This is a genomic window from Flavobacterium sp. WC2430 (assembly GCF_040822075.1).
Classification (GTDB): Bacteria; Bacteroidota; Bacteroidia; order Flavobacteriales; family Flavobacteriaceae; genus Flavobacterium.
Map to the genome: position 1 here is coordinate 576714 of NZ_CP162007.1, position 461373 is coordinate 1038086.

387 protein-coding genes, 4 tRNA genes, 1 pseudogene and 1 riboswitch (2 of these 393 running past the window's edge) are annotated in these 461373 nt (G+C 33.2%); of the genes and pseudogenes, 241 read left to right on the plus strand and 151 right to left on the minus strand.

What is annotated here, in order from left to right; all coding sequences use genetic code 11:
* From AB3G36_RS02535 to AB3G36_RS02555, 5 genes are all read left to right on the plus strand, one after another.
* Nucleotides 1-426, plus strand: partial view of a hypothetical protein gene (locus AB3G36_RS02535; protein ID WP_367755686.1) — the 3' portion only. Its footprint begins 207 nt before the window's first position; 426 of the gene's 633 nt are visible here — the last part of the coding sequence; its start codon lies beyond the left edge, outside the window; its stop codon occupies nt 424-426.
* A 39-nt stretch (nt 427-465) separates the two neighbouring features.
* A complete protein-coding gene (locus tag AB3G36_RS02540) occupies nt 466-1080 on the plus strand; it encodes a hypothetical protein (RefSeq protein ID WP_367755688.1) in 615 nt (204 codons plus the stop codon).
* Nucleotides 1081-1100: 20 nt separating this feature from the next.
* Entirely contained in the window at nt 1101-1499 is a 399-nt protein-coding gene (locus tag AB3G36_RS02545; protein WP_367755690.1) for a hypothetical protein, read from the plus strand.
* 22 nt (nt 1500-1521) lie between these two features.
* Nucleotides 1522-1932 carry a hypothetical protein gene (locus AB3G36_RS02550; protein ID WP_367755692.1) on the plus strand — a complete coding sequence of 137 codons (411 nt, stop codon included), beginning with the start codon at nt 1522-1524 and terminating at the stop codon, nt 1930-1932.
* Nucleotides 1933-2109: 177 nt separating this feature from the next.
* A complete protein-coding gene (locus AB3G36_RS02555) occupies nt 2110-2466 on the plus strand; it encodes a hypothetical protein (RefSeq protein WP_367755694.1) in 357 nt (118 codons plus the stop codon).
* Here AB3G36_RS02555 and AB3G36_RS02560 read toward each other — a convergent pair.
* The 3 genes from AB3G36_RS02560 to AB3G36_RS02570 all read right to left on the minus strand — a co-directional run bounded on the left by AB3G36_RS02560 (nt 2463) and on the right by AB3G36_RS02570 (nt 4655).
* Nucleotides 2463-3221 carry a UDP-2,3-diacylglucosamine diphosphatase gene (locus AB3G36_RS02560; protein WP_367755696.1) on the minus strand — a complete coding sequence of 253 codons (759 nt, stop codon included), beginning with the start codon at nt 3219-3221 and terminating at the stop codon, nt 2463-2465. The two genes, AB3G36_RS02555 and AB3G36_RS02560, sit on opposite strands and share 4 nt — an antisense overlap.
* 23 nt (nt 3222-3244) lie before the next feature.
* The gene (locus AB3G36_RS02565) at nt 3245-3697 is read right to left on the minus strand and encodes a 6-pyruvoyl tetrahydropterin synthase family protein (protein ID WP_367755698.1); all 453 of its coding nucleotides are present in this window, start codon (nt 3695-3697) and stop codon (nt 3245-3247) included.
* Between the two features lie 187 nt (nt 3698-3884).
* The gene (locus AB3G36_RS02570; RefSeq protein WP_367755700.1) at nt 3885-4655 is read right to left on the minus strand and encodes an enoyl-CoA hydratase/isomerase family protein; all 771 of its coding nucleotides are present in this window, start codon (nt 4653-4655) and stop codon (nt 3885-3887) included.
* Between the two features lie 124 nt (nt 4656-4779).
* Between AB3G36_RS02570 and AB3G36_RS02575 the strand changes: the two genes are divergently transcribed.
* Nucleotides 4780-4853, plus strand: a tRNA-Ala gene (locus AB3G36_RS02575).
* Between the two features lie 40 nt (nt 4854-4893).
* On the opposite strand, the gene AB3G36_RS02580 is transcribed toward AB3G36_RS02575, so the two are convergent.
* Genes AB3G36_RS02580 through AB3G36_RS02590 form a run of 3 tightly spaced genes read right to left on the minus strand, consistent with a single transcriptional unit; the run spans nt 4894 to nt 7685 of the window.
* Nucleotides 4894-5829, minus strand: coding sequence for a lipid A deacylase LpxR family protein (locus AB3G36_RS02580; protein ID WP_367755702.1), 936 nt, complete (start codon nt 5827-5829; stop codon nt 4894-4896).
* Nucleotides 5830-6573 (minus strand): monofunctional biosynthetic peptidoglycan transglycosylase, encoded by a 744-nt coding sequence (gene mtgA / locus AB3G36_RS02585; RefSeq protein ID WP_367755704.1) that lies wholly within the window; start codon nt 6571-6573, stop codon nt 5830-5832.
* Nucleotides 6573-7685 carry an NAD(P)/FAD-dependent oxidoreductase gene (locus AB3G36_RS02590; RefSeq protein WP_367755706.1) on the minus strand — a complete coding sequence of 371 codons (1113 nt, stop codon included), beginning with the start codon at nt 7683-7685 and terminating at the stop codon, nt 6573-6575. Before AB3G36_RS02590 ends, mtgA begins: the two co-directional genes overlap by 1 nt.
* Nucleotides 7686-7841: 156 nt before the next feature.
* Between AB3G36_RS02590 and AB3G36_RS02595 the strand changes: the two genes are divergently transcribed.
* Entirely contained in the window at nt 7842-9743 is a 1902-nt protein-coding gene (locus AB3G36_RS02595) for an alpha/beta fold hydrolase (RefSeq protein ID WP_367755708.1), read from the plus strand.
* Between the two features lie 78 nt (nt 9744-9821).
* Nucleotides 9822-11018 (plus strand): aminopeptidase C, encoded by a 1197-nt coding sequence (locus AB3G36_RS02600; protein ID WP_367755710.1) that lies wholly within the window; start codon nt 9822-9824, stop codon nt 11016-11018.
* An 86-nt stretch (nt 11019-11104) separates the two neighbouring features.
* Here the strand turns inward: AB3G36_RS02600 and accC are convergent, their stop codons facing one another.
* The 6 genes from accC to pdxA all read right to left on the minus strand — a co-directional run bounded on the left by accC (nt 11105) and on the right by pdxA (nt 16108).
* On the minus strand, nt 11105-12451 hold the full coding sequence (gene accC / locus AB3G36_RS02605; RefSeq protein WP_367755712.1) for an acetyl-CoA carboxylase biotin carboxylase subunit: 1347 nt from the start codon (nt 12449-12451) through the stop codon (nt 11105-11107).
* A gap of 90 nt (nt 12452-12541) precedes the next feature.
* Nucleotides 12542-13018, minus strand: coding sequence for an acetyl-CoA carboxylase biotin carboxyl carrier protein (gene accB, locus AB3G36_RS02610; RefSeq protein WP_367755714.1), 477 nt, complete (start codon nt 13016-13018; stop codon nt 12542-12544).
* 23 nt (nt 13019-13041) lie between these two features.
* Nucleotides 13042-14040, minus strand: a complete 999-nt coding sequence (locus AB3G36_RS02615; RefSeq protein ID WP_367757876.1) for a beta-ketoacyl-ACP synthase III — start codon at nt 14038-14040, stop codon at nt 13042-13044.
* 175 nt (nt 14041-14215) lie between these two features.
* The gene (rpmF, locus tag AB3G36_RS02620) at nt 14216-14410 is read right to left on the minus strand and encodes a 50S ribosomal protein L32 (RefSeq protein ID WP_007137315.1); all 195 of its coding nucleotides are present in this window, start codon (nt 14408-14410) and stop codon (nt 14216-14218) included.
* A 9-nt stretch (nt 14411-14419) separates the two neighbouring features.
* Complete coding sequence (locus AB3G36_RS02625; protein WP_367755718.1) at nt 14420-14974, minus strand: DUF177 domain-containing protein; 555 nt, start codon at nt 14972-14974, stop codon at nt 14420-14422.
* An 87-nt stretch (nt 14975-15061) separates the two neighbouring features.
* Nucleotides 15062-16108: a 4-hydroxythreonine-4-phosphate dehydrogenase PdxA gene (gene pdxA / locus AB3G36_RS02630; protein ID WP_367755720.1), complete on the minus strand. Its 1047-nt coding sequence runs from the start codon at nt 16106-16108 to the stop codon at nt 15062-15064.
* Between the two features lie 58 nt (nt 16109-16166).
* On the opposite strand from pdxA, the gene AB3G36_RS02635 reads away from it, so the two are divergent.
* From AB3G36_RS02635 to AB3G36_RS02645, 3 genes are all read left to right on the plus strand, one after another.
* Nucleotides 16167-16754, plus strand: a complete 588-nt coding sequence (locus AB3G36_RS02635; RefSeq protein WP_367755722.1) for a riboflavin synthase — start codon at nt 16167-16169, stop codon at nt 16752-16754.
* A 267-nt stretch (nt 16755-17021) separates the two neighbouring features.
* The gene (locus tag AB3G36_RS02640; protein WP_367755724.1) at nt 17022-17738 is read left to right on the plus strand and encodes a DsbA family protein; all 717 of its coding nucleotides are present in this window, start codon (nt 17022-17024) and stop codon (nt 17736-17738) included.
* Between the two features lie 35 nt (nt 17739-17773).
* On the plus strand, nt 17774-18760 hold the full coding sequence (locus tag AB3G36_RS02645) for a Gfo/Idh/MocA family protein (RefSeq protein ID WP_367755726.1): 987 nt from the start codon (nt 17774-17776) through the stop codon (nt 18758-18760).
* 48 nt (nt 18761-18808) lie between these two features.
* On the opposite strand, the gene AB3G36_RS02650 is transcribed toward AB3G36_RS02645, so the two are convergent.
* Nucleotides 18809-19405, minus strand: coding sequence for a T9SS type A sorting domain-containing protein (locus tag AB3G36_RS02650; protein WP_367755728.1), 597 nt, complete (start codon nt 19403-19405; stop codon nt 18809-18811).
* Between the two features lie 186 nt (nt 19406-19591).
* On the opposite strand from AB3G36_RS02650, the gene AB3G36_RS02655 reads away from it, so the two are divergent.
* Nucleotides 19592-20464: an AraC family transcriptional regulator gene (locus AB3G36_RS02655; RefSeq protein ID WP_367755730.1), complete on the plus strand. Its 873-nt coding sequence runs from the start codon at nt 19592-19594 to the stop codon at nt 20462-20464.
* A 169-nt stretch (nt 20465-20633) separates the two neighbouring features.
* Here the strand turns inward: AB3G36_RS02655 and xylA are convergent, their stop codons facing one another.
* Both xylA and AB3G36_RS02665 read right to left on the minus strand, forming a co-directional pair.
* On the minus strand, nt 20634-21956 hold the full coding sequence (gene xylA / locus AB3G36_RS02660) for a xylose isomerase (RefSeq protein ID WP_367755732.1): 1323 nt from the start codon (nt 21954-21956) through the stop codon (nt 20634-20636).
* Nucleotides 21956-23458 (minus strand): xylulokinase, encoded by a 1503-nt coding sequence (locus AB3G36_RS02665; protein WP_367755734.1) that lies wholly within the window; start codon nt 23456-23458, stop codon nt 21956-21958. Before AB3G36_RS02665 ends, xylA begins: the two co-directional genes overlap by 1 nt.
* A gap of 338 nt (nt 23459-23796) precedes the next feature.
* On the opposite strand from AB3G36_RS02665, the gene AB3G36_RS02670 reads away from it, so the two are divergent.
* The 3 genes from AB3G36_RS02670 to AB3G36_RS02680 all read left to right on the plus strand — a co-directional run bounded on the left by AB3G36_RS02670 (nt 23797) and on the right by AB3G36_RS02680 (nt 26325).
* The gene (locus AB3G36_RS02670; RefSeq protein ID WP_367755736.1) at nt 23797-24516 is read left to right on the plus strand and encodes an NUDIX domain-containing protein; all 720 of its coding nucleotides are present in this window, start codon (nt 23797-23799) and stop codon (nt 24514-24516) included.
* A 103-nt stretch (nt 24517-24619) separates the two neighbouring features.
* On the plus strand, nt 24620-25894 hold the full coding sequence (locus AB3G36_RS02675) for a Y-family DNA polymerase (protein WP_367755738.1): 1275 nt from the start codon (nt 24620-24622) through the stop codon (nt 25892-25894).
* Nucleotides 25885-26325: a LexA family protein gene (locus tag AB3G36_RS02680; RefSeq protein WP_367755740.1), complete on the plus strand. Its 441-nt coding sequence runs from the start codon at nt 25885-25887 to the stop codon at nt 26323-26325. The genes AB3G36_RS02675 and AB3G36_RS02680 overlap by 10 nt, the downstream gene beginning before the upstream one ends.
* Before the next feature lie 59 nt (nt 26326-26384).
* Here the strand turns inward: AB3G36_RS02680 and AB3G36_RS02685 are convergent, their stop codons facing one another.
* From AB3G36_RS02685 to AB3G36_RS02730, 10 genes are all read right to left on the minus strand, one after another.
* Nucleotides 26385-28070, minus strand: coding sequence for a sodium/sugar symporter (locus AB3G36_RS02685; RefSeq protein ID WP_367755742.1), 1686 nt, complete (start codon nt 28068-28070; stop codon nt 26385-26387).
* A gap of 367 nt (nt 28071-28437) precedes the next feature.
* A complete protein-coding gene (gene galE, locus AB3G36_RS02690) occupies nt 28438-29457 on the minus strand; it encodes a UDP-glucose 4-epimerase GalE (protein WP_367755744.1) in 1020 nt (339 codons plus the stop codon).
* A 34-nt stretch (nt 29458-29491) separates the two neighbouring features.
* Nucleotides 29492-31714, minus strand: a complete 2223-nt coding sequence (locus AB3G36_RS02695; RefSeq protein WP_367755746.1) for an alpha-galactosidase — start codon at nt 31712-31714, stop codon at nt 29492-29494.
* A 90-nt stretch (nt 31715-31804) separates the two neighbouring features.
* Nucleotides 31805-34939, minus strand: coding sequence for a glycoside hydrolase family 2 TIM barrel-domain containing protein (locus AB3G36_RS02700; protein WP_367755748.1), 3135 nt, complete (start codon nt 34937-34939; stop codon nt 31805-31807).
* A 382-nt stretch (nt 34940-35321) separates the two neighbouring features.
* Nucleotides 35322-36839: a RagB/SusD family nutrient uptake outer membrane protein gene (locus AB3G36_RS02705; protein WP_367755750.1), complete on the minus strand. Its 1518-nt coding sequence runs from the start codon at nt 36837-36839 to the stop codon at nt 35322-35324.
* Between the two features lie 10 nt (nt 36840-36849).
* A complete protein-coding gene (locus AB3G36_RS02710) occupies nt 36850-39924 on the minus strand; it encodes a SusC/RagA family TonB-linked outer membrane protein (RefSeq protein WP_367755752.1) in 3075 nt (1024 codons plus the stop codon).
* Between the two features lie 161 nt (nt 39925-40085).
* Complete coding sequence (locus tag AB3G36_RS02715; protein WP_367755754.1) at nt 40086-41138, minus strand: UDP-glucose--hexose-1-phosphate uridylyltransferase; 1053 nt, start codon at nt 41136-41138, stop codon at nt 40086-40088.
* 1 nt (nt 41139) lies between these two features.
* A complete protein-coding gene (gene galK / locus AB3G36_RS02720; protein ID WP_367755756.1) occupies nt 41140-42309 on the minus strand; it encodes a galactokinase in 1170 nt (389 codons plus the stop codon).
* Nucleotides 42310-42424: 115 nt separating this feature from the next.
* On the minus strand, nt 42425-44866 hold the full coding sequence (locus AB3G36_RS02725; RefSeq protein ID WP_367755758.1) for a DUF4982 domain-containing protein: 2442 nt from the start codon (nt 44864-44866) through the stop codon (nt 42425-42427).
* A 1-nt stretch (nt 44867) separates the two neighbouring features.
* Complete coding sequence (locus tag AB3G36_RS02730; RefSeq protein WP_367755760.1) at nt 44868-45893, minus strand: aldose epimerase family protein; 1026 nt, start codon at nt 45891-45893, stop codon at nt 44868-44870.
* A 126-nt stretch (nt 45894-46019) separates the two neighbouring features.
* Between AB3G36_RS02730 and AB3G36_RS02735 the strand changes: the two genes are divergently transcribed.
* Complete coding sequence (locus tag AB3G36_RS02735; protein ID WP_367755762.1) at nt 46020-47018, plus strand: GntR family transcriptional regulator; 999 nt, start codon at nt 46020-46022, stop codon at nt 47016-47018.
* Between the two features lie 32 nt (nt 47019-47050).
* Here AB3G36_RS02735 and AB3G36_RS02740 read toward each other — a convergent pair whose 3' ends face one another.
* The gene (locus AB3G36_RS02740) at nt 47051-51007 is read right to left on the minus strand and encodes a two-component regulator propeller domain-containing protein (protein ID WP_367755764.1); all 3957 of its coding nucleotides are present in this window, start codon (nt 51005-51007) and stop codon (nt 47051-47053) included.
* A gap of 387 nt (nt 51008-51394) precedes the next feature.
* Between AB3G36_RS02740 and AB3G36_RS02745 the strand changes: the two genes are divergently transcribed.
* The 11 genes from AB3G36_RS02745 (at nt 51395) to fsa (ending at nt 68479) form a co-directional block, all read left to right on the plus strand.
* Nucleotides 51395-54406 (plus strand): SusC/RagA family TonB-linked outer membrane protein, encoded by a 3012-nt coding sequence (locus AB3G36_RS02745; protein ID WP_367755766.1) that lies wholly within the window; start codon nt 51395-51397, stop codon nt 54404-54406.
* Between the two features lie 18 nt (nt 54407-54424).
* A complete protein-coding gene (locus tag AB3G36_RS02750; RefSeq protein ID WP_367755768.1) occupies nt 54425-55951 on the plus strand; it encodes a RagB/SusD family nutrient uptake outer membrane protein in 1527 nt (508 codons plus the stop codon).
* A gap of 78 nt (nt 55952-56029) precedes the next feature.
* Complete coding sequence (locus AB3G36_RS02755; protein ID WP_367755770.1) at nt 56030-57202, plus strand: endo-1,4-beta-xylanase; 1173 nt, start codon at nt 56030-56032, stop codon at nt 57200-57202.
* 59 nt (nt 57203-57261) lie between these two features.
* Nucleotides 57262-58317 (plus strand): glycoside hydrolase family 43 protein, encoded by a 1056-nt coding sequence (locus AB3G36_RS02760; RefSeq protein ID WP_367755772.1) that lies wholly within the window; start codon nt 57262-57264, stop codon nt 58315-58317.
* Between the two features lie 4 nt (nt 58318-58321).
* Nucleotides 58322-60073: a sugar-binding protein gene (locus tag AB3G36_RS02765; protein ID WP_367755773.1), complete on the plus strand. Its 1752-nt coding sequence runs from the start codon at nt 58322-58324 to the stop codon at nt 60071-60073.
* A 174-nt stretch (nt 60074-60247) separates the two neighbouring features.
* Nucleotides 60248-62068 (plus strand): glycoside hydrolase family 2 protein, encoded by a 1821-nt coding sequence (locus AB3G36_RS02770; RefSeq protein ID WP_367755775.1) that lies wholly within the window; start codon nt 60248-60250, stop codon nt 62066-62068.
* 11 nt (nt 62069-62079) lie between these two features.
* The gene (locus AB3G36_RS02775) at nt 62080-63120 is read left to right on the plus strand and encodes a family 43 glycosylhydrolase (protein WP_367755777.1); all 1041 of its coding nucleotides are present in this window, start codon (nt 62080-62082) and stop codon (nt 63118-63120) included.
* Nucleotides 63121-63154: 34 nt separating this feature from the next.
* Nucleotides 63155-64336, plus strand: coding sequence for an aldose epimerase family protein (locus tag AB3G36_RS02780; protein WP_367755779.1), 1182 nt, complete (start codon nt 63155-63157; stop codon nt 64334-64336).
* Between the two features lie 22 nt (nt 64337-64358).
* Complete coding sequence (locus AB3G36_RS02785) at nt 64359-65360, plus strand: glycoside hydrolase family 43 protein (protein WP_367755781.1); 1002 nt, start codon at nt 64359-64361, stop codon at nt 65358-65360.
* 399 nt (nt 65361-65759) lie between these two features.
* Nucleotides 65760-67799: a transketolase family protein gene (locus AB3G36_RS02790; protein WP_367755783.1), complete on the plus strand. Its 2040-nt coding sequence runs from the start codon at nt 65760-65762 to the stop codon at nt 67797-67799.
* A 23-nt stretch (nt 67800-67822) separates the two neighbouring features.
* Complete coding sequence (fsa, locus tag AB3G36_RS02795) at nt 67823-68479, plus strand: fructose-6-phosphate aldolase (RefSeq protein ID WP_367755785.1); 657 nt, start codon at nt 67823-67825, stop codon at nt 68477-68479.
* Nucleotides 68480-68683: 204 nt separating this feature from the next.
* Here the strand turns inward: fsa and AB3G36_RS02800 are convergent, their stop codons facing one another.
* Entirely contained in the window at nt 68684-69373 is a 690-nt protein-coding gene (locus AB3G36_RS02800) for an NUDIX domain-containing protein (RefSeq protein WP_367755787.1), read from the minus strand.
* A 593-nt stretch (nt 69374-69966) separates the two neighbouring features.
* Between AB3G36_RS02800 and AB3G36_RS02805 the strand changes: the two genes are divergently transcribed.
* The 12 genes from AB3G36_RS02805 to AB3G36_RS02860 all read left to right on the plus strand — a co-directional run bounded on the left by AB3G36_RS02805 (nt 69967) and on the right by AB3G36_RS02860 (nt 89303).
* Entirely contained in the window at nt 69967-73014 is a 3048-nt protein-coding gene (locus tag AB3G36_RS02805) for a SusC/RagA family TonB-linked outer membrane protein (RefSeq protein ID WP_367755789.1), read from the plus strand.
* Between the two features lie 30 nt (nt 73015-73044).
* Nucleotides 73045-74607, plus strand: a complete 1563-nt coding sequence (locus AB3G36_RS02810; RefSeq protein ID WP_367755790.1) for a RagB/SusD family nutrient uptake outer membrane protein — start codon at nt 73045-73047, stop codon at nt 74605-74607.
* An 89-nt stretch (nt 74608-74696) separates the two neighbouring features.
* On the plus strand, nt 74697-76241 hold the full coding sequence (locus tag AB3G36_RS02815) for an alpha-N-arabinofuranosidase (RefSeq protein ID WP_367755791.1): 1545 nt from the start codon (nt 74697-74699) through the stop codon (nt 76239-76241).
* 11 nt (nt 76242-76252) lie between these two features.
* Nucleotides 76253-77866: an arabinan endo-1,5-alpha-L-arabinosidase gene (locus AB3G36_RS02820; protein WP_367755792.1), complete on the plus strand. Its 1614-nt coding sequence runs from the start codon at nt 76253-76255 to the stop codon at nt 77864-77866.
* A gap of 44 nt (nt 77867-77910) precedes the next feature.
* Nucleotides 77911-78906: a glycoside hydrolase family 43 protein gene (locus AB3G36_RS02825; RefSeq protein ID WP_367755794.1), complete on the plus strand. Its 996-nt coding sequence runs from the start codon at nt 77911-77913 to the stop codon at nt 78904-78906.
* Between the two features lie 10 nt (nt 78907-78916).
* Nucleotides 78917-79903, plus strand: a complete 987-nt coding sequence (locus AB3G36_RS02830) for an arabinan endo-1,5-alpha-L-arabinosidase (protein WP_367755796.1) — start codon at nt 78917-78919, stop codon at nt 79901-79903.
* 20 nt (nt 79904-79923) lie between these two features.
* A complete protein-coding gene (locus AB3G36_RS02835; RefSeq protein WP_367755798.1) occupies nt 79924-81888 on the plus strand; it encodes a glycoside hydrolase family 127 protein in 1965 nt (654 codons plus the stop codon).
* Between the two features lie 86 nt (nt 81889-81974).
* Nucleotides 81975-83960 carry an alpha-L-arabinofuranosidase C-terminal domain-containing protein gene (locus tag AB3G36_RS02840; protein WP_367755800.1) on the plus strand — a complete coding sequence of 662 codons (1986 nt, stop codon included), beginning with the start codon at nt 81975-81977 and terminating at the stop codon, nt 83958-83960.
* A gap of 167 nt (nt 83961-84127) precedes the next feature.
* Nucleotides 84128-85819, plus strand: a complete 1692-nt coding sequence (locus AB3G36_RS02845; RefSeq protein ID WP_367755802.1) for a ribulokinase — start codon at nt 84128-84130, stop codon at nt 85817-85819.
* Nucleotides 85803-86504 carry an L-ribulose-5-phosphate 4-epimerase gene (locus tag AB3G36_RS02850; protein ID WP_367755804.1) on the plus strand — a complete coding sequence of 234 codons (702 nt, stop codon included), beginning with the start codon at nt 85803-85805 and terminating at the stop codon, nt 86502-86504. The genes AB3G36_RS02845 and AB3G36_RS02850 overlap by 17 nt, the downstream gene beginning before the upstream one ends.
* A gap of 87 nt (nt 86505-86591) precedes the next feature.
* On the plus strand, nt 86592-88100 hold the full coding sequence (gene araA, locus AB3G36_RS02855; RefSeq protein WP_367755806.1) for an L-arabinose isomerase: 1509 nt from the start codon (nt 86592-86594) through the stop codon (nt 88098-88100).
* Nucleotides 88101-88121: 21 nt separating this feature from the next.
* Nucleotides 88122-89303, plus strand: coding sequence for an aldose epimerase family protein (locus AB3G36_RS02860; RefSeq protein ID WP_367755808.1), 1182 nt, complete (start codon nt 88122-88124; stop codon nt 89301-89303).
* A gap of 384 nt (nt 89304-89687) precedes the next feature.
* On the opposite strand, the gene AB3G36_RS02865 is transcribed toward AB3G36_RS02860, so the two are convergent.
* On the minus strand, nt 89688-91607 hold the full coding sequence (locus AB3G36_RS02865; RefSeq protein WP_367755810.1) for a glycoside hydrolase family 97 catalytic domain-containing protein: 1920 nt from the start codon (nt 91605-91607) through the stop codon (nt 89688-89690).
* Nucleotides 91608-92088: 481 nt separating this feature from the next.
* Between AB3G36_RS02865 and AB3G36_RS02870 the strand changes: the two genes are divergently transcribed.
* The 4 genes from AB3G36_RS02870 (at nt 92089) to AB3G36_RS02885 (ending at nt 96861) form a co-directional block, all read left to right on the plus strand.
* Nucleotides 92089-93408 (plus strand): phage integrase SAM-like domain-containing protein, encoded by a 1320-nt coding sequence (locus AB3G36_RS02870; protein WP_367755812.1) that lies wholly within the window; start codon nt 92089-92091, stop codon nt 93406-93408.
* A gap of 256 nt (nt 93409-93664) precedes the next feature.
* Nucleotides 93665-94903, plus strand: a complete 1239-nt coding sequence (locus AB3G36_RS02875; RefSeq protein ID WP_367755814.1) for a hypothetical protein — start codon at nt 93665-93667, stop codon at nt 94901-94903.
* A gap of 135 nt (nt 94904-95038) precedes the next feature.
* Nucleotides 95039-95314, plus strand: a complete 276-nt coding sequence (locus AB3G36_RS02880; RefSeq protein ID WP_367755816.1) for a helix-turn-helix domain-containing protein — start codon at nt 95039-95041, stop codon at nt 95312-95314.
* Nucleotides 95315-95322: 8 nt separating this feature from the next.
* Nucleotides 95323-96861 (plus strand): hypothetical protein, encoded by a 1539-nt coding sequence (locus AB3G36_RS02885; protein WP_367755817.1) that lies wholly within the window; start codon nt 95323-95325, stop codon nt 96859-96861.
* Between the two features lie 179 nt (nt 96862-97040).
* Here AB3G36_RS02885 and AB3G36_RS02890 read toward each other — a convergent pair whose 3' ends face one another.
* The 10 genes from AB3G36_RS02890 to AB3G36_RS02935 form a co-directional block, all read right to left on the minus strand.
* Nucleotides 97041-97859 carry a hypothetical protein gene (locus AB3G36_RS02890; protein ID WP_367755819.1) on the minus strand — a complete coding sequence of 273 codons (819 nt, stop codon included), beginning with the start codon at nt 97857-97859 and terminating at the stop codon, nt 97041-97043.
* Nucleotides 97860-97987: 128 nt separating this feature from the next.
* A complete protein-coding gene (locus AB3G36_RS02895) occupies nt 97988-101176 on the minus strand; it encodes a type I restriction endonuclease subunit R (RefSeq protein ID WP_367755821.1) in 3189 nt (1062 codons plus the stop codon).
* A 10-nt stretch (nt 101177-101186) separates the two neighbouring features.
* Nucleotides 101187-102977: a DUF262 domain-containing protein gene (locus AB3G36_RS02900; RefSeq protein WP_367755823.1), complete on the minus strand. Its 1791-nt coding sequence runs from the start codon at nt 102975-102977 to the stop codon at nt 101187-101189.
* 29 nt (nt 102978-103006) lie between these two features.
* Entirely contained in the window at nt 103007-103663 is a 657-nt protein-coding gene (locus AB3G36_RS02905) for a hypothetical protein (protein WP_367755825.1), read from the minus strand.
* 61 nt (nt 103664-103724) lie between these two features.
* Nucleotides 103725-106886: a P-loop NTPase fold protein gene (locus AB3G36_RS02910; RefSeq protein WP_367755827.1), complete on the minus strand. Its 3162-nt coding sequence runs from the start codon at nt 106884-106886 to the stop codon at nt 103725-103727.
* Between the two features lie 6 nt (nt 106887-106892).
* The gene (locus tag AB3G36_RS02915) at nt 106893-108119 is read right to left on the minus strand and encodes a hypothetical protein (protein WP_367755829.1); all 1227 of its coding nucleotides are present in this window, start codon (nt 108117-108119) and stop codon (nt 106893-106895) included.
* Entirely contained in the window at nt 108103-109671 is a 1569-nt protein-coding gene (locus AB3G36_RS02920) for an N-6 DNA methylase (protein WP_367755831.1), read from the minus strand. The genes AB3G36_RS02915 and AB3G36_RS02920 overlap by 17 nt, the downstream gene beginning before the upstream one ends.
* Nucleotides 109672-109673: 2 nt before the next feature.
* Nucleotides 109674-110921, minus strand: coding sequence for a hypothetical protein (locus AB3G36_RS02925; RefSeq protein WP_367755833.1), 1248 nt, complete (start codon nt 110919-110921; stop codon nt 109674-109676).
* Nucleotides 110911-113598, minus strand: coding sequence for an N-6 DNA methylase (locus AB3G36_RS02930; protein ID WP_367755835.1), 2688 nt, complete (start codon nt 113596-113598; stop codon nt 110911-110913). Before AB3G36_RS02930 ends, AB3G36_RS02925 begins: the two co-directional genes overlap by 11 nt.
* Nucleotides 113599-113658: 60 nt before the next feature.
* Complete coding sequence (locus tag AB3G36_RS02935) at nt 113659-114657, minus strand: helix-turn-helix transcriptional regulator (RefSeq protein ID WP_367755837.1); 999 nt, start codon at nt 114655-114657, stop codon at nt 113659-113661.
* Between the two features lie 272 nt (nt 114658-114929).
* Nucleotides 114930-115027: riboswitch (SAM-I-IV-variant riboswitch) on the plus strand.
* Between AB3G36_RS02935 and AB3G36_RS02940 the strand changes: the two genes are divergently transcribed.
* The 3 genes from AB3G36_RS02940 to AB3G36_RS02950 all read left to right on the plus strand — a co-directional run bounded on the left by AB3G36_RS02940 (nt 114995) and on the right by AB3G36_RS02950 (nt 116368).
* Nucleotides 114995-115402, plus strand: coding sequence for a hypothetical protein (locus AB3G36_RS02940; protein ID WP_367755839.1), 408 nt, complete (start codon nt 114995-114997; stop codon nt 115400-115402). Its footprint overlaps the riboswitch before it by 33 nt.
* Before the next feature lie 8 nt (nt 115403-115410).
* A complete protein-coding gene (locus tag AB3G36_RS02945; RefSeq protein WP_367755841.1) occupies nt 115411-115794 on the plus strand; it encodes a hypothetical protein in 384 nt (127 codons plus the stop codon).
* Entirely contained in the window at nt 115769-116368 is a 600-nt protein-coding gene (locus AB3G36_RS02950; protein ID WP_367755843.1) for a hypothetical protein, read from the plus strand. The genes AB3G36_RS02945 and AB3G36_RS02950 overlap by 26 nt, the downstream gene beginning before the upstream one ends.
* Before the next feature lie 600 nt (nt 116369-116968).
* Here AB3G36_RS02950 and AB3G36_RS02955 read toward each other — a convergent pair.
* Nucleotides 116969-117048, minus strand: a tRNA-Leu gene (locus AB3G36_RS02955).
* A gap of 288 nt (nt 117049-117336) precedes the next feature.
* On the opposite strand from AB3G36_RS02955, the gene AB3G36_RS02960 reads away from it, so the two are divergent.
* From AB3G36_RS02960 to pth, 3 genes are all read left to right on the plus strand, one after another.
* Entirely contained in the window at nt 117337-118278 is a 942-nt protein-coding gene (locus tag AB3G36_RS02960) for a ribose-phosphate pyrophosphokinase (RefSeq protein ID WP_367755845.1), read from the plus strand.
* Between the two features lie 42 nt (nt 118279-118320).
* Nucleotides 118321-118935 (plus strand): 50S ribosomal protein L25/general stress protein Ctc, encoded by a 615-nt coding sequence (locus AB3G36_RS02965; protein WP_367755847.1) that lies wholly within the window; start codon nt 118321-118323, stop codon nt 118933-118935.
* A gap of 285 nt (nt 118936-119220) precedes the next feature.
* Nucleotides 119221-119895, plus strand: a complete 675-nt coding sequence (gene pth / locus AB3G36_RS02970; RefSeq protein WP_367755849.1) for an aminoacyl-tRNA hydrolase — start codon at nt 119221-119223, stop codon at nt 119893-119895.
* 52 nt (nt 119896-119947) lie between these two features.
* On the opposite strand, the gene AB3G36_RS02975 is transcribed toward pth, so the two are convergent.
* The gene (locus AB3G36_RS02975; RefSeq protein ID WP_367755851.1) at nt 119948-122623 is read right to left on the minus strand and encodes a reprolysin-like metallopeptidase; all 2676 of its coding nucleotides are present in this window, start codon (nt 122621-122623) and stop codon (nt 119948-119950) included.
* A 218-nt stretch (nt 122624-122841) separates the two neighbouring features.
* On the opposite strand from AB3G36_RS02975, the gene AB3G36_RS02980 reads away from it, so the two are divergent.
* The 4 genes from AB3G36_RS02980 (at nt 122842) to bioB (ending at nt 126034) form a co-directional block, all read left to right on the plus strand.
* Nucleotides 122842-123774 carry a bifunctional riboflavin kinase/FAD synthetase gene (locus AB3G36_RS02980; protein WP_367755853.1) on the plus strand — a complete coding sequence of 311 codons (933 nt, stop codon included), beginning with the start codon at nt 122842-122844 and terminating at the stop codon, nt 123772-123774.
* A 110-nt stretch (nt 123775-123884) separates the two neighbouring features.
* The gene (locus AB3G36_RS02985; protein ID WP_367755855.1) at nt 123885-124337 is read left to right on the plus strand and encodes a hypothetical protein; all 453 of its coding nucleotides are present in this window, start codon (nt 123885-123887) and stop codon (nt 124335-124337) included.
* Between the two features lie 75 nt (nt 124338-124412).
* Complete coding sequence (locus AB3G36_RS02990; RefSeq protein WP_367755857.1) at nt 124413-124850, plus strand: hypothetical protein; 438 nt, start codon at nt 124413-124415, stop codon at nt 124848-124850.
* A 98-nt stretch (nt 124851-124948) separates the two neighbouring features.
* Nucleotides 124949-126034 carry a biotin synthase BioB gene (gene bioB, locus AB3G36_RS02995; protein WP_367755859.1) on the plus strand — a complete coding sequence of 362 codons (1086 nt, stop codon included), beginning with the start codon at nt 124949-124951 and terminating at the stop codon, nt 126032-126034.
* 66 nt (nt 126035-126100) lie between these two features.
* On the opposite strand, the gene AB3G36_RS03000 is transcribed toward bioB, so the two are convergent.
* The 3 genes from AB3G36_RS03000 to AB3G36_RS03010 all read right to left on the minus strand — a co-directional run bounded on the left by AB3G36_RS03000 (nt 126101) and on the right by AB3G36_RS03010 (nt 140284).
* Nucleotides 126101-131230 (minus strand): T9SS sorting signal type C domain-containing protein, encoded by a 5130-nt coding sequence (locus AB3G36_RS03000; RefSeq protein ID WP_367755861.1) that lies wholly within the window; start codon nt 131228-131230, stop codon nt 126101-126103.
* Between the two features lie 349 nt (nt 131231-131579).
* Complete coding sequence (locus AB3G36_RS03005) at nt 131580-136232, minus strand: GEVED domain-containing protein (protein ID WP_367755863.1); 4653 nt, start codon at nt 136230-136232, stop codon at nt 131580-131582.
* Between the two features lie 482 nt (nt 136233-136714).
* The gene (locus AB3G36_RS03010) at nt 136715-140284 is read right to left on the minus strand and encodes a T9SS sorting signal type C domain-containing protein (RefSeq protein ID WP_367755865.1); all 3570 of its coding nucleotides are present in this window, start codon (nt 140282-140284) and stop codon (nt 136715-136717) included.
* Between the two features lie 287 nt (nt 140285-140571).
* Here AB3G36_RS03010 and AB3G36_RS03015 point away from each other — a divergent pair, with 287 nt between their 5' ends.
* Together AB3G36_RS03015 and AB3G36_RS03020 are read left to right on the plus strand one after the other, a co-directional pair.
* Nucleotides 140572-141048 carry a regulatory protein RecX gene (locus AB3G36_RS03015; RefSeq protein ID WP_367755867.1) on the plus strand — a complete coding sequence of 159 codons (477 nt, stop codon included), beginning with the start codon at nt 140572-140574 and terminating at the stop codon, nt 141046-141048.
* Nucleotides 141049-141361: 313 nt separating this feature from the next.
* The gene (locus AB3G36_RS03020) at nt 141362-144808 is read left to right on the plus strand and encodes a T9SS sorting signal type C domain-containing protein (protein ID WP_367755869.1); all 3447 of its coding nucleotides are present in this window, start codon (nt 141362-141364) and stop codon (nt 144806-144808) included.
* A gap of 2 nt (nt 144809-144810) precedes the next feature.
* On the opposite strand, the gene AB3G36_RS03025 is transcribed toward AB3G36_RS03020, so the two are convergent.
* The 4 genes from AB3G36_RS03025 to AB3G36_RS03040 form a co-directional block, all read right to left on the minus strand.
* Nucleotides 144811-145968 carry a beta-ketoacyl synthase N-terminal-like domain-containing protein gene (locus AB3G36_RS03025; RefSeq protein WP_367755871.1) on the minus strand — a complete coding sequence of 386 codons (1158 nt, stop codon included), beginning with the start codon at nt 145966-145968 and terminating at the stop codon, nt 144811-144813.
* A 128-nt stretch (nt 145969-146096) separates the two neighbouring features.
* Nucleotides 146097-147368, minus strand: coding sequence for an adenosylmethionine--8-amino-7-oxononanoate transaminase (bioA, locus tag AB3G36_RS03030; RefSeq protein WP_367755873.1), 1272 nt, complete (start codon nt 147366-147368; stop codon nt 146097-146099).
* A gap of 76 nt (nt 147369-147444) precedes the next feature.
* Nucleotides 147445-148062 carry a dethiobiotin synthase gene (bioD, locus tag AB3G36_RS03035; RefSeq protein WP_367755874.1) on the minus strand — a complete coding sequence of 206 codons (618 nt, stop codon included), beginning with the start codon at nt 148060-148062 and terminating at the stop codon, nt 147445-147447.
* Nucleotides 148063-148212: 150 nt separating this feature from the next.
* Entirely contained in the window at nt 148213-149352 is a 1140-nt protein-coding gene (locus tag AB3G36_RS03040; protein ID WP_367755876.1) for an aminotransferase class I/II-fold pyridoxal phosphate-dependent enzyme, read from the minus strand.
* A 183-nt stretch (nt 149353-149535) separates the two neighbouring features.
* Here AB3G36_RS03040 and AB3G36_RS03045 point away from each other — a divergent pair, with 183 nt between their 5' ends.
* The 4 genes from AB3G36_RS03045 to AB3G36_RS03060 all read left to right on the plus strand — a co-directional run bounded on the left by AB3G36_RS03045 (nt 149536) and on the right by AB3G36_RS03060 (nt 153276).
* A complete protein-coding gene (locus AB3G36_RS03045; RefSeq protein WP_367755878.1) occupies nt 149536-150075 on the plus strand; it encodes a hypothetical protein in 540 nt (179 codons plus the stop codon).
* A 308-nt stretch (nt 150076-150383) separates the two neighbouring features.
* Nucleotides 150384-151511, plus strand: coding sequence for a hypothetical protein (locus AB3G36_RS03050; RefSeq protein WP_367755880.1), 1128 nt, complete (start codon nt 150384-150386; stop codon nt 151509-151511).
* 163 nt (nt 151512-151674) lie between these two features.
* Entirely contained in the window at nt 151675-152133 is a 459-nt protein-coding gene (locus AB3G36_RS03055; RefSeq protein ID WP_367755882.1) for a DoxX family membrane protein, read from the plus strand.
* Nucleotides 152134-152157: 24 nt separating this feature from the next.
* Nucleotides 152158-153276 (plus strand): permease, encoded by a 1119-nt coding sequence (locus AB3G36_RS03060; RefSeq protein ID WP_367755884.1) that lies wholly within the window; start codon nt 152158-152160, stop codon nt 153274-153276.
* A 292-nt stretch (nt 153277-153568) separates the two neighbouring features.
* On the opposite strand, the gene AB3G36_RS03065 is transcribed toward AB3G36_RS03060, so the two are convergent.
* The 7 genes from AB3G36_RS03065 to AB3G36_RS03095 form a co-directional block, all read right to left on the minus strand.
* Nucleotides 153569-153850, minus strand: coding sequence for a F0F1 ATP synthase subunit epsilon (locus AB3G36_RS03065; RefSeq protein WP_367755886.1), 282 nt, complete (start codon nt 153848-153850; stop codon nt 153569-153571).
* A gap of 74 nt (nt 153851-153924) precedes the next feature.
* The gene (gene atpD / locus AB3G36_RS03070; protein WP_367755888.1) at nt 153925-155436 is read right to left on the minus strand and encodes a F0F1 ATP synthase subunit beta; all 1512 of its coding nucleotides are present in this window, start codon (nt 155434-155436) and stop codon (nt 153925-153927) included.
* A gap of 257 nt (nt 155437-155693) precedes the next feature.
* Nucleotides 155694-157235: a G-D-S-L family lipolytic protein gene (locus AB3G36_RS03075; protein ID WP_367755890.1), complete on the minus strand. Its 1542-nt coding sequence runs from the start codon at nt 157233-157235 to the stop codon at nt 155694-155696.
* Between the two features lie 37 nt (nt 157236-157272).
* A complete protein-coding gene (locus tag AB3G36_RS03080; RefSeq protein WP_367755892.1) occupies nt 157273-160101 on the minus strand; it encodes a TonB-dependent receptor in 2829 nt (942 codons plus the stop codon).
* A gap of 302 nt (nt 160102-160403) precedes the next feature.
* The gene (gene glmS / locus AB3G36_RS03085; RefSeq protein WP_367755894.1) at nt 160404-162251 is read right to left on the minus strand and encodes a glutamine--fructose-6-phosphate transaminase (isomerizing); all 1848 of its coding nucleotides are present in this window, start codon (nt 162249-162251) and stop codon (nt 160404-160406) included.
* Nucleotides 162252-162260: 9 nt separating this feature from the next.
* Nucleotides 162261-163877: a DUF4270 domain-containing protein gene (locus tag AB3G36_RS03090; protein ID WP_367755896.1), complete on the minus strand. Its 1617-nt coding sequence runs from the start codon at nt 163875-163877 to the stop codon at nt 162261-162263.
* 21 nt (nt 163878-163898) lie between these two features.
* Nucleotides 163899-164705, minus strand: a complete 807-nt coding sequence (locus tag AB3G36_RS03095; protein WP_367755898.1) for a glycogen/starch synthase — start codon at nt 164703-164705, stop codon at nt 163899-163901.
* A 78-nt stretch (nt 164706-164783) separates the two neighbouring features.
* On the opposite strand from AB3G36_RS03095, the gene panC reads away from it, so the two are divergent.
* From panC to AB3G36_RS03135, 8 genes are all read left to right on the plus strand, one after another.
* Nucleotides 164784-165662 (plus strand): pantoate--beta-alanine ligase, encoded by an 879-nt coding sequence (panC, locus tag AB3G36_RS03100; RefSeq protein WP_367755899.1) that lies wholly within the window; start codon nt 164784-164786, stop codon nt 165660-165662.
* 14 nt (nt 165663-165676) lie between these two features.
* Nucleotides 165677-166027, plus strand: a complete 351-nt coding sequence (gene panD / locus AB3G36_RS03105) for an aspartate 1-decarboxylase (RefSeq protein ID WP_367755901.1) — start codon at nt 165677-165679, stop codon at nt 166025-166027.
* A 194-nt stretch (nt 166028-166221) separates the two neighbouring features.
* Nucleotides 166222-167370, plus strand: a complete 1149-nt coding sequence (locus AB3G36_RS03110) for an alpha/beta hydrolase (protein WP_367755903.1) — start codon at nt 166222-166224, stop codon at nt 167368-167370.
* Entirely contained in the window at nt 167370-168731 is a 1362-nt protein-coding gene (radA, locus tag AB3G36_RS03115) for a DNA repair protein RadA (RefSeq protein WP_367755905.1), read from the plus strand. Before AB3G36_RS03110 ends, radA begins: the two co-directional genes overlap by 1 nt.
* A gap of 133 nt (nt 168732-168864) precedes the next feature.
* A complete protein-coding gene (locus AB3G36_RS03120; RefSeq protein WP_367755907.1) occupies nt 168865-170508 on the plus strand; it encodes a carboxylesterase/lipase family protein in 1644 nt (547 codons plus the stop codon).
* Between the two features lie 198 nt (nt 170509-170706).
* Nucleotides 170707-171117, plus strand: a complete 411-nt coding sequence (locus AB3G36_RS03125) for a hypothetical protein (RefSeq protein ID WP_367755909.1) — start codon at nt 170707-170709, stop codon at nt 171115-171117.
* A gap of 74 nt (nt 171118-171191) precedes the next feature.
* Nucleotides 171192-171608: a hypothetical protein gene (locus AB3G36_RS03130; RefSeq protein WP_367755911.1), complete on the plus strand. Its 417-nt coding sequence runs from the start codon at nt 171192-171194 to the stop codon at nt 171606-171608.
* 145 nt (nt 171609-171753) lie between these two features.
* Nucleotides 171754-173715 (plus strand): transglycosylase domain-containing protein, encoded by a 1962-nt coding sequence (locus tag AB3G36_RS03135; protein WP_367755913.1) that lies wholly within the window; start codon nt 171754-171756, stop codon nt 173713-173715.
* Nucleotides 173716-173831: 116 nt separating this feature from the next.
* Here the strand turns inward: AB3G36_RS03135 and AB3G36_RS03140 are convergent, their stop codons facing one another.
* From AB3G36_RS03140 to AB3G36_RS03150, 3 genes are all read right to left on the minus strand, one after another.
* Complete coding sequence (locus tag AB3G36_RS03140; RefSeq protein WP_367755915.1) at nt 173832-174869, minus strand: aldo/keto reductase; 1038 nt, start codon at nt 174867-174869, stop codon at nt 173832-173834.
* 154 nt (nt 174870-175023) lie between these two features.
* A complete protein-coding gene (locus tag AB3G36_RS03145; protein WP_367755917.1) occupies nt 175024-175965 on the minus strand; it encodes an OmpA family protein in 942 nt (313 codons plus the stop codon).
* A gap of 29 nt (nt 175966-175994) precedes the next feature.
* Entirely contained in the window at nt 175995-176759 is a 765-nt protein-coding gene (locus tag AB3G36_RS03150) for an exodeoxyribonuclease III (RefSeq protein ID WP_367755919.1), read from the minus strand.
* Nucleotides 176760-176895: 136 nt separating this feature from the next.
* On the opposite strand from AB3G36_RS03150, the gene AB3G36_RS03155 reads away from it, so the two are divergent.
* Nucleotides 176896-178698, plus strand: a complete 1803-nt coding sequence (locus tag AB3G36_RS03155; protein WP_367755921.1) for a GNAT family N-acyltransferase — start codon at nt 176896-176898, stop codon at nt 178696-178698.
* Nucleotides 178699-178762: 64 nt separating this feature from the next.
* Here AB3G36_RS03155 and AB3G36_RS03160 read toward each other — a convergent pair whose 3' ends face one another.
* The 14 genes and pseudogenes from AB3G36_RS03160 to AB3G36_RS03225 form a co-directional block, all read right to left on the minus strand.
* Complete coding sequence (locus AB3G36_RS03160) at nt 178763-179044, minus strand: TM2 domain-containing protein (protein ID WP_367755923.1); 282 nt, start codon at nt 179042-179044, stop codon at nt 178763-178765.
* A 461-nt stretch (nt 179045-179505) separates the two neighbouring features.
* Nucleotides 179506-180450: pseudogene (locus AB3G36_RS03165) on the minus strand (2-hydroxyacid dehydrogenase); the annotation flags it as partial.
* A 115-nt stretch (nt 180451-180565) separates the two neighbouring features.
* Nucleotides 180566-180949: a Dabb family protein gene (locus AB3G36_RS03170; RefSeq protein WP_367755925.1), complete on the minus strand. Its 384-nt coding sequence runs from the start codon at nt 180947-180949 to the stop codon at nt 180566-180568.
* A 130-nt stretch (nt 180950-181079) separates the two neighbouring features.
* A complete protein-coding gene (locus tag AB3G36_RS03175) occupies nt 181080-182066 on the minus strand; it encodes a DUF6624 domain-containing protein (protein ID WP_367755927.1) in 987 nt (328 codons plus the stop codon).
* Between the two features lie 50 nt (nt 182067-182116).
* Complete coding sequence (locus tag AB3G36_RS03180; RefSeq protein WP_367755929.1) at nt 182117-182509, minus strand: hypothetical protein; 393 nt, start codon at nt 182507-182509, stop codon at nt 182117-182119.
* A gap of 453 nt (nt 182510-182962) precedes the next feature.
* On the minus strand, nt 182963-183739 hold the full coding sequence (gene proC, locus AB3G36_RS03185) for a pyrroline-5-carboxylate reductase (protein ID WP_367755931.1): 777 nt from the start codon (nt 183737-183739) through the stop codon (nt 182963-182965).
* A 47-nt stretch (nt 183740-183786) separates the two neighbouring features.
* On the minus strand, nt 183787-185196 hold the full coding sequence (gene mgtE / locus AB3G36_RS03190) for a magnesium transporter (protein ID WP_367755933.1): 1410 nt from the start codon (nt 185194-185196) through the stop codon (nt 183787-183789).
* Complete coding sequence (gene rsmA, locus AB3G36_RS03195) at nt 185186-185965, minus strand: 16S rRNA (adenine(1518)-N(6)/adenine(1519)-N(6))-dimethyltransferase RsmA (RefSeq protein WP_367755935.1); 780 nt, start codon at nt 185963-185965, stop codon at nt 185186-185188. Before rsmA ends, mgtE begins: the two co-directional genes overlap by 11 nt.
* Before the next feature lie 161 nt (nt 185966-186126).
* Complete coding sequence (locus AB3G36_RS03200; protein ID WP_367755937.1) at nt 186127-187023, minus strand: Abi family protein; 897 nt, start codon at nt 187021-187023, stop codon at nt 186127-186129.
* 240 nt (nt 187024-187263) lie between these two features.
* On the minus strand, nt 187264-187575 hold the full coding sequence (locus tag AB3G36_RS03205) for a DUF4286 family protein (protein WP_367755938.1): 312 nt from the start codon (nt 187573-187575) through the stop codon (nt 187264-187266).
* A gap of 61 nt (nt 187576-187636) precedes the next feature.
* Nucleotides 187637-189415 carry a tetratricopeptide repeat protein gene (locus AB3G36_RS03210; RefSeq protein ID WP_367755940.1) on the minus strand — a complete coding sequence of 593 codons (1779 nt, stop codon included), beginning with the start codon at nt 189413-189415 and terminating at the stop codon, nt 187637-187639.
* A gap of 181 nt (nt 189416-189596) precedes the next feature.
* On the minus strand, nt 189597-190868 hold the full coding sequence (gene serS / locus AB3G36_RS03215) for a serine--tRNA ligase (RefSeq protein ID WP_367755942.1): 1272 nt from the start codon (nt 190866-190868) through the stop codon (nt 189597-189599).
* A gap of 196 nt (nt 190869-191064) precedes the next feature.
* The gene (locus AB3G36_RS03220; RefSeq protein WP_367755944.1) at nt 191065-191604 is read right to left on the minus strand and encodes a hypothetical protein; all 540 of its coding nucleotides are present in this window, start codon (nt 191602-191604) and stop codon (nt 191065-191067) included.
* Nucleotides 191605-192026: 422 nt separating this feature from the next.
* The gene (locus AB3G36_RS03225) at nt 192027-192749 is read right to left on the minus strand and encodes a hypothetical protein (RefSeq protein WP_367755946.1); all 723 of its coding nucleotides are present in this window, start codon (nt 192747-192749) and stop codon (nt 192027-192029) included.
* Between the two features lie 322 nt (nt 192750-193071).
* Between AB3G36_RS03225 and metG the strand changes: the two genes are divergently transcribed.
* The 4 genes from metG to AB3G36_RS03245 all read left to right on the plus strand — a co-directional run bounded on the left by metG (nt 193072) and on the right by AB3G36_RS03245 (nt 198316).
* Nucleotides 193072-195132, plus strand: coding sequence for a methionine--tRNA ligase (metG, locus tag AB3G36_RS03230; protein ID WP_367755948.1), 2061 nt, complete (start codon nt 193072-193074; stop codon nt 195130-195132).
* A gap of 100 nt (nt 195133-195232) precedes the next feature.
* Nucleotides 195233-196144 carry a DMT family transporter gene (locus AB3G36_RS03235; RefSeq protein ID WP_367755950.1) on the plus strand — a complete coding sequence of 304 codons (912 nt, stop codon included), beginning with the start codon at nt 195233-195235 and terminating at the stop codon, nt 196142-196144.
* Nucleotides 196145-196151: 7 nt separating this feature from the next.
* Entirely contained in the window at nt 196152-196841 is a 690-nt protein-coding gene (locus AB3G36_RS03240; protein WP_367755952.1) for an HAD family hydrolase, read from the plus strand.
* 218 nt (nt 196842-197059) lie between these two features.
* Nucleotides 197060-198316 (plus strand): OmpA family protein, encoded by a 1257-nt coding sequence (locus AB3G36_RS03245; protein WP_367755954.1) that lies wholly within the window; start codon nt 197060-197062, stop codon nt 198314-198316.
* A gap of 93 nt (nt 198317-198409) precedes the next feature.
* On the opposite strand, the gene AB3G36_RS03250 is transcribed toward AB3G36_RS03245, so the two are convergent.
* Nucleotides 198410-199552 (minus strand): cystathionine gamma-synthase, encoded by a 1143-nt coding sequence (locus AB3G36_RS03250; RefSeq protein ID WP_367755956.1) that lies wholly within the window; start codon nt 199550-199552, stop codon nt 198410-198412.
* 103 nt (nt 199553-199655) lie between these two features.
* On the opposite strand from AB3G36_RS03250, the gene AB3G36_RS03255 reads away from it, so the two are divergent.
* On the plus strand, nt 199656-200399 hold the full coding sequence (locus tag AB3G36_RS03255) for a DUF4163 domain-containing protein (RefSeq protein WP_367755958.1): 744 nt from the start codon (nt 199656-199658) through the stop codon (nt 200397-200399).
* A 2-nt stretch (nt 200400-200401) separates the two neighbouring features.
* Here the strand turns inward: AB3G36_RS03255 and AB3G36_RS03260 are convergent, their stop codons facing one another.
* Nucleotides 200402-200857 (minus strand): DinB family protein, encoded by a 456-nt coding sequence (locus tag AB3G36_RS03260; RefSeq protein WP_367755960.1) that lies wholly within the window; start codon nt 200855-200857, stop codon nt 200402-200404.
* Nucleotides 200858-200931: 74 nt separating this feature from the next.
* Here AB3G36_RS03260 and AB3G36_RS03265 point away from each other — a divergent pair, with 74 nt between their 5' ends.
* The 5 genes from AB3G36_RS03265 to nadD all read left to right on the plus strand — a co-directional run bounded on the left by AB3G36_RS03265 (nt 200932) and on the right by nadD (nt 204415).
* Nucleotides 200932-201288, plus strand: coding sequence for an arsenate reductase family protein (locus tag AB3G36_RS03265; RefSeq protein ID WP_367755962.1), 357 nt, complete (start codon nt 200932-200934; stop codon nt 201286-201288).
* Complete coding sequence (locus AB3G36_RS03270; RefSeq protein ID WP_367755964.1) at nt 201281-202174, plus strand: DMT family transporter; 894 nt, start codon at nt 201281-201283, stop codon at nt 202172-202174. The genes AB3G36_RS03265 and AB3G36_RS03270 overlap by 8 nt, the downstream gene beginning before the upstream one ends.
* A 68-nt stretch (nt 202175-202242) precedes the next feature.
* On the plus strand, nt 202243-203103 hold the full coding sequence (locus tag AB3G36_RS03275; protein ID WP_367755966.1) for a YicC/YloC family endoribonuclease: 861 nt from the start codon (nt 202243-202245) through the stop codon (nt 203101-203103).
* 41 nt (nt 203104-203144) lie between these two features.
* Nucleotides 203145-203717: a guanylate kinase gene (gene gmk, locus AB3G36_RS03280; protein WP_367755968.1), complete on the plus strand. Its 573-nt coding sequence runs from the start codon at nt 203145-203147 to the stop codon at nt 203715-203717.
* 86 nt (nt 203718-203803) lie between these two features.
* Complete coding sequence (nadD, locus tag AB3G36_RS03285) at nt 203804-204415, plus strand: nicotinate (nicotinamide) nucleotide adenylyltransferase (RefSeq protein WP_367755970.1); 612 nt, start codon at nt 203804-203806, stop codon at nt 204413-204415.
* Here the strand turns inward: nadD and AB3G36_RS03290 are convergent, their stop codons facing one another.
* Nucleotides 204416-205312 (minus strand): LysR family transcriptional regulator, encoded by an 897-nt coding sequence (locus AB3G36_RS03290; RefSeq protein WP_367755972.1) that lies wholly within the window; start codon nt 205310-205312, stop codon nt 204416-204418.
* 86 nt (nt 205313-205398) lie between these two features.
* Here AB3G36_RS03290 and AB3G36_RS03295 point away from each other — a divergent pair, with 86 nt between their 5' ends.
* From AB3G36_RS03295 to AB3G36_RS03305, 3 genes are all read left to right on the plus strand, one after another.
* Nucleotides 205399-206169 (plus strand): type 1 glutamine amidotransferase domain-containing protein, encoded by a 771-nt coding sequence (locus AB3G36_RS03295; protein WP_367755974.1) that lies wholly within the window; start codon nt 205399-205401, stop codon nt 206167-206169.
* 2 nt (nt 206170-206171) lie between these two features.
* Nucleotides 206172-207329, plus strand: coding sequence for an iron-containing alcohol dehydrogenase (locus AB3G36_RS03300; RefSeq protein WP_367755976.1), 1158 nt, complete (start codon nt 206172-206174; stop codon nt 207327-207329).
* A 295-nt stretch (nt 207330-207624) separates the two neighbouring features.
* Complete coding sequence (locus AB3G36_RS03305) at nt 207625-208620, plus strand: NAD(P)H-dependent glycerol-3-phosphate dehydrogenase (RefSeq protein ID WP_367755977.1); 996 nt, start codon at nt 207625-207627, stop codon at nt 208618-208620.
* A gap of 80 nt (nt 208621-208700) precedes the next feature.
* Here the strand turns inward: AB3G36_RS03305 and AB3G36_RS03310 are convergent, their stop codons facing one another.
* From AB3G36_RS03310 to AB3G36_RS03320, 3 genes are all read right to left on the minus strand, one after another.
* The gene (locus tag AB3G36_RS03310) at nt 208701-209108 is read right to left on the minus strand and encodes a hypothetical protein (RefSeq protein WP_367755979.1); all 408 of its coding nucleotides are present in this window, start codon (nt 209106-209108) and stop codon (nt 208701-208703) included.
* A 192-nt stretch (nt 209109-209300) separates the two neighbouring features.
* Nucleotides 209301-210320, minus strand: a complete 1020-nt coding sequence (gene pheS, locus AB3G36_RS03315; RefSeq protein WP_367755981.1) for a phenylalanine--tRNA ligase subunit alpha — start codon at nt 210318-210320, stop codon at nt 209301-209303.
* A 143-nt stretch (nt 210321-210463) separates the two neighbouring features.
* Entirely contained in the window at nt 210464-210820 is a 357-nt protein-coding gene (locus AB3G36_RS03320) for a hypothetical protein (protein ID WP_367755983.1), read from the minus strand.
* Nucleotides 210821-210998: 178 nt separating this feature from the next.
* Here AB3G36_RS03320 and AB3G36_RS03325 point away from each other — a divergent pair, with 178 nt between their 5' ends.
* The gene (locus AB3G36_RS03325; protein WP_367755985.1) at nt 210999-211535 is read left to right on the plus strand and encodes a CvpA family protein; all 537 of its coding nucleotides are present in this window, start codon (nt 210999-211001) and stop codon (nt 211533-211535) included.
* A gap of 8 nt (nt 211536-211543) precedes the next feature.
* On the opposite strand, the gene AB3G36_RS03330 is transcribed toward AB3G36_RS03325, so the two are convergent.
* The 8 genes from AB3G36_RS03330 to AB3G36_RS03365 all read right to left on the minus strand — a co-directional run bounded on the left by AB3G36_RS03330 (nt 211544) and on the right by AB3G36_RS03365 (nt 220747).
* Nucleotides 211544-212290, minus strand: a complete 747-nt coding sequence (locus AB3G36_RS03330) for a tetratricopeptide repeat protein (protein ID WP_367755987.1) — start codon at nt 212288-212290, stop codon at nt 211544-211546.
* Nucleotides 212291-212305: 15 nt separating this feature from the next.
* Nucleotides 212306-214051: a BatD family protein gene (locus AB3G36_RS03335; protein ID WP_367755989.1), complete on the minus strand. Its 1746-nt coding sequence runs from the start codon at nt 214049-214051 to the stop codon at nt 212306-212308.
* 86 nt (nt 214052-214137) lie between these two features.
* Nucleotides 214138-214908, minus strand: a complete 771-nt coding sequence (locus AB3G36_RS03340; RefSeq protein WP_367755991.1) for a tetratricopeptide repeat protein — start codon at nt 214906-214908, stop codon at nt 214138-214140.
* A gap of 58 nt (nt 214909-214966) precedes the next feature.
* Nucleotides 214967-215995, minus strand: a complete 1029-nt coding sequence (locus AB3G36_RS03345; protein WP_367755993.1) for a VWA domain-containing protein — start codon at nt 215993-215995, stop codon at nt 214967-214969.
* Between the two features lie 101 nt (nt 215996-216096).
* A complete protein-coding gene (locus AB3G36_RS03350; protein ID WP_367755995.1) occupies nt 216097-217098 on the minus strand; it encodes a VWA domain-containing protein in 1002 nt (333 codons plus the stop codon).
* Nucleotides 217098-218732 (minus strand): hypothetical protein, encoded by a 1635-nt coding sequence (locus AB3G36_RS03355; RefSeq protein WP_367755997.1) that lies wholly within the window; start codon nt 218730-218732, stop codon nt 217098-217100. Before AB3G36_RS03355 ends, AB3G36_RS03350 begins: the two co-directional genes overlap by 1 nt.
* Before the next feature lie 62 nt (nt 218733-218794).
* A complete protein-coding gene (locus AB3G36_RS03360) occupies nt 218795-219658 on the minus strand; it encodes a DUF58 domain-containing protein (protein WP_367755999.1) in 864 nt (287 codons plus the stop codon).
* A gap of 84 nt (nt 219659-219742) precedes the next feature.
* Nucleotides 219743-220747: an AAA family ATPase gene (locus tag AB3G36_RS03365; RefSeq protein WP_367756001.1), complete on the minus strand. Its 1005-nt coding sequence runs from the start codon at nt 220745-220747 to the stop codon at nt 219743-219745.
* A 212-nt stretch (nt 220748-220959) separates the two neighbouring features.
* Between AB3G36_RS03365 and AB3G36_RS03370 the strand changes: the two genes are divergently transcribed.
* The 5 genes from AB3G36_RS03370 to AB3G36_RS03390 all read left to right on the plus strand — a co-directional run bounded on the left by AB3G36_RS03370 (nt 220960) and on the right by AB3G36_RS03390 (nt 225384).
* Nucleotides 220960-221832: an aldo/keto reductase family oxidoreductase gene (locus tag AB3G36_RS03370; protein ID WP_367756003.1), complete on the plus strand. Its 873-nt coding sequence runs from the start codon at nt 220960-220962 to the stop codon at nt 221830-221832.
* A gap of 72 nt (nt 221833-221904) precedes the next feature.
* Nucleotides 221905-222663: an SDR family NAD(P)-dependent oxidoreductase gene (locus AB3G36_RS03375; RefSeq protein WP_367756005.1), complete on the plus strand. Its 759-nt coding sequence runs from the start codon at nt 221905-221907 to the stop codon at nt 222661-222663.
* Complete coding sequence (locus AB3G36_RS03380) at nt 222664-223812, plus strand: ATP-binding protein (RefSeq protein WP_367756007.1); 1149 nt, start codon at nt 222664-222666, stop codon at nt 223810-223812.
* Between the two features lie 301 nt (nt 223813-224113).
* Nucleotides 224114-224839 carry a metallophosphoesterase family protein gene (locus tag AB3G36_RS03385; RefSeq protein ID WP_367756009.1) on the plus strand — a complete coding sequence of 242 codons (726 nt, stop codon included), beginning with the start codon at nt 224114-224116 and terminating at the stop codon, nt 224837-224839.
* 47 nt (nt 224840-224886) lie between these two features.
* Nucleotides 224887-225384 carry a DUF6646 family protein gene (locus AB3G36_RS03390; RefSeq protein WP_367756011.1) on the plus strand — a complete coding sequence of 166 codons (498 nt, stop codon included), beginning with the start codon at nt 224887-224889 and terminating at the stop codon, nt 225382-225384.
* A gap of 95 nt (nt 225385-225479) precedes the next feature.
* Here AB3G36_RS03390 and AB3G36_RS03395 read toward each other — a convergent pair whose 3' ends face one another.
* Nucleotides 225480-227033, minus strand: a complete 1554-nt coding sequence (locus tag AB3G36_RS03395) for an aldehyde dehydrogenase family protein (RefSeq protein WP_367756013.1) — start codon at nt 227031-227033, stop codon at nt 225480-225482.
* Between the two features lie 198 nt (nt 227034-227231).
* Between AB3G36_RS03395 and AB3G36_RS03400 the strand changes: the two genes are divergently transcribed.
* A complete protein-coding gene (locus AB3G36_RS03400; RefSeq protein ID WP_367756015.1) occupies nt 227232-228191 on the plus strand; it encodes an MBL fold metallo-hydrolase in 960 nt (319 codons plus the stop codon).
* 104 nt (nt 228192-228295) lie between these two features.
* Here AB3G36_RS03400 and AB3G36_RS03405 read toward each other — a convergent pair whose 3' ends face one another.
* The gene (locus AB3G36_RS03405) at nt 228296-228835 is read right to left on the minus strand and encodes a 3-hydroxyanthranilate 3,4-dioxygenase (protein ID WP_367756017.1); all 540 of its coding nucleotides are present in this window, start codon (nt 228833-228835) and stop codon (nt 228296-228298) included.
* 183 nt (nt 228836-229018) lie between these two features.
* A complete protein-coding gene (locus AB3G36_RS03410) occupies nt 229019-230128 on the minus strand; it encodes an endonuclease/exonuclease/phosphatase family protein (protein WP_367756019.1) in 1110 nt (369 codons plus the stop codon).
* Nucleotides 230129-230390: 262 nt separating this feature from the next.
* On the opposite strand from AB3G36_RS03410, the gene AB3G36_RS03415 reads away from it, so the two are divergent.
* From AB3G36_RS03415 to AB3G36_RS03425, 3 genes are all read left to right on the plus strand, one after another.
* A complete protein-coding gene (locus AB3G36_RS03415) occupies nt 230391-231287 on the plus strand; it encodes an LD-carboxypeptidase (protein WP_367756021.1) in 897 nt (298 codons plus the stop codon).
* Between the two features lie 40 nt (nt 231288-231327).
* A complete protein-coding gene (locus tag AB3G36_RS03420; protein WP_367756023.1) occupies nt 231328-231687 on the plus strand; it encodes a YraN family protein in 360 nt (119 codons plus the stop codon).
* A gap of 118 nt (nt 231688-231805) precedes the next feature.
* Complete coding sequence (locus AB3G36_RS03425; RefSeq protein WP_367756025.1) at nt 231806-232462, plus strand: aspartate kinase; 657 nt, start codon at nt 231806-231808, stop codon at nt 232460-232462.
* Between the two features lie 75 nt (nt 232463-232537).
* Here the strand turns inward: AB3G36_RS03425 and AB3G36_RS03430 are convergent, their stop codons facing one another.
* The 4 genes from AB3G36_RS03430 to AB3G36_RS03445 form a co-directional block, all read right to left on the minus strand.
* Nucleotides 232538-233305: an SDR family NAD(P)-dependent oxidoreductase gene (locus AB3G36_RS03430; RefSeq protein ID WP_367756027.1), complete on the minus strand. Its 768-nt coding sequence runs from the start codon at nt 233303-233305 to the stop codon at nt 232538-232540.
* 99 nt (nt 233306-233404) lie between these two features.
* Nucleotides 233405-234337, minus strand: a complete 933-nt coding sequence (locus AB3G36_RS03435; protein ID WP_367756029.1) for a helix-turn-helix domain-containing protein — start codon at nt 234335-234337, stop codon at nt 233405-233407.
* A gap of 106 nt (nt 234338-234443) precedes the next feature.
* Entirely contained in the window at nt 234444-237818 is a 3375-nt protein-coding gene (mfd, locus tag AB3G36_RS03440) for a transcription-repair coupling factor (protein WP_367756031.1), read from the minus strand.
* On the minus strand, nt 237811-238413 hold the full coding sequence (locus AB3G36_RS03445; protein ID WP_367756033.1) for a hypothetical protein: 603 nt from the start codon (nt 238411-238413) through the stop codon (nt 237811-237813). Before AB3G36_RS03445 ends, mfd begins: the two co-directional genes overlap by 8 nt.
* 225 nt (nt 238414-238638) lie before the next feature.
* Between AB3G36_RS03445 and AB3G36_RS03450 the strand changes: the two genes are divergently transcribed.
* Nucleotides 238639-239592 carry an L-threonine 3-dehydrogenase gene (locus AB3G36_RS03450; protein ID WP_367756035.1) on the plus strand — a complete coding sequence of 318 codons (954 nt, stop codon included), beginning with the start codon at nt 238639-238641 and terminating at the stop codon, nt 239590-239592.
* A 52-nt stretch (nt 239593-239644) separates the two neighbouring features.
* Here AB3G36_RS03450 and AB3G36_RS03455 read toward each other — a convergent pair whose 3' ends face one another.
* The 5 genes from AB3G36_RS03455 to AB3G36_RS03475 form a co-directional block, all read right to left on the minus strand.
* Complete coding sequence (locus tag AB3G36_RS03455) at nt 239645-241519, minus strand: M1 family metallopeptidase (protein WP_367756037.1); 1875 nt, start codon at nt 241517-241519, stop codon at nt 239645-239647.
* A gap of 62 nt (nt 241520-241581) precedes the next feature.
* Nucleotides 241582-243207 carry a S8 family peptidase gene (locus AB3G36_RS03460; RefSeq protein ID WP_367756039.1) on the minus strand — a complete coding sequence of 542 codons (1626 nt, stop codon included), beginning with the start codon at nt 243205-243207 and terminating at the stop codon, nt 241582-241584.
* A 74-nt stretch (nt 243208-243281) separates the two neighbouring features.
* Nucleotides 243282-244142: an MBL fold metallo-hydrolase gene (locus AB3G36_RS03465; protein WP_367756041.1), complete on the minus strand. Its 861-nt coding sequence runs from the start codon at nt 244140-244142 to the stop codon at nt 243282-243284.
* A gap of 219 nt (nt 244143-244361) precedes the next feature.
* Entirely contained in the window at nt 244362-245429 is a 1068-nt protein-coding gene (locus AB3G36_RS03470) for a M48 family metallopeptidase (RefSeq protein WP_367756043.1), read from the minus strand.
* Nucleotides 245430-245433: 4 nt separating this feature from the next.
* Nucleotides 245434-246393 carry a YjgN family protein gene (locus AB3G36_RS03475; protein ID WP_367756045.1) on the minus strand — a complete coding sequence of 320 codons (960 nt, stop codon included), beginning with the start codon at nt 246391-246393 and terminating at the stop codon, nt 245434-245436.
* 187 nt (nt 246394-246580) lie between these two features.
* Between AB3G36_RS03475 and AB3G36_RS03480 the strand changes: the two genes are divergently transcribed.
* The 5 genes from AB3G36_RS03480 to sufD all read left to right on the plus strand — a co-directional run bounded on the left by AB3G36_RS03480 (nt 246581) and on the right by sufD (nt 251150).
* Nucleotides 246581-246910 (plus strand): HesB/IscA family protein, encoded by a 330-nt coding sequence (locus AB3G36_RS03480; RefSeq protein WP_367756047.1) that lies wholly within the window; start codon nt 246581-246583, stop codon nt 246908-246910.
* Nucleotides 246911-247043: 133 nt separating this feature from the next.
* Nucleotides 247044-248492 (plus strand): Fe-S cluster assembly protein SufB, encoded by a 1449-nt coding sequence (sufB, locus tag AB3G36_RS03485; RefSeq protein ID WP_367756049.1) that lies wholly within the window; start codon nt 247044-247046, stop codon nt 248490-248492.
* Between the two features lie 77 nt (nt 248493-248569).
* Nucleotides 248570-248959 carry a four helix bundle protein gene (locus AB3G36_RS03490; RefSeq protein ID WP_367756051.1) on the plus strand — a complete coding sequence of 130 codons (390 nt, stop codon included), beginning with the start codon at nt 248570-248572 and terminating at the stop codon, nt 248957-248959.
* A gap of 43 nt (nt 248960-249002) precedes the next feature.
* Entirely contained in the window at nt 249003-249749 is a 747-nt protein-coding gene (gene sufC / locus AB3G36_RS03495) for a Fe-S cluster assembly ATPase SufC (protein ID WP_367756053.1), read from the plus strand.
* A gap of 84 nt (nt 249750-249833) precedes the next feature.
* Nucleotides 249834-251150: a Fe-S cluster assembly protein SufD gene (gene sufD / locus AB3G36_RS03500; protein ID WP_367756055.1), complete on the plus strand. Its 1317-nt coding sequence runs from the start codon at nt 249834-249836 to the stop codon at nt 251148-251150.
* A 208-nt stretch (nt 251151-251358) separates the two neighbouring features.
* Here sufD and AB3G36_RS03505 read toward each other — a convergent pair whose 3' ends face one another.
* On the minus strand, nt 251359-252705 hold the full coding sequence (locus tag AB3G36_RS03505) for a serine hydrolase domain-containing protein (protein ID WP_367756057.1): 1347 nt from the start codon (nt 252703-252705) through the stop codon (nt 251359-251361).
* A 163-nt stretch (nt 252706-252868) separates the two neighbouring features.
* On the opposite strand from AB3G36_RS03505, the gene AB3G36_RS03510 reads away from it, so the two are divergent.
* The 8 genes from AB3G36_RS03510 (at nt 252869) to AB3G36_RS03545 (ending at nt 257937) form a co-directional block, all read left to right on the plus strand.
* Nucleotides 252869-254083 carry an aminotransferase class V-fold PLP-dependent enzyme gene (locus AB3G36_RS03510; protein ID WP_367756059.1) on the plus strand — a complete coding sequence of 405 codons (1215 nt, stop codon included), beginning with the start codon at nt 252869-252871 and terminating at the stop codon, nt 254081-254083.
* A gap of 10 nt (nt 254084-254093) precedes the next feature.
* Nucleotides 254094-254537 (plus strand): hypothetical protein, encoded by a 444-nt coding sequence (locus AB3G36_RS03515; RefSeq protein ID WP_367756060.1) that lies wholly within the window; start codon nt 254094-254096, stop codon nt 254535-254537.
* A complete protein-coding gene (locus AB3G36_RS03520; RefSeq protein ID WP_367756062.1) occupies nt 254527-254949 on the plus strand; it encodes a SufE family protein in 423 nt (140 codons plus the stop codon). The genes AB3G36_RS03515 and AB3G36_RS03520 overlap by 11 nt, the downstream gene beginning before the upstream one ends.
* A gap of 93 nt (nt 254950-255042) precedes the next feature.
* A complete protein-coding gene (locus AB3G36_RS03525) occupies nt 255043-255417 on the plus strand; it encodes a GxxExxY protein (protein ID WP_367756064.1) in 375 nt (124 codons plus the stop codon).
* Between the two features lie 208 nt (nt 255418-255625).
* Nucleotides 255626-255949: an SUF system Fe-S cluster assembly protein gene (locus tag AB3G36_RS03530; protein ID WP_367756066.1), complete on the plus strand. Its 324-nt coding sequence runs from the start codon at nt 255626-255628 to the stop codon at nt 255947-255949.
* 82 nt (nt 255950-256031) lie between these two features.
* On the plus strand, nt 256032-256538 hold the full coding sequence (locus AB3G36_RS03535) for a DUF2480 family protein (RefSeq protein ID WP_367756068.1): 507 nt from the start codon (nt 256032-256034) through the stop codon (nt 256536-256538).
* A gap of 21 nt (nt 256539-256559) precedes the next feature.
* Complete coding sequence (locus AB3G36_RS03540) at nt 256560-257408, plus strand: DUF3078 domain-containing protein (RefSeq protein WP_367756070.1); 849 nt, start codon at nt 256560-256562, stop codon at nt 257406-257408.
* Nucleotides 257409-257493: 85 nt separating this feature from the next.
* A complete protein-coding gene (locus AB3G36_RS03545; RefSeq protein WP_367756072.1) occupies nt 257494-257937 on the plus strand; it encodes a hypothetical protein in 444 nt (147 codons plus the stop codon).
* A gap of 124 nt (nt 257938-258061) precedes the next feature.
* Here the strand turns inward: AB3G36_RS03545 and AB3G36_RS03550 are convergent, their stop codons facing one another.
* Together AB3G36_RS03550 and hflX are read right to left on the minus strand one after the other, a co-directional pair.
* Entirely contained in the window at nt 258062-258379 is a 318-nt protein-coding gene (locus AB3G36_RS03550; RefSeq protein WP_367756074.1) for a hypothetical protein, read from the minus strand.
* Between the two features lie 465 nt (nt 258380-258844).
* Nucleotides 258845-260095, minus strand: coding sequence for a GTPase HflX (gene hflX, locus AB3G36_RS03555; protein WP_367756076.1), 1251 nt, complete (start codon nt 260093-260095; stop codon nt 258845-258847).
* A 361-nt stretch (nt 260096-260456) separates the two neighbouring features.
* Between hflX and AB3G36_RS03560 the strand changes: the two genes are divergently transcribed.
* From AB3G36_RS03560 to AB3G36_RS03570, 3 genes are all read left to right on the plus strand, one after another.
* Nucleotides 260457-262106 carry a DUF6377 domain-containing protein gene (locus AB3G36_RS03560; RefSeq protein ID WP_367756078.1) on the plus strand — a complete coding sequence of 550 codons (1650 nt, stop codon included), beginning with the start codon at nt 260457-260459 and terminating at the stop codon, nt 262104-262106.
* Between the two features lie 375 nt (nt 262107-262481).
* A complete protein-coding gene (locus tag AB3G36_RS03565; protein ID WP_367756079.1) occupies nt 262482-264596 on the plus strand; it encodes a glycoside hydrolase family 97 protein in 2115 nt (704 codons plus the stop codon).
* Between the two features lie 189 nt (nt 264597-264785).
* Nucleotides 264786-266489 (plus strand): alpha-glucosidase, encoded by a 1704-nt coding sequence (locus tag AB3G36_RS03570; protein WP_367756081.1) that lies wholly within the window; start codon nt 264786-264788, stop codon nt 266487-266489.
* 80 nt (nt 266490-266569) lie between these two features.
* On the opposite strand, the gene AB3G36_RS03575 is transcribed toward AB3G36_RS03570, so the two are convergent.
* From AB3G36_RS03575 to AB3G36_RS03600, 6 genes are all read right to left on the minus strand, one after another.
* Nucleotides 266570-267043 carry an FKBP-type peptidyl-prolyl cis-trans isomerase gene (locus AB3G36_RS03575; RefSeq protein WP_367756083.1) on the minus strand — a complete coding sequence of 158 codons (474 nt, stop codon included), beginning with the start codon at nt 267041-267043 and terminating at the stop codon, nt 266570-266572.
* A 59-nt stretch (nt 267044-267102) separates the two neighbouring features.
* Nucleotides 267103-268458 carry a DUF5689 domain-containing protein gene (locus tag AB3G36_RS03580; protein WP_367756085.1) on the minus strand — a complete coding sequence of 452 codons (1356 nt, stop codon included), beginning with the start codon at nt 268456-268458 and terminating at the stop codon, nt 267103-267105.
* Nucleotides 268459-268468: 10 nt separating this feature from the next.
* Nucleotides 268469-271306: a carboxypeptidase-like regulatory domain-containing protein gene (locus AB3G36_RS03585; protein ID WP_367756087.1), complete on the minus strand. Its 2838-nt coding sequence runs from the start codon at nt 271304-271306 to the stop codon at nt 268469-268471.
* Nucleotides 271307-271761: 455 nt separating this feature from the next.
* Nucleotides 271762-272973 (minus strand): MFS transporter, encoded by a 1212-nt coding sequence (locus AB3G36_RS03590; protein WP_367756089.1) that lies wholly within the window; start codon nt 272971-272973, stop codon nt 271762-271764.
* Nucleotides 272974-273209: 236 nt separating this feature from the next.
* A complete protein-coding gene (locus AB3G36_RS03595; protein ID WP_367756091.1) occupies nt 273210-274250 on the minus strand; it encodes a Gfo/Idh/MocA family oxidoreductase in 1041 nt (346 codons plus the stop codon).
* A 1120-nt stretch (nt 274251-275370) separates the two neighbouring features.
* Entirely contained in the window at nt 275371-276438 is a 1068-nt protein-coding gene (locus AB3G36_RS03600; protein ID WP_367756093.1) for an NADH:flavin oxidoreductase/NADH oxidase, read from the minus strand.
* 199 nt (nt 276439-276637) lie between these two features.
* On the opposite strand from AB3G36_RS03600, the gene rseP reads away from it, so the two are divergent.
* The 21 genes from rseP (at nt 276638) to AB3G36_RS03705 (ending at nt 291601) form a co-directional block, all read left to right on the plus strand.
* On the plus strand, nt 276638-277981 hold the full coding sequence (gene rseP / locus AB3G36_RS03605) for an RIP metalloprotease RseP (protein ID WP_367756095.1): 1344 nt from the start codon (nt 276638-276640) through the stop codon (nt 277979-277981).
* 138 nt (nt 277982-278119) lie between these two features.
* Nucleotides 278120-278193 (plus strand) — tRNA-Asn (locus AB3G36_RS03610).
* Between the two features lie 224 nt (nt 278194-278417).
* The gene (locus tag AB3G36_RS03615) at nt 278418-279632 is read left to right on the plus strand and encodes a tyrosine-type recombinase/integrase (RefSeq protein WP_367756097.1); all 1215 of its coding nucleotides are present in this window, start codon (nt 278418-278420) and stop codon (nt 279630-279632) included.
* Between the two features lie 186 nt (nt 279633-279818).
* Nucleotides 279819-280214: a hypothetical protein gene (locus AB3G36_RS03620; protein ID WP_367756099.1), complete on the plus strand. Its 396-nt coding sequence runs from the start codon at nt 279819-279821 to the stop codon at nt 280212-280214.
* 11 nt (nt 280215-280225) lie between these two features.
* Nucleotides 280226-280651: a hypothetical protein gene (locus AB3G36_RS03625; protein ID WP_367756101.1), complete on the plus strand. Its 426-nt coding sequence runs from the start codon at nt 280226-280228 to the stop codon at nt 280649-280651.
* Between the two features lie 12 nt (nt 280652-280663).
* On the plus strand, nt 280664-280861 hold the full coding sequence (locus tag AB3G36_RS03630; RefSeq protein WP_367756103.1) for a hypothetical protein: 198 nt from the start codon (nt 280664-280666) through the stop codon (nt 280859-280861).
* 115 nt (nt 280862-280976) lie between these two features.
* On the plus strand, nt 280977-281177 hold the full coding sequence (locus AB3G36_RS03635; RefSeq protein ID WP_367756105.1) for a hypothetical protein: 201 nt from the start codon (nt 280977-280979) through the stop codon (nt 281175-281177).
* 129 nt (nt 281178-281306) lie between these two features.
* Nucleotides 281307-281756, plus strand: a complete 450-nt coding sequence (locus AB3G36_RS03640) for a hypothetical protein (RefSeq protein WP_367756107.1) — start codon at nt 281307-281309, stop codon at nt 281754-281756.
* A 25-nt stretch (nt 281757-281781) separates the two neighbouring features.
* The gene (locus AB3G36_RS03645; protein WP_367756109.1) at nt 281782-282261 is read left to right on the plus strand and encodes a hypothetical protein; all 480 of its coding nucleotides are present in this window, start codon (nt 281782-281784) and stop codon (nt 282259-282261) included.
* 1 nt (nt 282262) lies between these two features.
* Nucleotides 282263-282928 carry a hypothetical protein gene (locus AB3G36_RS03650; protein ID WP_367756111.1) on the plus strand — a complete coding sequence of 222 codons (666 nt, stop codon included), beginning with the start codon at nt 282263-282265 and terminating at the stop codon, nt 282926-282928.
* Between the two features lie 48 nt (nt 282929-282976).
* Nucleotides 282977-283417, plus strand: coding sequence for a hypothetical protein (locus tag AB3G36_RS03655; RefSeq protein WP_367756113.1), 441 nt, complete (start codon nt 282977-282979; stop codon nt 283415-283417).
* A 153-nt stretch (nt 283418-283570) separates the two neighbouring features.
* Nucleotides 283571-283918 carry a hypothetical protein gene (locus AB3G36_RS03660; RefSeq protein WP_367756115.1) on the plus strand — a complete coding sequence of 116 codons (348 nt, stop codon included), beginning with the start codon at nt 283571-283573 and terminating at the stop codon, nt 283916-283918.
* A gap of 98 nt (nt 283919-284016) precedes the next feature.
* Entirely contained in the window at nt 284017-284925 is a 909-nt protein-coding gene (locus AB3G36_RS03665; protein WP_367756117.1) for a hypothetical protein, read from the plus strand.
* Between the two features lie 210 nt (nt 284926-285135).
* Complete coding sequence (locus AB3G36_RS03670) at nt 285136-285480, plus strand: hypothetical protein (protein ID WP_367756119.1); 345 nt, start codon at nt 285136-285138, stop codon at nt 285478-285480.
* A 118-nt stretch (nt 285481-285598) separates the two neighbouring features.
* Complete coding sequence (locus tag AB3G36_RS03675) at nt 285599-286492, plus strand: AAA family ATPase (protein ID WP_367756121.1); 894 nt, start codon at nt 285599-285601, stop codon at nt 286490-286492.
* Nucleotides 286473-287450: a DUF3871 family protein gene (locus AB3G36_RS03680; protein WP_367756123.1), complete on the plus strand. Its 978-nt coding sequence runs from the start codon at nt 286473-286475 to the stop codon at nt 287448-287450. Before AB3G36_RS03675 ends, AB3G36_RS03680 begins: the two co-directional genes overlap by 20 nt.
* A 56-nt stretch (nt 287451-287506) precedes the next feature.
* Entirely contained in the window at nt 287507-287755 is a 249-nt protein-coding gene (locus AB3G36_RS03685) for a hypothetical protein (RefSeq protein ID WP_367756125.1), read from the plus strand.
* 180 nt (nt 287756-287935) lie between these two features.
* Nucleotides 287936-288676, plus strand: a complete 741-nt coding sequence (locus AB3G36_RS03690; protein ID WP_367756127.1) for a hypothetical protein — start codon at nt 287936-287938, stop codon at nt 288674-288676.
* A gap of 209 nt (nt 288677-288885) precedes the next feature.
* Nucleotides 288886-290283: a primase-helicase family protein gene (locus tag AB3G36_RS03695; protein ID WP_367756129.1), complete on the plus strand. Its 1398-nt coding sequence runs from the start codon at nt 288886-288888 to the stop codon at nt 290281-290283.
* Nucleotides 290273-290920, plus strand: a complete 648-nt coding sequence (locus AB3G36_RS03700) for an NUMOD1 domain-containing DNA-binding protein (RefSeq protein WP_367756131.1) — start codon at nt 290273-290275, stop codon at nt 290918-290920. Before AB3G36_RS03695 ends, AB3G36_RS03700 begins: the two co-directional genes overlap by 11 nt.
* 381 nt (nt 290921-291301) lie before the next feature.
* Nucleotides 291302-291601 (plus strand): hypothetical protein, encoded by a 300-nt coding sequence (locus AB3G36_RS03705; RefSeq protein WP_367756133.1) that lies wholly within the window; start codon nt 291302-291304, stop codon nt 291599-291601.
* On the opposite strand, the gene AB3G36_RS03710 is transcribed toward AB3G36_RS03705, so the two are convergent.
* A complete protein-coding gene (locus AB3G36_RS03710) occupies nt 291581-291988 on the minus strand; it encodes a hypothetical protein (RefSeq protein ID WP_367756135.1) in 408 nt (135 codons plus the stop codon). The genes AB3G36_RS03705 and AB3G36_RS03710 overlap by 21 nt on opposite strands.
* A gap of 446 nt (nt 291989-292434) precedes the next feature.
* Here AB3G36_RS03710 and AB3G36_RS03715 point away from each other — a divergent pair, with 446 nt between their 5' ends.
* The 7 genes from AB3G36_RS03715 (at nt 292435) to AB3G36_RS03745 (ending at nt 305370) form a co-directional block, all read left to right on the plus strand.
* Nucleotides 292435-294243 carry an N-6 DNA methylase gene (locus AB3G36_RS03715; protein ID WP_367756137.1) on the plus strand — a complete coding sequence of 603 codons (1809 nt, stop codon included), beginning with the start codon at nt 292435-292437 and terminating at the stop codon, nt 294241-294243.
* Nucleotides 294243-295619 (plus strand): restriction endonuclease subunit S, encoded by a 1377-nt coding sequence (locus tag AB3G36_RS03720; protein ID WP_367756139.1) that lies wholly within the window; start codon nt 294243-294245, stop codon nt 295617-295619. The genes AB3G36_RS03715 and AB3G36_RS03720 overlap by 1 nt, the downstream gene beginning before the upstream one ends.
* Nucleotides 295620-295631: 12 nt before the next feature.
* Nucleotides 295632-297290, plus strand: coding sequence for an RNA-binding domain-containing protein (locus AB3G36_RS03725; RefSeq protein ID WP_367756141.1), 1659 nt, complete (start codon nt 295632-295634; stop codon nt 297288-297290).
* Nucleotides 297291-297357: 67 nt separating this feature from the next.
* Nucleotides 297358-300375 (plus strand): type I restriction endonuclease subunit R, encoded by a 3018-nt coding sequence (locus AB3G36_RS03730; protein WP_367756143.1) that lies wholly within the window; start codon nt 297358-297360, stop codon nt 300373-300375.
* 9 nt (nt 300376-300384) lie between these two features.
* The gene (locus AB3G36_RS03735; protein WP_367756145.1) at nt 300385-300879 is read left to right on the plus strand and encodes a hypothetical protein; all 495 of its coding nucleotides are present in this window, start codon (nt 300385-300387) and stop codon (nt 300877-300879) included.
* A 677-nt stretch (nt 300880-301556) separates the two neighbouring features.
* A complete protein-coding gene (locus tag AB3G36_RS03740; RefSeq protein ID WP_367756146.1) occupies nt 301557-301952 on the plus strand; it encodes a (deoxy)nucleoside triphosphate pyrophosphohydrolase in 396 nt (131 codons plus the stop codon).
* Nucleotides 301945-305370 carry a DUF3427 domain-containing protein gene (locus AB3G36_RS03745; RefSeq protein ID WP_367756148.1) on the plus strand — a complete coding sequence of 1142 codons (3426 nt, stop codon included), beginning with the start codon at nt 301945-301947 and terminating at the stop codon, nt 305368-305370. Before AB3G36_RS03740 ends, AB3G36_RS03745 begins: the two co-directional genes overlap by 8 nt.
* 115 nt (nt 305371-305485) lie before the next feature.
* On the opposite strand, the gene AB3G36_RS03750 is transcribed toward AB3G36_RS03745, so the two are convergent.
* A complete protein-coding gene (locus AB3G36_RS03750; protein WP_367757878.1) occupies nt 305486-305902 on the minus strand; it encodes a DUF2452 domain-containing protein in 417 nt (138 codons plus the stop codon).
* Between the two features lie 346 nt (nt 305903-306248).
* On the opposite strand from AB3G36_RS03750, the gene AB3G36_RS03755 reads away from it, so the two are divergent.
* The 3 genes from AB3G36_RS03755 to AB3G36_RS03765 all read left to right on the plus strand — a co-directional run bounded on the left by AB3G36_RS03755 (nt 306249) and on the right by AB3G36_RS03765 (nt 309938).
* Nucleotides 306249-307619, plus strand: a complete 1371-nt coding sequence (locus tag AB3G36_RS03755) for a Gfo/Idh/MocA family protein (RefSeq protein WP_367756150.1) — start codon at nt 306249-306251, stop codon at nt 307617-307619.
* Nucleotides 307620-307733: 114 nt separating this feature from the next.
* Nucleotides 307734-308834 carry an acyltransferase family protein gene (locus AB3G36_RS03760; protein WP_367756152.1) on the plus strand — a complete coding sequence of 367 codons (1101 nt, stop codon included), beginning with the start codon at nt 307734-307736 and terminating at the stop codon, nt 308832-308834.
* A 420-nt stretch (nt 308835-309254) separates the two neighbouring features.
* Nucleotides 309255-309938, plus strand: a complete 684-nt coding sequence (locus tag AB3G36_RS03765; RefSeq protein WP_367756154.1) for a HupE/UreJ family protein — start codon at nt 309255-309257, stop codon at nt 309936-309938.
* 261 nt (nt 309939-310199) lie between these two features.
* On the opposite strand, the gene AB3G36_RS03770 is transcribed toward AB3G36_RS03765, so the two are convergent.
* A complete protein-coding gene (locus AB3G36_RS03770; RefSeq protein ID WP_367756155.1) occupies nt 310200-311495 on the minus strand; it encodes a tetratricopeptide repeat protein in 1296 nt (431 codons plus the stop codon).
* 342 nt (nt 311496-311837) lie between these two features.
* Between AB3G36_RS03770 and AB3G36_RS03775 the strand changes: the two genes are divergently transcribed.
* Nucleotides 311838-312791, plus strand: a complete 954-nt coding sequence (locus AB3G36_RS03775; protein WP_367756156.1) for a sugar phosphate isomerase/epimerase family protein — start codon at nt 311838-311840, stop codon at nt 312789-312791.
* 145 nt (nt 312792-312936) lie between these two features.
* Here AB3G36_RS03775 and AB3G36_RS03780 read toward each other — a convergent pair whose 3' ends face one another.
* Nucleotides 312937-313281 (minus strand): winged helix-turn-helix transcriptional regulator, encoded by a 345-nt coding sequence (locus AB3G36_RS03780; RefSeq protein ID WP_367756157.1) that lies wholly within the window; start codon nt 313279-313281, stop codon nt 312937-312939.
* A 99-nt stretch (nt 313282-313380) separates the two neighbouring features.
* On the opposite strand from AB3G36_RS03780, the gene AB3G36_RS03785 reads away from it, so the two are divergent.
* From AB3G36_RS03785 to AB3G36_RS03815, 7 genes are all read left to right on the plus strand, one after another.
* The gene (locus AB3G36_RS03785) at nt 313381-313902 is read left to right on the plus strand and encodes a DinB family protein (protein WP_367756158.1); all 522 of its coding nucleotides are present in this window, start codon (nt 313381-313383) and stop codon (nt 313900-313902) included.
* Between the two features lie 12 nt (nt 313903-313914).
* Nucleotides 313915-314778 (plus strand): alpha/beta fold hydrolase, encoded by an 864-nt coding sequence (locus AB3G36_RS03790; protein WP_367756160.1) that lies wholly within the window; start codon nt 313915-313917, stop codon nt 314776-314778.
* Nucleotides 314779-314789: 11 nt separating this feature from the next.
* Nucleotides 314790-315485, plus strand: coding sequence for a hypothetical protein (locus AB3G36_RS03795; RefSeq protein WP_367756162.1), 696 nt, complete (start codon nt 314790-314792; stop codon nt 315483-315485).
* 280 nt (nt 315486-315765) lie between these two features.
* Nucleotides 315766-316824, plus strand: coding sequence for a sensor histidine kinase (locus AB3G36_RS03800; protein WP_367756164.1), 1059 nt, complete (start codon nt 315766-315768; stop codon nt 316822-316824).
* Entirely contained in the window at nt 316821-317573 is a 753-nt protein-coding gene (locus AB3G36_RS03805) for a LytR/AlgR family response regulator transcription factor (protein WP_367756165.1), read from the plus strand. Before AB3G36_RS03800 ends, AB3G36_RS03805 begins: the two co-directional genes overlap by 4 nt.
* A 149-nt stretch (nt 317574-317722) precedes the next feature.
* Nucleotides 317723-320206, plus strand: a complete 2484-nt coding sequence (locus AB3G36_RS03810) for a TonB-dependent receptor (protein ID WP_367756167.1) — start codon at nt 317723-317725, stop codon at nt 320204-320206.
* 212 nt (nt 320207-320418) lie between these two features.
* Entirely contained in the window at nt 320419-320808 is a 390-nt protein-coding gene (locus AB3G36_RS03815; protein WP_348812123.1) for a Dabb family protein, read from the plus strand.
* 13 nt (nt 320809-320821) lie between these two features.
* Here the strand turns inward: AB3G36_RS03815 and AB3G36_RS03820 are convergent, their stop codons facing one another.
* On the minus strand, nt 320822-321718 hold the full coding sequence (locus AB3G36_RS03820) for a helix-turn-helix domain-containing protein (protein WP_367756170.1): 897 nt from the start codon (nt 321716-321718) through the stop codon (nt 320822-320824).
* A 174-nt stretch (nt 321719-321892) separates the two neighbouring features.
* Between AB3G36_RS03820 and AB3G36_RS03825 the strand changes: the two genes are divergently transcribed.
* The 3 genes from AB3G36_RS03825 (at nt 321893) to AB3G36_RS03835 (ending at nt 323637) form a co-directional block, all read left to right on the plus strand.
* On the plus strand, nt 321893-322810 hold the full coding sequence (locus AB3G36_RS03825) for an MBL fold metallo-hydrolase (protein WP_367756172.1): 918 nt from the start codon (nt 321893-321895) through the stop codon (nt 322808-322810).
* A 132-nt stretch (nt 322811-322942) separates the two neighbouring features.
* Entirely contained in the window at nt 322943-323350 is a 408-nt protein-coding gene (locus AB3G36_RS03830; protein WP_367756174.1) for a putative quinol monooxygenase, read from the plus strand.
* 98 nt (nt 323351-323448) lie between these two features.
* Nucleotides 323449-323637 (plus strand): Dabb family protein, encoded by a 189-nt coding sequence (locus tag AB3G36_RS03835; protein WP_367756176.1) that lies wholly within the window; start codon nt 323449-323451, stop codon nt 323635-323637.
* 107 nt (nt 323638-323744) lie between these two features.
* On the opposite strand, the gene AB3G36_RS03840 is transcribed toward AB3G36_RS03835, so the two are convergent.
* A complete protein-coding gene (locus AB3G36_RS03840) occupies nt 323745-324812 on the minus strand; it encodes an SDR family oxidoreductase (RefSeq protein ID WP_367756178.1) in 1068 nt (355 codons plus the stop codon).
* 93 nt (nt 324813-324905) lie between these two features.
* Nucleotides 324906-325469 (minus strand): Crp/Fnr family transcriptional regulator, encoded by a 564-nt coding sequence (locus AB3G36_RS03845; protein ID WP_367756180.1) that lies wholly within the window; start codon nt 325467-325469, stop codon nt 324906-324908.
* Between the two features lie 367 nt (nt 325470-325836).
* On the opposite strand from AB3G36_RS03845, the gene AB3G36_RS03850 reads away from it, so the two are divergent.
* The gene (locus tag AB3G36_RS03850) at nt 325837-326229 is read left to right on the plus strand and encodes a Dabb family protein (RefSeq protein ID WP_367756182.1); all 393 of its coding nucleotides are present in this window, start codon (nt 325837-325839) and stop codon (nt 326227-326229) included.
* A gap of 201 nt (nt 326230-326430) precedes the next feature.
* Complete coding sequence (locus tag AB3G36_RS03855; RefSeq protein ID WP_367756184.1) at nt 326431-326946, plus strand: PepSY domain-containing protein; 516 nt, start codon at nt 326431-326433, stop codon at nt 326944-326946.
* A gap of 72 nt (nt 326947-327018) precedes the next feature.
* On the opposite strand, the gene AB3G36_RS03860 is transcribed toward AB3G36_RS03855, so the two are convergent.
* Complete coding sequence (locus AB3G36_RS03860; RefSeq protein ID WP_367756186.1) at nt 327019-329142, minus strand: Tex family protein; 2124 nt, start codon at nt 329140-329142, stop codon at nt 327019-327021.
* A gap of 54 nt (nt 329143-329196) precedes the next feature.
* Between AB3G36_RS03860 and AB3G36_RS03865 the strand changes: the two genes are divergently transcribed.
* On the plus strand, nt 329197-329466 hold the full coding sequence (locus tag AB3G36_RS03865; protein ID WP_367756188.1) for a DUF1294 domain-containing protein: 270 nt from the start codon (nt 329197-329199) through the stop codon (nt 329464-329466).
* A gap of 76 nt (nt 329467-329542) precedes the next feature.
* On the opposite strand, the gene rpiB is transcribed toward AB3G36_RS03865, so the two are convergent.
* Both rpiB and AB3G36_RS03875 read right to left on the minus strand, forming a co-directional pair.
* Nucleotides 329543-329971, minus strand: coding sequence for a ribose 5-phosphate isomerase B (gene rpiB, locus AB3G36_RS03870; protein WP_367756190.1), 429 nt, complete (start codon nt 329969-329971; stop codon nt 329543-329545).
* Between the two features lie 695 nt (nt 329972-330666).
* Nucleotides 330667-330906, minus strand: coding sequence for a DUF2007 domain-containing protein (locus tag AB3G36_RS03875; RefSeq protein ID WP_367756192.1), 240 nt, complete (start codon nt 330904-330906; stop codon nt 330667-330669).
* Nucleotides 330907-331027: 121 nt separating this feature from the next.
* Between AB3G36_RS03875 and rnr the strand changes: the two genes are divergently transcribed.
* The 3 genes from rnr to AB3G36_RS03890 are packed head-to-tail and all read left to right on the plus strand — an operon-like array spanning nt 331028 to nt 334619.
* Entirely contained in the window at nt 331028-333217 is a 2190-nt protein-coding gene (gene rnr, locus AB3G36_RS03880; RefSeq protein ID WP_367756194.1) for a ribonuclease R, read from the plus strand.
* Nucleotides 333218-333224: 7 nt separating this feature from the next.
* Nucleotides 333225-333896, plus strand: coding sequence for a head GIN domain-containing protein (locus AB3G36_RS03885; protein WP_367756196.1), 672 nt, complete (start codon nt 333225-333227; stop codon nt 333894-333896).
* Nucleotides 333897-333935: 39 nt separating this feature from the next.
* The gene (locus AB3G36_RS03890) at nt 333936-334619 is read left to right on the plus strand and encodes a LysE family translocator (RefSeq protein WP_367756198.1); all 684 of its coding nucleotides are present in this window, start codon (nt 333936-333938) and stop codon (nt 334617-334619) included.
* A gap of 487 nt (nt 334620-335106) precedes the next feature.
* Here AB3G36_RS03890 and AB3G36_RS03895 read toward each other — a convergent pair.
* Both AB3G36_RS03895 and folB read right to left on the minus strand, forming a co-directional pair.
* Nucleotides 335107-335177 (minus strand) — tRNA-Cys (locus tag AB3G36_RS03895).
* Between the two features lie 70 nt (nt 335178-335247).
* Nucleotides 335248-335607, minus strand: a complete 360-nt coding sequence (gene folB, locus AB3G36_RS03900; protein ID WP_367756200.1) for a dihydroneopterin aldolase — start codon at nt 335605-335607, stop codon at nt 335248-335250.
* A gap of 101 nt (nt 335608-335708) precedes the next feature.
* On the opposite strand from folB, the gene AB3G36_RS03905 reads away from it, so the two are divergent.
* From AB3G36_RS03905 to AB3G36_RS03930, 6 genes are all read left to right on the plus strand, one after another.
* Nucleotides 335709-337832, plus strand: coding sequence for a glutamine--tRNA ligase/YqeY domain fusion protein (locus AB3G36_RS03905; RefSeq protein ID WP_367756202.1), 2124 nt, complete (start codon nt 335709-335711; stop codon nt 337830-337832).
* Nucleotides 337833-338113: 281 nt separating this feature from the next.
* Complete coding sequence (locus AB3G36_RS03910) at nt 338114-338443, plus strand: YtxH domain-containing protein (protein WP_367756204.1); 330 nt, start codon at nt 338114-338116, stop codon at nt 338441-338443.
* 28 nt (nt 338444-338471) lie between these two features.
* On the plus strand, nt 338472-338822 hold the full coding sequence (locus AB3G36_RS03915) for a competence protein (protein ID WP_367756206.1): 351 nt from the start codon (nt 338472-338474) through the stop codon (nt 338820-338822).
* Nucleotides 338823-338825: 3 nt separating this feature from the next.
* Nucleotides 338826-339089 (plus strand): DUF6327 family protein, encoded by a 264-nt coding sequence (locus tag AB3G36_RS03920; RefSeq protein ID WP_367756208.1) that lies wholly within the window; start codon nt 338826-338828, stop codon nt 339087-339089.
* A gap of 45 nt (nt 339090-339134) precedes the next feature.
* Nucleotides 339135-339530, plus strand: a complete 396-nt coding sequence (locus tag AB3G36_RS03925) for a transposase DNA-binding-containing protein (protein WP_367756210.1) — start codon at nt 339135-339137, stop codon at nt 339528-339530.
* A gap of 42 nt (nt 339531-339572) precedes the next feature.
* Nucleotides 339573-340526, plus strand: a complete 954-nt coding sequence (locus AB3G36_RS03930) for an IS4 family transposase (protein ID WP_367756212.1) — start codon at nt 339573-339575, stop codon at nt 340524-340526.
* Nucleotides 340527-340554: 28 nt separating this feature from the next.
* Here the strand turns inward: AB3G36_RS03930 and AB3G36_RS03935 are convergent, their stop codons facing one another.
* A complete protein-coding gene (locus tag AB3G36_RS03935) occupies nt 340555-341538 on the minus strand; it encodes an SPFH domain-containing protein (protein WP_367756213.1) in 984 nt (327 codons plus the stop codon).
* Between the two features lie 76 nt (nt 341539-341614).
* Between AB3G36_RS03935 and AB3G36_RS03940 the strand changes: the two genes are divergently transcribed.
* Entirely contained in the window at nt 341615-342256 is a 642-nt protein-coding gene (locus AB3G36_RS03940) for a PorT family protein (RefSeq protein WP_367756215.1), read from the plus strand.
* A gap of 34 nt (nt 342257-342290) precedes the next feature.
* Here AB3G36_RS03940 and gltX read toward each other — a convergent pair whose 3' ends face one another.
* Nucleotides 342291-343796 (minus strand): glutamate--tRNA ligase, encoded by a 1506-nt coding sequence (gene gltX / locus AB3G36_RS03945; protein WP_367756217.1) that lies wholly within the window; start codon nt 343794-343796, stop codon nt 342291-342293.
* A gap of 154 nt (nt 343797-343950) precedes the next feature.
* On the opposite strand from gltX, the gene AB3G36_RS03950 reads away from it, so the two are divergent.
* The 6 genes from AB3G36_RS03950 to AB3G36_RS03975 all read left to right on the plus strand — a co-directional run bounded on the left by AB3G36_RS03950 (nt 343951) and on the right by AB3G36_RS03975 (nt 354114).
* Complete coding sequence (locus AB3G36_RS03950) at nt 343951-347256, plus strand: hypothetical protein (RefSeq protein WP_367756219.1); 3306 nt, start codon at nt 343951-343953, stop codon at nt 347254-347256.
* A complete protein-coding gene (gene ybeY / locus AB3G36_RS03955; protein WP_367756221.1) occupies nt 347253-347672 on the plus strand; it encodes an rRNA maturation RNase YbeY in 420 nt (139 codons plus the stop codon). The genes AB3G36_RS03950 and ybeY overlap by 4 nt, the downstream gene beginning before the upstream one ends.
* A 171-nt stretch (nt 347673-347843) precedes the next feature.
* Nucleotides 347844-349715, plus strand: a complete 1872-nt coding sequence (gene mnmG / locus AB3G36_RS03960; protein ID WP_367756223.1) for a tRNA uridine-5-carboxymethylaminomethyl(34) synthesis enzyme MnmG — start codon at nt 347844-347846, stop codon at nt 349713-349715.
* A 222-nt stretch (nt 349716-349937) separates the two neighbouring features.
* Entirely contained in the window at nt 349938-350786 is an 849-nt protein-coding gene (locus AB3G36_RS03965; RefSeq protein WP_367756225.1) for a class I SAM-dependent methyltransferase, read from the plus strand.
* 246 nt (nt 350787-351032) lie between these two features.
* Nucleotides 351033-351668, plus strand: a complete 636-nt coding sequence (locus AB3G36_RS03970; RefSeq protein WP_367756227.1) for an OmpH family outer membrane protein — start codon at nt 351033-351035, stop codon at nt 351666-351668.
* A gap of 172 nt (nt 351669-351840) precedes the next feature.
* Nucleotides 351841-354114, plus strand: coding sequence for a helix-turn-helix domain-containing protein (locus AB3G36_RS03975; protein ID WP_367756229.1), 2274 nt, complete (start codon nt 351841-351843; stop codon nt 354112-354114).
* Nucleotides 354115-354209: 95 nt separating this feature from the next.
* Here AB3G36_RS03975 and AB3G36_RS03980 read toward each other — a convergent pair whose 3' ends face one another.
* On the minus strand, nt 354210-355145 hold the full coding sequence (locus AB3G36_RS03980) for an SPOR domain-containing protein (RefSeq protein WP_367756231.1): 936 nt from the start codon (nt 355143-355145) through the stop codon (nt 354210-354212).
* Nucleotides 355146-355248: 103 nt separating this feature from the next.
* Here AB3G36_RS03980 and dprA point away from each other — a divergent pair, with 103 nt between their 5' ends.
* On the plus strand, nt 355249-356349 hold the full coding sequence (dprA, locus tag AB3G36_RS03985; RefSeq protein WP_367756233.1) for a DNA-processing protein DprA: 1101 nt from the start codon (nt 355249-355251) through the stop codon (nt 356347-356349).
* A 49-nt stretch (nt 356350-356398) separates the two neighbouring features.
* Here the strand turns inward: dprA and trpS are convergent, their stop codons facing one another.
* Nucleotides 356399-357376, minus strand: a complete 978-nt coding sequence (gene trpS / locus AB3G36_RS03990) for a tryptophan--tRNA ligase (protein WP_367756235.1) — start codon at nt 357374-357376, stop codon at nt 356399-356401.
* 135 nt (nt 357377-357511) lie between these two features.
* Here trpS and AB3G36_RS03995 point away from each other — a divergent pair, with 135 nt between their 5' ends.
* Entirely contained in the window at nt 357512-358255 is a 744-nt protein-coding gene (locus tag AB3G36_RS03995; RefSeq protein WP_367756237.1) for a lysophospholipid acyltransferase family protein, read from the plus strand.
* On the opposite strand, the gene AB3G36_RS04000 is transcribed toward AB3G36_RS03995, so the two are convergent.
* The 7 genes from AB3G36_RS04000 to AB3G36_RS04030 form a co-directional block, all read right to left on the minus strand.
* Complete coding sequence (locus tag AB3G36_RS04000) at nt 358252-359676, minus strand: hypothetical protein (RefSeq protein ID WP_367756239.1); 1425 nt, start codon at nt 359674-359676, stop codon at nt 358252-358254. The two genes, AB3G36_RS03995 and AB3G36_RS04000, sit on opposite strands and share 4 nt — an antisense overlap.
* Entirely contained in the window at nt 359673-360215 is a 543-nt protein-coding gene (locus tag AB3G36_RS04005) for an RNA polymerase sigma factor (RefSeq protein WP_367756241.1), read from the minus strand. The genes AB3G36_RS04000 and AB3G36_RS04005 overlap by 4 nt, the downstream gene beginning before the upstream one ends.
* Nucleotides 360216-360232: 17 nt before the next feature.
* Nucleotides 360233-360646, minus strand: a complete 414-nt coding sequence (locus AB3G36_RS04010) for a hypothetical protein (RefSeq protein WP_367756243.1) — start codon at nt 360644-360646, stop codon at nt 360233-360235.
* Between the two features lie 131 nt (nt 360647-360777).
* Nucleotides 360778-361785 carry a recombinase RecA gene (gene recA / locus AB3G36_RS04015; RefSeq protein WP_367757880.1) on the minus strand — a complete coding sequence of 336 codons (1008 nt, stop codon included), beginning with the start codon at nt 361783-361785 and terminating at the stop codon, nt 360778-360780.
* Nucleotides 361786-361946: 161 nt separating this feature from the next.
* Entirely contained in the window at nt 361947-362456 is a 510-nt protein-coding gene (locus AB3G36_RS04020; RefSeq protein ID WP_367756245.1) for an acyl-CoA thioesterase, read from the minus strand.
* A 35-nt stretch (nt 362457-362491) separates the two neighbouring features.
* Nucleotides 362492-362875, minus strand: coding sequence for a DoxX family membrane protein (locus tag AB3G36_RS04025; protein WP_367756247.1), 384 nt, complete (start codon nt 362873-362875; stop codon nt 362492-362494).
* 4 nt (nt 362876-362879) lie between these two features.
* Nucleotides 362880-364028: an ATP-binding protein gene (locus AB3G36_RS04030; protein ID WP_367756249.1), complete on the minus strand. Its 1149-nt coding sequence runs from the start codon at nt 364026-364028 to the stop codon at nt 362880-362882.
* Between the two features lie 283 nt (nt 364029-364311).
* Between AB3G36_RS04030 and pgk the strand changes: the two genes are divergently transcribed.
* From pgk to AB3G36_RS04050, 4 genes are all read left to right on the plus strand, one after another.
* A complete protein-coding gene (gene pgk / locus AB3G36_RS04035; RefSeq protein ID WP_367756251.1) occupies nt 364312-365499 on the plus strand; it encodes a phosphoglycerate kinase in 1188 nt (395 codons plus the stop codon).
* A gap of 109 nt (nt 365500-365608) precedes the next feature.
* The gene (locus AB3G36_RS04040) at nt 365609-367672 is read left to right on the plus strand and encodes a LysM peptidoglycan-binding domain-containing protein (RefSeq protein WP_367756253.1); all 2064 of its coding nucleotides are present in this window, start codon (nt 365609-365611) and stop codon (nt 367670-367672) included.
* 48 nt (nt 367673-367720) lie between these two features.
* The gene (locus tag AB3G36_RS04045; protein WP_367756255.1) at nt 367721-368698 is read left to right on the plus strand and encodes a DUF4837 family protein; all 978 of its coding nucleotides are present in this window, start codon (nt 367721-367723) and stop codon (nt 368696-368698) included.
* A gap of 58 nt (nt 368699-368756) precedes the next feature.
* Complete coding sequence (locus tag AB3G36_RS04050; protein ID WP_367756257.1) at nt 368757-369203, plus strand: GNAT family N-acetyltransferase; 447 nt, start codon at nt 368757-368759, stop codon at nt 369201-369203.
* On the opposite strand, the gene AB3G36_RS04055 is transcribed toward AB3G36_RS04050, so the two are convergent.
* The 3 genes from AB3G36_RS04055 to rnpA form a co-directional block, all read right to left on the minus strand.
* Nucleotides 369200-370006 (minus strand): OmpA family protein, encoded by an 807-nt coding sequence (locus tag AB3G36_RS04055; protein ID WP_367756259.1) that lies wholly within the window; start codon nt 370004-370006, stop codon nt 369200-369202. The two genes, AB3G36_RS04050 and AB3G36_RS04055, sit on opposite strands and share 4 nt — an antisense overlap.
* Entirely contained in the window at nt 370006-371643 is a 1638-nt protein-coding gene (locus AB3G36_RS04060; RefSeq protein WP_367756261.1) for a S41 family peptidase, read from the minus strand. The genes AB3G36_RS04055 and AB3G36_RS04060 overlap by 1 nt, the downstream gene beginning before the upstream one ends.
* Before the next feature lie 97 nt (nt 371644-371740).
* Complete coding sequence (rnpA, locus tag AB3G36_RS04065; RefSeq protein ID WP_367756263.1) at nt 371741-372154, minus strand: ribonuclease P protein component; 414 nt, start codon at nt 372152-372154, stop codon at nt 371741-371743.
* 124 nt (nt 372155-372278) lie between these two features.
* Here rnpA and AB3G36_RS04070 point away from each other — a divergent pair, with 124 nt between their 5' ends.
* From AB3G36_RS04070 to AB3G36_RS04080, 3 genes are all read left to right on the plus strand, one after another.
* Nucleotides 372279-373013 (plus strand): lysophospholipid acyltransferase family protein, encoded by a 735-nt coding sequence (locus AB3G36_RS04070; protein ID WP_367756265.1) that lies wholly within the window; start codon nt 372279-372281, stop codon nt 373011-373013.
* 10 nt (nt 373014-373023) lie between these two features.
* Nucleotides 373024-374010: an acyl-ACP desaturase gene (locus AB3G36_RS04075; RefSeq protein ID WP_367756267.1), complete on the plus strand. Its 987-nt coding sequence runs from the start codon at nt 373024-373026 to the stop codon at nt 374008-374010.
* Between the two features lie 95 nt (nt 374011-374105).
* Nucleotides 374106-374759, plus strand: coding sequence for an HD domain-containing protein (locus AB3G36_RS04080; protein WP_367756269.1), 654 nt, complete (start codon nt 374106-374108; stop codon nt 374757-374759).
* Between the two features lie 74 nt (nt 374760-374833).
* Here the strand turns inward: AB3G36_RS04080 and AB3G36_RS04085 are convergent, their stop codons facing one another.
* The 7 genes from AB3G36_RS04085 to AB3G36_RS04115 form a co-directional block, all read right to left on the minus strand.
* Nucleotides 374834-375235: a hypothetical protein gene (locus tag AB3G36_RS04085; RefSeq protein WP_367756271.1), complete on the minus strand. Its 402-nt coding sequence runs from the start codon at nt 375233-375235 to the stop codon at nt 374834-374836.
* A gap of 167 nt (nt 375236-375402) precedes the next feature.
* Complete coding sequence (locus AB3G36_RS04090) at nt 375403-376185, minus strand: enoyl-CoA hydratase/isomerase family protein (protein ID WP_367756273.1); 783 nt, start codon at nt 376183-376185, stop codon at nt 375403-375405.
* 9 nt (nt 376186-376194) lie between these two features.
* Nucleotides 376195-377610, minus strand: coding sequence for a PAS domain-containing sensor histidine kinase (locus AB3G36_RS04095; protein WP_367757882.1), 1416 nt, complete (start codon nt 377608-377610; stop codon nt 376195-376197).
* A gap of 59 nt (nt 377611-377669) precedes the next feature.
* Complete coding sequence (locus AB3G36_RS04100; RefSeq protein WP_367756275.1) at nt 377670-378224, minus strand: CopD family protein; 555 nt, start codon at nt 378222-378224, stop codon at nt 377670-377672.
* Nucleotides 378211-379566 (minus strand): MATE family efflux transporter, encoded by a 1356-nt coding sequence (locus AB3G36_RS04105; RefSeq protein WP_367756277.1) that lies wholly within the window; start codon nt 379564-379566, stop codon nt 378211-378213. Before AB3G36_RS04105 ends, AB3G36_RS04100 begins: the two co-directional genes overlap by 14 nt.
* Nucleotides 379567-380598: a ferrochelatase gene (hemH, locus tag AB3G36_RS04110; protein ID WP_367756279.1), complete on the minus strand. Its 1032-nt coding sequence runs from the start codon at nt 380596-380598 to the stop codon at nt 379567-379569.
* A 163-nt stretch (nt 380599-380761) separates the two neighbouring features.
* Nucleotides 380762-381634, minus strand: coding sequence for a helix-turn-helix domain-containing protein (locus AB3G36_RS04115; RefSeq protein ID WP_367756281.1), 873 nt, complete (start codon nt 381632-381634; stop codon nt 380762-380764).
* Between the two features lie 228 nt (nt 381635-381862).
* On the opposite strand from AB3G36_RS04115, the gene hemA reads away from it, so the two are divergent.
* The 11 genes from hemA to AB3G36_RS04170 all read left to right on the plus strand — a co-directional run bounded on the left by hemA (nt 381863) and on the right by AB3G36_RS04170 (nt 391746).
* On the plus strand, nt 381863-383119 hold the full coding sequence (gene hemA / locus AB3G36_RS04120) for a glutamyl-tRNA reductase (RefSeq protein WP_367756283.1): 1257 nt from the start codon (nt 381863-381865) through the stop codon (nt 383117-383119).
* Entirely contained in the window at nt 383119-384045 is a 927-nt protein-coding gene (hemC, locus tag AB3G36_RS04125) for a hydroxymethylbilane synthase (protein WP_367756285.1), read from the plus strand. The genes hemA and hemC overlap by 1 nt, the downstream gene beginning before the upstream one ends.
* A complete protein-coding gene (locus tag AB3G36_RS04130; protein WP_367756286.1) occupies nt 384045-384737 on the plus strand; it encodes a uroporphyrinogen-III synthase in 693 nt (230 codons plus the stop codon). Before hemC ends, AB3G36_RS04130 begins: the two co-directional genes overlap by 1 nt.
* A 62-nt stretch (nt 384738-384799) precedes the next feature.
* Nucleotides 384800-385825, plus strand: coding sequence for a uroporphyrinogen decarboxylase (hemE, locus tag AB3G36_RS04135; protein WP_367756288.1), 1026 nt, complete (start codon nt 384800-384802; stop codon nt 385823-385825).
* Between the two features lie 6 nt (nt 385826-385831).
* The gene (locus tag AB3G36_RS04140) at nt 385832-386212 is read left to right on the plus strand and encodes a hypothetical protein (RefSeq protein WP_367756290.1); all 381 of its coding nucleotides are present in this window, start codon (nt 385832-385834) and stop codon (nt 386210-386212) included.
* Complete coding sequence (gene hemF / locus AB3G36_RS04145; RefSeq protein ID WP_367756292.1) at nt 386212-387114, plus strand: oxygen-dependent coproporphyrinogen oxidase; 903 nt, start codon at nt 386212-386214, stop codon at nt 387112-387114. Before AB3G36_RS04140 ends, hemF begins: the two co-directional genes overlap by 1 nt.
* 80 nt (nt 387115-387194) lie before the next feature.
* Nucleotides 387195-388190 carry a porphobilinogen synthase gene (gene hemB, locus AB3G36_RS04150; protein ID WP_367756294.1) on the plus strand — a complete coding sequence of 332 codons (996 nt, stop codon included), beginning with the start codon at nt 387195-387197 and terminating at the stop codon, nt 388188-388190.
* 97 nt (nt 388191-388287) lie between these two features.
* The gene (locus AB3G36_RS04155; RefSeq protein WP_367756296.1) at nt 388288-388695 is read left to right on the plus strand and encodes a c-type cytochrome; all 408 of its coding nucleotides are present in this window, start codon (nt 388288-388290) and stop codon (nt 388693-388695) included.
* A gap of 168 nt (nt 388696-388863) precedes the next feature.
* Nucleotides 388864-389334 (plus strand): methylated-DNA--[protein]-cysteine S-methyltransferase, encoded by a 471-nt coding sequence (locus AB3G36_RS04160; RefSeq protein WP_367756298.1) that lies wholly within the window; start codon nt 388864-388866, stop codon nt 389332-389334.
* Nucleotides 389335-389407: 73 nt separating this feature from the next.
* Nucleotides 389408-390121 carry a 3'-5' exonuclease gene (locus AB3G36_RS04165; RefSeq protein WP_367756300.1) on the plus strand — a complete coding sequence of 238 codons (714 nt, stop codon included), beginning with the start codon at nt 389408-389410 and terminating at the stop codon, nt 390119-390121.
* Between the two features lie 185 nt (nt 390122-390306).
* Entirely contained in the window at nt 390307-391746 is a 1440-nt protein-coding gene (locus AB3G36_RS04170) for a nucleoside recognition domain-containing protein (protein WP_367756302.1), read from the plus strand.
* 350 nt (nt 391747-392096) lie between these two features.
* Here AB3G36_RS04170 and tatA read toward each other — a convergent pair whose 3' ends face one another.
* On the minus strand, nt 392097-392279 hold the full coding sequence (gene tatA / locus AB3G36_RS04175) for a twin-arginine translocase TatA/TatE family subunit (protein ID WP_367756304.1): 183 nt from the start codon (nt 392277-392279) through the stop codon (nt 392097-392099).
* 212 nt (nt 392280-392491) lie between these two features.
* Between tatA and AB3G36_RS04180 the strand changes: the two genes are divergently transcribed.
* The 15 genes from AB3G36_RS04180 to AB3G36_RS04250 all read left to right on the plus strand — a co-directional run bounded on the left by AB3G36_RS04180 (nt 392492) and on the right by AB3G36_RS04250 (nt 408824).
* On the plus strand, nt 392492-392983 hold the full coding sequence (locus AB3G36_RS04180) for a peptidase (RefSeq protein ID WP_367756306.1): 492 nt from the start codon (nt 392492-392494) through the stop codon (nt 392981-392983).
* A 41-nt stretch (nt 392984-393024) separates the two neighbouring features.
* On the plus strand, nt 393025-394512 hold the full coding sequence (locus AB3G36_RS04185; protein ID WP_367756307.1) for a GH3 auxin-responsive promoter family protein: 1488 nt from the start codon (nt 393025-393027) through the stop codon (nt 394510-394512).
* Nucleotides 394513-394546: 34 nt separating this feature from the next.
* Nucleotides 394547-396232, plus strand: a complete 1686-nt coding sequence (locus AB3G36_RS04190; RefSeq protein WP_367756309.1) for a hypothetical protein — start codon at nt 394547-394549, stop codon at nt 396230-396232.
* 3 nt (nt 396233-396235) lie between these two features.
* Nucleotides 396236-397225 (plus strand): hypothetical protein, encoded by a 990-nt coding sequence (locus AB3G36_RS04195; RefSeq protein WP_367756311.1) that lies wholly within the window; start codon nt 396236-396238, stop codon nt 397223-397225.
* A gap of 51 nt (nt 397226-397276) precedes the next feature.
* Nucleotides 397277-397810: a hypothetical protein gene (locus tag AB3G36_RS04200; RefSeq protein ID WP_367756313.1), complete on the plus strand. Its 534-nt coding sequence runs from the start codon at nt 397277-397279 to the stop codon at nt 397808-397810.
* 34 nt (nt 397811-397844) lie between these two features.
* Nucleotides 397845-398687, plus strand: coding sequence for a hypothetical protein (locus AB3G36_RS04205; RefSeq protein ID WP_367756315.1), 843 nt, complete (start codon nt 397845-397847; stop codon nt 398685-398687).
* A 2-nt stretch (nt 398688-398689) separates the two neighbouring features.
* Nucleotides 398690-399973, plus strand: a complete 1284-nt coding sequence (locus AB3G36_RS04210; protein ID WP_367756317.1) for a flippase — start codon at nt 398690-398692, stop codon at nt 399971-399973.
* Between the two features lie 25 nt (nt 399974-399998).
* A complete protein-coding gene (locus AB3G36_RS04215; RefSeq protein ID WP_367756319.1) occupies nt 399999-400811 on the plus strand; it encodes a glycosyltransferase family 2 protein in 813 nt (270 codons plus the stop codon).
* Nucleotides 400812-400933: 122 nt separating this feature from the next.
* Nucleotides 400934-402106, plus strand: a complete 1173-nt coding sequence (locus AB3G36_RS04220; protein ID WP_367756321.1) for an O-antigen ligase family protein — start codon at nt 400934-400936, stop codon at nt 402104-402106.
* Nucleotides 402103-403209: a glycosyltransferase family 4 protein gene (locus tag AB3G36_RS04225; RefSeq protein WP_367756323.1), complete on the plus strand. Its 1107-nt coding sequence runs from the start codon at nt 402103-402105 to the stop codon at nt 403207-403209. Before AB3G36_RS04220 ends, AB3G36_RS04225 begins: the two co-directional genes overlap by 4 nt.
* A 45-nt stretch (nt 403210-403254) precedes the next feature.
* A complete protein-coding gene (locus AB3G36_RS04230) occupies nt 403255-404361 on the plus strand; it encodes a DUF1972 domain-containing protein (protein WP_367756325.1) in 1107 nt (368 codons plus the stop codon).
* Entirely contained in the window at nt 404303-405622 is a 1320-nt protein-coding gene (locus AB3G36_RS04235) for an O-antigen ligase family protein (RefSeq protein WP_367756327.1), read from the plus strand. The genes AB3G36_RS04230 and AB3G36_RS04235 overlap by 59 nt, the downstream gene beginning before the upstream one ends.
* A gap of 8 nt (nt 405623-405630) precedes the next feature.
* Nucleotides 405631-406614, plus strand: a complete 984-nt coding sequence (locus AB3G36_RS04240) for a UDP-glucuronic acid decarboxylase family protein (RefSeq protein ID WP_367756329.1) — start codon at nt 405631-405633, stop codon at nt 406612-406614.
* A gap of 115 nt (nt 406615-406729) precedes the next feature.
* Entirely contained in the window at nt 406730-408040 is a 1311-nt protein-coding gene (locus AB3G36_RS04245) for an exopolysaccharide biosynthesis polyprenyl glycosylphosphotransferase (RefSeq protein WP_367756331.1), read from the plus strand.
* A gap of 1 nt (nt 408041) precedes the next feature.
* Nucleotides 408042-408824 carry a glycosyltransferase family 2 protein gene (locus AB3G36_RS04250; protein ID WP_367756333.1) on the plus strand — a complete coding sequence of 261 codons (783 nt, stop codon included), beginning with the start codon at nt 408042-408044 and terminating at the stop codon, nt 408822-408824.
* Here AB3G36_RS04250 and AB3G36_RS04255 read toward each other — a convergent pair.
* Nucleotides 408808-410118 carry a phenylacetate--CoA ligase family protein gene (locus tag AB3G36_RS04255; protein WP_367756335.1) on the minus strand — a complete coding sequence of 437 codons (1311 nt, stop codon included), beginning with the start codon at nt 410116-410118 and terminating at the stop codon, nt 408808-408810. The two genes, AB3G36_RS04250 and AB3G36_RS04255, sit on opposite strands and share 17 nt — an antisense overlap.
* 131 nt (nt 410119-410249) lie before the next feature.
* Here AB3G36_RS04255 and purD point away from each other — a divergent pair, with 131 nt between their 5' ends.
* Nucleotides 410250-411524 (plus strand): phosphoribosylamine--glycine ligase, encoded by a 1275-nt coding sequence (purD, locus tag AB3G36_RS04260; RefSeq protein ID WP_367756337.1) that lies wholly within the window; start codon nt 410250-410252, stop codon nt 411522-411524.
* 45 nt (nt 411525-411569) lie between these two features.
* Here the strand turns inward: purD and AB3G36_RS04265 are convergent, their stop codons facing one another.
* Nucleotides 411570-411800 (minus strand): uracil phosphoribosyltransferase, encoded by a 231-nt coding sequence (locus AB3G36_RS04265; RefSeq protein ID WP_367756339.1) that lies wholly within the window; start codon nt 411798-411800, stop codon nt 411570-411572.
* Nucleotides 411801-411933: 133 nt separating this feature from the next.
* Between AB3G36_RS04265 and AB3G36_RS04270 the strand changes: the two genes are divergently transcribed.
* Nucleotides 411934-412863: a DUF6427 family protein gene (locus AB3G36_RS04270; RefSeq protein ID WP_367756341.1), complete on the plus strand. Its 930-nt coding sequence runs from the start codon at nt 411934-411936 to the stop codon at nt 412861-412863.
* Here the strand turns inward: AB3G36_RS04270 and upp are convergent.
* Nucleotides 412858-413511 (minus strand): uracil phosphoribosyltransferase, encoded by a 654-nt coding sequence (gene upp, locus AB3G36_RS04275; protein WP_367756343.1) that lies wholly within the window; start codon nt 413509-413511, stop codon nt 412858-412860. The two genes, AB3G36_RS04270 and upp, sit on opposite strands and share 6 nt — an antisense overlap.
* A 132-nt stretch (nt 413512-413643) precedes the next feature.
* On the opposite strand from upp, the gene AB3G36_RS04280 reads away from it, so the two are divergent.
* Together AB3G36_RS04280 and AB3G36_RS04285 are read left to right on the plus strand one after the other, a co-directional pair.
* A complete protein-coding gene (locus AB3G36_RS04280; RefSeq protein WP_367756345.1) occupies nt 413644-414249 on the plus strand; it encodes a DUF4254 domain-containing protein in 606 nt (201 codons plus the stop codon).
* Between the two features lie 31 nt (nt 414250-414280).
* A complete protein-coding gene (locus tag AB3G36_RS04285) occupies nt 414281-415294 on the plus strand; it encodes a glycosyltransferase family 9 protein (RefSeq protein WP_367756347.1) in 1014 nt (337 codons plus the stop codon).
* Between the two features lie 81 nt (nt 415295-415375).
* Here AB3G36_RS04285 and AB3G36_RS04290 read toward each other — a convergent pair whose 3' ends face one another.
* On the minus strand, nt 415376-416428 hold the full coding sequence (locus AB3G36_RS04290; RefSeq protein WP_367756349.1) for a 2Fe-2S iron-sulfur cluster-binding protein: 1053 nt from the start codon (nt 416426-416428) through the stop codon (nt 415376-415378).
* Nucleotides 416429-416556: 128 nt separating this feature from the next.
* Between AB3G36_RS04290 and AB3G36_RS04295 the strand changes: the two genes are divergently transcribed.
* The 20 genes from AB3G36_RS04295 to AB3G36_RS04390 all read left to right on the plus strand — a co-directional run bounded on the left by AB3G36_RS04295 (nt 416557) and on the right by AB3G36_RS04390 (nt 436439).
* The gene (locus tag AB3G36_RS04295) at nt 416557-418041 is read left to right on the plus strand and encodes a DUF5687 family protein (RefSeq protein ID WP_367756351.1); all 1485 of its coding nucleotides are present in this window, start codon (nt 416557-416559) and stop codon (nt 418039-418041) included.
* Between the two features lie 40 nt (nt 418042-418081).
* Nucleotides 418082-418777, plus strand: a complete 696-nt coding sequence (locus AB3G36_RS04300; protein ID WP_367756353.1) for an ABC transporter ATP-binding protein — start codon at nt 418082-418084, stop codon at nt 418775-418777.
* Nucleotides 418778-419005: 228 nt separating this feature from the next.
* A complete protein-coding gene (locus AB3G36_RS04305) occupies nt 419006-421627 on the plus strand; it encodes a tetratricopeptide repeat protein (RefSeq protein WP_367756355.1) in 2622 nt (873 codons plus the stop codon).
* Nucleotides 421628-421632: 5 nt separating this feature from the next.
* The gene (locus AB3G36_RS04310; RefSeq protein ID WP_367756357.1) at nt 421633-422040 is read left to right on the plus strand and encodes a polymer-forming cytoskeletal protein; all 408 of its coding nucleotides are present in this window, start codon (nt 421633-421635) and stop codon (nt 422038-422040) included.
* Nucleotides 422009-422236 (plus strand): AtpZ/AtpI family protein, encoded by a 228-nt coding sequence (locus AB3G36_RS04315; protein WP_367756359.1) that lies wholly within the window; start codon nt 422009-422011, stop codon nt 422234-422236. The genes AB3G36_RS04310 and AB3G36_RS04315 overlap by 32 nt, the downstream gene beginning before the upstream one ends.
* Nucleotides 422237-422860: 624 nt before the next feature.
* Complete coding sequence (atpB, locus tag AB3G36_RS04320; RefSeq protein WP_367756361.1) at nt 422861-424021, plus strand: F0F1 ATP synthase subunit A; 1161 nt, start codon at nt 422861-422863, stop codon at nt 424019-424021.
* Between the two features lie 103 nt (nt 424022-424124).
* Nucleotides 424125-424316, plus strand: coding sequence for an ATP synthase F0 subunit C (gene atpE, locus AB3G36_RS04325; RefSeq protein WP_077374818.1), 192 nt, complete (start codon nt 424125-424127; stop codon nt 424314-424316).
* Nucleotides 424317-424434: 118 nt separating this feature from the next.
* On the plus strand, nt 424435-424935 hold the full coding sequence (locus AB3G36_RS04330; protein WP_367756363.1) for a F0F1 ATP synthase subunit B: 501 nt from the start codon (nt 424435-424437) through the stop codon (nt 424933-424935).
* 4 nt (nt 424936-424939) lie between these two features.
* Entirely contained in the window at nt 424940-425473 is a 534-nt protein-coding gene (gene atpH / locus AB3G36_RS04335; protein ID WP_367756365.1) for an ATP synthase F1 subunit delta, read from the plus strand.
* A 38-nt stretch (nt 425474-425511) separates the two neighbouring features.
* Nucleotides 425512-427089 carry a F0F1 ATP synthase subunit alpha gene (gene atpA / locus AB3G36_RS04340; RefSeq protein ID WP_367756367.1) on the plus strand — a complete coding sequence of 526 codons (1578 nt, stop codon included), beginning with the start codon at nt 425512-425514 and terminating at the stop codon, nt 427087-427089.
* A gap of 93 nt (nt 427090-427182) precedes the next feature.
* Nucleotides 427183-428043 (plus strand): ATP synthase F1 subunit gamma, encoded by an 861-nt coding sequence (gene atpG / locus AB3G36_RS04345; RefSeq protein ID WP_367756369.1) that lies wholly within the window; start codon nt 427183-427185, stop codon nt 428041-428043.
* Nucleotides 428044-428249: 206 nt separating this feature from the next.
* Entirely contained in the window at nt 428250-428684 is a 435-nt protein-coding gene (locus AB3G36_RS04350; protein ID WP_367756371.1) for a DUF547 domain-containing protein, read from the plus strand.
* A 174-nt stretch (nt 428685-428858) separates the two neighbouring features.
* Nucleotides 428859-429263: a GNAT family N-acetyltransferase gene (locus tag AB3G36_RS04355; RefSeq protein WP_367757884.1), complete on the plus strand. Its 405-nt coding sequence runs from the start codon at nt 428859-428861 to the stop codon at nt 429261-429263.
* Nucleotides 429264-429510: 247 nt separating this feature from the next.
* Nucleotides 429511-429735, plus strand: a complete 225-nt coding sequence (locus AB3G36_RS04360; protein WP_367756373.1) for a hypothetical protein — start codon at nt 429511-429513, stop codon at nt 429733-429735.
* A gap of 73 nt (nt 429736-429808) precedes the next feature.
* Nucleotides 429809-431275, plus strand: coding sequence for a lipopolysaccharide biosynthesis protein (locus tag AB3G36_RS04365; protein WP_367756375.1), 1467 nt, complete (start codon nt 429809-429811; stop codon nt 431273-431275).
* A 128-nt stretch (nt 431276-431403) separates the two neighbouring features.
* A complete protein-coding gene (gene dut, locus AB3G36_RS04370) occupies nt 431404-431838 on the plus strand; it encodes a dUTP diphosphatase (RefSeq protein WP_367756377.1) in 435 nt (144 codons plus the stop codon).
* Between the two features lie 87 nt (nt 431839-431925).
* Nucleotides 431926-432942 (plus strand): sugar phosphate nucleotidyltransferase, encoded by a 1017-nt coding sequence (locus tag AB3G36_RS04375; protein WP_367756379.1) that lies wholly within the window; start codon nt 431926-431928, stop codon nt 432940-432942.
* Between the two features lie 31 nt (nt 432943-432973).
* Nucleotides 432974-434317 carry a tetratricopeptide repeat protein gene (locus tag AB3G36_RS04380; RefSeq protein WP_367756381.1) on the plus strand — a complete coding sequence of 448 codons (1344 nt, stop codon included), beginning with the start codon at nt 432974-432976 and terminating at the stop codon, nt 434315-434317.
* Between the two features lie 7 nt (nt 434318-434324).
* The gene (locus AB3G36_RS04385; protein ID WP_367756383.1) at nt 434325-435095 is read left to right on the plus strand and encodes a DUF4292 domain-containing protein; all 771 of its coding nucleotides are present in this window, start codon (nt 434325-434327) and stop codon (nt 435093-435095) included.
* A gap of 60 nt (nt 435096-435155) precedes the next feature.
* On the plus strand, nt 435156-436439 hold the full coding sequence (locus AB3G36_RS04390) for a murein hydrolase activator EnvC (protein ID WP_367756385.1): 1284 nt from the start codon (nt 435156-435158) through the stop codon (nt 436437-436439).
* Between the two features lie 65 nt (nt 436440-436504).
* Here AB3G36_RS04390 and AB3G36_RS04395 read toward each other — a convergent pair whose 3' ends face one another.
* The 5 genes from AB3G36_RS04395 to AB3G36_RS04415 form a co-directional block, all read right to left on the minus strand.
* Complete coding sequence (locus tag AB3G36_RS04395; protein ID WP_367756387.1) at nt 436505-437509, minus strand: transglutaminase domain-containing protein; 1005 nt, start codon at nt 437507-437509, stop codon at nt 436505-436507.
* Nucleotides 437510-437515: 6 nt separating this feature from the next.
* A complete protein-coding gene (locus AB3G36_RS04400; protein ID WP_367756389.1) occupies nt 437516-438469 on the minus strand; it encodes an alpha-E domain-containing protein in 954 nt (317 codons plus the stop codon).
* A gap of 35 nt (nt 438470-438504) precedes the next feature.
* Entirely contained in the window at nt 438505-439941 is a 1437-nt protein-coding gene (locus tag AB3G36_RS04405) for a circularly permuted type 2 ATP-grasp protein (RefSeq protein WP_367756393.1), read from the minus strand.
* Between the two features lie 371 nt (nt 439942-440312).
* Complete coding sequence (locus AB3G36_RS04410) at nt 440313-441167, minus strand: polysaccharide deacetylase family protein (protein ID WP_367756395.1); 855 nt, start codon at nt 441165-441167, stop codon at nt 440313-440315.
* Nucleotides 441168-441178: 11 nt separating this feature from the next.
* On the minus strand, nt 441179-442204 hold the full coding sequence (locus AB3G36_RS04415; RefSeq protein WP_367756397.1) for a hypothetical protein: 1026 nt from the start codon (nt 442202-442204) through the stop codon (nt 441179-441181).
* Nucleotides 442205-442557: 353 nt separating this feature from the next.
* Here AB3G36_RS04415 and AB3G36_RS04420 point away from each other — a divergent pair, with 353 nt between their 5' ends.
* A complete protein-coding gene (locus AB3G36_RS04420) occupies nt 442558-443187 on the plus strand; it encodes a CatA-like O-acetyltransferase (protein WP_367756398.1) in 630 nt (209 codons plus the stop codon).
* A 38-nt stretch (nt 443188-443225) separates the two neighbouring features.
* Nucleotides 443226-443744: a ferritin gene (locus AB3G36_RS04425; protein ID WP_367756400.1), complete on the plus strand. Its 519-nt coding sequence runs from the start codon at nt 443226-443228 to the stop codon at nt 443742-443744.
* Nucleotides 443745-444051: 307 nt separating this feature from the next.
* On the opposite strand, the gene AB3G36_RS04430 is transcribed toward AB3G36_RS04425, so the two are convergent.
* Entirely contained in the window at nt 444052-444384 is a 333-nt protein-coding gene (locus AB3G36_RS04430) for a single-stranded DNA-binding protein (RefSeq protein ID WP_367756402.1), read from the minus strand.
* A 189-nt stretch (nt 444385-444573) separates the two neighbouring features.
* Between AB3G36_RS04430 and AB3G36_RS04435 the strand changes: the two genes are divergently transcribed.
* The 5 genes from AB3G36_RS04435 (at nt 444574) to AB3G36_RS04455 (ending at nt 450818) form a co-directional block, all read left to right on the plus strand.
* Entirely contained in the window at nt 444574-446097 is a 1524-nt protein-coding gene (locus AB3G36_RS04435) for a carbon-nitrogen hydrolase family protein (RefSeq protein ID WP_367756404.1), read from the plus strand.
* A 3-nt stretch (nt 446098-446100) separates the two neighbouring features.
* Nucleotides 446101-446448, plus strand: a complete 348-nt coding sequence (locus tag AB3G36_RS04440) for a hypothetical protein (protein ID WP_367756406.1) — start codon at nt 446101-446103, stop codon at nt 446446-446448.
* Between the two features lie 99 nt (nt 446449-446547).
* The gene (locus AB3G36_RS04445; protein WP_367757886.1) at nt 446548-448872 is read left to right on the plus strand and encodes a M28 family peptidase; all 2325 of its coding nucleotides are present in this window, start codon (nt 446548-446550) and stop codon (nt 448870-448872) included.
* A gap of 175 nt (nt 448873-449047) precedes the next feature.
* Complete coding sequence (locus AB3G36_RS04450) at nt 449048-449872, plus strand: SDR family oxidoreductase (RefSeq protein WP_367756408.1); 825 nt, start codon at nt 449048-449050, stop codon at nt 449870-449872.
* Between the two features lies 1 nt (nt 449873).
* The gene (locus AB3G36_RS04455) at nt 449874-450818 is read left to right on the plus strand and encodes a DMT family transporter (RefSeq protein ID WP_367756410.1); all 945 of its coding nucleotides are present in this window, start codon (nt 449874-449876) and stop codon (nt 450816-450818) included.
* 70 nt (nt 450819-450888) lie between these two features.
* On the opposite strand, the gene AB3G36_RS04460 is transcribed toward AB3G36_RS04455, so the two are convergent.
* A complete protein-coding gene (locus tag AB3G36_RS04460; protein WP_367756412.1) occupies nt 450889-452952 on the minus strand; it encodes a M13 family metallopeptidase in 2064 nt (687 codons plus the stop codon).
* Nucleotides 452953-453461: 509 nt separating this feature from the next.
* Between AB3G36_RS04460 and AB3G36_RS04465 the strand changes: the two genes are divergently transcribed.
* The 6 genes from AB3G36_RS04465 to AB3G36_RS04490 all read left to right on the plus strand — a co-directional run.
* On the plus strand, nt 453462-455780 hold the full coding sequence (locus tag AB3G36_RS04465; RefSeq protein ID WP_367756414.1) for a TonB-dependent receptor: 2319 nt from the start codon (nt 453462-453464) through the stop codon (nt 455778-455780).
* A gap of 125 nt (nt 455781-455905) precedes the next feature.
* The gene (locus tag AB3G36_RS04470; protein WP_367756416.1) at nt 455906-456571 is read left to right on the plus strand and encodes an SCO family protein; all 666 of its coding nucleotides are present in this window, start codon (nt 455906-455908) and stop codon (nt 456569-456571) included.
* Between the two features lie 150 nt (nt 456572-456721).
* Entirely contained in the window at nt 456722-456961 is a 240-nt protein-coding gene (locus AB3G36_RS04475) for a ferrous iron transport protein A (RefSeq protein ID WP_367756418.1), read from the plus strand.
* A complete protein-coding gene (feoB, locus tag AB3G36_RS04480) occupies nt 456961-459060 on the plus strand; it encodes a ferrous iron transport protein B (RefSeq protein ID WP_367756420.1) in 2100 nt (699 codons plus the stop codon). Before AB3G36_RS04475 ends, feoB begins: the two co-directional genes overlap by 1 nt.
* 6 nt (nt 459061-459066) lie before the next feature.
* Nucleotides 459067-459195 carry a FeoB-associated Cys-rich membrane protein gene (locus AB3G36_RS04485; protein WP_367756422.1) on the plus strand — a complete coding sequence of 43 codons (129 nt, stop codon included), beginning with the start codon at nt 459067-459069 and terminating at the stop codon, nt 459193-459195.
* A gap of 584 nt (nt 459196-459779) precedes the next feature.
* Nucleotides 459780-461373: the 5' portion of a TonB-dependent receptor gene (locus tag AB3G36_RS04490; protein ID WP_367756424.1), read on the plus strand. Its footprint extends 1268 nt past the window's final position; the window shows 1594 of its 2862 coding nt (coding positions 1-1594); the start codon lies at nt 459780-459782; its stop codon lies off the right edge, out of view.

Genomic DNA, 461373 nt, shown 5'->3' on the forward strand with positions numbered 1-461373 from the left:
CATACTTTATTCACTAATTCCATTGAAAATCTTAGTAACTTTACTGGGACACTAAATGTATTTCAATTAGATGAAACTTCAGTAGGACAACTAGTTATTTTTAATGGTCATAGCAAAAATACTACTGAAAAAAGTGTAATAGAACCTTTGAATGAAGTTATCAACTTTTACAGTTACAAACAATCTCTAACCAATAAAGCACCCGAATGTGTGGAAACGTATATTGTATATACGTATGCATTGGAAAACACGAACCATTATTCTTCAGTTACTGTTGGAAATTACACACAACTCACCTACAGAAATACAACTCAAGAGACAATAATTACAACTTCTTTCATGAACACTCCCTACCCCTGTGGGACAAATGGAGATTCCTATTATATTCTATACAGAACTACAATTAATAGAGATGTAATTGATTAAGACAATATAATAAATAAACTTACTGGAAAAGCAAAATGTTTGAATGATTTGTTAGATAAAAACGGTGATTCATTTGTAAAGAATCTATTAGCTAATTTTAAAGGTAATTCAGAATTTGACATTACTATTGTTTCTAAAGAACATGTGGTTTCAAATCAAACTGGTATAGAAATTAATGGAAGAACGATGTATGATGAGGCAAACCCTTTGATTACAATCGAAATAAGCACTTCTAGAACAAATGAACGTGCTGCTCTAGAGGGAGCAAGAATCATTTTGCATGAATACATCCATGCCGATATGTATAGAAAACTATACACAATAGATGTTACAAACCAAGAAGTTTTGGATTTTAAAAAAACATATGAAGCATACGGCAATCAACACGGGACTATGGGAGCATTATACATTAATAGTATGAAAGATGCATTAAAAGCATTTCATAAAAATGTTCTTATCGATGATTATAATAAATACATCAATTATTACGGTGAAGCACCAAGCGACACTTTTTATGAAGCTCTGGCCTGGGGAGGTTTAAGAGATAGCGATGTGAAGTCTTGGACAGATTTATCCCCAGAAAAAAAAGCCGCAATTGAAGCACTCGCTAGTCGAGTTACTGGTTTTAGCAGAACAGTTCCTTGCCCTAACTAATTATCATAAAACATTTAATTATGAAAAAACATATTTCACTTATTTTGCTAACTTTTTTTTCTATTGCTGTCCTAAAGGCACAAGAAAAATCAAAAGACACGCTTTTTTTTAAACTAGACAATAAATATGTTTATGAATCAAAATTTGTTTCTAAAGAGTATTTACTTAAGGACCGTAACAAAGATGAAGTTTTTTTCTTTAAAGGTAACGAAACCCTAAAAAATGTAAAACCAAAAGAGATACTTTGCCTTAAAAAATTTATACGCTCCTCTCAATTTTATGATAAAACAAAAAAACAAAAATTAAATAATTATAAACTTATCATTTTTTTTAGGGATTATGTTGTTTTTTTAGTAATAAAGACTAAAAATGAAACCAAATATATTCATGTTAATCCAGCAGTTGTAATTAATGATTAAGAATATAAACGAAATTTTACTGATGAAAACAGCAATTCTCATTTTTCTATCTCTATTTTCGATACCTAATTTACAGGCTCAAGAAAAACAAAAAGATACCCTCTTTTTTAATTATAACTATAAATATATTAGAACTCATATTGAAATGCCAAACGAGTTTTATATAAAAGATGGAAGCAGTGCCAATTTCGGTACTTTTTTCTTTAAAGAAGTTAGAGTTCTAAATAATCTAAATGTAAAAAAAATATTATGTCTTAAAAAATATGTACGATCATCCAAATACTATGATAAAAATAAAGAAACAAAATTAGACTATTATAAATTAGCCTTTTTTTTAAATAATTATATTCTTTTTTTGAAAAAAAAAGCGAATCAAAATATATTCAAGTCGTTGCAGCTGTTAGCATCGAATAAAACATTAAGGAATCAATAGAATTACAGAAAAATATTGGCGAGCCTAAAAAAGAGGAGTCTTAAAGTCATTTTAATATAATTCAAAAAGTCGGTATTGAATCTCAGGATTTGTTACCGACTTTTTTGTAACTTTTTTAATCTTTTTTATTTAGAATAAATCTAAATAATTATTATATTTGTTTCAAATGAATGAATTATGCATGAAATGAAACAAATATATTATAACGATTCAGGGACTTCTTTCTTTTGGAGAAAAGAGAACGAAATATTAACGGATAAAGTGCAATTGATTTTTAGAGAAACGGGGTTTTATTTCAGTCGACACGAACTGAAACTGTTTCAATGTTGTATTGACGAAAGTTATCTTTTAAATAACTGTTGTGATGATTGTAGCTTGAAAAATAATTGTCACAAATTTTTACTAAAAACACCTTGTTCTCAAATTGATTTGGCTGTTTCTATGCAAGAATTAATCGCAGTCAAAGACCTAGTGGAAGGTACTTTATTTAAAATAAATATAGATGACTATTTGAATGGGGAGGGAATGAATTAATTCTCGTACTTTTTTAACTCAAAAGTTTCTCCATCAAAAACACCATAAGTAAAATAGGTAATCCAGTCGCCTAGATTCACATATTCAGAATTTTCTCCTACCGTAACTTTCATAGGCAAATGGCGGTGCCCAAAAACAAGGTAATTGTAGTGTTTGGTTTCTAGCTTTCTTTTGGAATACAAAATCAACCACTCATTGTCTTCGCCTAGAAAAGTGACATCTTCATCACCAGAAATGAGTTTGTTTTTCACCGAAAGGTATTGCGCCAGTCCTACTCCAATATCAGGATGCAACCAGCGGAAAAGCCATTTAGAAAACGGATTGGTAAACACTTTTTTCATGCGTTTGTAACCTAGGTCACCAGGTCCTTTCCCGTCTCCATGTCCAACTAAGAATGTTTTATCCCCAAAAGTATATTCTTGATTGTCATGATAGACTGGAATATTTAATTCTTTTTGGAAATAATCATCCATCCATAAATCGTGGTTTCCTACGAAAAAATAGATTGGGATTCCGCTGTCGCGAATTTCGGCCAGTTTGCCTAAAACACGTACAAAACCTTTAGGAACTACGGTTTTATATTCGAACCAAAAGTCGAATAAATCACCTACTAAAAAAATAGCTTCGGCATCTTTTTTCACTTCGTCGAGCCAAGCCACAAATCGCTTTTCTCGAGGAAAACTCAATTTAGGTGTTGGCGCTCCAAAATGTTGATCAGAAGCAAAATATACTTTTTTGTTATTAGGTAGTTTCATGAAACTAAGATATCTAAATTGAATTATAGGTTATCACTCGCAAACCACTCTGCAAAAGAAGATTCGGTTTCTTGTAATTTAAGAGAGAAGAGTTTAATTCCATCAGGTAATCTTGCTATAATTCTTTGCGAAAAATCAACTACCATATTTTCACTAGTTGGCTGATAATCGACTAAAATGACGTGGTGTCCGCGGTTAATTAATTCATTAGCCAATTCAATATGCGGGGTAGTTTCATTAAAAACAGTGGCGTGGTCAAACTGATCTACAATTTCTTCTTTTACAATTTTTTTTAAATCCGAAAAGTCGATTACCATACCAAACTTTACATCGTTACGATTCACAATAGGTTTCCCTATTACAGTCACTGATAATTTATAACTATGTCCGTGAACATTTTTACATTTACCATCATAACCATATAAGGCATGCCCTGTTTCGAAATTAAATTGTTTTGTAATTCTGATATTGCTCATCGAAGTATAATTTTGAATGCAAATTTAGTAAATTGCCATGAGAAATAGGTTGCATTTATTGGGTTTCCCATTATATGTGTTTTTAGCCCTGATAGTAGCGGCATCCTTTGACTGGCATTTTTGGCCAGGCTAAGATACAGCGGATAGCAGGAAATAGCTCATCAAACCTAATGTGCTTAACGAATTATTACTTCTTTTTTAATTGTTCTAATGCGTTTTTAGCATAATTGGATAAAACTAACTTGCCTGTAATTGCAGCTCTTTCTAGTAAAAGAGTATCCCAATCTTGGGTTCCTTCCCAAATGATTTTTTTCATTTTGAATAAAGCGTCAGGATTATACGAAGCTAATTTCGATGTGAAATGATCGATGTCAATATCCAGTTCTACTTGGTCATGTGCTAGTTTGGCATACAACCCTTTTTCTAGCGCCCAATCGGCCGTTTTCCATTCGTGAGCAGCCAAAGTCATTTGGGTCATGGCCGTTTTACCAATTTTACGACTTACTGCAGGTTCTATCACAAAAGGACCAATCCCGATGGCTAATTCAGACAATTTTATACTGGCATCAGCAGTGGCAAAAGCATAGTCACAAGTAGCCGCAATCCCAACTCCGCCACCTACGGCTTTGCCATGAATGCGCCCCACAATGATTTTTGAACAAGTACGCATCGCATTTATCAAATGAGCAAAACCCGAGAAAAAGTGAACCCCTTCTTCCTGATTCGACACCGCCAAAAGCTCATCAAACGAGGCTCCAGCACAAAATGCTCCAGTACCAACACTCTTTAAAACAATTACAGAAACCGCTGAATTCTCACTCAAATTATTCAATTCTTGTGTCAAAGAATCCAACAATTGACGTGGAAATGAATTGCTTGCCGGATGACCAAATTGTACGGTTGCAATCTTATTTTCTATTTTTGTTGATAATGAACCATTGGATTCAGGTAGTGCCATAGCAGTAGTTTTTATGTAAAGTTAAAAATATAAATAGGAATCTATCCTTTTTTAAAAAATTTGGAAGTTGTTTTTTGAAAAATGCTATTTGAATACTTTAAAATATTATATTTGCGCCACTATTGGGGGATTAGCTCATTTGGCTAGAGTGCTTGCCTGGCAGGCAAGAGGTGACGAGTTCGAATCTCGTATTCTCCACAAAGACCCAAACAAAGTTTGGGTCTTTTTTATTTGTATTCTACTTTAGCAAATAGGAAACTCCAATTGAACCATAAAAATATCCTGAAATGGTCTTGCTATATAATTCTTTACCTCTATAAACAAATACATAAAACAAGTTCAAATTGTTTTTACGGTATTTGAAACCCGCTTCTCCATTAAAACGAAGTGGAACCAAATCAAAAGTTACAGAACTGTTACTATTAAAAAGACTGCCTTGAATTGTAGCATCGTACAACTGATAATTTATACTGGGTGCTATATAAAAATAGAATTCTTTTTCATTACTCCCAATTGCTCCTCCATGAAGATTAGAATTGTACATTGGGACTAATTTCTTAAACCCTATTCTAGTTAAAAAACCTGCTGATGCACCAGTAAAAATTGTCCCTAAGTTGGCTTCGGATTGAAAATGAAAATCTATTTTTTTACTCTCAGATCTCGGAAACAACTTTTTTGAATAAAAGAAATGCGTTTGGACAGCCAGTGCATTTTGAATTTGATATCCCCAACCCTGAACTGCTTTATACCCCACTAAACTATGAAAGCTTTTTTGCATTTCTCTACCATAGGAATTGGGTCCAACATATCCTATTTGAAAATTTGCTTTAAATACGGATTCGTTTTTATAAAATATATTTTCTCCAATTTCTCCAAAAAGATATCCCGCATAAGGACGATCCATTATTTCTTTTTCAGGAGAGTCTATAAACCGAGGTGTATAAATACATTGTCCTATTGTAAATTCTACACTTTTTTTAGAGATATCTAGCTTACTATTTTTAATTAAATGACGGTAAAAAATTGCTAATCCATTCGTATAATACATGTCATTCTTGGAGGATGTATAAAGATCATTATCTGTTATAATACCAATTTCAGATTTCCTACTTTGTCCATAATTGAAAACGGAGAACAAAATTAAAAAGAAAAAAACATTTTTATTAATTAACATTTAATATTCTATTTTTCCAATAGTACGCATCACTCGCATAATTTTTGTTTTTCTATTATTGATATAAGAAGAGGAACTCGTTGCTGTGAATCTTCTTGGATTAGGTAAAATTGCTGCAATTCCTGCAGCTTGAAGTGGTGTAAGATTTGCCGCATCTTTGCGGTACCAATGTTCTGCAGCCGCTTGTGCTCCATACACTCCATCGCCCATTTCAATACTATTTAAATACACTTCCATAATCCGTTCTTTACCCCAAATCACTTCAATAAGTACTGTGAAATAAGCTTCCAGTCCTTTTCTCAAATAACTTCTTCCTTGCCAAAGAAATACATTTTTGGCCGTTTGTTGTGAAATTGTACTACCTCCTTTTATTCTACGACCGCGCTCATTGCTTTTGTATGCTTTTTGCATCGCAGTAAAATCAAATCCATTATGAATGAGAAAAGTTCCGTCCTCACTGGCAATAACGGCTTTCTGTAAATTGACTGAAATATTCTCTAAAGGCTCCCAATCATGGCTAAAATGATTTTCTTTTCCAGCAAATTTGTTTTCAACAGCTCTCATTACCATCAATGGAGTAAAAGGTACCGGTACAAATTTAAAAAATACTACTAAAAATACGGACAGTCCGATGAACCATAAGAATGTTTTAAATAAAATAACTCTTAGTTTATTCATAAAAGAGGCTGATTCTTTTTTTACTGGTTTTTTTGCGGTTTTCTTAGGTGTAATTTTTATTCCCATTATACTAAATCTGCTAATTCTGTTCCTATTAAACTTCCTATTGCTACTCCCATTCCTCCTAATCGCACTCCACAATAAACGTTTTCAGACAATTGTGAAACTATGGGTTTCTTACTGTTACCAATACCCATAATACCGCTCCAACGGTGTTCAATTTTAAAATCTCGGTTGGGCAAAATTACTTCTTTTAATAATTGTTCCAATTTATTTTGTACAATTTCTGTCTGCGCAAACTCCGTTGTGTTTTCTGCCTCAAAATCAAGATTTCTTCCACCACCTAATAATATACGATCTCCAATATTTCGAAAATAGTAATACCCTCTGTCTAAATGAAATGTCCCTTTTATATCTAAATCTTTTATTGGTTCCGTTATTAAAACTTGGGCTCTCGCTGGCTTTACAGCACCATTAGTCAATTGATTTGAAAATCCATTGGTAGCAAACAAAACTTTTTTGGTAATAAAACTAAAATCTCCAAGGTTGATCTCAACTTCATTTCCTTTATCCAAAAAAGAAGTGACTGTTTGTTGGTTCAAAATCAATATATTTTCAGAATACGCATTTTTCAATAATGCCTGCATCATATTACCTGTATCAATCTGACCTTCAAAAGGGTTGTAAACTAAATAATCTTTTGTGCCGTTAAAACTAAAACGGTCTACTTGCTTGGCAAAAACGTCGGCTTTAAATAATGGTTTTAGGATTTCATTTATAAAAGGCAATTTATTACTACATTCCGTATAACAACTATCATCAGAATTTAAAAAAACTTCATATCCCCCAAATGGTTTAAAATCAATCGCGGTATCTCCTAATCGTTTCCTTAACAATTGCAACCCTTGCCACCGTTTTTCAATAAGACCTACTACCTCTTCTTCCGAATGGGATTTTAAATCATCTATAATTTCAGAAATGCTCCCAAAACAAGCAAAACCAGCATTCTTAGTACTGGCTCCATGCGGCAACATTCCTTTTTCAAGAACTAAAATTTTACTACCAGGGAACCTTTCGCGCAAGCGCAACGCAGCGTGTAAACCTACAATTCCGCTTCCTACAACAGTATAATCTACATTTGTAAACCAATTTTTTAATTCCCAATAACTTAGTTGCATGTTCTAATTTTTTTATAAAAATAATATTTTTAGTGAATTAAACACATGCTTATCGCTGTTTTAAACAAAATAACATTTTGAAAGAGTTAACATAATCCTGATTCTCATTTTAGAATAAAATTGTACTTTTAGGAACCCAAAATAATTTAATTTTATATGAAAAAAATACTCCTTACAACCCTAACTATGATGAGTTTAAGCGCAATTGGTCAAAATGGAATGACCCCAGAAAAACTCTGGAAATTAGGAAGAGTAACTCCTATAGGAATATCTACAGATGCAAAAAATGTAGTTTATAAAGTAACTATCCCTTCTGTTGAGGAAAATAAATCGGATTCTAAATTCTATACTGTTCCTGTTAATGGCGGAAAATCAACCGAAGTAGTTGATTATAAAACTTTGGTAAAAGACAAAAACATTTCGCCAGATGGGAAATACATTGTCTACAATGAAGAGGTAAAAATCAACAATGTACTTGGGAAAGATTTTTATCCCGAGCTTGAAAATTCAGATGTTCAAATTTATGATGGTTTAGACTATCGTCATTGGGACACCTGGAATGAAGGTAAATTCAATCATGTTTTTTATAAAGAAACTAGCGAAGGAGCTGTTGGTGTAGATATTCTAAGTTCAGAAGCATTTGATAGTCCGCAAAAACCTTTTGGTGGAGACGAAGATTACATTTGGTCTCCAGACAGCAAACACATTTTATATGTTTCTAAGAAAAAAGTAGGTACACAATATGCCATTTCGACCAATACCAATATTTTTGAATACAATATAGAAACTGGAAAAACGGTAAATAGAACCGAAGATAATCTTGGTTACGATGTAGCACCTAAATTTTCGCCTTCAGGAAATCTTACTTGGCTACAAATGAAACGAGATGGTTATGAAGCCGATAAAAATGACATCATTGTTGATTTTAAAGGAATGAAAATGAATTTAACAGCAAACTGGGATGGAACTGTAGACAGTTTTACTTGGAGTGCTGATGGAACAAAAATCTATTTTATTGCTGCCGTTGATGGAACGAAACAACTATTTGAAGTAAACTTCCCTGGTTTTACAAAAATCGCCGTGCATGTAGACCAAGTTACAAATGGTGATTTTGATGTAAACGAAATCGTAGGGTTCTCTGGAAACAATGTTATTGTTACAAGAGCGGATATGAATCATGCTTCGGAATTATTTTCTTATGATCAAAAAAAGAAAACATGGAAACAATTGTCAAATGTAAATACAGCTACTTATGATTCTTTGGCGCTAAGCAAAACAGAAAGAAGGTATGTCACCACAACTGATGGTAAAAAAATGTTAGTTTGGGTAATTTTGCCTCCTAATTTTGATGCTTCAAAAAAATACCCAACTCTTTTGTATTGCCAAGGAGGACCTCAAAGTGCTTTAACTCAATTTTATTCGTTCCGTTGGAATTTTCAATTAATGGCCGCAAATGGTTATATCGTTGTTGCGCCAAATCGTCGCGGAATGCCAGGACATGGAGTAGAATGGAATGAGCAAATTAGTAAAGATTGGGGTGGACAAGTGATGGACGATTACCTATCGGCAATTGATGATGTAGCCAAAGAAAGTTATGTTGACAAAAGTCGTTTAGGATGTATAGGTGCAAGTTACGGTGGGTATTCGGCCTTTTATTTGGCTGGGATACACAACAATCGTTTCAAAACTTTTATCGCACACGATGGCGTATTCAATACTCAAAGTATGTTTGGAACTACTGAAGAGGTTTTCTTTAATAATTGGGATTTTGGTGGTCCTTATTGGGAAAAAGACAATGCTGTTGCCCAAAAAACATATACTACTTTCAATCCTGCCAGTTTAGTAGAAAAATGGAATACTCCAATATTAATTTTTCAAGGAGGTAAAGATTTCCGTGTACCAATAGGACAAGGTCAAGAAGCATTTCAAGCGGCACAATTACGCGGAATAAAAAGTAGATTTATCTATTTCCCAGAAGAAAACCATTGGGTTCTAAAACCTCAAAACGCTCAAGTATGGCAAAAAGAGTTTTTTAAATGGTTAAAAGAAACTTTGTAAATTAATGTTAAAAAACAAGCTTATACTGTAACAATTGTTATAAATACACACCAATAGTAAACATCAAAAAATTAAACAATGTATACATTTCAAGTAAAAAATCTGTTTATAGCCTCTACACTAGTACTAGGTATGAGTGTCGCTTCTGCACAAGATGGGTTAGTAAATTCTCTAAAAGTTAATGCCAGTGAAAAAAGTGTTGAAAGTTTTAAATTTACTGACGTAATTAATCTTGCAAACACTTCCATAAAAAACCAAGGTTCATCAGGAACTTGCTGGAGTTATTCTACCAATTCTTACTTAGAATCAGAAATGATCCGATTAGGCAAACAACCTGTCGAAATATCACAAGTATTTTCGGCTCGTAATGCTTATGTGGAAAAAGGCAAGAATTATGTACGTATGCATGGAGCTGTTACCCTAGGTGACGGTGGAGAATTACACGATGTAATTAATATGTACAAAAAATATGGAGCTGTTCCTGAAGAAGTTTATAGTGGACTAAATTACGGTACTACAAAAAACAAATTTGCTGAAATGTCAGGAATTACCGAAGCATTATTAGCCGCAGTGGTAAAAAATCCAAACGGAGAATTGACCCCAAACTGGGAAAAAGCATATGCAGCAGTTATTGATTCTTATTTAGGTGAAGTACCAAAAACCTTTGCTTATAAAGGAAAAAATTACACTCCCCAAACATTTGCAAAAGAATTAATAGGGATTAATCCTGATGAATATGTTGAATTTGCTTCTTATTCTACTGAGCCTTATTATAAAAAAACAATGATGATGGTTCCAGATAACTGGTCATTTGATTTGGTTTACAATGTAAAAATGAATGACATGACTGCCATCATTGATAACGCATTAAAAAATGGATTCACTGTAGCTTGGGCAACAGATGTAAGCGAAAAAAGTTTTAGTTGGAAAAATGGTGTTGCTTATGTTCCAACAAAGAACTATGATGACATGACCAAAGAAGAAAAGGAAAATATGTTTAATGGTCCAAAAGAAGAACCAGAAATTACTGAAGAAATGCGTCAAAAAGCATTTGATAATTATCAAACTACAGATGATCATGCGATGCATATTGTTGGAATTGCTAAGGATCAATTGGGTAAAGAATATTATATTGTTAAAAATTCTTGGGGAGCTACAAATGACTACAAAGGTTATTTATACGTAACTAAGGATTTCGTAAAATACAAAACAACCTCTTTTATGGTAAACAAAGCTGGAGTTCCTGCTGCCATTTCAAGTAAATTAGGAGCATAAAAAAAATCCCGAAATAAAATTTCGGGATTTTAATATAAAAAAGCATCACTGAAAAGTGATGCTTTTTTTATTTGATCTTTTTCCTTTTATTCAGGACTAATCATTTTAAAAGTATCCATGAACGCAGTAGTATAATCACCAGCAATATATCTAGGATCATCCATTAATTGTCTATGAAATGGTATTGTAGTTTTAATTCCTTCGATAACGAATTCATCTAATGCTCTTCTCATTTTACTTATTGCTTCCTCACGAGATTGGGCAGTAGTAATCAATTTAGCGATCATTGAATCGTAATTTGGTGGAATGGTATAACCTGAATAAACGTGAGTATCTAAACGAACTCCGTGTCCACCTGGCATATGTAATGTTGTTATCTTTCCTGGTGAAGGTCTAAAATCATTGTATGGATCTTCAGCATTAATACGACATTCAATAGCGTGTAATTGTGGTAAATAATTTTTACCAGAAATAGGCACACCAGCAGCAACTAAAATTTGCTCTCGAATTAAATCATAATCAATAACTTGTTCCGTAATTGGGTGTTCTACCTGAATACGTGTATTCATTTCCATGAAATAGAAATTACGGTGTTTGTCCACTAAAAATTCTACCGTTCCTGCACCTTCGTATTTAATATACTCTGCTGCTTTTACTGCTGCTTCACCCATTTTCAAACGCAATTCGTCTGTCATGAATGGAGAAGGAGTTTCTTCAGTTAATTTTTGATGACGTCTTTGTACAGAACAGTCTCTTTCAGAAAGATGACATGCTTTTCCATAAGAATCACCAATTACTTGGATTTCAATATGACGAGGCTCTTCAATTAATTTTTCAAGATACATTCCGTCATTTCCAAAAGCGGCAGCTGATTCTTGACGAGCGCCTTCCCAAGCTTTTAATAAATCTTCTTCTTTCCAAACTGCACGCATTCCTTTACCACCACCACCAGCAGTTGCTTTAAGCATTACTGGGTAACCAAAAGATTTTGCAATTTCTTGAGTTTGTTCGAATGATTCCAAAATTCCAACTGAACCAGGTACACATGGCACACCAGCTTCAATCATAGTTGATTTAGCAGAAGCTTTATCACCCATTCTATCAATCATTTCAGGAGCAGCACCAATGAATTTGATTCCGTGCTCTTGACATATTTTAGAAAATTTAGAATTTTCAGATAAGAATCCGTATCCTGGATGTATTGCATCTGCATTTGTAATTTCTGCAGCGGCAATAATATTTGACATTTTCAAATAGGACAAGTTGCTTGGAGGTGGTCCAATACAAACCGCTTCGTCAGCAAACCTTACGTGTAAACTCTCTGCATCAGCAGTAGAATAAACAGCAACAGTTTTAATGCCCATTTCTTTGCAAGTTCTAATTACACGAAGTGCAATTTCTCCCCTATTTGCAATTAATATTTTTTTAAACATCTTGTTTTAAATTTTAAATTATGAATTTTAAATTTTAAATTATTTCAAAACAACAAATTTGTTCGCTCGAAATATATAATTTAAAATTAATTAAGATGGATCAACTAAGAATAAAGGTTGGTCAAATTCTACTGGTGACATATCATCAACTAATATTTTTACAATTTTACCAGAAATTTCAGACTCAATTTCATTAAATAATTTCATTGCTTCAATAACACAAAGCACGTCCCCTTTACCGATAGTAGTACCAACTTCAACAAACATTGGTTTATCTGGAGATGGTTTTCTATAAAAAGTACCAATAATTGGCGATTTTATAGTAACATATTTAGAATCCTCAGCTACTGGTACTGGAACCGCTGCAACTGGAGCAACTGGCTGTGGAGCTAAAGCTTGTTGTAGTGTATTTTGAGCAGGCATTTGTTGTACATACGTGGTCTCTGTAACATTACCTTCTAAAGTTGTACGAATGGTGATTTTAACATCATCCATTTCTAATTTAACTTCTGCAACTCCTGAATTTGCTACAAATTTGATTAGGTTCTGAATTTCTTTTAAATCCATAATTATTTGTTTTTAGTTTAAATTTATTGTTTGTCGTATGCCCATTTTAAATAAATAGATCCCCAAGTGAATCCCCCTCCAAAAGCAGCCAAAATAATAGTATCTCCTTTTTTGAACAAATGTTCAAAATCGTTAAGCACTAAAGGTAAAGTTGCCGAAGTAGTATTACCATACTTCTCTATATTCATTAAAACTTTAGAATCTTCTAAATTCATTCTACTTGCAGTAGCATCAATTATACGCTTATTTGCCTGATGTGGCACTAACCAATCTACATCCTCATTCGTTAAATTGTTTCTCTTAAGAATTGTCTCACTTGCATCAGCCATATTAGTAACCGCATATTTAAAAACAGTTTTACCGTCTTGAACAATATTATGTCTGTTTTCTTTTATGGTATCCAAAGAGGTAGGGTGAAGTGATCCACCAGCATCAATTTTCAAGAAATCACGACCAATTCCGTCGCTTCTTAAGTATTCATCTTGCAAGCCTAAACCTTCATAATTAGGTTCAAATAAGACAGCACCAGCACCATCTCCAAAAATAATACATGTGGAGCGGTCCGTATAATCTACAATTGATGACATTTTATCGGCACCTATAAGAAGTACTTTTTTATATCTTCCTGATTGAATATAAGCAGCTGCTGTAGACATTCCATATAAAAAACTGGAACAAGCAGCTTGTAAATCATAAGCAAATGCATTTGTCGCACCAATTTGGGTTGCAACATATACCCCAGTTGAAGCAACTGGCATATCAGCGGTAGCGGTTGCCATTATGACCATATCGATTTCCAAAGGGTCAATTTTTGCTTTAGATAATAAATCTTGGGCAGCTTTAATGGCTAAGAAAGAGGTTCCTTTATCATTATCTTTAAGGATTCTTCTTTCTTTAATTCCTGTACGAGAGGTAATCCACTCGTCATTTGTGTCAACCATTGTTTCTAGAACCTTGTTTGAAAGCACAAATTCTGGAACATAAGCTCCAACAGCGGTAATTGCGGCTGTAATTGTATTCATTGTATTCGAATATTTTACATCAAATGTTGCCATTTGAAAAAACGTTTAAAAGAGTTGAAAATTACAAAAAAAATTCTAAACCCATTGTCTTAGAACTTCTTATTTAATTAAAATTATAAACAACAAAAAAACTCTCACTATGTGAGAGTTCAAATATCATTTGTAAAAAAATGCATTAAGCAACAGCTACAGACTTATCTATAACAACTTGCCCTCTGTAGTACATTTTCCCTTCATGCCAGTAGGCTCTGTGGTATAAATGCGCTTCTCCTGTGATAGGACAAGTAGCGATTTGAGCTACAGTAGCTTTATAATGTGTTCTTCTTTTATCTCTTCTTGTTTTGGAGATTTTTCTCTTAGGATGTGCCATTTTACTATATTATTTATCCGTTAATAGTTGCTTTAATTTGTCCCAACGCGGGTCAATATTCTCTTCTTTATTCTCTTTATTCTTTTCTTCTTCTTTTGATTCTTTTAGTGTAAGTTCCTTCAGTTTATCAAGAGCTTCCGTTTTTAAACTTCCATCTTTGACTCCTGGATGAACTCGCCTTAGAGGAACAGACAGCACAATCATTTCATATATATACTGCGCAACATCTATTTCAAATTCCCCAAATGGCAGTATAAGCAATTCTTCATTGTCATTATTATACTCCTCTCCAAAACGGACAATCAACTTCATTTTACCTTTAATAGGCAAATCAAAATCTTCACTTGTAAGATCACAAGGTACATTTACCGTCCCTTTGTGCTTAAAAGCCAATTCAAGCATTGTGCTTTTTTTCTCTAAAACTACATTTACTTTGATGTCTGAATTTTGAAATTCGTCATAATCAAAGATTTCAAAGAACGCATTACTTAATTGATATTCAAAATGATGTTTCCCTAGCTTTAATCCCACAAAAGGAATTAAAAATTCTTTTGTATTCTTCATTTCAACATAATTTTACCCCAAACTTCGGGAGTGCAAAGATATAAAATTATTACAAAACTAATAATCTTATTTATCTTTTTTTATTTACTACTGTTTTTCTTTAATCTTCAGTGGTTTTTGACTGATTTCTTCGTATTGAATTCTAGAACGATAAATATCTAAAGCAAGATAAACCGCTTCTTTAAATGAGTTGTAATCCGCCACCCCTTTCCCAGCAATATCATAGGCAGTACCATGATCCGGCGAGGTTCTTACTTTATTTAAACCAGCCGTATAATTCACTCCTTTTCCAAATGACAATGTTTTAAAAGGAATTAAGCCTTGGTCATGATATGTAGCTATTACAGCATCATATTTTTCATATTGACCACTTCCAAAAAATCCATCAGCTGCAAAAGGGCCAAAAACCATAGTTCCTTTTTCAAATATCTTCTTCAATGTCGGCTTCAAAATCACATCTTCTTCATTACCAATTACTCCCCCGTCTCCACAGTGTGGATTTAATCCTAAAACTGCAATTTTCGGCTTATTAATACTAAAATCCTGAATAAGTGACTGTCTTACTGTTTCTATTTTTTGTTTTATCAAATCTTCTGTAAGATGAGATGCTACTTCACTCAACGGAATATGATCCGTCAATAAACCCACTCTCAAATTATCCTGAACCATCAACATTAAGGCATTCCCTTCTAGTTCTTGATTTAAATAATCAGTATGTCCTGGAAATTTAAACTCTTCCGATTGAATGTTATATTTATTTATAGGAGCTGTAACTAAAACATCTACTACTCCTTCTTTTAAAGCCTTAGTTGCTGCGATAAACGATTTTACTGCATATTCTCCTACTTTATCGTCATTTACTCCTAAATTTAAATCTACACCTTCTTTCCAAAGATTAAAAACATTGATTTTTCCTGGAAGAATTTGATCTAGTTTATCGATTCCATGAAGTGAAACCGTAGCATTTAAATTCTTTTTTATAAAAGACATTATTTTCACATTGGCAAAAATAACTGGCGTACACAGTTCTAACATACGGGAATCCTCGAATGTTTTTAGAACAACTTCGCTTCCAATACCGTTTAAATCTCCTATTGAAATTCCAACAATTATATTTTCTGCTTTTTTCATCATGACCTCACGTTATTTATTGCTAATTTTGAAGTGCAAATTTAGTAAAATAAAATAAGAAATGTTTACAGGAATCGTAGAAACCCTTGGTACTATCCAAGAAATAAAAAAAGAAAAAGACAATATTCACGTAACGGTGGACTCTTCAATAACAGCGGAGCTCCAAATTGATCAAAGTGTCTCACATAATGGCATTTGCTTAACTGTAGTAGCTATAAACAATAATAGCTATACCGTAACAGCAATTGACGAAACGATAAAAAAAACAAATCTTGGTGACTGGAAGACTGGAGATAGTGTCAATCTTGAAAGAGCTATGAAATTAGGTGACCGACTCGATGGCCACATCGTTCAAGGTCATGTAGATCAAACTGGTATATGCACTTCAACGGAAGAAACTAATGGAAGTTGGTCTTACACATTTGAGTACGACGAGACTCTAAACAACCTTACTATTGAAAAAGGTTCGATTACCGTTAATGGAGTAAGTTTAACCGTAGTAGACTCCAAGAAAAATCAATTTAGTGTTGCCATTATTCCTTATACCCACGAGCATACTAATTTTAAAGATTTTAAAGTAGGTACTAAAATAAATCTTGAATTTGATGTAATTGGAAAATATGTATCTAAATTATATGCTTCAAGATAGCGATTAAAATCTCTTATTTTAAAGTATAAAACAGAAACAGTACTTAGTTTAGATTATACAGTTGTCATTTTTAGTATTGATTTTATTTAATTCGAAAATAACCCCGTTTAACCCATCAATATCCGTTTGATGGGTTTTTTATTAAAAAAAAACCTTTTTCTTATCATCCTAATTTCCCAATAAAAAACTAAAACAAATTATTGATCAAGAGGGAATCACTACATTTGTATATACAAATTAATAACTTACTACAATACTTAAAACACAATGAAAAATAAATTAAAAGTACAAATCTGGTCGGATATTATGTGCCCATATTGTTATATAGGAAAAAGAAAAATTGAAGGCGCTTTGGCACAATTTAATCATAAAGAATCAGTAGAAATCGAATGGAAAAGCTTTCAATTAGATGCCTCTTTTGTGGCCTCAGCTGACGATAATATGGCAGAACATTTAGCTGAAAAATATCGAAAAGATAAAGAATGGGCACAAGAAATGATGGACAGCATGACGCAAAACGCAAAAAACTCTGGACTAGATTTTCATTTTGAAAAAGCAATTATGGCCAATTCATTTAATGCCCATCGTTTATTACACTTAGCTAAGAAATACAAGCTATCTAATGAATTAGAAGAGCTTTTGTTTAAAGCTTATTTAACAGATGGCAAAAATGTAAATGATTTAGAAACACTTACTCAATTAGGACAACAAGCGGGATTAGATACTAAAGAAATTGATGCTGTCTTACATTCTGATGCTTACGCAAAAGAAGTAAAGGAAGATATTGACATGGCACAAAAAATAGGAGTTCAAGGCGTTCCGTTTTTTGTTTTTGACAATAAGTACGCTGTTTCTGGAGCACAACATGTCGAAACTTTTGTAAAAACGTTAGAAAAGGTATGGGATGAGGGTCAATTTGATTCTAAAGTAACCGTACTGAATACAACCGAAGGAGAAAATTGTGGAATAGACGGATGTAATTAATTCATACCTTGGTCTAAAATCAATTATTACAAAATATGGAAAACAGCAAAACAACAATCCGATGGGGAATACTAGGATGTGGTAATGTTACCGAAATAAAAAGTGGTCCTGCTTATCAAAAAACAGACGGATTTGAAATAGTAGCCGTAATGAGAAGAGACGCTGAAAAAGCGGCTGATTATGCTAAAAGACATGGGATAAGAAAATATTACACTAATGCTGATGACTTAATAAATGACCCTGAAATAGATGCTGTTTACATAGCTACGCCACCCGATACCCATAAATATTATGGTCTAAAAGTAGCCATTGCAGGAAAAAGTTGTTGCATTGAAAAACCGCTTTCGCCAAATTACCAAGATAGCTTAGCAATCTATGAAGCCTTCAAAGAAAAAAACATCCTTTTATTTGTTGCTTATTACAGACGAACATTACCTCGTTTTCTGCAAGTAAAAAAATGGATAGACAATAAAACCATAGGCGAAATAAGACATATAAGATGGCATTTAAGCAAACCTACAACTGATCAAGATTTATCAGGAAATTACAACTGGAGAACAGATGCCAAAATCGCAACAGCTGGTTATTTTGACAATTTGGCCAGTCATGGACTGGACCTATTTACTTTCCTTCTAGGAAATATAAAAGAAGCATCTGGAATAAGTATAAACCAACAGGGATTATATTCAGCCAAAGATGCCGTAGCAGCAAGTTGGGTACATGAATCAGGCATTACTGGATCGGGAAGTTGGAATTTTGGTTGTTTTACAAGGGAAGATACCGTTGAAATTTATGGGAGTAAAGGTAAAATTGCCTTTTCTATATTCGAAAACGATCCTTTACTTCTAACAAATGAACAAGGTGAAACGAAACTTCATATTGAACATCCCGAAAACATTCAACTGTACCATGTTCAACAAATGAAAGACAGCTTACTCCATAACGGTACATATCCTTCTGATGGAAAAACTGCAACTCACACCAATTGGGTAATGGACAAAATTATCGGAAATATAATATAAAAAAACAGCTCTATAAAATAGAGCTATTTTCATAAATTCTGTTGTTAATTATTTTTTAGCCGAAACTGTCTCCATGAAAACTTTATCACCATACGTCATAACGAATGTATATTTTTCATATGGTAAGTTTTTGATATCAAAAACCTTTTCAACATTTTGATCTACTAAAACTGGAGATGTATACACTTCCTCGTCAGCTTGATTATAAATTTTAATGCTTACAGGGTTTTTGTACAAATTAAAAATGCTTAGAGAAACTAAACCATTTTTGTTTGTAAACACTGGCTTGTACACCTCCGAAACTGGACTTGAAGCAAGAACTGCAGTTTTCCCAATCACAGAAATCTCATATTTCGCAATTTTCGTATCTGATTCTGCAACAAGAAAATATGTTCCTTCTGGCAAAGCTTTTAAATCATACGTTCTGTTAACACTTCCTTTAGAGTTAACATTTTCAGTGTGAATCAATTTATTGTCTAAATCATAAATTGACAATTCTACTTTATTTGACTCATTAAGAGCAAAAGTTACTGTCTTACCTTCTCCTTTTTTTACATCTAACGAAAAATCTTTTTCTGATGCACTTACATTCATAGCAGTCAATACAGCTGCTACTACCAAACTAAATTTTAAAATCTTTTTCATAATTTAAGTTTTTAGATTTATAATCCTTTTAACTATTACAAATCTACGGCAACCATTTCATTGAATATAATGCAGGATTTTCACGATTCTACGCTATTTTACCTTTTACGAAATCGATAAAGGTTAAAAAAGCTAACAATTCCGCAATGTTTACTAAATTTGCATACTAAATCAATAAAAAAGAATATGAGACCTATACACCCCAACTTAGAAATCATAGTCCCCTCTTTTGGAAGTTCATTTTCTATAGCGAAACATGAACAAAACAACAACGTACATACAAATCACTGGCATTATCACCCTGAAATAGAATTAGTTTATATAAATGGAGGCTCCGGTAAAAGACAAGTAGGCAGTCATGTCTCGTATTATAATGATGGTGATCTAATTCTTATAGGTAGTAATTTACCTCATTGTGGTTTTACAGATGAAGAAACAGGGAATAAAAAAGAAACGGTAATACAAATGAAACCTGACTTTCTTGGAAACAGTTTTTTTGAAATTTCAGAAATGACAAATATTAAAAACTTATTCAGCCAAGCCAAACAAGGAATCTCGTTTGTTGGAAAAACGAAAAAAATAATTGGAGAACGAATAGAAGCACTTGATGAACAAAATCAATTAGAAAGATTACTAAGCATGTTGTCTATCTTAAATGAATTAGAGTTGTCAAAAGAAAGCGTCATATTGAATGCCGAAGGATTTTCGATGGAAATGCAAATGCAGGACAATGACCGCATGAATGTGGTATATAATTTTGTGAAAGACCATTTTCAAGAAAGCATAAGCCTAGAAGAAATATCAGATCTTGTTGCAATGACTGTCCCATCCTTTTGTAGGTATTTCAAAAAAATAACCAACAAAACATTTACTAAATTTGTAAATGATTATCGATTGGTGCACGCATCTAAATTATTAGCCGAAAAACAAATCAGTATAACTGACGTTTGTGATGAAAGTGGCTTTAACAATTTAGGACATTTTAATAAATCGTTTAAAGAATTCACTGGGAAAAGTGCCTATCAATACCGTCAAGAATTAAGAACCTTTTTAGAATAAAAAACAATATTTAAGACAATTTATCCAGTCACAATTTGAGATTACTGTTATACAAAACTTTAATTCAGCACAAAATACTGAATTAAAGCAATGTTAAAAACTAAATATTATTGATTTACACCATTTACTTTTCACAATAATTTAGTTAGTTAATGGTTGTTTTAATAGACTAATATGCGTTGGCAATAATTTGTTCAAATAATTCTTGTTTTCCACTTATTTGTTGAGGTTCTCCATTTGCACGAGCAATTTCACTAAGTGCTTCCAAAGAGAGCTCTCCTTTTTCATACTTCGCTCCATTACCACTGTCAAATGATCCGTAACGTTGTTCACGTAAATTTTTATAATTTGTATTTTGTAAAATATGGTCCGCATAGATAAGACCGCGTGCAAAAACATCCATTCCAGCTATGTGAGCAATAAATTTATCGTCTAAATCAGTTGAGTTTCTGCGTACTTTTGCATCAAAGTTGATTCCGCCACCTTGAATTCCACCACCTTCTAAGATGATTAACATAGCTTGTGTTATTTCATAAACATTTATTGGAAACTGATCAGTGTCCCAACCGTTTTGATAGTCTCCCCGATTTGCATCAATGCTTCCTAACATTCCTGCATCTACCGCAACTTGTAACTCATGCTCAAAAGTATGTCCAGCAAGGGTAGCGTGATTTACTTCTAGATTCAACTTGAAGTCATCTTGAAGTCCATATTTATGTAAAAACCCTAATGTTGTTGCCACATCAAAATCATACTGATGTTTCATGGGTTCCATAGGCTTTGGTTCAATAAGAAAAGTTCCTTTAAAGCCTTGTTTGCGTGCATAATCTCTACAAATAGTCAAGAATTGTCCCATGTGATCTAATTCTCTTTTCATATCGGTATTTAAAAGACTCATGTAGCCTTCGCGACCTCCCCAGAAAACATAATTTTCACCACCTAAAGCAATAGTTGCATCAATTGCAATTTTGGCTTGACCTGCTGCATAAGAAACTACATCAAAATTAGGATTGGTTGAAGCTCCATTCATATAACGAGGATTACTAAACAAGTTTGAAGTTCCCCACAACAGTTTAATCCCCGTTTCATCTTGTTTAATTTTAGCATAAGCAACTAATTCTTGCACTCGGTTTTCAAACTCTGATAAAGTTGGTGCTTCATCTACGATATCTAAATCATGAAAACAATAATATGGAATCCCTAATTTGCTCATGAATTCAAAAGCCGCATCCATTTTGTCTTTGGCTCTTTGAATTACATTTTCGTTTTTATCCCAAGCAAGAATTTCTGTATTAGCACCAAAAGGATCTCCCCCTTTGTTGCATAGCGTATGCCAGTATGCCATGGAAAAACGCAGGTGTTCTTTTAAAGTCTTTCCTGCTACTACTCGGTTCTCATCATACCATTTAAAAGCAAGTGGGTTAACACTTTCTCTTCCTTCAAATTTTATGATATCAATGTTTTTAAAATAAGTTTGTTTAGTTGTATTCATTATTGTTCTATTTTAATATGATTTTTCCATTCTTGATAAATATCTTGATACTGTGAAGTCAGCGATTGATTGGGTTCAATTCGTTCTATACATTTTAACCCTTTAAACGCCTCATCAAGTGAGTCATAAAATCCATAACCATAGGCTGCACCTCGCGCTGCACCTTCGGCTCCTGAAGTATTATAGAGTTCTAAAGTAGTTTGTGTTGTATTGGTGAAAATTTCTCTAAAAACTGGACTCAGGAATAGATTGGCATTTCCAGCTCTCACTACTTCTCCAGATGCTCCTACGGATTTCATCACATCAAACCCATAATTCATGGCAAACACAATTCCTTCGCAAGCTGAACGGATAAGGTGCCCAGATTGATGGATGTTAAAATTTAGATTCTGAATTCCTGAATTGGCATTTTTATTATTAAAAATACGCTCTACTCCATTCCCAAAAGGATAAAAACGTAGTCCTTTACTTCCTGCCTCCACTTTAGCCGCTTCGGCATTCAACGTTTCGTAGGCAATTAAATTCGATTGTTCAACAGACATGATTTTACGCAACCATTGGTACAAAATACCAGAACCGTTGATACAAAGCATCACTCCATTTTTTTTCTCTGTTTCAGAATTATTTACATGTAAAAACGTATTGATTCGATTTTCTTTGTCATAGACATCTTTGTCACTTACTGTATAAATTACGGCCGAAGTTCCAGCTGTAGTAGCTATTTCCCCTGGTTTTAACACATTTAGAGATAATGCATTATTGGGTTGATCACCGGCACGATAGGTTATTTTAGTGTTTCTGTCAAGGCTTAACTCTAAAGCGATATCTGGGTGAATTGTTGCTTGATAGCCAAAGTTGGGTACAATTTCTGGGATCATTTCCTCAGGAAGATCCATTTCTTGGAGTACTTCAGTAGCTAAACCCCCTCTTGAAAAGTTCCATAATGCAGCTTCTGATAGTCCAGAAGTACTAATTTGTGGAATCCCTGAAAGTTTTGCAGCAATAAAATCACCAGGAAGCATCATGTAGACCGCTTTATTAAAAACTTCTGGCTCATTTATTTGAACCCATTTCAATTTAGAAGCAGTAAAATTTCCTGGACTTCCTAAAATTTGTTGCTGGAAATATTCTTGTCCCATACGATCGTATATTTCATTCCCTATAGTTGCTGCTCTACTGTCACACCAAATAATCGAAGAACGAACAGGATTTAATTTCTCATCCGTTAAGACTAAACCATGCATTTGATAGGCTATCCCAATCCCTGCAATTTTTTTTAAGTCAACATCCTGTTTTGTTCCCAAAACTTGTATGCCCTTTTTAACATTTTGCCACCAAGAATTAGGATCTTGTTCAGCCCATCCAAATTTCGGAGCAATAATATCCATCTCCATTTCTGGAACAGTCACTGCGCCAACAGTAGTTCCTTTTTCCGGATCAAATACTGTTAGTTTAATTGAAGAGCTTCCTAAATCTATTCCTAAAAAATACATATTCTTCATTTTAAGAGATTGCTTTTACTTTTATGTTTGCATCTCTACAAACTTCTAGTCATAAAAACCATATCCTTATGGTTAATTTGACTACAAGTATAATGCATTTATTTCATATTAACAAAAAATTGTATTTAAAAATTTGTAATTGATAATTAATCATGCGTATTATTACGTATTTATACTAATGAAGGCTCCCGACAGCAGGTGAAAAAAAATAAAAAATTATGCTTCTAATTCCATGATTTTTTTTAAATATTTGCAAAAACATTCGCCTCATAAAAAACATATAAATTAAATACCCTCGCTTTTTAATTTTTCATATATTTCATTCAAATTTCCAAACCATGGTTGATAAAAAAACTACTGAAGACTCTTTAAAAACTGTTGAGCAATCAGCCATGAATGCCATTACAATTGACTGTGTGATTTTTGGTTTTGACAACGGAATATTAGAAGTCCTATTGGTCCAACATGCTGAAGGTATTAGTAAAGGAAAATGGGGGCTTCCCGGTGGGTGGATAAAGAAAAAAGAAAGTATAGATAATGCTGCTCATCGATTGTTAGGAGAACTAACAGGATTAGATAATATATTCCTAGAACAATTAAAAGCTTTTGGGGATCCCGACCGTTTTCCATTAAGACGGGTAATTACAATAGGTTATTATGCTTTAATAAAAAGAGAAGATTATAATGTAACCGCAGGTTTTACTGCATCTGATGCAAAATGGTATAAGATTAATGAAATTCCAGATTTAATATATGATCATAATGAAATATTAGATTATAGCTTAAAACAATTGCGTAATCGGGTGCGTCAAGCTCCAATAGGTTTTAATCTTTTACCCGAAAAATTTACTTTATTGGCACTTATGCATCTTTATGAAGAAATTCTAGGTATTGAGATGGATAAATCAAATTTCCGCAGAAAAATTCTTCATATGAAACTGTTGGTTGCCTTGGATGAAAAACAACAAGACGTTTCTCACAGAGCAGCACAATTGTATAAGTTTGACTCTAAAATTTATGAAAAACTAACTAAAAAAGGATTTAATTTTGAATTTTAGCTCTTAAAGTTTTCGAAAAAAAACCTATTTTTACTTATCAACAATCCCTAAAATTAACTTTTGTTATTTACAAGCATAAGTACATATTGAGTAATTTTGTACTATGTATGCCTTAGTCGACTGTAATAATTTCTATGCTTCCTGCGAACGTGTTTTCCAACCAGAATTCAACGGAAAACCGGTTGCTATATTATCAAATAATGACGGTTGCGTAATTTCCCGAAGCAATGAAGCTAAAGCTGTTGGAATACCAATGGGTGCTCCTGCTTTTCAAATTAAAGATTTAGTACGAGAAAAGAATGTCAAATTATTTTCTTCTAATTATGCACTATATGGCGATTTGAGTAATCGAGTAATGTCAATTTTGGCACAATTTACTCCTAATGTGGAAATCTACAGCATTGATGAAGCGTTCTTAAATTTTGACGGTCTAAACGTTTTAGATTACCACGATTATGGTATTCAAATGAAAAAAAGAGTTCAAAAATGGATTGGAATCCCCGTTTGTATTGGTTTTGCAGAGACCAAAGCATTGTCAAAAGTGGCCAATAAAATAGCTAAGAAATTCCAAGAAAGAACTGGTGGTGTTTATGTAATTGATACGGATGAAAAACGCTTTAAAGCACTCAAATGGACCAAAATTGAAGATGTTTGGGGCATAGGTCATCGAACAACCAAAAAAGCAAAACTACGCAAGATCAACACCGCATTAGACTTCATACAACCACAACATGAAGCTTGGATAAAAAAAGAAATGGGTGTAATAGGAATGCGTTTAAAATATGAATTAGAAGGGAAGCAAGTATTGGACTTGGATCCCTTTCCAGACCAAAAGAAAAGCATTTCCACCACTCGGAGTTTTCCAAAACAAATATCCGATTTTGATTTATTGCGAGAGCGGATGGTTACGTTTGCCTCTGTTTGTGCCGAGAAACTGCGAAAACAAAAATCATGTTGTCATACCATTATCGTATTATTAGTGGTTGACAAACATACTGTTCAAACCTCCAAATATTATTTTAATATGGCAATGAACCTCCCATACGCAACAAATTCAAGCTTAACAATTGCTAATGCTGCTGTGGCAATGCTGAAGCAAATGCACAAAGGGAACGAGGGTTTGAAATTTAAAAAAGCGGGAGTAATTGTTAGTAGCCTTATCGATGAAAACAAAAAACAGTTTCAATTGTTTGAAGATGAAAACCCAAAACATTTAGCACTTATGAAAGTCATGGACGACCTCAACAAAAAAATAGGCTACACGCAGGTAAAGCTAGCCACACAAAACCTAAGTTTGACTTGGAATATGAATCAGAATCATTTGTCACCCAAATTCACTACCAGTTTTAAAGATATACTTGAAATAAAATGTCAATAAAAAAAGAACAAAAACTTACTTTTTTCCAACCCGATTTTGAAAGTGAAATAAAAATTCCATTCATGACCGAAGGTGTTTCGGCAGGTTTTCCATCGCCAGCAGCAGATTTTTTAGAAAACAACATTGATCTCAACAAAGAACTGAGTGAAAACCCTCTGGCCACTTTTTATATTAAAGTAAAAGGAAATTCTATGATTGATGCAGGTATAAATGACAAAGATGTACTTGTGGTTGACAGAAGTCTTGAGCCACAAAACAATAAAATTGCTATTTGTTTTATTGATGGAGAATTTACAGTGAAACGGATTCAGCTGGATAAAGACTGTTTGTATCTCATGCCTGAAAACCCTAATTATTCCCCCATAAAAGTCACTGAAGAAAATCAATTAATCATTTGGGGAATTGTAACCTATGTAATAAAAAAAATGTAAAGGCAAACTGAGTTTGACTTTACACTTTTTAATAAATAAGGATATATAAAAACTAGTTTCTACCAGAATTTAGCATACAATGCAAAAATAGTTAATAGTGTTATTACAATCAAAACTGTTGTTTGTGGTTTCAATTTGAACATTTCTGTATCTAATTCAAAGGCTTTTGGATTCACTTTAGGTCCAGCAAAACTTATGGCAATCATTAAAAGCATTGTAAATGCAAATGATAATCCCATACAAATATGGAAAGGAATTTCGAATCCACCGTTACCATTAGAATAAGCAGTATATAATAACGTTTCATTTCCAAATAATGCTGGAGCAAATTCATTAAACAAAACGGACAATAAGAAACCGGCAATTACACCTACAATTGCTGCAGTACCTGTAGTTCTTTTCCAAAACATCCCAAGGAAGAACATGGCAAATACACCAGGACTAATAAAACCTGTATATTTTTGAATGTAAGTAAATCCACCTACACCACCAATTCCAAGTAAATCATTCCAAGTAAATATAACAGCAAGAAGCATGGCACCAAATACTGCAATCCTTCCAATATTAACTTGTCCTCTATCTGTAGCGTCTTTTTGAATGTATTTTTTATGAACATCAAGTGTATAAATAGTTGAAATACTATTTACTTTCCCTGCTAAAGAGGCCACAATAGCTGCCGTTAATGCCGCTACAGACAGTCCTTTTAAACCTGTTGGTAAGAAGGTCAACACTGCAGAATAAGCACCATCTTTTCCTCCTACTAATTGAGGTAAATGTCCGTTTTCATATAAAACAAAAGCTGCAATACCAGGCAACATAACGATAAGTGGCATTAATAATTTTAAAATTCCTGCAAACAAAATACCTGTACGAGCCGTTTGTAAATCAGCACCTAAAGCTCTTTGTGTAATGTATTGGTTACAACCCCAATAATTAAGATTAATAATCCAAATACCAGCCAAATACGACATTACACCTGGAAAAGTAAGGTATTTATTAATCTCTAATTGTGTAGATGTAGCTGTAGGTCTTGGAATAATCATTTTGAAATGCTCTGGAGCTTCTCTCATCAATACTTTGAAACCTTCAATAGCATTTTCACCCACTCCAAAATAGCGTCCAACGGTTGTTAAAGCAATATATGAAGTAACTAATCCTCCAATAATTAAAACAGCAACTTGAATTACATCCGTATAAGCCACTACTTTCATTCCTCCCAAAGAAATTAATAAAGCAAAAAGAGCCAATCCAATCATAATTATATGCAAATATTCTCCACCAGCCAATCCATTAATGGCAACAGCTCCTAAATATAAAATAGAAGTTAAGTTTACAAATACGTATAAGAACAACCAAAATACGGCCATAATTAAAGCAGTGGATTCGTTATACCTTGTTTTTAAAAACTGAGGCATGGTATAAATCTTGTTTTTTAAATAAACGGGAATGAACCAAACGGCAACAATAATTAAAGCAATAGCGGCAATCCACTCATAAGCGGCAACAGCAATTCCTAAAAAGAATCCTTCACCACTCATTCCAATAAACTGTTCTGCAGAAATGTTTGAAGCAATCAATGAAGCACCAATAGCCCACCATGTCAATGTCCCTTCTGCAAGGAAATAAGCTTTGGCATCGTGTTCGTTTTTTTCACGTTTGCGATAAACGGTATATCCATAAGTGGATACCACGATAAAATAAATAATAAATACTGCGTAATCCGCAAAAGCAAGATGTTGGTTCATGGGTAATTTGTTTTTTAGAAATTAATATAAATGCATACGGTTATTGTCCTGTGCTATTTTTCTTTTTTATAAATAGTTCTTATTTATAAATCATTTTGCATATCTACAATAATTTATAGAAATCCATTACAGAATTAGTTATAAAATGTGATATGTGTTTTAATTTAATTGATATTTTATGAAATTATGAAAGTCAAAAGTAAAATAAAAATATTTATTTACATAGTTTATAAATGTGTTTTTTACATTTATTACAGATGAATCTGTTAAATTTTATTTTATTATTCCGTAAACAACTATAATACAATGTTTTATAATTTATTTTTATGTTGATTGTATCTTGTTATAAATGACACAATCACTATTATTAGTTTTTATTCCTGATCTTCTGCTCCCATTTCCAAGCACTTGCTATCCCTTCTTCAAGTGTAGCTTGTGTTTTCCATCCAAGAATAGTATTTGCTTTATCTGTATTGGCATAAGCCGAAACAACGTCTCCTTCTCTTCTACCAACAATGGTATAAGGCAATTTTTGACCGCTTACTTTTTCGAATGCTTGAATCACCTCCAAAACCGAGCTTCCAGTTCCTGTCCCCAGATTAAACGTTTCTATTTTAGCCGAATTTTTTTTGTTTACTAATCGTTGCAAAGCAATAACATGTGCTTTAGCTAGGTCAACAACGTGGATATAATCCCGAACGCAAGTACCATCAACAGTTGGGTAATCATCCCCATAAACCGAAAGTTCTTTTCTCAAACCCATTCCAGTTTGTGTGATAAAAGGGACTAAGTTTTGTGGCACTCCAACGGGTAATTCACCAATTTCGATAGATGGGTGCGCCCCAATAGGATTAAAATAACGCAACAAAATAGCAGTTATACCACTTACTTTTGTAACATCAGTGATGATTTCTTCCCCAATTTGTTTGGTGTTCCCATAAGGAGACATAGCTGGCTTAACTGATGCGTTTTCATTAATAGGCATTACATCTGCTTGACCATAAACAGTGCAGGAAGAACTAAAGATAAAATGTGACTCTTCTTTTTGTTGCAATTCCTGAAGCAAATAGATTAAAGTGCTAATGTTATTTTCATAATATAACAAAGGATTCCCCACACTTTCACCTACTGCTTTTGAAGCCGCAAAATGAATTACGCCAACAACATCAGAATGTCTTTTAAAAAAATCTTGTACAGCTACTTTTTCTCTTAAATCTAACCTTTCAAAAAGAGGTATCTTACCTGTTATAGCAACTATACCATTTAAAACATCCTCAGTAGCATTAGAAAGATTATCGATAATAACAACTTCAAAACCTTCATTTTGTAATTCAACAACAGTATGCGAACCAATAAATCCTAATCCGCCAGTAACTAGTATTTTCATATTTTACAATTTTATAATATGCTTTTTCTAAATTTTATTTCACTTCTGTTATTTCAAGAACTACACTTGTTCTTCTCAAATTCACATTTGGATTGACCCCTGCTTTCATCAAGAAATCACCACTATACACCTTGTCAGAAGCAATTGAGGATGTTGTTCCTGGAAACAGGTTAATTTCTTTTACCGTATATTTTTTCTTTGGATCCAAACCGTTTAATACAACTGGTCTCTCAGTTGCTGTAATACTAAACCTATTATTCACTAAGTAATTAAAAACGACAGCTTTGCTTTTCTCTGGATTTACATACATTAACGCTGCGATATCATTTTCATGAGGATTAACCAAACGAAACATATCTCCATGCCAAACAACATCTTTAAATGAATTGTAATTTGAAATAGCTTGTTTACAAAATGTTTTATCATCGGGATTTAATTTGCTTGCTACGATATCAAAACCTAATTTTCCCATACTAGCCACATCAACTCTAAATTTTAGTGGTTGTTTACCCCAATCCGTTACGTGGTTGCAAGTTGTAATCGAAGGAAAGAAATAGGAATAATCCCATTGAACAAATATTCTTTCTAAAGGTTCCGTATCATCCGTTGGCCAAAATTCTGTAAAATACTTCAAGAATTCATAATCGCCACGACCACCTCCGCCAGAGCATAACATCATTGGCACTTTTGGGTATTTAGCTCTAATCCGCTGTAGTACTTTATACAATCCTTTAGTATAATCAACGTACAAATTAGATTGTGGCAATCCCTTTTTATTAAGATATGCCGAATAAGCGTTATAAATTGTCGCATTACAATCCCATTTTATAAAGGCTAATTCGGGATTTTTTACAAATAAATCATCTACAACACCAAATACAAAGTCCTGTACTTCGGGATTTGACAAATCTAAAACAAGTTGGTTTCTATAATAAATCTCAGGTCTTTCTGGTTGACGAATTACCCAATCTAAATGTTTTTCATACAACTCACTTTTAGGATTTACCATTTCAGGCTCTATCCAAATACCGAATTTTACCCCTTCTTTTTTGGCTTCTTTCACCAAATAACCTAAGCCACTTGGTAATTTCTTTTTATTTTCTTGCCAATCACCAAGCCCAGCATTATCTCCATTTCTTGGATATTTATTTCCAAACCAACCGTCATCTAGCAAGAACATATCGACACCCAGGTCTTTAGCATCTTTAAATAAGTCTTTTATTTTATTTTCATCAAAATCAAAGTAAGTAGCTTCCCAATTGTTCAACAAGGTAAGTCGTTCTCCTTCGCCATCTAAAACTCTATATTTTCTTGCCCAATCGTGTAAATTCCTACTAGCATCTCCTGTTCCATGATTTGAAAGCACATAAATTAAAGAAGGCGTTTTAAAAACTACATTTGGAGCCAATAAATATTCCGAAGCAAAAGGATTGATTCCTGCAATTAGCCTAAGATTTTTGTTAGAGTCAACTTCAAATTCCAATTTAAAATTACTACTCCAAGCTAATTGTCCTAGCAATACCGTTCCTTCATTTTCTGATGCAGGTTTTCCAAACGAGACCATAAAATTAGGACTTTGCGTAAGCATCGCTCTAGTTCCCAATTTGCTGTCCAGAGATCTCATTCCTTGTACAAGCTTAGTCTCCGCAGGTTGCATTTCTTTTAGATATTCTCCTTGAAAACTGGTGAGATAGAAGTTTTTTCCTCCAAAAAATAAATTTGCCGAAGCGTATTTTTGTAACAATACCGCTTTCTTTTCATTGTGTTTTATTTCAGTCCATTGTTCGATTACATTTTCCTTTGGCCAAACTTTATAAAACAAAGTTACCTCAAACGGATAAACAGGATCTTTAAGAACGATACTGGTAAGAGAACTATTGGCATCTATTTTTTCAATTTTATGACTTACATATTTCAGTTCTAAAGAAGTGTTTCCATCAGCATGTTTGACCTGAATTGCTGGTTCACTAAGATTCCAAGTACCAGATGGCGTATATGCTGAATTGTAAATTCCCTGATTAGAATAATCATAATTATATCCAGCTGAAACCGCTGCGAATTCATTTTCGTTTTCAAGTGGTTTACCAAAATAAACGGTCATCAAACGGTTGTCATTATCTGTTTGCAACAGCATCATATTGCTATTAGTAGCAATAGGTATTGTCACTTTCTGGGCCCATAAACTAATTGCGCCAAACATAAAAAACAATGTAAAAACACCTTTTAAATGGAAACAGCATTTTAATTTTTCTTTCATAATAATTATTTTAAGTAGCAACCTCTTGCAACAGTTTCGATTATATAGCAGTCCTATTTTACAACATATAAAATAGGACTGCTAATCTATTTATTTTTTTATTGGCTTAATAACGAAACCGTAACTATATTCTTTGTTTCTCAATTGGTATTGTTCGTGTGGCATAGCACCCCAGCTATTGTCTCCTCCAAGACCTCGTTGTGCTAAATCTACACAAATTACCACTTCATTACGTGGAGTAATATCATTTGTATGGCGGTATTTTTTGGTTAAACCTGCATCAAAATCTTCAGGATAATTATTCAAAGCGCTAACTCCTAGTGGTTGCAAGCCTTGAATCTCAATTCCGTTTCCAGAGTTATTTGTCAACGTTATCCAGCGAATATCTGTTTTATATCCATTTTCTTGAGGACGAGTATAAGGAACATATTGATCAGCAACTTTGCTTTCGTAAATTCCTTTCAAAGAGGATGTATTTCTATCTTGATAATTTTCCCAAGGACCTCTTCCATAATAACTAAAGTTATCCAACTCTTTTTTTAGTGAGAATAACATCCCAAAACGAGGCATTTCAGATAATGGGTTATCTCCCGCTTTGAATGAATTTTGTAATGTTAAGCTTCCATCGGCATCCATAGTGTAAGTAATCGTATAGGTCGAAGCAATATCTTTCAAGAAAAGATGTGCTACAACAGTTGTTTTACCAGACACTTCTTTCACTTCAATAGTATCCAAAGTACTGAATCTTCCCACAGTTCTCCATACATTACTACTTACCTGCATATAGTTACCAAAATCATTATCTGTAGGAGCTCGCCAGAAATTAGGAACAGGCATTTGGTTAAAATAATTCGCCTCTCCAGATGTATATTTTTGCATCAAACCCGTTTTCTTATTTATGATTACTTCGACCCCATTTGCACTTAAAGAAATCGCATCCTTAGTATCTTTAACTATAGCATTTGCAGTAGCATTTACAACTTTAGCAAAATACTTGCTTTCTCCTATAGAAAATTGCTCCCTTGCGATTTCAAAATTTTGAGGTAATAATTCAGTACCTTCTTTTGTATACGCAAAAACATTTAAAAGATACTCAACTCCATCTTCTGCATTTAGTTTTGGCAATTCAATTTGAACTTGTTTTTTAGATTGTGGAGCAAGACTAATATTAATTACACCTGATTTAATAACTAACCCATTTTTCAAAACTTCATATTTGAAAAGGTATTTATCAAGATTAGTATAACCAAAACCATTTTCGACTTCGATAATTCCTTTCTCTAAATTTATCCCCTTGAAAAGTATGTCTTGATACACTTTTTTTACTTCAAAAGCACCAGGGTGCGGCGTGCGATCTGGCCAAACCAATCCATTATGACAAAAATTCTCGTCGTTAGTGTAGTTTTGACCTCCCATATCACCACCATAAGCCCAGTATTTTCTACCAGCTTCATCTGCTTCTTCAAAGCCTTGATCAACCCAATCCCAGATGAATCCACCTTGCATGTTAGTACTACTGTGAATAATGTCCCAATACTCTTGAAAGTTACCGTTACTGTTACCCATTGCATGTGAATACTCGCACATGATGAAAGGACGTTTTACATCTTTACGATTAGCATATTCCTTCATATATTCCATACTTGGATACATTGGACAAACAACATCAGTGTTTTCTTGTTCCCCAGCTTGCTCAAATTGAACTAATCTCGTTTTATCTCTATTTTTTATCCATTTGTAAGCCTCGTGAAACACAGGTCCATTTCCACATTCATTACCTAGTGACCATAGAATAACCGAAGGTTGATTTTTATCTCTTTCCACTAAGCTATAAATACGATCCATATGAGCTGCTTTCCATTCTGGGAGATACGCTGGATGCTTTGTTTTATCAAATGAACCTTGCAGTTCAGCTCCCATTCCATGCGTTTCAATATTTGCCTCGTCAACTAAAAACAAACCATATTTATTGCACAGTTTTACCCACAATAAATTATTTGGATAATGGCTGCAACGCACCGCATTAATGTTTAGTTGTTTCATTAACTTGATGTCCTTCATCATGGTTTCTTTATCTTGATAATGACCCGTTTTTGGGTTATGCTCATGAATATTCACCCCGTGAACCATGATTCGGATGCCATTAACTAATAATTGTCCGTTCTTCAATTCTACTTTTCTAAAACCGATAGAAGTGGCAACCGTTTCTACAAATTTGCCGTTTTCATCCTTTAATGTAAGTACTAAAGTATAAAGGTTAGGTGTTTCATTATTCCATAATTTAGGGGAACTAACATTTTGTTCAAATGTGGTTGATGCAACCGCATTAGCTCCTATATTTACTTTAATTGTTTTTACAAAAACTTCTTTTCCTGTAGCATCAACTAATTTAGCTACAACAGTTTGATTGTTCTTGGCAACCGAATTGGTATTTTTAAGTTTAATATCAACAGATAAACTTCCGTTTTTATAAGCAGCGTCAAGATCAGGACGAGTAAAGAAATCAGCAATACGCGTATTTGCTGTACTATAAAGATAAACGTCCCTGTCAATTCCAGATAGGCGCCAAAAATCTTGATCTTCTAAATAAGACCCATCGCTCCAACGATAGACCTCAACGGCAACCTGATTTACGCCTGCTTTTACATACTTCGTAATATCAAATTCAGTTGGGCTTTTAGTATTCTGGCTGTAGCCCACTTTTTCTCCATTTATCCAAATATACATGGCAGATGTTCCCGCTTCAAAATGAAGGTAAACACGACGTCCGTCCCAGTTTTCTGGCAACTCGAAAGTACGGCGGTAAGACCCAACAGGATTATCGGCATGATCAATGAATGGTGGATTTTTGACAAATGGATACGTAATATTAGTATAAATAGGAATTCCATATCCCACTAATTCCCAGTTAGAAGGCACTCCAATCTCTTTCCAGTTGGTCGTATTAAAATCGGGTTTAAAGAAATCTTTTGGTCTTTCATCCGGTGTAGGAGACCAATTAAACTTCCATTTCCCGTCTAAACTCATATACCATGGTGAACGAGTATAGTCATCCGCAATTGCTGATGCTTCATCTGCAAAAGGTAAAAATGCAGCTCTAGCTGGCTCACGATTAATCTGAAATACTTCAGGATTTTCCCAGTCATTGCGACTTGGTTTTTCCTGGGCAAAGACAATTAAAGATATAACAGCAAAAATGCTAGTTAAAATTGTTCTTTTTTTCATGTTCACTATTTTTTTAGGTAACTATTTTCTCATTTAGTTCTTTAATTTACAATGAATTGGATTGCATTATAAAAGTAAAGGAACCCTGTTTTGTTTAAAAATAGCACAAATGATTAATTGCAGTACTACTGCAATTAACCATCTGTCACTATTTATTATTATCAGTTATTGGGTGTGATTATTTTGACATTAATTTTAGCTCTATTTTGTTTTTTAACAGTGTAAGCCAATGTCTATATCCAATAAATGGATTAAAAACGTTTTTCGACAACATCCCAAATTTCATTTAGTATCAAAATTTGCTACATCATTAAACCATTAAACTTCTGTAGCTGTTTTTTTTAAAAAATAATAACACCCGAAAACTAATTATTGTACTCTATTACCAATTGGCATTTTGAGTCATCTTAGGATTATTGTTTAATTCACTTTCTGGAATAGGAAAGTAATTGTATTTGGCTGAGTAATTATTGTAGCCTTCTCTTAAACTTTCTTTAATCACTTTTTCTAATGTACCCCATCTTCTTAAATCATACCAGTGAAGTCCTTCACGAGCAAATTCAACATTTCTTTGATGCATAATTTCATCCATCATTTGAGTTTGAGTCCATCCTGTCATTACAATGCTAGTTAGCTTCGCTCTGTCTCTAATTCTTTTAACTAAAGGGATTGCACTTGCCACTTTTCCTTGCATAGTTTGCGCTTCAGCAAGCATTAAAAGTACATCGGCATAACGCATAGCGTATTCATTCAATTCTGATTTCCAATCTCCTTCATCGTTATTCCACCAGTTTTGATTTTTTCTAATCCAAATAGCATTTGCTCCAAATTTTGTTGCAAAATCAGCATTATAATACATGCTTCCTGGGTAGTTCCATGCCAAAGTGGCCGTCGCTCTTGGATCAAAACCTCCATCTACCGTTTTCTCTTTGGTCATTGCATTCAATAATGTTTTTGTAGGCAATAACTCAAACCATCCACCTACTTCACCAGGAGCACATTCTTGAGCCATTGTTGTAGCTCTAGTTCTTTGTGCTGGTTCTCCTCCCCAAATAGTTGCTCCTCCTACTCTACTAAACTGAATTTCAAATACAGATTCTTTACTGTTCTCATGCTTACCATCAAATAATTGAGCATAATCATCCAAAAGACCGTATCCATTTGTCCCTTCGTTATTTACTAATTTAGCAAATTGCTCTTCGGCTTTTGCCCACTCTTTTCTATATAAATACGCTTTTCCAAGATAAGCAATAGCAGTATTTTTAGTTACTCTCCCTTTTAAAGCCACAGGATATATTTCTGGTAACGGACTAGTAGCTGCTAATTGAAAATCAGCAATTATTTGGTTCCAAACTTCATCTTCAGTCGACTTTTCTTTAAAGTAATCGGATGGGTCTTTTACTAAACCAGTAAATATTGGCACACTTCCAAATTCAATTACTAAATTAAAATAATTCAATCCTCTTAAAAAACTAGCTTCGGCAACTAATTGCGCTCTTTTAGTTTCATCAATATTTTTGATTTGCGGAGCATAATTTATCACCTGATTGGCACGAAATATCCCTATGTACATTGCTTTAAACATCCCTGTAGTTTCTGCCGTACTAGGACTATTTTTATAAGTAGCAACTGCAAAACGTCCAGGAACGTCATTTCTAGCAATAAAGTTTTCTGTTCTATTCTCTTTTAATTGCATGGCTTGAATTTCCCAATACCCTGCATTATTATTATCTACTAATGTATTATATACCGTAGCTAATCCAGACTCCAGATCGGCTGGTGTTTGCCAGAAAGATTCTGTTGTTAATTTATTTGGGTTCCCAAATTCAAGGTTGTCTGAACAAGAACTTAGCGTTACAAGTCCACCCATAAAAAATACTATGATTAATTTCTTTTTCATTTTTGTCGATTTAAAAGTTAAGTTGAATTCCAAATGTAATTGTCTTGCTTAACGGATAAGATTTATAATCTATCCCTCTACCTCCAAGTCCATCACTTGAAACATCTGGATTATATCCTGTATACTTAGTAAAAGTATGCAAGTTGTCTCCGGCAACATATAATCGGCATCTGTCAATCGCTAATTTTTGACTTAAGCTATTCGGGATAGTATACCCAACTTGGACCGTTTTGATTCTAAAGTAAGAACCGTTTTCAAGAAAACGATCAGAATAGTCTGCTCCATTATCATTTAAATCGTCAATGTCCAATCTTGGGAAATTTGAATTTGGATTAAATGTATAAGAGTTTAAAGTTGCACTAGAATAATTAATGTTTGATCTTACAGTAGCGATATCCGTATTATTACCGTTATAAATCATATTTCCTTGCGTCCCTTGAGCTGCTATTGTAAAGTCAATTCCTTTCCAATCAGCTGTAAGACGTAAACCATATTCAAAATCTGGGAAAGCACTTCCTCTATACTGTCTATCAGCACCATCAATTTGCCCATCACCATTAAAGTCAACATATTTTATATCTCCTACTTGTGCTCTTGGTTGGATTGGATTTCCATTTAAAGTATAAGCATCAATTTCTTCTTGAGATCTGAATAAACCATCCGTCTTAACAAGAAAAAAAGAATAAATAGGATATCCTACTTTACTATACGTTACTGCTGCTCCGTGGAATGATCCACTAGAACCTGCTAGAATTTGACTTCCTGTACTTAAATCTTCTACACGATTTTTTACACTAGAAATATTAGAAGAAACAGAGAAATTAACTTCTCCTACTTTTTTATTATATGTCAATCCTAATTCAAAACCTTTGTTAGACACTTTACCAGCATTCGTATAAGGGTCATTGCTAGAACCTACTGACAATGGAATTGGCACACGCAAAAGTAAATCTGTCGTATTTTTTTCAAAGTAATCAGCAGTAAAGTCTAATTGACCATTCCACATTGACAAATCAACCCCTACATTTGCAGTTGCAGTTGATTCCCATTTTAAACCAATTGCAGGATATTCTTGTTGAATATTACCAATCCATAATGAATTTGGCTCGCCCACTGCATAGCTAATTCCTGGAGAAATCAAACCAAGATACTGGTAGTCTCCAATTTCTTGATTCCCTAATACACCATAACTAGCACGTAATTTTAACTCAGATACAGGTAAGTTTAACTTGGTGAAAAAATCTTCTTTTCCAATTCCCCAAGCTGCAGAAATAGATGGGAAATTTCCCCATTTGTTTTCTGGGCTAAAACGAGAAGAACCATCACGTCTAAATGTTGCAGTAAAAATATATTTATTGTCATATGAATAAATAGCACGACCAAGGAAAGACATTAATTTACTTTCACTTGCTAAACCAACAATCGAAGGATCTTCTGCTCCAGCAAGAACATAAATACCATCAGGTAATCCTGAAACTGAACCTGAAATTGAACGAAATTTATTTTCATAAACCGTATGTCCAACTAATAAATTTACAGAATGTTTTCCAAAAGTTTTAGAATAATTCAACGTATTTTCTATTTGATAATACTGATTCATATCACTTCCTTCAGCTAAAGTATTCTTTAAATTCTTAAAGAAACCACCCACTTCGTAACGAGGTGTATAATTATAAGCTTTATGCTCAGAAATAGTTGCCCCTACGTTTAACTTATATTTAAAACCATCAAAAAAACTTGCTTCAGCATAAGTGTTTATCAATGCTTGGTAATAATCATTCTTTACATCAAAAAGATTCAAAGCAGCAACTGGATTAAATATATCCGTTACTGAACCAGATGCACCTCCATAACCTCCGATGGCGTTTTCATCATATATAGCAAAACCAGGAATCATTGATATTGCAGATCCTACAACATTTCTTCCTTGTCCAGGAACACCTGGCAAATCTTTTCTTTTTTCTTTGGTCAACATTACTGTTTCACCAATTTTAAAGATCCCTTTTTTATAATCCGATTTAACTCTTAAATTAACACGGTCATAATTAGTCTCTTTAACAACTCCTTCTTGATTAAAGTAGCTTAATGACATACTATACTTCACATTATCAGAACCTCCTGAAAGTCCCAATGAGTAATTTTTAGTTGGAGCCGTTCTGAATATTTCATTTTGCCAGTTTATACCTGCACCCGAAACTTCTGGGTTTAGAGCAATATCCAACGGCTGTTTTCCTGCTGCGGTATAGGCTGCAGTACTTACTTTTGCCCATTCCTCTTGATTTAACAAATCTAACTTTTTAGCTACGCTTGCAGACCCAAAAGAAGAATTGAAAGATACTTTCATATCTCCCTTTTTACCACTCTTTGTAGTAATTAAAATAACCCCATTTGCAGCTCTAGACCCATAAATGGCAGCAGCAGATGCATCTTTCAATACTTGAATAGACTCAATGTCATTTGGATTCAAATTATTCATTGATGCTACTGCAATATCATCAACTAAAATCAACGGATTATTATTGTTTAATGATCCAGCTCCTCTAATCTGGATTTTAGTTCCAGAACCTGGAGCACCTCCACCTGATTCTACTGTTACACCAGCAATTTTTCCCTGAATTGCACTACCTAAATTCGTGTTACTTTGAGCGTCTAATTGTGATGCTTTTAAGCCTCCAACAGCTCCAGTCATATCACTTTTCTTGATAGTACCATATCCAATAATAACAACTTCATCTAAAGTGTTATTTTCTTCATTTAATACTACATTAACGATTTTTCTGCCTTTAACAGCCTCTTCCACTTTACCATATCCAATGTAAGAGAATACTAAGGTTACATTAGAATCACTTACATTTAATACATAATTTCCATCAACATCAGTCATGGTACTATTGGTAGTCCCTTTGACAAGTACAGAAGCTCCAATAATAGTTTGAGATGTCTTTTGATCGATAACAGATCCCTTTATCGTATTTTGAGCTTGCAAACTAATACAAGAAATCAAAATAAAAATAGATAAAGTGAGTTTAGAAGTTAAGAAAGTTTTAATCCTTAACATCTGATTTACGTTCTTCATGGTTTTCATAAATTCATGTTTTTAATAATTGGTTGGTTAATATTTTTTTTTTTTTGCTTAATCATTCTTAAAAAAAAACACAAAAGTTTTGCAACCCTACTTAAAAAGAAGGAAATTTAAATTGAGCTCTAATTCAATTTTTAAGTGTATATTTTAAAAGATTTTTTTTACTATAGGCGCGTTTTATAATGAAGTTCTGATTGGTTTTTCAGAAGTTCCGCACTTTTTTCAGGGGTAATATCTCTTTGTGATTCTCCCATCATTTCATATCCTACCATGAATTTTTTTACGGTTGCAGAACGTAATAATGGTGGGTAAAAATGCATATGAAATTGCCATTCTGGATGTTCCTCACCATCAGTTGGAGCTTGATGAATTCCTGAGGAATAAGGGAATGACGTTTCAAAAAGATTGTCGTATTTAATTGTTAATAGTTTTAAAATGGATGCAAAACCAGTTACCTCATCAGTTGTAAAATGAGTAATTTTTGTCAAATGGCGCTTACTAATAATCATTGTTTCATAAGGCCAAATAGCCCAAAAAGGAACCAATGCTACAAAATGATCATTCTCGATTACAATACGTTCTTGTAATTTTAACTCTTCTTGTAAATAATCTTGCAATAGGTTGCTTCCGTTTTTATCAAAATAGACTTTTAAATTATTTTGCGTTTTCTCTACTTCTGTTGGTAAAGAGGATTGTGCCCAAATTTGTCCATGCGGATGCGGGTTACTGCATCCCATAACACTTCCTTTATTTTCAAAAATTTGAACGTGATTGATGTAATCAACAGCACCTAAATCCGTATATTCTTTTTGCCAAGTATGAATAATGTTTTCAATACCTTCCACTTCCATTTCAGGCAACGTCAAATTGTGTTTTGGTGAAAAACAAACCACACGAGAAATACCTCTTTCCGGTTGTGCTTTAAAAAATGAACTTTTAATATTCTCCTCAAAAGCGATTTCCTCTTGCTTTAAAGCCGCAAAATCATTTTCGAAAACAAAGGCATTTTCATACGATGGATTTACTTCTCCATTAGCGCGCACATTTCCTGGACACAAGTAACAAGTTGGGTCATATTCTGGCAAAGAATCTGAGGTAACTTTTTCGTTTTGACCTTGCCAAGGACGCTTAGCACGGTGTGGCGAAACCAAAACCCATTCGTTGATTAATGGATTATAGCGTCTGTGCGGATCTTCGTTGATATCAAAATTTTTCATCCTAGTTGTTTTTATAAAGTGATGTACCGTTTCCGATTTTTACATCATAAATTTTTAATTCTATTCCAAAAGTCTCAAAATAAAGTGCCGAAAGCTCCTTTTTGATTCGGTCTTCATGTCCTTTTTTAATTAAGTTAATGGTGCAGCCACCAAAACCACCACCCATTAATCGAGAACCTACAACTGCTTCCTCGTTTTTAAGGGTATTGACAATCATGTCTAGTTCAGCACAACTTACTTCATAATCTGACGACAATCCTTCATGTGTTTCAAACATTAACTTCCCAAGAGTTTCAATATTTCCGCTATCTAATGCTTCACATGCCAGGATAACCCGATTGATTTCTTTTACTACAAAAAGACTTCTTTTAAAAACATTAGGACTCATTAAATTTTGTAATCCTAAAATATGTTGCTCTGTACAATCTCTAAAACTTGATATTTCAGGAAAATTATTTTTCACAATTGCAATCCCTTCTTCACACTGTTCTCTTCTTTCATTATATGCCGATGTCATTAAGGAATGCTTCACATTTGAATCAAATAAAATCAAAGAATAATCATTGAAATCAGCATTATGATATTCGTATTCCAATGTTTTGCAATCAATTTTTATTACCTTATTTTCTAAACCCATCACACTAGAAAATTGATCCATAATTCCACAATTAATCCCTACCCAATGTTCAGCGCTTTGCCCCATTAAAGCGATATCAACTGGCTTTATATTCAAATTAAAAAGTTCATTTAGTCCAAATAAAAAACCACACTCTAAAGCTGCAGAGGATGATAACCCAGAACCAACTGGAATATTACTGCTAAAAACACAGTTGAAACCTTCAAACTCAAAACCTTTTATTTTCAATTGATTGATAACCCCTCTCACATAATTAGTCCAAACATTGTCGGTCAATTCAACTGAATCTGCAAGGTTCATTTCAAATTCATCATTAAGATCAATTGCAATTATTCTTGATTGATTTGTATTGTTTTTCTCGAAAGCAAAACAAATAATTTTATCAATTGCCGCTGGCAAAACATAACCATCATTATAATCAATATGTTCTCCAATAATATTAATCCTTCCTGGAGAAAGCACAATTTTTTCTGCAGTTGAACCAAAGGTTTCCTGAAAAAAACTGGTAGTATTTTTAATTAAAATATCATTCATTATTTTGAAATTATTATTCTTAACTGTATTAGTTTTCGAGGCTTGAACCACTTTTTCCCTTTTAAAATCCTTCTCTTTATAAGGTATCACTGCAATTCTTGCTTCGCCTTTTTATTTATTTTGTAGATACTAAATTTAATTTACCACTCTTAAGCCCTGCTCCATTTACTTCGAGCTTTACATCCCCAGCTGTTGTTGTCGATTTTACAAGTACTACTAACTTTCCACTAAAAAGTTTCATAGTATCTTTATGAAACATTTCGAGCGAAGTAGCATCCCCATTACAAGCCGCCCTGTAAGTTCCTGTTCCTGTAACTTTAAATTTTAATTGGTTTGTTGCTGTTGGGCACGGAATTCCATTTTTATCAACTACTGATACGGTGACAAAAGATATATCTTCGCCATTAGCAGTGATTGTTTTTCTGTCTGCGTCTAAAACTATTTGATATGGCTTACTAGCAGTTTTCACTTCTTGTTCAGCAACTGCTTTACCATTGTCATCAAAAGCCACCACTTTCACCGTTCCTGGCTCATATTTCACATCCATCCACATTAAACGGTAGCGGTTTTGTGGAGTACTGCTATCTTTTTTCTGTACTCCCATACTTTTACCATTTATAAAAAGTTCCGCGCTGTTGTAGTTCGTATAGACAAAAACAGGAGTAATTTCTCCTTCACGGCCTTCCCAGTTCCAATGTGGCAAAATGTGAAGCGTAGATTCTTTCGTATTCCAACGGCTTCTGTATAAATAATAGCGATCCTTAGGTAAACCCGCTAAATCATTTATTCCAAAATAAGAACTACGAGACGGCCAGCTTTCATCATAAGGTGTAGGTTCACCCAAATAATCAAAACCTGTCCAAACAAATTCACCAATTACCCACGGTTTATCATCTTGTAATGCAAAATCTTCATCTGGTACATTAGACCAGCTACAGGCTTCCAAATCATAAGATGAAGATTGAAAGTCAGGATATTGCTTCATTTTTTCTTCAACCACCGGAAATTTATAAATCCCTCTAGAGCTAACCGTTGAAGCTGTTTCTGAACCTAAAATAAAACCTTGTGGAAATTTAGCAAACGCTTCATCATATAAATGCACACGATAGTTTAAACCTGGAACATCCAACACTGCTCCAAAACCAGATTCCATAGTCGCTTTTACTTGATCCATACCCACAGTTACTGGACGTGTTGGGTCTTCTCTATGAAATATATCTTGCAACCATTTGGCTCTTTTTACACCTGCTTCTCCCCATTGATCAGGCACTTCGTTTCCAGCACTCCACATTACAATAGAAGGATGATTTCTTGTTGCATGCACCAAATTCACGATGTCTTTTTCGGCATAATCCTCAAAAAAACGATGATAACCATTCTCTACTTTCGGTTTTGCCCATTCATCAAAACTCTCTGCCAAAAACAAAAAACCCATTTCATCAGCCAATTCCAGTTGTTCAAAAGAGGGCATATTGTGTGAACTACGGATCGCATTGCAACCCATATCTTTTAATATCATCATTTGTCTGCGCAAAGCAGCTTTATTTACTGCAACTCCTAGTGGACCAAGATCGTGGTGCAGACAAACGCCTTTAAATTTAGTTACCTTCCCATTTAGACTAAATCCTTTATTGGGTTCGTATTTTATTTCTCGAATTCCAAAAGGAGTTGACATCACATCTTTCAGTTCTTTACCAACATACAATTGGGAAACCGCTTTATACAAATAAGGGGTTTCAGGACTCCATAATTTTGGATTTTCAACTTTTATATTTTGATCAAACTCATTTCCGAATTGAATTGTCGACTCCTCAGAGTTTAGTTTATGTCCTTCGGCGTCAAAAATAGTGGTAACTAAACGGGTGTTTTTCCCAGAAGTTTTTGTCTTAATATTAACTTTAGCAACTTCGTCATTTATAAAAGGTGTCGTTACAAACTGTCCCCATTGGTCAATACTTTCGTTATTTTTTATAATAACACTTACATTTCGATATAAACCAGCACCAGGATACCAACGTGAAGCAAATTCTTTATTGGTTAGTTTTACTGATAAAGTGTTCTCTCCTTCATTTATAAATTGGGAAACATCAAAATAGAAATAACTGTAACCGTACGCCCATTCTCCTACTTTTTTTCCGTTCAAATACACTTGAGGCTCGCTCATTGCCCCTTCAAAAAGTAAAATTATTTTTTTCCCTTTTGCCTCTTTAGGTAATGTAAATTTATTGCGATACCAGGCTGTTCCTATATGAGGTAAAGCCCCTGTTCTTCCCGTTTTTTCAGTAGCTATATTTTCTCCATTTTGAACAATGGCAACACTCTGCTTATCTACATTTTTATCAAATGGCCCGTATATTGCCCAGTCATGTGGAACAGTTACAGATTCCCATTTCGAATCATTAAAATTTACTTTATACGCTTCTTTAAAATCACCTTTTTGAAATTTCCAATTCGTATCTAATTTTATTTTTGATCGTGACTGTGCTTGAATTTCTCCAGAAGAAAAACCCAATACAATTAGCAATAGAAAAAGTATGTTGTTTATAATTTTAATCATTTTAAAAAGATTGAAATTTATAAATTGTTTTATGATGATATAATTCTTCTTTTCTCAAAATTGAACTTGGAAAATGTTCGTGATTTGGAGCGTCAGGAAAATTTTGGGTTTCAAAACAGATGCCACTTAAAGGATGATAATCGCAATTTTCTTTGCCTTTTACTTCATTAAAACAATTGCCTCCAACATAAATATGAACTCCAGGTTGATCTGTATAAACAGTCATTTTTAGCATATTCTTTTTGTTAAAAAGTGAAGCCGCAAACTCCTCTCTATTATCCAAAACAAAAGTAGTATCAATTTCAGAAGGACATTTTTTGGGACTACTAAAATCAAATGAAGAACCGGCAATGTTCAAAAATTTTCCTGTTGGAATATTTTCATTTGTAGTTTCCAGAGTTCTTTTAGAATTAACTATTAACTCTTGCTCTAATATGTCTGATTTGTGACCATCAAGATTAAAATAACTGTGATGTGTTAAATTCACAATAGTGTCTTCACTTGAACTTGCTTGGTATTCTATAATTAATTCATTTTCTTCCGATACCGTATAAGTCAACTTAACCGCAAGCTCTCCAGGATAATTTTCTTCTCCATTAGGGCTTAAACAACTTAATGTAATCGATGGGTTTTTACCTTCAGTCCAATTTTCTACAGTCCAAATTTTTTGGCTAAAGTTCTCAATACCTCCATGAAGAGAATGATTATTGTTATTTTTATTTAATAAAAATGCTTTCCCATTCAAATTAAATAAACTGTTATTTATTCTTCCAGCAAATCTCCCCACTGTTGCTCCAAAATAAGGAGGACTTTTCAATTGAAAAGATTTCAGATACGCTTCTAAATTATCGAACCCTAAAACAACATCAATGACTTCGCCAGTTTTTAATGGCATTTTTAATGAGACTACGGTAGCTCCATAGTTTATAACGGTTAATTTCATACCGTTTTTGTTACTTAAATCAAAAGACTCAATAACCTCCTCGGTAGTTGTTAAACCAAACAATTTCATTATATAATTAGTCATAAAATATGATATGTGTTTTATTTCTATTCTTTTTTTATCAATATCAAAAATCAAAATTAGAATAATAATTCACTTTTACATACCAGTACCTACCAGTTTTTGTATATTGCAAAAAAAATCAGTCTCATGAAAACAATTTCCATTAAAAACAATCTTGGGATACCCAAATACAAACAGATCATCTCATCAATAGAAAAAACTATTGAAGATGGCAAACTAAAAAAAGATGAAAAATTACCTTCTATAAACAAAGTATGCTTAGAATTCTCATTGTCCCGCGACACTGTTTTACAGGCGTATGAAGAATTGAAAAAAAGAGGAATAATCTATGCTATTCTCGGAAAAGGGTATTACATAAAAAGCACTGAAATAAGCACTAAACAAAGGATTTTCTTATTATTTGAAGAGCTAAATATCTTTAAAGAAGACATCTACAACTCTTTTTTGGAAAACATAGGAAAAGAGGCCCAAGTTGACATCTTTTTTCATCATTTTAACATCCAAGTTTTTAAAAAATTAATAAATGAAAGCAATGGAAACTATACTAAATATATTATAATGCCAACCAATTTAGTGGAGGCAGCATCCGTTATAAAAACCCTACCGGTTAACGATGTTTACATATTAGACCAAACAAATCCTGATTTAAAATTGTATCCTGCGATATATCAAAACCACCTTAAAGACATCTACAATGGCTTACTTAAAGGAAAATCAAAATTAAATAAATACAAAAAAATTATCTTAATATTTCCTGGGTTTCGAGAACCATTAGGAATGAAAATAGGTTTTGAAAATTTCTGTAAAGACCACAATTTCAACTACGAAATAACACCCGACTTTAAAAATAGAGAAATAAAAAAGGGCGAAGTCTACATCATTCCAACGGATCGAGACCTCGTAAGTGTAATTGAAAAGTCAAAGTCTCAAAACTTAAAATTAGGCAGTGATTACGGTATTATTTCATATAACGAAACTCCATTGAAAAAGATTGTAGAAAATGGAATTACGACCATTTCTACCAATTTTGAAGCTATGGGAAAAATTCTTGCACAAATGATTCTACAAGGAAAAAAAGAGCAAATTGAGAATAAAAGCGCATTGATTATTCGAAATTCTTTGTAAAACAATTTGAGATTAGAAATAAAACATCCCTATTAATTTTTCATTGAAATATAATCTGATGGAGACATTTTAAAATGTTTTTGAAAATTTCTACCAAAACTGGTTTGCGATTTATATCCTACCATTTCAGCAATTTCATACATTTTATAATCTCCATTAAGCAACAATTCAGCCGCCTTTTTTAATCGGACAATATTGATTAATTCATTTGGACTCAAATTAGAAATATCTTTGATTTTTCGATACAAAGTTGACCTGCTCATATTCATAATCTCCGATAGGGATTCTACACTTAAATTTTGATCTGTAATATTTTTAATAATCTCATCATCTAGTTTTTTCAAAAAAGCTTCGTCCGTTTTATTGTGAGCAATACTTTTGATGTGCGAAAGGGGAGAGCTGGCATAATATTTCATTATTTGCTTTCTGTTTTCAATTAAATTTGAAGACTGAACTTTTAAATATTCCATAGAAAAAGGCTTGGATATATAGGAGTCAGCACCTACTTCAAGTCCGTCAATTTGTGATTTAAGTGAATTTTTTGCCGTTAACAATACTACTGGAATATGGCTTGTTTCAAGATTAGTTTTAATTTTTTTACACAACGTAATTCCATCCATCACAGGCATACCAATATCACTGATAACTAATGAAATATTTTCATTATGAATTATTTCCAGAGCTGACTCTCCATTATTTGCAGAAAAAACAATGTAAGAAGAAATAAGTTCTTTTGTAATAAAATCCAACAAATCTTCATTATCTTCTACGACAAGAATAGCAGTTTTTTCGCTCTTTCCTTCCAACTCTTTTATTACACTTTCATTATTGCCAGAGTCTTTAGGAAACTCATCATATAACATAAATTCTTCTTCCTGATGCAGCGGAACAATAAGTTCAAAAACATTTAATTCCGACTCTATAAAAACCAATTGTAAACTCCCATGATGAAGTTGTGTTAAAGACTGTGCCAAGGACAATCCGATGCCAGTTCCTGAATTATTACCCATATTTTCTACTCTGAAAAAGGGTTCGAAAATTTTATCTTTTAAATAACTAGGAATCAAATTTCCATCATTTTTAACCAACAGTTTTAATTTTTTTTCGTCCCTAGTTAAACTTACAATCACCTTATTATTGGAGTATTTAATTGCATTATTAAACAAATTACTGAGTATTTTTTTTAAAGCTTCTTTATCAACAAAAGCATAAATATCTTTATCACTTAAATCGAGTTCAAAATCAATGTTTTTTTCCTCTATTAGCTGACTAAAACGCAGGTGCAAGTTTCTCATAACAGCAGAAATATTTGTCTCTACAAAAGTGAGTTTTAAGCCTCCAATTTCTGTTTTTCTAAAATCCAAAAGTTCATTTACCAGCTTGAGTAATCTGGAGGTATTTTTTTTCATTATTAAAAGATTCTGAGGAATCTCTGGTAATTCATAATCAAAATTCAATAATTTTTCTAAAGGACTTTTAATAAGCGTTAAAGGCGTTTTTATTTCATGAGCCACATTGGTGAAAAACTCTATTTTCGCATGATAAATTTCTTTCTCTTTTTCATCATTCAGATGCTTAATTTTTCGATTGTTTTTCTCTTGAGTCACATTATTTGAATATCTAATAATTGCAAATAACCCGCAACATAATACTATAAAGTAAAATACATATGCATAAATACTAGCCCAAAACGGCGGGAGTATTTTTATAATTATAGTAGCTTCTTTACTCCAAACTCCAAAACTATTTAATGATTTTACTTTAAAAGTATAAGTACCAGAGGCAAGAGCCGTAAAAAAAACTTTATTATTCCTTCCTAAATACACCCAGTCTTTATTAACGTTTTCTAGCTTATACCAATATTCAGTCAGTTGCGCACCAGTATAATTTAAAGCTGCAAACTCAATATTAAATGATGACTGATCGTATTCCAACTCTAACTCATCTAGGTATGAAATGGATTTTTTTAGAGGTGAATTTTCCTCATTTGTCAAAACCTCTTTGTTATTTATTTGCAAACTGGTTATAAATATTTCCGGTTTATATTTATTTTTAGTGAAGTTTTTAGGATTAAAACTAATCATCCCGTTCAGGTTACCAAAATACATATCTCCATTACTATCTTTAAATGCAGAGTTATAATTAAACTGGTCACTTAACAATCCGTTTGCAGTGGTGTAAATTTTAATACTTGTGTGATCTGAACCAAAATTCACTAATCCCTTGGAAGTTGTTATCCATAGATTTTTCAAGTCATCTTCTACTATAGAATAGAACACATTACTAGGAAATCCATTTGTTGTGTCGAATTTAGTAAAGCTTTTCGTTTTTTTATCATAAAGATTCAATCCATTCTCTGTAGCAATCCATAAATTATTGTTACTATCTTGAAAAATACAGTTTATAGAACTGTTGCTAATCCCCTTTTTGTCTTTATAATTGTATCTAAAGATCTCATTTTTCTTGTTTTTAGAATCATAAAACAATAATCCTTCTCTATAAGTTCCAGCCCAATAATTACCATCAACATCCTCCATAAAAGTAGTATAATGCATGGTTTCAGGAAATATACTAAAGAGATCAAAATTATCTTCGAGTTCATTGTATTTGTAAATCCCTATTGAAGTCAGTATTAAAAAATCCTTGTTTCTTGTTTCATAAAAGCTAAATATAAAGTTGCTTTTAAGCGCCCCTTTGGCGCTACTAGCTTCATAATGTTTAATTACTTTTCCTGTATTTCGATTTAAAACATCTAAACCATGCTCAAAAGTTCCTATCCAAATATTGTCCTTTCTAGGCAATAAAGCATGAATATTATAATAGGACACTGAACCTGACCTTCCATTTGGTTTAAACGAAGTGAATACCTGTGTTTTTGTATTAAATTTATTCAAACCAGCATCTTCAGTACCTATCCAAAAATCACCTTTATCATCTTTATGAATTTCTCTTACCGCACTTCCGCTAATGGAGTTTTGATTGTTTTTGGGGAAATATTTTTTAAATTGTGTATACTGTTTTTGATGGTAATTAATGCCCCCAAAATAAGTTCCTATCCAAACACCCAATTCCTTGTCAATAGTTATAGAATAAGCCGCATTATCTGAAATACTAAAGGGATCGTTAAAATCTTTTTTAAGATTAGTGTATTTATTTGTTTTGATATTATAAATAAACACACCCGATTCACTAGCTATCCAAATTTCATTATTTGTTTTTTTATTGAACTGACGAACAAACAAACATTCATTTTTGGCAAATGGCAATGCTACTGTTTTTTTAGTGATAGGATTGTACGAAAGAACACCATGTTCTTGTGTCCCAATTACTATATTATTAGTATCTACAGCATAAATAACAGTTATCCTATAAGGAGTTTTACTTACAGCATCATAATTCAACACAACATTCTCAAATGACAAACTTTCATCTGAATAGTGGTACAGCTTGTTTAAAGACGAAACCCATATTTCCCCTTTTGCATCTCTAGTTATTGATGTTGCAATAAAATAACTATTAGGATTGAATGTCGTAGTTTCATTTTTTAGTATTGAATATTTATAGAGAATGTTACCTGAAATAAACCATATATTACCATGTTCATCATGCTCTATTGTCGCAATTCTATCATTAATGGCCTCATTTAGAATACTAAACCGATCTGCTATTTTATCATATTTATACAACCCCTTATCAGTTCCGATCCAAATAATTCCTTTGTATTCATGCAGCGATTGAATATAGTTACTACCCAAACTATGAATAGGATCACCATTCCCGCGGTAGGTCTTAAATCCATAGCCGTCAAATCTATTTAATCCATCTTTTGTACCAAACCACATAAAACCATCTTGGTCTTGTAACGAAGTTAAAACGGTATTATTCGAAAGTCCTTCTTCTACTTTATAGTGCTTAAAATAATAGTCTTGAGCATATAAAAAATTAGTAAAAAAACAAATAAGAATTACAAAATATAAGAATTTACTCATGTTTTTAAATTTGATGTTAATCGACAACTTCTACAAATCGTCTCAATTGTATTCCAAATGTTGCAACAACATAATTTTTTAGCATTAAAAAAGAAATCTGCATCATTTACAAGTAATATTGACACAAATGAATTGATTTTTTTCGAATAAAAAAGGCCTAATTTGAATTTTGAAATAAAACATATTGATATTTTTTTTGCTTAAAAATTATTACATGTGTAAAAAAAACAAATTAAAAATACACAATAATTAAAATTTAGAAAAATGAAGCAACAGATTTTAAAAAACAATATTAACTTTTTTTTTGATCGAATAAGAGACGATTAAAATAATAAAGGAACTATCCAAAAAACCAAAATCAATGAAAACTTTTTAAACGAAAAATCAATGAAAACAAAAATCAACCAAATTTTAAAGCAGAGATACTACCTCTTACTTTTTTTTAGTTTATTACTTCAACAAACGTATGCGCAAGACCAAATTCAAATTACTGGGAGAATAACTTCGGCTCTTCATGGAGATGCTGTTCCGTTTGCAAATATCTTAGTGAAAAATACTACAAATGGTACTGTTACAGATCTTGAAGGTAAATTTTCAATTACTGCAAAGACAAATCAAACTCTTGTTATCTCTTATCAAGGATATAAAACAAAAGAAGTTTCAATCAATAATCAAAAAACAATTAACGTTTCGCTAGAAGAAGGAGCAGTTGCTCTAGATGAAGTGGTGTTAATTGGTTATGGTTCACAACAAAAGAAAGATCTAACTGGAGCTATTTCAGTGGTTAAAGCCGATGAAATTCAAAAAAGACAAGTTACTACAATGGCCGAAGGATTACAAGGCTTAGTAACAGGAGTTAAAGTTAGAGGTGGCGGAAGACCCGGACAAGAAGCCAGTATTGAAATTCGAGGACTTAAAAACCTACAAAATGCAAATCCGCTGTATGTAGTTGACGGATTAATTACAACAGCCAATAGAGATTTTAATCCAAATGACATTGAAACTATCCAAGTTTTAAAAGATGCCTCTGCTGCTGCAATTTATGGCTCTAGAGCAGCAAATGGTGTCATCATAATTACTACCAAAAAAGGTAAAAAAGGACCACTAAAAATAGAAGTTTCCTCAAAAACCAGCTTTACATCTATGCCTACCTATGATTTAATGGGAACTGAAGAGTTTTCGAAATTTAATTTTCAAGCATACGATAATGCAGGTATTCCAAGACAAAACTTAAATCTTGGCGTAAACACTGATTGGCAAAAAGAAGTTTTTAAACAAGGCTTAATTCAAGATTACAATGCTAGTTTTTCAGGTGGAGGAGACAATTCAACATTCTTTATGTCAGCAAATTATTTTGGAAATAAAGGAACTGTAGTTTCAACTGATTTCAACCGAGTTTCATTTAGAGTGAACACAAGTGGTACAAAAGGAATTTTCAGTATTGGGGAGAACTTAGCCATCAGTAATTCAAAAACAGATGAAATGTCAGGCAACCCAATCATAGATACGTACCGATTATTCCCTACAATTCCAGTTTATGATGAAGATAACCCAGGCGGATATGGTTATGGAAAACAAGGTGTTGCAAATACTTTTGGGACAAACCCAATTGCTATTGCCAATTTATTAGATACAGAAAATCAAAATTTTAGAATAAGAGGGAACTTATGGACGGAATTGAAACTAGCTTCTTTCCTAAAATACCGATTTAATTTTGGTTATGAAACCAGTTTTGATAGTTACAACTTTATTAGAAAACTAGGAAATTGGACTTTAAATCAACCCTATGAGCAGTCCTTTATTAACCAAAATAAAGGCCGTTCACAAACTAAATTATTTGAAAATACATTGACATTCAAAAAGGAGTTTGGTAAACATGAAATTACTGTTTTAGCAGGTCAAACCTTTCAAAAAGACAATTACGACCAAATTTATGGTACAAAAAGAAATCTTTTGATTAATCCAAGTACAGGAGATTATTTTGATGTTTTGGATCTAGGTGATCAAGCTGAAGTTGGTGGATTTAGAAATGAATCTGCATTAGCGTCTTATTTGGGAAGACTGGAATACAACTATGATGATCGTTATTTATTTAATGCTGTTTTCAGACGTGATGGCTCTTCAAAATTTAGTGATGCTAATAAATGGGGTAATTTCCCATCCGTTTCATTAGGATGGAGAGTGAGCAACGAATCCTTTTTTAAAGTGGATTTCATAAATGATTTAAAAATGAGAGCCAGCTATGGTGAATTAGGAAGTGGAAACATTGGAAATTATGAATACCAAGGATTTATAAACACTTTTGGTGCCATTGTATTGGGAGATGGACAAACTTTATATCCATCAGCCACTCAAGTTAGATTAGCAAACGAAGAATTGCGTTGGGAAAAATTAAAACAAACCAATGTTGGAATCGATTTAGGAATGCTAAATAACTCATTACGCTTAACTGCAGATTATTTTATAGCGCGTACAGAAGATGTTTTGTTTGGATTCCCAATTTTAATGACAACTGGAAATGATGGTGGAAATCCAATTTCAAATGCGGCAACTATCGAAAATAAAGGATTTGAATTGGATTTAAGTTACAATAAGAAAATAAACGACTTCTCCTTCAATGCTTCTATCAACTTTACTAAACTAAACAACAAGTTAGTCTCTCTTGGTAATGGTCAAAATGAAAGTATTCAAGGGAATACAATAACAAGAGCTGGTGGTGCTGTAGGAATGTGGTACATGTTACAAACGGATGGGTTATTCCAAAATCAAGAAGAAATTCAAAATTATGTAAACTCAACTGGGACCGTAATAATGCCAAATGCACAACCTGGAGACATTCGTTTTAAAGATGTAAATGATGACGGACAAATTACAAATGAAGACAAAGACATTGTAGGCAGTCCATGGCCAAAATTCGAAATGGGATTAAATGTAGGAGCTTCATATAAAAACTTTGATTTTTCTATGAACTGGATTACCTCACAAGGGGCAACCGTTTATAACGGATTTCGAAGTACAGTAGACCGTTTTGATGACGATAGTAACTATAGATCTGGAATTCAACCTTGGACACCTGAAAACCCAAATACAGATTTTCCTAGAATTGTAAAAGGAACTACTTTGAACTCAAGAGGGGATAGTGATCGATTTTTAGAAAGTGGTGATTTTATCCGACTTAAATATGTTGGAATTGGTTACAACCTACCTGAAAAAACAATACAAAAAGCTGGTTTTACTAGTGCTAGATTTACTTTGTCTGCACAAAACGTGATTACAATTACAAAATATCTTGGATTAGATCCTGAATTCAGTAATGGTAATATTTTTCAAAGAGGGGTAGATGTAGGTTCATTTCCAAATCTAAAAACCTATTCACTAGGTGTAGAGTTTAGTTTTTAATTTTAAAAAAATAGTATAATGAAAAAAATATTTTTAATAACTGTAGTTTTTCTCAACCTCCTTTCCTTATCATCATGCGATAATGAGCTTGAGCTTAACAACCCAAATACATTAACAACAGGTCAATATTGGGCTACAGAAAGTGATGCACAAGCAGGAATAAATTCTGCATATGCTATGTTTTATAAAGATGGAATGTGGGCGAGATGGATTTATTTCCGTCTTGATTTAACATCTGATGAAGGTTTTAGCCAAAGCCCATGGATTGAATTAGCCGATTGGACCCGATTTAATTATATCAATTATAACTTCTGGGAAGGGAATTCAGTTACTTGGAGAGATACATACAAAGCTATTTTTAGATGCAATCAAGTGCTAGCCAATGTTCCCAAAATTGAATTCAAAAACGAAGTGGATAAAAAGAACATTTTAGCTGAAGCAAAGTTCCTAAGAGCACTAAACTATTACTATGCAGCGATACTTTGGGAAAATATTCCAATCGTTTTAGAGCCTTCAACACCAAATGATCGTCCAGAACAAAAAAATATCACTGAAGTTTGGAAACAAATTGAATCAGATCTAAATGATGCTTACGCCGATTTACCAACAGAATGGTCGTCAAGCCAAACTGGAAGACCTGACAAAGGTGCTGCAAAAGCAATGCTCGCAAAAGTGTATATGCAACAACGCAAATGGCCTGAAGCTAAGACGGCTTTAGAATATTTAATAACTGGATCTGGCGCAAAATATAGTTTAGTAGCTAATTACAGAGATAACTTTACTGATGTAAATGAAAACAACAATGAATCTGTTTTTGAAATTCAGTTTGGAGATCAAAGAAAAGGGGGAACTGGTGAAGATCCTAGTGCGGCCGTTTCTAGTAACCGTGCTCAGTTTTTTGCTCCAAGAAGTATTGGATGGTCTGATGGACAAGCAAGATATTGGTTAGTTGACGCTTTCAAGAAAGAAAAAAATAAAGACGGTGGTTTAGATATTCGATTAAGATATACCTTGTTTTATCCTGATTTATTAGCTGATTTTGGAGATAAAACCTATAATAAAACTTGGCAATGGGGAGCTGATGAGGCATGGTTTAGAAAAGGGAGTAGAGATTACTATAGAGACAATGAAGATTATTACAGTCAAGTAAACTACCGATTAATTCGCTATGCAGATATTTTATTGCGTTATGCCGAAGTGTTGAATGAAACAGGAAATACCGCTGGTGCCTACCAATATGTAGACAAGGTAAGAGCTCGCGTAAACATAGGCACTTTAGCCGCTGCTCATCCTGAAATTGGAAATGACAAAACCAAATTCTTAGAACAATTAAAAATGGAACGAGTTTTAGAATTGGCTGGCGAAAGTGTTCGTTGGGAAGATTTAAAACGTTGGGGAGATTTAGATTCTCAAGCTGCTGTAGATAAAATTGCAGCCCGTGATCCTGATTTTAAAAACTTCGTTGTTGGCAAACATAAAAGATTGCCAATTCCTCAAGTAGAGGTTAACAACAACCCCAATTTAATTCAAAATCCAGAATATTAAGCTATAATTTTTAAGGGAATGATTCCTGAATCACTCCCTTAAAATTAGCAAACATTTGTCCCAATAAAATAAATTATAATGAAAAACACAAAACTATATCTGGCGCTTGTGCTAGTAGGGATGTTATTACTTAGTTGTAACAAAACTAAATCAAGTAAAGAAAAAGAGAATAATACAGTAACAACCACGGTTGAAAAAAGAGAGATCTGGACAAAAGAACAGGCCAATTCCTGGTACGCAAAACAGCCGTGGCTAGTAGGGGCAAATTATTGCCCAAGTACTGCCATAAATCAATTAGAAATGTGGCAAGAAGCTACTTTTGACCCCAAAAGAATTGATCAAGAACTTGGTTGGGCAGAACAAATTGGAATGAACGTAATGCGTGTTTATTTACATGATTTGTTACACAAACAAGATGCCGAAGGGTTATATAAAAGAATGAATAGCTTTTTAGAAATTGCCAACAAACACCATATAAAAATTTTATTTGTGCTTTTTGATTCTTGTTGGGATCCCTTTCCAGAATTAGGAAAACAAAGAGACCCAAAACCATTTGTTCATAATTCAGGATGGGTACAAAGTCCAGGGCAAAAAGCATTATTAGACGAAAAAGAATATCCGCGTTTAGAAAAATACGTTAAGGAAACGGTAGCGCATTTCAAAGATGATGATAGAATATTAGGCTGGGATGTGTGGAATGAGCCTGATAACATGACAGGTCCTTCTTATGAAAAAGTGGAAATTGCTAATAAAGTTGATTTTGTATACCCTCTTTTAGAAAAAGCATTCCAATGGGCTAGAGAAAGTAACCCGTCACAACCATTGACTTCAGGTGTCTGGGCTGGCGATTGGACAGAGGTGAATCTAAAACCAATTTTTAAATTACAGTTAGAACAATCGGATGTAATCTCATTTCATTGCTATGATAAACCTGTCGATTTTGTAAAACGCATTAATGAATTAAAACGTTATGGAAAACCAATGTTGTGTACAGAATATATGGCTCGCCCTAATGGAAGTACATTCGAAGGTTTTTTACCAATTGCAAAAGAGAACAAAATTGCAATGATCAACTGGGGTTTAGTTGACGGAAAAACACAAACAAAATTCCCTTGGGATAGTTGGACAAAAAAATACACTGCAGCTCCTCCAGTATGGTTCCACGAGGTTTTTAATACAGATGGCTCTCCTTATATTGTTAAGGAAACTGAACTAATAAAGAAATTAACCTCTGAGGCTGTTTCTAAATAAAATAAGCTGAAAACTAACCCTATTTTAATGAATTAAAATAGGGTTATAATACCAATCACATGAAAAAAAGGATATTAAATACACTTTTTCTAATAGCCGTTTTGTTTTTAGAAACGGCATTATTTGCGCAGCAACCTAATCCACCAGGACAATTAGAAAATGGTTCAAAACCAAAGAACGAAGCCTACTTATTTGCTCATATGACCCATACAGATTACGGGAGGTTATACTATTCAGTAAGTCTTGATGGCTTGCATTGGACTAATTTGAATGATGGAAAAAGAGTGTTTCCAGAATATCAAGGTCATCCTGATATTTGTAAAGGGCCAGATGGAAAGTATTATATAGCAGGAAATACCAGCGATGAATCACCAGAAATTAATATATGGGTTTCTGATGATTTAATAACTTGGAAAAAACATGCTGTTTATACACCTGACCTAAAAAGCACTCCTGATTATGCAAATGCATTACAAAGAATAGGTGCTCCAAAATTGTATTATGACAAAGACTCAGCAAAATTTATGCTAACATGGCACACACCACACAAACTAGGCTCAAAAGAAGATCCAGAAGCTTATTGGGCAAGTCAAAGAACACTTTATGTGTTATCTAAGGATTTAAAAACTTTTGAAGGCACACCCAATCGATTGTTTGATTGGGATATGGGAACAATTGATGTATTTATTAGAAAAGTGGGAGATTCCTATTATGCTGTTTTAAAAGATGAAACTTACCCCTCTTTATATTGGACCACGGGAAAAACCATCCGAATTGCTAAATCAAAATCGCTTTTAGGCCCTTACTCCTTACCACAAGAATCGATTAGTCCTAATTTTAGAGAAGCACCGATGTTGATTGCATCTCCTGATGATAAAATTTGGTACCTGTATTACGAACAATACCCAGGAGTTTCTTATGGATTATCTATTTCAGATAATTTAAATGGCCCTTGGTTTCAGGCCTCAGGATATACTTTTTACAGTGATTGGGATAAATATAGTTTACCCAAAAAAGCAAGACATGGCTGTATGATTTCCATTTCCACCAAAGAGTATAACAATTTGGTGCAAAAATTTGGTTTAAGTAAAACGGAATCAAATTCAAAAAAGTAAAAAAATGAATAAAATAAATCATTTATTTCTACTCTTTATTTTCATACCATTACTTTCTTGTAGTGATTCTTCAAATGTGGTTGATGAAAAACCGATAGTAGAAAACATTCCATCTAAACCCGCTGTTGAAGGCATCCGAATTGCTTGGGATTATAACACTTTAATTCAGGTTTCGGATAAAAATAGTCCGGATTACAATGGGTACGCGAGATTAATACAATTAAACGATAAAAAACTAATTTGTACTTACGAATCTGGAGGAGCCATATTAGTAAAGACAAGTAATGATTTTGGAAATACTTGGAGTGCATCTATTAAAGTAGCATCTGGAAATACTGCGGTGAATATGACCACGCCTGATATTTTACAGTTAGAAGATAATTCTATTTTGATTTGCTATAATCCAAGACCAATTAGTAATGGAAATAGCAACGAAAAATTTTCTATCAACACTATTAAAAGTTATGACGGAGGTTTGACTTGGAAAGAAAATCAAATTGTTTATGAAGCCAGTTCCTATTTTGAAAACGGCTGTTGGGAACCTTCTGCACTACAAATTCCGAGTGGAGAAATTCAATTGTTTTTTTCCAATGAAAACGTGTACCGCACTTCTACTGAACAAAACATTTCTCTTATTCGCTCTTCAAATAATGGTTTAACATGGTCAACAACACCTGAAATTGTGAGTTTCAGAGCTGGGAAAAGAGACGGAATGCCTTCTCCTATTCTATTAAAAAATCAAACAGAAATTGTTTTTTCTATTGAAGATAATGGTGTTGAGAATCAATTCAAGCCCTATATTATTCGAAATTCAATTACAGAAAACTGGAAACAAACCATTGATGCAAACAGCAATAATCGAAATTATGCTTTGGAAGAGGTATTGAGTAACTCTGTTTATGCGGGTGCTCCTTACCTATCGCAACTGAGTACAGGAGAAGTGCTACTGTCCTATCAAGGAACAGAAAACAGAACTTCAAACGACATTAATAATGCCGATATGAAAGTGGTAATTGGGAATAATGAAGCCAAAAATTTCAATAGAAAATCTACTCCTTTTCTACTTTCAAATGGAAAATCAGCATTGTGGAATAGTATTTCTGTTTTGGAAGATGATACCGTAATTGCTTTAACAACCACAAACCAATTTTCCAACTCATCACAAATTTGGATGATAAAAGGGCATGTTTTACGCGATATTAATGCTGTCAGGGAAACTGCTACAATTGACGGACTGAGCAATGAAGCAGTTTGGCAGAAAGAAAGCCCTGTTTTTATTGGCCAAAAAAGTGCCACACAATTAGAAGCTAATTTTACGTATGATACCGAGTTTTTATATGTTTTTGCACAAATAAAAGACAGCCAAATTATAAGCACGGATGCAATAACTGGAAGTGATGGTTTGGATTTGTATTTAGATCCTAAAAATAAAAAATTAATCGTTCCTGGAAGTTCCATCTTTAAACTCGAATTAGGACAATCCAATCAATTTTCACTTTATGAAGGCGAAAATAGCAAATGGAAAAAATTAGATGGTTCTCAAGGAATTCTAACGACTACAGTTAAAACCACAAATGGCTATCGAATAGAAACCAAAATTCCTTGGACAACACTAGGTGGAATCCCATCAAAAGACATGAGAGTACGCTACAACATAGCCCTTAGAGAGAAAGGAACAAATGATTATACAGAAGATATTGCAACCAATATAAATAACAAACCCTATTCTTGGTCGACTTTAAAGTTGGTTAATTAATAGGAACCATATATAAAAAACTAGTGAATTTTTAGTGGTTAAGAAATTCACAAAGTTGGTTAGTTAGTTTTTTTTTAAAATTACCGGACTATTTAAAATAGTCTGGTAATTTATTTAATGACAAAAAAATAACACGTCAATTTAAATGATGTGTGCTTACAAATAAATAATATAATGATGAAAAAAAATGTACAGGTAATCCTATTTTTATTTTTAGGGTTATCACTATCCGCACAATGGAAACCTGCTGGAGAAAAAATTAAAACAGTATGGGCAAGTAAAGTAGAACCTAATCATGTACTTCCTGAATATCCTCGCCCAATTATGGAACGAAAGGAATGGAAAAACCTAAACGGATTATGGAATTATGCAATTCAAGAAGTTGGAAAAGCAGCTCCTGAGAAATATGACGGTCAAATTCTTGTTCCTTTTGCAGTCGAATCCAGTTTGTCTGGTGTGATGAAAGATGTTGGCGCTAAAAATGAGCTTTGGTATAACACTAGCTTCACTATAGAATCCAATTGGAAAGGCCAGAATATTTTACTGCATTTTGGTTCAGTTGACTGGAGAACTGAAGTTTGGTTGAATGGCGTAAAAATAGGTTCCCATACTGGTGGATATACTCCGTTTTCTTTTGATATAACACCTTTCATAACTGGAAAAACGCAGCAATTAACGGTAAAAGTTTGGGACCCCTCTAATGAAGGACCACAACCAAGAGGAAAACAAGTTAGGAGCCCAGAAGGAATCTGGTACACACCGGTTACGGGAATTTGGCAAACCGTTTGGATAGAGCCTGTAAATAAAAAGAATATTACAACGATTAGAACCACGCCAAATATTGATCAGAATGTGATTAATATGAAACCCGAAGTCGCAGGAGCAAATTATGGAGATGTAATAGAAGTAACGGTTTACGACAGTTCAAAAACAATTGCAACAGCTAAAGCTTCGGCTGGAGAAAATCTAGAAATTATTTTAAACAATGCCAAATTATGGTCACCAGAATCTCCTTTTTTATATAAAACCAAGGTAAAATTGATTAGCAAAGGGAAAGTGGTTGATGAAGTAAAAAGCTATTTTGCCATGCGAAAAATAGGTTCGAAAAGAGATTCAAATGGTGTTCTTAGAATGCAATTGAATAATAAAGACTATTTCCAATACGGCCCATTAGATCAAGGTTGGTGGCCTGACGGACTATATACCGCTCCTACTGATGAGGCTTTAAAATATGACATTGTTAAGACAAAAGAATTGGGTTTTAATATGATTCGGAAACATGTTAAAGTAGAGCCAGATCGCTGGTATACGCATTGTGATGAAATAGGAATTTTAGTATGGCAAGATATGCCAAGTGGTGATGAGCAACCTATATGGCAAAACAAAAAATATTTTGAAGGTAATGAATTACAAAGAACACCTAAATCTGAAGAAATTTATAAAAAAGAGTGGAAAGAAATTATGGATCATTTGTATTCCTATCCAAGTATTGTCGTTTGGGTTCCTTTTAATGAAGCTTGGGGACAATTCAAAACCGTTGAAATTACAGACTGGACCAAGAATCACGATCCAAGTAGATTAGTCAATTCATCTAGTGGAGGAAATCATTTTCAAACAGGCGATATCTTAGATTTACACAATTATCCTGGTCCCGAATTGTATCTTTATGATGCTAGAAGAGTAACTGTATTAGGGGAATATGGGGGAATTGGATTACCTGTCGAAGGTCATTTATGGAGAGCAAATGACAATTGGGGGTATGTAAAATTCAAGAATAATGCTGAAGTAACCAATGAATATATTAAGTATGCAACCGAATTAAAGAAATTAGTTAAAACAGGATTTTCTGCTGCAGTATATACCCAAACTACTGATGTTGAAGGTGAAGTGAATGGGTTTATGACCTATGATAGAAAAGTAGATAAAATGGATTTTGAAAAAGTAAACACAATCAATAAAGAAGTTATTGATGCTCTAAATAACAAATCTAACTAACAGTCGTCACTATGAAAAGATATTTAATGTTGATGTTAATCGTAATTATTTCTGGTTGCAATTCCGAAACCTATTCGCAAAAAGAAACCTTTACTAATCCTATTTTACCTTCTGGCGCAGACCCATATAGTACGTATTACAATGGATATTATTATTATACACATACGTTGCAAAACAGGTTGGTTTTATGGAAAACTAAAAATCTAGCCGATTTGAAAAATGCAGAGAGCAAAACCATTTGGATAGCACCAAAAAATACTGCCTATTCTGGGGACATCTGGGCACCCGAATTTCATATTATAAATGGAAAGTGGTATGTGTATTTTGCCGCAGATAATGGAGACAATAATACCCATCGAATGTATGTATTAGAAAACAAATCAGACGATCCATTTAAAGGGGAATGGGAATTTAAAGGAAAAATAGCTGCAAAAACAGATAAATGGGCCATTGACGGAAATGTATTTTCCTATAAAAATAGCCTATATATGATTTGGGCAGGATGGGAAGGAGATACTAATGGACAACAGAATATCTATATCGCAAAAATGAAAAATCCTTGTGAAATAGAGGGAGATCGAGTTCTAATTTCATCACCAACTCTGGAATGGGAAAAGCACGGAGACTTAAATGATCCGTCTAATCCACCACAAGTGAATGTCAATGAAGGACCACAGTTTTTATCAAATGGAGGCCAAGTTTTTATAGTGTATTCAGCAAGCGGTTGTTGGACTGATTTTTATGCTTTAGGCTTATTGCATTATAAAGGAATTGGCGATTTACTGGATGCTTCTTCTTGGATAAAATCAGAGCAACCCTTATTTCAACAATCGGTAAAAAACCAAGTTTTTGCACCAGGACATAATTCGTTTTTCAAATCCCCAAACGGAAAAGAAGATTGGATTTTATATCATGCCAACTCTAATCCTGGGGAAGGTTGTGGAAATAAAAGAGCTCCAAGAATGCAAAAAATAAACTGGGACTCAAACGGATTTCCTGTGTTTGGAGAACCCCTTAGTGCTGGAACGATACTAAATATTCCTGCCGAATAGTTTTTTTTTAAAAACGATATAAAAATTTAAAAAAATGAAAAAAATTCAGATTTACACCGCTATAATTCTTACTGTAATTCAAGTTTCATGCAAAGAAAATAAAAATAATAATTCAACTCAAAAAGATATGAATCAAGAATCGACTACTCAATTGGCTAAAAATTCTTTAGAAAATAAAAATTTTGAAACAGTAATAGACAATAAAAAGACGAGCTTATATTGGATCGAAAATAACGGTTTAAAAGCGGCTTTCACCAATTACGGAGGAAGATTAGTAGGATTATGGTTAATAGATAAAAATGGAAAAGAAACTGATGTTGTAGTTGGAATGAATAGTGTCATTGGGTTTCAAAAATCGACAGAACCCTACTTTGGAGCTACAATAGGTAGAGTTGGAAACCGAATTGCAAAAGGGAAGTTTACCCTTGAAGGTAAAGAATACAATGTTCCTTTAAATAACGGAGAAAATGCATTGCATGGTGGTAAAAAAGGCTTTCAAGATGTAGTGTGGAGTGCGGATAAAACGGATGAGCATACTTTAATTTTGACCTACATTGCTGCTGATATGGAACAAGGATTTCCTGGAAATCTACACGTAAAAGTAACCTACAGTATTACTGCAGATAAAACTTTAAAAATGGAATATGAAGCCACCACTGATAAAACTACCATTGTTAATTTAACCAATCATGCTTTTTTTAATTTAAATGGAGAAGGTAGTGGAACTATTTTGAACCATGAATTACAATTATTTGCACAACAATATACACCAGTAGATTCTGGTTTAATTCCAACTGGTAAATTAGAAAATGTTGCTGACACCCCTTTTGATTTTCTTGAAAAACACACTATTGGAGAGCGCATTGAGACTAAAAACGAACAGCTAGAGTTTGGAAAAGGCTACGATCATAATTATGTCCTAACTGGAGATATTAAAGATGGAATGCAACATGCGGCTACAATTACTGGAGACCTTTCGGGGATTTCTATGGATATATATACAACCGAACCTGGAATTCAGTTTTACAGTGGCAATTTTATGCAAGGTAAAAACACATTTAAATCAGGTGCAAAAGATAATTTTAGAACCGCATTCGCTTTAGAAACACAACATTTTCCAGATGCACCAAACCAACCAAATTTCCCATCGATAACCTTAAAACTGGGTGAAAAATATCACACAATCTCGTATTACCACTTTTCAATTCGTAAATAAAATGATCTCTAATTAAACTCAAATGAAAAAAATTTATATAATTCTATTTTTAGGACTAAGTTTAAGTTCTTGTTCTCAACCAAAAGGAGAAGATAAAATAACCCCTGCCCCCCCAGTAGCATTAAAAGATATTTTTCTAGCAGATCCTACCATTTTTTATAACGATGGAACCTATTACTTATACGGAACAACTACTGGAAACACAACTGTTATTGGAGAAGGCTTTCAGGTGTATACCTCAACTGATCAAAAAAATTGGAAAGGACCCTTAGGTGCTCAAGGTGGTCTTGCACTCAAAAAAGGAGATGCATATGGGACAACCGGATTTTGGGCTCCACAAATAATAAAGTATAATAATCTATTTTATATGATTTATACTGCCAATGAAAATATTGCCGTTGCAACAAGTAATAACCCGATTGGACCATTTAAAAATGCAACAAAAGAACCTCTAGTAGCTCTAGTAAAGCAAATAGACCCCTTTGTATTTATAGATGATGATGGCAAAAAATATTTATATCATGTTAGACTTACAAATGGGAACCGAATTTTTGTAGCCGAAATAAATGATGACCTTTTAAGTATAAAACCAGAAACACTAACAGAATGTATCTCTGCACAACTACTATGGGAAAACACCCAAAATGTAAACTGGCCAGTTGCCGAAGGGCCTACAGTGATAAAAAAAGAGGGCTTGTATTATTTAATTTATTCAGCAAATGATTTTAGAAATCCTGACTATGCCGTAGGATACGCTACCAGTAAAAGTCCCTTAGGACCTTGGGAAAAGGCAGCAACGAGTCCTATTATTTCTCGAAATTTAATTGGAGAAAATGGAACCGGTCATGGTGATTTATTTTTGGACAAAGAGAACCAGTTGCAATATGTTTTCCATACGCATTTCAATGGTGCTCAGGAAGCACCCAGAAAAGCAGCAATTATTGAAATGAATTTTACTAAAAAAGAAAATGCATTTCAATTAGAAGCAAAAAAAGAGACTTTCCGATTCTTGAAGACTAATTAAATAATACCTCAACACAAAGGGGATTTAACCTTTCTATCGTTTTTCAATAACACAGTCTTACTTTGGCAATACTATCAAAAAAAATAGTATTGCCATTTTTTATTGGCTAAAAAAATAAGATTCTTATTTAAAAAATTTATAAAAATAATTTATTTGTTATTGTAGAATAAATTTATCTACATTTGCAAATGTGCTTTTTACACTTATTATTTTTTTAACAAGATTCAACACACAATTCCTCGAGTTTGGTTGATTTTGTTTTTAACTAATTGGCAAAAAAAACACTTAATCTACTTTAATTCAATCGCTAAAAACAACAACAAATTTTATTTTTATTATAAAATTGAATTGACAGTTTGGATTTTTAATTAATTACAATAAAAAAATAGAACTATAATTATGAACCAAAAAATTGACCAATTAGCTGCAGACAACATAAGAGCGCTTTCCATTTCAATGGTAGAAAAAGCCAATTCAGGACATCCTGGAGGCGCTATGGGTGGTGCCGATTTTATGCATATTTTATATACGGAATACCTCAACTTTGACCCAACCGAAATGGATTGGCCATACAGAGACCGTTTCTTTATGGATGCTGGACATTTATCAGCATTAATGTATTCTCAATATTATTTATTAGGAAATTACAAAAAAGAAGACCTTCAACAATTTAGACAATGGGGCTCCGTAACGCCAGGACATCCCGAAGTGGATGTTTTGAGAGGTATTGAAAATACCTCGGGACCATTAGGACAAGGTCATGCAATGGGTGTGGGAGCTGCTATTGCCGCCAAGTTTCTTGATGCAAGATTCAAAGGGCTTTTTGAGCATAAAATATACGGTTTCATCACTGATGGTGGTGTTCAAGAGGAAATTTCTCAAGGGGCAGGTAGAATTGCTGGACACTTAGGATTGAATAATTTCATCATGTTTTATGATTCTAATGATGTGCAACTTTCGTCAATGACAGATGAAGTAACATCCGAAAATACCGCCATGAAATATGAGGCTTGGGGTTGGAACGTAATCACAATTGATGGTCATGATCATACTCAAATAAGAAAAGCACTTAGTGAAGCACACGAAGAAGTTGAAAAACCTACTTTGATCATTGGGAAGACAATTATGGGAAAAGGTTGTGTTACAGCAACTGGGGCGATGTATGAAGGAGAATGTGAATTGCATGGAAAACCTATTGGTGATACAAAAGCAGACTACGTAAAAACACTACTAAATCTAAAAGCAAATCCCGAAGATCCATTTGCTATTTATGAAGAAGTCGCAAAACATTACACTAACATCCTTGAATTAAAAACAGCAACATCTGCTAATAAAAAACTCCAAATCGCTTCTTGGAAAAAAGAAAACCCAGTACTTTCCTTAAAACTAGAATCGTTTTTATCTGGTGCAATCCCTGATTTAGATTTAAGCAGTGTTGTTCAAAAACCAAATGTAGCAACAAGAGAAGCTTCCTCTGCAGTACTTGCCTATTTAGCAGAAAACGTAGAAAATATGATTGTTTCATCGGCAGATTTATCGAACAGTGATAAAACCGATGGGTTTCTAAAAAAATCATCGGTCATACAAAAAAATAATTTTAATGGTGCCTTTTTACAAGCTGGAGTGGCTGAATTAACAATGACTTCCATCGCAAACGGAATTGCTCTTCATGGTGGTGTAATCCCTGTAGTAGCAACATTTTTTGTATTCTCCGATTATATGAAACCAGCTATTAGATTAGCAGCTATTCAAGAATTACCTGTAAAATATGTTTGGACACATGACTCGTTTCGCGTTGGTGAAGATGGACCTACGCACCAACCTATCGAACAAGAAGCACAAATTCGCTTGATGGAAAAAATTAAAAACCATTCAGGGAATCAAAGTTTATTGGCCTTACGCCCTGCCGATGCGATAGAAACATCAGTAGCTTGGGATATGGCATTAAAAAACACTAAAACTCCAACTGGTTTAATTCTTTCGAGACAAAACATTCAAGATATTCCTGCACAAGGAACTTCAAGATACGAAGAGGCTACAGATGCTTCAAAAGGCGGATATTTAGTAAAGTCAACTCAAAATCCAGATATCACATTAATCGCAAATGGTTCGGAAGTGGCAACCCTTTTAGCTGCTGCAGTTCTATTGGAAAAAGAAAAAAATCTAAAAATAAATGTAGCCTCCATCATTTCTGAAGGATTATTCAAAGAGCAATCTAAATCGTACCAAGAAAGTATAATTCCAAAAGGAAAATTAGTTTTTGGCCTTACTGCTGGACTACCCGTAAATCTTGAAGGTTTGATAGGAGATAGCGGAAAAGTAATTGGGCTAGACCATTTTGGATATTCGGCACCAGCAACAGTTTTAGATGAAAAATTTGGATTTACAAGTGCACATGCTTGCGAAGAAATCCTAAAATATATAGAAGAAAGTAAATAAACAAAAAACTAAATAATAAAGACATGAAATTTTTTATAGATACAGCAAATTTAAAAGACATTAAAGAGGCAAATGATTTAGGAATCCTAGATGGCGTAACTACTAATCCATCATTAATGGCAAAAGAAGGAATTACTGGTGCAGCTAATATCATTGCTCATTATGTAAAAATATGCGAATTAGTTGATGGCGATGTTAGTGCCGAAGTAATTTCAACTGACTTTGAAGGAATGGTTACCGAAGGAGAAAAATTAGCTGCCTTGCATCCACAAATTGTGGTAAAAATCCCAATGATAAAAGACGGGATCAAAGCAATAAAGTACTTTTCGAATAAAGGAATAAAAACCAATTGCACTTTGGTGTTTTCGGCAGGTCAAGCTTTATTGGCAGCCAAAGCAGGTGCTACTTATGTTTCTCCTTTTATAGGAAGATTAGACGATATATCTACTGATGGATTATCCCTAATTGAAGATATCAAATTAATTTATGACAATTACGGTTATGAAACCCAAATTCTAGCAGCTTCTGTGCGTCACGTCATGCATATTTTAAATTGTGCTAAAATTGGTGCCGATGTAATAACTGGACCATTAAGTGCTATTGAAGGCTTACTAAAACACCCACTAACAGATAGTGGTTTGGCTACATTTTTAGCCGATTATCAAAAAGGAAATAGTTAAAACAAAAAAACAGAGCTAACTTATTTTAGCCATTTTATTTCACTAAATAGTTCTTAATTGATACCGAATAATCAAATCTCTTGAAATTGTAGTACGTCAAAGGCGATGCGATAAATTCTATATCTCACGATTTAACTATCCAAAAAAAAGGAAGCCTCAATAAAGAGACTTCCTTTTTTATTTTAAGTAACGAACTACTAATAATTAAAGATTCAGTACAAAATCATTCAATAATTTCGCATCGTATTTTTCTTTGTCAAAAGTATACAGATACGACCCTTTTCTAGAAGACATCATATCTTTCTCCTCTAATTTTATCAAAATATCCAATGAATTTATTTTACTGATAAAATTTCTTTTATCCAGCTCTTTGCTTAAAATTGCTTCATACAATTCTAACAATTGACGCATCGTGAATTTTTCAGGCAAAAGTTCAAATCCTATTGGTTTAATTGAAGTTCTGTAACGCAATCTTCTTATTGCATGTCGTAGCATCGAATCATGGTCAAAAATTAATTTTGGAGCATTCGAAACACTAAACCATTGTGCATGATAATTTTGAATCAACTCTGCATTATGATTTTCAATATTAATTAAAGCATAATAAGCTACCGAAATAGTTCTCTCGACAGGGTCACGATCAATATCACTATAAGCATGCAACTGCTCCATATAAATATCTTGAAGTCCCGTATAACTATTAAGGATTCTTAGCGCAGCAGCATCTAATACCTCTTCTTTTTTAAGAAAACCTCCTATTAAAGACCACTTCCCCTTTTCTGGTTCAAAATCCCTCTTTATCAAAAGTATTTTTAACCCTTCATCATCAAAACCAAAAATGATACAATCAACTGCTAATAAAACTTTGTCAGCAGAACTATAACTATTAAGCATACTCCTTTTTTAGGGTAAATATATAAACTTCCTTATCCGTTTCATAATTTATTAATGTGGTTTTTACACTTAGTAAATTATAAAGGATAAATCAGAGCGAAATTATGTTCGGAAATTGAGCTAGTAGTTGTTTTAATTTTGGATATCGTTCTTATCATTAATAAAAGACGTCCACTATCTTTTTTTTAAAGTTAATTCAATTAATGGAGCACTTTATTAGCGTTTTACCATTCCAAAACACCTGCGATTTATTAAAAAAGGATGCTGTAATAAGCTTTTAATACACAATACCACCCTGATTTATAGTTAAAAACGCAAATAAATCCTGATTTTAATAATAATTATTCACTGCTGATTTTTCGGATAAATAATCGCTTTTTTAATGAAAAAGCTAACTTTTATATAAATAAATTGTAAAAACGTTATGCTTTTTTAAAAAAAACACAATTTTTAAATGTTGATTTTACACTTAATTTGCAATATGTGTTTTTTTCTGGTTATTTTTTTATCAATTTAATTTGTTTTTATAGTTTTTTTTTAATTAAATTTACAAATGTAAAAAACACACTTATAAATAACCAAAACAAATTAGAATGAAAACAAACCAACGATTATTTTTCTATTGCAATTTTGTATTGCCGAGAAAAGAATGGCTATTAGTAATAATAGTTATGTTATTTTCTTCTTATACTCTTTCTGCCCAAGAAGATAAGACTATAAAAGGGGTTGTCAAATCGGCAAAAGATGAAATGCCAATACCAGGAGTCAATGTTTTAGTAAAAGGAACCAATACCGTTACTGTTACAGGACTAGATGGGGAATATTCAATAAAAGCATCACCAAAAGATATTCTTGTTTTTTCCTATTTAGGATATTCAAATCAAGAAATGATCATTGGTAACAAAACTCAACTAAACATCGCATTAAGTGACAATTTAAATAAATTGGATGAAGTAGTTGTTATTGGGTATGGTACTCAAAAAAAATCAGACCTTACAGGATCAGTTAGTGTGGTAAACATGGACAACGCAAAGAAAACAGTAACTTATGATGCTGCAAAAATGCTTCAAGGTCAAGTAGCTGGAGTTACCATGCAAACCTCAGGAGAACCAGGTGGATTCGTTAACATTAAAATTAGAGGTATTAACTCTTTTAGTAACAACAATCCTCTTTTTGTAATTGATGGTATGATTGTAGACAGTCCTTATGACTTTGCAACTGGTGAAATTGAATCTATGCAAGTTTTAAAAGACGCTTCTTCTGCTGCAATATATGGGGTTCGTGGTGCAAATGGAGTAATCATTATTACTACTAAAAAAGGAAAAGCAGGTAAATTTGACATTAAATACAAATCACTTGTTGGTTTTCAAAACGTAGCCAAAAAATGGGACCTTACTGATAGAGTAGGATATCAAAATATTACTAGTGCTGCAGAGGTTAATGCTGGATTAACTATTGCTCCAGGTAATGATCCTAGTAGCCCTTATTACATCAACAATGTAGATACAAACTGGCAAAATGCAGCTTTTAAAACTGGAATTATAGAAAACCATTCTCTTACTTTTAGTGGTGGTGCCGAAAGTTTAGGGTATAATATGAATGTGGACTATTTTAAAAATAGTAGCTATATCGATTCCCCACAAGATTATAAAAGAGTATCTACTACTTTGAATTTAACTGGTAAAAAAGGAAAATTTAAATACGGTTCAAAATTAGGATTTACACAATCAGGTAAAGAAAATTTTAACGAGTACAACGCTGGTGAATCTCCAATTAGTGATTTATTAGGTGCTATTCCTACAATGCCTGTTTATGATGCGAACCGTTTAGGTGGTTACGGTGGAACAACAAACTTAACACAAAGAGCTATTTCTATGAACGTTATTGGTTACAACAACTTGATAACTAATACTGGAAAAAGAAATCGTTTTATTGGAGATATTTGGGGAGAATATGAAATCGTTAAAGGTTTAAAATATAAAATTGACGCTAGTTTTGACAGACTGGATTGGCAAAATAGAAAATTCATCCCGCCAAGTGATTTAGGATGGTACTATCTTACTACAAATGATGAAGCTTCATTAGATGTTTCTACAGGAAGTCAATCAAGAACTTTCTTAAACAACTTAATTACTTACGAAAAAGAAATTGGCAAACATAAATTTGATGCTTTAGTAGGTTGGGTACAAGAACGTAGTGATAACTACAATCACTGGTCAAGAGGAGTTGGATATACTCCCGGAGAAATTAGCCATTTAGAATATGCTGATAACACTAGTGCTGGAGAATATGAAAACACAATTACTGGTGTATCGTATTTAAGCAGATTAAATTATGCGTATGATGACCGTTACTTGTTGCAAGCTAACTTTAGACAAGACAAAACTTCTCTTTTTAGTCAAAAATACAATAAAGGTAATTTTTACTCTTTCTCAGGAGCATGGAAAATCAGTAATGAAAAATTCATTCACTTGCCAGAATGGGTAAGCAATATTAAATTAAGAGGAGGTTACGGTATATTAGGTAACAACACAATCCCAACTTACTTTTTCGCAACTACTACCAATAGTTTTGCTGGTTATGATTTTAATAACGCATTGGCACCAGGAACAACAGTAGTAAGTGCTTTAGATCCAAATGTGCACTGGGAAGAAACAAGAACTACGAACGTCGCTCTTGAATTAGGATTACTTAATAATGACCTACAATTTACAGCTGAATATTATGTTAAAAAATCAACCGACCTTTTAATTGGAGTGCCATTACCGTTTTCAACTGGTGCTTTTCCTGCAAGTGTAACAACAAATGCAGGTGCAGTTAGAAACAATGGTTTAGAATTTTCAGCTACCTATAATAATGATCATAATGCTTTCAAATATAGTATCTCAGCTAACTTAGGTACTTTGAATAACAAAGTATTACAAATAGGTCTCGATGGAAACCCAATTTACGGTGCTGCTTCAAAAACAGAAGTAGGTAGATCAATAGGTGAAATTTACGCATACGAAACTGCTGGAATTTTTCAAAATGCTGCAGATCTGGCTGCATCACCAACCCAAACTAATGCAGGAGTTGGAGATGTAAAATTCAAAGATATCAACGGAGACGGAATGATTACTGATCTTGACAGAACCTACCAAGGAACTACAATTCCTAAATACAGTTATGGTTTTAACTTTAGTAGTTCATATAAGAACTGGGACTTCTCTATGTTTTGGCAAGGAAGCGGTGGAAACAAAGTATTTGATGGAATGTACCGCAATTTAATGGCCGGACAATATAGCAATCATAGTATAGATGAACTAAATTACTGGACACCTACAAATACGAATACTAACGTTCCTCGTCCAATTATTGGTGACCCAAATGCAAACACAAGAGACTCTAATCGTTTCATCGAAAAAGGAGACTACATAAAATTGCAAACAATGCAAATTGGTTACGACATTCCACTAAAAAACATAAGTTTTATTCAAAAAGCAAAATTATTTGTAAACGGTCAAAATTTATTAATAATCAGCAAATACAGAGGATATGACCCCGATTTTAATAGCAATGATGGTTTGTTCTCAAGAGGATATGATGGTGGTTCATTCCCAAATCCTAGAACTTTTTCTTTAGGACTTGAAGTGAATTTTTAAAAATAACCAAACAATTTAAAACGAATCAAAATGAAATATAAAATATTTAATTATCTAACTGTTTTCTTCTCAATAGCAGTCGTAACAACGAGCTGTGTAAATGATGGAGATTTAATTCAAGTTGACCCGAACAACAATGCGGTAGATTCTTTCTGGAAAACGGATCAGGATGCTATCCAAGGTGTAAATGCTGCTTATGGTAGTTTGTTAACTGATGGAACGTACATGAGAAGTACTCCTTTATTATTAGACTTAAAAGGAGATGACACAAGAAGTAACAGTCCTTGGGATGCCATGTACAATGTTGGGCGTTTCAACTCTAATGTATCAAATTCAGCAATTTATGGTTGGGCTTACGAAACGTATTACCAAGGTATTTATCGTGCGAATCAAGTACTTACGAATGTTCCAGCTATTGAAATGGCAGATGCAGGACTTAAAAACAGAATTTTAGGTCAAGCCTATTTCTTAAGAGGATTGTATTTGTTTCATGCCGTAAACATGTTTAAAAACGTACCATTACCTACAGACATTGCTGTTTATTATCCACAAAAAACGCAACAAGATGGATGGGCACAAGTAATTGCCGACTTTAAAGCAGCTGCAGATTTGTTACCAACAACTTATGATAATGTTGCAGGATTAGATGCAGGTCAAAAAGGACGTGCTACAAAAGGAGCTGCTTTAGGATATTTAGGAAAAGCCTACTTGTTTACTAAAGATTTTGCCAATGCTAAAATTGCATTTAAACAAGTAATCGATTTAGGCGTTTATTCGTTAGTCTCTAACTACCGTGATAATTTTACAGACAGTAATGAAAATAATTCGGAGTCATTATTTGAAGTACAATTCAGTAGAAATGCAGGTGGAGTTGACTTAGGTTGGGGTGGTGCTCCAGCTTCTGGATGGGGAAAAACATCAGCTAGAGCAATTACTTATGGACCAAGAGCTTTTGGATGGACAGATGTACAACCAACAAGAGCATTGTTTGATGAATTTCATGATGAAAAGACTACTTCTGGTGCAGTTGACCCTCGATTGGATGCTACAATGTTCTATAACAAACCTGGTGGAATGCAATTGTACGGACAAGATTTCGCCACTTTTTATGCAGCAAACCCTGGAGATTTGAATGATTTGTTTTGTAGAAAATATGAAAATTCAGATGGAAACTATGCTAATGAATACGACTGGCGTTCAGGAATCAACGAGCGTTTGTTACGTTATGCTGATATCTTGTTAATGTATGCTGAAACTTTAAACGAGACTGGCGATACCCCAGGTGCTTATACTTATATTCAAATGGTTAGAACTAGAGCTGGATTACCTAATTTGGCTACAGCAAAACCCGGATTGTCACAAGCAGGTATGAGAGACCAAATAGGTCACGAAAGATTCTTAGAGTTCCCTCTTGAAGGACACCGTTTTGATGATATTCGTCGTTGGGGTTGGTTGCAAGATCCCGTAAAGCTTGCTTGGTTAAAATCAAGAGATGTTGAATTTAATTCTTACGCATCAGGAAGAGAATATTTCCCAATACCACAATTAGAAATGGATAACAATCCTGGTACCGTTCAAAATGATGGGTATTAATACAATTTGATTGAATTAATTAAAAATGTTAATATCACATGCTAGGCCTTAAAAAAGTTTACCATGTGATATTATTACTTAAATAAAATATGAAAAAAGCGTTATTATTATTAGTTTTTATTTTTTGTAACCAAAGTATTTTTTCTCAAAAAGAGACTACCGTGCTTACTATAAAAAGTAATGAAAGTGCACCTACTATCAACAAAAACATCTACGGCCATTTTGCCGAGCATTTAGGACGTTCTATCTACGGAGGTTTTTTTGTGGGTGACACATCCAAAATTCCAAATACAAATGGAGTACGAAATGACATTGTTGAAGCACTAAAAAAATTAAAAATCCCTAATTTAAGATGGCCAGGTGGTTGTTTTGCGGATACTTACCACTGGAAAGATGGTATTGGACCAAAAGAAGAAAGACCAACAATGGTAAACAAATGGTGGGGAGGAACGACAGAAGACAATAGTTTTGGAACACATGATTTTTTAAACCTATGTGAATTACTAGGAGCAGAACCTTACTTATCCGGAAATGTAGGAAGCGGAACTGTGCAAGAACTTTCAGACTGGGTACAATATGCCAACTTTGGAGGTAAAAGCCCAATGAGTGATTTGCGTAAAAAAAATGGTCGAATAGAACCTTGGAAAGTAAAAATTTGGGGAATTGGTAATGAAGCTTGGGGTTGCGGTGGCAATATGACACCTGATTATTATGCTGGCGAATACCGTAAATATGCCACTTTCATGTCTGATTGGGAAAACACTGGTGGCTTGATGCGTATAGCATCTGGTGCAAGTGATGCCGACTATAACTGGACTGAAACTTTGATGAAAAATATCCCAGCAAACATGTTGGGTGGTGTAGCAATGCATCATTACTCAGTGATTGAATGGAATAAAAAAGGAGATGCAGTTGATTTTACCGAAGGGCAATATTTCACAACAATGAAAGAAGCCATAAAAATGGATGAATTGATCGTTAAACATGGGGCTATCATGGATAAATATGATCCAGAGAAAAAAATTGCTTTGGTTGTAGATGAATGGGGCGGTTGGTACGATGTGGAAAAAGGAACTAATCCTGGATTTTTATACCAACAAAATACTATGAGAGATGCGGTTCTAGCAGGAGCTACTCTTAATATTTTCAACAACCATGCGGATCGTGTTCGAATGGCAAACCTAGCACAATGTGTAAATGTTTTACAAGCTGTTATCCTTACAGATAAAGCCAAAATGATTTTAACACCAACCTATCATGTGATGCAAATGTACAGTGTACATCAAGATGCAAAACTATTACCAATAACTTTAAATTCTCCACTGTATACCTATAATGGCGAATCGCTTCCTGCTTTATCGGCTTCGGCTTCAAAAGATAAAAACGGATTAGTTCATATTTCATTGGTAAACGTAGACACTAAGAAAGATCATAAAATAGAAATTGATTTAAATGAACTTGGAATCAAAGCAGTTTCTGGAAACATATTATCATCATCAAAATTGCAGGATTACAATTCTTTTGATAATCCAAACAAAATACAACCAGTAGTTTACAAAGGATTTGACGTAAAAAAAGGAAAGTTAACTATTGTGGTCCCTCCTTTTTCTGTAATAATGTTAGAAAGTAAATAAAAAAGGATACAATGAAAAAATTTAATTCTATTTTAAAATTAGTCCCATCACTAGTACTGTTGCTGGTTGTGGCTTCTACCAGTAGTTGCTCAAGTAGTGATGCCCCTACTCCAGATCCAACTCCTACACCAACTCCCACTCCCACTCCAGTTACCTTTCCAGGACCAAGCTATGCAGATAATTATACGTCTATAGCCGCTTGGGGAACTAATTCACAATGGAATTTAGCCAATGTTCACGACCCTACAGTAGAGAAATGTGGCGATTATTACTATATGTATCAAACGGATGCATCCTATGGAAACGCTACTGATGGACACGGTCATTTTTTTTATAGAAGATCTAAAGATCTTGTCAATTGGGAATTCATGGGGTCTTCGATGACTACTGCTCCTACTTGGGTTTTGGATTCTGTAAATAACAAAAGAGCTAGAATGAATCCAGTTTTGCCTCCAATTACAAGTCCTAACTACGGTTTTTGGGCACCTTGTGTGAGAAAAGTAGGTAACAAGTATCGTATGTACTATAGCATAGTAGTTGATAATCCAATAATTGGTTCTGATTTTACCTACTCATGGAGTGAAAGAGCATTTATTGGACTGGCTGAAACCGATGATTTGGCTTCGAATGTTTGGGTAGATAAAGGGATGGTAGTATGCTCAGAACCAGACGGGTTAAAACCGTATTCCTTTACGGGTGCTAGAAATTGGGAAGATGCCTATTTCAAGTTCAATGCAATTGACCCAAGTTTTATTGAAACTCCTGCAGGAGAACAGTATTTAATTTATGGTTCATGGCATTCGGGTATTGCTGCCTTAAAATTAGACCCAACAACAGGGAAGCCATACCAATTAAAAACTTTAAGCGATTATGGAACCCGTATCGCTAGTCGTAGTGCAACTAGTCGTTGGCAAGGTTCCGAAGGACCAGAAATTATATACAATACAGACACCCAATATTATTATTTATTTATGGCGTATGACGGACTAGATGTACCGTACAATACTCGTGTCGCTCGATCAAAAAACATCACAGGTCCTTATCTAGGAATAAACGGAGCCAATGTTACAAACGGAGCCGATTGTTGGCCGATGCTAACACATCCTTACGGTTTTAACAATCATACGGGCTGGGTTGGAATTTCACATTGCGCCATTTTCCAAAACCCAGATACAAAACAATGGTTTTATGCCTCACAAGCGCGTTTACCAGAAGGTGTTCCTGGAATTAATGTTTCAAATGCAATAATGATGGGACATGTACGAGAAATTCAGTGGTCGGAAGATGGATGGCCAGTAATAGCACCTGAGCGCTATGCTGCAGTACCAAAAACTACATTAACCGAAAGCTCTTTTATAGGTCAATGGGAACAAATCACAATGAATTACCAATACAAAGTCATTCAAAAATCGGTTACTATATACTTAACAGCCGATAAAAAAGTGAGCGGTGGACTTACCGGAACTTGGTCTTATGACAGCACAAACGCAGTACTTACCGTAAACGGAATAAAATGTAAAGTTAGTGATGCTTGGGATTGGGAAAGTGCTACCCGTAAAGTAACAATAACTTACTCCGGACTTACGACAGCAGGATTACCTGTTTGGGGTAAAAAAACAAACTAATTTATTCCTTCATATTATAAGATTGAATAAAAATAAAACATAAAATGAAAAATATATTTTTAATCCTATGTACTGTTGTACTATTCTCCTCTTGTAAAGCAATAAAAACAGATGAAAATAACGCTTCCGCAAATGGAGAAATAAACAGTGGTACAACAACCTTTAACAATCCAATCATAAAAGGAAAGTATACTGGTGATCCAGCTGCGCTTGTTTACAAAGACAAAGTGTACTTGTACGCTGGCCATGATGAAGCACCAAATGATTTCAATTTTTATAAAATGAACGAATGGCTGGTTTATTCCTCATCCGATATGATTCATTGGGAGGAACATCCAGTACCTCTTAAAGTAACTGATTTTGCTTGGGCAAGCTCTGATGCTTGGGCAGCACAAGTTATTGAACGCAACGGTAAATTTTATTGGTATGTTACTGTTTCTCATGGAGCCATCAACGGGAAAGCCATTGGAGTTGCAGTTTCGGATAGTCCATTAGGGCCTTTTAAAGATGCATTAGGAAAAGCTCTTGTTACTAATGACATGACCACACAAACCAAGATTGATTGGGATGATATTGATCCAACGGTTATGATTGATGATGATGGCCAAGCCTATTTATTTTGGGGAAACTCAGTTTGTCATTATGCTAAATTAAAAGAAAACATGCTCGAATTAGATGGCCCAATTAAAACCATCTCCTTACCAAATTACACTGAGGCGCCTTGGATTCACAAGAAAAAAGACTGGTATTATTTATCTTATGCCTATCAATTTCCCGAAAAGATAGCTTATGCAATGAGTAAATCAATCAATGGTCCATGGGAATACAAAGGCATTTTGAATGAAATCGCTGGAAATTCAAATACCAATCACCAAGCTATAATTGAATTTAAGGGAAAAGACTATTTCATCTATCACAATGGAGCTACTCAGCCAGACGGCGGAAGTTTTAGAAGATCCGTTTGCATCGATCGATTGTATTACAACGAAGATGGCACAATGAAACGAGTAATTATGACTTCAGAAGGAATTCAAAAATAAAATAAGTATAATGAAAATACATAAAAAAATACAATTCTTACTTTTACTAATAATCGTTACTAGTTCATCATGGGCACAAGATATTACGGTTCATGATCCAGTGATGATTAAACAAAAAGATACTTACTATATCTACTGTACAGGACAAGGTATCAGTGTTTTTAGTTCTAAAGATTTAAAAAAATGGAAACCAGAACCAGCAATATTTAATGAAAAACCAACCTGGGTGGATGCAGTTGTACCTGATTTTAACAATCACATCTGGGCACCAGATATTTCTTTCCACAACAATACTTATTACTTGTATTATTCGGTTTCTGCTTTCGCAAAAAATACTTCGGCAATTGCGGTAACAACTAATACTACTTTGGATCCAAAAGACCCTGCTTACAAATGGGTCGATCAAGGAATTGTGATTCAATCCATCTCAAATCGTGATTTGTGGAACGCCATCGATCCCAATTTAACATTTGATGAAAACAATGTTCCATGGTTGGCTTTTGGTTCCTTTTGGAATGGCTTGAAAATGGTAAAATTAAATCCTGATTTAAAAACCATTACTCAACCTCAAGAATGGTACACCATTGCAAAACGTAAAAGAACCTTTGAACTAGCTGACACTGATCCTGGCGATGGCGCACTTGAAGCTCCTTTTATTTTCAAAAAGAACGGGTATTATTACCAATTTCTTTCTTGGGATTTGTGCTGTCGAGGAGAAAAAAGCACCTACAAAGTAGTGGTAGGAAGATCTAAGAACATAACTGGACCCTATCTAGATAAAGAGGGAAAAGCATTAAACGAAGGCGGAGGAACGCTACTTATCCAAGGCAATGAAAACTATTATGGTGCAGGACACAACGGCGCTTATACAATGGATGGAAAAGATTATATCATTTTTCACGCCTATGATGTCAAACAAAAAGGAAGACCTGTCTTAAAAATAAAACAAATGCAGTGGGACAATGCACTTTGGCCAATTGTGGCTCCACTTAATTAATAAAATAAATAGCAGTTAAAATGACATTCAAAAAAACAATAATAGTAGTCGCCAGTTTGGCAATGACCATTTCTGGACAGGCACAACAACCAATCAAAAAAACAACTGCTTCAACTTTAGGTTATTCAATTACGCCTGTCAATATTCAAAATGTAAAACTTACTGATAATTTTTGGTTACCCATTATAAAAAAGGTTCAAGAAAAAACAATTGAGTATGCGATTCAAAAATGTGAGGAAGAAGGTCGCATGGATAACTTTTTGATCGCAGGTGGTATAATGAAAGGAGAGGTAAAAGGTCAAATGCCTTTTGACGATACCGATGTCTACAAAATTATCGAAGGAGCATCAAACACCTTGATTAGTGAACCCAACCCAAAACTAAGTATATTATTAGATTCCCTTATTAGTATTATAAAAGTAGGTCAAGAAAAAGATGGTTATTTAACCACTTGGAGAACAATAAATCCAGCGAAACCACCAGCAACTTGGGTTCCTGTTATAGAGGGAAAGCGTTGGGAATCGTTACAAATCAGTCATGAATTATATAATTCGGGCCATATGTTTGAAGCTGCAGTAGTACATTATGAAGCGACTGGAAAAAGAAACTTCCTAGATATTGCGATAAAAAATGCCGACTTATTGGTTAAAACTTTTGGTGATAATGCCAATCAAGTTCACGGAGTTCCGGGACATCAAATTGTAGAAACAGGATTGGTGAAACTATATCAAATTACAAAAAACAAAGCTTATTTAAATTTGGCTAAATACTTTTTAGATAATAGAGGCAACCCAAAAAATCATGCTTTATATGGAGCCTACTCCCAAGATGATATCCCTGTAATCCAACAAAAGGAAGCAGTGGGTCATGCTGTAAGAGCCGTTTATATGTATGCTGGAATGACCGATATTGCTGCGATCGAGAATGACAAAGAATACCTTAATGCAGTGAATGCTTTGTGGACAAACATGGTCAACAAAAAAATGTACATCACTGGTGGAATTGGTGCCATACATGACGGAGAAGCTTTTGGTGCAAACTATGAATTACCGAACCTTACGGCTTATAATGAAACTTGTGCTGCTATTGGTGATGTGTACTGGAACCATAGATTACACAATCTAACTGGAAGTTCTGATTATTATAATGTTATTGAACGCACTTTGTATAATGGCTTAATTTCTGGAATTTCATTAGACGGAAAACAATTTTTCTATCCTAATGCACTAGAATCAGATGGGGTTTATAAAAACAACAGAGGCTCTTGCACTCGTCAATCATGGTTTGATTGTTCTTGTTGCCCAACAAATTTAATTCGTTTTATTCCTTCAATTCCGGGATTAATTTATTCGACAAGCAAAGAGGTACTGTATGTGAACTTATATGCTTCGAATAATGCAAAAATCACATTAGATAAAACTGAATTAGAGATTGCTCAACAAACCAATTATCCTTGGGATGGTAAAGTTGCAGTTACTGTTTCACCAAAAAAAGAAAGTGAATTCACTATAAAATTAAGAATACCAGGTTGGGCAACTAACCAAGTATTACCTGGAGATTTATACAGTTATAAAAATGTTTCATCTGCAAAAACAACCGTTTCTATAAACGGAAAACCAATAAATTACCAAGTAGATAAAGGATATATTACCATTACTCGTAAATGGAAAAAAGGCGATAAAATAACCCTTAATTTTCCTATGGAAGTAAAGGAGGTAGTGACTAATAGTAAAGTAGAAAGTAATATTGGAAAAGTAGCATTAGAATATGGTCCAATAGTGTATGCGATTGAAGAAATTGACAATGCAACGGCATTCGATAAAATTACTGTCGATGCCAATGACAGCTTCAAAGTTCAAAAAGAAAATAACCTTCTAGATGGGGTGAATACGATTCAAAATAAAAAATTAAAAGCCATTCCTTATTATTCCTGGTCTAATAGAGGCGTTGGTAAAATGAAAGTTTGGATTGATTATAAAGAATAAAGCAATATCCATAGAGAAAATAAACAAATCATTAAAGTTTAAATTAACCCACAACTTTAAACTTTAAACCTTAAACAAATGTAAAAATGAAACCAAATTTAATTACCAAAATTACGCTATGCGGGCTTTTACTTAACGGCTTTTATGGTCAAGCCCAAAAGACGACGCTTGAAGTGAACACCACAAATACTGTTACTAAAATTCAACCTACAATGTACGGTGTGTTTTTTGAAGACATCAACTTTGCTGCCGATGGAGGTCTTTATGCCGAAATGATCAAAAACCGTTCATTTGAATTCGACACGCCACTTATGGGATGGGAACAACCCAACAGTGACACTCATTCGTTCAATAACGAATCAGGAATTGCAACCACTATTAAAGCATTAGAAAATAAAACAAACCCTAGTTTTTGTAGAGTTCTTGTGAAAAATGACAAAGGATTTGAAATGATCAATGTTGGATTCAGAGGAATGGGGATTAAGAAGGATGCAAAATACAACCTTTCTTTAAAAGCAGCCAATCACAATGGTGCTATTAAAAAAATCATAATCCAATTTATTGATAAAGACAAAAAAGTATTAGGCGAAACTAGCATTGTTCCTACATCAAACGATTGGAAAGGATATTCAGCACAATTAACCGCTACTCAAACCGAAGCCAAAGCACAACTGAAAATTACGTTTGAAGGAGCAGGTACTATTGATTTAGACATGATTTCGGTATTCCCGGAAGACACTTGGATGCATCGAAAAAACGGAATGCGTAAAGACATCGTTCAGTTACTTTATGATATGAAACCAGGATTTCTAAGATTCCCAGGAGGCTGTATTGTAGAAGGTAGAACTTTGGCACAACGCTACCAATGGAAAAAAACAGTCGGTGATGTAGAGAAAAGAGAAACATTAATTAACCGTTGGAATACCGAATTTGAACACAAACCAGCACCCGATTATTTCCAAACTTTCGGATTGGGATTTTTCGAATATTTCCAACTTGCCGAAGATTTGGGAGCACAACCCTTACCTATTTTAAGTTGTGGAATGGCTTGTCAATTTAATACGGGCGAGTTAGTTCCTATGGAAGAATTAGATCCTTATGTTCAAGATGCTTTGGATTTGATCCAATTTGCCAATGGTAGTGTTGAAACTCCTTGGGGTAAAGTTCGTTCAGATATGGGACATCCAAAACCATTTAATTTAAAATTCATTGGTGTAGGTAACGAACAATGGGGACCAGATTATATTGCTAGATACAAAGTTTTTGAAAAAGCGATTAAAGACCAATACCCAAATATGACAATTGTCTCAGGTGCAGGTCCATTTCCAGAAGGAGATTATTTTGACTACGGAATGGAAGAGTTAAAGAAATTAAATGCCGAAATTGTAGATGAGCATTATTATAAAAACCCACAATGGTTTAGAGAAAACGCTACTCGTTACGACAATTATGATCGAAAAGGACCTAAGATTTTCGCAGGTGAATATGCTGCACAAAGTGTTGCTATTGCAAGTCCTGACAATAAAAACAATTGGGAATGTGCTTTTTCTGAAGCGGCTTTCATGACTGGATTAGAAAGAAATGCCGAAGTAGTCAACCTAACTTCATATGCTCCATTAATGGCACACGAAGAAGCTTGGCAATGGACACCAGATTTACTTTGGTTCAATAATTTAGAAGCCTACGGATCTGCTAATTATTATGTTCAAAAATTATTTGCAACCAATAGAGGAACCGATTTAATCAACATAACCAAAGATGAAAAAGCAGTGACAGGACAAAATCATTTGTTTGCCTCTGCTGTAAAAGACGTGGTGAGTAAAGACGTAATTGTAAAATTAGTCAACACTTCGTCTTCAGCACAAGAAGTTAATATTGATTTAAAAGGAAACAAATTATCGTCTAAAGGAACATTGACTACCCTTACTAGTGCAAACTTAGAAGATGAGAACTCTTTTGCCAATCCTAAAAAAATTAGCCCAATAGAAAGCGAAATTAAAGTGAAAAATAACAAAGCAATAACAAGTCTACCACCCTATTCTGTTACTGTTTTAAAAATTAAAATGAAGTAATCGTAACAAAATAAAATTGAATTATACATTTATTAGCTAATACTTTCATAAACAACAGTTTTTATGTCATTTTAATAAAAATTAGAACCCTTAATTAAATTAAGTGTTTTTTATACACTTATAATTTATTTATACTATATTTGTCATTACAATTTAAAGAATCTAGAATGAAAAATTATGTTATTGGATTAGATTACGGAACAGACTCTGTTCGAGCAGTCTTAATAGATACAGAAAACGGACAAGAAATAGCATCTAATGTTTGTCATTATTCCCGTTGGAAAAACAAAGAATATTGCAATGCATCTATCAATCAATTTCGCCAACATCCACTAGATCATATCGAAGGTCTAGAGGCTACAATAAAATATGTTGTTCAAACTAGTAATGTAGATCCTTCATTAATACGAAGCATTTGTATTGATACTACAGGATCATCTCCAGTACCCGTTACCGAAGATGGAACACCACTAGCTTTGACCAAAGGATTTGAACACAATCCGAATGCCATGATGGTATTATGGAAAGATCATACTTCAATAAACGAAGCCAATGAAATCAACGAATTATCAGCTAGCTGGGGTGGAGAAAACGTTACCAAATATGTTGGAGGAATCTATTCATCAGAATGGTTTTGGGCAAAAATTCTACACATTGCACGACAAGATGAAGCCGTAAAAAATGCCACTTACACTTGGATGGAACATTGTGATTTAATGACCTATTTATTGATTGATAATAAAGACTTAAAATCATTTAAAAGAAGTCGTTGTGCTGCAGGACATAAAGCAATGTGGCATGAAGACTGGAATGGATTGCCACCTGAGGAATTCTTAGGGCAATTGCATCCTTACCTAGCCGCTCTTCGTGGAAGATTATATGATGAAACGTATACATCAGATATTGTAGCTGGAAAATTAAGCCAAGACTGGGCCACTAAACTTGGACTTACAACGGATACAGTAATTGCGGTTGGAACATTTGATGCACACTCTGGGGCGGTAGGAGCAAAAATTGAAGAAAACACTTTGGTTCGCGTAATGGGAACCTCAACTTGTGATATTTTAGTAGCTTCAGAAGAAGCAGTTGGAACTAAAACTGTACGTGGAATTTGTGGTCAAGTACATGGTTCAGTAATTCCAGGTTATGTAGGTCTTGAGGCAGGTCAATCTGCATTTGGAGATTTATTAGCTTGGTACAAAGAACTATTACTATGGCCTACCGATAATTTAATTGCTACTTCTACCCTTTTGACTGCGGAACAAAAAGAAAAACTACAAGAAGAAATTAGCGATAATCTAATTATAAAATTAACAGAAGAAGCAGAGAAAATTCCTGTTTCCGAAAGTATTCCAATAGCATTAGACTGGATCAACGGAAGAAGAACTCCAGATGCCAATCAAGAAATCAAAAGCGCCATTTCTAATTTATCATTAGGGACTAAAGCACCTCATTTATTTAAGTCATTAGTAAATGCAATTTGTTTTGGATCAAAGAAGATTGTAGATCGTTTTGAAGAAGAAGGGGTTAAAATCGACACTGTTATCGGAATTGGTGGTGTTGCTAGAAAATCGCCTTTTATCATGCAAACTTTGGCCAATGTATTGAACAAACCAATAAAAGTAGCTGCATCAGATCAAGCACCAGCACTTGGAGCGGCTGTATATGCAGCCGTTGCAGCAGGAATTTACGATAACGTAATTGAAGCCAGCAAAAAAATGGGAAGTGATTTTGAAAGCGAATATTTTCCTCAATTAGATAAAGTTGCTGCCTATAATAAATTGCTTTTGGGTTACGAACAACTGAGCTTTTTTGCAGATCCATCACTTAAAAAATTACAAGATGAGCTCTATGTATAACGATTTAAAACAAGAATGCTACGAAGCAAACATGCAACTAAATGCGTTGAATTTAGTAGTATATACTTTTGGAAATGTTAGTGCTGTAGATAGAAAAAATGGTGTTTTTGCCATAAAACCTAGTGGCGTTCCTTATGAAGATTTGAAACCTGAGGATATTGTTATCGTTGATTTTGACAATAATATCATTGAAGGAAACATGCGTCCGTCATCGGATACTAAAACACATGCCTGTTTATATAAAAATTGGCCTAACATAGGTGGTGTAGCACACACTCATGCTACTTATTCTGTGGCTTGGGCGCAAGCGCAAAGAGACATTCCGATTTTTGGAACTACACATGCAGATCACTTAACTTCTGATATTCCTTGTGCGGCTCCTATGGCTGACTCCCTTATCGAAGGAAATTATGAGCACAATACTGGAATTCAGATTTTGGATTGTTTCAAAGAAAAAAATCTTTCTTATGAGGAAGTAGAAATGATTTTAATAGGAAATCATGGCCCATTTGCCTGGGGCAAGAACGCAGCAAAAGCAGTATATAATAGTAAAGTATTGGAAGTGGTTGCCGAAATGGCCCATCTTACATTACTAATAAATCCTAATGCTCCAAGATTGAAAGATTCGTTAATAAAGAAACATTACGAACGCAAACACGGAAAAGATTCGTATTACGGACAATAGTCAAATCGTTTATTTGTTGAATCGTTTAATCCATTCAACAAATAAACAGTTAAAAAAACAAACAGTTAAACGATTAAACAAAAAGAAATGATAGATATATCTCAGAAAGAAATTTGGTTTGTAGTAGGAAGCCAAGAATTATACGGTGAAGAAACACTACGAAAAGTAGCAGAACATTCACAACACATTGCAAAAGGTTTAGATGCTTCATCACTTGTTCCTTTGAAAATTGTTTACAAAGATGTGGTAAAATCCCCTTCTCAAATTACAAATGTGTGTTTAGAAGCCAATTCAAATAAAAACTGTATTGGTATCGTGGCTTGGATGCATACTTTTTCTCCTGCTAAAATGTGGATTGGTGGTTTAAGTATTCTTAAAAAACCTATCTGCCATTTACACACACAATACAACGCCGAAATTCCTTGGGGTTCAATAGACATGGACTTTATGAACTTAAATCAATCAGCTCATGGAGACAGAGAGTTTGGTTTTATCATGTCTAGAATGCGCAAAAAACGTAAGGTAATTGTAGGACACTGGGAAGACGAACGTGTTCAGAAAAAAATAGGGAACTGGACAAGAGTAGCTTTGGGTTGGGATGAATTACAAAATTTAAAAGTAGCTCGTATTGGTGACAATATGCGTGAAGTTGCCGTTACCGAAGGAGACAAAGTAGAAGCTCAAATTCGTTTTGGCGTTTCAGTAAATGGTTATGATTCATCTGATGTGACTAAACATATCGAAAAAATTACAGGCCAACAATTAAACGATTTATTAGCTGTTTACGAAGCTTCTTATAATCTAACTCCATCATTAAAAGAAGGTGGCGCACAAAGACAATCACTTGTTGATGCGGCAAAAATCGAATTGGGATTAAGAGCATTCTTAGAAGAAGGTGGGTTTGGAGCATTCACAGATACCTTTGAAAATCTAGGTGCATGGAAACAACTTCCAGGAATCGCAACCCAACGTTTAATGGCGGATGGATATGGATTTGGTGGGGAAGGAGACTGGAAAACAGCAGCAATGGTTAGAGTTTTAAAAGTAATGAATGTAGGTTTAGAAGGCGGTACATCATTCATGGAAGATTACACCTACCATTTTACTCCTCAAAAATCGTATGTATTAGGATCACATATGCTTGAAATTTGCCCTTCAATTGCTGATGGAAAACCTTCATGTGAAGTACACCCATTAGGAATAGGTGGAAAAGAAGATCCAGCACGTTTGGTATTTAATTCTCCAGCTGGTGAAGCAATCAACGTATCTTTAGTAGATATGGGAACTCGTTTTAGATTAATTGTAAACGAAGTTGTTGCGGTTAAACCAATGGCTGATTTACCTAAACTTCCTGTGGCGCGTGTGTTATGGGATTGCAAACCCAACTTAGATATAGCGGCTACAGCATGGATTCTTGCAGGTGGAGCACACCATACTGTATATAGCCAAGCAGTAACTACGGAATTTATGGAAGATTTTGCCGATATTGCAGGCATCGAATTGCTTGTTATCGATGATAAAACAACAATCCGTGAGTTTAAAGACACAATAAATGCCAATGAAGCATATTATCATTTGTTCCAACATGGAATGTAATTTCAAAAAAAAACTAAAGTTATGAATATAGTAAAACGTTGTATTTATGGATTTTCCATAGTAAGTTTGGCCTGTATGAATGTTCAATGTAAAGGCGATAAAAAAATGGAAGAAACTACCGTTGACACAAAAGCTAAAGACTCCGTATCTATAGTAAAATCAGAATATGGAACTACACCAAAAGGGGAAAAAGTAGATCAATATACGCTTACTAATCAAAAAGGGATGGAAGTAAAAATCATCACTTTTGGAGGTATTATCTCTTCTATGAAAGTACCTAACAAAGAAGGAAAATCAGAAGAAGTGGTAATTGGTTTCAATTCATTGGACCAATACATGAAAGACAATCCTTATTTTGGAGCACTTATTGGACGATATGGAAACCGAATTGCGAAAGGTAAATTTACCCTAGACGGAAAAGAATATTCGTTGGCTATTAACAATGCACCAAATGCATTACATGGTGGACCAGAAGGTTTTCATAGAGTGATTTGGACTGCCGAAGAAGCAAAATCAGGCGATAGCGCTGCTTTAAAATTGAAGTATGTAAGTAAAGATATGGAAGAAGGTTATCCAGGAAACCTGACTGTTTTTGTAACCTACACCTTAAATAATGACAATTCATTAGACATTCTTTATGAGGCAACAACCGATAAGAAAACCGTGGTAAACTTAACAAACCATTCTTATTTTAATTTATCATCTGATTTTTCTAAACCTATTTTAGATCATGAAATTACGATTGATGCAGATAAATTAGTTCCTGTTGCAGCAACACTTATTCCTACTGGTCAATTGACAGATGTGACTAATACCTCATTCGATTTTAGAAAACCTAAAAAGATTGGAGCTGAAATTGAAGCCAAAAACGAACAATTGAAAAACGGATTGGGTTACGACCATTGCTGGGTACTTAATAATCAAGACAAAGGAGAGCGTTTTGCAGCTTCGGCATATGATGCAGGAAGCGGAAGATTGCTTGAAGTATTCACAGATCAACCTGGTATTCAATTTTATTCAGGTAACTTCCTAGACGGGACTTTGCCAATGAGAAATGGAGGAACTTATGCACGTAGAACTGGTTTTTGTTTAGAAACACAACATTATCCAGATTCTCCAAATCAAAAAGATTTTCCTACTACAGTATTAAATCCTGGAGAAAATTACAAAACAACAACAACGTTTAAGTTTTCAGTAAAATAATTGAAATAGAAATACTAACTATTATAGATTAATTTTCTATACCTATAAATAAGTTAAGTGGTTTTGGTTTAAATATGGAACTAGTTAGTAACCCCAGAAGTGATACTTCTGGGGTTTTTTATGTAATTTAATTTGGTTAACAAAACTAAATTATGATAGTTATCAATATAAGATAAAAAACCTGTAACTAAGTTCTATTCTACCTAGTTAATCTAAAATTTCAAATGACGCACCCTTTTCTAGCCCTGATCGAAGCGGCATCCTTTCCTGCCATTTTTTGGCAGGAAAGATATAGTGTAGAGCAGGAAATAGCTCCTAAAAACAGAAAACCTCGAAAGCACAAACTCTCGAGGTTTTTCACAAATTAAAACTAATTAAAAGAACCTAAATCTTGACTACAAATCCTCCATTTGGTTTCATGGTTATTTTGAGTTTAGTCTTTTTGGATACTGGATTTTGTTGAAATCCTTTTTCGTTTTCGCTAATAATAAAACCATTCACATTGGTCACAAAAGACAAATCAATTTCAATTTCCTTGGCTGTATTCTCCCCGTTAATCCCCACAATATGCCAAACGTTATCTTTTTTTCGAGCCATTATAACATACTTCCCTGGGTATCCATCAATGAATTTAGAGTCGTCCCAATTCGTTGGGATATCTTTTAAATAATCGACTACATATTTTGGCATTTTGGCCATTCCTTCCGGAATTTCGGCAATATGTTGCACTCCTGATAAAAATAAAACGGGCAATGCTAGTTCGAATGCTGGAGTTGTTTTTCTAGTTATATTAGGAATGGAATCCAAAACCATCGGCGTGAAATCCATGGGGTCAAAAACATTACGAGCAAAAGGAAGCATGCTACAATGGGAAGGTGCTAAGTCTGCAATATCTTGAAAGAAAGTAATGTATTCGTATCCTTTAACGGCCTCCGTAGAAACTAAATTGGGATACGTACGTTGCCATCCTCTAGGCAACGTAGCGCCATGAAAATTAACCATCAGATGATGAGTGGCAGCATCCGTAAGCATATCGTGATAATAATTAATCATAGATTGACCATCACCTCCAAAAAAATCAACCTTGATACCGGCAATTCCCATATCGGCCAGTTTCGTGAATTCACTTTCCCTGTCCCGATGCGTCAACAACAAACTTTTAGGATGATAATCGGTACTGTTCCAAGAACCAGATGAGTTGTACCAAACCATTAGTTTTACGTTCTTCCCTTTGGCGTAAGCCACTAATTCTTTCATTTTAACAAATCCAATTCTGGTATCCCAGTCGGCATCAATTAAACAATACGGCCAATGCATTTGCGAAGCGTAATCTATAAATTGTAAAGTAGTATCAAAGTTCACCGAATCATCTTTTAGCAAAACCCAACTCCAAGAAGACAATCCACTTTTTATAAAAGAAGTATCCATGGGTATAGACGGCTCAGCAAGATCCGTCCCCATCGTACTTTCGGTAATTGTTTTTAAGGAGCCAATTGTTAGTGTTCTCCAAGGAGTGAACCATGGCAAGGTAGATTGTGGATTTAGAGCACCGTCAGGAAAAACTTCTTCTTTTTGAGGAAAAGTTACCTGCATTGCTTTTGAGGTATCATTATAAACCAATCGGCTACCACAATAATTTCTTGGCAAACCAACTTCGGAAACTAAAACCCATGTAGCATTAGATTGAAATAAAGCGGGGTACACCCAGCCTTCGCCAATTTCAGGTTTTGTATTTACAGGAACACCCATTGCATAATGCTCTTCATAGGAAGGATTGGTTTCTTTCCAACCCGTCTTGGCTTTAGACATGGGTTGCAACCAGGCTTTAGTAGTGGCATCAAAATTATAGCTGGTTTTTTCCTCTACAATTTTTTTAATCTCATTTGACGTTTCTGGAAAATGGTAACGAAAAGCAATTCCATCGCTTGATAGCTGGAAAATGATATCCATCGCTTCTCCTTTATTATTTTGCAAACTCACCGTATATTGATTTGCGGTGTATGAGATTTGTTTTCGTTTCCCTTGCAACATAGTATAACTAGATTGAATAGGTGTGGGCTTAGAAACAGACACTATTTCTAAACCCGTATAAAAATTAGCATCTTCTCTAATAATGCCAAGTTCCGATGTATTGATAACCACCTTATCTTTAAAGAAGACCTTATAAGAAGGCGTATTTTCTGAATTTAGATTAAATTCGATTTTTACTGTTTTATCTGAATTGACAAAATAATAAGCAGTTGGTTTCAGTACGAAAGAGGTCAATGAAACGAACAACAAAGACAAGAAAATTATATTTTTCATTTTTAAGTGTTTTATTTACACTTACAAGAATACGAAAATAAATTTATATATAAAACGATGTAATAAAAATAGTATGGTAGTGGGAATTAAATATATAAAGGTGACTTAACCTGAATTTTGACTGTGTTCCATAGAAAATTGGAATTAGAAAATTATTGAGAAAAATTTAAATTTAGCCTAAAATTTAGAAAAGTATAAAACCAAAAAAACCGCTTCTTTCGAAGCGGTTTTTGTACCCGGAGCCGGAGTCACACCCTATCATTTCAGCAAAATCACAAAACCTTATAAACATTGACAAAAATTAATTAAAATCTTTGTTTTCAGTACTTAACGCACACATTAAAACTCAAAAACTATCTAATAAAGACTAACGAAGTTGAAGCATTATCAATAATTGTCGGGCAATAATCGGGCAAATTTGTAAATTGAATATTTAAATTTATTATCTTTGTTTTGTTCAAACAATTAAATGTTTAAGAAAATGGCAACAGTACAATTTAGAATAAGAAGCAAGGCAAACAAAAACGTACCAGTAAAAGTGCGTCTTTTAAATGGTAAAAATACCGACTTAGAGCTAAATACAGGGTTTACTATTAACCCAACAGACTGGAGCGAAACAACAAATCGTCCAAAACAAAACAATGCTGGAAACAAGCAAATTTTTAGCGACCTAAAAAAACTAGAATCATTCATTTTTGAACAACTCAACAAAGATCTAGGAAACGGAATATTAATAGATTCCTACTGGCTAGAAAATACGATTAAAGAATGTTTTAAACGTGTTGAGAAAACAGATGCAGGATTAATGATCAATCACATTCAGCATATAATAGACAGTGCCTCCACACGTAAAGTAAAAGGCCGAAAGAATCTGGGTTTATCAAAAAGCAGAATCAATAGTTATATTAATTCTAAAAATATTTTGACTGAATATCAAAAACACATAAAAAAACAAATACACTTTCTAGACATTAATAAATCATTTATAGACAAATTCTCTAACTGGTTAATAAATGACAAAAAGTACTCTATAAATCATTCGGGCGATCAGATTAAGAACCTAAAAGCAGTATGTTCAGACGCCGAAAAAGACAACATCACAGTAAACCACTACGTCAAAAATATTGAGGTTTTTTCTGAAAGCAATGAAGATAGATTTATAGTAACACTATCCTTTGCAGAGTTAGAGCAAATAAGAACATGCGAAGAGATTAAGACAGCTGCATTAATAAACGCCCGTAACTGGATGTTGCTAGGATGTGAAATTGGACAAAGAGGCGGAGATTTACTCAATATTACAAAAGATAATATTCGTTATAATAAGGGAAATATGTATTTGGACTTAATACAGCAAAAAACAAATAAAAAAGTAACCATTGGAATAGTAAACCCTCACATTATCGATATTATAGAAAATCATTTCCCTTATCCAATAAGCACACAAAAACTAAATGTACATATTAAAAAAGTTTGTGAACTTGCCAAAATAGATGAGAGGGTTGAAGGAAAAAAATGGGACGAAGAGACTAAACGAAAAAAATTAGATTTTTACCCTAAATACGAACTGGTTACAAACCATAGTTTCAGAAGATCTTTTGCAACTAATTACTATAAAAAGATGCAGACTTCCATACTAATAGGCATAACAGGACATTCGAAGGAGAGTTTATTTTTGCAATACATAAATGAACGTGAAGACAAAGATGCAAATGCAGATTTATTTATAAAAATGTGGGAAATAATGAATAAGGAAGCAGAGGAAAAAGACGAAGACAAACCATCACAACTGAATGTAGTATGAACAAAATCCAATCAGTTTTTAAAATAGTAGAAAAGAAAATTAATTCTCGATAAATTGATATATCAAGTAGTAAATACCTTTCTTGACATATGTAAATGGCAATACCAATGAAGGAATGTTTTTAGAATATATAGGCAAGAAACATAATTAATTATGCTTTGCGACCAGTAGAAATTTGGACTTAGAAATCAAAAAAAGTTAAAGAAGTTAAATTAACTTTGCTCAAATCGGATACTGTATCTTAATAAATAAACTTGTGAAAACAGAAATAAACAAAGTAAAAGAGGTATTACAGGAGATTCTAAATTCTTTTGATGATGAAGGCTTAGATAATAAAATAAGCTTACTTGAAGAAGGTGTAGCCGAATTTTTTGTTGCAAATAGAGAAAATACGAACTTTTTTGCGACCTTTCTAAATAACTTTATACTTAAACCTATTGCAAAACAAATAGAAATTCTGGAGGCGCAACTTCCATCGTCAAGTAGAACACAAAAGGCCAGAAGAGAGATTCAACTCAAAATTATAGATAGATTTAAAAGTCTGCTTATAATTTTTTTTAATGACTATCATAAGTATTTACAAGGGTTTAGTGAATACGATAAATTTATTAAGCAAAATACTAAAAAAAAGGCTTATAAAAGAGATAGTTTATTATCAACTAGCTTTGGTGAATTATTAGAATTTTACTCAGTTCAATATTTTAAGAAAGTTGTAGATACAGTTTTTGATAATACCTTTATTTATTTTAAAGAAATTTTTGAGGATTCTAAACAAATTGAAAATTCAAAGCAAGAAATTCTATTGTTTGTCAAGCAATTGGAAGAAACTATTGATTCCTTAAGAGTAATAATAGCAAATAAAGAAAGTAAGCTTGACGAAGTTTTAAAAGAGGAAACTCCATATGGGACGAAAGAATATGAAATGGAAAACGGAGAACTAATTACTGTTGAATTATTAGACGGATATGTTTCTGATATAATAGAAAGGAGTGATATTATTATGAAAAATAAATATCAACAAACTATATTAAAGAAGCTTTCTGATAAGTTGTATAGTTCTTTTCTTTTTTTACAAGAATTTAAGCCATCTAAAGAAAGCCCTACAACAGTTTTTCATAGCCTAAAATTTGAAGAATTGAACTCCTTTTGTGAAGAGTTAAGGGATTTTATCGGTATGCAAGTAAAACTGGAAACAATAAAAGAGGTTTTTACAGTTGGATATCCGATAGATAATCCTAAAATAAACTTAATTAATGGGACACTAAACGATTTTGGTTTTCTAATTTCAAAAATGAGACCCTACTTTATAGACTCGATTAAAACCAAATCAAATTATGCTCAATGGTGGTCAGAACGTTTTACTTTTAATCTTATAGAAAAAGATAAAAAAAATGTTTCAAATATGATTTCAAATATGGAAAAAGGGACTCGATTTCCTTCAAAAAAACAATCAATATTTAAAATCATCGAAAGTTTAAACCCTATCCCACAATAATCCCACATTAATTTTAAGAAAACCTTCTTAAGCCTTGTATTTACTCAATAATCAACTGAGTAATACAGGGCTTTGTTTTTTCTATCCCACAATGCCCACACTTGATTTGTCTTATAAAATTTAAAACAAATTAATATGAGAGAATCAAGTTTAAATCAGTTTAATACTGACCAGTTACAACCAGAAGCCATTCAAGCATTGGTAGCTCAAGTACACGAGCTTTCTGCAAACCTTCAACCAAAACAACCCGAAGAGTATTTAACCCGACAAGATGTTGCAAAACTTCTTAAGGTTAACATCTCAACCGTGAGTAATTGGAAAAATGATGGTGTGATTAATGCCTATGGCATTGGAGGAAGAGTCTACTATAAGAGAAGCGAGATTGACAAAGCAATGATTAAAATTAATTAGTCATTGCTATGGAAATTAACACAATAAAAGGTAGTTACTATGTGTACCTACCAACAAAGCTGTACAGTAAAATTGTGGAGCTATCGGAAGAAAACGAACATATTGATTTAGGACTTTCAGCATTCTTATTACATCTAATAATTAAAGGAAAATTTAAAGACAAAGAGTTAGAAAATGGCAGTGAATGGGTGAATTTATGTTCAGGAATCTTAAGAAAATATGACTGTGAAACCTACAAAACTTCATGTCATTTAAAATTTTTAAAAGAAAAGGGGATCATCGATTCATTGCCATATATTAAAAATATAAAAGGCAAAAAAGATGAATGTGCTAAACATAAAATTACAGAACAATATTTGACGTCAAAGAACGAAACAGTCTCAGCAAATGACTCCAAAATATTCATGCAAGAATATGAAGTAAAGAATAAACAAGTTGTAAAGCAGAATCAAAAGCGAATTAATCAAAGAAAAGGAGTTGCTCAATACAAGACAGAGCATTTAACAAAATGGCTAAATAGTTCTGGCTTTTCATTGGATATTGTTTCAGCATCAAAATATGTAGATAAAAAATATAGCACAACAAATGATTTAGCAAAGAAAAAGAAACGACGAATAACAAAAAAAATTAAACGTTTAATAGCAATAAATGAATTTAAGAGCTTAAACAGTAAATATTTTAGAGATGGTAAGGATGATCGTTTACATAGCTATTTTACATCATTACCGTCCGATTTAAAGCGATTTGTTACCTATGAAGGGCAAAGATTAAAAGAGGCTGATATTAAAAGTTCTCAACCATTTATTTTAACAATAATTCTTGGTATAATCAAGGATGAATATTATTATGAGATAACAAAGTTCAAGCAAATATCAGAAAAAAGATTTAGCAATAGGTTGATTAAGAGAATTAGTAGTTTAATTAATACATATGAAGATGGTGAATATATATTAGATATAAGAGGTATATGTTATAATATTACTATAATGCTGCAAGAAACGTTGAAACCCTTTGATTTTACTGAAATCGACAGCTTCATTTCTTTAATTCATTCAAAAGACATTTACACTTATGTAGGTGAACACCTTTTAGAATCTGGTGCGATTTGGTTTAAAAGTAACAAGTTTTTCACGATACTTTTTGATAAAGAAAAGAAAGCTCATCGAATTTATGATTTTGATGATTTAAGAAAATGTGCAAAAAAGATAACTATAAACGCTCTATATGCTTCACCAAAAAATTCAGGAGTTAAAGCATTGCAAGATTTTAAGATGTTATTTCCAGAGGTCACAAAACTATTAGATGTTATGAAGAAGAATAACAAAGCTGAATTACCCATTTTAATGCAACGAATAGAGGCTAAATGTATTCTGGACTACTGTTCTAAGAAAATATCTAAAAAGCACCCAGAAACGCTTCTAATATCAAGGCATGATAGCCTTGTGACTACAGAGGATAAATTTGAAGTTATGAGGAACGCCTTAAATGCATTATTAAATAATTATTTTGGTATCGACGTTGAATTGGGGGAAGAATTATGGGAGTAAAAAATGATATTGAGGAAATTGATAATTCTATTAAAACAAATATCATAGTTACAGATAGGTTTACGGCACTTTGCATTGACAAATAAAATTAATTCATTGAATGCAAAGGACCAAATCAAGAATTAGGTAATACTTACGTTTTTTAAGTAAAGTTGATTTAAGACAAAATGTAGTTTATTTTAAATTTCATTAATATTTTTACTCCTAATATCATCAATACGATTTTTTTCCTTTTGCAAATCAAGATTGTATTTTTCTAATTCTTTATTTTTTATTTTCATGTCAACTATTAAAGAATCGATATACTTTTTATAGAAATAATTTATATTGAATTCAAAGCCAAAATCAGCTGATGATGGACTTGGATAAGCTGCTTTAAGATACTTTTTCATCTGTTTTTCTTCTAAATCATCTCTATTTACGCGTTTGCCAGTTGTTTTATATAGGAAATCGTCCATTTTCTGGTCATTTTCTACCTCACTCCCAACTCGACTGCCATGTACTCTATAGCGTAATAAAATGTACTTATCTTCCTCCTCATATAAAGTGTATTTCATATTGTATAAACCAAAGTTTTCGATCTCAATGTTGGGAATTTGTTTAATGGTTTTAGGGTATTTTTTATCAAATAAATTTTTAAGTTCGAATGTTTGCTTTTTATAAGCGGCTAATATTTCGTCTGAAATCTTATAGTTTAGATTCTTTTTGCTATATCCTTTTTTTACTGTATAGGAAAGGTATATTGAATGTTTATCTTTACTCACATCAAAATAATAGTACCTGCTATCAATAGGTAATGCAAATTGATTGTTTTCTAATTTATGATCTTTATTTAATTTTTGAACTTCACTTAAAAATATAGCATCTGACATATAAGGTGAAAGCGTCAGAAAAAGTGGCTGATGTTTAATATTTAGTGGAATTGATTTTTTTTTGTCTTCTTTATTATTGCAACTAATTAAAAGTAAAACAAGAGCTATTGTGTATATAATTTTCATACTTATTTGATTTGATTTTTTTTACAGGAATGATGATTTTAATTTTTGGTTTTAATAATTTCCAAATAAACATAGCAGACCACATTTTCATCTATCTTAACATTTCTATAATTTAAACTTTTCATACCCTAGACGCTATACTTCTTAAAATTCTCTGCCTGTTCAAAAATCTCTTTATAAACCTCGTCTCGATCTACTGGAGGATAACCATTATCAGCTAAGAGGATAATCAAACCTACTTTCAATTCTGCTTTTATATCATCTCGTTTACTCCAATCCGTATATTGAGCTTTATCATCAACCACTTCTTTGACTTTTTGTGCAAGTGTGATTAGCTTTTCTTCTGGATACACAAAATCATATTTAATTGCCAAGGCTTTTAAAATGTCGTAGAAGGCTTTTTCTTCTATATCAATTCCTAAATCTTTGAACGAGTCTTTCTCTTTTTTTAAGGCAAAATACAAGTCAATAATCTCATCAGTAAAGTCCTCTAGTACCATACTGTTTAACACATCGCTTTCTTTTCGTTCGTTGTATTTGTCCACAATAAATTGCAGGCGTTTTGAAAAATCAATTCCCATAACTTTATTGATTTTCTGTACGTCTTCAATGGCTTTTGCTAACAATTTTTGCAGTAATTTAATCTTGGTGTTGGGAAGTTTAATCTTGTCCAATTTCGCCAAATAATCTTCTGAGAAAATGTCAACTTCCGTTTCACCAGTTTCTCCTAATTTAAAGATCTCTTCGATTCCTTCGCTTTCAATTGCTTCCTGAATCATATTACGAACTTTATTGTTCATTTGTGCAGTATCTAGAGCAACTCCTTTGGTTAGTTTGAATACAATGGATCTTACAGCCAAGAAGAAATGAATTTCATCTCTAACGTGATTCGTAAAAGCGTCACTACCAGAACAAATATCATAGGCCGCTTTTAAACGCTTTACGATATACATAAAACGTTTTTCTATATCTTGTGTTATTTGGGCAAATTCAGCACCTTTATTTAAAGTGTTCAGTTGTTCCAGAGGTGTGCCGTTGAAATACTTACTATTGTCAAATTTATGAAACAGCTTATGTAATAAATCCAATTGGTCTTTTACTACTACAATAGATTGCTCGATGTCTTCAAAAATGTCAGAATCCTTTTTGTTATAATGGGCTAAAGCTAAATTCATTTGCTTTTTGATACCAATATAATCCACAATCAAACCTTTGTTTTTTCCTTCGAATTTTCGATTCACTCTTGAAATGGTTTGAATCAAATTGTGACGCTGGATTGGTTTATCAATATACATCGTATCTAGGAATGGAACATCAAAACCTGTTAGCCACATATCGACTACAATAGCAATCTTGAAATTGGATTTTTCGTTTTTAAATTGACGATCCATTTCTTTTCGATCCTCTTTTATTCCCAATAAATGATACATGTCTTCGGGGTCATCTTTATGTCGAGTCATAACCATTTTCATGCGCTCGATTGGTTTGATCTCTTTTTTCTCTTTATCGGTCAGGATAACACCTTCATCACAAACTTTAATTTCGCCCCATTCTGGTCTTAACGCCAAGACGTTTTTATATAATTCATAAGCAATAGGTCTGCTGCTGCATACGAACATGGCTTTTCCTTTTATTGTAGCTCCTTCGGTTATTCGATTCTCATAATGGTTCACGAAATCCCCAGCCAAATCCTTTAATCGTTTAGGGTCACCAATGATTGCATTCATTTGTGCCATCACTTTTTTACTTTCTTCTATTTGGTGCTCATTACTGCCTTCTTCTGCACAACGATTGTAGTACTCTTCAATTTCTTGAAGTTTGCGGTTATTCAATAAAACTTTAGCAGCACGTCCTTCGTAAACAATGCGTACCGTAATTTCGTCTGCAACTGATTCCGTCATCGTATAGGCATCAACCACTTCTCCAAAGACGTCAATGGTAGCGTCAATAGGAGTTCCTGTAAAACCCACATAAGTGGCATTGGGTAGCGAATCGTGGAGGTATTTAGCAAAGCCGTAGGTTTTAATCACACCTTTTTCAGTCACCGTTACTTTTTGATCTAAATTAGTTTGGCTTCGATGCGCTTCATCCGAAATACAAATCACATTGTTTCTATCGGTCAATAACTTTGTATCCTCGTTAAACTTGTGAATCGTAGTTAAGAATACGCCTCCACTGTTTCTGCTTTGAACCAATTCCCGAAGATTAGATCGGCTTTCTACACTGATAATTGTATCATCACCTACAAATCCTTTGGCATTCGTAAATTGTCCTGATAATTGGTCGTCGAGATCAGTTCTATCGGTAATAAGAATAATTGTGGGACTACCGAAATGAGTACTTTTCATCAATAAGCGAGTCAAGAATAGCATCGTATAGCTTTTTCCACATCCTGTAGTTCCAAAATAAGTTCCTCCTTTACCGTCACCTTCTGGACGTTGATGTATTTTTATGTTTTCAAAAAGTTTTGTTGCAGCATAATATTGCGGATACCGACAAACAATCTTTTCGTTTTTCTTGGAGCTATCAGGTAGATAGATAAAGTTGTGAATAATATCACGCAGTCTTTTACGATTGAACATTCCCTGAATTAGGGTGTACATAGCGTCAATACCGTCTACTTCTTTTATCATGCCTTCAATTTTACGCCAGGCATAAAAGAATTCGTAAGGGGCAAAGAAAGAACCTGCTTTGGTATTTACGCCATCGCTAATAACACAAAAAGCATTGTATTTAAATAGATCGGGAATGTCTCTTTTATATCGTGTGGTTAATTGTACATAAGCATCGTGAATAGTGGTGTTTTCCTGAATTGCAGTTTTAAACTCAAACACTACCAAAGGTAATCCGTTGATGTATAAAATCAAATCAGGAATACGCATTTCGTATCCTTTGATCGCTAGTTGATTTACAATTTTATAAATATTGTTATCTTCTTCCGAATAGTCTATGAGCTGTATGTAACAATCTTTTTCGCTACGGTCTTCTCTTTTTAATAAAAAACCATTCGAAACCATTTTCATGATTGCTTTATTACTTTCATACAAATCTGATGAAGGCAAGCGTTCTAAATCCCTAACAATAGAATCAATTTCACTTTCTGAAATATTTACTGAAGCATAATTAGATCGCAAATAATTTCTTAAATCATCGGTAATCAGGACTTTTTCACTTACGATATGTCCGTAAGTGGATGGTGGTTCTGCAAATCCATTGAATTCTGATTTACGGATGTCACTTCCTACAAGATAAGTCATCTCCTGTTCTTGTAGTAAGCTGATAAAGGCCTGTTCTAGTTGTGCTTCAGTAAATTTCATAAAAATGTTTTTATAACTGCTCGTAATAGACTTTTAATTTATTCGCCATCAATCTTCTGCGTTCTTCTAAAAATCCTTCATATACCAAGTGACTTGCTTCCTCTAGAATGCTTGGCATGTCATTATTAATCAAGTTTTCTTGTAGACTACTATCAGAATCTAAAGTACTTATTCCATTTGTTCCTGCCTGTATTTGAGCTTTTACCTTGTCCAAATAATCTTTAGGCGTTAGCATACCCACTTTTATATTGGTAGCTTGTTCTGTGAATACAAAATTGGCAACTTGATTGTATGCTTTCTGTGGATAGCCATTATTCATCAAGTATTTTTTCGGAAAAATATGATGTATATCTCCTCGTTGTTCTATAAGGCTACTAATTTTCATGCTTTTAGATAAAAAAGCTACCGAATTATTATTTACTTGTGCCGCTAAATATAAGTTGTAAGCATTGTTGTTTACACTAGAAGATTCCAAATCGTTTATGATTCCGAAATCCCAAAAACCGGCACCCAAGTTCGCTTGTTCCATTTGGATTAAATAGGCTGCTATTCCTTTTTCATTGATTTGTTTGATGTCTTCATCTATTCGAGATTCTGCAGAACCAGAATAACGACCAATTAATATACTCATTACCAGCCAACGCTTTACATAGCCTTGTGTTTCCGCTTCACCCATTCCATCTTCACGCAATTTTAAATATAAAGCATAAGCAAAATTCAAACTGTTTTGTGACGATATTAATTTCTTACTAATTAAACCTGTCGATTTAATTATCATTATAAAACGCTGGTAATTAGTCTGATTTACAAAAGCAGATAAGCCATCGGATAGTTTAGAATAACTGGCTTCGGCAATACTTCCTTCATAGGAACGGGTTTCAAAATTCCTTCCTGATAATAAAGCGACTAAATCACTGAATTTACCACGACTAAACTTGAAAGTAAATGCGACTCTTAATAAAGCTATATAATCAGGTACATACAAATCATCACTGCCTGTAGCCATCCATTTGATCTCTTTGTAGTAATCAGTCTGCGTAAAGGTATTGTCGTTGTCTTGTATGTGTTTAATGAATCCTTTATCGACAATCATGCGGCAGAAGTAATCGACCATTTTACGCATGGTGTTACCGCCGTATTTTTCATCTGAAGCGATTTTAGACATAACAAAATCTGCATTACTCAAAACAACCCCTTTTTGATTGATGCGAATGAAAATTTCGGTGACAGTATCAATATCTAAACTGGCATCTAACTCAATTATACCTACTTGTTTTGTTTTGATGCGTTTTAGGTTTTCAATACGCTCCTCTACTAAGTCTTCATCGGCATCAGGATTATCTTGACAATATTTACGTATGGCTTTAGAAATGGAAATCTCATCATTTACAATAGGATTAATATTATCTATCCATTCCGGGCTTTTTTCGTAGGCCTTATTGAGTACATCAAATTTTTCTTCTAGTGGATTAAAGGCAATACGGATGTTTATTTCTTTATAATTTTTATCCAAAACACGTTGCCCAACTATGGCAGCCGTTAATGCCGTAATTCGTTGTTGGCCGTCTATCAATACTTTTTTGCCAGCAGATAGTTCCCCGTTCTTTAATTTCACATCTGGATTTCTCCAAGTGATGATATAACCCACAGGATAACCCTGATATAAGGAATCAATTAAATCTCTTACTTTAGCACCGTTCCAAACAAAAGGTCTTTGAATTTCCGGAATGGCAATATCGCCAGATTTGATCCAACTTAGTAAAGTTTCTACGGGTTGTTGATGTACGCTATATTTTGCCATTTAGTATTGATTTTATGATATAAGATATTTTATACTTGCTCTACTTGCCAAACTAATAATCGAGTTTCAAACTTTATTTTGCTAGCTACAATTTGTTCATTAAGAATAAGTTTAGCAGAAAAACTTAAATTTAACTGTTGCATTTTATTTATAAAACGTTTATCAAAAGCAGAAGTTTTCTTCAAACATAATTCATTAACTAAATCTAAAGTAATATGATAATCTGAAGGAAACTTGCCCAACCTTTTAGATTGTAATTGGTGTCCTAACATTTTACTATCTGCAACACAAATAAAATAGGCATTCCGTCTAGTAAAATTAGATTCTAATCCTAATCTTATCATATCGTTTAAAGTTTTGATTAGCCTGTTTGTTTTGTTTATTGTACCTTGTTCGTTACTATTTTGTTTAAATAAAGCAAACTCTGCGCAGACATTTAATTTATCGATTACCATATCCATTTTTGGCTTTTGCTTTCTTAATGTATTAGGGCTTAATTGTCTAGGGATATATGCTAGCTTATTAATTTCGCTTTCTAAAACAATATCATAATTTTCTAGATTTTTAACGGTTGTGGTTGCTGTAAAAAAGTCATATCGAACAGAATCTTCTCCCATTTCTAACAAAGGGATGTAATGACATCTTTTTGTAAAGAGTTCTTTATAAACTTCAAATATTTCGTTCATTATTATTTTTTCTTATTTGTCTATTAACTTTTTATCTTAATATTTAATAAAAGCATTAAATTTATTCTTTTTTTAATGGTCTAATGTCAAGCTTTTTAGCCAAATCAGTAATTAATTCTGAATTTTTGCTTCGGTCTCGAATTCCTTGTTTTAAATTTGCGACATCAGACGGATTTGATTTTTGCATTAAAGACTTAATTTCTGCGGAATTTTCAATCAAAATTTTCAACAATGCAGGGTCATCTAAAAATTCAACTTTAAATATAGTTCTAAACGCATCATTGGGCTTGTCTTCCAAAATTTTATATTTTAAAAAATAATAGATATAGAAGTTAAATAAATCTTTATTTAATAAAGCTCCATTATTGTAAAAAACATCTCTTATATCCTTAAATGTATTTATTAATTCGATGTCAACATTTTCAAAACTAGTAATCAAATCAATCCACTCTTTTGCATCACTATGTATACCGGCATTAATTATTTTTATCAAGGATTCCTTTAATGCTTCTGTAGAATGGCTATTCCATTGATTAAAAGAAATTATTTTAATTAGATTAAATTCTTTTGAATTTAAGTTGTCAAATATTTGAACCCATCCTTCTTTATCTAAATTAGCGAAATATATAAATGCATTTTTTATTATAATTTCGGCAATACTTTTGTCACTTTTTTTAGCTTCTTGAAACAAAATATTAGGGAATTCAATTGATCCTTCAACCTTATTTCCTTCATATTCCCAACGGTCTAAACCATTCAATAATAATTGTGCATCAATTTCTATATTAGTACAAATACTTTCAAAATTTCTAAGCACATCTTCTGTTTCTGATTCAGAATCATCATTATCCATTGCAATAATTTTTTTTGCTACAGACTTATATAATATTGATTGTTTAAAATGTTCGCTACCAATTAGGAATTTATCATAGTTAATATACAATTCAATTCTTTCAGCAATTTTATTTGCTATTTCTTCCTTATCTGAATTTAAAATTGTACCAAATGATGGAGCATAAGAACTATGAAAACTATTTAATTTAGACATCCTCATCGCCAACAAATCATAATAAAGATTCTCTGTTTCAGTTGATTGGTTAAATAAAGTATATACTTCAACATCAGTTAATTCTGCTTTTAAAGGCTTTTCCGAAATCTCTTTTAGTCGAGTGTATAAAATTGATAACTTAGTTTTATCTGTTTTGTTTAATTGTATTTTATTTGATAACTCTTTAATAAATTCATCTAAATTAAAATGTGGTTTTAGAAATTTTATGTAGTTTGATTTTTCTAAAGCGTCAATATCGAGCCCTATTAAATATTTATTTAATTCGTCATTTGGTATGGTAATACAATAGGCAGTAAATTTGTCCTTTTTATCGGCAATAAGTGGGATGAATAAATTTGCATCCACTTCTTTAGTTTTTGATCGTTTTAATAATTCGAAAACATCTAATCCGACATTATTTTCTTTTAAGAATTTATCAAAATCATCAATCATACGGGCAAATTTCACTGCATCAAAATTGCTGTGATTCATTAATTCTTTAATAACAGATTTTATCCAAATTTCAGCTTTGTTAATTTCTATATGTCTTACTAGTATCTTTTGCGATTCTTTAATTTCAAATTTTTCAAATTTTAAATTTCTGGATCTAAGATAAATAGCATTCCATAGAGATTGTTTTTCAATTTCTGTTATTTTTGAATCTTCGGATAAAGTGTCTAAAACAAAAATTGGGTTATCAAAATCTTCAATATCTGAAAGAACTGATTCAATAATTTTTGAAAACACATTAGTTTTTGAAATTTCGGTAAAAACTTCTAGATTCTTATTAATTAGAGAATTTTTTAGCTGTTTTATATATACAACCTCAAGCGCATCTTTAGGTTCAATTTGATAAGCAAGTGCGGTAATATATTTTTGAAAATTATCATCATCTCCGTATAAATAAGTTAAACCCTTGAGGAATAATGGATTAGAAATAGCTTTTAATGGGTCTTTAAGAATAGGATCTGTATTTAAAACAAAGAGTGCTATATACCTGTCAGGAATGGTACTGTCAAGAAGTTTAATAGATACAATTTCATTTATGCAGGCTATAATTTCTCTTGGTGTAATCGTTTCTCTGTAAACTTCATAGATTAGTATAACTTTTAAAAATTCAGATTCATCAACTAGTGTGAAAGCTTCTTTCCATCTTTCTTTAAAGAAAACTTTCCAACTTGATAATATTGGAGGTGATACTCTATAAACTAAATTAAATGTTTTATTAATATAATCATTTGCATAATTACCATCACTGCCATTTAATTCTTTAAAAGCGTTCTGTATATGAAGTCTGTCAAATGGGATTATAACTTTAATGTTATTGTACTTTTCTTCTGCAAAAAAAATATGAATTGAAGACCAAATACTTAAAATGTGTTTTTTTGGTAGGCGGTCAAAATTATCAAAAACTAATACAAGTTTTTTATCCCCTAAATCAGTGTCAATTTCTTTCATCCAATTTCTGAAGTCCTTTACCGAAGGTTCATTCTCAGAAATAGTTTCAATTTTAGTTTCTTCTTCCTGTTTGTTTGTGTAAACTTGGAATGTTTGTTGCATAGCAATTTTAAAAGACTGCCATTTATTGCCTTTCACAAAAAGCTGGAAGCCAACTTTCCACGAATAAATTATAACAATTAAAATAACTGGAAATAGTATCGCAATTATTTTTGCAATAAATGGATCAAGTCCATGAAATTCCTTGTCGGAGGGTATATCTTTAATAAACGTATTAACAGTAGGAACATAAATAATTGAGACTAAAGATAGAATAAACCCTATACTTAAATAAGGTCTGTTGATAGTAGTGACCTCTTTTTCCTTCGCTAATAATCTTTTTAATTTCGCCTTCCACTTCGATTTGTTAGAAACAATATTATTTCCCTTGTCAGAAATAAATTCCGTCAATTCTACTAATATAGCTTTACGTTGGTCATCTTCTTGATGGCCCCAAACATCGTAAATAAAGAATTTAAAATCGGGTAGTTTATTGTCAATGATTTTTACAAGATTACTTTTACCCGTACCCCAAGCACCATCGATTCCAATAATTTGGAAATTTTTATTTTTAATAATATCGGCTACTACACTTCCAATTTTTTCTTGAGATTTCCCTTCGAATAAATCATCTCCAATTGGTTGATTGTCTAAAAATTTTAGCTGTATTTGACTCATACTTATTTATATTAAAATATCCGTTTCAACTTTTGTCATTCTTGCTTGTAATAATTCTTTTAATTCTTCCAGCTTTTGATTTTCATATTCACTTACCTTCCTAAGATTCATGCTCTTTTCAGAAAAATCAGAAAATTTATTTAATGTCATAGCATTTGGAATAGTTATTTTAAAATCCATAATCCATTGTTTATCCCCACGTGGCATTTTAGTTCCTTTACTTCCTGCCATTACATAATTAAAAAAAGAATCCTGCTCTAATGCATAGTAAATAAAGTAAGAGTATTTTTGATTTAATGTTTTAATGCATAGAACATCATTCGAGCATCCGCCTTCAAAATCAGCAAACCAAATTTTCTTCAAGTAAGGTCTAATATTTGAAATTAAAATATCATTTGATACAAATTTAGCTACAGTAGTAATATTAGGGATTTCATCTGAAACTGTAATTCCTTTTTTATTTTGAAGCATGTTTTCAGTTGAAATATATTTTTCAGGAACTAGATTATTAATATTTATTCTTTTATCTGAATATTTAGTATATGAAGATAGATTATCGATATTCCACCCCTTCGGAATCTCCTTTTCCACTTCCTCACACCAAACCATCTCCCCAGCATTACTTTTATAAGACAAACCATTTTCATCAGGAAACTCAAAATCCATAAACCATTGTTTGTAAATAGCCTGAGCTGTTTCTTCAAGTTTAGTAATAAGCTGGTTGTTTAAATAAATACGGTTTTGAATCACATTATATTCTCGTACAATTTCTTCTTGTTTTTCTTTTGATGGCACTGGTAAGATGAGTTCATTCATTTCATCAATATCAAAAACTTCTCTTGCGCTTCCATGAGATTTATAACGTGCATATCTATCAAATTCAGGTCTACGAAACCACATCATTAAATATTCTGGATCTAATTCGTTTGTTTTTTTAATTTTAAAGGTGGGATAGATAGAAGAAACTAAAACAATATCTTTCGTTGTATTTAAGGCAATTGGGATTTTATCTCCCATTCTTGCAGTATTTGGATTATAAGCGAAACAATCATTTGTTACAACTTTATATTTATCGGCTACAACCCCAACAAGATTAGCTCTAGTTTTTATAAAACTTTTTGAAATTGATGAAATACCTCTTATACTTTCTATGTCTAGGTTTTCTTCTAATTCTATTGCTCTTATATTATAAAACTCAATAAAATCACCTAATCGTTTATAATTTGATTTCATAACCTAACTCTTTAAATACGGTTAATAAATCATTTTTCGATTGAGTTTCGGCTTTTAATAAATCTAAAAACTCGGATTGTAAGTTTTTTATTTTATATTCAAAATCAATATTTTCATCACGGTTTACAAAACTGATATATTTACTGGGAACTAAAGAAAAATCTTTAGCTGTAACCTCTTCTAAAGTTGCAGCATAACTGAATTCAGGGACATTTTGGTAGTTGGACAAATCAGTTTGCCAATTGTGATAGACTTGGGTGATTTCTATAATATTATCCTCTGAGAATTGAGTAAATTTCTTTTCAAAAGGAATCCCTTTTTCACGTAGGTCTAAAAATAGTATTTCGTTTTGGCGGTCACGATAATTTCGGGTTTCATCCGGCAATTGTACCGTTCTTGCTTTTTTGTTTTTGTTCAAAATCCACAGCGTAACACTAATATCAGTGGTATAAAACATACTTCTAGGCAAAATCACAATGGCTTCTACCACGTCGTTTTCTATCAGTTTTCTACGAATTTTGTATTCATCGCCACCGCCTGAGAGTGCCCCATTAGCCAAGATAAATCCTGCTACGCCATTTTCGGATAATTTAGAAACCATATTCAAAATCCAAGCGTAGTTGGCATTACTAGTAGGAGGGACGTCATAGCCTCTCCAGCGGGGATCGTCTACTAATTCATCAGCAGCTCTCCAGTCTTTTTGGTTGAATGGCGGGTTTGCCATAATGTAATCGGCTTTCAAATCGGGGTGTTGGTCGCGTCCAAATGTGTCAGCAGCCACATCGCCCAAGTTGGCGGCAATACCACGAATGGCGAGGTTCATTTTGGCTAGTTTATAAGTCGTAGCCGTATATTCTTGTCCGTAAATAGAAATCTCTTTTTTGTTTCCGTGATGGTTTTCTATAAACTTAATAGACTGCACAAACATACCTCCAGAACCACAAGCTGGATCGTAGATTACGCCTTTGTAGGGTTCGATCATCTCAGCAATTAGGTTTACAATGCTTTTAGGGGTATAAAATTCGCCTTTTCCTTTTCCCTCAGCCAAGGCAAACTTGCTTAGGAAATATTCATACACACGACCTACAATATCGGTCTGTTTGTCCTTGATGGTGTCAATGTTATTGATGGTATCCAATAAAGCTGCCAACTTACTCACATCCATGTTCAAACGAGAGAAGTAGTTGTCTGGTAAAGCTCCTTTTAGGGCTGGATTGTTTTTTTCGATGGTATGTAAAGCAGTATCAATCTTTAATGCAATATCGTTTTGCTTGGAGTTTTCAATAATGAATGACCAGCGGGATTCCTCGGGTAAAAAGAAAATGTTCGACATATTATAGAATTCCTTCATCTCAAGGTATTTCTCTTTTCCATCAGCGATCAGTTCCTTACGACGTTCTTCGAACTTGTCACTGGCAAATTTCAGGAATATCAATCCCAAAACCACGTGCTTGTATTCTGAGGATTCTACGGTTCCTCGTAGTTTATTTGCTGAGTCCCATAGTGTTTCTTCTATCGACTTTTCTTTTTTTGCTTTAGCTTTTATGGCCATAATTATAATTTGATAATTTCTTTAATGTGTAATTTTGTTCCGTCAGGGCTTGGCTCTGTTCTTACGTTTAGGTTGTCCCCAAGTGTAATTTGATTATTTGTAACTGCAATTGGATGTATACTGAGGCTATTTGAACCATTGTTAGGTTGGAATGTACCAAATCCATTTTCGGCAATTTTAGTAACATGGCCTTCATGCCAGTCAGAGGCATTTTGATTGTTGTTGTTTTCTACCAGGTCTATACATAAACTTTCGTTTGCCTCCATGTTGCTGTTTGCAATTAAATAGTTTTGATACCATACTAGCAAATCGCAGACAGTAAATGTTAACTGGTAAAGTAGGTATGGTGTTTTTATTTGTGCACGATAATCTTGATAATCCATGTTCTTCGCTGGATCCACATCTGATGTATGTGAAGCGGCTCCTGTGATGAATAATAAATTTTTGATGTTATCAGCCATTAATTTTGAAAAATGAGTTTTCGAACACCTAACGTTGTTGGGTTTACAATGTTTGGTTGGTTCACCTGCCAAAAACAAACTAGAATCTGTTAGATTAAGTTTGCCGTCTTTACCAATACAATTCTCATGTAAGATATTATACTTAACAGCGTCTCTAAAAACATATTCAACATATTTTCTGAGTTGTGTAAAATAGAGTGAAGGTTCTAAATCACTACCATTCGATTGAATTGATTTGATTATGGTTACAAGATGATTTATATCTTCAGAAGGAACATTTATTTTTTTTGCGATTTGAAAAACCTGTCTATGTTGAATCTCAATTTTAGTTTGTTCCAAGTTATCAATTTCTTTTATAATGTCTTGAATTAACTCTTTTTCATGCAATGTTTTAGTGTAGTAGTCAAATTCTATTCTACCAAATTTTATATTATTCTGGTATTCCAAAATAGGTTCCATAAATTCCTGATTTGTCAAATTTCTTTGAGCTCCAGTATAAATAAACCAAGGGATTATTCTGTCACCTAATAATTCACTTAAGAATTTTAAAGAATAGAATAAACCAGTATTACTTTGCTTTTCTTCATCAATATCTGATTTTTTGTACCCAGTAGCATCTAATATAACTGCCTGGTATTCATAACTGGAATCATTTTTTAATAATTCCATTCCTTGCACATGATATTTTTCACCAACCAATTCAATATTAGCCATTTTAGCCATTTTCTTGATTTGCTCCAATGGCTGACCATTATGTTGATCATCTATTAATAAGACTTTATAGCTCATAAGATAATTTGTGTTTAAATTGAACACCTACTTCAAAAGTATAACCATTAGCTTCCTCAATAGCATAATTATTCTGAAACACTTTGCCATTATTACGCTCGGTAAGGACTTTAACGATATGACCTCCCTTGCCGGAATTAGATGTAGATCCTGCTTTCCCTCCATCCGCAAAATAATCCATAGCATTTATTTTAGAAGGTTTTCCATTATTCAAAACAGCAATTGTTACCATCTCTTCTTTAGAATCTAATGACAACGCCATTTTAATCTTGTTGACTTGATTTGAATCCTTAAAACCACCATGTTTAATTGCGTTTTCAAAAATATTTGTAAAAATTCTTTCCACATCTTTTTTGTTAACTGAAATAACAAGGTCCTTTATTTCAAAATCCTTCTTAGTTTTATCAATATCAGTACAATCAATTTCAAATAAATTGCCATTGCTCTTCAACTGATTATCACAAAATTCTTTGATGAATACAAGAACATCAATATTTTCTTTTATAGAAGCATTTTCTGAAGTGTCATATAAATCGGAAAGAATAACTGCTAATTTTTGCACACTAGTATAAATATCTTTGATAGACGAATGAACGGTGTCATTACTGTCCTGATCTACAATATTATTAAACAGCTCTGGATTTGCATCCGCAAACATTTCTAAAGTAACTATTTGCCCTTTGAGATTTAATAATTCTCCATTACGAATATCATGTAATTTCCATTGAAAATCATTCATACGTTCTTTTAACAAAGTATCAATCGTCGCTTGAAGCTGAAAGGTTTCAATTTTGCCTTTATCAGATTGAATTCTGGCTCCTTCAGTTAATGCCCTTTGGAGGGTTAATGAACCTTGTGTGTCAAAACGTGGAATAACGACTTTGATTCGCATAAAATCCTGCTTTCTTAAATTTGGCATTACCGTCCCTAAAGAAAAAGAATCAACTTGCTTGGTTACATAATCGCTGCTTAGTTGCTGTATTAAGTATGATAAATCAACAATGTCATTATTGATAGTAAATGCATCAATATCTGGAGATATAAAGACAGGATAGTCTAAACTAGCATCAATAAAGCTAGGTTTTAGTTTATTAAAGCGTTTAGAAATCAACAGGGCAGGAGCGGTTAATTTATTAAAAACTCTACTAACGGTATCCTCTGCTAAGGAGTCGATTGCAATAGTATAAAGAAATGAATCGTTTAATAAATCTGAAATTTTAACTAATTTTCCAGATTCATTGTCTGTTCTAACTCTGGGAACTGACGTTAATACATTTGATAATTCAACTAATGTAGATCCTTCAGGAACTTCAAAATCGTAAATTGTTGTTAAATATCTCGGTAAATTGAAATTGAAATCGTTTTCCGCGATCTCAGAATAAGGTACAATTCTTGAAAATTCATTCTCTTCTTTACCATTCTCCCATACATCAGCTATATGGTTGATGTTTTCCGGCATCAGTTTATTTATAAACCTTTCAGATAAATATTCTTTACTTGCGTCGATAATAAAAATTGAATCTCTTTTAAAATCCGGTTTATTCTCAAGTATAATTATAGAACTAGGTATTCCTGTACCATATAATAATTTTGCTGGTAATCCAATTATGCCTTTTATGAAGCCGGATTCCAATAGATATTTACGAATATTTCTTTCAGATCCTCCTCTAAAAAGGACGCCGTTTGATACGACGCAGGCAGCTACACCATTTTCCTTCAAAGATTTAACGATATGCAGTAAAAAAGCAAAGTCACCGCTATTTGTGGGAGGTATTCCAGTAGTGGAATTCCATCTATCGAACATATCACTATGGGGGTCTGTAGACCAATTGTGGACATTAAAAGGAGGATTAGAAACAACATAATCAAACTTTTTAAGTTGAGTTTGAATATGGTTGGATTTATCCATGGAAACATCTAAAAAGCTGGGAAAATTTAAAACATCGCGATTCTCCAAATTATAATCAGTAATTCCATGAAAAAGGAAAGTCAATTTTGCCACGAAGATGTTTTCTGGGATTCTTGTTTCTCCATATATCGTCACATCATCACCACCTTCTTTAAAAACTGAAAATAAAAGACTCCCTGTTCCGCAAACAGGATCATAAATGCTTTTGACACTATTATCTTTTTTGAAACCAATTAGTTTTGCTATTAAAATACCAATTTCATTGGGTGTGGCTGTTCCAGCAGAATACTTGACGCTATTTTCAATAAAAGATTGGTTTACGTGCTCAAATGTGTCAACCCAGATGGTATTTCTTGTATTATCGGACGAAGCATGTCTGTTAGAATAATCTTCAATTAAAAGAATAATATTACCCAGAATAATATCTGAATCATGGTCTTTTCCTAAAACGGAGGCGCTATTAAAATCAATGAAATTTATTACACCATCGAAAATAGGGTTCTCCCTAGCAATAGAATTTAATCGCTTATTTATTTCATTACCAATTGAAGTTCTTTCTTCATAACATAATTTTAAAATAGATTGAAAATCACAATCGGCGGGAATCGTTATATTCAAACCTGTATTAGTGTTTTTATTATCACTAATGTGTCTTAAAAACACCAATGTTAAAATATAGTTTTTTAGACTATCGACCTCAATTTTACCCCGGAGTTTATTTAATAAATTCCAAAAATCACTATTCCAACTATTTTTACTCTCAGACATAAACTTTTATTTAACTAATTACTTTGCAAATGTAAATTGCATTAGTGCATTACACGTGCATTAATAATTATTTTTCATTTTATCGATTCTATCTTCTAGTTTTTCAACTAAAAATTGTGGTTTAATTAGTCTGATTTTTTCTCCAAAAGACAAAATCAATGTTTCCAACTCATAGTTTGGTATTAGGTTTAAGTGAATGAAATACTTACCATCTTGTTCTTTAATTTTCTGTGAGCCGTGAATAGGTTTGGTTTTTAAGTAAGGGACCAGAGACTGGTTAGCTTCAATTACGATCTCTTGGACTTCATCATTTGATACAGTAACTCCCACAACATCTTCGAAATATTCATTAAAGTCGATTTCAGTCTCTATATATTCCTGAGAAGTTTCTTGTATACTTTCTATTCTGTCTAAAGCTAAATTTGTTATAGTTTCATAATCATTGGACTTCCCAAATAAAAACCAACGCATATTATATTGCTTTAAATAATAGGGATGTAGGGAAAGGGTAGTAGCAGTATCTGTTTTGAAATTCTTATATTCAATATTTAAAACCTTTTTATAAAGAATTGCATTATAAAGTTCCGGAATGTATTCCAATCCCTTCAAGTATTCATTTTGTTCAAAACTGATAATAATCTCCTTTTGTTGTTTCAAGTTAAATGTAGATTCTAATCTTGTATTTAGCTCATTGATCCAATTGTATTGTGGTAATCCTTTGAAGCGGTCTAATGTTAACAATGCTTCCCTTAATTGATTTGCTTCTGTTTCATTCAAGGGTTGGTTTGAAATCGAAAAAGAAGGGTTTTGATACCTATAGAAAACTCTTCTCCCTTCTTTGTCTTTTGTGAGTTCAACATTCCAACCTTGTTCACTTTCCATGAATCTTAGATCATCATAGAGTTGTCTTTTTTTAATCCCTTCTTCATTTCCGGAATACTCATAAATTGCTTTATTACATTCTTCGATAAGATCTTCAATAGCGTATTTTCTTCCAGTATTACGGAAGCACTTATCTAAAGTTTGGTATCGGATAATAGCATGTTTATTTGTAGACATGTAAGAATTTAGTTCTGAATTTTATATAACACAATAATACAACAAAGCATAGGAATTAGAATGAGGAAAGCCGTAAAGGATTGCCTTATTTTAGATTAATTCCATGCTCTTTAATTTGTTTTGATTGCATTTGAGTAAAGAAACGATATTTTGTAGGAATTTACTATACCCAGTTTTAGTGATATTCTAAATGATTGTTAAGATAAGGATTCGCTTAATTTATATGTTTTATGGGGTTTTAAGGTCTGGATTTATTTTTAATTTATATATTTGAATATCATTACGAACTAAACTTAAGTAGTAGCAACCTGCGACCACACGCGAAGGTGCTGAAACAATGAGCCTAAACAAAGGAAAAATTATGTTTAAAACACCTCGGTTTATTTCCAAATTAAATACTGCTTTAAAAACAGAAAAGGCTGAAAAAAATCTGTTTAAGATTTATTTAGACCTCGATTTCCAGTTTTATAGTGTCGATTTTGACGAGCTCCACGAAGTCAACTATGTATATGACGAGAAGGAGTTGTACGACCAAAGTATCGCTGGTATTACAACGTTTTTAAAATTTCAAAAACCCAATGGAAGGGATTATGAGTTTTACCCTGATATCTATTATACACAACTAGGTAAAAATCAAAAATATGCTATTATCACGTATTCTTTTACAGGAGCTTATTCTACTAAAGCAGTTGCAATGGTTCAAAGACTGCGATTAGATACTATAGAGATATTTAAACATTCCTAAAAAATATAATGAAAACAAAAGCGATAAAAACTTTTACAGCTGTCATTACCCTTGGACTAGAAATAGGCTATAGCAAAGAGCTTTACAAGAAAAGTTTTTTGATTCAGACCCTTCAGGAGTATCAAAGGCATAGAATTGATGAAGCAAGTATTTATTTAAGTGCTTCAATCACCGAATGTATTATTGTTTTAGGTGGTCAGGAAGAGAAGCATTTAAAGTTAGAATTTATAAACTATCCCAGATTCCCTTTGGATGTTGAGGTGTTTAAAAATGAAATAATAAAACTTGGTTCTCATTTGCTTAATCAGATGCAACAAAACAGAACTGTAATCGTGTTTACAGATGAAACAATTATGTTGGAAGTAGATGAAGGAATTGACCCAAGGATTTAAGAGAGAATTATTTAACTGTAATATTATAATTATGAGAATTTTGTTGTTTTTACTGTCCTATGCTATAGTTCTTTGGCTTTTATTTATTCCTAAAAATATCTTCTATTTAGAAATATATGAATTATTTGGAGATGAATTACCAATTGTTATATTGGCAATATTGCCAATATTTCCAAGTTTGAAAATTTCCTCATATCTAAATAAAAAAATTCAAAATTTAAATATCTATAAATTAACTAATCTTCAAATACTGACAGGGGGCATTGAATTTGTAATTCCAGCCTGTCTATCTTTTTTCCTATTTCAGTATGTTCACAAAATAGAATCATATGGTTATGGCTATTCACATAATATATCCGACACCATTGTCTATGTTTTTTCAGCGCTATTTTTTGTGATTTTGCTTCTTGAATGGATAAGAAGGTATAAATCAGAAAAAGATAAGTATCTAGTTTTCACATACATTTATATTGTAATTATGGTAATTGCATTTATGCTTAGTATAAAATATATTGCACTCATGTTTGAGCCTAACTACTTGCCTTTTGAAGAGTCACAGAAAATTAGAAGATAAGATTATGAATACCTATATCGTTTATTTTTCGCAAAAATAGAGGGATTAAGGACTGTATATAAAGTAGGGGGTTGGTAGTTGAAAAGGAAAACGACTTTAAAAACAGCCACCCCCCTAGGTGAATAATGTTTTTCTTTGATTTGTTTTGAAATTTTATGTTCTTCGCTGGTAGAGGAATTTTGTACCCTATATCAGCTCTTTGTTCCTGTATAGTAAAAACCCCTTTGCTAGGTCAGTTTTATTCCGTTTTTTAGGGCTGAACGGCAATCCTGTCTAGGTTGTTTGCACAATTACAAACTGTCACTTCTTTATCAAAGTAATATTATAACTGACTACTTACTTTGTATAATTGAAAAATGTCATATAAGTTGAAGGAGATGAAAACTATCTTAACAGGAAAAAGACATGAATAGGTGTTTGTATCTATACTTTCAATTTATTCTAAAATTTAAAACACAGCAACTATAATATATAAGAAATTTAAACATTGAAAAATGAGTTTATTTTGCGTGTTTTCTCTTTTGTCGGGCAATGGCCGGACAAATGCCATAAAAAAAAGCCTGTAACACTTGATAAACAAGCAATTACAGACTTTTTAAGTACCCGGAGCCGGAGTCGAACCGGCACGGTTTCCCACAGGTGTTTGAGACCAGCGCGTCTACCAATTCCGCCATCCGGGCTTAGCAGACATGAAATAACAACAGTTATTTCAACGCAATAAAAGAGGAGATTGTAATAAATCAACCATCGATTCCTTTAACACGGTGCAAATGTAAAAAATAATATTAAAAATTCTACTAAAAATACTTAATTTTTTCCTTTCAGAGTTGAATAAATTTTATAAATTTGCACCTCGTTAAAAACGCAACACACAACTAACTACACCCGAGGCGCATACAAACATCTGGCTTAGACAATTGACTAAGCCGAACAGTATGGAGCGTAGCGGAATAAAAACAACAAATTAAATGTCACACCTAGAACCAGAAGCTAAAATTTTTGCTTGTTCACAAAGTGTCTATCTTGCTGAAAAAATTTCTGCAGAATACGGAATACCACTAGGAAAGGTTACCATGTCACATTATAGTGACGGTGAATTTCAACCTTCTTACGAAGAGTCTATCAGAGGGTTACGTGTGTTTATTGTTTGTTCTACATTCCCAAATTCAGATAATTTGATGGAATTATTACTAATGATAGATGCTGCAAAACGGGCTTCGGCTAGACATATAACTGCAGTAATTCCTTACTTTGGTTGGGCTAGACAAGATAGAAAAGACAAGCCAAGAGTTCCGATAGGAGCTAAACTAACAGCTAAGTTGCTAGAAACTGCTGGAGCAACAAGAGTAATGACCATGGATTTGCATGCAGATCAAATTCAAGGATTCTTTGAAAAACCAGTAGATCACCTTTTTGCCTCTACTATCTTTTTACCGTATGTAAAAAGTTTAGGATTGGACAATTTGACAATCGCTTCTCCTGATATGGGAGGTTCAAAAAGAGCGTATGCGTATTCTAAGTTTTTAGAATCGGATGTAGTTATTTGCTACAAACAAAGAAAAGAAGCCAATATTATCGACACCATGGAATTAATTGGTGAAGTAAAAGGTAAAAATGTAATCTTAGTAGATGACATGATTGATACCGGAGGAACTTTGGCGAAAGCCGCTGATTTAATGATGGAAAAAGGAGCATTGAGTGTAAGAGCAATATGTACACACGCCATCTTATCAGGAAGCGCCTACGAAAAAATAGAAAATTCTAAATTATTAGAATTAATTGTTACCGATTCTATTCCATTAAAGAAAGAATCAAAGAAAATAAGAGTGTTGAGTTGTGCCCCGCTTTTTGCTGAAGTTATGCACATGGTACATCATAACAATTCCATTAGCGGAAAATTTATTATGTAACCACAAACAAGTAGAATATTTAATAACTATATAATTTTTACAATGAAATCGATTACAATTAAAGGATCAGAAAGAGAAAGCGTGGGAAAAGTTGCGACTAAAGCCTTACGTAATGCTGGAGCGGTTCCTTGCGTGTTATACGGAGGAGATCAACCAGTACATTTTTCAGCAGAAGAAAAAGCATTCAAAAGCTTGGTTTACACTCCAAACGCTCACACAGTTGTGATTGAACTTGGAAAAGGAAAATCATTCAATGCAATTCTTCAAGACATTCAGGTTCACCCAGTGTCTGACAAAATTTTACATATTGACTTCTTTCAAATTTTTGAAGACAAAGAAATCACTATTGAAGTTCCAGTTAAAATCATTGGTAACTCTAAAGGAGTTATGGCAGGTGGAGATTTACGTTTAAACAACCGTAAATTAAAAGTAAGAGCATTACCTAAAAATCTTCCTGATTTTGTTGAAGCTGACATTACACCACTTAACATGGGTAACAAATTATACGTTACTAAAGTGCCATCTGAAAACTTCAAAATCATGCACCCAGACAACACAGTAATTTGTCAAGTGAAGATTTCTCGTGCTGCTATGAAAGCGGCTCAAGAAGCTGCAAAAGCTGCAAAAGCAGGACCTGCAAAAGGAAAGAAAAAATAATATTTTCTCTACAAATTCAAAAAGCATCAGTTTCACAACTGGTGCTTTTTTTTGTTCTTCACTTTTTTTATTTTTAGAAGCACAACTACCTACTTTCATCAACAATTCACCCGCTATTCATTTCAATCTTTTTGCCCGCCAAAAAAGGCGAACAAAAAGGATTTCCATTACTATCGGGGCTATTTTACAACTTTTAATTATCCTTAGAAAATCCTTTCAACCCACTCCATCAAATTATCTAATTATCTAATTGACAAATTATCTAATTAAGTTTACTTTTGCATCATGATAAAATGGATACACAGCCTGTTTTCATCACCAAAAACAGAAGAAAATACAGATTATATAAAACCGGAGGTTCACGAACACCACAAAAACAATATAAAAAGCATGAGTAATAAGTTTTTAATTGTAGGACTTGGCAACATTGGTGCTGAGTATGTAAACACAAGACACAACATCGGTTTTAAAATACTGGATCACCTAGCCAAAAAAGAAAGTCTCTCCTTCGAAACCGTAAAACTAGGCGCACTTGCTCAATACAAATTTAAAGGAAGAACCTTTTTACTGCTAAAACCTAATACGTACATGAATCTTAGCGGTAAAGCAGTACAATATTGGATGGATAAAGAAAATATTCCCTTGGAAAATTTATTTATCATCACCGATGATTTAAATTTATCTTTTGGAACCATCCGCATTAAACCAAAAGGAAGTGATGGGGGTCATAACGGACTTAAAAACATCAACCTAGTTTTAAACACCAATCAATATACCCGATTCCGTTTTGGAATCAGTGATGAGTTCAAAAAAGGAAAACAAATAGATTATGTCCTTGGAGATTGGGATGACAAAGAGAAAGTAGCTCTGCCTGAACGCTTAGAAACTGCATCCGAAATTATAAAATCATTTGGAACCGCAGGATTAGAAAATACTATGACAACCTATAACGGTAAATAAAAAAAGGGAAACGCACTTAGTACGTTTCCCTTTTTTGCTTAGATTAAAATAATTATTCTATCACCAATTTTTTTATTTCTTTTCTATCACCATCAACAACCGTTAACAAATAGACTCCTGATTGCAAATTTTGCAATTGAATATTTTTATTAAAAACGGTTTCGTTTGTAAATGCTTTTTCAAATAATTTTCTACCTAATAAATCGTGAACGTAGACTTGTACACCATTTAAAGATTGGCTTGTAAACTGAATATTAAAATTCCCTTTATTTGGATTTGGATACATCACAAAATCACTAATCTCAAAATCAGCTGCTGAAAGCGTATAGGATTGTGCGCAAATCGCAATGGATGCTGAATTTAAAGTACCCGTATCATTCTTATAAGCATCACGGATTCTAAATGTCCAAGTTCCTGATGGATTTTCGCCATTAAAAGCTGCCAAAGCTTGAAAAGGAGCTACTGTTTGTAATGTAGTAGTACCACATACTAAATCAATGCCTGAATCATCATAAATCAAGTCCAAAGTACTGTTTGTATTTCCACAACTTTTGTCAAATAATTTCACGGTTGTTCCAAGAGGGCTTACCACCTCCATTTCGACATCCGATAAAAAAGCATGAGTGAAATTGACTTTAAAATTCACATCAGAAACTGTCGCTGATGTCGCCGGAACAGTAATGGTTCTTGTAGTATAAGCTGCTTGTTCCGGAATTGCAAATGGAGCTGTAAAAGAATAGGTATTACAAGTAGAACTTACAGAATATCCTATAGAAAAAGCTTTACTATTTATAGCATAAAAAATACTGGCTGTTGGTTCTACTAGAATTCTACAGTTTTTAGCTGTAACATTAGGAACAGTAATAATTTGCACACCATCATTTGGAGTATTTGCAACCAACACTGTTGGAAAAGTTAGTCCTCCATCAGTAGATAGTTTTATATTTACATTTGTAGATCCTGCTAATACATTAGCGCCATTTACATCCCAATTAACAACTTCACTAGTTCCTTGAAACCAACTTAAATTCTCCGTATTTTGTGAGGTCACCGCGAATGGCCCAGCTGTTCCACTTACAGTAATAATCGCTTCATCAGAATTAGTTTGGGCAGTGCCCGCGGCTGCATTGTCTCTTCCTGTTAAAACAAAATGGAGTGTTCGCGCCACTGTTGCAACCGATTCCCATTTACTGGTTAGTTTATTCGACAAAACATTAACATAGGCAGGCATGTATCTTGTAGCACTACTGCTTGGAAGTAATGATCTGAACAAGGGTCCATCTGCTTTAGACGAAACAGCTAAACTATTTGCTTTATCAGCAGTTACTGCAGAGTCGTTTTGTTCCCAAGTATAAGTAACTGTATCCCCATTGGGATCTGAACCAGTACCTTTCAAAATAAAGGCAGTACCTTTAGGAATAGTATAATCCAAACCAGCGTTAATTGTTGGTGGACTGTTCGTAATTGTTGTACTTGTAGGACATGTTTTTGTTAATAAATTATCTTGTATTTGCTTAATGCTTGCATAAGCAAAATAATCATCTGAATAAGCTTGCACATCATAATCCGTTGTAATACCAGCATAACCCATTATCGTAGAGCCACTTCCTGGCTCCACATTTACTCCCGTTCCCTCAAGTTCATAAGAAAAAGTATGATTTGCCCCTAATTGATGTCCCATTTCATGTGCTACAAAATCGATGTCAAAAGTATCACCTTCGGGTTTATTATCAGATGGAGAAGTATAAGCACTTCCTTTTCCTAAAGGAACCGCAACTGATGGCGGCACACACACACAACCAATACAACCAGCATTTCCCCCACCTCCAGATGCTCCAAATAAATGCCCAATATCATAACCCCCATTCGTGATTGTACTACTTAAATTATCTTGCAATTCTTGAGCCCAAGTCCCTCCTGCTCCTGCCGTTGCATCTGAATAAGGATCAGTTGCTGCATTGGTGTACATTATTAGATTATTATTGCTAATGATCACTAATTTCACTGCCAAGTCTTTATTAAAAACACCATTTACTCTGGTCATTGTTGCATTCATAGCCGCCAAAGCTTTAGTAATAGTACCACCATGATACGTGGTATATTCACCCGTACAGGATAATGCTAATCGTAATGTTTTAAAAACTTTATTATTGGCAGAAATCTTAGCGGTTCTGTTTAGTAATTGTTTGTCTATACTTACATCTTCTGTTTTACAATTTAAAGGCAATTTCCCTGTTTCTCTGTTTGTATTTGAAATAATTGTATATAATGATTCTCCTGAGATGGGCTCGATAAACTCAGATCCGCTATCACCCCTTAAAACCATAGTTTGAATTCCTTTTGGAGAAATACTAAAATTTAAAGATGCATTTTTATCAGTAATTCCAACACCAGAATACGCTCTAATATCTGGGTATTTTGCTTGCAATTCAGGTTCAAAATTAGAAGATTCTCTAACTAAAAATTTTTCTAATTCCCCTTTTGCATTTGGAACTGTAATTTCAATCCCGCTTACTTCATCCGTTTTATTGTCAGTTTTTGTTAATAGTTGTTTTAAAAAGGCATCGTTCAACTGAAATGCCATTTGTTTATTAGCATTTGGGCTATTGCTGTTTTTATCTAATGCAGACACAACACTAGAATCCATTTTTTTCCAAAGTAATTGATTTTGGGCATCAACCGAGGAATAGAATAGAATAATTAATAGAATTATAATGTATTTTGTCATGGGTACAAAAAATTTATGTCTCAAAATTAAAGTATTTATTACTAACTTATAAAATGTAATCTCACAATTTTGATTGAAAAATAAGATTCGACGCATACTTTTGTAAAAAACTCCCTCATTTTAACGAAACTAATGCCTTATTCAAAGAAAATCAGCTCCTCATCGCTTCACAATTAAAATAGATTAGCATAAATTTGCAATATTATAAAACTTACGCTTTGAAGATTTTTCATTCTATAAAAGATTTCAGTTCTCCAAAAAAAACAATCCTAACGCTAGGTACCTTTGATGGAGTTCATGTTGGTCATAAAAAAATTCTGGAGAGAATAATACAAAATACCGCTAACAAAAAATACGAAAGCCTTGTACTCACTTTCTTTCCTCATCCAAGAATGGTTTTGCAAGAGCAATCCGAAATAAAACTACTGAATACTATCCCCGAAAAAATAAATCTATTAGAGAAAATTGGAATTGAAAACTTAGTCATTCATCCATTTGACGAAACTTTCTCGAGATTAACAGCTGAAGAATTTGTAAGTACTGTCCTTGTAGATCAATTTCATATCCATAAAATCATTATTGGTCACGACCATCGTTTTGGTAGAAACCGAACGGCAAATATTGATGATCTCATTAATTTTGGCAAACAGTATGGTTTTGAAGTAGAACAAATATCTGTTCAGGAAATAAATGATCTTTCAGTTAGCTCAACAAAAATTAGGAATGCCTTATTGGAAGGAAATATGAATTTGGCAAATGAATACTTAGGCTATGATTATTTTTTAACGGGTACAATATTTAAAGGAAAACAACTGGGAAGAACAATTGGGTTTCCCACCGCAAATTTAAAAATAGAAGAAAACTATAAGCTTATTCCGCTAAATGGTGTTTATATTGTTAAAAGCACAATCGACCAAAAAACAGTATATGGAATGATGAACATAGGCTTTAATCCAACAGTTAAAGGAGAAAGCTTATCCATCGAAATTCATTATTTAGATTTTGATGCTGATTTATATGATCAAAAAGTTACAGTTTCCATCCTCAAATACCTTCGCCCAGAAGAAAAATTCAATTCAATCGATACCTTAAAGAAACAATTACAAAAAGACAAAGAGGCAACAATAGCTTATATTAAAGGTCTTAAATAATTAAAAAAAATCTCGTTACATTTTAAATATATTCCTATATTTTATGTAAATTTGATATGTATTTTCCTGTTTATCAAAGAGATGGTATTTTAATTTTTAAAACCAAACGTATGAAACTACCTAAAGAATTATACAACGGAATTATTATTTTTATCGGAATTAGTCTTTATTTTTTATTAATGGAAGCATTAAATTTAGCTGGTCTATTTTATTTGCGTTTATTTAATATCCTTTTTGTCTTCTATGGAGCAAACAGGACCTTAAAATCAAATTTCTTGGAAGACAAGAAGGTATTTACTTTTAATGCCATTTCAGCTTTAGCTACTTCACTAATAGGTGTTTTTTTAAGCATTATTGGACTAATTATTTATAGCTATGCTAAAGGTGGAGATCAATATGTACAATCTTTGTCTGAAACCTTATTATTTGGTGGAAACCCTTCTATTATGACCTACAGTATTAGCTTACTTTTTGAAGGAATTGTCTCGGCCGTAATAGTTACATTTATCTTAATGCTCTATTGGGACACTCGTTATGCTTCAGACAAGCATGGAATCAATTAAACCTTTGCCTGTTTAAAAAAATTATCGCTTCCTAGTAAAACAGCAAGTTGCGTTTTTTATCTAAATAAACTTATTATGAAACTACCAAAGGAATTACTGAATGGCTGTCTTATCTTTATTGGGATTGCGGTTTATTTTTTACTTATGAATGTTTTGGGATATGGCAACTCCTTTTATTTGCGCTTAGTCAACATCCTTTTTGTGTTTTATGGTGTAAATAGAACAATCAAAATGAATGTTAACATAGGAGAGAAATCATTTGTTACTAATGCTGTTTCTGCTATGGCTACATCCCTTGTAGGTGTTTTTTTAAGTATTATAGGATTAATTTCATATAGTTATATGAAAGGAGGGGATCAATACGTGCAATCCCTATCAAAAACATTTTTATTTGGTGGAAATCCATCAATATTCACCTATTCAATCAGTCTGCTTTTTGAAGGAATTGCTTCTTCAGTGATTGTAACCATGTTACTACTATTGTATTGGAACAACCGCCTAGCGACTGATTAACTACCGTTAATATATTTTCATAAACTTTTATTTCAATGCCAATACATTGATTCTTTAGAACAATTTGATTACTTTTGGCGCATCAAAAAAACGCATCAATGAGCATTACTAAACATAACTGGACGAAAGAAGAAATTATTAATATATACAACAAACCTATGATGGACTTGCTTTTTGAAGCAGCTTCTATTCATAGAGAGCATCATGATCCAAATGTTGTACAAGTTTCTACATTATTATCTATAAAAACGGGTGGTTGTCCGGAAGACTGTGGCTATTGTCCTCAAGCAGCGAGGTACCATACTTCTGTTGAAGGGAACGACCTTATGACAGTAAGCCAGGTAAAAGCACAAGCTTTAAGAGCTAAATCTAGCGGATCATCTAGAGTGTGCATGGGCGCAGCTTGGAGAAATGTAAAAGATGGGCCAGAATTTGACCAAGTTTTAGAAATGGTTCGTACCATTAACAAACTGGACATGGAAGTATGTTGTACACTAGGTATGATTACCGAAAACCAAGCACATCGTTTGGCAGAAGCGGGATTATATGCCTACAATCATAATTTAGATACTTCAGAAGAATATTATAAAGAAGTGATATCGACACGTGGTTTCGAAGATCGTTTGCAAACCATTGAAAACGTTCGTAAAACCAATGTAACCGTTTGTAGCGGAGGAATTATTGGGATGGGTGAAAGCATTGAAGATAGAGCAGGAATGCTTGTGGCACTGTCTACTTTAAACCCACAACCAGAATCTGTACCAATTAATGCCTTGGTTGCTGTTGAAGGAACTCCAATGGAAGAAGAAAAACCAGTTGAAATTTGGGAAATGATACGTATGGTTGCAACCACTCGTATTATCATGCCAGAAACCCAAGTTCGTTTATCAGCTGGAAGAATGAATATGAGCCGTGAAGGACAAGCCATGTGCTTTTTTGCCGGTGCTAATTCAATCTTTGCCGGTGACAAATTACTTACCACTCCAAATCCTGATGTAAATGAAGACATGAAAATGTTTGAAATGTTAGGATTGAATCCTCAAAAACCATTCACTAAAGTTTCTCAACCTGCAACAGTTGAGGCAGAACATTCACAGTTTGCTCCTCTTGGAGAGAAACCAAAATGGTCAAGACCAGGACATGTTATTGAAAAAAACCTAGAAGCTTCGGCTAAAGGAAAATAGTCTTTCCTTAATTATATAAAAAACCATCTTGCAAAACAAGATGGTTTTTTTTTGAATTTAATCTGGTTAATTAATCACCTTTTTGGTAACAACCTTCCCGTTTTGAAGTGCTACTTTAACTAATAACATTTGTTGAGTAGCTCTCAAATTTAAAATCATCAATTCTTGTGAGTTTACATTCCTTTTGTGAAAAACCTCTTTTCCAGTAACATCCGAAATGATTATTTCATCAATTAATTCAGTTGAAGAAGCAACTTTCATCTGTTTATTTTTTATTGAAACTATAAGTTGAGTATTTAATTTATCAAAATCAGTAATTCCTAATGACTTATTAACATAAATCAAGTTAAAACGGTCATTAAAAGTACCTGCCACTGAATTAAAATCATAAGGTGTGGCTTTTATATTATGAACTACATTTAATAACTTATCTTCTAGATAAATATTTTGGCCATCTAGAAACAAACCGTCTACATGATCAATAGCAATTGTAGCATTTCCATTGGTATTAATGGAATATCCTAATGGTACTGTGTCAGAATCCAAAAATGGTAAACCTTTACTTTGTATGGCCAATTTATCAGTTCCTATTAAACTATATAATAAAAAAGGAACAGTATCGTCAAACACATAACTATCATAACCTCTATCATAACCATCAGTTGCATTTTCAATATACCCAACCAAAGCTTGACTAACATTTGAAGAACTATTTGTCAAGTTTAACCAAATCCTGTGTTTTTCAAGTTCCTTTATTTTATTGTTATTTTTAACTTTATAAAAATTGGTGTTATTACTTGTTTCTCGCATGGTATTATTAAACTTCAATGATCCAGCTATTTGATTTTGTATAATAAACCCTTGACCAGAGGCAATAAACTCTGTTGGCGAATTATTGTTTCCAGTACCTGTATTACCCGCGGCACCCCCTAGTAAATTATAATAATAATAATCAGTTGCGCTAAAATCATTACCAACCAAACGATTATTATGGGACCAAAAATATAGGGTGCCTTCTAAAGTATTCGTTGGATTCGAAATGGGGTCATAAAGGTTTTCGTTAATAAAATCTGTGGCATTAATTGCAGATGGATATGGATTCCCCACTAAACTTAAACCCACATCGCCTGGTGGAGTTGTAACTGCCACAGTTATGTTTCCGTTATTAGGAACTCCAACAAATTGATTTGAGGTCACCATCGGTACTGTGCTTGAAGTGTTTTCAGGAGCTCGAATGGCATAACCTTTCCCTAGTTCGAAAACGGAAGTTGAAGGGTTTAAAATTGTAAATGTATCATTCATACTATTATAGGAGAAAAACTTATCTCCTTTTGTCAGTGGTGAAAAATCAAGTAAAGTTTGTGAACTAGTTGTTGGAGAGCACCAATAGGTTATATCATAGTATAACATTGGGGTCGTATTTCTTTTTACATTAATATTTCCGCTATTCGATCCTGTATATGTCGTTTGTAACAAACTGGCATTATTTTCAAAAGTAAGTGTGCCAGGACTTGCTACGGTAACAGCGTCTCCAACTGATAACGTAAAACCATCTTTTACCGTAAGATCTCCTTTTGTAACAGTAAGCGTATTGGCAATATCAATATCACTACCCATTGTATAAACTCCCCCCGTACCAGAAAACAAAAGATTAAAATAACTTCCAGTTGTAACGGTTTGAGATGTTCCGTTATATTCAACTGTACCAGAAGAAAAAGGTTTGGCATTTGAAATCCCTGAAAAACGAATTGTACCATTCATAGATACAACAGAAGCAAAAATTAATGTTCCTCCTCTCATATCTATAACTGAACTAGGAGCCAAAACATTTAATGCACTAGTAGTCAAATTATACCCATTCATATCAAAAACAGGAGTACCGCCATTATTAATATTCAATTGTCCACCAGTTACTATATTACCAGAAGCCGTTTGTGTTCCAGAAGTATTGTATATTTCTATTGCCGGTGAGGCATTATATGTTCCAGACACTATTTTTTGCCCTCCAGTTCCATTGGAATAAAACACTGTATTTACCCAGGTTTTCCCTGAAGGAAGGGGAAAACTAGAAGTATTTAGTGTTATGATTTTTCCAGCACCAGTATTAGAAAATGAACCGCCATCGTTTAAGGCAAAAGCCCCCATATTTAAAACCGATGTACTAACATTATTATTCAAAATATTTTTTACACTAATTCCTATTGATGTAGTCAATGGATTCACTGTTTTAGAGTTCGTTAAATTATTGAATGTAGTTATACTAGATCCTCCAATAGACTGAGCAATCGTTCCATTAAAATTGACTGTGCCTGTGTTCGCTACGAAGGCCCCATTATTTGTCCAATTCCCTTTTATTGCTAATGTATTTGAACCTGATACCGTTAAAGTAGCACCTGTTTTAATTGTAATGTTTTTGCAAATTCCACCAGCTGCTCCTATAATTGGTTGATTAGTATTTACTCCTATACTTACATCTGTTGTTGCTGTAGGAACACTTCCACCACACCAATTAGAAGGGGTATTCCAATCGGTACTAGTAATACCAAGCCAGGCTCCAGTCAAACAAGAGGTTAATACATTTACAACTCCAGTTGTAGAAGATCCAAACCATGTCCCGTTTATATTTGTAGCTGCGGAACCAGTTCCACCCCATGAACCTATAGCAGTTTGTAGTACTCCTCCTAAAGTTAATGAACCTGAAGTTGATGCTGTCCCATTTAATAATAAAGCCACCGCAGTATCCTTAATTTCAAAATCTCCTGAAATAGTAGTTGTTCCTGTAAATGTTTTATTACCTGAATTACTCAAAAGTAGATCCCCATAATTCTTAACCGCCACTGTTTGTGCTGTTCCATTATAATCAACAGTACTATCTACATCCAAAAAAGTTGTCGAAAATACAGGAAAAAAACTTGTCCCACTTATTTGTAAGGTACTAAAATCTAAAACCGTAAGAGTTGAACCTCCAGAAATAGAAAAACCTCCTGTGTTTAAAGTTGCATCACTATCAATAATAAGAGGAACATTTGCATTAAAAACTTTATTTGCATTTGCTGTTATAACTCCTGTATTCGTTACAAATACACCTCCAGTTGATGTAAATGGTGTTTTCCATTCTAGGCCTGTACCTTGAGCTGATGTTCTATTGTATTGTAAAGTGGCAGCAGAACCATAAGTAGGTATTGCTGATACAGTTGCAGCACCTTCCATAGAAAGGATTCCATTTATTGTTGGCAATCCAGTAAGTGTTTTAACTCCTGAATTTGAAAATGTAAGATTGTTAAAGGTGGAGGCTGTTGCCAATGTTTGAGTAGCCCCGCCAAAATTCACAGTTCCAGTTCCAGCCACAAAATTTGCCCCAGTACCCATCCAAGAAGTTGTTGTTGAAGAGTTTACATTAAAAACACTTGAACCACCATTTAAAATTCCGGCAGTTAAATTAACATCCCCAGAAAAAGTATGCGTTAGTCCAGAACCTAAATTCAAATTCCCGCCCGTACCATTAATAGTAAATCCAGCTCCATTTACATTTCCTCCCAAAGTAGCAGTACCTGCTGTTTTAGTCATAGACACTAATCCCGTTGTGGTAAAACCAGCAATACTTTGGGTAGTCATTGTATTAGCAATAATAATTGGAGAACTACCTGCGGTAAATAATCCACCATTATTTATAAAATTACCTCCAAGGGTTAAACCAAAATTAGCTGTCGCTAGCTTCGCCCCACTATTGATGGTCAAAGGTATAGATGCATTAAAAACCTTGGCTGCATTAAGTGTTATAACTCCAGTATTAGTTATATTAACACCACCTGTAGCTATAAAAGAACTTATCCATTCTTGTCCAACAGTTCGGGCTGTTGCCGTATTGTATTGTAATGTAGCCGATGCGCCATAGCTTGGAATAGCAACTGAGGGAGAAACGGGCACAGTTGCCGTTCCTTCCATAGAAAGAATCCCATTAATAGTATTAGCACTTGGCAATGATTTTATTCCTGAACCCGAAAAAGTAAGATTATTAAATACTGGGTTTGATGCAGAAACAGTTTGGTTTCCAGCCGCCCCAAAATCAACGGTTCCAGTACCAGCCGTAAATAAACTTCCTGTTCCGCTCCAAGCAGTTGTACTTAAAAGGTTTGCCTTTATAGTACTAGAACTTCCGTTTAAAGTTCCTGCAGTTAAAGTTACTCTTCCTGAAAAAGTGTGAACTAGTCCTAATCCTAAATTTAATGTTCCTCCTGTTCCGTTAATAGTTAAAGCTGCTCCACTAACATTAGATGTAAAAGTTGCTATTCCTCCCGTTTTTAACATACTCACAGTACCAGTTGTAGTAAAACCTTGAATCGATTGACTAGCAGTACCTGTAAAAAAAACTTGTGCAGTTCCTAAAGCAACAGTACCAGAATTAGAATAATTCCCTCCTAAATACAATCGCCCTACTGCACCTCCTGTACCAGTATAAGTCATAGCACCTGAATTAGAGAAACTACCTGCGGTTGTGGTAATTCTCCCCGTTGTTCCAATAGTAAAACTTCCAGTATTTGTATTTAAAAAATTCCCTGTTGAAATGTTTAATTGTCCTGATGTCGTAAGATTAACCAATCCATTATTCGTAAAATCTCCTGTGAGTGTTGTCACACTTGTTGTCCCAGCAATTGTTCCATTATTAGTAATAAAACCGGTTACATTCAATGCTCTACTATTAATATCTAATGTTACCCCATTATTAATAGTCAAATTTGCAATCAAGGTAGATGCTGAAACAGTTACTGTATTAGCACTAGAACCATTACCGATTGTAATATTAGGTCGAACACCTGTTGGCGTTAAAATACCAAAAGTGGCCGTCCCCGTAAACAATACTGTCCCAGGACCGTTGACTCCGTTAGTAGTAGTCCCGCTGTTAGAAAAAGTTCCCGAAACGGTTAAAGTTTGTCCATTATTTACAACTAACTTACTTGTAGTATTGCTTAGACTAAGGTTTGTAATACTAGTTGAAACCGTAACCGTAACTGTATGTCCTGTAACAATAGTTACGTTATCCGTACTAATTGGAACTATTCCACCTACCCAAGTTGAGGCCGTTGACCAATTTCCATTTCCAGCGCTTGTTATAGTTGCTGCATTAGCAAATGAAACTGTTAACAAAAAATACAAAACTAAAAAAGATCTTATGTTAGAAAGTAATTTTATATTCATATAGTGTTGATTTTTAACACACATCGTGCATTATTTCATACAAAAATAATTCATTTTATCACACGATTTATTTATTAAGAAAAATCCGCTGCTAGTTAAACGTGTTTTTTAAAATTTATCCTATCATGCAGGTTTGCAATACCGTTTTTGGTTTGCCTATTGAATACAAACAAGTAGTATTAAATAATAAAACATACCGCATTAACCAAAAAAAAATGATTTAAATCAAAAGTATGTTCTAACTATTAAATTCAAATAGTAGTCACATCTCATATTCCAAAATTATATTATAAAAAAAACCCATTATGAGTATACATAATGGGTTTCTACATAAATTCTTATTTATAATCTAATACACAATTTTTTTATTTACTGTTTGTCCGTTTTGCAAAACTACTTTCACAATTAGAGCTTGATCAGTAGGACCTAAATTAGGTATCGTATATTCAATATTATCAACTTTTATTTTTTTATAAAGTTGTTTTCCAGAAAAATCATAAACAAATATTTTATCTATAAGATCATCTGAAGATTTAATTGATATTTCTTTGTTTTTATTCGAAATTACGACACCATATTTCAAATTCTCAAAGTCATCTGTTGCTAAAGTTTTATTACTATAACTTAAAATAAAACGCTCATTAAAAATCCCATCTTCTGTTTTAAATAAATAGGGAGAGTTTTTTAAATTATGAGTTATATTAAGTAGTTTGTCTTCTAAAAACACCTCTTTATCAACTAATGCCCCATCTACTTGACCAATCGCAATTTCAAAATCGCCAACAATTGTAGAACTATATCCTAATGGCACCTCATCTTTCACGTCAAACGGTAATGCTCTTCCTTGAATAACTAGATTCTTATCCTGATTAATACTATAAAAATCTAAATATTCATTAGAATCAAAACTTTCTCCATCAAAAGCAGAGTCATATTCATTTGTTGCGTCAGTTATATAACCAATTAGAGTTTGTTTAAAAGCTCCTTGAGTATTAGTTAGATTTAACCAAACACGATCTTTTTCAATAGGCTTTTCTGTTTCGTATTTAGCGTTTTTTATTTTAAAAAATTGTTGATTAATTCCTGAACCGTCAGCTATAGTTGTTCCGGAAAGACGCATTGAATTAGAGAATGTAACTGGGTTAGTACCTAAACTGGTTGTAAAGAACGATTGTCCTGCAGCAATATTACCAGTAGGAACAGTTCCTCCGCTAGTGGCTACTGCACCAGTCCCATTATAGGACGCATAATCATCCGAAGTGTAAGCATAAGCCCCAGAACCTGCGGTTCCGTTTGATATGTTTGAAGCCAATTGAATAGCAGTATTATGTGTCCATATATAAATTGTTCCTTCAATATTTAAATTATTACCCGACAAAAACAGCGCTCCATTTATCGCAGAAGGGTATGGATTCCCTACCAGATTAGAAGTTCCTGTTGGTCCAATTGGTAGGACAATTTTTCCATTATTTGGAACCCCCACAAAAGTGGATTGATAAACCGAGGGCGGTGATGATGAAAACCCTTGGTTTCCATTAATAATGTACCCTTTTCCTGGTTGCATAATCGCTGAAAATTGTTCTCTAGCCCAATTTTCTGGTGTAGCAAAGTCATTATACGAATATGCTAACCCTGATGAATAAGAAGGTGATATATTTAAATTTTGCCCTGTAACTGGCGATGACCAATACGTATAATCCGAATTAATAACCGAAGAAGTATTTCTGATATAATTTATATTTCCAGTATTTACTGAAGCATCATTTACTTGTACTAAACTGGCACTGTTTTCAAAAGTTAATTTTCCAGTACCTAAAACAGTTACCTCATTAACTATTTTCATGGTTCTTCCTGTCTTAATAACTACATTTTTACTTCCAGACACGGTACAAGAACAACCATTTACATCTGCATCTACACTGTAATCTCCTGCAAATATAATTTTATCACTGAGTGTTGGAGCTATTCCACTTGACCATACAGTCCCGTTCCATGAATTTGTACCATTCACCTTTATCATGACTACGGCGGATGTACTACTTAAAGTACATGAAGTTACTGTTCTTCGAAACCAAGTTGTTTGTGTAATGGACCCTGTAGTATAATTGATTGTATTATTAGTACCCGTAGCGGCAGAAAATCCTGTTGTAGCACTTGTGGTACTACTTTCCCAAAGATAAGCATAAGTACCTGTTCCTCCACTTGGTGTAGAACCAGTTAGGGTAGCTTTAGATCCATTACAAATAGGTTCTATATAAGATGCCAAAATATACACTTTCTTTACAGTTCCAACACAGGGATCTCCAAAAACTCCATTGTTGGCAGGAATTGTAGCCGAATTATTTCCTAATAAATACCCTTCCGTTACAGATTGACTAGAGGTAGCATGGCAACTTCCTATAGTGAAATTTGGGGAGGTCCCACTTGGAGTTCCGTAACTTGCGAATGCAACATTCGAAAAATAAGTCCCTGAAGGAGCTGTAAGCAAAGCATTACCACCTTCTGCAGCTGTCGCGCTCACTTGTCCAGAAGTTCCACTACTAAAAGACAAACTATTATTACTTAATGATGGGTTTACCGTCACTGTTGTAGATATACAAGATGTTGAATTACAACTGCCCTCATACCTAACATAATAGGTTGTTGTAATTGTTGGCGAAACACTTATCGTATTTCCTGAACCAACTAATGTCACTCCACAAGATCCTGAGTACCACTTTGCACTCGCTCCACCGCCTAATGTCCCGCCACTAACAGTTAACGAAGTAGAGCTTCCGACGCAAATAGTTGTTGGTGCAGTAATTGTTGTTGGAACAACTGAAGATGTACTTAGTGTTATACTTCCAGCTGCGCTTACATTTCCGCAACCTCCAGTCAATTGAATCGAATAACTATAAGTCCCTGCAGCATCGGTTGGTGTACCGCTTATTGTAATTGTGTTTGATGCCCATACCGCTTTCACACCAGCTGGCAAACCATTAGCTCCAGTAACATTATTATTTAAAATCCCTGTTGCTCCTGTTGTTGTATGCGTAATATTAGTCATACTAGTTCCTGAACAAACAGTTGGGCTTGATGAAGCAGTACTCACAGTATTATTTGAAATCGTTGCTGTACAAACACTCGAATATGAAATCCCTGAACACGGTGAATTTTGAACAACAGCTCTATAATATGTTGTTTGAGTTAAGTTTGAAATATTTATATTATTATTTGTTGTTGCTATTGTTGTTGGAGTTGTTGCAAAATTATCGGTAGAAGATTCCCAACGAATTGGTGTACCTACTTGACTAGACAATCCTATGTTTGCAATATATGTATTAGCACAACCACTTACGTTTGCTGGTACTGTACCTCCAGCACTAGTTTGACTTACAAAAACTGTTGGAGACGTAATAGGCGTCGCTGAACTTCCCGAAGGATCACAGCCATTAGTAGCTCTAACTGAAAAATTTCCATTAACAGCATTTGCTCCAAAAGTTATAACTGCCGATAGTCCATCTGATGCAGGAACAATTGTCCATCCAGTGGCAGTAGTTGCCCATACATAACCTGAGGCACCTGCTAAAGCATTTATAGTGTAAGTTGCCGTAGTATTTTGGCATTGAGAAGTAGAAGGCGTTCCAGACAATGCTGAAGCCCCGCTTGGCGCGCTAGCTATATAAACTGTTCTTGTTGCTGTATATTTAGTACACCCTCCTGAACCTCCTACTGCATATGTAATAACTGCAGTACCAGCCGATTTACCCGTAACTAACCCGCTAGATGCGTTAACAGTAGCAATACCTGTATTACTACTTGACCAGGTTCCTCCAGAAACTGTTGAACTAAACGTAGAAGTTGTTGTCCCGTACGTACATAAGTATTGGGTACCAGACAAGGTGCCTGCACTAGTTGAACATGGTGAGGTTACGGTGACTTGATAATCTTCTGCTTGACCCCAATCAGCTCCACTAAAACATGGGTTGTCAGAATTAGCTGTATAATAAGTTTTTACAACTCTCATCATTGTTGTGCCTAAAATAGCGGTTGAAGGAACAGTTATGTTACTAGATGCTGATATACCATCAGAACCATTTGAATTTGTAATAGTTCCTAAATCATATTTTTCATTAGCATTATTCCCAAAAACGCCATTTTGATCCCAGTCGATATATACTTTAATAAACTCCGTAAAATTCCCGTCGGTATTTCCTTTTACAGAAATAGCATTTGTTGATGAACCTTGCACAACAGAAGCAGATGGAGAACAAAAAATTTCTAAACTAGCACCTCCTAAAGAACTCGTTGTAGTATTATTTATTCCTGCAAAAGTTACATTTGTAATCGGCTCTACATTTTGGTTATAACTAGGAGTACAATAAGTATTCAATGACGAAGTATAGGTAATATTTATTTGACCATTACCTCCATTACCTCCAGCTCTATTAGAACCCCCACCTCTTTCACCACCACCACCACCACCACCGGGAACTCCTCCATCAGAACCATTACTATTATTCTGTCCGACTCCTCCAGCACCTCCATTTGATGCATTTCCACCATTCCCACCTGTATTTCCTCCTCCAGACCCTCCAGATCCTCCAGGTGTATTAGTTGATCCACCAGAAGCTGAACCTCCTGAAGCGCCACTTCCACTATTTCTATTTCCGCCCGAACCTCCATTTGCTGTTAAAGTAGAAAAAATAGAACTCCCCCCATTATTACCATCATTCCCGCTAATTCCCGTACCCCCTGACCCAACAGTATAATTAATAACTTGACCACCAGTTACAGAAAGCACTCTATAGGCATATCCACCTCCACCTCCACCTTCGCCTGCATTGTTATTTGAAGAGGATCCACCTCCTGCTCCTCCTGCTCCCCATACCTTAACTGTTATACTTGAAACATCACATGGTACAGTAAAAGTCCCACTCCCCGGAGTCGTTAGAGTTTGTGTTTGTGTTTGCCCAAAAGAAAATATAGGCAATAATATAAGAAAAAGTAAAATTTTATTCATGTGGTATTTTTTAAAAATTGGGAGCAAATTCTAAATATGATTCTTTCTAAATAGTCCATTTTATTTTTCTAAAAAAAACAAAACCACATAGATTTTAGCAATATCGCTTGTCATTTTATGAATTATAAAATTTAATCGGTAAACCGCATTTAAATCTGATTAAGTACACGTTTTGAATAGCTTGAGTTAAAAATCTCACAAAATAAACATTCAGTGTTTGCTTTTTTTATCAATAAATTTTAAATCCATTAAAATGCAATAAAGAGAGCTCATTATTTTAATTATTATAAACACCAGTTCATTTTGTTGTAAAACAAAACGCGTTTACAACCAACCTCTATTAATACTAATTTTCTAATAAAAACTGGAATCAAAAAATAGTAGTATAAAAAAGTTAATATATAAGTTCAAAAAAAATCTATAAATAAAAATCCCATTTTGTTTACACAAAATGGGATTGAATAAATAGTATTGAAAATAATTTAGTAAATAATTTTTTTATGGATTACTTCTCCTCCTTGCAACCCTACCTTTATCAACAATGTTTGTTTAGTAGAAAGTAAGTTTAGAATAATTAGTTCTTTATTATTTACATTGCTTTTCTTATAAATTTGCCTTCCTAATAAATCATAAATTAATACCGTATCAATATTTTCAACTGATGAATTTATTTTTACTTCTTTATTTTTATTAGAAATTAAAACTCCTTTTTCAATGATATCAAAATTGTCAATTGCCAACGTTTTATTAGTATAACTTAACACAAAACGATCATCAAAGACTCCTTTTCCTGTAGTAAATGTGTAAGAATCTTTTTTTAAATTATGCACAACATTTAGTAGTTTGTCTTCAATAAATACCACTTGATCTTTAAACAAACCGTCAACTTCGTCAATTGCAATCGTAAAATTTCCTTCAATTTCTGATCTATATCCTAATGGCACTTTATCATTATTATCAAACGGTAAAGATCTGCCTTGTATTACAAGCTTTCTATCATTATTGATACTATAAAAATCAAGATATTCATTCCCATCAAAACTATCACCATCATAGCTACTATCAATATCATTCGTTGCCCCTGTAATATAACCTACAAGTAACTGTTTAAATATCCCTTCGGTACTAAACAAATTTAGCCAAACTCTGCTTTTTTCAACTATTTCTGTTGATTTACTAGATTGGAATTTAAAAAACTCCGAATTATTACCCGTAATTGCTCCGACGCCAACACGCATAGTATTAGCAAAAGTAATAGTTCCAGAAGTTTTAGTTGTTACAAAAAAACCTTGTCCTGAACCAATTTTTCCTGAAGGTATTGTAGCATTAAAAGATCCCAGATTAGTTGAACTACCTGCAGCCAATCCCGCTCCTGTACCTGCCCCACCTGTTAAATTATAAGATGCATAATCGTCTCCAGAATAAGCATATACTCCTGAACCAGGACTTGATACATTTGTCCCTATATTTGTATTATGAGTCCAAAAATAAAGAGTACCATCTAATATTGGATTATTTTTTATAAAAGTATCTGCATCTAATGCGGAAGGATATGGATTCCCCAATAAATAAGACGATTCTACAGAAGTAGTAATCGGAATCTGGACACTTCCATTGTTCGGCACCCCAACAAAAGAAGCTTGATATAATCCTGGAGGATTTGGTGCCACATAATTTTGTGGACCTCTAATAATATAACCTATTCCTTTATCCATTGTTTTGGAAGGGCTTTCTTGTACCCAACTATCTGTAGATCCATTAAAAGAGTAGAACTTATCACTAAGTGTATTAGGCGAAACATTGAAAAGTGTTTGTGGTGATACGGGAGAAGACCAATAAGTATAATCCAAATTACTTATAGGACTCGTTAATCTTCGGAACGTTATATTACCTATGTTATTTATACTATTAATTTGAACTAAACTTGCCGTGTCTTCGAAAATTAATGATCCTCCGGAAACTGTGACCCCATTTGTGATTTTTAATGTATGACCTGAATTAATCGTAACAGTACCCGAATTCACTTGGCAAGAACATGCTTCCATATCTCCTGCTATAGTATATGACCCATTAAATATAAGCGCTTGAACACTTGTAGGAGGACCATTTGTCCATGATCCGTTCCAAATAGCAGCTGCTGGAACAGCTATTATGGTAGAATTTTTTACTGGAGAAACACATCCTCCAATATTTTTTATAAATATATTACAAGGCCCAGCTACAAGTCCTAATTTTACGTTACTAGATTGATATGTTAAACCATTGTCAAAACTATAGGTATCACTTGCGCTTTGAACAGTTACAGTTATAGCACCAGTACTTATTGTACAATCGGGTTGTGCTATAGTTATTTGAGGCATTGTTAATAAAGGAAGAAAAGTTAATAATCGGGTTTTTGAAAAACTACTCACACTACAATTTCCACCTGTTCGATTATATACAACATCAACACGGTATTTCGCAGATTCTGTAGGAGTCCCATTAATTATATTCAATGTTGCTGTTGCCGAACCCGAAAAATGAGTTCCATCAACCACATTATTCCAAGTCCCAGATGCGACCTGGCTTTTCCATTGATATGAAACAGGTCCATTTGAAGGATTTGAAATTGTTGCTGTATAGGAATAATTAGACCCATAACAAAGCGTTACATCATTCACCGATTGTGAAGGAGTCAACAAAGGTGAATTTATACCCGTTATTTCGTTTACAGAAAGTGTTGCAATACTTGAAGTTATGCTACAAGTCCCATTTGAAACAACTACCTGAAATTGTGTCCCATTTGGATACTGAGCACTTCCTACATTCGCTAATCGTATTTCATTATTTATTGGTGTATTAGGATAAGTTGTATTAGTTTCTGTTCCTGTAAGCGTAATAAAAGCTGAGTCTGCTGGCTTTTTATATTTCCAAACATAACTAAGATTAGTACCAGTAGCAATGACTTTAAAATTAACCAAGCTACCCTCACAATCCAATTGACTCAATGGTTGAGTTGTAATTAGAGGTAAAGGATTTACTATCACTGATACCGAACCCGTCATCGCTAAAGTACAAGAAGTCGCAGCATTTGTTGCCATGACAGTATAATTACCCGCTATTGTTTTAAGACCAAAACTGATAGCTGATCCAGTCCCCGTAACAACAGTTCCTGTATTAACTCCTCCTATTTGCAATTGATAGTTCACTCCTGAAGTTGAATTAGATAAACCAACCACAACTCCAGTTCCACCTGAACAATAGGATCCTCCACCGGTAACTGCATATGCTGATGGTAACGGATTTACTGTGATAGTAACAGCTGTAGTAAATACCGAATAAAAGGTAGTTCCTTGAACAACCGATTTCGTTCTTCGTTTATAGCTTGTTGTTGAAGATAAAGCAGGTGGGGAATATGTAGCTGCCGTTTCTGAATCTATAGTAACATAGCTACCACTGGCATTCGTTTGCCATTCATAGGTAATTGTCCCAGAACCTGTACCCGGTGTCGTAGAAGTCAATGTTGACGGGGTAACTCCACTACAAATTATTTGTGAAGTTCCGATAGCGCCTGTAGTAACAACATTTATACCTCCAGCAGTCTCAATTTGATCAAATAAGTACAAAGCCCCACCACCTACACAAACCGCATATTGAGTAGTCCCTACAAAAATTTCATCATTATTATTACAACTTCCATTCAAACTAGCTGAACCATTTTGAAGATATAGTGCAACATTTGAAGGTAATCTCAATACAGAATGATCAAAATTAATGTGACCATTAGGAGACGTTACAACAATTAATGACGAATATAAATATATGTCGGCATTTTTATTTAAATCTAATGTCCCAGAAATAGTTATAGTATTTGCATAAATAGGTGTAACATCAAGAGTCACTGTGCTTCCGGAAACAATCGTCACATTATCGGTAGAAGCAGGAACTACACCTCCAACCCAAGTTGACGATGCCGACCAATTACCTCCAGTTGATGTACTCGAAATGTTTGCTCCAAAAGCGGTAATCTGAACTAAGACTAAAAAAAAGGGCAGGAGTAATTTTTTTATCATATTTCCCTAAGTTGTTAATATTTAAAGTAGTGTAATCTCTAAAAAGAAAAAACTTACATATACAAAATAAATTAAAAATAAATTAAACAATACAACAAAGTCGTTAACTTGCACATTAATCCGATATACCATCATTTTTCACACATAAAACGACTAAATACCTTACATACAATTCATTGTAACTTTATTTTTCAATAAATAAATCCCTCTTTAGACAACTAAATTAAATAACTAACTGACTTTTTTTTTAAGTTAGCATTTCAATTTAAAACCTTTAAAAATCCAAAATGAAAGATGTATTTTCCATAAAAGACGCTACAAAAAAAATTGAACATTATTGTGCTTATCAAGAACGTTGTCATGATGAAGTAACGCAAAAATTGAGAAGCATGAAAATGGATCAAGAGGAAATAGGCACTATTATAACTCATCTTATAAATGAAAATTTTCTTAACGAAAGTCGTTTTGCTTGTAGTTTTGCAAGAGGAAAGCACCGAATCAAATATTGGGGAAAGATTAGAATTGTTAACGAATTAAAATTTCGAAATATAACTACCTACAATATTAACCTAGCTCTTAAAGAATTTACACCCGAAGAATATGAAGCCACTTTTCATGTTCTCTCCGAAAGACATTGGGAATCAATTCACGAATCAAATAAATTAAAAAAAAGGAAGAAATTTTGTGACTATTTACTTCGAAAAGGCTTTGAAAGTGATTTGATCTATTCGAAAATCAAAGAATTAGAACAAACTCCAAAATAACTTACTAATTTGCAATTGCTTTTAAAACAAACAGTCAGGAAAAATAAAGGCACCCTCCACAATCGCAAAACTTATATAATTAGTAAAACTAAACCTCAAAATTTATAATTACCCCAAAATTTTAGAAAAACACAGGGTAAAACTCAATTAGAAATGAAATCTAAATAACAAGAAATCTTTTACATATATTTGTAAAACATTTGGTTTGTGAGATTTTTATGTAATTCGTCGACTAAATTTGCTTATTTAAAACCAATTTAGGGTAAAGTCCGTAAATAACATTTAAAGTCCAAAAATATATTCCTAAATAAATATGCATAAACAATTACTATTACTATTCTTTTTTTGTTTATTTATAGAGTCATCAAATGCTCAGTGTACTATAACAGGTAACCAAACTAGTTATGGAGCTAGCGCATGGATAGGTTATGTATATGCGAATACTAACGGTGGAAATCCTCCCAGCAATGCATTCACAACTACTTACCAAGGATTCGTCAATCAACCAGAAATTTTCGATCAGAATTTAGGATCTGGGTCTATTTCAGGAACAAATTTATGTGGTACATATGCTAATAATTTTGCAGTACGGTATAAAATGAATAAAACCATGCCGGCAGGAACTTATAATTTTACCGTTGGTGGTGATGACGGATATCGTTTAAGCATAGATGGTGGAACTACCTATATAATCAACAACTGGAACGACCATGGGTATGTTAGTTCTACAACTTCTGTTTACTTAAGTGGTAATACAAACTTTGTTTTAGAATATTTTGAAACAGGAGGAGATTCAAGAGTATCATTTAACTATACCGTAGATCCTTGTTCTACTGCTCCTACTTCAATTACGGGTAATAACAATATTTGTAATGGATTTGCCACAACCCTTACAGCAACTGGAGGTTCAGCAAATAGCTCCACAACTTACCAATGGGGAACTGGAACTGTAGGTAGTAATATTATTGCAGGACAAACAGCAAGTTCAATAACTGTTACCCCATCCACAAGCACAACCTATTGGGTAAGAAGAATTGATTCTTCTCCATGTAATGTCACAACTGGAGCTGCATCACAATTAGTAACTGTAAATCCAAACCCAGGTGATCAAACCAGTTATGGTAGTAACTCATGGATTGGATATGTTTATGCACCAACAAATACAGGAAATCCACCAAGTAATGCTTTTACAACAAACTACATTGGCTATATAACGCAATCTGAAATGTTTAATTTAGATTTAGTGAATGGTTCCATTTCTGGACCTAATTTGTGCTCCAGTTATGCTGATTATTTTGCTATACGCTTTAAAATGCAAGAAAACCTCGACGCAGGCTATTATACTTTTACGGTTGGAGGGGATGATGGGTATCGTTTAAGTGTTGATGGTGGAGCAACTTTTTTAACTAATTTAAGTGATTGGACTGGTCATGCTTATCAATCAAAAACAGCAACTGTTTATCTAAGTGGAAATACCAATTTTGTCTTAGAGTATTTTGAAAGTGGTGGGCAATCTAGAGTTTCATTCAACTATACCGTCTGTAAAACATCTACAGCTCCTACTTCCATATCGGGAGCAAGTACGCTTTGTACGGGTGAGGGAGGAACAACTTTGATTGCTACTGGAGGAGTCCTAGCCTCAAATTCCGTTTATCAATGGGGAACAGGAAGTACAATAGGAAGCAATGTAATAGCCGGGCAAACAACTGCTAATTACGTAATAAACCCTAGTGTTACAACAACATATTGGACAAGAATAATAGACTGTTCAACTTATAATACGACAGGTATAACAAAAACAATTACTGTCAATACTGGAACCACAGCAGGTACATTAAGTTCAACCGCAACAACGATTTGTAAAAATACTAGTCCAAACCCGATAACAATAGTGGGGAATGTAGGAAGTATTACCAAATGGCAATATGCAAATGACAATGCTTTTACTAGTGGAGTTACCGATATAGCATCAACCGCAACTACATTAACTAGTGCGCTAATGGGAAATATTAGTGCAACACGATATTACAGAGCAGTTGTTCAAAGCGGGTCTTGTCCTATAAAAAATACAGTTCCTATTGCAATTACAGTTCCTGCTTCATTAACCTACTCCAATGGTGCTTGGAATGGTACGCCTAATGCAACAACTCCGGTAGTAATATCAGATAATTTGACCTTAACTAATGATTTAAGTGTGTGTTCCTGTCAAGTTTCAAATGGATATACTTTAACGGTTGAATCTGATAAAAATTTAATAATACAAACTACTTTAACCGTTGACACTAATTCAAACTTAATTGTAAAAAACAACGGAAGTATTGTTCAAGCTAAAGACAACTATACTAATTCTGGGGATATCACCTACATCCGTTCTACAACTCCTATAGATAAATTTGATTATACCTACTGGTCAACACCCGTTTCTCCTCAAACATTATTGAAGCTTTCACCAAATACTGCAGGCGGTAAATTCTATTCATTTAATGAAGCTATAGATGATTGGAAACAAGAGGATAATTCTATTACAATGGTAAATGGAAAAGGCTATATTATACGTGGTCCTCAAGACTATGTTTCACCACAACCATTGAGTGTTTTTGATGGAATATTTAAAGGAGTACCTAATAATGGTGTCATCACCATTGGAATTGGTATAGCTGGAAATTCAAACCTATTGGGTAATCCATATCCATCAGCATTGGATGCTAGCTCATTTTTAACAGCTAATAGCAGTTTATTAGAAGGAACAATTTATTTATGGACACATAATACTGATATTTCATTGAATACACCTAATCCAGGATCAGGAACATATGCCTACTCATCAGATGATTATGCTTCTTATAATTTGACTGGAGGAGTTGGTACTGCCAAAGCAATTAGTTCTACAAACTCAGGTGCAGTAAATGCAAATATTCCTACTGGAAAAATTGCTTCTGGTCAAGCTTTTTTTACCACCAGTAAAGCGATTGGTACCGCCACTTTTAACAATACTATGCGAGTGGGAGCTAATGGAATAACTGGAACGAATAATCAGTTTTTTAAATTTAGCTCAAATTCAAAAACAACTGATAATAAATCCATTGAGAAAAATAGATTATGGCTTGACTTATATAATGATCAAGGGGCTTTTAAACAAACTTTAATTGGATATGTAACTGATGCTACTGATGCTTATGATGATTCATTTGATGGCGAAAGTTTTGATGGAAATCAATTTGTCGATTTTTACAGTATCAATGAAGACAAGGTTTTAACAATACAAGGGCGTGCTTTACCATTTAAAGATACTGATATAGTACCTATTGGATATACAACCGTTATTGATGGTGATTTTAGCATCGGTATAGACCAAGTTGATGGTGATTTTACAACTCAAGTGGTTTACTTAGAAGATAAATTACTCGATATTACTCATAACTTAACAGAAAAACCATATGATTTCACAACAGAAAAAGGTGTTTTTAATGACCGATTTGAAATAAAATACACTAATAAAACATTAGGAACCGATACCTTTACTCCATCAAACAGTAATTTTGCAGTTTATAAAAAAGGGAAACAAATTAAACTAGATTCACAAACTAAGCTAATTCAATCAGTACAAATATTTAATATAAGTGGAAAGTTAATTTACAGTCAAAAAGAAATTAACAATTTAAAATTCAGTACGACCGATTTAAGTATCAATAACCAAGTTGTTATTGTAAAAACAACATTAGAGGACAAGGAAATTATAACAACCAAAGTAATCTTATAAAGTTAAGAACTGGTTAAAAGGATACTTACCGCATTACCGCCAAAACCAACTGCATTCACTAATACTTTTTTAATGGATTTAGTTGGTTTTTGTGCTTTTGCAAAAGGGACTCCAATGAACCTATTGTGTTGCATCATAAGGATTGCCAACTCTAAACTTAATAAGCCCGAAGCGCCAAAAGTATGCCCTATTTTCCATTTGTTTGATGTAAGTAAGGGAAGAGTTGAACCAAAAACTTTTTGAATGGCAAGATATTCTGTCAAATCTCCTTTTATAGTTCCTGGAGCATGCATTACAATCACATCAACATCGGAAAGTTTAGTCTCTTTCAATGCCATTTTCATTGATTTTTGAAAACAAGTGGCTTCTGCCGAAATAGAAATATTATGTTCCAGTAATTCTGTAGCATACCCTACACCTTCAATATAAGCCAAGGCATTCTCTTTTTTTCCAATTTCTAGACAGCAAACCCCTGCACCTTCACCCAGAATCATCGTGTTTTGAGTTTTCTCTAAGTCCAGCGCACGATTAGGATACACATCATCATTTCGAGAATAAATTTTTAGTGCTCTCATTTGAGCAATCGTAAAATCAGTTAAGGGAGCTTCACTTCCTCCAACTAGAAACTTATCTACCATTCCTGATTTTAACCAAGCCACTCCATTCAATATAGCATGCAACGCAGTAGAACAAGTGATTGAATGCGAAATTTCAGGGCCTGTACTTTGTAAGTCGTGAGCAACCCAGGAAGAAATATTTCCTAAAGTTGTTGTAGGCGAAGCCAATGTTTGCGCTTTTCCCGTTTCTAAGTATTCTTTATAGTGTTTTTCGAATAAATCAGTGGCTCCTCGCGAAGAACCAATATTGATCCCGAAAACGGCTTCTTTCTCCCATCCAGCATTTACAATTGCTTTTCGAGATGCAGCCATTGCGTATAAAACTGAATTGTCTAATGATTTATATTTATTATCCGATTCTCTCAATGCTTCTATTTCTTGCACTGAATCGGGATCTAAGGGCGCTATAAATGTCGCCATTTTATCTAATTCTTTTTTTACGAAAAAATGTTTTTCTTGAAGATAGTTTTTCCAGATTTTTACGGAATCATTTCCTAGTGGAGAAACAGATGAAAGTGCAGTGATGGATATTATTTGAGACAAGATGCTATTGATTTAACCACAAAGGTCGCAAAGTTTTTCTCAAAGCGCACTAGCATTGAAGCTGAAATAACAACTTTGCGAATCTTTGTGATTCCTTTTGATATTTAGGAAAATTATTTTCTAAAAATTTAAACTATTTCTAGAGCATCTTCGACTACTTGATATATTTTTTGCAATTGGATATTGGAAATAATGTATGGTGGCAAAATGTAAACAATATTCCCTACGGGACGTAAAATCACTCCATTTTCAATAAAAAAATCATAGAGTTTGTTTCGCATACTTCCATAGTAACTTGCTGCACCGTCTGTTTTTATCTCTAAAGCAAAAATAGTTCCTAAAACTCGGGTAGTCTCCACTTTCGGATGCTGCTTGATTTTGTTTTGAAAAGCAAGATGACTTGTATTCACTCGAACTAAATTAGCCTGCATTTCGGAAGTAGTTAACAATTCTAAACTAGCCAACGCTGCTGCACAACCTGTAGGGTTTGCGGTAAATGTATGTCCGTGAAATAATGCCTTATTAATATCTTCGTCATAAAAAGCGTCAAAAATAGCTGAAGTAAAAGTGGTAATCGCCATAGGAATTGTACCTCCTGTCAAGGCTTTTGACAAGCACATCATATCTGGATTTTCCTTAAGATAATCCATAGCAAAGTTTTTTCCTGTTTTTCCAAAACCAGTCATCACTTCATCGGCAATAGTCAATACATTATTTTCTTGGCAAATTTTGATTAATTGATCTAATGTTTCTGGTTCGTACATCACCATTCCAGCTGCTCCTTGAACTAAGGGTTCAAAAATAAAGCCGGCACAATTATTATTATTTATTTGAGTTTTTAACGCCTCATAACTTTCTTGCTCTTTCCCTTTTACTGGTACCGGAATCCGAACTACATCAATGAACATCCCTTCAAAGGCCTGAGTATAAAACGAAATTCCGCTTGCTGCCATGGCTGCAAAAGTATCGCCGTGAAAAGCATTTTCGAAAGCAATAATGGTAGTTCGCTTTTCTCCTTTGTTGAAAAAAAACTGCAGTGCCACTTTTATAGCTACTTCAACTGCAGTAGAACCATTATCCGAGAAAAATATTTTTTGCTGATTATCTGGTAAAATTTCGATTAACCTTTCCCCAAGAACAATTGCGGGCTCATGCGTAAAACCACCAAATAGGACATGCTCTAATGTGGTGAGTTGTTTATATATCGCATCGGCAATGAATTTATTACTATGCCCATAAGGATTTACCCACCAAGAAGCGATGGCATCTATATATTCTTTTTCATTTTCGTCCCAAAGCAAAGCACCTTCTCCTCTTTTTATAGCAATAGGAAGTGCTGCCGTTTTGTGTTGTGTATAAGGATGCCAAAGATATTGGCGGTCTCTTTCGGTTAAAGTCATTTTGCAAAGATAAAAGAAGTGAGAGACAAGAAGCAAGAAAACCTTTGAAATCTAGTTTGTTTATTCCCACTTGCACTTATAATTTTAGTAAATTTTCTCTAAATTGATCAGCATATTCTCGGATTACATTTTGATCAAAATAAGGTTCTTGCTCAATTCTTCCAATACATTTCACTCCTGTCTTATGGAGAATAATAGATTCTGTCGCTTTGTTTTCTTCGCCACTAAAGATAATTCCAGCAATAGCAATTTTACGATTTTTCAAAGCTTCGATTGTCAATAACGTATGATTAATACTTCCTAAATAATGTCTAGACACTACAATTACTTTGTAATCAGGTTGAATTAAATCAATGATACAGTCATCATTATTTATGGGTACAAAAAGCCCTCCAGCTCCTTCAATAACCAAATGATTTGAAGTTTCAGGTACTGTAATTTTAGTTAAGTCAATGGTAATTCCATCAATTTCAGCCGCAAGATGCGGACTTGCTGGCGTATTTAATTGATAACTATTGGGATGAATTACCGTTTTACAATTTCTAATAAAAGACTGTATTTTATGACTGTCTGAATTTTCTAGATCACCCGCTTGGATGGGTTTCCAATAATCTGCTTCTAGCGCTTCGGTTATGATGGATGATGCAATTGTTTTTCCTACATCGGTTCCAATTCCTGTAATAAATAGTTTCATATAAATTAGGCCACTGATAATAATGATTAAACGAATTTTTTGGTTTCATAAAGATACACGGAGAAAAAAGAAGGTACACAAAGAATTAGTGTGTTAATTTTTTTCCAATTATCCTCCGTTTTTAATTTTAAAACTTTGTGTAAAACTGAGCTAAAACACAAAGGTACCCAACAAACTTAATACTTCTGATATTTCTTCTTTAGAATTAAAATTATGCAAACAAAAACGGAGTCGCTCCTGCCCTTCTGGAACTGTAGGTGACAAAATTGCTTTTATATCAAAACCCTTTTCTTGAAATTGTTTAGCAATTGACTTTACTTTTTCATTTCCTGGAATAATAGCGGATTGTATAGCTGATTTAGAATGTACAAAAAGAGGTTTTAAGCCTAATAAAATCTTTTGTTGATTAAATTGAATTATATTTTCACGGAGATTATTGATGTTTTCTTGATTATTTTCCAAAAATTGATAGGCCATTAAAATAGTAGCGACGGAGTGAGGAGAAAGTCCTGTCGTGTAAATAAAACTTCTAGCAAAATTGACCAAATAGTCTTTTAATTCTGGAGACCCTAAAACTGCAGCTCCATGACAACCCAATCCTTTTCCAAAGGTCATAATTCGGGCAAAAACGGCATCTTGTAAATTAAGCATTTGAACTAATCCCTCCCCTTTTTCACCAAAAACTCCTAAAGCATGCGCCTCATCAACAATCAAAAGACAATCGTACTTATTTGAAATTTGCACTAATTCTTCCAGATTTGGCGCATCTCCATCCATAGAAAAAACACTCTCGGTAACAATATAAATGGTAGTATTTTGATTTCGAAGAATTAATCTTTCTAAATCTTCAAAATCATTATGATCGAATTTATATGCTTTAGCATGAGATAATTGTATACCATCCCGAATGGAGGCATGGCATAATTCATCATAAAGTATTAAATCCCCCTTTTGCGGAAGCGAACTAAAAAAGCCCACATTGGCATCATAGCCCGAATTAAAGATTAAAGCCGATTCGGATTTATGGAATTGAGCAATATAATCCTCGGCTTGTTGATATACTTTATGATTTCCTGATAACAATCTAGAACCAGTTGCTCCATTATGAATTTCATTGTTATCAATTAAAAATTGATGGGTTTTATGGAAAATAGTATCCGATTGTGATAATCCAAGATAATCATTGGATGCAAAATCTATTAATCCTTTGCCAATTGGCAATTGCCTCAATGCATTATTTTGCAAACGGCTTTCCAGTTTATCAGATAATTTTTTTGGAAGTTGAATCATAGGCAACAAAAATAAACAACTTTTTAGGATTATAAATTGCGCGTTTAATTAATAACCAATTTCCTTAATGAATTAACAAACATAAAGTCGTTTTAACTGTTATTTAGCATTAAAATTACATTATGTGAAATAAAAATAAAAAAAATATTCAAATGTAAAATAGTTTTTATATTTTCGAAGCCTATGAAACGAATTGCATCCTTATTCTTATTAGTATCATTGTTTTACAATGTACTGGGATACTATTTAATGTTTGCTTATCAAGACGAGCAAGCATGGGTTTCTGCTATAGAAAAAACGCCCGATTCCGAGTTTCAAGTTATAGAACTAAACGCAACTTTATATTCATTTATTGAAGACACTGATTTTGAATATGTAAATGAGAATGTTGTAATTGAGAATAAAAGTTACCATATTTTCAAAAAAAGGATTCAAAATAACATCCTTAGCTTGTACTATTTAAGAAATTCCTATGGAGATGTCATTGGAAAAGATTTAAAAGACATAGTCAACAATCAATTATTTGACAGTACCCCTTCTAAAAACTCCCCAATAAAAAAATTATTAAAGACGTTTCTTCAAGATTATATCCCTAACACAACTGTATGTGTTCATTTTTCTCCAAACTCAGATCAAGACTCAAAGAAACTTTCTGGGTATCTTAATCTGGATTTAAACTCAGGCTACTTGTCCACACTGTATACGCCCCCTAAATTAGTTTAATTTTTTCTGCATTTTTAGCAGCATCATTACATGCTGTTAGAGAACTTGTATAACTTATAATTGGGATAGTACCCTATTGTAATTATACTGGTTACTACATTCTATTAGTTTTAGCAATTTGCAAACCTAGTTCATGGTTTATCAACTTTTCAATGCTTTTTGTTGTCCAAATTAGGTCAACAATAAAAAGGCATTCAAGGGGGGGCTCATTTGTTATAGCAACATAACTTGTATTTCAAAAAAACTATTGGTTAATGGTTGTTTTTCACCATTAACTAAAAGCAAACTAACCAATTAAAACGTAAAAGATGAAAAAATCATATTCATTACACAGTGCCTTTATTATTATTTTATTTATTTCTAATTTATTTCTTACTCAAAAAACCAATGCTCAAGGTTGCGTTGCCATTAAAGGAAACGCTACAAGTTGCATGATGGTTCATCCAGATAGCACTAATGTAGGGCAATGGCAATTTACAACTAGCGGCCGTTATTTTAAGTCTTTTAGACATTTCTCTGGAACTACTGAAAACAAAGACCGATTAATTCAAGGAACAGAAGTCATCAATTACTCCTCCATCGTTAATCTTTCATTGACTCGAATAATCGACAATCGCTGGTCAGCAATGGTAGACATCCCAATTTTAAATAATGTTCGTTCTTCATTATATGAACATGGACTTGTGAATGGGGTCTATGTTAAAAAAGAAAGAAATACGACTAGCTCATTTGGAATAGGTGACATTCGATTTGCAGTATACAGATGGTTATTAGACCCTAATAAAAATAAAAAAATAAATGTTCAACTAGGACTAGGACTTAAACTAGCAACTGGAGATTATAATTACAAAGACTATTGGCATAATGTAGGTCCTAATGGCACCAATGAGTTGCGTCCTGTTGACCAATCAATTCAACTAGGCGATGGTGGTACTGGAATTACATTAGAATTAAATACTTTCTATAATTTCACAGACAATTTTGGCATGTATGGTAACTTCTATTACTTGAGCAATCCTAGAGAACAAAACGGAACAAGAACTTATAGAGAAACTTTATCTCCAAGATTAGCAAATGAAGCCATCTCAAGTGTACCTGATCAATACATGGCGAGAGCAGGTTTCAACTACTCATTTAACCACATCCATGGATTAACATTAGCAGCTGGTGCAAGAGTAGAAGGAATTCCTGTATATGACATCATAGGTGGCAGTGGGGATTTTCGTCGACCAGGCTACATTTGGTCAGTTGAACCATCTGTAAATTATGAATACAAAAAGGTTGTTTTATTTGCATCGGTACCATTTGCAGTAGCAAGAAATCGCACACAAAGCGTAACAGATAAACAAAATTCAGCTACAACGGGCACTCATGTTCAAGGAGATGCAGCATTTGCTGATTATACAATCAATGTAGGACTATCAACTAGATTTTAACGAAAAGCGACGGACTATTAATTTGTCTACTGTACTATTTTAGTAAAATTAATAGTCCGTTTTTAATTTTTTTCAATTAATACAATTGCCCAATTACCACTTCATTTATTATTACTAAAATGAAGACAAAACCGAAACTTTACAATTTCAAAAAAAAAATACTATGGAAGCTACTTTCAACTCTTTATATTTTTCATTTAGCACTAAAATGGAAAAACACAGCATTACCTTAATGCGCATTGCTCTTGCTATTGTTTACATTTGGTTTGGTGCTTTGAAAATTTTCGGAATGAGCCCCGCAGGAGAACTCGTAGAAGAAACTGTATATTGGTTTAGACCAGAAATATTTGTCCCCATTTTAGGAATTTGCGAAGTACTGATTGGCCTTGGCTTACTTGTAAAACGCCTCATTCCATATACCATTTTACTGTTATTATTACACATGTGCGCCACCTTATTTCCTGTGTTTATATTACAAAAAGTTTGTTTTGATGCTTTTCCTTACTGCCCTACTTTAGTGGGTCAATACATCATAAAAAATGTAGTTTTAATTGCTGGTGCACTAGTTGTTGCGGGAAAATACAACCCCAATAAATACAAAAAAACTAAAATGATATCTTAACAACTTTTTATTAATAGCTAAAAAATGACAACTACTACTTCATATACAAACAAAGAAAACATCCTTAAACTAATTCTATTAGTTAGTTTTCTTGCGCTATTTTTAAGCGCAAGCCGTTTTCAAGCTGAATTTAAAAAAGTAATCTGCATCGAAGGGAAATGCGATAAACCACACGAACATGGTCAATTAGGGTATCATGAACGATTTCATATCGATACAAATGATAATTTTGCAATTGCAACTATAAAAGGGGTTGCCAATTTCTGGGAAGCAAATGCCACTGGAATGACCTTCGCAATTATTATAGGTGGCGCTGCTTTATCATTACTATTGTCTTGGAAAAAATTTGAAGAATTAATACAGTTAAAAGGAATAAAAGGAGCCGCTATAGGAAGTGTTTTTGGAATGCCTTTAAATATGTGTGCCAACTGTTCTGCTGTTACTAGTGTTAGTGTAACTTCACAAAAAGGAAGTACCGAAGCTACGCTTGGAATCATCCTTGGAGGCGCATTGCTTAACATCATTGGGATAGTAACTATGTTTGGCATTTTTAATCCTGCTATTGTTATTTCAAGAATTATTTTTAGCATAATAATGATATTGTTCGTAATTCCTCAAATATCAAAATTAATAACTAAAAAAGAAGCTATTCCAGTAAAGAGTGAGGTATTCGAAAAAATATCTTGTTATTTTCCAGAAAAATCAATAGTACAAACTTTAATAAAAGCAACCGAAGATTGGTTAATTGCTGTAGGAACTATTGCATACAAATTAATTCCATTAATGATTGTTGGAACAATATTTACGGCGCTTTTTAGAGCCTTTTTCCCAAACGAGGTGCTACATACTATCTTGGCTTTAAATCCAATTGTAATCTTGATAATTGTTTCTTTTATAGGAACAATGTTATCCGTTCCTGTATTATTCGAAATTTTATTGGGTACTATATTATTGCAACTTGGTTTTACGAATGGCGTAATTGCAGCAATGCTATTTACCGCTCCTTCTTATGGGCTCTTCACAGTAGTATTAACAAAAGAAAAATTAGGAGGCTATCAAATTCCTGCATTATTGATTGGAATTACTTTTCTTTTTGGAATCGTAACAGGATTATTAGCGGATTACTTAACTCTATTATTTTAAATCATGAAAAAACCTATCATCGGAATCATATTGTTTCTATTGCAAATTAGCTTGGCCTTATTTTACAACAACACATTTGATCTAAAATTCATTTTTGGACTTGCGATTATATCAACTTTATATCTTTTATATAAGCTTATAAAAAATAAACAAAACGCAATATAACATTTGTAATTACACCGTTTATAAGCGAAAAAAATAAAGTCAAAAATAGAGTTGAAAAAACAATTTACTGCATAAAAAAAACGCCTAACAAATAGCTAGGCGTTTTTTATATAAATTTAAGATTGCACTAATCAACTAATACAATTACTTTATTATCTTTCATTTCAATAGTTCCAGAAGAAATAGCCAACGTATAATTCTGATCGTTTACTTTCGAGAATAAACCTGCTGTTTCTTTATTAAACTTAAAATCCGGTGCTGTAATGTTTACAGTTCCTTTTTGAAGCAACGAAACTATTGGAGCGTGATTATTTAAAATTTGAAAACTTCCATCAACACCAGGTACAGATATTGAAGTTATTTCTCCTTTGAACAATGATGCTTCTGGTGATACTATTTCTAAAATCATTTTTTATTTATTTTAAATTTTAAATTTTAGATTTTAAATTAATTTATAATTCAAAATTCAACATTCAAAATAGATTATGCTTCTGCCAACATTTTTTCTCCTGCTTCAATAGCTTCTTCAATAGTACCTTTAAGGTTAAAAGCTGATTCTGGTAAGTGATCTAATTCACCGTCAATAATCATATTAAATCCTTTGATAGTATCTTTGATATCAACTAACACACCTTTCAATCCTGTAAATTGCTCAGCAACGTGGAAAGGTTGAGATAAGAAACGTTGCACGCGACGTGCTCTAGAAACGGCTAATTTATCTTCTTCAGATAATTCTTCCATACCTAGAATCGCAATAATATCTTGTAGTTGTTTGTATTTTTGAAGAATCTCTTTTACTCTTTGTGCACAATCGTAGTGCTCATTTCCTAAAATTTGAGGAGTTAAGATACGAGAAGTAGAATCCAATGGATCTACCGCTGGATAAATACCTAACTCAGCAATTTTACGAGACAATACTGTTGTTGCATCAAGGTGAGCAAACGTTGTTGCTGGTGCTGGATCCGTTAAATCATCTGCAGGTACGTAAACCGCTTGTACAGATGTAATAGATCCTTTGTTTGTAGATGTGATACGCTCTTGCATCGCTCCCATTTCTGTAGCTAATGTTGGTTGGTATCCTACCGCAGATGGCATACGACCTAAAAGTGCCGATACCTCAGATCCCGCTTGTGTAAAACGGAAGATATTATCCACGAAGAACAATACATCTTTTCCTTGGTCAGTTCCAGCTCCGTCACGGAAATATTCCGCAATAGATAATCCAGAAAGTGCTACACGAGCACGAGCTCCTGGTGGCTCATTCATTTGTCCGAAAACGAAAGTAGCTTTAGACTCTCTCATTCCTGGTAAATCAACTTTAGATAAATCCCATCCTCCATTTTCCATAGAGTGCATGAATTCATCCCCGTATTTTATAATTCCTGACTCTAACATCTCACGAAGTAAGTCATTTCCTTCACGTGTTCTTTCTCCTACTCCTGCGAATACTGAAAGTCCACCGTGACCTTTTGCTATATTGTTAATCAACTCTTGGATCAATACTGTTTTACCAACACCTGCACCACCAAACAATCCAATTTTACCCCCTTTTGAGTAAGGCTCAATTAAATCGATTACTTTAATACCTGTGAATAAAACTTCTGATGAAGTTGATAAATCCTCGAATCTTGGAGCTTGACGGTGAATTGACATTCCGTTTACACCCGTTTTTGGCAATTCAGGTAAACCATCAATTGCATCACCAATTACATTGAACAAACGTCCGTAAACATCTGCACCAATTGGCATTTGAATTGGATTTCCTGTCCCAACTACTTCATAACCTCTACTCAAACCATCTGTTGAGTCCATCGAAATGGTACGAACTGTGTTTTCACCAATGTGAGATTGTACTTCAAGTACTAATAAAGTACCATCTTTTTTTGTGATTTCTAATGAATCATAAATTTTTGGAAGTTCAACATCTTTACCGTTGAAAACTACATCAACTACTGGACCAATGATTTGCGCAACTTTTCCTATTACTTTTGACATTACTTATGTATTTATTAAATAGCTATTTAGGTTTATGAAATACCACCAACCGAAATTTACCGATTAGATACTTTTTTCAGAGTGCAAAGATAATTTTTTAAAATAAAAAATCAACACCTTTTCGCATAAAAACATTAAAAAATTAATGGATAACTTAAAATCAAGTTTAAAACCCTCAAAATATCCGAATATACTAAAAATAAAAACCACCACGTTTTAAAAACGGGTGGCTCTATTTTTTTAATCTTACTACAAATTTATTGAATTACTTTTGGATAAATTATTGGATAAAGACCTAAATCAATCTTCTTCAAAGTGGCAGAATATTTAACATTTATAGCATCACTAAAAGCATTTGCTATCAATGCATATCCTCTAGGACCAGGATGTACTCCATCAAGAGAAAAAGCCCCACCTGTCACATAAGTTGATGTTAGTGTAAAACTATTACTTACAATACCTCCTGTTGACAACTGAGTCATTATTGTCTTTGTATCTACAAATGCCAAACCTTTTGAATCCGCAATTGCTTTTATCGTTACATTATAAGCATCTGTAGCCGTTTTAATCATCGCAACTTCTGTTGGAATTAATACATCTTTATCTTGTAAAGGATATGTTATCCCAAATTTATTTAAAGGAGCTGGAATTCCAGCTGGAGCAGTACCAATTACAGATTGGGTTGGCAAGACAACTAAATCATTTGCATTTGCTTGACGAGCTTGTCCAAAAACACTTCCATAAAAAGTAGCGGTAGCCACTCCTAATGTAGGTGTGAATGCTGCAGTTAATTGAGCTGATAAGTTCGTTAAAGACTCATCTTTTATCAATAATGGATTTGAAGCCGTCGTAGATAATAAATTTATTCTATCACCTGCACCAAAAGCAGTTAAAGCTGCTTTCAATGGCCCATACAATTGCGCATTAAGTGCCCCAATTGTAGCGTCCCCAACAGCAGTACTTCCACTACCAAGAAGTTTTGAAGTTAAAGGATTATAAGGAACCGTTGTAAAATAAGGTAGCGTTGTAATATAAGGTAAGTTAGCGACAACCCCTTTTGCCCCATTAGCAGTTAGATTAGTAACTAATCCTGAGTATACACTTGCAAAAACATTAGGGTCAGTAATATCATTACTACCATAAGTAGCCGGATTCAAATTTCCCGTTTGATCCACACCAACACCTCCAGAAGTTGCAAAACCCAATACATCATTACCTCCAATCCATAAAGAAAAGAAAGTTGGTGCTTGAACTAAGGCGTCCGCTAATACAGTAGTTCCAGCTGCAGTTGAAAATCTTGCAAAATAAGGATTTGCTGCACCTATAGCTACACCGGCAACATTTCCGTATCCAGGTGCAACTAAATGGTAACTTTTAGCCCCAGGAACACCTAAATTATTAAAAGGGCCAGTTAAGTGAGTTGTCACTTCAGTTGTTGGAACACCATCAACAGAAACTGGACCAACACCATTAAAATACAAACGAACTCCGGCAATAACATTACCTCCTAGAAGTAATCCACCGATATTATCAGAAGTATAAGGCGTTTTGAATTCCCCTCCACCTGCTTCAACGAACTGTTGCGCTAATAGATTAACATAAGAACCTTCTTGTCCTTTTTTGAAAAGCGCACCATCACTATAGCCCGCAGCAAATGAATCGCCCAATGCCACATATTTTGCAAAACTTGCCGAGCCTGAAGTTGCAGGTACTTCAACAGGAGTCGTATTTGAATCGTCACTATTACATGCCACAAAGGTCAACGAAACCAATAGTAGCCATTTGAAATTTTTTATCATTGTTTAAGTCTTTTTTTTATTAATGAATACTATTAGCTTACGGATTGATTGTCCAAGAAGCAAAATATTGTTGCCCAATTAAACCGGCACCTAATACTTGAGCATATTCTTTACCACCAATATTTGCTGCTCCAATTTTTAATGTAGATTTCAATTTTGGGAAGTTATAATTAATTTGAGCGTCAATTACTGTAGCGGCATCAATCATACCATCAACCATTGTTGATTGCCATAAATACTCACTATTCCATCTTCCACTAATATTGAAACCGAAATTTTCAAATAATTTATCATTACCAAATGACGCTTTTACTCTATGTTTTGGAGTATTAAATCCAGCTTCAAAACTTGGATCTTTAGCTTGGTCAAAATTAAATTCAGCATAGTTGTAATTAACACCTACTTCGAAATCTCTGTATACTTTTTTAGAAAGGCCCAAACCAAAACCTAGCGATTTGATTTCAACATTCGTATTGGTATACAATTGGTATGCTCTATAATTTCCGTTTTGAAGTGCGTGTAATGATTGCGCACCGGCATCAGCAGCTAATGGATTTGGAGCGTCTTGTGCTGTTCCGTAATAAGGAGCCACAACATTCAAGTTTCCAATAAAATCATTATAAATATTATAATACCCATTAATATCGATTGACACATCACGGATAAATGAACGATATCCTAATTCAAATGCTTTAACCTGCTCTGGTTTTACATAATTTACATTCGTTTTTCTTAATAATGCAGAACCTGCAACAGGGTTACTTGCTGCCAATGCACTAAAAGCTGCTACAGAACTAGCTGTATAAGAATTATTATATGCATTTAATCCAGTCATAACAACGTTTTGACCACCAGCCAAAGCTTGTCCAACTGCAGTAGCAACTGGTAAAGTCTCGCTATATCTTGTTAAGTTGTCTGGAGCTGATCCAAGTAATATGGCGCTTCCTACATTAAATCCAATGTATTGATCTTGTGTTGATGGATTTCTAAAACCAGTTTGAAATGAAGCTCTGAAATTATGTCTTCTACTTTCTCCACCTGAATAAACAAATGAAACTCTAGGAGATACATTTCCGTCGAAATTTTTTGATTTATCGTAACGAACAGATCCAGTAAATTTTAAACGGTCATCTATCATTTTTTTAGTCAACTGCGTATACGCTCCATATTCGTTATAATAAATAGGACCATCAGCATCTGTATAAATTCTTCCATGAGAATTCAATTGATATTGTCTGTATGAACCTCCAACTTGAATTTCTGCAAATTTGATAACATCTTTAAAGTTATAATTTGCATCTGAATGATATACTTTAGAATTATCAACTAATTTAGATCCTGTAAGCACACTTTCACCTGAAATAACTTGATTGAATGCAGCCTTAAACTCAGGAGTACCTGGAATTAATCTTCCAGTGTCTGCCGTTTGTCTCGCTATTTTATGAGCATTTTCAGGAGTCATACCTGCTAATGTAGATTGAACATAAGCTCCTGCATATTGTCCAAACCATGTTTTATCGTCTTTCCACACTCTATTGACATTAATCCCTGTAAATAGCATATCATATGATTTACCACCATCTTCAGTTGTAGTATACCCTCTTACATAAAAATTCTTTCCTTTAATCTCTAATTTATGCTGTTGCATAAAAAAGTCATTCAAATAATACCTATTTGCTCCTTGATAAACAGCATTACCAAAACCAAATTTACTTTGCAAAATAACTTCTAAGTTTTCATTCCCAAAAGGTCTATAATGTAGTGAAAAATCAATTTTAGTATTACTCGCTTTATTATCCGTAAGATCAGTTTCATTGTACCCCGTTCTACTTACATTATAGTTAGGCAATAAGTTAACCGCCGATGCTGGTATCAAACCTAAACCTGCAAGCGACTGACCAACTCCTTTAATATTTGTAGTAACCTCATCACCATAGACATTTATTCCGTCATAATTAACATGACTTCTATCTCTTCCAGCAACGGTTTTGTCATTATAATTTGTAGCATACCAATCGGTACCATGCATATAAGTGAAATTAGCTTTTGCCGCCAATTTAGGACTAAAAGCATGCGCCATGCGAATTCCATAATCTACATAATCGTTATTCCCTGCCGCTTTTTGACTTGTTTGTCCAAATTTTGCATAAGCTGTGATTCCAGGACTAGTGAATGGACTTTTACTATTCATGAATAAAATTCCGTTAAAAGCATTAGCACCATACAATGCAGAAGAAGCACCTGGTAAAAGCTCTACACTTTGAACATCAATCTCCGAAACACCAATCATGTTACCAAGAACAAAGTTTAATAAAGGAGATGAATTATCCATTCCATCGACTAACTGCATAAAACGGGTATTCGCTACTGTTGCAAAACCACGCGTGTTAATTGACTTAAAAGACAAACTACTTGTATTCATTTGAACTTCTTTTAAGTTTTCTAAACCATCGTAAAAAGTCGCTGAGGCTGATTTTTTAATATCCGCAACACCCATTCTTTCAATAGTTACCGGAGATTCTAATACACGCTCTGGAGTTCTTGAAGCAGAAACAACAATTTCATTAAGTAAATTATCCTCTTCTTTGAGCACAAGATTTACTTTTTGATTATTTGATGAAATATTTACTTTTTTGGAAATAAAACCAACACTTGTAACCTCGATCGTATAAGGAGGCTTTTTTGAAGAACTTAAGATGAATTTTCCATCAATATCTGAAACAGAACCGATGTCTTCTCCAACAATTTTAATATTAGCTCCAATAATAGGTTGGCCATTACTGTCAGCTACCGAACCCGAAATTGAATTTTGAGCAAAACTAATGCTACAAAAAAACAATGACAAAAAAAGTAAATAAGCTCTCATTTGGTTAATTTTTTAAGATTTATGTCACCAAAGTACAAATATTTTTGATATTACTAAAAAAACGTTAAAAATATTTAATAATTATCATAAAATTTAGCCCATATTAACTTATTCAATATTGTCTTTTATTAAATATTAACCATAAAAAATTGTTAAAAAAACAAAATATACTATGCATACATATAAAATTAACTAAAAAAATAGGTTTATCATAAAAAAACAGATTTTAAAAAATATTTTCGCAAAAAAAAGAAGCAAGACCTAAAGTCTTGCTTCTTTTATATAATATATGAAGATTATAATTATTCGACCGTAACCGACTTAGCTAAGTTTCTTGGCTGGTCAACATTGCAACCTCGCATAACCGCAATATGATAAGACAAAAGCTGCAATGGAATTGTGGTAATCAATGGAGATAAAGCATCTGATGTTTCAGGAATTTCGATAACATAATCCGCTAAATCACGAACTTGAGTATCCCCTTTCGTAACAACAGCGATAATTTTACCACTTCTAGACTTAATCTCTTGAATATTACTTACTATTTTATCGTAATGACCTTGTTTAGGCGCAATTACAACTACCGGCATATGCTCATCTATTAAAGCGATTGGACCATGTTTCATTTCTGCTGCCGGATAACCCTCAGCATGAATGTATGATATCTCTTTTAACTTCAAAGCGCCTTCTAATGCAACTGGAAAATTATATCCTCTACCTAAATAAAGGCAATTGGGTGCATCTTTAAAAATAGCTGCAATTTCTTTAGCGCGATCATTAGTTTCCAATGCTTCTTTTACTTTCTCAGGAATCAATTCTAATTCTTGCAAATACATATGAAAATCAGAAAGTGACAATGTTCCTTTCGCTTTAGCTAAACGAAGCGCAATCATTGTCAATACTGTAATTTGTGTTGTAAATGCTTTAGTCGAAGCAACACCAATTTCAGGCCCTGCATGTGTATAAGCACCAGCGTGAGATTCTCTTGAAATAGAGGAACCTACTGCATTACAAACTCCAAATACAAAAGCACCATTTTCTTTAGCTAATTTTATTGCCGCCATAGTATCGGCTGTTTCGCCAGATTGAGATATGGCAATAACAACGTCTTTACTATTTATTATGGGATTTCTATATCTAAATTCAGAAGCATATTCTACTTCTACAGATATTCTTGCAAATTCTTCAAAAATATATTCTGCAACTAAGCCTGCATGCCATGAAGTACCACAGGCAACAATAATAATTCTATCAGCGTTTAAAAACTTCTCTAAATTATCTTCAACACCTGACATTTGAATAATACCTTCATTGGGATGCAACCTACCTCTATATGTATCTTTGATTACGCTTGGTTGCTCATAAATCTCTTTTAACATAAAGTGATCGTAACCTCCTTTTTCAATTTGTTCCAAATTCATTTGAAGTTCTTGAATATAAGGATCCACCAAAGAATCATCTTTGATTTTTCTTACTTTCATCTTCTTATGCAACATGATATTTGCCATCTCCCCATCTTCTAAATAAACAGCATTAGAAGTATATTCAATAAATGGTGAGGCATCGGATGCAATAAAATATTCTCCTTCCCCAATACCAATTGCTAAAGGACTACCTAAACGAGCCGCAACAATTTCATCAGGATTTTTCTTGTCGAATACCGCAATTGCATAAGCACCAACTACTTGGTTTAATGCGATTTGAACTGCTTTTCCTAGTTTTATATTTTCTTTTTTTTGTACCTCTTCTATTAGATTTACTAATACCTCAGTATCTGTATCTGAATAAAAAACATATCCTCTTTTAACTAATTCTTCTTTTAGAGGAGCATAGTTTTCAATAATCCCATTATGAATTATTACTAAATCCCCTGAATTAGAAAGATGCGGATGAGAGTTTACATCATTTGGCACACCATGAGTTGCCCAACGCGTATGTCCAATACCAATTGTTCCATTAGTAGACATTTCTTTAGAAGCTTTTGCTTCCAAATCCACCACTTTGCCTTTAGTTTTACATAGTTTAATAGCTTCTCCATCATAAATCATGACACCAGCACTATCATACCCTCTATATTCAAGCCTTTTTAATCCTTTTATAACAATAGGATAAGCCTCTCTATAACCTATATATCCAACAATTCCACACATAGCTTTATATTAATTAGGTTTAGTATAATAAATTTCTAATTTCAATCTTTTATCCTCAGGCACAGTAGATTTACCTCCGTAAATAATGGTCCCTAATGGATTCATAACTGATGCTCTAGGCACTTGAGAAATCGCAGTTGGTGTTCTCAGTTTATTAGAAGCAATTACATTAATATCTTCTGTAACTACAAGACCTAACTTTACATTAGTTGAATCCACATTTTTTATAAGTCCTCTAATTTGATTCGTTATCCTAATCTTATAAGAAACGCCTCTTCCATTTGTCACTGCCTCTTTTTCCAAAAGACCACCAAAAACAGCTTTCCCATTTTTAGAATTAGTTCCTGATGTGGCATCATTATAATAATCCGTTATTGGACGATGATTATTTAAATCATATAAGTAGATTCTATTAGGTTCATAACTACTCGCCATTGCACTTGCATCAACATGAAAAACAAGGTTAGCTTCATTAATCAACCATCCACTTTTTCTAATAATGTCTAACTCATCAGCAACTCCGTTTGGACTTCCAGTTAAGCCATCTTCTCCATACAAATCTTTTCCAAAAAGCTCTAAGACAGCTAACGATCCTTCGCCACCTTTTAAATATAGTTTATCATCACCAATTGTTGTATTGACATTTCCTGAATTAGTTGCGTCCATATAAGAAGCATTAACGTTACTTTGATTCAGCAAATTTACCGTATTACCCGCAAGATTAAGATTTATTGATTTTTCAATTCTTGTCGCATCCGTATCAGAAGTGTCTTCTTTATACGTAATTGTAATTTTTCCTTTTTTAAAATCCATCATAGCCAAAGCACTTGAACTACTTCCTGATTTTTCTACTTTAAAGTACAACCCTCTAAAGTAATCTTTAAAAATATCATTTGTAACTAGTTTTCCAGAAGCTGATGCGTCGATGATTTTAGTCTTAAAAAAATCCATATTAAGATTTAAACGCATTCCTGGAGCAACTCGTGTAATGACATCTTTACCATCTGTGGTTACTGTATATTTATATTCTGCCGGACTAAAAGAGAAAGAATCATTTTCAACTGGATCAGAAGAATCATTTAGTCGATTACCAACTTTTACATTATCAAAATCAGCATTTTGATCGGTAAAGAAACTTTGAGAAGTTTGAAACCCTCCAACTGGATCTAAATCTCTCATGTAATATCCAGATTCAAAAACGCTTAGTTTAATTTTAGCATCAGATGGACCATAAATAGAATCCAACTCATACACATGATTTCCATCTGTATCCGTAGATTTCAATGTGTTAAAATACGGAATCGTCAAAACAACACTTTCAATTACAGGGTTTTTCCCTATTGTTGGATTAATCGTCTCCAAAGCAAGCTGACTGGCAAAATTTGCCGTAGTGGTACCAAAAGCCGGATTATCATAAACACCTAACGCATTTACAGCAAGATTATTAGATTGAACCGGGCCTACTTTTTGATTGTAAGATATAACACTTGAAGTATATTTGTCAAAAGCAAAATGATTGTCACCTAATAAACCATCCCCAATTGAATTATAGTCTTTATCACAGGAATACAAAAAAAGAACAACCGTAACAATTAGAATTTTCTTAAAAAAAGAATTATTGTACATATAAAATAATAAAAGTTAAAACTACAGAACCTCGTTATTGTAAAAATTACTATACGCTTCAGCGAATGCATCTTTAGGGACGAAAGGTAAAAAAGGTTTTCCTGAAGATTCTATAAATTTTGTTAAACTTGGAGAAAGACTATCCGAAGCAATAATAACAGCATCTGAATGATTTACAGTTGCTTTTATAATGCTTTCGTAATCAGGTGTTTTCAAGTCTTGTATTGCTTCCAAAGGAACTCCATCAAGACCAATTTTATTAATCATCTCAGCATCCAAAGTTCCTTCAAATGATTGACTATAAACTGAAGTAACGATTTTCGTTTCAGAAAATAATGCTTCATTTTTATAATAATGTTTCATATAAATAGGCAACATTGCAGCCATCCATCCATGAACATGAATAATATCTGGAACCCAATTCAGTTTTTTAACAGTTTCTACCACTCCTTTTGCAAAGAAAATAGCACGTTCGTCATTATCAGGATACATCACTCCATCTTCATCGGCAAATGTTGCTTTCCTTTTGAAATATTCATCATTATCAATAAAGTAAACTTGAATTCTCTCTTTAGGAATAGAAGCTACCTTAATTATCAAAGGCATATCAAGGTCATTCACCACCAAATTCATCCCTGAAAGTCTAATTACCTCGTGTAATTGATGTCTTCTCTCATTAATATTCCCGTATCTAGGCATAAAAATTCTAATCTGTCCACCTTGGTCATTAACCATCTTCGGTACATCGTAAGACATTAAAGAAACCTCGTTTTCAGCCAAGTAAGGCACCACTTCAGATGATACGTATAATATCCTCTTATCTTTCATATTGTAATTTGCTTAATTTATTGGTAATAAAAACCATGCAAAATTACAAAAATTTATGCAGTTATTAACTAATATATTATGTTTGCATTTAATTTTAATAAAAAAGACATGCATATTTTCAATGGAAAAGCAGCTTTAATGGTTTATTTAAAATCCATTAAAACCCTGAATTCCAAAATTGGTTTTGTTCCAACTATGGGTGCTTTACATCAAGGACATCTTTCGTTGATGCAACAATCATTGATAGAAAATGAAAATACTGTGGTAAGTATCTTTGTAAACCCAACCCAATTTAATAATCCAGAAGATTTACTAAAATACCCAAGAACGTTAGATCAAGATATTGAAAAAATAGCAAGTCTAAGTGCTGATATTATTCTATATGCTCCGTCTGTTGAAGATATTTACGAAGGAAAAATACTATCTCAAACGTTTAATTTTGACGGATTAGAAAACCAAATGGAAGGGAAATTTAGACCTGGTCATTTTAATGGTGTGGGAACCATTGTAAAACGTCTATTCGAAATTGTAACTCCCACAAATGCCTATTTTGGTAAAAAAGATTTTCAACAATTGCAAATTGTAAAAATGATGGTTAAAAAAAACCATCTAGACGTCAATGTAATAGGATGCGAAATTTACCGCGAGAAAAATGGTCTAGCCATGAGTTCCAGAAATGAACGCTTAACTGAACTAGAAAAAAAGGATGCAGCACTGATTTACAAAACTTTAACCACGGCCAAAGAAAAATTTAAAACAAACAGTTCCAAAACGATAACGGACTGGGTTAAAAAAATATTTACTGAAAACAACTCATTTGAACTAGAATATTTTCAAATTGCTGACGAATCTTCGCTACTGCCTTGTATCAGAAAAAATAAAAATAAAAAATACCGTGCTTTTATAGCCGTAATCGTCAATAATATTCGATTGATTGACACCATTTCATTAAATTAATTTACTTTTGTAGCATGCAAATTCAAGTACTAAAATCAAAAATTCATCGAGTAAAAGTAACTGGAGCCGATTTAAATTATATCGGTAGTATTACCATCGATGAAACCCTTTTACTCGCTTCTAATATTATTGAAGGAGAAAAAGTTTCCATTGTAAACATTAATAATGGAGAGCGCTTTGACACTTATGCAATCAAAGGCCAAAAAAATTCAGGAGAAATAACATTGAATGGTCCCGCCGCAAGAAGAGTCCAAAAAGATGATATTATTATTATTATTTCTTATGCCACTTTAGACTTTGAAGAGGCTAAAACATTTAAGCCTTGGATTATTTTCCCAAATGAAAACGACAATTCCTTAACATAATAAACAAGAATAGGATGAATGCTGTTTCAATATACAATTCTATATTGAAACAGCATTGTTATGCACATAAAGTATTGCGTTTTTTGTAGATAAAAACCATTTTTTACATCTCAAATTGTACTAATTAAAATAATAAAAGTATTATATTGGTACACTATTTCGCATTCCCATTAATTTTTATAAAGTCAAAAATTATGAAACATCTACTACTATTCTTTTTCTTTACTAGTGCACTATTTTCTCAAAAAACTACGGAGCCCTTCAAGTCAAATACTTTAGGCGAAACAAGACAAATCACAATTAGCTTACCATCATCTTACGAACAAAACCCTACAAAGAAGTATCCTTTACTTATTTTACTAGATGGAGAATACTTATTAGATCCTTTTAACGGAGCTTTAAATTACGGTGGATATTGGGATGATTTACCCGAAACAATTATTGTAGGTATTAACCAAAATAGAAATAACGAAAGAATAGCTGACAGTAACTTTGACCAAGTTGAGGGTGTACCAACAAAAAAAGGAGCTTCTTTTTTTGAATTCATTGGCGGAGAATTACTTCCTTATATCGAAAAAAAATACCGTACCGCCCCTTTTAGGATCATTGCTGGACATGATACAACTGCTGGGTTTTTAAACTTTTTCCTTTATAAAGACAACCCGCTTTTTAATGCCTATATTTCATTAAGCCCTGAATTAGCTCCTGAAATGGAAAATAGGATTCCTGAAAAATTATCCAATTTAAAACAACCTGTTTTTTATTATCTATCTTCTGCTTCTGGTGACATTAGACAGCTAAAAGAGCCCATAAAAAGACTAGATGACAATATTAAAAAAGTAACTAATACTTCTATTAATTACAAATATGATGAGTTCAACAATGCCTCGCATTATTCATTAGTTCTCTATTCAATTCCTAGTGCTTTGTATCAAATTTTTGATGCTTATAAGCCTATTTCTTCTTCTGAATTTTCAGAAAAAATAGTCGTTCTTCAAGCAGGATATGTTGATTATTTAATTAATAAATATGATGTTATTTCAAAAAATTTGGGACTAAAAATTCCCGTTCGATTAAATGACTTTAAAGCCATTGAAGCCGCAATTTTAAGAAACAAAGCCTATAATGAACTCGATAAATTAGCCGAAATTGCCGATAAAAACTATCCTAAATCAATGTTGGCTTCCTATGAATTAGGGCTGATGTATGAAAAACAAGGTGACGCTAAAAGAGCTTCACAAAAATACCAACATGCCTCTCAATTAGAAGAGATAGGTGACTTGACCAAAGACATGATGTTTGAGAAATATGATGATATGAAAAGCTTAACACAAAAAAAATAATGTCAAAAGTTAAAACTACTTTTTTCTGCCAAAATTGTGGTGCACAATATGCCAAATGGCAAGGCCAATGTAATTCCTGTAAAGAATGGAATACCATTGCAGAAGAAATTATACAAAAACAAGAAAAAGTAGCCTGGAAAAGCGAACCAACTACCAAAAGTAAAGCTCCTAAACCATTAAAAATAAACGAAATTGATTCCGCTCAAGAGATCCGCATGGATACCACTGATGCTGAACTCAACCGTGTTTTAGGAGGTGGAATTGTACCAGGCTCCATGATCCTCTTAGGTGGAGAACCTGGAATTGGAAAAAGTACGTTATTGCTTCAAATATCTTTAAAATTACCATATAAAACGCTATATGTTTCAGGAGAAGAAAGCCAGAAACAAATAAAAATGCGTGCTGAAAGGATTACGACATCAAGTGAGAATTGCTATATTTTAACGGAAACAAAAACGCAGAATATCTTCAAACAAATTGAAGCCATTGAACCCGAAATTGTAATTATCGATTCCATTCAAACCCTGCACACTGATTATATAGAATCCACAGCAGGAAGTATATCTCAAATTCGGGAAACTACTGCTGAACTGATCAAGTTTGCCAAAGAAACCAATATTCCTGTTATTCTAATTGGTCATATTACCAAAGATGGAAATATAGCTGGACCAAAAATTCTGGAGCACATGGTAGATACTGTCCTGCAATTTGAAGGCGACCGAAATCATGTATACCGAATTTTGCGTTCGCTTAAAAATCGTTTTGGATCCACTGCCGAAATTGGAATTTATGAAATGCTAGGAAGCGGATTACGAGAAGTTTCCAATCCATCCGAAATATTGATTTCTCATAAAGACGAAGAATTATCAGGAACTGCTATTGCCTCAACCCTCGAGGGAATGCGTCCGTTAATGATTGAAATACAATCCCTAGTAAGCACCGCCGTTTATGGAACTCCACAACGCAGTACCACCGGTTACAATGCCAAAAGATTAAATATGATTTTGGCTGTTTTAGAAAAAAGAGCTGGTTTTAGGCTTGGCGCCAAAGATGTATTTCTCAACGTAACGGGAGGGATTTCAGTAGATGATCCTGCAATCGATTTGGCTGTAGTAGCCGCAATTTTATCATCGAATGAAGATATTCCAGTAAATAAAGATTTTTGTTTTGCTGGCGAAGTAGGGCTTTCGGGAGAAATCCGTCCTGTAAATCGTGTGGATCAACGCATTCAAGAAGCCGAAAAACTAGGTTTTTCAACGATTTTTGTATCCAAATACAATAAAATTGCCTTGAAAAATACGGGAATAAAAATCCAATTAGTAGCCAAAATTGAAGATGTGGCAAGCATGTTGTTTGGATAAAAACCAGTCTGACACAACTGCACCCTTTTAAAAATAAACAAGATAACAAACATTTTAAACCTTTTATTTGATTTGCCTCTGTAACTATTTATATCTTTTGCAGACCAATATATACTAAAAAAACTAGAAAATTATGAATCTAAAAAAACACTGTATAGGGCTTCTATTGCTTGTCGCTCCTATATTTTCAAATGCACAACATGCCGAAAATCAAAATGCCTTCCCTGTTCAGATAACCACCACAAATGGAATTATTGAGGGTGAATTTGATATAAAAACTAATATTCAAAGTTTTAAAGGAATACCATTTGCACAACCACCAGTAGGCAATTTGCGTTGGAAAGCTCCCCAACCAGTAGTAAATTGGAACGGTATAAAACAAACCAAAAAATTTGGACCAAGAGGAATCCAATCTAATGTTTTTGGCGATATGGGTTTTAGAAGCGATGGAATGAGTGAAGATTGTCTTTATCTTAATGTGTGGTCACCCGCAAAAACATCAACTGATAAATTACCTGTTTTAGTTTATTTTTATGGTGGAGGATTTGCCGCTGGTGATGGATCAGAAAATAGATATGATGGAGAAAACATGGCCAAGAAAGGAATTGTAACCTTAACTGTAAATTATCGATTAGGAATTTGGGGCTTTTTCTCTCATCCAGAATTAACCAAAGAATCTCCCAATCACGCTTCTGGAAATTATGGCCTATTAGATCAAAATGCAGCCTTGAAATGGGTTCAAGCTAATATTGCAAAATTTGGAGGAGACCCTAAACGAGTAACTATCGCTGGCGAATCTGCAGGTTCAATTGCTGTGAGCGCCCAAATGGCTTCTCCACTGTCCAAAGGTCTTATTGCAGGAGCTATTGGTGAAAGTGGCGGTTCTATTTTCCCTACTTTAGCACCAGTGCCTTTGGCTGAAGCTGAAAAAACGGGTCTTGAATTTGCCAATAAAATTGGTGCAACATCTCTAAAAGATCTTCGTAGCATGTCTACTTTTGAACTGTATCAAAAATCAATTGGAACAAGTTTAGGCGTATTCAAAACCACAATAGATGGTTATTTTTTACCCAAATTACTGCCTGAAATCTTTGAGGCTAAACAACAAGCTATGATTCCTTTGTTAGTAGGATGGAACTCCGAAGAAATGACCTACAAAGCATTAACAATGGGTAAAGACATCAATAATGAAACCTACATCCAGAAAGTAAAAGAACTGTATCCTGACAAAGCAGATCAAGTGCTTCAATTATATCCTGCAGGTACTGTAGAAGTAACGGAACAATCAGCAACTGATTTAGCTGGTGACCGTTTTATTGCTTACAGCACTTGGAAATGGTTTGATTTACATCGAAAAAACAGCACGCAGCCTATCTATCGCTACTATTATACCCACCCAAGACCAGAAATGCGAGACAACAGTCTAGAAGCGGGTCTTGCTGGAGGTGTGATCAAGAAAAACTCAAATACCACAAAGGCACCAATCCCAAAAGGCGCTGTTCACTCGGCTGAAATTGAATATGCTATGGGAAATTTAGCGAGTAACAAAGATTATGCATGGTCGGAAGATGATTATAAAGTTTCAGAAACTATGATGAATTATTTTGCTAACTTTATAAAAACGGGTAATCCAAACGGGGATGGACTTCCAAAATGGCCTATGGCAAAAAATGAAGAGCAACCTGAAATTATGATTATTGATGTCAATTCAAAATCAAAGAAGACTGAAAATGATGCCCGCTATTTATTTTTAGACAAAGAATATTCAAAAAAATAAGTTTAAAATATATTAAAAAAAAGAGGATGTCCTTAAAAGGGTGTCCTCTTTTTTTATACCTAATTAAATGTAATACAACCTCTAGAATTAAATTCAAAAACACTCACTTACAAGTATTTAACTATAATTTATATTTTTATTACCATTGTTTTTTTGTAAATTTATAATTCTGAAAAAAAATACTTAAAGGGCTCTAAGATGGAACCATCCGACAAAACAATGGTACGTTTCTACCAGCTACTTGGCAAACTATTTTATTGTATTGCAGCTGCGGATAACACCATTCGAAAAGAAGAGGTAAATCAATTAAAAAAAATCGTCCAGAAAGAATGGCTTCCTTTAGAAAACACATTTGATGAATTCGGTTCTGATTCGGGCTACCAAATTGAAATCGTATTTGATTGGTTAATTAACAACCAGTGGGACATAGAGAACGTTTTTTTTGATTTTAAAATTTTTAGAGAAGAGCATCAACACTTATTTACGACCACCATTAAAGAATTAATTTTAAAAACTGCTGAAGCTATTGCAAAATCATTTTCGGGTAAAAATAAATCCGAACATGTTTTAATCAGTAAATTGATTGCTATTCTACAAGAAAACTACTAATTGAAATATATAATGTCTTTGTTAAAAAATTAAAAAGGATTAAAAAAATCAATATAATTTAAAATTAAAAAAACATGAAAAAGCAAACTGGTATTTGGATTGACTCAACAAAAGCAATCATAGTGACTTTGAATGATGGTAAGGAGTTTATATGTGAAATTCAATCGAATTTAGAAAACAAAGTGTATCATGATAAAGAGGGAGACAAAGGAAGTTTTCAAGGAAACCAACACATTAATTCGGACAAGACTTTTGAAGAAAGAAAAAAACATCAAATGAATAATTTCCTTAAAGATGTTGTTACCTCTGTTCAAGAATCAGACGAGCTTTATCTTTTTGGTCCAGCTGAAACCAAGATTAAACTACAACAAAAAATCAATGATGCCAAATTAACCGGTAACGGAAAATTAAAATCTGTGGAAACATCAGATAATATGACTTCCAATCAGATTGTTGCCAAAGTCAAAAAATTCTATAGTGAACCACATTAATTATCTATTCAATAAAATTTATTTACCAAAGCCACAATTCAAATCATTGTGGCTTTTATATGCCTAAAAGATTATAACGCTTTAGGCTAAAATTCAAACTATTCATTTAAATTAGCCATTTATTTATAAAAAAATAATGATATCCATGAAAACCAAAAAAGGAAAGATAATGATTGCAGTAAAAATAATTACTGCCTTGTTTGTGGTTCTTTTTTGTCTTTTTTATCTATTCCGAGATTCTCTTTTACAACAATCCATAGCGCAAGTTTCTACTAAAATCGAACAGAAATACAATTGTAACTTAACCATAAAAAAAGCTTCTTTTACAGGTTTAACAGGATTAGAAGTAAATGAATTAACATTGGTCCCCAAAAATGCAGATACCCTCTTTACGATTCAAAAAATGCAAACCAGTATTAACTTTTGGCATCTATTTTTAGGAGACATCCAACTAGGGACTTTAAAAATAAACAATGGATTAGTACAACTAGTCCAAAAAGGAAAAGTGAAAAACTTTGCCGCCTTTTTAAAGAAAGACAGTACCGATATACGTACTGGTGAAAAACGAGATTATGCAGCCTTTGCGTATCGCATTATTTCCAAAGCACTCAATCTAATTCCTACGGATATGAAAATTGAGAATCTCAAATTTAAACTTGATGACAACGGAAAAAAAGCTACTATTGACATCAAAAAATTAGTATTGGAAAATACTAAAATAGAGACATCGATAAATGTACAAACCAACACATTTGCACAACGATGGAAAATCAAAGGCTACGCAGATCCTCGAAATAAAAAAGCAGACCTTCAGTTTTTTAATATTGATACTGGTGCCATAAAAGTGCCTTATTTTGACGAGCGTTATAACTTAAAATCAAGTTTTGATTCCATCCGATTGAACATTGAAAATGTTGATAAAAGTGGAGGAGAACTGCATATTGACGGCTTCACTTCGATTACCAATCTAAGAATCAATCACCCAAAAATTGCCAGTAAAGATGTCCTTATTAAAAACGCTCGCTTTGACTACCGTTTGCTTTTAGGTTCCGATTTTATTTCGATAGACAGTAGTTCTACAGCACAGTTTAATGCCATAAAATTTCATCCCTATGTAGCGTATGAAACCGAATCAGATACGATTTATAAACTCAAAGTAAACATCCCAAAGATGAAAGCACAAGACTTCATCTCGTCTCTTCCTGACGGTTTGTTTACTCATTTTCAAGGAATGGAAGCCGAAGGAACATTTGATTATAAATTAAATTTTAAATTCAATAAAAACAAACCAGACCAACTTGTTTTTGATAGCAATTTGAAAAAAGAAAACTTGAAAATTACAAAATACGGCGAAGCCAATCTCAACAAACTCAATGGTGAATTTGTATACAGAGCAATAATCAATGATGTTTTACAACGTCCAGTATTAGTTGGAAATGCCAATCCCAATTACACTCCATTAGATCAAATTTCGCCTTACTTAAGAAAATGTGTGTTAACTACTGAAGATCCTTCTTTCTTTTCTCACCATGGTTTTATTAATGAAGCATTCAAACAGTCCATTGTAAAAAATATAAAAACCAAGAAATTTTCAAGAGGCGCCAGTACCATTAGCATGCAATTAATAAAAAATGTTTTTCTTACAAGAGAAAAAACGGTTTCCCGAAAACTGGAAGAAATTCTTTTGGTTTATATCCTAGAAAATAACCGAATTGTAAGTAAAGAGCGTATGCTTGAAGTGTATTTTAATATAATCGAATGGGGACCAAATGTGTATGGAATTGGAGAAGCAAGTCGTTATTATTTTCAAAAAACTCCTGCTGAACTTACCTTAAATGAATGTTTGTATCTGGCGCGAATTATTCCAAGTCCAAAAAAATTCATGTACCAATTTAACGACCAAGGGCAGTTGAGAGATTTCGCTAACAAACAAGTCTCCTTCTTAACGAATATAATGATACGAAGAGGGTTAATTCCTATTGAGGACACTATTTACAAAAGACTTCCCATCGTAATTTCCGGGCCTGCAAAATCACTTATTCGATTAAAAGTAAGAGATACTATTCCTGTCGATTCATTGAAAGTGAGTGATGAATTTGAGTTTTAAAATCTCCGTAAAACTCTCAAAAAAGAACTAAAGATAGTACTGATTTTTGAATTCCATAAAAAAAGCCCACAAAAAATTACTTTGCAGGCTTTGCATAAAAAATTTACAATTAAAAATCAGGGCGCTGGATCCGGTATAATTGCCTGAACTTCATTAATTGCTTGTAACACCTCATCCGATAATGTTACATTGATTGTATCAATGTTCTCTTTTAATTGCTCCATGGTAGTCGCACCAATTATAGTACTGGTCAAGAAAGGCTGTTGTTCAACAAAAGCCAAAGACAATTCCGTTAATGACAAGCCATTTTTAATAGCAATTTCTTCGTATAATTTTGTTGCTTGCGTACATTGTTCGCTGCTGTATCTTGAATATTGTGGAAACAAGTTTAGTCTTGCTTTAGGGTGTTTTTCTCCAGTTAAAAACTTACCAGACAAAACCCCAAATCCCATAGGTGAATACGCTAACAAACCTACATTCTCACGAGCACAAACCTCAGCCGAAGCATTTTCGAAAAGACGATTCAATAACGAATACGGGTTTTGAACTGTTTTTACTCTTGGCAAATTATTGTATTTATTCTCTTCTAAGAATCGCATGATTCCCCAAGCATTTTCATTTGATAAACCAATATGTTTGATTTTTCCTTCTTTAATGAATCCGTCCAGTGTTTCTAAGACTTCATGAATATTATCTTCCCATTGATCATCTTGCAAAGTAAACCCGCGTTGTCCAAAGTAATTGGTTTTACGTTCTGGCCAGTGCAATTGGTACAAATCGATATAATCGGTTTGTAAACGCTTTAAGCTATTGTCTAATGCATACTTGATACTTGCTGGCGAAAAATCATTTTTTTCTCGCATGTAAGTGAAATTAGGATTGGGTCCTGCAATTTTAGAGGCTAAAACTATTTCTTCTCTTTTTCCTGATTTTTTAAACCAAGTTCCAAGAATTTTCTCTGTACTTCCGTATGTTTCTTGTCGTGCTGGAACCGAATACATTTCGGCCGTGTCAAAAAAATTAACACCTTGTTCCAGAGCATAATCCATTTGCGAATGACCTTCTAATTCATTGTTTTGCTCTCCAAAAGTCATTGTTCCAAGGCAAATTTTGCTGACTTTTATATCGGTATTGGGTAAAGTAGTATATTTCATTTATTGTAATTTTAAAAGATAAAGATACAAAGGTAAATTTTATTAGTGGAGTTGTCAGAAGGTATTAACAGATCTTTTAGAAACGTTTACACCAATAAAAAAAGGTTCAAAGTAAAAACTCTGAACCTTTCAATCTTAAATATTTGTTTCTTTTTTAATTGATTTCATTCAACATTTCAGCAATTTCATCCAATCTTGGAGTAAGAATAATTTCGATTCTTCGATTCTTCGCTTTCCCTTCAGGGGTAGCGTTGCTAGCTAGTGGAGAAAACTCTCCTCTTCCTGCAGCCGTAAGATTTTGCTTGTTGATTGCTTTGTTTTCACTCAAAATAGCCACAATTGCAGTTGCTCTTTTAGTTGATAAATCCCAGTTATTAGCAATTGGCCCTGAGCTAGAAAAACCATCATCATCCGTGTGTCCTTCAATCAAAACCGAAATATCTGGATTGTCACCCAAAACTTTTCCTAGTTCTACAACCGCTTTTTTTCCTTCGGCACCTACTGAATAACTACCAGAATTAAAAAGCAATTTGTTTTCCATAGAAACATACACCTTTCCGTTTTTTTGCTCTACCGTCAATCCTTTTCCTTCAAAACTGTTTAACGCTTTAGACAATGTTTCTTTCAACTTTTTCATAGCCGCTTCTTTGGCAGCAATCAAAGATTCCATTTCTTGCAAACGTTGCGAACTTTTATTTAAACGTTCTTGTTCTATCGCCAAAGCTTTTCCTTTAGCATCCAGTTGAGCCAATAAATCACGATTTTTACCCATGTTAGCCTGCAAAGCCTCATTACTGTTTTTCTCTAATGCTTTATACGATTCTTGCAAAAGATCCATTTTACTTTGTAAAGCACTGTTCTCTGCAAGCCATTTATCGCGCTCTTGTTTTACTTTATCCAAATCTGTTTTTAACGCAGACTGATCCAGTTCCAACTGATTTTTATCTTTCAGCAACGCATCTTTATCATCAGATAAGGTTCTGTTTTCCTTTTTTAAGTCGGTATACTTGTTTTCTAAATCCGTATATATTTTCTTAGACACACAAGAAGTGGATAGTGCCATAATTAATAATCCAAGGGAGATTCTTTTTATCATATTTATCATTTAAAGATTAGCTTCATAATTTATTCTATTTCTACTAAAACGGGACAATGGTCAGAATGTTTTGCCTCGGGTAAAATTAGTGCTCTTTTTATTCTATCTCTCAAAGGTTCGCTTACTAAACAATAGTCAATACGCCAACCTTTATTATTCAATCTTGCAGTAGGGAAACGCATCGTCCACCAAGTGTAATTATCTGGTTCTTTGTTTAAAAAACGGAAACTGTCAATAAATCCATTTTTTAAAAATGCATCAAGCCAAGCTCTCTCTTCGGGTAAAAACCCAGATGTTTTTTTATTCCTAACCGGATCATGAATATCTATTGCTTCATGACAAATATTATAATCTCCACAAATCACCAAGTTTGGAATTTCCTTTTTCAATTCCGTAATATAATTTTGAAAGTCATCCATAAACATAAATTTATGACTTAACCTTTCGCTATTTGTTCCTGATGGCAAATACAAACTCATTACTGATACATCATCAAAATCAACACGTAGATTACGTCCTTCAAAATCCATGTGCTCAATTCCTGTACCAAAAACGACATTGTTTGGTTTTATTTTCGATAAAATCGCCACACCACTGTATCCTTTTTTAGTAGCAGGAAACCAATAATGATAGGGATAACCCGCAAGCTCAAAATCCAACAATGGAAGTTGCTCGGGTGTTGCCTTAATTTCCTGCAAGCAAATCACATCGGGATCAGCTTGTTGCAACCAATCTATAAATCCTTTTGAAATTGCTGCACGAATTCCATTTACATTATAAGAAATAATCTTCATTTATATAAAATTTTGATTTCCAAAAATACTAAAAATTAAAAAGCTTAACCTATAAATAACAAGAAAATCCGATGCCTGAATGAGTAGTTAATCGAGTTTTTTTCTATCTTTGTTTTTCGCTCAAAAACAAAAGTAAATGGGTTTAGTTACCGCCAAAGAAGTTGCAAAAGCAATAAATGCTGAAAAATACGGAGTTTTAGGAACTTTTACGGGTTGGTTATTAATGAAAGTGTTAAAAATTTCTACTCTTAATAAATTTTATGATAGCAACAAACATTTAAAGGACGTAGAGTTCTTAAATGCTATTATTGACGATCTACAAATAAAATTCGAAATTCCAGAAGAAGACTTAAAACGATTGCCAAAAGAGGGCGCTTATATCACCATTTCAAACCACCCACTAGGCGGAATTGATGGTGTTTTGTTATTGAAATTAATGCTCGAAAGAGAACCAAATTTCAAGATTATTGCTAATTTTCTTTTGCATCGTATTGCCCCTTTGAAAGATTACATCATGCCTGTTAATCCGTTTGAAAACCATAAGGATGTCAAATCAAGCGTGGTAGGAATTAAGGAGACATTACGCCACCTAAGTGACGGAAAACCTCTAGGAATGTTCCCGGCTGGAGAAGTTTCCAGTTATAAAGACGGGCAACTCATGGTGGACAAGCCATGGGAAGAAGGAGCTATAAAAGTAATTCGAAAAGCACAAGTACCTGTTGTACCAATTTATTTTCATGCTAAAAACAGCAGACTTTTTTATCTTCTTTCTAAAATTAGCGACACGTTCCGCACGGCTAAACTACCTTCAGAAGTTTTTAGCCAAAAACATCGTGTGATAAAAGTGCGTATTGGAAAACCTATTTCGGTAGCGGAGCAAAACGAGCATGTATCGATAGAAGCCTACTCTGAATTCTTGAGAAAGAAAACATATATGTTAGCTAATCCATTTGAAAAGGAAAGTAAATTACTGAATACGCCAAGTTTAAAAATACCAAAAAGTCCAAAAGAAATCGTTACTCCTGCTAATGGAGAAAAAATGATTGCCGAAGTAAATGCGTTAAGAGATACGGACTGCCGACTATTACAAAGTAAAAACTACGAAGTCTTTTTTGCGGAAGCAAGCAAAATACCTAATGTTCTTCATGAAATTGGCCGCTTGAGAGAAATCACTTTTAGAGAAGTGGGAGAAGGAACAAATGAATCTATTGATTTAGACAAATTTGACCAATATTACCATCATTTATTCCTTTGGGATGAAGATGCTAAGAAAATTGCTGGTGCTTATAGAATGGGATTGGGTTCTGAAATTTATCCAAAATACGGAATGGAAGGTTTTTACTTGAATGAACTTTTCCGTTTTGAACCTGAGTTGCATGATATGATGTCTAAATCTATCGAAATGGGCCGGGCTTTTATCATCAAAGAATACCAACAAAAACCAATGCCTCTTTTCTTATTATGGAAAGGAATTATTCATACGACTTTGCGTTTTCCAGAGCACAAATTCTTGCTTGGCGGTGTGAGTATTAGCAATCAATTCTCAGATTTTTCTAAATCATTGATGATTGAGTTTATGAAATCAAATTATTACGATCCCTACATTGCACAATACATCCACCCAAAGAAAGCATATAAGGTAAAACTAAAAGACGCCGATAAAGATTTCATTTTTGACGAAGCCGAATCGGATTTAAATAAATTTGATAAAATTATTGATGAGCTTGAGCCTGGTGTGTTACGTTTGCCGGTATTGATCAAAAAATACATTAAGCAAAATGCGAAAGTAGTGGCTTTCAATGTAGATCCCTTGTTCAACAATGCTGTTGATGGATTAATGTACATTAGAATTGCTGATATTCCTGAAAGCACAATGAAACCCGTTATGGAAGAGTTTCAAGCAGAACTCGAAAGAAAACTGGTCGATAAGGAAGATTAAAAAACAAGTCTTCTATATATAAGTATAAAAAAAATCTCAACAATTGTTGAGATTTTTTTTATACTTAAAACCAACCTTTTTTATGTACTTGATACGTTTGATAAAACTCCTCATCCGATTTTGTCAAATAAATAATTCCTTCAATTACCCCTAATAATCCTGTAACAGATCCAAGTGTAAAAAGACTAATGACCAACCAAATAATTCCTTCGGAAGTGTATCCCAATAAAAATTTATGAATCCCAAACGGACCTAAAAGTATCGCTAATAATCCTGCCGCTAGCCTTTTATTGTCTTCTTCTACTGGTTGCGGATTGTTCCAATGTTCTTGTTTTGAATGCTCCATGACAACTATAATTAATTGATTTCGAGTATTAAAAGTATTAAATTTTATTTAAAAACACTGTCAATAGGCTCCCAAAGTTCAATTTTATTTCCTTCGATATCTACAATCCAACCAAATTTCCCATAATCGTACGATTCCATTTCGCCTACCACTGTCACACCTTCCTGTCTTAATTGCAACAACAGCTTCTCGAGATTATCGACTCTAAAGTTTTGCATGAATTGTTTTTCGCTTGGCGCAAAATAAGTAGTATCATTTGCAAACGGAGACCATTGTGTTGAACAATCTAGCCCTTTGTTGTCCTTCCACCAAAAAGTGGATCCATAGTCATCTGTCTTTAACCCAAGATACTTTCCGTACCATTCCACTAGTTCTTTTGGATTTTTAGATTTAAAAAAAATACCGCCAATTCCTGTAACTCGTTTTTCAGCTATTGTATTTTCAGGAGTTCCAAAATATTTTGCTTTGATTTTATCTACAATTACTTGTGCCAGTCGTTCGTGACTTTCAAAGGTCCAACCAGCTACATGCGGAGTCAAAATTACATTAGGTGCTTCTAATAAATACTGAAAAGCTTCAGACGTGTTTTCCTCTTGAAACAGCGTTTCAAAAGATAATTTCTCATATTCCAACACATCTAATCCTGCTCCCATAATTTTACCCGATTGCATAGCAGCAACCAAATCAGTAGTAACAATGTTCTTTCCTCTCGAAGTATTGATGATCCAAAACGGCTTAGCAAATCCATTAATAAAATCAGCATGAACCATTTTATTGGTTTCTGGCGTCCATGGAATATGTAAACTCACCACATCTACTTTTTGCTTAAATTCTTCTAATGACACTTGTTTTGCATTGGAGTCACCCACATTTTCTAAAATGTCATAACACAATACTTCCACCTCAAAACCGCGTAGTTTTTTAGCAAACGATTTCCCCATGTTTCCGTAGCCAATAATCCCAACGGTTTTTCCATCGAGTTCGTGACCGCGATTGCTTTCCCGATTCCAATGCCCCGAACGAATTTCTCTATCAGCACTATTCAGTTTATTGAACAGCGAAAGAATCATTCCTAAAGTATGTTCAGCAACGGCGTTTCTATTTCCTTCAGGCGCAGCAATAAGCGTCACGTTTTTAGTTTCGGCATAATCACAATCAATGCTTTCCAGACCAGCGCCTACACGAGCTATAAACTGTAAATTTGTGGCTTTATCTAAGAATTGCTTGTCAATCTTGAAACGACTACGGATAACGATGCCGTGATAATCTTGAATTTTGGCTTCAATTTCCTCTTTGGAAGAAGTGAAATCCTCCTGATTGGTAAAACCTAGGGTTTGCAATTGTCCCCATAATATAGGGTTATTGCTATCGATATGAAGTATTTTAATGTTTTCTGGTTTCAACATTGTTCTATAATTTAATGTTGTTCAAAGTTACAAATCTTAATAGTGAAATTGCATGATTTGTCTGCTGGATTGTAAGAATCAAGTTCCAATTATAAAATAGTATAAATAAGGGAATCTAGTTTGTAGCCCAATAATCAAAAACCGTCACTTTATCTGGCGCTGGATTTAAAAGCGCCACAAAAGCTTTGTGAGCTGGATCAATAAGATACGCATCCCTATCTGCTTCACTAGTAAATGTCAAAGTAAAACAATGCGTCAAACCATTATTTAAGTTTTCAGGACTATTATTAGTTCCCCATTCGAATGCCTTTATAACTGGGATTTTATGTTGTAAATCACTCAATGCAGCTACCACTTTATTGATATATGCAGGATCTGTATTTTCATTCCAACCAAACATAACCACATGACGTAGCAATTGTTTATTATGGGTTTTTTGGGCATTTACTGTAGCACAACTTGCCATAAATAGTAACGTAATTATTAATACTTTTTTCATTTTGTCTTTTTTTTGAAATATACGAAATATTTCAATCCTTTAACTGGTAGAGATAAGGTTGTTCTCTAAATGAATTTAGCATTCTTTTTGAATTAAATTTTAATTATCTAAATGCAAAAAAAGTGAATTTTTATTGATAATGGCTCCCGAGTTTTTTTTCTATTGAAGGTAAATCTTTTATATATTGCTTCGCATCCCATTTCATTTTCCATACTTTAATATATTCAGACAGAGGACTGAGATATATTTCTCCTCTTCTTTTATCAACATTCTCTGGATCTGTCAATGGTAAAATATAATATGTTTTTGTTTGTGGATCTTGACCAACTTGAGTTCCATAAATTTGTTTTTTATTTTGCATGGTAAGAAATCGATCCTCATACATTGCCAAATATTCTGGCATTGACTCTCCTTTTTTAACAGACTCCTTAATTAAAGGCAAATACTTTTTACTGTCTTTTAAATCTAGACTCATAACTAGAGCTGATAAAATATACTCTCCTTTCAAACCTAATAAATCAGAGCTTGGCCAACCATCCTTAGCAATAATAGCATCTATTTTTTGTTTAATTTTTGTCTTTCCCTCGTCAATTGTTTTATTAAAAGCGAGCATTTTTTGCGTATTACTCCCATTCTTAGTTACAAATTCAGGCATATCCTTTAAAAGATTTTGATTTTCATCATTTAAAGCCTTTAATTCGGCTACCAAAATAGAATTTAGCTTAGCTTCCTTTTTAAGTTTATTTCGTTTCACTTCCTTTAACAAGGCTGCCCAACGTTTGTCATTATGAAGAGATGCTAAATCTTCATCAATAATTGTATGATCGTAATTTGTATAACTTCTTTTTATTTCCTTTGATTCGAGTTGATAAAATGAACTATCTGGAACTTTGGCTAATGCCCATGAACAAGCAGCGTTATATCGATCATTGGCTCTAATTTTCCATCCCTTAATTTCAAATGCTCTTGAGTATACCAATCCCGAATTTAAATAGTCTTTTGCCTCGTAAAGCGAATCTGCTTTAGTAACTAGTTTATAATATTCATTGGATGGATTTTGTCCGAATGAAACAGAAGTTGTTAAGATTAATAGGATAAGATTGGTTATTTTTTTCATTTTAATTCTACTGTTGTTAACTTCTAATAATAAATTTCCAAGTTAGGAAATTATTGCTTAACATATTCAATTTGATAACAATCGTAACACTCGTCACTCAAAAACAATTTTGCTCCTTCTACACTAAATGATTGACTAGGTTTTCCTGAAAGATAAACTAACATTGGTTTCTTTCCTCCAAAAATAGATTCTTTAGCTTGAATTGAATAGGATTCAGTTGTTGTTAAATTTCCGTTTTCATAGGTTTTTACTTCTGACTTTGAAATTTCAACACTCATGGATTTATTTGTGGAACTTGGAGTTGTAGTTTCTCCTGTTATGCCTCCGCTAGATTGAACCCAATCCCATTTTCCAACAATAGAATTAGCAACCATAGTCGATTCACTTGTTGAACAACTAAATAAAGTGAAAATTAACGCAAAGTATATTAAAGGTATTTTCATAATTATTGTTTTAAATATGATACGAATTTTTCCAATTGGTTGCGTACTTTTTGACTTATTTATAAGTTACTTCCTGAGTTATTATTAAAAAAAGCAATTTGATTTTATCGATAATATCAAATGATACTATTAAAAGTAGTTTTGTTTCTCCATTGAAACAAATATAATCATTGTTAATTAAGCTAATTGGCTTAAAAACTACCACAAAAACCAACAAAACTAAAGAGTATGGTGATTTGCCTCAATTTTAATAAAAAATATTTTTGAATAAAGAGTAACGATTGCTGATTTTTGATTTGAAAAACCAAACTCAAAACACATTCGAGGCTGCGTGAGTGATAGAAGCTAGCTACCGAAGTAGCGCGGATAGCTCGACACCATTAAAAAAAGGGTCTTATCAACATTCCTGCTGATAAGACCCTTTTTATTAATGGGGGCACGCCCAAATAATTATTATCCTTTGATTTGTTTCAATGAAGTTTTTATTCCGCGTATTAAGGACGAACTGAATCCGTGCATTTCCATTTCGTTTAATCCCGCAATGGTACAGCCTTGTGGCGTAGTTACACGGTCGATTAATTGTTCTGGATGTACTTGTTCTTCCATGACCATTTCGGCTGCTCCTTTTACTGTTTGTGCTGAGATAGCCAATGCGGTTTTCCAGTCAAATCCTATTTCGATTCCAGCTTGCATCGATGCACGGATGTAACGCAAGGCAAAAGCGGTTCCAGAGGCGGCAAGTACTGTAGCTGCATCCATTAATTTCTCATCAATTATAGGCGCTGTCCCTAAATCTTTGAAAAGAGCGACCGTATTTTCGGCTTTCTCTTTGTCTTTTTCATGAAAAGCAATACAGGTTGCTGAGGCACCAAATTGGGACGCAATATTTGGCATGATTCGGATGGCGCTATTACCAGATCCTATCTTGTTTTGTAAATTTTCTATCGATAAGCCACTTACAGCTGAGGCGATTACTTTATTTGAAATTACGGGAAGAATTTCGGCCAAAACTACATCTACTTGGTATGGTTTTATGGTTAAAATCACAATATCTGCTTCTTGAATTCCTTGTGTATTATCCGTAGAAACCGTTATGCCCTGTTCTTCCAAATATAAAATGCTGGCGGTGTTTCTTCTTGTAATGGTGATTTGATTTCCTTGCGAAAATTTAGATAATCCTTTTGCGATGGCAACTCCTAAGTTTCCTCCGCCAATAATATGTACTTTCATGCTGGTTGTGGTTTATTAATTAATAAATTTTAAATTCAGTCTGGTTTTCATAATAACTTCCCTTTTAATAATAAGGAAGCAATTGTAAAATAAATAACCAAACCTGTCACATCTACCAAAGTTGCTACAAATGGTGCTGAAGATGTTGCAGGGTCTAATCTAAGTTTTTTTAATAAAAAAGGTATCATCGAGCCTGAAAGTGTTCCCCATAAAACTATAAATACTAATGAAATTGAAACCGTCATTGCAACCGCAACCCAATGAATACCATATTGATACAATCCCGTTTGTTGCCAAATCATTATTCTAATAAATCCTACAATCCCTAATATAGAACCCAATAAAAATCCTGAGGCAATTTCTTTTTTCATTACAAACCACCAGTCTTTGAGGTCTAATTCTTTCAACGCCATAGCACGAATAATCAAAGTGGCGGCTTGTGAACCAGAATTCCCCCCACTCGAAATGATAAGTGGAACAAACAGTGCCAAAACAACCGCTTTTTCGATTTCTCCTTCAAAAAATCCCATTGCCGAAGCGGTAAACATTTCTCCAACAAATAAAATTACCAACCAAGTGGCCCGTTTTTTGACCATTTCGAAAAGTCTTGTTTGCACATAGGGTAATTCAAGTGCTTCCAAACCACCAAATTTTTGAATATCTTCGGTATCCCTTTTTTCTATTTCGTCTTTTATGACATCAATCACATCATCAATCGTGATGCGACCTACCAAACGCCCCAATTCATCCACAACTGGAATAGCTTCGAGGTCGTATTTATCCATTATTCGGGCTACCTCAACATCAGCCATTTCAACACCTACATAATTCAGTTTTCGAATATAAAATTCGCTTATTGGCGTTTTGGTAGTTGGCGCCGTCAGCAAATCCTTCAGCGACAAACGTCCCTTGAGCTTATTGTCGTCATCAACAACGTAAATTGAATGTACTCTGGAAATATTTTCTGCCTGTATTCGCATTTCTTTTACGCAAGTCATCACGTTCCAATTCTCATTGACTTTTACCAATTCTTTGTGCATGATTCCACCCGCTGTATCCTCGTCATAACGCAATAAATCGACAATACTTTTGGCGTGTTCAATATCTTGAAGTTCCGATATTACCTCGGCTTTTCTATCCTTGGAAAGCTCTCCAATAATATCGGCCGCATCATTGGTTTCTAACTCATCGAGCTCCTCTGCAATTTCTTTCGAAGACAATCGGCTTAATATTTTCTCTCGTAAATCATCGTCCAATTCAAGGAGAATTTCGGCTGTTTTCTCACTGTCTAAAACTTGGAAAATATAGGTAGCTTCCTCGATGCTAACCTCATCCAGAATTTCTGCAAAATCAGCATGATGCATATCATTCAACAAAACTTCCAGTTGCTGGTTATTTTTTTCTTGAATAAGTTGTGCTATTTGCTGAATTAAGTCTTTACTGATTTTAAATTCCATCGGCTTCAATTTTTTGGGTCAATGCTATAAATTGTGCTACATCCAGCTGTTCTGGACGAAGATCAAAGATAGGATCTTCTCGTAAATTATCGGATAAGTTTAGCGTTTTTAAACTGTTACGTAATGTTTTACGACGTTGTTGAAAAGCGGTTTTCACTACCGTAAAAAATAACTTTTCGCCACAAGGCAAACTGTAATCTGCTTTTCTACGCAAACGCAACACCCCTGATTTTACTTTGGGTGGCGGAATAAAAACATTTTCGTCAACAGTAAATAAATATTCAGCATCATAAAATGCTTGCGCCAAAACTGATAATATTCCGTAGGCTTTTGTTCCTTTTTTTTCACAAATACGTTGCGCCACTTCTTTTTGGAACATCCCTGCAAATTCAGGAATTTGATCTCTCATTTCCAACGTTTTAAAAACAATTTGTGTCGATATATTGTACGGGAAATTCCCTATAATCGCAAATTGTTTGCCTTCAAAAACTTCATTGATATTGTATCTCAAGAAATCTTTTGAGATAATCTTGTCTTTTAATTTTGGATAATTTTCATCTAAGTAGGTAACAGATTCTGTATCAATCTCGATTACATACGTATTTATGGGCTTGTCTAACAAGTATTTTGTTAGCACTCCCATTCCAGGTCCTATTTCTAATACATCATCATACCCTTCTAGGTTCAACGTATCAGCAATGTCTTTAGCAATGCTTTCGTCTTTCAAGAAATGTTGTCCGAGGTGTTTTTTGGCTTTTACTTTTTCCATGTTTTGTGTTTAAAGCTTAAAGTTTAAAATTCCGAGTTTCTCAACTCAATACTTATTCCTTAAACTATTTTTTAAATTAGAGAAGATCATTTGCTTCCTCTAATGTATACTTTAATCTCAATTAATTTAGTAATTTTATAGCTGATTACTAAAAACGAAAACTATTTCCAGAGATTTTCATTTTTCCAATTTGGTTTCATTCCAAGAGCATTTGAATCAACGTTTGGATATTTTATAAAAAGCGTTTCTAATCTTTCTGTAAAATTATTTTCAGGTTGGATTCTATCTAATAAATATTTCATTATACAAAGATGAACATATAATTTTTCATTTTGTTTTGGCACATCTTCAACCCAATTAAAGGGAGGATTTGCCAATAATTTTGGATTCCCTGGTAAGTTTTTATTCCACAATCTAGAATGATGTGCACAATAATTCCGAATTTGCGCAATAGATTGTAGCCAACTTGGTAAAAAAGTATGATTTACAACTCCGTATTCTCTTGCAATCGTATCTTTAGAATCAATTGTGTTTTTTAAATTGCCATATAATTTTGATAGCGATCCAAAACTAGTTTGTTCTAATGATTTCCATGCCGGTGGAAAACGTAAATCATCTTTATGGTTTTTAAAATGATTTTTTATAGATATCTCTTTACTTCTTTCCAATTCTTCTTCTAGACTCGAAAGTGTTTTAACCAAGGCTTTGCTGTCATTAAACAATTCGAAATTTTGAAACCACCAAGGATTGAATTCGTGCGAAAGATGATAAATTAACTTTGTTCTTAAACTTATTTCTATTTTCTCGATAATATCGAATAACAAAATTTTAAGCTCTCCGTCAAAATGATAAAGTGATATTACATCTTTAAATTTACTATTTTCTTTAAAAACGTGATTGACTTTATCCGATTGCATCGAATGCCAATATTCACCTAATCGATAATAACTGATATGAGATAAATAATGTGTAGCGTTGTCCTCAGGAGTTATAAGTAAACCTCGTGTTTGTAATCTTTCTATTTGTTCTTGAATAGTAAAAGGTAGTTTTTCGAACATAATAGTTATAAAAAAAATTAAAACCGAAACGTATTTAAAGCAAAAGACACACCCTGGGACGCTGTCTTTATCTCTAAAAACTGTAGCGTGGTGTGTACTGTTAGTGCAAAGGTATTAAAAAAATGAACTAACAACAACTTTATTTATAATTTGACCTATTACATCCTCAAAGAAATCTAACCTATTACTATTAAACTAAGTAAAATTACTTCGTCTCTATAAAACAATTAACACTTTTTCCTAGTGGTCTGAAATTACTTCTAATTCCGTTCTAAAAGCCAACATTTTATCTCCAAATAATTTTGCTCCTTCTTCACGAAATCTAGGGGCATCTTCTTGGTAATATTTTTCTAATGTTTCTTTACTGTCAGTTGTATATTGAGCCGAATAAGTAACTCCACCCATTTCTTCCTCTATCAAAACACGGACTAATCGAGCTGAAGAGAATTTTCCTGTAGCCAAAATTTCAGGTATGTGCTTGTGTTGCATCCAGATAATCCATTGATTGTGAACGCTTTCGTGTATGTTTGTGGTAACGTTGTATATTATCATGTGTTAATTGGGTTAACTGGTTAATTGTTTAATCGGTTAACCAAATAACCGATTAACCTTTCTATAGATTTTTATCTCCTCTTAATCTTCTGAAGCTCTTTCTTGCTTCTACAAAATAAATACTGTCTTCATGACCAAAGAGTATTTTTTCATATAATGGCTTTGCCTTTTCGGGTTCGTTTATTTTTTTATTATAAATTTCTGCCGAAAAATACAGTGCTTCATCTATGTAAATTCCGTCACTATGATGGTCAATAATTGATTGATATTGGCTTAAAGCCAAATTATAATCGGCTGTTTTTTCATAGATTTTACCCAGTCGTAATAACGTTACTGCTTCAATTTCTTGTCCTTTGAATTTTTGCAAAATGAACTGAAACTGTATAATCGCTTCCTGATTTCTATTTTGATACAACAAATAATCTCCTTTGGCAAATGCTGCTAATGCCGTTTGAGTCGAATCAGCAACCGTATTGTCATTTATCAACAAAAAATACTCCAAAGCATCATTAGCAATCAATTGTGTGTTTGCCGATTTTAGTTCTTTGAACTGCTTCAACGCCCAAACGAAATCTGTCTTAAAATAACTCGTTTTTGCTGCTTTCAAACTGGCTTCGTGTGCTACAATATCATTCTTTAAATCCATTTCAATCTGTGAATAATAAATCAACGCTTGATTGAATTTTTCTTCATACAGCAAAATATCTGCCAACTCCATTTTCACCTTCGCAATATCATAATCATTCAATTGTAATTCCAGTGCTTTTGTTATTATTACTCTTGCTTTTTCAGGTTTTTTTAAATTAAAAGCTACAAAATGCGCCTGAATCAGTTGCAAAGATAAGGTAAAAGGTGTTATTTCATATTCTGCTAGCAAACGATCTAATTCTGAGTTGATACTAGTAAAATCTTTTTCTTTGGCTTTGTCAATTTTTAATTTTATAATATACGAATGTGCCTGCACTAGCAACTCTAAATCTTTGGTGTTTTCTATTACAAAACTCAACATTTCATTGGCAGTGGCTTCATCCTCTTCTTCAATGGCAAGCTGAATCAAACTAACAATATTAGCTAGCGATTCTGGATTGCGCTTATAAATGGCTTTTTCCTGAATAAATGCTTTTGAAAACTCTTTTTGTTGGACGTAATACCAACTCAAATACCGATTCCAAAATAGGTCTTGGCTTTTTTGAACTCTAAGAATTAATGCTTTTCGCAAAAGATTACTAAAATCAGCATCGCCATCGTCAGTAATGTACCGTGCTAATTGATTTTGTATCAATATCGAATTTTGAGGATTGGCTAAAGCTTCGTCAAGAAAGGTCGAAATCATCATTTCAGTGTTTCCCATTTGCCCATAAAGCAGTCCTTTTTGATAATTAAAATTATAATTAGGAACGAGATCAGAAGCTATTTGATATGATTTTAAGGCATAGTCCAATAATACTTTCTTCTCAAATGAATTAGAAATCGCATATACTTCATTTGGGTTTTTCCGAATTCGGTCTAAGGCTAAATCGTAATTAATTTTAGCTTTATCCTCTTTTTTTTGGAGTTGGAAATTGTATCCTAATTCTACTAGAAGACTCCCTTGTTTGTATTTATCAAGGCGAGCTTGAATTGCTTTTTCAGCAATGTCGTATTGTTGTAACTGTTGGTAGCAATCTACAGTTCTCAGGAAATACTGCAAGTTTTGAGGTACGCTTTCCAGTAACTCTTCGTAACTTATTTTAGCTTTTTCAAAATCACCTTTGTCATAATAATACTGTGCCAATTGCTCGTTTTGAGAAAAACAAACTAATGAAAAAAACAAAGTGATATGTAGAAAGAGTTTTTTCATTATTCCTGTTTTTAATCGCAATAAATTATTGAATTACAACGCTAAATTAACCGCAAATTATTTTTATTTATAGAAACAAAATATAGGCTAAAAAAAATTAAACCATTAAGAAATTAAGTTTATTAAGCTTAATGCTCCTAAATTTCTTAATGGTTTAAAAATTTACTTTATTTTACAGTAATTAATTTATAATATCAAAACCACAATATGGACGCAATACCTCAGGTATTACAATCCCTTCTGGAGTTTGGTAATTTTCTAAAATTCCCGCCAATACTCTTGGCAATGCCAATGAACTTCCGTTTAGTGTGTGTGCCAATTGGTTTTTTCCGTCTTTGTCTTTGAAACGTAATTTCAAACGATTGGCTTGAAAAGTCTCAAAATTAGAAACAGACGAAATTTCTAACCAACGGTCTTGTGCTGTAGAAAAAACTTCAAAATCATAAGTCAAAGCCGATGTAAAACCCATATCGCCACCACAAAGGCGTAAAATTCTGTATGGTAATTTTAATTCGTTTAGAATTTCTTTTACGTGTTCCACCATTCCATCCAACGCTTTGTAAGAGTTGTCAGGATGCTCCACGCGTACAATTTCGACTTTATCAAATTGATGCAAACGATTCAATCCACGAACGTGTGCACCGTAAGAACCTGCTTCTCTTCGGAAACATGGTGTATATGCAGTTGTTAAAACTGGTAATTCGTTTTCGCTCAAGATTACATCTCTAAACAAATTCGTCACTGGAACCTCAGCCGTAGGAATTAAGTACAAATCATCCGTTTTGTCATGGTACATTTGCCCTTCTTTGTCTGGCAATTGCCCAGTTCCATATGCCGAAGCTTCGTTTACCATATGTGGAACTTGCACTTCATTGTAACCTGCTGCTGTGTTTTTGTCTAAAAAATAATTGATCAAAGCACGCTGTAATCTTGCCCCTTTACCTTTATAAACAGGAAATCCTGCACCCGTAATTTTTACTCCTAACTCAAAATCGATGATGTCGTATTTTTTTACCAATTCCCAGTGTGGTTGTGCACCTTCGTGTAAAACTGGAATCCCCCCTTCTTCAAAAACATTTAAGTTTTCTTCTGGTGTTTTTCCCACAGGAACAATATCAGCAGGAAGATTGGGTAAAGTGTATAGTTTTTCTAAAAGTTCGGCGGCAAACGCATCAGCTGATTCAGCCAAAACTTTGCTTTTCTCTTTTAGTAAAACTGTTTTTTCTTTTAGGATTGCGGCTTTTGATTTCTCTCCCGCTTTCATCAATTCACCAATGTCTTTGGATAATTTATTAGATTCAGATAAAATTCCGTCTAATTCTACTTGTGTAGCACGACGTTTTTCATCTAATTGAACAACTTCTTCAACAACGCTAGTGGCATCCATATTTCTTTTTGCCAAAGCGGTGATTACTTTTTCTTGATTCTCTCTAATAAATGCGATTTGTAACATAGCTTGATTTTATTAATCTTCTTTTATATAATGGAAGCAAATTTAAGGAAATGTTTAATACTTACAGCGGAAAGTTTTAAGGAAATATTTTCGCAAAGAGGTACAAAGAAGACACAGAGAGGGCGAAGTTTTGCTAAATTTAGGGACTTACCCTTTCGTTTTTTCTTTGTAATAATTTGCGAAATAATCTAAATCATTAAGCTCTTTTTATTTCGTGACCCACAAATTCCTCCAAAACAGCAAACATATCATCTACTGAAAGCACTTCTGTATCTGGATGGGATTTTAAAAAATTAGCGTTTAAAGTCACTAAATCTTCTTCGATTGTTGCAAATGGTGGTGTGTTTAAAATATCTCTAGTAGGATTTACACCTTCTAGTTTTCCTTTTAGGAATTTGTCTCGTTTTACACTGCTCATCAATTTAGCTTTCTTGCTTTGTAGTTGAAAAAACTCCAAGTGTTTCTCCGCACCAATCAAAGCCAAACCTTCCTCTACTAATTCGTTTAATTCTCTATTCCAGCCTGAATTGTAAACAAATTGAGCAAAATTCCCTTCGGTACATTGTGCATTATAATAATCTAAATAATAACTCATGATTGCATCTTCATGAATCAAATCGTCCTCCATTTTTTCCTCACGCATTAAGTTAATTACCGAAATATTAGAATTGATAACGTCTTGTGGGTTTTCGCTAGCAGCGGCCGTTTCTGAAAGAATTATTTTACCGAATTCCATTTTTTTAATTTTTAAGGAGTATGATGCAAATTTCGGGTAAAATAGCGAGGAATGGAAATGTTTTTTTAGCTACTGATTAATTAACGCTATTTGTTAATTGACCTCAGAATCGTTACTATTCTTTTGCTGATTCATTTTTGTAACTAAAGCTTTCAAACGTAAGGCGCTTGCTTTTTTCTCCTCTTGAAGTTTAGCTTTTTTCCTATTTAGCAATTTGGTGTGTAAAGCCTTGTTTTTAGTGTTTTTTTCGGGTCCTTTTGCCATGATATACAATCATCTTAAATTCTAGTTTGCAAATATAAAAAAAGCCACATTAAAAATGTGGCTTTACCTACTAATGTATTAAGTTCAAACTTAAATTGTTTAAACGTATTAAAAATAATTTAAGAACAAACTGCGAACTTGTGCCAAATTCACTAAAATTATTTACTAAAAAAGTATTCGTGTATATCAATTATCTCACTTCTTCCTATCTGAACTAAATCCCTAGTGTCTTTTAGAAAAATCCCTAGTGATCTTTCATTATATATAAATTTCATTTCGCTTGAATAATCAGTAACTACATACATATCACCAGACAACTCAAAGAAAGGAACAACAAGTTTGCCATTAACTTTCAAACCTTTATTTACAATTTTACCCTCAATTAATTTATTTTTAATTAAACTATTATCATTAATTCCAGAAGCAACTTTTACGTAAGAGGTCATCATTTTAACCCATTCGCTTTCATCAATTAAATACCATTTTACTTTATCAAAATTAACTCCACTTTCACTTACCCAACCATTACTAGTAAATCCGAACAAAACCTGTTTTTTACCATTTAAAACTGGTTTTTCTTGAGGTTGAAATTCCTGGATATTATATAAAATAACAGAAACAGAAGACATATCTTTCAATTTTTTACCATTAAAAGCCAATGTTTTTAATGAAAAACTAGTTAATTCAGGGTGGTTCTTTAATATCCATTGTGTTGCAGTTAGTTCAGCTTGTTCTTCCATTTGGTCAGCGGCAAATATACCCGCACCGATAGCAGCTAAACCAGCTACGGCTGCTAAAGCACCAGCGGCATTATTTTGAGCTTCTACTTTTTTAGGAAATAGTAATAGTACAATAATTAGTAATGTAATTAATTTTCTCATTTTACTTAAATTAGGTTTTTAATTAAAACAGCATTTTTTGCCACTCTAACTACAAACTTAATATAACTGAAATACAATCCTTTACGGTTTCCCACATTGGCATTCAAATTTCAAGTTAAGTAGAGATCCATAGCCCCGATTACTTCACTTAATTTCTATTTTTGCGGAGTACAGTGAACTTCATCTGCAGTGAAAATCCTTTCTCTTTTTCCTTTAAAAATAATAAGATTGCAACGGATAGCGGGACATCGAAGATTCAGCGGAGCTAAATAGCTACAAATAAAATTCTATTGCTTATTTTTGCACTCAATAAAATTGAATCATGATACAGAATCCAAAAAGATATACGATTACAGCGGCATTACCTTATACGAACGGACCAATTCACATTGGCCATTTGGCGGGTGTTTACGTGCCATCTGACATATATTCTAGATATTTAAGATTGCAAGGAAGAGACGTTTTGTTTGTATGCGGAAGCGACGAGCACGGTGTGGCAATTTCTATGAAAGCGAAAAAAGAAGGAATTACTCCTCAGGAAGTAATTGATAAATATGATGGCATTATTCGCAAATCGTTCTTAGATTTTGGGATTTCGTTTGATAATTACTCAAGAACTTCGGCTAAAATTCATCATGACACTGCTTCGGAATTTTTTAGAACATTATATGAAAAAGGTGATTTTATAGAACAAGTAACAGAGCAGTTGTATGATGCAAAAGCAGATCAGTTCTTAGCTGACCGTTTTGTAACTGGAACTTGCCCAAAATGTGGTAATGAAGAAGCATACGGTGACCAATGTGAGAAATGTGGTTCTACACTAAACGCTACAGATCTAATTAATCCAAAATCAACTATTACGGGAGATACTCCTATTATGAAATCGACGAAGCACTGGTTTTTACCTTTGGATCGCTATGAAGATTTCTTAAAAGAATGGATTCTTGTAGGACACAAAAATGACTGGAAACCTAATGTTTACGGACAAGTAAAATCATGGATTGACGGAGGATTAGAACCTCGTGCTGTAACTCGTGACCTTGATTGGGGAATTGATGTTCCTGTTGAAGGTGCCGAAGGAAAAAAATTATATGTATGGTTTGATGCCCCAATTGGCTACATTTCTTCTACTAAAGAATGGGCTTTGCGCGAAGGAAAAGATTGGGAGCCTTACTGGAAAGATCAAGATACGAAATTGGTTCACTTTATAGGGAAAGACAATATTGTTTTTCATTGTATTATTTTCCCTGCGATGTTGAAAGCCGAAGGAAGCTATATTTTGCCAGACAATGTGCCAGCAAATGAGTTCCTGAACTTGGAAGGAAATAAATTATCGACTTCTAAAAACTGGGCAGTTTGGTTGCACGAATATTTGGAAGAATTCCCAAATCAGCAAGATGTTTTGCGTTATGCTTTGACATCAAATGCGCCAGAAACAAAAGATAATGACTTTACTTGGAAAGATTTTCAAGCAAGAAACAATAATGAATTGGTTGCCATTTTTGGAAACTTCATTAACCGCGTAGTCGTTTTGACTAATAAATATTACGAAGGAGTTGTTCCAAGCCCGAATACCTTATCAGAAGTGGATGAAGCAACTTTAACGGAATTGAAAGCCTATCCAGCAGTTATTTCAAGTTCTTTAGAGCGTTACCGTTTTAGAGAAGCGCTTGGAGAATTAATGAATGTGGCTCGTTTAGGAAATAAATATTTGGCCGACGAAGAGCCGTGGAAAATGATAAAAACCGACGAAGGTCGTGTTCAAACTCAAATGTATGTAGCACTTCAAATTGCTGCGGCTTTGAGTTCACTTTGCGAACCGTTCTTGCCTTTTACAGCAACAAAATTATCACGAATATTGAAAATCGAAAGTCCGTTGAGTTGGAGTACAATTTCAGAAACTTCAGGTTTACTTCCGGGTGGACACCAAATAGGTGAAGCAGAATTGCTTTTTGCAAAAATTGAAGACGAGGAAATTCAGAAACAAATTGACAAACTAGAAGCGACTAAAACCGCTAATACTGCCGAAAACAAAAGAGCAGAACCACAAAAAGAAGCGATTCAGTTTGATGATTTTGCCAAAATGGATATTCGTGTAGGTACGATCTTGGAAGCAGAGAAAATGCCAAAAGCCAACAAATTGTTGATTTTAAAAGTAGATACTGGAATAGATGTTCGCACGATTGTTTCAGGAATTGCAGAAAGCTTTAAACCGGAAGATATCATTGGAAAGAAAGTCACTGTTTTAGTGAATTTAGCTCCAAGAAACTTGCGTGGTGTAGAAAGCCAAGGAATGATTTTGATGTCTACTAATACCGAAGGAAAACTGGTTTTTGTAAACCCAGATACTGATGGTGTTTCTAATGGAGAGACGATAAATTAAGAAAAAAGAAAAGTGTATAAACACGAATTTCACTATTTTTCACCAACTAAACTGTGTAAATTAGTGAAATTCGTGTTTATATTAGTTAATAGCAAAAAGAATGACCAATGCAAAACCAAGATTAGCTTTAGTTTTCGGGATACTTTGTATTTCGATTTTCCCTATATTGATTAAACTCAAGCTAGCTCCTGGATTAATTTCCGCATTTTACAGGATGGCAATTGCTGTTTCTTTGTTATTACCTTATGTGCTTGTCACTAAAAAATTTAAATTACCTGAGAAAAAACACTTGATACTGGCAATCCTTTGTGGTGTTTTATTTGCTTCGGATGTTGCGGTTTGGAATATTGCCATTCAGGAATCAAGTGCAACCCAAGCTTCGTTATTGACCAATTTGTCACCACTATGGGTGGGAATTATTTCTTATGTATTTTTAAAAACCAAACCAGCTCTAAATTTTTGGATAGGAACTATAGTAGCCCTTTTTGGAATGGCGATGTTAGTGGGATTTAAATTCTTTCTGAAATTAGATTTTAACAATTCCTTTCTATTAGCTGTATTATCAGGAATTTTCTACTCCATCTATTTATTGGTTAGTAAAAAAGCACTGACTCATATAGATGTACTGTCCTTTATGACTATTAGTTTACTAGCATCCACTGTTTATTTATCAGTAGTCTGCATCTGGATGAATGAGCCATTTTCTGGATTTTCAAATTCGGGTTGGTTGGTTTTGATGATACAAGCCGTTGTTTGTCAATTGATGGCTTGGCTATCGGTTAGTTATGCAACTCAACACATGCGTCCCACAAGGGTTTCGTTGAGTTTATTAGGACAAGCAGTAATTACCTCTATTTTAGCATGGGCATTTTTAGACGAGAAAATTACAATCAATATGATTATTGGTGGTATAATTTTGCTTTTGGGTATCCGAATTACTTTTTACACGAAAACATTTTCAATAAAAAATATATTTAATAAAACAAAAGAGGATGCCTCTTTGACAGCATAAAAACAATATGAAAAATTTAAAAGTAATAGCCTTCGACGCAGATGACACTTTATTTATCAATGAAACCTATTTTGATGAAACCGAAAAGAAGTTTTGTGGTTTGATGGAAGATTATTTATCGCATCAAGGAATTTCGCAAGAACTGTTTAAAGTGGAAATTGATAATTTAAAAATGTATGGGTATGGCATAAAAGGATACATCCTTTCTATGATTGAAGCGGCAATGAGAATTTCTAACAATACCATTCCAATAGAAATTATCGAAAAAATCATACAGTACGGAAAAGAATTGATTGAGAAACCTATTGTTTTATTAGACGGAGTTGAAGAAACCTTGGAAGCTTTACATGGCAAATACAAATTAGTTGTAGCAACTAAAGGGGACTTATTAGATCAACGCAGAAAATTACACAATTCTGGATTAGGGAAATACTTTCATCATATAGAAGTCATGTCAGACAAACAAGAAGTGGACTATCTTGATTTGATTAAGCGATTGGAAATAAAACCAGAGGAATTCATTATGATAGGGAACTCTTTAAAATCAGATGTTTTACCCGTTCTAGCGATTGGCGGTTACGCTGTTCACATCCCGTTTCACACTACTTGGGCTCATGAAAAAATTGATTATAAGGTGGAGCATACTAATTTTAATGCCTTTATTAGAATTTCAGATGTTTTAAAGACCATTTTATAAATAAAAACGCGTCTTTTTATAACTTCCCTAACTAAATCAAGTCACAAAAATTAATGTTTAGCAATTTATATTCGCAAAAAAACAGGTAAAAAATTAGTAATAACCTAAGCATTCCCCGCAATTTACAGAATTAATGCTAATTATTACATAATTAACTGTTTGAAATTTCTTATTAAACATTATATCGTATTTTTGCCTAGAATTTAAAAATGAAAAAAATGAAAAAACTTATACTTACGTTGGTATTTGCTGCGGCATTTACAACAATGAGTGCTCAAACTGAGACAGAAAAGAGTACAAAAGACGATTACAACAAATGGTCTATTGAATTGGCTGGTGGTGTTAACAAACCACAAAGACCTATGACTTCAGGTTATTTTACATCTACACCAAGTCCTTATGTAATTGATTTAGGAGCAAGATACATGTTTAATAACAAATTTGGTTTGAAAGCTGACTTTGGTTACAACAGTTTTGAAGGACAAAATAGTTCTAAAGACTTTAGTACTAAGTACTACAGAGTTGACTTACAAGCAGTAGCTAATTTAGGAAGAATCATGAGTTTCGAAACTTGGACTAATACAATTGGTTTATTAGGTCACGCTGGTTTTGGTTTAGCTCAATTAGAAGATCAAAATTCTGCTGCAAAAGACAGAATGGGTAATTTCATGGCAGGTATAACTGGACAAATTAAATTATCTAACAGAGTATCATTAACAGGAGATTTTACAACTATTCTTAATGCTGCACAAGACAGATCTTTTGATGCTGCAACATTTCGTAAACACCAAGGATTTCAAGGAATTCTTTTCAACGGTACAGTTGGTTTAACAGTTTACTTAGGTAAAAATGTAAAACATGCTGACTGGGTTATTGACAATGAAGATCGTTTAGACGGAATTGACGCAAAAATTGCTGCAATCGAGAACAAAATGCTTGATACTGACAATGATGGTGTAGCTGATTATTTAGATCAAGAGCCTAACACTGCTGCAGGTGCTTTAGTTAACACTAAAGGTGTATCAGTTGACGCAAACAACAATAATGTTCCAGATGACGTAGAAAACTACATCATGAAGAACTATACAAGTAAAACTGACAAATCTCCAATGTTAAGCAACAATGAATTAATCAAAAGCTTAATTAATGGTGGTTATGTTGCTACTTATTTTGATTTTAACAAATCTACTCCAACAAATGTTTCTACAGAAGGTATCGATTTTATCTTAACTTACTTAAGAAACAATCCTTCAGCTTCAGTTGATATTATTGGTCATGCTGACGAAATTGGAAGATCTGCTTACAATGATAAATTATCTAATGCAAGAGCTGCTAAAGTGAAAAGCATTTTATTAAAAGCTAATGTTGACGCTTCAAGATTGAACGTTATCGCAGCTGGTGAAGATAATTCAGTTGATAAAGATTCAGAATTAGCTAGAAAACTAGTAAGAAAAGTTACTTTCAGAATAAAATAATTTATTCTTAAATAAAAATAAAAGCCCAAATCTAAATTTTAGATTTGGGCTTTTTCATTTAGAAGTCTTTTTTAAAAAACTTGTTTTTTATATTTACGCTAGTGCGTTCTTCAGGTCTTCCAATAAATCTTCAATATCTTCAACTCCCACACTCAAACGAACTAAATCATCTGTAATACCAACTGCTGCACGTTTGTCTTCAGGAATCGATGCATGCGTCATTAAAGCAGGATGATTTGCTAATGACTCAACGCCACCCAATGATTCCGCCAAAGTGAAAATTTTAATTTTTTCTAAGAAACTTATTGAATCTTCTTTTTTACCCGAAACAAAATCAAAAGAAACCATTCCACCAAAACCACTCATTTGCTTTTTAGCAATTTCATGAAACGGATGACTTGGTAGTCCTGTGTAATAGACTGTTTTTACTTTTGGATGCTTATTCAAAAAATCAGCCACTTTTTCTCCGTTTTCACAATGTCTTTGCATTCTTAAGTGCAACGTTTTTATTCCTCTAAGAACTAAAAAACTATCCATTGGTCCAAGAGTAGCACCTGTCGCAAATTGTTGAAAGTGCAATTGTTTTCCTAGTTCAGCTGTTTTAGCAATCAAAGCTCCAGCCACCACATCCGAATGCCCTGCAAGGTACTTTGTAGCCGAATGCATTACCACATCGGCACCTAAATCTAATGGGTTTTGTAAATAAGGTGTTGCAAAAGTATTATCTACTGCAAATAGAATATTGTTCTCCTTTGTAATTTTAGCTATAGCAGCAATATCAGCTAATTTCATTAATGGATTTGTAGGTGTTTCTACCCAAACCATTTTAGTGTTTTCATTAATTAATGATTTAATATTCTTCAAATCATTCATATCAACATAATGAAATTTAATTCCTGAATTGTGATATATTTTAGTAAACATTCTATACGTACCTCCATATAAATCGTCCATTGTAATAATTTCGTCACCCGCTTTAAAAGAACGCAACAAACAATCAGTAGCTGCTAATCCAGATGAAAAAGCCAATCCTTTTGCTCCATTTTCAATACTTGCTAATGCTTCCTCTAAAGCTGATCTTGTAGGATTTGCAGATCTACTATATACATAATCACCAATAGGTTTGCCTGGGCTTGTTTGTGCATATGTCGAAGTTTGAAAAATGGGTGGCATAACTGCTCCAGTTGACGGATCATGATGTTGCCCTCCATGTATTGTTTTTGTATTGAATTTCATATCTTTAAATTTTACTGTTTTAATGGTTACTCAAACTTACCGCTAAAATTATTCCTGACAAGGAGCAAGTCCATACCTTTGTATTAAATTAACACTTTTTGAGATGAAAAATATTATCCTTTTTAGCCTATTACTTTTTTCTATGGCACGTTGTTCTAAGGAGCTAGTTTTTGAAGATCAATCATTCTTAAAAAAAACGAGTTTACCCTGCAAAGAGAATTGTCCTCAAATTAGTATAAAAATTCCAATTGCAAAAGACGTCCCCGATGTAGCTGACAACATCAATAAAAAAGTCTTTTCAGTTTTAAAAGAGATTGTATACTTTGGCGAAAAGCCATACGCAGCAACCAATTATAATGATCTCTCTAGGTCCTTTATTGATTCCTATGAAAAACTACAAAAAGAATTCCCAAAAGACAGTTTTGGTTGGGAAGCAAAAATCGAGGGATCCGTAAAATACGTCTCAGATAGTATTTTAAATATTGAAATCAAGCACTATACTTATACTGGTGGAGCTCATGGATACCAAGGCTTACGTTCACTACTTTTTGATCCTGCAACGGGAAAAACAATTTCGAACAGTCAATTATTTAAAGACCAAAATGGATTTAAAGCGTTTGCAGAGAATAAATTCAGAATCAAATATAAAATCCCTAACGACAAAAATATCAATTCAACTGGCTACTTATTTGAAAATAATGTATTCCACTTGCCGCTCAATATATTTTATACTGACCGTGGATTGTTATTGTATTATAACTCATACGAAGCGGCATCCTATGCAGATGGACCAAAAGAGTTGCTCATATCCTATAAAGAAGCAAATCCTTATTTGGTATTAAAATAAAATTAAATGAATTTTCTAATACCTAGAATAGCGCCAATATGAATCCCCTCATGAAAACTATTAAAGAACATAGCGTCTTTGGCATTTTTCAAAACAAAACCTGTTGAAGTGGGGTATTCTTGGTAGTTAACAAAACTATTATTATTCATATCAATCTCCGTTTGATCGATGGTTTCCATCAGTAAATTATAAATTTCATCTACTTCAGCTTGTGTTGCATCTTGTTCTGGCTTTGTCCCTTTTTTATATTTTTCGACCAATGTATCTGAAATATTCATTGGAAGACCTGATAATTTATAAACTAGCATTTGTTGCACCACTACAATGTGGGCAATATTCCAAATTAAATTATTATTATGTCCCTCAGGAATGGCGTTCAATTGTGCTAATGTATATCCTTTTAAAATTTGAGATAACATTTTTCTACTGGTTCTGGTAACGTCTAATGATGTGTTCATTTCTAATTTTTTGATAAAAATAATCATTTTCAGTTTCAAATGATTTTTCTTTGCACAAAGAAATTGAAATTATTATGAACAAAATCTATTACATCGCTTCTTGTGATACTTGTCGAAAAATTATTAAAACCTTACCTAAAGGCAATAATCTTGTTTTTAGAGACATCAAGCAAAATCCTTTAACTGAAGAAGAATTAGAAGAAATGTATCAACTATCTAATAGCTATGAGGCTTTGTTTAGTAAAAAAGCACAATTGTATAAATCTATGAATTTGAAGGATCAAACCTTGACTGAAGCTGATTATAAGAAATACATCCTAGAACATTACACCTTTTTGAGTCGTCCTGTTTTTGTTATTGACGGTAATGTTTTTGTTGGCGGAACGCAGCAAAACATGCTTCAAGTGATGAAAGCATTGAATAATGTCTAAAAGAAATATTGCTCTTTTTGGTGCAACTATTGTTTCCATAATATACGGCGTTACATTTACCATTGCCAAAGATGTCATGCCTACTTATATTGATGCTTATGGCTTCATTTTATTGCGTGTAAGTGGTGCTATGCTTTTATTCTGGTTCTGCTGGTTGTTTATGCCTAAAGAAAAAATAGCAACTAATGATTTTCCCCGAATTATTGTTGCTGCTTTTTTTGGCGTGGCCTTCAATATGCTAACTTTTTTTAAAGGACTTAGCCTTACTTCACCCATCTCGGCATCCGTAATTATGGTTACCACGCCTATGATTGTTTTAGTCCTTTCGGCAATTATTATGAAAGAACGAATGAAGAAACGCATGGTTGCTGGGATTTCTCTGGGTTTAATAGGAACTGGTTTTTTAATTCTTTATGGCAAATCAATTGGTACCGCCACAAATGCCACTTTAGGAAATATTCTCGTTTTTTTAAATGCCGTTTCTTATGGTTTTTATTTAATCATTGTCAAAAAATTGATGGAGAAATACAATGCTTTTACTTTTGTAAAATGGATTTATCTATTTGGTTTTTTAATGGTTTTGCCTTTTGGCTGGAGCCAATTTGAAATAGTTAACTGGTCAATAGTCCCTGTAGCTATATATTGGAAAATAGGATTTGTAGTCGTTATTTCGACTTTTGTAACCTATTTATTAAATTTACTTACCATGAAGGAATTAAAACCAACAACAGTGGCTGTATTTATTTATCTACAACCTGTATTCGCAACTGTATTTGCGATTGGCCTTGGGAAAGATGATTTGAGTTTAGTGAAAATTATTTCGGCCATTTTAATCTTTTTAGGGGTGTATATGGTTACCCAAAAACCATCTGAAAGAAAGGAATAAACCTTAAAAAACAGGCTCTTTGTGGGTTAATTCGCTTTTCATTATCTTTGACCTCTTTATACAACTATATGATACAATCAATGACAGGTTTTGGTAAAGCTACTTTGCAATTACCAACCAAAAAAATAACAGTAGAAGTAAAATCTTTAAACAGTAAAGGTCTTGACCTTAACGTAAGAATGCCTTCGCTGTACCGCGAAATGGAATTAGGTTTACGAACTCAAATCGCATCAAAATTAGAAAGAGGAAAAGTAGATTTTTCTATTTTTATCGAAAGTACCGCTGAACAAACCACAACTAAAGTTAATGTCCCAATTGTGAAAGCATACATCAGCCAGTTAAGAGAAGTTTATGCCGCTGCTGATGAAACCGAATTGATGAAAATGGCTGTAAGAATGCCCGATGCATTAAAAATTGAGCGCGACGAAATCGACGAAAATGACTGGGTACAGATCCAAACTGTTATTGAAGAAGCGGTCCAAAACATCTTGACTTTTAGAAAAGATGAAGGAATGTCACTTGAAAAAGAATTTCAATTGCGAATAGGTAACATTCGCCAGTACATGACTGATGCATTAGCATTAGACCCTGAACGCGTACAAGCTATAAAAGACCGTTTACAAACTGCCATTGCTGAATTACAAGTAAACGTTGATGAAAATCGTTTTGAACAAGAATTAATCTATTACCTAGAGAAATTAGACATTACCGAAGAAAAAGTGCGTTTAACTAATCATTTGGATTATTTCTTAGAAACTATAAATGGAACCGAAGCCAACGGTAGAAAATTAGGTTTTATTACTCAGGAAATGGGGCGTGAAATCAATACTATGGGTTCTAAATCCAATCATGCACAAATGCAGAAATTAGTCGTTCAAATGAAAGACGAATTAGAAAAAATTAAAGAACAGGTTTTAAACGTATTGTAGGTTTCGGCATTAAAAAAATACCGAAATAAATTCAGCATAAAATGAAAAAAGGAAAATTAATTGTTTTTTCGGCACCATCGGGATCTGGAAAAACAACCATAGTTAAGCATTTACTAAGCAAACCTGATTTGAATTTAGAATTCTCTATTTCTGCAGCTTCTCGTGATCCTCGAGGGGAAGAAACAAACGGAAAAGACTATTATTTCATTTCAACTGAAGAATTCAAAAAACACATCAAAAACGAAGATTTCCTAGAATGGGAAGAGGTCTATAGAGACAACTTCTATGGAACTTTAAAAAGCGAAATCGAACGCATCTGGGCCAAAGGTAAAAATGTAATTTTTGATATTGATGTTGCTGGTGGTTTACGTATTAAATCTAAATATCCAGAAGAAACTTTAGCCGTATTTGTAAAGCCACCAAGTATTGATGAGTTAAAAATTCGTCTAAAAAAGCGCTCCACCGAAAGTGAAGACAAAATTAATATGCGAATTGCAAAAGCATCAGTTGAACTAGCTACAGCTCCGCAATTTGATGTTGTAATTAAAAATTACGATTTAGATATTGCTTTGGAAGAAGCCTATCAATTGGTGAAGGATTTTGTAAGTAAATAAAAATTAAAAAATTAAAGAATTGAAAGATTTAAAAACCAATGATAATCTTTCAATTCTTGAGTTTTTTAAATCTTTAAATTAAATCGATGAAAATAGGACTCTATTTCGGAACTTTTAATCCCATTCATGTTGGGCATCTTATTATTGCAAACCATATGGCGGAGCACTCTGATTTAGATCAAGTTTGGATGGTAGTTACGCCACATAATCCACACAAAAAGAAAAGTACTTTGCTTGATGATTACCATCGATTACAAATGGTTCATTTAGCAACCGAAGATTTTCCAAAATTGAAACCTTCCGATATAGAATTTAAGTTGTCACAGCCCAATTATACGGTGAACACTTTGGTTCACTTGGAAGAGAAATTTCCAAACTACGAGTTTTCTTTAATTATGGGCGAAGACAACTTAAAGTCGTTGCACAAATGGAAAAACTACGAAGTTATTTTACAAAATCATGATATCTATGTGTATCCTCGCATTTCATCAGAAGCTGACACGAGCCTGAAAGGCGAACTGGCGCAGCAAAATGTAGAACTTAAAAACCATCCTAAAATTCATTTAATTGATGCACCAGTAGTTGAAATTTCCTCTACATTTATTCGCAATAATATTAAAGCAGGAAAAAATATTCAACCACTTTTGCCAACTAAAGTTTGGGAATACATTGATCACAATAATTTTTATAAAAAATAATTATTCAAATATTGTCCTTAGAACTACTTCAATTTCTTGAAAAGCGGTATTAAAATTATCATTTTTTCCTGACAATAAAAAAACTTCCGTACTTGGCATGAGTTTGCTATTCCATAATAATTGAATTCTTTTTTCTTCTATAAAACACTTAGCATTAATATCCCAAACTACTGCTACTCCTGTATTTTTAGCAAGAACTCCAAGCATTTCATATTCTGATGGAATAATATAATTAGAAATCATTGTTGGCCTTTTTTTATTAAAAACATGTAGCCAAAACAATTTGATGTGTGGAATTCCAGCATCATGACTGTACCACTTTTGATTATTTAACCATTGTTCAATTGGCGAAAAAACTTTAGTTTTAATTTTTAATTTCAACTCGGATGCATCAATATTGTTGGAGCCAACTATAATTTGTTTCATTTCTCCTACCTTTTTTTGAATGGTATCGAAGGTGTCAAACCTTTTGGTCACAATAGCAAAATCGAGTTTTTTAGCATCTACTAATTCAAACAGCGTTTGGTTTTCATGAAAACTAAAATCTATATAATCATACTGTGAAATCAATGCACTACCAATACTACTAAATAAATGCTTCGATATACCAACTGTAATTAATCGGTTTGCATTAAAAGCTTTAGCACGAAATCCATTTTCTACATTTTCCAATCGGTCTAGAGCTTCTATAATCAAGTTATTCAGTAACTTAGCATATTCTGTTGGTTCAACACCTTTTGATTTTCGATTAAAAAGCGTGTAGCCTACATGGGCCTCTAGCATTGCTATTTGCTGACTCACTGCAGGTTGACTTATAAACAACTCTTTGGCAGCTAAAGAAAAGTTCCCGTTTTTATACACGGATTTAAAAGTTCTGTACCATTCTAGATTGACCATGATATAAATATATTTATCACAAACATAATTTAAATTATTTTTACTAATAGCATATTCGCCGTAAATTTGTAGTAATAAAATCAGTTATGAAGAAAATAGCATTATTTACAATTATTGCATTAACTGTGGGTTGCATTAAAGCAACCGCACAAAAACAAAATAAAAAAGACATGAAAAAAGTATTATTTGTTCTTACTAGTCACGATAAATTAGGAGACACCGGAGAAAAAACAGGATTTTGGACAGAAGAATTTGCTGCTCCTTATTATGAGTTAGCTGACAAAGGAGTCCTAATTGATATTGCTACTCCGCTTGGTGGTCAACCTCCAATTGATCCAAAAAGTGAAGACCCGTCATCGGCAACTGAAGACACAAAACGATTTGACAAAGACACTGAATTACAAGCTAAATTAAGTAAAACACATAAATTAGCCGATGTAAAAGAGTCTGATTACGATGCTGTTTTTTATCCAGGTGGTCATGGACCATTATGGGATCTAGCTTCAAATAAAAATTCAGATGCATTAATCTCAGCATTTTACACTAATAATAAACCAGTAGCTTTTGTTTGTCATTCACCAGCGGTATTGAAAAATGTAAAAGTAAATGGAGAATTTTTAGTTAAAGGTAAAAACGTAACTGGTTTTTCTAACACTGAAGAAGCTGCAGTAGGATTAACTGATGTGGTTCCTTTTTTATTAGAAGACGCCTTACAAGCTAATGGAGCAACGTATTCTAAAGTTGAAGATTGGCATCCTTATGCAGTAGAAGACGGTTTGTTGATTACTGGGCAAAACCCTGCATCCTCTAAATTAGTTGCTGAAAAATTATTACATCAATTAAACGAAAAAAAATAAGCATGTTAAACTTCGAATTATATAATCCCACGAATCTTGTATTCGGAAAAGGACAAATTGAAAAACTAGGAAGCCTTGTACCCAAAGGAGCTAAAATATTATTGGCTTACGGTGGTGGAAGTATCTTTAAAAACGGAATTCACGAACAAGTACTCCACAATCTTAAAGGGCACGAAATTGTAGAATTTAGCGGAATTGAAGCTAATCCACATTTTGAAACTTTAATGAAAGCAGTAGCCATTGTTAAAGAACAACATATTGATTTTATTCTTGCCGTTGGTGGTGGATCTGTAATTGATGGTGTGAAATTTATTTCAGCAGCTGTTAATTTTGAAGGAAACCCAATCGATATCTTGCAAAAACGCATTTTAATTAAAGAGAATGCAGTGCCTTTTGGAACTGTATTAACCTTGCCTGCTACAGGAAGCGAAATGAATTCTGGAGCTGTTGTAACTATTGAATCGACCAAAGAGAAATTGGCTTTTGGTGGTTCAGCTATGTTTCCACAATTCTCTATTTGCGATCCAACGGTGATTGAATCTTTGCCAAAAAGACAATTGCAAAACGGTGTTGTCGATGCCTACACGCACGTAATGGAGCAATACTTAACTTATCCACACGAAGGTTATTTACAAGACCGCATTGCCGAAGGAATTTTACAAACCTTAATTGAAGTAGGTCCACAGGTAGTTGAAAATCCTAAAGATTATGCTTTGGCATCTAATTTTATGTGGAGTTGCACCATGGCCTTAAACGGTTTAATCCAAAAAGGAGTTCCTAGTGATTGGGCAACACACATGATAGGTCATGAACTAACTGCGATGTACGGAATTGACCATGCACGAACTCTTGCTGTTATTGCTCCAAGTTTGTACAAAGTAATGTTTGAGACTAAAAAAGGAAAACTAGCACAATACGGAAAACGCATCTTCAACTTAGAAGGAACGGAAGATGAAATTGCTAACGAAGCTATAAATAAAACGGTTGAATTCTTCCACAAAATGGGAATGGACACGAAGCTATCTGACTATACAAAAGAGTATAATCACACTGCCGATTTCATTGTAAATCGTTTTGATGAACGCGGATGGAAAGGTTTAGGAGAAAGGCAAAACATCACTTTAGACAAAGTAAAAGCTATTGTGGAAATGAGTTACTAATTCAGAATACTGGAACTATTACAGTGTAAAATAAAAAGGCGTTTTGAATTTAATTCAAGACGCCTTTTTGATAACACCAAAACAAAACTAACTAACTCAATTTTCATTTATTTATTAAAAACTTAATTTATAATAGGTTACAACGTTAATACGATATAAATATTGCAAGAAATTATAAAAAAAATATTTTATTTTTATGATTGCTTTTTTCAAGCAAATAAAACTCCAGTTTCTTAAATAATTTTTTTGTTTAATTACTCCATTTTTAAGTACTTTTGGTTAAATTTATTAAAAAATGGCCGGAAATATAAAATTCGCAGTTATAGGTGGTGGTAGTTGGGCAACAGCGATTACAAAAATGTTATGTGTAAACCTTTCGGAGGTTTCATGGTACATGCGCAATGAATCAGCTATTGAGCACATAAAGACTTACAAGCATAACCCTAATTATCTTAGTGCGGTAGAGTTTGACACTAAAAAACTAAAATTAACTAGCGATATTAATGAAGCTGTTGCATATGCAGACTACCTCATTTTTGCAATTCCTTCTGCATTTTTAAATGATGAGTTAGAAAAACTAACTGTTTCATTAAAAGATAAAATAATCTTTTCAGCTATTAAAGGAATTGTTCCTGAAACAAGTTTAATTGTTGGCGAACATTTCCATTTTAAATATGACATCCCGTATTATAATATTGGAGTAATTACAGGACCTTGCCATGCCGAAGAAGTAGCATTAGAGCGTTTATCGTACCTTACTATTGCTTGTGGTGATGCTGATAAAGCAAAATTAGTCGCCAAAAATCTATCAGGAAATTTTATAAAAACTAAAATTACAGATGATATCATTGGGACCGAATACGCAGCTATGTTGAAAAACATTTATGCTATTGCTGCTGGAATTGCTCATGGATTGGGTTATGGTGATAATTTCCAATCCGTTTTAATGAGTAATGGTATCCGAGAGATGAAAAAATTCATCAAGAAAGTCCATAAAATGAAACGAAACATTAATGACTCTGCTTATTTAGGAGATTTATTGGTTACTGGATATTCTGTTTTTTCCAGAAATAGAATGTTTGGTAATATGATTGGCAAAGGCTATACTGTAAAGAGTGCAATGATGGAAATGAGCATGGTTTCTGAGGGCTATTATGCAACAAAAAGCGCTTATAAGCTCAACCAAGGGTACCAGGCGAAAACTCCAATTATAGACGCTGTTTATGAAATATTGTACGACGGAAAGGATGCAAAAGCAGTCTTTAAAAAACTAACAGACCAACTGGATTAATCTAAAATAATTCGATTTTTAAACACAAAAAAGGCGCTATCTCATAAGATAACGCCTTTTTCATTATGATAAATTATACATTACCTTATAATAACCCCATCAACAAATAAGATAGGAACTTCTTCCACTGCGTCTTCATTTATGGTGTTGGCTTTGAAAATAAATTTTTTATCGTATAATTTATCCCCTATGAAAAAAGTGACCATAAACTCATTGTTGAGCATTAAAACACTTTTTTCTATCATTTCAATTTTTACAACTGATACTGACGGAATTTCAACAAAAGCATGACGTAAAAGTGATGTTTTTTTCATCTCACCGTCTATAGTTCCAAATGCTTTAGAAACAACCATTACACTTTCTATTAGGTAATCGCTGTCATTTACTAAATAGGCATACCAAACTTTTTCCATAAAGTCGTCACTCCATTCTTGGACTGCGGCTATGAAAACGTTCTCTACTTCGGGGATAATTATGTCTTTTTTCATTGTGATATAACTCTGAAAGCTACTTTTATAACTATTAAGAAATTAAGGTTGTTACGTTTAATCCTTATTTGATCAATATTGACTATTCAACTAAAATACTAGCCCAGATAGAAGTGAAAATCCTTTTCTTGTTTTTCTTTAAAACAAGAAAAGATTGTAACGAATAGCTGGAAATAGCTCCTAATTCAATTATTAAATACTAGCTTTAAATTGTTCTAAGAAACGAACATCGTTTTCGTAAAACATACGAATATCGCCTATTTGATAGTTCAACATGGCGATTCTTTCAATCCCCATCCCAAATGCGAAACCAGTATATTCTTCTGGATCGATCCCGCAATTTTTAAGTACATTAGGATCTACCATTCCACAACCACCAATTTCTAACCAACCAGTTCCTTTGGTAATTCGATAATCAGTTTCGGTTTTTAAACCCCAGTAAATATCAATTTCGGCACTTGGCTCCGTGAATGGGAAATAAGACGGACGCAAACGTATTTTTGATTTTCCAAACATCTCTTTGGTAAAATGCAACAAGGTTTGTTTCAAGTCTGCAAAAGAAACATCTTTGTCGATATAAAGACCTTCTACTTGGTGAAAAATACAGTGAGAACGGGACGAAACAGCTTCGTTACGGAACACTCTTCCTGGAGAAATAGTACGAATAGGCGGTTTATTGTTCTCCATATAACGCACCTGAACCGATGATGTATGCGTACGTAACAAAATATCAGGATTGGTTTGTATGAAAAAAGTATCTTGCATATCACGAGCCGGATGGTATTCGGGCAGGTTCAATGCAGTAAAATTATGCCAGTCATCTTCTATTTCTGGACCTTCGGACACGTTGAAACCAATGTTTGAAAAGATATCTATAATTTGGTTTTTTACTAATGATATTGGGTGACGAGAACCTATTTTTATTGGTTCAGAAGAACGTGTTAAATCACCAAACAACCCTTTACTTTCTTCTTTATTCTCTAAAGATTCTTGTATTGATTTTACCTTTTCTTCGGCAGATGATTTAAGCAAGTTGATTACTTGACCAAATTCCTTTTTTTCCTCATTAGGAACATTTTTAAATTCGGCAAAAAACTCTTTTAAAACCCCTTTACTTCCAAGAAATTTAATTCGGAAAGCTTCTAATTCTGCTGGACTTTGGGTCGAGAAGGCTTGTGCTTCACCGATATATTCTTTTATCTTATCTATCATTTTCATTCAATAATTGCGTGTGCAAATTTACAAAATTTGTTTCAGGTTTAAAGTTTAAAGTTTAAAGTTTCCCTGATAAATTGTGAGATTACCATTTAAGTACTACTATAAGGTTAAATAATATAAAAACTGATAACTGAACACTACTTTATTACTTCTCTTTCAAGAAAATAATTAACAATTGCTTCTTTCATCAATACGGATTGTTCTCCCGCTTTAAGTGGTGGCAACTCTTCTTTTACTGTATAATGAGGCCAGCCTTCTTCGTCAAAAAAATCGAATTCATAAAATCCGTATGGTTCTAATAATCGACAAATAGCAATATGCATTAAGTTTAGTTTTTCGTCTTTTTTATATTCACGGTGTACTTTTCCTAATTCTTGTACCCCAATTAAATAAATGATAGCGTCTAGATCTAAATCTTCACCTTGTGAAAATTGATCTGATAATATAGTTACAAGCTGTTCCCAGCGTTCTTTAAGTTGTGTGTCTCTTGACATTGTGATTGTTGATTGTAGATTAACGATTTTTGACCCGAGCGATAGCGAAAAGGCAAAGCATTTCAGATTTTCAAAAAAAGCATCCAATTATTATGGCAAAGATAACAACTAGAAAATTGACAATGGATGTTTGATAATTCTTTTATATTTGTTCCTTTATCATTACTAAACTAATTTTATGGGAATTTTAGATATTGTCCTGGGTGCATTACTGATATACGCTTTATTTAAAGGTATGAAAAATGGGCTTTTTGTAGAACTTGCTTCCTTAATTTCGCTAATCTTAGGAATTTATATTGCCATAAAATTCTCCTATGTTGTTCGTGAAGTCGCATCAAGTCATGTTTCATGGTCTCCAAAATACATAGAAATAATCGCTTTTGGGCTCACTTTTATAGCCGTAGTCATAGTAGTGCATTTATTAGCCAAGGTGCTTACAGGGATTATGGACTTCGCTTTTTTGGGTTGGATTAACAAGTTAGCTGGAGGTTTTTTTAGTGTTATAAAAACTATATTGCTCTTGAGCATTGTATTGAATCTTTTTCAAAAAATCAACATCAACAATATGCTTACCAAGCAAGAGACGCTAGATAAGTCCATGTTTTACAACCCTATTCAAGAAACGTCAAAGTTTATTTATCCAAGATTACAAACCTGGTACGATGATTTTAAAAGCAAAAACGAAGATAAATCACTTACTAATAAGCAAGAATAAAGAGAGAATTACTTTACTTCTTTGATAGCATTATTTTCAATCCAGCCCTCTGTTCCATCTGTTAGCTGCACTTTTTTCCAACCTTCCACAATTTCTTCTACAAAGACTTTTGTACCTTCATGTAACACCACAATGGTAGAAGCTAATTTTTGGGGCTCACTTTTTACATCCGCCATTTCGGCAAAAACGATTGCTGGCTTTTCGTTTTCAAAATGGCTTTTTTCAAAAATGGCTGCAGCGACAGTTATCATAAGCAAGAAAACAACCACAAACATGGAGAAGAAAAATATTCTTTTAACCACAGTCATTTGAGAAAAATAATATCCTATAAAACACAATAGAAACAATACTGAAAATCCTATAGAAATCCATCCCCAAGTATTGTAATGATAAATTGCCGTGAAATCACGAAGCAATTTACCAAAACCTACTTTTGGAATTACTTTTATTTCGTCAATAGTTCTTTTTTGTGCAAATCTTAAATTGTTTTGAACGTCCTTATCATTTGGTTTTAAAACCAAAGCCTTTTCATAATTATAGATAGCAGGAGCTACTTTGTTTAATTTATAATAAGAGTTCCCTAAATTATAATACAATTCAGCCGACTGCTTATGGCTATTTACCACACTTTCGTATGCATGAACGGCTTCCTGATATTTCCCTTTTTGGTATAAATCATTCCCAGTTTCAAAGCCACTTTGAGCAAAGAAAATTTGAGAAGTAAATAATAATACTATATAAAAAATGTTTTTCATCTTAATCATCAATTGTTAGATCTGCTTTTCTAATTCAGAGATTATTGAAACAGCCTTGTCATAATCATTTTGAATAGTTGCGCTTGAAGCTGGTGCATATCGAGCTACTTCACAGTTTTCAGTTAGAGAAATAAAATCATTTACTACCTCTGGATTTGCATTTCTAGTCAATAATAAGTCCTTGATATTGTCCTTACTCATTTCCGAAGTTTCAATATGAAGTTTTGCCTTCAAGAAATTATGCATCGCTTTTTCAAGAGCCACGTAAAACGGTTCTTTATTATTGATTTGTTTCTTGGCTTCAGATAAATATTTCTTAGCCAATTTATTATTTCTTCTAATTCTATTACCAACAACGTCTCCGTCAATAGCTTCTTTTTTCTTTCTAAGTAAAACTATAATTGGAACAATTAAGAACGGTAAAAACAATAACCCCAAGAACAAATTGGAACCAAAGAAGTCGTCTTTTTTTGTTGACTCTAATTTTGTTTTCAGTTTAATATATTTGAATTGTTCTTGAATTGAAACCGTATTCTTCTTAGAGTTTAGATTGTCTGCTGTTCTAGTATCAGTAGGGCCATCCAGAACGTTAATCATTATTTCAGGAGAACTAATCGTTTTATATGTTCCTGATCCTAAATCAAAATAAGAAAAGCGAAGTGGTTTTACTGGGTAATTCCCTTTATATTGTGGCACAATTGTATAACTGTCAGCCACTTTTCCTGACATCCCCGCTAAAGAGGTATTCACTTGATCTGTGTGAACCGCGTCATACATTTCCAAGGCATTAGGTACTACTGGTTTTGGTAAGTTGAATAATTTCATATTCCCTTTACCTGTGACGCTTACATTTAAATCAAGGCTTTCTCCATTTTTAAGATTTGTTTTGGATGGAGTCACTTTAAAATCAAAACTACCTACTGCTCCAGAAAAATCTTCTGGCTTACCAGCTTCAGGAAGTGCTCTTACCGTTATTGCTTTGGCTCCAGCCGAAACTCTTTTATTTCCTTCGGTCAAAATTACTTGACCAAACATGTTTCTACGATTAGTAGGCAATTGCACATCGATATCTAATGACAATGGCTCTATAGTCAATTTTCCCGATTTTTGAGGGTATAAAACTGTTTTTCTTAATATTACATAACGGTATTTTTCCCCTTTAAACATGCCTTCTTCGGCAACTAATTGCTTGATGTCTATGTTTTGACTCCAGAAATCATTGTACTTGGGTTTATTCAATTCCCTCCAATTCGTAATTCCAATGTTATAGCTAAAATACAGTTTATACACTACTGTAATAGGTTCATTGATATACGGACTTGTTTTCGAAATATCAGCCACAAGATAAATATTATCTGCTGCAGAGACACTAGTGTCGTTTGGATCTTTTGGCTGTTCGATTGCCGATGTAACATTAATTTTTATTGGAGAAGTTTTATACACTTGCCCGTTGTATTCTATGGATGCTTGCTTAATAACTAAAGTCCCTTTTTGATTTGGCAATAGGTAATAGGAATATATTTTTTCAAAAGAACTGCGGCCATTCACCCAAGATTGACTTACTTGTTGACTTGGACCAGCAATTACTCTAAATCCTTCAAAAGAAGGTTCACTAAAATTATCACCATCGATATTCATAGCAAAATCTACACGGAGTCTTTCATTAAGACCAAGTGTCGTTTTACTTACTTTAGCCTCAAATTGCACTTGAGCCATAAGTCCTTGAAAACTTAATAGTATTAAAATTAAAAAATTCTTCATTATTACTGTTTGTTCGTTGATTCCTTGATTTACTACTTAATGAATTTGTTATTAAAACAAATCACGAATAGGTTATAAACCAAATCTTACCAATCTTTTTCTGTTTTTGTTGGTTTTCCTTTTACTTTTTGTGCGTTTACTTTGTCTTGGATTTTCTTTTCCTCATTATTTACCGCATCTAAAAGACTTTGTAAACGTTGTGGTGAAATACCGCCAGGAGTAGGTTTTGGCTTTCCGTTATCCTCAGGTTTTTCATTGTTCTTTTTATCCTTATCTCCCTTATCGTCTTTTTTGTTTTTGTCTTTGTCACCGTCTTTTTTATCCTTATCCTTGTCTTTCTTGTCTTTGTCTTTATCTTTTTTATCCTTGTCTTTGTCTTTTTTATCCTTATCCTTTTTATTGTCTTTAGGCGGATTTTCTTTTAGCATTTTTTTTGCTAATGCATAATTATATCTTGTTTCCTCATCTGTAGGGTCATTACGAAGTGCGTTTTTGTATGCTTCTACCGCTTCAGTATAATTTTTTTCTTTCATGAATACATTACCTAGGTTGTGAAAGGCTTTGTGTTTTTGAGGTCTCGTTTTAGCACTTTTTAAAGCTTTGGCATAGGCATATTTAGCTTCAGCAGGTTGGTTTTGTTTGTATATTGCATTACCTAAATTATATGGAGAAACAGTTCTGTTTGGAAATTTAGAACCCGAAATTCTATAATTAGCCTCTGCATCAACAAATTTATTTTGAGCATATTCCTCATTTGCTTTAGGCAGATTTTTATCTTTCTCCTGCGCAAATACTCCCCCAAATCCCAAACTAAGGAATATAGAAAAGACAAATATGTATTTTTTAAAATTTTTCATTTTTCAATTATTATGTTTATCCTCGAATGTAAAAACAGCAAGGAATTGACATTGTTTTTTATTCGTTAAATAAATTCAGCTTCTTCACCCAGCTTGTTTTTCTTTCTAATAAGAAAAGATCTAGAAACAATAAGATAAAAGCAAATCCAAGAAACCACTGAAACTGCGATTGAAAATCGGCCATTTGTGTCGCTTCAAACTCCGTTTTTTGAATCGTGTTTAACGTGTTTTTTATGTATTCCAAAACCTCTTTGGTATTGCTTCCATCCACATAACCGCCTTTAGTAGCTTTAGCTATGGTCTCTAAACCAGCACGGTTTAATTTTGTAACTACCACTTGGTCATTATTATCACGAACATAACTTTCTACAATTCCATTTCTTTTCAATGGAATAGTCCCTCCTTTTTCGGTTCCAACTCCTATTGTGATAATGCGCATTCCTTGCTTATTGGCTTCTTCGGCTGCTGCCTGTGCCCCTTCAGAATGGTCTTCCCCATCTGAAATAAGAATTAGTAATTTGCTTGTTTTGCTTTTATCATCAAAATAAGTTCCTGATAACTTTATGGCCTCATCCAGCGATGTTCCTTGTGAGGAAACCATCTCCGTGTTCATGCTTTGCAAAAACATTTTGGCCACACTGTAATCAGAAGTAATCGGCAATACAGGAAAAGCACTTCCCGCATACGCCACAATACCAATCCGGTCATTCCCTAACTGATTGATAATTTGAGAAACGAGTTGTTTACTTTTTTCCAATCGGCTGGGAGCGATATCTTCGGCAAGCATACTTTTGGATACATCCATCGCAAAAACGATATCAATACCTTCTCGTTTTACCGTTTCCATTTTGGTTCCTATTTTTGGATTTACCAATCCTAAAATTAATCCCACTAATGCTAATAGAATAACTGCTAGTTTAAAAACAGGTTTAAAAACAGAAGTCTCAGGACTCAATTTTTTAATTAAATCCAGATCTCCAAATTCACGTTGTTTTTTTCTTTTCCAATAGAAATTCAAAAGATACAACACCACCACAATTGGTAGTACGAATAAGAGGTATAAATATTTTGATTCGTCTAATTCCATATTTTTTTTTAAATATCAGTCTCGAAATATCAAGACAAATTTTAGATTCCAATTTTCACGTCCAATCTCTCTTCCCTTTGGGGAGGACTGGGGTGGGGATACTAAATAAAACTTCTATACACTGTGTTTCTTAAACCAATTTCGGCCAATAATAAAAATCCTGCTATCCAAACAAAAGCTCTGTATTTTTCATCGTAATCATAAAACTTAAGCTCTTCAATTTCGGTTGTTTCTAACTTATTAATTTCGCCATAAATTTCTGCCAACTTACTGTTGCTCGTTGCTCTAAAATATTTTCCGTCGGTTTTTTTAGCGATGCTTTGCATTAATTTTTCATCGATTTCCACTTTCATCATTTGAAATAAAAACTGTCCGTTTGGCCCTACGGCATAAGGAAATTCAGCCATTCCATTAGTACCAATTCCAATAGTATATACTTTTATTCCATATTGCTTGGCGATATCCGCTGCGGTTTCTGGTTCTATAAAACCAGCGTTATTCACCCCATCAGTCAATAAAATAATCACTTTACTTTTGGCCTTACTGTCTTTTAATCGGTTTACTGCTGTTGCCAAACCCATTCCTATTCCCGTTCCATCTTGTAAAACATTATCGTATTTGATGCTTTTTATTGCTTCAAGAACAACTGCTTTATCACTAGTAACTGGTGTTTTTGTATACGCCTCAGAAGCATAAACTACTAGCCCAATTCGGTCATTTGGTCTTTCCTCTGCAAAATCAGCTGCCACTCTTTTTAAGGCTTCCATTCGGTTTGGCTTTAAATCTTTGGCCAACATACTTCCTGAAACATCGACAGCCATTACAATGTCAATCCCTTTTGTTGTTTTTGTTTTATTACTAATATCTACCGTTCTTGGTCTCGCCATTGCCACAATTAAGGAGCTCAACGCTAATAAACGAAAAACACTTAAAAAAGGTTTTAGTTTAGCTAGTAAAGAAGGCGTTGTCTTGAACCCTTGAATCGAGCTAATTTTTAAGGTTGCTGATTGTTTATTTCTTTTATAAACTAACCAAATAACAGCTAGTGGTATTAAAAGAAACAACCAGAAAAACTCAGGATTTAAAAAAGATATTTTCCCCATTACTTACTTATTTGTTTTAATTCGACAGAACTCAACACTCTATCCGATATTTGATTTGCATATGAATCCCCTTCTTCATGGAAAATCATAATTTGTTGTAATCCTCCATCTTGACCAAACAACAACAATTCATAATATAATTTTTCACTGCTCTTAGTCGCCTCATTTATTCTAGTGAACGTTCCGTATCCTTTTAGACCACTTATACCTTCAGGTGTTTGAAAATCTTCTTGTTTCACAATCATGTTTTGAGCTCCTTGTGATTCTAATGCTTGAATCGTTCCTTCCATTGATTTTTTTAAATCAACTGAAGTCGAGTCTTGTTTGTACTTATAAGTAGAAACCATTAAATAGAAATTATCTAAAAGGCTACCATAAGCAAACGAATTCATTTCTTTAATCAATGCCATTCCATTCTTAGGTAATGATTTTGTTAAATCTATTCTTTTAAGTACTTTTGGCGTTTCCATTATAATTCCTGGATTTCCATATTCACTTTTCACCCATTCGCCTTCTAATAACTCTTTGGTTGGATGTCCAATAATATTGTCTTTTACATAGTCAAACCCTTTAGTAACGATTAAAAAAGTAGTAGTTGCAAACAATAAGAAAAGAACAGACGCTATAGTTATTGCTATGCGTTTATTTCTTTTTTTCTTTAACTGAATTTGAATTTGCTTTTGTCTTTGCACCTCATTCAACAAAGTATCCTCTTCCATTTCAACTACAACAGGAATAGCGCTGTCTAGTGTTAAAATTGCTTTTTGAATTTTATTTCGATCTTCTGCAATTTCATATTCTACTGGTTTTGATTTTGCAAACTTTACTAAATCGGCTTGTTTCAATACCCGTTCTAAATTTTCAATTGTTTCTTGAGAAACCGTCATTTTCTTTTTGACAGATGCTGCTCTAAGCCCCAAAATCAATTCGGAAGTAGTACTTTCCATAGCTGGAATTTCAATTGCTTCTTCGATATAATTTCTGGCAATATCAGTCAACTCACTATAATACTCTTTAACTTCTCCTTTTTGCCAAAGTTCTTTTTTCTCTAAATCATTGAGTAGGTTGGTCGCTCTTTCAATTGGCGTTTTATACACATCCTCTTCAATTTTTTTCTTTTGTTGCTTTTTAATGTACCAATAAATCAATGCGCCAATTCCACCAAGTATCGCAAGCGCCAAAAGATATTTCCACCAGTCTCCCAATGTGTTTTCTACAGGAATAATATCCTTAATATCATACATTTTTTGTTTTAAAGTATCTACTACTACATTAGCTACTTCTACCTTAAGTGAATCCGTATAATAGGGTTTATTATTAATTAAGATTTTTATACTAGGAACTGAATATTTTCCAGAATCAAACTGAGTTAATCCGTATTTCTTGATTAATTCATAGCGGTCATTATTTTTAACCGTATCGATTGGGTAGGATTGAATTACTTCAAGCGCTCCTATATTTTTCAACTTAGGAAAAACAACTTTAGACAAAGTATCCACATCTGTTTTTATGGTCAGTTTAAACTCTGCTCCAATTTTATTTTTTGTGGTATCTATACTTGTAACTACTCTTTTTTGTTGGGCAAAAATGGTAGTACAAAGAAGTAGTATTAGTAGGCTTATATATTTTTTCATTAGTAATTTTTGAAACATTTGTTTTCCAACTCCCCGCACTTCATGGAGATTGAAGCAGAGTTTTACCTCGATTTGAAATAGCTCAATAATTTAGTTACATAACTTTCGTCAACTCTAGTATTTACAACTCCTGAACCTGATTTACTAAAGGTTTCTTTAAAATACATTAATTTATCATTATAGTATTTCTCATAATTAAATCGGACGGTTTTTGAACTGGTATCGATTAATTGTATTTCTCCAGTTTCAGCATCCTGCATTGGAACCATTCCTATATTAGGCATTTTTTGTTCCCTAATATCATAGACACGGATTCCAGTAATATCATGCTTTTTTGAAGCTATCTTTAATGTTTGCTCATAATCTTCACACATAAAATCAGAAATCATAAATACAATAGCTTTCTTTTTCTGAGTACTCGATAAAAACTTTAAGGCTTGAGCAATATTTGTTTTATGACTTTTCGGTTGAAATTCTATTAATTCTCTTATGATACGTAATACGTGAGAACGTCCTTTTTTTGGCGGAATGTACAATTCGATTTGATCAGAAAAAAGAATCAATCCAATTTTATCATTATTCTGAGTTGCCGAAAAAGCCATTGTTGCGGCAATCTCGGTTACGATATCTTTCTTGAATTGATTTTTTGAACCAAAACTTTCTGAACCTGAAATATCCACCATTAACATCATGGTCAATTCACGCTCCTCTTCAAAAACCTTAACATGAGCCTCATTGTATCGGGCCGTCACATTCCAGTCAATGGCACGAATATCATCCCCGTATTGGTATTGACGTACTTCACTAAAAGTCATTCCACGTCCTTTGAAAGAAGTGTGGTATTCCCCCGAGAAGATATGATCACTCAACCTTCTGGTTTTGATTTCTATTTTTCGTACTTTTTTTAAAAGGTCTTTTGTATCCATTTATTTAATTTGTTTAAAGTTTAAAAAAGTTTAAGGTTTTCACGTTTGCTACAGCAACTTGAAACCTTAAACCTTAAACAAATTTTAAGGTACTTCTACTTCGTTTATAATTTTATTGATGATGTCTACTGAAGTAATATTTTCCGCTTCGGCTTCGTAAGTCACTCCGATTCTGTGACGCAATACATCATGTACTACCGCACGAACATCTTCAGGAATTACATATCCACGACGTTTGATAAAAGCGTAACATTTAGCCGCATTAGCTAAATTGATACTTCCACGTGGTGAAGATCCAAAACTGATTAAAGGTTTCAAGTCGGCTAATTTGTATTTCTCTGGGTAACGAGTAGCAAAAATAATATCAAGTATGTATTTCTCGATTTTCTCATCCATATACACTTCGCGTACGGCTTCCTGTGCACGTAAAATTTGTTCTACCGAAACCACTTGATTTACTTTCTCATAACTTCCTTTTAAGTTTTGACGAATTACCAATCGTTCTTCATCCATTTTTGGATAGTCGATAACTGTTTTCAACATAAAGCGGTCTACCTGCGCTTCTGGTAGTTGGTATGTTCCTTCCTGTTCAATAGGGTTTTGGGTTGCCAAAACCAAGAAAGGTCTTTCTAACTTGAAAGTCGTATCCCCAATCGTTACTTGTTTTTCCTGCATCGCCTCAAGCAACGCTGATTGCACTTTGGCTGGTGCACGGTTAATCTCATCGGCTAGGACGAAATTAGCAAAAATAGGTCCTTTTTTAATCGAAAATTCGTTCGCTTTAATGTTGTAAATCATAGTTCCCACAACATCCGCAGGTAATAAATCAGGGGTAAACTGGATTCTACTAAACGAACCATGAATTGCTTGAGATAGCGTATTGATGGCTAATGTTTTTGCTAATCCCGGAACACCTTCTAATAAAATATGTCCTTGACCTAAAAGTCCAATTAACAAACGTTCCACCATGTGCTTTTGACCCACAATCACTTTATTCATTTCCATAGATAAAAGATCGATAAATGCACTCTCTCTTTCTATTTTTTCATTGATTGCTCTAATGTCTAAAGTCGATGTATTCTCTTCCATATTATTATTTTTAAAACCTTGAATTTAATGCCTTACTTTTGGTAGTGCAAATTGAATTTTTTTTTAGAGGAAAGATGTTAAAGAATGGTTAAAACTTCTACCAAACACTTAATTTTAAGGACGAATTATGATACAATTTTCATATTTTTAAGAACTTTGAAAAATATACTTTGAAATCAGAGAATACTGAGTTTCAATAAAAAATTAAACCTATGAGCAAAACAACATTATCACCAATAATTGCTGGCACAATGAATTGGGGAGTTTGGGATAAAAACCTAACCCCAAAGGAAATGGAAAACATGATCCATGTATGTCTCGAAAACAAAATAACCACCTTCGATCATGCTGATATTTATGGCTCCTATACTACCGAAGCTGATTTTGGAAAAGCATTTGCTTCAAGCAAAATAGCCAGAGAAAAATTACAGTTAATTTCCAAGTGTGGCATCCAAATGTTAGCCGAAACTAAGAGCACCACTATCAAGCATTATGATTATTCTAAAGCGCACATAATCAAGTCAGCAGAACAATCGTTGAAGAATTTACAGACTGATTATTTAGATGTGTTTTTATTGCATAGACCAAGCCCTTTAATGGAAGTGGATGAAATTGCTGAGGCGATTGAAAAATTAACAGCTGAAGGTAAAATCATTGATTTTGGACTCTCTAATTTTACGACTTCACAAACTGAATTACTTAGCCAAAAAACAGAAATTAGTTACAATCAAGTTCAGTTTTCAGCAACCAATTTTGAACCTATGCTCGATGGCAGTTTTGATTATATGCAAATGAATAACATTCGTCCGATGTCTTGGAATCCGTTGGGATGTGTTTTTAGAAAAGACATTCCACAAACGCATCGCTTGAAAAAATTATTGGCAATATTAGTTTCCAAGTACCATTTGGGTTCTGATACACTATTACTTTCTTGGGTTTTAAGACATCCAGCCAAAGTAATCCCAATTGCAGGTACTGTAAATGTAGCTAGAATTCAATCATTGATGAAAGCAGTTGATTTAGAATTGGAAAAAGAAGATTGGTTTGCCATTTGGTCTGAAAGTATGGGGCAAGACGTTCCCTAAAAATTTAAGATTTGCATTTATTTTTCAAATGCAACTTTAACAACAATTACAAATTGAATTACCACAAAAAATATGAATAAAACTGCCTTTATTACTGGTGCTACCAGCGGAATTGGAAAAGCAACAGCCGAAATATTAGCCAAAAATAAGTATAAAATCATTCTTTGCGGAAGACGGGAAGAACGATTGAAAGAGCTGGCAACATCGCTTGCAAAACTGACAGAAGTACACACGTTACAATTTGATGTTCGAGATAAAAAAGCCGTTTTTGAATCGATAAATTCTTTGCCAGAAGCTTTTTCTACTATCGACATTTTAATTAACAATGCCGGGAATGCGCATGGTTTAGACCCCATTCAAACGGGTGATCTTGACGATTGGGATGCCATGATTGACATCAATGTTAAAGGATTACTATATGTTTCCAAAGCGATTATTCCACAAATGATCGAAAGAAAATCAGGACATATCATTAACATTGGTTCTACTGCAGCCAAAGAAGTGTATCCAAACGGAAATGTATATTGTGCTACAAAACATGCAGTAGATGCACTAAGTCAAGGCATGCGAATTGATTTAAATCCATACGGAATACGTGTTGGCGCTATTCATCCTGGTATGGTGGAGACGGAATTCAGCGAAGTGCGTTTTAAAGGAGATACTACCAAAGCCGAAAATGTTTACAAAGGATTTACGCCATTACAAGCGGAAGACCTTGCCGATATTATTCATTTTGTAGTGTCAAGACCATATCATATAAATATAGCTGATTTGGTTGTTATGAGTACAGCACAAGCGTCTTCGACAATTATAAATAAATCAATAATCTAAATGATCAACAAGCGTCTTTTAATTAAAAACCTACTCGCTCATAACGACGAGTCCAGTTTTTATGATAAAAAACGACAATTGAATTTACATACCAGAGAGGGCAAAGCCAAATTTTTAAAACACATTTGCGCTTTGTCCAATTCTAATCCTGCCAATAATTCCTATATAGTTGTAGGTGTTGAAGATCAAGATAACGAAATTGTAGGTGATGATTTTTTTGACGACAGTCACATTCAGAATTTAGTAAATGCCTATCTTGAAAATCCTCCCAAAATTCAATACGAAAATGTTCCTTTTCCTAATTTACCCAAAGATAAAGTTGTAGGACTGGTAACGATAAAACCCAAAAACAAACCTTCTTTTTTCAAAAAAGGAATTCATACCATTCCTGCCAAAGCAACATTTATAAGACGGGGTAGCAATACCACACCAACCGAAGATAAAATTGAGAAAAATTATCTGAATACCGAAACCGTAATTGATATTGAAAATAATTCCAGAAACAATATTAAATACACTTTGGACGGCGTATTTGATTTTATCAATTTTCGCCATAAAGACATGGCGCCCAAATACAAAGTATTCAAAGAACTTTTTGTGATTTGTTGGGCTGGAATCCCAAAGAAAGTGCGAGGTAGTACTTATTTATCTCGTGTGGATATCGAACTGATTAATGAACAAATCAAACTCTTCTACTCCGCTCAAGATGTAGTTACGATCACTTTTGATGAGGATACGTTTACCATTATTGAATATGTCCCTTTAGGTTTAAACGATAAAACTAGTTATTATCCATTAGAACAACAAACGATTTATTTTTATGAAAATGGGTATTATAAAATAGAAAGTAAAATGCTGTTTCAGCCCCCAGAATTTAATAGAAAAATGCTTTTTCACATTTATAATTCTAATCTAGCATTGTTGCAAAAACTACGAAAAGGAATTGTATTGTCTGATAGAGAAAATAAAGATTTAGAAAACCTGCCGTCTACCTTCATGATTTGTTATCTCAATGGATTTGAAGATGCCAAAGAAAAATTGATTGATGCTAAACTACTTATAAAACCGTTTCCGCAAATTTATTTGTCTTTCAAGGAAGCCATGCGGATTTTAAGAAAAATGAAATACGATACTAAAAATGAAGATTAAAAAATGATATAATATCATTTAAAAAACTACAAACTGCTTGGATAATCAAAAGTGATAAGGCGATCAGAGCATTCATTTTTTTGAAGTTTTTAATGTTTATGTAAAAATACATAAAAAATTTCATATCAAACAATCACTAAAAGTAGTGATATTTTAGGAAAAACAAAAATAGTACAAATACCGCATGCTGTAAAAAATAAAAAATAAAAAAATCAGCCTGTCCCAACTCTTTTTGCTATTTTTATCAATTAGAAAAACGACACTCTTATCATTTTTCATAATCCCGATTGACCAAACATAAATGAGAACACTAGTTATAGGCGACATACACGGAGGCTTACGCGCTTTACACCAAATTATAGAAAGAGCTAAAGTAACTCCAGAAGATACTTTAATTTTTCTGGGAGATTATGTAGATGGCTGGAGTCAATCTCCACAAGTAATTGATTATTTGATTCAATTAAAAACCACTAATAACTGCATTTTTATTCGTGGTAACCACGATGAATTATTATTGCATTGGTTAAAAGACAGCAAAGACAACCTCATGTGGTACAAACATGGTGGTGAGGCAACTGTCACTGCCTACCAAAATGTTAATGATACTACTAAACAATTACACATTGACTTTTTATTGTCACTGGACGACTATTATTTAGATGAAAAAAATCGGCTTTTTGTTCATGCTGGTTTTACCAATATGAATGGGGTGGAGTATGAATTTTATCCTAAATTATTTTATTGGGATCGAACGCTTTGGGAAACGGCACTAGCATTGGATCGAAGCATCAAACCCAATGACTTATTGTATCCAAAACGCTTGACGCTATATGATGAAGTTTATATTGGCCACACCCCAGTCACCCGAATTGGAAAAACAGAACCTTTGCAAATGGCTTGCGTTTGGAACGTAGATACGGGAGCAGCTTTCAAAGGTCCTTTAACAATTATGGATGTAGATACAAAGGAATTCTGGCAAAGTGAACCCTTGAACAACCTGTATTTTGATGAAAAAGGTAGAAATTAAGATTTATTAAACTAATTTTGTCTTGGAATTTATAACCTCCACGAATTATGAAAAAAATTATTACATTATCATTACTATTAGCTTTTGGTCTAATTAACGCTCAAGCCTTCAAAGGGAATGGAGATGTTAAAGGGCAAGTAGGATTTAACATTCAAGATGGAGGAACTGGTATTTTCTTATCATCTGATTTTGGAATTGGAGAAAACATGTCATTGGGACTTACTGGTAATTACTTATTGTCAGTAAATAAAGATGCTATGGGAAATCTACCGGAATTTGGAGATAGAATTGACTTAAAAGCACGATTCAACGCTAATTTAGGGAGTGTTTTACAAATGCAACCTAACATGGACATCTACCCAGGATTGGATTTAGGTTTAAGAAATTTTGGTGCTCATTTGGGTTTCCGTTATTTCTTTACGGATGGTTTTGGATTGTTTGGAGAAGCTGGTGTCCCATTGGCTAAATATGACAAAACGATAACTGGTTTTGACCACTTAAACAATCAGTTTACATTAAACGTTGGTGCTTCTTTTAATTTGTAATACAACTAATTATAAAGAAACTTCTGAAAATTCAGAAATAAAAAAAAGGCAATTTGAATTTTCAAATTGCCTTTTTTTATGCTAATTATTCATGATTACAAATCAAATTTTATTCCTTGTGCCAATGGCAAACTCGTCGTATAATTGATCGTATTCGTTTGGCGTCTCATGTATACTTTCCAAGCATCAGAACCCGATTCTCTACCTCCACCCGTTTCTTTTTCTCCTCCAAAGGCTCCACCAATTTCTGCGCCAGAAGTTCCGATGTTTACATTTGCAATACCACAGTCAGAACCTACAACAGATAAGAATAACTCAGCTTCTCTTAAATTATTGGTCATAATCGCTGATGACAATCCTTGTGCCACTCCATTTTGAATAGCAAGTGCATCTTCAACATTTCCTGAATATTTCAATAAATACAATACTGGAGCAAATGTTTCGTGTTGTACAATTTCAAATGAATTATCTGCTTCAGCAATCGCTGGTTTTACATAACATCCGCTTTCATATCCTGCACCTGTAAGAACGCCACCTTCAACAAGTAGTTTACCTCCTTCAGCAACCACTTTAGTCAATGCATTATTGTACATTTCTACTGCATGTTTGTCGATAACTGGACCTACGTGATTGTTTTCGTCTAATGGATTCCCAATACGCAATTGACCATAAGCCGAAACGACTGCGTCTTTTACAGTATCGTAAATACTTTCATGAATGATTAAACGACGTGTAGAAGTACATCTTTGTCCTGCAGTTCCCACTGCTCCAAAAACAGCTCCAATCACTGTCATTTTAATATCAGCATCTGGTGTTACAATGATGGCATTGTTTCCACCTAATTCTAATAATGATTTTCCTAAACGACCCGCTACTGTTTGAGCAACAATTTTACCCATACGAGTAGAACCTGTAGCCGAAATTAGAGGTACACGTTTATCACTAGTCATCATTTCTCCTACTTTGTAATCTCCGTTGATTAAACAAGAAATTCCTTCTGGAAGGTTATTTTCTTTGATTACCTCAGCAATAATATTTTGACAAGCTATTCCACAAAGCGGTGTTTTCTCAGATGGTTTCCAAACGCAAACATCCCCACAGATCCAAGCCAAGGCCGTATTCCAAGCCCAAACTGCTACCGGAAAATTGAATGCCGAAATGATTCCAACAATTCCCATTGGGTGGTATTGTTCATACATACGGTGTCCCGGACGCTCAGAGTGCATTGTTAATCCATGCAATTGACGAGAAAGACCTACTGCAAAATCGCAGATATCAATCATTTCTTGTACTTCTCCATATCCTTCTTGTAATGATTTTCCCATTTCATAAGAAACCAATTTACCTAAAGCCTCTTTATTTTTACGTAATTTTTCTCCAAACTGACGAACAATTTCTCCACGTTGTGGTGCTGGCATGGTTCTAAAAGTTTTGAAAGCAGCTGTTGCTGATTCCATTACTTTTTCATAATCTGCTGCTGTAGTTGTTCTTACTTTTGCTATCAATTGACCGTCTACGGGAGAATAACTTTCTAGGATTTCTCCATTTGAAAAATGATTTAATCCTGTTGATGTTCCTTCATTTATGTCCTTTATACCCAATTGAGTTAAAGCTTCTTTCATTCCGAATTGATTTGCTATTGTTATCATTGTAACTTTTTTGGTTAAAATTGTTATATTTTTTTGTAAAGATATAATTTCGTGTTGAATTTCAACCCAATTATAGTGTTAAAATCGGACTAAAATTAGACCAATTTGGTGACATGTAGTTGATTTAGCAAAAAAAAGCTTCAATTTAAAAAGAAGAAACTAATTTTATAGTCTGAAATTAATTCATAATAATGTCCTATGACCCTTTTTAAAAATTTCTGGATTTACTTGTTTTTACTGTCTGCAAATACATTTGCCCAACAAGCACAAAACCCTGCATTTCAAGTTATTCCTTTGGGTATAAGAGGCGGTATTGACGAAACCAATCTTTCCGCTTATTTACTCGCTCCATCAAATACAACCGAATATATTTGTCTTGATGCGGGAACCCTGCATGCAGGAATTGAAAAGGCAATTGCAAATAAAATTTTTAAAGTTTCCTCAGAAACGGTTTTAAAAAAATATATCAAAGGGTATTTAATATCCCATGCCCATTTAGATCATGTTTCGGGTTTGATTATTAATTCACCTGCCGATTCATCAAAAACGGTCTATGCAACACATAGTTGTATGGAAATGATGGAAAAACATTATTTCAACGGACAAACTTGGGTTAATTTTGGAGATGAAGGCACTGGTTATCAAATAAAAAAATACCATTTTCAAACGCTAAATACTCTTGAAGAAACTCCAATTTCTAACACCACAATGACCGTAAAAGCATTTTCATTAAGCCATGTCAATCCTTTTGAAAGTACTGCTTTTTTAATTAAAAACAAAGATGCTTATGCCTTGTACTTGGGCGATACTGGTGCCGATTCTGTTGAAAAAAGTGATAAACTACGTTTGCTGTGGACCGAAATCGCTCCCTTGATCCAAAGCAACCAATTAAAAGGAATTTTTATTGAAGTTTCGTTCCCAAACGAGCAACCCGACACTCAGTTATTTGGACATTTAACACCTAATCATCTCTTGAGTGAACTCCATAGGTTAATTGAACTTATTGGAAAAGATGGGTTGAATGGGTTTAAAATTGTGATTACCCATATGAAGCCACCAGTTGACAATTATATAAAAATCAAAAATCAATTGATAAAGCAAAATGACTTGGGTTTGCAATTTATATTCCCAGAACAAGGGAAGCGATTTGAGTTGTAAATTACATCTAAATCCTAGCCCCGGTAGTAGCGGCATCCTTTTGTGGCTTTCTTTAAGCCACAAAAGATACAGCGGATAACGGGAAATAGCTCCTAAATAAAAAACTATTTTTTGGCAACAAATCGAGGGTCGACTTCCATAACAGTTCCACATTGGTCACACGTTCTTAGTTCTTCAGAGTTATAAAAATGTTCAAAATGGGGTAAGAAATCTTTCTCAATGTTATGAAGTTCAAAACGAACTTCGTACAGTTTATGATTGCAATTATCACAATACCATTGTAATCCATCCGTGAAACCTTTCCCTACTCTCTTGCGTTCAATTACCAGGCCTATAGAACCCTCAGAACGTACTGGAGAATGTGGAACATTGGCGGGATGCAAGTACATATCACCAGCATGAAGTTCCATTTCTTTGCGTTCCCCATCTTCTTGAATGATTACTTTTATGGACCCTTCGAGTTGATAAAACAATTCCTCAGTTTCATTATAATGATAATCTTTACGAGCATTAGGACCCGCAACAATCATTACAATATAATCCCCTGATTCTCTGTATAAATTCCTGTTGCCAACTGGTGGTTTCAGTAGTTTACGATTTTCATCAATCCATTTATTGAGGTTGAATGGTTTAGCTATGGACATTTTGATTGGGTGTTAAATTTTTGAATCGCTAAGTTAGTGAAAAAGTCCCTAGCAGTAAAGCCAGCAAAACCAAAAGACTGCTTGTTTTTGTACGTTTTCTAATTTAAGGGAGGATAATATGTCATTAACGACAATTCGTTTATTTATTAAAATAGGCACATCAAAATTTTTATGCTTAAATTCCTACTTTACTTCTTTAATTAAATAAATATAAACGGGAAAATGATCGCTAAACCCGATTTCGGTGGCGGAATGTCTTTTAGGATAGCCTTTATACTGTCCTGAAGTTTGTATTAAAAAAGGTTTGTTGTAAATACCCGCTTTCCAATATTGAAAGCTGGAAAAATCATTTCTTATTAAAGATTGTGAAACCATGATTTGGTCAAAAATATCCCAAGAATCTCGAAAAGCGATGGTACCCAATCCTTTTTTAGCCATTTCTTCGAATGGATTATAGATTCCTAATACCGAAACCTCTTCTTTCTTAGCTTTGGCTCCAAGTGCTTTTTTGACACTGTCATTTGACGGCCCGTCATTTAAATCTCCTAAAGTAATCACTTTTGCATTTGGGTTAATTCGCTGTAAAGAATCAATTATTTTCCTGTTCAAGGCTCCAGCAGCTTCTCTAAATGGACTTGTCTTTTTTTCACCTCCTGAGCGGGATGGCCAGTGGTTTACTATAATATTGATTTCTTCTCCCTCTAAAAAACCTGTGACTAACAGCTGATCCCGCGTAAAAACACGATTATTCTGTAGGTTAATTTCTTCATCATCATCTGTTTTTTCAACAGATTCATTTTTAGTTTTTTCTTTTAATTTGACTTGGTCTTTGTATACATATAATGGAATGTTAGTATAACTTGTTGGTCGAAAATATTTCTTTTGATATAATAAAGCCACATCAATTCCTCTTTTATCGGGAGAATCAAAATGGATGATACCATAATCAATATTAATGAGTTTAGATTCTTTGAGCAAATCTTCTAAGACTCCTCTATTTTCAATTTCGGAACATCCAATGAATGTAGGTGAATTAGTATTTTCAGAAGAACCTATTTCGAATAAAACTCTAGAAAGGTTTTGAAGTTTTTGATGGTATTTTTTGGAAGTCCAGTGTTGTGCTCCTTTTGGAGTCCATTCATCATCATTAGTATCCGGATTATTAATAGTGTCAAAAAGATTTTCGAAATTATAAAAAGCAACGGTATGAATCGAATAATTTTTTTGTTGACCTACTGTCTTTGTCAGCGGAAAAAATAAAAGGAGAAAGAGAATCGATCGTAAAATTTTCATAAGCACCGTTTAAAAAGGAATGACCGTCAAGAATATATCTTCAAGTAAAAATACTTCATTTTGAGAAGTAAATAATAAATTATTTCAAATTTGCTATCTTTGTTTTAATCCTATTGAGGAGCTACTCAAATTATATTTACCCCAGAAAAATAAAAACATGCCTACCACTCGATTTTGGACGTTAAATATTAATTTTTGTTGGACTAAATTCCTACTTTTAATTTTTATTTTACATTCTAACAATACCCAATCCCACACACTAATGACCACACCACCTATTTTACAAAAAGGAGATACCATTGCCATAGTATCAACAGCAAGAAAAAACATTGACGACAATCTTAAGCCGGCAATTGATTTATTGCACAGTTGGGGATTAGAAGTAGTGATAGGAAGTACCATTGGTTTAGACAATAACCAACTTGCAGGTACTGATGAACAAAGAGCTGCGGATTTTCAAAAGCAATTGGACAACCCAAACATCAAAGCAATTTGGTGTGTAAAAGGAGGGTATGGTACGGTGCGAATGATTGATTTATTAGACTTTACAAAATTCAAACAACACCCGAAATGGATTGTGGGTTTTAGTGACATTACCGTTTTACACAATCACCTCAATACAATGGGTTATAAATCCATTCACGGCGTGATGCCTATAACGGTGCCGAGAGCAACCCCTGAAGCAATCGAAAGTTTGCGTTTGTCTTTGTTTGGAGAAAAACTGAATTACAATATTGCATCTGACCCTATGAATAGAACGGGAAGTGCCTCTGGAGAATTAGTAGGAGGAAATCTATCTATTCTATATAGTTTACTAGGATCAAATTCGGCTATTGACTGTAAAGACAAAATATTATTTATTGAAGATCTCGATGAATATTTATATCACATTGACCGCATGATGATGAACCTCAAACGCAATGGTTGTCTAGAAAGTATTAAAGGAATTATTGTGGGTTCCATGACAAAAATGAAAGACAATGATATTCCATGGGGGAAAAATGCTGTCGAAATTATAGAAGATGTTACTAAAAAATACAACATTCCTATTATCTACAATTTCCCCGCAGGTCACATAAGAGATAATCGTGCTCTAGTTTTAGGAGATATCATTCACATAGAAGTTACTACAAGTAACGCTTCAGTAACTTTTGAGTAATAATTTTCTTTAAAAATTCAAGTGATTTAAAATTGATAAAATGGCGGAACACAATGAATTAGGGAAATTCGGCGAAGAAATGGCTGTTGCCTTTCTGCAAAAAGAAGGGTATGAAATTCTAGATACTAACTGGACTTTTCAAAAAGCAGAAATAGATATAATTGCTAAGAAAGAAGATATTTTGGCAATTGTTGAAGTTAAAACTCGTTCCTCAATTGAATTTGGTTTGCCTCAAGATTTCGTTAAACCAAAAAAAATTCAACTTCTTGTTAAGTCAGTTGACGCCTACGTAGTAGAAAAAAATATGGATGTCAATGTTCGTTTTGACATTATTGCTATCCATAAAGAGGGTAAATCTTTTGTAATTGAACACCTTATCGATGCTTTTTATCATTTTTAAGTAAATTTTATCATGTTATATTTGTAACAAATTGTTTTTTATTTATATTTGTAGCGGTTTTTGACACAACAACTAACTAAACTAACTACTAAAACTAAGTAAAAACACCTAATTTATTATGAAAACCGTTTCTTCAATTGTAGAAAATTACATTAAAACAAAGCCATTTTTATTAAATGCTTTATCACTTGGGATAATCAACTTAACCTCATTATCCCGAAATATCATGTCCGAATTGGAAAGTGAATTTGGAAAAGAAGTTAAACAAGGAGCCATCGTAATGTCACTAAAAAGACTGACCGAAGAATTAGACTTCCGATTAAATCACAAAATCAATAAAGTAATAAAAAACATTGGAGAGATTACGGTTCGATCTGCTTTGACTGACTATACTTTTGCAGTATCAGAAACTGTTTTAAATAAACAAGCTGAATTAATCTCGGATATTAATGCGTTGCCCGATGTTTTTTATACCTCATCAAGAGGTGTAAATGAAATCAACATAGTGATAAGCAATAGTGTAAATCAATTAGTTGACAAGCATTTTGTAAGCGAAAAGTTGATTCAAAAACTAGATAATCTAGCTTCTATCACCGTAAAATTACCCAAAGAAAACATTGTAATTCCTGGTATTTACTATTTCATTTTTCAACGTTTGGCTTGGGAAGGAATTATAATCAACGAGGTGATTTCTACTTCTAATGAATTTACCATTTTAGTAAGCGAAGAGCAAGTTGATGTTGCTTTTAAAGTAATAAAAGATTTGAAGAATTAAACATTCAAATTGTATATTTTCAAGCTTCCAGTCTTAAAAAAGGTTGGAAGCTTTTTAATTTTAAAAAGATTTGAACTACAAATTCATTCCGCCCGAAACTTCAATTCGTTGTGCATTGACCCATTTAGCATCATCTGTACATAGAAAAGCAACTACGCTACCAATATCGTCTGGCAAGCCTACTCTTCCTAATGCTGTCATTGCAGCAATCATTTGGTTTAATTGTTCATTGTCACGAACTGCTCCACCACCAAAATCAGTTTCTATAGCTCCTGGCGCTACAATATTTACTCTTATTTTTCGTTCTCCCAATTCTTTTGCTTGGTACTTGGACAAGGTTTCTATTGCTCCTTTCATACTTGCATAAGCAGCATAACCTGGGAATGAAAAACGAGTTAATCCTGAAGAAATATTTACAATTCCACCACCGTCATTCATTACTACTAACGCTTTTTGAGTTAGAAAAAATGCTCCTTTAAAATGAATATTAACCATGTTGTCTACTTGAGCCTCGGTAGTTGTTAAAAACCCTTCATGAACTCCCACACCTGCATTATTAACTAAAAAGTCAAATTTATCCGTATTAAAAGTGCTTTTTAAAACCGTTGTTACATTTTGAAAAAACGAATCAAAACTACTTGATTCCGCTACATTCAACTGAATTGCAACTGCCTTTTGTCCCAGTTTTTCAATTTCAGCTACAACCACTTCTGCTTCTTCCTTTTTACTGTGGTAAGTCAATACTACATCAAGTCCTTTTTTAGCTAAACTCAAAGCCATTTCTTTTCCTAATCCGCGACTACCACCAGTCACTAGAGCGATTTTATTTTTTTTGTTTTCCATTTTGATTTGTTTTTATTTGATAGAACAAAATTAATACAGATGTACACTTCATCAATTGTAAATATCAATCCATAGTTTGCAAAATTCAAATCACATAATTTAAACTCTAAAAGACAAAGGCGTCAATGTAGTTTGTTTTTTAAAGAAATTGGAAAAATGTGCCAGTTCCTCAAAACCCAGTGAATAGGCAATTTCCGAAATATTCCAATCGGTTTCTTTTAATAAAATTTTTGCTTCATTGACTAAGCGTTGAGTAATTAATTCTGTTGTTGTCTTTCCTGTATTTTCTTTTAATACTTTGTTCAAATGATTCACGTGAATAGACAAACGACCGGCAAAATCTTTGGCCGTTCTTAATTCTACTCTTTGACGTGGAGATTCAACAGGATACTGTCTTTCTAGTAATTCTACAAAAAGAGAAGCCACTCTAGCAGTCGAATTATGCTTAGAATATAAAGCAGTAACGGGTTGTAGTTTTTGTCCAAAGTGTATCAACTCCGAAACATAATTGCGAATCAAATCATATTTATACACATAATCTGAATTGATCTCACAATGTATCTTTTTAAAAATCAAATCGATTGCTTCCGCTTCCTCATCTGATATTTCAAAAATGGGATAACCATCTGGCTGAAAAATAGGGAGACTATCTAAATCGAGACCGCTTTTATCTTTGGTTAAAAACGCAGTTGTAAAAACACAAAATTGCCCTGATTGTTGTTGTAAATCTTGAGGGACATAATGATATGGAATCTTTGGCGTAGCAAATAAAAGGGCATTCTTTTCAATTTCAATTACTTTATCGGCATATTCTGCTCTGTTCTTCCCTTTTATCAAACTTATTTTATAATAGGCTCTTCGATCATATGGCATAAATGACTTTTCCTTTAATCTTTCATAAAGTTCTTTGATATTAAAAACATTGAAATGTCCTATTTCTTTTTGGATACCGTCTGGTAATAAGCTGCTCAATTCCGTACTAGCGTCTCCAGAGATTTCTTGGTAAAACTCGTCTATTGATTTTAATTTCATTGCGAATGAATTTGTAAAAATCAAATATAAGAATAAAAAAAACTTCCAAATCATTTAAGACTGGAAGCTTTTAATTTAATTTATCAAAGGATATTAAGCGGTTACTTTATTCTTCAATACCACCTAACATTTTCATTAACTCTAAGGCTCTTCTGGTTGATTTTACATTTTCAAAAGTCAACAATAAACGCAAGCCGTTCTTGGTTTCTTTTTCTTTAATTCTACAAATAGAACTGTGTTTTTGAACAAATTGCATCACAGCCATAAAACGATTCGACTGGTAATAATCCGATTGTTGATCAGATACAAAATAACCAATCATCTTGCCTTGCTTCATTACTAACTTCTCTATCCCAATTCCACTAGCAATCCATTTGATTCGTATGCTGTTCATTAAAGCAATCGCTCGTGGTGGCATAGGACCAAAACGGTCAATCAATTTTTTCTGGAAAACCTGTAAATCTTCTTCGCTTTTAATCGCTCCTAATTCGTTGTACAAATTAAGTCGCTCACTAATATTATTAATGTACTCGTCAGAAAATAGCAATTCAAAATCCGTATCGATTTGAAGATCTTTTACGTATTCCTTGGTTTCTATATTATTCTCGGTAGGATATAAGTCTTTGAATTCGTTTTCTTTCAATTCCTCAATAGCTTCATTCATGATTTTTTGATAGGTATCAAAACCAATTTCGTTTATAAAACCAGATTGCTCTCCACCTAATAAATCTCCTGCACCACGAATCTCTAAATCTTTCATGGCAATATTAAATCCGCTTCCTAGTTCGCTGAATTGTTCTAGTGCTTGAATTCGTTTTCTGGCATCATCTGTCATTGCTGAATATGGAGGACATATAAAGTAACAGAATGCTTTTTTGTTACTACGCCCTACTCGACCACGCATTTGATGCAAATCAGACAATCCAAAATTATTGGCATTATTAATAAAAATGGTATTCGCATTGGGAACATCTAATCCACTTTCGATGATAGTAGTTGCAACCAATACATCAAATTCTCCGTTCATGAAGGCTAACATCAATTCCTCGAGTTTTTTTCCTTCCATTTGGCCGTGACCAATACCTACTCTGGCATTAGGAACTAATCGCTGAATCATTCCAGCAACTTCCTTAATGTTTTCAATTCGATTATTAATAAAGAAAACCTGTCCGTTACGCTGAATTTCATACGAAATAGCATCCCGAATCAACTCTTCGCTAAATCCTACTACATTCGTTTCAATAGGATATCTATTAGGCGGTGGCGTTGTAATTACGGATAAATCACGCGCTGCCATCAATGAGAATTGCAAGGTTCTTGGGATAGGCGTTGCCGTTAAGGTCAACGTATCCACATTGGCTGCTATTGTTTTTAGTTTGTCTTTTACGTTAACCCCAAATTTTTGTTCCTCATCTACAATCAATAAACCTAAATCCTTAAAGACTACATTTTTATTAACTAATTGATGTGTTCCAATTACTATATCTAGTTTTCCTTCGGCTAATAACTTTAACGTTTCTGCTTTTTGTTTGGCTGTTCTAAAACGATTTAAGTACCCAATAGAAACTGGCATGTCTTTTAGCCTTTCGGTAAATGTTCGATAATGCTGGTAGGCTAGAATGGTTGTAGGAACCAAAATCGCTACTTGTTTACTATTATCAACTGCCTTAAAAGCGGCACGAATCGCCACCTCTGTTTTTCCAAATCCTACGTCTCCACAAACCAACCGATCCATTGGTCGGTCGCTTTCCATATCCGCTTTTACTTCGGCTGTAGATTTAGTTTGATCCGGTGTATCTTCGTAAATAAACGAACTTTCTAATTCGTTTTGCAAATAACTATCTGGTGCAAACTGGAATCCTTTATCCAATCTCCTTTTGGCATACAACTGAATCAAGTTGAAGGCAATATGTTTGACTCTGGCCTTAGTTTTTTGTTTTAAAACTTTCCAAGCATTCGATCCTAATTTATAAATTTTAGGAGGTGTTCCGTCTTTACCCGTATATTTTGAGATTTTGTGTAGCGAATGAATACTCACATAAACAATATCATTATCAGCATAAACTAATTTAATGGTTTCCTGCGTTTTTCCCTCCACCTGTATTTTTTGTAATCCACCAAAACGACCAATACCGTGATCGATATGCGTCACATAGTCCCCAACCGATAAAGTCGTTAATTCTTTTAACGTAATATTCTGTTTTTTCGAATAGCCATTTTTGATGCTAAATTTATGGTAGCGTTCAAAAATTTGGTGATCGGTATAACAGGCTATTTGATTTTCTTCATCTATAAAGCCTTGGTACAAAGGCAAAACGATAGTACTGTATTGTTTTCGAATGTCCTCAGAATTGGCTTCATCTAAAGTTTCAAAAATATCATGAAATCGTTTGGCTTGGGCCTCATTCGAACAAAACAAATAATTTTTATATCCGTTAAAATGATTTTCATTCAGGTTATTTAACAACAAATCAAATTGCTTATTGAAAGACGGTTGTGGCTGAATGTGGAATTCGAATTTTTTAGTAGTTCGAAAAATGGCTTTAGAACTGAATTCTACAACCGAGAAATCTAAAGCTCTCTTGATAAAAGCCGATTGATTGAGAAACAATTGTTCTGGTGTTGCGTGCTTTATATCTTTGGATAATTTCTCAAAAGCTTCTTCAGCTTTCGCAAATTGTTTGTCTAATTGTGAAAATAAATCCTCTGTGTTTTGAATAAAAATTACCGTTTTTTCCGAAATATAATCCAAGAAACTTTCTCTGTTTTCTTGAAATACTTTATTCTCCACATTCGGGATAATGGTAATCTTTTTTTGAATTTCGATAGACAATTGTGTACCTACATCAAAGCTTCGAATACTATCTACTTCGTTACCAAAAAACTCTATTCGGTACGGATTATCATTCGAAAAAGAAAAAACATCTACAATTCCACCACGAACAGAAAACTCCCCTGGTTCCGTAATAAAATCAACCCGTTTAAATTCATATTCGAATAAAACCTCATTGATAAAGTCGATAGAAAGTTGGTCTCCAACCGCTACTTTTAGTGTGTTTTTGTCTAAATCTCTACGAGTAACCACTTTTTCAAATAGCGCTTCGGGATAACTGACAATAACAGCGGGTTTCTTGCGAGAATTAATGCGGTTCAACACCTCAGCGCGCAGCAAAACATTCGCATTATCAGTCTCTTCAATTTGGTATGGACGGCGATAGGAGCCCGGATAAAACAAAACATCTTTATCGCCTATCATTTGTTCTAAATCATTCAAATAATAAGCGGCTTCCTCTTTATTATTTAATACAATTAAAAAAGGAAGTTCGGCTTTCTTGAATAAAGCTTGAATCACAAATGAAACGGCCGATCCAAGCAAACCGCTAAGATGCATTTTTACTTGATTATTTTCTTGTAAACAATCAACAATTTGTTTCGTTTTAGGCGAACTATCGTAAGTGTTGTATAGATTTTTTTTACTCAACGCGAGGGGTATTTGGGTCAATTGGGGTGTTTGGGATTGCTCTTGAAGCGTCCATCATTTGTTTTAACTCAGACTCTCCTTCTTCGACTGGAATTTTGCCTTTTTCAACAATTTTATCCATTTGTCTTTGCAAGGAACTCAGTTCATTATTTATTTCAGCAATTAAATGAATGACTTTTTGATCAGGAATATTATCTAAATGAATGAATAAGTCTAACATACGAACTTTAGTAATCAAGGTCGAAATCCTACTTTTTATTTGAGGCTTGTTGTATTGATATGGAATATTGTTATTCAACGCCATCGCTTTCTTTGAAATGGCTGCCGATTTTTGTTGAAATGCCCCAATAGTCTTTTTGGGCTTAATGGCTAGTTCAGCCAAAAATTGACGGAACTCATTCCAAGACGCAACACTGGCTTCAGAAGCATCATTAATTGGTGTGTCATAAAAAACCCAACCTTTATTTATAGTAGAAAAAATAAGCTCCTTCTTTTTAACTTCTTTTTCGTTTTCAGCTACTCTTTTTTGATTGTCATTTTTACATGAAGAAAGAATTAGCACCAGAAAAAAAACATATATAATTTTATATTTCATCGTAATTGCATTGAAGCACAAAGTTACAAAGTAAATTTATAAATAAAGGCCTGAAAACAGGAATTACAATTCAGCTTCAAACACTGCGTTTTTAGCATTAAAAATGCCAAAAAAAGATTTATACAAATATCATTTTAAGTGTTTATTTATACAATTTGCAAACTCGCTTCGAGGCGATTAAACTGTTTACGAAAACGTTATCTTTGTCCTTTAAATCACATTCAAATGAGTACAAAAATATTGATTATTGGAGCTTGTGGCCAAATTGGTACCGAGTTGACTCTTTCACTGAGAAAAATTTATGGAGTCGAAAATGTTATAGCGTCTGATATCAGAAAACTAAATATTGACGTTGTTAATTCTGGGCCTTTTGAAGTTATAAATGCGTTGGATTTTAACCAAATCGAGCATTTAGTAGAAATCCACAATATAACTGATGTATATTTAATGGCTGCTTTACTATCAGCAACTGCAGAGAAAAACCCTGCATTTGCTTGGGATTTGAATATGAACTCGTTATTTCACGTTTTGAACTTGGCGAAAGCCGGAAAAATAAAAAAAATATTCTGGCCTTCTAGTATTGCCGTTTTTGGACCTACAACTCCTAAAGAAAACACACCTCAATATACCATTATGGAGCCTTCAACGGTTTATGGAATCAGTAAGCAAGCTGGTGAAAGATGGTGCGAATACTACCATAATATCTTTGGAGTGGATGTACGAAGCATCCGTTATCCTGGTTTAATTAGCTGGTCATCGCCTCCAGGGGGTGGAACTACTGATTATGCTGTGGATATTTTTCACAAAGCCCTTTCGGATAAAAAATACGAATGCTTTTTATCCTCAGAAACTAAAATGCCGATGATGTATATGGATGATGCGATTGCAGCAACGATTCAAATCATGCAAGCAGAAGAAGAAGAAATCAAAATTCATTCGTCCTATAACTTGGCTGCCATGAGTTTTACACCAACAGAAATAGCGGCTGAAATCAAGAAACACATTCCAGAATTTACGATTACTTACGAACCCGACTTTCGTCAAAAAATAGCCAATAGCTGGCCTGCAAGTATCGATGACCATCAAGCTCGAGAAGATTGGGGATGGAAACACAAATATGATTTGGAGACCATGACCAAAGATATGTTAGAGAATCTAAGAAAGATTGAAGGAAAATAAAACAAAAAAAAGTCCAGTTTAAAACTGGACTTTTTTTATGCTCAATAAAATATTACTTTACTTCATAAACGTTATTCGCTTGTTTTACATCAGCCATTAATCCGCTTGGGTCAATAGTGATTTTCTTGATGGTACTTTTGGGTTTAGCAATAGTAAAATCATAATTAGATGCTGCCCAAGTCCAGTCGTTTAAAACCGTTCTTTTAACTAATGGATTTGGATTTTCTTTTACAAAACTCATCATACGTAAAGGAACATAAAAACTTTCTGAAGTTCCATCTGTGTATTCTACAGTTAAGTCAATCGGCATTGGCATTCTGCCAATTCTTTCCAAACTTACTGTTGTTTGATCTCCATTATCCGTTACGGCTTTGATTCCGTAATCAATCGTGTTAGTAGTCTCAGTCCAGTCCACCAAATACCAATCTAGATTTGCTCCCGAAACACGTTCTGCACTCCTTTTGATATCGTTAGGCGTAGGATGTTTGAATTTAAAATCATGGAAATATCTTTTGATAGTTTCTGCCAATTTATCATCACCAATAACATATCGCAACTGTGACAAAAAGATACTTCCTTTTACGTAGGAAGAAATGCTATAGGGTCTGTTTTCTTCGTAACGATCTCCATGTGTTGTTTGTGGTTGCTCTTTACCTGATTCAACTAATCTATAATAGGCTTTGTAATTTCCTTCAAAAGGGTTTGCTACTTTTTTTCCCGATAATTCATTGATAGCTAAATCCTCTACATAAGTAGTAAATCCTTCATCCATCCAAGGATGTTTAGACTCATTTGAAGCTAAGATATGTTGGAACCAAGAGTGCCCCAACTCATGCGTTGCAGTTCCATAAATTCCTTCCAGAGTTCCGTTTCCTAACATCAACGTACACATAGCATACTCCATTCCGCCATCTCCACCTTGAATAAAAGAGTATTGTTTGTAAGGATAATTTCCAATGTTTTTATTGTAAAAATCCATCACCTTTACCATCATTGGCTCTAGTTTTTTCCAGTTCTCCACTGTTTTTGGGTAGTCTTTGTACAAGAAATGTAAAGCCACATCATTTGGTCCTTTTACTACATCGTGGATGTAATTTTTATCAGCAGCCCAAGTAAAATCGTGCACCATAGGCGCTACAAAATGCCAAGATAACATTTTAGTTTTCTTCGGATATGCTACAGTAACCCCTTCATCTTGATACCCATGTCCTATTTCGTTTTGGTTTTGTAAATATCCTGAACCTCCTAAAGTATAATCCTTATCGATATTGATTGTTACATCAAAATTCCCCCAAACACCATGGAATTCTCTAGCGATATACGGATCAGCATGCCAACCTTCAAAATCAAATTCGGCCATTTTTGGATACCATTGCGCCATTGACAACTCTACTCCTTCGGAATTATTTCTACCAGAACGACGAATTTGTACTGGGACTTGTCCGTCAAAATCAAGCTTAAATGTTGTTTTTGTATTAGGTAAAATTGGCTTAGCCAAAGTAACTTCTAGAATTGTCCCTACAGTTTTTGCAGCAGCATCAACACCATCTTGTTTGAAATTAGTGATTTTTAAATATCCTATTTCGTTCGGTTTTAAACTTTCAATTCGGCTTACTTTAACTTCTTTACCCTCTACAGTAACTTTGTTTACCATTCTTCCATCAGGATCTTTGATGCTGTGTAAGCGTGCATCCATTTCACTTCCTGGCTGAAAAGCATTATTGAATAAATGGTAATAAACTGTTTTAAGAGTATCGGATGAATTGTTAGTATATACCAATTCTTGCTTTCCTTTGTATTGATAATTTTTCACATCCATAGTAACCTCCATTTTGTAATCAACATGTTGTTGCCAATAGGTAGAATTTTGAGCCATTAAGGACCCGAAATTGAATGTGACAATTGAAAGTAAAAGTAATTTTCTCATTTTTTTTTAAAATAAAAAATGGAAGGACATTCGTCCTTCCATTAGATTAATAAGTATGCAATTTATTTTTTTGACATTTTATCCGCCATGATTAAGGCATTGTATGCATTAACTATTTTTCCTGATTTAGACAAAGTAGTAAATGAACGTGTATCTTTTGGATTACCTCCAACAATAACATTTGTAGTAATAGCCACTCCAGAATCCATCAAAATATGTTTTACTTGTGAAGCAGATAAACTAGGATAATACGAACGAATAATAGCCGCAACTCCAGCAACATTTGGTGAAGCCATTGACGTTCCTTGTAAATATTTGTACGTATTATTAGGCGTCGAAGCGTAAATTTTTACTCCTGGAGCAAAAACATCCACATTCACTTTTCCAATATTTGAAAAACGGGCCACCACTTTATCACTATAATCAAAATTTAATGCTCCAATAGTAATCATGTTATCAGCAAATTCTGTTTTCTTGTCATCAGAATCATTTGGATAATTATTGTAACTATCAATATCTTCTGCATCATTTCCTGCAGCATGAACGATTAATACATCTTTCTTTTCGGCATATTTAATAGCGTCGTAAACCCATTGCTTGTGTGGTGAAAAACTTTTACCAAAACTTCCGTTAATTACTTTGGCTCCATTATCAACTGCATAACGAATTCCTAATGCAATATCTTTATCATATTCATCACCATCTGGCACAGCACGTACCGTTAAAATTTCAACATTACTTGCGATTCCGTCTCCACCTATACCGTTATTTCTAACTTGAGCTACGATTCCAGCAACATGAGTTCCATGAAGGATTTTCTCTTTGTCCGGTCCCATCACGTTATTATTTCCGTATTTTGTATCCGTAATATCGTTTGGATTGTCACCAACAACAGCTCTATAGTTTTGTTTTAGATTATCACCATTAAGCAATGCAATCATTCCATCAATATCATCTTTAATAGCAACTTTTAATTCCGGAACGCTCAATCCATAAGAAAGCATTCTTTGCATCATTACTTTGCTTCCCAAAAGTGTAGAGTCTTTTGATTCTATTTCATTTACTTCTTTAATGGTATATACTGGTTTTGCAAAATGTTTCGTTAAAACGGCATCTGCATTTGAAGTTCCAAATAACAATTCTTCCAAACGCTCTTTTCCAGCTTTTGCTTCAGCAATTTTATCATCATTTAGTTTTTTAGCTTCAAGATATGTCGCCTCGTCAACTAAACTTTTATCCTTGATAATTCTTTCGTATTCTAAATTTTCTTTTGTAATGTCTCCAAGGAAGTTCCAACCATGAATATCATCAATGTAACCGTTTTTATCATCATCAATTCCGTTTCCTGGAATCTCTTTTGTATTGGTCCAAACCACATCTTTTAAATCTTCATGTTCGATGTCCACACCAGAATCTACAATTCCAACAATAACTTTTACACCCGTTTTGTTCTTTAATAATTCCGAATACGCTCTATCAACACTCATTCCTGGAATCGTATCTTTTACAATATCTAAGTGACTCCAGCGTTTTAATTCGCTTTCTTTTAAAGGGGCAACTTTCTTAATATTTAAAGGGGCACTTATTAGGGCAACTGAACTAAGGCTTGAAACTTGTTTTTGAGCTCCACATCCCGCCAACACCATAATGGCAAAAGCAGAAAGTAAAATAGGTTTAATACTATTCATTTATTGATATTTTATAAGATTTTAAATATTTGTCTAAAATAATTTATTTTGTTACAAAAATAGGTAGATTAACACTATTTTAAGATTTCCTCACAACTGAAAACATCTTTTAATCGAACGCCTTTCTCTGTATGTTGCACTGTTATAATTTCATTATGTGCATCGTGTTCCAAAAATAAATAGAAATTATTATCAGCAGCTGCATTTAGGAATTTAGTTTTTTCGGGCATAGTCAGTAACGGTCTGGTATCATATCCCATGACATAAGGAACTGGAATGTGTCCGGCTGTAGCCAATAAATCAGCACAAAAAACAATTGTTTTATCTTTATATTGAACGTGAGGGATCATCTGTTTCTCCGTATGACCATCTGCAAAGAAAATGCCAAAACCCATTTCTGACTTTTCTAAGAAATCACCTTCAGGTCTTTTTATAAAATTCAATTGCCCGCTTTCCTGCATTGGTAAAATATTTTCAGACAAGAACGATGCTTTCTCTCTTGGGTTTGGTTTTGTAGCCCATTCCCAATGATTTTCATTCGACCAGAATTTGGCATTTTTAAACGCAGGTTCATAACCCGTTTTATCTTTGTTCCATTGCACGCTTCCGCCACAATGGTCAAAATGCAAGTGTGTCATAAAAACATCTGTAATATCATCACGATGAAAACCATATTTAGCCAAAGATTTATCCATAGAATGAGAACCCCAAAGCGAATAATATCCAAAAAACTTCTCTGATTGCTTGTTCCCCATTCCGGTATCAATCAAAATCAATCGGTTTTCGTCTTCAATAAGCAAGCATCTTGCAGCAATATCAATTAAATTGTTTTCATCAGCGGGATTGGTTCTATTCCAAATTGTTTTGGGAACAACACCAAACATAGCGCCACCGTCCAGTTTAAAATTACCAGTTTCTATAGGATATAATTTCATTTTTAGGATTTGAAAGGTTAATAAATTATATGGTTGTAAGAGAATCTAAATACAAAACCAAATAAGTCTTGCAATTTAAGTAAATTTCACTTCTTTAATCAAAGTAAGACTGTATTTAACTTTCAATTAAATCTAGTTCTTAAACTTAAAAAACAAAACCCCAATTTTAAAGTAACTCAAACTTTAAATTGGGGTTGTACATTATAAACCTTTGAAAAATTACTTCTTCATTTTTTGAAATAAATTTTTTAATTTTTGATTGTCCTCAATCTGAAATTTTTTTGTTTTTATCCTCTTTTCCATGAAAGTAATTCTGTCTTCGGTCATAGGGTGCGAACTTAAGAATTGTGGCATCGAAATGTAATTTTTATTCTCTAATCGTTTAAATAGATTAGCCATACCTATGGGATTTATTTTGTTTATAACTAACACATTAAATCCTTCAACATCGGCTTGGTGCTCAAATTCTCGAGAGAAAGAAAGCGATTGTAAACTATTTATGTTGTTCCCAATAGTGGCCATAATCCCGTTTACATCTCCCAAAATTGCCGAAACAAACAAATAACCCGATAAATTCCTGCATAACATTTTCATGGAATGCCTGTGGTTTACATGTGCCGCTTCATGGCCCAATAAACCCACTAGCTCATCATAGTTTTGCATCGAATCCAATATCCCTGTATAAACAACAATATTGCCGTCAGGAAGTGCAAAAGCATTCACAATTTCAGAATCTACAACGGAGAACTTCAGCTGTTTTGTATTGTTTAATTTTAATTCTTTGGCAAACTCATTTAGAGCCTTTGTTTTAGAAGAGTCAATGGAGCTAAAAATAACATTTTGTTCAAAAAAAGTATCTCCTAGTTTAGTATCATATTCTTCAGGTATCAAAACAACTGATTTTTCAGCAACCCAGGGAATGGCATAAAGATAACATAACCCTATAATTGCAAGAATAACCACTGCTAATCCTAGATGAATTGTAGTCCCTAAATCCAAAAGACTTTGGTACCAACCATATTGTCCCTTTTTCTTTGTAAAAGTGAGTACTTCGTCTATAAATTTCGAATCAGTAGTATATCCATTTTGGGAAACTTCTACTTTGTGACGAAAACTCAATTTGGAACCTGTTTTTTTGAATACTATTTCGCTGCATTTCCATTGATAAGTAGTTCCATTTGATACTTCAAAAACAAGTGTTGCTACATTAGAGTCAAAAAGAAATACCACTTCCTGTGGCACCGATGAATTTCCATCATAGAAAATTCCTGTTGCTTGATTTTTCATTGGCTTACATAACAAAATCTAAATCGAGGAAATCACTTAAATCTTCCCCAGTTGCATCTTTATAATTTTCTTCTGTTTGATTAAGCGCATCTAAATCGATATTCCCGTCTAATTGAATATTATTGAAAATATAATTTAACGTTCTTGTCACCGCCCATGCATAACCTAGTCCAAGTGTAAAAACAATAATCGCCAAATTTACGATTGCCAATTTAAAGAAGCCACCACCTGTTACCGTTGAATTTAAACGTATTTCTTTATTTTCTTTGTTAACTGTTAGGTTGTCAATGTAGTATTCAAAAAGATCCTTTTGCCACCAAAAAAAGTAAATCCCAAGAGTGAAAATTGATAAGAAATAGCCTTTAAGATTCAATATAAAATAATCCGAACCATCTCCACTATAATCGAACTCAGCGTCACCAAAACGAACATTCCCAACTAAATATTTTCTCAAATTAATACTCATCCAAGGTCCGTAAATACCAAAAGTAATTATCGTCAAGAAAATCCATTTGACAAAATTTATGGCTAATTCTTGTTTTTCTCCTCGATATCCAAAACGAATCCCTCGCCAAGAAGTTCTAGACATTCTATAGCGATACGACCCATGTATTGCCAAAGGCAAAATGGCGAAAATTCCAAAATAAAATAAAAGCAATCCCACTAAAGGCATTTGCAAATACATAAAAAATCCAAATATCCCTCCTAAGATCAAAAACAACAATATAGCCTTCAAAAAACCTTTAAACATTTCTTTTCCAGTACCTTGAAAAGCAAAAGAATCTCCGTTTAAGGTTGTTTGCCCATATAAAAATTGTAGTTTTTTAGCCTTTGCCCAAGGATAATAAATGCCAAGTGAACAAATTGTTAAAAGCCAGTTTATAATTATAATTCCAAAGAAGTCATTCCCTTTTCCTTGAAAATCAAGCTTATAATTTTTTCCTGTTTGTGAAGTTTCTTCCATAATAGTTTTAGTAAATTAATAACAAGGTTTTTTGTACAAAAAAATATTTGTTAAATATATTGATTTTTATTTCCGCTTTAACATAGCTTTTTTCTATTTTGACATTAGTTATAAAAATGTTATCAATTATGGAAAAAGGTTTTTATATACTATCTTTGTGGTTAATTTAGACAAAATCAATATAACAATGATAAAAGTTTCTGATACTGCCAAAAAGAAAATCGTCGATTTGATGAAAGAGGACGGTTTTGATGCTGCTACAGACTACGTAAGAGTAGGTGTGAAAAGTGGCGGATGTTCTGGTTTGTCTTATGATTTGAAATTTGACAAAACCAAAAACGAAGAAGACAAAATTTTCATAGACAACGATATAACAATTGCTGTCGAGAAAAAATCTTTCCTTTATTTAGCTGGAACCATTTTAGAGTTTTCAGGAGGAATAAACGGGAAGGGGTTTGTTTTCAATAACCCAAACGCAACTAGAACTTGTGGATGTGGAGAAAGTTTCTCCCTATAGTCGAAAGTTAAAAGTCATAAAGTCAAAAGACTTTGATTGATATTGAAAATTTAGACTCTAAAACTTTAAGACACAAATAATAAAGGTCACTATTCAATTTTTGAATTTTAAATCTTTAAATCTTTAAATAAGAATGAGCAAATACACAGAAGACGATTTAAAAATCGAACTCGAAACTAAAGAATATGAATATGGATTTTATACTGATTTGGAATCGGAGACGTTTCCTATTGGTTTAAATGAAGATATCGTTCGCGCTATTTCCCATAAAAAAGGAGAGCCACAATGGATGACCGACTGGAGAATTGAAGCATTTCGTGCATGGCAAGAAATGACCGAACCAGAATGGGCAAACGTACATTATGCAAAACCAGATTTTCAAGCGATTTCCTACTACTCAGCTCCAAAAGCCGTAGATCCTAATAAAACATTAGACGATGTAGATCCTGAACTTTTAGAAATGTATAAAAAGTTAGGTATCTCAGTTGACGAACAAAAGATGATGAATAATGTAGCCATGGATATCGTGGTTGACTCTGTTTCAGTAGCGACTACTTTCAAGAAAACATTAGGAGAAAAAGGAATTATTTTTATGAGTATTTCTGAGGCTATAAAAGAGCATCCAGAATTAGTTCGTAAATATTTAGGAACTGTTGTTCCACAAAAAGACAACTTTTACGCCGCATTAAACTCGGCTGTATTCTCTGATGGATCTTTTTGTTATATTCCAAAAGGGGTTCGTTGTCCAATGGAACTTTCGACTTATTTTAGAATTAATCAAGCAGGAACAGGACAATTTGAAAGAACTTTACTTGTTGCTGATGCAGGAAGTTACGTTTCATACCTAGAAGGTTGTACCGCTCCAAGCCGTGATGAAAACCAACTGCATGCTGCAGTTGTGGAATTGATCGCACTTGAAGATGCCGAAATTAAATATTCAACCGTACAAAACTGGTACCCTGGAAACAAAGAAGGTAAAGGTGGCGTTTTCAATTTTGTGACTAAAAGAGGAATTTGCGAAACAAACGCAAAAATCTCTTGGACACAGGTAGAAACAGGTTCTGCTGTAACTTGGAAATATCCATCAGTGATATTAAAGGGAGACAATTCAGTAGGAGAATTTTATTCAATTGCGGTAACCAATAATTTCCAACAAGCCGATACGGGGACTAAAATGATCCATTTAGGTAAAAACACTAAATCGACTATTATTTCTAAAGGAATTTCTGCTGGAAAATCACAAAACAGTTATAGAGGATTAGTACAAATTAGCGCGCGTGCGGATAATGCACGTAACTTTTCACAATGTGATTCCCTATTAATGGGTAACAATTGTGGAGCGCATACATTCCCATATATAGAAAGTAAAAATCCAACAGCCAAAATAGAACACGAAGCAACAACAAGTAAAATTGGTGAAGACCAAGTTTTCTATTGCAACCAACGTGGAATTCCAACAGAAAAAGCAATTGCTTTAATCGTAAACGGTTTCAGTAAAGAGGTTTTGAACAAGTTACCAATGGAATTTGCAGTTGAGGCACAAAAATTACTTGAAATTTCATTAGAAGGTTCGGTAGGTTAAAAATTAGTTTAAAGTTTAAGGTTTAAAGTTGAGTAACTTACGAGTAACTTTAACCATTAAAATTTAAACAAAAATAAATGGCTACAATTACACGTTTTGAAGATTTAGAAATTTGCAAAGAAGCAAGACGACTAGCCAAAGAAATTCATTTGATAACTGTAGAAACCGATTTGAAAAATGATTTCAGGTTTAGAGATCAAATAAAAGCATCATCTGGTTCCGTAATGGATAATATTGCCGAAGGGTTTGAAAGAAATGGAAATTTAGAATTTAGACAATTTTTGTCTATTGCAAAAGGATCCGCTGGAGAAACAAGATCGCAATTATACCGAGTGCTAGATTACAATTATATCGACGTTGTTAAGTTTGGAATTTTAAAAACTGACTTCGAAAATTTAAGTGGAAAAATAAACAATTTTATATCATATTTAAACAAGAAAGATTTTAAAGGAACCAAGTTTCAGTAAACACAAGAACTTTAAACTTTAAACTTTAAACAACTAAAAAAGGATGTTAAGCATAAAAAATTTACACGCTTCAATAGGCGACAAAGAAATATTAAAAGGAATTAATCTTGAAGTAAAAGCAGGAGAAATTCACGCAATAATGGGACCAAACGGTGCTGGAAAAAGTACACTTGCTTCTATTATTGCAGGAAACGAAACTTACGAAGTTACTGAAGGCGAAATCTCTTTAGACGGTGAAGACCTTTCGGAACTAGCTCCAGAAGAAAGAGCACACAAAGGAGTTTTCCTTTCGTTTCAATATCCAGTAGAAATTCCAGGAGTGTCGGTAACGAACTTCATGAGAACGGCTATTAATGAAACACGTAAAGCAAAAGGACAAGACGAAATGCCAGCTAACGAAATGTTGAAGGTAATTCGTGAGAAATCAGAATTATTAGAAATTGACCGTAAGTTTTTATCTCGTTCTCTTAACGAAGGATTTTCTGGTGGAGAGAAAAAACGTAACGAGATTTTCCAAATGGCAATGTTAGAACCAAAATTGGCTATTCTTGATGAAACCGATTCTGGATTAGATATCGATGCTTTACGTATCGTTGCAAATGGAGTTAACAAATTGAAAAGCGACAAAAACGCTATCGTAGTAATCACACACTACCAACGTTTATTAGATTATATCGTTCCTGATTTTGTTCACGTATTATACAATGGTAAAATTGTAAAATCAGGTGGAAAAGAACTAGCACACGAGCTAGAAGAAAAAGGATACGACTGGATTAAAGCAGAAAACTAAAATTTGTTTAAAGTCTAAAGTTTAAAGTTACTTCAAAACAACTTTAAACTTTTAAACCTTAAACTTTAAACAAAAAATATAAAAATGGATTTAAAAGAAAAATTAGTATCGTCTTTTATGGCTTTTGAAGAGCGCATCGATGTTCACTCTGAACTTCATGATGTGAGAACTGCAGCTATAAAAAACTTTGAAAATAAAGGTTTCCCAACCAAAAAAGACGAAGCTTGGAAATACACTTCGCTAAACGCCATCCTAAAAAATGACTTTACCGTTTTTCCAAAAACAGAAAGTAACATTCAGTATTCTGATGTAAAAAAATATTTTTTACACGAAATAGATACTTACAAAGTAGTGTTTATTGACGGTGTTTTCAGTTCGCATTTATCATCAACAACTCACGAAGGAATTGACGTTTGCTTGATGGCATCGGCATTGACTAAACCAAAATACAAAATGGTTATTGATACCTACTTTAACCAAATTGCCAATAAAGACGAGAGTTTAACCTCTTTAAATACGGCTTTCGCCAATGAAGGAGCATATATCAATATCCCAAAAAGCAAAGTGGCTGATAAACCGATTGAAATCATGTATTTCTCTACTGGTTCTGAAGCAGCTTTGATGACACAACCAAGAAACTTGGTCATTGTAGGGGAAAATTCTCATGTACAAATTATCGAGCGTCATCAAAGTTTGAATGACAATCCTGTTTTAACCAATTCGGTTACAGAGATTTTTGCTCAAAAACGTGCAATTGTAGATTTCTACAAAATTCAAAATGACAATCTGACTGCTAATCTAATCGATAACACCTACGTTTCTCAACAAAAAGAAAGTCATGTATCAGTGCATACGTTCTCTTTTGGAGGGAATTTAACGCGTAACAACTTGAATTTTTATCATTTTGGTGAACGATTGACAAGTACTTTAAACGGAATAACGATTATTGGTGAGAAACAACACGTAGATCATTATACGCTTGTGAAACATTCAGCTCCAAACTGTGAAAGTTTCCAAGATTATAAAGGAATTTATTCAGATCGTTCTACAGGAGTTTTCAACGGAAAAGTATATGTGGAGAAAGATGCTCAAAAAACAAATGCCTTCCAAAAAAGCAATAACATTTTATTGAGTGACAAAGCAACAATCAACGCGAAACCACAATTAGAAATTTTTGCTGATGATGTAAAATGTTCTCACGGTTGTACTGTTGGTCAATTAGACGAAACAGCAATGTTCTATATGCAAGCACGTGGAATTCCTAAAAAAGAAGCCAAAGCTTTACTGATGTATGCATTCTCGAATGCAGTAATTGAAAACATCAAAATACCAGAATTAAAACAACGAATTACCAAAATTATCGCCAATAAATTAGGGGTAAAAATGGGATTTGATTTGTAGTTTTATTCTATTAAATACGCAAAGGGCGCAGAGTTATTTAAACTTTGCGCCCTTTGTAATTTTATTTTTGGAGCTATTCCCGCTATTCGTTGCAATCTTTTATTGTTTTAAAGAAAAACAATAAAAGGATTTTCACTGCTATCGGGGCTAAAAACATCAAGCTTTGTGAACTTCGCACTTTTTACTTAGTGTACTTTGCGGTTAAAAATTACTTCTTAAAACTCCCAATAATCCCTTTCAACATACCATTAACATCAAATTTAGCATCTTCAGTCAATCCCATTCTCACAATTACTAAATCAAGTGACGGAATAATAAATACTTTTTGCCCTTGAAATCCATTAGCCGAGTATAAATCCTTTGGTGCATCAGGATAACGACCACCAGCATTCAACCAAAAGTGGGCTCCATAATCTCCTCTTGATCCATTAGTAGGTGTAGCAACATATTGAGCCCAACCAGTATCAAACAACTGTTCACCGTTCCAGTTTCCTTCATGTAAATATAATAAGCCAAATTTAGCCCAATCACGTGTTGTTGCCCATGCATAAGACGAACCCACAAAATTTCCTGCCATATCGGTTTCAACAACCATCGAGTTCATTCCTATTTTATCAATTAAGGCAGCGTACCAAAAATCTAGGTATTCTTGATGCGTTTTAAATTGATTTCTTAAAATATAAGATAGCAAGTTTGTTGTTCCCGATGAATAATTCCAATGTGAATTAGGTTTAAAAGCTACGGGTTTTTCGAGCTGTACCCTACCCATATTTTCGGCTAGAAATAGCATTTTTGTAGCATCACAAATCGTGCTGTAATTTTCTTCCCAAGCCAATCCCGAATTCATGTGCAATAAATCACTGGTCGTAATTACTTTACGATCATCATTCTTCCATTCAGCAATGGGAGCAGGTGTATTAATATTGTACTTTCCTTCTTTAGCAAGAATTCCAAATAAGGTTGCCGTAATACTTTTGGTCATCGACCAACCCAGTATTTTACTGTCTTTAGTAAAACCAGTATCGTATTTTTCGGCAATGATTTTATCTTTATAAATCACTAATAGAGAACGCGTCCTTTTTTCGATAGCACCTTTTTTATCAAAAGCATTAGCTACAGCCGCATTTAATTTACCATAATCAACATTGGTGAAAACAGTATCCATTGGTTCATTATTTCCATACGGAAAGGGTAAATTATTTTTTACAAAAGTCCTTTTTGGAATCTCATAGGGTTTAGAAGTATCAAAATTATCATCAATCAAAGTAGCGCCCAAACCCGGTCTATAAATCGCTTTACGTTCTTTCAATCCGTAAACAGAAGCGGTCGCAAAATTGTCTTTTTGATCAATTTCATTACTAGCCAAGTCAATTAAATTGATATCATTATCCCCTTTCTCAATCATTACTTGAGAACGATTATCGATAAAATGTCCTGAGGCAATACTTTTGGCTGAAAAACCAGAAATCAAATCCAATTTAGGATAAGTCGTGAACCCGATATAAAAAACACCTGCAAATGAGGCAAAACCAACAAGTTTGAATACTTTTTTCATATTATATGAATTGTTTATTCTGCAATTTAATTCTTTTTTTGGCACGACTTCATTAATTTATTTTAAAATAGAAACCCAAAAAAGCAGGAATGAAAATCTAAAAATGATGGTTAAAACAATTTAGTTTTTAGTACTTTTGTATTTAGAATTTTTCTAAATAATTATGCTAGACATTCAAAAAATAAGAGCCGATTTTCCAATACTTTCAGAGAAAGTAAACGGAAAAACATTAGTTTATTTCGATAACGGAGCAACTTCACAAAAACCACAAATTGTCATTGACGCTATTTCCAAATATTATCAGGAAATCAATGCCAACATTCACCGTGGGGTTCATACTTTAAGCCAATTGGCAACTGATGCTTATGAGATTTCTCGTGGCAAAGTGCAAAATCATATCAATGCCAAATTTTCTCATGAAGTACTTTTTACTTCAGGAACGACTTTTGGAATTAATTTAGTCGCAAATGGATTTGCTTCCATTTTAAAACCAGGAGATGAAGTTTTAGTTTCTGCATTAGAACACCATAGCAATATTGTGCCATGGCAAATGTTGTGTGAGAAAACAGGAGCCACGCTAAAAGTGATTCCCATGAATGACAAAGGCGAATTGATTATGGCAGAATATGACAAATTGTTATCAGACAAAACCAAAATTGTCACTGTAAATCATATTTCGAATGCTTTGGGAACGGTGAATCCTGTTAAATATATGATTGAAAAAGCGCATCAAGTAGGTGCTGCTATTTTGATTGATGGTGCTCAAGCAGTTCCACATCTAAAACCAGATGTTCAGGAATTAGATTGTGATTTCTATGTTTTCTCTGGACACAAAATGTGTGGACCAACAGGAACTGGTATTTTATACGGAAAAGAAGCATGGTTGAATAAATTACCTCCTTATCAAGGTGGTGGTGAAATGATTAAGGAAGTGACTTTCGAAAAAACCACTTATGCCGAATTGCCTCATAAATTTGAAGCAGGAACACCTAATATTGCTGGCGGAATTGTACTAGGAACTGCTATTGATTATATGAATGCAGTTGGCTTTGACAACATTCAAAAACAAGAACTTGAATTACTGGAATATGGCACCAAACGATTGTTAGAAATTGAAGGATTGCGTATTTTTGGTACATCAAATGAAAAAACTTCGGTAATTTCATTTAATATTGAAGGAATTCATCCCTATGATATTGGTACGATAATTGACAAATTAGGAATAGCGGTTAGAACAGGACATCACTGTGCACAACCCATCATGAATTATTTCAAAATACCGGGGACAATTAGAGCTTCATTTTCTTTTTATAATACTAAAGAAGAGATTGACGAGATGGTTGAAGCGGTAAAAAGAGCGCAAACAATGTTATCTTAACACATTAAATATGAAAATACTTTCCTTATTATTTTTAACTCTTTTTCTTGGAAAAGGGTGTGAAGGCGACAAAAAACAGGACATCGAAACTGCTGTAATAGAATATGTCGCTAACACCAGAGGTTTTTATCAAAAAATCACTATCGAGAAACAAATGGTTTCGATTTCAAATGACCGTTCTGGAAAAGAAAAAATAGAACCAACCAAGATTTCAGATGCTGATTGGAAAATTTTAATCGATTTATTCCAAGATCTAAATCTAGATGAGATTAAAGATTTAAAATCACCAACAGAAAAACGATTATATGATGGCGCTGCCATCGCCAATATCAAGATAACCTACAAAGGGATTACCTATGAATCACCTAGTTTTGATCATGGATTTCCTCCGTATGAGATTAAAAAATTAGTGAATAAAATAAATTCATTTGCAAAACAAAAGGATGAAAATTAAAGACATACAAGAAGAGATAGTAGACGAATTTTCCATGTTTGATGACTGGATGCAACGGTACGAATACATCATTGATCTAGGGAAAAACCTACCGTTAATTAAAGACGAGTTCAAAACCGAAAATAATTTGATTAAAGGTTGCCAATCAAAAGTGTGGTTACAAGGTGAGCAAAATGACGATAAAGTGGTTTTCACTGCTGATAGTGACGCGATCTTAACCAAAGGAATTATTGCGATATTAATTCGAGTTTTTTCAAACCAATCTCCTGCAGATATCATAGCTGCCGATATGGGTTTTATAGACGAAATAGGATTAAAAGAACATTTATCTCCTACTAGGGCTAATGGCTTAGTGTCGATGATAAAAAACATTAAAATGTATGCATTGGCATTCGATGCCAAAAAAGGATAATTTAAACATATAAGTTTTAAAAAGAACCATGTAAGGCATATAAGTTCATATAAGTTGTTGCTTATAGTTTTAAAAATAAATTCTTGAAAATTTATGACAAAAACGTACCTAAAAGATTTAATATACCAAGTAAACGGTTGTGCTATAGAAGTTCACAAACATCTTGGGCCAGGTCTTTTGGAAAGTGTTTATCACAGTTGTTTAAAAAAAGAATTGACAATTAGAGACTGTAATTTTCAAACTGAACTACAGATTCCAGTAAATTACAAAGGTTTAGAACTTGAAACAGGATTAAGATGTGATCTATTAATTGAAAATTGTTTGGTTGTTGAACTTAAGGCAGTAGAAAAAGTTTTACCCATCCATGAAGCTCAAATTTTAACCTATATGAAACTTTTAGAAGTTCCTATAGGACTAATGCTCAATTTTAATGTAACACATCTTTTCAAAGAAGGGCAAAAAACATAAGCGAATGAAAAATATAGATATCTAGAAGATTAAATTACCTATAAAATTTTTGGTTCAAAATGGTTAAACACAAACCTTAAATCACCTTATATTCCTAATGTGGTTCAAAAATTAAATATAACATATAATAAAATATATGTTTAAAACAGAGTTAAAACAAACCTTAAATGACCTTATATTCCTTATATGGTTCAAAAAAAAATAAATTATGATACAAGAAATAGACACTAACGAATTAGGCGAAGCAATCGTAAAAAAATTAAAAACTATTTACGACCCTGAAATTCCAGTTGACATATACGAATTAGGATTAATCTATGACGTAATGGTCAACACCGATTACGAAGTAAAAATTTTAATGACACTTACATCTCCAAACTGCCCCGTTGCAGAAAGCTTACCAAGAGAAGTAGAAGAAAAAGTAAAATCAATTGAGCATATAAAAGACGCCGAAGTTGAAATCACTTTTGATCCACCATGGAGCAAAGATCTAATGAGCGAAGAAGCAAAATTAGAATTGGGAATGCTATAAAAAAAGGGTTTCAAGTTTAAGATTTCAAGTTATACGTGCAAAATAGTAAACCTGAAACTTTAACCTTTAAACAAAAAAACAAATGGAAGAAATAATAAATAAAGTAGCGAATAGTGTTTTGGAAGTTTTCGATCTTGAAGATTACTATCCAAAAGGAATCCGCACACAAATTGATATTTCACAATGGTTGTTGGAAGGTTTTTTGCTGAAAGAAAAAGATTTTAGAGAACACCTTAAAAATCACGATTGGACACAATATCAAGACCAACTAGTCGCTATTAATTGCAGTACAGATGCTATTGTTCCAGCTTGGGCTTCTATTTTAGTGTCAATACAATTAGCACCATTTGCTAAGAAAATAATCAATGGTAGTCTAGAAGATTTGGATGTAGCTTTGTATGAAGAACTACTTCCAAAAATTGATTACTCCGTATATAATAACAAGCCTGTTATTATAAAAGGATGTTCCAGAAAACCGGTACCAATGCGAGCATATATCGTTGCTGCAAACTTTTTACAGCCTGTTGCACGAAGTATTATGTATGGAGAAGCTTGTTCAGCTGTTCCCTTATTTAAAGCTAAAAAATAATTATAAATACCTTTTCACAATATGAAAAAGATACTATTTGTATTCGTCTTACTAATGGCTATACTTTCTGTACATGCACAGGAAACAGCACAAGATACCGTTAAACACTGGACCAAAAAAGGAAATATTTCTTTGCTTTTTAACCAATCCTCTTATAACAAACAATGGCTAGGTGGCGGAACCTCAAATGTTGCAGGGAATTTTGGATTAAACTACGATTTCAATTATAAAAATGAAGATGTTGTTTGGGACAATAAATTTATTTTGGCTTATGGTTTAAGTAAAATAAAAGGAGATAACAAAACAGCCAAAACAGACGACCGCCTAGAGCTCAACTCATTATGGGGTAAAAAAGCATCTGGACAATGGTACTACTCTGTTTATTTTAATTTTAAGTCTCAAATGGATACGGGATTAGATAAAAATGACATGAAAATTTCACATTTTTTCTCTCCCGCTTATTTCCAGTTTGGACCAGGGATGTTATGGAAAAAGAGTAATAATTTAAGTGTGAATTTTGCTCCAGCTGCAGCCAAATTAATTGTTGTTCACGATCATTTTACTGAATTTGGACCGTCTTACGGAGTATTGCAAGGGAACAACACTAGATTTGAATTTGGAGCCAGCATATCTGCTTATTATAAGTTTAGCGTGATGGCTAACGTATCTATTGAGAATCGGTTGAATTTATATTCTAATTATTTAGATGCACCACAAAATGTAGATGTAGATTACCAAATGAATGTGGTCATGAGAATCAACAAATACCTTTCGGCTAATGTTGCTTTACAAGCCATTTATGATGACAACTCAGTACAAGCTGTACAAGTAAAAGAACTTTTTGGACTAGGTGTGAACTACGGTTTCTAATCCAATATAATAATACTAAAAGCGCCCTTTTGATGAATGTCAAAAGGGCGCTTTTATTTATCTTTGAACTTATAAGAAAAACCGAATGAAAAGTATAATAGGAGTTGTTGCGTTTTTAATTTTGATGGGTTGCCAATCCAACAAAGCTAATGATTATCAATTTTATCAGGCTGTAAAAGGCAAGGATACTGCACTACTTAAGTTAACGCAATACGATAACAAATTTTATGGTCAATTAGAAATACGATACGGCGGTGTAGGCAAAGAATCTGGGGAAGTACGAGGTGAGAAAAAAGGAGATACTCTCAAAGGAAAATTTGATTATAGAACTTATGGAGGAAGCAAGAAATGGGCACCATTTGTATTGCTAAAGCGAGGAAAAACATTGAAAATGGGAAGCGGCGTTGCTACCACTTTTATGAACATTCCACTATATATTGATGGAACTCTAAAGTTTGAAGATTCTGATTTTCAATTTAAACTCATTGATAGTGCATTAGCTAAGAAACTGGGTTTAGTGAAGGAATAAATTATACTAATTTAAAATCGCTACGTTTTGTTTTTTATGAGTCAGGTTGCAAATGTTTCAATTTGTTTCTAAAAGTAATTAGGCAATGTGCCTAGCAAACGAGAATTAGAGAAAATGTTTTTTATTAATTATTGTAATAATAGTTTTTTCCGCCTTCTTGAACTTCTATTTTTACGATTTGGTCAAAAGGTATAACATTTGTTAACCCCGGCAAAAATCTTGATTTACCTCCTTTTAACGTGTCATTTTCCAACATAACCGTATCAAAATAAAAGTTTTTTCTTTTTCCGTTAAGTAATGTTACTCTCATTTCGAGCGAAGGAGAATTTTGTATAAAAACTAATTTTCCATTCTTGTTTAACACATTTAAATACTTAATATCGTTTGATAAATATTTGAAATTTTTATAAAAAAGAGGATTGTTTGTTTTAACTTCTTTCATTCCGTTAACATCCGTTTTGTAAATTGACTTTTGAAACTTTCTGGTGTAATTGTATATATTTTACAAGAGATCATCAACGATATAATTCCACATCCGATTAATTTTAATTTCATTTCTATTCGTTATTTTTTTATATTCCTGACAACTTATAATTTAGCTCTGACAACCGTCCTACTTTGTTTATGCTCAAATATATTGCTTTTTTCTTACAAATTGTCAACTAAAGCACATACGCTATATATCCCAAAGTCTCGCATGAAGGATGGCAGTGGAAATCCTTTTATGTAGCGCAGCGACATAAAAGATTACTTCACTTAGTATATATTTTTTATAGGTGTTCAGTGAACTTTGTTTGTAACGTACAGCCTGACGCAGCTGGAACGGAGTGGAAGCTGGGACATGCCCAAAAAAAAATCCCTAATGAAATATCAAAAGGGATTGTTGTATTTTATGTTTTGGGGAAAATTATTCGGTTTCTTCCTCTTCTTTGTCTTCTTTCTCTACTGCGTCTTTATAATCTGGATATAAAAACTTGTTGTACGGGAAACGCGTAATGTGAATGTGTCTTACGGCTTCGTAAACGCGTTCTCTAAACTCCTCGAAATTCTCTTTGTTAGTTGCCGAAATGAACAATGCATTTTCCTCACCTACTCGACTCATCCAAGTGGATTTCCACTCTTCGAGTGTGTAATGTCTTGGCGTTTTTTCGGTCATTAAATCATCGTCATCAATAGTCAAATGTTTATAAGCATCTATTTTATTGAAAACCATGATTACAGGTTTGTCATTGGCTTTGATGTCTTGCAAAGTTTGATTTACGGAGGCAATATGATCTTCAAACTCGGGATGCGAAATATCAACTACGTGCAATAACAAATCAGCTTCACGAACCTCATCCAGCGTACTTTTGAAGGAATCAACCAACATAGTTGGCAATTTACGTATGAATCCCACAGTGTCTGACAATAGGAATGGCAGGTTTTTAATCACCACTTTACGAACTGTTGTGTCTAGAGTTGCAAACAATTTATTCTCGACAAATACATCGCTTTTCCCTACGGCATTCATCAAGGTTGATTTACCAACATTAGTATATCCTACCAAAGCGACACGCACCATAGAACCACGATTGCCTCGTTGCGTTCCCATTTGTTTGTCAATGGCCTTGATTTTATCTTTCAATAAGGCGATTCTATCACGTACAATACGTCGGTCTGTCTCAATCTCAGTTTCTCCAGGTCCACGCATTCCAATTCCACCTTTTTGACGCTCCAAATGCGTCCAAAGTCCAGATAGTCTTGGTAACATATAGATGCATTGTGCCAGTTCTACTTGGGTTCTTGCATACGAAGTTTCGGCACGTTGTGCAAAAATGTCTAGGATAAGGTGTGTTCTATCCAGTATTTTACATTCGGTAATTATTTTTGAAATATTTTTTTGCTGTGAAGGCGTTAACTCATCATCAAAAATCAAGGTCGAAATATCATTCTCTTTTACATACGAATGAATCTCTTCAATCTTCCCTGTACCCATAAAAGTTTTGGGATTAGGGCGTTCCATTTTTTGAGAAAAACGTTTTACTACCTGTCCGCCTGCGGTAAATGTTAAAAACTCTAATTCGTCAAGATATTCATTGAGCTTCTCTTCACTTTGATTTTGAGTTACAATACCAACAATGGCTGTTTTTTCGAAATTTAATACTTCTTTTTCTAACATATCTTTGAATAAGCTACAAATTTAATCATTTGTGAGGGACTTATTAAATTTATATGTTCTTTATAAATAAAAGGCGTGAAAATCATTTTAATCTGCTAGATCTATGGGCTCAAATCCTTACACAATAAAAAATTTAAACCACATAAGGCATATAAGCTCATTGAAGATATGTACTGCAGATGCTCTGTGTCTATTGGCACGCAGAACGCATATTTAATTATTTTCCTAAAACTTATATGACCTTAAATAACTTATATGGTTCAAAAAAAACTTAAACCTCAAAAACTTATATGACTTATATGTTTAAAAAACACCTACTAACTTATTTTATTTATTTTTACACAAATTAAATCCCAATTGAATGAGTCGGTTTTTGACATTGTTTATTGTTTTACTCTTTCCTGTACTCCTTATTGGTCAAAATAATTTTGATTCTTTATTGGGTGAGTTGGATAAAACTATAGACAATTACCAACAGTATTCGGATAAAAAAGAAGAAAAAATAAACAAGTTGAAAGAGCTGCTAGAATACACTTCAACCAATCTTCAAAAATATGAAATTGGTCAAAAATTATTCGAAGAATACAAACTCTATCAGTCGGATTCAGCCCTAGCATATGCTAGAAAAAATTTTCAAATAGCTAGTACGCTAAAAGATATACCCAAAATTAATTCGGCTAACTTAAACTTAGCTTCCATCATGGGAACCTTAGGTATGTACAAGGAAGCCACAGATGTTCTCCATAAAATTGACCTCAAATCCCTAGCCAATCTTAAAAGTGATTTTTACCGTGTTAGTACTACTATTTATGGTTCGATGTCAGATTATGCGGCATCGCCTCAGGAAAAAAAGAAATATGATATATTAACACAGCGGTATAGAGATTCCACCATGCTGTCCTACCCATCTCAATCCAGTTTAGAATTTATTGACCAAGCCAGCAAACTCATCGAACACCAAAAATTCGATCAAACCTTAACCTTATTGCTGAAGCATTTTCCAGAAATTGCGAAAGATAATCCTGAGCAAGCTGTTGTGGCGTATCTCATTTCACAATCCTACCATGGAAAAAAAGAGACTGAACAAGAAAAAAAATGGTTGGCTATCTCGGCAATTTCCGACTTGCAGTTGGCCAAAAAAGAGTACATTTCGCTACGTTCCTTAGCTTTTTTATTATACGAAGAAGGCGATATTGACCGCTCTTATAAATACATGAAGCGTTCCTTGGAAGATGCTGTTTTTTGTAATGCGCGTTTGAGAACCTACGAGATTTCTAAGATGATGCCCATTATTAATGAAGCGTATCAAAAGCAAAATGAAACCAATCGGTTCCAGTTAATCCTGTTTTTAATAAGTGCCAGTATTCTCTCTCTATTTTTAATGACGGCTTTGTTCCTTCTTTTCAAACAAATGAAACGATTGTCTACTGCCAAACAGGAAATTAGTTTGGCTAACAATCAACTTTCGGAATTGAATAAAGAATTATCCGTTTTTAATGAGAAATTGAACGAAACCAATAACGCCCTTTCTGAAACCAATTTGGTAAAAGAAATTTACATTGGTCGTTATATGGATCAATGTTCGGACTATATAGGCAAACTAGAAGGGTACCGCCGTAAATTGAACTTGATGGCAACCACGGGGAAAATGAACGATTTAGTAAGTGCCGTGAAGTCAAAAGATTTTATTGAAAACGAACTCGCTACGTTTTATACTAATTTTGACCAGACCTTTTTACAGCTTTTTCCCAATTTTATCAAAGAATTTTCGGCTTTGCTAATTGATGATGAAGCAACACAATTGAAAGACGGGGAATTATTAAATACCGAATTAAGAATCTTCGCCTTGATCCGATTGGGAATAAAAGACAGTGCCAAAATTGCTGTTTTTTTACGTTATTCGGTATCCACAATTTATAATTATCGTTCCCAACTTAAAAATAAAGCGGCAGGTCCTCGTGAGGAATTTGAAACCAAAGTAATGCAAATTGGCACAAATATAAAATCATAAAATTCTTTTTTGAAAGTCTGTTTCTGTATAAATCAATCCTAAATGACTTTTTTATGTTCTAAAGTCACCACTTTTTTAGATTCTTTATTTTTTATAAGTGGTTGATATAATTATATTTATGATTTTATTTTTGGTTTTTAATCTACTTTTTTAAAATCGAAAAAATCTAACGAGTATAAAGAGCTTAATTTTACTTTTCAGAAATTTCAAAGACAAATAGTATAGTGTTGCCTTTTAAATAAATCGTTTGCGGAAAACTGTATTTGAGAAAATAATATTCACGCTTTTAGATTTAGAAGGAGATCCTATAAAAGCACTTTCAAATTTCGAACAAATTAAAAACCAAAAATTAACTAGTAATTTATATTAAATAAAATGAAGCACTATCTTTTTTCGCTACTTTTCACGTTAGCATTTTTCAGCAACGTTTCGGCACAACAATTAAAATCACCCAATCAAAAATTCCAAATGGAGTTTTCATTGCTTAGTGATGGTACGCCAAGTTACAGTTTGAACTACAAAGGAAAAGTAGTTGTAAAACCAAGTAAACTAGGTCTGGAATTAAAAAATGACAAAAAATCGTTACTAAATGATTTCACGACAATCGATACACAAATAAGCACTTTTGATGAGACTTGGAAACCAGTTTGGGGTGAAGAAGATCAAATTCGCAATCATTATAACGAATTGGCTGTTACCTTAAATCAAAACGGAACTGACAGACAAATCGTAATTCGTTTCCGTTTGTTTGATGATGGTTTAGGTTTTCGTTATGAATTCCCTGCTCAAAAAAACCTGACTTATTTTATAATCAAGGAAGAAAGAACCCAGTTTGCTATGACAGGCGATCATACTGCTTTTTGGATTCCAGGAGATTATGACACACAAGAATACGATTATACTACCTCAAAATTATCAGAAATTAGAGGGTTAACTGAAAAAGCAAAAACTGACAACGTTTCACAAACATCATTTTCTCCAACAGGAGTTCAAACTTCATTGATGTTGAAAACGAATGATGGAATCTACATCAATTTACACGAAGCAGCATTAATCAACTATTCTTGCATGCACTTGAATCTAGATGATAAAAACATGGTCTTTGAATCGTGGTTGACTCCTAGCGCCAATGGTGATAAAGGGAACATGCAAGCACCACAAACTTCACCTTGGCGTACGATAATCGTGAGTGACGATGCTCGAGATATTCTAGCTTCAAAAATGACTTTGAACTTGAATGACCCTTGTAAAATTGAAGATACTTCATGGATCAAACCAGTTAAATATGTTGGAGTTTGGTGGGAAATGATTACTGGAAAAAGTTCTTGGTCTTACACTAATGAATTTCCATCAGTACAATTAGGGATTACAGATTACTCAAAAGCAAAACCAAATGGTACACATGGAGCGACTACTAATAATGTGAAAAAATACATTGATTTTGCTGCTGCAAATGGTTTTGGTGGTGTTTTAGTGGAAGGATGGAATATCGGTTGGGAAGATTGGTTTGGTCATGCCAAAGATTACGTTTTTGACTTTGTAACGCCTTATCCAGATTTTGATGTCAAAGGAATTCACGCTTACGCAAAAGCAAAAGGGGTAAAAATGATTATGCATCATGAAACTTCCGGATCTGTTCGTAACTACGAGCGTCATATGGATCAAGCATATCAGTTTATGAAAGACAACGGATATGATGCTGTAAAAAGTGGTTATGTAGGTGATATTTTACCAAAAGGAGAAAATCATTACGACCAATGGACGGTGAACCATTATCAATATGCCATCGAAAAAGCAGCCGAATATAAAATTATGGTTAATGCTCACGAAGCGGTTCGTCCTACTGGAATTTGCAGAACGTATCCCAACTTAATTGGTAACGAAGCAGCAAGAGGAACTGAATACCAATCTTTTGGTGGGTCTAAACCCAATCACGTAACAGTATTGCCATTTACTCGTTTAATAGGTGGACCAATGGATTATACTCCGGGAATATTTGAAATGGATTTATCAAAATTAAATCCTGACAATCATTCGCATGTAAACAGTACTCTTGCTAACCAATTGGCTTTGTATGTAACCATGTACAGTCCGTTACAAATGGCCGCCGATTTACCGGAGAACTACAATCGTTTTTTAGACGCTTTTCAATTCATTAAAGACGTAGCTATCGATTGGACGGTAAGTAACTATCTTGAAGCAGAACCAGGACAATACATCACTGTAGCAAGAAAAGCAAAGGGAACCAATAACTGGTTTGTAGGGAATGTAAATGGAGAAACGCCACGTACTTCAAACATAAAATTTGACTTCTTAGAAAAAGGAAAAAAATATACTGCTACCATTTATGCTGATGCAAAGGATGCTCATTATAAAACAAATCCTCAAGCGTATACGATTCGTAAAATGACGGTAACTAGCAAATCAAAATTGTCACAGTTATCTGCTCCAGGTGGAGGTTATGCGATTAGCCTTATTGAAATCAAATAATAATTGATTACTACAAATACAAAAAGGCTGTCCAATTGGTCAGCCTTTTTTATTAATAACACTTTCTAAATCAACTTTTTATACCAACTTAATAAAAAAGAACTAAATAACCAAAAAATGAAATCAGTCTATTCAAAATTCGTTGTCCTTTTTGTACTTTGCTGTGTATTGTTAGTAACCAACAAAACTATGGCACAAGAAAATAAATCAGCTAATGACCGTAAATGGTGGAAAGAAGCAGTAGTTTACCAGATCTATCCACGCAGTTTCAAAGACAGTGATGGAGATGGCGTGGGTGATTTGAAGGGAATTATTCAAAAATTAGATTACATCAAAAGTCTAGGTATTGATGTAGTTTGGTTAAATCCCATATACGGATCTCCAAATGCGGATAATGGGTATGATATTTCAGATTACCAAGCTATAATGAAAGAGTTTGGTACGATGGAAGATTTTGATGCTTTACTAAAAGGAATGCATGAACGAGGATTGAAATTAGTAATGGATTTAGTGGTAAATCACAGTAGTGATGAACACAAATGGTTCCAAGAAAGTAGAAAATCAAGAGACAATCCGTATAGAGATTATTACCACTGGTGGCCAGCCGAAAAAGGGAAACCTGCTTTCCGTCCAGGCAATTTTGAAGCCGATGGAAGCGGATGGCGTTATGACGAACAAACAAATGCATATTACTTGCATTATTTCAACTACAAACAACCCGATTTGAATTGGGAAAATCCAAAATTACGTCAGGAGATTTATAGCATGATGAATTGGTGGTTCCAGAAAGGAATTGATGGATTTAGAATGGATGTGATTCCTTTTATCTCAAAAGACACTGCTTTTCCAGAAATCTCTCAAGAAGAGTTAAACAAAAACTACCATGGCCGTTGGGATGTCTATTTGGCAAGCGGACCACATTTGCATGAATACCTTCAAGAAATGAATCGCGAAGTATTGAGTAAATACGATTGTATGTCATTAGCTGAAGGTGCAGGAATGCTAACTTCAACAGCTTTAAATTTTGTTGATGAAGACCGTAAAGAACTTAATATGGGCTATCATTTTGAGGGAACCAACTTGGGTTATGAACCTGGTTATTTCAAAAAAATGGGGCCCTATTCTCTAGTTGATTTCAAAAAAATCTATTCGGATTGGGACAAAGTGTATGAAAACAAAGGATGGGGAACTATTTATTTAGGAAATCACGATCAGCCAAGAATGACTTCGCGTTGGGGAAATGATGCGCCTGAATTTAGAGCAGTTTCTTCTAAATTACTAACCACCTTCTTGCTTTCCATGCGAGGAACTCCGTACTACTATAACGGAGATGAAATTGGGATGACCAATGCTAAATTTGATAAAATTGAAGACTACCGGGATATAGAAACATTAGCTGAATACGAGCATTTAAAATTAACGGGAGGCGATTTAAATCAATTCATAGAAAACCAAAAAACGGGAGGAGCCAGAGATAACGGACGAACTCCTTTTCAATGGAATAATTCAGAAAACGGAGGATTTACAACTGGAACGCCATGGTTAAAAGTAAATGAAAATCACGTTAGTCTAAATGCTGAAGCACAAGAAAAAGACCCCAATTCGGTTTTAAATTACTTTAGACAAATGACACATTTGCGTAAAACAAACCCTATTTTGGTTTATGGTAAATATACTTTATTAGACAAAGAAAATCCAGATGTTTATGCGTACACTAGAGAATTAGACGGAGAAAAAGTTTTGGTTTTATTGAATTTTTCTTCCAAAAATGCGAATGCACATACTGATCTAATTAGTAAAAAAGGAAAAGTATTAATTGACAATTACGGCAAAGCTTCTCATTCAGGAGAATTAAGACCTTATGAAGCCGTTATTTATCAATTGAAAAAATAGATAGATTTAATATTAGAATTAATAAAAAGCAAAAAGGCTGTCCAAATCGGACAGCCTTTTTAATATTTAAAATTTTTAATCTAATTTACTTTGATCAATTTAACATCAAAAAGAATAACAGAACCTCCTGGAATTGGTCCAGTCGTATTGTTTCCATAACCTAATTGAGCTGGAACCAAAAGAACGCCGCTTCCTCCCTCTTTAAAATAAGGAATTCCTTCTGTCCATCCTTTTATTACTTGATTCAAACCAAACGAAATTCCTGCGGCATCACTTTGATCAAAAACAGTTCCGTTTGTAAAGTATCCTTTGTAAGCTACTGTTACATTAGAAGACGCTGTAGGTTTGATACCTGTTCCTGGCTCATTAATGACATAATACAAACCTGTATCTGTTTTGGTAGCTGTCAATTTGTTTTTGGCAATGTAGTCTACAATTTCTTGGTCGTTTTTAGCAACATAATCAATTGTTTCTGTTGGTGCTGTTACTTCAGCATCGTCTTGTTTACAAGAAATAAAAAGAGTGAAAATTAATGCAATAAAAGTGTATTTCATGGTAAAATTATTTTTAGAATGGCAAATATAGTCAATTCAACAATTGCCTTTTATAAAAATTATTTGTCTCCATAAATCTGAACATCATCAACCTGAAAAGCACCATCCAAAGCTAGATTTTTTCCTGATCCAATATATTTAAACGCAATATTGATTTTTCCTTTATAAGATGATAAATCAACTCCACCACTTCCTACAAACTGATACCAAGGTGTGGCTTGTTTGGGTAAAATTACCGAAACGGGAATCCAAGTAGCCGTTTTTACATTCAGTCCGTCAAAATTAGTAGAAACAAATACTTCCAAGGTATTCAAAGGAGAATCTACATCGAGATGATGCTGGGCGGTTCTAAAAGTGAGTACCTCATTCGTATGCATATCCATATCAATTTTTGGTGAAATCAACCACGCAATATTAGAGTTTACTTTTGTGCCAGAAATATTAAACTCAGCATACCCATTCCCTGAGTAGACTGTTCCTTTCCAAAACAGGGTACCGCTTTGCACGATATTCGCCCAACCTGGTAAACTTAAATTGGACTTGTCCACCACATTTTTAAAATCCTCAGCAAAGAATGGAGCCTTTCTTATTCCTGTCATAACTACATCTTTTTCTGAACGAGCTACTAATTGATAATCGGAACCAAATTTGGTCAATACTCCCCTTACTTTTCCGCTGCCATCTGGAACTATTTTAGTTGCAAAATCAGCATAACTACTGGTTCTAAAAATGACTTGATTTCCTGCTTTATCTACTAAACTCCAGTTAGTCGCTCCACCAACGTTGTTTGTTTCTTCAAAATAATGACGCCCAACGGCCACTTCTGTAAACTGTACGTCTGACAATTCTACAAGTGTATTCAAATTAGAATCCTGCACTAGGTCAGAAATAGAAATGGATCGCACCAATTGATCCTCTGTTACCGTGGTACAAGAAGCATGCAATACATTTTTATAGTCGTTTTGAGAAAGTCGGCCCACAGCACCTTCATTATAGGTATTGACATAAATTCCTCCAATTCGTAAACTCCCATAATTGATATCGGTATATTGATTTTTTAATTTTACATATACTTTATTCCCTAATCTGAAATCAACATAGGCATTTGTAACGTCTATTGGAACACTAAATCCAATGGCTGGACTTGTGGCTGTAGCCAATGTTTGAAAGGATATCGTCTTGAAAAAATTTCCAAATTCATCTGTAGAAACGACGTAGGCTTCAATGACATCATCGTACAAATATTGCGAAACAATAGCAGCTGCAGTAGTATGCACTTCGGCAACCGTTTTATTCACGATCAAATCAGGTTGATTGCAGGTGAGTTTAGGAACAGTAACTTCATCACTAATACAAGAGGAAAAGAAGATAACTAAAACTAACAATGAAATAATTTTAAAATAAGAAGTTTTCATAGTGAATGATTTATAAGTTGAAACTAAGGTTTACGAAATAAGTCCTTCCATAACCATAAAAATATTTGTTGCCAAAAGAGGGAGTTCCACTGGAAACATCTTGATTGAGTTGTCTGAAATTTGCATTTCTAGCTTGTTCATATCCACCCGTTTTGTATTTAGTGTCTAAGGCATTATTGATACTTACAAATAGTCCTACATATTTCCCTCGAATGCGCCACGATTTCCCTCCTGTGAAATTGAGTAGCAACACGGGATCAAACTTTTCTTGTTTTAATAATTCAGCAGCTCGTGCTTCTGATGCTTCTGGAAATGGAAATCCACTTGTGGGGTTAGTATAAAAATGACTCGTTCTAGAAATGGGCGAAACATCGATATAGGTATCTGCTAGATAATTTACATTGGTACCAATCCACCAATATTTAGGATCACGGTATTCAATTCCTAGAGCATAGGCCTGTTGTGGCAGACCGGCTTGTTTGTAATTTTTTAATAAAGCGGTACCAAAATCATAGGATGGATTTGTATTCTCTATAGATGCTACTGCATCATTATTGATACTCACATTCGGATTACTATCATAAATATAGTGTCCATACCCAGCAGATAAACTCGTTTTAAAAGTAGCCGATATTTGGTACTCAAAACTGAACTCGACTCCTCTATTCATTTTATTCAAATGGGTTAGAGTCTGACTCACGAATGCGTTGGTGTTCGTATATCCCGCCCCATTATCAAAAATCCCTTCGGCGTAGAAGAAAGAAGTTTTCGTTGCGTCTTTTATTGTAGAATAATACGCTGTGATCCTTGCTTTCATTTTAGGAGAACGGAATAAATAGCTGGCATCTAGACTGTTTATATTTTCACTTTGCAAGCCATCAACAATGGAATTATTGAGTCGGGAATTAGGGAATGTATTGCGTATTGTAGGTGCTTTAGTCAAATGAGCTGCATTGAAAGTCAGCATTTGTTTTCCTGAAACTTTATAGGTTAATCCGCCCTTGAATCCGAAGTTTTCAAATTGTATCTTCTCACTTTTTCCGAAAGATATCGTTTCATAAATTCCGTTTTTATAGAGCCCTTCTCTTTGATAATTAGTACTAGAAAAGGATTGCGCCAAATAGAAATCTATCTTATTGTAATTGAACTTAAATTGAGTAAAGGCATCTAGTGTATTGGCCACATAATTATAATTGTACCCGTACTCCTCTCCTACTACCACTTGCCTATTGGGATTATTCAAATCCGATTGCGCTTGATTCCCATCATAAAAACCGTCAATATCTTGAAAATAATTCCCGCCTAACAAATCCAAAACCTTTTGATAATTATGTGATTTTAAATTACTGAATGAACCTCCTGCATTCATAATCAAGTTTTCATTGAGTTGGGTATTGAAATTGGTGTTCACTGTCATCGTTTTGTCATCGGTTCTATCTTCGTATAAAACGTAGTGACTTTGTGCGGCTTCATAACCTGTTATATTCCCGTTTGCATCTAGAATCGGACTTTGATTGGCTCGATACATAGCGTCCCAGTCGATTTGTGGATTCGCTAAAAATTCAATCCTACTTTTCTCGGCATTGTCATAATCAGGTGTAAAATCTCCCGAAAATTCTCCATTATCCTTGGCATAAAGCGACAAATAATAGGAAGGTAATTTTCTAAAATAGGTTGGATCTGGACTATTGGCGCTTTGATAATCAATATTGGTATTTCCTATTTTTCCAAATTGATACATCACACTGGTATTTAAATTGGTATGGTCATTTATTTTGAAAAAATGATTGAGCATCAAGATGGGTTCTTCGATGGTTTTGGTTCTTGCATTTCGCTTTTTTTCGTCTTGATATCCCCAATAAGAATTGTACTTTTCCGAGGTCAATTGCGTTACCTCAGCAGTATTTGGGGAATTTTTACCTCGGGTATTGGGTGTATAAAATCCTGTGAAATTCAAGGAATGTTTGTCATTTAATTTCTTTTCTATGCTCATAAAAAGGGAATTTCCATCAAAAGTTGTTCCTTCAAAATACCCTTCTTCCGCCAATCTTTTCCCTGCCGAAACTACAAAAGCCCAACCACTACTTCCCATTCCAGAAGCATAGGTTCCCATAGTACGCCAACTGTAATTAGTATTGGTTCCTGAAAATGTGATTCGGGTGCCAGGTCTATATATAGAAGCGCGGGTGTTGATTTCTTGGGTTCCAAGAATTCCACCAAAACTATAATCGGAGGGAGTTGTTCCTACGGAAAATTCCTGATTGCGAGTGGCGTCATTGAGTCCACCCCAATTGCTCCATTGTGGTCTACCATCATAACGTTTGTTCATGGTAACACCATTGATCATGGTCATGGCATTCTCGCTGTCTAATCCTCGAATTCGGAATCGGGCTTGTCCCCAATTGAAAGCGGCGGCTTGTTGAAAAGCATCTTTGGAGGATTGCAATAAACCAGAGGTGCTTTCGGAACCGCTATTGTCATCCGTTAAATCATTTTCATACAAGCGAATTACACTTGTTTGTAAGTCGGTAATTTGGTCGTCTTCTAAGAATACGTCACCAAGATTTGTGATTTGATTGGCTACAATCGTCACTGGATATAAGGCATCTTTGAAACCTTGACTGTGAAACAGCAATAGGTGCTCTCCGCTAGCAACGGACTCGAAAACAAACTCCCCGTCAAATGTGGTGAGTTGCATTAGATTCGTATTTTGTACTGAGATCACTACGTAAGGGAGTGGTTTCTGGGTTTTGGAATCGATCACTCTTCCTGAAATACCAGTTTGATTTTGTGCAAAAGCAAGTCCTAATGGAAAAATAGAAAAAAGAATCAGGAGAACATTTTTCATAAATACATTTGTGTTATATAGCCCACTCTTTCCCTGTTAGATTTTGGAAAATGTTGTTTTTGATAAAATTTGATTTATTGACTGTACAGCAAAGCATCCCGAATGGGATTCGTAAATCAAAATAATAGAAAAATGTTTTTGGGAATTTTAAAAACTATAAAACAGTGGTATTGAGAAACCTTATGAATTGTGAAGTATTATAATATTTATTAAATGTAAATAAAATACTGTTAAGTTGTTCATTTTCAGTAAAAAAAAAATTTCATGTGGAATTCATCGCTTACTTTAACGAAAAGAATATACAAAATTAACACCTCAAAAAGTGGTGAAATAATCCCGATAGCAACAAGTATCCTTTATTGACAGCCCCGAAACTTCGGAGGCGACAATAAAGATACTGTGTATAGCGGGGCTAAATACTATTGTGAAAAAGAGAAGTGGTATTACTAAAAAAATTACTGAATGGCCTTAATTCGAGAAACCATAAAGGCTATTAACACTCCAAATACACCTATGAATGCGAACGAAAACCGCAAACTGGAAAGCTCAGCAATATACCCAATTACAGGTGGTCCCATTAAAAACCCTAGAAAACTTACGCTTGAAACGATCGTTAAAGCTTCGCCTGGTGGAACAGAAGGATTTTTTCCTGCAATGCTATAAAGTGTTGGAACAATCGTTGAAACTCCAATTCCCACAAACATAAATGCAATGGTAGCAGGAATAATATAGGGGAAAAATACGGCTGTGAACAACCCTCCGGAAATTAAAAATCCGCTGATTTGCATTACTGGTTTTCGGCCAAATTTATGGATCAATCCGTCTCCAAAAAAGCGTCCTCCAGCCATCATAATCATAAAGGAGGTGTATCCTAAAATTACTAATGGTCCTGGAGCGTGAATAACATCTTTGAAATAAACGCCACTCCAGTCAAACATAACGCCTTCGCTGGCCATGCAACAAAAACCGATGACTCCTAACCATATAAGGGCAGAATCAGGTTTTGTGAATAATTTTTTCTCTTCGGTTTTGGGAATTTCTTTGGCTTTTATCAGAAATTTATAATTGAATGCCATCAGCAAAAACACGATTACACCCACTATCCAAAAATGAACATAGGGAGTAAGTTGTAATGCCAACATTCCTAAACCAACTAAAGCGCCTGTAAAACCCGCAAAACTCCACATGCCATGAAAAGAAGACATGATGGTTTTTTTAAAAAGCTCTTCGGTATATACGCCTTGTGTATTTACGGCTATATTAGTTAGGTTACTAAAGATTCCAAATACAAATAATCCTAATGACAATTGCCAAGGATTTGTGGCTAAACCTAGATTAGTCAAACTTATTACATATAATATGGAAGAAAATATCAAGATGCGATGACTGCCAAAACGGGTTACTAATTTACCCGAAAAAGGCATAATCAGTAATTGCCCAAGCGGAACTGCGAACAAGATAGTTCCTAATTCAGCTGATCCTAAATCTAATGCCGTTTTTATATCTGGAATTCGGCTTGCCCAAGTGGCAAAACACAATCCCATACCAAAATAAAAAGTGGAAACCGCCCAACGTATTCTATTAAGATAAGAAATCTTAGCATTTTGATAGGTTTTCTTATATTTCCCTTTGGCTTTAAACTGCGTTATAAATTGTAAATCAATCAAAATGACAGGCTTTTATAATTAATGGACAAAAATACAAAAAGCATTGATTCATTGTGTCTAAACTACACCAGTACATATAAATACATCGTTATTGTTTATAAAAAAATAAAATATCACTTGTAAAGTATATTTTATTTATAAAAAACAAGTTAAAATAACTGATTTATAAATCATTAAGAGATTAAGATTTATTTCTTAATCTCTTAATGATTATTACTTTAAAATAGAAATCTTAACTATAATTCGATTATTTTTTTCTGAGCACTACTTTGAATGGCTGCCTCAATAATTTGCATAACATGAACCCCATCTTGTGCCGTAACTGGTTCTATAGTATTGTTCATAATGGAATGATAAACACCATCAAAAAAACTATAATAATTCCCTTGCAATGTTGGAATTTTTCCATGGATTATTTTTCCCTCTATTTCAGTATGCAACAGACCTTCATTATCGATTGATTCTGTTCCCCAACTCGCTAAGTTTGGTTTTTTTCCAATTTTTAAATCATTCTCTTGTATGTCCCCTCTCGGTTTTAAAAAGGAACCTTTTTTACCCTGAATTTGATAGGCAGGAATAGCTTCTCTAACAAAAAAACTGGCTTTTAATCGGACGCGTAAAGTATCGTAATACAAGGTAATATCGATCCAATCATCCACTAATGAATTGTCTCTAGTGAAGCGAATATCCCCCATAACAGCAGTAGGAAAACCAAATAAATAAAGGGCTTGATCGATAAGATGCGGACCTAAATCTTTTAAAATCCCTGCGCCAGAATTGGCTGTCTCTTTATGTTGTTTTGGACTCAGCTTAGGATTGTAGCGGTCAAAATGGAATTCGGCTTCCACAATATCACCCAAGCTTCCGTCTAACAACACTTGACGAACCGTTTTTAAATCACTATCCCAACGGCGGTTTTGAAAAACGGCCAATTTCACTCCTTTTTCTTTGGCTAAAGCTGCTAGTTCCTGCGCTTCGGCAACGGTGGTGGTAAATGCTTTTTCGACAATCGCATGTTTGCCTGCTAACAACACTTTTTTGGCATATTCAAAATGGGTCCCAACGGGAGTATTTACTACAACTAAATCAATATCATCCTCTAAAATTGCTTCTAGCGTAGGATAACTTTTCACTTCAGGATAATCCAGTTGAATTAATTTTTTACTTCTTTCCCAAGAACCTAATAATTCAAATCCGGGATGAAATTCTATAAATGGGGCATGGAATACTTTTCCAGACATTCCGTAGGAAAGTAAAGCGGTTTTTATTTTTTGCATAGTATTATTTTATAAAACACGAATTTAAACTTTTTAATAGTAATACCTTTTATATTTAAACTAGATAAGGCATATAAGGGCATTTAAGAAATGTATTCAAGTACTGTACTCTGTTTCTGATGGAACGCGGATTATCGCATATCATTTTACTTTATTCTATCATAAAAAATCTGTGAGAATCCTTTTAATCTGCGGTCCTATTTTTTTACCACAGATTCCACAGATTAGCGCAGATTTTCTTTTTGCACTGTTCTAAATTCAATAAATCGATACAAACCAGTTCAATCCGTCAGCTCTGCGGGCTAAAATTCTAACACCTTAAAAAAAATGAAACATATAAATAAACAAAACTTACATGACCTTAAAATACCTTATATGGTTGAAATCTTCTGCTTTTTAGAAAAAAACTTATATGACTTATATGTTAAAAAAATTTAACCATATAATTCATTTAAGAAATATGATGCGTCTACTCAGTATTCCCTTATGGAACAGGGATTATTGCATATCATTTTACTTTATTCTATCATAAAAAATCTGTGAGAATCCTTTTAATCTGCGGTCCTATTTTTTTACCACAGATTCCACAGATTAGCACAGATTTTCTTTTTACACTGTTCTAAATTCAATAAATCAGTACAAACCAGTTCAATCCGTCAGCTCTGCGGGCTAAAATTCTAACACCTTAAAAAAAATGAAACATATAAATAAACAAAACTTACATGACCTTAAATACCTTATATGGTTGAAATCTTCTGCTTTTTAGAAAAAAACTTATATGATGCGTCTACTCAGTATTCCCTTATGGAACAGGGATTATTGCATATCATTTTACTTTATTCTATCATAAAAAATCTGTGAGAATCCTTTTAATCTGCGGTCCTATTTTTTTACCACAGATTCCACAGATTAGCACAGATTTTCTTTTTACACTGTTCTAAATTCAATAAATCGATACAAACCAGTTCAATCCGTCAGCTCTGCGGGCTAAAATTCTAACACCTTAAAAAAAATGAAACATATAAATAAACAAAACTTACATGACCTTAAAATACCTTATATGGTTGAAATCTTCTACTTTTTAGAAAAAAACTTACCTGACTTATATATTTTAAAAACTTTATTGTTTAGCGCGTTCGTATTGTTTTGGCCAAACGGTTTCTGCTTGTAAATCATGAGCAAATGTCAGTCCTAAATTGGGGTCTCTTAATGATTCTCTAGCAAATAAAACCAAGTCGGCTTTTCCAGAAGCAACAATTTCTTCGGCTTGGTGCGCTTCGGTAATTAAACCTACAGCACCGGTTAGAATTCCTGTTTCTTTTTTAATGCGTTCCGCAAAAGGAACTTGGTAATTAGGTCCTATTGGAATTTGTTGGTGCGAAACCGCGCCTCCAGAAGAGACGTCAATTAAATCTACTCCGTTTTCTTTTAGTCTTTTCGAAAGTTGTACTGATTCCTCCGCATTCCATCCTCCATCTGCCCAATCGGTAGCCGAAATCCGAACGAACAAAGGCAACTCTTTTGGCCATTCCGTTTGTACGGCAGCAACTACTTCAAGCGTAAACCGAATTCTATTTTCAAAACTTCCTCCATATTCATCCGTTCTTAGATTCGACAGAGGCGAAAGAAACTGGTGGAGCAAATACCCATGAGCAGCATGAATTTCCATTACTTTATAACCGGCTTGTACGGATCTTTTGGTAGCTGATTTAAAATCAGAAAGTACTTTTTGAATTCCGTTTGCATCCAAAGCCACAGGACTTGCTTCATTATCATGATAGCCAATTGCAGACGGTGCAACAGTTTGCCATCCCCCTTGAGTGGCGTCTAATTTTTTATTGCCTTCCCAAGGAGCCGAAACACTTGCTTTCCTTCCAGCATGTGCGAGTTGGATTCCAGGAACTGCATTTTGACTTTCGATAAATCGATTGATTTGAATGTATTTTTCAATTTGGTTGTCATTCCAAATTCCTAAATCACCAGGAGAAATTCTTCCCTCTGGTGAAACGGCTGTCGCTTCTTGGATAATTAATCCAGCTCCACCTGATGCGCGGCTCCCTAGATGTACCAAATGCCAATCATTGGCAAAACCATCCATAGCCGAATATTGACACATGGGTGAAATCGCAATTCTATTTTTTAGGGTAATATTTTTTATTTGAAGTGGTGAAAATAATTTTGAAGACATACTTTATATTTTTAATGTATTATAAATGAGGACAACGGAAAAACCGTTTTTGAAAAGTAAAGTTACGGGACATCAACCAAAGGAAAAATTCAAATTCCAATAATTAACAAACATTTAAAAGGGTATGGAACAATTATTGCAAATTAAACAAATAGAAAACCTTACTTTTGTGAGTTGTAAAAAGAATTAAAATTTAAAAATGGATCTATTTATCAAGCTTTCTCAATTTTTATTGAGTTTATCATTACTTATTATACTTCACGAATTAGGACATTTTATTCCTGCTAAGTTATTTAAAACCAGAGTCGAAAAATTCTACTTGTTTTTTGACGTAAAATATTCCCTTATAAAAAAGAAAATTGGAGAGACTGAATATGGTATCGGTTGGTTGCCTCTAGGTGGTTATGTAAAAATTTCCGGAATGATTGACGAGAGTATGGACAAAGAGCAAATGGCTTTGCCTCCACAACCTTGGGAATTTCGTTCTAAGCCCGCTTACCAACGTTTGATTATTATGTTAGGTGGTGTGACCGTGAATTTCATTTTGGCTTTCATCATTTATATCGGGATGGCATTTGCTTATGGCGATACATTTGTAGCCAATACGGATTTCAAAGACGGTATGCTAATCGAAAATCCTGTGATGATAAAAGCAGGATTTAAAACAGGTGATAAAATATTGGCTGCTGATGGTGTTACGATTGCAAAATTTGATAACGATATCAACATGAAAATCATCATGGCTAAAAAAGTGATGATTGAAAGAAACGGAATCCAACAAGAAATAAAAATGCCAATTGATTTTGTAGATCAATTATCAAAATATGAAAAAGGGAGTCTAGTAGATATTCGTATGCCATTTGCTATTGGTGCAGTTAGTGAAGAATCGCCAAACACTAATTTACAGCCCAAAGATATTGTGACCTCTTTAAACGGTCAAAAAACAAAGTATATTGATGAAGCTAAATTAATTTTGGCAAACAATAAAGGAAAAACCATTCCAGCGACGATTCTTCGTGATCAAAAAGAAGAAAATATCAGTTTAATAGTGTCTAAGGAAGGAACTATAGGAGTTAATCTAGGCGGAATAAGCATGGAATCTTTAGAAAAACTAGGATATTACAAGGTAAGCACAAAAGAATATGGTTTAATTGAAGCAATTCCTGTGGGAATCACCAAAGGGAAAGACCAATTAGTAGGATACGGAAAACAACTAAAAATGATTTTCAGTCCAAGTACGGGTGCTTACAAACAAGTAGGTGGTTTTAAAGCCATATTTGACATTTTTCCAAGTACATGGAGCTGGGAAGTTTTTTGGAGAATCACGGCTTTGTTATCAATTATGCTGGGTGTAATGAACTTATTGCCTATTCCAGCACTTGATGGTGGTCATGTCATGTTTTTATTATACGAAATTATTTCTGGTAAAAAACCATCTGATAAATTTTTAGAGAATGCTCAAATGGTTGGTTTCGTATTACTTATAACACTGTTACTATTTGCTAATGGAAACGACATTTACAAGTCAATTATAGGGAAGTAAAAAAAAGTAAAAAAAATTTAATTTTTACTTGCAGAAATGAAATTTACCCCTATCTTTGCACCGCTTTACAAGTGAAACAAACGGCACTGCTAAGCACACAAAAACGTTCATTCAGTATCAGAATAAAAATATACAGTTTCCTTCTTAGCTCAGTTGGTTAGAGCATCTGACTGTTAATCAGAGGGTCCTTGGTTCGAGCCCAAGAGAGGGAGCTTTTTAAAAAGACTTTACAGCAATGTAAGGTCTTTTTTGTTTTAAAGCGGTAGTGAAAGCGGGACTTCACGGTGGTTTAGTAGAGAATTGAGATTTTTTGAATTTCGCCAACTTGCCAACTTATTTTGCAAAAAAAGGCAACATATTAGGCATCATCTCTTTTTCTAAAAGGCATCACTTTTTTTATCGTAACCAATTGCATGTCTGACTAAAACAAAAAGTTATGACAACAGACAATTTCAAAATTCTATTTATTGAAGGAAAGAATAGAAAAAACAAGAAGAATCAATCTCCATTATTTTGCCGACTAACCCTAAATGGGAACAGAAAACAGCTTAGCACAGGTATTAATATTGAGTCTGAGCATTGGGATACCAAAAACCAAGTAATTCTAAAATCCCACAAATCTGCAATTCTATACAACGCTCAACTTGACAAGATAAAATCTAAGGTCAATAGCATCTACATGATTTTAAGATTACAAGAAAATCCTTTTTCTATTGAAGACATTCACGACAAATACTTTGGCAAAGAACTAAAGAAAAGTGAATTCATTCTCTCCTACTACAAACAGTATCTCTCCAAAATTAAAAAACTAGTAGGACTAGAAATCAAAGATAACACCTATAAGAAGTTCGTTTATGTAGGCAATCACTTAGAAGCTTTCTTAAAATGGAAATACAAGAAAACAGATTACCCTCTAGAAGAATTAAGTCTACAGTTTCTAAATGATTTTGACTACTATTTAAAAACAGAAAAGAATCAAGAGCAAATCACTATCAACAAAACCATTCAGAGACTTAGAACGCCTATAAAACAAGCTATTTCAGAAGGCTATTTGGATAGAGACCCATTTATAATGCACAAGTCTAAAACAGTGCGCAAAACAGTCATATTCCTTACTAAAAAAGAGCTTAAAACCTTTGAAGAAGCTGTATTGCAACAAAAAAGACTGAGTTTAATTCAAGACTTATTCATTTTCTGTTGTTACACAGGACTAGCCTATAATGAAATGGCAAATCTTGAGAAGCAGAATATACAAATTGGTTTTGATGACATTAACTGGATCCAAATGAAGAGAGAGAAAACACAACGTCAAATCTCTATTCCAATACTTCCAAAAGCACAAGAAATCATTGAAAAGTATTCAACTGATAGTAATCTCATATTTCCACCAATAAGCAATCAAAAATTCAATTCTTATCTAAAGGAAATTTCAGCAATAACTGGAATTGAGAAAAGGCTAACACACCATATTGCCAGAAAAACATTTGCTTCAACGGTATTATTATACAATGATGTGCCTATGGAAATCGTATCAGAACTACTAGGTCATTCCAACATGACAATAACACAGGAAAGTTACGGGAAAGTAGTGCAAAGAAAAGTGAGTGAGGAAATGAATAAATTAAAATTAAAAATTGGTAAAAATCACTAAAAGTGGGTATTGTGAGAATAAGCAACGGATGTTACCTTGTTAAAGAAATAAAACTCCTAAATAAATAATAATTCCACTTACGGGAAACCGTAAAGTATTCCCATTTAAGTGAGTTAGTTTTGTTCTAAAATAATCAAATCCATCAAAGCAAGTGTTACTAATGTTTAAAAAAATAAATTAATAAATATGTGGTATAAAATTATGGTTGTTGCCGATTGGTTTGGCGAAATGGGTGAACGTTATAAGTTAATCCGTGACTTCAACAGAGCAGGAAAAAACTCGTTCATCTCAGGAATTGCCCCTACTCTTTTGGAAGCAAGAATAACAAGGGGAGAAAGCGCCTATCAACATGCGTTTTCAAAATTCATGAGTGGTGGATTCAGAATAAAAGCACTTTCAGGAAGACGTCTTGAAAAAAGTGAACTGATAGAAGTTGGGAGAGTCGTGTTAGATAATGAAGAGCTTGTTAGAAAGCTTATTGCATTAGGTTGGGATACATTAGAAGTCAATGATAGTCAAGGTTACAATGGCTGCAAATGGGCATTGAAAGATCATGCAAACATTGGTGGATATATTAATTAATAGAAAATAAAATGACAAACTTTATACTTGCATCACAAACGCTTGCTAAAAATTCATTACAAATCGATAACAAAGTCTCACTAATGAGTTCTGTTTTTATGTGGATAGCTATTTTAGAATTATTTCTAATTCTATTACTAGTTTTTAAGCTTAAATCTAAAAAAAATAAGCTTGCATTATCTGAACTGGAAAGATACACTGTCAAAAGCGCAAAATCCACAAAGATAGACATGGATGGTCTAATGAATAGCATAAATAGTTCAAGAGGTTTATACAAAGAACTTAGCAGAAAATGTCATCCAGATAAATTCATCGATGACCCAAAACAAAAAATAGCAGAAGAAATATTTCAGGAAATTTCAAGACATGAAAGAAATTTTGACAAATTAAACTTACTTAAAACAAGAGCAATTAACGAATTAAATATAACCTTTTAAATAAATAAACATATGGAACCAGGAGTAATAATTATATTTTTAATATTGAGAATAGTAGGCATATTTGTATGTTCCGCAAAAGCAAAAGAACTGAACAGAAGCACTGCAACATGGGGAACGTTAGGATTTATTTCACCAATAATTGCTATGATTTGGATTCATTGCCTAAAACCGGTAACTATTTGGGAGCAAAATTCCGAAATTAAATAAATACTAACGGTGATTTGGCAACCTAATGGAAGTAACAATACCAATAGATAAAATTAAGGCAAATTTGATATTATCGTGTCTAAATAACTATATCCAATCATTTTTGCCTTTTTTAATGTCAAAGTACATAGAAACGGATGCACCCAATAAAACGGCTCTTTACGATTCTTTTAAAGACAGGCCAAACGATCCTCAACTTCGAGCAAAAGGAAAATTAACCTTAAAAATTGAAGAGTCAACATATGAGACAGACAAAGAATCGAGCAATTACAATTTTTATTACATTGTTCACAAATACCCTTTACTTTCAATATAGATCAAGAAAAATAACGATAAAATTTATTTAGACATAATGCCATTTTAAAATTTAAATTAACGAATTATTTTCTTGATTGTAGGACTGCTATAAACTGAATAGAGTAAGCATAATATTATACCAAAAAAAATGAAAAAAGTAATAACAATAACATTTATAATTATTTCGATTTTATCATGTAAAGATAAAATATCTTCGACCAATAAAAGCCAAAGGGAAATTACATTCAAAGAGTTAACTTCATTCAAATCAAAACCAGATAATGAAATTGAGAAATTCTTAAAAAACAATAGTTTTATATCCTTACAAACACAATTTGCTAACCAATGGAAATCAGAATCAACTAATGATATTGTCCAGTTTAACGATAAAGTAGTAGTTTTTCTTACTTATAACATGGAAACGTACAATAAGTTGGTAAACGATTTAAAAAAATCAACATATAAAAGTACTGGGAAAACAATAAAAAAAGGAATTGAAGTCGAATCATTCATTAGCGATAATGAGACTATATTTTTAAATAATATGCTAGATCCAAGCAATAGCAAAATGGTTTACTCACTGACATTTATTAAATAAAAAAAATCTTTTAAAATTCTTAAAAATGAAAAACTACTTTTTTATAATTGGATTGCTAATTAGTGTGTTAGTAAATGCTCAATGTGACATCAAAACTAATAATAAACCTGACGGAAATAAAATAAAATACTTTAATCCTAAGCCCATAATAAGACAGTCGAATTATGAGGTTGCTACAGCAATATATAAAAACGTAACAACAAATAAATACATGGTAAGTATTTCAGTTTTATTCAAAGAAATAAATCCAATGGATGTAAAAGGAGATTTAACCATTCAAACTACTAGTCAAAAAAGTATTGTTTTAAAATTGATAAACTCCAACAAAATTAAAATGAATGGCAGGGATTTAACTCTAGCATTATTTGATTTGGATAGTTCTAGTAAAAAAAATCTTGAAAACAATTCATTAAAAAGTTTATTTTTTAAAATGAACGGAAAAACTTATGGCGCGACGATTACAGAAAATAACTCAATATTAATTAACGAATTGAACTGTTTGTAATATGGATTTAACAAATAAGAAAACAGCCACTATCGCTGTAATATATATAGTTGTCTCAATAATCTCACTAATGTTTATTTTAGATTTTATGGCTTCTACAGACATCAAATCAGGTATTGTAAATATAATTCTTGTTCCAATTTGTTTTCTAGGACCATTTATATTTTGGGGATTTGTATTTGCACCCTATCTTGACGATGACCTTATTGACATAAAATTAAATGGTTATTATATAGCAAATTTGATAGGTTATAATACTTTAAACAATGAACCAATAAGTTATGATTTTATATTGATGTTTAACCATTATAAAATGGCTTGTTTTATAAATACTTCTGATATTGAAAGTGAATTTAATGATTCAGAATTGAAAATCATATATAAGAAATTTTCGGAATTAAGGAGTTATAAACATTATGAAGGAATTACAAAGCATAAGATTAATAATGGTAAAATAAATATAAGATTTTACGAGTCGTATGACACTAAAAACATAGAAAACAATATAATCGATGAGAATTCATATTTTGAATGGGATGGAAAAATATTCAAAGATGGTATGAGCATGATTTTAACAAGGAATGATTCGTTTTTGAATTATGATTTAAATCAGTATAAAATCGAAAAAAGCTCATTAAACACTAAATTTAGTTTCAAAAGATTTTAGTTAGATTGTTTTTTTACATTAAAAACAATAAATATAAAAATTTAAAACATGAGTACACTAGGTGATAAATTTCCAAATTTTTTAATTGCAATGAGAAATGCAAGCGAGGGAACTAATACAATTTTAATTAAAAATAGTTCAAAACATGTTTTTTATACTATGTCTTTGATATTATTTGGTAAAAAAGCTGGCGAAATAACATATGAATTAGATTATTATGACAATAGTGTTATTTTGCATATTTGTACAAATAAAGGGTTGTTAGAAAAAGCAAAAACATCAAGTAATTTTATTAAAGAAGATTTATCTATTGATGAATGGATTGAACTTATTTCAAAAATGGTATTTCAGCACAATTACAGTCCTAAACATTTAGAATTTCTAAATGAATTTAATAGAAATAAAATTGTAGGTAGAGATAAATCGGGTTGTGTTTTAATGATATTACCCTTAATTTTAATTGCAATGATTATTTTTATTTACATATAATATTTATCTACCCCTAAACAACAAAAAACTCCACAATCAACACCTTTATTGGATTAAAAAGGGATCTAATAAACAAAGACTACAAGAAGTAATAAATTCTATCAATGAAAACTAGTTTTTCAATTACAAATAAAAAAACAAATAACTAGAGAAATGAACATAGTTAAACAAGAATACACAAATGAAATAATCTTGAATAAACTTATTGAATCTTGTCTAAATTTCAATCCAGACCTATTTTTACCTTATTTACAATCTGAAAAAGTAATAACTGATATGCCTAATAAAACAAGGTTTTTCAGGTTCTTTAAGCAAATGCTTCTATCAGCAAAAGACAATTCAGTAGAACCAATGACTTTTCAGATTGAAAAACCAAGTTGGGAAGAAGACGAAAATACGTTTCATTACAACTTATATGATAGCCTACATAAACATTCTCGATTGTGTATAAGGGTAAAGGAATCTGCGGATGAAATTTACTTAGATACAATGCCTTTTTAGGAAGAATCATCAAAATAATACAGATACTTCTCCAAAAAAAAAATCTACCCTCCTAACACCGCTAAAAAGTTTCTATTGAATTTACAAAACCAGTTTAAATGACACAAAAAGAAGCCTTACTATATTATTTACAAAGAATGGATATTGATATGTTAGATACCATTTTATCTGACAACATTACGTATTATGGCGTACCTAAATCAGTTTTTTTAGAAAGACTAAATTATATCTTCAATAATTACAACTTGGGAATAGAAATTGAATTCCTAAAATTGAAACAAAAGGACAAAACTAGCAATATTTATTACTTAAGTTTCGATAAATTCGAGTTTGAGCCGGAATTTATTATTGAAGAAAAAGAAGGAACTATTTTAAATATTTCTAATAGTGTTGAAGTAAACTCACAAGAAGATGTTTGGGATTTGCATCCTTGGGAATTATTTTTTGGAGAAGATGAAAAAGCCAATTTTAACCCAACAAATGATTATGTAATTACACTCCACAAGTGTACTATTGCCTTTGAAAAATTTATTAATAATGAGATTCAAATTTTAACTAGCGATATTATTTTTAATTGGCTTAAAATGTATGAATCGGTTTATAACGGAATAGAAAACGATTATTTAATGTTTAAATACAATGATTTTAAAGAACTATATTCTACATTTCAATTCTATACTGACACTCTTAAATACTATAAGAATGCAAAAATAGCTGTATCTACATTTGAGAACTTTGATATCGCCGAAATACAAAAATGGATTGATCAATATTCAAAATTATTTTTTTGTGAGACACAATCTTTAACGGGCTGTTTTAAGGAGATCAATTATACAGATAAAACAGCAAAACTTATCGGAAAATTCCCCAATATTTATTTTAAAGGAGATGATTTTATATCCATTATCAAGTTTAATGAATTATACTTGAAACATTGTGAATCTAATCCAGAAATGGATGGTTTTCAAATGGGACATGCTTACTTTTTAAACATTTCAGAAGATTAAAGAATGAAACTATTCTATTACCTATAGGTTCAGCTTAAGTAAAGTTGAGCCTTTTTTATTTTTTAAAATTTTTTTAAAATTTTTTTCCTTCTGAATGTGCTTTATAAACTATCAATCCCAGCCCTCTCAGTTAAACATTGGGATATAGCCCCCCAATAGTTGGGAGACGGAAATACCAAAAATGTATAATAATCTTTAAATTTTAAAACCATGGTTACAATCACAGATTACAAGACATTCTCAAAAGAAAACGGAGAAAACTTCTTTGCGCTAGTTGTTCAAGGGGGACTTGAAGCAGTTAGAAGCGCACAAACTAGTAAAATGTACTTTACTGCTAAAACAGCAACAGTACCAACTACTTTTAATGAAACTACTTGCAAAAGCTTAGTTGGCACAACACTTGATGGAAGTGTGAAAAAGGTAGAATGTGATGATTATGAATACACCGTAAAAGATACTGGTGAAATCATTACTCTTACGCATCGTTACGAGTACATTTCAGATGAAGAAGAAATTCTAAGTAACAATCTAGTCGATAAAGAACTGGTTGCTTAAAACACCTTCTTCACTATAAAAATAAGGGATTCCATTAATTTGGAGTCCTTTTTTTATATCACGAATTTAAATTATACCGCATAATCTAAAAAAATTATAAATCAATACATCATTTATTATGAAACTACAACAAGCCAAAAGACATCAAGTCAAGTTACGAATTGGATTATCAGGACCTTCAGGATTTGGCAAAACCTATTCAGCATTATTATTAGCATACGGAATGACAGGAAATTGGAAAAAAATAGCATTAATCGATACTGAAAATAATAGTGCTAGTTTATATTCTCATTTAGGAGATTTCAATGTGTTATCATTAGAAGAACCATTTTCTCCTGAACGTTATATCAAAGCGATTCAAGTATGTGAAGAAGCTGATATATCAGTGATTATCATCGATTCCATAAGCCATGAATGGCAAGGAAAGTCTGGGTGCCTTGAAATCCATGAACAATTAGGGGGAAGGTTTCAGGATTGGGCTAAAGTGACACCCAGACACAATGCTTTTATAGATGCTATAATACTTTCTAAGTGTCATTTAATAACGACAAGCAGAAGAAAAGTAGATTATAGCATTGATAAAGGTTCTGATGGTAAAACCAAGGTTAGTAAACTAGGGATGAAAGAGATTACGCGGGAAGGATTCGAATATGAGCTTACCGTAAATTTTGAATTCTTAAACGATAAACATCTGGTATCATCATCAAAAGATAGAACAGGACTATTTTCTGGAAAACCTGAATTTATCATTAATTCTGCTACAGGTAAACGTTTGATGGAATGGAGTAATGATGGAATTTCATTAGAAGAAATCAAAGAGGAAATAAATTCCTGTACAACTGAAGAGAGTTTAAAATTATTATATACTCAATATCCACATTTAAGTAAAGAACTATATCCATTAATAGTATTACGTAAAGAAACACTGGATAATCTTAGCAATCAAATTATCCCAAACGAACAAGTTATTCAACAACCTAATCTAGAAAACAATGAATTTAGTATTAAATAACCCCGCCAATCAAGTCATTGATGAAGAGGAAATAATTGTATTCCCTAAAAGAAACTTTATTGAAGCCAACACATTGAATGTGGATTTAGAGCATTTAAAAAATGAGTGTACAATTCCTGTATTTGCCAAAGATAATGAGTGTACTATTTCTCATTATGAGTTTATCAATAGCACCAAAGAAGTTGTAGAAGATATACTCAATTACAATGGTATTTTAAAGCCTGATATTAGAGTATCTCACGTGATCAAAGGCAGAACTCCAAACGCAATTGGCAAGCCTGCAAAAGAGTTACTAGAGCATGAAAAAACTATCTATTATGAGCGCATGGCATTTGTAATTGAAGTACCTGAAATCAGTGAGATCATTAATGGTAATAAACTGAATCTAACAATTGGCGGAGTTAGATCGTACAATCAAGAAAATTTATTTTCAAAAAAGTCATTAGAAAAATTCAAGGTATTTGTAGGATTTCAAAATACAGTTTGTACCAACTTGTGTATATCAACAGATGGACTGAAAGACGATTTAAGGGTAAGTTCTATTTCTGAATTAAAAGCTAAAGTTTACGAATTAATCAATAGCTATAAAAAGAAGGAGCATCTTATTCAGCTAGAAAAAATGAATGATTTGAGTCTATCGGAAACTCAATTTGCACATTTAGTGGGTAAGATGAAGCTATACGCTCATTTAGGAAAAGAAGAAAAACTACAGTTATTCCCATTGGCAGTAAATGATTCACAATTAAATATTGTGCTTCGAGATTACAACATAGATCCTCATTTCTGTAAATCAGAGAATAAATCAATCAACATCTGGAAGCTGTACAACTTGCTTACAGAGGCTAATAAGTCCACCTACATTGATTCAAACTTAGAAAGGAATGTCAATGCATACGGCTTTATCAATCACCTAGCAAATAGCATGGAAAATCAATCCTACAATTGGTTTCTGCATTAATAAATATAGCTAACACATACTTTATGTAACCATTTAGTTATTTAAAATTATTAATCATGACAGACCATGAATTAGCTGAATTACTCAAGTTTAGTAACCCCAAAGAAGTATATATTATTACTTGGAATAACCAATTAATCAAGTTAAAATGCCCTTTCAGAGTACTAGTGATAAACAATATAGGCTGGCTCAAGATTGGACAAATAGTTTTAGTTACAGAAATCAAAGTAACCAGTGAAATTAAAACCGTATTCATAATTGAAATGAACGCTTATTATTATCATCACTTTGAGATTCTTATATAAATAGCTAAAAAGCAGTTATGTTGTATTTTGTATAATCAAACTTTTGAGTCGTTCTCTGCCTTATCAAAAAAACCCTGAAAATGTAAATCTAGATTAAAAATAGGTAGCGTAATTTTATTAAATTGCGGTACCTATTATTTTTAAAAATAACTTGTCAAAGTTGACGTCAACTTTTTTACTATGATTATAGAGGCCTCCTTTAATAGCTTTATCACAAAAGAAAATTATTTAAATCTTCAAAACAAATTTAATTGTCAAGACGATAGAAATTCTAATCAAGATGTATTTTCAGAAATTAGAACTGATGATTTTAAAATCATTTATAAAGATTGTGATGAAAATAATATTGAGAATTATAAAACTATTTGGTTTGAAAAAGACTTCCTCGTTGGTGAGATTAATTTTTTGGCACAAAAATACATTGAGAATTTTGAACTACGAATAGAGACTGAATTTTTATATAAAAAAGAACAAAAATTAGAGTTTGTTGATATAAAGCTTCAACGAATTAATGATTTAGACCAGCACCTCAATGAATTTGATTATTTGTCTAATGAAATTATATCATTATTACACGAACAGCTTATTATTGTAAGTAATTATATTTTTGATAGATATAAGATTGTAAATTACTCCAATGATAATAAAATTAAAGTCAACTTGAGTCAAACAGAGTTAATCTTATTAATGCTAGTTTTAAGGGAAAATAAGATTATAAAAGAAAATCACAATAATACACTCGGACAGTGGATTGAAAAAACATTTTTAGCTTATAATTCAGAAAACAATCAATTTGTTGAAGTAAAACAGGCTTCTAAAAAAATAAGTGATTTTATTGGGGGTAATAAAACTTCAATATTTGCTTTAAACCATCTAAGCACTATTTTTTCTATAGAAAACTTCTTCAATTTAAAAATATAAACATTTGATTTTCAGTGGGGAAATATATTTTCCTCTTTTATCACTCACCGTTTCTATTAATATTGCACCAGTTAAAAACAGAAAAGGTTCCGTTTTAACGTAATTCAGCCGAAACACGTAAAACCACCTATTGATTTCAACTGATGCAGTTAAAGCATCCAACTGCAAAAAAGTAAAGAGGATGTTAGAAATTAATTGAAACAAATTATATGAATACAGAAAAGAAAAAGGAAATCTTCTGGACAGAAAATGGAGCTCCAAAGATTTTACAAGTAGGTTTATTAACCTACCTAGCTTCTAAAGGTTACGTTAAGGTCAATATTGGAGAAAACAATTATGTCTTTGCCAAAATGACGAATAATAGATTAAGCCAAGCTACTGAAGGGCAAATGGCAAATGAAATTAAGGATTACCTTATACAAGAAAAGAAACCAGAGGTATTAGAAGTATATGTTAAAGGGGTTGGTAGTTATATTACTGCTAAGAAATTAGATATGCTCCCTACAATTGCAAACATAAATGATCGAGACGCAAGAACGAGTTCAAGGTTTTATTTTAATAATTGCTATTGTGAAATAGATAAAAACGGAATTTCATCTTATGACTATTCAAACCTTCAAAATCCATTATGGGAAAAGAGAATCATTCAAAAATTTTTTACATATCCATCGGAAAAAGGTCAGTTTGAAGTGTTTTGTGAAAACATCACAGGAAAAAACACAGAAAGGTTATTAGCCTTAAAAACCATCTTAGGATATTTATTACACAGAAATAAAGAAGTTGGAGAGCCTAAAGCTATCATTCTTTACGATGAAAAAATGAGCCAAAACAATCAAGCTAATGGAGGTACTGGAAAAACCCTTTTGTCAATGGCATTGAAGAAATGTAGAGAGGTAGAGATTTTCGACGCTAAGGAAATAAAAGAAGGTAGTTGGTTTAAGAACCAAAGGGTTGAATTAACTACAGATGTTCTAGTTTTTGATGATTTGAAAAGGCATTACAGCTTTGAAGGATTCTTCCCAATGATTACTTCTGGAATAGAAGTGGAAAGAAAAAGAGAGAAAGCATTTTACATCGACTTCAACAATTCTCCAAAATTATTGATTACTTCAAATTACTATGTTTCTGGTCCTGGAGGTTCTTCCGATGAAAGACGAAGACACGAATTTGAAATCAGCAATCAATACAATCTAGACTTTACTCCAGAAATAGAATTTGGTAATCGATTTTTTGGATCGCAATGGGATGAAGATGAATGGAGTAAGTTTTATCAATTTATGATGGGTTGTTGCCAAGCCTATCTTCAGTATGGTTTGTACAAAGTACCTCACATTAATTTATCTCAAAATAAATTTCTAGATGGACTTAATGAGCAGTTTGTTACATATGCTGATACATATGTCCAAAACGACACCTTAATAGATAAAAGAGAATTCGAAAAAGGCTTTAAGATCCTTTATCCTGATATGCAAGAAACATCACCGCATCAAATGACCAAATGGCTTAATATATATGCCAATAAAAAAGGAGTTGATTTTTCAACAAATTCTTCTGGCGGGAACTATACTTTTATTTTAAGCTCTAATACCGTTCAAAATGGGAAATAGTTTAATCTACAAAGTGGTAAACACAATTACAGAAGAGGTCTATATTGGTTCAACTTCAAAGAGCATTGAGGAACGTAAACAAGACCACCTACAAAAAGCCAGTAAAAAAGTTGGCAGTTATTTTCAGGAAGCAATCGGGACTTATGGTCCCGAAGCTTTCACTTGGGAAGAGATAGACACCGCTTCAACAAATGATGAATTAGCCCTAAAAGAGAGAAAATATATTTTTGAGTACAATTCAGTTGAAGATGGCTATAATTCTGATCGTGGAGGGGGCATCAAAAAAACCGTTTATCAGTACAATTTAGATGGTTCTTTAAACACCACCTATGAAGATTTAACAACAGCAGGAAATAGCATTAATGTTAGAAAACAAGACGTATCTAGAGCTTGTTGGAGTGTAAATCATACATTAGGAGGTTATTTATGGAGCTATGATTACAAAGAGCAATTTGTAATTGAACCTGATACCAGAAAAAAACAAGTCATTCAATACAATTTAGAAGGTGAGGAATTAGCTCGATTTGTTTCAGCTTCAGAAGCTTCTAGGAAAACAGAAGTATCGAAGACTTGCATTACCAGATGCTGTCGTGGAGAACGTAAAAATAGCGGTGGTTATATTTGGAAATATGATTAAAATTAAAGGAGGTGTAAAAGCCTCCTTTTTTATTGTAAAATTTTAAAATTCAACTATATAAAATATTTTATAAAAAAATTATTATTTATTTTAAACATTATTTAGTGCCAAAATAGCTGTAGATTTATTTTGGAATTATTTGTAAATAACTAAAGACTGTTTTATAGCCGTCTTTTCTTTTAAAAAAAGATCTGATAATAATTTTTAGAAAATAGTGTCCGAGAATAGTTGTTATGCATTAATAAAACTATCACTAAATTATTATTGATGATTTTTTACTGCTGAAGTCTCTTGAATAAACTTAACAACGTAATTTTTATCTTAAAACAATTGGAATATTCATTTATTCTATTTACTTTTCAATTTCCAAAACATATAAAGATGCCTACACCAGAATCCGTAAAACACTCGCAAACATTTACATTAAGAGAAGTAATTTACAATCACGATGGGTTCTCAATTGCAGTGGGAAACATTGTAGGGAATTCTAAAATAGTTTGTGCAATGAGATGGAATGGGGAAGATGACAAAGCAGGATTTCCTTATGCATTTAATAACCCTCTATGGTTACATTTACCAGGAGAACTAACACTTAATATTTTAAGTGGTTTATTAACTTGTAAAAAACTGTCAAAAAAAGAATACATAGAATTATTGGAATTAATGAAGACAATATCCTAAAGAATAAGTTCTATAAAATTCAAAATAAATAACCTTATTGCTTTTAGTATTTATTTTGCATCTAATAAAAGTTTCTTTTATCAAAACGATACTTAAGCTAAGATGTCTAATAAAAGTGGATTTACCAGAATAAGAAGTTCCTGCCAAGGATGCTAAACCTACTTTTTGAAAAAATGGATCTAGTAATTTTGTTATATCATCAATTTCGAGATTATATAATTCAAATGCGTCATACATACTTTTATATCCATCAATAACGTTATTGGTAGAAGTTTTATTAACAGCATCAAACAAACAGTCAAATTCACCATTGACACCAAGAGTAGAAGTAGAAATATTTTTTAAAATTAGATAATTGCTGTTTTTCGGGGTAGGTTCAATCTTCATCAAATCAAATTTATATTAGTAAATTTGAAAACAATCTTGTGTAAAAATACAATGTCCTAACAGTATAATTTATTAATGACAGGACAAAAAAACATTCTTAATTATATAACACATTATTTTAGCAAAAAAATAGCGGATGTTTTATTTAGATGTATTCCTAAAATTAAGACGGTGTAACAACCGTCTTTTTTCATTTTAAACCAAATCTATATAATGGATATGGCGATACTAGACTCCTTGATAGCGAAACCGTTATTCTTTCCTACCTTCTCAATAATTTATCCTTACAACCAAATTGTCAATATCATTGGAATTTGCACTCTAACTAAGATAAACCAACTTATGGTTTAGAAATCTGTAAAAATGCTGTCCTTTACGCTTTCCCTCAATAGCATTCATAAAAAATTCAATACCTTAGCGATTGTTAAAAATACATCTTAAAATCCATGAGCTTAAATACACAAAGCCTTCAACCCATAATCAACTTCATCTGGTCAGTTGCCGATGATGTTTTAATCAACAAATACCTCGAAAACCAGTACCAAGATGTAATTCTTCCAATGACTGTTTTAAGACGATTGGATTTGGCTTTAGAGCCTTCTAAAGAAAAAGTTTTTAAAACCTATGAGGATTTCAAAGGTAAAATTGATAATCTCTCTGGTTTATTGACCAGTGAGCAACACGGTACAGGCTTAGCTTTTTACAATACCTCTCAGTACACTATGAAAAAGTTATTGGCTGATCCAAAAAATATCAACACCAACTTTCTAGATTATCTCAACGGATTTTCAGAAAACGTACAAGACATAATTAGTAAATTTAAGTTTCGTAACCAATTAGAAACTTTTGAAAACACAGGCATTACTTTCTCTCTTTTAGAGAAATTCTGTAATCCAAAATTAGAATTAAGTCCAGACAAAATTTCTCCTATGGCAATGGGGTATATGTTTGAGGATTTGATTAGAAGATTTAACGAGAAAACCAATGCAGCAGCTGGGCGACACTTTACGCCTAGAGAAATTATTGAGTTAATGACACATTTAGTGTACTTGCCGGTAAAAGACAAAATACAACAGGGAACGTATTTAGTTTATGATCCTTGTGTGGGCTCAGGAGCGATGCTGACACAATCTAAGTTGTTTGCTACTAATCCTGAAGGTGAAATCAAATCAAAAGCCACTTTCCATTTATACGGACAAGAAAATACAGGCGAAATGTACGCCACTTGTAAATCGGATATGCTGTTGAAAGGAGAAGATCCTGATAAAATAAAATATGGCTCTACTTTGAGTGAATATGGTTTTGATCCGGATTTGAAGTTCAACTTCATGTTAACCAACCCACCTTATGGAACGACTTGGAAACAAGACCAAGAAAACCTAAACGTAGGTACGGAAAAGAAAATAAGCATTGTTGACAAACGTTTTAACTTACCCATTAAAAACTTCAAAGGCGAACTCGAAGAAACTTGTTTGACCTCAAGAAGCAATGATGGACAGTTGATGTTTATGCTCCACATGCTTTCTAAAATGAAAGACCCAAAAGATGGTGGTAGCCGTATAGCTTCTGTTCACAATGGTTCTGCCTTATTTACTGGCGATGCAGGAAGTGGTGAAAGTGGCATTCGCCAATACATTATAGAAAATGATTTGTTAGAGTGCATTGTTCAATTACCCAACGATATTTTCTACAACACCGGTATTGCTACTTATGTATGGTTTGTAACCAATGTAAAAGAGAAAAAACGCAAAGGGAAAGTGCAATTAATCAATGCTTCTTCGGATGCCTTTTACCGTAAAATGAGAAAGCCATTAGGAAGTAAACGAAATGAACTTCAAGTAAATCATATTGAAGCTATACAAGAACTTTATTTTGACTTTGAAGAAAACGAATACAGCAAGATATTTGACAACGAAGATTTTGGTTTTTACCAAATCACGGTAAACCAACCAGAAAAAGACGATAAAGGCAAAATCATTAAAGACAGCAAAGGTAAATCAAAGAGTGATAGTAAATTAAAGGATACAGAAAATGTACCTATGAAAGAGCCTATTGACAACTACTTTAAACGTGAAGTACTACCTTTTGCTCCTGATGCTTGGTATGACAAAACGAAGATGAAGATAGGCTATGAAATAGCTTTTAATAAATATTTTTATCAATACGAAGGATTACGTACTCTAAAAGATATTGTGACTGATATTCTTATTTTAGAACAAGAAACCGATGGTTTATTAAAAGAAATTATTGCGTAATGGAAAACATAAAACCATACAGCAAATACAAGCCTTCTGGAATTTCATGGTTAGGTGATGTCCCGGAACATTGGAGTATTAAACGAATTAAATATGTTTTCAAAGAGCAAGATAAAAGAAGTGAAATAGGGTCAGAAGATTTACTTTCAGTTTCTCATTACACAGGTGTGACCAGAAAGTCTGACAAAGTTGTGAATGGTGATTTTATGACAAATGCAAAAACGTTAGTTGGTTACAAAATAGTAGAGAAAGGAGATTTAGTAATTAACATTATGCTTGCTTGGAATGGTAGTTTAGGAATATCAAAATATGATGGCATCACTAGTCCAGCCTATTGCGTATACAAATCTTTAATTGGTGGTGAAAAATATTTTGGCTATTTATTTAGAACTAAAAATGCACAACAAGAATTTAAAAAACAATCAACAGGCATCATAGACAGCCGATTGAGATTATACACGGATAAATTTTTTAATATAAAAACCGTAATCCCTTCTTTAGAAGAACAAACTGCCATAGCCAATTTTCTCGACTACAAAACTGCCAAGATAGACCGCTTTATACGCAAGAAAAAACAACTTATAAAGCTCCTTAACGAGCAAAAAGCAGGAATAATAAACCATGCCGTTACCAAAGGTTTAGATCCTAATGCTACAATGAAACCAAGTGCTATCGAATGGTTGGGAGATATTCCAGAGCATTGGGAAGTGAGGAAGTTGAAGTATTCCGTACGCCTAAATCAACATAACGCATTCGACAAACAAGAGAGTGAACATACAAAAATAGCATTAGAAAATATTGAAGGAAAAACGGGAAGAATATTAGAATTAAATAAAAATTCATTTGAAGGTATTGGAACCATTTTTAAAAAGGGAGATATATTATTTGGAAAATTAAGGCCTTATTTAGCAAAAGTTGTAGCACCAAATTTTGAAGGTAGTTGTGTGAATGAATTGTTAGTTTTAACTCCAAATACAAAAATTTGGAATAGTGAATTCTTGAAGTTTAGAATGCTTTCTTCTGGGTTTATAAAAATGGTTGACAACTCAACATTTGGAGCAAAAATGCCTCGTGCTAGTTGGAATTTTATTGGTGGCTTGAAAATAAGTTGTCCTCCTTTAGATGTTCAAAAAGAAATTGTTTTGTCTATTGAAGAAGAAACGTTCCAACTCAATCAATTAATCCAAACTATAGAGAAAGAAATTGTATTAACGCAAGAATACCGCACCGCTTTAATCGCAGAAGCAGTAACAGGAAAGATAGATGTGAGAGCCTTTGTAATCCCTACTGTTTCAGAACAAGAGGAATTGTATGAGGAAATAGAAGAGGAATTAGATATGGTTGCAGAGGATGCAGAAAGCTATGAAAACGAATAATTATTGCTAGTAATGAAAAATAACACCCAAATACAAGCGAAATTGCAAGAGCTCCTTTCTCACGACTACGAGAGTGAAATCGTAGAGTTTAAGGAAGCCAAAAACCAATATGATTTTGATAAACTGGGCAAGTATTTTTCAGCACTTTGCAATGAAGCCAATCTCAAAAACCAGTCATCTGCTTGGTTAGTCTTTGGCGTTAAGGACAAAGACAAAAGCATTGTAGGTAGTCAATTCAGGAATAGTCCCGCAGACTTGCACAGTCTTAAGGCTGAGATTGCCAACCATACTACTGGGCGTATCACTTTTATAGAAATTTATGACGTTAGTACACCTCATGGGAGAGTAATATTATTTGAAATTCCTAGCGCTCCAAAAGGGTTTCCAATAGCTTGGAAAGGACATTATTACGGAAGAGACGGTGAAGAAATAAACGCCTTGAATACTGAGGAATACGAGCGAATCAGAGAACAAGCCACGACAGAAGACTGGAGCGCAGTACTTGTTGAAGAGGCAGGATTAGAAGATTTATCGCCCGAAGCGATACTAAAAGCGAGAGCCTCTTACAAAACTAAAAACCCTCATTTAGCAGAACAAATTACGGAATGGGATGATATGACTTTCTTAAATAAAGCCAAGGTATGCATCAAAGGTCAAATTACCAGAACAGCTATTCTTTTGCTTGGTAAGTCAGAATCAGAGCACTATATCAATCCCGCCACTTCAAAAATTACTTGGATTCTTAAAGACCGGGATAATTTAGAAAAAGATTATGCTCATTTCACTTGTCCCCTTCTATTGAGTACAGAACTGGTGTACCAAAAAATAAGAAATCTGAAATACCGATACATTACTGATGGAACATTATTTCCTGAAGAAGTAGATCAGTACGATCCGTATATCATTAGAGAAGCTTTAAACAACTGTATTGCGCATCAAGATTACACCATTGGCGGAAAAATCATTGTAGTGGAGAATGAAGACGGTCGTTTAACTTTTAGTAATGCCGGAAAGTTTATTCCAAAAAGTGTAGAAGAGGTTGTGGTAGCTGATGCTCCTGAGTTCCGCTACCGAAATAAATTTTTAACGGAAGCCATGGTAAATCTGAATATGATAGATACTATTGGTAGCGGTATTAAAAAAATGTATTTAATTCAAAGAAGAAAATTTTTCCCTTTACCCGATTATGAACTGGTTAATGACAAAGTTAATGTAACTATCACTGGTAAAGTAATGGATATTAATTACGCCCGTAAATTAGCGACTGTTCCAGATTTGAGTTTAGAAGACATTATGGCTCTTGATAAAGTTTCAAAAAACAAATCGTTGAAGGACGAAGAAATTAAAAGATTAAAGGCTAAAAAACTAATTGAGGGAAGAAAACCTAACTTTCACATTTCCCTTAATCTGGCAAAGGCTACAGGGGAAAAAGGAGATTATATCAAGCAACGAGGAATCGATGATGAGTATTGCCAGAAGATTATTCTTGATTATATCAGAAAGTTTGGAGAAGGTAAAAAATCCGATTTTGAAGATATCCTTTTAGCTAAACTTCCAGACGTTTTAGACGAACAACAGAAATACAATAAAATAAAAAATAATCTGCAAAGCCTTAGAAAACAAGGATTAATCTATCCAGAAGGCAAGAATTGGAAAATGTCTAAGACCTAATAATTAGACATTTTTCAGCTGTTTTTTAGACATTTTTTAGACATTTTGTAATAAGATAAAAAGTATAATGAGTACAAACACTACCGAAGAAGGATTAGAAGCACACATCACCCAATATTTGGTTGAGGAGAATAACTACATCCTTCGTGAGAATAAAGTCTACGACAACAGTAATTGCTTGGATACGGAATTGTTCTTTCAATTTCTGGAGACAACTCAACCCAAAGCGGTAGCAAAACTCAAACAATACCACAAAGATTTGTATGAACAAAAAATCATCAAACGTCTAAACGATCAAATCCAAGCTAAAGGAATTATTGAAGTATTGCGCAAAGGAATAACAGATGGTTTTACAGACACAAAACTGAATTTGTTTTATGACAAACCCGTCTCCAGTTACAATACAAATGCCGATGCCTTGTATAAAGCCAATATTTTTTCAGTAATGCGTCAGGTTTATTTTTCGCCAAAAAATAAAAAATCGCTTGATATGATGGTGTTTGTCAATGGCATACCAGTTATCTCATTTGAACTCAAAAACGAATTGACCAAGCAAAATGTAGCACACGCTATCAAACAATACAAAGTTGACAGAGATCCCAATGAAGAGCTTTTTCGTTTAGGGAGATTAATTGTGAATTTTGCAGTAGATACAGAGGAAGCTTGGATGTGTACTCAATTGAAAGCAGAAAGGACTTACTTCCTACCTTTCAATAAAGGAAACAATAATGGTGCTGGAAACCCACTGAATGAAGGCATAAAAACGGATTATTTATGGAAAGAAATACTCACCAAATCCAGTTTGACTGATATTATTCAGAACTACTGTCAATTGATTACAGAAGAGAAAGAGTATTTAGACGACAAAGGAAAAATAAGAACCAAGAAAGAAAAGAAACTCATTTTCCCTCGCTACCATCAAATGATCGCTGTTAGGGAGATGCTTCAAGATGCACAGGAAAAAGGTTCCGGTCAGAAATATTTAGTTCAACACTCTGCCGGTTCAGGAAAATCAAATTCTATTTCATGGTTAGCGCATCAACTGGCTGGGTTGCACGATAAATCCGGAAATAAAAACATCTTTGATACTATTATTGTAGTGACAGACCGTAGAGTTTTAGATGCTCAGATTAGAAACAATATCAAGCAGTTTCAACAAGTTAATGGCGTAGTTGAAGCCATCACAGAAGGCAGTAAACAACTCAAACAAGCACTTGAAGAAGGAAAAAAGATCATCATCACAACCATTCAAAAATTTCCGCACATCGTTGAAGACATAGGTGATTTGCCAGGAAATAATTTTGCGATAATTATAGATGAAGCACATAGTAGTTTAAGTGGTCAGATGGCAAGAAAACTGAATGAAACTTTGTCTAAAATTACAGATGAAGAAGAGTTAAAAACGAACCTAGAGGATTATGATGAAGACGAAAATGATGAAGTAACGGGTGAAGATTTAATACGTGCATTAGTAAAGTCAAGGAAAATGTTGCCTAATGCCAGTTATTTTGCCTTTACAGCAACGCCTAAAAACAAAACATTAGAATTGTTTGGAGTACCTTATCAAGACGGGGAAAAGACAAAACACAAAGCCTTCCACTTGTATTCTATGAAACAAGCCATAGAAGAAGGGTTTATAATGGATGTACTTCAAAATTATTCAACATACCAAAGTTATTATGCTTTACTGAAGAAAATTGAAGACGATCCAGAATACGATAAGAATCGAGCTCAAAAGAAATTAAAAGCTTATGTAGAGAGTAATGAGCATGCTATAAAAAAGAAAACCATTCTTATGGTAGAACATTTTATGGAAAACATTATTCGTAAAAAAAGAATGGGAGGCTTGGCAAAAGCTATGTTAGTAACCAGTTCCAGAGCTAATGCGGTTAAATATAAAACCGCCTTTGATAGTTACTTAAAAAAAATAAATAGTCCCTATAAAGCTATTGTTGCCTTTTCAGGAGAAATTGACGGACAAACAGAAGCTAATTTAAATGGTTTTTCAAGCAATGCTATTCCAACTGAATTTGAGAAAATGGAGTATCGTTTCCTTATTGTGGCTAATAAATTTCAAACAGGATTTGACCAACCTTTGTTACACACGATGTACGTAGATAAAAAACTAGGTGGTGTCAATGCTGTCCAAACTTTATCAAGACTAAATCGAAGTCATCCATTAAAGAAAGAAACTTTTGTGTTAGATTTCGCGAATTCTGCTGAGGAAATTGAAAAAGCTTTTACTCCTTATTTTGAAAGCACTATTTTAGGTGAAGCTACAGATCCAAACAAGTTGTTTGATTTACAAGATGCATTAGATAATTATCAGATTTATAGCAGAGAACAAGTTGAGGAATTCTCAAATAAAATACTAGCCAATGTTCCTATAGACGAATTGCATAAGATGCTCAATAGTTCATCCGAATTATTCAAAAATGAATTAAAGGAAGAAGAACAGGCTGATTTTAGAGCAAAGGTTAAAACGTATGTCCGACTGTATATTTTCCTCTCTCAAATTGTAGATTTTGAAAATGCTTATTTAGAAAGGCTGTATATTTTCCTGAACCACTTACAAAACAAATTAGGAGGAGAAGCTCCTATTGATTTGGCAAAAGGGATTTTAGACAATATCGATATGGATAGTTACCGCTTACAATTAGAATCAACCACTAATATGGTTCTAGAGCAAGGTGAAGATTTAAAACCCATTCCAACAGAAATGAGAGGCAGTACAAACGATACTGAAGTAGACAGACTGTCTAACATCCTCCAAACCTTTAATGATCGATACGGTACACAATTTGAAGACGCTGACAAGGTGAGACAGATGGCTGAAAATATTGCAAATAGTGTCGCTAAAAATAATGAACTCATTAACTCATTAAAATACTCAGACGATCAAAATGCTAAGATTACAAGTGATAAAGTGGTTGGAGAAGAATTATTAAAACACATCACTACTAACTTTGACTTATACAAACTCTACTCAGACAATAAAGAGTTTAAAGAAGACTTTTCAGCAATGATGTTTGGTGTAGTAAAAGAACTAATCAGCAATGGAATGAGAAACAATGCAATGAAATAAGTAGAATTAATGGAAAATTACAGGAATACAAATTGGGTAAAATGGGAGAATAGAAATAAGATTGAAAACATTAAATATCCTGGGATTTATTCAATAGCAGTTACAGATGAAAATATTGAAGGTCGGCAATTTGAAATGATTAATGAAATTGAATACATTGGAATGACAAATTCAAATGGTGGTTTAAGAAGCCGTTTGAGTCAGTTTGATAGTACTATTAAAAGAATAAGGCTTAATCATGGTGGAGCACATCGATTTATTGGAAAATATTGGAACTATGAAGAAGTAAAAGATAAATTATATGTTTCTATTTGTCCTTTCGAATGTGGTAATAATAAGTCCAACACAGATGACTTAATTGCCATGGGTGAAGTTGCTAAGGCTGAATATATTTTCTGGATTGACTACATTAAAAAACATGGAAGATACCCAATATTTAATGACAAGAATAGTAGTCCTAAACCTAATTTTATATCCGTATCAAAAGAAGGAATTCTAAAATAATGTGTATTTTTGAAACGGCATTAATAAACTTGTCCAAGTAACATTCAACGGACAGGAAAATTAAAAATTAATTATAAAAAGGCATACAATTCGGTAACATAAAAAAGTAAAACAACGTAAAGTCTTGGTTTTACTGCTAGTCACACTCCTTGGTTCGAGCCCAAGAGAGGGAGCTTTTTAAAAAGACTTTACAGCAATGTAAGGTCTTTTTTGTTTTTACTACTTTCGTATTGGGGGATTGCTCGCGTTCTAGAGTGCCTTAGTTTTATAAAAACCCAAAATATCCACTACACCCTTTTTTAAAACCTCTTTGTAGTACAGGAGCAATTCCTGCCTTTCCTTTCATTCTTATTGATAGCCCTTGCTTTTCTATGGCATAAAAGGAGCTTCTTGCAGTCGCTCATTTATACCTAGAAAAACAGCAGCCTCTTACATAAGGAATTCCATTGCAGTCAGGGCTAGGAGGACTTGAGTTTAAGGGAAACATCGTTCCTATTATTTAATAATTAAGACCACTGCAAGAAAAGCTTTTGATACAACTTAAAAAACACCATAACACTACTAAACTTGATACTTGTTGAGAATAAACCTATATATTTGTAAAGCATAAAAATAAAAACATTGTAAAATTTACTTCCCATAAAAGGAAAACTTTTACACGAAACCAAGGTTAAGTAATGAAAAAAGTTGAAGTAGTCGCAGCAATAATATATTTTAAAAATCAGATTTTATGTGTTCAACGGCCTAAAAACAAACTCAGTTATATATCCGAGAAATTTGAATTTCCTGGTGGTAAAATAGAAGAAGGTGAAACACAAAAAGAAGCCTTAAAGCGTGAATTAGTTGAAGAGTTAAATATTGATACTGAAATTAAATCTCTCTTTGTAACAGTCGTACACATGTACCCAGATTTTGAATTGACAATGCACAGTTACATTTGTGAAGTGCAATCTAAAGAATTAACTCTAAATGAGCACATCGCTAAAGAATGGTTAAGTTTAAATGAACTTAAAAAACTTGATTGGGCAGAAGCAGATATTCCTATTGTCAATAAATTAATAATGAATGGATAAGATAATTCAAATTTTCAATTCCAGTTTACAAACAGGCTACGTAGATAAAAATATTTTATCCGATCTAGCATACCAACCAGAGTTGCTTGTAAATCAAAAAAATCCACCCAAAAAAGTACTTACAACAATACTTCACGAACTTGAAAATTGTAATCAATTTTATATCTCCGTAGCTTTTGTTACAACAAGTGGAGTAGCTACTATAATAAACAAATTAAAAGAATTAGAAAACCGTAACATAACCGGTCAAATCTTAGTTTCTCAATATTTGAATTTCACCCAACCTGAAGCATTAAGAAGGTTATTACAATTTAAAAACATTGATTTACGCATTGCAACAACTGGTAACGCACATGCCAAAGGTTACATTTTTAAAAATAAACATCATTATAACTTAATTGTAGGTAGTAGCAATTTAACAGATAGCGCTTTATCTACTAATAAGGAATGGAATATAAAAGTATCAGCCTTAGATGAAAGCGGTTTAGTTGGCAAAGTACTAGGAGAATTTCAAACTGATTTTGAAAAAGCAACTCCCGTAACAGTTAACTTTATTTCTCATTATGAAGCAATTTATAAAAAGCAATTTCTTAATAGTAGAACTCAGGAAGCAGATGATTCTTTAACAGAAATTAATCCTAATTCGATGCAAGTAGAAGCATTAAGGAATTTAAATAATTTACGAAAAAGCAATAAAAATAAAGCTTTAATAATTTCTGCGACAGGAACAGGAAAGACCTATTTATCAGCATTCGATGCAAAAGCATTTAATCCTAAAAAGTTGCTATTTGTAGTACATCGTTTGACCATTGCAAAAGACTCATTAAAGACTTTTCAAAAAGTTTTTGGGACAACAAAAACAATGGGATTATTCTCTGGTGAAAAAAGAGATTTAGATTGTGATTTCGTGTTTTCAACAATTCAGACAATTTCAAAACTTACGCATCTTGAAAACTTTTCAACAGATCATTTCGATTACATTATTATTGATGAAACACATCGATCTGGCGCAGATTCGTACTTGCGTTTAATAGATTATTTTGAGCCAAAATTTCTCTTAGGAATGACTGCAACTCCTGAGAGAACTGATGGTAACGATATATTTCAACTGTTTGACCACAATATTGCTTATGAAATTAGATTAAACCGCGCAATGGAAGAAGAAATGCTAAGTCCATTTCATTATTATGGTGTCTCAGATTTATTAATTGATAATAATGTGATTGATAATAAATCGGACTTCAACTTATTGGTTTCTACTGAAAGAGTAAAAAGAATAATTGAACAAGCTAAATTTTACGGCAGTGATAACGGTATCACCAGAGGATTAATTTTTTGTTCAAGAAAAAAAGAAGCGATTGAACTATCTAACTTATTTAATTCAAATGGCCTTAAATCCATTTCCTTAACTGGTGATAGTTCAGAAGCAGAAAGGTCAAAAGCAATTGAAAGATTAGAATCGGATAACATAAATGACAAGCTTGATTATATATTTACTGTTGATATTTTCAATGAAGGGATTGATATTCCTAAAATTAATCAGATAATAATGCTTCGACCAACTGAATCAGCTATCATTTTTATTCAGCAATTAGGTAGAGGATTAAGAAAAATTGAAGGGAAAAATTATGTAACTGTTATTGATTTTATTGGAAACTATGAAAACAACTATCAAATTCCAATTGCACTTTATGGAGATACCTCGTATAGTAAAGATTCTCTTCGAAAATTAATTACCGAGGGTAGTAGAATGATTCCTGGCTCATCAACAATTAATTTTGATGAAATCACTAAAGAAAAAATATTTCAATCTATTGACTCTGCAAACATGCAATTGTTTTCTGATTTGAAAAAAGATTACAACTTATTAAAATTCAAACTCGGTAGAATACCAATGATGATGGATTTTATAGAACATGGCTCTAGAGACCCTTATTTGTATGTGAATTATATCGGCTCATATTATAATTTCATTATCAAAGTTGAGCAAGAATACAATTCCGATTTAAAATCGGAGCAAATTAAACTTTTAGAATTGTTTTCGAAAGAAATAAATAATTCCAAAAGAGTTGAAGAAAGTTTAATCATCAAACTATTAATTAGCAACGGCTCTCTTTCAATAAATAGTTTAAAAGAAACGATATTAAAAAAATATCATTATTCAGTTTCTGAAGAAACAATTCAATCTTGTATCACAAACTTGAATTTTGAATTTATTAGAGAAAAAAAAGAGGGGAAACTTATTTCAGCAAAGGAGATTTATAATTTAGATATTATAAAATTAGAAAATGACAATTTCATTTTCTCAACTACATTTCTTTCGTATTTAAGTCAAGATATTTTCAAAGCTTTTCTACTTGATTGTACCGATTATTCAATTTATGAATTTGACAGACAATTCGAACCAAATAACTGGCAAGAAGGTTTTGTACTATATAGAAAATATTCTCGTAAAGATGTTTTTAGAATATTGAATACTAAAGAAAATCCTGTAGCACAAAATGTAGGCGGGTATTTAGTAAGCCCCGATAATACTCATTGTCCCATTTTTGTAAACTATCACAAAGAAGAAGAAATATCTGAATCTACTAAATATGAAGATAAGTTTGTAAATGCTAAGGAATTTGATTGGATGTCAAAATCAAATAGAAAAATAAATAGCAATGACGTTCAATCTATTCTGGGCAAAAACGGTCCAATTAGACTTCCTCTTTTTATCAAAAAAAATAATGATGAAGGAATGGACTTTTATTATATGGGAGAAGCAAGCCCTGAAATGAATCAGATTGAGCAAACTACGATGGGTAATGATAGTGGGAAACAAGTTTCAGTTGTTAAAATCCGTTTCAATTTAGCTAATCCCGTTTCACCTTCGATGTATAATTATTTGGAAGAAAAAGTAACTGTTAAAGCTGCAAAACCTGAAAAGAAAGTCGAAAAGAAAGGGTTTCAATCAACTATTGATTTTGAACCCGTTTTACACAATCCAATTCCTTTATACGATTTCTATGCAGCAGCTGGAACATTTAGTGAAATTCAATCTGAGAGAGAATTTACCTTAATTGAAGGACCTGCAAATTCTAAAAGCGACTATTTTGCATGTAAAATCATTGGAGAATCAATGAGTAGAATTATTCCAAATGGATCGATATGTTTGTTTAAGCCTTATACTGGCGGTAGTAGAAATGGAAAAATAGTTTTAGTTGAAAATATTGACATTCAAGATCAGGATTTCAATTCGGCTTTCACAATTAAGACCTATTCAAGTGAAAAAGTAATATCTGATGAAGGTTGGGAACATACTTCGATTGCTTTAAAACCAAATTCGTTTGACTCTTCCTATAAAGATATTATTATTAATGAGGAAAATGGTACTTCTATGCGAGTTGTTGGAGAATTTGTTTCAATTATTACATAAAATCAAAAATTTTAATCCACAATAGAAAAACAAAAAAAAGACAATCAACACTATATGTTTTGATTGTCTTTTTAAATTTGTATGCGGCACTTACTTTATTTGCTATGGCAATAAATCAATGCCCACCAAGATTACCATTCAACACCACCCACTTTTTATCGCTGTTCAATCTAAAGGTGCCAATGTGCTCTCTATTCCATTCTTGTGGGCTTATCAACGATAAGAAGTTGACTCCTGCCCCATCGCGGTACAAATGGTAGATTTCGCCAATAACGGGCTCGAACGAGAACTTAGCACTATAGACCAACTCGTTCCATTCGTATTCTTCCATCAGTTTTTGATACTGTAATTTGAGTTCGTTAAATTTATTACCCAGCTCTTTGTTTACATTCTCAATACCCCTACTTTTCCAAGAAACTACATCATCTACTCTAATTACCGGAGCACCCACATTAGTGCCATAAGGCAATATATTAGCATTAAATCCTTCATCAACTGAATATACCACATTATCAGGTATTTTACTTTTCATCATCTGCCCCTTTAATTTAAAATGACTATCTATTTTTTTGTTTAACAATTTAAACACAAAGATAAACAAAAAAATAATAGACCCTTTTTTTAATTCAACCTACTATTATTTTCTCGATTGGACTGAAACGTCTTTCCAAAAAATAGATAATCAATGTTCTTAGGTGATTAAAAAATCAAAGACATTGAATAACATCTCACAGGTTAGATGTAATAAATTGTGTTGGGTTTTATTTTTTTATTTATATTTAACAGTTCTTTACTTAATAACCAAGTAATTAGTATACATTTTTAAAGAATTAATAACTAAACTATCAATTGATACCATAAACTAAAACGTATTTGCAATGGGAAAAGCACTTTCAAGAAGAAATCTCCTTAAAACTTTAGGCCTTGTTACTGGAGGTATATTAACGATGCCTTTACATGGATTTGCCGAAACATCGATACGATTGCATCTTCCCGACCTAAAAAAGTATCCCGCTCCAATAAAACCAGTTACCGCTATAACGTTAGGTGCTGGAAATCGAGGGAATGTATATGGTAATTATGCCGTTCAATATCCAGAACATTTAAAAATTGTAGGAGTTGCAGACCCCATTGATATAAGAAAAGAGCGCTATAGTGAAAAACACGCTATTCCTGCCGAAAATAGATTTGTAACCTGGGAAGATGTTTTTAAACGTCCCAAATTTGCTGATGCCATCATCATTTCTACACCCGATAATTTGCATTATGGGCCTTGCATGAAAGCACTTTCTATGGGTTATGATATCTTACTAGAAAAACCTATTGCGCCCACTGAAAAAGAATGTCGAAAAATATTGGCTTTAGCCAAAAAAACAAACCGTATCGTGGCGGTATGCCATGTATTGCGTTATTCTCCTTATTTTATCAAAGTAAGAGAGCTCATCCAAAAAGGATCAATTGGAGAACTAATTAGTATTCAACATCTCGAACCGATTCAGCATATCCATATGTCACACAGTTATGTACGTGGCAACTGGCACAATAGTAAAGAAACTACGCCTATCATTCTGGCCAAGTCATGCCATGATCTTGATATTTTGCGATGGTTGGTAGGCAGTTCTTGTGAAAAAATAACAGCTTTTGGCGACTTAAAATGGTTTAAAAAAGAAAACACTCCTGTAGGCGCAACGCCTCGTTGTACGGATGGATGTGCGGTAGAAAAAGAATGCCCGTACAGTGCTTTGAAAATTTACTACCGAGACAGACAGCGAACCCATGTGTTTGATCTTCCTACCGAAGTAGAAAAACAAGGAGAAGCTATATTAGATCGCCTGAAAACTACTAATTACGGCCGTTGTGTGTACCAAATGGACAACGACCAACCCGATCATTACACGACCAACCTTCAATTTTCTAATGGCGTTACAGCAGCATTTAGTATGGAAGCGTTTACCTCTTATGAAGGAAGATGCACCCGTGTCATGGGAAGTCATGGAGATATTGTTGGGGACATGTCGCAATTTACATTAACGAACTTTTTGACGGGCGAAAAAACCGAATGGCAACAAAACAGTGATGCCCACGGTGGAGGTGATTGGAATTTAGTTTCCGATTGGATACAAGCGGTATCGCAACAAAATGCAGGTTTACTATCTTCCTCTATAGACGCCTCAGTGGAAAGTCATATTATTGGGTTTACAGCCGAAAAAAGCCGTTTGAAAGGTTCTACAGAAAAGGTGGTCTTATAAAGGTTAAATTGGCTTATCTCCAGTCGTTCATTAGAGAAAGCCATTACTAAAAACATTTCATTAATTCACTAGTTGAAAAAGCTGCACACCATCCTTTTCTAAAATAAAACCTACATGGAACTACAAAAAAAACGATACCTATCATTAGATATTTTTAGGGGTCTAGATATCGCCCTTATGATCATTGTTAACTCACCAGGCAAAAGCGCCACTACTTTTGCCCCCTTATTGCACGCCAAATGGCATGGATTTACACTTACTGATTTAGTCTTTCCCACTTTCCTTTTTATTGTAGGGAATTCTATTAGTTTAAGCATGAATAAATACAGCCATTTATCTGATAAAGTGTTTTTAACTAAAGTATTAAAACGGACAGTAATACTCTTTCTACTTGGGTTTTTAATGTATTGGTTTCCGTTTTTTGAAAATGGGGAACTTAAACCCTTAAGTGATACGCGGATTTTTGGTGTCCTGCAAAGAATTGCTTTGTGTTATTTTTTTGGCGCTATTATTTTACGCTTTTGGAAAACCCAAGGAGCAATCATTTTTAGTATCATCGCACTGCTGTCTTATCAATTTTTGCTCTATACATTTGGTGACCTTACCCTAGAAGGAAATGCGGTATTAAAACTCGACACTTGGTTAATTGGAGCAAATCATATGTATCATGGTGACGGAATCGCATTTGATCCTGAAGGCTTGCTTAGTACCCTTCCCGCTATTGTAAACGTTATTGGCGGTTATCTTGCGGGTTCGTTTCTTCAAAAAAGCGGTCAAAATTATAATACCATTATGAAAATGGTTCTTGCTGGTATCGTTTTAATTATAATTGCCATAGGATGGAACTCTTTTTTACCCATAAATAAAAAATTATGGACCAGTTCCTTTGTTATGCTTACTATTGGTCTCGACCTCATTATCCTTTCAGTATTGGTTTACCTATTGGATATCTTAAAAAAGACCAAATGGACTTTCTTTTTTGACGTTTTAGGCAAAAATCCATTGTTTATTTACCTCCTTTCGGAATTGTTAGTGATCACGCTTTATCAATTTAAAATAAAAAACACTTCGTCCTATGATTGGATTGCAGAGAATGTTTTTGTGGCGACACTTGGGGATTATATGGGTTCTTTAGGTTTTGCTGTTTCCATTCTGCTGACTTGTTGGATTGTGGGTTATTTTTTAAATCGAAATAAAATTTATATCAAGATTTGATTCATTTTCACTATTTGAAGAATTACAAATAGAGAATGAATCTTTTTAATAATAAAAAGACTTTACAACAATGTAAGGTCTTTTTTGTTTTTAAGCCTTAGTGAAATCAAGACTTTAGCACGTTTAAGTATAAAAGGGAAATATTTGTCGGTTGACAACTTCTACAATGATTTTAGGAAAAAAAGACATCCAATTCGGTAACACTTCTTTTATAAAAGGTATCCTCCTTTTAAAATGGTGCTAAATCCCTATCTCACTTAACCCAAAAGTTATGAAAAAAAATTCCAAGTTTTATTACTTTTAACCTCAACTCCAATTTTAGTAATAAACCTATCTTTTAAAATAAATTTTAAAATGCGGCTTTTCTAAAAACCAAACCTTTACTAAATTACGTATCTAGACATACAAAACCGTACTAAAATGAAGAATCCCCTTTTCAACAAAAAATATGCAACGATTGCTTTTTTATTTTTACTTACTCTTTTTACTACCACTAAAGCAAATGCACATGTTGCCATAGTCGATTTAGAAGATATGTCGGCCACTGACACGGTTTTTCTATACATCAAATTGGGTTTTGAGCACATTATCCCACTTGGTATAGATCACATCCTATTTGTGCTCAGCTTGTTTTTACTAAGTCCTAAATTAAAACCTGTGTTGATGCAAGCAACGGCATTTACCGTTGCACATACAGTTACTTTAGGATTATCGATGTATCAAGTTATTAATCCGCCAAGTTATATTGTAGAACCTATCATTGCGATTTCTATCATGTATGTTGCGATGGAAAATATTTTATCCAAACAATTAAAAAAGACCCGAATTGGCATTGTATTTCTATTTGGATTAATTCACGGAATGGGATTTGCAAGTGTTCTTAGCGAATTGGGTTTGCCCAAAGAATCTTTTTTAACTTCGCTACTGATGTTTAATGTTGGCGTAGAGTTAGGCCAAATTTCAGTAATTGTTTTAGCCTATTTCTTATTAGCAAAATTCTTTGGCGATAAGCCATATTATCGCAAATACATTGTAATTCCTGTATCTGCGGCCATATTCCTAATTGCAACCTATTGGACTATAGAACGCATATTCTTTAGCTAATATCAACTTATGGTAAGCATGTTGTTTCTACATAGATAATGACATAAAAGCTATTAAAAAGTGACTTCTATACAAATCCATCACCTTCCACAATTACTTATCTTACAAGGTAGCTCAGATTATTAAAATCCATGACGAATAAATAATTCTAAAAATGAGTGTTCCTTAAATCATTCGATTTGCTAAAAAACAAAAAGGAGATACTAATGATGTAAATTAGTATCTCCTTTATTATTAAAAACCCGTTTTGCTTAGCGCAAATTATTCCAATTTAGATTCTAAATCCCTGCCAATACTTGGACTCAAATCGTAGAAGTTTTCATTAGCGGCTTTAAAAAATGCTGTAGCATTATAGCCTTTTTTGCTTGCTTCCATAAGCCTACCCATATAATAAAGTTCCAATGCTTCTAATGGTTTGCCAGAAATATGTTTTTTATAGATTGCGTTTGCTTCGTCTATTTTGTTATTGTTCAACAAGGCAAATGCATACCAAGAATAGGTTTGTGGCGTAGCTCGATTTTGTAATTCGGCTTTAGCCAATGCTTCTGCTTTACTAGGGTTTTTAAGGATTCCAGTATACAATTGAATTAAATATTTATTGTACATTTTACCATAAATAGAGTCGGTAACAATTGCCTCAAATTCCTTCGCATATTTGGCTTCGGCAACTGCATCTTTTTTATGCTGTGCCACTAGAATTAGTTTGTATAACGGATCTGGAGATTTTGTTTTGGTTTGAACAAATTCGAATATTTTTGTAGCCAAGGCATCTTTACCGTCATTTACCAATGCAATCCATCCGATTCCCATTAAACTATGTAAATCAGAATTATTGATTTTTAAAGATTGTTGGTAACAAGCTAGTGCTTTATCCAATTTTCCGGCGTGTGTGTAAAGATCCCCAACATTGGACAGCGCAGTCGATTTAAGTATTGGATTGTTTTCTACAAGACTGTCTGCTTTTTCCATTCGGGAAATAGACTCCTCTAATTCTCCTAAATAATGGGCCATTTTTGATTTTCTAAATTGATAACCAAAATCTTTAGGATCTTTCATTTTATCTAGATTTGCCGCGGCTTCTTCTATATTTCCTAACTCAAAATCAACGTCAAAAGTAGTAGCATAACTTTCGGCATTTTTAATTCCAATAGCCTTAGCTTGCTTTAAATAATTTTCAGCATTTTTAAAATGATGCTGTAAAATAGCATTAGAGCTTAACGCCAAAAAGGGTCCAGCTTGTTTATTTTCAAATTTATTTTCGATATCCAAAAGTAAACTATCCGCTTTTGTAACATCATTAATATCTCCTGTTAAATGAAAACGCGCTACCAGATTTCCAGCATATCTCGATTTATTTACCATATCAAAAGCATTACCGTTAATGCGACTTTGCCAAAATTGTATTTCTTTTTCATTATCTGTTATGGCTTTTGGAGTGCCATAGTTAGTAATTAAACTATCGATATACGTTTCGGCAACCAATTGCTTTTGGTTGTGTTTGCACTGTATAAATAAAAGACTACTGAATAAAAGGACGGTGATTTTTAAAATGCGCATGGTTTCTGTTTTTTTTATATACGAAAACAAAGTAATCTTGGATTGGAATCTTTGGAAAATTATGGCAATAAGCTCCTAAGTTAACTCATTTAATTTCAATAATTATACATAGCAACAATCAGGTTAAAACCAAAGGACAAATGACTAAATCGAGAGTCCTAATTTAGTACTTAAACCACCTAAAAAAATAAGCTAAATTGACAAAAAGCCAGTTTTTAAATTAAATAAACATCTAAAATTTACTGTTATAATTTTGTGCGTTTTTATTAAATTCGTTTTAAATTAACAATATAATTTTTATTTAAAAAAAAATTAATAATTTAGAATGCTAAATTAATTTTTATGAAACGTCGCCAATTTATTCAAACTACTGCTCTATTTTCTGTAGCCTCATTCGTAAACGCAAATGAACTATTTGTCAAAAATCCACTTATCAATAAAGTAGGATTGGGATTGTTCTCTATCCCTAAAATGTTAGAAAATGACTTTGATGGAGCCTTTGCAATGTTAGCTAAAATGGGATACAAAGAAGTGGAGTGTTTTGGACCTTATGAATTCAGTACCGAAAAAGCAAAAACTTCATGGAATGCGGTTACACCACAATTAGGATTCAAAGGAAGTGGTTTCTTTAATAAAACAGCTTCTGAATTTTATAATGCAGCAAAATCAAATGAAATTAGTATTCCTTCTATGCATACTGACTTTGATACACTACTAAATAATATGGGTCCATTGGCGGAAGCCGCTAATTTAATAGGTGCAAAATATGTGGTACTCCCTTCGATTCCAGATGCAGAAAGAAAAAACTTGGGCGATTATAAACGAGTAGCAGAAAAATTCAACTCGATTGGTGCTGAAGCCAAGAAAGAAGGAATTCGTTTTGCCTATCACAATCATGGTTATGGTTTAAACAATGTGAATGGCGTAATGCCGTTAAATATTATTTTTGACCAAACTGACCCTAGCTTGGTTTATTTTGAAATGGATCTTTATTGGACAATAGCCGGCGGAGCAGATCCTGTAGAATTATTCAAAAAGCACAAAGACAGGTATAAAATGGTCCATATAAAAGACATGAAAGAAGCTAAAAGATTTGCAGGAGATGGTGGCGATGCATCACAATGGATCAGTCTTTTTCCATATATGACTTCTTGTGGTGAAGGTGTGCTAGATTTGCCTACAATACTTACTGCTGCAAAACAAAATGGTGTGGAGCATTTCTTCGTGGAACAAGATATGGTACAATCACCTGAAATAGCATTGAAAAAAAGTATCGATTATTTAAAGACCCTTTAATTTACACAGGCTTTTTTCTTAGAAAGGGAGCTGTAAAGCCTGACAACAATGTCGGGCTTTTTTATGCACAGAAATTAGGGATTCCTGATTTTTCAAGGATTAAAATTTCAAAGAATTTGTTGACCGCAATTATGGATTGGGTTTCCTACTTTGCCATTTCGGTAACAATCTTTTTTGCTTCATTCGAATTACCCCAGCTTGCGATTTCATGCAAAACAGGCATCAAACTTTTCCCCGAATCAGACAATGTATATTCTACTCTTTGCGGGCTTTCTTTAAACGCTGTTCTTTCAATTAATCCTAAAGTCTCTAATTCTTTTAATTCATTAGAAAGCACCTTGTTAGAAATAGCAGGCATTAATTGGTTCAGCTTCCCGAACCGCAATGAACTTTCACCAATACAATTCAATATTATAGGCTTCCATTTACCGCCAAAAATGGACATGGCTCTTGTTACAGGACAATCATAAGGGTTTTCTATATATCTCATACAATTTGTAGTAACCTACTGGTTACTGGTATTTAATTTGTTGGTTACAAATATACACTAATGATTGTAAATTTGTAAAAAACTATAAAAACAAGAAACATGAAAAAGATTGTATTACTTCTGACCGTATTTTTATCTATGAGCAATTTAAATGCACAAACAACAACAGCTGATATCCTTAAAGACTGGGAAAGAGCCAAAGCCTATACTAAAGAATATCTGGATGCAATGCCTGAAAGCGGCTATTCCTTTAAACCAACAAAAGAAATGCGTTCTTTCTCAGGTCAAGTTTTACACTTGAGCGATGCGATATATGGCTTTGTGGGTTCTGCAACCGATGAAAAACCGCCAGTAGGTTTTGGGGAATTGGAAAAATCCGGTGATGAGAACAAAGCAAGCGTTACCGCCAAAGTAATGGCTGCCTATGATTTTGCTATTAATGCTATCAAAAAATATCCTAATGCAAAACTTTCGGAGCCTATTAAATTGTTCGAACAATTTGATATGAACAGAGAGCAGGTTTTAAACAAGTGTTTTGAACATCAAACCCATCATAGAGCACAAACTACTGTTTATTTGAGATTAGTGGGCGCTACACCTCCCGCTGAAAAATTATTTTAATTTATTTATAAAATGAAAAAATTAATACTGGTATTTTTAGTAAATGTGTTTTTTTGTTGTGGCGCGTTTGCACAAAAACTGTTGCGTCATTTTATGCAGCCACCAAATGTAATTAATACCATCCCCTATGGAAATAACCTACAGGCTGGGCACTATGTACAATCAAAAGATGCCAAAATTTACTATGAAGTATACGGCAAAGGACAACCCATTGTAGTATTACATGGCGGATTGTTTGGATCAACCGTAGAAATGGCAAAAATCATAGATAGTCTTTCAGTTGATTTTCAGGTTATAGCTGTTTCTACCCGTGGACATGGGAAATCGGAAATCGGAGTTGAACCATTGACATTAGAACAAAGAGCCAATGATGTACTGGCAGTAATCCATGAGGTAACCAAAGAAAAAGTAATGATTCTCGGATTTAGTGATGGAGGATTTACCGCTTACAAATTCGGCTCGATGTATCCTGATAAAGTTAAAAAAATGATTGTAATAGGCGCAGGTGTTTTATATCCCGGATTAAGAGATTTTAGTTTCAACTTCAATCAAGCGATGGAAATGGATGCGGAATTTTGGGCACAACAACGTGCCTTAATGCCAGAACCAAATCGATTGAAAGAGGTGTTTCAGCAAATTGCCACTTGTTATAGCCAACTTACTGTAGGAGCTGAATTATTGGGCGCTATCCAATGTCCCGTTTTAGTGATGGCGGGCGACCGAGATGAGGGCAACTCCGTACAAAATGTTTTAAATGCCGCATTGCTAATCCCCAATCATCAGTTAGCGATTATTCCAAATGCTGGTCATCCTGCTTTTATAGTAAATTTTAACGCCACTTGGGCAAGTATCGCTCCGTTTATAAAAGAAAACTAAATCCGTTCAAAATGAAAAAAGCACTTATATTGAGTATCCTTATTTTACAAATCACGGGACTATTTGCTCAAAAATTCACCTGGGATAAGCACGAATTTGAAGCTGTAAATACCAAAGCAGAAATCGTCAATATGGACGGTGTCCAAGTCTTAAAAGTGGAGCGTGATTTAATTGCTTTTCCTTTTGACGAAAAAAACATAGACACTTCAACGGATGGTCCTACATACGTTAAATTAACGAATGTTGACATGGAGAACGGGACGATTGAAGTTAAAATGTTAAGCCGAATCATGGAAAATTCTCCTTTTCCTGCTGCGCGCGGATTTATTGGCGTAGCATACCGCGTAAATCAAGAGAATAAAAATTTTGATGCTATTTATCTTCGTCCAAGTAATGGAAGAGCCAATGATCAATTAAAGCGCAACCACACCGTTCAATATTTTTCCTATCCAGAAAATACCTTTGGCCGATTGAGAAAAGAAGCGACCGGTTTATATGAAACCTATGCTGATATTGGTTTAAACGAATGGATTGATGTGCGTATTGAGTTTCAGGATGAAAAGGCAGTTTTGTACATCAATAACCAAAAATCGCCTTCGTTTATTGTTACTAAAATGCTGGGAACTTCTAAAGCCGGCAGTATTGCACTTTGGGTTGAAATAGGAACAGTAGGATATTTTAAAGATTTGAAAGTAACGAAGAAATGATTGATTCATAAATTCGATGATTCTTGGATAAAAAACCCGACAGTAATGTCGGGCTTTTTTATGGCTGAAAATTTGCAATTGCTTTTTATGTTTTCCACCAATTCGTTGACCAGATTAAATTTGTACTTTTCAACTATTCATCTCCATTCTTAAATCAAAACGAAGCCTTTCATTTTTTCTCAGATGAACTAAGGCTATCTGTCGATATTCTATAGGAAACTGTCGATTTGCATTTTAAGACTTAATTTATTGCGTATATTTATTTTTTAAATTGCAACAAATGAAACCTTTTTCAGTCAAAGACATTTCTATTTTTTCAAAAGCTTTGATCTTTTTAGGGCTGCTTATAGTTCAAAGTATGCCACTATATATGAATATTAGTTTTCCAATAGAATTTTGGTTAAAACAAACTTTCATGTATTTTATATGGATTTTAGTGTTTTATATCACTTATAAAATAATTATCCCAAAACTTTTATTTCAAAGTAAGAACGGCTTTTTTTTTATCGCAATATGCGCTCTAATAGTTTTGGTTTTAAACATTAGTGATACATATACCTCTTTTACAAATCTTGATGTTATTTTAAACCAGCATTTTAAATTATCCAAAAAAGACAATATGCATGGTGCTTTGATTTCAAATTTAAGCGAAATCATAATAACCTTATTAATGGTGGGTGCCAGTACTGTAATAAGTGTTGCCAAAAAACTTCAAACAGAAAACCAAGCACGCCAAAATCTGGAAAAGGAGAAAGTCATTTCGGAACTCTCTTTTCTAAAATCCCAAATCAACCCTCACTTTTTTTTTAATATCCTAAATAGTATTTACGCCTTGGCGGGTACCGAAAATAATCCTGCACGTGAAGCCATATACACTCTATCCCACATGATGCGGTATGTACTGTATGATACTAAAAACAATCTAACAACGCTACGTAAAGAAATAAGCTTTGTAGAAGATTATCTTAAATTGATGGAGTTGCGAATTACCGATAAAGTGCAGGTAATATTTGATAAACCAAAAAACATAAAAGATTTAGAAGTTGCGCCAATGCTATTTTTACCTTTTATCGAAAATGCCTATAAACACGGAATTAGCGGGATTTATCCAAGCTATATTTACATTGGAATTGAACAATCGGAAAAATCTATTCAAATTGAAGTTCGCAATTCTATATTCGAAAATCAAACACTAAGTAAAGAAGAAAGTAACGGAATTGGGCTAGTCAACACTCGCAGAAGACTCGATCTAATTTATCCTGACAAGTATGAATTGACAACCACCGAAGATCTAGTTCAAAAGGAATACTGTGTAACCTTAAAATTACAAATCTCATGATATTAAAATGTATTGCGGTTGATGATGAACCGCTGGCACTACAAATTATAGTTTCATACATAGAACAAACACCATCCTTGTCTTTAGTAGGGCAGTTTTCAAATGCTATTGAAGCTTTAAAAGCAATTCATGAGCAAGATATAGACATATTATTTCTTGACATTAGAATGCCCGACATCAATGGAATTGAACTCGCTAAAATTGTAGAACAATACCGTGTAAAAGGGAATTTAAGAATCATATTTACAACTGCTTTTGATCAATATGCGCTTGACGGCTATAAAGTAGATGCTCTTGATTATTTGCTCAAGCCTTTTAGTTTTCTTGATTTCAATAAATCGGTTGCAAAGGCGCTTGGATATTTTGAACTTATTAGAAATCCAGAACAGGAAATAAGAAAAATTAGCCCTCCTATTCCCGAAGCCGAAGTAGCTTACATTTATCTAAAATTTGAATACCAACTTGTACGAATTGCGCTAGACGATATCATTTATATTGAAAGCATGAAAGATTATGTAAAAGTGTATCGACTAAGTGAAGACAAGCCTTTGTTGTCTTTAACCAGTATGAAATCTCTTGAAGAAAAGCTGCCCTCAAATAAATTTATGCGCATTCACCGGTCTTTCATTGTGTCTTTGGACAAAATAAAATCAGCCACTAAAAATTCTGTCCAAATTGATAAAGTAACCATTACGGTAACAGATCAATACAAAGAGAATTTTATAGCATTCTTTCAAGGGTGGTCTTAAATTTTTAAAATACTAAACTTCCGTCGACGTTCTCGGTCTCTCTGTCGAATGTGCTGGTATATGTTCCTATTAAGATATTGCTTTGTACTGAATCTAAACGAATTGATTAAAACGATTCTCCGAGATTTAGAACTTAAAATATCTTAAAAATGAAAAAAATTATCCTGCTCACCGTGTTGCTTTTTTCTGCCATAGCTGTACAGTCACAAACTTTTACGGGAACACCCAGTCTAAAAGGTAAAATAACTGGTACTGTTATCGATTCGATAACAAAGGCTCCAGTAGATTATGCTTCTATAAGCATTTCTAAAATTAATTTAGACAAACCCTTAACTGGTACTTTGACCGATGCTTCTGGAACCTTTAAATTAAATGAAATTCAAGTTGGAACTTATACCCTTACCATTTCATTTATTGGCTACAAAGACAAGACTATTAAAGAAATAACTACAACTGATGCAAAATTAGATTTTGAAATTGGAACAATAGCCTTGAGTCCTGAAACGAATACTTTGAAAGAAGTGGTAATTGTGGGAACAGCACAACAGGTAGTTAATAAAATTGATAAAATCGTTTACAACGTAGAAAAAGACCTAACAGCTGGTGGTGGTAATGCTACTGATGTATTGCAAAAAGTACCTATGGTGAATGTAGATATCAATGGAAATGTATCGATTCGTGGAGATGCAAATGTACGGGTATTAATCAACGGAAAACCATCAGGAGCTACTTCTGCCAACCTTGCGGATGTGTTAAAAACAATCCCTGCTGACCAGATTAAAAACATAGAAGTGGTTACTTCGCCTTCGGCAAAATATGATGCAGAAGGATCTGCAGGAATCATAAACATTATTACTAAACAAAAAAGTACTTCGGGTGTAAGTGGATCCGTAAGTGGTGGTATTGGTACGAGACAAAATAACTTTAATGCCAATGTAAATTACAACAAAAACCGTTTTAGCCTTTCGGCAAATGTTGGATTCAATAATGGATGGCCACAAGAATCCGATTCCGAATCCAATCAAATTTTGAACAACAGTACCGCCAACAGTTTACAGACAACCAAAGGTACCAATGAAGTGCAGCGTAGTGGCGTAGTAGCATCTGTAACGGCAGGATATGATTTTAATGCTTTCAACAGTTTAAGCACAACCTTTAGATATAATGACGGAGGATTTGAACGAACAGGTACGAATGAAAATCAGTTTACTGATTATATGAATCCTTCAAATAGTACTGTTTATACGGGACAAAGCAGCGCAAAAAACTCTTTTGGAGGATTTGATTGGAACCTGAATTATGCCCGTAAATTTGCAAAGGAAGGACACGAACTTACCTTTTCATCACAATGGAGTCACAATATAGTGGAAACCAATTACCAAAATATCTACTCTGGTTTTTATACCAATCAAAAAGCAAATAATGACGGAAATAATGATGAATACACGCTTCAATTGGATTATACCTTGCCGGTAACTGAAAAATTCAAACTGGAAGCTGGAGGTAAAACCATCATCAGAAAGATTTCGAGTGATTTTCAAAATTATGTTCCTGATGCACAAAATGCATTTGTGTTTGACCCAATCAGTTCTAATTTATACAATTACGATCAGGATGTTGCGTCGCTTTATACTGTAGGAACGGTTACTTTGCCAAAAGGTTTTACTGTAATGGCAGGTGCGCGTTTTGAAAACACAGCTATCAAAGGTGATCCTACAAATGCATTGCAAACCGATTTAAGCCCATTCAAAATTGACTATGGAACATTTATTCCAAGTTTTACACTACAGAAAGCATTATCAGAATCGTCTTCTTTAAAATTAACGTACAGCAAACGTATTTCGAGACCAAGCTTTACATACCTCAACCCATTTATCAATAAATCAAATATTCAAGCACAAACACAAGGAAATCCAACCCTTGATCCTGAAGTATCACAAACCGTAGAATTTGGATACTCTACATTTTCGCAAAAGCGCACGCTAAATATTTCGGCCTATTATAAATATACATCCGATTTAATCGAAGGTATTGCAACACCTTTGTCAGACGAGACAGGAACAATCACTAATTATCAAAATATTGGAAACAATAAATCGTTTGGAATGAGTCTTTTCGGTTCGGTAAATCCGTTTAAAATATTGACTTTACGTGGAAATTTTAATGCCTTTACCTACAAACCAGACCCAACGGGATTATACAACTTGGAACAATCTTCGAATGGTACATCAATACAATATTCAGCATTCGTGAGTGGGACACTTCAATTTAAAAACGATATTTCTGCGGAAGCTTTTGTAATCCAAAATTCTTCTAAGAAAACGCTGCAAGGCACCAGTCCTGCTTTTAATTTAATGGTTTTTGGAGTCAAAAAACAGTTATGGAAAAAAACAGCATCCTTTGGATTGAACATGGTATCACCATTCAAAAAGGATTTAGAATTTAAACAAAATTCAAGTGGACAAGGCTTCAACCAAAGCAGTACTTTTAAATTTCCAATTCGTTCATTTGGAGTTACATTCAGTTATAATTTTGGCTCAATGAATTTCACTGGCGCTAAAAAGAAAGGGGTTAATAATGATGACCTTAAAGAAGGAGATCAAAACAATCAGGGAGGCGTTCCAATGAAATAAGACAATAAGACGTGGATTAACAATTCGAAAAGGTTTCAAGATACTATCTTGGAACCTTTTTTTATAGGCAAGATTTAAAAAAACATTTAAAAGAAAACGTCGATTAGAGTATTAATTGCTCTGTGTGAAGCTGTTTCAAAAAATAAAGGAGCTTTTTTGTCTTTTTTTATTTTTTAAATTTCGATATTTACCTTTTTAAAATAAGTTAAGTGATGATACGTAGAAAATTTATTGGTTTTGCAGCTCTATTTGGAGTTGCCGGTATTATGGGTTTTGGAACGCGTCCAGAGAAAAAAGCCTTGTTGCACCATGTATTTTTTTGGTTGAAGAACCCTCAATCGGAGGCTGATAAACAACAATTGATTGCCGGTTTAAAAACCTTGGCGGCAATCCCAACTATTCGTCAAATTCATGTGGGAGTCTTAGCTTCCACAGAGAAACGTGAGGTAGTTGATACCTCTTGGGATGTTTCAGAACTTATGTTTTTTGATGATGAAGCGGGTCAAAAAATATATCAAGACCATCCAATTCATCTGGCTTTTATAAAGGAATGTTCTCATTTATGGGAAAAGGTAATTGTTTATGATGCGATAGATGTATAAACTTTGAAGGTTTTTAATTCATCGTTCTGTATTTATAGGGGGAATAACCTACGCGTTGTGTGAATAATCGGGTAAAATGCTGAGGGTATTTGAAACCTATTTCATAAGCAATCTCGCTAATTGACTTATTGATATCAAAAAGCTTTTCTTTGGCTAGAGCTATTACTTTTTCCTGTATGTATTCTTGAGCTGGTTTTCCAGTTTCTTTCTTCACCAAATCTCCAAAATAATTTGCTGACAAGTGAAGTTCTTCTGCAAAATGTCGTACTGAAGGTAATCCTATCGTTTGTGGTTTATCAGATTGGAAATAGTTATTCAATAAAGTTTCGAATCTGACTAACGCATCTTTATGAATGTTTTCTCTTGTTATGAATTGTCGGTCATAAAAGCGAATACAATAATTTAAGAATAATTCAATATTGCTCACAAGTATAGATTTGCTGTGTTTATCAATTGGGTATTCTAATTCATGCTTTATTTTGTTAAAGCATTCCAAAACAATTTGTTTTTCTCTTTCAGAGACATGCAAGGCTTCATTTACATCATAGGAGAAAAAACCATAGTCTTTGATGCGTTTAGCAAGTGAAGTTCCGCGTATCAGATCAGGATGGAATGCTAAGGCCCACCCATTTGGCTGTATAGTTTTATCATCCGTTTCAAACCCCAAGACCTGTCCTGGTGCAATGAAAAGCAATGTTTCTTCTTGGTAATCATAATGTGTGCGACCATACTTGAGTTCCTCACATTTCAAGTCCTTAAAAAAAATGATATAAAGTTCTGAAACGAAACGGGTTGCTGCTATGGGTTTTGACATTGATTGATCCAGAACACTTACCTTGGGATGCAAGGTCTCTTGTCCTCGTTCAGAATTAAATTGTGTGATACTTTCTAGTTTTACTATTTCTTTCATGACTTTAAATTCAATAGAGTCAAAATTAATATAAATTCTTTTGTGCTTTTTTATTTTTATCTTTAATCAGTAATAATGGTAAGATATTCAGTGAATTATATAATTATCTGATGAAAAATTGAGAGAAATTTGCATGTCAGATAATGAAAGTATTACTAATTAACAAGAAGGATTATGAAAGCAAAAAATTGGATTTTTACAGTAGTGATTTTTTTAGTTTCAATATTAATTGTACAGGCGCAATCGTCTACAAACAGTACTCAAAGTAAAGGAGCAGAAAAGAAAGAGAAGAAATATCAAGCCCGACCAGGGAAAACACAGACTTTTGGTGCGGAGGCTTTTGAAACATCTGATAAAACCACGCTAAGATGGTTGGGTATGGCTGGCTTTTTTATCAATAGCCGCGGTACTATTTTGATGGTTGATCCACTGTTGGAAGGTTTTGATATGCCCATTTTGATAGATTTTCCGATAGCGCCAAAAGATGTCGTTCGATTAGATGCAGTATTGGTTACGCATGCCGATAATGACCATTATAGTATTCCTACCAATCGCGACCTTTTGCGCGTAACAAAAGAATATCATTCCACAATATATGTTGATTCGCTGATGAAAAATGAGGGTTTCAAATCATTTGGTCACACTATCGGTGATGAGTTTAAAATAGGACGTCTAAAGATTAAACTGACTCCGGCTGATCATGCGTACCAAAATGCTTATCCGGGCATGAGTAAGCGTGTCTTTAAAAATGAAGATGCGTGTGGATTTTGGATCGAAACACCTGATGGCACTATTTGGGCGCCAGGCGATTCTCGATTGATGAAGGAGCATCTTGAATTCCCTGCGCCAGATGCTATATTGTTTGATTTTTCAGATAGCGAGTGGCATTTCACTTTAGAAGGTGCGGTAAAAATTGCAAATGCTTATCCAAACACGCCGCTTCTGCTTAATCATTGGGGATCAGTGGATGCGCCTGATTTTGCACCGTTCAATGGTGATCCTGAGAAATTGAAAAAATTGGTGGTTAATCCACAACGTATATATGTGCTTGTTCCTGGAGAAGCATTTACACTTAAAAAGATCAAGAAGTAAAGTGAAGCACACGGATTCTTAGTATTGGTAATCTGAAAATTTATAAAGATATCCGGTATGAAAAGAGGGGAGTGAAAAGGGATCATAAGCCTTTCTTTTGAAGAAATTAAGCAAACAATAATATCAGAAACAATGAAGAATCAAGGTGTATTTTATCAAATGATAGCAATGATAATGATGACGACCCTTTTAAGCGGCAGTGCATTTGCTCAAAATAAGAATCTAGTTGTGCGTATTGCAAAACTTGAAATTGACGTGGCTCAGTTGGAAAGCTATAAAAATATACTGACAGAAGAAATGGAAACTTCGGTTCGTGTAGAACCTGGAGTATTGTCATTGTATGCGGTGTCTGATAAAGCTAATCCTTCCAGCATCACCGTATTTGAGATATATGCTAATGACGATGCTTACAATGCCCATATTCAGACGCCCCATTTTAGGAGATATAAGAGCTCAACAATGGGAATGGTCAAATCTCTAGAACTCTTAAATACAGATCCTATCGCGCTCGAGGCAAAGAAGAAGTTGCAATTGAAATAGTGTGTATTTTGTAAAAGTTAGATAGTTAGCTAGGGATTTTTGTTTTTAGTTATGATTTTGCAAAAATTTTAAGATGTTGAACGATTCGTCAAATTCATGTGGGCGTTTTAGCTTCGACCGAAAAACGGGAAGTTGTAGACACTTCTTGGGATGTTTCTGAGCTGATGTTTTTTGATGATGAAGCCGGACAAAAAATATACCAAGACCATCCAATTCATCAGGATTTTATAAAGAACTGTTCTCATTTATGGGAAAAAGTCGTGGTTTATGATGCTATAGATGTATAAATATTGAAAGAGTTGGCTGTTGCCAATACATTCAAAATATAAATAAAAAAGGGTTTTCAAGAACTAAATCTTGAAAACCCTTTTTTATGCGCACTATTTTAAGATAACTACGGAATTAATCGGTCTGTACGAAGCTGTTCAAACAAATCGTAAAATGAATCTTCCGTTCTTTGAAAGACAGGGAATCCAAGTTTACGACTTTTAGACATATCCGTCATGACTTCAATTGGTCGCCCTAAGTCAAGATCAGTATGCCACGGAGAAGCCAATTTATTTAAATCAGACTCCACAAGAGCATTTTGAATAGCAATATTTTTCCAAACCGGAGCTTCTTTTTTCATTTGTCCTTCAAGTGGATGAATCGTGCCGTCATATCCTATTGCTTCAATACCGAACGATTCCGCTAATTTTTTCCAAAGCCATTTCCAGCGAAAAAAGTCTCCATTTACGACATTAAATGCTTCATTTTTGGCCGCTTCCGTAGTAGAAGCCCAAATTAAATGCTCTGCTAATACTCTAGCATCCGTAACATCTGAAAGTCCATTCCATTGCGCTTCTGAACCTGGCCACTGAAACGGTTTTCCCGTTTCTTTGCAAATGCTAGCATACACAGCAAGGGTTGTTCCTAGATTCATTAAGTTACCCACCGCTTTCCCAATAACAGTGTGCGGACGGTGAATGCTCCATGTAAAACCATCACGTGCTGCTGCGGCATAAACTTCGTCCTCTTGTGCATAGTAAAAGTTTTCTATGTCAAGACGAGGTTGTTCTTCTCTAAATGGGGTTTCGGGTAAAAATCCTTCTTTGGCGTAAGCCTCAAAAGGTCCAAGATAATGTTTCAATCCTGTCACAAGCGCTACGTGCTGCACTGATTTTTTAGAAGATAATGCCTCTAGAAGATTTCTAACCATCAAGCTATTTACTCTTATATTTTCGGCTTCAGTATCCTGACGCATCCAACTTGTAATGTAAACATGGGTAGGAGAAACATCTTTTAAAGCTAGCTTTAAATTTTCAAGATCTAAAAGATCAGCAGCAACAGGCTGTAGATTTTCTATGTCTTTTCGTGGATTTCTGGCTAAGCCAAAAGTGATCCAGCCTCTAGCAATAAGTCTTTCTGCAAGATTATTACCTGTAATCCCTGTTGCCCCAACTATTAACGCTATATTTTTCATATTTGTGTTTTTAAATTTTGAAGTACAAAATTCGAAAACAGCCATGGAATAATATAGGACATACATCACATCTTTTTTGTGACCTATATCACATCAATGCGTTAAACGACTCAATGTCTCTCTCGAAATTCCAAGATAAGAGGCTATTAAAGTTTTAGGAATACGGTGAATCAAATCTGGATATAATTGGATAAATTGCGCATATCGTTCCTCAGAATTCTTGCTCATTAACGATAGAATCCTGCTTTGAAGTGCAATATTACCAGCGGTCATTTTTTGCAAAAAGAAGAACTCCATTTTCTGTAACTCTGCGCACAGCTTTTGCCTTTTTTCAAGAGTGATGTAATACGTTTGTGCATCTTCTAAACAATCAATATTGAGTGTGGCATTTTGATTATTATAAAATCCGTGACTATCAGTTACCCACCAATCTTCCATGGCAAATTGAAGAATATGACTCTTACCCGAGTGATCTATATAATACGATTTCAACAAACCTTTAACTACGAAATGAACATACGGAACGGGATTATCTTGCTGAACTAGATATTGATGTTTTTTATATTTTCCTATCGAAAAATGCGAAAGCACAAATAGAAATTCATCATCCGTTAATAGTACTATTTTCTCAATATGTTGTCTTAAAATTGCTTCCATTATTTGTTTTTAAAAAACGGTATAAAAATAATTAAAAAAAGGAGACTGACTACAACTCACAATTATTGGTTTTTATTTATTAAAGGGTGACTGCTTGAAGTATAACTTGCTTTTTATTTGATAAGATACAAAATAGTAGGAATAATTAGATCATAAGCAGTAGTATTAACCAACTTGATTTAACTATTTTGTTTTTGATTAAATATTCAAAACCATTCACCGCTTTTTCTGTTACTCAGCAAAATAATGCACAAAAGAAACTTTTATAAACGTAAAATCTACATTTGAATTATAGGTGTCAAATAAAGGAGCAAATTTTCTCTTTTTTATTTTAAAAATTTAGATATTTACATTTAAAAATAAATAAATGATGGTACGAAGAAGATTTATAGGATCAACAGCTTTATTGGGAATTGCTGGTATTTTTGGATTTGCAAAACGACCAATTGAAAAACCTTTATTACACCATGTGTTTTTTTGGTTAAAAAACCCCGAATCCGAAGCAGATAAACAAAAATTAATTGCTGGTCTAAAAACCTTAGCTGCTATTCCAACAATTCGTCATATCCATGTGGGAGTTTTAGCTTCTACTGAGAAACGTGAAGTAGTAGATACCTCTTGGGATGTTTCGGAACTCATGTTTTTTGATGATGAAGCGGGTCAAAAAGTATATCAGGATCACCCACTTCATTTGGCTTTTGTAAAGAATTGTTCCCATCTTTGGACCAAAGTACTTGTTTATGATTCTATTGATGTGTAACCAATGAAAATGAAATTATCATGAATGTTCTATTCTAAAAGCAGCATTACAATTGAAGTTTAAAGAATTATTTCTTGAAACCTTTCTTATAGAAAATCGTGAAGTAAATAAAACTAAAAAAAATATTTACTTGATTAAACCTTTTATAGCTTTTGAGGTCAAATAAAGAAAAATAAAAAACTATAAAAAAACCATTTACTTATGTCAAAAAAACAAAACCTTAATGCGACAATGCGCATAGTTCACCGCTATCTAGGCTTTTTCCTTGCTGGAATTATGGCTGTTTATTCCCTAAGCGGATTAGTATTAATTTTTAGAGATACTAGTTTTCTAAAACAACAAAAACAGATCGTTAAAACAGTAAAGACCAATGCTAGTGGAGAGGATTTAGGTCGTATGCTTGAGATCCGTGGTTTTAAACCAGATCGTGAAGAAGGTGACGTTGTTTATTTTAAGGATGGAACTTATAATAAAAAAACAGGAGTAGCTGACTATAAAACAGAAAGCCTTCCTGCAATTGTAGAAAAAATGACGCACCTGCATAAGGCAAGATCAGGAGAACCATTATTCTTTTTGAATGTCTTTTTTGGACTGTCTCTTTTCTTTTTTGTACTATCATCATTTTGGATGTTTATGCCAAAAACAACAATATTTAAAAAAGGACTATACTTTACCGCTGCAGGTATTGTATTAACCTTAATTTTATTATTTATATAGATTTAATTATTAATTCGATTACAGTTTTTATAAATAAAACAAAAGCCTGACAATGTTGTCAGGCTTTTGTTTTTAAATGATCATCGTCAATTGAATGCGTTTTCTATCCTCATCGACTTCAGTAACTTTTACCTGAACATGTTGGTGTAGCTTCACCACTTCGTTTACATCGCTTACAAAGCCTGCTTTGAGCTGAGAGATGTGAACTAAACCACTTTCTTTGACTCCAATATCCACAAAACAACCAAAATTGGTAATATTGTTGACAATTCCAGGTACTATCATTCCTGATTTAACGTCTTTTATCGATTTTACATTGGGATCAAATTCAAATACTTTAGCTGATTTTCTTGGGTCTAATCCTGGTTTTTCAAGCTCTTTTATAATATCTTTCAATCCTAGTAATCCTATCTCTGGTGTGATATAATTCTCTGGTTTGATTAACGCTGTTTTTTCCTTATTAGCAATTAAATCATTCACAGTCAATTTTAAATCTTTGGCCATTTTCTCTACAATTCCATACGATTCTGGATGAACAGCCGAATTATCCAATGGATTTTTAGCATTCGAAATTCGGATAAAAGCGACTCCTTGTTGGTATGCTTTTTCACCCAATCGAGGTACTTTCTTCAGTTGTTTTCTGTTTTCAAAAGGACCATTCTCCGAGCGGTAGTTCACAATGTTTTCGGCTAGCTTCTCTCCTATTCCACTCACATAACTCAACAAATGTTTACTCGCCGTATTAATGTTTATTCCGACCGAATTCACGCAACGAATTACCGTATTATCGAGTTCTTCTTTCAGTTTCGTTTGATCTACATCATGTTGGTATTGACCTACGCCAATAGCTTTTGGGTCAATTTTTACCAATTCCGCCAAAGGATCGCTCAATCTTCTCCCGATAGAAACTGAACCTCGAACCGTAACATCATAATTAGGAAACTCGTCTCTTGCAATTTTAGAAGCTGAGTATACCGAAGCACCAGCCTCAGAAACTATGAAAACTTGTACTGGTTTATCAAAAGCAATTTTCTTTATGAAGAATTCCGTTTCCCGTGAAGCAGTTCCGTTTCCTATAGAAATAGCATCAATTTTATAAGAATTCACCATCGAACGAATTTTTTTCATCGCCATCGCTTCCTCTTTTTGTGGCGCGTGCGGATAAATGGTTTCGTTGTACAACAAATCTCCTTTTTCATCTAAACACACAATTTTACAACCCGATCTAAAACCGGGATCAATGGCTAAAATTCGTTTTTCTCCTAAAGGCGGTGCTAGTAACAACTGCCCCAGATTATTAGCAAAAACTTGAATCGAATTGGCATCCGCCTTGGCTTTTGCTTCTTGCAAAGCTTCATTAGAAATCGCTGGATTCAACAATCGTTTATAACTGTCTTCAATTGCGAGTTGTACATGTGGAGTTGCTTTATTTTGCCCTTTTAAAACCAATTCATCAATAATAGCATAGGCATCATCAATATCAACGGCCACTTTAAACTTGATAAAACCTTCATTTTCGGCACGAAGCATCGCTAATAAACGGTGTGAAGGTGCTCTCGTTAAAGGCTCTGACCAATCAAAATACTGATTGAATTTTTGTGCGCCTTCTTCCTCTTTTTTAGTTTTAACAACTTTAGTTGTAATCGTCGCTTTGCGCTCGTATAAACGGCGCAATTGCTTACGAACATATATATTTTCATTAATCCATTCGGCAATTATATCACGGGCCCCTTGTAAGGCTAAATCTTCGTTAATGATAGTATCATTCAAATATTTTGCTGCAATAAAATCAACATCATCATTATTTTGTGCCATGATAATTTTAGCCAATGGCTCTAATCCACTTTCGCGAGCAACATCAGCCTTAGTTTTTTTCTTCTTTTTAAAAGGCAGGTAGAAATCTTCTAATTCTTGTAAATCAAAACTTTTATCGATTTTAGCAAACAATCCTTCGTTCATAACACCTTGCTCCATGATTGATTTTAAAATCGCCTCCTTGCGTTTTACAATCACCTCATATTCTTTTTGAAACTTGGCTATATTTTCAATTTGCACTTCATCTAGATTTCCTGTAGTGTCTTTTCGATACCTAGAAATAAATGGAATGGTACAATCTTCTTGTAAAAGTTCAACTGTTTTTTGAATGTTAATCGCTGCTGTAGCTGCAAATTTGGAGATGAATTGTATGTTGTTCATTTTAATTTTTTTCGAACAGCTAAAATAATATCTTTGAGTCTTAAATTAAGTTAAATGTCTCTTTTATTCTACTGTTTTTTGATTATAAATGGTATTACCTTTATACTAACTGGTTATGATAAATATTTAGCAAAAGCACAAAAAAGAAGAATTCCAGAGAAAACTCTTTTAAGTTTTGTAGCCTTTGGAGGCACTATTGGAGCTGGAATTGCTATGTTGATTTTTAGACATAAAACGTCAAAACCCTCTTTTTTATGGAAGTATTTTGGAATTTTAGTACTGCAACTTATAATTAGTATTGGACTTTTATTTTATATAAAATAAAAAACGAGCCTAGTTTAAAACTCAGCTCGTCTAAAATAATTGGGCCTTGGCCCGCAATTTTTTTATAAAATCCTTATTAACAAGAAATTTTATTCACTCTATTTTGGTGTCTTCCTCCTTCGAATTCAGTAGCTAGAAAAGTTTCTACAATTTCTACTGCTTGCGGAATAGAGGTAAAACGAGCAGGAATACTTACAATATTAGCATCGTTATGTAAACGTGTTAAATATGCAATCTCTTTAGTCCAACATAAACCAGCTCTCACTTTAGGATGTTTATTTACTGTCATTGCAATTCCATTTCCGCTTCCGCAAATAACGATCCCAAAATCTGCTTTTCCTTCAGTAACGTCTGTAGCTACAGGATGTCCAAAATCAGGATAATCTACACTATCTTCTGAATCTGTTCCATAATTAGTTACTTCGTGACCCTTTGCTATAAGCATTTCAACAATGGCTTTTTTATAATCTGGTCCAGCGTGATCGTTCCCTATTGAGATTTTCATTTTATATCTGTTAAGTTGTGTGCTGCAAATTTACCAAAAGATTATTGGATATTATAAATGAAGCTTTTGTTTATTTGTTAAAAAAATAAAGTCCTTTAAAAAGTATCTATTTACATGTATTATAACTATCAGATTGCTATCTATTTATGAGTTATCCACAATTTTCATAAATACATAAATCATTGATAATCAATAAATAATTCGAAAATAAAATGTTAATATTTTACATTGTTAATAGTGAAACGCAATTGCTTGATATTCAGTTAACTTTAAATTAACATTAAATGTTAATAACTTCGGATAGAATATTAGAAGTATTTTTTGGTTCTATTGAAAAAATAAGTAATCCAAAACCCACTTTTAAAAACCTAATTTAGTTTGTTGAATTTTTAGAAAAGTTATTAATACTTAAAATAGGTTTATCAACAAAAATAAAAAAAATACTTATTTACAAATTGAAATGGTTTTAGTTTATTAACTGTTGTTAATTAAAATATAGTAACTCTTTAAAACTAAAGACTTAGATAAAAATAACTATGTTAATAACTATAAATAACATACTATAACTTGATATCATAGCATTTTAAAATAAATTTATAGTAGCTATTAACATGCTATAATACCCATTAATAAATAATTTAAATTTAATTTTTCTTTTTGTTGTATTATATATGTGTTGACAACTTTCAAAAAAATTAAACAATTTTTAAATTGTTATCGTACTTCATTTCTTGAAGAATAGTTTTGACACTTGAAAAATCGTTAGGATGAATTTTAAGTTGGATTCCTCCTAAAGCGGTTGAATACATGGGTGCAAAAGAAGACATAATTTCGTTTTGAAAATAGTATTGCAATCCTTCTTGATCCAATCGATGCTTCAGTATTTCAATTTCATGAATGTAGTCAAAAACGGCGATAGTGATAAATGCTTCCATAATTTGATTCTTTGTATAAAGATACAACTATCTAGTGAAAGTTATATTTTCTTTAAAACTGACCGCTATTTTCTTATAACTGTTAACTATTTTGTAATTTTCGACTTTTAAGAAAAGATTTATGAGTAAAAGATTAAGAAAGCCGGTAAAAAAAGAGAAAGAGTTCTCTGAACAAATTATAAAAATACTATCGCAAAGTGCTAATAAAGCATTCAATTATAAACAAATAGGAGCAAAGTTGGAACTTGATGATACACAAAGTAGAAATCAAATTATTAAAGATTTAAAGATTCTTGCTTCTCAAAACAAAATTATCGAGTCGGAACCTGGAAAATATTTAATTAAAGCCGCCAGTAAAGAATATTACGAAGGTAAAATAGACATGACGGGCCGTAAAACAGCTTATTTTGTCTGTGCTGAATTAGAGGAAGATGTATTTATTCCAACGAATAATTTAAATCATGCTTTAGATAAAGACATTGTCAAAGTATATGTTTATAACCGAAGAAAAGGGAAAAGACCTGAAGGTGAGGTTATTGAAGTTATCGAACGAAATAAAACTGATTTTGTTGGAGTGATTGACATTCAAAAGAATTTCTCTTTTGTTTCAACAGCCAACCCAAAAATGTATACCGATATTTTTATTCCAAAGGATAAAATAGGAGAAGCAGAGCAAGGAGATGTTGTTTTAGTTCATATCGAAGATTGGCCTTCCAGAGCCGATAGTCCTTTTGGAAAAGTAATAAAAGTACTAGGTAAACCTGGAGAGCACGATACAGAAATTCATGCTATTTTAGCCGAATATGGTTTACCATCAGAGTTTCCTATTGAAGTAGAAACCTATGCACAAAAAATTGATACCTCAATTACTGAAACTGAAATTGCTAATCGTCGTGATATGCGTGATACACTAACATTCACCATTGATCCAAAAGATGCAAAAGATTTTGATGATGCTTTATCATTTAAAAAATTAGAAAATGGAAACTACGAAATAGGGATTCACATTGCCGATGTTTCGTATTATCTAGAAGAAGGAACCATACTAGATGATGAAGCCTATCAACGTGCTACATCAGTCTATTTAGTAGATAGGGTAGTACCTATGTTACCTGAAGTATTGTCTAATTTTGCTTGTTCATTGCGTCCACAAGAAGAAAAATATACTTTTTCAGCTGTTTTTGAAATCTCTGAGAAAAGTGAGGTTATCAACCAATGGTTTGGTCGAACAGTAATCCATTCAGATCAACGATTTGCTTATGAAGAAGCGCAATACATCATCGAAACGAAAGACGATACTATTCCGGAAGAAATTTCGATTACAGGTAGTTCATATCAAGTTTCTCCAGAAATTGTAGCAGCAACGCTTAAATTAGATGAATTAGCTAAGATTTTTAGAAGAAAAAGAATGCAAGATGGAGCTATCTCATTTGATAAAGTGGAAGTAAAATTCAATTTAAGTGAAGAAGGCGAACCAGAAGGTGTTTATTTTAAAGTGTCTAAAGATGCCAATCATTTGATTGAAGAGTTTATGCTTTTAGCCAATAAAAAAGTAGCAGAATTTATTGGAAAACAAAAGAAAACATTCATTTATAGAATACATGATGAGCCAAATGAAGATAAACTGTTTGCTATGCAAGCGCTTATTTCTAAGTTTGGTTATAAAATAGATTTTCAGCAAGGTTCTATTTCCCAAGCTTTGAACAAATTAATGGAAGATGTTAATGGTAAAAAAGAGCAAAATTTAATTGATACTTTGGCTATTCGTTCGATGAGTAAAGCCAAGTATTCAACTGATAATATTGGTCATTATGGACTAGCATTTGATTATTATTCTCATTTTACTTCACCAATTCGTCGTTATCCTGACGTTATGGTACACCGTTTGCTACAGTTTTATTTAGATGGAGCCAAATCTGCCGATGAAGAATTGTATGAAACCAAGTGTTTGCATTGTTCTACTATGGAAGGTTTAGCAACTAATGCCGAAAGGGATTCTATCAAGTACATGCAGGTAAAATACATGCAAGATCATCAAGATCAAGAGTTTTTAGGTGTAATTTCAGGAGTGACCGAATGGGGAATTTATGTTGAAATTATAGAAAACAAATGTGAAGGAATGGTGCGTATTCGGGATATAAAAGACGATTATTACACCTTTGATGAAAAACAATATGCATTGGTTGGAGCAACTTCAAATCAATTATTACAATTAGGAGACGAAATCTTCGTTAAGGTTAAAAATGCCGATTTAGTTAAAAAACAATTGGATTTTAATTTTTTAAGAAGAATTGATGAACCTGTAAAATAAACAAATTATGAAAAAAGTATTGATTTTAACTCTTGCATTAGTAGTTCAAACTACTTTTGCTCAAGTCACTAAGAACATTGGTGACTTTAATACTATTAAAGTTTTTGATAAACTGAATGTTAAATTAATTTCGTCCTCAGAAAATAAAGCAATTATTACTGGAGATAGGGAAGATGAAGTTGAGTTTGTAAATAATAATGGAGAACTTAAAATAAGAATGCCATTTCCTAAATTATTATCAGGAAATGATATTTCTATCAAATTGTATTTTAAAAATATTGATGGAATAGCAGCTAGTGAAGGTTCTTATGTTTCAAGTGATGGTGTTTTTAAAGAAACTATCTTAGATTTAAATGTTAGAGAAGGAGCAGAGATCAATTTACAATTAGATGGAACTAAAAAAGTAAATGTAAAAGCTGTTAGTGGTGGGATAATAGAATTATCCGGGACTGCTGTTAATCAAGATGTTACAATTATGTCTGGAGGTGTTTTAAAAGCCAAAGAATTAGAGACATCACAAACCTCAATAAACGTTTCTGCGGGAGGAAATGCTGAAATTAATGCTAGTGTATTAGTGGATGCAAAAGTAAAGGCTGGTGGAGCTATTTATGTGTATGGAAAACCAGAACAGATAAATAAAGAAACCCTTTTTGGTGGAAAAATTATAGAAAAAAATTAAATTGCAATCTTTTTATTCCAAAACAAATTTCAATTATTAATGGTTAACGATATTTTATCAGGTATTCCTTGGGGAATTTTCTTAAGCTTTATGATAGGTCCCGTTTTTTTTATTTTACTTGAAACAAGTATAATAAAAGGATTTAGAGCGGCTTTAGTTTTTGATTTAGGCGTGGTCTTAGGTGATATTTGTTTTATTGGAATTGCATATTTAGGTAGTTTTAGATTAATTCAAAGTTTAAAAGACAAACCTGCTCTTTTTATATTTGGAGGTATTTTAATGTTGGCTTATGGTGTTATTTCGTTCATTAGTTTACGAAAAGAAAAAAAAATAAATACTGCAGAAATTGACAAAGAAATCATTAAAAAAAATTACTTAAGTCTTTTTATAAAAGGATTCTTTTTAAACATTATTAACATTGGAGTATTAGGATTTTGGTTAGCTATTATTATTTCTGTTGGTCCAAAATTAGATATGGAAAATTCCAGAATGTTAACTTTTTTTAGTACTGTTATCATCACTTATTTATTGGTTGATTGTATTAAAATATTATTAGCTAAACAATTAAAAACGAAAATGACACCTACTAATATTCTTAAAATAAAAAAAGGAATAAGTGTAGTTCTAATGGTTTTTGGAGTAGTGTTAATAACTCAAGGCTGGTTTCCAAAAGAAAAAGAAATGGTTAAAAATGCTTTTCAAAAAATTGAAAAACACGAATAAAATTGAAAATTTAAATAAATTTACACCGCTCCAAGTGAGCGGTTTTTTTATGTTTAAAAATGGATTGAATTAAGATTTTACCATTAAGAAATTAAGAAAAGTTATGTTTTATAAATAGCTTTTATTATGTCAATAGTTTTAAAAGTATCTGAATCTCTGTGACACAATTATTAAAAAAATTAAAATTAAAAAACCTCCTCTTTCCTTGAAGGTTTTAGAGTTATAGTTTGGATTCGAACCTATGCTTTACTTAATTTTTATAAAAAATTAGACATAAAAAAAACCTCCTCTTTCCTTGAAGGTTTTAGAGTTATAGTTTGGATTCGAACCTATGCTTTACTTAATTTTTATAAAAATTAGACATAAAAAAACCTCCTCTTTCCTTGAAGGTTTTAGAGGCATCGTTTGTATTCGAACCTATGCTTTACTTAATTTTTATAAAAAATTAGACATAAAAAAAACCTCCAAGTTTCCTTGAAGGTTTCAGAGGCATCGTGCGGATTCGAACCGCAGTAGGAGCTTTTGCAGAGCCCAGCCTAGCCACTCGGCCACGACGCCATTGTTTAATGGACTGCAAAAGTAACTAAAATCTCCAAAGTTTAAAACTTTTAGTCCAAAAGTTTTGTTTTTAACTTCTATATTCTTCTAATTCTATTGTAACTGATTCTACATCACCACCAATAGGAGGGTTTAGTTTTGATACACCAAGTAGTATTCTTGAAACTTCGGGAATTTCATTAAAAACTCTCGTTATGATTCGATGACCTACATGTTCTAATAAATGGGAACGAATCTCCATTTCTTCAACTACAATTCTGTTTAATAGAACATAATCTACCGTATCCTGAAGATCATCACTGATACATGATTTTCTTAAATCGGTTTTAATTTCTAAGTCAACAGAGTAATCTGATCCAATTTTTCCTTCTTCTATCAAACAACCGTGATAAGAATAAGTGCGTATATTTTTTAGTTTAATAGTTCCCATTTTAATTTTTTATTTAATGTTAGCAGTTTACCGTTTCTTGTGTTAACTTTAAACGTTAAACCTTAAACTTTTTTTTACCTTTGCTAAAATAAAACAAAATAATGTCAACTGAAGATAAATCACTCCATTTTATAGAACAAATCATTGAGGAAAACCTAACTGATGGATTTCCAAAAGATAAACTCCGTTTCCGTTTTCCACCAGAACCTAATGGTTATTTACATATTGGTCATGCTAAATCGATCTGTTTACAATTTGGTTTAGGGTTGCGTTATAATGCACCAGTTAATCTTCGTTTTGATGATACAAATCCTGCCAAAGAGGAGCAAGAATATGTAGATGCTATCAAAGAAGATTTGCAGTGGTTGGGTTTTAATTGGGATGAAGAACATTATGCTTCTGATTATTTCCAACAATTGTATGATTGGGCAATTATCATGATTAATAAAGGGAAGGCTTATGTTGACAGTCAATCATCCGAAGATATGGCTATTCAAAAAGGAACTCCTACGCAACCAGGTGTTGATGGACCTTATAGAAATCGTTCTATCGAAGAGAATTTGACTTTATTTGAAGGAATGAAAAAAGGTGATTTTCCAGAAGGAAGTCATGTTTTACGTGCCAAAATTGATATGACTTCTACTAATATGTTAATGCGTGATCCATTAATGTATCGTATTTTACATCGTCATCATCATAGAACTGGAAACGATTGGAAAATCTATCCTATGTATGATTATGCCCATGGCGAAAGTGATTATATTGAACAAATTTCGCACTCTATTTGTACGCTAGAATTTGTAATGCATAGAGAATTATACAATTGGTTTTTAGATCAAATTTACGATGATACTAAGGTGAAACCACATCAATATGAATTTGCTCGTTTGAACTTGAATTATACTGTGATGAGCAAACGTAAGTTATTGCAATTGGTTCAAGAAAACATTGTAAGTGGTTGGGATGATCCTAGAATGCCCACTATTTCTGGTTTAAGAAGACGTGGTTATACTGCTAATTCTATTCGTAAATTTTGTGATACGATTGGTGTTGCTAAACGAGAAAATATCATTGATGTTTCTCTTTTAGAATTTTGTTTACGCGAAGATTTAAATAAAACGGCTCCTAGAGTGATGGCAGTTTTAGATCCTGTTAAAGTTATTATTACTAATTATCCAGAAGGAAAAGAAGAATCATTAGAAGCAGAAAATAATCAAGAAGATGAAACTGCAGGTTTTAGACAAGTTCCTTTTTCTAGAGAATTATATATTGAAAGAGAAGACTTTTTAGAAGTGGCTCCAGCCAAATTTTTCCGTTTAAGTTTAGGTAATGAAGTGCGTCTTAAAAATGCCTATATCATTAAAGGAGAAAGTGTTGTAAAAGATGCTGAAGGAAATATTACAGAAATTCATGTTACTTATGATACGGATTCTTTAAGTGGGAGTGGGAGTGAAGCCTCTAAAAGAAAAGTGGCGGGAACCTTGCATTGGGTTTCTATTAAACATGCTGTTCCAGCTGAAGTTCGTTTGTACGACCGTTTATTTATTGATGAAGCACCAGACAGTCATAAAGATAAAAACTTTCTTGATTTCATGAACAAAACTTCTCTTGAAACGGTTACGGGATATGTTGAACCTAGTCTAGCAACTGCTGTTAGTGGAGATAAATTCCAATTTCAACGATTGGGTTATTTCAATGTGGATAAAGATTCAACTCCTTCTAAATTAGTATTTAATAAAACAGTTGGTTTAAAAGATGCCTGGGAAGAAAAAGGAAAGAAAGAACTAAATAGTATCAATAATTCTTTAAAAGAAATCAATAAATATTTTAAAGTAGCTACTAAACCGGAACGTTTGGCTATTGAAAATAGTATTGGTGAAACCATAGCAGCGATTGCGAATTATAGTTTATTGCAAAATTCTTTCAAAAAGAATATTAACAATAACAAAGCTTCGTTGTTGTTTGCTAATTTTATTTTGAAATATTCCAATTTAAAATCAGCCGATTTTGATAAAGAAGAACTTACTAAATTATTTTTAATGTCTTTGAGAAGTGAGTCTACATTTGTACGATCTAAAACACTTTTGAATTTAAGAGACCTTGATTATGATTTAGATTTTGTAAATTCATTTAAAGAGGAGATTTTGAAACTAAAATCCAATCCAACTAAAAGTACTACCGAAAGAGAATCGGAAATTATAGACCAAGTACTTCATCAATTATAATTATCAAAAACACCTTTTTTCAAGGTGTTTTTTTATTATTGATATTATCTATGTTTTTTATAAAAAACATCAGATTTAGTGATTAAAAATAGCTTTAAAAGAACGTTTTTAAAACGTTTTTATATTTTTTTGCTCTCTCATTATGATTTATGTTTTTTTATCTCTCTAGAATCTTAATAATCGTTTTTAGCACAATTATTCCCACTTTAACGGCTTGTTAACAGCAATGTGTTAATAAAACAGCTAACTTTATAAAAAGTATAAATTTTAAAAATAGAGTTATGTCAAATAGTACAGGAAATACATTATTAGCCATTTTAACAGGTGCTGCTATTGGAGCTGGAATAGGAATCTTATTTGCTCCTGATAAAGGATCAAAAACAAGAGGAAAAATTAAATCTGGATATAATGATGCACAAAAGGATTTCAAATTTAAATTTGATGATCTTTCTAGTGAAATGAAACACAAACTTAAAAGTGCTAAATTAGATTTAGAAGAAACGTATGTTGATTTACTTTCTGATATGAGTCACAAAACGGAAGATGTTATTTCTTTTCTGGAAATAAAATTAGCCGAATTAAAAGAACAAAATGCCAAGCTTCAAAAATAAAAAGAATAGAATTTAAAAAAATCAAAATATGGCTTTTGAAGAATTAAAAGAAAATTCAGAGAATATTCAAGAACATGTTAGTAAATACTTAGAAAATAGTCTTGAGTATTATAAATTACGTAGTTTCAAGATGGCGATGAAATCGACTACAGCATTTTTAAAATTTTCATTGATTTTATTAGGGATTGCTATGGTTTTATTCTTTTGTTCCTTTGCTCTAGCTTTTGCTATTGGAAATTATTTTGATAGCTATCCTTTGGGTTTTTTAATTGTAGGAGGGATCTATTTTTTCTTTACCATGCTGTTATTTTTAATAAAAGATAAAATGATTGAAGGACCTCTTTTAGAGAAATTTTCAGAAATATTTTTTAACGACTAAATTATGGGAACAAGAAAATATTCGTCATATGCTCAGATTGATAGAGAACTAGAAATTTTAAAAATTGAGAAGGAAATAAACCTTCAAAAAATCCATTTAGAGATACAAGATGTAAAAGAGAATTTAGAGCCAAAAAACATCATGAAAAATGCTGTAAGTGGTATTGTAAGCTCATTTAGTCCAAGTATTCCAGGACCTTATGGAAAGATTATAGGATTAGCATTTCCATTTATAACAAAATGGATATTTAAAAAAAGAGGCCGTTAAGCCCTACCGTCTGGACACAAATATTTTAATTATATTTGAGAAAAAGTGCAGACTAGATATTTTGAAGATTTAAAAGACAAGCGATTGTTGAATAGAGGTAATTCTATTCTCAATCGCTTGTTTGCTAATAGTATTTATTCGATAAGACAATTAGCAGAAAGTGATTCTGAAGCCAAAGCGATTTACCGTTTTTTGCAAAATGATAATGTCAGTGAAGCCGATATTATCAATAATATGTCTTCTAATTGTAAAAAATGTGTTGTTAACAAATGTGTTTTATGCATTCAAGATACCAGCGAAATCAACCTATATAATCACAGAAATAGGATTAAGAAAGACGGATCAATTGGAATAACCAATGCTTCTGTTGGAGGACTTGGCTTTTTTATTCATCCAAGTTTTATTATAGATGCGGATACTTTAATGCCGTATGGTTTTTAAGATGTAAAAATCTGGAATAGAGGACATTAACTGCCTCCTAAAATGAAGACTCATACTCACAATCGTATACCCATTGAAGAGAAAGAGTCTTATAAATGGATCGATTCTTCTCTTGAAACAAAGAGAAGACTGAGTGAAGCAAAAGAAGTAATCATTATTCAGGACAGAGAGGGCGATATTTACGAACAATTTTGTCTTGTCCCTGACAGTAAAACACATTTGTTGATTAGATCGCGATTTAATCGGATGTTAGATAATAAAATCAAACTGTTCGATCATCTAAGTTCTCAATCACTTCAAGGAATGTACACTATTGAGCTAGAGGGAGATAAAAGAAGAAATATCCAAAAAAGAACTGCTGCTATCGAAGTGCGCTTTTCAGAAATAACAATAGGTAAACATCAATATTCAGGTAAACATCTTCCAGAGAAAATCAATCTTTATGCTATCGAGGCAAAAGAAGTGGGAGAAAATATTGAAAACCCAATACTTTGGAGATTGCTAACTACAAAGAAAGTCGAAGATTTACAAACCGCATTACTTTGTATCGAATGGTACACCTACAGATGGACTATTGAAGAAGTATTTAGAATTTTAAAGAAAGAAGGCTTCAATATAGAAGCCAGCGAATTATCTCAAGGCAAAGCAGTTCGTAAGCTATGTCTTTTGATGCTCGAAACTATTATAAAACTCTTTATCATGCAAATTGCATATGCCAGAGAAGAGGAAACTGAACCCAGAAGCTGTTTTTCAGAAGAAGAAATAGAATGTTTAGAACTGCAAATTGCACAATTAGAAGGTAAAACCGAAAAATTAAAAAACCCATATAAATCGTCAGATTTGAAGCGATATATATGGGCTATAGCAAGATTAGGTGGATGGAAAGGCTATCTCTCTGAAAGAAGACCCGGCATTACAACCTTTTGTATTGGTCTTCAGAAATTTGCCTCAATTATGCAAGGTTGGATACTTTTTAGAGATGTGTCCAGACGGTAGGGCCGTTAAGCCTCTTTTTTTGTATTATTTAAATTTCGTCTTCGGTATCTTCTATAGAAGGTTCAATTTCTCTTATCTCTTTAATTTCTTTTTTCTCCTGTTTCCTATTGGTTTTTTTCATCATTTCACCTACTTGGTTGGATGCACTAAAAGAGGCTACCATATTATTTAGCATTTCGCTTCCTGCTTGTGGTGAATTGGGTAATAATATTAAATTTGAATTACTATCTGCACCTATGGCTTGAAGTGTATCATAATGTTGTGTAACAACAATAAGGGCTGAAGCTTCTTGAGAGTTTATTCCAACTCTATTCAGTACATCCACACTTTCAACTAATCCTCTTGCAATCTCTCTTCTTTGATCAGCAATACCTTGTCCTTGTAAACGCTTGCTTTCTGCTTCTGCTTTGGCTTTGGCAACGATTCTAATTCTAGATGCTTCTGCTTCAAATTCAGCTACCGTTTTCTCTCTATCAGCAGCATTAATTCGGTTCATGGCGTTTTTAACTTGAATGTCTGGATCAATATCAGTAACTAAAGTATTGATGATAGTGTAACCGTAAGTGGTCATAGCTTCATTCAATTCTCTTTTTACTGCAATAGCAATATCATCTTTTCTTTCAAATACATCATCCAGTTTTAGTTTTGGAACTTCGGCACGAACCACATCAAATACATAAGAGGTGATTTGATCGTGTGCGTATTCAAGTTTATAAAAGGCATCGTATACAGTATCTTTTACAACCATAAACTGTACTGAAACTTTAAGTTTTACAAATACGTTGTCTTTAGTTTTGGTTTCGATAATAACATCCAGTTGTTGGATTTTTAGATTTACACGTCCTGCAACTCTATCAATCAATGGAATTTTTAAATGTAAACCAGATTGTCTTACGCTGTGAAATTTTCCAAATCGTTCTATAATTACTGACGATTGTTGTTTGACAGTAAAGAAGGAGGATAGTAAGATAAAGAATCCAAAAACAAGAATAATAAGTAATGCAATGTTCATAATTATATAATTTAGTTTAAAAATTACTGTTAAATTACGAAAAATCTTTAGGTTTGTGTTAGTTTACTGTTATTATATGAAAAAGCTAGTTGTATCCTTCGTTTTATTTTTTTTTACTTGTATAACATTTGCCCAGTATGGCTATAGGGATTCTAATAGAATTGGAATTACTGTTGGTGTAAATCAATTTACCTTAAACACCAATAACTTTCAAACAAAACCTGATTTGGGTTGGAATGCCGGGCTTTCCGTTCGAGGAAATTTCTACGACAATTGGGATATGGTTTATTCAATTCAGTTTTCAGAAAACAATTTTTTAGTTCAAACAAATAATGTTGGATTTGGGCACAAAGATGTAAACTATAAATTACCGTCAGCTCAAATTTCATTGCAATTAAGTTTTGTTTTAGTTGAAAATGTGTTGAGTGTTGAGTTTGGCCCAATTGTACAAATAAACGGAAAATTTAAAATCAAACCCGAAGAAGAGAATAATGTTATTTCAGGAACTACTTTATTAGCTAAAGATATTGTGGATATATCTAAGTTTAATTTTTATCCAACAGTTGGATTAACTGCTGGAGTGAAACATTTCCGATTTAATGTTTCCTATCAATATGGTGTCAATAATATGCTAGGAAATTTAAATTCTAAAAATTTAGGATATGATTTTAAAGGAAACCCAGGAATTCTGAATGGTAATATTTTATTGTACTTATAAAAAAAGTCCCGAGTTTATCGGGACTTTTTTGTTTTTATAAAGTAGCTATTGCTTTTTGAATTCTCTTAATCGTTTCGTCTTTACCAATGACTTCAACGATATCAAATAGGTGAGGGCCTTTAAGAGCGCCAACCAAACTTAATCGAAACGGTTGCATTACTTTACCCATTCCAATTTCGTTTTTCGTCATCCAATCTTTAACAATCGTTTCAATATGTATTGAAGAAAAATCGGTAATTTCTTCAAGCACCGAAATCAATTCTTGCATTAATGCAGGAGTATCTTCCTTCCAGTTTTTTTTTGCTTTCTCGTCATATGTTGTAGGAGCCACAAAAAAGAAATCGCTTAAATCCCAAAAATCAGATACAAAATGTGCTCTCTCTTTAATTAAAGAAACGATTTTTGTTACTACTGATTCATCTACTGTAAATCCTTTTTCTTTTAAAATAGGAGTGAAGGCTTTCGCCAAAGTAGCATCATCTGCCTTAATTAGATACTGGTGATTGAACCATTTGTTTTTCTCTGGATCAAATTTAGCACCTGCTTTATGTACTCTATTCAAGTCAAATTTTTCAACTAATTCTTCTAAGGAGAATAATTCTTGTTCCGTTCCATCATTCCAACCTAATAAAGCCAGGAAGTTAACGACAGCTTCAGGAAAGAATCCGTTTTCTCTATAACCAGTTGAAATACCTTCTTCTGTTTTCCATTCTAATGGAAATACTGGAAAACCTAGTTTGTCTCCATCACGCTTTGATAATTTACCATTTCCAACAGGTTTTAAAATCAAGGGCAGGTGAGCAAATTCTGGTGCTTTCCAACCAAAAGCTCTGTATAATAAAACATGCAAAGGCATGGAAGGCAACCATTCTTCTCCACGGATTACATGCGAAGTCTCCATTAAATGATCATCTACAATATTTGCCAAATGGTAGGTTGGCATTCCGTCACTTTTAAACAATACTTTATCATCCAGTAAACTAGTTTCAAATTTTACATCACCACGAATGATATCATGTAACTGTAATGTTTCATCAACCGGTGTTTTAAAACGAATTACAAAATGTTCTCCATTTGCAATTCTTTTAGCAGTTTCCTCTGCTGAAATAACTAAAGAAGTATCTAGTTTTTCTCTGTTTGTATGATTGTAAATGAATGTTTTCCCTTGTTCTTCTTCTGATTTTCTAAAAGCATCTAACGCTTCTGGAGTATCAAATGCGTAATAAGCCCAACCTGAATTGATTAATTGATCAGCGTATTCTTTATACAAATGTTTTCTTTCGCTTTGACGGTAAGGTCCAAATTTTTCATTTTTCCCAATTGTTTCATCAGGTGCAATTGCTAACCATTCTAATGCTTCCATTATATATGCTTCGGCACCTGGAACAAAACGATTTTGATCTGTATCTTCAATTCTTAAATAGAAAGTTCCACCATTTTTTTTGGCAAACAAATAATTAAATAAAGCAGTACGTACACCGCCAATATGTAAAGGTCCTGTTGGACTTGGTGCAAAACGCACGCGAATTGGGTTTGACATTTTTGTAAATTTTGGTGCAAAGATACAATTTCAATTATTCAAATGGTTTATTTGAAATCGGGTAATTCCATCATTTTCAACTTTGCATCCTTTTAATATTTCTTTATTCATATAAATTGTTACTTTTATTGGTTATATAAAACAGTTATAGATTTTGGAGAATTCAAATTTTATTTATCAAAAATTAGAAGCTTTCATTAGAAAGTTTTATTTAAATGAATTGATACGAGGAATCGTTTTCTTTATCGGTTTGGGTTTGCTGTATTTTCTATTTACTCTTTTTGTAGAATATTTTCTTTGGCTTAAGCCAATAGGGAGAATGTTTTTGTTTTGGATTTTTCTTGGAGTTGAGGTTTTTTTTTTCTTTCGCTATATTCTGTTCCCAATTTTTAAATTGTTTAAATTTCAACAAGGGTTAGATTATAAACAAGCGTCCAAAATTATTGGTAGTCATTTTGCAAATGTTAATGATACGTTGACTAATTTTATTCAACTTTCGGATGCTACATCTATAAATTCTAAATCAGAATTATTACTTGCATCAATCGAGCAAAAGGCAAATGCTTTAGAACCGATTCCTTTTAGTAATGCAATTAATTTTAATTCGAATAAAAAGTATTTGCCATTAGCCATTATTCCTGTTTTGTTATTTAGTGCTTTTTTTGTATCCGGCAATAAAAGTATTATTTCTCAAAGTTTAAATAGAGTAGTGCACTTTAATACTGCATTTTTGCCACCAGCTCCATTTCAATTTATAGTGCTGAATTCCGCTTTACAAACAGAACAGAATAAAGATTTTATTTTTAGAGTAAAAACTATTGGTTCTGTTGTTCCTGAAAATGTTATGATTTTTATAGCTAACGAAAGTTATTTTTTAGAAAAAAACGGCAACGGCGAGTTTCAATTTAAAATAGCAAATCCTAGTACGGCTATTTCTTTTCATTTAGAAGCCAATACAGTTTCGTCTCCGGACTATGAGTTAAAAGTTATAGTTGTTCCATCTATTGTGGATTTTGAAATGCAATTGAATTATCCATCTTATTTAAATAAGAAATCAGAAGTAATTCAAGGAACAGGTAATGCAATTGTACCCGAAGGAACACGTGTTGTATGGAAAATGAAGACGCTGGCTACTGAAAATGTAGTGTGGTCTAGTGATATGGTGGAATTTCCCTTTTCAAAACAGGAAAACAAGTTTTTTTTGTCTAAAAATATACTTCAAAATACAGATTATCAAATTATTACCTCCAATAATAGAGTAAATAATTACGAAAAATTAAATTATCAATTGTCTATAATCAAAGATCAGTTCCCTGCCATACAAGTGCATACTGCACCGGATAGTTTAAACGTGGATCGCAACTATGTTTTAGGTCAAATTTCGGATGATTATGGATTATCAAAGCTTCATGTTGTTTATTATCCTAAATCGAATCCCATCAATGTAAAACGTGGAACAATTGCAATAAAGTCATCGCCATTTGATCAGTTCGTATTTTCTTTTCCTTCTAATCTTCCAGTGGAACAAGGTGTTTCTTATGAGTATTATTTTGAAGTTTTTGATAACGATGGAGTACATAATTTCAAAAGTTCAAAATCATCTGTTTTTTCTAATCGTGTGGCTACAGATGAAGAGCAGAAAGATCAATTTTTGCAACAGCAAAATGATAATATCAAGGGTTTAGAAAATTCATTAAAAAATCAAAACAAGCAAATTTCTGAATTAGATAAACTTCAGAAATCGGGAAAGGAAAAAGACAAGTTTGAATTTAAAGAACAACAGGAAGTAAATGATTTTATTAAACGTCAAAAACAACAAGATGATTTGATGAAGCAATTCGCTGATAAAATGAAAGACAATCTTAATAAATTCAAATCAAAAGAAAAGGATGAGTTGAAGGAGGCTTTACAAAAGCGATTAGATAATGCCGATAAAGATTTAGAGAAAAACCAAAAATTATTAGATGAACTTAAAGATCTGAATGATAAAATTAAAAATGAAGAGTTGTTATCTAAGCTGGATAAATTCAAACAAAACAGTAAAAATCAAGTAAAAAATTTACGGCAATTGGTGGAGCTTACTAAGAAGTATTATGTAGATAAAAAGGCGGAGCAGATTGCGGATAAGCTAGACAAACTCTCACAGAAGCAAGATCAATTGTCAGATAATGTAAAAGAGAATTCGTTAGATAAACAGAATGAAATTAATAAGGCATTTGACAAAATTCAAGAAGATCTGAAAGATTTAAAGAAAGACAATAAGGAGTTGAAGGCGCCACTTGATTTACCTGATGATGCTGCCAATGAAAAGAATATTGATGATGATTTAAAGAAAGCATCGGATGAACTGCAAAAAAACAATAAAGATAAGGCTAAGCCAAAACAAAAAAATGCGGCTAAGAACATGAAGTCTATGTCTAAGAAAATGGCTCAGAGTTTGGAGTCAAGTGAGATGGAACAATTAGATGAAGATGTAAAAATGTTGCGTCAAATTTTAGATAATTTATTGGCTTTTTCTTTGTCTCAAGAGGACTTAATGACGCAGTTTAAAAGTTTAAAAACAGGTTCTCCAGCGTTTAATAAAAAAATTAAATGGCAACAGGATTTAAAACAGCAGTTCAAGCATGTTGATGATAGTCTGTTTGCAATGTCAGTTCGTAATCCTAAAATTGCCGAAGATGTTACTCGTGAAATAGGAAATATGCAATACAATATAGATAAGTCTTTGGAGAGTTTATCTGACTCTCAAATTCCAAAAGGATTATCACATCAGCAATATACTATTTCTGCAGCTAATAAATTAGGTGATTTTTTAAGCGATATATTAAATGGCATGCAAATGTCTTTATCAGGAATGGGTTCAGGTAAACCAAAACCAGGTGAAGGGTCAGGGATGCAATTGCCAGATATAATTAAGAAGCAAGAAGGAATAGGAGAGAAGGTCAAGGAAGGAATGGGAGCTGGAAAGAAACTTGGTGAAGACAAAGAAGGAAATCCTGATGAGGGTTCTAAACCAGGAAAAGGAGATTCACAATCTGATGAAGAGGGAGAAGGAAATGCTAAGGCAATAATGGAGATTTATAAAGAACAACAACAACTTAGAGAGGCACTAGAAAATGAGTTGAATAAACAAGGGCTCGGCAATCAAGGACAAAGTGTTTTAGAACAAATGAAACAAATTGAGAAGCAGTTGCTGAACAAAGGATTTAAGAACGAAACACTGCAAAAGATTCTTAATATTAAGCAGGAATTATTGAAATTAAAAACAGCCGTTCAAGAGCAAGGGGAGGAAAATAAACGCCAATCACAAACAAATAAAAAAGACTTTAATAATGAATCTAAACCGTTACCAGACGCATTGTTAGATTATTTAAATACGATAGAGATTTTAAATAGACAATCATTACCTTTGCGCTCCAATTTCAACCAAAAGGTTCAAGAATATTTTAATAAAAAATGATCAATTTTAATTACGAAAACGAGTTTAATTTAGATAATGAAGAGGCAATCGCTAACTGGCTTTCTGCTGTAATTATTTCTGAAGGTAAAAAAGAAGGGGAGATTAATTATATCTTTTGCGATGATGAGTATTTACATAAAATAAATGTGGAATATTTAGATCATGATACCTTGACTGATATTATAAGCTTTGATTACACAATGGGGAATGAGATTAGTGGTGATGTGTTTATATCTGTAGAGCGTGTGCAAGACAATGCTGTTGATTTTAATGTCGCTTTCGAAGAAGAATTGAAACGTGTTTTAGTCCACGGTGTATTGCATTATTGTGGCTATAAAGACAAAGGTGAGGATAACGAACGTTTAATGCGTTCTAAAGAAGATGAAAAAATCGCCATGTTCCACGTGGAACAGTAAATTCTAATATAGATATTCTTGGTTTTGTTTCACGTGGAACAATTCTTGTTGATTGTTTTTAGTGCGAATGTAGTTCCACGTGGAACAATGGAAGTTGTGCTTTTAGAAAAGTAAAATAGTACTTAGATTTTAATACCATTCTCGACGAAGTCGAGTTAATTTATAAATAAAATGTTTCAAGAAGAATATGATGTTATTGTAGTTGGTGCAGGGCACGCTGGGTCAGAAGCCGCTGCTGCCGCTGCAAATTTAGGTTCCAAAACTTTATTGGTAACAATGAGTTTGCAGAACATCGCGCAGATGTCTTGTAATCCTGCCATGGGTGGAATTGCCAAGGGGCAGATTGTTCGTGAGATCGATGCGCTTGGTGGTTACTCTGGAATTGTTTCGGATCGTACGGCGATTCAATTCAAGATGCTTAACAAATCGAAAGGTCCTGCAATGTGGTCTCCTCGTGTTCAAAGTGACCGAATGCGTTTTGCTGAAGAGTGGAGGTTGATGTTGGAAGGAACGCCAAACTTGGATTTTTACCAAGAGATGGTGCAGGGTCTTATTATTGAAGACGGAAAAATAAAAGGAGTTCGTACTTCGCTTGGAATCGAAATCAAAGCGAAATCAGTTGTGTTGACTAATGGAACTTTTTTGAATGGTTTAATCCATGTTGGCGAAAAACAATTTGGTGGTGGTAGAGCAGGGGAAAGTGCTGCTTATGGAATCACCGAAGATTTGATAAAAATAGGTTTTGAATCCGGTAGAATGAAAACTGGGACACCTCCTCGTGTGGATGGTCGTTCTCTTGATTTTACTAAAATGAATGAAGAAAAGGGTGATGCGAGACCAGATAAGTTCTCGTATTCGGATATAACTTCTCCGTTGGTTCATCAACGTTCTTGTCATATGACCTATACTTCTCTGGAAGTACATGATATTTTGAGAGAAGGTTTTGATCGTTCACCGATGTTTAATGGTCGTATAAAAAGTCTAGGACCTAGATATTGTCCTTCTATTGAAGATAAGATAAATCGTTTTGCCGATAAAGAAAGACATCAGCTATTTATAGAGCCCGAAGGTTGGAAAACCTGTGAGGTTTATGTAAATGGTTTTTCTACTTCTCTTCCTGCCGATATTCAATTCAAAGCCATGCGTTCCGTTGTGGGTTTTGAGAAAGTACAGTTCTTGCGTCCGGGTTATGCAATCGAGTACGATTATTTTCCTCCAACACAATTAAAACATACCTTAGAAACTAAGTTGGTAGAAGGGTTGTATTTTGCGGGACAAATTAATGGAACTACAGGATATGAAGAAGCCGCCTCTCAAGGATTGATGGCTGGAATCAATGCGCATTTAAAAGTGCATGAAAAAGCGCCATTGATTTTAAAGCGTGATGAAGCTTATATTGGAGTATTAATTGATGATCTAATTACTAAAGGTACTGAAGAGCCGTATCGAATGTTTACCTCGCGCGCGGAGTATAGAACGTTGTTGCGTCAAGACAATGCTGATTTTAGGTTGACACCAATGTCGCACGAAATTGGTTTGGCTTCTGAGGCACGTTTACGCAGAATGGAGCACAAATTGAAAGAGTCAGAAAAAATGGTTGCTTTCTTCCGAGAATCTAGTATTACAATGGCAGAAGCAAATCCAATTTTAGAATCAAAAGAAACTGCATTGATTTCGCAAGGAGATAAAATGTTTAAAATTTTCTCGCGTCCTCAAATCGATTTAGAGGATATGATGAAATTTGAAAAAGTAAAAACATATGTTTCTGAGAATGATGTGGATCAAGAAATATTAGAACAAGCCGAAATTCAAGTGAAGTATTCTGGTTACATAGAAAAGGAACGCAACAATGCGGATAAGCTGACTCGTTTAGAAGATGTGAAAATCCCGGAAGATTTTGATTATCATAAAATCAAATCCATGTCTATTGAAGCAAAGCAAAAGTTAACTAAGATACGTCCAGTAACTATTTCTCAAGCGTCAAGAATAAGTGGTGTTTCGCCAAGTGATATTTCGGTCTTGTTGATTTACATGGGGAGATAATATTTTAGAGTGCTATAGTATTATTAGCGATTTCTGAGTTTTAGATCTGCAATCTAAAATCGTTAATCTACAATCTAAATTTATTTTGTTCCACGTGAAACTACTCTCGAAACCCTTGTTATTGTTGAATAGTTTTAAAAATAAATGAAATACAACCCTAAAAGTATTTCTGTGCTTTTGGGGTTTGGTTTGAAAAAGTATAAATAGTATATAATTTAATAAATGGACATTTCTAATAAAAAACATTTCCTTACCGTAAAAGACCATTCCGTTTCAAAAGAAATTTTCGAATTATACTATGATGAAAATCTGGATATGTTAGTAACACATCCGCAACCTAGTTTAGACGTTTTAGGTAAGTATTATGAAAGTGAAGATTATATTTCTCATACGGATGGGAAACGTTCTTTATTTGAGAAAGCCTATCATTTTGTAAAAAACATTGCTTTAAAAAATAAATTGGATTTAATCAATTCACTTCAACCAGCTAAAGGACGCATTTTAGATATTGGTGCAGGTACAGGTGATTTTTTATCAGTGGCCAAACAAAATGGTTGGGAAACAATAGGAGTCGAGCCAAGTGAAAAAGCAAAAGCTATAGCAAGTAAAAAAGGAGTTGGTTTTGTGGAAGAAACAAGAACTCTAGAAAATCAATCTTTTGATGTGATTACGATGTGGCATGTGTTGGAACATGTACCCGATTTGGATTTTCAAATAAAAGAATTGAAACGGTTATTAAAACCCAATGGATCTTTAATTATTGCGGTACCTAATTTTAAATCATTTGACGCAAAACATTATGGCGCGTTTTGGGCAGCATATGATGTACCGATTCATTTTTGGCATTTTTCTAAAAAAGCAATAAAATTACTTTTTGAAAAAGAAAACATACAATTGGAAAAAGTACTTCCTATGAAGTTTGATTCATTTTATGTGAGTCTACTTTCAGAAAAATATAAATCCGGAAAAATGAATTTTATAAAAGCATCTTTTGTTGGTTTATGGTCCAACTGGAAAGCAAAAGGTAGTTTTGAATATTCATCCCATATTTACGTGCTAAAAAACAACTAAAATCGATTTTAATATGGTTTTAAGACTCGATTGTTGCTTCAGACGTATGCTTTGTTGGCTATTTTTAGATTTAAGCTTATTTTAACGCTATTAAAGCCGTTTTTTATAATTACAAATTATACTTTTGTTTTTTTTAATAGTAAAATCTAATAGTATAAATAAACTCGTAAAATCTAAACTTTTTTAGGTTACTATCTATTTTTTTATATTTTTGTCGTACACACATTAAATTACAAATAAACCAAAATGAAATCAAAGATTCACGAATACCAAAAAAGTAATATTAAAAATATGAGTAAAAAAGTATTATTAATTATTGCAATTTCTATTTCAGTTGTTGCTTGTAACAAAACTGCAGAAGTTAAAGAAGTAAAAACAGCTTATGTAGATACTTCAGTATTAATGAAAGAATATACAGAAGCAAAAGATCTTGAAGCTAAATATAAAGCACAGTCTGCTGAAAAAGGAAGACAGCTAGAAGCAGAGATTAATCGTTTCAAACAAGAAGCTGCCAATTTTCAATCTCAAGCGCAAGCGAATGGGCAAGAATGGGCACAAAAAAAAGGTGCTGAATTGCAAAAAAGAGAACAACAATTAGGGTATGCACAACAAGCTTTATCGCAACAATTGCAACAAGATAGTAGTGTTGAAATGGATACTTTAGTAAGTGGTGTTAAAAAATTCATCAAAGCATATGGTAAAGAAAAAGGGTACAGCTACATTTATGGTACTGGTGATGCTGCTTCTATTTTGTATGCTGAAGAGAAATATGACATTACAAAAGATATTGTTAAAGCATTAAATGACAAATACAAATCAACTGCCAAAGCAGATGAAAAAGTAGAAGTTAAAGCTGATGCTAAAACAGAAACTAAAAAATAATTTTATTTTTAATTCGATTGAAGCCTTCATTCTTTTATTAGAATGAAGGTTTTTTTTGTTACGAATTGTATCTTTTGTTTTTATTTTATAATCTTAAAAAAAGGTACATTTACTTTGTTTTAATTCGGTTGATTATACCGAAACTATTTTCCGTTTTTAATTTATACGCCTAATGCAAACTATTACTGAAGCTGCCGCTTACACACTACAATTTATCAATCAAACCCAACGATCTGTTTTTCTGACCGGGAAAGCAGGAACTGGTAAAACCACTTTGCTTCGTGAAATTATAGCAACGACCCATAAGAATACGGTTGTAGTGGCACCTACAGGAATTGCAGCACTGAACGCTGGCGGTGTTACCATTCATTCGATGTTTCAATTGCCTTTTGGGGGCTTTATTCCTTCTTTTAATGTCGATTCTCAATTTACGGATACGGTAAAATTTGAGTCCAAAGACACCTTACGCAGGCATTTTAAAATGAGTGGATTGAAGAAATCCGTAATTCGTAATATGGAATTGCTGGTAATTGATGAAGTGAGTATGCTTCGTGCTGATTTACTGGATGCTATGGATTACATGATGCAAACCGTACGCAAGAAAACAACCCCTTTTGGGGGTGTGCAAGTTTTGTTTATTGGAGATTTATTACAGCTTCCACCCGTTATTCGTGATGAAGAATGGAAAACGTTGCGTGCTTACTACCAAGGAAAATTCTTTTTTCATTCGCATGTTGTGCAACAAAGTCCACCTCTGTATATCGAATTATCAAAAATATACCGCCAAACAGATACTGGTTTTATTTCGGTTTTAAATAATTTAAGAAATAACCAAATTTCTACTGAAGACATTGAGTTGCTCAATAAATACGTGAAACCTGATTTTGATCTCAAAGAAAACAAAGGCTATATCACATTAACTACACATAATGCCAAGGCGGATACCATGAATGCGCAAGCATTAGAAGATTTAAAAGGAGAATTAATTAATTATAAAGCGGATATCGTAGGTGATTTCCCTGAAAAATTATTTCCTATTGAAGAACGTTTGCTACTTAAAGTAGGAGCACAAGTCATGTTTGTGAAAAATGATTTATCCTTTGATAAAAATTACTTCAACGGAAAAATGGGGATTATCAAGTCCCTTTCGAGCCAAGAAATTAGAATTCATTTTCCAGAGGAAGACAAAACCATTGAAGTCGAAAAATACGAATGGCAAAACATTCGCTATAAAGTAGATCCTGTTACTAAGGAAATAGAAGAGGAGGTTTTAGGAACTTTTGTTCATTATCCTATTAAATTGGCGTGGGCGATTACGGTACATAAAAGCCAGGGATTAACTTTTGACAAAGCAGCGATTGATGTTTCGCAAGTTTTTATGCCTGGACAAGCGTATGTGGCTCTTTCGCGTTTACGCTCCTTAGAAGGCCTTGTTTTGCTTTCTCCGTTGCGGATGAACGGAATTTCAAATGACCAAGATGTGATGAACTACGCACTGAACAAAGCCTCAGAAGAGGTGTTGAAAAATTCGCTGCATTTTGAAACTAAAAACTTTATTCATAATTACTTGATTAACAGTTTTGACTGGTCAGATCTGGCACAAGAATGGCGCAATCACAAGTACAGTTATTCGGAAAAATCCGAAAGTTCCGAGAAATCCAAACATACCATTTGGGCTACCAAGCAAATGAATGCTATTGATGCACTTTTGGATCCATCCAAAAAATTCATCATACAGCTCAATAAAATTTTCAATAACGAAACGGTCGATTTAATTCATGTTTCTGAAAGAATTCAAGCTGCTTTTGATTATTTCTTCAAATCCATGGATGAGTTGGTTTTTGAGATCTTGTGGAAGCTAGAAGAGGTGAAACGCATCAAGAAAGTGAAAGCTTTTTTTGATGAATTAATTGTTTTAGAAGAGTTGCAGACGAAAGCGGTCTTGCGTTTGATGAAAGCCAAATTGTTAATTGAAACCGTAGTTGCTGGAGAAACTATTTCGAAAGAGAAACTAACTTCAGACGAAATAAAAAAATACATTCCGAGGAAAAAAGAGGCAATCGAAAATCAATTTAAGAAAGTGAATATTACTTTGATTGAAGATGAAAAAGATGTAGAGCGTTATTCGGCAAAGAAAAAATCAGAAAATAAAGCACCTAAGAAATCAACTGTCGAGGAAACCTACGAGTTATGGCAGGCTAAAAATTCAATTCAGAATATCGCAACCATTCGTAAACTGACCACTCAAACTATCGAAAGCCATCTAGTAAAGTTAATACAATCTAAAAAAGTAAATGTAAATGACATTCTACCTAAAGATAAAATAACCGAGTTGAGCGAAGCCTTCAAGCATTACAAAGAAGAATCACTAACAGGAATGAAAGAGCAGTTTGGTGATAAGTATTCTTGGGACGAACTGAGAATGTTCAAAGCCAGCTTAAATTAAGAAATTTTAGGTTCTCAATTGGGTCAGCAATCTAATAAAAAAACCTCTAAAAGCGCATTTGCCTTTGGAGGTTTTTAAATAGTGAAATGTATTTTTTATAAAGATTCAATTAGCAACCAAGCTTCAGGATTGTCTTTTTCTTGAATTTCTTTTTTTGCTTTCTGTGCTTCAGCATACGTAGCATAACTACCATAAAGTACCGGGAAAAGGCCATATTTGTTTGGCGCTATTCTTCGGGCTTTGTATCCTAAATTAGATAAACGATTGAATATTTTGTCAGCATTTTTTTCTTCTCTAAAAGCTCCAGCCACCACATGATATGGTAATTTCCTTTCTTTTACAGCAAGTGTTACAGCTGGTAAAGGGCTTTTGATGAAGAAAGTAGCTTCTTGAATTTTGTTTTGTACTTGTTTTTGAACAGCAGTTTCAACTAAAACGGTTTGTGTAGCAATTTGATTTTGATAAACCGAATAACCAACAGTTCCAGTTAAACCCAATCCTAAAACGAAAATTGCGGCGTATTTTAAGAACGAACTTTCTTTTCTTTCTTCTGGTTCAAATGAGATTACTTTTCCAGTTTCTAAAGATTCTAATTTTTGTTCGAAAATTTCTCTTTTTACAACTGGAGAAACAAATGAACTTAAACCGAAAGAACTAGTTAAGTAATTCGTTTGATCGAAAGGTTTAAATATCAAATTATTATCGGCATTCAATGAAACATCTCCAATGTTTTTTAGTGAGAAAGTTCCGTTTTGCTCTAATGTTTTTTTCCAATTCATAACAGCATACTGAATAGCACTTACAGCATAGTCATAAGATGTTTTTTCGGCTTGAGCAATATGATTAGCAAGCAAGCCATCGTTATTTTTTAAATTAGCGTTGAAAGAAATCATTTTTTTAGGAGGAAAAAATGAATTAGCGCTTTCAACCCACTGAGCTGATTGAATTTCAGTCAAAAATGCACCGAAACCAGGAACGGTAACACATTGATAACGATATAAAAGCTGGGCGATGTAAGATTCGATGTTCATACTTACAAAGTTATACAATGAAAACAGCTATCAAAATTTTATTCACAATTTTTATTAACAATTGAAATAATAATTTTATACTTTTCAGCAACAATTAATTAGCATGACGCAACAGGATTTATTTTATTTATTGGCCTTACAAAGAGTAGAGGGAGTTGGTGATATAATTGCCAAAAAACTAATCACCCATTGCGGTAGTGCCGAAGCTGTTTTTACTACAAAAATAGCCACACTTGCTACCATAGACGGGGTGGGTTCAATGTTGTTGAAAAACCTAAAGGACAAGATGGTTTTTGAAAAAGCTAACCAAGAATTGGATTACATAAATGCAAATGCTGTTAATACGGTTTATTTCCAAGACGAAGCATATCCTGAGCGCTTGAAACAATGTATTGATGGACCACTTTTATTATTTAGTTCTGGGAATATCAATCTAAAAAACCGTAAAATAATCAGTATTGTGGGTACCCGCCAAATTACGTCGTATGGAACGGAGTTTTGTAGAAAACTGATTGAAGATTTAGCTCCTCTAGATCCCATCATTGTGAGTGGCTTTGCTTATGGTGTGGATATCGTGGCGCATCAATTAGCAATAGAACATAATTTACAAACCATTGGTGTAGTAGCACACGGTTTAAATCAAATATATCCCAAAACACATAAAAAATATGTCGCCAAAGTAGAAGAGAACGGTGGTTTTATGACTGAGTTTTGGAGTTCCTCGAATCCCGACAAAGAAAATTTTGTACGTAGAAACAGGATCGTTGCAGGAATGTCGGAGGCTACAATTGTAATTGAATCAGCGGATCGTGGTGGTTCCTTGATTACGGCTAACATGGCTAATGATTACAATCGTGATGTTTTTGCAGTCCCGGGTCGCGTAACGGACAAATACAGTCAAGGCTGTAATAACTTGATAAAAACTCAAAAAGCCAATGTACTCACCAGTGCTGCCGATGTAGTTTATATCCTCAATTGGGACATTCAAAAAGAAATAAAACCCGTGCAAAAACAGTTGTTTGTTACTTTAGATGAGGATGAACAAAAAGTCTATGATTACCTTTTAAAAACGGGAAAAGAACTAATGGATATTATTGCTTTGCGATGTGATTTTCCTATTTACAGGATTTCAGGACTGCTCTTGAATATGGAATTGAAAGGTGTGGTAAGACCGTTACCAGGGAAATTGTTTGAAGCTATTTAAAATCTAAAACCCTTCCTAGTTTTGAATAGAAAGGGTTTTTTTTCAAAAATTAAACGACTTCAAAGCCTAATTTTTCTCTAACACGAGATAACACTCCATTAGCCACAACGGTTGCTTTCTCAGCACCAATTTTCAGTAAAGCATCTACTTCTGGAAGGTTATTGATATAGTAATTGTATTTTTCTCTTTCGGTTTTGAACGTTTCCGTTATCAGTTCAAACAAGGCTTGTTTGGCATGACCATAACCATAATTTCCGCCTAAATAATTTGTTCTCATTGTTGCTAGTTGTTCTTCATTGGCTAACAAAGAATAAATTGCAAAAGCATTACAAGTATCTGGATTTTTAGGATCTTCTAGTGGAGTACTATCGGTTTCAATGCTCATTACTTGCTTACGCAATGCTTTATCATCTAGGAAAATATTGATAATATTATTGGCTGATTTGCTCATTTTTCCACCATTGGTACCAGGAATTAGCATGCTGTCTTCTTGAATTTTGGCTTCAGGAATAACAAATGTCTCTCCCATTTGGTGGTTGAATCTTGAAGCCACATCACGTGTAATTTCTAAATGTTGTAATTGATCTTTTCCTACTGGTACTAGTTGGGCATCATATAATAAAATATCAGCTGCCATTAACATAGGGTAAGAGAATAAACCAGCATTTACATCTTCCAGTCTGTCAGCTTTATCTTTGAATGAATGCGCTAATGTCAAGCGTTGAAAAGGAAAGAAACAGCTTAAATACCATGACAACTCTGCCGTTTGAGGCACATCAGATTGTCTGTAGAAGACTACTTTGTTAACATCTAAACCACAAGCTAGCCAAGCAGCAGCAGTACTGTAAGTATTAGCTCTCAATGTAGTTCCGTCTTTTATTTGTGTAATGGAATGCAAGTCGGCAATAAAAAGAAAAGATTCGTTTTTTGGATCATTCGATAATTGAATTGCTGGAATGATTGCTCCAAGTAAGTTTCCTAAATGTGGTGTTCCTGTACTTTGAACTCCGGTAAGTATTTTTGCCATTATGATTTTATTTACCGCAAAGGTTGCAAAGTTTTTCGCAAAGTTCGCTAGGTTTTATATTTTTATATTATTAAATAGTTCCCAAATTTAATTCTTTTTAATAATAGTATCATAGGATTCCTTATTTTTGAAATCATGAATGGAATAAAAATTATTTTTTGGACACTTTGGCGTATTTGGTTTTATGTTCTTATGGCTATCCCCATATTGATTATGTTCCCTTTTTTGGTAGCCTCTATTCTTACTGAAAAAGGCTATCCGTATTTCTTTAAAATGGCTAGAATTTGGGCTAAATTCATTCTATTTGGGATGGGTTTTTATTATAAAATAAACAAAAATCAAAAGTTAGAAACCGATAAAAGCTATATGATTGTTGCCAATCATACTTCAATGGTTGATATTATGTTGATGTTGGCTGTTGTTAAAAATCCATTTGTTTTTGTGGGTAAGCAAGAATTGGCTAAGATTCCATTATTTGGGTTTTTCTATAAAAGAACTTGTATTTTAGTAGATCGAGGCTGTTCAAAAAGCCGAATGGAAGTCTTCAATCAAGCTCAAAAAAGAATTAATAGAGGATTAAGCGTATGTATTTTTCCAGAAGGCGGAGTTCCAAATGATGAATCGATTGTTTTGGATACGTTTAAAGATGGGGCATTCCGGTTAGCTATTGAACATCAAATTCCTATTGTACCTATTACTTTTGGAGATAATAAAAAAAGATTTTCTTATACTTTTTTCAGTGGAAGCCCAGGGATTATGAGAGTTAAAATCCATTCTCAAGTAGATACGATTAGTAAAACAGGAACGGATAGAAAAGCAATTCGTGAAAACGTTCGAGATATTGTTTATGCTCAATTAATGACTTTTAATGCTAATTAAAAGGTATAGCTAATTCCAGAATACAACCCAATAAAAACAGGTTTATAGTTATCGGAATTGTTTGAATAGGTATTCAATTGATACTTGACCATGGGTTCAACATTAATTTGAAATGATTTTATAAATTGGTACTTAAATCCCATCCCAACATTAGTACTAAAGTGAATTGGGTTTAAATTATTAGCTTCTCCTAATTTTAAATTAATAGTATTAGACACTAATGATATTTTATTTTGATTTAAAAATAAAGTACTAATCCCTCCAATAACAGTAATGCCAAATTTTTTATTTATGAGTGCATAGGAAAGCTCCAAAGGCACTTCATAGTATCCCATTTTTTGATTGATTGCGCCTGTATTTGTATTTTGGTAGCTTCTTTCAAGGGTGGCTAGCGTATTGAGTTCCGATTCGTTTTTAATTTCAATCGATTCATTGGAAGTGTAATTAATGTTAGTCAAATTATGAGCTATCAAACTTGATGAATAGATTACATCATTAGTATTATATCCCAATATAAGCTTATTAACACCTGTTCTTACGGTTAATTTTTTTGAAACAGCATAATTCACCCCTATTCCAAAACTAAGGCTGTTATCGGCTGTTTTTTGGTTTTCTGAAAATTGTGGATCAATCGATGATCCGCTTGAATTTGAATTCAAATAGACTGCGGCAACATTGGGAACGATTTGCCATTTATCCAAATTAGTAAGAACGACTGTCGATTTTTTTTCTTCTTTCTTTTTTAGAATTGCTTCTAATTCGTTTGGTATTTCTGGGACAATTTCTGTTTGTTTTTTAACATCAGTTACTGCAATTTTAGCATCAGACTGATTCTCTAATTTGAAATTTCCATTGATTCCATCACCAGTATTTTTTGGTGTATTTATATTTTTAAGAGGGTTTCCTTCAACAGTAAACTGATCTGAAATTATTTTGTTAGTATTAGAAGCTACTGATTTTAACGATGAATTATTTTTTGATTTATAAAGCGAAGTATCATTTTGATTTTTCTTCTGTTCAGTACTGGTTTCTGAGGAAATAAAAGTTGTATTTTCTTTTTCATGATTTCTAACAGTTTTTGGGTTAGTTATTACGACTTGTTGCTTATTTTTTATGAGCAAAGGGATATTCTTATTTTCTTTTTTTGTTGCAATTGAATCTTTGTTTTCGGTTGTATTTTTTGAGTCTAAAACAATAGTTTTTTTATTTTCTGTGTTTGTATTGAAAACCATATTTAGGGTAAAAAGACCCAAAATAAAAGCAGCAGCAATTCCTGAAAACTGCACCCAAAACGGGATTATTTTTCTTTCTTTTTCTTTTAATTCGGCCTCTATATTGAGCCAAACTTGTTTATTTGGCTCTGCTTCAAAATCTTTGAATTTTTCTTGAAACAATCGGTCTATGTTTTTTTTATCGCTCATTTTGCCAATGACTTTATTTCGATTCTAGTGTAAGCTTCAATTTTTTCTTTTAAAATAAGCCTTGCCCTTGAAAGATTTGATTTTGTGGTTCCAGTTGTTATTTTTAGTATTTCTGAAATTTCTTTATGGGAATAACCATCAAGTACATAGAGGCTAAAAACGAGTCGGTACTGATCTGGTAATTCTTGGATGATTTTCATCAAATATTCAATGGGTACATTTTCATCATCAATTTCAATATCATCGTCAGGAATGTTTTCATTAATCACCTCCATATATCGTATTCCTTTGAATTTTTGAAGTGCATTGTTGATCATTATTCTTTTCGCCCAACCTTCAAAGGATCCCTTACCACTAAACTGGTCTATTTTTCTAAAGATTATCAAAAAACCATCTTGTAAATTATCTTGAGCATCCGCATAGTTACTGGAATACTTCAAGCATACCCCATAAAACTTCTTAGCAAACAATTGATACAATTGCTCCTGAGCTTTAGGATGATTTTTTTTACAATCGTTAATTATTTGATCTAATCCCACAAATTTTTATCTAGTTGTTAGTTGACTACAGGAATTTCTACATCTTCAAATATATCTTTATCGGCGGTATCTTTTCCTTTATAAAACTTAAAAATATAAGAACCAGTATTTGTTACATAAAAATTAAACGAAACTTCAGATAATGCAGGGATTTCTGTGGTACATATCTGATTATCCTTTACAGCGGTCTGAATAGCTATTGTTCTTACATTTAAATCTTTGCTATAATAAATTCCTTGAAAAATGTGACAGGCAGTGGGCTTTTGATATTTTAGTTTTATTTCATAGGTCTCCCCAAGCTTAAAATTCTCGGGTAGTGTATAACTATCAACGGGTAGTACTTCGTAGTTATAAGTGTCTTGATTACCATTATCAAGTGTACATCCTGTTATAGTGGTAATAAACAGGATAAATAACGCAAACTTTTTCATTTTTTTCTATTTTTAAATTTATAACAGTCGGTTCCTCTAAATAAGGAAGTGCCTGTTTTTAATAGATAACAAATTTTGAAAATGGTTGCGTGTAAAAATAAAAAAACCCGAAAATTTTTCGGGTTTTAATTTTATGCGTCTGCTAATTCTTTTATTCTAGCTTTGATTTTTACTTCAAGCTCATCAGCTAATTCTGGATTGTCTTTTATTAAAGACTTAACCGCGTCACGACCTTGTCCTAATTTGGTTTCGCCATAACTAAACCAAGAACCTGCTTTTTTAATGATTTCAAATTCAACAGCTAAATCTAAGATTTCTCCTGTTTTTGAAATTCCTTCACCATACATGATATCAAATTCAGCAATTTTGAAAGGTGGTGCAACTTTATTTTTCACCACTTTTACTTTAGTTCTGTTTCCAAGAACATTATCACCGTCTTTAATTTGAGTTGAACGACGGATGTCTAAACGTACCGAAGCATAAAACTTCAATGCATTTCCTCCAGTTGTAGTCTCTGGATTTCCAAACATTACTCCAATTTTCTCTCTCAATTGGTTGATGAAGAATACAGTACAGTTTGTTTTGCTAATTGTTCCTGTTAACTTTCTTAAAGCTTGAGACATTAAACGGGCATGAAGACCCATTTTAGAATCTCCCATTTCACCTTCAATTTCACTTTTTGGTGTCAAAGCAGCAACCGAGTCAATAACTACAATATCGATAGCTCCTGAACGAATTAAGTTCTCTGCGATCTCTAATGCTTGCTCTCCATTGTCAGGTTGAGAAATGATTAAGTTTTCGATATCTACTCCTAATTTCTCCGCGTAATTTCTATCAAATGCGTGTTCAGCATCAATAAATGCGGCAATTCCACCTGCTTTTTGTGCTTCAGCAATGGCGTGAAGCGTCAAAGTAGTTTTTCCAGATGATTCTGGACCGTATATTTCTATAATTCTTCCTCTTGGATATCCACCAACTCCTAATGCTAAATCGATTCCTAAAGATCCAGAAGAAATGCTTTCCACTTCTACTATCGCTTTATCGCCCATTTTCATTACAGTTCCTTTTCCGTATGTTTTATCTAATTTGTCAAGCGTCAATTGTAGCGCTTTTAATTTTGCTTCTTTCTCTGTACTCATCTTCTCTTTTACCTTTTCTTTCATTTGTATTATTTTATCGCTCTAAGAAATTTGGAGAACCTGTTAGATTGCTACAATTTTCTTTTTTTTAAATTTTTATGCTCGTAAAAATACTTCTTTTTTTAATTAAATTTTTCACTTTCAAGAAGTAAATACAGTTTTTACATGAACAAGGCTTTTAACTCTGTTGCATCTTCTGGTTTTATTTTTCCTGCCAAAAGTAAACTCAGTTGCTTGCGTCTTAAAGCAGCATCAAAACGTTGTTTTTCAAGCTCAGTCTCGGGGATTATTTGTGGCACTTCTACAGGTCTTCCAGTGTCATCCACCGCGACAAAAGTATATATGGCTTCATTAGCTTTGGTTTTGTTTCCAGATTCTCTGTCTTCTACCCAAATATCAATATAAATTTCCATAGAACTTTTGAACGATCTAGATACTTTGGCCTCAACCGTAACCACACTTCCTAATGGAATGGCTCTGTTAAAAGCCACATGATTTACCGATGCTGTTACTACAATTCTTCTAGAATGTCTGCGCGCAGCAATGCTGGCAGCACGATCCATTCGAGCCAATAGCTCACCACCAAAAAGATTATTCAAAGGATTTGTTTCACTTGGTAAAACCAAATCGGTCAATGTTGTTAAAGATTCTGAAGGATGTTTAGGTGTCATATTTTTTTATAAATGTAAATAGTGTTTTTTAATTTTTAATTCAACCAATATACTGCCATTATAGCAGGGATGAAATAAATAACAATGGTTCTGGCTCCATCATAATCTTTAGCCAATCGTTGTCCAAAAAGCAACATTATTAAAGTAATACAAGAGAAAACAGCGCCATAGAACCCAAATAAACGGCCGTTGTTTATTAATAATTCGATACATCCTACAATGCATAAAATTCCTGAAATTAATTCTAATATCAGAATGTTTAATAAGGCTAAAGGCACGTGGTTTTTTAGTTGTGTTTTTGCAAAATGTTCTTTTAACCAATCTACATTATCTTTCCAATAAAAGAGTTTGTCATACCCAGATTGAATAAATGAAATTGCCAGAAAAACTAAAATTAAAATAGAAGCAGCGTTGTTCATATTGTTATTTTTTATGGATTAATCGTGTGAGTTTAATAGATAAATCGGTTAATATAATTTTTGCATTTCCGTTGCGTTCCACGTGATACATGGCATCCGAAAGTTCCTTGAAAATATCATGAATGTTATTGCCATTGACAAATGGAGCAAAATTCTCGAGTTTAAATTTATCCACTTTGGGCTCAAAATAAACCAAATTGGGCGTTTCATAGTTAATCAATAAAGCCTGGCGGAACATTTCGATACAAAACTCAAGAAATTTCTTCTGAGTTTCTCTCCCTAAACCAGCTATTTTTTCACTCCAAAGAATTAAATCTTGAATAGCAGCGGCATTTCCTTTTGCTTTAAATGCAGCTCGCACCCATGTAACAAACCATTGTTCAAATGGAAATTCATCATTATCATCACGTAATAAATGTAAGGCAAGATTATAATTGCCTTGTGCTTGATGGGCAATTTTTGCAGCTAACTTTGGATCTACTTGTTCACGAGAAACCAAGGCTTCTGCAATTAGGGGTTCGCTTAAACCGTTAAAATGCAATATTTGGCATCGAGAACGTATGGTTTGAATGATATCTTCTTCGTTTTCAGAAATTAAAATAAATACTGTTTTTTCTGGTGGCTCCTCTAGTAATTTCAATAGTTTATTAGAGGCAGCAATATTTAATTTATCGGCCATCCAGACAATCATAATTTTATAACCGCCTTCGTATGATTTTAAAGATAAGGATTTTAATATTTCCTGAGCATCATCCACTCTTATTTCGCCCTGTTTGTTTTGAACTCCCAAAACTGCATACCAATCGAAAAGACCTCCGTAAGGATTTTGCAAAACAAATTGTCTCCAGTCCGCAATAAAATCAAGACTTTTTGGGCTTTTCTTTACTGCATCTGTGGTTACAGTAGGATAAGCAAAGTGTAAATCAGGATGGGATATTTTTTGGAATTTCAGATTGCAAGATTCATTAGAACCGCAGTTCTCCCCATTTTGATTGTTGCATAAAATGTATTGTGCATAAGCAATCGCCATAGGTAAAGTACCACTTCCTTCTGGACCAACAAATAATTGTGCATGAGGTATTCTACCAGAATCAGCACTTTTTGTCAGATGGTTTTTAATGTGTTCTTGTCCTAAGATTTGAGAAAATTGCATAAAGCAAAGATAGAAGAAATTGGGTTAGTCAAAAATTTTAAAGAAGCAAAGTTTATCAAAATATTCATGCTAAAAGGGTCAATATTAAAATCAAATTTTAACTATTAAAAAGACAGAAATTTTGAGTAAGTTGTTGAAATGGCATTAAAAATAGATTTTATTTATTAATTTACATCGATTTCGTTGTTAAAAACCTTAATTTTTTAGTTTTTTCAAATTTAATAATAATCTAAAAGTTCTATATTTGTTACTCTTTCAAAAAAACAAACTAAAAAAGAACCTGATGAAGACTTTAAACGATTTTGATTTCAAAAATAAAAAAGCAATAATACGCGTTGATTTTAACGTGCCTTTGGACGAAAATTTTAATGTGACTGATGCTACTCGTATCGAAGCAGCAAAACCTACAATTGATACTATTCTTGCTCAAGGTGGAAGTGTAATCTTGATGTCACACTTAGGAAGACCTAAAGGAGTTGAAGAAAAATATTCTTTGAAACATATATTAAAAACAGCTTCAGATATTCTTGGAGTTCCAGTTCAATTTACTTCAAATTGTATTGGTGAAGAAGCGAAGAACGCTGCTGCAAACTTAAAAGCAGGAGAAGTTTTATTATTAGAAAATCTACGTTTTCATGCTGAGGAAGAAGCTGGAGATGTTGCTTTTGCAAAAGAATTAGCTTCACTTGGAGATATTTATGTAAATGATGCTTTTGGAACAGCACACAGAGCACATGCTTCAACAACAATTATTGCACAATTTTTCCCAACAGAAAAATGTTTTGGAGCATTATTAGCAAAAGAAATTGAAAGCTTAAATAAAGTTTTAAAGAACAGTGAAAAACCAGTAACAGCAGTTCTTGGAGGTTCTAAAGTTTCTTCTAAAATTACAGTTATCGAGAATATTCTTGACAAAGTAGACCATATGATTATTGGTGGTGGAATGACTTTTACTTTTGTTAAAGCATTAGGAGGAAAAATTGGAGAATCTATTTGTGAAGATGACAAACAAGAATTAGCATTAGAAATCTTGAGATTGGCTAAGGAAAAAGGAGTTCAAATTCATATTCCTGTAGATGTAGTTGCTGCGGATGATTTTTCAAATACAGCAAATACTAAAATTGTGGATGTAAGAGAAATTCCTGATGGATGGCAAGGTCTTGATGCAGGTCCAAAATCATTGGAAAACTTCAAAAAAGTAATATTAGAATCTAAAACGATTCTTTGGAACGGACCTTTAGGTGTTTTTGAAATGGAAAGTTTTGCTAATGGAACTATCGAATTAGGAAACTTTATTGCAGAAGCTACAGAAAATGGTGCTTTTTCACTTGTAGGTGGAGGAGATTCAGTTGCAGCAGTAAAACAATTCGGTTTTGAACATAAAGTAAGTTACGTATCAACAGGTGGTGGTGCAATGTTAGAAATGCTTGAAGGTAAAGTATTGCCAGGAATAGCTGCAATTCTAGATTAATAAATACATTTTTAACAATATTTATTGAATTTTTTAGTTCTAACATATTAAGTTTGTAAAAAAATGGCGTAGTAACCATTTATAATTAAGGATGTTGACATAAAAAAGCATGAATATAAAAAATACCACAATAGCATTTTTACTATTGCTATCGATTCCTTTGTTTTCGCAAGAAGTTGCTGAAAGCAAAGGAATTGTTGTTATAGAAAACAATTTATCTTATCTCGATTCTATCAAAAAAACCTTTGTCAATGATGAAATGGCGTCTTGTGTAGATAGTTTATGGATGAAAGAATTGACAAATCTTGATTTGTATAATGACATTACAAATGATATTGAAAACATAAATATTGATGAAAAAGTAGATTATGAATTGCCAACTGAATTGTTGAAATCGCGATTGGAGGCCATGAATGCAAAATCTCCTTTTAGAATTGAATACAATGAGAGTCTTGAAAATGTAATTCGGTCTTTTCTAAAGTACAGAAAAAAATCATTTGAAAAGTTGATGGCTATTTCGGATTATTATTTCCCCATGTTTGAAGAGGCTTTTGCGAAAAAAAATGTCCCGTTGGAAATCAAATATTTAGCAGTGGTTGAATCGGCATTAAACCCAAGAGCCGTTTCAAGAGTAGGAGCAACGGGTTTATGGCAGTTTATGTATCAAACAGGAAAACAGTACAATCTAAAAATTGATTCTTATATCGATGAGCGCAGTGATCCTCTAAAAGCGACTGCTGCAGCAGCACAATACATGTCTAATATGTATGGCATTTTTGGCGATTGGGAGCTGGTATTAGCTTCTTATAATTCTGGTCCAGGGAATGTTTCTAAAGCAATACGAAGATCAGGAGGAAAACAAAACTATTGGAACATTCGAAAAAACCTTCCTAAAGAAACACAAGGATATGTACCTGCTTTTTTAGCAACTATGTATCTTTATGAATACCACAATGAACATGGAATCAGACCTGATAAAGCGCTAGTGCAGCGTTTTGAAACGGATACCATTTTAATGAAAAAACAAATGTCCTTTAAACAAGTTTCTGATTTATTGGATGTGCCTGTCACTCAACTTCAATTGTTGAACCCGTCTTATAAGTTAAATGTAATTCCTTTTTATGGAGATGAAAACCATTATTTAAGATTACCCAAAGAAAAGATTGCACTATTTACTTCAAATGAAGATAGAATATATGCCTATGTTCAACACGAATTAGATGGTAGAGAAAAACCGTTCCAAAGCTCAAGAGCTATAGTCTCTAAAGTTGAAAATTCTGATGGATCAACGCAAACAATTACACGTACAAAAACCAAGTATTATAAGGTAAGACGTGGGGATAATTTAGGTGCCATCGCTGATAAATATGATGTCGCTGTAACTGATTTAAAAAAATGGAATAAACTAAGAAGCAATACCATTTCCTATGGTAAAAGTTTAAAAATTATCTCAACAGAAAGCATTGTAAAAGTAATGAAGAAAGAACCTGAAGTAGCACCAATTTCAAGAGAAACTATTTTAGAAAACCAAAGAATTGCTTCCATGAAATTAAAAATTAAAAAAGAAGTAAAATCGGATAGTTTATCACCTAATAGTACTTCTTTTTATGTTGTTCAAAAAGGGGATAATTTAAATGTGATTGCTGAAAAAAATAATGTTTCGATTGCAGATATTAAAGAATGGAATCATCTTTCAGCATCCATAATTCAACCTGGAAAATCACTACAAGTCTCGGCTACTATAGTAGAAGAAACCAAAGAAGATGTAGTTGCAATTACACCAGAACCAGCAGCGTTAAAAGACATTAATTATACGGTTTTAAAAGGGGATAATCTAAGTATTATTTCAAGAAAATTTGGAACAGCAATAGCTGACTTAAAAGAATGGAATAATTTATCGAATCAAAATATATCTGTTGGAAGTTCTTTGATTGTGGCCAAAAATGAAGTAGCCATTACTACCGATAATGCAACAGCAAGTTCGTTTAAGAAAAAAGATAATTATTCGAAAGCTTCAGTAAACAAAGCAATTGATTATTATGTTCAAAAAGGGGACTCTTTGTATAGCATTTCAAAAAAATATCCAGGAGTATCCGTCTCAGATCTTAAAAAATGGAATGATATTCGCACTGAAGGGATTAAACCAGGAATGAAATTGAAAATTAATGGTTAATACAATAATCTTCAATAAATTTGGGTTTGAATTCATAATTGAATCATAATGAACAAAAACCATTTATTTTTTCTACTTATTATTCTCGTTTTATTTTTTTCTTGTAAAAAGAAAGACGATTTAATTCCACGTAAAACAACAGGAGCAATAAATACTATTTCAGTAATTATTGATGATCAATTATGGAATGGTGAAGTAGGTGACAGTGTCAGAAATAAGTTTGCCTCACCAGTTATTGGACTGCCACAAGAAGAACCTCTTTTTACTATAAATCAATATCCAGTTAAACTTATGGAAGGATTTATGACGGACAGTCGCAATATTATCGTTATAAAAAAAGGCGAAAAAAATAACTTTGAAATAAATAAAGACCAATATGCATCCCCTCAAAATGTATTCCATATTTCAGGTAAAACGGGAAGCGATATTATTGCAATTATTCAAAAACACAGCCCAGAAATAATTAAATTAATCCGTAAAACCGAAATTGAAGAATGTCAAAGGATAAATAAAAAATCACTACTAGCCCCTAAAATAATTACCGATAAATTCCATATAAATTTAGAGGTTCCTACCAGTTATCAATACGTAATACAACAGGAAAACTTTATATGGTTGAAAAAAGAAATTATAAGTGGGAATACAAGCTTGTTACTTTATCAAGTTCCTATAAATGCACTTAAGAAAGGAAATAACCTAGTTACAAGTATCATAAGTATGCGCGATTCTATTGGAGGATTGTACATTCATGGAAAAGAACCCAATACGGATTTAATTACTGAGGAAGCGTATGCACCATATTTTTTCAAGATAAAACTAGACGGCAAAGTAGCTTATGAAACAAAGGGAACATGGGAATTGAAGAATGATTTTATGTCGGGTCCCTTTATTAATTATGCGATTATAGATGAAGAACACAACAGAGTTTTAGTTTTGGAAGGATTTAGTTACTCCCCTTCAAAAGAAAAAAGAGATCTAATGCACGAGTTGGAGTCTATTATTAAATCAGTTAAAATTATTAAATAACAATTTGTTAAATTCGCGATTTTAAATTTTATATTCACACTCAAGATAACAATTACCAATGACAATAGAATGGAAAATAAAGCCTTTTGACGCACTTTCAGTTCATGAGCTATATGATTTACTAAAATTAAGAAGTGAGATCTTTGTAGTGGAGCAAAACTGTGTTTATTTGGACCTTGACGGCAAGGATAAGATTGCATTGCATCTTTTTGCGGAATATGATGGTAAAATTGTGGCACACGCTCGCCTTTTTAAAGCAGGAATTAGTTTTGATAATGCTTCAATAGGTAGAGTAGTTGTAGATGCAAATTATCGCGACAGAAAATGGGGGCATGATTTAATGCGAGAAGCAATTGCTGGAATTAAACAACACTTTAACCAAAGTAAAATTACGATTGGTGCTCAATTGTATCTAAAAAAATTTTATGAAAGTCATGGATTTGTTCAAACGAGTGAAATGTATTTAGAGGATGATATCCCACATATAGAGATGACAAAGGATTAAATCTTAGTAATTAAAAACTCTACTCTGCGGTCAACTTCTTCCCCTTTTCCTAAGGGGAATTTGTTTCCACACCCTTTATAAGTCATTCGAAGGCTATTGACATTTTTTGAAATTAAATACCAGAATACAATTTTGGCCCGATTTAAAGACAATTTTCTTTCGTTGGTTGCCCGATCAATTGCATCATAATAGTAGCTGGGAGTACAGCACACATGACCTCTAATTTCAAATTCAATATTTTTGTTTTTCTGAAGTTGTTCGGCAATCTTATCCAACTCCTTTTTTGAGTTTGGACTTAATTTACTACTTCCAAGTTGAAATAGGATATTTTCAAAATAAATACGATCACCTACACTATGCTTCTCTTGAATAGAATTATAAATTCCTTTTCCAAAACTATTTTTTTTAACTATTAATAAATCTACACGTCTATTTTTGGAGCGAATTTCTGCTAAGTTTGCGAAGACATCTTCTGTTATTATTACGCGCCCTTTTCCTTCAATGATTACAATTTTATTTTTATTAAATCCATGAGAAGTGAGTACTGCCTTTACAGTGTTGACTCTGTCTTCGGATAATTTATAGTTATAGTCATTATTGCCTCTATCGTCACAGTAGCCATAAATTTGTATGGATTCTATAACTGTGGTATCCGCTTTTGTGACAAAATCAAGAATGGCTTCTTCTTGTTGGCTGTCAATGCTATATTTATCAAAATCAAAATAGATTGTTTCGACTTTTTTTTCTTGCGCAAAAAGACAACCAAAAGACAGTAATGTAATTAACTTTAAATAGTTGAGCATTAAATTTTCAGGATGTTTTTATAGTTTGTGGTATTGTTTAAAATGTCGATTGATTTTTGAATTTCCGAATTGTTTTTTATATAATATTGATAAAATCCTTCTTGATATTGATATCTTTTAATGATTTCTTCAACAATAATTTTTTTAATTTCTTCTTTATTTTTGTCTAATTGTGTTTCTTCACTCTTTTGAAGAGCATTCAGTAATTGTTGATATTCAGTACTAATAGTATCGTCAATTTTTTCTTTTTTGGCTACAGCCAAAGTATTCTTTAAAGCCAATTCTGTTTCCGTATCAAAAGAGAATTTTTCTGCTTTTAAAAACAGTTTGAAATCTTGATAATCGGCATCAGTTATAGTGGGGATTTTATCTCCTAGATTTGGATTCTTATAATAATAACGAGTTACATAATTAAAGATACCATCATTTTTTAGTAAAGCATCAGTGATAACACTAGTGTTTGATTCTTTAAGTTCGATATCAGGAGAAACGCCTCCACCATCATAAACCGTTCTTCCTTTACGTGTTTTAAAAGCATTATAATTTTTTTCAGAAGTTCTCGTAGCTGCACCATTTTTGTCTTTATGTGCATAGTCTAACGCTTGAATGCATCTGCCTGACGGAGTGTAATAACGAGAAATAGTTACTTTTAATTGTGTGTTGTATGTCAAATCAATAGGCTTTTGAACGAGTCCTTTCCCAAAACTTCTACTCCCCACAATAACGGCGCGATCTAAATCTTGTAAAGCTCCCGAAACAATTTCGGATGCTGATGCACTTCTTCCGTTTACAATAATAACTAATGGAATTTGAGTGTCTACAGGGTCAAAAGCGGTTTTATAAGTGTTGTTGTGGTTTTCAATTTTTGATTTTGTAGTGACAATGACTTCATTTTTTGGTACAAATAAATTACAAATGTTCACGGCTTCATTTAAAAGCCCGCCTGGATTTCCTCTTAAATCTAAAATGATTCTTTCGGCACCTTGTCTCTTTAGTGATTCTAATGCTTCTTTGGTTTCATTAGATGCTTTTTTGTTAAAATGAGCTAAAACAATATAGCCCGTTTTTTCATCTATTTTGGTGAAGAAGGGAACTGATTTGATTTCAACTTCGTCCAAAATAATCTGTGCCGTATTCACCTTACCTTGACGGATGTATTTGATGTCAATTTTGGTGTTTTTTGCCCCTTTTAATAATTGTGAAGCATCCTCTTTGAAATCAGATAAAAGCACATCACCTATTTGAATAATTTCATCACCAGGTTTGAAACCCGCTTTATCGGCAGGAAAATTTTTATAGATTTCTTTAATTATTAATTTATCTTGTTTTCGAGTAATTAAAGCGCCTATTCCGGTATATTCGCCAGTGTTGTTTATTTTAAATCGTAATACATCTTGCTCATTGAAATAAACAGTGTAAGGGTCAAGACTGGCTAGCATGCCTTTGATAGCGCTATCCATTAACTCTCCCGGATTTGTTTCGTCCACATAATTAGTGTTCAATTCCTTGAAAAGAGTAGTGAATATTTCTATTTGCTTCGCAATTTCAAAAAAATCGTTTTTGAAACTCGCACCTACAAATATAAAGGCCGAAGCGAGAATAGGGATGATGTATTTTTTTTTGAAAAAAGGGGCCATAGCATTTAGATTCTAAATTTAAAGATTACTAAATTAAGCAATAATAAATTCATTTATGTAGTAAACTGTATGTTCATTTTATTTGAAAAAATAAAAATTATCCCGTAATAGAATCATTGCCATTTTCATGGGTTTCTTTTTTTGCAGTTTGAGCTATAAACTTCTCAAACAATTGAATTGTTTTGGTATTGATTTCTTCGAATGATAGGCGGTCTTTGCTTTGGTAAAAAAACATAAAAGCATAGGGTTTATCTAAACTATCAATAAGGAGATGCTTGTTAAGGCGGTAGGTTTCCCGGAGCACTCGTTTGAAATAATTTCGGTCAACCGCTTTTTTAAAGTGCTTTTTCGAAACAGAAACGCCCATTTTTATTTTTTGAGCATCAACGGTGTCATCGGCATAGTAAACCAATCGTAAAGGGTATTTGGAAACCGATTTCCCTTCAGAAAACAATAATCCAATCGTAATTTTACTTTTAAGTTTTTCGTTTTTGGAATAAGTGAAGTTCATTTCTATAAAAAAAGGCAAAGATTTCTAAAAAGCAAAGGTACAATTAAACCCGAAACCTATTATTGTTTAGGAATTAAATACCACTAAAAATATATTTATTACTTTTGTGTCTAATTTATTTAGCATGCAAAAACTGATTTCGTATCCCATATCCGTCATATATTATTTGTGTTTTGGTCTTACGTTGGTTGTATTTCATCCTATTCAATGGGTTTGTTTTAATTTATTTGGATATCAAGCTCATAAAGTGAGTGTTGATTATCTGAATTTTTTTTTACTCAAATGCACGAATCTTTTAGGGACAACTTATAAGTTTGAAAATTTGGATAGTATCCCTAAAGGGGTTCCATTAATATTTGTATCCAACCATCAAAGTATGTATGATATCATTGCTATGATTTGGTTTATGCGTCGTTTTCATTGTAAGTTTGTCAGCAAAAAGGAATTAGGAAAAGGAATTCCAAGTGTTTCGTATAATTTAAGGCACGGAGGTTCAGCGCTTATTGATAGAAAAGATCCAAAACAAGCCATACCAGCAATTAAAGGGTTATCTGAGTATATTGAAAAAAACAATCGTTCAGCTGTAATTTTCCCTGAAGGAACACGAAGTAAAACGGGTCATCCAAAACCGTTTGCACAAAGCGGACTAAAGATATTGTGCAAGTATGCTCCATCGGCTTATGTAGTTCCAATAAGTATAAATAATTCATGGAAAGTTGTGAAATATGGTTTTTTTCCACTTGGTTTAGGAAATCGCCTTACCTTTGTAATTCATAAGCCTTTAAAGGTTAGTGAATTTAAATTTGAAGAGATCATAGAAAAGGCTGAAAGCGCCATAGTAAAAGGAATAAAATTTTAATTTATATAAAATGTCAATAAAAAACATTCGATTAGAAGTAATGCAGTTTTTAGAAAAAAACGTGGCAAGCTATGTTGATCAGTATTTAATACCTGTTGAAGAAATATGGCAACCCTCTGATTTTTTACCTAATTCTGAAAGCGATAATTTCTTAGAAGAAGTAAAAGAGTTACGTGAAATATCTAAGGACTTACCTTACGATTTCTGGGTAGCAATGGTAGGAGATATGATTACCGAAGAGGCTTTGCCAACCTATGAAAACTGGTTAATGGAAGTTGAAGGTGTAGATAATCTAGAGAGAAACGGTTGGGCCCAATGGGTTCGTCAGTGGACAGGTGAAGAAAACCGTCATGGAGATTTACTAAATAAATATTTGTATTTATCTGGTCGTGTAAATATGCGCGAAATTGAAATGACAACACAGCATCTTATCAACGACGGTTTTGATATTGGTACTGGTAGAGATCCTTATAAGAACTTTGTTTACACTAGTTTTCAAGAATTAGCTACTTATGTTTCTCACAATAGAGTTTCTCAATTAGCGAAAAGCTATGGAGATAAAAAATTAGCTAAAATGTGTAAAATGATTGCTGGTGACGAAATGCGCCATCACCATGCGTATAGTGAATTTGTAAATCAGATTTTCAAAATTGATCCTAGCGAAATGATGCTTGCTTTTCAATACATGATGAAAGCTAAAATTGTGATGCCAGCGCATTTCTTGAGAGAATCAGGAGCAAAAATAAGTTCTGCTTTTGAATTATTTTCTGATTCAGCACAACGTATTGGGGTTTACACAGCTAATGATTATGTCGAAATCATGCAAAAATTAATTGACAAATGGGAAATTGATAAAATCTCAGGTTTAACGGATGAAGCCGAGAAAGCGCGGGATTACTTGATGAAACTACCAGCAAGAATGGCTAGAATTTCGGAAAGAATTGTAATTCCTCAAGAAACTCATATTTTTAAATGGGTTGAACCTGCAAGATTATAGTCTTTATGACTGAATAGATAGATTCAAATATATAAATGTTGATTTTTAAAGTGTTAAAACTTTGAAAATCAACATTTTTTTTAAAATTATAAAAAATGAACAACACAGATATTATTAGTAAAACAATCGCTTTTGTAAAAGAAAAACTCAATAATGCTGAGGGTGGACATGACTGGTTTCATATCGAAAGGGTGTATAAAAACAGTATATTAATTGCTAATGACGAAGTTTGTGATCTAACTGTAGTGAAGTTAGGTGCGCTGCTACATGATATTGCTGACAGTAAATTTCATGGTGGTGATGAAACAATAGGCCCAAAGACAGCAAGAGCATTTTTAGAAAAGGAAAATGAAGATGAAGCCACAATTAGGCATGTTGTAAAAATCATTGAAAACATCTCTTTTAAAGGCGGAAACTTTGAAAAGAACTTCTCGTCTATAGAATTGGATATTGTTCAGGATGCAGACCGTTTGGATGCCATAGGCGCTATTGGAATTGCAAGAACATTCAATTATGGAGGATTCAAAAATAGAGTGCTCTATGACCCTAATATCGCTCCAAACACAAAGATGAATAAGGAAGAATATAAAAATAATGAGGCACCAACAATCAATCATTTTTATGAAAAATTATTGCTCTTAAAAGATAAAATGAATACTGCTTCAGGAAAAACGATTGCAGCCGAAAGACACCGCTATATGGAAGGTTTTTTGTCCCAGTTTTATGCGGAATGGGATGGGGAAAAGTAATGATTCATGAATGAAGATTAACGATTTTTGATTGCTGATTGAAATCAAAAATCGTTAATTAAAAATCGAATATCTTAAATAATCCCTTTTTCTTTCATTTCGATTATTACATCTGACGCATTTTTAAAAGTAGGTGCTTGCTCAATAATACTTGCCACTCTTTTCTTGTTGAGTTTAAAAGTAATGTCATTTTCAGTTGTGAACAATAGTGCTGTTAAAAACGGATTGTTCATGTATGGAAACAAAATTGCGTAAGCATCATCCAAAGTGTGAAAGCTTTCAATTTCTTCTGTTTTATAACGCGCTGTGAGCGACAGAGTATAGCCGTCATCTTCCAATAAAACAGGTCGTACATAGATGTTTTTTAATTCGGTATCACCAATAGTTTTTGCCAAAGTTAATTTGGCATAAGTACCTTCTTGAATGCTTTTTTTTACGCTTTCCCAAAAAAGGGCGAATATTGGTTCGTATGACATGAGTTTAATTTTAGGTTTGATTTTCTCTTAAAGAGAGAGTGCAAAATTAGGTTTTGTAAGTGAAAAGAGGAATGTATTCTATGAAAACTTTATTTTTATAAATAGAAAACCGCAGATTCATAGTTTTAATTGCTGTGAATCTGCGGTATATTTTTAATTATATTGATTTATTCTCCAGTAAAAACAGCTTTTCTTTTTTCTAAAAAGGCAGTAGTTCCTTCTTTAAAATCATCGGTTCCAAAACATTTTCCAAAGGATTTTATCTCTGTTTGAAAACCGTTTTCACCTTCTTTATAATTTGCATTCACCGCATTGATAGCCATGCTAATTGCCACAGGAGAATTTTTCATAATTTTTTGAGCAATTCCATTACAGAAATTTAAAAGTTCAGCTTGAGGAACGATGTGATTTATTAAACCAGTTCTGTATGCTTCATCAGCGTTAACCATTCCTGCAGTCATAATCATTTCCATAGCGCGCCCTTTACCTATTAATTGTGGCAAACGTTGTGTTCCTCCATAACCTGGAATAACTCCAAGAGATACTTCTGGTAAGCCCATTTTAGCATTATCGGATGCAACTCTAATATGGCAAGCCATAGCAAGTTCTAAACCTCCACCTAAAGCGAAACCATTTACGGCTGCTATCACTGGAATTTTAAGGTTTTCAACAAAATTAAATAAGGTGTCTTGTCCTTGTGCTGCCAATTGAACTCCTTCTTCCACAGAAAAATCGGCAAATTCTGCAATATCTGCTCCCGCAACAAAAGCTTTTTCTCCACTACCCGTTAAGATGATTACCCTAATGTCATAACTTTTTTCTAATTCTTGAAATGCTTGATGTAATTCTTGGATTGTCAATTTGTTCAACGCATTCAATTTTGTCGGACGGTTAATCGTTATTGTTGCAATATTATTTCCGGTAGTAATAAGTATATTTTCGTAGTTCATTCTAGTAATTTAAGAGTTAATTATAGGTAAGGAAACAGTAAAAGTAGTTCCTGTTCCATATTCTGTTTCAAAGGTAATTGTTCCTTTATAATTTTCAATAATATTTTTGATAATACCAAGTCCTAATCCCATACCACTATTTTTAGTAGTAAACTTGGGTTCAAAGATACGGTTAATATCCTCGGGTTTAATCCCTATTCCGTTATCCTTGACCATAATTAATACTTTATCATTATCTCTTTTAACCGTTACATGCACTGTTTTGTCATCTTGTTGTTCTGGAATAGACTGAATGGCATTTTTAACCAAATTAGTTATAATTCGGATGAGTTGTGTTCGGTCAATTTTAGATATGATCTCTGGAGATTCACTTTTAAAAACAATCTCCTCTTCATTGAAAATATCTAAGGTCAATTCGACAACTTCAACAACATTCAACGTCTCGTTTTGCTGCGCAGGCATAGAGGCAAAATTAGAAAAAGCAGAAGCAACAGCGTTCATAGTATCAATTTGCTGGATTAATGTTTCTGAATAATCATTCATTTTTTGTTTAACATCGGCAGCGGTTGGGTCAAATTTTCGTTGAAAACTTTGTACCGTTAATCGCATTGGAGTCAACGGATTTTTGATTTCATGAGCCACTTGTTTGGCCATTTCGCGCCAAGCTTCCTCTCTTTCACTTTGTGCCAGTTTTACAGCACTAATTTCTAGTTCGTCCACCATTCGATTGTAAGCCGTAATCAATAAATTTATTTCTTTGCTGCTAGCTTCTAATACAATTTTCTTGTTTTTTTGATTCAAACTCGTTTCGTATAATCGGTCAGAAATAGTCTTTAACGATTTTGTAATGTAAGAGGAAAGAAAGTAAGCTAATGCAAAGGCAACAATTAACATGAAGGAATATACTTGGCCTAAACGAATGAGGAAACTATTTAATTCCTTGTCATAAAATCCGTCATCTTCCAGATAAGGGAGGTTTAAAATCCCTAACGGCTTGAATTTATCGTCCTTAATTTGTGTAAAAGAAGACCGGTTTTTAACTCCATTTACGGTCTTTATGTCTACATATCGCTTTTCAATTGAAGACCGAACTAGTTTTAGAATGTATTTAGGAATAGGAGGAGAAACGCTATCCACCGAAAAGGATTCTTTGGATGATTTTAATAGTTTTCCGTCTAAACTGTAGATGTTTATTTCAATATTATGAATGTGGGCCAGTTCATGGATTTTATCTTTGAATATTAAATCTAAATTCTCTGTAGTCAAAGGATATGTAGTAGTGGAAAGGACATAATTAATATGCTCACGTACTGCATTTTCTTTGCGTTCTAATCGCTCTTGATGGTATTCTTTGGCTTCGTTTTTAAATTGGATTATTGAAATAGAAGCAAGTAAAACAGAGGCTACAATTATCAATACGATCATCGAAAGAAAAATTCGAATTCGCAGTGAAAGCATAGATAATTTGAACCCTTTTAGCATAATTATAATTGATTTTTTTCTCGAATTTTTTTATAAAATTTAAATCCTAACATGATTAAAATTGAAAATAAAAAAATTCCAACAACACCATAAATCCAATTGACCGCATTTTTTAGAACAACTAAAAAGACTACTGCAAAAAGGATGATTGTAGCTCCTTCATTCCAAAGGCGCATAAAATTTGTTGTGTATTTTACTTCGTCGTTTTGCAATTGCTTGAATATTTGATGGCATTTTCCATGATATAAATACAATACAAATACAAAGCCAAGTTTTACATGCATCCAAGGCATTTGCAACCATGATTTTCCTAAGTCTGTAAAAAGCAACATCCAAAATGCAAATATACTCGCTAAAATTGCTGACGGCCAAGTGATGATATACCACAGACGATACGTCATTATTTTATACTGTTTTTGTAATATTTCTTTTTCTGGAGAAGGTTTCTGAGCGGCTTCAATTTGATAAACAAACAAACGGACAATGTAAAATAAACCTGCAAACCAGGTGATTACAAAGATGAGGTGTAAGGATTTTAGATAATTATAATATTCCATCTTGATTTTTAATCGATTTAAGATTGATTTCTTTTTTTAGAAAATAGCCTGTAAGTAGTGTTGACAATACGTCTGCAATTGGAAAGGCAACCCATACTCCAAAAATACCGAAAAAATTTGGTAGTATGAGTACTAATGGAATTAAGAAAAATCCTTGTTTGCTTAATGTCAACAATAAAGCTTTTTTTGCTTTTCCTACAGCTTGAAAATAGGCTGCGCCAATTAATTGTATCGCAATAATGGGTGAAGCGGCAAAAACCCATCGTAAAGCATTGGGAGTTTCTGCAATTACTTTTGGATCTGTAGTGAAAACTGCGACAATTGGTGTTGCATAAAACAAGATGAAAACAAAAATAATAGCTGCCAAAAGTGTGGCGTATTTAATGGAAATTTTTATGCTTTCTTCTACTCTGTTATAATTGCCAGCACCATAGTTATACCCAGCAATGGGAAGAAAACCTTGAGTAATCCCTAAAATGGGGAATAAACAAAACATGAGCATTCTACTGATTATTCCATAAATAGCAATGGCGTGTTCACCACCATAGGTGTATAAAGTATGGTTGAGTATAATAGATAAAATACTTACTACGCCTTGTCTTGAAAAAGTGACAAAACTAAGTTCTGTAATTTCTTTTATAATGGGAAAGTTAAATTTAAAATGCTTCTTTTTAAGTTTTAATTCGCTTTTAAAAATAAAAAACCAAAGTACAAACAAAAAGCACATAAAGTAGGATATGGCTGTAGCCAAAGCAGCTCCATGCATTCCTAAATTCATGATTTTTATAAAAAGAATGTCCAAACCAATATTTACAAATGCAGGAATTATCATGGCAAACATCGCAAATTTTGCTTTTCCTTCGGCTCTTATAATATTATTTCCCATCATACAAAGTGCTAAAAAAGGCACAGAAAATATAATGGGGAAGAAAAATGCTGTTGCAGGTGCTACAATGGCGCCCTTTGCTCCAAATAACAATAACATCTCACTGCTAAAAAAAATACCAATTACTACAAAAAGTGAGGACAATAGAAAAGTCATCAAGATTTGATTCGCAAAAGTAAGTAATGCTTTTTCTTTATTATTGGCTCCTAATGCTCTGGAAAGTACGGAACCGCCACCTACGCCAATAGCCATTCCTAAAGAGGAAATTAAGAAAGTAATGGGTAAGACGACGGTTACAGCCGCAATAGCTAATGAACCGATCCATTGGCCTACAAATATGGTGTCAATTAATATATTAACTGACATAAAGAGAATACCTATTGATGCAGGAACTGCTTGCTTAATCAAGAGTTTCTTTATGTCTTGTGTTCCTAATTCATCGGCAGTTACAGCCATTTAATAGTTTAAATTTTTTGATATTGCCCAATTGTTAATCCATTTACTTACCGTACCGCACCATTCATCTCCATCATTTAAACAAGGGATTGCAAGGAACTCTTCTCCTCCATGTTCTTTGAACTGGTGGTTGGCTTCCATGGCAATTTCTTCCAGTGTTTCTAAACAATCGGATACAAAAGCGGGTGTTACAACTGCTAGTTTTTTGATTCCTTTCTCGGGCATTTTGTTTACTTCAACATCAGTGTATGGAGTAAGCCATTTGTCTCCTGCTAATCGCGATTGAAAAGTTTGGCTGTATTTTCCTTCTGGAATACCCAATAATTTAACGACTTGTTTTGTAGTTTCATAACATTGGTGACGGTAACAAAATTCATGAGCTGGAGAAGGAGTATTACAGCAAGAACCGTCAATTGTACAATGGGATTTGGTAACATCTGTTTTACGAATGTGACGCTCAGGAATTCCATGATAAGAGAACAATAAATGATCGTATTCAAAATTAGCCAAATGTCCTTTTATAGAATCCGCTAGGTTTTGGATGTAATCGGGTTTATTGTAAAAAGCAGGTACCGATGTAAATTTCATTTCTGGGAAATGTTTTTTACGTAATTCCTCAGCAAGTACTAGTATTGTTGTAGTTGATGCCATTGCATGTTGTGGGTACAAAGGGAAAAGCAATACTTCAGTCACGCCTTTATCACGTAATTCTTGAAGTCCAGATAAGATGGATGGGTTTCCATAACGCATCGCTAAAGAAACGGGTATTTCGACTTGTTGTTTTACTTTTGTAAACATTCTTTTAGAAATGACAACTAATGGAGAACCTTCGTCCCACCATATTTTTGCGTAAGCAGCAGCCGATTTTTTAGGTCTTGTTTGTAAAATAATTCCGCGAACTAATAATGCTCTCAATAAAAACGGAACGTCAATTACGTATTTATCCATTAAAAATTCATCTAAATAGGGTTTAACGTCTTTGGGAGTGGGACTTTCGGGAGAACCTAAATTTACTAATAATACACCTTTCATAAATTATATAATTTTTCATTGTTGTCATTGCTTCGCCAGTTCGGGTAAAACCTCGTGTTCGAAGAATGAGGAATTTGTTTCGTAAAAGTAACTAAACTTACTTTTTTATAAATTGGGATTAACTATTTTTTATTTATTGTTTAATATAGAAAATCAATCTTAACTAGGTGTTTGGATTGATTGACATCAAGTATTTTTTGGGAGTTGTTGCAAATTTTTTCTTGAAAGCCGCTATAAAGTGGCTTCCAGTACTATAGCCTATTTTCAACCCTACTTCATTTACATTATAGGAACCGCTGTCAAGAAGTTTTCGAGCAAAATCCATTTTATAATCAAATAGAAACCCATAAACAGTATCGCCATAAATTTGTTTGAAACCCATTTTTAATTTCTTCAAATTCAAACCTATTTCATCGGCTAATTCTTGTAAACCAGGTGGTTCGGCCATATTGGCAATAATGATTTCTTTGGCTTTTCTAATTTTCATAACATTGTCTTCATCGATTAAAAACGGACATTGTTCTGCATTAGGATCTTCAGTTCTATTGAAATACAAACTTAGAAGTTCATATCCTTTTCCTTTGTAATAGAGGTTTTTTATAGAAGGATGTAAATTATAATGAAACAACTGACTCAAAACAATTGCCATAGACGGGCTAATGTTTCCTTCGTTATAGTATTTTTTGTCTTTATTGTCTCCACTTAAAAAAGTAATATAATCCGCTTCTGCAGAAAACAACGCATGAAATTTTTTGATGGAGATAATTACTGATATTACCCATGAATTTGGTGCCAATTCTAAATTTAAGGGCAATTCTTTTTGTGGATTATATAAAAGTAACGATTTTTCTTCTTTTAAATCCAATGCATAATTTCCTTGGTTGAAAATAAATTTAGCACTTCCTTTTAGACCAAAGTGAAACTGAATCAGCCCACTACTCACTTCGCGTTGTGCATTAAAAGTTTCAACACCGTCATTTTGAAAGCGAATTAATGTAAAATCATCCTCTATTTTTATAATTTCTTGTGAACCCATAGCGACATTTTTTTTGAGGTAAAATGATAATTATCAGTATTATTTATTTAGAACGACTCTAAATAGATTGAACCAGACAACTTGATTTCAGTACAAAAATAGCGTTTTTTGTCCATTTTTAGCACTTTAGAAATAAAAAAACACAGAGCGACACAAATAGTACTTACAGCGTTACTTTTATAAAGACTATAGTGATAATTTTGTTCGACTTTCTGGAAAAGTATTAATATGAAAAATAATAACCTTTCAAAGCATCACTATTTTTATTCTGTTGGTCTAAGCTATAAAAAAGCGGATGCCGAGATGAGGGGTAAATTCAGCTTAGATACTTTAGCAAAAACACGTTTGCTAGAACAAGCAAAAACCGAAGGAATCGAGAGTTTAATTGTTACTTCGACTTGTAACCGAACCGAGATTTACGGATTTGCAGAACACCCTTTTCAATTGATAAAATTGATTTGTGAAAATAGTAATGGAAGTGTTGAAGAGTTTCAAAAAGTAGGTTTTGTCTATAAAAACCAAGAAGCAATAGGTCACATTTTTAGAGTAGGAACTGGATTAGACAGTCAGATTCTAGGTGATTTTGAAATTATATCTCAAATACGATCCAGTTTTACGCAATCAAAATCGATGGGATTAGCTAATAATTTCATGGAACGATTAGTAAATGCAGTGATTCAAGCGAGCAAAAAAATAAAAAACGATACCGAAATTAGCTCCGGAGCAACTTCGGTTTCTTTTGCGGCGGTTCAATATATCATCAAGAATGTTGAAGATATTGGAAACAAGAACATTTTATTATTTGGTACAGGAAAAATAGGTAGAAATACATGTGAAAACTTGGTTAAACACACTAAGAACGAGCACATCACACTTATCAATAGGACCAAAGACAAAGCAGAAAAACTAGCAGGAAAGCTAAATTTGATTGTTAAAGATTATTCGGAACTACACTTAGAATTACAAAAAGCGGATGTTGTTGTAGTTGCTACGGGTGCTCAAAACCCAACTGTAGATAAGGCAATTTTAAACTTAAAAAAGCCGATATTGATTTTAGATTTATCAATTCCTAAAAATGTAAATGCTGATGTAGAGGAGTTAGAAGGAGTTACACTAATTCACATGGATTATTTGTCGCAATTGACAGATGAAACCTTGGAAAATAGAAAGAATCATATTCCTGCAGCCGAAGCAATCATTGAGGAAATCAAAGAAGAATTTAATGTTTGGACCAAAGGGCGAAAATTTGCACCTACGATTCACGCATTGAAAGAAAAACTGAATGCAATCAAGAACTCAGAACTGAATTTTCAAAGTAAAAAAATAGCCGATTTCAACGAGGAACAGGCCGAAATTATAAGCGCCAGAATCATCCAAAAAATAACGACTCACTTTGCCAATCATTTAAAAGATGATGACACCATGGTGGATGAAAGTATTGAATGGATTGAGAAAGTTTTTAAAATTGGTGCGACAGTAAAATAATGGCAGAAAAGACAATAAGAATAGGAACTCGCGATAGCGAATTAGCACTTTGGCAAGCACACACCGTAGAGAAAAAGTTAAACGATTTAGGCTATAAAACTAAAATTGTAGCGGTAAAATCTACAGGAGATATTATTCTTGACCAGCCACTTTACGAATTAGGAATTACCGGAATTTTCACAAAAACTCTGGATGTCGCCATGATTAATGGCGATGTGGATATTGCGGTACATTCTATGAAAGATGTTCCTACGGCTTTACCTAAAGGAATTGTACAAGCTGCAGTTCTGGAAAGAGCAAGTACTTTAGATATTTTAGTACATAAAGGCAATCTTGATTTTCTAAATGGAGAAGGAACTATTGCAACGGGTAGTTTGCGTCGTCAAGCACAATGGTTGAATAAATACCCCACACATAAAGTAGTTGATTTACGTGGTAATGTAAATTCCCGTATGAAAAAATTAAATGAAAGCAACTGGAACGGAGCTATTTTTGCAGCAGCAGGGCTAGAGCGTATTAATTTGAAACCAGAGAATTTCATCAATTTAGATTGGATGATTCCTGCTCCAGCACAAGGCGCTATGCTTGTGGTTGCTATGCAAGAAGATGCTTTTATACTGGATGCTTTATCACATTTAAATGATATTGAAACCGAAATTGTAACCTATATAGAACGCCAGTTTCTTAAAACTTTAGAAGGAGGCTGTACAGCACCAATTGGAGCTTTAGCTAGATATAATGAAGAGGAGGACACCATTCATTTTCAAGGTGTTTTATTTTCGCTTGACGGAAAAGAAAAGATTGAAATCGATAAAATTGTTCCTATCGAAGAATGGAAGAAATTAGGGTTTTACTCGGCACAAGAAATTCTTATTACTGGCGGAACAAAATTGATGACCGAAATTAAAAAAACTTTGAAAAAATAATGAGCCAAACAAGCATTTTATCTACCAAAACATTGTCGGAAGAACAAAGGCAAGTATTTCTTGATGCTAATTTTGATCTTTTGGAACAAGATTTTATCGAAATTAAAAACAACCTTTTTGAACTGAATACCATTAACAACAACTTGATTTTTAGCAGTCAAAATGCAGTGTTAAGTTTGATGGAACAAACGGGTTGGGAAGTTCTAAAGACGAAACCTGTTTTTTGTGTAGGAATTAAAACCAAAGAATTACTAGAAGCAAATGGTTTCACTGTTGATGTGTATTTAGATTACGCATCTGAATTGGCTGAAATTATTACTTTAATTTACAATAAGGAAAGCTATACTTTTTTAAGCGGAAATTTGCGTAAAGAAACTTTGCCAGAAGCATTAAAAAGCGCTGGAATTACTTTTAATGAAATAGAAGTTTACGAAACCAAGTTAGCGCCTTTCAAAATATCAGAGCAAGAGAATTTTGATGCGATTATGTTCTTCAGTCCATCTGCTGTTGAAAGTTATTTATCGAATAATAAAATCAAAAAAGAATTCTGCTTTTGCATAGGGAGTACAACAGCTGCTGCACTAGAAGAGAAGAAAATCAAAAATATAGTAATTCCTGAAGTACCTACTATCGAAGAGGTAATTTTCGAAGTAATTCAGCATTACACACCAATGCCTGAAGAAGGTAATTAGAATAAACAAAACAAGATAAACCATCAGCTAAAAGCCACAAGCTACTAGCCAATAGCAAGAAAATGATAAAAAACGACTTATTTTTAAGAGCATTAAAAGGAGAAACAGTACAACGTCCGCCAGTATGGATGATGCGTCAAGCTGGTAGATATTTGCCTGAATTTATCGCATTGCGTGATAAATATGATTTTTTTACTCGTTGTCAAACTCCAGAATTAGCTGCCGAAATCACGGTTCAGCCTATTCGTAGAATTGCTCCAGATGCAGCGATTTTGTTTTCAGATATCTTGGTGATTCCACAAGCAATGGGAATTGATGTGGAGATGAAACCTAATTCCGGTCCATATTTACCAAATCCTATTCGTACGATTCAAGATGTGGAAAAAGTAATTGTTCCTGATGTTCACGAAACTTTAGGATACGTTTTTGATGCGATTAAATTGACAAAAGAAATGTTGAACGATGAGGTGCCTTTAATTGGTTTTGCAGGTTCGCCTTGGACAATTATGTGTTATGCTGTAGAAGGACAAGGATCTAAAAGCTTTGATAAAGCGAAAGGTTTTTGTTTCTCACATCCAGAAGCAGCACATGTTTTACTACAAAAAATCACTGACACCACTATTTTATACCTAAAAGAAAAAGTAAAAGCGGGCGTAAATGCCGTTCAAATCTTTGACTCTTGGGGCGGAATGTTATCACCTGTTGATTATCAAGAATTCTCTTGGAAATACATCAACCAGATCGTTGAAGCATTGGCCGATGACGCTCCGGTTATTGTTTTCGGAAAAGGATGTTGGTTTGCTCTTGGCGAAATGGGAAAAAGTCGCGCTTCCGCATTAGGAGTAGACTGGACTTGTTCTCCAAGAAATGCGAGATACCTTTCAGGAGGAAACATCACGTTGCAAGGAAATTTTGATCCTTCAAGACTATTATCTCCAATTCCGGTGATCAAGAAAATGGTTCATGAAATGATTGACGAATTTGGAAAAGACAAATACATCGTGAACTTAGGTCATGGTATTTTACCAAATATTCCTGTTGATCATGCGAAAGCATTTATCGATGCAGTGAAAGAATACAACCAATAATAGCAGATGCTAAATAAAGGATTAAGAGACGAAAAGAAAGTAAAGATTGACAATATGTTAAGTACTTTACTTTCTTTGGTTTTTGTACCCAAATTTTGGAATATTGAAGACACGAGTTTAATCGATAATCAATTGACGGATTTCGATTTAACAACTGTGATTTTAGATCAAATTGAAGAAAAAGACTTGATTTTATTGTTAGATAAGTACGAAATGGATTGGACTCAAAAAGAACAATTCGCTGATTTTTTAATCGGGTATTCTATCAATAATCTATTTGATTTTTCTGGAAAAGCCATTGCTGTTTATAATCACATTCAAATGGATAGCAAGACTTTTTCATTTGAGATATTTAATAAAATAGCTACTGCAAAAGCAAATTTATAATGAAAAATAAATTCTTCACATACATACAAAACTTACAAGACATCATCGTCGCAGGATTAGAAGCAGTTGATGGTCAAGCCAAATTCAAAGAAGACTTATGGGAACGCCCAGAAGGTGGAGGAGGAAGAACCCGTGTAATCGAGAACGGGAACGTTTTTGAAAAAGGAGGTGTCAATATCTCAGCTGTTCACGGGAAATTGCCTGAAGCCATGCAAAAAATGTTCAATGTAGGCGAAGCTGATTTTTTTGCCTGTGGATTGAGTTTGGTTCTACATCCCAAAAGTCCAATGGTGCCAACGGTTCATGCCAATTGGCGCTATTTCGAAATGTATGATGAGAACGGAAACGTGATTCAGCAATGGTTTGGTGGCGGACAAGATTTGACACCTTATTATTTGTTTGAAGAAGATGCAATTCATTTTCACCAAACCTGTAAAACCGCTTGTGACAAACACAATCCGGAGTTCTACCCAAAATATAAAAAACAATGCGACACGTATTTCTGGAATGCACATCGCAATGAAGCGAGAGGAATAGGCGGATTATTTTTCGATTATTGCAAAGAAACAGAAAGTATGAAAATGCAAGATTGGTTCAATTTCGTATCCGAAGTAGGTAATAGTTTCTTGCAAGCGTATGTTCCAATTGTAGAAAAAAGAAAAGATATAACTTATACTGCTGAACAAAAAACTTGGCAAGAAATTCGTCGTGGTCGTTATGTCGAGTTCAATTTAGTGCACGACAAAGGCACTTTATTTGGCTTAAAAACCAACGGTAGAATAGAAAGTATCTTGATGAGTTTACCACCGCATGTGCAATGGGTGTATGATCATCATGCGGAAGCGGGAAGTGAAGAAGAGAAATTAGTAAACGTATTAGAAAATCCAGTAGATTGGCTTTAATTTATTTTAAATTCTGAATTTTAAATTTTAAATGGGTTTAACTTTAAACTTTTAAACCTGAAACTTTAAACTAAAAATATATGTTCCCATTACAAAGAGGCCGAAGATTAAGAACCAATGAATCTATTAGAAGTTTGGTTCGCGAGACAACATTAAGTCCGTCCGATTTTATGTTTCCCATGTTTATAGCTGAGGGAGATAACTATGAAGTTGAAATATCTTCCATGCCAGGAATCTTTCGTCGTTCGATCGATTTAACGGTAAAAGAAGTGCAAGAAATATATGCTTTAGGAATTCGTGCAGTTAACATTTATGTGAAAGTCAGCGAGAACCTAAAAGACAACACAGGAAAAGAAGCTTGGAATCCAAACGGACTGATGCAAGAAGCCATTCGTGCGATCAAAACCGCTTGTCCAGAAATGATTGTGATGCCTGATGTAGCTTTGGACCCGTATTCTATTTATGGACACGACGGAATTATTACAAACGGCGATGTAGAAAACGACTCAACCAATGAAGCTTTGGTAAAAATGGCAGTTTCTCATGCTGAGGCTGGAGCCGATTTTGTGGCGCCATCAGACATGATGGATGGACGCGTTTTGCGTTTACGTCAAGGTCTAGATGCAGCTGGTTTTCATAATGTGGGAATCATGAGCTATTCGGCTAAGTATGCTTCGGCATTTTACGGTCCGTTTCGTGATGCTTTAGACAGCGCACCACGCGAGTCTGATGTGGTAGTTCCAAAAGATAAGAAAACGTACCAAATGGATTATGCTAATCGCATCGAAGCAATCAAAGAAGCGCTTTGGGATGTCGAAGAAGGGGCTGATATGGTTATGGTAAAGCCAGGAATTGCTTATTTAGATATTGTTCGTGAAGTAAAAAATGCAGTAAATGTTCCCGTAACAGTGTACCATGTTTCTGGTGAATATGCCATGATTAAAGCCGCTGCCGAAAGAGGTTGGTTGGATCATGACCAAATCATGATGGAGCAATTAATGTGCATCAAAAGAGCAGGAGCAAGCTTAATATCAACCTATTTTGCCAAAGAAGCTGCGATACTTTTAAACAAGTAAAATAACACTTTTATTGATTTTACTTATTTTTTAATCCTGATTTTTTGGTTCTATTTTAAAAAAATAAATTATTTTTGAGAAAACTAAAAAAACTGAAATGAAAAAAGTAGCAATAATTGCAATCGCATTTTTAGCATTTGCTTGTAAAAAGCAAGAAGCAGAACCAACTGAGAAAAAGGTTGAATCAAAAGAAGCTGTATCTGAAGGAATGCCAGCTCAAGATCAAACACCAGAAGAATTAGGTGAAGTATTATTTAAAGGCAGAGGAACTTGTGCCTCATGTCATAAACTGGATACGAAATTAATTGGACCAAGTTTTCAAGAAATTGCCAAAATGTACAAAGAGAAAAATGGTAATATCGTTGATTTTCTTAAAGGAAAAAGTGAAGCAATCGTCGATCCTGCTCAATTTGCAGTAATGCAACCTAATCTTGTTCTAACCAAAACAATGACAGATGATGAATTAAAAGGACTAGAAGCATATATCTATTCTACTTTAAAATAAGAAGCTAATCCCGCTATACGCTATATCTCAAGTGGCGAACACCGCCACATGAGGATGCCGCTACTATCGGGGCTAAAAAGCAAGAACCATTCGTTAAAGCGAGTGGTTTTTTTATTTAAAACTAGAATGCAAAAATAGTATGTATTTTGCATCTCATAATTAGTAACTATGGAAAAAGCCTATATCAAAACACCACTGGGTATCGCAACAATTATTGGAGATGAAAACGGAGTTTCAGTAATTTCAGTTGCTGACGAAGGGGAGGTTTTAAAAGAGATTCCAGCAGTTTTACAAGAAGCTGTCTCACAACTCAATGCCTATTTTTACGGAGAAAGAACCAGTTTTGATTTTAAACTCAACCCAAAAGGAACTGATTTCCAAAAGAAAGTATGGAACGCATTATTAGAAATCCCTTATGGGAAAACCAAAACCTATCTGGAACAGTCCAAGCTTTTGGGTGATGTCAAAGCCATTCGCGCAGTAGCCTCCGCCAATGGAAAAAATCCACTTTGGGTTGTTGTTCCCTGTCATAGAGTCATCGGTTCTGATGGTTCTCTTACTGGTTATGCTGGTGGTTTGTGGCGTAAAAAATGGTTATTGGAACACGAAAACCCTTCTGCTCAGCAAAGTTTGTTTTGATAATTTGAGTCAATAAACACAAGTTGTATTATATTTAATTAAATTCGTGAATTCGCGGCTAAACTTAAGATAAATGATAGAAAAAATCAACCTCAATAACATTTTGTTTCTGGATATTGAAACAGTCCCAGAAGCCGAAGATTATAACGCCTTAGATACCGAGTTGAAAGACCTTTGGGAGCATAAAACCCAATACCAACGCAAAGAGGAATATACTCCTGAGGAATTTTACGATCGAGCAGGTATTTGGGCCGAGTTTGGTAAAATTGTTTGTATTTCAGTTGGTTTTTTTGCTAATAAAGGGGATATTCGAAACTTTAGAGTGACTTCCTTTTTTGGAGAAGAAAAGAAAATCCTAAACGATTTCAATAATTTATTAAACAATCATTTCAATCAAGCACAGCATGTTTTATGTGGTCATAATGCCAAGGAGTTTGACATTCCGTTTCTAGCCCGTCGCATGATTATTAATCAAATTGCCATTCCTAATAAGCTAAATCTTTTTGGAAAAAAGCCATGGGAAATCCCGCATTTAGATACCTTAGAATTATGGAAATTTGGCGATTATAAGCATTTCACTTCTTTAAAATTATTGTGTAAAGTGCTGGGGATTCCTTCGCCCAAAGGCGATATTGACGGTAGTCAAGTGGGACATGTTTTTTATGTTGATAAAGATATTGATCGCATTGTGACCTATTGTGAAAAAGACACCATTGCCGTTGCTCAAATTTTTCTTCGTTTGCGACGTGAAGATTTGTTGATTGATGAGGAAATTATACATGTTTAAAATAGCACAACAATCCAGAGTCTTTTAAACCATTTAGAATTTAAGAATCATTTAGTTTTTAAGCTTAATTTTCTAAATATCTTAATGTTTAAATTATTTATTAGAATTTTAGTTCTTAGTGCTCTTCGCGAAAACCCTTTGTGTACTTTGCGGTTAAATATTTACATTTACAAAAATTATAGATTATGGTATTGAGTAGATTTTGGTTGGTGATCTTTATTTCATCGATTGTTTTTATTGTGGTGAGTTTATTTTCTGGGAACAGTTACACTATTGATTTTGTGCTAAACGGTAAGAAAGACGATCCTATTTTAATTTCCGAAAAATACATAGACCAATTGCCTGCTTTTATAAAAGACAGCATCGCCAGCGCACCAGATAAAAGGATGGTGATTAACAATATCGCTTCTAACCCTGATACTACATACGTTTATTCGGCTAAAACCGTAAAAATTTATAGTGGCGTTCAAAAATCAGATGGTTTATTACCCACTTGTAAAAGCACATTAATCGATTTGGTTCTTCCATTGATGGCTTATTTGGCTTTTTTCTGTGGCTTGATGGAGCTTCTAATTATTTCTGGAGCTTCGGGAAAACTAGCCATTGTTTTGAGTCCTGTTTTTGTAAAAGTGTTTCCAAGTATCCCAAAGAATCACCCTTCGATTTCCTATATGACTTTAAATTTTGCCGCAAATTTCTTAGGATTGGATTCGGCGGCTACTCCATTTGGTTTGAAGGCGATGGAAAGTTTACAGGAACTCAACCCTGAAAAAGACAAAGCCAGTGATGCCCAAATTATGTTTATGTGTTTACACGCTTCGGGATTAACCTTAATTGCGACTTCAATTATAGGGTATAGAGCGGCTGCTAATGCAAGCAATCCTGCCGATGTGATGTTGCCTTGTATTATCACTTCTTTTATTGGTACAATTGCCGCTTTTTTAATTGTGGGAATCAAACAAAAAATCAATTTCAAAAGCGCTTCTTTAGTTGTGGCTTTGATTACCTTGATTGCTGCTATTATTGGTTTATTGATGTACATCAACCACTTAGATTTAATAGGTAAAAATTATTTTACGGCTAATCTTTCAAGTATGATTTTGATTGCTATTATAGCGTTTACTCTGATTTTTTCGTTTATCAAGGAGAAGAAATTTTCTGATGCCAATACCACTGTTTTTGATGCATTTGTAGTAGGAGCCAATAATGGAGTCAAAACGGGAGTAATTATTTTTCCTTATGTTTTGGGAATGCTAGTTGCTATTTCACTATTTAGAAATAGTGGTTTATTTGAAATAATAAGTAATTGGATTGCTTTTATTTTCTCTAATATGGGTGTTAATAAGCAAATTACGGATGCGTTGCCAGTAGCGATGTTAAGACCCTTTAGTTCTGCAGGGTCAAGAGGGTTTTTAATTGATTCTATGAATACTTTTGGTGCCGATTCTTTGACCGGAAGATTGAGTAGTATTTTTCAGTGTAGTGCCGAGAGTACTTTCTACGTGATTGCTGTTTACTTTGGATCTGTAAATATAAAGAACACCCGTTATGCCTTGCAAACCATGTTGCTAGTTGATTTTATATGTGTAATTACAGCTATTTTTGTGGCAACTTGGTTTTTTTAGAACCAAATAAAAATGAATCGATTACTAAGTAAACTGTTTTTTTGTGGGTTGGGAACCTGTGTATGTGGTTTTACTATGGTGGAAAAAAATCAATGGAAAACGTCGCTAAGGAGGATAATAAAACTTTAGGACTAATTGTAACAATGACTATAGGATTGTTAATTTATTTTTCTTTCTTTTGAAATATACAATTGAGACTGTTTTATAAACTATTAAAAACTTAAAAAATGTCAAAATACACTAAATACATAGCAATAGCTTTGGTAATTCTTTTTTTACTTACCAGTTTGATAAGTTAAAAAAAATATCTGTTTTAAATAAAAAAAGTCCCGATACTATCGGGACTTTTTTTATTTTTTTTCGTTTTCAGTATCTTCTTTTTTATCAGATGGCTGATCTTCTTTTGCGGCATTTTTAAATTCTTTAATTCCGCTTCCTAAACCTTTCATTAGTTCAGGAATTTTTTTACCTCCAAAAAGTAATAAAACCACTGCTAATATAACTAGGATTTCTGTAACACCAAATCTTCCCATGATTGAATAATTTATGCCGAAGCAATTTGTAATAAATCTAAGAGCAAAGGTAATTAGAATAAGTTAATATGAATTGATTTTATTTCAATTATTTAATTATGATAAAGTTAAAAATTTATTAAAATAAATCAGAATAAGGATTTAGGCGTTAGTAACTGGCCAAAGTGCTTTCAATGACTTTAATTATTATATTTGTATGATAAAGCATAAATATGTCAAGAAAAAGATTAAAAAGAAAAAAACTCCATAATAAATTATTCATAAAAAACCGATTGGTTATTTTGAATGAAGATACTTTTGAAGAGATTTTTTCAATGAAACTAAATCTGATGAATGTCTTCGTTGTTGCTTCGGTTGGCGCTATTTTATTGATAGGAATTACTACGTTTATTATTGCTTTTACTCCGCTAAGAGAATTTATCCCTGGCTATTCTTCCTCAAAACTAAAAAAAGACGCGACTGAATTATCTTTAAAATCAGATTCATTAACTTTAGCCTTAAAGAAAAATGAGGCCTATATTCTCTCCATTCAAAAAGTGCTTAATGGTCAATTAGAATATGCGAAATTCAACAAAGATTCCATTCTTGTATATAGTGAAGATACAATCCCGAAAGGGAAGTTATCTGCTTCAAAAGAAGAATTAGAACTGAGAGAACAAGTGGCAAAAGAGGAAAAAAAACAGACTTCAAAAAAATCGAAATAAAATAGACAATACGTTTATATTATAAAGAACCCAAATTAAAAATGTCGATAAAATCAGCTGCTGCAAAGTTATTTGCTAAAAAAATATATAAAGAAACACAAACCTGGGTTTCAAATCCTGTTGCGAGTCAAAAGACTGTATTTATGGATTTAATAAAAGAAGCCAAGCAAACAGCGTTTGGAATTGACCATCATTTTGATACAATAAAAACGGTTGAAGATTTTGCAAACCAAGTTCCCATTAGGGATTATGAGGACTTAAAACCCTACATTGAAAAAGTAGTAAAAGGAGAAGAAAACATTCTCTGGAAAGGGAAACCGCTTTATTTCGCTAAAACTTCAGGAACGACTTCAGGAGCTAAATATATTCCATTAACTAAGGAATCGATGCCTTTTCATATTCAAGCGGCTCGAAATGCTATTTTGCATTACATTCACGAAACAGGTAAAGCTGACTTTGTTGATGGAAAGATGATTTTCCTACAGGGAAGCCCAATTTTGGAAGAAAAAAACGGAATACAATTTGGAAGGTTATCAGGGATTGTAGCGCATTTTGTTCCGAAATATTTGCAAAAAAACCGTATGCCTTCATTAGAAACCAATTGTATTGAAGATTGGGAAACCAAAATTGATGCCATTGTTGGGGAAACGTTTAATGAAAATATGACCGTAATTTCAGGAATTCCTTCTTGGGTTCAAATGTATTTTGAGCGATTAGAACAAAAAGGAGGAAAGAAAGTAGGAGATATTTTTAAGAATTTTAATTTGTTTATTTACGGTGGGGTGAATTATGAACCCTATAGAGCAAAGTTTGAAAACTTAATAGGTAGAAAAGTAGACAGTATTGAATTATTCCCTGCATCGGAAGGGTTTTTTGCCTACCAAGATTCCCAAAAAGAAAAAGGAATGCTACTGCTTTTAAAAGCGGGTATTTTTTACGAATTTGTAAAAAGCGATGAATTTTATACGGAGAAACCAAGGCGATATACGATTGGTGAAGTCGAGCTTGGGGTGAATTATGTTCTAATTATTTCTACTAATGCGGGTCTTTGGGGATATAATATAGGAGACACGGTTCAATTTACTTCATTAAAACCGTTTAGAATTATTGTTTCTGGGAGAATCAAGCATTACATTTCGGCTTTTGGAGAACATGTCATTGGTAAAGAAGTCGAAAATGCCTTACAAGAAGCGATGGAAGGAACAAATGTTCGTGTCAATGAGTTTACTGTAGCGCCACAAATCAATCCTGCTAGCGGATTACCCTATCATGAATGGTTTATTGAATTTGAAAATGAACCAGTAAACTTGATCACTTTTGCGGAAGCGATTGACGAAGCTATGCGAAAACAAAACATTTACTACGACGATTTAATAAGAGGAAACATTTTACAAAAAGTGGTAATAACAAGGGTTGCTAAAAACGGTTTTCAAGAATATATGAAATCGATTGGGAAACTAGGAGGTCAAAATAAAATACCAAGACTTTCTGATAATCGAGATATCGTAGCGCTTTTGGATAAAAAATAAAAATTACATTTGTTAGTTAGAAAGTATAAAAGAAATGAAAGACAGTAAAAATATATCACGCTCTAGAGCACAAGAATCATCGGCAGCAATTGAAAAAATGTACATCACGATGCGCCATTTATTCAATAGAGGTTTTTATAAACCGATGGGTATTTCGGGAGATACTTTAAGAGAAGCTTTAATGACATTGCGTCCTGAAATATATGGAAATATTGCGGAAGAAAAAGTAGAATTAAACGGACTGTTATATGTTATTGAGCGACTTCCTATAGGAATTGAAGAATGTAGATTTATCAATTTAACTTCGGATGAAGGGTATTCTAAATCCCATTTTCAAGCCATTGTCCCTCCAAAAAGAAGGCGCAATTGTTACCGAATTGATGAGGAGCAAATGAATGTAGAAATTACACGTGGGCGATCAGATATTTATGATATTTTGACACATTTAACGTTTATTTTCATTGAATCTCATAAGATACGAAATAGAGTTTTACTGGATGATGCAGGAGAAGTTTCTCGCGATTGGATGAAATTAGAACTGGCTGTTTCTCAAACAAAAAAATTATCTCTTGTTGAAAAAGAGAAAGCAATTTCGCATGCTGCAAATATTCTAGGACGTACGTTTGAAGAAGTATTGGATATTTATGACGCTTTTGGTTCAGAAACGGCACCAGATCGTTTTTTGCAAATTATATTTTGGTTAGGAAAATTAGCAATTGAAGAAATTATTGATAATAATAAACGAACAATCACCTTTAGTCCTATTTTAAGAGAACGTTTGGGGCATCACATTCACGGTGAAAGATGGGCAACAAACATCAAGGAAGTTTTGAAAGAAAACGGTTTGATAAACCGACCTATTCATGTGATTAGTGCCAACATGCACAGTGTAATGAATTCTATTTTTGCAACAACTGTTTTAAAAACAAAGTTCAAAGACAAGTCGGATTTCTTTATTTATGAAGAATTAAGTAAATCTGGTGCAGATGAAGTTCGTAACAAAGTAGAAGAAGTAGCGTTGAAGCATGGAATGATTTCCGTACTAGATGACTCAGGAACAAATATTGATGTTCAAATTTTTGATACCGAAAAAATTAATTGGGCAAATTCCTCTTTTCCTACCGCTAAACGGGGTGATAAAAAACCAGTATTAATTGTGATGGATTATGCATTTGGGGAACAAGCCTATGAAACGATTGACGAACTATTGAAACCCTTCAAAAAAGATACTTTACTCAATGTAGAATCAGTTTCTATCATGGGAAAAGCAGGAATTCTAGAAGGTGGTAAAGGAGACATCATGATTCCTAATGCACATATCAATGAAGGAACGGCTGATAATTACTTTTTTGAAAATGAATTAACGGCCGATATGTTTGAAGGAAATGATATTGCAGTTTTTGCCGGGCCAATGGTTACTGTTCTTGGTACATCATTACAAAATAGGGATTTATTGAAGTTTTTCCATGAATCGACTTGGGGTGTAATTGGTCTAGAAATGGAAGGTTCTTATTATCAAAAAGCGATTCAATCAGCATCTAAAATTAGAAAAAGCGTACCCAAGGACATAAAAGTAAGATATGCCTATTATGCTTCGGATAATCCGCTTGAAACTGGAAGTACTCTAGCTTCTGGAGGTCTTGGAACTACTGGTGTAAAGCCCACTTATTTGATTACAATTAAAATATTGGAACAAATTTTTAATACTAAACAAAAGTAAATAATGAGTGTAAACCTACCCCAAAATACTGAAAATCAAGAAATAGATTTATCACAGATTTCTAATAAAATAGGGAGTCTATTTCAAAATTTTAGTGCTTTAATATTTAGATGTATTCAGTTCTTTATTAGAAATGTGATTGTAATAATTGCTTTACTAATAGTGGGGATTGGGCTTGGTTTTTTCTTAGATACCACTCAAAAAAAGTACGATCAGCAAATAATTGTAACACCTAATTTTAAATCTGCGGATTATTTATATGCTAAAATTGATTTAATAAATGCTAAAATTATCGAAGGCGACACCTTATTTTTAAAAAATAGTGTAGGGTTAAAAAAACCAAAAACGATAAAAGGAATTAAGATAGAACCCATCACAGATGTATATAAATTCATTGAAAATAAATCAGAAAATTTTGAGCTAATCAAGTTAATGGCCGAAGATGGGGATATTAAAAAAATATTGGAAGATAATTTGACTAGTAAAAATTATACGAATCATGAAATAGTCATTACCACGAATGATTTAATAACCGAGGAATCAACTATTGAGCCAATTCTAAATTTCTTGAATGAATCAGATTATTTTAAGAAAGTTCAAATTGAGGAGTTGAAAAACGCTCAAATAAAACTGAGTAAAAATGATACGATTATTGCCCAAATTGATGCTGTTTTAAAGGGGTTTTCTAGTAATGTAAATAGGAATCAACAAAGTGATAAGCTGGTTTATTACAACGAGAACACCCAGTTAAATGACATAATAAAAACAAAAGGAGACTTGATCTATCAACAAGGATCCTTAAGAGTTGACCTAATTGGGATGGATAAAGTTATAAAAGAAAATAGCGCTACTTTGAATAAACAACACCAGAGTGTTATAAGTGGAAAGTTAAAATTAATTCTTCCTTTGTTACTTGTTTTGTGTTTCATTCTTTGGAGTTTGTTTATCAATTTTTATAAAAAACAAGCAGCAAAACAACAGCTTGATAATTAATTTACACTCTAATTATAGTTTTCAATTCATTCAAAAAAACATACTGAATTCATGAAAATAAAATTGTTTATCCCTCTTTTTTTAGTACTTCTTTGTTTAGTTTCATGTAAAAGAGAAGTAAAGAAAACGGAAAAAGTTGACACGACAAAAGAATTATTTAAGGTTTCACTAGATTTATTAATTAAGAAAAGGGATACGCTTCATTTGTACTACGGGCAAGATATGGCCGAAGACTACAGCGAAGAACATTCTATCTGGCTTCCAGTTGAAGGGAAAGAAATAGGACAAAAAGTCACCTTTATACTACCAGAAGCTGTATTACCTGTAAAACTTAGAATTGATTTTGGAGTAAATAGAAAGAACGAAGAGATTGTTTTAAACACGGTTGCGTTTGACTATTTTGACAAAAATTTTGTGGCCAATGACAGCACCATTTTCAATTATTTCAGACCAGATGAAAGCACAACTATTATAGATTATAAAACAAGATCGTTAAAAAGAAAAGATCCCAATTCAGTCAAAGGCGCATCCTTATATCCTCATGACGAAGCGGTAAAAGCGGTGCTCGAGCAACTTATTAAGTAAGTTTTTAAAACCTACAAAACCAATTAATAATCTAATGAATTCAGCTTCGGAAAATATTAAAATTAATGTGATTTTTAGATCTTGCGATGCTGTAAACGCCGTGAATAACTCAGCACGACCTTTTAATTTAGATAAAGGAACACTAATTAAAATTTGTTTCAAAAGTCTGTTGAATGCGTTAGAGGGAATCGATTATAAAATGATTGTAATAGGGGATGCTCTTTCTAAAGAAACGCGAGATTTTTTTTTGAAATATGATATTGAGTTAATAGAAGGTGTATTTGGTAACGATAAGTCAATACTGGAATCCATAAAAATAGCTGAGAAAATCAATTGTGAAGAGTGGATTTATTTTTGTGAAGATGATTATTTACACACTAAGGACAGTTTTAAAAAGATACTTAATTTAATAAAAGTAAAAGACCTAATTGTTCCGGGTAGAATTAAACTAAACCAACTTTTAAGAAAAAGAACCATTTCTCTTTTTTCATTTAAAAGATATTTAAGCAAACCCAATCTAGTTATTCATCCTTGTGATTACCCTGATCGATACACTATTAAATATGCTACAAAGAATTTTATATTTCATACCAAAGATTCCCATTGGAGGCAAATTTCGAATACTACTTTTACTTTTTTAATTGAAGCAAAAGAGTTGATCAAACATAGAAAAACATTCATTAAATCATCAAAAAGGGCAAACGATGGTTACTTAAGCGCAACCCTTTTTGGCCGTTCATTTTTTTTCAATAAACTCCTTTGTGTATCGCCAATTCCCAGTTTAAGCACTCATATGCATCAAGAAACGATGTCTCCAATCATAGATTGGGAAAAACTTGCTACTGAATTACTTTGCGAAATAAAAACAGAAGGATAAGGATGTTTAAAACGGGGATAAAAGATAGAGAAACGATACAATACCTACTTTCTCAAGGTGGTTTTTCCTTTTTATTTAGGATGTTCGCCATGTTATTTAGTTTCATTTCCATGTGGTTTATCACAAATTTTTATGGGGAAGCGGATTATGGAACTTACGCATTGGCATTAACGGTTTTACAAATTTTAGCAATGGTATTCGCATTGGGGGTTCCAAATGCATTTGTAAGTTTTGCTGGTAGAATAGACAATGTTGAAAAACTAAAGGGATTATTACTAAAATCGGGTGCAATTGTTTTGATCTCCTCTCTTTTTCCTATTCTCTGTTTTTCTTTTGGTGCTCAATTTTTTTCGGAAACTGTTTTTCAAAAACCCTCGCTTTTAAATTATTTTCTGGTGGCATCCTTCAGTATTCCTTTTATGATTTTTCATGAAATAATTTGTTATTACTTTATTTCAGTAAAAAAAATAATTGCCTACGGTTTGTTTTTCTATGTTTTTCCTAGCATATTGTTTGCCTTGTTTTTAATCGTATTTTATTATTATAATCTAACTGGATTTTTTACTTTTCTAGCTTATGTAAGCTCAATTGTATTAACGGTTCTTATAGCGTTAGTAGTATTATTTTATAAAAAAACTAAAATTACTTTCCCCGAAATAAGGAGTAAAGAAATATTGAAAAAATCATTTCCAATGATGGTTAGCGGTATATTTCTCATTTTATTAAATTGGACGGATATCCTCATGCTGGGTCGCATAGAAAGTGAAAGCCAGATAGGAATTTATAACACTGCGTTTAAACTGGGTTATCTTACTCTTTTTTTCGTTCTGTCGACGAATGTGATTATTATGCCTAAAGTAGCAGCGTTATTTCATCAAAACAATTTCAGCGAAATGAAAAAAGTGATTAACCGCTCGACTCAATTGGTCATTGTTTTCACAATTCCATTAGCCATAGGAATCATTTTTTTTAGTGAAAACCTCCTTCGATTATTCGGTGAGGGATTCATAGCGGGCAAGACGACTTTAATACTGATTACGCTTGGCGCCCTTTTTAATGCAATGACGGGTAATGTGGATCAGATTTTGAATATGACGAACCATCAAAAGGGAGTAAGAAACATATTTTTCTTCGGTTTTCTAATGAATGTTGCCTTAAATTTAGGGTTAATACCTAGTTACGGAATTGAAGGAGCCGCATTGGCAAGTTTAATTACTAACGTTGTGGTAAACGTTGTTTTTGTTATTGTCATTAAAAAGAAATTGGGTTTCTTTACTTTTATGTAGATTTACCTTTTATAATAGTTAAAAAATGCCTCCAGAACTATCAGTTGTAATTGTCAACTATAACGGATTAATTTATTTAAAGGAATGTTTTGATGCTTTATTTCAGAATCTAAAAAATATAGAGTTCGAAATAATAGTGATTGACAATAATTCCCAGGACGGCAGTTGCGCTTATTTGAAAGCTAATTATCCTGAAATTATTTTAATTGAATCAAATGTTAATCTTGGTTTTGGAAAAGGAAACAATGAAGCAGTTAGAAAGGCAAAAGGGAATTATTTGCTGCTATTAAACAATGATACAATAATTCTTGATCCACTTTTTCCCGTTTTGAATTTTTTGAAATCCGATGCGAAAATAGGAGTTGCGGGAATAAAAATGCTGGATGGGAATAAAAAATATTTAGCCTCGGCGGGAAATTTTCCGAATTACAAAAATCTGTTTCAGATGAAAAAATTAATGGAAATAGGATCCGAATTTAGGACCGGTATTTTCACTAAAGAGGTTTATGAAGTAGACTGGTTGAGCGGCTCTTTTTTGATGTTACCCACTCAAGTGTTTAAAGAAATAGACGGTTTTGACGAAGATTATTTTTTATATGTAGAAGATGTAGATTTTTCTAAAAAAATCGCCGACAAGGTTTATAAAAGAGTTTTCTTGTCCAATTATAGTTATATTCACTTTGTAGGGTTTAATAGTTCCAAAAATCATTTGTTGGTCAAGGGATATGAAATTTATATTGCTAAACATTTCAAGGGATTTAATAAAAAAACATTGGAGTTTATTTTATCTGTAAACAAACTAGTAAAGCGTATAAAGCAGTTTTTAAAAAGAAACTAGAAACTATATTTTATAAAAACAATAGACTTTAATTGATGATTGTAAGCAAATCGAAATTTTATACTTCACTCTTTATACTTGTACTTTTGTTGCAATTGTATCTGCCTTCATTCAAGTTAAATTTGTTCATTCAAATAGGGGTTTTGATGCTTTATTTCTTTTATGAGAAACTAGCAATAGAAGCCCGTTTCTTAAAGATTATTGCGCCAGTTTTATTACTTTTTTTATTGGGTTTTATAGGAACAATATTCAATAGTTATCCCATTTATGGTTTTATAAAAGACATTTTTCATTTTTCTAAACCTATTGTAGGACTCTTAATTGGTTTTTTGTTCTATAAGAAAATCAATAATTTCAATTTGTTTATAAAGACTATTGTTTACTGCGGATTGGCATCGGCTATTATACATTTTCTAGTTTTGATATTTATGGGGAACATTTTTTCCGGTTCTGTGGATGCGATTAGAGAGTTTGGAAAGGATAATTTCTTGGAACTTTTTGCACTTTTTTTCCTTTTATCGTATAGCTATTTTCAAAAGGAATACTTGTTAAAAAGTCGTTTATTGACTAGAGTAATTGTATTTATATTGTTAGTGTCAAATGTTTTGTATTTCTCAAGAACAATGATTGTGGTGGCTCTAGTGTTATTGTTGTCTATTTATGGATATACGGTTTTAAACAAAAAAACAATCCGTTTTCTGGGGCTTTTTATTACTGCCATTGCCCTTTTTTACGGCTATTTGTATACGGTTAAAATCGAAAGAAATAAACCAGGGATGGAAGGGTTTCTCTTTAAAGTAAAAATCGCTCCTGCTGAATTATTCAAAACCAAAATTGACCGGGAAAATCATAAGGATTTGTGGGATCATTGGCGTGGCTATGAGGCCAAAAGAGCCTATGCTTTAATGCAAGAAAACCCAAGTAGTTTTGTGTTTGGAACAGGTTTTGGTTCATTGGTAAACTTGAAATTCAAAGCGCCACTTACAGGAGAGAAAGAAGGGATTAGGTACATTTCAGAATTGCATAATGGCTATATGTATGTGTTTTATAAAACGGGAAGTATTGGAATAATCATACTATTTTTATTTTTTGGAACACTCTATTTAGCATTGTATCGCAAGCACAATAACAAGAGAATGATTTTGGTTTTTATTTCGGGAATAGGTTTAGTATATGTATTTACCTCTTTGACCATCACAGGAATTTATAATGGACGCGATGTGATTATTTTTATATTAGGAGGCTTGCTTTATTTTGAAAGAAGTTCGGTTTTTGTAAAAGAAATAGAAGGATGAAAGAGCTGAAATTTTTTATAGATTGTAGTGTATTTGATAGAAGTCCTCAAGGAACGACTACCTACATAGCGGGTTTATATACAGAATTAATAAAGAATAAAGAACACCACTTTTATTTTGCATCGCACACCAATAATTTTAAAGACACTTTTGGAGAACACGATAATGTGACCTATTTAAAATATACTTCAAATAATAAATATGTAAGATTGTTGATTGATATTCCTCGGTTTATAAAAAAACTGAATATTGATTATGCTCATTTTCAATACATCATACCGCCCATTACGTACTGTAAATACATTGTCACGATTCATGATGTGTTGTTTTTAGATTTTCCAAAATATTTTCCCTTGGGTTATAAACTCTCAAAAAAATATCTTTTCGAATGGAGTATTAAACGAGCTGATATTGTTTTGACGGTTTCTGAATATTCCAAAAACAGCATAGTTAATCATTTTAATCGTGCCGATGTAACTATAACTCCCAATGCGGTTGATCCTGTTTTTTTTGAGGATTATGATAAAAAAACAGTGGCTGAAAAGGTAAAAAAGAACTACGGAATTGAAGATTATTTTTTATTCATAAGCCGTTGGGAACCTAGAAAAAACCATGATTTCTTATTGAAGGTTTTTGTTGAAAAGGAATACTATAAAAACCATCATCTCGTTTTTATAGGAGAAAAAGCCATACCTAATAGGGCATATTTAGATTATTTTGAAACGTTAAACAGTGAAATGAAAGAAAAAATAATTGATTTAAATAAATTGGAATTCAATGAATTAGTTGCTGTTGCTCGTGGTGCTAGACTTTCGATTTACCCATCAATTGCTGAAGGTTTTGGAATTCCTCCTCTTGAAGCGTCGGCAGCAGGAATTCCGTCGATTTGTTCGAATGCAACTGCCATGTCTGATTTTTATTTTTTAGAGGAGGGATTATTTAATTCGAATGATGAAAACGATTTGAATCGTGCTATTGTTTGGGGATTGAAGCAAGAAGGGCAAAACAGTGTTATTTCATCAATAATAAAAGAGAAATACAATTGGGAAATTGCGGCTGAGGTTTTTCTAAAAGCAATAAATGAGAATCAACAACTTAAATAAATAGTAAAAGACCTATTTTTGGTTCATTAAATTGGAATAAACAGTATGAGAATAGCTATTTTAGGAACGCGAGGAATACCCAATAACTATTCTGGTTTTGAGCAATTTGCTGAGTTCTTTTCTGTTTTTCTAGTTGAAAAAAGACATGAAGTATATGTTTATAATTCTCACAATCATGTATTTCAGGAAAAAACATTCAAAGGGGTAAATATCATCCATAAAAATGATCCTGAGCATAAAATGGGAACTTTTGGACAATTTGTATATGATTTCAACTGCATTAGGGATTCTAGAAAAAGGGATTTTGACATCATACTTCAACTGGGATATACAAGCAATTCGATCTGGTTTTTCCTATTGCCTAAGAAACCCATTATTATAACAAATATGGACGGGCTAGAGTGGAAGCGAACGAAATATTCCAAGCTAGTGCAACAATTTCTTAAATTTGCTGAGCGATTGGCTGCCGTTAGTAGTGATTTTTTGGTTGCTGATTCATTGGGAATTCAAACCTATTTAAAAGATAAATATAAAAAAGAATCTGCTTATATTGCTTATGGTGCACATCCATTTATGAATCCTGATGAATCCATTGTAACGGATTATGAGCTCTCGAAATACAATTACAACATGATTATGGCCCGGTTTGAACCCGAAAATAATCTGGAAATGGTATTAGATGGTGTGGTGTTGAGCAATTCTATGATGAAAATTATTGTAGTTGGCAATCATAAAACCAAATATGGAGACTATTTAAAAAAGAAGTTCAAAGCGCATACAAACATTGCATTTTTGGGTGGGATTTTTAATTTGGAGCACCTCAATAATTTAAGGTATTTCAGTAATCTGTATTTTCACGGGCATTCAGTTGGAGGTACCAACCCATCTTTATTAGAAGCCATGGCGTCAAAGGCGTTAATTATGGCTCACGACAACAATTTTAATAAGGCTGTTTTAAAAGAAAACGCATTTTATTTTTCGAATGCTATAGAAGTGAAAGAACTACTTTTAACAGTAAAAAGAGAAGACTGTTTAAACAAGATTCAAAAGAATATTGAGACGATTATAAATGAATTTAATTGGGATAAAATAAATGGAGACTATTTACGCTTATTTGAAAAAAGCATTTCAGGAACTGATGCTTCTTCATAAGCAAAGTCCGCCTTTACTGCTGCTATTAGTTGTTTTACTCACCATTCCGTTAAGTTATGCTATCAATAGTATAGTAATGGGAATCTTTGGTTTATCGACTTTGTTTTATGCTAAAAAATCAAATTTCAAGATAGATAAAAATCTATTTCTACTAGTTTTCCTGTATGCATTGATGGCACTTTCACTATTGTGGAGTCACGATTTAAACGCTTCTATTAAAGCAATTTCAAAGGAACTTCCACTATTAATCTTTGCAGTTTGTTTCATGAGTTTTCCTGCTTTTGATGAAAGTAAAAAACAACTGTTGCTTAAATATTATAGTTTCGGAATGTTCTTTTATGTTGTTTATTTTTTGATCAAAGCAGTTATTCGTTATAGTATTACAAGAGACAATTCTGTTTTCTTTTACCATGAGTTGGTAACCGATGATCTAAATGCCATTCATGTTTCGGTTTATATGTCGGTTGCTTTTTTTTATTTTTATTCGAAAGAGAAAAGATCTAAATTAAATTCGATTATTGCATTTTTATTGGCCATTTTTATCTTTTTACTGTCGTCAAAAAATATCATTGTAGTTTTTGTTTTACTGCTAATTGTTTTTGAATTGTTTTATTCGAAAGGACAACTGAAACAAAAAAAAGCAGTCGTGAGTCTGTTTCTATTAGCAATAATTATGTTACTGTTTTCGACTAAAATTAAAGAGCGTTTTTTGATAGAATGGAATTCAAATAAAATTGAAAACACAATAAGCTCAACAACGGAGACCGTCAATAATATAAGTGTCAATCAAGCTTGGACACAAGAAAAATTTAATCAGAATGATTATTTTTCCGGAACTGCTTTTAGAGTGTATCAAATACGGATTTTTAAAGAAATGCTAGAAGAAGATAATGTGTTTTTTAAAGGATATGGGTTGAATGCATCCGATTTTAGAATAAAAGAAAAAGGCAAAGAGCATACTATTTTTTCTGGTGATGCTACTCACGATGGCTATCAAAACAAGAATTTTCATAATCAATATGTCCAAATTTTCGCCGAAACAGGAATAGTAGGATTACTATTGTTACTCTTGATTGTATCTTTGAGCTTGAGAAACGCAATAAAATCAAAAGATTTTGTTGCTATTTCTTTTGCAGTATTAATGATAAGTTTATTTTTGACAGAATCATTTTTATCAAGACAACGGGGAGTTGTCTTTTTTACCATATTTTTTTGCGTTTTTAATGCAAAAAATAGTCCCAAACCCATTACAAAACTATAAAAACCCATATGAAAAGAATACTGATTACTGGAGCTGCTGGATTTTTAGGATCACATTTATGTGACCGTTTTATCAAAGAAGGATATTTTGTTATTGGAATGGATAACCTCATAACTGGCGATTTAAAAAACATAGAACATTTGTTCAAATTAGAACATTTTGAATTTTATCACCATGATATTACTAAGTTTGTTCACGTTCCAGGACAATTGGATTATATCTTACATTTTGCTTCACCAGCAAGTCCGATTGATTATTTAAAAATACCAATACAAACGCTTAAAGTTGGTTCTCTTGGTACACATAATCTTTTGGGTTTGGCTCGCGTAAAAAAGGCCAGAATCTTGATTGCTTCCACTTCTGAAGTGTATGGTGATCCACTAGTACACCCTCAAACCGAAGAGTATTATGGAAATGTAAATACCATCGGGCCTAGAGGGGTTTATGATGAAGCCAAACGTTTTCAGGAATCAATAACCATGGCGTATCATACTTTTCATGGTGTGGAAACTAGAATTGTTCGAATTTTTAATACCTACGGACCTAGAATGCGACTCAATGACGGTCGCGTAATTCCTGCATTTATTGGGCAAGCACTTCGCGGGGAAGACTTAACCATTTTTGGAAACGGTCTGCAAACGCGTTCTTTCTGTTATGTAGACGATCAAGTCGAAGGAATTTTTAGATTATTGCATTCGGATTATGTATATCCAGTAAACATTGGGAATCCAGACGAAATTACTATTAAAGATTTTGCCGAAGAAATCATAAAATTGACGGAAACGAATCAAAAAATTGTCTATCACGCGTTACCGGAAAATGACCCTTTACAGAGACAACCAGACATTACTAAAGCCAAAGAAATATTGGGTTGGGATGTAACTGTAAATCGTGCTGATGGAATGAAAATAACGTATGATTATTTCAAATCCTTATCAAAAGAAGAACTTTCCAAAGAAGAGCACAAAGATTTTACGGCTTATATTAAATAGTAGGTCTATAAAGCAAGCATTAATAATATGCAAAGCATCAAGAACAGGTTAGCCAATCATGATAACATCCAAAATAGGAAGATATTCGAAATATATAAGGCCAATAAGCATCTTAATGGACTTAATTATTATTTCTGTTTTAGGTTTTCTCTTATTTGAAGATCTTAAAATAGACCGCATTCTTTTTTTAATTTATCAAGGATTTGGTTGGATTTTTATTGCGATTTTTATAAAGTTTTACGGTATCTATCGGTTTACAAAACCCATCGAAATAATTTCAAAAATAATAAAGCAAGGCATTCTTTTCCTTTTGATAGTAATTGCTTTTTTTCCATTTTCAAATCAAGCTGTTTTTGATGCAAATTGCATCAGTTTATTCATTGTTTATAGTTTGCTTTTAATCACTATTTCAAAATTCTTTTTGTTTTATTGTTTAAAAAAATACCGATTAATTGTAGGGAGTAATTTTAGATTTGCTGTAATTGTTGGGTACACACCAGAATCGATTCAATTAAAAGAACTTTTTGAGACTAGGAAAGAATACGGGTATCAGTTTTTGGGCTTTTTTTCAGAAAAAATAATAAATCAGGAGATCAACGGTAATTTACACGATTTAAAAACATTTGCGATAACAAATCAAGTGGACGAAATATACTGTTCACTAAACGAAGTTTCTAATGTACAGCTAAAAGACTTGCTTGAATTTGCTGATGAAAACAATAAAACAATAAAATTTATACCAGATACCAAAGATATTTTCTCGAAGAATTTAAAAATAGACTATTACGATTTTTTCCCAGTATTGTCTTTAAAAGAAACGCTTTTAAACGAGCCTTTAATAAAAATTTTTAAACGATTTTTTGACATTGTTTTTTCGTTGACAGTAATTATTGGTATTCTATCATGGTTAGCTCCTTTATTAGCTATTTTAATTAAATTAGAGTCCAAAGGACCTATTTTATTCAAACAAGGCCGACCAGGAATTGGTGAAAAACAGTTTTACTGTTATAAATTTCGTTCCATGAGAATGAATGGTTCAACGGAAACAGAAGCTTTAAAAAACGACCCTAGAGTAACTAATATAGGCAAATTGATGCGAAAATCGAGCATGGATGAAATGCCTCAATTTGTAAATGTTTTATTTGGAGAAATGTCTGTAGTAGGGCCACGCCCGCATTTATGGTCGCAAAATAAAATATATGGTAGTAAAATTAAAAAATACATGGTGCGTCATTATGTAAAACCAGGGATTACAGGTCTAGCTCAAGTAAGCGGTTTTAGGGGAGAAATTGAGACCGAAAAAGACATGATTAACCGAATAAAAATGGATGTTTTCTACATTGAAAACTGGTCATTAATTTTAGATCTAAAGATAATTTACATGACCGTTATCAATATCTTAAAAGGAGATAAAAAAGCATATTAATATGGGACAACCTTTGGTTTCGATACTAATTCCAACATTCAATTCTGAAAAATTTATTTCAGAGTCGATTCGTTCCGTGCAAAACCAAACATATACAAACTGGGAAATTATCCTTGTTGATGATTGTTCTACAGATGCAACTCTTTGCCTTGTTGAGGAACTAGCTATAAAAGACAACCGAATTCAATATTCTAGATTAGAAAAAAATTCTGGAACTGGTGTGGCTAGAAATTCGGCATTGGCGTTAGCCAAAGGACAGTATATTGCTTTCCTAGATGCCGATGATCTGTGGAAACCTGAAAAATTAAAAAAGCAAATTGATTTTCTTATAAACAAGAATTTGCCATTTACTTTTTCCTTTTATGATTGCATTGATGAAGCGGGAAATCCTTTAAATAAGAGAGTAGAAGCACCAGTACATTTGAGTTATCGCGAATTGTTTTTTTGTAATTATGTGGGGAATCTCACCGCTATTTATGATGTCAATTTTTTTGGAAAAATTCCCATTTCTTCCATTCGAAAACGCCAAGATTGGATGCTTTGGTTAACGGTACTAAAAAAGATAAAAATAGCACATGTTGTACCTGAAAGTTTGGCTTATTATAGAGTACGAAACGACTCTATTTCGACTTCTAAGTTGGATTTGATAAAATATAATTTTGCCGTTTATAGAAGGTTTCACGGTTTTAGTTTTCTAATTGCGGTGGCTTGTATGAAGCTTTTTTTATTCACTCAATTATTTATAAAACCAAGGTATATTAAGAATATTAAACCATCGATTTAAACTGTTTCAATTTTCCTCTTTTGTTTCTTTTTAAACTATTTTTTCTAATGAAACTAAACTTGAGGTTGGGTTCTAGATAGAGAATAATGGCTTTTTCAATTGTTTCAATTTGTGCCAAATTTAATTCCGTTTCACTAACATATTTGATTTCAAAAGTGTCGGTTTGAGTTTGTTTAATGACAAATTCTTTTACATTTCCATCGTCTTCAATGATGCTTTTTGTAATATAATAAAAGGTTAATCCAGGTGCTTTTTTTCCGCTTGGAAGCACTGCAACATCGTTTGTTCTTCCAATTAATTTTTTCAGAATGGGTTTTTGCAAGGTGCTTTTTTCATCCAAAATTCCAATATCTCCTATTTCATATCGAATAAAAGGATGTGCTTTGTTAAAAAGAGAAGTAATTACAATGCGCCCTTCTTGACCATAAGGAAGTACTTTATTATTTTCGTCCAGTATCTCCACAAATAAAGTTTCTGAATTTACTTGCCATTCTCCTTCTGGATTTTGAAAAGCAATTAAATCAAGCTCAGATGCTCCGTATTCATTAATGATAGGTATTCCCAATTGTTTTTCTAACAGTATTTTATCATCTTCAAAAAGCATTTCTGAGGTAACCATACAAGCCTTTAGGGTTGGGCAAATAGTTGTTAATACGATATTCTTTTTTTGTAAAAATTTAGCAAATAACACAATCGAACTAGTATAGCCATTGATGTAATCAAATTTTTTGGTTCTAAAATGAATTAGAAAACCCTCCAAAACAGCATCTGATAAGTCAAAAATGGTAAAGCGGAAGCGGTGGCTTAAAAAGTCTTTTAAACGTTCTTTTTTATTGCCAATGAAATCCATAGGAATTCCATAAAAACGCGCTTGATAGGAATGATTGAAATCAATTTTATACCATCCAAAACGATAGATATTGGAAGCCCAGGTTAGGGCATGGCTGTATTTGTCTTTGGCAAAAATAAAAGGATCACCACTAGAGCCTGAAGTTTTATTGAGATAGCTATTTTTAGTATTGTATCCGCTAGAAAGTCTCTCTAATAAAGGTTTTTGGAGATTTTTTTTATTCAAAATTGGTAAATTGGACCAATTCTCATAATCTGAAGTACCAACAAGTTCTTTATAAAAGGAATTATTTTCTAAATGAAAGGATACAATTTCCTTTTTTTTATGTGTTAAAAACACTTCATATTCTTTTTGAGATAAAGCTGCAATTTGTCGCAATTCAGCAGTGGACTGCTTTATGGGATAACCGTTTAACTGGAGCGATAAGTCAAAAAGTGGTAGCATTTTAGGTGTTTATTTCTTCAAAAATAATATTTAACAACAACTAATTAGGAAGAACCAGCAAGTTTTTAAAAATTAATTATTTTTTACGTCCAAAAGCAATTATTTTTGCACCACAACTAAAAAACACACACATGAATATTTTACTATTGGGTTCAGGAGGAAGAGAGCATGCTTTTGCATGGAAAATGATTCAAAGCCCACTTTGCGATACTCTTTTTGTTGCACCAGGAAATGCAGGAACCGCATCGATTGCGACTAATGTGAACATGAGTCCTACTGATTTTGATGCGATGAAAGCATTTGTATTAAGTAATAATGTAAGCTTGGTAGTTGTAGGACCAGAAGATCCTTTGGTAAAAGGAATCTTTGATTTTTTTAAAAACGATGATCAAATAAACCATATTCCAGTTATTGGGCCATCAAAAATTGGTGCTCAATTAGAAGGAAGTAAAGAGTTTGCCAAAGAATTTTTGGTAAAACACAATATCCCAACCGCTGCTTATGATAGTTTTACAGCTGAAACAGTAGAAAAAGGATGTGATTTTCTTGAAACATTGCAACCTCCATATGTTTTAAAAGCAGATGGTTTGGCTGCAGGAAAAGGCGTTTTAATTATTCATGATTTGGCCGAAGCTAAAGAGGAATTACGCAATATGCTTGTGGGGCAAAAATTTGGTGACGCAAGTTCAAAAGTAGTTATCGAAGAATTTCTTGACGGAATAGAATTGAGCTGTTTTGTGCTTACGGATGGTAAAAGTTATAAAATTCTACCAACAGCCAAAGATTATAAACGTATTGGTGAAGGCGACACAGGTTTAAATACAGGCGGAATGGGAGCAGTTTCTCCAGTTCCTTATGTAGACGCAGTTTTGATGGAAAAAATCGAAACGCGCATCGTTAAACCAACAATTGAAGGTTTCCAAAAAGATGGTATTGAATACAAAGGATTTGTTTTTATTGGGTTAATCAATGTGAAAAATGAACCTATTGTTATTGAATACAATGTGAGAATGGGTGATCCAGAAACGGAAGTGGTAGTTCCAAGGTTAAAAACGGATTTAGTAGAATTGTTTTTGGCTGTAGCCAATGAAAAACTAGACGAAATCACTTTGGATATTGATGAAAGAAGCGCCACTACTGTGATGCTGGTATCGGGTGGTTATCCTGAAGAATTTGAAAAAGGAAAAGTAATTTCGGGACTAGAGAACATCACTGATTCTATTGTTTTTCATGCAGGAACAAAATTAGTGAACAATGAAGTAGTTACTAATGGCGGTAGAGTGATGACAGTTACCTCATATGGAGATGATTTTCAAGAGGCCATAAAAAAATCTTATCAAAACATAGGTAAACTAAGCTTTGATAAGATGAATTTTAGAAAAGATATTGGTAACGATCTTCTATAAATAAAGGAATCTTCCTTAATCCTAAGTTTTACGGTTAGGGAAGTATTATTTTAAGAAAGAATGTGCTGTAGTATCTTGGTTTTCTTCTCCGTTTGCATCAAAAATGCTCAATTGTTTGATCCAGTATACCATTGCTGCTGCGCAGATAGCCATGAAAATCCAGTTGATAGTATTTGCACCAAACCAAGTTCTAAGTTCTAATGAACGTAAGAAATCATGAGGAGCAAATAAAATATTTACAAATAAGTATTGAATTCCTTCAAAAAATGCTTTCATATCGAATAAAGTTATGTTGTTGTTTTTAATTTCTCAAGATTAAAGAACTCTTTTTAAAGAATCTTTTTCAACTTGAGGGTTTCCTTTTTAAACAAGTATTATATTTACAGTCACAAAAGTATAAAATATCCTTATGATAACAAGTGTTTTTAAAAAATCTACACCATTAAATTTCACCTTAGTAGTATTTTTAATACTCGTTTTCTTTTCAATCTATCAATTTCAAGATTTTAGTTGGACGAATTCGACTATTTTAATTTTTGAAAAAATAGGAATAATAACCGTTTTATTGGCGTCTATTTTTATGACCAACTTTATTTCAAAACGCAACGGACTGAGTAAAGACAGCAGCTACACGATTTTATTTTACTTTCTATTCTTGCTTTTTTTTCCTTCTGTTTTGGACAATATCAATTTGGTTTTTTCTAATTTCTTTATCCTTTTAGCACTGCGTAGATTAATTTCGCTTCAGTCCTTAAAAGCATCAAAAGAAAAAATATTTGATGCCTCCTTATGGATATTTTTAGCGTCTTTGTTTCATTTTTGGAGTATTCTTTATATCGCACTGGTGTTTATATCTATAATTTTTCACGTAGCAAGAGATTACAGAAATTGGATTTTACCATTTATCGCTTTTTTTACTGCGGGAATTATTTTTGTTCTTTTTTCAATTGTATTTAATATTGATGCGCAAGGATACATTAATAGCAGTGTAATGACCAATTTTGAAATTAACTATTTTACTAATAATTATCAAAATGCCGCCTTATCAATCTATGCAACAGTAGTTTTATTCTTTGTTATATCCATGTTTGCAACATTGTCGAATAGGCCTTTAGTACTGCATGCATCTTTTAAAAAAATAATAGCTTCCTTTTTTATTGGGGTATTAATTTATTTGGTTTCTTCGAATAAAAGCAATGATATACTAATTTTTACGATTGCGCCTTTGGCTATAATGGCGACAAGTCATATCGAGATTCCTCAAGTAAAATTGAAAAAAGAAATGGTGTTATTTGTACTGATTGCTTGTAGCTTTTTTGCTTTTTTCTCCCAGTTATAATTTGGTTCCATACGCTAAGTCGCCAGCATCACCAAGTCCCGGAACAATATAATCGTGTTCATTTAGTTTTTCATCTATCGAAGCAACCCACAAATGGCAATTATCTGATAAATGTTTTTCTAGATAAGCAATTCCTTCTGGAGCGGCAATTACAACGGCGATATGAATAGCTGCCGCCGTTCCTTTTTCCATCAACTTATTATAAACAGCAACGATGGATTGCCCTGTAGCAAGCATAGGATCAACAAGGAGTAAGTATTTGTCATTAAAGTCAGCTATGGCCTGGTATTCCACTACAATATCAAAATAGTCATCATTATTAGGATGATGCCTGTAGGCCGAAATAAAACCATTTTCGGCTTCATCAAAATAATTCAAAAAACCAATATGTAACGGCAAACCGGCGCGTAAAATGGAACACAAAACCAATTGATCTTTTATGGCTGTTGTTTTTTTAACCCCAAGAGGAGTTTGAATTTCAACTGTTTTATAATGGAATTCTTTACTCATTTCATAAGCCATGATTTCACCGATGCGCTCAATGTTTCTTCTAAAACGCATGCTGTCTTTATGGATAGTTACATCTCTAATTTGACCTAAAAAATGATTAAGGACACTATTTTTTTCTGATAAATGGTGAATTTGCATGGTATATTTTATTATTTATTTGGGTGATAAAAGACAGTTTTTACTGCAAATAGTTATCCTAAAACAGATTTATGAATTGTAATTTTTTTATAAAAGTATAAAAAGTATCTTTGTATCCATAAATATAAAAATATGTTTTCAAAATTAGCTTATTCCGTATTCGAACAAAGTATAAACGATTATCATCAATTTGATAACGTAGACCAACCAATAAATAATCCTTTTCCAAAAGATAAATTTGAGCATTTATTGTATGTGAAAAACTGGATCGATACGGTACAATGGCATTTTGAAGATATCATTCGCGATCCCAATATTGACCCAATCGCCGCTTTAAGTTTGAAAAGAAGAATTGATGCTTCAAACCAAGAGCGTACCGACATGGTGGAATATATTGATGGTTATTTTTTACAAAAATACAGCGATGTTAAAGTAAAAGAAGACGCGAAAATTAACTCAGAAAGTCCAGCTTGGGCATTTGACCGATTGTCAATTTTAGCATTAAAGATTTATCACATGAATGAGGAAGCTACTCGTGAAGAAGCATCTCAAGAGCATAGAGATAAGTGCCAAGCGAAACTAAATATCTTACTAGAACAAAGAACCGATCTATCAACAGCAATTGATGATTTATTGACTGATATTGAAAACGGTGATAAATTCATGAAAGTGTACAAACAAATGAAAATGTACAATGACGATGAATTGAATCCTGTTTTGTACCAAGGGAAAAAATAAATTGCCAATTAATATCAAGCATATCGCCGTCATGAGACTTTCCGCAATGGGAGATGTCGCCATGACGGTTCCTGTCTTACGCGCTTTTGTAAATCAGTATCCAGATATAAAAATCACGGTGGTTTCCAGACCCTTTTTCAAACCTTTTTTTGATACGATTCCCTCTGTTTCCTTTTTTGCTTTCGATGAAAAAGAAAAACACAAAGGGTTTATTGGATTGTTGCGTTTGTTCCAAGATTTAAAACGGTTGGAAATCGATGCTTTTGCTGATTTACATAATGTTTTACGAGCTCAAGTAGTCCGTACGCTTTTTGCTTTAAGCGGAAAAAAAGTGGCGGCGGTAGATAAAGGAAGAGCAGAAAAGAAAGGATTGACCAGTCTTGAAAATAAGGTTTTTAAACCACTTGCTTCAATGTTTGAAAGGCATGTTGCCGTATTTGCTAAACTGGGTTTTTCAATTGATTTGTCTCATCCCATGTTTCCTGCAAAAGCAGTTTTAAACGAGGAACTAACCAACATAATTGGAACTGAAAACCAAAAGTTAATTGGAATTGCTCCTTTTGCGCAATATGATTCTAAAGTGTATCCTTTGGATTTAATGCAAGAAGTAATTGCTCAATTGGCTAAAAATCCGCAACACAAAATCTTCCTTTTTGGTGGAGGAAAAAAAGAAATGGAGATTTTAGATGCTATTGCGACACCGTACAGAAATGTGATTAATATGGCTGGTAAAATTAAATTTCAGCAAGAATTACAATTGATCAGTAATCTTGATGTAATGGTTTCCATGGATTCGGGTAATGCACATATTGCAGCTATGCTGGGGGTGAAAGTCATTACACTTTGGGGTGCCACACATCCGTATGCCGGATTTATGCCTTTTAATCAGCCAATAGAAAACAGTTTGGTTTCGGATAGAGAAAAATATCCTTTGTTGCCTACTTCCGTTTATGGAAATAAAAAAGTAGAAGGCTATGATGAAGCCATGCGAACGATTGCTCCAGAAGCAGTTGTGAATAAAATTAGAGAAAAGCTAAACAGTTAGTAATAATTTAAAGTTATATTATAAAAAAAGCCAAATTTCAAAACTTTGAAATTTGGCTTTTTTGTGGAGTATTATTATATTCTAAACATCGTCAAAATCGATGTAAATATTTTCAGAAGTAGGATGAGCTTGACAAGTCAAGATTAATCCATCAGCGATTTCTTTATCAGTAAGAATTGAGTTTTTAGTCATTTCAGCAGTTCCTACAGTAACTCGTGCCAAGCAGCTACTACAAATTCCACCTTGGCAAGAATAAGGAGCATCAATCCCTTGTTTTAAGGAAGCCTCAAGTATGGTTTGTTTTTGCGACATCTCAAAAGTAGTTTCTTCATCATCTACCATTACAGTAATTTTCGAATGTCCTTCTAATGATTCTGTAATTACATTTTCATGGGTAGAAGTAGTGAAAAGCTCGTATTTTATAGCTGATTCTTTTACATTTTTCTCTTTTAGCACATTGGTAACGGTTTCGATCATCGCTTCCGGTCCACACAAATAGAACTTGTCAAATTCCAGTTCCTTGTGTTTGTTGTTTAAAACAAAATTGACTACTGATTTGTCTATACGACCAAACAAGGCATGATCAACTTTGGCTTGACTGTACACATAATGTACAAATAAGCGACTCACATATTGTAAATGGAGATCATGCAATTCCTGATGAAAGATGGTTTCTTCGGGTGATTTATTCCCATAAACCAAAACAAATGAACTTTTAGGTTCGCTCTTTAATACCGACTTTAAAATCGATAGTGCTGGTGTAATTCCACTTCCCGACACGAAAGCCACATAGTTTTTTTGACGATCTGCTTGGGGTTCAAATGTGAATTTTCCTTCAGGTTTCCCTACTTCAAGTACATCTCCCGCTTTTAGTTTTGTATTGGCAAATTGAGAAAAAGCACCGTTTTTAACTGCTTTCACTGCAATTCGTAAATCACCACTTTCAGGGGATGAACATATAGAATAGGCACGACGAATTTCTTGACCGTCTAATGTTAGTTTTAAGTTAACATATTGTCCAGCAACAAATTTATAGTTAGATTTTAATTCTTCGGGAACATTAAAAAGTATCGAAACGGCAGTAGCAGTTTCGCGTTTTACTTCTTTTATAATTAATTTTAAAAAGGATGGCATAGGATAATTTTTTTACAAAAATAGGAAACGGTAAATAAATGGAAGATATTAATTGAGGATTATTTTAGTAAGACGGTAACTTTTCATTATTTTTATCTACTTACTATTAAACGAAATATAAAAACAACATGTTCAAGCATTTTATAAATTTAGAATTGAAAGCCTTTTTTCGCTCGGCAAGTGTTGGAAAAAGTATTGGATTGAAAATTTTAATGGGGTTTTTGGTAGTTTATTTCCTGCTCGTTTTTCTTGTTTTGGGAATTGCATTGTATCCTATTCTAGTGAAAAGCTTTCCAGACCAAAAACCATTAGTCATAGTTAATAGTTTTGTTGTTTTTTGGTTGTTTTTTGAATTGGTGCTTCGCTTTTTTATGCAAAGTTTACCGGTAATGAACATCAAGCCGTTACTTGTTTTACCTATCAAAAAACAATCGGTGATTCATTTCGTATTACTTAAAAGTTTGACTTCAATTTATAACATTTTTCCATTGTTAGTCATTATCCCTTTTGGAGTTTACAATATTACCAAGGGGAATTACAATGCACTAAATATGATTGTATGGATGGTTTCAATGTATGTTTTGGCTTTAGTGGTTAATTATTCTAATTTTTTAATCAAAAAGAAATTCGCTGAAAATATCATTGCCTTTCTTCCATTTGTGGCAATAGGGCTTGTGTTCTTTGGTCTAGATTATTATGGGTTTTTTAAAATTACAATAGTATCAGGAATTCTTTTAAATGGATTAGTAGGGCAGCCCATATTAGTTGTAGTTCCAATAGTAATTTTAGCAGGATTGTATTTTCTAAATTTCAACTACTTAAAAACTAATTTTTATCTGGACAGCTCTTTACAGTCCAAAGTAGAAGAAGCAAAAACGTCTGATTTAACTTGGACGAAACGTTTTGGTGATATAGCGCCTTTCTTGGCATTAGATCTAAAAATGATTTGGAGAAATAAAAGGCCTAAAACGGTGATTTGGATCTCGTTAATCTTTCTGGCTTATGGCATGTTGATTTATACCAATCCACATTACAAAGATACACCAGCGTTTTTTGTTGTGGTAGGAGTTTTAATGACAGGTGTTTTTATGCTTAATTTTGGGCAATTTGTGCCGTCATGGGATAGTAATTATTACGGGATGATGATGTCACAAAACATTCCTATGAAACAATATTTAGCTTCAAAAGCGGGATTAATGTCGGTTTCTGTGATTGTATTAGCAGTTTTAAGTACACCCTACCTTTATTTTGGTTGGAATGTATTAGCAATAAATCTGTCTTGTGCTGTTTATAATTTAGGGGTAAACATCCCCATTTTATTATTTGCAGGGTCTTATAATAAAAAAAGAATAGATCTCGAGAAAAGTCCGTTCATGAATTACCAAGGAACTGGAGCAACACAATGGATCGTTGGTTTGCCATTAATGTTGTTGCCTGCATTGATTTTCTTTGCTTTTTATAAATTAGTCAATATAGAAAGTGCAACGGTTGCAATTGCGACATTAGGAATTATTGGTTTGGTTTTTAGAAGTTTTATTTTAAGTAAAATTGCCGATGGGTACACCAAGAGAAAATACGAAACCATTAGCGGATTCAAACAACAAGAAAATTAGTATTGCTAACTGTGGACTGGAATAACAAATAAGAAAAAAGATGATACAAGTAAATAATATTTCAAAAAAATATAACGGAACTACAGTTTTAAAAATTGACATTCTTGAAATTCCAAAAGGACAAAGTTTAGGTTTAGTAGGGAACAATGGAGCTGGTAAAACGACTTTTTTTAGTTTACTACTCGATTTAATTAGACCTACAACGGGTACAATTCTCAACAATGAAATTCAGGTTAATACTAGTGAATCTTGGAAGCCTTTTACGGCTGCATTTATTGACGAAAGTTTCTTGATTGGGTATCTAACTCCCGAAGAATATTTTTACTTTATAGGCGATTTGCGCGGACAAAATAAAGCCGACATTGATGCGTTGTTAACCAAATATGAGGAGTTTTTTAATGGAGAAATTCTAAATAATAAAAAGTATTTACGCGATTTGTCCAAAGGGAATCAGAAAAAAGTAGGGATTATAGCCACCCTTATTGGTAATCCTAAAGTAGTGATTCTAGATGAACCTTTTGCAAATTTAGATCCGACAACGGTAAACAGATTAAAAAAAGTAATAAAAGAACTGGCTCAAAATCCAGAGATAACCATTTTAGTTTCTAGTCATGATTTACAACATACCGTTGAGGTTTGTGATAGAATTGTTGCTTTAAATAAAGGAGAAATTGTAAAAGATATACAAACTTCAGAAGAGACACTTCAAGAATTGGAAGCATTTTTTGCAGTTTAAAATATTTTTTTTAGGGCATGACCACGCCAAAAAAGCGTGGTCGGGCTTTCATTCTCAATCTTTTTTATTTTAAAAAAAATAAAATAAAAAAGGATTTCCACTACATCCCTAATGCAGCTTTTCTCAAATAACTAGATATAATTTTCACTTTCTCAAAAAGAAACGTATTTTTACCAGTCACTATACTAAAAAGCTTTTTTAAAAGTTTAATGATAAAAACGTTTACCATTGAAAACTAATATATTTAAATATTCAATTCCTGTAGGATTTTTGGTTTTTTTGGTAGCTTGTTCTACCAAAAAGGATAGTTTTTTGTCTAGAAATTCCCACGCTTTGAGCACGAAATACAATATTTTATACAATGGGCAAATAGGTTTAGATAAAGGAGTTGAAGGTATTAAATCTAAAAGTACAGATGATTTTTGGAAGCGTTTGCCAATCGAAAGAATGCAAATAGGCGATGATCCTACAAGCACTGAAAAAACTAAAAATGCAGATTTTGAATTGGCGGAGACCAAAGCTACCAAAGCAATTCAAAAACATTCCATGAATATTGATGGAAGAGAAAGAAATTACCAAGTGGACGAAGCCTATTTATTACTTGGAAAATCAAGGTATTACGATCAAAGGTTTATCCCAGCCCTAGACGCTTTCAATTATATTTTATACAAATATCCCACAAGTAGTAGAATTTACGAAGCTAAAATATGGCGTGAAAAAACCAACATGCGTTTAGGTAATGACGCCGTTGTTGTAAAAAACATGACCAAACTGCTGAAAGAACAAAAACTTAAAAAGCAAGTTCTGGCCGATGCAAATGCATTGCTATCCGAAGCATTTCTAAATCTTGAAGAAAGAGACAGTGCTGTTGCTAAACTAAAATTGGCTGTAGATTATACCAAAAACAATAATGAAAGAGCGAGATATCGTTTTATTCTAGGTCAGTTATACGAAGAATTGGGAAAAAAAGACAGTGCTATTTACAGTTATGAGTCAGTTATAAAAATGAATAGAAAATCCGAAAGGAAATATGTCATTCAAGCGCATGCTAGAAAAGCGCAGTTATTCGATTATGAAAAGGGAGACTCTACTGCTTTTTTAAAAACCTATAATAAATTAATTGCTGATCGAGAAAACCGACCTTTTCTGGATGTCTTATACTATCAAAAAGGGGTTTTTTATGATAAAAACAACAATAAAAAACAAGCCTTGCAATTTTATAACCGTTCTCTAAAAAATGCTAAAACAGATCAATATTTAATTGCTTCAAATTATAGAAATATTGGAAATGTGCATTTTAAAAGTGCGGAATATGCTACTGCAGCAAAATATTATGACAGTACTTTAGTAAAAATGCAACCTAAAACTAGAGAGTTTATCCATATCAATAAAATTAGAAAAGATTTAGATGATGTCATTTTATATGAAGGCATTGCCATGCAAAACGATAGTATCCTTCATGTTGTTTCTTTGTCTGGACCAGATAGAATTTCATATTTTGAGAATTATATTGTTAAGTTAAAAGCAGCTGATGATGTCAAAAGACTTTTAGAAGAAAAAGAAAAAGAAAAACAAGAAAATATTGCAAGAAACAATTCAGCGGGACCAGTTAACAATGCAATTTCTACTCAAAACCCAGGAGCGCCAACACGAAAATCTTCTCTTGCACCACCTACTATGGCCTCTAGTACTGCAGCCACAATTGTATTTTACTTTTATAATCCTTCAACTGTTTCATTTGGAAAAGTAGAGTTTAAAAAACTATGGGGAGAAAGAAGTTCAAAAGGAAATTGGAGGTTGTCAGAAGCTGTAGCAAATACAATTTCTAATGACACTTTGAACTCTGGTGTTTCAGTAGCTGATAAAAAAGAAACAGAAGCTGATAAAATAATTCCACAATACACAACCGATTTTTATTTAAAACAATTGCCTACTGCACAAATAGCAATTGATAGCATTGCTAAAGAACGCAATACGGCTTATTATCAGTTGGGAGTAATTTATAAAGAAAAATTTAAAGAGTACGAACTAGCCACCAACAGGCTAGAGCAATTATTGCAAAATAATCCTGAGGAGAAACTCATTCTCCCAACGATGTATAATTTATATAAAATTTACCAAATCACGAATAGCGGCAAAGCGGAATCGATGAAAAGCAAGATAAATGGGCAGTTTCCTAATTCTCGTTATGCACAAATAATTAACAATTCAAATCAGGAGGAGACTTCACAAGAAGGAAGTCCTGATGCTGTGTATGAAAAATTATATTCCTTATATGGACAGGAACAATTTACAACTGTTTTAGAACAGGTAAACATTGCTATTACTCAATTTTCAGGTGATGAAATTCTGCCTAAATTGGAGTTGTTAAGAGCTAATACTATTGGAAAACTCAGAGGCTTACTTGCCTATAAAAACGCATTGCAATACGTTGCAGATACCTATTCAAATACTGAAGAAGGAAAAAAAGCACAGGATGTTTTAACGAATCAAATTCCGCTTTTAGAAGAAATTGATTTTGGAACAGTAGAAACTAAAAACTGGAAAATAGTGTATAAAGTAGCTTCTAGGGAAGCCGAAAATACAAAAATCGTAGAGGAAAAAATAAAAAAATTCATTACCAATTTAAATCCAAGACTTACCTATTCGTATGATGTATATACTGAAAATGAAAGTTTTATAGTGATTCATGGTATGTATAGTCAAACCGAAGGGCAAAACGTGATTGATCAATTAAAAGAAAACAAAGAATATAAAATAGTAGATCCGGCAATACTAATTTCTAATGAAAATTATAAAGTGATTCAAATTAAGAAAAATCTTAATGACTATTTAGTTGCAAAAAAATAAAGAATATGTTTAATAAGAAACCAAAGCCTTATACTGAACTTTTAGGAAAAACGAATAGAATTGTTGAAGGAACAATTATTAAAGGCGATATTATTTCACAGGCCGATTTTCGTTTAGATGGTGAGTTGACCGGGAATTTTCATTCTACTGGAAAATTAGTTATTGGACCAACTGGCAGTGTTGTGGGTGATATCAGTTGTAACAATGCCGATATAGAAGGAAAAGTTAATGGAAACATTCAAGTTACTGAGGTGCTCAATGTTAAGTTAAAAGCAAGTATTCATGGCGAAGTTACTGTAGGTAAATTATCTGTGGAACCTGGAGCTGATTTCAGTGCTTCTTGTATAATGAAATCTGATGTAGAAAAATTGATGATTACTGATGGACAAGAAACCCAACAAAAAACAAGCTAGTAAGTGGTTAGCACTTATTAATATTCCCATTCAAATGGGAGTTATTATTTTCCTTTTTGCTTATTCGGGAAATTGGCTTGACGAAAACTACCCCAGCCCAAAAGTGTATTACAATAAAATCTTAGTGATGGTAGGAGTTGTTTTGGCATTATACAATGTAATCAGGCAAGTGAATGAGATTAATAAGTCGCAATAATTGATTTCAAAGAATAGATAATAGTAATTAATATTTAACATAGGTTATTTGTGATAAATTTAATTTAAAATAACTTTGCTACTTACTGTCTTCGGGGCACAAATGAAATCCAATGAATTTTAAAAGTTACAAGCCTTTATTGTTTTTAACAATCTTGGCGGGAATAGGTTATTTGCTTCATAAACTTATTTTTAGTTATCTAAATATTAATGATAATGCCTTTCTATATTCAATAGAATTTCTGTATTTATTTTATTACGGATTGTCATTTATTGTTTTTATTATTTTAATAAAAGTAAAAGAACGAAGTTTTGATAATGTAGGAATGTCTTTTCTTTTGAGTACGAGTGTGAAAATGATTTTTTGTTATCTAATTTTAAAACCTATCTTGCAGATAAAAATTTACGACAACACAATAGAGAAAATTAATTTTTTTATGACATTTGTTCTCTTTTTAGCAATAGAGACCCTTTTAACGATACGAATATTAAACGAAAAACAGTAATTGGATATAAAGAGGACATAATTAGAAAAAATAAATTTTTATATTCTTTTGAATATTAATAAAAAATGTACCTTTGCACCAAATTTTAGAAACGTAAAAAATTAAGATATTTAACAGTTATGGTGATTTCAAACAAACCACTTAGATTTATAATAGCGACTTTAGTAGCGTGTCTTCCTTTAATGAGTTTTGCAAATCCAGAAGTGGATTCAGTAAAAGTTAAGACCGAAATGACTCACGAAGTAACGGAACAAACACATGAAGGAGCTCATGCTGAACCAACAGATGTAAAATCTAAGATTAAAGCATTTATAGGTCATCACGTGTTAGATTCTCACGACTTCACTTTCTTTTCTGACGAAGTTGAAGGGAAGCATTACGGATTTTCTTTGCCAGTTATTCTTTGGGATAATGGAATACACGTTTTTTCTTCTTCTGAATTCGAACATGGAGAAGCGGTAGCGGAGTCAAACGGAAACTTTTATAAAATAAACCACCACGATGGTAAGATTTATAAAGTAGATTCGGCTGATGGTAAAATAACTGAAAACGAAGAAACAGGTTTCCCTGCTAATGTTCGTCCAATTGACTTTTCAATTACAAAAACAGTTTTATCTATAATGATTGCTTCATTAATCATGTTTTTGATTTTTGCTGGTTTGGCAAAATCATATGCTAAAAATAAAGGAATTGCTTCAGGAGTTGGAAGAATTTTCGAACCAGTCGTATTGTATATTCGTGATGAAATTGCAATCCCTAATATTGGAGAAAAACACTATAAGAAATACATGAGTTATTTATTGACTATCTTTTTCTTTGTATTGTTCTTAAACATATTTGGTTTGATGCCATTTGGAATTAATGTAACAGGTAATTTAACTATTACATTTGCATTAGCGATAATGACATTCTTAATCACCAACCTTACTGCTAATAAAAATTACTGGGGACACATTTTCTGGATGCCAGGAGTGCCTAAAGTAATGCGTATCGTATTAGCTCCAATTGAGTTGTTAGGAGTATTTATTAAGCCATTTTCATTGATGATACGTTTGTATGCAAATATCTTTGCAGGACACATTGTATTGATGAGTATTATTGGTTTAATGTTTATTTTTAAAAGCTGGTTAGGAAGTAGTTTGTCTTTTGGGTTGTCATTTGTACTTTCTATTCTTGAGATATTAGTAGCTTTTTTACAAGCCTATATTTTCACCATGTTATCTGCATTGTACTTTGGTTCAGCTGTAGAAGAGCATCATCATGAGGAGGCTCATCATTAATGGGTTAACCGTTTAGCTGTTTATTTGTTTAAATCGATTAACCGATTAAACAAATAACCGATTAAACAAAAAAATTGAATGTTTAATTTTTAATATATATATTATGCAAATTCCAACTATTGTAGGAGCAGGATTAATTGTAATCGGAGCAGGTTTAGGTATTGGTAGAATTGGTGGTTCAGCAATGGACGCTATTGCTCGTCAACCAGAAGCTTCTGGAAAAATCCAAACAGCTATGCTTATTGCAGCTGCACTTATTGAAGGTATTGGTTTCGCTGCGTTATTCGCTGCTTAATTAAAATCAAAAAAACAATAGTTACAACGGTTGGTTGTAACTATTGTTTTAAATTAAAACATTACAAATTGCCTTTGAGCAATAAAAAAAGATAATTTAAAATTTATAATTATATATAATGGATAAGTTAATAAATCAGTTTGAGTTAGGTTTGTTCGTTTGGCAAGTATTAATATTTGTTGGATTAATATTCTTATTGAAAAAATTTGCTTGGAAACCAATTCTTGATGCAGTAAATGATAGAGAAGAAGGGATCAAAAATGCTTTACTTTCTGCTGAAAATGCTAGAAAAGAAATGCAAAACCTTCAAGCTGACAACCAACGTATTTTACAAGAAGCAAGATTAGAGCGTGACAACATGCTTAAAGATGCGCGTGAAATGAAAGAGAAAATGGTTGCTGATGCAAAAAATGAAGCGCAAGTTCAAGGATTGAAAATGATCGAACAAGCTAAAGCAGCAATTGAAAGTGAAAAAAATGCAGCTATGGCTGAGTTGAAACTTCAAGTTTCTACTTTATCATTGAATATTGCAGAAAAATTATTGAAAGACGAATTATCTAACAAAGAAGCTCAAACTAAATTAGTAGAGAAAATGTTAGGTGACGTAAAGCTAAACTAATATTATGGCAAGTACAAGAGCAGCAATTCGTTATGCAAAAGCAATTCTAGAGATCGCAGAATCTAAAGGAGTAGCAAAAGCAGTTAGTGATGATATGAATTCTATAGCTTCAACTATAAATGGAAATGTAGAATTGAGCACTTTTATTCAAAACCCAACTTTAAGAGTAGAGGTTAAAGAAAATGCCTTATTGGAAGTTTTTGCAAATACTAATAGTGTAACTAAAAGTTTATTTCATTTGTTATTTGAAAACAAAAGGTTTGAAATTCTAGAAGCAGTAGCAGTAGAATACAATGTTTTATTTGATATTATGAATGGTGTTGAAGTGGCTAAGGTGACTACAGCTATTCCTATGGATGCAGCATTAGAAGCTAAAGTTTTAGCTAAAATAGCTTCTTTATCTGATAAGAAAATTACAATTGAAAATACAGTAGATGCTTCAATCATTGGAGGGTTTATTTTAAGAATAGGTGACAAGCAGTATAATGCTTCTGTTGCTAACAGATTACAAGTATTAAAAAGAGAATTAAGTAACTAGTTTTATTGCACATTTAAGTGTCTAAATTATAAATTAAGATGGCGGAAATCAAACCTGCTGAAATTTCAGCAATATTAAGAAAGCAAGTAGAAGGTTTTGAATCTGGCGCAACGCTAGAGGAAGTAGGAACCGTACTTCAAGTTGGAGATGGTATTGCTCGTGTTTACGGGCTTTCTAATGTTCAATACGGTGAGTTAGTAGAATTCGACAATGGCTTAGAAGCGATTGTATTGAATCTTGAAGAAGACAATGTTGGTGTGGTACTTTTAGGACCATCAACAGGAATCAAAGAAGGTTCTACTGCTAAAAGAACACAACGTATCGCTTCTCTTAAAGTAGGTGAGCAAATGGTAGGACGTGTAGTAAACACTCTTGGTTTTCCAATTGATGGAAAAGGACCAATTGGTGGAGACTTATACGAAATGCCTTTGGAAAGAAAAGCTCCTGGAGTTATCTTCCGTCAGCCAGTTACTGAGCCATTACAAACAGGAGTAAAAGCAGTTGATGCTATGATCCCAGTTGGTAGAGGTCAACGTGAGCTAGTTATTGGTGACCGTCAAACAGGTAAATCAACTGTTTGTATCGATACTATCTTAAATCAAAAAGAATTTTATGATGCAGGAAAACCTGTATTCTGTATCTATGTTGCAATTGGACAAAAAGCGTCAACTGTAGCAGGAATTGCAAAAATGTTAGAAGAAAAAGGAGCAATGGCATATACCGTTATTGTTGCTGCTAATGCTTCTGATCCAGCTCCAATGCAAGTGTACGCTCCTTTCGCAGGTGCTGCAATTGGAGAATACTTTAGAGATTCAGGTCGTCCAGCTTTAATTGTTTATGATGATTTATCTAAACAAGCAGTTGCTTACCGTGAGGTTTCTCTTTTATTAAGAAGACCACCGGGACGTGAGGCATATCCTGGAGACGTTTTTTACTTACACAGTCGTTTATTAGAGCGTGCTTGTAAAGTAATTGCTGATGATGGAATTGCAAAAAATATGAACGATTTACCAGATTCATTGAAATCTATCGTTAAAGGTGGTGGTTCATTGACTGCTCTACCAATTATCGAAACTCAAGCTGGTGACGTTTCTGCATATATCCCAACAAACGTAATTTCGATTACAGATGGTCAAATTTTCCTTGATGGAGATTTGTTTAACTCTGGAGTTCGTCCGGCAATTAACGTAGGTATCTCGGTATCTCGTGTTGGAGGAAATGCTCAAATTAAATCAATGAAAAAAGTAGCAGGTACTTTGAAACTAGATCAAGCACAATTCCGTGAATTGGAAGCGTTTGCTAAATTTGGTTCAGACTTAGATGCAGTTACTTTAAACGTAATTGAAAAAGGTAGAAGAAACGTTGAAATCTTGAAACAAGGGTTGAATGATCCTTATACTGTTGAAGACCAAGTGGCAATTATCTATGCTGGTTCTAAAAACTTATTGAGAAATGTTCCTGTAAATAAAGTAAAAGAATTTGAGAAAGATTTCTTAGAATTCTTGAACACTAAACACAGAGCAACTCTTGATGCTTTAAAAGCAGGGAAGTTAACAGACGAAATTACTGATGTAATTCAATCTGTAGCTAAAGAAGTTTCAGCAAAATATAACTAGAAGTTATTTTAAGTTTTGAATTTTAAATTATGAAAAGTCAGTCTTTTTGTAATTTAAAATTTAAAATTTATAATTCAAAATAGAAAAAAATAAATGGCAAATTTAAAGGAAATCCGTAATAGAATTACTTCCGTTTCATCCACGATGCAAATTACATCAGCGATGAAAATGGTTTCTGCAGCAAAGCTAAAGAAAGCACAAGATGCAATTACAGCAATGCGCCCTTATGCCGAAAAATTAACGGAATTATTACAAAACCTTTCTGCTACACTTGAAGGTGATGCAGGAGGAGAGTTTACTACACAACGTGAAGTAAAAAAAGTATTACTAGTTGCAATTACTTCTAATAGAGGTTTATGTGGTGCATTTAATACAAACGTAATTAAAGGTGCTAAAAGTCGTGCTGATTACTATGAAGGTAAACAAGTGGATATTTTTGCTATTGGTAAAAAAGGGAATGATGTATTAACTAAGACAAATTCAGTTATCGCTAACGAAAGTGCAGTATATGACAACTTGACTTTTGATAATGTAGCTGCAATTGCAGAAACATTAACTCAAAAATTTGTTTCAGGTGAATATGATAAAATCGAATTGATTTACAATCAGTTTAAAAATGCTGCAACTCAAATCGTTCAAACTGAACAATTTTTACCGTTAGCACCAATTAAATCTGATTTAACAGTTTCAACAGGAGATTATATCTTTGAACCTTCAAAAGAAGAAATTGTATTGACATTGATTCCTAAATCATTGAAAACACAATTGTACAAGGGAATTCGTGATTCATTTGCTTCTGAGCATGGAGCGCGTATGACTGCGATGCACAAAGCAACTGATAATGCAACTGAATTGAGAAATCAATTGAAATTAACATACAATAAAGCGCGTCAAGCTGCTATTACTAATGAGATCCTAGAGATTGTTGGTGGGGCAGAAGCATTGAAAGGATAATAAAAAATTATTTTCATATTTTATAAATTGGAATAATTAAAAAAACAGGATAGTTTTCTATCATAAAAACAAAAAAGAGCCGATATTTTTCGGTTCTTTTTTGTTTGTTATCTTTTGGTTAATTCAAGTATATATACCTATTATTATTTATAAATAAAAAGCTACATTTGACCAACTCAAATAATTTTTTTATAATAATATTAGCTATGGATAATTTTCTAATTCAGTTATCTGAAAATATTTTATTAAAAGCACGGTTAGGTGAAGACACTTCGATGTTAAGAAGAGAACTTCATTATTTAAAAGATAAAAAATTAGAGTCTTTTTTATACAATGATGAGTTAAAAAGTATTTTCTGGTGCAATATTTATAATGGTTTTGTTTTAATTATGGCAAAAGAAAATTCAAAGACAATTTCTATTTTTAAATATAAAAGAATTAAAATAGCTCATAGCATTCTTTCCTTAGATGATATTGAATATAAAATTTTAAGAATGAATAATTATAAACCGTTGCATAAATATATTTATTATTTGTTTAGTCCAAGATTTATTAAAAATGCAGCAATAAAAAAGGGTGATTCTAAATTCATATCTAGTTTAGACCGTACCCCTTTATATACTTCTCATTCTGTTAATTGATTTATATAGGTTTTCATTTAGATAAATGTATTTGGTAATTTCTAAAAAGATTTTTATCTGTAAATTTTAACCCATATTGATAATTGCCAATTCTTTGTTTTTGATTAATTTTAACCCACAATTAATCAAAATTATTATACCTTGAATACTAAAGAACTTACTTCTATAGAAGAAATGCTTGCTCAAATTGAAATTGTAAAGCATTTATACCCAACTTTCACTTTAGATAAATACGAATCTTATCTTAAAGAAATGATTCCGCATAATTACAAGCAACTAGCCATTTTTGAAAATGATATTTGTGTCGCTCTTACGGGTTTTTGGACTGGGTTTAAATTATGGTCTGGAAAATATATTGAAATAGACAATTTTATTGTTCATCCAGAACATCGTTCTAAAGGTTTAGGAAAAATGTTGACCGATTACATTGATGTCAAAGCCAAGAAAGAAGGATGCACGATGATAGTTTTGGACGCTTTTACGGGAAACTTTACTGCTCACCGTTTTTACTACAATCAAGGGTATGTACCAAAAGGATTTCATTTTTTGAAAATATTAAATGAAGATGGACTTTCTTAAATAGTATCTAATGAAAGAATTTCAATCGTTTATTTTAATTTTTTTGATTACTTTAAGTTTTTCTTCTTGCGTGAGTATTAAAAAGGACCAAATGGATTTTCTAAATAATATTGATTTGGTTTATTTCCAAAAAAATACAGACATATCTAACCAATCAAATTCAATAATTGATTTTCATATTCTATTCAAGGAGCCCATTTCTCAAAAAATCCTATTGTAAAAAATCTATTTTAGAAATTAAGAATCTATGATTGTGTTTGTAAATAATAAGGAATATATTGCTCCGTTTTCTAAACGAATAACACAGCAAGATTTAGTTTTAGATAATGATAGTAAATTAGAATATGGAAATGAAGCACCCGTAATTACTAAACCAAAATTCATATTAAGTCCCAATGATGCCGTTTTGGAATATAAAATGAAAAACAAAACTTATTTTTTTAAAATCATTAATCTAAAAGAAAGACAATGATTAACAAAGCTTCGGTGATTAAACCAAAGAATTAGTTATTTTTGTTTTTTAAAATTAATAGACACACCACATTTTGGGATTATATAAAAATCTTTTTAAACAAACGGCTATTTACGGACTCGCGACAGTTTTACCGCGAATGTTTAGCTTTTTGCTAGTGCCACTTTATACCGATTTGCTGCCTAAAGCAGAATATGGAAAAGTCTCCATCATTTTTGCTTGGATGATTTTCTTTAATGTTATTTTAGCTTACGGGATGGAAACTGCTTTTTTTAGGTTTTATAACAATGAAAGCAATAAAAAATCAGTGCTAGAAACATCAATGGTTTCTATCTTTTGGACTACTATTTCTTTCTTGTTTATTGCGTTATTATCTAGGAATACATTGGCAGCTTGGTCAGGTATTGATTCACAGTATATTGGATATACCATTTGGATTTTAGCTTTAGATGCTTTGGTAATTATTCCTTTTTCTAAATTAAGGGCTTTTCAAAAACCAATGGTTTATGCGGTTATAAAAATTGGTAATGTACTTGTAAACCTTATTTTGAGTGTCTTTTTTCTACTTTATATGCCTAAGGTAGTCGCTTTAAATCCTCATGGATTTTTAAGCTCTTTGTATGTGGAAAATTTCCAAATAGGCTATATTTTCTTGGCAAACATTATTGCTAGTTTATTAACTTTTGTAGCATTATCTCCAGATTATGTTTTTCTAAAATGGAAATTCGATTTGGATTTATGGAAACGCATGATGCGCTATGCATTGCCTATAATGGTAGCTGGAATTGCATTTGCAATCAATGAACAGTTTGATAAAATTCTTTTAGGACGATTGTTACCAGACAATATTGCTGAAGCCGAAGTAGGAGTTTATTCAGCCTGCTATAAACTAGGTTTATTCATGGTTTTATATAGAACCGCTTATACTTTAGGAATAGAGCCGTTCTTTTTTAGTCATGCTTCTGATAAAAATGCACCACAAACCTATGCAATGGTTACAAAATATTTTGTCATTTTTGGATCGTTCATCTTGCTATCGGTAATCGTTTTTGCCGATTTATTCAAAATGCTTATGATTCGTGATGAATCGTATTGGGTAGCCATGAAAGTCGTGCCCTTAATCATATTGGCCAATTTCTTTTTGGGGATTTACACTAATCTTTCTGTTTGGTATAAATTGATTGACAAAACGTATATTGGTGCTTACATTTCCATTGTAGGAGCTGTGATAACATTAGTACTTAACTTTTTATTGATTCCTACAATGAGTTATTACGGATCAGCAATTGCAACAATAGCCGCCTATGGAAGTATGATGTTTATTTCCTATTACTTGGGTAATAAATATTATCCAATTCCGTACGATTTAAAGAAAATAGGAGGCTATCTGTCATTATCGATATTCTTTTCGGCAATATCGTTTTATGGATTCAGGGAGAATTACTTTGTAGGGATCTTATTATTGATTGTATTCCTCTATTTTATATATCACAACGAAAAAGAAACCCTTTTAAAAATCATAAAACGTAAAAGTAGCTAGTATTTCCTTACTGGTTTTTTGGAGCTATTTCCTGCTGTCCGCTATATCTTTTCTTTCCTGAAAAGTCAAGAAAAGGATGTCACTTCCATCAGGGCTAGAAATCCTGCTAACAATTCAAACAAATTAAAATGAAAATAAACATCATCAATAAATCACAACATGCCCTGCCTAACTATGAAACCATAGCTTCAGCAGGAATGGATTTAAGAGCTAATTTAATAGAATCAATAACATTACAGCCCTTAGAAAGAACTATTGTTAAAACAGGGCTTTTTATGGAGTTACCCATAGGGTATGAGGCTCAAGTAAGACCAAGAAGTGGTTTGGCTTTCAAGAACGGTATTACAGTATTGAATTCGCCTGGAACAGTTGATGCCGATTATCGTGGTGAAATTGGTGTGATTTTAGTAAATTTATCCAATCAGGCATTTGTTATCCAAAATGGGGAACGCATCGCGCAATTAATCATTGCAAAACACGAACGGGCTGACTGGATTGAAGTTGAAGAGTTGTCAGAGACTTCTAGAGGAGCGGGTGGTTTTGGTAGTACAGGTGTAAAATAAAATTTATTAATTCAAAGATTGTTATATTTAAAAATTCGAATAGAATTCTTTAATCGTTCAATCATTTAATCTTTCAATATCATTAAAATGAAAATAATAGTGCCAATGGCAGGACGTGGTTCACGTCTTCGTCCACATACAGTTACCGTTCCTAAGCCATTAATCCCTGTTGCTGGAAAACCTATTGTCCATCGATTGGTAGAAGATATTGCTAAAATATTAAAAGAACCAATTGAAGAGATTGCTTTTATTCTAGGCGACGAAGCTTTTTTTGGGGATGATGTAGTAAAAAGTTTAGAAGAATTGGCTCAAAGTTTAGGTGCAAGAGCCTCTATTTATCGTCAGGACTTACCTCTAGGAACTGGACATGCTATTATGTGTGCCAAAGAATCCTTGTCAGGACCAGCAGTAATTGCTTATGCAGATACATTGATTAGAGCCGATTTTGATTTAGATCCTTCAGCTGATGCTGTTATTTGGGTAAAACAAGTAGACCAGCCTGAAGCTTTTGGAGTGGTGAAGCTGAACGCTAACAATGAAATCACAGAATTAGTGGAAAAACCAGCTGAATTTGTAAGTGATTTGGCGGTTATTGGGATATACTATTTCAAAGAAGTAGGTAATTTAAAAAAAGAACTTCAAAACGTATTAGACAACAACATTCAAAACGGTGGAGAATACCAGATTAATGACGGAATCAAAGCGATGATGGCTAAGGGTAACGTTTTTAAAACGGGTAGTGTAGATGAATGGATGGATTGCGGGAATAAAAACGTAACTGTAGAAACCAATACTAGAATGCTGGGCTTCTTGCATAATGACGGAATTCATCTGGTGGATTATGATGTTAAGTTAGAAAATTCGACTATTATCCCGCCCTGTTTCATTGGTGAAGATGTTGTTTTAGTAAATGCAACTGTTGGGCCTAACGTGTCTCTTGGCAAAGGAAGTCATGTAGTCGATAGTGCTATAAAAAACAGTTTGATTCAAACTCATGTACACATCAAAAATGCTAATTTAGATAATGCCATGATTGGAAATCATGTTGTTTTTGATGGTAATTTTACCAGTATCAGCATTGGTGATTATTCTGTTTTGGAATAATTTTTTCTAGTTTTAGAAATTACTTTTTATTATGAAAAGATCAGCTTTAGTACTATTGTTTTTTGTTTTGCTTGGCAATCCTGCTTTGGTATTGGCACAAACAGAACCAGAACAGATAAAGCTAGATAATAATAAATTTCAAGATTTGTTTTATGAGTCGTTAAAACAAAAAGCAATAGAAAATTATGATAAAGCAATAGTAGCTTTGGAACAATGCTTAAAAATAGATTCTCAAAACGCAACTATACATTTTGAATTAGGTAAAAACTATTTGGCATTAAAGGATTATAAAAACGCCTATACTTATTTTGAGCAGGCGAGTAAAATAGATCCAACTAACAAATGGTTCTGGATAGGAATGTATGATGTTAATTATGCAACCAAAGATTATGAGCGTGCTATTTACACAATCAATAAACTGATTCCATTTGATCCAAAGTTTAAAGAAGATTTAACTTCGCTTTACATGAATACGGGGCAGTTTGACAAAGCATTAGCACTTATCAATGAACTTAATGAAACTACAGGTAAAACTGATAGACGAGAATCCTATAAAATTCAGATTTTATCTCAGGGAAAATTCCAAAATACAGAAATAGTAAATTTATTAGAGCAGATAAAAAAGTATCCAAAAGAAGAGTCAAATTATATTTCACTTATTTATTTGTATTCTAAAAACAATGAAATAGATAAAGTCCTTGAAACGGCACGAAAATTGGAGAGTGAAATTCCAACATCCGAATGGGCTCAGGTAAGTTTGTTTAAGTTTCATCTGGATAATAATGACGGAGACAAAGCAGTTAAAGCGATGAACATTGTTTTGGCTAGTGCCAAAATTGATTCAAAAATAAAACACCGGGTACTAAATGAATTCTTGATTTTTACAAATGCAAATCCACAATATAACTCCGACTTAGAAAAAGCGATTGGTTATTTTGATTCTGATCCTGAAGTGAATGTGGCAAAGGAAATAGGGAAGTTTTATCATGCTAAAAAACAATGGGATAAAGCCATTGTGTACTATGATAAAGCGATTAAAAAAACGGCGGATGTAGATGTTGAAACAAATTTACTTTTGCTTCAAGCGTATATTGAAACCAAACAATTTGATCTAGCAGCAAAAAAAGCCATGGATATGGTAGATGTTTTCCCTACACAGCCACAGTTTTATTATTATGCTGGCTTAGGATACAATCAATTGGTTCAGTTTAAAAAAGCCAAAGAAATTCTCGAAATGGGGTTGGATTATTTGGTTGAAGATGTTGCTTTAGAAATAAACTTCAATATTCAATTGGGAGAAGCTTACAATGGCTTGGGAGATAATAAGAAAAAAGAGTTCTATTTTTCAAAAGCCAATCAATTATTAAAACAATAAAAATCGAATGAAAAAAATACTCGCTATTCTGTCAATCCTTGTATTGATTTCTTGTAAGTCAAAAGCCGTGGCTACATCCGCTACTGTTCCTGTTGATTACTTAGCCGCAAAAAAAATTATAGCAAGTCACTATAACAATAAAAGTGATTTTTCTACATTATATATTAAAGCAAATGCGAGGTATAGTGATGATAAACAATCACAAAATGTTACTGCTGAAATTAGAATTAAGAAGGGCGAACAAATTCTAATAAGCATCCGTTTTTTAGGTATTACAATGGCTAAAGCTTCTATAACGCCTACATCTGTGAGTTATTACGAAAAAATTAAAGGAACCTATTTTGAAGGAGACTTTAGTTCGTTAAGCCAATGGTTAGGTACTGATTTGGACTATAATAAAATTCAAAATATGTTGTTGGGAGAAGCTTTAGATGATTTAAAGAAGGGAAAATATACAGAGTCATTAGTGGAGCAATTGTATCGATTGGATGATTTATCGAATGAAAATACAAAAAAGACATTTTATATCAATTCAAATGATTTTAGCGTTAATAAACAAGAAATAACACAAGTGGCCGAGGGTAGGATGATTCAAGTAGCCTACGTTGACATTAAAGAATACAAAGAGGCCTTGATGCCTACAAACGTGCTTATAAATGCCTATCAAGCCAAAGGAAAAACGGAAATTAATTTAGACTATAAAACAATTTCATTCAATGAAGAACTTTCTTTTCCATATAGTGTCCCAAATGGGTACAATAGAATTATAATTAAGTAAATTTGCAAAAAATATATTTTTAAGATGCCAAAATTTCTCCTTAGCTTAATTTTTTTATGCATGACTTCAGTTATATGGAGTCAGTCTTCCCAACAAGAAAAATTAGAACAACGTAAAGCCCAAATCCAACAGGAAATAAGGGATAACGAAAAGTTATTGCAGTCCGTGAAGTCCAAGGAAAAATCGGCGATGAATGTATTTACGATTCAGAAAAATAAAATTAGACTGAAAGAAATATTGATAAATACTACAGAGAAACAAACCAAACTTTTGGCAAATGATATGTATGTTAATCAGGTTAAGATCAATAAGCTTAATAAAGAATTGATGATTCTTAAAGAAGATTATGCTAAGATGATCTTGAAATCGTATAAAAGCCGATCGGAGCAAAGTAGAGCAATGTTTATTCTGTCGTCTGAGAATTTTTTACAAGCGTATAAAAGAGCACAATATTTAAAACAATATACCAATTTTAGAAAGGCACAAGGAGAAGAAATATTTTCTAAGTCGACTCAACTAATTGATTATAATAAAAAGTTGAATGTTCAAAAAGTGGCTAAACAAAAACTAATCGTTGAAAACGAAAAAGAAAAAAAAGGATTAGTAAAAGAAAAAGAAGAACAGGAAAAACTAGTAAATTCAATTAAAAAAGACAAGAATAGAATTGTTTCGGATATTAGAAAAAAACAAAGAGAGTCCAAAACGATTGACAAACAAATAGACCGTTTAATTCGCGAAGCTATTGCTGAGGCCAATAGAAAAGCAGCGATAGAGAGAGCTAAAGCCAAGGCACTAGCATTAGCAAATAGCGCGAAGTCTACAACAAAAGGGGATACTAAAGAAGCCGTACGAGAAGCTGCGAAAGAAGCTGCAAAAGAATCCGTTTCTTCGTCCAGAATTGAATTGACACCAGAGTCAAAAATAATAGCTGATAATTTTAGAGCTAATAGAGGGAATTTACCTTGGCCAGTAGAAAAAGGGTTTATATCGTTGGGTTACGGAGATCAAGCGCATCCTATTTATAATACATTAGTGATTCATAATAGCGGTGTAGAAATAACAACTAGTGAAGGGGCATCTGCAAGAGCAGTTTTTGGTGGTGAAGTAGCAAGTGTAATGGTTTTATCACCTGTTAATAAAGCCGTGATGATACAACATGGAGATTACTTTACTATTTATCAAAATTTAAGTTCAGTATCCGTAAGTAAAGGAGATCAAATAAGTATAAAACAAACGATTGGTAGAGTAAGAACAAATGGTGATACAGGTAAAACAGTAATTAAATTCTTGCTTTTACAAAATACAACGTATACGGATCCGAAAGGATGGTTATCAAATAAATAATATTTTATAATATAAAAAAAGGAGGGATCAAGCTTTGATTCCTCCTTTTTTGGTATAAATACCTTTTATTGTTGTTGTTGTTGTTGTTGTTGTTGTTGTTGTTGTTGTTGTTGTTGTTGTTGTTGTTGTTGTTGAAGTTGTTGTTTCTCAATGTGATTTAGTTGTTCTTGAAGCTCTGCAGATACTTCATGTAGTAGTACATCATTCACTTCTTCAAAATGCCTGCCGTCTTCATAGCCGATTGAAACTGAAACCGACAGTGTTTGTCTTGCAAGACCTTTAAATGTTCCTTTTACAAGGGTGCAATCATTGAAATTCCTCCCTGTTGAAAGTTTGACATGATTGTCCATTGTCCAAATGTCATTAGTAGGATCTAATCCTAACCAACCTTGATTAGGAGAATATATTTCTACCCAAGCATGTGTAGCGCCTTCTCCGCGCAGTTCATTTTTATTGGAACAAATATATCCACTCACATACCTTGAAGGAATTCCCGCGCTACGTAATAGTTGCAATAATAAAATGGCAAAATCTTGACATACTCCTTTTTTAATTTCCAATATTTCATCTATTGTAGTTTCTATATTGGTAATCCCTTTTGTATAAGTGAAATTTGTAAAAACATAGTGATTACATTGTTGGGCAATTTCAATTATGGATTTGTTTTTATAATCGATTTCATCTAATATAGCATCAATTTCGTTTTGTTTGTTGATGATTTCTGGGTAACAAAGTCGAAGTAAAAGGATGCTTTTTTCTTTTTCCTTTTCTAAATCTTTTACCGTCGTATCATCGATTTCTGGAATTTTAAGAGAATGATTGACACGTACCAACATTCTAGTTTCTATGGTTGTTTCAGAATGGGAATGTAAAATATTAAAATTCCCCACTCTATTTCCATAGTAGTCCTCTGAAAGTGCTACCTCAGGTTTTTGAGATATCATTAGCTGATATTGTAACACATCTTGGTTGTCAAAATTATGAGGAAATAAACGAATCTCGTTTATACTTTCCTTAATAGGCCAATTGTATTGGTATTTTGTGGTGTGTACTATTTTATAAATCGCCATTGGTTGTTAGGTATAAGAAAAAAATAATTTAGAAAAATCTTTCGAAAATTGCATCAATTGTTTTTTTGTATTGTGAAGTACTTCCTCTAATTGTTGGTTATCTAAATTTTGATAATCGGTAAATTCAATATAACTTTTGAGTCTTCCAAATTGATTTTGTAACACTCGTCCTTCGTTTAAATAATTTTGTTTCAATAGGCTTTCTAAATATATTTCGATGTACTCTAAAGTATAATAAACAGAATGGGCAAAATCTTTATTAAAAATCACATGTTGAATTACTTTCTGGTTGTGAGGAATATTACTATAACTCTTCATATACATTTCATAACCTGAAAGAGATAACAGTAGTTTTCTCCAGTACAGTAAATCTTCATTTCCATCTACGTTATAATTGATAGGAGCATAATAAGCCTGAGTCATTGAAATGGTTTGTAAACAACGCTCAATATGTTTGCCTATGCTTGAAAAGCACCATCCTAATCCTCTTGGCATGGTAACTTGAATGATACCATTATAAAGCAAAAAGTTTTTATTTAATTTGGCCAATACATCTAGTGCTTTGGCTGTTTCTAGTTTTTTAGGCAAGTCTGGAGAATTAATATAAAGGTACATGGAGTTAATATGTTCCCATAATTCTTTTGTTATCTTATCTTGAGAACCTCTTGCATTTTCACGTGCCTTAGTAATGAGGTTTTTAACCGAGTTGTGATTATTTTCATCACAAATAATATATTTTAGAACAAAATTAGTATCAAACTGAACTTCTCTAATTTTATCATTTGACAATATGGTGTAGTATTCTAATAAAGGTTTGTAACCTTGATAATCATTAGTTTCTTTGTCAAAAGATAAAGCATAAAGAGTGTTAAGGGTGAGCAACATTCCATCTGTTCTTTCCATATATCTGTTAAGCCAATACATTCCATCAGCAACACGGCTTAGCATATTTACTTCCATAGTGTGTGTTTTTTTAAGTTCGTAAACAATTGCTTTTATTTTATGATCCAAGTGTCTTTACTACCACCTCCTTGCGAGGAATTTACGACTAAGGATCCTTCGGTAAGTGCAACTCTTGTTAGCCCTCCAGGTACTATTTTAACTCCGTTTGGGCCACATAATGCATAAGGCCTTAGGTCAACGTGTCTCAGTTTAAGTTCTCCGTCGATAAAACAAGGAACGGTGCTTAGCTGGATAATGGGTTGTGCTATGAAATTTCTAGGATTATCAATAATTGCAATTTTGGCGGCTTCAAGTTCTGCTTCGGTCGCTTTATTCCCCATGATCATTCCGTAACCACCACTCTGGTTCGTTTCTTTAACCACCATGTTTTCCATATTAGCAAATACAAGTTCTCTTTCTTCCTTATTACCCATTTGATAAGTAGGTACATTTTTTAAGATAGGTTCCTCGTTTAGGTAGTATTTTATCATATCTGGAACATAGGCATAGACGGCTTTATCATCAGCGACTCCATTTCCTACCGCATTTACCAAAGCAACGTTTCCTAATTTATAAGCGCTTATCAATCCAGGAACACCAAGTGTGCTGTCTGGTTTAAAAACAAGGGGGTCTAAATACTCGTCGTCTAATCGTCTGTAAATTACATCCACTTGTTGAAGACCGGAAGTTGTTTTCATATAGACTTTGTTGTTATTCACAACTAAATCTCTTCCTTCAACTAATGGTACTCCCATTTGTCTCGCGAGGAAAGTATGTTCGTAGTAAGCGGAATTATAAACTCCTGGAGTGAGCAAAACTACATTTGGGTTTGATATATTTCTTGGAGAAAGAGATATTAAAATATTATGAAAAATCATAGGGTAATTGACCACCATGCTAACATCATTGTTGCTGAACATTTCAGGAAACACTCTTTTGGTTATTTCTCTGTTTTCCATCATGTAACTCACACCACTAGGGCATCTTAGATTGTCTTCTAAGACATAAAATTCTCCATCGGCTCCTCTAATTAAATCAATACCCGCAATATGTACGTGGATATTATGGGGTAGTTTTATTCCGTGTACTTCTTGAATATAATGAGGGCATGAAGCAATTAATGCAGCAGGAATAATGCCTTCTTTTATAATAAGTTGTTCGTTGTAAATATCTTCCAAAAATAAATTAAGAGCTTTTAGCCTTTGCGCTATCCCTGTTTCTACTTCTATCCAATCTTTCTGGGTAATTATTCTAGGAATAATATCAAATGGGAAAATTCTTTCAATTCCCTGATCGTCATCGCTATAAACCGTGAATGTTATCCCTTGGTTCATGAAAATATCTGAAGCCTGTTTTTGTTTTTCATTTAGTTGCGCAATACTTAAACTTTCCAATGTTTGTAGTACTTGGCGGTATGAGTCTCTAACACCTTCTTTTGAGAACATTTCATCCCATCCATTTGAATTTAAACTAGGTGTTAATTTTATCATATATTATCGTTATTAAAAAATTAAACAAATGCTATTTATGGTGTGGAAAACACAATTTTTTCTCTAAAATAACTATTTTATTTGTTAAAAACACGATTTTATTAATTATTCAATAATAAATATACTATTCCTTTTTTAATATCAATTTTTTGAATGATTTATTTTTATTCTATGTTTTATTGATAATTCAGTACTGTTTATAGTACCAGTATTATAAACTATCTCCCTTTAAATCATCGTGATTTGGGTCTTTTTATGAAGAATTAGAGCACGGAAAACAGCACAAGTCATTACTAAGATGTTAAATCTAGTTTTTGACATATGCTGTTTTTAAAATGAAGTCTTCTTAAAAAGGATAGTAGGAATGTAAATCAGGGCTTGTTAAAACTAGATTCTATTGCTTTTAGCATTCCATCTGCTGTCCAAGTACCGGAAACTATTATCCTTCTTATGGTATAAAGAGGATCGTTTGAGTCTCTTTTTGTAGATAAAATAAAAGCCATTTGATATCCACTTTTTTTGATTTCTGGGATAACAGAGGGATTCCAAAGCCCAAAAGGATAGGCAAAGTACGTTACTGGTTTTCCAATGATTTCTTCCAGTTTAGTTTTTGGTTTATTAAGCTGAATATTCCAGTCATCCCCACTATACTTAGTTACCATATGATGGTCCCAAGTATGTGCTGCAATTACATTACCAGAGTCTGATAAGTCTTTAATTTGTTCTTTACTTAAATATTTTGGTCGATTAATAGAGACGGTCATCACAAAAAACACCCCTTTAAAACCGTATTTTTTCATTTCTGCTGCACCTATAGTGTATTGTTCTTCTCTTGTATCATCAAAAGTAATCATCACGGGTTTGTCCGGTAGCGGACCGTCATGAACGAGATATTCATACAATTGATTGGGTAATATGGTATGATAACCTGCATCAGCCAAAGCTTTCATTTGGGCTGAAAAAACAGCTGGTTTAACGGTATACGTTTTTATATCTCCACTAGCTGTATTACTAAATTCCCGAATGTTATGGTAGCATAATATAGGGACTTCCTTTTTTGCAAGAATAGTGGTGGCATTAGCCGTTTCTTTTTTTGGTGCCTTTTCCGGACTAGCAATTGAAACTTGGGTAGTTTCTTTTTTATAGGTTTCTTTCTGCTCCGTTTTAGATTGGCATCCTATCAAAATGGTAAAGCAGCTTATAACTACTAATATACTCTTTTTCATAGTTCTATTAATTATTGGTATTGAATGTAAAGTGGTTTTGGAGTAAATTTTAACAACTCTTCAGGAGTGTACATTTTCCAATCGTTCCAATTGTCATTTTTATAAAACAATTTAAATCCTGTAAATTGAACAGGTTCTCTATAGATATAAGTAAGGTAAGTGGATCTTTTAAGTACTTTGCTACCAAAACCATCCATATCCATTACTACCTGTACTTCAGGAACTGTTTTTATTTTTTTATAATTAGTGACCATTCCTTGTGTAAAGCGATGTACGATTAACACCTTTGGAGTCAATTTATTTTTTTTGACCAAATTAGCAAGGATATCAATGGCGTCATTAATATCATCTGCGGTAAACGTTCCTATTTTTGAGCCAGGGATTTCTCCGTTTTTCAAAGAAAATTCAGGGTCAATTCCAAGGTGAACATTTGGTAATGCAAGATATTGCTCTAATTGAGTCACTTCAGTTTTAACGTTGCTATGTCCTACTTGAATATCTAAAAAAACTAAAGCATTTATAGGTTTTGCCCAACTTAAAATAGTGTCAATTTGCTTAAAAGGCATTCTCATGCGGTGCATACTTTCTTTCCCAGGTGAGCCTTGAGCAGTAACTGCAATATAATGCAAAGCAGGAATTGTTTTAACTGTAGGGTCAGCTGCTGCCCATTTGGCCACTTCTCCTTGTAATTGCTTAAGCATTTGTTCTTTTGGGATTTCTCCAAGTATCCCCATTCTTTTGGAATACAAATTTCCATAAAAAGCAATAATCCTATTGTATGGTAGTAATGCTCCGGGCAAAGGATAAGGTGTTTTTACAGGCCATCTTCCTGTAGTGTCATTATTGCTAATCGCTAGCATTCTTTTGTTATAATCTAAGGTATCTATAGTAGAAACTATTTTTTTCTTTACAGAATCTGTAACGACTTTAGTAGTTTGTTTTTCAATTATTTTTTCGTCCGCGGCTTTACCTTGATTGCAACTAGAAAAGACAATCAAAATAGAAATAGAAAGTGATAGGATAACGGAATTTTTCATAAAAATAAATTAGATGTTTACACAAAGGTAAGTCTATTTATATGCTATTTGTTATGTTTATATGGTATGATTTTATAATATAATCATTAAGAAAGAATTTTTTTTAGCAGCTGTTTTTTTAGCAAAAAATCAGCTACATTTTTTTAACTCTCCTTTTGTTTTTGAATGTTTTTTAGTTGTATTATCCTTATCTATAGTATTTCTATATTGGTTTTGATTTTACTGCCAATTATTATATGAAATTCCAAGACGTGCTACTTTAGTTGTTTAAAAAAAGGAAACTGTTTTCTCCTGTAAATACCATCTTAAAATTAAATAGCTGTAATTTTGAAAAATAATTTAAGAGAAACATTTTGAAAACATATTTAGATATTGAAAACTGGCCTAGAAAAGAGCATTTTAATTTTTTTAGAAAATTTGAAGAACCTTTTTTTGGTGTAACCGTAGAAATTGATTGTACTAAAGCCTATCAAACTTCAAAAAAACTGGGAAGCACTTTTTTTATTTATTACCTCTACAAAACGTTAGTGGCAGTGAATACAATTGAACCTTTTAGGTACCGAATTTCAGAGGATAAGATTATTATTTATGATAAAATTGACGGTTCAGCAACGATAGGAAGAACAGATGGTTCTTTTGGTTTTTCATGGATAGAATATGATGCTGATTTTGAAATTTTTACCGCCAATGCGGTATTAGAAATAGAACGGGTTCAAAATGCACCAGGCCTTTTTACTCGTGCTTTTGATACGGATAATGTAATTCATTTTTCTGCAATTCCATGGATTAATTTCACATCCCTTTCGCATGCCCGCAGTTATACTTTTCCCGATAGTTGCCCAAAAATTTCATTTGGAAAAATGAGTACTAATGAAGCTGGAAAAAAAACGATGTCAATGTCAATACATGTTCATCATGGATTAATGGATGGTTTGCATGTTGGACAATTTGTAGACTGTTTTCAAGAGTTAATGAATCAATAGTCTTTTCTTTTTTGTAACTTTATAGAAAACATTTAGTTATGCTATCAAAAAATATTGAATCCGCACTGAACGATCAGGTTCGTATTGAAGCTGAATCTTCGCAAACCTACCTTTCAATGGCTTCATGGGCAGAAACTCATGGACTAGAAGGGATTTCTAAATTTATGTATGCACAATCAGATGAGGAACGCGTACATATGTTGAAGTTAATTAAATTTATCAACGAACGTGGTGGACATGCTCAAGTAACCCAACTAAAGGCTCCCAAAACAACCTATCTCACTTTTCAGGAAATGTTTGAAGAGTTGTATAAACACGAAGTTTTCGTTTCGGAATCGATTAATGAATTGGTTCATATTGCTCTTTCCGAAAAAGACTATGCGACTCATAACTTCTTACAGTGGTATGTTGCTGAACAAATAGAAGAAGAAGCGCAAGCTAAAAACATATTAGATAAAATACATTTGATAGGAGATGACAAGGGAGGTTTGTATTTGTTTGATAGAGATATCCAACAATTAACGGTAAATAGTGTGACTTCAGGTCATTCGAAGTAAGAGACTCTTGATTTCTGAATTATAATTGCTTTCTTAATTTTAACTCTTTACAAATTGAGTAAAAAGGATAAAAATAAAGCCAAAAAAAAGGAGAAAAAAAAACTCCTTAAAAAAGATAAGTCTGATAAAGGGTTAAAGAAAAAGTGTTGTGAGAACTACAAAGACGGAGAAGATAAGCGATGTAAACGTTGCCCTAGATTTGATCAACGATAAGTAAGAACTATTTTAGTTTAAATAAAAAAACCATCGACTAGTATCGATGGTTTTTGTGTTTATTGACTTGTTAAAAAATAGTTCTTAAATAAAATTACTTTCCTAATAAAAGGAGTTCCGTTACCACTACCTCGGTTACATAGCGTTTTTCCCCATTTTTATCATCATAGCTTCTGTGGGTTAATTTTCCTTCAACAGCAATTTCCTTCCCTTTAGTTACGTATTTTTCAATTATTTCGGCCGTTTTCCCCCAAGCTATTAGTCTATGCCATTGGGTTTCCTCTACTTTTTCTCCCTTGTCATTTTTATAGGACTCATTTGTTGCTAATGTAAAATTGGCTAGTTTTTTTCCTCCGTCAAAATTTTTGATTTCGGGGTCGTTTCCTAGGTGTCCGATTAACTGTACTTTGTTTCTTAATGCATTCATGGCGTGTAAATTTTAAATGTTATTGTTAAGTGTAAAAATCGTGCCGATGTTTGTTTGTTTCGACATGGCAAAGATTCGACAATAACTAAAACTTATTCGGTTAGTATTCAATTACTTTCGGTTGTAAATATTTGTAAACGTTTGTAAACGGATAATAAATTCCTTATATTTGTCAAAAAATATTTACATATGCCAAGTACAATACAGTCTATTGAATTAAGAAATTTAAAAATAGAGGATTATAAAGAATTAAAAAAATCAATGATTGAGTCGTATCCAGAAATGGCGGAATCATTTTGGAAAGAAGAACAATTAGAGACCTTATTAAAAATATTTCCAGAAGGACAATTGGTAATTGTTGTTGATGGAATTGTAGTTGGCTCTGCATTATCTATTTTAGTTACAGAAGATTTTGCATTCAAGACTAGAACGTACAAAAATATTACAGGTAATTATACTTTTTCAACTCATAACCCTTTAGGAGAAGTTATTTATGGTATTGATGTTTTTATCAATCCTAAATACCGCGGACTTCGATTAGGAAGACGTTTGTATGATGTTAGAAAAGAATTGTGTGAACAATTAAACTTAAAATCAATCATTTTTGCAGGTAGAATTCCATCTTACGGAAAATATAAGGATGAAATTACTCCAAAAGTATATATTGAAAAAGTAAAGAAAAAAGAAATATACGATCCTGTTTTATCATTTCAATTAAGTAATGATTTCCATGAAGTTCGTGTGCTTAAGAATTATTTAGAAGGAGATACGGAATCTCTTGAGTATGCTGTTCTGTTAGAATGGAACAATATTTATTATGATGACAGTCCAAAGTTAATTAACACAACCAAAAGTGTGGTGAGACTTGGATTAATCCAATGGCAAATGCGTTCATTAGCTAATCTAGATGCGCTTTTTGAACAAGCTGAATTTTTTATTGATACCGTTTCGGGTTATGGAAGTGATTTTGCTTTATTTCCAGAGTTTTTTACTGCGCCCTTAATGGCTGACTTCAACCATTTGTCAGAAGCCGAAGCGATTCGTGAACTTGCAAAACATACGGATGCAGTAAAATTAAAATTTCAAGAATTTGCGATTTCCTATAATATCAATATTATCACGGGTAGTATGCCTTTCATAGAGAACGAACATGTTTATAATGTTGGTTTTTTATGCAAACGTGATGGTACAAACGAAATGTATCGCAAAATACACATTACCCCAAATGAAATTTTCCACTGGGGAATTACAGGAGGAGACACGATACAAACCTTTGATACTGATTGTGGAAAAATAGGAATTGTCATTTGTTATGATGTAGAGTTCCCAGAACTTTCTAGGTTAATGGCTGATGAAGGAATGAATATTTTATTTGTCCCTTTCCTTACTGACACCCAAAATGGATATACACGAGTAAAACACTGTGCACAAGCAAGAGCAATTGAAAATGAATGTTATGTTGCCATTGCAGGTTGTGTAGGTAATTTGCCTAAAGTGAATAATATGGATATTCAATACGCCCAAGCAGCTGTATTTACTCCTTCCGACTTTGCGTTTCCAAGTAATGGAGTAAAAGCGGAAGCAACACCAAATACGGAGATGACTTTAATTGTGGATGTTGACATTAATCTTTTAAGAGAACTACACGAACATGGAAGTGTAAAAATCATGAAGGATAGAAGACACGATTTATATAGTTTGAAAAAAATATAATAAATGAAAAATTGTTTAGAATGTGGTGAGAAAATTGTAGGGCGGGAAGATAAAAAATTCTGCAGTGATGGTTGTCGCAATGCCTATAATAATAAAATAAATAAAGACAACAATAATTTCATGCGTAATATTAATAATAAATTGCGCAAAAATTATCGCATCCTACTAGAACTTAATCCCGATGGAAAGTCAAAAACAACCCGAGCCAAATTACTTAGTAAGGGGTTTGATTTTGAATTTTTCACTAACATATTGAAAACAAAAACAGGAAATACCTACTATTTCTTGTATGATCAAGGCTATATGCTTTTGGACAATGATTTCTATATGTTAGTTAAAAAAGATATTTAATACCACAACACCCCAAATCCCCCAAGTATGAAAAAAGGTTTTTCCTCCCTATTTTACATTTTGTTTATTCTTATTGTACTAGCAATACTTTATTTTACCATGATGCCACAATGGACTTCTAATGATGCCGTTCCACTATCTGAATTTTCTACTAATAGAGCTTTCACTCAAGTAGAAGCGATCTCAAAACAACCGCATTATGTAGGTTCGACCAATCACGAAAAAGTTGCTGAATACTTGCAACAAGAACTACATAAATTGGGACTAGAAACATCCATACAAGAAGGATATACCTTAACTGACTGGGGCAATTTAGTTAAATCTAAAAACATCTTAGCCCGAATAAAAGGGACTCAAAATACAAAAGCCTTATTATTGCTTACCCATTACGACAGTGCCCCACATTCGTCTTCTCGTGGCGCCAGTGATGCGGGTTCAGGAGTTGCTACAATTTTAGAAAGTGTACGTGCTTTTTTATATGCGAAAACACCTCATAAAAATGATGTTATTATTCTTTTTTCGGATGCCGAAGAATTGGGTTTAAACGGTGCTGCTCTTTTTGTAACAGAACACCAATGGGCAAAGGAAATTGGACTGGTTCTAAATTTTGAGGCGCGTGGTTCTTCAGGACCTAGCTATATGCTTATGGAAACAAACGGGGGTAACGCTGGGTTAGTAAAAGAATTTGCTGCTGCGGGGGCACCAATGCCAGTAACCAACTCTTTGATGTACAGTATTTATAAAATGCTTCCTAACGATACTGATTTAACTGTTTTTAGAGAAAAAGGAAACATTCAAGGGTATAATTTTGCATTTATTGATGATCACTATAATTACCATACCGCTCAAGATGATAGTAGCCATTTAAATAAAAACACATTGGCACATCAGGGAAGTTACTTGATGCCCTTATTGCATTACTTTTCGAATGCGGACTTAAACAGCACTCAAATTGCAAATGACGATATCTATTTCACCATTCCTTATACTTTTATACATTACCCTTTTGGTTGGGTTTTATCAATGTTGTTTGTCGCAGTACTTCTTTTTATGTTTTTAATTTTTATAGGAATTGCTAAAAGAATTTTAACTTTTTCAGAAATCATAAAAGGATTTGTTCCCCTTTTAGGTTCAATACTAACTGCTGGATTGGTGACCTTTTTTGGATGGAAAGGACTCTTGATAGTTTACCCGCAGTACAACGACTTACTCAATGGCTTTACCTATAATGGGCATGCTTATATTGCTGCCTTTGTGCTATTAAGTTTAGCTACTTGTTTTGCATTTTATCAAAAATTGTCTGTTGAAAAACGCACAATGAACCATTATGTAGCTCCTTTGTTCCTGTGGCTTGTTATTAATGGATTTATTGCTTTCTATTTACAAGGCGCTGGATTTTTAATTATTCCTGTATATTTTGGAATTTTTGTTTTTGGAATTTTTATCATCACACAAAAATCGAGTCTACTTTTAAACCTTATTTTAATTATCCCTGCTTTATTGTTAATTGCGCCCTTTATTCAAATGTTCCCTATAGGATTAGGGTTGAAAATTCTTTTTGGAAGTGCGATTCTTACGGCATTAACTTTTGCATTGTTATTACCTGTTTTTGGTACTTTTGTTAAAAAGGGAAGATGGGCAATTGTTTTTTTACTGCTTTCTGTTGGATTTTTTGCGAAAGCACACTACGAATCAGGCTATGAAAAAGGCAAAGCCAAATCGAACAGTTTGGTTTACATTTATGACGCAGATAAAAATAAAGCCCATTGGGTTACCTATGATAAAAACCTAGATGTTTGGACTAAAAGCTATTTGGGTGAAAACCCAAAACAAGCAACTTCTTGGGCTGAAACTCCGTTGTTCAGTAAATATGATTCTCAATTTACTTACGCCGCAGAAGCTCCTGTGAAAAAATTAGCAAAACCTACCATTGAATTTCTAAAAGACAGTGTGGCTGGAAATCACCGCTATTTTAAAATTAAAATCAGTCCCAATCGTAGCGTTAATCGTTATGATGTTTTTGCTGATGAAAAAATAGTATTTTATGATTTCAAGGCTAATGGTGCTAAACAACTGGAACAAAATGGATCAAAGATGAATCGCAACGGAAAGAAAATAGTAAGTTATTATGTAGTTAATAACGAACCACTAGAAATGCAATTTGCGATAAATAAATCAGCTCTTTTTGATATGCAACTTTTAGAAAGCTCTTTTGATTTGATGTCTAACCCCTTATTTGGGATGACTCCAAGAGCTCCTTGGATGATGCCAACTCCTTTTGTTTTGAATGATGCTGTAGTGATTAAAGAAAGAATAAAACCCTCTCCTAAAGTGATTGAAGTTCCAATAATTATAGAGACAATTAAAACGGTCCAAAGAACACCAGTTTTAAAAGTAAAGGATAGTTTAAGTGTAGAGCAATAATTCTATTTTTTAAATATTTATTTGATTTTAAAGTCTAAAATTAACCGCAAATTCACCAATTAAAGCTGTGAATTTGCGGTTTTTAATTTTAGAACGAAACTAAAAATGACACTAAAATTTTTATCCAAAATACTTTTGATTTGCACTACTTTTGTATTCTCTATTTAAGTTAAAAATGAAACAAATTAGCATTCTAGGTTGTGGTTGGTTGGGTTTGCCTTTGGCGAAAGCTTTAGTTGAAAAAAAATTTATTGTAAAAGGCTCAACAACTTCAGTAGAGAAACTTTCTACATTAGAAAATGGTGGTATTCAAGCCTTTTTATTAGCACTTGATAGTGAAAGTGTTCCTGATATTCTTTCCACTTTTTTTGAAGGAAGTGAAACGCTTATCATAGCAATTCCGCCCAAATTGAGAGGAAAAAACAAAGATTATTCGGATGCCAATAATAATTCGTTTGTAAAAAAAATAGCAAACCTTTTACCTTTATTGGAACAGTCTTCTATTCAACACTTGTTATTCATTAGTTCAACAGCTGTTTATGGCGAAGCCAATGCTGTAGTTGATGAACATACAAAACCGATACCCGTAACTGAAAGTGGCAAACAATTACTAGCAATAGAAGAATTATTAGTAGAGAATACTCATTTTAAAACGACCATTTTGCGTTTTGGAGGATTAATTGGCAATGATCGTCATCCCGCCCGATTTCTAGCTGGGAAAGAAAATGTAGACAATCCCGAAGCGCCTATCAATCTAATTCATCAAGACGACTGTATTGGTATTATCTTGAAAATTATTGAAAGGAATATTTGGGGCGACACCTTCAATGCAGTTACGCCATTTCATCCTTCAAGAGAGCAATACTATACTCAAAAAGCTTTGGAAAATAACTTAGTTCCACCAAAGTTCAATCATGATAAAGTTTCAGAAGGGAAAACCATTTTAAGTGATAAATTAGAACAAACACTTCAATATTCATTTGCAATTAAACAGTTATAGGGTGATAAAAAAAATTCAAACTTCATTTTCAAATAAGATTAATGAAATTGGCTTACCTATTCTAGCACTTTGTGTTGTGTGTTTTTTTTGGGGAACCACTTGGATTGCTTCAAAGGAAGGAGTGAAGCACATGCCTGCTTTACAATTGGCGGGAATTAGACAGTTTATTGGTGGGTTCCTTTATGTTTGTTTTTTTCTATATAAAAAAGCACCTTGGCCTAAAGGGAAACAGTGGAAAACAATTATCATATTGAGTTTGCTTAATTTTGCATTGAGTAACGGTTTGAGTACTTGGGGAGTTAAATATATTAGTAGTGGACTGGGTGCAATTATAAATGCTGTTTTTCCTTTATGGATTGTGATTATTACTTTTTTTAGAGGAGAGAAATTAGCTAAACAGGCTATATTAGGTTTGATAGTAAGTTTTGGTGGTGTTTGTGTTATTTTTTATGATCATCTAACTGATTTCTTGCAGCCTGATTTCAGATTTGGAATTCTACTTTCAGTAATATCTACGATAAGTTGGGCTTTTGGAAGTTTATATACTAAGAAAAAAGCGGCCACTTTTAATCCTTATTTCAGCCTCGGATTACAAATGTTTATTTCCAGTATTTTCCTTTTGACGATTACGGGGGCAACAGGAACAGGGGTGAATATAACATCAATTCCAGTAAATTCTTGGTGGGCAATTGCATACTTGGTAATCATTGGCTCGGCTATAACCTTTATTGCATTTATCTATATGCTACAAAAATTGCCGCCTGAAATAAATAGTATTTATGCTTACATTAATCCTATTGTAGCGGTGCTATTAGGTGCATTTATCTTTGGAGAACTACTTACAATGGCAATTGCTTTAGGTGGAGCAGTTACGCTTTGTGGCTTGTATATGGTGAATCATTCGATACGGAAGTCTCGTAAAATGGCATTAGAAAATAAATTCTAAAAATTAGTTTACTTATAGATACAAAAAAACCCAAGTTCTCACTTGGGTTTTGATTTTATAATATTTTTTCTTACCAGATTTTAACTCTTTTTTCGGGTTCAATATACATACCGTCTCCTTTTTTTATTCCAAATGCATCATAGAAAGCATCCACATTTTGGATAGGTACGTAAGCACGATACATTCCTGGAGAATGCGGATCAGTTTTTACTTGATTTTTTAAGGCTTCATCACGGGATTTAGTTCTCCAAACTGTTGTCCAAGCAATAAAGAAACGTTGTTGCGGTGTAAAGCCATCGATAAGACTAGGGTTCTTATTGTCTTTTAAGTACAATTGTAATCCATCATAAGCTGCATTCACGCCTCCCAAATCACCAATGTTTTCTCCCAAGGTAAATTTACCATCAACATGAACTCCTGGTAAAGGTTCTAAAGCACTGTATTGATCCGCAAGTGAAGTTCCTAGTTCAGTAAATTCTTTTAAATCATTAGCAGTCCACCAGTCTACTAGGTTTCCATCAGCATTGTAACGCGCTCCTGAATCATCAAATCCATGAGAAATTTCATGACCAATAACAGCGCCTATTCCGCCATAATTTACGGCTTCATCTGCTTGGTAGTTATAAAATGGAGGTTGTAAAATTGCTGCTGGGAAAACAATTTCATTATAAGAGGGATTGTAATAGGCATTTACCGTTTGTGGTGACATGTACCATTCCGTTTTATCTACTGGTTTGTATAGTTTGTCAATATCTTTTTGAAAGCTCCATCTTGCTAGATTTTTTGAATTTTCAAAATAACTACCACCATCAGTAACTGCTTTAATATCTAATTTGGAGTAATCCTTCCATTTGTCAGGATATCCAATTTTGATGGCAATCTTACTTAATTTTTCAATTGCTTTAACTTTGGTTTCTGCTGACATCCAAGTTAAATCATTAATTCGATTTTGATACGCAATAATAATGTTTCTAATCATTTTCTCCGCTTTTGCTTTTGCTTCAGCAGGAAACATTTTTTCAACGTATAATTTTCCTAAAGCTTCTCCCACAGATCCATTTACGGTTTGTAGTGCTCTTTCTTCTCTTGGTCGTTGCTTAATTGCACCAGTTAATGTTTTACCATAGAAATCAAAATTGGCTGATTCAATTGTAGTAGAAAGTAAGCTAGTAGATTTGTTTAATAATGTCCATTTCATGTATTCTTTCCAAGCTGTAACATTATTTTCTACAAGAATAGTTTGCAATGCTTTCATGTATTTTGGCTCTGAAACTATAACTGTGTCTAATTTTGTAAAACCAAGACCTGAAAAATAATTTCCCCAATTTATTAGCGGAGTTATTTTTTGTAATTGAGCAATAGTCATTGGATTGTATTGCAATCTTCCGTCTCTACGTTCTACTCTGTCTAAACGTGGTTTTGACAATTCAATTTCCAAGGCTAAAATCGCACTAGCACTTTCTTTGGCTTGCTCTGGAGTTTCTCCTATGAATTGTAGCATTCGAGCAATATGTAATTCGTATTTTTGTCTTTTTTCTTTCGTGTCTTTCTCTTCTGATGTATAATAATCTTTATCAGGTAACCCTAATCGAACTACTCCTAAGTTAAGTGCGTTTTTAGAACTGTTTTTATCATCAGCTCCTACACTTACTCCAAAAAAACCAAGGCCACCAATGGGTTCCATTTCAATCAATACTTTCTGAAGGTCTTGAGAGTTTCTAATTTTATCTATTTTGGCTAAGTAGGGTAATAATGGAATGATATCTTGTTTGTCTCTGTTGACTGTGTCTAAAATTGAATTGAAAAGATTAATCGCTTTTCCTTGATCTGTGTTGAACTTATATTTAGGATTTTTTGCAGCTTCTTTCAAAATGGCAAGTGCATCTTTATCCGTTTTTTTAAGTAATTCATTAAAACTTCCCCAAGAAGTTCTATCACTTGGAATTTCTGTTTTGTCTAGCCAAGCTCCATTTACAAATCTAAAAAAGTCATCATTTGACCGAATGCTTTTGTCCATATTTGAAACATTAATCCCAGGATTTTGATGTACCGGAACGTTTTGAGCCTGAATGGTCGCTAATCCAAAAATTGCAGGAATCGTAAAGAAAAGAGTGTTGTTGAAATATTTTTTCATTTTTATAATGGTTTAGACTGATACACAAACATATCAATAATATTTTAAATAAGATGTTAAAATTAACATGTAGTCGATGTTTTGTTAAATAATCTATTCAAAGGCTTTTTTTGAATAACATTATTTCTCCCAGTTATAATATAAATAGTTGAAAATTATAATACTAATTTTATTAGAGGAGTCGTTTTTCAACTTCTTTTAATAGGAAAACAACTGTTCTAAACAAAAAAATGACTAACTTTATTCTGCAAGAAGAACTTCATTCTTAGAAATAATTTAGCAGTATTGTGTCAAACTCAAATAGGAAATACGATAAAGCTATTTTTGAAAAAGATAAATTTAATAAAAATAGGGATTGACAACGTCTACCAACAAAATGCTCCAAAGTTGACGACTCTTTAAAATGCAACTATAAACAAATATTTTATAGAGTTGGTCGAGATCTACCAGGCAAAACTGAAGTGACTATTTTAGTCAACGAATATCAATTAGTAATAAAAAAAGGAACGATGAAAAAGTCTTTATTTATTATATTGGTTCTCACAGTAAATATTGCATTTGCACAACAAATAGTAACTGGGGTAATAAGTGATAAAACAAACAGGCCTATTGAAAGTGTAAAAGTCAGTGTGAAAAATACGGCCCTAAAAGCTTTTACAGATGCCGCTGGTAAGTATTCTATTGAAGTGCCAGAAACGTATAGTACCCTTGAATTCACTAAAGAAAACTATAAAGATCAAGTAGTCGAAATTACCAATGATGTTATAAACATAACTATGTCTTTGATTACTGATGTTGATTTATTTGAACTCAGTTTGGATGAACTAATGAATATTGAAGTGATAACAGCTTCGAAAAAACCACAGAATCAAAAAATTGCACCTGCAACAATTTATGTAGTCACCGAAAAAGATATTATTGAAAAAGGATATTATGATTTAACCAGTTTATTAGAAAACATTCCAGGTGTGGTCCCGATAAGAACTGACCATTTTACTTTTGGAGGACAACGAGGTTTTCTAAGTAATTTTTCACAAACACTACTGTTAGTCAATGGTAGAGAAATGCAAAATTTATTTGCTTCCGAGACTTTTATTTCAACACAATTTGCAACGCATAATATAAAGCAGGTTGAAATTCTGCAAGGTCCTGCATCAGCCCTTTATGGTGCAAATGCTTTGGTTGGTGTAATTAATATTATCACAAAAAATGACTCTTCTGATTTTAATAAAACGGAGTATCACACTGAAATTGGAACACAAGGAACACAATCTCAGAGTATTGTTTTTGGGAAAAATTTTGCTGATTTTCGTATTAGTGGTAGTTTTCGATATTTTCGATCTAACCTTTGGGATTACAAAGACTTTATAAAAGACACCGTAAATTTTAGACAAGCAGTTCCTACTAAAGCATTTCCTGTAAATCAAGAATTTAAAAAGAGAAGTTGGTCACTTCCTTATGCTGCCAAAATTTCTTACAAAGGGTTTTATGTGGGAATTGAAGGGTATGAGCTTCAAGGAAGTAAAGGACTTGAAAACATTTCATTAGATTACACAAATCAAAGTGATTTCCGTGAATTGGCCTTGTATTATGCAGGTGTTGAAAAAAACATTACAGCTAAACTTAAAATTAATTCAGAAATTCAATTTTATAAAGAAAGATTTTGGGGAGTGAACTACACTTTTGATAATGTAATCTATGACACTATGGTAAAAAACGGACATAATCCGGAATTTCCCCTTACTGAACAAGAAATTAAAGACAATTTCATGATGGCTTATTCACAACAATCGAGCTCGGGTTCAAAACGATATAAAGGAAATGTACAATTAGATTATGAACCGAGTCAAACGTTATCTATAATCGGTGGATATACTTTTGATGAGTTTGATTTATTAGGTTTAGCTCTTTCTACAGAGCGATTAAACCCTAGTTTTGATGAAACACGTTCGATCGAAAATAGTATGCGTAAACCCTTTTATCGTCAGTATAAAAACTCATTATTTTTACAATTGCAAAAAACACTATTTGATAAATTATACGTTACGCTAGGTGGACGATTTGACTATCACAATATTTATAAATCTATTTTTACCTTTCGTAGTGGTTTAGTTTACACCCCTTTTCAAAAAACGTCTATTCGATTTCTTTTTGGGCAGGCTTTCCGTGAACCTAATATTTTTGAACTGGGCGCTTCCTCAGTAAATAATGTTATTAACGAGCTTAATCCAGCTAAGATGAATACTTTCGAACTTGGAATAAATCAATCGTTTACAAGTAATTTGATAGCTAATGTTGTTGCCTATCGAAATACAGCAACAAATTTTATTGAGCCTACAGAAACGGGTGGTTTCGTAAATTCTGGTAAAATAATAAATGTCTTTGGTGTTGAGAGTCAATTATTTTATAAAACAGGAAAAATCAGAACCGAAATAAGTTATTCCTATGTTAGAAAAGATGCTGATGAATATGCAGGTGTTAGCACGGTAAATCTAGGCGTTTATCCACATAGAATAACTGGAGGCTTGACGTATAATATAACAGAGGACTTTATAGTCAATTCTAGAATAAATTATTATTCAGAAATAAAAGCAAAACACGGTAATAAAGACATTAATGAAATACTGACGATCCCCTCTTTTTCTAAAGTTGATCTGACATTTTCGTACACAAAAATAAAAGTCTATGATGTCGAAATTACTACACAATTGTTTGTTACTAATATGTTTAATTCCCAATTTTACCAACCCAATATAAGAATAGGCGGGCCAAAACAATTTTTACAGCATGGAAGACAACTATTTTGCAATGTAATTGTTAAATTTTAACAACGAAAAAAAGAATTCAAGAATATGGATTTACAAAACAAGTTTTTTTTTGATATTTAAAATTGATTTCATTGTAGATTCTTTTTTAAAATTACCTTTTCGTATTTTTGCAAAAATTATTTTTTATGAAATCAATTTTCAGTAGATACCGAAAATTTTTAGGTGTTTTTGTTGTACTATCATCCATTATACTATATTTATTTTATACGGCCCTAAAACCAAGTAAAACACTTCCAATATTTAATCCTGCGGATGTAAATCCTGAACTAGTTGACAGTACGGTGCAGTACATTAGTAAGTACCATACTATTGCCGATTTCTCTTTTACAAATCAAAATGGGAAAACCATTACCCAAAAAGATTATGAAGGAAAAATATATGTGGCTGATTTTTTCTTTACTACTTGCGGTTCTATTTGTCCTAAAATGACCGCGAATTTATTTGATGTTCAAAAAGCCATTCTCAATAACCCAAAAGTAATGTTGCTTTCTCATACTGTATTTCCTGAGGTAGACAGTGTTGCTGCTTTAAAAGCCTATGCTATAAAATATGGTGTTAATGATAGCAAATGGAATTTAGTTACTGGTGATAAAAAGGAAATATACACGATGGCTCGAAAATCATATTTAGCAGTCAAAATGGGAAAACCAAGTGAATTATACGATATGGTTCACACGGAGAATTTTGTGTTAGTAGATGCTAAACGAAGAGTTCGTGGTTTTTATGACGGTACTAAAAAAGAAGATATTCAAAAGTTAATTGAAGATATTAATTTTTTATCAAACCAATAATTTCTTGTTATTTCCTACTTGTAAAAGTAAAAAGAACAGTCTTGTTTTCAGAATTTTAATTTTCTTGGAATAAAGACAAAAATGATAAATATCATTCATTTTTATATTATAATATGTATTTTTGCAATATTAATTCAATCTAAATAAGACTTGCGCACCACGATAAATTCACTTAAAAAAGGCGAAAAGGCCATTATCAAAGATTTTGATATTGATATCATTCCATTGAAATTACTTGAAATGGGCTGTTTACCTGGTAATATGGTTGAATTATTGCAAATTGCTCCATTTGGAGACCCATTATATTTAAATATTAATGGTTCTCATTTGGCCATTAGAGTGGAAACAGCAAACGAGATTGAAGTGGAAATGATAAAAATTAAGCTTTAATGATCAATAAAAATATCAACGTAGCTTTAATAGGCAATCCAAATACCGGGAAAACATCTGTTTTTAATCAATTAACTGGACTGAATCAACAAGTAGGAAACTACCCTGGGATTACTGTTGAGAAAAAAATAGGTTTTTGTAAATTACCCAATAATATAAAAGCCAATATCCTAGACTTACCAGGAACATACAGTTTAAATGCCAGTTCTATTGATGAAAATGTGGTTATTGAACTGTTGCTTAATAAAAACGATAAACTATATCCTGATGTTGCGCTTGTTGTTACTGATGTTGAAAATTTAAAACGTAATTTATTACTTTTTACCCAAATAAAAGACCTTGAAATTCCGACCATTTTAGTCATAAATATGGCTGACAGAATGGAACACAAGGGAATCACTTTGAATATTCCATATCTGGAGGAACATTTAAAAACTAAAATTGCTTTAATCAGTTCTAGAAAAGGATTTGGAATAGAGGAGTTAAAAAAAATGATAATCACTTACAAAACGATATCAAGCGAACCTTGTTTGAATGCATCGGTAATTGATCCGGAGTATTTTGACAGCTTGCGCAAAGCGTTCCCAAACCAATTGTTGTATAAATTATGGCTGGTTATTACTCAGGATGTTAACTTCTTAAACTTAGAACGTAAAGAAATTCACAGTTCCTTTACAAAATCACATTCGGATTTAAAACGATTACAGCAAAAAGAAACGATAAAAAGATATCAGTTTATCAATGACGTACTCAAAGAAGGATTAAACGTTGATGCCTCAGTTGCAAAAGATTTCCGTTCTAAACTGGATCGTGTTTTAACGCATAAAGTGTGGGGGTACTTCATTTTCTTCGTCATTTTGTTTGTTATTTTTCAATCTATTTTTGATTGGTCAAAAATACCAATGGACTTTATAGACAGCACGTTTGCCTCATTGAGTACCTTGGCAAACGATACTTTACCAGCAGGTGTTTTAACCAATTTAATTTCTCAAGGGATCATTCCTGGTATCGGCGGAATTTTGATATTTATTCCTCAAATTGCATTTTTGTTTTTATTCATATCCATCTTAGAAGAAAGTGGTTATATGAGTAGAGTGGTTTTCTTGATGGATAAAATCATGCGAAAGTTTGGGTTATCAGGAAAAAGTGTTGTTCCATTAATCTCAGGAACTGCCTGTGCTATTCCGGCAATTATGGCTACTCGAAATATTGAAAACTGGAAAGAACGAATCATTACCATACTAGTCACCCCTTTTACAACCTGTTCAGCTAGACTGCCTGTTTATGCTATTATCATTGCGTTAGTAATTCCTGACACTCGTGTTCTGGGAATATTTAATCTTCAAGGTTTAACCTTAATGTTATTGTACCTTTTGGGTTTTGGAATGGCAATATTCTCTGCTTATGTTTTAAATAAAATATTAAAAATTAAAGGGAAAACATTTTTTGTAGTTGAAATGCCAAACTACAAATTACCAATGTTTAAAAACGTAGCTATTAATGTAATTGAAAAAACGAAGGCTTTTGTTTTTGGAGCAGGAAAAATAATCTTAGCTATTTCCATTGTATTATGGTTTTTAGCCTCTTATGGACCAGGAAAGAAGTTCAATAATGCCGACGAAATAATACGCACTAAATCTGAAAACACGACCATTACTCCACAGGAATTAGATAATAAAGTGGCTTCTTACAAATTGGAGAATTCTTATATCGGAATCATGGGAAAAACCATTGAGCCTGCCATTTCACCATTAGGTTATGATTGGAAAATAGGGATTGCTATCATCAGTTCATTTGCAGCTCGTGAAGTTTTTGTGGGCACATTAGCAACTATTTACAGTGTGGGTGGAAGCGATAATGAAGATACCATTAAAAACAAAATGGCTGCGGAAATAAATCCTGAAACTGGAAAGAAAATATTCAATTTTGCCTCTGGAATTTCCTTGTTATTGTTCTATGCATTTGCCTTACAATGTGCCAGTACATTAGCCATAACGCGTAAAGAAACCAATTCATGGAAGTGGCCTTTAGGACAACTTATTTTCATGAGTGGTTTTGCCTACGTTGTAGCATTAATTGCCTACCAAATTTTAAAGTAAAACAGTATGTTCCAGCAAATAATCGCCTTTACAGCTCTCGGAATTGCCCTAGTTTTTTTAATCAAAAAATTCTTTTTTAAAAAGAAAAAATCGGATAAAAATTGTGGTGATGGTACGGATTGTGGTTGTCATTAAAGGAGTATCGTTTTAATACTTTCTTTTAAAGTACAAACTACTTAATGCCAGTAAAATTTTCTTAAAATACTAATAAACACCACTGTAATCAATAAATTTTGATTAAATTTATAGTACAAATCTTGTAGTTAAATGCTTAAAGTCAATTGATTATCTTTTTTTATTCCTAAAAACAATATTTAAGATATTGCAAATAATAGAAGCTGTTTAAAAGTAATTTCAAGACTTCCCGCTTTATATCTACAATAGCAATTGAAATTATAGAACTATTATGAATTTTAAACATTCATAATTTTTAGTGCTTTATCTTATTCGTAAAAAATTATAACTCAAAAAATTACTTCCTTTTGAACTAGTGCTTACTTCTTAGTAAGAGTGTTTTATGCTACTTCTTTTCAAAAAATGAAATAGAAAGGACAAGGAAATAAGCCGTTTTAGTTAAAAGTAAGTTTGTTCCGTTTTCTTGATGAGTCTTTTTATTCAATACTTATTCCAAAAGGAAACAGCGAAGTATTGATGAAATCACTTTTATGATTTTATGTTGCCATTGATTTCAAACAAAAGCGAACCAATACCAACACATTATGAAAAAATTTATTTTAATATTATTTTTTCTGAAGGTTGCTTTTCTTTATTCACAAAAAGAAATTTCAGGCTTTGTCATTGACAATGCTGGTGTCGCTTTGGCTGGAGCTAACATCACGGAAAAAGGAACCAATAATAGTGTCTTTACTGATATTAATGGTGCGTATTCAATTATTGTAAAAGAAGGTGCCACTTTGGTTGTTAGTTATTATGGCTTTTCTAAACAAGAATATGAAGCCAGTGAATCTATATTGAATGCGGTATTATCACAAAATGGGGGGCAAAATAGAGATGAGGTTTTGGTTACAGGAACTAGAACTGTACCAAGGAGTAATACTACAAGTTCACTTCCGATAGATGTTTTATCATCGGAAGATCTTATATCTACAGGCCAATTCACATTGGATAAAGCATTGCAATACAAAATTCCCTCCTTCAATACCGTTCAAACACCTGTAAATGATGCCACTTCCTTATTGGATCCCTATGAAATTAGAAACATGGGTCCTAGTAGAACCTTAATTCTTATCGACGGCAAACGCAAAAACCTAAGTGCTTTACTTTATTTGCAAACCTCACCTGGTCGAGGTGAAACGGCTGCCGATATTTCGGGTATTCCAATTGATGCAATTGAAAGGGTAGAAGTTTTACGTGACGGTTCCTCAGCGCAATATGGTTCTGATGCAATAGCAGGTGTGATCAATGTTATTTTAAAAAAAAGACCAAATAACGGGGCAGTTACAGTACGAACTGGAATAACTAAAAAAGGAGATGGAGAACTATTTGGGGTGAGTTTGAACAACGGTTCTACATCGGGTAACAACGGCTTTGTAAACTATACTATTGATTTTTCAAAAGTAAATTTGGCTAATAGACCTGGAAAAGTAGATGCAGAAGGAGAATTTAATGATTTTATCAAAATAGACCCTAATGAACCGTCCAGCTATATAAACGATGATCATACCCTAAACGGAACAAATATTGATGGAATGACCGAGGATGGGATTAGTGCAGTTTTTCAAGGATACAAAGGCTCACCCGATTATAATGCAAAATTTGCAACTATAAATAAAGGGAATGTTTCAGGGAGAGAAGCAGTTGATTCTTTTTTAAAAAACAATCCTGATGCGAAAAACATAAATGGTTCGCCAGAAACTGTTACAGCTAAATTCTTAATTAATGGTGGGTTTGATTTATCCAGTGAAACACAAGTGTACTACAATGCCCTCTATGTGTTTAAAAAAGTTAATTCATTTGCCAATTATAGAACTCCATATTGGAGATCCATACAAAATCCTTTTGAAAATAATTCTATTCCAAACTGGAGTACCGCATCAACATATCCCACTTATTTGAAAGATTTTTTTGGCAATGAAACGGTAGCTTCTTACAATGGATATCTTCCCACATTTACGGGAGATTTAAATGATTATAATGCCACCTTAGGATATAAGTCCATAAGAAATGGATGGAACACTGATGCAAGTGTTACAATTGGGGGAAACTCACAAACCTACACTGTAGAAGATTCACAAAATAAATCAGTCATAAAAGATCAAAATGGGGTGAGCGTTTATCAAGAAAATAGTCCCA

What these genes read in the sequence shown, in the direction of transcription:
- AB3G36_RS02545 (WP_367755690.1), top strand. Translation starts at nt 1,101, where the DNA reads ATGAAAAAACATATTTCACTTATTTTGCTAACTTTTTTTTCTATTGCT.
- AB3G36_RS02550 (WP_367755692.1), top strand. Translation starts at nt 1,522, where the DNA reads ATGAAAACAGCAATTCTCATTTTTCTATCTCTATTTTCGATACCTAAT.
- AB3G36_RS02555 (WP_367755694.1), top strand. Translation starts at nt 2,110, where the DNA reads ATGCATGAAATGAAACAAATATATTATAACGATTCAGGGACTTCTTTC.
- AB3G36_RS02560 (WP_367755696.1), bottom strand. Translation starts at nt 3,221, where the DNA reads ATGAAACTACCTAATAACAAAAAAGTATATTTTGCTTCTGATCAACAT.
- AB3G36_RS02565 (WP_367755698.1), bottom strand. Translation starts at nt 3,697, where the DNA reads ATGAGCAATATCAGAATTACAAAACAATTTAATTTCGAAACAGGGCAT.
- AB3G36_RS02570 (WP_367755700.1), bottom strand. Translation starts at nt 4,655, where the DNA reads ATGGCACTACCTGAATCCAATGGTTCATTATCAACAAAAATAGAAAAT.
- AB3G36_RS02580 (WP_367755702.1), bottom strand. Translation starts at nt 5,829, where the DNA reads ATGTTAATTAATAAAAATGTTTTTTTCTTTTTAATTTTGTTCTCCGTT.
- mtgA (WP_367755704.1), bottom strand. Translation starts at nt 6,573, where the DNA reads ATGGGAATAAAAATTACACCTAAGAAAACCGCAAAAAAACCAGTAAAA.
- AB3G36_RS02590 (WP_367755706.1), bottom strand. Translation starts at nt 7,685, where the DNA reads ATGCAACTAAGTTATTGGGAATTAAAAAATTGGTTTACAAATGTAGAT.
- AB3G36_RS02595 (WP_367755708.1), top strand. Translation starts at nt 7,842, where the DNA reads ATGAAAAAAATACTCCTTACAACCCTAACTATGATGAGTTTAAGCGCA.
- AB3G36_RS02600 (WP_367755710.1), top strand. Translation starts at nt 9,822, where the DNA reads ATGTATACATTTCAAGTAAAAAATCTGTTTATAGCCTCTACACTAGTA.
- accC (WP_367755712.1), bottom strand. Translation starts at nt 12,451, where the DNA reads ATGTTTAAAAAAATATTAATTGCAAATAGGGGAGAAATTGCACTTCGT.
- accB (WP_367755714.1), bottom strand. Translation starts at nt 13,018, where the DNA reads ATGGATTTAAAAGAAATTCAGAACCTAATCAAATTTGTAGCAAATTCA.
- AB3G36_RS02615 (WP_367757876.1), bottom strand. Translation starts at nt 14,040, where the DNA reads ATGAATACAATTACAGCCGCAATTACCGCTGTTGGAGCTTATGTTCCA.
- rpmF (WP_007137315.1), bottom strand. Translation starts at nt 14,410, where the DNA reads ATGGCACATCCTAAGAGAAAAATCTCCAAAACAAGAAGAGATAAAAGA.
- AB3G36_RS02625 (WP_367755718.1), bottom strand. Translation starts at nt 14,974, where the DNA reads ATGAAGAATACAAAAGAATTTTTAATTCCTTTTGTGGGATTAAAGCTA.
- pdxA (WP_367755720.1), bottom strand. Translation starts at nt 16,108, where the DNA reads ATGATGAAAAAAGCAGAAAATATAATTGTTGGAATTTCAATAGGAGAT.
- AB3G36_RS02635 (WP_367755722.1), top strand. Translation starts at nt 16,167, where the DNA reads ATGTTTACAGGAATCGTAGAAACCCTTGGTACTATCCAAGAAATAAAA.
- AB3G36_RS02640 (WP_367755724.1), top strand. Translation starts at nt 17,022, where the DNA reads ATGAAAAATAAATTAAAAGTACAAATCTGGTCGGATATTATGTGCCCA.
- AB3G36_RS02645 (WP_367755726.1), top strand. Translation starts at nt 17,774, where the DNA reads ATGGAAAACAGCAAAACAACAATCCGATGGGGAATACTAGGATGTGGT.
- AB3G36_RS02650 (WP_367755728.1), bottom strand. Translation starts at nt 19,405, where the DNA reads ATGAAAAAGATTTTAAAATTTAGTTTGGTAGTAGCAGCTGTATTGACT.
- AB3G36_RS02655 (WP_367755730.1), top strand. Translation starts at nt 19,592, where the DNA reads ATGAGACCTATACACCCCAACTTAGAAATCATAGTCCCCTCTTTTGGA.
- xylA (WP_367755732.1), bottom strand. Translation starts at nt 21,956, where the DNA reads ATGAATACAACTAAACAAACTTATTTTAAAAACATTGATATCATAAAA.
- AB3G36_RS02665 (WP_367755734.1), bottom strand. Translation starts at nt 23,458, where the DNA reads ATGAAGAATATGTATTTTTTAGGAATAGATTTAGGAAGCTCTTCAATT.
- AB3G36_RS02670 (WP_367755736.1), top strand. Translation starts at nt 23,797, where the DNA reads ATGGTTGATAAAAAAACTACTGAAGACTCTTTAAAAACTGTTGAGCAA.
- AB3G36_RS02675 (WP_367755738.1), top strand. Translation starts at nt 24,620, where the DNA reads ATGTATGCCTTAGTCGACTGTAATAATTTCTATGCTTCCTGCGAACGT.
- AB3G36_RS02680 (WP_367755740.1), top strand. Translation starts at nt 25,885, where the DNA reads ATGTCAATAAAAAAAGAACAAAAACTTACTTTTTTCCAACCCGATTTT.
- AB3G36_RS02685 (WP_367755742.1), bottom strand. Translation starts at nt 28,070, where the DNA reads ATGAACCAACATCTTGCTTTTGCGGATTACGCAGTATTTATTATTTAT.
- galE (WP_367755744.1), bottom strand. Translation starts at nt 29,457, where the DNA reads ATGAAAATACTAGTTACTGGCGGATTAGGATTTATTGGTTCGCATACT.
- AB3G36_RS02695 (WP_367755746.1), bottom strand. Translation starts at nt 31,714, where the DNA reads ATGAAAGAAAAATTAAAATGCTGTTTCCATTTAAAAGGTGTTTTTACA.
- AB3G36_RS02700 (WP_367755748.1), bottom strand. Translation starts at nt 34,939, where the DNA reads ATGAAAAAAAGAACAATTTTAACTAGCATTTTTGCTGTTATATCTTTA.
- AB3G36_RS02705 (WP_367755750.1), bottom strand. Translation starts at nt 36,839, where the DNA reads ATGAAAAAGAAATTAATCATAGTATTTTTTATGGGTGGACTTGTAACG.
- AB3G36_RS02710 (WP_367755752.1), bottom strand. Translation starts at nt 39,924, where the DNA reads ATGAAAACCATGAAGAACGTAAATCAGATGTTAAGGATTAAAACTTTC.
- AB3G36_RS02715 (WP_367755754.1), bottom strand. Translation starts at nt 41,138, where the DNA reads ATGAAAAATTTTGATATCAACGAAGATCCGCACAGACGCTATAATCCA.
- galK (WP_367755756.1), bottom strand. Translation starts at nt 42,309, where the DNA reads ATGAATGATATTTTAATTAAAAATACTACCAGTTTTTTTCAGGAAACC.
- AB3G36_RS02725 (WP_367755758.1), bottom strand. Translation starts at nt 44,866, where the DNA reads ATGATTAAAATTATAAACAACATACTTTTTCTATTGCTAATTGTATTG.
- AB3G36_RS02730 (WP_367755760.1), bottom strand. Translation starts at nt 45,893, where the DNA reads ATGACTAATTATATAATGAAATTGTTTGGTTTAACAACTACCGAGGAG.
- AB3G36_RS02735 (WP_367755762.1), top strand. Translation starts at nt 46,020, where the DNA reads ATGAAAACAATTTCCATTAAAAACAATCTTGGGATACCCAAATACAAA.
- AB3G36_RS02740 (WP_367755764.1), bottom strand. Translation starts at nt 51,007, where the DNA reads ATGAGTAAATTCTTATATTTTGTAATTCTTATTTGTTTTTTTACTAAT.
- AB3G36_RS02745 (WP_367755766.1), top strand. Translation starts at nt 51,395, where the DNA reads ATGAAAACAAAAATCAACCAAATTTTAAAGCAGAGATACTACCTCTTA.
- AB3G36_RS02750 (WP_367755768.1), top strand. Translation starts at nt 54,425, where the DNA reads ATGAAAAAAATATTTTTAATAACTGTAGTTTTTCTCAACCTCCTTTCC.
- AB3G36_RS02755 (WP_367755770.1), top strand. Translation starts at nt 56,030, where the DNA reads ATGAAAAACACAAAACTATATCTGGCGCTTGTGCTAGTAGGGATGTTA.
- AB3G36_RS02760 (WP_367755772.1), top strand. Translation starts at nt 57,262, where the DNA reads ATGAAAAAAAGGATATTAAATACACTTTTTCTAATAGCCGTTTTGTTT.
- AB3G36_RS02765 (WP_367755773.1), top strand. Translation starts at nt 58,322, where the DNA reads ATGAATAAAATAAATCATTTATTTCTACTCTTTATTTTCATACCATTA.
- AB3G36_RS02770 (WP_367755775.1), top strand. Translation starts at nt 60,248, where the DNA reads ATGATGAAAAAAAATGTACAGGTAATCCTATTTTTATTTTTAGGGTTA.
- AB3G36_RS02775 (WP_367755777.1), top strand. Translation starts at nt 62,080, where the DNA reads ATGAAAAGATATTTAATGTTGATGTTAATCGTAATTATTTCTGGTTGC.
- AB3G36_RS02780 (WP_367755779.1), top strand. Translation starts at nt 63,155, where the DNA reads ATGAAAAAAATTCAGATTTACACCGCTATAATTCTTACTGTAATTCAA.
- AB3G36_RS02785 (WP_367755781.1), top strand. Translation starts at nt 64,359, where the DNA reads ATGAAAAAAATTTATATAATTCTATTTTTAGGACTAAGTTTAAGTTCT.
- AB3G36_RS02790 (WP_367755783.1), top strand. Translation starts at nt 65,760, where the DNA reads ATGAACCAAAAAATTGACCAATTAGCTGCAGACAACATAAGAGCGCTT.
- fsa (WP_367755785.1), top strand. Translation starts at nt 67,823, where the DNA reads ATGAAATTTTTTATAGATACAGCAAATTTAAAAGACATTAAAGAGGCA.
- AB3G36_RS02800 (WP_367755787.1), bottom strand. Translation starts at nt 69,373, where the DNA reads ATGCTTAATAGTTATAGTTCTGCTGACAAAGTTTTATTAGCAGTTGAT.
- AB3G36_RS02805 (WP_367755789.1), top strand. Translation starts at nt 69,967, where the DNA reads ATGAAAACAAACCAACGATTATTTTTCTATTGCAATTTTGTATTGCCG.
- AB3G36_RS02810 (WP_367755790.1), top strand. Translation starts at nt 73,045, where the DNA reads ATGAAATATAAAATATTTAATTATCTAACTGTTTTCTTCTCAATAGCA.
- AB3G36_RS02815 (WP_367755791.1), top strand. Translation starts at nt 74,697, where the DNA reads ATGAAAAAAGCGTTATTATTATTAGTTTTTATTTTTTGTAACCAAAGT.
- AB3G36_RS02820 (WP_367755792.1), top strand. Translation starts at nt 76,253, where the DNA reads ATGAAAAAATTTAATTCTATTTTAAAATTAGTCCCATCACTAGTACTG.
- AB3G36_RS02825 (WP_367755794.1), top strand. Translation starts at nt 77,911, where the DNA reads ATGAAAAATATATTTTTAATCCTATGTACTGTTGTACTATTCTCCTCT.
- AB3G36_RS02830 (WP_367755796.1), top strand. Translation starts at nt 78,917, where the DNA reads ATGAAAATACATAAAAAAATACAATTCTTACTTTTACTAATAATCGTT.
- AB3G36_RS02835 (WP_367755798.1), top strand. Translation starts at nt 79,924, where the DNA reads ATGACATTCAAAAAAACAATAATAGTAGTCGCCAGTTTGGCAATGACC.
- AB3G36_RS02840 (WP_367755800.1), top strand. Translation starts at nt 81,975, where the DNA reads ATGAAACCAAATTTAATTACCAAAATTACGCTATGCGGGCTTTTACTT.
- AB3G36_RS02845 (WP_367755802.1), top strand. Translation starts at nt 84,128, where the DNA reads ATGAAAAATTATGTTATTGGATTAGATTACGGAACAGACTCTGTTCGA.
- AB3G36_RS02850 (WP_367755804.1), top strand. Translation starts at nt 85,803, where the DNA reads ATGAGCTCTATGTATAACGATTTAAAACAAGAATGCTACGAAGCAAAC.
- araA (WP_367755806.1), top strand. Translation starts at nt 86,592, where the DNA reads ATGATAGATATATCTCAGAAAGAAATTTGGTTTGTAGTAGGAAGCCAA.
- AB3G36_RS02860 (WP_367755808.1), top strand. Translation starts at nt 88,122, where the DNA reads ATGAATATAGTAAAACGTTGTATTTATGGATTTTCCATAGTAAGTTTG.
- AB3G36_RS02865 (WP_367755810.1), bottom strand. Translation starts at nt 91,607, where the DNA reads ATGAAAAATATAATTTTCTTGTCTTTGTTGTTCGTTTCATTGACCTCT.
- AB3G36_RS02870 (WP_367755812.1), top strand. Translation starts at nt 92,089, where the DNA reads ATGGCAACAGTACAATTTAGAATAAGAAGCAAGGCAAACAAAAACGTA.
- AB3G36_RS02880 (WP_367755816.1), top strand. Translation starts at nt 95,039, where the DNA reads ATGAGAGAATCAAGTTTAAATCAGTTTAATACTGACCAGTTACAACCA.
- AB3G36_RS02885 (WP_367755817.1), top strand. Translation starts at nt 95,323, where the DNA reads ATGGAAATTAACACAATAAAAGGTAGTTACTATGTGTACCTACCAACA.
- AB3G36_RS02890 (WP_367755819.1), bottom strand. Translation starts at nt 97,859, where the DNA reads ATGAAAATTATATACACAATAGCTCTTGTTTTACTTTTAATTAGTTGC.
- AB3G36_RS02895 (WP_367755821.1), bottom strand. Translation starts at nt 101,176, where the DNA reads ATGAAATTTACTGAAGCACAACTAGAACAGGCCTTTATCAGCTTACTA.
- AB3G36_RS02900 (WP_367755823.1), bottom strand. Translation starts at nt 102,977, where the DNA reads ATGGCAAAATATAGCGTACATCAACAACCCGTAGAAACTTTACTAAGT.
- AB3G36_RS02905 (WP_367755825.1), bottom strand. Translation starts at nt 103,663, where the DNA reads ATGAACGAAATATTTGAAGTTTATAAAGAACTCTTTACAAAAAGATGT.
- AB3G36_RS02910 (WP_367755827.1), bottom strand. Translation starts at nt 106,886, where the DNA reads ATGAGTCAAATACAGCTAAAATTTTTAGACAATCAACCAATTGGAGAT.
- AB3G36_RS02915 (WP_367755829.1), bottom strand. Translation starts at nt 108,119, where the DNA reads ATGAAATCAAATTATAAACGATTAGGTGATTTTATTGAGTTTTATAAT.
- AB3G36_RS02920 (WP_367755831.1), bottom strand. Translation starts at nt 109,671, where the DNA reads ATGGCCATAAAAGCTAAAGCAAAAAAAGAAAAGTCGATAGAAGAAACA.
- AB3G36_RS02925 (WP_367755833.1), bottom strand. Translation starts at nt 110,921, where the DNA reads ATGAGCTATAAAGTCTTATTAATAGATGATCAACATAATGGTCAGCCA.
- AB3G36_RS02930 (WP_367755835.1), bottom strand. Translation starts at nt 113,598, where the DNA reads ATGTCTGAGAGTAAAAATAGTTGGAATAGTGATTTTTGGAATTTATTA.
- AB3G36_RS02935 (WP_367755837.1), bottom strand. Translation starts at nt 114,657, where the DNA reads ATGTCTACAAATAAACATGCTATTATCCGATACCAAACTTTAGATAAG.
- AB3G36_RS02940 (WP_367755839.1), top strand. Translation starts at nt 114,995, where the DNA reads ATGAGCCTAAACAAAGGAAAAATTATGTTTAAAACACCTCGGTTTATT.
- AB3G36_RS02945 (WP_367755841.1), top strand. Translation starts at nt 115,411, where the DNA reads ATGAAAACAAAAGCGATAAAAACTTTTACAGCTGTCATTACCCTTGGA.
- AB3G36_RS02950 (WP_367755843.1), top strand. Translation starts at nt 115,769, where the DNA reads ATGAAGGAATTGACCCAAGGATTTAAGAGAGAATTATTTAACTGTAAT.
- AB3G36_RS02960 (WP_367755845.1), top strand. Translation starts at nt 117,337, where the DNA reads ATGTCACACCTAGAACCAGAAGCTAAAATTTTTGCTTGTTCACAAAGT.
- AB3G36_RS02965 (WP_367755847.1), top strand. Translation starts at nt 118,321, where the DNA reads ATGAAATCGATTACAATTAAAGGATCAGAAAGAGAAAGCGTGGGAAAA.
- pth (WP_367755849.1), top strand. Translation starts at nt 119,221, where the DNA reads ATGATAAAATGGATACACAGCCTGTTTTCATCACCAAAAACAGAAGAA.
- AB3G36_RS02975 (WP_367755851.1), bottom strand. Translation starts at nt 122,623, where the DNA reads ATGACAAAATACATTATAATTCTATTAATTATTCTATTCTATTCCTCG.
- AB3G36_RS02985 (WP_367755855.1), top strand. Translation starts at nt 123,885, where the DNA reads ATGAAACTACCTAAAGAATTATACAACGGAATTATTATTTTTATCGGA.
- AB3G36_RS02990 (WP_367755857.1), top strand. Translation starts at nt 124,413, where the DNA reads ATGAAACTACCAAAGGAATTACTGAATGGCTGTCTTATCTTTATTGGG.
- bioB (WP_367755859.1), top strand. Translation starts at nt 124,949, where the DNA reads ATGAGCATTACTAAACATAACTGGACGAAAGAAGAAATTATTAATATA.
- AB3G36_RS03000 (WP_367755861.1), bottom strand. Translation starts at nt 131,230, where the DNA reads ATGAATATAAAATTACTTTCTAACATAAGATCTTTTTTAGTTTTGTAT.
- AB3G36_RS03005 (WP_367755863.1), bottom strand. Translation starts at nt 136,232, where the DNA reads ATGAATAAAATTTTACTTTTTCTTATATTATTGCCTATATTTTCTTTT.
- AB3G36_RS03010 (WP_367755865.1), bottom strand. Translation starts at nt 140,284, where the DNA reads ATGATAAAAAAATTACTCCTGCCCTTTTTTTTAGTCTTAGTTCAGATT.
- AB3G36_RS03015 (WP_367755867.1), top strand. Translation starts at nt 140,572, where the DNA reads ATGAAAGATGTATTTTCCATAAAAGACGCTACAAAAAAAATTGAACAT.
- AB3G36_RS03020 (WP_367755869.1), top strand. Translation starts at nt 141,362, where the DNA reads ATGCATAAACAATTACTATTACTATTCTTTTTTTGTTTATTTATAGAG.
- bioA (WP_367755873.1), bottom strand. Translation starts at nt 147,368, where the DNA reads ATGACTTTAACCGAAAGAGACCGCCAATATCTTTGGCATCCTTATACA.
- bioD (WP_367755874.1), bottom strand. Translation starts at nt 148,062, where the DNA reads ATGAAACTATTTATTACAGGAATTGGAACCGATGTAGGAAAAACAATT.
- AB3G36_RS03040 (WP_367755876.1), bottom strand. Translation starts at nt 149,352, where the DNA reads ATGATTCAACTTCCAAAAAAATTATCTGATAAACTGGAAAGCCGTTTG.
- AB3G36_RS03045 (WP_367755878.1), top strand. Translation starts at nt 149,536, where the DNA reads ATGAAACGAATTGCATCCTTATTCTTATTAGTATCATTGTTTTACAAT.
- AB3G36_RS03050 (WP_367755880.1), top strand. Translation starts at nt 150,384, where the DNA reads ATGAAAAAATCATATTCATTACACAGTGCCTTTATTATTATTTTATTT.
- AB3G36_RS03055 (WP_367755882.1), top strand. Translation starts at nt 151,675, where the DNA reads ATGGAAGCTACTTTCAACTCTTTATATTTTTCATTTAGCACTAAAATG.
- AB3G36_RS03060 (WP_367755884.1), top strand. Translation starts at nt 152,158, where the DNA reads ATGACAACTACTACTTCATATACAAACAAAGAAAACATCCTTAAACTA.
- AB3G36_RS03065 (WP_367755886.1), bottom strand. Translation starts at nt 153,850, where the DNA reads ATGATTTTAGAAATAGTATCACCAGAAGCATCATTGTTCAAAGGAGAA.
- atpD (WP_367755888.1), bottom strand. Translation starts at nt 155,436, where the DNA reads ATGTCAAAAGTAATAGGAAAAGTTGCGCAAATCATTGGTCCAGTAGTT.
- AB3G36_RS03075 (WP_367755890.1), bottom strand. Translation starts at nt 157,235, where the DNA reads ATGATAAAAAATTTCAAATGGCTACTATTGGTTTCGTTGACCTTTGTG.
- AB3G36_RS03080 (WP_367755892.1), bottom strand. Translation starts at nt 160,101, where the DNA reads ATGAGAGCTTATTTACTTTTTTTGTCATTGTTTTTTTGTAGCATTAGT.
- glmS (WP_367755894.1), bottom strand. Translation starts at nt 162,251, where the DNA reads ATGTGTGGAATTGTTGGATATATAGGTTATAGAGAGGCTTATCCTATT.
- AB3G36_RS03090 (WP_367755896.1), bottom strand. Translation starts at nt 163,877, where the DNA reads ATGTACAATAATTCTTTTTTTAAGAAAATTCTAATTGTTACGGTTGTT.
- AB3G36_RS03095 (WP_367755898.1), bottom strand. Translation starts at nt 164,705, where the DNA reads ATGAAAGATAAGAGGATATTATACGTATCATCTGAAGTGGTGCCTTAC.
- panC (WP_367755899.1), top strand. Translation starts at nt 164,784, where the DNA reads ATGTTTGCATTTAATTTTAATAAAAAAGACATGCATATTTTCAATGGA.
- panD (WP_367755901.1), top strand. Translation starts at nt 165,677, where the DNA reads ATGCAAATTCAAGTACTAAAATCAAAAATTCATCGAGTAAAAGTAACT.
- AB3G36_RS03110 (WP_367755903.1), top strand. Translation starts at nt 166,222, where the DNA reads ATGAAACATCTACTACTATTCTTTTTCTTTACTAGTGCACTATTTTCT.
- radA (WP_367755905.1), top strand. Translation starts at nt 167,370, where the DNA reads ATGTCAAAAGTTAAAACTACTTTTTTCTGCCAAAATTGTGGTGCACAA.
- AB3G36_RS03120 (WP_367755907.1), top strand. Translation starts at nt 168,865, where the DNA reads ATGAATCTAAAAAAACACTGTATAGGGCTTCTATTGCTTGTCGCTCCT.
- AB3G36_RS03125 (WP_367755909.1), top strand. Translation starts at nt 170,707, where the DNA reads ATGGAACCATCCGACAAAACAATGGTACGTTTCTACCAGCTACTTGGC.
- AB3G36_RS03130 (WP_367755911.1), top strand. Translation starts at nt 171,192, where the DNA reads ATGAAAAAGCAAACTGGTATTTGGATTGACTCAACAAAAGCAATCATA.
- AB3G36_RS03135 (WP_367755913.1), top strand. Translation starts at nt 171,754, where the DNA reads ATGAAAACCAAAAAAGGAAAGATAATGATTGCAGTAAAAATAATTACT.
- AB3G36_RS03140 (WP_367755915.1), bottom strand. Translation starts at nt 174,869, where the DNA reads ATGAAATATACTACTTTACCCAATACCGATATAAAAGTCAGCAAAATT.
- AB3G36_RS03145 (WP_367755917.1), bottom strand. Translation starts at nt 175,965, where the DNA reads ATGATAAAAAGAATCTCCCTTGGATTATTAATTATGGCACTATCCACT.
- AB3G36_RS03150 (WP_367755919.1), bottom strand. Translation starts at nt 176,759, where the DNA reads ATGAAGATTATTTCTTATAATGTAAATGGAATTCGTGCAGCAATTTCA.
- AB3G36_RS03155 (WP_367755921.1), top strand. Translation starts at nt 176,896, where the DNA reads ATGGGTTTAGTTACCGCCAAAGAAGTTGCAAAAGCAATAAATGCTGAA.
- AB3G36_RS03160 (WP_367755923.1), bottom strand. Translation starts at nt 179,044, where the DNA reads ATGGAGCATTCAAAACAAGAACATTGGAACAATCCGCAACCAGTAGAA.
- AB3G36_RS03170 (WP_367755925.1), bottom strand. Translation starts at nt 180,949, where the DNA reads ATGAAAAAAGTATTAATAATTACGTTACTATTTATGGCAAGTTGTGCT.
- AB3G36_RS03175 (WP_367755927.1), bottom strand. Translation starts at nt 182,066, where the DNA reads ATGAAAAAAATAACCAATCTTATCCTATTAATCTTAACAACTTCTGTT.
- AB3G36_RS03180 (WP_367755929.1), bottom strand. Translation starts at nt 182,509, where the DNA reads ATGAAAATACCTTTAATATACTTTGCGTTAATTTTCACTTTATTTAGT.
- proC (WP_367755931.1), bottom strand. Translation starts at nt 183,739, where the DNA reads ATGAAAGTACATATTATTGGCGGAGGAAACTTAGGAGTTGCCATCGCA.
- mgtE (WP_367755933.1), bottom strand. Translation starts at nt 185,196, where the DNA reads ATGGAATTTAAAATCAGTAAAGACTTAATTCAGCAAATAGCACAACTT.
- rsmA (WP_367755935.1), bottom strand. Translation starts at nt 185,965, where the DNA reads ATGGAAAAAGTAAAAGCCAAAAAACACCTCGGACAACATTTCTTGAAA.
- AB3G36_RS03200 (WP_367755937.1), bottom strand. Translation starts at nt 187,023, where the DNA reads ATGTTCGAAAAACTACCTTTTACTATTCAAGAACAAATAGAAAGATTA.
- AB3G36_RS03205 (WP_367755938.1), bottom strand. Translation starts at nt 187,575, where the DNA reads ATGATAATATACAACGTTACCACAAACATACACGAAAGCGTTCACAAT.
- AB3G36_RS03210 (WP_367755940.1), bottom strand. Translation starts at nt 189,415, where the DNA reads ATGAAAAAACTCTTTCTACATATCACTTTGTTTTTTTCATTAGTTTGT.
- serS (WP_367755942.1), bottom strand. Translation starts at nt 190,868, where the DNA reads ATGTTACAAATCGCATTTATTAGAGAGAATCAAGAAAAAGTAATCACC.
- AB3G36_RS03220 (WP_367755944.1), bottom strand. Translation starts at nt 191,604, where the DNA reads ATGGAATTCGGTAAAATAATTCTTTCAGAAACGGCCGCTGCTAGCGAA.
- AB3G36_RS03225 (WP_367755946.1), bottom strand. Translation starts at nt 192,749, where the DNA reads ATGAGAAAATTAATTACATTACTAATTATTGTACTATTACTATTTCCT.
- metG (WP_367755948.1), top strand. Translation starts at nt 193,072, where the DNA reads ATGATACAGAATCCAAAAAGATATACGATTACAGCGGCATTACCTTAT.
- AB3G36_RS03235 (WP_367755950.1), top strand. Translation starts at nt 195,233, where the DNA reads ATGACCAATGCAAAACCAAGATTAGCTTTAGTTTTCGGGATACTTTGT.
- AB3G36_RS03240 (WP_367755952.1), top strand. Translation starts at nt 196,152, where the DNA reads ATGAAAAATTTAAAAGTAATAGCCTTCGACGCAGATGACACTTTATTT.
- AB3G36_RS03245 (WP_367755954.1), top strand. Translation starts at nt 197,060, where the DNA reads ATGAAAAAACTTATACTTACGTTGGTATTTGCTGCGGCATTTACAACA.
- AB3G36_RS03250 (WP_367755956.1), bottom strand. Translation starts at nt 199,552, where the DNA reads ATGAAATTCAATACAAAAACAATACATGGAGGGCAACATCATGATCCG.
- AB3G36_RS03255 (WP_367755958.1), top strand. Translation starts at nt 199,656, where the DNA reads ATGAAAAATATTATCCTTTTTAGCCTATTACTTTTTTCTATGGCACGT.
- AB3G36_RS03260 (WP_367755960.1), bottom strand. Translation starts at nt 200,857, where the DNA reads ATGAACACATCATTAGACGTTACCAGAACCAGTAGAAAAATGTTATCT.
- AB3G36_RS03265 (WP_367755962.1), top strand. Translation starts at nt 200,932, where the DNA reads ATGAACAAAATCTATTACATCGCTTCTTGTGATACTTGTCGAAAAATT.
- AB3G36_RS03270 (WP_367755964.1), top strand. Translation starts at nt 201,281, where the DNA reads ATGTCTAAAAGAAATATTGCTCTTTTTGGTGCAACTATTGTTTCCATA.
- AB3G36_RS03275 (WP_367755966.1), top strand. Translation starts at nt 202,243, where the DNA reads ATGATACAATCAATGACAGGTTTTGGTAAAGCTACTTTGCAATTACCA.
- gmk (WP_367755968.1), top strand. Translation starts at nt 203,145, where the DNA reads ATGAAAAAAGGAAAATTAATTGTTTTTTCGGCACCATCGGGATCTGGA.
- nadD (WP_367755970.1), top strand. Translation starts at nt 203,804, where the DNA reads ATGAAAATAGGACTCTATTTCGGAACTTTTAATCCCATTCATGTTGGG.
- AB3G36_RS03290 (WP_367755972.1), bottom strand. Translation starts at nt 205,312, where the DNA reads ATGGTCAATCTAGAATGGTACAGAACTTTTAAATCCGTGTATAAAAAC.
- AB3G36_RS03295 (WP_367755974.1), top strand. Translation starts at nt 205,399, where the DNA reads ATGAAGAAAATAGCATTATTTACAATTATTGCATTAACTGTGGGTTGC.
- AB3G36_RS03300 (WP_367755976.1), top strand. Translation starts at nt 206,172, where the DNA reads ATGTTAAACTTCGAATTATATAATCCCACGAATCTTGTATTCGGAAAA.
- AB3G36_RS03305 (WP_367755977.1), top strand. Translation starts at nt 207,625, where the DNA reads ATGGCCGGAAATATAAAATTCGCAGTTATAGGTGGTGGTAGTTGGGCA.
- AB3G36_RS03310 (WP_367755979.1), bottom strand. Translation starts at nt 209,108, where the DNA reads ATGAAAAAAGACATAATTATCCCCGAAGTAGAGAACGTTTTCATAGCC.
- pheS (WP_367755981.1), bottom strand. Translation starts at nt 210,320, where the DNA reads ATGATAGATAAGATAAAAGAATATATCGGTGAAGCACAAGCCTTCTCG.
- AB3G36_RS03320 (WP_367755983.1), bottom strand. Translation starts at nt 210,820, where the DNA reads ATGTCAAGAGACACACAACTTAAAGAACGCTGGGAACAGCTTGTAACT.
- AB3G36_RS03325 (WP_367755985.1), top strand. Translation starts at nt 210,999, where the DNA reads ATGGGAATTTTAGATATTGTCCTGGGTGCATTACTGATATACGCTTTA.
- AB3G36_RS03330 (WP_367755987.1), bottom strand. Translation starts at nt 212,290, where the DNA reads ATGAAAAACATTTTTTATATAGTATTATTATTTACTTCTCAAATTTTC.
- AB3G36_RS03335 (WP_367755989.1), bottom strand. Translation starts at nt 214,051, where the DNA reads ATGAAGAATTTTTTAATTTTAATACTATTAAGTTTTCAAGGACTTATG.
- AB3G36_RS03340 (WP_367755991.1), bottom strand. Translation starts at nt 214,908, where the DNA reads ATGAAAAATTTTAAAAAATACATATTTGTCTTTTCTATATTCCTTAGT.
- AB3G36_RS03345 (WP_367755993.1), bottom strand. Translation starts at nt 215,995, where the DNA reads ATGGAATTAGACGAATCAAAATATTTATACCTCTTATTCGTACTACCA.
- AB3G36_RS03350 (WP_367755995.1), bottom strand. Translation starts at nt 217,098, where the DNA reads ATGGGGAAAATATCTTTTTTAAATCCTGAGTTTTTCTGGTTGTTTCTT.
- AB3G36_RS03355 (WP_367755997.1), bottom strand. Translation starts at nt 218,732, where the DNA reads ATGAAAAAATATATAAGCCTACTAATACTACTTCTTTGTACTACCATT.
- AB3G36_RS03360 (WP_367755999.1), bottom strand. Translation starts at nt 219,658, where the DNA reads ATGGATACAAAAGACCTTTTAAAAAAAGTACGAAAAATAGAAATCAAA.
- AB3G36_RS03365 (WP_367756001.1), bottom strand. Translation starts at nt 220,747, where the DNA reads ATGGAAGAGAATACATCGACTTTAGACATTAGAGCAATCAATGAAAAA.
- AB3G36_RS03370 (WP_367756003.1), top strand. Translation starts at nt 220,960, where the DNA reads ATGAGCAAAACAACATTATCACCAATAATTGCTGGCACAATGAATTGG.
- AB3G36_RS03375 (WP_367756005.1), top strand. Translation starts at nt 221,905, where the DNA reads ATGAATAAAACTGCCTTTATTACTGGTGCTACCAGCGGAATTGGAAAA.
- AB3G36_RS03380 (WP_367756007.1), top strand. Translation starts at nt 222,664, where the DNA reads ATGATCAACAAGCGTCTTTTAATTAAAAACCTACTCGCTCATAACGAC.
- AB3G36_RS03385 (WP_367756009.1), top strand. Translation starts at nt 224,114, where the DNA reads ATGAGAACACTAGTTATAGGCGACATACACGGAGGCTTACGCGCTTTA.
- AB3G36_RS03390 (WP_367756011.1), top strand. Translation starts at nt 224,887, where the DNA reads ATGAAAAAAATTATTACATTATCATTACTATTAGCTTTTGGTCTAATT.
- AB3G36_RS03395 (WP_367756013.1), bottom strand. Translation starts at nt 227,033, where the DNA reads ATGATAACAATAGCAAATCAATTCGGAATGAAAGAAGCTTTAACTCAA.
- AB3G36_RS03400 (WP_367756015.1), top strand. Translation starts at nt 227,232, where the DNA reads ATGACCCTTTTTAAAAATTTCTGGATTTACTTGTTTTTACTGTCTGCA.
- AB3G36_RS03405 (WP_367756017.1), bottom strand. Translation starts at nt 228,835, where the DNA reads ATGTCCATAGCTAAACCATTCAACCTCAATAAATGGATTGATGAAAAT.
- AB3G36_RS03410 (WP_367756019.1), bottom strand. Translation starts at nt 230,128, where the DNA reads ATGAAAATTTTACGATCGATTCTCTTTCTCCTTTTATTTTTTCCGCTG.
- AB3G36_RS03415 (WP_367756021.1), top strand. Translation starts at nt 230,391, where the DNA reads ATGACCACACCACCTATTTTACAAAAAGGAGATACCATTGCCATAGTA.
- AB3G36_RS03420 (WP_367756023.1), top strand. Translation starts at nt 231,328, where the DNA reads ATGGCGGAACACAATGAATTAGGGAAATTCGGCGAAGAAATGGCTGTT.
- AB3G36_RS03425 (WP_367756025.1), top strand. Translation starts at nt 231,806, where the DNA reads ATGAAAACCGTTTCTTCAATTGTAGAAAATTACATTAAAACAAAGCCA.
- AB3G36_RS03430 (WP_367756027.1), bottom strand. Translation starts at nt 233,305, where the DNA reads ATGGAAAACAAAAAAAATAAAATCGCTCTAGTGACTGGTGGTAGTCGC.
- AB3G36_RS03435 (WP_367756029.1), bottom strand. Translation starts at nt 234,337, where the DNA reads ATGAAATTAAAATCAATAGACGAGTTTTACCAAGAAATCTCTGGAGAC.
- AB3G36_RS03445 (WP_367756033.1), bottom strand. Translation starts at nt 238,413, where the DNA reads ATGAAATATAAAATTATATATGTTTTTTTTCTGGTGCTAATTCTTTCT.
- AB3G36_RS03450 (WP_367756035.1), top strand. Translation starts at nt 238,639, where the DNA reads ATGAGTACAAAAATATTGATTATTGGAGCTTGTGGCCAAATTGGTACC.
- AB3G36_RS03455 (WP_367756037.1), bottom strand. Translation starts at nt 241,519, where the DNA reads ATGAGAAAATTACTTTTACTTTCAATTGTCACATTCAATTTCGGGTCC.
- AB3G36_RS03460 (WP_367756039.1), bottom strand. Translation starts at nt 243,207, where the DNA reads ATGAATAGTATTAAACCTATTTTACTTTCTGCTTTTGCCATTATGGTG.
- AB3G36_RS03465 (WP_367756041.1), bottom strand. Translation starts at nt 244,142, where the DNA reads ATGAAATTATATCCTATAGAAACTGGTAATTTTAAACTGGACGGTGGC.
- AB3G36_RS03470 (WP_367756043.1), bottom strand. Translation starts at nt 245,429, where the DNA reads ATGAAAAATCAAGCAACAGGAATTTTCTATGATGGAAATTCATCGGTG.
- AB3G36_RS03475 (WP_367756045.1), bottom strand. Translation starts at nt 246,393, where the DNA reads ATGGAAGAAACTTCACAAACAGGAAAAAATTATAAGCTTGATTTTCAA.
- AB3G36_RS03480 (WP_367756047.1), top strand. Translation starts at nt 246,581, where the DNA reads ATGATAAAAGTTTCTGATACTGCCAAAAAGAAAATCGTCGATTTGATG.
- sufB (WP_367756049.1), top strand. Translation starts at nt 247,044, where the DNA reads ATGAGCAAATACACAGAAGACGATTTAAAAATCGAACTCGAAACTAAA.
- AB3G36_RS03490 (WP_367756051.1), top strand. Translation starts at nt 248,570, where the DNA reads ATGGCTACAATTACACGTTTTGAAGATTTAGAAATTTGCAAAGAAGCA.
- sufC (WP_367756053.1), top strand. Translation starts at nt 249,003, where the DNA reads ATGTTAAGCATAAAAAATTTACACGCTTCAATAGGCGACAAAGAAATA.
- sufD (WP_367756055.1), top strand. Translation starts at nt 249,834, where the DNA reads ATGGATTTAAAAGAAAAATTAGTATCGTCTTTTATGGCTTTTGAAGAG.
- AB3G36_RS03505 (WP_367756057.1), bottom strand. Translation starts at nt 252,705, where the DNA reads ATGAAAAAAGTATTCAAACTTGTTGGTTTTGCCTCATTTGCAGGTGTT.
- AB3G36_RS03510 (WP_367756059.1), top strand. Translation starts at nt 252,869, where the DNA reads ATGCTAGACATTCAAAAAATAAGAGCCGATTTTCCAATACTTTCAGAG.
- AB3G36_RS03515 (WP_367756060.1), top strand. Translation starts at nt 254,094, where the DNA reads ATGAAAATACTTTCCTTATTATTTTTAACTCTTTTTCTTGGAAAAGGG.
- AB3G36_RS03520 (WP_367756062.1), top strand. Translation starts at nt 254,527, where the DNA reads ATGAAAATTAAAGACATACAAGAAGAGATAGTAGACGAATTTTCCATG.
- AB3G36_RS03525 (WP_367756064.1), top strand. Translation starts at nt 255,043, where the DNA reads ATGACAAAAACGTACCTAAAAGATTTAATATACCAAGTAAACGGTTGT.
- AB3G36_RS03530 (WP_367756066.1), top strand. Translation starts at nt 255,626, where the DNA reads ATGATACAAGAAATAGACACTAACGAATTAGGCGAAGCAATCGTAAAA.
- AB3G36_RS03535 (WP_367756068.1), top strand. Translation starts at nt 256,032, where the DNA reads ATGGAAGAAATAATAAATAAAGTAGCGAATAGTGTTTTGGAAGTTTTC.
- AB3G36_RS03540 (WP_367756070.1), top strand. Translation starts at nt 256,560, where the DNA reads ATGAAAAAGATACTATTTGTATTCGTCTTACTAATGGCTATACTTTCT.
- AB3G36_RS03545 (WP_367756072.1), top strand. Translation starts at nt 257,494, where the DNA reads ATGAAAAGTATAATAGGAGTTGTTGCGTTTTTAATTTTGATGGGTTGC.
- AB3G36_RS03550 (WP_367756074.1), bottom strand. Translation starts at nt 258,379, where the DNA reads ATGAAAGAAGTTAAAACAAACAATCCTCTTTTTTATAAAAATTTCAAA.
- hflX (WP_367756076.1), bottom strand. Translation starts at nt 260,095, where the DNA reads ATGTTAGAAAAAGAAGTATTAAATTTCGAAAAAACAGCCATTGTTGGT.
- AB3G36_RS03560 (WP_367756078.1), top strand. Translation starts at nt 260,457, where the DNA reads ATGAGTCGGTTTTTGACATTGTTTATTGTTTTACTCTTTCCTGTACTC.
- AB3G36_RS03565 (WP_367756079.1), top strand. Translation starts at nt 262,482, where the DNA reads ATGAAGCACTATCTTTTTTCGCTACTTTTCACGTTAGCATTTTTCAGC.
- AB3G36_RS03570 (WP_367756081.1), top strand. Translation starts at nt 264,786, where the DNA reads ATGGCACAAGAAAATAAATCAGCTAATGACCGTAAATGGTGGAAAGAA.
- AB3G36_RS03575 (WP_367756083.1), bottom strand. Translation starts at nt 267,043, where the DNA reads ATGAAATACACTTTTATTGCATTAATTTTCACTCTTTTTATTTCTTGT.
- AB3G36_RS03580 (WP_367756085.1), bottom strand. Translation starts at nt 268,458, where the DNA reads ATGAAAACTTCTTATTTTAAAATTATTTCATTGTTAGTTTTAGTTATC.
- AB3G36_RS03585 (WP_367756087.1), bottom strand. Translation starts at nt 271,306, where the DNA reads ATGAAAAATGTTCTCCTGATTCTTTTTTCTATTTTTCCATTAGGACTT.
- AB3G36_RS03595 (WP_367756091.1), bottom strand. Translation starts at nt 274,250, where the DNA reads ATGCAAAAAATAAAAACCGCTTTACTTTCCTACGGAATGTCTGGAAAA.
- AB3G36_RS03600 (WP_367756093.1), bottom strand. Translation starts at nt 276,438, where the DNA reads ATGTCTTCAAAATTATTTTCACCACTTCAAATAAAAAATATTACCCTA.
- rseP (WP_367756095.1), top strand. Translation starts at nt 276,638, where the DNA reads ATGGATCTATTTATCAAGCTTTCTCAATTTTTATTGAGTTTATCATTA.
- AB3G36_RS03615 (WP_367756097.1), top strand. Translation starts at nt 278,418, where the DNA reads ATGACAACAGACAATTTCAAAATTCTATTTATTGAAGGAAAGAATAGA.
- AB3G36_RS03620 (WP_367756099.1), top strand. Translation starts at nt 279,819, where the DNA reads ATGTGGTATAAAATTATGGTTGTTGCCGATTGGTTTGGCGAAATGGGT.
- AB3G36_RS03625 (WP_367756101.1), top strand. Translation starts at nt 280,226, where the DNA reads ATGACAAACTTTATACTTGCATCACAAACGCTTGCTAAAAATTCATTA.
- AB3G36_RS03630 (WP_367756103.1), top strand. Translation starts at nt 280,664, where the DNA reads ATGGAACCAGGAGTAATAATTATATTTTTAATATTGAGAATAGTAGGC.
- AB3G36_RS03635 (WP_367756105.1), top strand. Translation starts at nt 280,977, where the DNA reads ATGTCAAAGTACATAGAAACGGATGCACCCAATAAAACGGCTCTTTAC.
- AB3G36_RS03640 (WP_367756107.1), top strand. Translation starts at nt 281,307, where the DNA reads ATGAAAAAAGTAATAACAATAACATTTATAATTATTTCGATTTTATCA.
- AB3G36_RS03645 (WP_367756109.1), top strand. Translation starts at nt 281,782, where the DNA reads ATGAAAAACTACTTTTTTATAATTGGATTGCTAATTAGTGTGTTAGTA.
- AB3G36_RS03650 (WP_367756111.1), top strand. Translation starts at nt 282,263, where the DNA reads ATGGATTTAACAAATAAGAAAACAGCCACTATCGCTGTAATATATATA.
- AB3G36_RS03655 (WP_367756113.1), top strand. Translation starts at nt 282,977, where the DNA reads ATGAGTACACTAGGTGATAAATTTCCAAATTTTTTAATTGCAATGAGA.
- AB3G36_RS03660 (WP_367756115.1), top strand. Translation starts at nt 283,571, where the DNA reads ATGAACATAGTTAAACAAGAATACACAAATGAAATAATCTTGAATAAA.
- AB3G36_RS03665 (WP_367756117.1), top strand. Translation starts at nt 284,017, where the DNA reads ATGACACAAAAAGAAGCCTTACTATATTATTTACAAAGAATGGATATT.
- AB3G36_RS03670 (WP_367756119.1), top strand. Translation starts at nt 285,136, where the DNA reads ATGGTTACAATCACAGATTACAAGACATTCTCAAAAGAAAACGGAGAA.
- AB3G36_RS03675 (WP_367756121.1), top strand. Translation starts at nt 285,599, where the DNA reads ATGAAACTACAACAAGCCAAAAGACATCAAGTCAAGTTACGAATTGGA.
- AB3G36_RS03680 (WP_367756123.1), top strand. Translation starts at nt 286,473, where the DNA reads ATGAATTTAGTATTAAATAACCCCGCCAATCAAGTCATTGATGAAGAG.
- AB3G36_RS03685 (WP_367756125.1), top strand. Translation starts at nt 287,507, where the DNA reads ATGACAGACCATGAATTAGCTGAATTACTCAAGTTTAGTAACCCCAAA.
- AB3G36_RS03690 (WP_367756127.1), top strand. Translation starts at nt 287,936, where the DNA reads ATGATTATAGAGGCCTCCTTTAATAGCTTTATCACAAAAGAAAATTAT.
- AB3G36_RS03695 (WP_367756129.1), top strand. Translation starts at nt 288,886, where the DNA reads ATGAATACAGAAAAGAAAAAGGAAATCTTCTGGACAGAAAATGGAGCT.
- AB3G36_RS03700 (WP_367756131.1), top strand. Translation starts at nt 290,273, where the DNA reads ATGGGAAATAGTTTAATCTACAAAGTGGTAAACACAATTACAGAAGAG.
- AB3G36_RS03705 (WP_367756133.1), top strand. Translation starts at nt 291,302, where the DNA reads ATGCCTACACCAGAATCCGTAAAACACTCGCAAACATTTACATTAAGA.
- AB3G36_RS03710 (WP_367756135.1), bottom strand. Translation starts at nt 291,988, where the DNA reads ATGAAGATTGAACCTACCCCGAAAAACAGCAATTATCTAATTTTAAAA.
- AB3G36_RS03715 (WP_367756137.1), top strand. Translation starts at nt 292,435, where the DNA reads ATGAGCTTAAATACACAAAGCCTTCAACCCATAATCAACTTCATCTGG.
- AB3G36_RS03720 (WP_367756139.1), top strand. Translation starts at nt 294,243, where the DNA reads ATGGAAAACATAAAACCATACAGCAAATACAAGCCTTCTGGAATTTCA.
- AB3G36_RS03725 (WP_367756141.1), top strand. Translation starts at nt 295,632, where the DNA reads ATGAAAAATAACACCCAAATACAAGCGAAATTGCAAGAGCTCCTTTCT.
- AB3G36_RS03730 (WP_367756143.1), top strand. Translation starts at nt 297,358, where the DNA reads ATGAGTACAAACACTACCGAAGAAGGATTAGAAGCACACATCACCCAA.
- AB3G36_RS03735 (WP_367756145.1), top strand. Translation starts at nt 300,385, where the DNA reads ATGGAAAATTACAGGAATACAAATTGGGTAAAATGGGAGAATAGAAAT.
- AB3G36_RS03740 (WP_367756146.1), top strand. Translation starts at nt 301,557, where the DNA reads ATGAAAAAAGTTGAAGTAGTCGCAGCAATAATATATTTTAAAAATCAG.
- AB3G36_RS03745 (WP_367756148.1), top strand. Translation starts at nt 301,945, where the DNA reads ATGGATAAGATAATTCAAATTTTCAATTCCAGTTTACAAACAGGCTAC.
- AB3G36_RS03750 (WP_367757878.1), bottom strand. Translation starts at nt 305,902, where the DNA reads ATGAAAAGTAAAATACCTGATAATGTGGTATATTCAGTTGATGAAGGA.
- AB3G36_RS03755 (WP_367756150.1), top strand. Translation starts at nt 306,249, where the DNA reads ATGGGAAAAGCACTTTCAAGAAGAAATCTCCTTAAAACTTTAGGCCTT.
- AB3G36_RS03760 (WP_367756152.1), top strand. Translation starts at nt 307,734, where the DNA reads ATGGAACTACAAAAAAAACGATACCTATCATTAGATATTTTTAGGGGT.
- AB3G36_RS03765 (WP_367756154.1), top strand. Translation starts at nt 309,255, where the DNA reads ATGAAGAATCCCCTTTTCAACAAAAAATATGCAACGATTGCTTTTTTA.
- AB3G36_RS03770 (WP_367756155.1), bottom strand. Translation starts at nt 311,495, where the DNA reads ATGCGCATTTTAAAAATCACCGTCCTTTTATTCAGTAGTCTTTTATTT.
- AB3G36_RS03775 (WP_367756156.1), top strand. Translation starts at nt 311,838, where the DNA reads ATGAAACGTCGCCAATTTATTCAAACTACTGCTCTATTTTCTGTAGCC.
- AB3G36_RS03780 (WP_367756157.1), bottom strand. Translation starts at nt 313,281, where the DNA reads ATGAGATATATAGAAAACCCTTATGATTGTCCTGTAACAAGAGCCATG.
- AB3G36_RS03785 (WP_367756158.1), top strand. Translation starts at nt 313,381, where the DNA reads ATGAAAAAGATTGTATTACTTCTGACCGTATTTTTATCTATGAGCAAT.
- AB3G36_RS03790 (WP_367756160.1), top strand. Translation starts at nt 313,915, where the DNA reads ATGAAAAAATTAATACTGGTATTTTTAGTAAATGTGTTTTTTTGTTGT.
- AB3G36_RS03795 (WP_367756162.1), top strand. Translation starts at nt 314,790, where the DNA reads ATGAAAAAAGCACTTATATTGAGTATCCTTATTTTACAAATCACGGGA.
- AB3G36_RS03800 (WP_367756164.1), top strand. Translation starts at nt 315,766, where the DNA reads ATGAAACCTTTTTCAGTCAAAGACATTTCTATTTTTTCAAAAGCTTTG.
- AB3G36_RS03805 (WP_367756165.1), top strand. Translation starts at nt 316,821, where the DNA reads ATGATATTAAAATGTATTGCGGTTGATGATGAACCGCTGGCACTACAA.
- AB3G36_RS03810 (WP_367756167.1), top strand. Translation starts at nt 317,723, where the DNA reads ATGAAAAAAATTATCCTGCTCACCGTGTTGCTTTTTTCTGCCATAGCT.
- AB3G36_RS03815 (WP_348812123.1), top strand. Translation starts at nt 320,419, where the DNA reads ATGATACGTAGAAAATTTATTGGTTTTGCAGCTCTATTTGGAGTTGCC.
- AB3G36_RS03820 (WP_367756170.1), bottom strand. Translation starts at nt 321,718, where the DNA reads ATGAAAGAAATAGTAAAACTAGAAAGTATCACACAATTTAATTCTGAA.
- AB3G36_RS03825 (WP_367756172.1), top strand. Translation starts at nt 321,893, where the DNA reads ATGAAAGCAAAAAATTGGATTTTTACAGTAGTGATTTTTTTAGTTTCA.
- AB3G36_RS03830 (WP_367756174.1), top strand. Translation starts at nt 322,943, where the DNA reads ATGAAGAATCAAGGTGTATTTTATCAAATGATAGCAATGATAATGATG.
- AB3G36_RS03840 (WP_367756178.1), bottom strand. Translation starts at nt 324,812, where the DNA reads ATGAAAAATATAGCGTTAATAGTTGGGGCAACAGGGATTACAGGTAAT.
- AB3G36_RS03845 (WP_367756180.1), bottom strand. Translation starts at nt 325,469, where the DNA reads ATGGAAGCAATTTTAAGACAACATATTGAGAAAATAGTACTATTAACG.
- AB3G36_RS03850 (WP_367756182.1), top strand. Translation starts at nt 325,837, where the DNA reads ATGATGGTACGAAGAAGATTTATAGGATCAACAGCTTTATTGGGAATT.
- AB3G36_RS03855 (WP_367756184.1), top strand. Translation starts at nt 326,431, where the DNA reads ATGTCAAAAAAACAAAACCTTAATGCGACAATGCGCATAGTTCACCGC.
- AB3G36_RS03860 (WP_367756186.1), bottom strand. Translation starts at nt 329,142, where the DNA reads ATGAACAACATACAATTCATCTCCAAATTTGCAGCTACAGCAGCGATT.
- AB3G36_RS03865 (WP_367756188.1), top strand. Translation starts at nt 329,197, where the DNA reads ATGTCTCTTTTATTCTACTGTTTTTTGATTATAAATGGTATTACCTTT.
- rpiB (WP_367756190.1), bottom strand. Translation starts at nt 329,971, where the DNA reads ATGAAAATCTCAATAGGGAACGATCACGCTGGACCAGATTATAAAAAA.
- AB3G36_RS03875 (WP_367756192.1), bottom strand. Translation starts at nt 330,906, where the DNA reads ATGGAAGCATTTATCACTATCGCCGTTTTTGACTACATTCATGAAATT.
- rnr (WP_367756194.1), top strand. Translation starts at nt 331,028, where the DNA reads ATGAGTAAAAGATTAAGAAAGCCGGTAAAAAAAGAGAAAGAGTTCTCT.
- AB3G36_RS03885 (WP_367756196.1), top strand. Translation starts at nt 333,225, where the DNA reads ATGAAAAAAGTATTGATTTTAACTCTTGCATTAGTAGTTCAAACTACT.
- AB3G36_RS03890 (WP_367756198.1), top strand. Translation starts at nt 333,936, where the DNA reads ATGGTTAACGATATTTTATCAGGTATTCCTTGGGGAATTTTCTTAAGC.
- folB (WP_367756200.1), bottom strand. Translation starts at nt 335,607, where the DNA reads ATGGGAACTATTAAACTAAAAAATATACGCACTTATTCTTATCACGGT.
- AB3G36_RS03905 (WP_367756202.1), top strand. Translation starts at nt 335,709, where the DNA reads ATGTCAACTGAAGATAAATCACTCCATTTTATAGAACAAATCATTGAG.
- AB3G36_RS03910 (WP_367756204.1), top strand. Translation starts at nt 338,114, where the DNA reads ATGTCAAATAGTACAGGAAATACATTATTAGCCATTTTAACAGGTGCT.
- AB3G36_RS03915 (WP_367756206.1), top strand. Translation starts at nt 338,472, where the DNA reads ATGGCTTTTGAAGAATTAAAAGAAAATTCAGAGAATATTCAAGAACAT.
- AB3G36_RS03920 (WP_367756208.1), top strand. Translation starts at nt 338,826, where the DNA reads ATGGGAACAAGAAAATATTCGTCATATGCTCAGATTGATAGAGAACTA.
- AB3G36_RS03930 (WP_367756212.1), top strand. Translation starts at nt 339,573, where the DNA reads ATGAAGACTCATACTCACAATCGTATACCCATTGAAGAGAAAGAGTCT.
- AB3G36_RS03935 (WP_367756213.1), bottom strand. Translation starts at nt 341,538, where the DNA reads ATGAACATTGCATTACTTATTATTCTTGTTTTTGGATTCTTTATCTTA.
- AB3G36_RS03940 (WP_367756215.1), top strand. Translation starts at nt 341,615, where the DNA reads ATGAAAAAGCTAGTTGTATCCTTCGTTTTATTTTTTTTTACTTGTATA.
- gltX (WP_367756217.1), bottom strand. Translation starts at nt 343,796, where the DNA reads ATGTCAAACCCAATTCGCGTGCGTTTTGCACCAAGTCCAACAGGACCT.
- ybeY (WP_367756221.1), top strand. Translation starts at nt 347,253, where the DNA reads ATGATCAATTTTAATTACGAAAACGAGTTTAATTTAGATAATGAAGAG.
- mnmG (WP_367756223.1), top strand. Translation starts at nt 347,844, where the DNA reads ATGTTTCAAGAAGAATATGATGTTATTGTAGTTGGTGCAGGGCACGCT.
- AB3G36_RS03965 (WP_367756225.1), top strand. Translation starts at nt 349,938, where the DNA reads ATGGACATTTCTAATAAAAAACATTTCCTTACCGTAAAAGACCATTCC.
- AB3G36_RS03970 (WP_367756227.1), top strand. Translation starts at nt 351,033, where the DNA reads ATGAAATCAAAGATTCACGAATACCAAAAAAGTAATATTAAAAATATG.
- AB3G36_RS03975 (WP_367756229.1), top strand. Translation starts at nt 351,841, where the DNA reads ATGCAAACTATTACTGAAGCTGCCGCTTACACACTACAATTTATCAAT.
- AB3G36_RS03980 (WP_367756231.1), bottom strand. Translation starts at nt 355,145, where the DNA reads ATGAACATCGAATCTTACATCGCCCAGCTTTTATATCGTTATCAATGT.
- dprA (WP_367756233.1), top strand. Translation starts at nt 355,249, where the DNA reads ATGACGCAACAGGATTTATTTTATTTATTGGCCTTACAAAGAGTAGAG.
- trpS (WP_367756235.1), bottom strand. Translation starts at nt 357,376, where the DNA reads ATGGCAAAAATACTTACCGGAGTTCAAAGTACAGGAACACCACATTTA.
- AB3G36_RS03995 (WP_367756237.1), top strand. Translation starts at nt 357,512, where the DNA reads ATGAATGGAATAAAAATTATTTTTTGGACACTTTGGCGTATTTGGTTT.
- AB3G36_RS04000 (WP_367756239.1), bottom strand. Translation starts at nt 359,676, where the DNA reads ATGAGCGATAAAAAAAACATAGACCGATTGTTTCAAGAAAAATTCAAA.
- AB3G36_RS04010 (WP_367756243.1), bottom strand. Translation starts at nt 360,646, where the DNA reads ATGAAAAAGTTTGCGTTATTTATCCTGTTTATTACCACTATAACAGGA.
- recA (WP_367757880.1), bottom strand. Translation starts at nt 361,785, where the DNA reads ATGAGTACAGAGAAAGAAGCAAAATTAAAAGCGCTACAATTGACGCTT.
- AB3G36_RS04020 (WP_367756245.1), bottom strand. Translation starts at nt 362,456, where the DNA reads ATGACACCTAAACATCCTTCAGAATCTTTAACAACATTGACCGATTTG.
- AB3G36_RS04025 (WP_367756247.1), bottom strand. Translation starts at nt 362,875, where the DNA reads ATGAACAACGCTGCTTCTATTTTAATTTTAGTTTTTCTGGCAATTTCA.
- AB3G36_RS04030 (WP_367756249.1), bottom strand. Translation starts at nt 364,028, where the DNA reads ATGCAATTTTCTCAAATCTTAGGACAAGAACACATTAAAAACCATCTG.
- pgk (WP_367756251.1), top strand. Translation starts at nt 364,312, where the DNA reads ATGAAGACTTTAAACGATTTTGATTTCAAAAATAAAAAAGCAATAATA.
- AB3G36_RS04040 (WP_367756253.1), top strand. Translation starts at nt 365,609, where the DNA reads ATGAATATAAAAAATACCACAATAGCATTTTTACTATTGCTATCGATT.
- AB3G36_RS04045 (WP_367756255.1), top strand. Translation starts at nt 367,721, where the DNA reads ATGAACAAAAACCATTTATTTTTTCTACTTATTATTCTCGTTTTATTT.
- AB3G36_RS04050 (WP_367756257.1), top strand. Translation starts at nt 368,757, where the DNA reads ATGACAATAGAATGGAAAATAAAGCCTTTTGACGCACTTTCAGTTCAT.
- AB3G36_RS04055 (WP_367756259.1), bottom strand. Translation starts at nt 370,006, where the DNA reads ATGCTCAACTATTTAAAGTTAATTACATTACTGTCTTTTGGTTGTCTT.
- AB3G36_RS04060 (WP_367756261.1), bottom strand. Translation starts at nt 371,643, where the DNA reads ATGGCCCCTTTTTTCAAAAAAAAATACATCATCCCTATTCTCGCTTCG.
- rnpA (WP_367756263.1), bottom strand. Translation starts at nt 372,154, where the DNA reads ATGAACTTCACTTATTCCAAAAACGAAAAACTTAAAAGTAAAATTACG.
- AB3G36_RS04070 (WP_367756265.1), top strand. Translation starts at nt 372,279, where the DNA reads ATGCAAAAACTGATTTCGTATCCCATATCCGTCATATATTATTTGTGT.
- AB3G36_RS04075 (WP_367756267.1), top strand. Translation starts at nt 373,024, where the DNA reads ATGTCAATAAAAAACATTCGATTAGAAGTAATGCAGTTTTTAGAAAAA.
- AB3G36_RS04080 (WP_367756269.1), top strand. Translation starts at nt 374,106, where the DNA reads ATGAACAACACAGATATTATTAGTAAAACAATCGCTTTTGTAAAAGAA.
- AB3G36_RS04085 (WP_367756271.1), bottom strand. Translation starts at nt 375,235, where the DNA reads ATGTCATACGAACCAATATTCGCCCTTTTTTGGGAAAGCGTAAAAAAA.
- AB3G36_RS04090 (WP_367756273.1), bottom strand. Translation starts at nt 376,185, where the DNA reads ATGAACTACGAAAATATACTTATTACTACCGGAAATAATATTGCAACA.
- AB3G36_RS04095 (WP_367757882.1), bottom strand. Translation starts at nt 377,610, where the DNA reads ATGATCGTATTGATAATTGTAGCCTCTGTTTTACTTGCTTCTATTTCA.
- AB3G36_RS04100 (WP_367756275.1), bottom strand. Translation starts at nt 378,224, where the DNA reads ATGGAATATTATAATTATCTAAAATCCTTACACCTCATCTTTGTAATC.
- AB3G36_RS04105 (WP_367756277.1), bottom strand. Translation starts at nt 379,566, where the DNA reads ATGGCTGTAACTGCCGATGAATTAGGAACACAAGACATAAAGAAACTC.
- hemH (WP_367756279.1), bottom strand. Translation starts at nt 380,598, where the DNA reads ATGAAAGGTGTATTATTAGTAAATTTAGGTTCTCCCGAAAGTCCCACT.
- AB3G36_RS04115 (WP_367756281.1), bottom strand. Translation starts at nt 381,634, where the DNA reads ATGGGTTCACAAGAAATTATAAAAATAGAGGATGATTTTACATTAATT.
- hemA (WP_367756283.1), top strand. Translation starts at nt 381,863, where the DNA reads ATGAAAAATAATAACCTTTCAAAGCATCACTATTTTTATTCTGTTGGT.
- hemC (WP_367756285.1), top strand. Translation starts at nt 383,119, where the DNA reads ATGGCAGAAAAGACAATAAGAATAGGAACTCGCGATAGCGAATTAGCA.
- AB3G36_RS04130 (WP_367756286.1), top strand. Translation starts at nt 384,045, where the DNA reads ATGAGCCAAACAAGCATTTTATCTACCAAAACATTGTCGGAAGAACAA.
- hemE (WP_367756288.1), top strand. Translation starts at nt 384,800, where the DNA reads ATGATAAAAAACGACTTATTTTTAAGAGCATTAAAAGGAGAAACAGTA.
- AB3G36_RS04140 (WP_367756290.1), top strand. Translation starts at nt 385,832, where the DNA reads ATGCTAAATAAAGGATTAAGAGACGAAAAGAAAGTAAAGATTGACAAT.
- hemF (WP_367756292.1), top strand. Translation starts at nt 386,212, where the DNA reads ATGAAAAATAAATTCTTCACATACATACAAAACTTACAAGACATCATC.
- hemB (WP_367756294.1), top strand. Translation starts at nt 387,195, where the DNA reads ATGTTCCCATTACAAAGAGGCCGAAGATTAAGAACCAATGAATCTATT.
- AB3G36_RS04155 (WP_367756296.1), top strand. Translation starts at nt 388,288, where the DNA reads ATGAAAAAAGTAGCAATAATTGCAATCGCATTTTTAGCATTTGCTTGT.
- AB3G36_RS04160 (WP_367756298.1), top strand. Translation starts at nt 388,864, where the DNA reads ATGGAAAAAGCCTATATCAAAACACCACTGGGTATCGCAACAATTATT.
- AB3G36_RS04165 (WP_367756300.1), top strand. Translation starts at nt 389,408, where the DNA reads ATGATAGAAAAAATCAACCTCAATAACATTTTGTTTCTGGATATTGAA.
- AB3G36_RS04170 (WP_367756302.1), top strand. Translation starts at nt 390,307, where the DNA reads ATGGTATTGAGTAGATTTTGGTTGGTGATCTTTATTTCATCGATTGTT.
- tatA (WP_367756304.1), bottom strand. Translation starts at nt 392,279, where the DNA reads ATGGGAAGATTTGGTGTTACAGAAATCCTAGTTATATTAGCAGTGGTT.
- AB3G36_RS04180 (WP_367756306.1), top strand. Translation starts at nt 392,492, where the DNA reads ATGTCAAGAAAAAGATTAAAAAGAAAAAAACTCCATAATAAATTATTC.
- AB3G36_RS04185 (WP_367756307.1), top strand. Translation starts at nt 393,025, where the DNA reads ATGTCGATAAAATCAGCTGCTGCAAAGTTATTTGCTAAAAAAATATAT.
- AB3G36_RS04190 (WP_367756309.1), top strand. Translation starts at nt 394,547, where the DNA reads ATGAAAGACAGTAAAAATATATCACGCTCTAGAGCACAAGAATCATCG.
- AB3G36_RS04195 (WP_367756311.1), top strand. Translation starts at nt 396,236, where the DNA reads ATGAGTGTAAACCTACCCCAAAATACTGAAAATCAAGAAATAGATTTA.
- AB3G36_RS04200 (WP_367756313.1), top strand. Translation starts at nt 397,277, where the DNA reads ATGAAAATAAAATTGTTTATCCCTCTTTTTTTAGTACTTCTTTGTTTA.
- AB3G36_RS04205 (WP_367756315.1), top strand. Translation starts at nt 397,845, where the DNA reads ATGAATTCAGCTTCGGAAAATATTAAAATTAATGTGATTTTTAGATCT.
- AB3G36_RS04210 (WP_367756317.1), top strand. Translation starts at nt 398,690, where the DNA reads ATGTTTAAAACGGGGATAAAAGATAGAGAAACGATACAATACCTACTT.
- AB3G36_RS04215 (WP_367756319.1), top strand. Translation starts at nt 399,999, where the DNA reads ATGCCTCCAGAACTATCAGTTGTAATTGTCAACTATAACGGATTAATT.
- AB3G36_RS04225 (WP_367756323.1), top strand. Translation starts at nt 402,103, where the DNA reads ATGAAAGAGCTGAAATTTTTTATAGATTGTAGTGTATTTGATAGAAGT.
- AB3G36_RS04230 (WP_367756325.1), top strand. Translation starts at nt 403,255, where the DNA reads ATGAGAATAGCTATTTTAGGAACGCGAGGAATACCCAATAACTATTCT.
- AB3G36_RS04235 (WP_367756327.1), top strand. Translation starts at nt 404,303, where the DNA reads ATGGAGACTATTTACGCTTATTTGAAAAAAGCATTTCAGGAACTGATG.
- AB3G36_RS04240 (WP_367756329.1), top strand. Translation starts at nt 405,631, where the DNA reads ATGAAAAGAATACTGATTACTGGAGCTGCTGGATTTTTAGGATCACAT.
- AB3G36_RS04245 (WP_367756331.1), top strand. Translation starts at nt 406,730, where the DNA reads ATGGACTTAATTATTATTTCTGTTTTAGGTTTTCTCTTATTTGAAGAT.
- AB3G36_RS04250 (WP_367756333.1), top strand. Translation starts at nt 408,042, where the DNA reads ATGGGACAACCTTTGGTTTCGATACTAATTCCAACATTCAATTCTGAA.
- AB3G36_RS04255 (WP_367756335.1), bottom strand. Translation starts at nt 410,118, where the DNA reads ATGCTACCACTTTTTGACTTATCGCTCCAGTTAAACGGTTATCCCATA.
- purD (WP_367756337.1), top strand. Translation starts at nt 410,250, where the DNA reads ATGAATATTTTACTATTGGGTTCAGGAGGAAGAGAGCATGCTTTTGCA.
- AB3G36_RS04265 (WP_367756339.1), bottom strand. Translation starts at nt 411,800, where the DNA reads ATGAAAGCATTTTTTGAAGGAATTCAATACTTATTTGTAAATATTTTA.
- AB3G36_RS04270 (WP_367756341.1), top strand. Translation starts at nt 411,934, where the DNA reads ATGATAACAAGTGTTTTTAAAAAATCTACACCATTAAATTTCACCTTA.
- upp (WP_367756343.1), bottom strand. Translation starts at nt 413,511, where the DNA reads ATGCAAATTCACCATTTATCAGAAAAAAATAGTGTCCTTAATCATTTT.
- AB3G36_RS04280 (WP_367756345.1), top strand. Translation starts at nt 413,644, where the DNA reads ATGTTTTCAAAATTAGCTTATTCCGTATTCGAACAAAGTATAAACGAT.
- AB3G36_RS04285 (WP_367756347.1), top strand. Translation starts at nt 414,281, where the DNA reads ATGAGACTTTCCGCAATGGGAGATGTCGCCATGACGGTTCCTGTCTTA.
- AB3G36_RS04290 (WP_367756349.1), bottom strand. Translation starts at nt 416,428, where the DNA reads ATGCCATCCTTTTTAAAATTAATTATAAAAGAAGTAAAACGCGAAACT.
- AB3G36_RS04295 (WP_367756351.1), top strand. Translation starts at nt 416,557, where the DNA reads ATGTTCAAGCATTTTATAAATTTAGAATTGAAAGCCTTTTTTCGCTCG.
- AB3G36_RS04300 (WP_367756353.1), top strand. Translation starts at nt 418,082, where the DNA reads ATGATACAAGTAAATAATATTTCAAAAAAATATAACGGAACTACAGTT.
- AB3G36_RS04310 (WP_367756357.1), top strand. Translation starts at nt 421,633, where the DNA reads ATGTTTAATAAGAAACCAAAGCCTTATACTGAACTTTTAGGAAAAACG.
- AB3G36_RS04315 (WP_367756359.1), top strand. Translation starts at nt 422,009, where the DNA reads ATGGACAAGAAACCCAACAAAAAACAAGCTAGTAAGTGGTTAGCACTT.
- atpB (WP_367756361.1), top strand. Translation starts at nt 422,861, where the DNA reads ATGGTGATTTCAAACAAACCACTTAGATTTATAATAGCGACTTTAGTA.
- atpE (WP_077374818.1), top strand. Translation starts at nt 424,125, where the DNA reads ATGCAAATTCCAACTATTGTAGGAGCAGGATTAATTGTAATCGGAGCA.
- AB3G36_RS04330 (WP_367756363.1), top strand. Translation starts at nt 424,435, where the DNA reads ATGGATAAGTTAATAAATCAGTTTGAGTTAGGTTTGTTCGTTTGGCAA.
- atpH (WP_367756365.1), top strand. Translation starts at nt 424,940, where the DNA reads ATGGCAAGTACAAGAGCAGCAATTCGTTATGCAAAAGCAATTCTAGAG.
- atpA (WP_367756367.1), top strand. Translation starts at nt 425,512, where the DNA reads ATGGCGGAAATCAAACCTGCTGAAATTTCAGCAATATTAAGAAAGCAA.
- atpG (WP_367756369.1), top strand. Translation starts at nt 427,183, where the DNA reads ATGGCAAATTTAAAGGAAATCCGTAATAGAATTACTTCCGTTTCATCC.
- AB3G36_RS04350 (WP_367756371.1), top strand. Translation starts at nt 428,250, where the DNA reads ATGGATAATTTTCTAATTCAGTTATCTGAAAATATTTTATTAAAAGCA.
- AB3G36_RS04355 (WP_367757884.1), top strand. Translation starts at nt 428,859, where the DNA reads ATGCTTGCTCAAATTGAAATTGTAAAGCATTTATACCCAACTTTCACT.
- AB3G36_RS04360 (WP_367756373.1), top strand. Translation starts at nt 429,511, where the DNA reads ATGATTGTGTTTGTAAATAATAAGGAATATATTGCTCCGTTTTCTAAA.
- dut (WP_367756377.1), top strand. Translation starts at nt 431,404, where the DNA reads ATGAAAATAAACATCATCAATAAATCACAACATGCCCTGCCTAACTAT.
- AB3G36_RS04375 (WP_367756379.1), top strand. Translation starts at nt 431,926, where the DNA reads ATGAAAATAATAGTGCCAATGGCAGGACGTGGTTCACGTCTTCGTCCA.
- AB3G36_RS04380 (WP_367756381.1), top strand. Translation starts at nt 432,974, where the DNA reads ATGAAAAGATCAGCTTTAGTACTATTGTTTTTTGTTTTGCTTGGCAAT.
- AB3G36_RS04385 (WP_367756383.1), top strand. Translation starts at nt 434,325, where the DNA reads ATGAAAAAAATACTCGCTATTCTGTCAATCCTTGTATTGATTTCTTGT.
- AB3G36_RS04390 (WP_367756385.1), top strand. Translation starts at nt 435,156, where the DNA reads ATGACTTCAGTTATATGGAGTCAGTCTTCCCAACAAGAAAAATTAGAA.
- AB3G36_RS04395 (WP_367756387.1), bottom strand. Translation starts at nt 437,509, where the DNA reads ATGGCGATTTATAAAATAGTACACACCACAAAATACCAATACAATTGG.
- AB3G36_RS04400 (WP_367756389.1), bottom strand. Translation starts at nt 438,469, where the DNA reads ATGGAAGTAAATATGCTAAGCCGTGTTGCTGATGGAATGTATTGGCTT.
- AB3G36_RS04405 (WP_367756393.1), bottom strand. Translation starts at nt 439,941, where the DNA reads ATGATAAAATTAACACCTAGTTTAAATTCAAATGGATGGGATGAAATG.
- AB3G36_RS04410 (WP_367756395.1), bottom strand. Translation starts at nt 441,167, where the DNA reads ATGAAAAAGAGTATATTAGTAGTTATAAGCTGCTTTACCATTTTGATA.
- AB3G36_RS04415 (WP_367756397.1), bottom strand. Translation starts at nt 442,204, where the DNA reads ATGAAAAATTCCGTTATCCTATCACTTTCTATTTCTATTTTGATTGTC.
- AB3G36_RS04425 (WP_367756400.1), top strand. Translation starts at nt 443,226, where the DNA reads ATGCTATCAAAAAATATTGAATCCGCACTGAACGATCAGGTTCGTATT.
- AB3G36_RS04430 (WP_367756402.1), bottom strand. Translation starts at nt 444,384, where the DNA reads ATGAATGCATTAAGAAACAAAGTACAGTTAATCGGACACCTAGGAAAC.
- AB3G36_RS04435 (WP_367756404.1), top strand. Translation starts at nt 444,574, where the DNA reads ATGCCAAGTACAATACAGTCTATTGAATTAAGAAATTTAAAAATAGAG.
- AB3G36_RS04440 (WP_367756406.1), top strand. Translation starts at nt 446,101, where the DNA reads ATGAAAAATTGTTTAGAATGTGGTGAGAAAATTGTAGGGCGGGAAGAT.
- AB3G36_RS04445 (WP_367757886.1), top strand. Translation starts at nt 446,548, where the DNA reads ATGATGCCACAATGGACTTCTAATGATGCCGTTCCACTATCTGAATTT.
- AB3G36_RS04450 (WP_367756408.1), top strand. Translation starts at nt 449,048, where the DNA reads ATGAAACAAATTAGCATTCTAGGTTGTGGTTGGTTGGGTTTGCCTTTG.
- AB3G36_RS04460 (WP_367756412.1), bottom strand. Translation starts at nt 452,952, where the DNA reads ATGAAAAAATATTTCAACAACACTCTTTTCTTTACGATTCCTGCAATT.
- AB3G36_RS04465 (WP_367756414.1), top strand. Translation starts at nt 453,462, where the DNA reads ATGAAAAAGTCTTTATTTATTATATTGGTTCTCACAGTAAATATTGCA.
- AB3G36_RS04470 (WP_367756416.1), top strand. Translation starts at nt 455,906, where the DNA reads ATGAAATCAATTTTCAGTAGATACCGAAAATTTTTAGGTGTTTTTGTT.
- feoB (WP_367756420.1), top strand. Translation starts at nt 456,961, where the DNA reads ATGATCAATAAAAATATCAACGTAGCTTTAATAGGCAATCCAAATACC.
- AB3G36_RS04485 (WP_367756422.1), top strand. Translation starts at nt 459,067, where the DNA reads ATGTTCCAGCAAATAATCGCCTTTACAGCTCTCGGAATTGCCCTAGTT.